392 protein-coding genes, 4 tRNA genes, 3 rRNA genes, 7 pseudogenes and 2 riboswitches (2 of these 408 only partly in view) are annotated in these 461,373 nt (G+C 59.4%); of the genes and pseudogenes, 206 read left to right on the plus strand and 200 right to left on the minus strand.

The genetic code is table 11. The features are described from left to right. From ACA075_RS14625 to ACA075_RS14690, 14 genes are all read right to left on the minus strand, one after another. On the minus strand, positions 1 to 545 hold the 5' portion of the coding sequence (locus ACA075_RS14625) for an acyl-CoA dehydrogenase family protein (protein ID WP_497299091.1). 574 nt of this gene lie to the left of the window's left edge; 545 of the gene's 1,119 nt are visible here — the first part of the coding sequence; it begins with the start codon at positions 543 to 545; the stop codon falls past the left edge of the window. Between the two features lie 40 nt (positions 546 to 585). After that, the gene (locus tag ACA075_RS14630; RefSeq protein ID WP_497299092.1) at positions 586 to 1,572 is read right to left on the minus strand and encodes a 3-oxoacyl-[acyl-carrier-protein] synthase III C-terminal domain-containing protein; all 987 of its coding nucleotides are present in this window, start codon (positions 1,570 to 1,572) and stop codon (positions 586 to 588) included. Continuing rightward, the gene (locus tag ACA075_RS14635) at positions 1,556 to 2,377 is read right to left on the minus strand and encodes an alpha/beta fold hydrolase (RefSeq protein WP_497299093.1); all 822 of its coding nucleotides are present in this window, start codon (positions 2,375 to 2,377) and stop codon (positions 1,556 to 1,558) included. Before ACA075_RS14635 ends, ACA075_RS14630 begins: the two co-directional genes overlap by 17 nt. A 9-nt stretch (positions 2,378 to 2,386) precedes the next feature. Further along, the gene (locus ACA075_RS14640; protein ID WP_497299094.1) at positions 2,387 to 2,866 is read right to left on the minus strand and encodes a hypothetical protein; all 480 of its coding nucleotides are present in this window, start codon (positions 2,864 to 2,866) and stop codon (positions 2,387 to 2,389) included. Next, entirely contained in the window at positions 2,863 to 3,990 is a 1,128-nt protein-coding gene (locus tag ACA075_RS14645) for an acyl-CoA dehydrogenase family protein (protein ID WP_497299095.1), read from the minus strand. The genes ACA075_RS14640 and ACA075_RS14645 overlap by 4 nt, the downstream gene beginning before the upstream one ends. Further along, complete coding sequence (locus ACA075_RS14650; protein ID WP_497299096.1) at positions 3,987 to 4,391, minus strand: VOC family protein; 405 nt, start codon at positions 4,389 to 4,391, stop codon at positions 3,987 to 3,989. The genes ACA075_RS14645 and ACA075_RS14650 overlap by 4 nt, the downstream gene beginning before the upstream one ends. 122 nt (positions 4,392 to 4,513) lie before the next feature. After that, positions 4,514 to 6,031 (minus strand): AMP-binding protein, encoded by a 1,518-nt coding sequence (locus tag ACA075_RS14655; RefSeq protein WP_497299097.1) that lies wholly within the window; start codon positions 6,029 to 6,031, stop codon positions 4,514 to 4,516. After that, positions 6,000 to 7,553 carry an AMP-binding protein gene (locus ACA075_RS14660; RefSeq protein WP_497299098.1) on the minus strand — a complete coding sequence of 518 codons (1,554 nt, stop codon included), beginning with the start codon at positions 7,551 to 7,553 and terminating at the stop codon, positions 6,000 to 6,002. The genes ACA075_RS14655 and ACA075_RS14660 overlap by 32 nt, the downstream gene beginning before the upstream one ends. Further along, positions 7,554 to 7,808: a phosphopantetheine-binding protein gene (locus ACA075_RS14665; protein WP_008010488.1), complete on the minus strand. Its 255-nt coding sequence runs from the start codon at positions 7,806 to 7,808 to the stop codon at positions 7,554 to 7,556. Beyond that, a complete protein-coding gene (locus ACA075_RS14670) occupies positions 7,786 to 9,396 on the minus strand; it encodes a class I adenylate-forming enzyme family protein (RefSeq protein ID WP_497299099.1) in 1,611 nt (536 codons plus the stop codon). Before ACA075_RS14670 ends, ACA075_RS14665 begins: the two co-directional genes overlap by 23 nt. After that, on the minus strand, positions 9,393 to 10,370 hold the full coding sequence (locus ACA075_RS14675) for a beta-ketoacyl-[acyl-carrier-protein] synthase family protein (protein ID WP_497299100.1): 978 nt from the start codon (positions 10,368 to 10,370) through the stop codon (positions 9,393 to 9,395). Before ACA075_RS14675 ends, ACA075_RS14670 begins: the two co-directional genes overlap by 4 nt. A 1-nt stretch (position 10,371) precedes the next feature. Then, positions 10,372 to 11,280 carry a hypothetical protein gene (locus ACA075_RS14680; RefSeq protein ID WP_497299101.1) on the minus strand — a complete coding sequence of 303 codons (909 nt, stop codon included), beginning with the start codon at positions 11,278 to 11,280 and terminating at the stop codon, positions 10,372 to 10,374. 10 nt (positions 11,281 to 11,290) lie between these two features. Further along, on the minus strand, positions 11,291 to 12,598 hold the full coding sequence (locus ACA075_RS14685) for a type III PLP-dependent enzyme domain-containing protein (RefSeq protein WP_497299102.1): 1,308 nt from the start codon (positions 12,596 to 12,598) through the stop codon (positions 11,291 to 11,293). Then, the gene (locus ACA075_RS14690) at positions 12,579 to 12,884 is read right to left on the minus strand and encodes a hypothetical protein (protein ID WP_219094199.1); all 306 of its coding nucleotides are present in this window, start codon (positions 12,882 to 12,884) and stop codon (positions 12,579 to 12,581) included. Before ACA075_RS14690 ends, ACA075_RS14685 begins: the two co-directional genes overlap by 20 nt. Positions 12,885 to 13,511: 627 nt before the next feature. On the opposite strand from ACA075_RS14690, the gene ACA075_RS14695 reads away from it, so the two are divergent. Continuing rightward, entirely contained in the window at positions 13,512 to 14,189 is a 678-nt protein-coding gene (locus tag ACA075_RS14695) for a dTMP kinase (RefSeq protein ID WP_497299103.1), read from the plus strand. Between the two features lie 449 nt (positions 14,190 to 14,638). On the opposite strand, the gene ACA075_RS14700 is transcribed toward ACA075_RS14695, so the two are convergent. The 3 genes from ACA075_RS14700 to ACA075_RS14710 form a co-directional block, all read right to left on the minus strand. Beyond that, a complete protein-coding gene (locus ACA075_RS14700) occupies positions 14,639 to 15,091 on the minus strand; it encodes a PAS domain-containing protein (protein ID WP_497299104.1) in 453 nt (150 codons plus the stop codon). Positions 15,092 to 15,129: 38 nt separating this feature from the next. Then, complete coding sequence (locus tag ACA075_RS14705; RefSeq protein WP_497299105.1) at positions 15,130 to 16,254, minus strand: alkene reductase; 1,125 nt, start codon at positions 16,252 to 16,254, stop codon at positions 15,130 to 15,132. 137 nt (positions 16,255 to 16,391) lie between these two features. Continuing rightward, on the minus strand, positions 16,392 to 17,069 hold the full coding sequence (locus ACA075_RS14710) for a type 1 glutamine amidotransferase domain-containing protein (protein ID WP_497299106.1): 678 nt from the start codon (positions 17,067 to 17,069) through the stop codon (positions 16,392 to 16,394). Between the two features lie 208 nt (positions 17,070 to 17,277). Here ACA075_RS14710 and curR point away from each other — a divergent pair, with 208 nt between their 5' ends. Then, complete coding sequence (curR, locus tag ACA075_RS14715) at positions 17,278 to 17,862, plus strand: TetR family transcriptional repressor CurR (protein WP_497299107.1); 585 nt, start codon at positions 17,278 to 17,280, stop codon at positions 17,860 to 17,862. 280 nt (positions 17,863 to 18,142) lie between these two features. Here curR and ACA075_RS14720 read toward each other — a convergent pair whose 3' ends face one another. From ACA075_RS14720 to ACA075_RS14740, 5 genes and pseudogenes are all read right to left on the minus strand, one after another. Beyond that, positions 18,143 to 18,913, minus strand: coding sequence for an EAL domain-containing protein (locus ACA075_RS14720; RefSeq protein WP_497299108.1), 771 nt, complete (start codon positions 18,911 to 18,913; stop codon positions 18,143 to 18,145). Between the two features lie 71 nt (positions 18,914 to 18,984). Further along, a complete protein-coding gene (locus tag ACA075_RS14725; protein ID WP_497299262.1) occupies positions 18,985 to 19,494 on the minus strand; it encodes a methyl-accepting chemotaxis protein in 510 nt (169 codons plus the stop codon). A gap of 36 nt (positions 19,495 to 19,530) precedes the next feature. Further along, positions 19,531 to 20,301, minus strand: a pseudogene (locus ACA075_RS14730) (PAS domain-containing protein); the annotation flags it as partial. Positions 20,302 to 21,070: 769 nt separating this feature from the next. Further along, positions 21,071 to 21,481, minus strand: a complete 411-nt coding sequence (gene uraH / locus ACA075_RS14735) for a hydroxyisourate hydrolase (RefSeq protein ID WP_033044307.1) — start codon at positions 21,479 to 21,481, stop codon at positions 21,071 to 21,073. 10 nt (positions 21,482 to 21,491) lie between these two features. Next, the gene (locus ACA075_RS14740; RefSeq protein WP_497299109.1) at positions 21,492 to 21,995 is read right to left on the minus strand and encodes a GlcG/HbpS family heme-binding protein; all 504 of its coding nucleotides are present in this window, start codon (positions 21,993 to 21,995) and stop codon (positions 21,492 to 21,494) included. Between the two features lie 150 nt (positions 21,996 to 22,145). On the opposite strand from ACA075_RS14740, the gene ACA075_RS14745 reads away from it, so the two are divergent. The 4 genes from ACA075_RS14745 (at position 22,146) to ACA075_RS14760 (ending at position 27,637) form a co-directional block, all read left to right on the plus strand. Beyond that, entirely contained in the window at positions 22,146 to 22,817 is a 672-nt protein-coding gene (locus ACA075_RS14745) for a heavy metal response regulator transcription factor (RefSeq protein ID WP_497299110.1), read from the plus strand. Next, positions 22,814 to 24,184: a heavy metal sensor histidine kinase gene (locus ACA075_RS14750; protein ID WP_497299263.1), complete on the plus strand. Its 1,371-nt coding sequence runs from the start codon at positions 22,814 to 22,816 to the stop codon at positions 24,182 to 24,184. Before ACA075_RS14745 ends, ACA075_RS14750 begins: the two co-directional genes overlap by 4 nt. Before the next feature lie 374 nt (positions 24,185 to 24,558). After that, complete coding sequence (locus ACA075_RS14755) at positions 24,559 to 26,121, plus strand: diguanylate cyclase domain-containing protein (RefSeq protein WP_497299111.1); 1,563 nt, start codon at positions 24,559 to 24,561, stop codon at positions 26,119 to 26,121. Positions 26,122 to 26,644: 523 nt separating this feature from the next. Then, positions 26,645 to 27,637, plus strand: a complete 993-nt coding sequence (locus ACA075_RS14760) for a TerC family protein (RefSeq protein WP_497299112.1) — start codon at positions 26,645 to 26,647, stop codon at positions 27,635 to 27,637. Positions 27,638 to 27,969: 332 nt separating this feature from the next. On the opposite strand, the pseudogene ACA075_RS14765 reads toward ACA075_RS14760, so the two are convergent. After that, a pseudogene (locus ACA075_RS14765) lies at positions 27,970 to 28,230 on the minus strand (hemerythrin domain-containing protein); the annotation flags it as partial. A gap of 273 nt (positions 28,231 to 28,503) precedes the next feature. Between ACA075_RS14765 and ACA075_RS14770 the strand changes: the two are divergent. Beyond that, the gene (locus ACA075_RS14770; RefSeq protein WP_497299113.1) at positions 28,504 to 28,968 is read left to right on the plus strand and encodes a DUF3429 domain-containing protein; all 465 of its coding nucleotides are present in this window, start codon (positions 28,504 to 28,506) and stop codon (positions 28,966 to 28,968) included. Next, complete coding sequence (locus ACA075_RS14775) at positions 28,965 to 30,284, plus strand: ABC1 kinase family protein (protein WP_497299114.1); 1,320 nt, start codon at positions 28,965 to 28,967, stop codon at positions 30,282 to 30,284. Before ACA075_RS14770 ends, ACA075_RS14775 begins: the two co-directional genes overlap by 4 nt. Before the next feature lie 946 nt (positions 30,285 to 31,230). Here the strand turns inward: ACA075_RS14775 and ACA075_RS14780 are convergent. Further along, positions 31,231 to 31,812 (minus strand): linear amide C-N hydrolase, encoded by a 582-nt coding sequence (locus tag ACA075_RS14780; RefSeq protein WP_497299264.1) that lies wholly within the window; start codon positions 31,810 to 31,812, stop codon positions 31,231 to 31,233. Positions 31,813 to 32,264: 452 nt separating this feature from the next. Between ACA075_RS14780 and potE the strand changes: the two genes are divergently transcribed. Continuing rightward, complete coding sequence (potE, locus tag ACA075_RS14785; protein WP_497299115.1) at positions 32,265 to 33,698, plus strand: putrescine-ornithine antiporter; 1,434 nt, start codon at positions 32,265 to 32,267, stop codon at positions 33,696 to 33,698. Positions 33,699 to 33,998: 300 nt separating this feature from the next. On the opposite strand, the gene ACA075_RS14790 is transcribed toward potE, so the two are convergent. The 5 genes from ACA075_RS14790 to ACA075_RS14810 all read right to left on the minus strand — a co-directional run bounded on the left by ACA075_RS14790 (position 33,999) and on the right by ACA075_RS14810 (position 41,010). Then, entirely contained in the window at positions 33,999 to 34,523 is a 525-nt protein-coding gene (locus ACA075_RS14790) for a cupin domain-containing protein (protein WP_497299116.1), read from the minus strand. Positions 34,524 to 34,672: 149 nt separating this feature from the next. Beyond that, positions 34,673 to 37,555 carry a sensor domain-containing phosphodiesterase gene (locus ACA075_RS14795; RefSeq protein WP_497299117.1) on the minus strand — a complete coding sequence of 961 codons (2,883 nt, stop codon included), beginning with the start codon at positions 37,553 to 37,555 and terminating at the stop codon, positions 34,673 to 34,675. A gap of 142 nt (positions 37,556 to 37,697) precedes the next feature. After that, positions 37,698 to 38,519 (minus strand): polyphosphate kinase 2, encoded by an 822-nt coding sequence (gene ppk2 / locus ACA075_RS14800; RefSeq protein ID WP_497299118.1) that lies wholly within the window; start codon positions 38,517 to 38,519, stop codon positions 37,698 to 37,700. Positions 38,520 to 38,739: 220 nt separating this feature from the next. Continuing rightward, the gene (locus tag ACA075_RS14805) at positions 38,740 to 38,937 is read right to left on the minus strand and encodes a YbdD/YjiX family protein (RefSeq protein WP_010460111.1); all 198 of its coding nucleotides are present in this window, start codon (positions 38,935 to 38,937) and stop codon (positions 38,740 to 38,742) included. Between the two features lie 15 nt (positions 38,938 to 38,952). After that, positions 38,953 to 41,010: a carbon starvation CstA family protein gene (locus ACA075_RS14810; protein WP_497299119.1), complete on the minus strand. Its 2,058-nt coding sequence runs from the start codon at positions 41,008 to 41,010 to the stop codon at positions 38,953 to 38,955. Positions 41,011 to 41,347: 337 nt separating this feature from the next. Here ACA075_RS14810 and ACA075_RS14815 point away from each other — a divergent pair, with 337 nt between their 5' ends. After that, the gene (locus ACA075_RS14815) at positions 41,348 to 42,715 is read left to right on the plus strand and encodes a cache domain-containing protein (RefSeq protein WP_497299120.1); all 1,368 of its coding nucleotides are present in this window, start codon (positions 41,348 to 41,350) and stop codon (positions 42,713 to 42,715) included. A 33-nt stretch (positions 42,716 to 42,748) separates the two neighbouring features. Continuing rightward, positions 42,749 to 43,381: a response regulator gene (locus tag ACA075_RS14820; RefSeq protein ID WP_094467499.1), complete on the plus strand. Its 633-nt coding sequence runs from the start codon at positions 42,749 to 42,751 to the stop codon at positions 43,379 to 43,381. Positions 43,382 to 43,391: 10 nt separating this feature from the next. Here the strand turns inward: ACA075_RS14820 and ACA075_RS14825 are convergent, their stop codons facing one another. Then, the gene (locus tag ACA075_RS14825) at positions 43,392 to 43,916 is read right to left on the minus strand and encodes a transporter suffix domain-containing protein (protein ID WP_497299121.1); all 525 of its coding nucleotides are present in this window, start codon (positions 43,914 to 43,916) and stop codon (positions 43,392 to 43,394) included. A gap of 116 nt (positions 43,917 to 44,032) precedes the next feature. Between ACA075_RS14825 and ACA075_RS14830 the strand changes: the two genes are divergently transcribed. Genes ACA075_RS14830 through ACA075_RS14840 form a run of 3 tightly spaced genes read left to right on the plus strand, consistent with a single transcriptional unit; the run spans position 44,033 to position 47,722 of the window. Continuing rightward, the gene (locus ACA075_RS14830; protein ID WP_497299122.1) at positions 44,033 to 45,571 is read left to right on the plus strand and encodes an efflux transporter outer membrane subunit; all 1,539 of its coding nucleotides are present in this window, start codon (positions 44,033 to 44,035) and stop codon (positions 45,569 to 45,571) included. Beyond that, positions 45,568 to 46,707, plus strand: coding sequence for an HlyD family secretion protein (locus ACA075_RS14835; protein WP_497299123.1), 1,140 nt, complete (start codon positions 45,568 to 45,570; stop codon positions 46,705 to 46,707). The genes ACA075_RS14830 and ACA075_RS14835 overlap by 4 nt, the downstream gene beginning before the upstream one ends. After that, positions 46,697 to 47,722, plus strand: coding sequence for a DUF2955 domain-containing protein (locus tag ACA075_RS14840; protein ID WP_497299124.1), 1,026 nt, complete (start codon positions 46,697 to 46,699; stop codon positions 47,720 to 47,722). Before ACA075_RS14835 ends, ACA075_RS14840 begins: the two co-directional genes overlap by 11 nt. Here the strand turns inward: ACA075_RS14840 and ACA075_RS14845 are convergent. Beyond that, positions 47,707 to 48,162 carry a hypothetical protein gene (locus ACA075_RS14845; RefSeq protein ID WP_497299125.1) on the minus strand — a complete coding sequence of 152 codons (456 nt, stop codon included), beginning with the start codon at positions 48,160 to 48,162 and terminating at the stop codon, positions 47,707 to 47,709. The two genes, ACA075_RS14840 and ACA075_RS14845, sit on opposite strands and share 16 nt — an antisense overlap. Positions 48,163 to 48,384: 222 nt before the next feature. Between ACA075_RS14845 and ACA075_RS14850 the strand changes: the two genes are divergently transcribed. After that, on the plus strand, positions 48,385 to 50,772 hold the full coding sequence (locus ACA075_RS14850) for a DUF3772 domain-containing protein (RefSeq protein WP_497299126.1): 2,388 nt from the start codon (positions 48,385 to 48,387) through the stop codon (positions 50,770 to 50,772). A gap of 65 nt (positions 50,773 to 50,837) precedes the next feature. On the opposite strand, the gene ACA075_RS14855 is transcribed toward ACA075_RS14850, so the two are convergent. After that, positions 50,838 to 51,752: a helix-turn-helix domain-containing protein gene (locus ACA075_RS14855; protein ID WP_497299127.1), complete on the minus strand. Its 915-nt coding sequence runs from the start codon at positions 51,750 to 51,752 to the stop codon at positions 50,838 to 50,840. Between the two features lie 161 nt (positions 51,753 to 51,913). Here ACA075_RS14855 and ACA075_RS14860 point away from each other — a divergent pair, with 161 nt between their 5' ends. From ACA075_RS14860 to ACA075_RS14905, 10 genes are all read left to right on the plus strand, one after another. Beyond that, entirely contained in the window at positions 51,914 to 53,272 is a 1,359-nt protein-coding gene (locus ACA075_RS14860) for a glutamine synthetase family protein (protein WP_497299128.1), read from the plus strand. A gap of 67 nt (positions 53,273 to 53,339) precedes the next feature. Then, complete coding sequence (locus ACA075_RS14865; protein ID WP_497299129.1) at positions 53,340 to 54,428, plus strand: polyamine ABC transporter substrate-binding protein; 1,089 nt, start codon at positions 53,340 to 53,342, stop codon at positions 54,426 to 54,428. After that, positions 54,425 to 55,717 carry an NAD(P)/FAD-dependent oxidoreductase gene (locus ACA075_RS14870; protein ID WP_497299130.1) on the plus strand — a complete coding sequence of 431 codons (1,293 nt, stop codon included), beginning with the start codon at positions 54,425 to 54,427 and terminating at the stop codon, positions 55,715 to 55,717. The genes ACA075_RS14865 and ACA075_RS14870 overlap by 4 nt, the downstream gene beginning before the upstream one ends. A 274-nt stretch (positions 55,718 to 55,991) precedes the next feature. Next, complete coding sequence (locus tag ACA075_RS14875) at positions 55,992 to 56,588, plus strand: paraquat-inducible protein A (RefSeq protein ID WP_219097404.1); 597 nt, start codon at positions 55,992 to 55,994, stop codon at positions 56,586 to 56,588. Next, positions 56,585 to 57,244, plus strand: a complete 660-nt coding sequence (locus ACA075_RS14880; protein WP_497299131.1) for a paraquat-inducible protein A — start codon at positions 56,585 to 56,587, stop codon at positions 57,242 to 57,244. The genes ACA075_RS14875 and ACA075_RS14880 overlap by 4 nt, the downstream gene beginning before the upstream one ends. Continuing rightward, complete coding sequence (locus ACA075_RS14885) at positions 57,225 to 58,880, plus strand: PqiB family protein (RefSeq protein WP_497299132.1); 1,656 nt, start codon at positions 57,225 to 57,227, stop codon at positions 58,878 to 58,880. Before ACA075_RS14880 ends, ACA075_RS14885 begins: the two co-directional genes overlap by 20 nt. 16 nt (positions 58,881 to 58,896) lie before the next feature. Then, positions 58,897 to 59,457: a PqiC family protein gene (locus ACA075_RS14890; protein WP_497299133.1), complete on the plus strand. Its 561-nt coding sequence runs from the start codon at positions 58,897 to 58,899 to the stop codon at positions 59,455 to 59,457. Between the two features lie 206 nt (positions 59,458 to 59,663). After that, positions 59,664 to 60,674: an iron ABC transporter substrate-binding protein gene (locus tag ACA075_RS14895; protein ID WP_497299134.1), complete on the plus strand. Its 1,011-nt coding sequence runs from the start codon at positions 59,664 to 59,666 to the stop codon at positions 60,672 to 60,674. A gap of 3 nt (positions 60,675 to 60,677) precedes the next feature. Next, the gene (locus tag ACA075_RS14900; protein ID WP_497299265.1) at positions 60,678 to 62,276 is read left to right on the plus strand and encodes an ABC transporter permease; all 1,599 of its coding nucleotides are present in this window, start codon (positions 60,678 to 60,680) and stop codon (positions 62,274 to 62,276) included. Continuing rightward, the gene (locus ACA075_RS14905; RefSeq protein WP_497299135.1) at positions 62,273 to 63,343 is read left to right on the plus strand and encodes an ABC transporter ATP-binding protein; all 1,071 of its coding nucleotides are present in this window, start codon (positions 62,273 to 62,275) and stop codon (positions 63,341 to 63,343) included. Before ACA075_RS14900 ends, ACA075_RS14905 begins: the two co-directional genes overlap by 4 nt. A 10-nt stretch (positions 63,344 to 63,353) precedes the next feature. Here the strand turns inward: ACA075_RS14905 and ACA075_RS14910 are convergent, their stop codons facing one another. Further along, a complete protein-coding gene (locus tag ACA075_RS14910; RefSeq protein WP_497299266.1) occupies positions 63,354 to 64,244 on the minus strand; it encodes a site-specific integrase in 891 nt (296 codons plus the stop codon). 433 nt (positions 64,245 to 64,677) lie between these two features. Between ACA075_RS14910 and arnB the strand changes: the two genes are divergently transcribed. The 9 genes from arnB (at position 64,678) to ACA075_RS14955 (ending at position 74,218) form a co-directional block, all read left to right on the plus strand. Next, on the plus strand, positions 64,678 to 65,826 hold the full coding sequence (gene arnB, locus ACA075_RS14915; RefSeq protein WP_497299136.1) for a UDP-4-amino-4-deoxy-L-arabinose aminotransferase: 1,149 nt from the start codon (positions 64,678 to 64,680) through the stop codon (positions 65,824 to 65,826). Next, the gene (gene arnC, locus ACA075_RS14920; RefSeq protein ID WP_219097397.1) at positions 65,823 to 66,842 is read left to right on the plus strand and encodes an undecaprenyl-phosphate 4-deoxy-4-formamido-L-arabinose transferase; all 1,020 of its coding nucleotides are present in this window, start codon (positions 65,823 to 65,825) and stop codon (positions 66,840 to 66,842) included. The genes arnB and arnC overlap by 4 nt, the downstream gene beginning before the upstream one ends. Further along, entirely contained in the window at positions 66,839 to 68,845 is a 2,007-nt protein-coding gene (gene arnA / locus ACA075_RS14925; RefSeq protein ID WP_497299137.1) for a bifunctional UDP-4-amino-4-deoxy-L-arabinose formyltransferase/UDP-glucuronic acid oxidase ArnA, read from the plus strand. The genes arnC and arnA overlap by 4 nt, the downstream gene beginning before the upstream one ends. Next, positions 68,845 to 69,729, plus strand: coding sequence for a 4-deoxy-4-formamido-L-arabinose-phosphoundecaprenol deformylase (gene arnD, locus ACA075_RS14930; protein WP_497299138.1), 885 nt, complete (start codon positions 68,845 to 68,847; stop codon positions 69,727 to 69,729). The genes arnA and arnD overlap by 1 nt, the downstream gene beginning before the upstream one ends. Further along, entirely contained in the window at positions 69,726 to 71,375 is a 1,650-nt protein-coding gene (gene arnT, locus ACA075_RS14935) for a lipid IV(A) 4-amino-4-deoxy-L-arabinosyltransferase (protein WP_497299139.1), read from the plus strand. Before arnD ends, arnT begins: the two co-directional genes overlap by 4 nt. Beyond that, complete coding sequence (arnE, locus tag ACA075_RS14940; protein ID WP_497299140.1) at positions 71,372 to 71,716, plus strand: 4-amino-4-deoxy-L-arabinose-phosphoundecaprenol flippase subunit ArnE; 345 nt, start codon at positions 71,372 to 71,374, stop codon at positions 71,714 to 71,716. Before arnT ends, arnE begins: the two co-directional genes overlap by 4 nt. Then, positions 71,713 to 72,114: a 4-amino-4-deoxy-L-arabinose-phosphoundecaprenol flippase subunit ArnF gene (arnF, locus tag ACA075_RS14945; RefSeq protein ID WP_497299141.1), complete on the plus strand. Its 402-nt coding sequence runs from the start codon at positions 71,713 to 71,715 to the stop codon at positions 72,112 to 72,114. Before arnE ends, arnF begins: the two co-directional genes overlap by 4 nt. Beyond that, positions 72,111 to 73,490: a UDP-glucose dehydrogenase family protein gene (locus tag ACA075_RS14950; RefSeq protein ID WP_497299142.1), complete on the plus strand. Its 1,380-nt coding sequence runs from the start codon at positions 72,111 to 72,113 to the stop codon at positions 73,488 to 73,490. Before arnF ends, ACA075_RS14950 begins: the two co-directional genes overlap by 4 nt. A gap of 188 nt (positions 73,491 to 73,678) precedes the next feature. Then, the gene (locus ACA075_RS14955) at positions 73,679 to 74,218 is read left to right on the plus strand and encodes a GNAT family N-acetyltransferase (RefSeq protein ID WP_497299143.1); all 540 of its coding nucleotides are present in this window, start codon (positions 73,679 to 73,681) and stop codon (positions 74,216 to 74,218) included. Here ACA075_RS14955 and ACA075_RS14960 read toward each other — a convergent pair. Beyond that, positions 74,169 to 75,134 carry a LysR family transcriptional regulator gene (locus ACA075_RS14960; protein ID WP_497299144.1) on the minus strand — a complete coding sequence of 322 codons (966 nt, stop codon included), beginning with the start codon at positions 75,132 to 75,134 and terminating at the stop codon, positions 74,169 to 74,171. The genes ACA075_RS14955 and ACA075_RS14960 overlap by 50 nt on opposite strands. 306 nt (positions 75,135 to 75,440) lie before the next feature. Here ACA075_RS14960 and argH point away from each other — a divergent pair, with 306 nt between their 5' ends. The 11 genes from argH to ACA075_RS15015 all read left to right on the plus strand — a co-directional run bounded on the left by argH (position 75,441) and on the right by ACA075_RS15015 (position 87,605). Further along, positions 75,441 to 76,868 carry an argininosuccinate lyase gene (gene argH, locus ACA075_RS14965; protein ID WP_497299145.1) on the plus strand — a complete coding sequence of 476 codons (1,428 nt, stop codon included), beginning with the start codon at positions 75,441 to 75,443 and terminating at the stop codon, positions 76,866 to 76,868. A 151-nt stretch (positions 76,869 to 77,019) separates the two neighbouring features. After that, positions 77,020 to 77,898, plus strand: coding sequence for an amino acid ABC transporter permease (locus ACA075_RS14970; RefSeq protein WP_219097390.1), 879 nt, complete (start codon positions 77,020 to 77,022; stop codon positions 77,896 to 77,898). 10 nt (positions 77,899 to 77,908) lie between these two features. Beyond that, positions 77,909 to 78,673 carry an amino acid ABC transporter ATP-binding protein gene (locus tag ACA075_RS14975; RefSeq protein WP_497299146.1) on the plus strand — a complete coding sequence of 255 codons (765 nt, stop codon included), beginning with the start codon at positions 77,909 to 77,911 and terminating at the stop codon, positions 78,671 to 78,673. 39 nt (positions 78,674 to 78,712) lie between these two features. Beyond that, positions 78,713 to 79,537, plus strand: a complete 825-nt coding sequence (locus ACA075_RS14980) for an ABC transporter substrate-binding protein (RefSeq protein WP_497299147.1) — start codon at positions 78,713 to 78,715, stop codon at positions 79,535 to 79,537. A gap of 272 nt (positions 79,538 to 79,809) precedes the next feature. After that, a complete protein-coding gene (locus ACA075_RS14985; protein ID WP_497299148.1) occupies positions 79,810 to 80,658 on the plus strand; it encodes a polysaccharide deacetylase family protein in 849 nt (282 codons plus the stop codon). After that, the gene (locus ACA075_RS14990) at positions 80,651 to 81,538 is read left to right on the plus strand and encodes a polysaccharide deacetylase family protein (protein ID WP_497299149.1); all 888 of its coding nucleotides are present in this window, start codon (positions 80,651 to 80,653) and stop codon (positions 81,536 to 81,538) included. The genes ACA075_RS14985 and ACA075_RS14990 overlap by 8 nt, the downstream gene beginning before the upstream one ends. Continuing rightward, complete coding sequence (locus ACA075_RS14995; RefSeq protein WP_497299150.1) at positions 81,535 to 82,884, plus strand: MmgE/PrpD family protein; 1,350 nt, start codon at positions 81,535 to 81,537, stop codon at positions 82,882 to 82,884. Before ACA075_RS14990 ends, ACA075_RS14995 begins: the two co-directional genes overlap by 4 nt. Before the next feature lie 178 nt (positions 82,885 to 83,062). Next, complete coding sequence (locus tag ACA075_RS15000; RefSeq protein WP_497299151.1) at positions 83,063 to 84,241, plus strand: MFS transporter; 1,179 nt, start codon at positions 83,063 to 83,065, stop codon at positions 84,239 to 84,241. A 160-nt stretch (positions 84,242 to 84,401) separates the two neighbouring features. Then, positions 84,402 to 85,109 carry an HPP family protein gene (locus tag ACA075_RS15005; protein WP_497299152.1) on the plus strand — a complete coding sequence of 236 codons (708 nt, stop codon included), beginning with the start codon at positions 84,402 to 84,404 and terminating at the stop codon, positions 85,107 to 85,109. 234 nt (positions 85,110 to 85,343) lie between these two features. Further along, a complete protein-coding gene (locus tag ACA075_RS15010) occupies positions 85,344 to 86,450 on the plus strand; it encodes an enoyl-CoA hydratase/isomerase family protein (RefSeq protein ID WP_497299153.1) in 1,107 nt (368 codons plus the stop codon). Between the two features lie 3 nt (positions 86,451 to 86,453). Further along, positions 86,454 to 87,605, plus strand: coding sequence for an acyl-CoA dehydrogenase family protein (locus ACA075_RS15015; RefSeq protein WP_497299154.1), 1,152 nt, complete (start codon positions 86,454 to 86,456; stop codon positions 87,603 to 87,605). 116 nt (positions 87,606 to 87,721) lie between these two features. On the opposite strand, the gene ACA075_RS15020 is transcribed toward ACA075_RS15015, so the two are convergent. The 6 genes from ACA075_RS15020 to ACA075_RS15045 all read right to left on the minus strand — a co-directional run bounded on the left by ACA075_RS15020 (position 87,722) and on the right by ACA075_RS15045 (position 94,717). Next, positions 87,722 to 88,495, minus strand: a complete 774-nt coding sequence (locus ACA075_RS15020; RefSeq protein ID WP_497299155.1) for an enoyl-CoA hydratase — start codon at positions 88,493 to 88,495, stop codon at positions 87,722 to 87,724. A gap of 14 nt (positions 88,496 to 88,509) precedes the next feature. Then, a complete protein-coding gene (locus ACA075_RS15025; protein ID WP_497299156.1) occupies positions 88,510 to 89,637 on the minus strand; it encodes an acyl-CoA dehydrogenase in 1,128 nt (375 codons plus the stop codon). 140 nt (positions 89,638 to 89,777) lie between these two features. Next, a complete protein-coding gene (locus ACA075_RS15030) occupies positions 89,778 to 90,971 on the minus strand; it encodes an acetyl-CoA C-acyltransferase (protein ID WP_497299157.1) in 1,194 nt (397 codons plus the stop codon). A gap of 11 nt (positions 90,972 to 90,982) precedes the next feature. Beyond that, a complete protein-coding gene (locus tag ACA075_RS15035) occupies positions 90,983 to 91,744 on the minus strand; it encodes an SDR family NAD(P)-dependent oxidoreductase (protein ID WP_497299267.1) in 762 nt (253 codons plus the stop codon). 15 nt (positions 91,745 to 91,759) lie between these two features. Continuing rightward, positions 91,760 to 93,424, minus strand: a complete 1,665-nt coding sequence (locus ACA075_RS15040; protein WP_497299158.1) for an AMP-binding protein — start codon at positions 93,422 to 93,424, stop codon at positions 91,760 to 91,762. 276 nt (positions 93,425 to 93,700) lie between these two features. Continuing rightward, positions 93,701 to 94,717: an AraC family transcriptional regulator gene (locus tag ACA075_RS15045; protein ID WP_497299159.1), complete on the minus strand. Its 1,017-nt coding sequence runs from the start codon at positions 94,715 to 94,717 to the stop codon at positions 93,701 to 93,703. A gap of 290 nt (positions 94,718 to 95,007) precedes the next feature. Here ACA075_RS15045 and efeU point away from each other — a divergent pair, with 290 nt between their 5' ends. From efeU to ACA075_RS15070, 5 genes are all read left to right on the plus strand, one after another. Then, positions 95,008 to 95,847: an iron uptake transporter permease EfeU gene (gene efeU / locus ACA075_RS15050; RefSeq protein WP_497299160.1), complete on the plus strand. Its 840-nt coding sequence runs from the start codon at positions 95,008 to 95,010 to the stop codon at positions 95,845 to 95,847. Between the two features lie 8 nt (positions 95,848 to 95,855). After that, a complete protein-coding gene (gene efeO, locus ACA075_RS15055; RefSeq protein WP_497299161.1) occupies positions 95,856 to 97,055 on the plus strand; it encodes an iron uptake system protein EfeO in 1,200 nt (399 codons plus the stop codon). An 18-nt stretch (positions 97,056 to 97,073) separates the two neighbouring features. Next, the gene (gene efeB / locus ACA075_RS15060) at positions 97,074 to 98,372 is read left to right on the plus strand and encodes an iron uptake transporter deferrochelatase/peroxidase subunit (RefSeq protein WP_497299162.1); all 1,299 of its coding nucleotides are present in this window, start codon (positions 97,074 to 97,076) and stop codon (positions 98,370 to 98,372) included. A gap of 24 nt (positions 98,373 to 98,396) precedes the next feature. Beyond that, the gene (gene efeO / locus ACA075_RS15065) at positions 98,397 to 99,221 is read left to right on the plus strand and encodes an iron uptake system protein EfeO (protein WP_497299163.1); all 825 of its coding nucleotides are present in this window, start codon (positions 98,397 to 98,399) and stop codon (positions 99,219 to 99,221) included. A 192-nt stretch (positions 99,222 to 99,413) separates the two neighbouring features. After that, positions 99,414 to 100,583: an MFS transporter gene (locus ACA075_RS15070; RefSeq protein WP_497299164.1), complete on the plus strand. Its 1,170-nt coding sequence runs from the start codon at positions 99,414 to 99,416 to the stop codon at positions 100,581 to 100,583. 3 nt (positions 100,584 to 100,586) lie between these two features. Here the strand turns inward: ACA075_RS15070 and pssA are convergent, their stop codons facing one another. Next, the gene (gene pssA / locus ACA075_RS15075; RefSeq protein ID WP_497299165.1) at positions 100,587 to 101,930 is read right to left on the minus strand and encodes a CDP-diacylglycerol--serine O-phosphatidyltransferase; all 1,344 of its coding nucleotides are present in this window, start codon (positions 101,928 to 101,930) and stop codon (positions 100,587 to 100,589) included. Positions 101,931 to 102,145: 215 nt separating this feature from the next. On the opposite strand from pssA, the gene ACA075_RS15080 reads away from it, so the two are divergent. Continuing rightward, on the plus strand, positions 102,146 to 102,709 hold the full coding sequence (locus ACA075_RS15080) for a TetR/AcrR family transcriptional regulator (protein ID WP_497299166.1): 564 nt from the start codon (positions 102,146 to 102,148) through the stop codon (positions 102,707 to 102,709). 56 nt (positions 102,710 to 102,765) lie between these two features. Next, positions 102,766 to 103,242, plus strand: a complete 477-nt coding sequence (locus ACA075_RS15085) for a nuclear transport factor 2 family protein (RefSeq protein WP_076031053.1) — start codon at positions 102,766 to 102,768, stop codon at positions 103,240 to 103,242. A gap of 117 nt (positions 103,243 to 103,359) precedes the next feature. Here ACA075_RS15085 and sfnG read toward each other — a convergent pair whose 3' ends face one another. Beyond that, complete coding sequence (sfnG, locus tag ACA075_RS15090) at positions 103,360 to 104,454, minus strand: dimethylsulfone monooxygenase SfnG (protein ID WP_497299167.1); 1,095 nt, start codon at positions 104,452 to 104,454, stop codon at positions 103,360 to 103,362. 329 nt (positions 104,455 to 104,783) lie between these two features. On the opposite strand from sfnG, the gene ACA075_RS15095 reads away from it, so the two are divergent. After that, positions 104,784 to 106,022: an acyl-CoA dehydrogenase family protein gene (locus ACA075_RS15095; RefSeq protein WP_497299168.1), complete on the plus strand. Its 1,239-nt coding sequence runs from the start codon at positions 104,784 to 104,786 to the stop codon at positions 106,020 to 106,022. 182 nt (positions 106,023 to 106,204) lie between these two features. Beyond that, the gene (locus tag ACA075_RS15100) at positions 106,205 to 106,984 is read left to right on the plus strand and encodes a TSUP family transporter (protein WP_497299169.1); all 780 of its coding nucleotides are present in this window, start codon (positions 106,205 to 106,207) and stop codon (positions 106,982 to 106,984) included. Here ACA075_RS15100 and nudC read toward each other — a convergent pair. The 3 genes and pseudogenes from nudC to ACA075_RS15115 form a co-directional block, all read right to left on the minus strand. Beyond that, a complete protein-coding gene (gene nudC, locus ACA075_RS15105; RefSeq protein ID WP_497299170.1) occupies positions 106,952 to 107,782 on the minus strand; it encodes an NAD(+) diphosphatase in 831 nt (276 codons plus the stop codon). The genes ACA075_RS15100 and nudC overlap by 33 nt on opposite strands. 6 nt (positions 107,783 to 107,788) lie before the next feature. Continuing rightward, entirely contained in the window at positions 107,789 to 108,601 is an 813-nt protein-coding gene (locus tag ACA075_RS15110; protein WP_438662008.1) for a crotonase/enoyl-CoA hydratase family protein, read from the minus strand. Positions 108,602 to 108,808: 207 nt separating this feature from the next. Continuing rightward, positions 108,809 to 108,928 (minus strand): annotated as a pseudogene (locus ACA075_RS15115) (class I SAM-dependent methyltransferase); the annotation flags it as partial. Positions 108,929 to 109,149: 221 nt separating this feature from the next. Between ACA075_RS15115 and ACA075_RS15120 the strand changes: the two are divergent. From ACA075_RS15120 to pncA, 4 genes are all read left to right on the plus strand, one after another. Next, entirely contained in the window at positions 109,150 to 109,680 is a 531-nt protein-coding gene (locus tag ACA075_RS15120) for a tetratricopeptide repeat protein (protein ID WP_497299171.1), read from the plus strand. A 66-nt stretch (positions 109,681 to 109,746) separates the two neighbouring features. Continuing rightward, positions 109,747 to 110,232 (plus strand): RNA polymerase sigma factor, encoded by a 486-nt coding sequence (locus ACA075_RS15125; protein ID WP_255141626.1) that lies wholly within the window; start codon positions 109,747 to 109,749, stop codon positions 110,230 to 110,232. Continuing rightward, positions 110,229 to 110,996, plus strand: a complete 768-nt coding sequence (locus tag ACA075_RS15130) for an anti-sigma factor family protein (RefSeq protein ID WP_497299172.1) — start codon at positions 110,229 to 110,231, stop codon at positions 110,994 to 110,996. The genes ACA075_RS15125 and ACA075_RS15130 overlap by 4 nt, the downstream gene beginning before the upstream one ends. A 50-nt stretch (positions 110,997 to 111,046) precedes the next feature. Beyond that, positions 111,047 to 111,676 (plus strand): bifunctional nicotinamidase/pyrazinamidase, encoded by a 630-nt coding sequence (gene pncA, locus ACA075_RS15135; RefSeq protein ID WP_497299173.1) that lies wholly within the window; start codon positions 111,047 to 111,049, stop codon positions 111,674 to 111,676. A 165-nt stretch (positions 111,677 to 111,841) separates the two neighbouring features. Here pncA and ACA075_RS15140 read toward each other — a convergent pair whose 3' ends face one another. Both ACA075_RS15140 and ACA075_RS15145 read right to left on the minus strand, forming a co-directional pair. Further along, positions 111,842 to 113,143: an ATP-binding protein gene (locus tag ACA075_RS15140; protein WP_497299174.1), complete on the minus strand. Its 1,302-nt coding sequence runs from the start codon at positions 113,141 to 113,143 to the stop codon at positions 111,842 to 111,844. Positions 113,144 to 113,147: 4 nt separating this feature from the next. Then, entirely contained in the window at positions 113,148 to 113,849 is a 702-nt protein-coding gene (locus ACA075_RS15145) for a response regulator (RefSeq protein ID WP_497299175.1), read from the minus strand. 222 nt (positions 113,850 to 114,071) lie between these two features. On the opposite strand from ACA075_RS15145, the gene ACA075_RS15150 reads away from it, so the two are divergent. The 4 genes from ACA075_RS15150 to ACA075_RS15165 all read left to right on the plus strand — a co-directional run bounded on the left by ACA075_RS15150 (position 114,072) and on the right by ACA075_RS15165 (position 119,856). Further along, a complete protein-coding gene (locus ACA075_RS15150) occupies positions 114,072 to 115,229 on the plus strand; it encodes an efflux RND transporter periplasmic adaptor subunit (protein WP_497299176.1) in 1,158 nt (385 codons plus the stop codon). A 14-nt stretch (positions 115,230 to 115,243) separates the two neighbouring features. Further along, positions 115,244 to 118,342 (plus strand): multidrug efflux RND transporter permease subunit, encoded by a 3,099-nt coding sequence (locus ACA075_RS15155; RefSeq protein WP_497299177.1) that lies wholly within the window; start codon positions 115,244 to 115,246, stop codon positions 118,340 to 118,342. A gap of 89 nt (positions 118,343 to 118,431) precedes the next feature. Then, complete coding sequence (locus tag ACA075_RS15160) at positions 118,432 to 119,073, plus strand: DUF1345 domain-containing protein (RefSeq protein WP_497299178.1); 642 nt, start codon at positions 118,432 to 118,434, stop codon at positions 119,071 to 119,073. 315 nt (positions 119,074 to 119,388) lie between these two features. Then, the gene (locus ACA075_RS15165; RefSeq protein WP_497299179.1) at positions 119,389 to 119,856 is read left to right on the plus strand and encodes a hypothetical protein; all 468 of its coding nucleotides are present in this window, start codon (positions 119,389 to 119,391) and stop codon (positions 119,854 to 119,856) included. A gap of 76 nt (positions 119,857 to 119,932) precedes the next feature. On the opposite strand, the gene ACA075_RS15170 is transcribed toward ACA075_RS15165, so the two are convergent. The 3 genes from ACA075_RS15170 to ACA075_RS15180 form a co-directional block, all read right to left on the minus strand. Beyond that, on the minus strand, positions 119,933 to 122,269 hold the full coding sequence (locus ACA075_RS15170) for an autotransporter outer membrane beta-barrel domain-containing protein (RefSeq protein ID WP_497299180.1): 2,337 nt from the start codon (positions 122,267 to 122,269) through the stop codon (positions 119,933 to 119,935). 198 nt (positions 122,270 to 122,467) lie between these two features. Further along, positions 122,468 to 124,483, minus strand: coding sequence for a hypothetical protein (locus tag ACA075_RS15175; protein WP_497299181.1), 2,016 nt, complete (start codon positions 124,481 to 124,483; stop codon positions 122,468 to 122,470). 165 nt (positions 124,484 to 124,648) lie between these two features. Beyond that, complete coding sequence (locus ACA075_RS15180; RefSeq protein WP_497293540.1) at positions 124,649 to 125,455, minus strand: hypothetical protein; 807 nt, start codon at positions 125,453 to 125,455, stop codon at positions 124,649 to 124,651. A gap of 227 nt (positions 125,456 to 125,682) precedes the next feature. Here ACA075_RS15180 and ACA075_RS15185 point away from each other — a divergent pair, with 227 nt between their 5' ends. From ACA075_RS15185 to ACA075_RS15205, 5 genes are all read left to right on the plus strand, one after another. Continuing rightward, the gene (locus ACA075_RS15185; protein ID WP_497293542.1) at positions 125,683 to 126,708 is read left to right on the plus strand and encodes a LacI family DNA-binding transcriptional regulator; all 1,026 of its coding nucleotides are present in this window, start codon (positions 125,683 to 125,685) and stop codon (positions 126,706 to 126,708) included. 142 nt (positions 126,709 to 126,850) lie between these two features. Then, the gene (locus ACA075_RS15190) at positions 126,851 to 127,633 is read left to right on the plus strand and encodes a sugar phosphate isomerase/epimerase family protein (RefSeq protein WP_497293543.1); all 783 of its coding nucleotides are present in this window, start codon (positions 126,851 to 126,853) and stop codon (positions 127,631 to 127,633) included. Further along, positions 127,626 to 128,612, plus strand: a complete 987-nt coding sequence (locus tag ACA075_RS15195) for a sugar kinase (RefSeq protein WP_497293545.1) — start codon at positions 127,626 to 127,628, stop codon at positions 128,610 to 128,612. The genes ACA075_RS15190 and ACA075_RS15195 overlap by 8 nt, the downstream gene beginning before the upstream one ends. Before the next feature lie 101 nt (positions 128,613 to 128,713). After that, positions 128,714 to 130,012 (plus strand): MFS transporter, encoded by a 1,299-nt coding sequence (locus ACA075_RS15200; RefSeq protein ID WP_497293546.1) that lies wholly within the window; start codon positions 128,714 to 128,716, stop codon positions 130,010 to 130,012. A gap of 22 nt (positions 130,013 to 130,034) precedes the next feature. Continuing rightward, positions 130,035 to 131,012, plus strand: a complete 978-nt coding sequence (locus tag ACA075_RS15205; RefSeq protein ID WP_497293547.1) for an NAD(P)-dependent oxidoreductase — start codon at positions 130,035 to 130,037, stop codon at positions 131,010 to 131,012. A gap of 127 nt (positions 131,013 to 131,139) precedes the next feature. Here ACA075_RS15205 and ACA075_RS15210 read toward each other — a convergent pair whose 3' ends face one another. The 4 genes from ACA075_RS15210 to ACA075_RS15225 all read right to left on the minus strand — a co-directional run bounded on the left by ACA075_RS15210 (position 131,140) and on the right by ACA075_RS15225 (position 136,906). Continuing rightward, complete coding sequence (locus tag ACA075_RS15210; RefSeq protein ID WP_497293549.1) at positions 131,140 to 132,327, minus strand: pyridoxal phosphate-dependent aminotransferase; 1,188 nt, start codon at positions 132,325 to 132,327, stop codon at positions 131,140 to 131,142. 43 nt (positions 132,328 to 132,370) lie between these two features. Next, a complete protein-coding gene (locus ACA075_RS15215; protein WP_497293551.1) occupies positions 132,371 to 133,996 on the minus strand; it encodes a methyl-accepting chemotaxis protein in 1,626 nt (541 codons plus the stop codon). 344 nt (positions 133,997 to 134,340) lie between these two features. Further along, positions 134,341 to 135,483, minus strand: coding sequence for a glycerate kinase (locus ACA075_RS15220; protein ID WP_497293553.1), 1,143 nt, complete (start codon positions 135,481 to 135,483; stop codon positions 134,341 to 134,343). A 310-nt stretch (positions 135,484 to 135,793) separates the two neighbouring features. Then, positions 135,794 to 136,906, minus strand: coding sequence for a sugar diacid recognition domain-containing protein (locus tag ACA075_RS15225; protein ID WP_497293555.1), 1,113 nt, complete (start codon positions 136,904 to 136,906; stop codon positions 135,794 to 135,796). Between the two features lie 169 nt (positions 136,907 to 137,075). Here ACA075_RS15225 and ACA075_RS15230 point away from each other — a divergent pair, with 169 nt between their 5' ends. Next, positions 137,076 to 138,386: an MFS transporter gene (locus ACA075_RS15230; protein ID WP_497293557.1), complete on the plus strand. Its 1,311-nt coding sequence runs from the start codon at positions 137,076 to 137,078 to the stop codon at positions 138,384 to 138,386. A gap of 496 nt (positions 138,387 to 138,882) precedes the next feature. Here the strand turns inward: ACA075_RS15230 and ACA075_RS15235 are convergent, their stop codons facing one another. Beyond that, positions 138,883 to 139,245, minus strand: a complete 363-nt coding sequence (locus tag ACA075_RS15235) for a DUF6124 family protein (RefSeq protein WP_497293559.1) — start codon at positions 139,243 to 139,245, stop codon at positions 138,883 to 138,885. Positions 139,246 to 139,669: 424 nt separating this feature from the next. On the opposite strand from ACA075_RS15235, the gene ACA075_RS15240 reads away from it, so the two are divergent. From ACA075_RS15240 to ACA075_RS15310, 15 genes are all read left to right on the plus strand, one after another. After that, positions 139,670 to 140,569 carry a LysR family transcriptional regulator gene (locus ACA075_RS15240; protein WP_497293561.1) on the plus strand — a complete coding sequence of 300 codons (900 nt, stop codon included), beginning with the start codon at positions 139,670 to 139,672 and terminating at the stop codon, positions 140,567 to 140,569. A 69-nt stretch (positions 140,570 to 140,638) separates the two neighbouring features. After that, entirely contained in the window at positions 140,639 to 141,652 is a 1,014-nt protein-coding gene (locus ACA075_RS15245; protein WP_497293563.1) for an aldo/keto reductase, read from the plus strand. A 549-nt stretch (positions 141,653 to 142,201) separates the two neighbouring features. Beyond that, positions 142,202 to 143,788 (plus strand): glycogen synthase GlgA, encoded by a 1,587-nt coding sequence (gene glgA / locus ACA075_RS15250; RefSeq protein WP_497293564.1) that lies wholly within the window; start codon positions 142,202 to 142,204, stop codon positions 143,786 to 143,788. A gap of 17 nt (positions 143,789 to 143,805) precedes the next feature. Next, positions 143,806 to 145,602, plus strand: a complete 1,797-nt coding sequence (gene treZ, locus ACA075_RS15255; protein ID WP_497293566.1) for a malto-oligosyltrehalose trehalohydrolase — start codon at positions 143,806 to 143,808, stop codon at positions 145,600 to 145,602. Continuing rightward, positions 145,599 to 147,677 (plus strand): 4-alpha-glucanotransferase, encoded by a 2,079-nt coding sequence (gene malQ / locus ACA075_RS15260; protein ID WP_497293567.1) that lies wholly within the window; start codon positions 145,599 to 145,601, stop codon positions 147,675 to 147,677. Before treZ ends, malQ begins: the two co-directional genes overlap by 4 nt. Beyond that, on the plus strand, positions 147,674 to 150,451 hold the full coding sequence (locus tag ACA075_RS15265) for a malto-oligosyltrehalose synthase (RefSeq protein ID WP_497293568.1): 2,778 nt from the start codon (positions 147,674 to 147,676) through the stop codon (positions 150,449 to 150,451). Before malQ ends, ACA075_RS15265 begins: the two co-directional genes overlap by 4 nt. A 21-nt stretch (positions 150,452 to 150,472) precedes the next feature. After that, positions 150,473 to 150,790 (plus strand): DUF2934 domain-containing protein, encoded by a 318-nt coding sequence (locus tag ACA075_RS15270; protein ID WP_497293570.1) that lies wholly within the window; start codon positions 150,473 to 150,475, stop codon positions 150,788 to 150,790. Between the two features lie 250 nt (positions 150,791 to 151,040). After that, the gene (glgX, locus tag ACA075_RS15275; protein ID WP_497293572.1) at positions 151,041 to 153,200 is read left to right on the plus strand and encodes a glycogen debranching protein GlgX; all 2,160 of its coding nucleotides are present in this window, start codon (positions 151,041 to 151,043) and stop codon (positions 153,198 to 153,200) included. A gap of 1 nt (position 153,201) precedes the next feature. Beyond that, positions 153,202 to 154,191, plus strand: coding sequence for an acyl-CoA dehydrogenase family protein (locus ACA075_RS15280; protein WP_497293574.1), 990 nt, complete (start codon positions 153,202 to 153,204; stop codon positions 154,189 to 154,191). Further along, positions 154,188 to 154,946 carry a PIG-L deacetylase family protein gene (locus tag ACA075_RS15285; protein WP_497293576.1) on the plus strand — a complete coding sequence of 253 codons (759 nt, stop codon included), beginning with the start codon at positions 154,188 to 154,190 and terminating at the stop codon, positions 154,944 to 154,946. Before ACA075_RS15280 ends, ACA075_RS15285 begins: the two co-directional genes overlap by 4 nt. Beyond that, the gene (locus ACA075_RS15290; protein ID WP_497293578.1) at positions 154,943 to 155,542 is read left to right on the plus strand and encodes an SAM-dependent methyltransferase; all 600 of its coding nucleotides are present in this window, start codon (positions 154,943 to 154,945) and stop codon (positions 155,540 to 155,542) included. Before ACA075_RS15285 ends, ACA075_RS15290 begins: the two co-directional genes overlap by 4 nt. Then, positions 155,539 to 156,198: a glycosyltransferase family 2 protein gene (locus ACA075_RS15295; RefSeq protein WP_497293579.1), complete on the plus strand. Its 660-nt coding sequence runs from the start codon at positions 155,539 to 155,541 to the stop codon at positions 156,196 to 156,198. Before ACA075_RS15290 ends, ACA075_RS15295 begins: the two co-directional genes overlap by 4 nt. 124 nt (positions 156,199 to 156,322) lie before the next feature. After that, positions 156,323 to 157,081 (plus strand): PIG-L deacetylase family protein, encoded by a 759-nt coding sequence (locus ACA075_RS15300; RefSeq protein ID WP_497293581.1) that lies wholly within the window; start codon positions 156,323 to 156,325, stop codon positions 157,079 to 157,081. 253 nt (positions 157,082 to 157,334) lie between these two features. Continuing rightward, positions 157,335 to 158,135, plus strand: coding sequence for an endonuclease/exonuclease/phosphatase family protein (locus ACA075_RS15305; protein ID WP_497293582.1), 801 nt, complete (start codon positions 157,335 to 157,337; stop codon positions 158,133 to 158,135). Between the two features lie 316 nt (positions 158,136 to 158,451). Next, positions 158,452 to 159,525, plus strand: coding sequence for an autotransporter domain-containing protein (locus ACA075_RS15310; RefSeq protein WP_497293584.1), 1,074 nt, complete (start codon positions 158,452 to 158,454; stop codon positions 159,523 to 159,525). Between the two features lie 142 nt (positions 159,526 to 159,667). Here ACA075_RS15310 and glgB read toward each other — a convergent pair whose 3' ends face one another. The 3 genes from glgB to ACA075_RS15325 all read right to left on the minus strand — a co-directional run bounded on the left by glgB (position 159,668) and on the right by ACA075_RS15325 (position 167,423). Further along, positions 159,668 to 161,899 carry a 1,4-alpha-glucan branching protein GlgB gene (gene glgB / locus ACA075_RS15315; protein WP_497293586.1) on the minus strand — a complete coding sequence of 744 codons (2,232 nt, stop codon included), beginning with the start codon at positions 161,897 to 161,899 and terminating at the stop codon, positions 159,668 to 159,670. 2 nt (positions 161,900 to 161,901) lie between these two features. Beyond that, positions 161,902 to 165,243: a maltose alpha-D-glucosyltransferase gene (gene treS / locus ACA075_RS15320; RefSeq protein ID WP_497293587.1), complete on the minus strand. Its 3,342-nt coding sequence runs from the start codon at positions 165,241 to 165,243 to the stop codon at positions 161,902 to 161,904. A gap of 182 nt (positions 165,244 to 165,425) precedes the next feature. Continuing rightward, positions 165,426 to 167,423, minus strand: coding sequence for an alpha-1,4-glucan--maltose-1-phosphate maltosyltransferase (locus tag ACA075_RS15325; protein WP_497293589.1), 1,998 nt, complete (start codon positions 167,421 to 167,423; stop codon positions 165,426 to 165,428). Positions 167,424 to 167,631: 208 nt separating this feature from the next. Here ACA075_RS15325 and ACA075_RS15330 point away from each other — a divergent pair, with 208 nt between their 5' ends. Next, a complete protein-coding gene (locus ACA075_RS15330) occupies positions 167,632 to 167,799 on the plus strand; it encodes a hypothetical protein (RefSeq protein ID WP_497293591.1) in 168 nt (55 codons plus the stop codon). 3 nt (positions 167,800 to 167,802) lie between these two features. Here ACA075_RS15330 and ACA075_RS15335 read toward each other — a convergent pair whose 3' ends face one another. Next, positions 167,803 to 168,315: an MgtC/SapB family protein gene (locus ACA075_RS15335; protein WP_497293592.1), complete on the minus strand. Its 513-nt coding sequence runs from the start codon at positions 168,313 to 168,315 to the stop codon at positions 167,803 to 167,805. Between the two features lie 125 nt (positions 168,316 to 168,440). On the opposite strand from ACA075_RS15335, the gene ACA075_RS15340 reads away from it, so the two are divergent. From ACA075_RS15340 to mapR, 3 genes are all read left to right on the plus strand, one after another. Then, entirely contained in the window at positions 168,441 to 168,674 is a 234-nt protein-coding gene (locus tag ACA075_RS15340; RefSeq protein WP_497293594.1) for a DUF3203 family protein, read from the plus strand. 196 nt (positions 168,675 to 168,870) lie between these two features. Then, positions 168,871 to 170,301, plus strand: coding sequence for a cytochrome c oxidase accessory protein CcoG (gene ccoG, locus ACA075_RS15345; RefSeq protein ID WP_497293595.1), 1,431 nt, complete (start codon positions 168,871 to 168,873; stop codon positions 170,299 to 170,301). Positions 170,302 to 170,470: 169 nt separating this feature from the next. After that, on the plus strand, positions 170,471 to 171,880 hold the full coding sequence (mapR, locus tag ACA075_RS15350) for a GntR family transcriptional regulator MpaR (protein WP_497293597.1): 1,410 nt from the start codon (positions 170,471 to 170,473) through the stop codon (positions 171,878 to 171,880). A gap of 151 nt (positions 171,881 to 172,031) precedes the next feature. Here the strand turns inward: mapR and ACA075_RS15355 are convergent, their stop codons facing one another. The 8 genes from ACA075_RS15355 to ACA075_RS15390 form a co-directional block, all read right to left on the minus strand. Next, positions 172,032 to 172,778 carry an SDR family oxidoreductase gene (locus ACA075_RS15355; RefSeq protein ID WP_497293599.1) on the minus strand — a complete coding sequence of 249 codons (747 nt, stop codon included), beginning with the start codon at positions 172,776 to 172,778 and terminating at the stop codon, positions 172,032 to 172,034. 278 nt (positions 172,779 to 173,056) lie between these two features. After that, positions 173,057 to 175,174: a putative bifunctional diguanylate cyclase/phosphodiesterase gene (locus tag ACA075_RS15360; RefSeq protein ID WP_497293600.1), complete on the minus strand. Its 2,118-nt coding sequence runs from the start codon at positions 175,172 to 175,174 to the stop codon at positions 173,057 to 173,059. 314 nt (positions 175,175 to 175,488) lie between these two features. Continuing rightward, positions 175,489 to 176,970 carry an efflux transporter outer membrane subunit gene (locus ACA075_RS15365; RefSeq protein WP_497293601.1) on the minus strand — a complete coding sequence of 494 codons (1,482 nt, stop codon included), beginning with the start codon at positions 176,968 to 176,970 and terminating at the stop codon, positions 175,489 to 175,491. Further along, complete coding sequence (locus tag ACA075_RS15370) at positions 176,967 to 180,074, minus strand: efflux RND transporter permease subunit (RefSeq protein WP_497293603.1); 3,108 nt, start codon at positions 180,072 to 180,074, stop codon at positions 176,967 to 176,969. Before ACA075_RS15370 ends, ACA075_RS15365 begins: the two co-directional genes overlap by 4 nt. Beyond that, complete coding sequence (locus tag ACA075_RS15375) at positions 180,071 to 183,175, minus strand: MdtB/MuxB family multidrug efflux RND transporter permease subunit (RefSeq protein ID WP_497293605.1); 3,105 nt, start codon at positions 183,173 to 183,175, stop codon at positions 180,071 to 180,073. The genes ACA075_RS15370 and ACA075_RS15375 overlap by 4 nt, the downstream gene beginning before the upstream one ends. Continuing rightward, complete coding sequence (locus tag ACA075_RS15380) at positions 183,172 to 184,488, minus strand: MdtA/MuxA family multidrug efflux RND transporter periplasmic adaptor subunit (RefSeq protein WP_497293606.1); 1,317 nt, start codon at positions 184,486 to 184,488, stop codon at positions 183,172 to 183,174. Before ACA075_RS15380 ends, ACA075_RS15375 begins: the two co-directional genes overlap by 4 nt. A gap of 443 nt (positions 184,489 to 184,931) precedes the next feature. Beyond that, positions 184,932 to 185,432, minus strand: a complete 501-nt coding sequence (tpx, locus tag ACA075_RS15385) for a thiol peroxidase (RefSeq protein ID WP_438659180.1) — start codon at positions 185,430 to 185,432, stop codon at positions 184,932 to 184,934. Between the two features lie 266 nt (positions 185,433 to 185,698). Continuing rightward, a complete protein-coding gene (locus ACA075_RS15390) occupies positions 185,699 to 186,142 on the minus strand; it encodes an SRPBCC family protein (protein WP_497293608.1) in 444 nt (147 codons plus the stop codon). 131 nt (positions 186,143 to 186,273) lie between these two features. Between ACA075_RS15390 and ACA075_RS15395 the strand changes: the two genes are divergently transcribed. The 7 genes from ACA075_RS15395 to ACA075_RS15425 all read left to right on the plus strand — a co-directional run bounded on the left by ACA075_RS15395 (position 186,274) and on the right by ACA075_RS15425 (position 195,182). Continuing rightward, positions 186,274 to 186,699 (plus strand): YciI family protein, encoded by a 426-nt coding sequence (locus ACA075_RS15395; RefSeq protein ID WP_010459909.1) that lies wholly within the window; start codon positions 186,274 to 186,276, stop codon positions 186,697 to 186,699. A gap of 321 nt (positions 186,700 to 187,020) precedes the next feature. Further along, the gene (locus ACA075_RS15400) at positions 187,021 to 187,233 is read left to right on the plus strand and encodes a hypothetical protein (RefSeq protein WP_497293609.1); all 213 of its coding nucleotides are present in this window, start codon (positions 187,021 to 187,023) and stop codon (positions 187,231 to 187,233) included. Positions 187,234 to 187,259: 26 nt separating this feature from the next. Then, the gene (locus ACA075_RS15405) at positions 187,260 to 188,660 is read left to right on the plus strand and encodes a DUF1254 domain-containing protein (protein ID WP_497293611.1); all 1,401 of its coding nucleotides are present in this window, start codon (positions 187,260 to 187,262) and stop codon (positions 188,658 to 188,660) included. A gap of 174 nt (positions 188,661 to 188,834) precedes the next feature. Next, the gene (locus tag ACA075_RS15410; RefSeq protein WP_497293612.1) at positions 188,835 to 189,863 is read left to right on the plus strand and encodes an HAD family hydrolase; all 1,029 of its coding nucleotides are present in this window, start codon (positions 188,835 to 188,837) and stop codon (positions 189,861 to 189,863) included. A 285-nt stretch (positions 189,864 to 190,148) separates the two neighbouring features. Then, on the plus strand, positions 190,149 to 191,522 hold the full coding sequence (locus tag ACA075_RS15415) for a J domain-containing protein (RefSeq protein ID WP_497293614.1): 1,374 nt from the start codon (positions 190,149 to 190,151) through the stop codon (positions 191,520 to 191,522). Continuing rightward, positions 191,519 to 192,514 carry a DUF3829 domain-containing protein gene (locus ACA075_RS15420; RefSeq protein WP_497293615.1) on the plus strand — a complete coding sequence of 332 codons (996 nt, stop codon included), beginning with the start codon at positions 191,519 to 191,521 and terminating at the stop codon, positions 192,512 to 192,514. Before ACA075_RS15415 ends, ACA075_RS15420 begins: the two co-directional genes overlap by 4 nt. Before the next feature lie 313 nt (positions 192,515 to 192,827). Beyond that, the gene (locus ACA075_RS15425) at positions 192,828 to 195,182 is read left to right on the plus strand and encodes a tetratricopeptide repeat protein (protein WP_497293617.1); all 2,355 of its coding nucleotides are present in this window, start codon (positions 192,828 to 192,830) and stop codon (positions 195,180 to 195,182) included. A gap of 114 nt (positions 195,183 to 195,296) precedes the next feature. On the opposite strand, the gene ACA075_RS15430 is transcribed toward ACA075_RS15425, so the two are convergent. Together ACA075_RS15430 and ACA075_RS15435 are read right to left on the minus strand one after the other, a co-directional pair. Then, a complete protein-coding gene (locus ACA075_RS15430; RefSeq protein ID WP_497293619.1) occupies positions 195,297 to 196,265 on the minus strand; it encodes a hypothetical protein in 969 nt (322 codons plus the stop codon). 73 nt (positions 196,266 to 196,338) lie between these two features. After that, complete coding sequence (locus tag ACA075_RS15435) at positions 196,339 to 197,148, minus strand: DUF6694 family lipoprotein (RefSeq protein ID WP_497293620.1); 810 nt, start codon at positions 197,146 to 197,148, stop codon at positions 196,339 to 196,341. Positions 197,149 to 197,392: 244 nt separating this feature from the next. Here ACA075_RS15435 and ACA075_RS15440 point away from each other — a divergent pair, with 244 nt between their 5' ends. Then, the gene (locus ACA075_RS15440) at positions 197,393 to 197,893 is read left to right on the plus strand and encodes a hypothetical protein (RefSeq protein ID WP_497293622.1); all 501 of its coding nucleotides are present in this window, start codon (positions 197,393 to 197,395) and stop codon (positions 197,891 to 197,893) included. 48 nt (positions 197,894 to 197,941) lie between these two features. On the opposite strand, the gene ACA075_RS15445 is transcribed toward ACA075_RS15440, so the two are convergent. Both ACA075_RS15445 and nirA read right to left on the minus strand, forming a co-directional pair. Next, positions 197,942 to 198,421: a DUF934 domain-containing protein gene (locus ACA075_RS15445; RefSeq protein WP_497293624.1), complete on the minus strand. Its 480-nt coding sequence runs from the start codon at positions 198,419 to 198,421 to the stop codon at positions 197,942 to 197,944. Further along, entirely contained in the window at positions 198,418 to 200,088 is a 1,671-nt protein-coding gene (nirA, locus tag ACA075_RS15450) for a nitrite reductase NirA (protein WP_497293626.1), read from the minus strand. The genes ACA075_RS15445 and nirA overlap by 4 nt, the downstream gene beginning before the upstream one ends. A gap of 443 nt (positions 200,089 to 200,531) precedes the next feature. Here nirA and ccoN point away from each other — a divergent pair, with 443 nt between their 5' ends. Both ccoN and ACA075_RS15460 read left to right on the plus strand, forming a co-directional pair. Further along, a complete protein-coding gene (ccoN, locus tag ACA075_RS15455; protein WP_497293628.1) occupies positions 200,532 to 201,959 on the plus strand; it encodes a cytochrome-c oxidase, cbb3-type subunit I in 1,428 nt (475 codons plus the stop codon). An 8-nt stretch (positions 201,960 to 201,967) separates the two neighbouring features. Then, on the plus strand, positions 201,968 to 202,189 hold the full coding sequence (locus ACA075_RS15460) for a cbb3-type cytochrome c oxidase subunit 3 (protein WP_461959084.1): 222 nt from the start codon (positions 201,968 to 201,970) through the stop codon (positions 202,187 to 202,189). A gap of 130 nt (positions 202,190 to 202,319) precedes the next feature. On the opposite strand, the gene ACA075_RS15465 is transcribed toward ACA075_RS15460, so the two are convergent. Further along, positions 202,320 to 202,814: a hypothetical protein gene (locus tag ACA075_RS15465; protein WP_497293630.1), complete on the minus strand. Its 495-nt coding sequence runs from the start codon at positions 202,812 to 202,814 to the stop codon at positions 202,320 to 202,322. A 42-nt stretch (positions 202,815 to 202,856) separates the two neighbouring features. Between ACA075_RS15465 and ACA075_RS15470 the strand changes: the two genes are divergently transcribed. From ACA075_RS15470 to ACA075_RS15490, 5 genes are all read left to right on the plus strand, one after another. Further along, positions 202,857 to 204,422 (plus strand): hypothetical protein, encoded by a 1,566-nt coding sequence (locus ACA075_RS15470; RefSeq protein WP_497293632.1) that lies wholly within the window; start codon positions 202,857 to 202,859, stop codon positions 204,420 to 204,422. Positions 204,423 to 204,475: 53 nt separating this feature from the next. After that, positions 204,476 to 204,916, plus strand: coding sequence for a DUF2599 domain-containing protein (locus tag ACA075_RS15475; protein WP_497293633.1), 441 nt, complete (start codon positions 204,476 to 204,478; stop codon positions 204,914 to 204,916). A 95-nt stretch (positions 204,917 to 205,011) separates the two neighbouring features. Then, positions 205,012 to 205,944, plus strand: coding sequence for a halovibrin HvnC (locus ACA075_RS15480; protein WP_497293635.1), 933 nt, complete (start codon positions 205,012 to 205,014; stop codon positions 205,942 to 205,944). A gap of 52 nt (positions 205,945 to 205,996) precedes the next feature. After that, positions 205,997 to 206,923, plus strand: coding sequence for a halovibrin HvnC (locus ACA075_RS15485; RefSeq protein ID WP_497293637.1), 927 nt, complete (start codon positions 205,997 to 205,999; stop codon positions 206,921 to 206,923). 119 nt (positions 206,924 to 207,042) lie between these two features. Then, the gene (locus ACA075_RS15490; RefSeq protein WP_497293639.1) at positions 207,043 to 207,735 is read left to right on the plus strand and encodes an aspartate/glutamate racemase family protein; all 693 of its coding nucleotides are present in this window, start codon (positions 207,043 to 207,045) and stop codon (positions 207,733 to 207,735) included. Between the two features lie 194 nt (positions 207,736 to 207,929). Here the strand turns inward: ACA075_RS15490 and ACA075_RS15495 are convergent, their stop codons facing one another. Continuing rightward, a complete protein-coding gene (locus ACA075_RS15495) occupies positions 207,930 to 208,358 on the minus strand; it encodes a hypothetical protein (RefSeq protein ID WP_497293641.1) in 429 nt (142 codons plus the stop codon). 346 nt (positions 208,359 to 208,704) lie between these two features. Between ACA075_RS15495 and ACA075_RS15500 the strand changes: the two are divergent. Next, positions 208,705 to 208,815 (plus strand): annotated as a pseudogene (locus tag ACA075_RS15500) (aspartate/glutamate racemase); the annotation flags it as partial. Between the two features lies 1 nt (position 208,816). Here the strand turns inward: ACA075_RS15500 and ACA075_RS15505 are convergent. The 3 genes from ACA075_RS15505 to ACA075_RS15515 all read right to left on the minus strand — a co-directional run bounded on the left by ACA075_RS15505 (position 208,817) and on the right by ACA075_RS15515 (position 210,974). After that, on the minus strand, positions 208,817 to 209,338 hold the full coding sequence (locus ACA075_RS15505; protein WP_497293642.1) for a GNAT family N-acetyltransferase: 522 nt from the start codon (positions 209,336 to 209,338) through the stop codon (positions 208,817 to 208,819). Positions 209,339 to 209,525: 187 nt separating this feature from the next. Then, positions 209,526 to 210,446 carry a LysR family transcriptional regulator gene (locus tag ACA075_RS15510; protein ID WP_497293644.1) on the minus strand — a complete coding sequence of 307 codons (921 nt, stop codon included), beginning with the start codon at positions 210,444 to 210,446 and terminating at the stop codon, positions 209,526 to 209,528. A gap of 87 nt (positions 210,447 to 210,533) precedes the next feature. Beyond that, positions 210,534 to 210,974, minus strand: coding sequence for a carboxymuconolactone decarboxylase family protein (locus ACA075_RS15515; RefSeq protein ID WP_094467621.1), 441 nt, complete (start codon positions 210,972 to 210,974; stop codon positions 210,534 to 210,536). 206 nt (positions 210,975 to 211,180) lie between these two features. Between ACA075_RS15515 and pdxR the strand changes: the two genes are divergently transcribed. The 6 genes from pdxR to ACA075_RS15545 all read left to right on the plus strand — a co-directional run bounded on the left by pdxR (position 211,181) and on the right by ACA075_RS15545 (position 217,610). Beyond that, the gene (gene pdxR / locus ACA075_RS15520) at positions 211,181 to 212,614 is read left to right on the plus strand and encodes a MocR-like pyridoxine biosynthesis transcription factor PdxR (RefSeq protein WP_497293646.1); all 1,434 of its coding nucleotides are present in this window, start codon (positions 211,181 to 211,183) and stop codon (positions 212,612 to 212,614) included. A 123-nt stretch (positions 212,615 to 212,737) separates the two neighbouring features. Further along, entirely contained in the window at positions 212,738 to 213,031 is a 294-nt protein-coding gene (locus tag ACA075_RS15525) for a putative quinol monooxygenase (RefSeq protein ID WP_094467623.1), read from the plus strand. 174 nt (positions 213,032 to 213,205) lie between these two features. Next, a complete protein-coding gene (locus ACA075_RS15530; RefSeq protein ID WP_497293648.1) occupies positions 213,206 to 213,619 on the plus strand; it encodes a cupin domain-containing protein in 414 nt (137 codons plus the stop codon). Between the two features lie 227 nt (positions 213,620 to 213,846). Then, a complete protein-coding gene (locus tag ACA075_RS15535; RefSeq protein WP_497293650.1) occupies positions 213,847 to 214,557 on the plus strand; it encodes an ATPase in 711 nt (236 codons plus the stop codon). Between the two features lie 182 nt (positions 214,558 to 214,739). After that, on the plus strand, positions 214,740 to 216,032 hold the full coding sequence (locus ACA075_RS15540) for an NHL repeat-containing protein (RefSeq protein ID WP_497293652.1): 1,293 nt from the start codon (positions 214,740 to 214,742) through the stop codon (positions 216,030 to 216,032). Positions 216,033 to 216,353: 321 nt separating this feature from the next. After that, the gene (locus tag ACA075_RS15545) at positions 216,354 to 217,610 is read left to right on the plus strand and encodes a hypothetical protein (protein WP_497293654.1); all 1,257 of its coding nucleotides are present in this window, start codon (positions 216,354 to 216,356) and stop codon (positions 217,608 to 217,610) included. A 62-nt stretch (positions 217,611 to 217,672) separates the two neighbouring features. Here the strand turns inward: ACA075_RS15545 and ACA075_RS15550 are convergent, their stop codons facing one another. Beyond that, positions 217,673 to 222,574, minus strand: coding sequence for an NAD-glutamate dehydrogenase (locus tag ACA075_RS15550; protein ID WP_497293656.1), 4,902 nt, complete (start codon positions 222,572 to 222,574; stop codon positions 217,673 to 217,675). 502 nt (positions 222,575 to 223,076) lie between these two features. On the opposite strand from ACA075_RS15550, the gene ACA075_RS15555 reads away from it, so the two are divergent. The 10 genes from ACA075_RS15555 to ACA075_RS15600 all read left to right on the plus strand — a co-directional run bounded on the left by ACA075_RS15555 (position 223,077) and on the right by ACA075_RS15600 (position 236,296). Next, positions 223,077 to 223,430 carry a hypothetical protein gene (locus ACA075_RS15555; protein WP_219097430.1) on the plus strand — a complete coding sequence of 118 codons (354 nt, stop codon included), beginning with the start codon at positions 223,077 to 223,079 and terminating at the stop codon, positions 223,428 to 223,430. A gap of 281 nt (positions 223,431 to 223,711) precedes the next feature. Continuing rightward, on the plus strand, positions 223,712 to 224,671 hold the full coding sequence (locus ACA075_RS15560; protein WP_003218556.1) for an AAA family ATPase: 960 nt from the start codon (positions 223,712 to 223,714) through the stop codon (positions 224,669 to 224,671). A gap of 5 nt (positions 224,672 to 224,676) precedes the next feature. Then, complete coding sequence (locus tag ACA075_RS15565; protein ID WP_497293658.1) at positions 224,677 to 225,621, plus strand: DUF58 domain-containing protein; 945 nt, start codon at positions 224,677 to 224,679, stop codon at positions 225,619 to 225,621. Beyond that, a complete protein-coding gene (locus ACA075_RS15570) occupies positions 225,618 to 226,112 on the plus strand; it encodes a DUF4381 domain-containing protein (RefSeq protein WP_497293659.1) in 495 nt (164 codons plus the stop codon). The genes ACA075_RS15565 and ACA075_RS15570 overlap by 4 nt, the downstream gene beginning before the upstream one ends. Beyond that, entirely contained in the window at positions 226,105 to 227,184 is a 1,080-nt protein-coding gene (locus tag ACA075_RS15575; protein ID WP_497293661.1) for a vWA domain-containing protein, read from the plus strand. Before ACA075_RS15570 ends, ACA075_RS15575 begins: the two co-directional genes overlap by 8 nt. After that, positions 227,181 to 228,920: a tetratricopeptide repeat protein gene (locus ACA075_RS15580; protein ID WP_497293663.1), complete on the plus strand. Its 1,740-nt coding sequence runs from the start codon at positions 227,181 to 227,183 to the stop codon at positions 228,918 to 228,920. Before ACA075_RS15575 ends, ACA075_RS15580 begins: the two co-directional genes overlap by 4 nt. After that, positions 228,917 to 230,554, plus strand: a complete 1,638-nt coding sequence (locus tag ACA075_RS15585; protein WP_497293664.1) for a BatD family protein — start codon at positions 228,917 to 228,919, stop codon at positions 230,552 to 230,554. The genes ACA075_RS15580 and ACA075_RS15585 overlap by 4 nt, the downstream gene beginning before the upstream one ends. Positions 230,555 to 230,820: 266 nt before the next feature. Then, positions 230,821 to 232,065, plus strand: a complete 1,245-nt coding sequence (locus ACA075_RS15590) for an exonuclease SbcCD subunit D C-terminal domain-containing protein (protein WP_497293666.1) — start codon at positions 230,821 to 230,823, stop codon at positions 232,063 to 232,065. Continuing rightward, on the plus strand, positions 232,062 to 235,703 hold the full coding sequence (locus ACA075_RS15595) for an AAA family ATPase (protein ID WP_497293668.1): 3,642 nt from the start codon (positions 232,062 to 232,064) through the stop codon (positions 235,701 to 235,703). The genes ACA075_RS15590 and ACA075_RS15595 overlap by 4 nt, the downstream gene beginning before the upstream one ends. Further along, positions 235,700 to 236,296 (plus strand): glutathione S-transferase, encoded by a 597-nt coding sequence (locus ACA075_RS15600; protein ID WP_497293670.1) that lies wholly within the window; start codon positions 235,700 to 235,702, stop codon positions 236,294 to 236,296. The genes ACA075_RS15595 and ACA075_RS15600 overlap by 4 nt, the downstream gene beginning before the upstream one ends. 161 nt (positions 236,297 to 236,457) lie before the next feature. Here ACA075_RS15600 and ACA075_RS15605 read toward each other — a convergent pair whose 3' ends face one another. From ACA075_RS15605 to ACA075_RS15645, 9 genes are all read right to left on the minus strand, one after another. Continuing rightward, positions 236,458 to 236,715 (minus strand): hypothetical protein, encoded by a 258-nt coding sequence (locus tag ACA075_RS15605; RefSeq protein WP_497293672.1) that lies wholly within the window; start codon positions 236,713 to 236,715, stop codon positions 236,458 to 236,460. After that, positions 236,712 to 236,924, minus strand: coding sequence for a hypothetical protein (locus ACA075_RS15610; RefSeq protein ID WP_497293674.1), 213 nt, complete (start codon positions 236,922 to 236,924; stop codon positions 236,712 to 236,714). The genes ACA075_RS15605 and ACA075_RS15610 overlap by 4 nt, the downstream gene beginning before the upstream one ends. A 115-nt stretch (positions 236,925 to 237,039) precedes the next feature. Then, positions 237,040 to 237,165 (minus strand): hypothetical protein, encoded by a 126-nt coding sequence (locus tag ACA075_RS15615; protein WP_497293676.1) that lies wholly within the window; start codon positions 237,163 to 237,165, stop codon positions 237,040 to 237,042. Positions 237,166 to 237,375: 210 nt separating this feature from the next. Continuing rightward, the gene (locus ACA075_RS15620; RefSeq protein WP_010459844.1) at positions 237,376 to 237,555 is read right to left on the minus strand and encodes a hypothetical protein; all 180 of its coding nucleotides are present in this window, start codon (positions 237,553 to 237,555) and stop codon (positions 237,376 to 237,378) included. Between the two features lie 155 nt (positions 237,556 to 237,710). Beyond that, positions 237,711 to 238,880: a lactonase family protein gene (locus ACA075_RS15625; RefSeq protein WP_497293678.1), complete on the minus strand. Its 1,170-nt coding sequence runs from the start codon at positions 238,878 to 238,880 to the stop codon at positions 237,711 to 237,713. Beyond that, positions 238,873 to 239,169 carry a DUF5629 family protein gene (locus ACA075_RS15630; protein ID WP_497293679.1) on the minus strand — a complete coding sequence of 99 codons (297 nt, stop codon included), beginning with the start codon at positions 239,167 to 239,169 and terminating at the stop codon, positions 238,873 to 238,875. Before ACA075_RS15630 ends, ACA075_RS15625 begins: the two co-directional genes overlap by 8 nt. 200 nt (positions 239,170 to 239,369) lie before the next feature. Next, complete coding sequence (locus ACA075_RS15635) at positions 239,370 to 240,950, minus strand: aldehyde dehydrogenase (NADP(+)) (RefSeq protein WP_497293681.1); 1,581 nt, start codon at positions 240,948 to 240,950, stop codon at positions 239,370 to 239,372. Between the two features lie 11 nt (positions 240,951 to 240,961). Beyond that, positions 240,962 to 241,954 carry an AraD1 family protein gene (gene araD1, locus ACA075_RS15640; protein ID WP_497293682.1) on the minus strand — a complete coding sequence of 331 codons (993 nt, stop codon included), beginning with the start codon at positions 241,952 to 241,954 and terminating at the stop codon, positions 240,962 to 240,964. A 153-nt stretch (positions 241,955 to 242,107) separates the two neighbouring features. Beyond that, positions 242,108 to 243,430, minus strand: coding sequence for an MFS transporter (locus ACA075_RS15645; protein ID WP_497293683.1), 1,323 nt, complete (start codon positions 243,428 to 243,430; stop codon positions 242,108 to 242,110). 193 nt (positions 243,431 to 243,623) lie between these two features. Here ACA075_RS15645 and ACA075_RS15650 point away from each other — a divergent pair, with 193 nt between their 5' ends. Beyond that, positions 243,624 to 245,360, plus strand: coding sequence for an IlvD/Edd family dehydratase (locus tag ACA075_RS15650; protein WP_497293684.1), 1,737 nt, complete (start codon positions 243,624 to 243,626; stop codon positions 245,358 to 245,360). Positions 245,361 to 245,608: 248 nt separating this feature from the next. Beyond that, positions 245,609 to 246,328, plus strand: coding sequence for a FadR/GntR family transcriptional regulator (locus ACA075_RS15655; protein ID WP_497293686.1), 720 nt, complete (start codon positions 245,609 to 245,611; stop codon positions 246,326 to 246,328). A 168-nt stretch (positions 246,329 to 246,496) separates the two neighbouring features. Here the strand turns inward: ACA075_RS15655 and ACA075_RS15660 are convergent, their stop codons facing one another. The 9 genes from ACA075_RS15660 to ACA075_RS15700 form a co-directional block, all read right to left on the minus strand. Continuing rightward, positions 246,497 to 248,881, minus strand: a complete 2,385-nt coding sequence (locus ACA075_RS15660; protein WP_219097416.1) for an efflux RND transporter permease subunit — start codon at positions 248,879 to 248,881, stop codon at positions 246,497 to 246,499. Between the two features lie 28 nt (positions 248,882 to 248,909). Continuing rightward, positions 248,910 to 249,977, minus strand: coding sequence for a WD40/YVTN/BNR-like repeat-containing protein (locus ACA075_RS15665; RefSeq protein ID WP_497293687.1), 1,068 nt, complete (start codon positions 249,975 to 249,977; stop codon positions 248,910 to 248,912). 590 nt (positions 249,978 to 250,567) lie between these two features. Further along, complete coding sequence (locus tag ACA075_RS15670; protein ID WP_497293689.1) at positions 250,568 to 250,864, minus strand: hypothetical protein; 297 nt, start codon at positions 250,862 to 250,864, stop codon at positions 250,568 to 250,570. 502 nt (positions 250,865 to 251,366) lie between these two features. Further along, the gene (pepN, locus tag ACA075_RS15675; protein WP_497293691.1) at positions 251,367 to 254,024 is read right to left on the minus strand and encodes an aminopeptidase N; all 2,658 of its coding nucleotides are present in this window, start codon (positions 254,022 to 254,024) and stop codon (positions 251,367 to 251,369) included. Positions 254,025 to 254,034: 10 nt separating this feature from the next. Further along, entirely contained in the window at positions 254,035 to 254,865 is an 831-nt protein-coding gene (locus ACA075_RS15680) for a DUF2797 domain-containing protein (RefSeq protein ID WP_497293693.1), read from the minus strand. Continuing rightward, on the minus strand, positions 254,862 to 255,122 hold the full coding sequence (locus tag ACA075_RS15685) for a YeaC family protein (RefSeq protein ID WP_090183249.1): 261 nt from the start codon (positions 255,120 to 255,122) through the stop codon (positions 254,862 to 254,864). The genes ACA075_RS15680 and ACA075_RS15685 overlap by 4 nt, the downstream gene beginning before the upstream one ends. 30 nt (positions 255,123 to 255,152) lie before the next feature. After that, the gene (locus tag ACA075_RS15690; RefSeq protein WP_497293695.1) at positions 255,153 to 256,022 is read right to left on the minus strand and encodes a rhomboid family intramembrane serine protease; all 870 of its coding nucleotides are present in this window, start codon (positions 256,020 to 256,022) and stop codon (positions 255,153 to 255,155) included. Beyond that, positions 256,019 to 256,993, minus strand: coding sequence for a metallophosphoesterase (locus ACA075_RS15695; RefSeq protein ID WP_497299268.1), 975 nt, complete (start codon positions 256,991 to 256,993; stop codon positions 256,019 to 256,021). Before ACA075_RS15695 ends, ACA075_RS15690 begins: the two co-directional genes overlap by 4 nt. Then, positions 256,990 to 257,880 carry an NAD(+) kinase gene (locus ACA075_RS15700; protein WP_010459816.1) on the minus strand — a complete coding sequence of 297 codons (891 nt, stop codon included), beginning with the start codon at positions 257,878 to 257,880 and terminating at the stop codon, positions 256,990 to 256,992. The genes ACA075_RS15695 and ACA075_RS15700 overlap by 4 nt, the downstream gene beginning before the upstream one ends. 107 nt (positions 257,881 to 257,987) lie before the next feature. On the opposite strand from ACA075_RS15700, the gene ACA075_RS15705 reads away from it, so the two are divergent. Further along, entirely contained in the window at positions 257,988 to 258,938 is a 951-nt protein-coding gene (locus tag ACA075_RS15705) for a DUF1853 family protein (RefSeq protein WP_497293698.1), read from the plus strand. A gap of 129 nt (positions 258,939 to 259,067) precedes the next feature. On the opposite strand, the gene ACA075_RS15710 is transcribed toward ACA075_RS15705, so the two are convergent. The 3 genes from ACA075_RS15710 to ACA075_RS15720 all read right to left on the minus strand — a co-directional run bounded on the left by ACA075_RS15710 (position 259,068) and on the right by ACA075_RS15720 (position 261,413). After that, on the minus strand, positions 259,068 to 260,351 hold the full coding sequence (locus ACA075_RS15710; RefSeq protein ID WP_497293700.1) for an arsenic transporter: 1,284 nt from the start codon (positions 260,349 to 260,351) through the stop codon (positions 259,068 to 259,070). A 32-nt stretch (positions 260,352 to 260,383) separates the two neighbouring features. After that, positions 260,384 to 260,731, minus strand: a complete 348-nt coding sequence (locus tag ACA075_RS15715; protein WP_497293702.1) for a metalloregulator ArsR/SmtB family transcription factor — start codon at positions 260,729 to 260,731, stop codon at positions 260,384 to 260,386. Positions 260,732 to 260,852: 121 nt separating this feature from the next. Next, a complete protein-coding gene (locus ACA075_RS15720; protein WP_497293704.1) occupies positions 260,853 to 261,413 on the minus strand; it encodes an NADPH-dependent FMN reductase in 561 nt (186 codons plus the stop codon). Positions 261,414 to 261,588: 175 nt separating this feature from the next. Between ACA075_RS15720 and ACA075_RS15725 the strand changes: the two genes are divergently transcribed. Together ACA075_RS15725 and ACA075_RS15730 are read left to right on the plus strand one after the other, a co-directional pair. Continuing rightward, positions 261,589 to 261,849, plus strand: a complete 261-nt coding sequence (locus tag ACA075_RS15725) for a hypothetical protein (RefSeq protein ID WP_497293706.1) — start codon at positions 261,589 to 261,591, stop codon at positions 261,847 to 261,849. Positions 261,850 to 261,937: 88 nt separating this feature from the next. Beyond that, positions 261,938 to 262,831: a LysR family transcriptional regulator gene (locus ACA075_RS15730; RefSeq protein WP_497293708.1), complete on the plus strand. Its 894-nt coding sequence runs from the start codon at positions 261,938 to 261,940 to the stop codon at positions 262,829 to 262,831. On the opposite strand, the gene ACA075_RS15735 is transcribed toward ACA075_RS15730, so the two are convergent. The 3 genes from ACA075_RS15735 to dnaQ all read right to left on the minus strand — a co-directional run bounded on the left by ACA075_RS15735 (position 262,797) and on the right by dnaQ (position 266,732). Continuing rightward, positions 262,797 to 263,411 carry a GNAT family N-acetyltransferase gene (locus tag ACA075_RS15735; RefSeq protein ID WP_219097802.1) on the minus strand — a complete coding sequence of 205 codons (615 nt, stop codon included), beginning with the start codon at positions 263,409 to 263,411 and terminating at the stop codon, positions 262,797 to 262,799. The two genes, ACA075_RS15730 and ACA075_RS15735, sit on opposite strands and share 35 nt — an antisense overlap. Before the next feature lie 14 nt (positions 263,412 to 263,425). Further along, positions 263,426 to 265,681 carry an Orn/Lys/Arg family decarboxylase gene (locus ACA075_RS15740; RefSeq protein ID WP_497293710.1) on the minus strand — a complete coding sequence of 752 codons (2,256 nt, stop codon included), beginning with the start codon at positions 265,679 to 265,681 and terminating at the stop codon, positions 263,426 to 263,428. A gap of 292 nt (positions 265,682 to 265,973) precedes the next feature. Further along, the gene (dnaQ, locus tag ACA075_RS15745; RefSeq protein ID WP_497293712.1) at positions 265,974 to 266,732 is read right to left on the minus strand and encodes a DNA polymerase III subunit epsilon; all 759 of its coding nucleotides are present in this window, start codon (positions 266,730 to 266,732) and stop codon (positions 265,974 to 265,976) included. Positions 266,733 to 266,923: 191 nt separating this feature from the next. On the opposite strand from dnaQ, the gene ACA075_RS15750 reads away from it, so the two are divergent. Beyond that, positions 266,924 to 267,226, plus strand: coding sequence for a DUF2388 domain-containing protein (locus tag ACA075_RS15750; RefSeq protein ID WP_497293714.1), 303 nt, complete (start codon positions 266,924 to 266,926; stop codon positions 267,224 to 267,226). Positions 267,227 to 267,351: 125 nt separating this feature from the next. Here the strand turns inward: ACA075_RS15750 and rnhA are convergent, their stop codons facing one another. Next, the gene (gene rnhA / locus ACA075_RS15755; protein WP_008028618.1) at positions 267,352 to 267,804 is read right to left on the minus strand and encodes a ribonuclease HI; all 453 of its coding nucleotides are present in this window, start codon (positions 267,802 to 267,804) and stop codon (positions 267,352 to 267,354) included. A 91-nt stretch (positions 267,805 to 267,895) separates the two neighbouring features. Further along, positions 267,896 to 268,654: a class I SAM-dependent methyltransferase gene (locus tag ACA075_RS15760; RefSeq protein WP_010459795.1), complete on the minus strand. Its 759-nt coding sequence runs from the start codon at positions 268,652 to 268,654 to the stop codon at positions 267,896 to 267,898. Between the two features lie 65 nt (positions 268,655 to 268,719). Between ACA075_RS15760 and gloB the strand changes: the two genes are divergently transcribed. From gloB to ACA075_RS15775, 3 genes are all read left to right on the plus strand, one after another. Further along, positions 268,720 to 269,487 (plus strand): hydroxyacylglutathione hydrolase, encoded by a 768-nt coding sequence (gloB, locus tag ACA075_RS15765; RefSeq protein ID WP_497293715.1) that lies wholly within the window; start codon positions 268,720 to 268,722, stop codon positions 269,485 to 269,487. Positions 269,488 to 269,586: 99 nt separating this feature from the next. Next, positions 269,587 to 271,041 (plus strand): transglycosylase SLT domain-containing protein, encoded by a 1,455-nt coding sequence (locus tag ACA075_RS15770; RefSeq protein ID WP_497293717.1) that lies wholly within the window; start codon positions 269,587 to 269,589, stop codon positions 271,039 to 271,041. Between the two features lie 107 nt (positions 271,042 to 271,148). Beyond that, entirely contained in the window at positions 271,149 to 271,433 is a 285-nt protein-coding gene (locus ACA075_RS15775; protein WP_497293718.1) for a hypothetical protein, read from the plus strand. On the opposite strand, the gene ACA075_RS15780 is transcribed toward ACA075_RS15775, so the two are convergent. Then, positions 271,411 to 272,145 (minus strand): TetR/AcrR family transcriptional regulator, encoded by a 735-nt coding sequence (locus ACA075_RS15780; protein ID WP_497293720.1) that lies wholly within the window; start codon positions 272,143 to 272,145, stop codon positions 271,411 to 271,413. The two genes, ACA075_RS15775 and ACA075_RS15780, sit on opposite strands and share 23 nt — an antisense overlap. A 180-nt stretch (positions 272,146 to 272,325) precedes the next feature. Here ACA075_RS15780 and ACA075_RS15785 point away from each other — a divergent pair, with 180 nt between their 5' ends. Further along, positions 272,326 to 273,162, plus strand: coding sequence for an NAD(P)H-binding protein (locus tag ACA075_RS15785; RefSeq protein ID WP_497299269.1), 837 nt, complete (start codon positions 272,326 to 272,328; stop codon positions 273,160 to 273,162). 86 nt (positions 273,163 to 273,248) lie between these two features. Here the strand turns inward: ACA075_RS15785 and ACA075_RS15790 are convergent. The 8 genes from ACA075_RS15790 to ACA075_RS15825 form a co-directional block, all read right to left on the minus strand. Beyond that, positions 273,249 to 273,335: transfer RNA gene (locus tag ACA075_RS15790), tRNA-Leu, on the minus strand. A 162-nt stretch (positions 273,336 to 273,497) separates the two neighbouring features. After that, a tRNA-Cys gene (locus tag ACA075_RS15795) sits at positions 273,498 to 273,571 on the minus strand. Positions 273,572 to 273,617: 46 nt separating this feature from the next. Continuing rightward, positions 273,618 to 273,693: transfer RNA gene (locus ACA075_RS15800), tRNA-Gly, on the minus strand. Between the two features lie 63 nt (positions 273,694 to 273,756). Continuing rightward, entirely contained in the window at positions 273,757 to 274,317 is a 561-nt protein-coding gene (gene pgsA / locus ACA075_RS15805; protein ID WP_109632018.1) for a CDP-diacylglycerol--glycerol-3-phosphate 3-phosphatidyltransferase, read from the minus strand. Positions 274,318 to 274,349: 32 nt separating this feature from the next. Continuing rightward, on the minus strand, positions 274,350 to 276,173 hold the full coding sequence (gene uvrC, locus ACA075_RS15810) for an excinuclease ABC subunit UvrC (RefSeq protein ID WP_109632020.1): 1,824 nt from the start codon (positions 276,171 to 276,173) through the stop codon (positions 274,350 to 274,352). Position 276,174: 1 nt separating this feature from the next. Beyond that, positions 276,175 to 276,816 carry a response regulator transcription factor GacA gene (gacA, locus tag ACA075_RS15815; RefSeq protein ID WP_008015884.1) on the minus strand — a complete coding sequence of 214 codons (642 nt, stop codon included), beginning with the start codon at positions 276,814 to 276,816 and terminating at the stop codon, positions 276,175 to 276,177. Between the two features lie 127 nt (positions 276,817 to 276,943). Then, positions 276,944 to 277,390, minus strand: coding sequence for a GNAT family N-acetyltransferase (locus ACA075_RS15820; protein WP_497293722.1), 447 nt, complete (start codon positions 277,388 to 277,390; stop codon positions 276,944 to 276,946). Continuing rightward, entirely contained in the window at positions 277,387 to 278,145 is a 759-nt protein-coding gene (locus ACA075_RS15825) for a carbon-nitrogen hydrolase family protein (RefSeq protein WP_497293724.1), read from the minus strand. The genes ACA075_RS15820 and ACA075_RS15825 overlap by 4 nt, the downstream gene beginning before the upstream one ends. A 626-nt stretch (positions 278,146 to 278,771) precedes the next feature. On the opposite strand from ACA075_RS15825, the gene ACA075_RS15830 reads away from it, so the two are divergent. The 11 genes from ACA075_RS15830 (at position 278,772) to ACA075_RS15880 (ending at position 293,214) form a co-directional block, all read left to right on the plus strand. Then, a complete protein-coding gene (locus ACA075_RS15830) occupies positions 278,772 to 279,860 on the plus strand; it encodes a 3-deoxy-7-phosphoheptulonate synthase (protein WP_497293726.1) in 1,089 nt (362 codons plus the stop codon). A gap of 289 nt (positions 279,861 to 280,149) precedes the next feature. After that, positions 280,150 to 281,031, plus strand: a complete 882-nt coding sequence (locus ACA075_RS15835) for an esterase/lipase family protein (RefSeq protein ID WP_497293728.1) — start codon at positions 280,150 to 280,152, stop codon at positions 281,029 to 281,031. 82 nt (positions 281,032 to 281,113) lie between these two features. After that, positions 281,114 to 281,395 (plus strand): peptidylprolyl isomerase, encoded by a 282-nt coding sequence (locus ACA075_RS15840; protein WP_008150918.1) that lies wholly within the window; start codon positions 281,114 to 281,116, stop codon positions 281,393 to 281,395. A gap of 135 nt (positions 281,396 to 281,530) precedes the next feature. Continuing rightward, positions 281,531 to 283,399, plus strand: a complete 1,869-nt coding sequence (locus ACA075_RS15845; protein WP_497293731.1) for an extracellular solute-binding protein — start codon at positions 281,531 to 281,533, stop codon at positions 283,397 to 283,399. Continuing rightward, positions 283,399 to 284,460, plus strand: coding sequence for a microcin C ABC transporter permease YejB (locus ACA075_RS15850; RefSeq protein ID WP_497293732.1), 1,062 nt, complete (start codon positions 283,399 to 283,401; stop codon positions 284,458 to 284,460). Before ACA075_RS15845 ends, ACA075_RS15850 begins: the two co-directional genes overlap by 1 nt. Then, a complete protein-coding gene (locus ACA075_RS15855) occupies positions 284,460 to 285,482 on the plus strand; it encodes an ABC transporter permease (RefSeq protein ID WP_219097205.1) in 1,023 nt (340 codons plus the stop codon). Before ACA075_RS15850 ends, ACA075_RS15855 begins: the two co-directional genes overlap by 1 nt. Positions 285,483 to 285,496: 14 nt before the next feature. Beyond that, entirely contained in the window at positions 285,497 to 287,071 is a 1,575-nt protein-coding gene (locus ACA075_RS15860; RefSeq protein WP_497293734.1) for an ABC transporter ATP-binding protein, read from the plus strand. Positions 287,072 to 287,196: 125 nt separating this feature from the next. After that, positions 287,197 to 288,612 (plus strand): sigma-54 interaction domain-containing protein, encoded by a 1,416-nt coding sequence (locus ACA075_RS15865; RefSeq protein WP_497293735.1) that lies wholly within the window; start codon positions 287,197 to 287,199, stop codon positions 288,610 to 288,612. 298 nt (positions 288,613 to 288,910) lie between these two features. After that, entirely contained in the window at positions 288,911 to 290,302 is a 1,392-nt protein-coding gene (locus ACA075_RS15870; RefSeq protein ID WP_497293737.1) for a GntP family permease, read from the plus strand. A 7-nt stretch (positions 290,303 to 290,309) separates the two neighbouring features. Continuing rightward, entirely contained in the window at positions 290,310 to 291,083 is a 774-nt protein-coding gene (gene hbdH, locus ACA075_RS15875) for a 3-hydroxybutyrate dehydrogenase (protein WP_497293739.1), read from the plus strand. A 175-nt stretch (positions 291,084 to 291,258) separates the two neighbouring features. Continuing rightward, on the plus strand, positions 291,259 to 293,214 hold the full coding sequence (locus ACA075_RS15880; RefSeq protein ID WP_497293740.1) for an acetoacetate--CoA ligase: 1,956 nt from the start codon (positions 291,259 to 291,261) through the stop codon (positions 293,212 to 293,214). Between the two features lie 5 nt (positions 293,215 to 293,219). Here the strand turns inward: ACA075_RS15880 and ACA075_RS15885 are convergent, their stop codons facing one another. Together ACA075_RS15885 and ACA075_RS15890 are read right to left on the minus strand one after the other, a co-directional pair. Next, positions 293,220 to 297,071 carry a hypothetical protein gene (locus tag ACA075_RS15885; RefSeq protein ID WP_497293742.1) on the minus strand — a complete coding sequence of 1,284 codons (3,852 nt, stop codon included), beginning with the start codon at positions 297,069 to 297,071 and terminating at the stop codon, positions 293,220 to 293,222. 127 nt (positions 297,072 to 297,198) lie between these two features. After that, positions 297,199 to 298,308 (minus strand): PilT/PilU family type 4a pilus ATPase, encoded by a 1,110-nt coding sequence (locus ACA075_RS15890; protein ID WP_497293744.1) that lies wholly within the window; start codon positions 298,306 to 298,308, stop codon positions 297,199 to 297,201. Between the two features lie 121 nt (positions 298,309 to 298,429). Between ACA075_RS15890 and ACA075_RS15895 the strand changes: the two genes are divergently transcribed. Both ACA075_RS15895 and ACA075_RS15900 read left to right on the plus strand, forming a co-directional pair. Beyond that, complete coding sequence (locus tag ACA075_RS15895; protein ID WP_497293746.1) at positions 298,430 to 300,967, plus strand: hybrid sensor histidine kinase/response regulator; 2,538 nt, start codon at positions 298,430 to 298,432, stop codon at positions 300,965 to 300,967. A gap of 66 nt (positions 300,968 to 301,033) precedes the next feature. After that, on the plus strand, positions 301,034 to 301,309 hold the full coding sequence (locus ACA075_RS15900) for a peptidylprolyl isomerase (protein ID WP_007898282.1): 276 nt from the start codon (positions 301,034 to 301,036) through the stop codon (positions 301,307 to 301,309). Positions 301,310 to 301,430: 121 nt separating this feature from the next. Here ACA075_RS15900 and ACA075_RS15905 read toward each other — a convergent pair whose 3' ends face one another. From ACA075_RS15905 to ACA075_RS15940, 8 genes are all read right to left on the minus strand, one after another. After that, on the minus strand, positions 301,431 to 302,366 hold the full coding sequence (locus tag ACA075_RS15905; RefSeq protein ID WP_497293748.1) for a sugar kinase: 936 nt from the start codon (positions 302,364 to 302,366) through the stop codon (positions 301,431 to 301,433). 131 nt (positions 302,367 to 302,497) lie between these two features. After that, positions 302,498 to 303,715 carry an amino acid deaminase gene (locus ACA075_RS15910; protein ID WP_497293750.1) on the minus strand — a complete coding sequence of 406 codons (1,218 nt, stop codon included), beginning with the start codon at positions 303,713 to 303,715 and terminating at the stop codon, positions 302,498 to 302,500. Between the two features lie 39 nt (positions 303,716 to 303,754). Next, positions 303,755 to 304,519, minus strand: coding sequence for an IclR family transcriptional regulator (locus ACA075_RS15915; protein WP_010460880.1), 765 nt, complete (start codon positions 304,517 to 304,519; stop codon positions 303,755 to 303,757). A 143-nt stretch (positions 304,520 to 304,662) separates the two neighbouring features. Beyond that, complete coding sequence (locus ACA075_RS15920) at positions 304,663 to 305,052, minus strand: RidA family protein (RefSeq protein WP_497293752.1); 390 nt, start codon at positions 305,050 to 305,052, stop codon at positions 304,663 to 304,665. Between the two features lie 31 nt (positions 305,053 to 305,083). Then, complete coding sequence (locus ACA075_RS15925) at positions 305,084 to 305,875, minus strand: amino acid ABC transporter ATP-binding protein (RefSeq protein ID WP_077747698.1); 792 nt, start codon at positions 305,873 to 305,875, stop codon at positions 305,084 to 305,086. Next, entirely contained in the window at positions 305,872 to 306,534 is a 663-nt protein-coding gene (locus ACA075_RS15930; RefSeq protein WP_077747697.1) for an amino acid ABC transporter permease, read from the minus strand. Before ACA075_RS15930 ends, ACA075_RS15925 begins: the two co-directional genes overlap by 4 nt. Positions 306,535 to 306,543: 9 nt before the next feature. Further along, positions 306,544 to 307,206, minus strand: coding sequence for an amino acid ABC transporter permease (locus ACA075_RS15935; protein WP_497293755.1), 663 nt, complete (start codon positions 307,204 to 307,206; stop codon positions 306,544 to 306,546). A gap of 52 nt (positions 307,207 to 307,258) precedes the next feature. Continuing rightward, entirely contained in the window at positions 307,259 to 308,107 is an 849-nt protein-coding gene (locus tag ACA075_RS15940) for a transporter substrate-binding protein (RefSeq protein WP_497293757.1), read from the minus strand. A 344-nt stretch (positions 308,108 to 308,451) separates the two neighbouring features. Here ACA075_RS15940 and ACA075_RS15945 point away from each other — a divergent pair, with 344 nt between their 5' ends. Beyond that, positions 308,452 to 308,895 carry a thioredoxin family protein gene (locus ACA075_RS15945; protein ID WP_497293759.1) on the plus strand — a complete coding sequence of 148 codons (444 nt, stop codon included), beginning with the start codon at positions 308,452 to 308,454 and terminating at the stop codon, positions 308,893 to 308,895. Positions 308,896 to 309,028: 133 nt separating this feature from the next. Here the strand turns inward: ACA075_RS15945 and ACA075_RS15950 are convergent, their stop codons facing one another. Next, positions 309,029 to 309,895 carry a LysR family transcriptional regulator gene (locus ACA075_RS15950; RefSeq protein ID WP_497293761.1) on the minus strand — a complete coding sequence of 289 codons (867 nt, stop codon included), beginning with the start codon at positions 309,893 to 309,895 and terminating at the stop codon, positions 309,029 to 309,031. A 163-nt stretch (positions 309,896 to 310,058) separates the two neighbouring features. On the opposite strand from ACA075_RS15950, the gene ACA075_RS15955 reads away from it, so the two are divergent. Beyond that, entirely contained in the window at positions 310,059 to 311,597 is a 1,539-nt protein-coding gene (locus ACA075_RS15955; protein WP_497293763.1) for an MFS transporter, read from the plus strand. A gap of 63 nt (positions 311,598 to 311,660) precedes the next feature. After that, positions 311,661 to 311,918 (plus strand): DUF2790 domain-containing protein, encoded by a 258-nt coding sequence (locus ACA075_RS15960; protein WP_497293765.1) that lies wholly within the window; start codon positions 311,661 to 311,663, stop codon positions 311,916 to 311,918. On the opposite strand, the gene ACA075_RS15965 is transcribed toward ACA075_RS15960, so the two are convergent. Next, positions 311,915 to 312,319: a MerR family transcriptional regulator gene (locus ACA075_RS15965; RefSeq protein WP_094467242.1), complete on the minus strand. Its 405-nt coding sequence runs from the start codon at positions 312,317 to 312,319 to the stop codon at positions 311,915 to 311,917. The genes ACA075_RS15960 and ACA075_RS15965 overlap by 4 nt on opposite strands. A gap of 77 nt (positions 312,320 to 312,396) precedes the next feature. On the opposite strand from ACA075_RS15965, the gene ACA075_RS15970 reads away from it, so the two are divergent. Both ACA075_RS15970 and poxB read left to right on the plus strand, forming a co-directional pair. Further along, the gene (locus tag ACA075_RS15970) at positions 312,397 to 313,620 is read left to right on the plus strand and encodes an NADH:flavin oxidoreductase/NADH oxidase family protein (RefSeq protein WP_497293767.1); all 1,224 of its coding nucleotides are present in this window, start codon (positions 312,397 to 312,399) and stop codon (positions 313,618 to 313,620) included. Positions 313,621 to 313,704: 84 nt separating this feature from the next. After that, a complete protein-coding gene (poxB, locus tag ACA075_RS15975; RefSeq protein WP_497293769.1) occupies positions 313,705 to 315,429 on the plus strand; it encodes a ubiquinone-dependent pyruvate dehydrogenase in 1,725 nt (574 codons plus the stop codon). 116 nt (positions 315,430 to 315,545) lie between these two features. Here the strand turns inward: poxB and ACA075_RS15980 are convergent, their stop codons facing one another. The 5 genes from ACA075_RS15980 to cobW form a co-directional block, all read right to left on the minus strand. Next, positions 315,546 to 317,192: a phospholipase D-like domain-containing protein gene (locus tag ACA075_RS15980; RefSeq protein WP_497293771.1), complete on the minus strand. Its 1,647-nt coding sequence runs from the start codon at positions 317,190 to 317,192 to the stop codon at positions 315,546 to 315,548. A 188-nt stretch (positions 317,193 to 317,380) separates the two neighbouring features. After that, a complete protein-coding gene (locus ACA075_RS15985; RefSeq protein WP_497293773.1) occupies positions 317,381 to 317,926 on the minus strand; it encodes a vWA domain-containing protein in 546 nt (181 codons plus the stop codon). Positions 317,927 to 318,045: 119 nt separating this feature from the next. Further along, a complete protein-coding gene (locus ACA075_RS15990) occupies positions 318,046 to 319,044 on the minus strand; it encodes a magnesium chelatase ATPase subunit I (RefSeq protein WP_219097218.1) in 999 nt (332 codons plus the stop codon). 195 nt (positions 319,045 to 319,239) lie between these two features. Further along, the gene (gene cobN, locus ACA075_RS15995) at positions 319,240 to 323,106 is read right to left on the minus strand and encodes a cobaltochelatase subunit CobN (protein WP_497293776.1); all 3,867 of its coding nucleotides are present in this window, start codon (positions 323,104 to 323,106) and stop codon (positions 319,240 to 319,242) included. A 3-nt stretch (positions 323,107 to 323,109) separates the two neighbouring features. Beyond that, a complete protein-coding gene (gene cobW / locus ACA075_RS16000; RefSeq protein ID WP_046048481.1) occupies positions 323,110 to 324,171 on the minus strand; it encodes a cobalamin biosynthesis protein CobW in 1,062 nt (353 codons plus the stop codon). A 96-nt stretch (positions 324,172 to 324,267) separates the two neighbouring features. Continuing rightward, positions 324,268 to 324,482, minus strand: a riboswitch (cobalamin riboswitch). 228 nt (positions 324,483 to 324,710) lie between these two features. Next, positions 324,711 to 324,938, plus strand: a riboswitch (cobalamin riboswitch). A 118-nt stretch (positions 324,939 to 325,056) separates the two neighbouring features. Here cobW and ACA075_RS16005 point away from each other — a divergent pair. From ACA075_RS16005 to cobM, 4 genes are all read left to right on the plus strand, one after another. After that, positions 325,057 to 325,248: a CbtB domain-containing protein gene (locus ACA075_RS16005; protein WP_497293778.1), complete on the plus strand. Its 192-nt coding sequence runs from the start codon at positions 325,057 to 325,059 to the stop codon at positions 325,246 to 325,248. Positions 325,249 to 325,259: 11 nt separating this feature from the next. Beyond that, entirely contained in the window at positions 325,260 to 325,964 is a 705-nt protein-coding gene (locus ACA075_RS16010) for a CbtA family protein (RefSeq protein WP_497293780.1), read from the plus strand. Continuing rightward, on the plus strand, positions 325,961 to 326,374 hold the full coding sequence (locus ACA075_RS16015; RefSeq protein ID WP_497293781.1) for a cobalamin biosynthesis protein: 414 nt from the start codon (positions 325,961 to 325,963) through the stop codon (positions 326,372 to 326,374). The genes ACA075_RS16010 and ACA075_RS16015 overlap by 4 nt, the downstream gene beginning before the upstream one ends. Positions 326,375 to 326,471: 97 nt before the next feature. Continuing rightward, positions 326,472 to 327,218 (plus strand): precorrin-4 C(11)-methyltransferase, encoded by a 747-nt coding sequence (gene cobM, locus ACA075_RS16020; RefSeq protein WP_497293783.1) that lies wholly within the window; start codon positions 326,472 to 326,474, stop codon positions 327,216 to 327,218. A 98-nt stretch (positions 327,219 to 327,316) separates the two neighbouring features. Here cobM and nfuA read toward each other — a convergent pair whose 3' ends face one another. The 3 genes from nfuA to ACA075_RS16035 form a co-directional block, all read right to left on the minus strand. Next, a complete protein-coding gene (gene nfuA / locus ACA075_RS16025; protein ID WP_007898222.1) occupies positions 327,317 to 327,901 on the minus strand; it encodes a Fe-S biogenesis protein NfuA in 585 nt (194 codons plus the stop codon). Between the two features lie 57 nt (positions 327,902 to 327,958). Next, positions 327,959 to 328,993 carry an acyltransferase family protein gene (locus ACA075_RS16030; protein WP_497293785.1) on the minus strand — a complete coding sequence of 345 codons (1,035 nt, stop codon included), beginning with the start codon at positions 328,991 to 328,993 and terminating at the stop codon, positions 327,959 to 327,961. A gap of 104 nt (positions 328,994 to 329,097) precedes the next feature. Then, complete coding sequence (locus ACA075_RS16035) at positions 329,098 to 331,383, minus strand: fatty acid cis/trans isomerase (protein ID WP_497293787.1); 2,286 nt, start codon at positions 331,381 to 331,383, stop codon at positions 329,098 to 329,100. Positions 331,384 to 331,538: 155 nt separating this feature from the next. Here ACA075_RS16035 and metH point away from each other — a divergent pair, with 155 nt between their 5' ends. Both metH and ACA075_RS16045 read left to right on the plus strand, forming a co-directional pair. Continuing rightward, positions 331,539 to 335,249, plus strand: coding sequence for a methionine synthase (gene metH / locus ACA075_RS16040; RefSeq protein ID WP_497293788.1), 3,711 nt, complete (start codon positions 331,539 to 331,541; stop codon positions 335,247 to 335,249). Positions 335,250 to 335,498: 249 nt separating this feature from the next. After that, on the plus strand, positions 335,499 to 335,717 hold the full coding sequence (locus ACA075_RS16045) for a DUF2970 domain-containing protein (RefSeq protein WP_497293790.1): 219 nt from the start codon (positions 335,499 to 335,501) through the stop codon (positions 335,715 to 335,717). Here the strand turns inward: ACA075_RS16045 and ACA075_RS16050 are convergent. Next, on the minus strand, positions 335,714 to 336,787 hold the full coding sequence (locus ACA075_RS16050) for an ABC transporter substrate-binding protein (protein WP_497293791.1): 1,074 nt from the start codon (positions 336,785 to 336,787) through the stop codon (positions 335,714 to 335,716). The two genes, ACA075_RS16045 and ACA075_RS16050, sit on opposite strands and share 4 nt — an antisense overlap. Positions 336,788 to 337,312: 525 nt before the next feature. On the opposite strand from ACA075_RS16050, the gene ACA075_RS16055 reads away from it, so the two are divergent. Then, the gene (locus ACA075_RS16055) at positions 337,313 to 338,971 is read left to right on the plus strand and encodes a nitrite/sulfite reductase (RefSeq protein WP_497293792.1); all 1,659 of its coding nucleotides are present in this window, start codon (positions 337,313 to 337,315) and stop codon (positions 338,969 to 338,971) included. Next, the gene (locus ACA075_RS16060; RefSeq protein WP_497293794.1) at positions 338,955 to 339,449 is read left to right on the plus strand and encodes a DUF934 domain-containing protein; all 495 of its coding nucleotides are present in this window, start codon (positions 338,955 to 338,957) and stop codon (positions 339,447 to 339,449) included. The genes ACA075_RS16055 and ACA075_RS16060 overlap by 17 nt, the downstream gene beginning before the upstream one ends. Positions 339,450 to 339,498: 49 nt before the next feature. Here the strand turns inward: ACA075_RS16060 and ACA075_RS16065 are convergent, their stop codons facing one another. Then, positions 339,499 to 343,305 (minus strand): dermonecrotic toxin domain-containing protein, encoded by a 3,807-nt coding sequence (locus ACA075_RS16065; RefSeq protein WP_497293796.1) that lies wholly within the window; start codon positions 343,303 to 343,305, stop codon positions 339,499 to 339,501. Positions 343,306 to 343,480: 175 nt separating this feature from the next. After that, the gene (gene sohB / locus ACA075_RS16070) at positions 343,481 to 344,503 is read right to left on the minus strand and encodes a protease SohB (protein WP_219097233.1); all 1,023 of its coding nucleotides are present in this window, start codon (positions 344,501 to 344,503) and stop codon (positions 343,481 to 343,483) included. Between the two features lie 204 nt (positions 344,504 to 344,707). On the opposite strand from sohB, the gene ACA075_RS16075 reads away from it, so the two are divergent. The 3 genes from ACA075_RS16075 (at position 344,708) to ACA075_RS16085 (ending at position 347,938) form a co-directional block, all read left to right on the plus strand. Beyond that, on the plus strand, positions 344,708 to 345,418 hold the full coding sequence (locus tag ACA075_RS16075) for a histidine phosphatase family protein (RefSeq protein WP_497293798.1): 711 nt from the start codon (positions 344,708 to 344,710) through the stop codon (positions 345,416 to 345,418). 64 nt (positions 345,419 to 345,482) lie between these two features. Next, positions 345,483 to 345,797 carry an SCP2 sterol-binding domain-containing protein gene (locus ACA075_RS16080; protein WP_007946492.1) on the plus strand — a complete coding sequence of 105 codons (315 nt, stop codon included), beginning with the start codon at positions 345,483 to 345,485 and terminating at the stop codon, positions 345,795 to 345,797. A 293-nt stretch (positions 345,798 to 346,090) separates the two neighbouring features. Continuing rightward, on the plus strand, positions 346,091 to 347,938 hold the full coding sequence (locus ACA075_RS16085) for an amidohydrolase (protein ID WP_497299270.1): 1,848 nt from the start codon (positions 346,091 to 346,093) through the stop codon (positions 347,936 to 347,938). Positions 347,939 to 348,081: 143 nt separating this feature from the next. Here ACA075_RS16085 and ACA075_RS16090 read toward each other — a convergent pair whose 3' ends face one another. Then, on the minus strand, positions 348,082 to 350,712 hold the full coding sequence (locus tag ACA075_RS16090; protein WP_497293800.1) for an MGH1-like glycoside hydrolase domain-containing protein: 2,631 nt from the start codon (positions 350,710 to 350,712) through the stop codon (positions 348,082 to 348,084). A gap of 267 nt (positions 350,713 to 350,979) precedes the next feature. On the opposite strand from ACA075_RS16090, the gene ACA075_RS16095 reads away from it, so the two are divergent. The 3 genes from ACA075_RS16095 to ACA075_RS16105 all read left to right on the plus strand — a co-directional run bounded on the left by ACA075_RS16095 (position 350,980) and on the right by ACA075_RS16105 (position 354,177). Next, on the plus strand, positions 350,980 to 351,843 hold the full coding sequence (locus tag ACA075_RS16095; protein WP_219097236.1) for a LysR family transcriptional regulator: 864 nt from the start codon (positions 350,980 to 350,982) through the stop codon (positions 351,841 to 351,843). Between the two features lie 100 nt (positions 351,844 to 351,943). Beyond that, positions 351,944 to 353,089, plus strand: a complete 1,146-nt coding sequence (locus tag ACA075_RS16100; RefSeq protein ID WP_497293802.1) for an SRPBCC family protein — start codon at positions 351,944 to 351,946, stop codon at positions 353,087 to 353,089. Continuing rightward, positions 353,086 to 354,177: an SMP-30/gluconolactonase/LRE family protein gene (locus ACA075_RS16105; protein ID WP_497293804.1), complete on the plus strand. Its 1,092-nt coding sequence runs from the start codon at positions 353,086 to 353,088 to the stop codon at positions 354,175 to 354,177. The genes ACA075_RS16100 and ACA075_RS16105 overlap by 4 nt, the downstream gene beginning before the upstream one ends. Positions 354,178 to 354,295: 118 nt before the next feature. Here the strand turns inward: ACA075_RS16105 and ACA075_RS16110 are convergent, their stop codons facing one another. Both ACA075_RS16110 and ACA075_RS16115 read right to left on the minus strand, forming a co-directional pair. Beyond that, complete coding sequence (locus ACA075_RS16110; protein WP_497293806.1) at positions 354,296 to 354,538, minus strand: hypothetical protein; 243 nt, start codon at positions 354,536 to 354,538, stop codon at positions 354,296 to 354,298. A 110-nt stretch (positions 354,539 to 354,648) separates the two neighbouring features. Beyond that, on the minus strand, positions 354,649 to 354,891 hold the full coding sequence (locus tag ACA075_RS16115; RefSeq protein ID WP_497293807.1) for a hypothetical protein: 243 nt from the start codon (positions 354,889 to 354,891) through the stop codon (positions 354,649 to 354,651). Positions 354,892 to 355,110: 219 nt separating this feature from the next. Between ACA075_RS16115 and ACA075_RS16120 the strand changes: the two genes are divergently transcribed. Continuing rightward, positions 355,111 to 355,632 carry a DUF4142 domain-containing protein gene (locus ACA075_RS16120; protein ID WP_497293808.1) on the plus strand — a complete coding sequence of 174 codons (522 nt, stop codon included), beginning with the start codon at positions 355,111 to 355,113 and terminating at the stop codon, positions 355,630 to 355,632. Positions 355,633 to 355,686: 54 nt separating this feature from the next. Here ACA075_RS16120 and ACA075_RS16125 read toward each other — a convergent pair whose 3' ends face one another. Further along, positions 355,687 to 355,959, minus strand: coding sequence for a hypothetical protein (locus tag ACA075_RS16125; protein ID WP_497293809.1), 273 nt, complete (start codon positions 355,957 to 355,959; stop codon positions 355,687 to 355,689). Between the two features lie 280 nt (positions 355,960 to 356,239). On the opposite strand from ACA075_RS16125, the gene ACA075_RS16130 reads away from it, so the two are divergent. From ACA075_RS16130 to ACA075_RS16155, 6 genes are read left to right on the plus strand one after another with little or no spacing between them, the layout of a single operon-like run. Further along, positions 356,240 to 357,091, plus strand: coding sequence for an STAS domain-containing protein (locus tag ACA075_RS16130; protein ID WP_497293810.1), 852 nt, complete (start codon positions 356,240 to 356,242; stop codon positions 357,089 to 357,091). A 4-nt stretch (positions 357,092 to 357,095) separates the two neighbouring features. Beyond that, complete coding sequence (locus tag ACA075_RS16135) at positions 357,096 to 357,458, plus strand: STAS domain-containing protein (RefSeq protein ID WP_077749680.1); 363 nt, start codon at positions 357,096 to 357,098, stop codon at positions 357,456 to 357,458. Continuing rightward, entirely contained in the window at positions 357,455 to 357,859 is a 405-nt protein-coding gene (locus ACA075_RS16140) for an anti-sigma regulatory factor (RefSeq protein WP_010460966.1), read from the plus strand. The genes ACA075_RS16135 and ACA075_RS16140 overlap by 4 nt, the downstream gene beginning before the upstream one ends. Next, positions 357,856 to 358,866, plus strand: coding sequence for an ATP-binding protein (locus ACA075_RS16145; RefSeq protein WP_497299271.1), 1,011 nt, complete (start codon positions 357,856 to 357,858; stop codon positions 358,864 to 358,866). Before ACA075_RS16140 ends, ACA075_RS16145 begins: the two co-directional genes overlap by 4 nt. Further along, the gene (locus ACA075_RS16150; RefSeq protein ID WP_497293811.1) at positions 358,859 to 359,734 is read left to right on the plus strand and encodes a sensor histidine kinase; all 876 of its coding nucleotides are present in this window, start codon (positions 358,859 to 358,861) and stop codon (positions 359,732 to 359,734) included. The genes ACA075_RS16145 and ACA075_RS16150 overlap by 8 nt, the downstream gene beginning before the upstream one ends. Continuing rightward, complete coding sequence (locus tag ACA075_RS16155; RefSeq protein ID WP_497293813.1) at positions 359,724 to 361,667, plus strand: PAS domain-containing hybrid sensor histidine kinase/response regulator; 1,944 nt, start codon at positions 359,724 to 359,726, stop codon at positions 361,665 to 361,667. Before ACA075_RS16150 ends, ACA075_RS16155 begins: the two co-directional genes overlap by 11 nt. Positions 361,668 to 361,764: 97 nt before the next feature. Here the strand turns inward: ACA075_RS16155 and uvrA are convergent, their stop codons facing one another. Beyond that, entirely contained in the window at positions 361,765 to 364,395 is a 2,631-nt protein-coding gene (uvrA, locus tag ACA075_RS16160) for an excinuclease ABC subunit UvrA (RefSeq protein WP_497293815.1), read from the minus strand. A 155-nt stretch (positions 364,396 to 364,550) separates the two neighbouring features. Next, entirely contained in the window at positions 364,551 to 366,662 is a 2,112-nt protein-coding gene (locus tag ACA075_RS16165) for a hybrid sensor histidine kinase/response regulator (RefSeq protein ID WP_497293817.1), read from the minus strand. Between the two features lie 180 nt (positions 366,663 to 366,842). Between ACA075_RS16165 and ACA075_RS16170 the strand changes: the two are divergent. After that, positions 366,843 to 367,016 (plus strand): annotated as a pseudogene (locus ACA075_RS16170) (flavin reductase family protein); the annotation flags it as partial. 191 nt (positions 367,017 to 367,207) lie between these two features. On the opposite strand, the gene ACA075_RS16175 reads toward ACA075_RS16170, so the two are convergent. From ACA075_RS16175 to ACA075_RS16210, 8 genes are all read right to left on the minus strand, one after another. Next, positions 367,208 to 367,867 carry a DUF799 domain-containing protein gene (locus ACA075_RS16175; RefSeq protein ID WP_497293819.1) on the minus strand — a complete coding sequence of 220 codons (660 nt, stop codon included), beginning with the start codon at positions 367,865 to 367,867 and terminating at the stop codon, positions 367,208 to 367,210. Beyond that, the gene (locus tag ACA075_RS16180) at positions 367,864 to 368,205 is read right to left on the minus strand and encodes a DUF4810 domain-containing protein (RefSeq protein ID WP_370654478.1); all 342 of its coding nucleotides are present in this window, start codon (positions 368,203 to 368,205) and stop codon (positions 367,864 to 367,866) included. The genes ACA075_RS16175 and ACA075_RS16180 overlap by 4 nt, the downstream gene beginning before the upstream one ends. A gap of 60 nt (positions 368,206 to 368,265) precedes the next feature. After that, complete coding sequence (locus ACA075_RS16185) at positions 368,266 to 368,940, minus strand: CsgG/HfaB family protein (protein ID WP_497299272.1); 675 nt, start codon at positions 368,938 to 368,940, stop codon at positions 368,266 to 368,268. 381 nt (positions 368,941 to 369,321) lie between these two features. After that, positions 369,322 to 372,399: an error-prone DNA polymerase gene (locus tag ACA075_RS16190; protein ID WP_497293820.1), complete on the minus strand. Its 3,078-nt coding sequence runs from the start codon at positions 372,397 to 372,399 to the stop codon at positions 369,322 to 369,324. Next, the gene (locus ACA075_RS16195; RefSeq protein WP_497293822.1) at positions 372,396 to 373,811 is read right to left on the minus strand and encodes a Y-family DNA polymerase; all 1,416 of its coding nucleotides are present in this window, start codon (positions 373,809 to 373,811) and stop codon (positions 372,396 to 372,398) included. The genes ACA075_RS16190 and ACA075_RS16195 overlap by 4 nt, the downstream gene beginning before the upstream one ends. 7 nt (positions 373,812 to 373,818) lie before the next feature. Continuing rightward, positions 373,819 to 374,436 (minus strand): translesion DNA synthesis-associated protein ImuA, encoded by a 618-nt coding sequence (imuA, locus tag ACA075_RS16200; RefSeq protein WP_497293824.1) that lies wholly within the window; start codon positions 374,434 to 374,436, stop codon positions 373,819 to 373,821. After that, positions 374,436 to 375,053 carry a transcriptional repressor LexA gene (lexA, locus tag ACA075_RS16205; RefSeq protein ID WP_497293826.1) on the minus strand — a complete coding sequence of 206 codons (618 nt, stop codon included), beginning with the start codon at positions 375,051 to 375,053 and terminating at the stop codon, positions 374,436 to 374,438. The genes imuA and lexA overlap by 1 nt, the downstream gene beginning before the upstream one ends. Before the next feature lie 38 nt (positions 375,054 to 375,091). Further along, entirely contained in the window at positions 375,092 to 376,009 is a 918-nt protein-coding gene (locus ACA075_RS16210; RefSeq protein ID WP_497293827.1) for a LysR family transcriptional regulator, read from the minus strand. A gap of 103 nt (positions 376,010 to 376,112) precedes the next feature. Here ACA075_RS16210 and ACA075_RS16215 point away from each other — a divergent pair, with 103 nt between their 5' ends. Both ACA075_RS16215 and ACA075_RS16220 read left to right on the plus strand, forming a co-directional pair. Beyond that, positions 376,113 to 377,855, plus strand: a complete 1,743-nt coding sequence (locus tag ACA075_RS16215; protein ID WP_497293828.1) for an amidohydrolase — start codon at positions 376,113 to 376,115, stop codon at positions 377,853 to 377,855. A 108-nt stretch (positions 377,856 to 377,963) separates the two neighbouring features. Beyond that, entirely contained in the window at positions 377,964 to 378,701 is a 738-nt protein-coding gene (locus ACA075_RS16220; RefSeq protein WP_497293829.1) for a TorF family putative porin, read from the plus strand. A gap of 124 nt (positions 378,702 to 378,825) precedes the next feature. Here the strand turns inward: ACA075_RS16220 and ACA075_RS16225 are convergent, their stop codons facing one another. The 11 genes from ACA075_RS16225 to ACA075_RS16275 all read right to left on the minus strand — a co-directional run bounded on the left by ACA075_RS16225 (position 378,826) and on the right by ACA075_RS16275 (position 389,740). Continuing rightward, positions 378,826 to 379,113, minus strand: a complete 288-nt coding sequence (locus ACA075_RS16225; protein WP_497293831.1) for a DUF971 domain-containing protein — start codon at positions 379,111 to 379,113, stop codon at positions 378,826 to 378,828. Then, positions 379,110 to 380,072, minus strand: a complete 963-nt coding sequence (locus ACA075_RS16230) for a HEAT repeat domain-containing protein (protein ID WP_497293833.1) — start codon at positions 380,070 to 380,072, stop codon at positions 379,110 to 379,112. Before ACA075_RS16230 ends, ACA075_RS16225 begins: the two co-directional genes overlap by 4 nt. Further along, the gene (locus ACA075_RS16235; protein WP_497293834.1) at positions 380,069 to 380,917 is read right to left on the minus strand and encodes an ABC transporter ATP-binding protein; all 849 of its coding nucleotides are present in this window, start codon (positions 380,915 to 380,917) and stop codon (positions 380,069 to 380,071) included. Before ACA075_RS16235 ends, ACA075_RS16230 begins: the two co-directional genes overlap by 4 nt. Further along, positions 380,917 to 381,699, minus strand: coding sequence for an ABC transporter permease (locus ACA075_RS16240; protein ID WP_497293836.1), 783 nt, complete (start codon positions 381,697 to 381,699; stop codon positions 380,917 to 380,919). Before ACA075_RS16240 ends, ACA075_RS16235 begins: the two co-directional genes overlap by 1 nt. A gap of 209 nt (positions 381,700 to 381,908) precedes the next feature. Next, positions 381,909 to 383,327 carry an ABC transporter substrate-binding protein gene (locus ACA075_RS16245; RefSeq protein ID WP_497293838.1) on the minus strand — a complete coding sequence of 473 codons (1,419 nt, stop codon included), beginning with the start codon at positions 383,325 to 383,327 and terminating at the stop codon, positions 381,909 to 381,911. A 237-nt stretch (positions 383,328 to 383,564) separates the two neighbouring features. Next, positions 383,565 to 383,810, minus strand: a complete 246-nt coding sequence (locus ACA075_RS16250; protein WP_109522226.1) for a 4Fe-4S dicluster domain-containing protein — start codon at positions 383,808 to 383,810, stop codon at positions 383,565 to 383,567. Between the two features lie 25 nt (positions 383,811 to 383,835). After that, complete coding sequence (locus tag ACA075_RS16255; protein WP_497293840.1) at positions 383,836 to 385,581, minus strand: fumarate reductase/succinate dehydrogenase flavoprotein subunit; 1,746 nt, start codon at positions 385,579 to 385,581, stop codon at positions 383,836 to 383,838. Continuing rightward, positions 385,578 to 386,330: a GntR family transcriptional regulator gene (locus ACA075_RS16260; protein ID WP_403098245.1), complete on the minus strand. Its 753-nt coding sequence runs from the start codon at positions 386,328 to 386,330 to the stop codon at positions 385,578 to 385,580. The genes ACA075_RS16255 and ACA075_RS16260 overlap by 4 nt, the downstream gene beginning before the upstream one ends. 276 nt (positions 386,331 to 386,606) lie before the next feature. Then, entirely contained in the window at positions 386,607 to 387,575 is a 969-nt protein-coding gene (locus tag ACA075_RS16265) for a Gfo/Idh/MocA family protein (RefSeq protein ID WP_497293843.1), read from the minus strand. 16 nt (positions 387,576 to 387,591) lie between these two features. Further along, positions 387,592 to 388,479: a Dyp-type peroxidase gene (locus ACA075_RS16270; RefSeq protein ID WP_497293845.1), complete on the minus strand. Its 888-nt coding sequence runs from the start codon at positions 388,477 to 388,479 to the stop codon at positions 387,592 to 387,594. Positions 388,480 to 388,684: 205 nt separating this feature from the next. Beyond that, positions 388,685 to 389,740, minus strand: coding sequence for an AraC family transcriptional regulator (locus ACA075_RS16275; RefSeq protein ID WP_497293846.1), 1,056 nt, complete (start codon positions 389,738 to 389,740; stop codon positions 388,685 to 388,687). Between the two features lie 206 nt (positions 389,741 to 389,946). Between ACA075_RS16275 and ACA075_RS16280 the strand changes: the two genes are divergently transcribed. Next, entirely contained in the window at positions 389,947 to 390,891 is a 945-nt protein-coding gene (locus ACA075_RS16280) for a SphA family protein (RefSeq protein ID WP_497293847.1), read from the plus strand. A 97-nt stretch (positions 390,892 to 390,988) separates the two neighbouring features. On the opposite strand, the gene ACA075_RS16285 is transcribed toward ACA075_RS16280, so the two are convergent. From ACA075_RS16285 to ACA075_RS16295, 3 genes are all read right to left on the minus strand, one after another. Next, positions 390,989 to 392,197 (minus strand): DSD1 family PLP-dependent enzyme, encoded by a 1,209-nt coding sequence (locus ACA075_RS16285; protein ID WP_497299273.1) that lies wholly within the window; start codon positions 392,195 to 392,197, stop codon positions 390,989 to 390,991. A gap of 74 nt (positions 392,198 to 392,271) precedes the next feature. Next, complete coding sequence (locus ACA075_RS16290; RefSeq protein WP_497299274.1) at positions 392,272 to 393,600, minus strand: D-arabinono-1,4-lactone oxidase; 1,329 nt, start codon at positions 393,598 to 393,600, stop codon at positions 392,272 to 392,274. 85 nt (positions 393,601 to 393,685) lie between these two features. Further along, positions 393,686 to 394,075, minus strand: coding sequence for a c-type cytochrome (locus ACA075_RS16295; protein ID WP_497293849.1), 390 nt, complete (start codon positions 394,073 to 394,075; stop codon positions 393,686 to 393,688). Positions 394,076 to 394,337: 262 nt separating this feature from the next. On the opposite strand from ACA075_RS16295, the gene ACA075_RS16300 reads away from it, so the two are divergent. Both ACA075_RS16300 and ACA075_RS16305 read left to right on the plus strand, forming a co-directional pair. Further along, positions 394,338 to 395,963: an NADP-dependent glyceraldehyde-3-phosphate dehydrogenase gene (locus tag ACA075_RS16300; RefSeq protein WP_497293850.1), complete on the plus strand. Its 1,626-nt coding sequence runs from the start codon at positions 394,338 to 394,340 to the stop codon at positions 395,961 to 395,963. A 68-nt stretch (positions 395,964 to 396,031) separates the two neighbouring features. Next, complete coding sequence (locus tag ACA075_RS16305) at positions 396,032 to 397,048, plus strand: FUSC family protein (RefSeq protein ID WP_497293852.1); 1,017 nt, start codon at positions 396,032 to 396,034, stop codon at positions 397,046 to 397,048. 7 nt (positions 397,049 to 397,055) lie between these two features. Here the strand turns inward: ACA075_RS16305 and ACA075_RS16310 are convergent, their stop codons facing one another. Next, positions 397,056 to 397,949, minus strand: a complete 894-nt coding sequence (locus tag ACA075_RS16310; protein ID WP_497299275.1) for a DMT family transporter — start codon at positions 397,947 to 397,949, stop codon at positions 397,056 to 397,058. A 135-nt stretch (positions 397,950 to 398,084) separates the two neighbouring features. On the opposite strand from ACA075_RS16310, the gene ACA075_RS16315 reads away from it, so the two are divergent. Both ACA075_RS16315 and ACA075_RS16320 read left to right on the plus strand, forming a co-directional pair. Next, positions 398,085 to 398,522, plus strand: coding sequence for an Lrp/AsnC family transcriptional regulator (locus ACA075_RS16315; RefSeq protein WP_010461024.1), 438 nt, complete (start codon positions 398,085 to 398,087; stop codon positions 398,520 to 398,522). Positions 398,523 to 398,579: 57 nt separating this feature from the next. Next, complete coding sequence (locus ACA075_RS16320; protein ID WP_497293854.1) at positions 398,580 to 398,909, plus strand: YceK/YidQ family lipoprotein; 330 nt, start codon at positions 398,580 to 398,582, stop codon at positions 398,907 to 398,909. A 59-nt stretch (positions 398,910 to 398,968) separates the two neighbouring features. On the opposite strand, the gene ACA075_RS16325 is transcribed toward ACA075_RS16320, so the two are convergent. After that, complete coding sequence (locus tag ACA075_RS16325) at positions 398,969 to 399,640, minus strand: Bax inhibitor-1/YccA family protein (RefSeq protein WP_008006561.1); 672 nt, start codon at positions 399,638 to 399,640, stop codon at positions 398,969 to 398,971. Between the two features lie 123 nt (positions 399,641 to 399,763). On the opposite strand from ACA075_RS16325, the gene ACA075_RS16330 reads away from it, so the two are divergent. Beyond that, positions 399,764 to 399,851, plus strand: a tRNA-Ser gene (locus tag ACA075_RS16330). A gap of 528 nt (positions 399,852 to 400,379) precedes the next feature. Here the strand turns inward: ACA075_RS16330 and ACA075_RS16335 are convergent. The 5 genes from ACA075_RS16335 to ACA075_RS16355 form a co-directional block, all read right to left on the minus strand. After that, on the minus strand, positions 400,380 to 401,699 hold the full coding sequence (locus ACA075_RS16335) for an outer membrane protein transport protein (protein WP_497293856.1): 1,320 nt from the start codon (positions 401,697 to 401,699) through the stop codon (positions 400,380 to 400,382). A gap of 166 nt (positions 401,700 to 401,865) precedes the next feature. Next, the gene (locus ACA075_RS16340) at positions 401,866 to 403,764 is read right to left on the minus strand and encodes an acyl-CoA synthetase (protein WP_497293857.1); all 1,899 of its coding nucleotides are present in this window, start codon (positions 403,762 to 403,764) and stop codon (positions 401,866 to 401,868) included. Continuing rightward, the gene (locus tag ACA075_RS16345; RefSeq protein ID WP_497293859.1) at positions 403,764 to 404,720 is read right to left on the minus strand and encodes a fumarylacetoacetate hydrolase family protein; all 957 of its coding nucleotides are present in this window, start codon (positions 404,718 to 404,720) and stop codon (positions 403,764 to 403,766) included. The genes ACA075_RS16340 and ACA075_RS16345 overlap by 1 nt, the downstream gene beginning before the upstream one ends. 175 nt (positions 404,721 to 404,895) lie before the next feature. Further along, positions 404,896 to 405,987 carry a VOC family protein gene (locus ACA075_RS16350; protein ID WP_497293861.1) on the minus strand — a complete coding sequence of 364 codons (1,092 nt, stop codon included), beginning with the start codon at positions 405,985 to 405,987 and terminating at the stop codon, positions 404,896 to 404,898. Between the two features lie 85 nt (positions 405,988 to 406,072). Next, positions 406,073 to 406,687 carry a TetR/AcrR family transcriptional regulator gene (locus ACA075_RS16355; RefSeq protein ID WP_497293862.1) on the minus strand — a complete coding sequence of 205 codons (615 nt, stop codon included), beginning with the start codon at positions 406,685 to 406,687 and terminating at the stop codon, positions 406,073 to 406,075. 227 nt (positions 406,688 to 406,914) lie between these two features. Between ACA075_RS16355 and ACA075_RS16360 the strand changes: the two genes are divergently transcribed. Then, positions 406,915 to 408,153: an NADH:flavin oxidoreductase/NADH oxidase family protein gene (locus ACA075_RS16360; RefSeq protein ID WP_497293863.1), complete on the plus strand. Its 1,239-nt coding sequence runs from the start codon at positions 406,915 to 406,917 to the stop codon at positions 408,151 to 408,153. A 4-nt stretch (positions 408,154 to 408,157) separates the two neighbouring features. On the opposite strand, the gene ACA075_RS16365 is transcribed toward ACA075_RS16360, so the two are convergent. Continuing rightward, the gene (locus tag ACA075_RS16365) at positions 408,158 to 408,805 is read right to left on the minus strand and encodes a TetR/AcrR family transcriptional regulator (RefSeq protein ID WP_497293865.1); all 648 of its coding nucleotides are present in this window, start codon (positions 408,803 to 408,805) and stop codon (positions 408,158 to 408,160) included. A gap of 2 nt (positions 408,806 to 408,807) precedes the next feature. Then, on the minus strand, positions 408,808 to 410,466 hold the full coding sequence (mhpA, locus tag ACA075_RS16370) for a bifunctional 3-(3-hydroxy-phenyl)propionate/3-hydroxycinnamic acid hydroxylase MhpA (RefSeq protein ID WP_497293867.1): 1,659 nt from the start codon (positions 410,464 to 410,466) through the stop codon (positions 408,808 to 408,810). Between the two features lie 308 nt (positions 410,467 to 410,774). On the opposite strand from mhpA, the gene ACA075_RS16375 reads away from it, so the two are divergent. The 5 genes from ACA075_RS16375 (at position 410,775) to ACA075_RS16395 (ending at position 419,876) form a co-directional block, all read left to right on the plus strand. Beyond that, positions 410,775 to 413,672: an AAA family ATPase gene (locus ACA075_RS16375; protein ID WP_497293868.1), complete on the plus strand. Its 2,898-nt coding sequence runs from the start codon at positions 410,775 to 410,777 to the stop codon at positions 413,670 to 413,672. 120 nt (positions 413,673 to 413,792) lie between these two features. Then, positions 413,793 to 414,008, plus strand: a complete 216-nt coding sequence (locus ACA075_RS16380; protein WP_497293870.1) for a hypothetical protein — start codon at positions 413,793 to 413,795, stop codon at positions 414,006 to 414,008. A gap of 117 nt (positions 414,009 to 414,125) precedes the next feature. Beyond that, positions 414,126 to 415,640, plus strand: a complete 1,515-nt coding sequence (locus tag ACA075_RS16385; RefSeq protein ID WP_497299276.1) for an efflux transporter outer membrane subunit — start codon at positions 414,126 to 414,128, stop codon at positions 415,638 to 415,640. A 28-nt stretch (positions 415,641 to 415,668) separates the two neighbouring features. Then, positions 415,669 to 416,781, plus strand: coding sequence for an efflux RND transporter periplasmic adaptor subunit (locus ACA075_RS16390; RefSeq protein WP_497293871.1), 1,113 nt, complete (start codon positions 415,669 to 415,671; stop codon positions 416,779 to 416,781). Further along, entirely contained in the window at positions 416,778 to 419,876 is a 3,099-nt protein-coding gene (locus ACA075_RS16395; protein WP_497293872.1) for an efflux RND transporter permease subunit, read from the plus strand. The genes ACA075_RS16390 and ACA075_RS16395 overlap by 4 nt, the downstream gene beginning before the upstream one ends. A gap of 118 nt (positions 419,877 to 419,994) precedes the next feature. Here ACA075_RS16395 and ppk2 (ACA075_RS16400) read toward each other — a convergent pair whose 3' ends face one another. Beyond that, complete coding sequence (ppk2, locus tag ACA075_RS16400) at positions 419,995 to 420,912, minus strand: polyphosphate kinase 2 (protein ID WP_090454573.1); 918 nt, start codon at positions 420,910 to 420,912, stop codon at positions 419,995 to 419,997. A gap of 234 nt (positions 420,913 to 421,146) precedes the next feature. On the opposite strand from ppk2 (ACA075_RS16400), the gene pstS reads away from it, so the two are divergent. The 6 genes from pstS (at position 421,147) to ACA075_RS16430 (ending at position 426,375) form a co-directional block, all read left to right on the plus strand. Further along, positions 421,147 to 422,178: a phosphate ABC transporter substrate-binding protein PstS gene (gene pstS, locus ACA075_RS16405; RefSeq protein ID WP_090454571.1), complete on the plus strand. Its 1,032-nt coding sequence runs from the start codon at positions 421,147 to 421,149 to the stop codon at positions 422,176 to 422,178. Positions 422,179 to 422,248: 70 nt separating this feature from the next. Beyond that, positions 422,249 to 423,214 (plus strand): phosphate ABC transporter permease subunit PstC, encoded by a 966-nt coding sequence (pstC, locus tag ACA075_RS16410; RefSeq protein ID WP_090454569.1) that lies wholly within the window; start codon positions 422,249 to 422,251, stop codon positions 423,212 to 423,214. Then, on the plus strand, positions 423,214 to 424,107 hold the full coding sequence (gene pstA, locus ACA075_RS16415; RefSeq protein WP_497299277.1) for a phosphate ABC transporter permease PstA: 894 nt from the start codon (positions 423,214 to 423,216) through the stop codon (positions 424,105 to 424,107). Before pstC ends, pstA begins: the two co-directional genes overlap by 1 nt. A gap of 2 nt (positions 424,108 to 424,109) precedes the next feature. Continuing rightward, positions 424,110 to 424,943: a phosphate ABC transporter ATP-binding protein PstB gene (gene pstB, locus ACA075_RS16420; protein ID WP_372242820.1), complete on the plus strand. Its 834-nt coding sequence runs from the start codon at positions 424,110 to 424,112 to the stop codon at positions 424,941 to 424,943. Between the two features lie 98 nt (positions 424,944 to 425,041). Further along, the gene (locus ACA075_RS16425) at positions 425,042 to 425,740 is read left to right on the plus strand and encodes a hypothetical protein (protein WP_172791246.1); all 699 of its coding nucleotides are present in this window, start codon (positions 425,042 to 425,044) and stop codon (positions 425,738 to 425,740) included. Then, entirely contained in the window at positions 425,740 to 426,375 is a 636-nt protein-coding gene (locus ACA075_RS16430) for a hypothetical protein (protein WP_497299278.1), read from the plus strand. Before ACA075_RS16425 ends, ACA075_RS16430 begins: the two co-directional genes overlap by 1 nt. Before the next feature lie 11 nt (positions 426,376 to 426,386). Here ACA075_RS16430 and ACA075_RS16435 read toward each other — a convergent pair whose 3' ends face one another. Together ACA075_RS16435 and ACA075_RS16440 are read right to left on the minus strand one after the other, a co-directional pair. Then, complete coding sequence (locus ACA075_RS16435; RefSeq protein WP_497293874.1) at positions 426,387 to 426,800, minus strand: arsenate reductase ArsC; 414 nt, start codon at positions 426,798 to 426,800, stop codon at positions 426,387 to 426,389. A 115-nt stretch (positions 426,801 to 426,915) separates the two neighbouring features. Beyond that, entirely contained in the window at positions 426,916 to 427,689 is a 774-nt protein-coding gene (locus ACA075_RS16440; protein ID WP_497293876.1) for a ParA family protein, read from the minus strand. Between the two features lie 155 nt (positions 427,690 to 427,844). Between ACA075_RS16440 and ACA075_RS16445 the strand changes: the two genes are divergently transcribed. Both ACA075_RS16445 and ACA075_RS16450 read left to right on the plus strand, forming a co-directional pair. Further along, complete coding sequence (locus tag ACA075_RS16445) at positions 427,845 to 428,630, plus strand: CHAD domain-containing protein (RefSeq protein ID WP_497293878.1); 786 nt, start codon at positions 427,845 to 427,847, stop codon at positions 428,628 to 428,630. Between the two features lie 102 nt (positions 428,631 to 428,732). Next, on the plus strand, positions 428,733 to 428,912 hold the full coding sequence (locus ACA075_RS16450; RefSeq protein WP_497293879.1) for a hypothetical protein: 180 nt from the start codon (positions 428,733 to 428,735) through the stop codon (positions 428,910 to 428,912). Positions 428,913 to 429,025: 113 nt separating this feature from the next. On the opposite strand, the pseudogene ACA075_RS16455 reads toward ACA075_RS16450, so the two are convergent. Both ACA075_RS16455 and ACA075_RS16460 read right to left on the minus strand, forming a co-directional pair. After that, positions 429,026 to 429,621, minus strand: a pseudogene (locus ACA075_RS16455) (DJ-1/PfpI family protein). Between the two features lie 550 nt (positions 429,622 to 430,171). Then, positions 430,172 to 431,048: pseudogene (locus ACA075_RS16460) on the minus strand (LysR substrate-binding domain-containing protein). A 126-nt stretch (positions 431,049 to 431,174) separates the two neighbouring features. On the opposite strand from ACA075_RS16460, the gene ACA075_RS16465 reads away from it, so the two are divergent. Beyond that, the gene (locus ACA075_RS16465) at positions 431,175 to 431,315 is read left to right on the plus strand and encodes a hypothetical protein (protein WP_497293880.1); all 141 of its coding nucleotides are present in this window, start codon (positions 431,175 to 431,177) and stop codon (positions 431,313 to 431,315) included. A gap of 115 nt (positions 431,316 to 431,430) precedes the next feature. On the opposite strand, the gene rrf is transcribed toward ACA075_RS16465, so the two are convergent. The 3 genes from rrf to ACA075_RS16480 form a co-directional block, all read right to left on the minus strand. Beyond that, positions 431,431 to 431,546 (minus strand): 5S ribosomal RNA (rrf, locus tag ACA075_RS16470). A 172-nt stretch (positions 431,547 to 431,718) separates the two neighbouring features. Further along, positions 431,719 to 434,610 (minus strand): 23S ribosomal RNA (locus ACA075_RS16475). Positions 434,611 to 434,923: 313 nt separating this feature from the next. Then, positions 434,924 to 436,462, minus strand: a 16S ribosomal RNA gene (locus ACA075_RS16480). The 16S, 23S and 5S rRNA genes sit together here, the layout of an rRNA operon. A 533-nt stretch (positions 436,463 to 436,995) precedes the next feature. Here ACA075_RS16480 and ACA075_RS16485 point away from each other — a divergent pair. Together ACA075_RS16485 and ACA075_RS16490 are read left to right on the plus strand one after the other, a co-directional pair. Next, positions 436,996 to 437,184, plus strand: a complete 189-nt coding sequence (locus ACA075_RS16485; RefSeq protein ID WP_497293882.1) for a hypothetical protein — start codon at positions 436,996 to 436,998, stop codon at positions 437,182 to 437,184. Positions 437,185 to 437,667: 483 nt separating this feature from the next. Beyond that, positions 437,668 to 437,898 carry a DUF6555 family protein gene (locus tag ACA075_RS16490; RefSeq protein WP_497293884.1) on the plus strand — a complete coding sequence of 77 codons (231 nt, stop codon included), beginning with the start codon at positions 437,668 to 437,670 and terminating at the stop codon, positions 437,896 to 437,898. Between the two features lie 19 nt (positions 437,899 to 437,917). Here the strand turns inward: ACA075_RS16490 and ACA075_RS16495 are convergent, their stop codons facing one another. The 3 genes from ACA075_RS16495 to ACA075_RS16505 all read right to left on the minus strand — a co-directional run bounded on the left by ACA075_RS16495 (position 437,918) and on the right by ACA075_RS16505 (position 438,866). Then, positions 437,918 to 438,139, minus strand: coding sequence for a hypothetical protein (locus ACA075_RS16495; protein WP_094472010.1), 222 nt, complete (start codon positions 438,137 to 438,139; stop codon positions 437,918 to 437,920). Positions 438,140 to 438,239: 100 nt separating this feature from the next. Continuing rightward, positions 438,240 to 438,575, minus strand: a complete 336-nt coding sequence (locus tag ACA075_RS16500; RefSeq protein WP_497293886.1) for a hypothetical protein — start codon at positions 438,573 to 438,575, stop codon at positions 438,240 to 438,242. 72 nt (positions 438,576 to 438,647) lie between these two features. Continuing rightward, positions 438,648 to 438,866 (minus strand): hypothetical protein, encoded by a 219-nt coding sequence (locus ACA075_RS16505; protein ID WP_497293888.1) that lies wholly within the window; start codon positions 438,864 to 438,866, stop codon positions 438,648 to 438,650. A 178-nt stretch (positions 438,867 to 439,044) separates the two neighbouring features. Between ACA075_RS16505 and ACA075_RS16510 the strand changes: the two genes are divergently transcribed. Further along, positions 439,045 to 439,293, plus strand: coding sequence for a hypothetical protein (locus ACA075_RS16510; protein ID WP_094472008.1), 249 nt, complete (start codon positions 439,045 to 439,047; stop codon positions 439,291 to 439,293). Positions 439,294 to 439,306: 13 nt separating this feature from the next. Then, positions 439,307 to 439,660, plus strand: coding sequence for an osmotically-inducible lipoprotein OsmE (gene osmE / locus ACA075_RS16515; RefSeq protein ID WP_497293889.1), 354 nt, complete (start codon positions 439,307 to 439,309; stop codon positions 439,658 to 439,660). Between the two features lie 18 nt (positions 439,661 to 439,678). On the opposite strand, the gene ACA075_RS16520 is transcribed toward osmE, so the two are convergent. Both ACA075_RS16520 and ACA075_RS16525 read right to left on the minus strand, forming a co-directional pair. Continuing rightward, positions 439,679 to 440,026 carry a hypothetical protein gene (locus ACA075_RS16520; RefSeq protein WP_497293891.1) on the minus strand — a complete coding sequence of 116 codons (348 nt, stop codon included), beginning with the start codon at positions 440,024 to 440,026 and terminating at the stop codon, positions 439,679 to 439,681. Between the two features lie 118 nt (positions 440,027 to 440,144). After that, positions 440,145 to 440,345 (minus strand): DUF2188 domain-containing protein, encoded by a 201-nt coding sequence (locus ACA075_RS16525; protein WP_497293892.1) that lies wholly within the window; start codon positions 440,343 to 440,345, stop codon positions 440,145 to 440,147. Between the two features lie 211 nt (positions 440,346 to 440,556). Between ACA075_RS16525 and ACA075_RS16530 the strand changes: the two genes are divergently transcribed. Beyond that, on the plus strand, positions 440,557 to 440,919 hold the full coding sequence (locus ACA075_RS16530; RefSeq protein ID WP_497293893.1) for an NUDIX hydrolase: 363 nt from the start codon (positions 440,557 to 440,559) through the stop codon (positions 440,917 to 440,919). 15 nt (positions 440,920 to 440,934) lie between these two features. Here the strand turns inward: ACA075_RS16530 and ACA075_RS16535 are convergent, their stop codons facing one another. From ACA075_RS16535 to ACA075_RS16570, 8 genes are all read right to left on the minus strand, one after another. Continuing rightward, the gene (locus ACA075_RS16535; RefSeq protein ID WP_497293895.1) at positions 440,935 to 441,708 is read right to left on the minus strand and encodes a 1,6-dihydroxycyclohexa-2,4-diene-1-carboxylate dehydrogenase; all 774 of its coding nucleotides are present in this window, start codon (positions 441,706 to 441,708) and stop codon (positions 440,935 to 440,937) included. 212 nt (positions 441,709 to 441,920) lie between these two features. Then, positions 441,921 to 442,934 (minus strand): benzoate 1,2-dioxygenase electron transfer component BenC, encoded by a 1,014-nt coding sequence (gene benC, locus ACA075_RS16540; RefSeq protein WP_497293896.1) that lies wholly within the window; start codon positions 442,932 to 442,934, stop codon positions 441,921 to 441,923. A 10-nt stretch (positions 442,935 to 442,944) separates the two neighbouring features. Beyond that, entirely contained in the window at positions 442,945 to 443,433 is a 489-nt protein-coding gene (gene benB, locus ACA075_RS16545) for a benzoate 1,2-dioxygenase small subunit (protein ID WP_497293898.1), read from the minus strand. Further along, complete coding sequence (gene benA / locus ACA075_RS16550; RefSeq protein ID WP_497293900.1) at positions 443,430 to 444,794, minus strand: benzoate 1,2-dioxygenase large subunit; 1,365 nt, start codon at positions 444,792 to 444,794, stop codon at positions 443,430 to 443,432. The genes benB and benA overlap by 4 nt, the downstream gene beginning before the upstream one ends. Before the next feature lie 274 nt (positions 444,795 to 445,068). Further along, positions 445,069 to 446,028, minus strand: coding sequence for an AraC family transcriptional regulator (locus tag ACA075_RS16555; protein ID WP_497293901.1), 960 nt, complete (start codon positions 446,026 to 446,028; stop codon positions 445,069 to 445,071). A gap of 273 nt (positions 446,029 to 446,301) precedes the next feature. Next, on the minus strand, positions 446,302 to 447,231 hold the full coding sequence (gene catA, locus ACA075_RS16560; protein ID WP_497293902.1) for a catechol 1,2-dioxygenase: 930 nt from the start codon (positions 447,229 to 447,231) through the stop codon (positions 446,302 to 446,304). Positions 447,232 to 447,286: 55 nt separating this feature from the next. Beyond that, positions 447,287 to 447,577 (minus strand): muconolactone Delta-isomerase, encoded by a 291-nt coding sequence (catC, locus tag ACA075_RS16565; RefSeq protein WP_010455050.1) that lies wholly within the window; start codon positions 447,575 to 447,577, stop codon positions 447,287 to 447,289. Between the two features lie 10 nt (positions 447,578 to 447,587). Further along, entirely contained in the window at positions 447,588 to 448,736 is a 1,149-nt protein-coding gene (locus ACA075_RS16570; RefSeq protein ID WP_497299279.1) for a muconate cycloisomerase family protein, read from the minus strand. 127 nt (positions 448,737 to 448,863) lie between these two features. On the opposite strand from ACA075_RS16570, the gene ACA075_RS16575 reads away from it, so the two are divergent. Beyond that, on the plus strand, positions 448,864 to 449,745 hold the full coding sequence (locus ACA075_RS16575; protein WP_497293904.1) for a LysR family transcriptional regulator: 882 nt from the start codon (positions 448,864 to 448,866) through the stop codon (positions 449,743 to 449,745). Between the two features lie 168 nt (positions 449,746 to 449,913). Here the strand turns inward: ACA075_RS16575 and ACA075_RS16580 are convergent, their stop codons facing one another. Continuing rightward, positions 449,914 to 450,813, minus strand: coding sequence for a polysaccharide deacetylase family protein (locus ACA075_RS16580; protein ID WP_497293906.1), 900 nt, complete (start codon positions 450,811 to 450,813; stop codon positions 449,914 to 449,916). A gap of 148 nt (positions 450,814 to 450,961) precedes the next feature. Next, entirely contained in the window at positions 450,962 to 451,909 is a 948-nt protein-coding gene (locus ACA075_RS16585) for an ABC transporter substrate-binding protein (protein ID WP_497293908.1), read from the minus strand. Between the two features lie 297 nt (positions 451,910 to 452,206). Between ACA075_RS16585 and ACA075_RS16590 the strand changes: the two genes are divergently transcribed. The 6 genes from ACA075_RS16590 (at position 452,207) to ACA075_RS16615 (ending at position 456,470) form a co-directional block, all read left to right on the plus strand. Continuing rightward, on the plus strand, positions 452,207 to 453,193 hold the full coding sequence (locus ACA075_RS16590; RefSeq protein WP_497293909.1) for an aliphatic sulfonate ABC transporter substrate-binding protein: 987 nt from the start codon (positions 452,207 to 452,209) through the stop codon (positions 453,191 to 453,193). A 62-nt stretch (positions 453,194 to 453,255) separates the two neighbouring features. Further along, positions 453,256 to 454,092, plus strand: a complete 837-nt coding sequence (locus ACA075_RS16595) for an ABC transporter permease (RefSeq protein ID WP_497293910.1) — start codon at positions 453,256 to 453,258, stop codon at positions 454,090 to 454,092. Between the two features lie 3 nt (positions 454,093 to 454,095). Further along, entirely contained in the window at positions 454,096 to 454,809 is a 714-nt protein-coding gene (locus ACA075_RS16600) for an ABC transporter ATP-binding protein (RefSeq protein WP_219094800.1), read from the plus strand. A 49-nt stretch (positions 454,810 to 454,858) separates the two neighbouring features. Then, positions 454,859 to 455,539, plus strand: a complete 681-nt coding sequence (locus ACA075_RS16605; protein ID WP_497293912.1) for an SOS response-associated peptidase — start codon at positions 454,859 to 454,861, stop codon at positions 455,537 to 455,539. A gap of 251 nt (positions 455,540 to 455,790) precedes the next feature. Continuing rightward, positions 455,791 to 456,063, plus strand: coding sequence for a hypothetical protein (locus ACA075_RS16610; RefSeq protein ID WP_497293913.1), 273 nt, complete (start codon positions 455,791 to 455,793; stop codon positions 456,061 to 456,063). 179 nt (positions 456,064 to 456,242) lie between these two features. After that, entirely contained in the window at positions 456,243 to 456,470 is a 228-nt protein-coding gene (locus ACA075_RS16615) for a DUF6555 family protein (RefSeq protein WP_497293914.1), read from the plus strand. Positions 456,471 to 456,727: 257 nt separating this feature from the next. On the opposite strand, the gene ACA075_RS16620 is transcribed toward ACA075_RS16615, so the two are convergent. Genes ACA075_RS16620 through ACA075_RS16630 form a run of 3 tightly spaced genes read right to left on the minus strand, consistent with a single transcriptional unit; the run spans position 456,728 to position 457,955 of the window. Beyond that, positions 456,728 to 456,892: a hypothetical protein gene (locus ACA075_RS16620; protein WP_497299357.1), complete on the minus strand. Its 165-nt coding sequence runs from the start codon at positions 456,890 to 456,892 to the stop codon at positions 456,728 to 456,730. Positions 456,893 to 456,945: 53 nt separating this feature from the next. Next, positions 456,946 to 457,257, minus strand: coding sequence for an AzlD domain-containing protein (locus ACA075_RS16625; protein ID WP_010455066.1), 312 nt, complete (start codon positions 457,255 to 457,257; stop codon positions 456,946 to 456,948). Then, positions 457,257 to 457,955, minus strand: a complete 699-nt coding sequence (locus ACA075_RS16630; RefSeq protein WP_497293915.1) for an AzlC family ABC transporter permease — start codon at positions 457,953 to 457,955, stop codon at positions 457,257 to 457,259. Before ACA075_RS16630 ends, ACA075_RS16625 begins: the two co-directional genes overlap by 1 nt. A 168-nt stretch (positions 457,956 to 458,123) precedes the next feature. Here ACA075_RS16630 and ACA075_RS16635 point away from each other — a divergent pair, with 168 nt between their 5' ends. After that, a complete protein-coding gene (locus ACA075_RS16635) occupies positions 458,124 to 458,498 on the plus strand; it encodes a DUF2784 domain-containing protein (protein ID WP_497293917.1) in 375 nt (124 codons plus the stop codon). A gap of 21 nt (positions 458,499 to 458,519) precedes the next feature. Then, the gene (locus ACA075_RS16640) at positions 458,520 to 459,437 is read left to right on the plus strand and encodes a LysR family transcriptional regulator (protein WP_497293918.1); all 918 of its coding nucleotides are present in this window, start codon (positions 458,520 to 458,522) and stop codon (positions 459,435 to 459,437) included. 2 nt (positions 459,438 to 459,439) lie between these two features. Here ACA075_RS16640 and ACA075_RS16645 read toward each other — a convergent pair whose 3' ends face one another. Together ACA075_RS16645 and ACA075_RS16650 are read right to left on the minus strand one after the other, a co-directional pair. Continuing rightward, on the minus strand, positions 459,440 to 461,017 hold the full coding sequence (locus tag ACA075_RS16645; protein WP_497293920.1) for a sensor domain-containing diguanylate cyclase: 1,578 nt from the start codon (positions 461,015 to 461,017) through the stop codon (positions 459,440 to 459,442). A gap of 166 nt (positions 461,018 to 461,183) precedes the next feature. Then, on the minus strand, positions 461,184 to 461,373 hold the end of the coding sequence (locus ACA075_RS16650) for a DUF3087 domain-containing protein (protein ID WP_497293921.1). The gene runs 338 nt beyond the window's last position; the window shows 190 of its 528 coding nt (coding positions 339-528); the start codon falls outside the window, past its right edge; the stop codon is at positions 461,184 to 461,186.

Raw genomic sequence — 461,373 nt, forward strand, 5'->3', positions numbered from 1 at the left:
GGGAACACGATGACCAATCGCTGGCTTTGTTGATAGCGCGCAAACACAAGGCCGGCGCTTGCCTGCATGGCGCCCCCGATCAGCTTTTTGGTGCCGTTGAGCCGCCAGCCCTGTTCACTGTGCGTGAGTTCAGTGGAGATAGCCCCGGCATCTGAACCTATTTCGGGCTCCGTGACGGCAAAGAACGTCCAGGCTGGGCGTTCGGCAAAGCAGGCAAAAAAACGTGTCTGCTGCTGTTCATTGCCCAGGGTCAGGATGGCTCGGGTACTGAGGGACGCACCCGGCAACAGCATCATGGCGCTGGCGTCCGTTCGGCTCAGGTACTCAATGATTTGCAGGTGCCAGGGATAGCTGACATTGGAAAAGGCCGGCGTTTCCCAAGGGTTGAACCGTGAAGGTATGCCGATACAGGCGAGGCTTCTGAGTTCCGGGTCATCCAGACAGGCGATCGCCAGTTGGAGGTTGTTTTCCTCGAGCTGTCCGGCGGCAAGAAGTCGCTCTGACAGCGCGTAAAGTTGTGGATAGCGGCGGGTGATATCGCTCATAGGTGGTTGCGTTCGCGTAGAGGAAGAACTAGGCGTTAACTTAATTCGGCCTCATATCCGGGTATTGCTTGAGGTTGCAAAAGACAGGGATTTCATTGCCTGCAGGTAACTCAAGCAACAGCGAGGAAAAGGTGGCACCCATTCCGACGCTGACCAGCATCACTTTGGCGCCGGGAGCAAGCTGTTGCCCACGAATGAGTGCGGCCAGATTGAGGTAGGGGTCCGCACCGAAACAATGGCCATAGCGGGGAACATTCTGCAAAAAAACCTTTGCGCGGGGGATGGCGAGTGCGTCGGCAATTTTCTGCCAGGACGACAGGTTGACATTATGCGGGGCTATCCAGTCCAGGGCGTCCAGGGCGCAGTCGAAATGCTGCGCTGCACGGCGCATGGCATTGCTGACGAACGCGAAATAGGCATCGGCGAATTCCGGGTTGGTTCTCGGCTCATTCCCCTTGTGCTGACTGAACTGGCCGGCCTGCTCGCTGTGCCGGGCAATGACCCTGGCGCGGTCTCCCGACCGACCGAGCAGCACGGCACAGCCGGCTTCGCCCATGATGGTGGTGTCATCCAGCAGTTCTACCTTTGGGTGGAAGGCTTTTTCGCCGATCAGCAGCAGGGCGTATTCCCCGTCCTTGAGGCGGCTGCACAGATACTCCACGCCCGACAACGAGGTCGCACAGTGGCCCATCGTCAGGCTGCCGTACTCGGTGTCATGGGCAAACCCGCATGCGTCGAGCACGACCCTGCCGGTCTCGTGAAACGGGCGCAGGGTCGGCACGGTATGCGCATGCACTACATGCCGGATGCGCGCGACGATGTCAGGATGAGTGGCGACGAATTGCTCCAGAAGCTGGCGCATCAGGTCATCCACCGTGCCGGGATGACGCGGGAAGCTCTCCAGGCCGTAGAAGCGTGAAAACATCCTGACATCCAGCGCGGTCAACCCAAGGGTGAGGCCGACCTCGGCCAGTGACTTGCGCTGCTCGGGAATGTGAATGGTGATGGATTCAATATGCCCCAACATGGGTGTTCCCTTTTTCATGGTCGGCGTTTTTCGCGCCAAGAAACCCGGCCAGCGCCTGCTGGGTACGCTGATGCGAGAGAATCCCCAGGTGGCCTGTATTTTCGATGATATGCAGTTGGCTATCCGGCAATTGATCATGGATTTGCCTGGCGTCGGCCGGGTTGATTCTTTGGTCCTGCGTGCCGTGCAAGATGAGTGCGCGCGCCCTGCGGAAGGTGTATGGGTGTGCGGTCTGCAGGTCGGCGGGCATGGGGTAGCGGCTTTGGTAATAGCTACCGAGCAGTGGCAGGTAATGTTCGTCTGCCTTAAGCAACGCCAGGTAATGCCGCAACAGGCTGGACAGTGAAGCCGGGGCTGAAAGCAGGGCCACGCGGTTGAGGGTAAACCCCAGCCAGTGGGCCATCGCGGTGATGATCCCGCCGGCCGAATGGGCAACCACGGTATCGAACGGGCCGTATCGGGTCTGCATTGCCAACAGTAACGAGCACTGGCCGGGCAAATCGCAATTGGCCGGCGCGTGGGGGTCATGGCCCAGCAGGAAGGGTGTGTAGACCCTGTATCCCTGGGCCTGCAGCACTGCTTGCAGGTCAGACATCATCATCGGATGACCACCCCAGCCGTGCAGCAACAGCGCGCTTTTGGCCTGTGGGTGGTGGTTTTCCTCTATCAGCACCCGGCTGCGGTATTCGCCGCAGGTGACCACCTCGGTCTTCATGGTCGCCAGCTGTCGCGACTCACCCGGACGCATCGGCAGCAGGGAGGGTTTGGCCAGGCGCTCGATCAGTGAAGCAAACTGGGTATCCATTGCTTCCCCCTAGGCTTGTGCAGAAAAGATCAGATAGTGCAGCGTTGCCAGCTGGGGCGTGGGATCACCACTCAGGCGCTGCAGCGGGTCATACAGATACAGCAGGCGTTGCCCGGGTTGAAGCAGGGTGCTTGCCAGCGAACTGGCGTATTGCGGATCAAATTGCCCACTGCATACGCCCCAGATTTCGATGAAGCCCGGGCATTGGGAAATCAGGCTTTGCAGCAGGGGAGTCGCACCGCGCGCCGCCGGGTGAAGGCTGTCGTAAACCAACTGTGTCGGATACGGCTCACTGATGACGCTGCGGCACAGGTCCACAGCGGCCTTGGCGTGCAGGCGTTCGCCGCAATCGATGTGTGGCCAGTGTTGATACCAGCGCGCCCGGGTCGGTAGCTCCCGGGTGGCAATAAAGTGCCGGCTGTCCGGCGTGATGGCTTCACAGGTACTGACGATATTCAGTTGACCCTGCACGAGAGGGGCGATAGTCATCGGCACTCCTGGCTGGCTTGTCGAGGTGAAAAACTCTGGTTCAGTCGGTGGATCTGTCGTGTGCCTTCGGTGTACTCAAAGGCCTTTACATCACGAAATGCCTGCCACAGGGCTGTCGGTACAGGCTGAGTGTCTGCGGGGAAAGCATGGATAAGCTGGCTGACAATTTCATCGGCGAGGATCACACAGGCGGTTTTCACCATCCCGGGGCTTTTCCCCGGGGTTTGCTGTTCATCTGCTTGCTGACAGACCATCGACGCCTCACGGTAAGCGGCATACCAGCGACGCTTCATGTGCGACAGCCGTTGAGACTGTGCCGGGGTAGGCATGACGCAGGCTTGCCACTCGTGCAATGCGCGTCGCGCCACACCCAGCGCCAGGGCGCCGACACAGGGGCGCAGCGCATCGAACGTAGCCATCGCCGACTGTGCAAAACGCTGGGTCGGTTTCAAGTGCTGCCCGAGCAAATCCCCTGCCGGGATAAACAGGTTGTCGAACTGCATCAGCGCCAGATTTGCACCGTCAAGCCCGGTTAGCGCAAGGCGATGGCGGGTGATGGCCGGGTCTTGTGGCGAAAACAGAAACGCATTGATCCCCAATTGCCCCGGTGCGGTACGCGCAAACAACACACCGGTTTGGGCGATGACTCCGTTACCGATAAACATCTTGCGCCCGGAGATAAGGTACCCACCGTCCACCGGTGTCGCTGTGGTCTGCATGGCCCCGGCATCGCTTCCCTGTGTGGGTTCGGTCATCGCAAAACAGGACCAGCACAATGCCTGTTGGAACTGGCCGAAAAAGGCATCCTGCTGCTGTTCGTTGCCCAGCCCGGCAACGACATAGGCCGCCATGCTCGGCCCGGGCGCGCTGAATATAAGCGCCGGGGAGACGAAGCCGATCTGTTCGTAGAGTTCATAGCGTGCGGCCAGGCTGATCACCTGACGGCTTGGCGGTACCTGGTACCGTTGCGGCAAGCCGAGAGAGTTCAGCGTCGGGGCGAACGACCACTGCCCCATGATCTGCCGTGTGTCGCCGAAGTTGCGCAGTTGGTCAGCAATCTGCTGGGCGTCTGCGCCCAACGGGCAGGATTGCCCGGCGAACGTGTCATCGTAGAGTTGACTCATAGCGGGCCTGACATGATTTCAATAACCCCGGCATCAGGGTGATAGAGGTGGCTGGAGCGGTGGTTGCTGTCAAAGGCGTTGAACGGGCGCGTCAGAACGATCCAGCCTGCGCTCTTCATAACTTTGAATTGCTCGTCAAAGTCATCGACTTCAAAGCAGATATGGTAGGGCAGCGATGACTTGCCAGATTTGGCCAACAACTCGCGCAAGGGGAGATTGTTTTCCAGCGGTTCGACCAACTCTATCTGGCTGTGCCCATCAACAGTCTCCAGCAGGGTGATGAACACTTTTTGTGCGGCTACATATTCTTTGTAGCGGACGATAACCGGGAAAAACGGTTTAACCGCGACAGCCGTTGCGTCGCTGTCGCCAACCACATAACCGATATGACTAAAACGCATCGCGATGCCCTTATCCTTGGGGAAAACGATTTACGCCGGCGCCTGTCCGGCGCCGGTGCATGGAGTGATGGCATTTTCGCCGCGGTGGCGGGAAGTTTTTTATATGTGCTTGCAGGTGGCCATCAGCTTACGGCCAGCGGTTCTTTGTGCTGATCCACCAGTTGTTGGCGGTCGATCTTTCCATGCAGCGTCACGGGGAAGGTCTGACAAAAGAACATGGATTTGGGGATCATGTATGCCGGTAACTGTTCTGCCAGGAACTGGCGCAGTGCGGCGCGGTGGGTTGCACTGTCCTCGCGCAATTGAATAAAAAGTTGCAGGTCGATGACCTTGCCTTCTTCCTTGATCGGCACCACGCAACACTGGGTGACCTCCACATAGCGGCACACACTGCTTTCAATTTCGGCCAGCTCGATACGGTTGCCGTTCAGTTTCAGTTGGCCGTCATCCCGGCCGTGGATAAACAGGGATTGTTCTTCATCCACAAACCCCCGGTCACCGGTGGCGTAGTAACGTCCGAACTCGTCATGGCTGAATGCACTGTTACGCGGGTCCTCCTCAGGCAGGTAGCCCAATGCGACTTGCGGGCCGTACAAACGCACCTCGCCTATTTCGCCTGGCGGCAGACTTTGACCATCGGCATCCACGATCCTGACGCCGGTCAACCCGCAGGCTGTGCCAAGGGACAGCAGGCCTGCGATATGCTCGGGCGGCTGTCCAAGCTCGAAGGTATGGGTCATGCCGGTGGTCTCGGTCGGGCCATAACCGTGCATCACCTCAAGGCCCGGGAAGCGCGCCTGCAGCTGGATCACCAACCCCAGCGAGGCACGCTCGCCGGCCATAAAGAACCGCTTCAGATCCGGAAACTGCTCCCCGCTGAACAAGGGGTCCTTCAACATCAAATCGACAAAGCTCGGCGTGGAAAACCAACTGGTGACCGGGCTTTGCGGATAGCGCGACATCAGGCGGATATTTTGCCGCGGCAGCATGTTGTGGCGGTGATCCAGCATCAGCAAGGCTCTGCCCTCGCACAGCACCGGGAAAAGATCCAGCAAGCCCATGTCGAAGGAGAAGCAGGCATGGCTCACATGGCATCCATGTGCGATACCGTCGCGGATCATCGGACTGTACCAGGTCGAGAATGCGGCGAAGTTCTCATAGCTGACGACGACGCCCTTCGGCTCACCGGTACTGCCCGAAGTGGGGAGAATATAAAAGGCTGGCTGGGTCAATTCAGGTTCGAGTGGCAGTAATGCCGGGTCGCCATTTTCCAGGGTCGATGTCACCCATTGTGGCCAGCGGTCCAGACCCTCCAGCTTCTGTGGCGTCGCCGTGAGGATCAGCTCGGCTCGGGTCAGTCTGGCAATCTTCTCAATCCGCGGGACGGGGTTGGACTGGTCGGCAAAGCTAAAGCAGCAACCCTGGCTGATACACGCCAGCATGGCTGCTACGGCATCCAGTTGCTTATGGCCGTGAACCAGAACGTTACGGCCTGCCCACGGCGCGAGTAACTGGGCAATCGCGGCGGTGCGCACGCCAAGTTCGGCAAAGCTGTAGGTGCCCTGCTCGTTGATCAAAGCGGTCGCAGTGCTCTGATTTTTCAGCCGCTCAAACAGCGGTTTGATTTGCGATGAAAACATATTTTTCTCCGTTGTCCAAAGCCAGTTGCCGGGCAGCTGAACGATCCAGTTTGCCGTTGTGATTGAGTACGGTGCGGGGGGTGCTGTACCAGTAACGCGGGATTGCCCACGGGGGGAAATGGGCTTGCATGGCGTGGCCAAGTTGTGACAGTTCGCAGGTTGCATTGAGGATCACGCAGGCCTGGATCGCCTCTGCGTTGCCCTTGCGCCAATACGGCTCTACCACCACATCGGCGACCAGGTTGCGGTCGCGCAGGAAGCGTTCGATTTCATGCAGGTCAATACGGTGCCCCTGTATTTTGACCTCGCCATCTTCACGCCCCAGGAAGTAATACCAGGTGCCATCAAACAGGCCGATATCACCGGTGGTGTAAGTGGCTTGCCCATCCTGCCGGCTGAAACTGGCCTGACGCGCAGGTGCAGCATTGAGATAGCCAGGGCCGACACACTCGCCACTGATCAACAGTTGCCCCCGGCCCGAAGCGTCCACGGGTTGGGCGAGGTGCAGTGCCGCACCCGGTCTGGCGCGGCCGATCGGCAGGGGCAATGACGAAGCCACCATGTCCGGCGTAATCAGTACTTGTGAAGCCGCCACGGTACATTCGGTGGGGCCATACGTATTGATCACCTCACAACCTGGAAAACGCGCCCATAACTGGGTGACGATCTCTTTGGGCAATGTCTCGCCGCAGAAGATAAACCGGCGTAACTGCGCCAGTGTGTGTGCATTGAAGGTCGGGTCCAGCAAGTACAGACGCGTCATCGATGGCGTCGATACCCAGCAGGTCAGCGCCATGTGTGCATGCTGGGCAATCATCTTGCGGGTGTTGATCAAGTCTCGATGGTCGAGCACGGACAGTGGTTGCAGAAACTGCCAGGCGAGCCAGATTTCAAACAGGGAGACATCGAAGCAATACCGCACATTTCCGGTGATAGCCCCATCGAGTGGAAAGTCGATGCGTATCCAGGCCACAAAATCGACCAGATTGGACAGGCTGATCTGAATGCCCTTAGGTTCCCCGGTAGTCCCCGAGGAAAACATGATGTAGGCCAGCGGGGTGTCGGTCGCGTTGTCGAACCGCCTGCGGGTGCCGTCCAGTAAATGTCGCAGCGCTGCAGGGTCATGCTGCTGCCAGGGCAAGGCGGCGAGGGCAATCACCTTGGAGTTGGCGGCGCACAGGGGGAGGGCATCGGTGTTCAGGATCAAGCTTGCCTCGACCGTAAGGGCAATCCGTTCCAGCCGCTCGGGAGCGTTGTCTGATTCCACCGGCACAATCGGACAACCACACAGCAGGCAGGCCCACCAGGCCGCCAGAAAATCGAAGGACTTGTGGCCATAAACCAATACCGGCGCCAGTGGCGTCTCGCGTCGAGGCTGCTGGCGGACTATTTCAATGGCGATATCCTGCGCCCGCTGAGCGAGCGCCGCATAGCTGTACGTCAGTGAGTGGTGGCGCCAGGCAGTATGCGATTGACCCTCAAAGCGCATAAACACCGTTATGAGCTCAGACCAAGCGTCCATTTATGCCGCCCGGCTAGCGAGTTGGAGTTCAATGAAGTTCGACAGGCTGCCCACGGTTTCGAAGTGCTGGAATTCCAGCGTGGCAGGGTCGAGCACCAGGTCCTCGATGCGTTCCTCAAGGTACATGATGAGTTCGATATACAAACCGCTTTCAAATCCCAGGTCGCGCTCCAGGTGAGTCCGGGCACTCAGTTCCGAGAGGTTTGACGTTTCCAGAACCAGCCCGATGGCTTCAATGATGGTTGGCGTATACATGTTGGCTCCCTGCTTGTTGTGTGCTCTCGATGTTCAGGTTGTTTTCCCGGCGCGGAAGAAGGGCGGATAGCTGGCCGCGGTCAACTTTCCCGTTGTTGTTTTTGGGCAAGGCTTCACTGAAGTAATAGCGGTGGGGCCGTTTATAGGCTTCGAGATGGGTCTGGCAAAATACCTTGAGTTGCGCGGTGTCCAGGGGGGCTGTGCACTCGATACATGCAACGATTTCGTCGCCATAGATAGGATGGGCGACGCCAATCACCGCGACCTGCAGCACCCCCGGCATTCGTTTGAGTACGCCCTCGACTTCTCGCGGGGCGACTTTTTCGCCATTGGTTTTCAGAATGTCATCCTTGCGCGACAGGAAATAAAGCAAGCCCTGCTCATCCAGCCGGCACACGTCGCCGGTATAAAGGATCGATTCGCCGGGCAACGGGCCTGGCCGCAGTTTCTTCGCGGTCTGCTCAGGGTTGCGCCAGTAGCCGCGCATCACGGTTGCCCCACGGATCACCAGTTCACCGGTGGCATTGCTGCGGTGCGCCACGCCGTCTTCATCCACTACCCAGAGTTCGGTATTCGGGATGGCGTAGCCCACGCTGTCTTTATGCCGGTACAACAATGCAGGGGGAAGCCAGGTGCAGCGATGGCACTCGGTCAGCCCATACATGGAAAAAATCTCGGCTTGGGGGAAGAGGGAGATCAGCAGGTCTATATCGCTGGGGTGCAGGGCCGCCGCGGTGTTCGTGATTTTGCGCAGGGAGGAGAAGTCATAGCGTTTGGCCAATGGTGCAATGATCGCCAGCAGCGTGGGAACAATCGGCAGGATGGTGGCTTTGTGCTTGACCAGCTGTTTAAGGGCAAAGAGCGGACGGCTGAAATCCTTTTCGATAATCAGCGTTGCGCCCACCTTGGCCGCCATGATCGCCTGATACAGCCCGTAGTCGAAGCTCATGGGGATCGTGCAGAAAATCCGGTCGCTGGCCGCCAATTGCAAATAGGTAGCGACAGAGTCCGCCGCGCTCAGCATATTGCGCTGGGTCAACATCACTCCTTTGGGATCGCCCGTAGAACCCGAGGTGTAGATCAGGCAGGCCAGGTCAATATCCAGCGCATCTCGAACAGGCAACGGTAACGCCGGTGCGAGTGCCGCTATTTGTTGCAGGGACAGCAGTGGCGAACCGCTCTCTTGCGCGCCGGGCGCTTGATCAAACAGCACCTGCAGGTCAGAGTTGCCGGGGCCCGCTGCCAGCGCAGTGGCCTGCCCGGCCTGGGCGATCAATAGGTGTGACTCTGCGTTGTCGAGTAACCAGCCGACCCGTGCCAGCGGTGTATCCGGATTCACCGGAACAAACACAGCCTGCAAATATTGCACAGCCCAGAAGCAGACGACGAAATCCACCCCATTGGGGAGCCATACCAAGACCCTGTCGCCGCGTTCAACCTGCTGCTGACGCAAGTAGGCGGCGGTATTGAGCACACGTTGATGGAATGCGGCCCAGGTCACTGCATGCTCACCCTCGATCAGCGCCGTTTTCTCAGGGAACTGGTGTGCAGCCAGCACCAGCCATTGGGTCAAATGGGTTGTGCTCATGTCTCATCCTCATTATTCAATTCAAGAACGATGGCTGCAAAAGTGCCGGCGATGCCGGACGCCACGGCCAGAATGGGGTCAACGGCGATAGCGTTATCGCGGTGCGCCAGCAGGCTTTTCAGATTGAGGAACGCATCGCTGCAAAAGCAATGTCCCAGTTGGTAGAGATGACGACGGTAGATGATGTCCCGGGCAAAACCTGCGCCGTCGGCAATTCTGTCGAAGGTGGGCGGGCTGATGTGGTACGGGATCAGCGTGCGCAACTCTTGAGGGCGCCGCCCTGCTTGTTGCAGCGCGGTGTGCACGGTCTCAAGCATGGTGGGGATAAAGGCGTGATCGTAGGCGTTTTCACTTTCGCGATTGGTCTCGCGCATGCGTGTGCCGTAGGCGGCCAGTTGCTGAACGTGCACGGCGCCCACGCGCAAGGCGCCGGGCGAGGGATTTACGCTGAGCAAGGTCGCGCAAAATGCTTCGCCGAAATAGCCATTTTGATCGGCGTATTGCACGGTGTGGTGGAAGCATTTTTCCCCAGTGATCAATAAGCCACAGACGTCTTCCTGCCTGGCGTGAGCCGCAGTGAGTTTAGCGTTGAGAAACTTCAAACCGACCAGCGCCGACGCGCACGACGCCTGGGTGATAGAGAAAAACTCAAGCTCCGGGCGACCCAGAAATGTACGCAAGTCGCTGGCCAGGGCGGGGACCAGGTCAAAAGGGCTGGGGCAATTCAGAGAGTGCGCCCAGGCCACATAGCCAATGCGCCCGAACAGTACCGGGTCACACTCGGCCCGGAACTGTTGCAACAGCCGCATGATCAGGTCAGGCAACGCCTCCTGCTCAAACAGGCTGGCCGATTCCATCCCATGAAAGCGGCCAAAGATCTTGGTGTTGCGCTGACCCCATGCATATTTTTCCGCCAGGGCAGGCAGGGCTGTAAGGTTCGCGGCGACCAGGCTGGTAATCGTATGGATATACATCTCAGGCCCCCGCCACAAAGCCCGCGCAGGTCAGGGAGTTACCCTCCGGCAGCATCAGCAGAATACGGTGGTTATTCGGCGCGAGTTGTTCCAGCCGGGCCCAGGGGGCGCAGGAGAGTAACGCCTCATCCCAGCTCTCGATCCAATGGGTTGCCAGCGGCCCATGCTCGCGCAACTGTCTGGCAAAACCCGGCGTGGTCAGGATCAGCAGGGGCAGTCGGTCTTCCTCGGACGTGAACATATCCAACGTGACGAGGAGGGCATCCAGTGCCTGATGCGTGGCCGAAAAAGGGACTTTTCGATAGTGTTTAAAACCGATGCTTCCGGGTTGGCCGCCAGTCAGTTCGGCTGGCAGGTTGCGCAACATCACGACGCAAGCGCTGGCTGCGGGATTGAAACGGGCCAGATTGGGGCTGTCATACATGATGGCATCCTGGTCGGCGATCAGCAGCAGGGCCGTTCTTCCACGGCCGCCACAGTCCCTGTCGTCGAGGAAATCCTCAATGACCTGCAGCGCCAGAAACGCACTGCTCAGGCCATGATCGCTGATGGCAATACCAAAGGCGTCGTGGCAACCCGCCTCATGAATAATAGCGTTGGTCACCGAGCATCCGACCTCCACGTCCGGCGTCCAGTGGGCGAGCACCAGCAGATCGAGGTCCTTGAGCGAAGCCTGGTTTGCCAGCTCCCGGACCAACTGTGTCAGCATTGCCCTGAACGCCTGGTTTTGTGCGGCATACCAGCGGTAGGCATGAAGGTCCTGGGCCTGACCGGTATGGCCATGTGAATGAAAAAAGCCGTTGACGAAGTCCTTCACTATTTTCAATTGCCCGTCGTCCACGGCAGGCACATCGTTTTGCCTTTCAAACTGACGCCACAAGATATGAGAAGCCGCAAACTCCAGAGACATGGCGATTCCTTCAGGCGTTGGACAAAGACAAGCGCTGGCACACCTGGGGGGCCAGCAGGGCATCTACGCTATCTGCCGTGCGGATCAGAAAAGCCTGGTCATTTTCCACAAGCACTTCTGCCGGGTGACCGAAGCTTAAAAAGCCCACTGGCGATGCACTGGCACCATAGGCACCGGAATGCCCGATACCGATCAGATCCCCCGAGCGAAGTTCGGCGAGCATGATGTTTTCGCCCAGCAAGTCAGTGGGCGTACACAGGGGGCCGGTCACTTGATAGCGATGCTGTTCGCTGTGCCGGGATGGGCCAAGACGCGCCATCGGGAAATTTCGACGGATCAAGGAGTTGATGCCAGCAGCACTGCCGTGGCAGTTGGCACCGCCGTCACACACGGCAAACCACTCATCCCGGGACGGCTTGAGGTAGTTGACCCGCGTGACAAATATGCCAGCCCGCGCAATCAGGAAGCGGCCCAGCTCGATAACGATCTTGCTGCGTGGAAAACTCCGACGATAGTCGTTCACTACGGGCATCAGTGCCTGTCCCAGGGCGGCCAGGTCGAGTGCTTTTTCCTTGTCGAAATAGCGCACGCCAAAGCCCCCGCCGACATCCACAAAGTCGAAGTCCATGTCATAGGTCTGCTGGAGCGTGGCGGCCAGTGTCAGGATGTTTTGCGTATTGTTGGCCAGGGCCTGCCAGTCAAGAATTCGGGTGCCAAGATAAACATGGATGCCTGCCAGGCGCAGTTGCGCAAGTTGCCCGAGTGTGGCGAATGCATGCGGTAGCAGTTGTTCATCGATACCGAATTGCCGAGGCTTGCCGCTCATCACCAACTTGGCTTTTTCGCCGATGAAGTCGGGGTTGATGCGCAGGGCAATGCTCTGGGTTACTCCCAGGCCAGCGGCAATATCATTGAGCAGAACCATTTCTTCGATGGATTCGACTACCACGGCTTTAATGCTGGCAAGGCAACACTGCGTCAACTCATTAATATGCTTACCAGGCCCGACGAAAATAATATCGCCCGGCGCCACGCCTTGGCGTAAAGCAATTTCCAACTCCGCCAGGGAACATACTTCGCAGCCCGTTCCGGCCTGATGCAGTATCCCGACCAGCGTTTTATTCGGGTTGGCCTTGAGGGAATAGAAATAATCTATGTCCTGGGGGAGCATGCGCTTAAGTTCTGCAAAGTCTGTTTTTATCTGCGTGGCACTGTACGCATAAAAAGGCGTGGGCACTTTATCGGCCAGCAACTGATAGTCGATGTCTTCAATTTTGTCGGTGTGGATATATTGGCTATCAGGAGCAAAAGCTGACATGGCTGAATTTTCCGATTAATAACGATTCGATTCGATTGATATCTTTAAAGTTGTCGAACAGATCGTCGTCGAGGATATCGAAGAAACTCTCGGAGTTATCTGCGGTGTCATCGACCCTTTCACCGATTGCTGAGATAAGGCCGACTAGATGTATGGAGTCCAACAGCCCCTGCGGGCCGTAGATTTCGGCACCGTGGTCGATGGCCTGTAACTTATCGTGGGTAACGCCTAAGTTTTGCAGCGATGAGAGAATGAATGTCCGTGCCGTTTCTGGTGAAAAGCTCATGAATGTGACAACCCTTTAAACGTCGTAAGAGTGATCATATCCATGGCGGGCACGGAGATTTGCTTGAGATTGCAACGGAAATTATCCCTGAATTCATAAGGGTGCTAGTCAGCAAAATGCCACGCGTCGCGTCGCACTCTCCGGACGTAGTAAAAGAGATGGGGGGATGGTTCAGGCGGGTAATTTAGAACGATGCCCGCAGATCAGGGATGGTCAATCATCAGTTGATTATCTAAGACGGTAGGGGGTATAGCCGGCGTCGCTCCATCCGTTATACAAACACTGCGTTGGGTGGTTAAGCCCAACTCAATGAAGTATATAAGACGTCGATACTCCAATTGATTGTATATTTGCGATGACATGAAGAGCGCTCAGCATTTCAGGATCAAATAAGAGTGGGCTAGCACGGCGGGGCGGGGTGAATGGCAGCTGGCATTTTCCTAAGGTTGCGCCTGCCGGTTGAGGCGAAAACCGGCCCTTGGTTAGGGGGCGCAACGCAAAACGAGTTAGAGTGCTCATCAACGTCTGTTCATAAGTGCCCTTCACTCGATTCGTGTAGTCGCGCCAAGCGGTTCCAGCGAACGAATCGGGCAAAAAAATAACCGTATATCAATCGTTATGTGAAGAATGAATCGTCCGCTGTTTGTTTCTCTAGATGGGCCCAAGGGAGCCGGCAAAACCACACTGTTGGAGGCCGTCACGACAGTACTGAGGGCAGACAACAAAAAGGTGATCCGGCTTTGCGAGAAAAAAAGCGATCCCTATAGGGGGGAAACAATGGCCCTCGTGAACAAACTCGTCAGAAATCCCAGCCGGGATTTGGAGTTGAGGGTTTGTGAGCGCTTTGCTGATAGCCGTGCCTGGATTTCCCAGCACGTGCTGACTAAACAGCCACCAGGCAGCATCATCTTGATCGATCGCTGGTACCCGTCTGATGCCGCGTTTCGCCGGATAATCCCGTTTGCAGAGATTCTTCAGTTGAACATTGATCGAAACGTGCGAGTGCCAGACCTGCATGTCGGGGTTGTCACCGCCCCTGATATTTCATGGGCGAGGGCAGCGGCCCGACGGCGTGGGCTGAGCAGTACTGTGATCCATAAGCTGGAAGAACATGTGGCTTGTACCGAAGCGTTCGAGCGAGCGATCTCAGATAACGGCTGGGCTTTATGCCGCAATGAAGGAACGATCGAAGACGCAACGATGCAGGTGATTTCCGAGATCTATAGGGTCCTTCGATGCTCCGTAGACGAAGTTCGCTTTGCTGGCCTTGACGCGGTTGAGATAGGCGTAGATATAGGTCGTTAGCGGGATCGAAGACGTGATTTTCGCCGCAGCAGTAGCCGGCTGAGGTTTTGACCTGGATGCCTGTCATCGAACTCTGAGCCGAAGCTGCCTAGATGATCAGACGGTTCGTGCGTCGAGTACTGGAGCCGGGGTATTGAGTTGGCTCGAACAGGGATCAGGATTGGTAGCTTGAAAGCACCTTTGGTTGTGACCAGCCCTTGAAAACCGCTCCCCCCGCTCCACCCGATTTTCCTGGTTCAACCCCTTCTAAAAGTTAAAAAGAAGAAAATGCACCCTGTGATTTCTTCATTTCAACTCCATGACAGCATAAATATTCTCAGCCCAACTACCTGAATTCCTTGAATTAGTTGTAAATAGGAATTTGCCAGAGGTTGACGGGATTTACATAAATTGACGAGGTGCAGTTTTGGTATAGGTCTCAGGCCACTACCCATCAAGCGCGGATCCATCTAGGCTTTAGATTGCAATTGAGCCAGTTGGATCTTCAACTGTGCGACTTCAACTTCCAGTTCACGCACTCGCTCCCTAGCCTCAACTTCGACGCTGACGTCCTTCTGGATACCGATGAAGTAGGTGAGTTGATCTGTGTCGTTGAACACTGGGGTGATCGACAGTTCGTTCCAGAAGGCGCTGCCGTCCTTGCGATAGTTGCGAATGACTTGGCGGCAGGGGAGCAGATTCCTTATCGCCTCGCGGATTGCTGTCAAACCAGTTTGGTTACGGTCATCACCCTGCAGGAAGCGGCAATCCTGGTACAGGATGTCGTCAACGCTGTACCCCGTGAGGCGCTGAAAGGCGGGGTTAGCATAGATCAGGATGTTTTCGTCGCCTTCCTGCTCTGCTACCACGATGCCATCGTTGGATGCTTCAACCACCAGTTTCAGCAGTTCTGCGTCAATCATTTTCAGAGCCCCAGTGAGTGACATCTCATTTTTAGCGGTTACCCGCCATACACGGAGTAATCAGTATAACCCTCGGCGTTACCGCCATACACTGTGGCTGAGTTCAGAGGGTTCAGCGGCCAATCGTTCGCGATTCTGGCTGGTAGATCCGGGTTGGCCATGAACGTACGGCCAAAAGCGACAAGGTCGGCCAGTCCTGAATCCAGCAACTGCGTAGCGCTTTGTGCAGTGTAACGACCGGCGTAGATGATCGCGCCGCTGAAGGAACTACGGACTGCGCGACGGAACGATTCCGGCATCCGTGGAGCATTATCCCAGTCCGCTTCGGCGATGGAGACGTAAGCAATCCCAACATCCTCAAGTAATTTGATCGCTTCGATGTAGGTGGTATGAGGATCGTCTTCTACCATCCCTAGGTAAGTGCGCTCCTCATCGGTGCTGCTGAACAATGGCGCGAAACGGACGCCAACCTTTTCTTTGCCAATACACTCGGCTACCCCAGCAACCACCTCACGCAGGAACCGAAGGCGGTTGTGAAGGGAACCGCCGTACTGGTCTTCGCGATTATTGCTGTGGGTTGAAATGAACTGATTTACCAAGTAACCATTGGCGCAATGTAGCTCAATACCGTCAAAGCCAGCTTCCATGGCATTACGTGCCGCCTGGATATAAAGCTGTACAAGTTCTTCTACTTCACGAGTGGTCAGAGCTCTTGGGGCTGATGGCTTCACCAAGGCTCCGGCACCTGGTTCTGTTTCTATGAAGACACTGACCCGTTCGGTCGCAATGGCAGAAGCCGAAACAGGGGCTGCATTCTCAGGTTGTAGCGAGGTGTGAGAGACGCGGCCTACGTGCCAAAGTTGCGCGAAGATAACACCTTCGCGGGCATGCACTGCTTCAGTCACTTTACGCCATCCGGCGATCTGCTCGGCTGTATGGATGCCTGGAGTCCAAGCATAACCTTGTCCCCGGGGCTCGATCTGAGTGCCCTCAGTGACAATCAATCCCGCACCCGCGCGTTGCTGATAATACTTGGCCATCAACTCATTGGCGATGTTGCCAGGTTGAGTGCTGCGTTGACGAGTGAGTGGGGGAAGTACGATGCGGTTTTTAAGTGTGTGATTCCCGAGAGTGGCGGTTTTGAATAAGCTGTTGTTTCTCATATGTCTGCCTTACTTTCATGATGCGTCGATCTCAATAGTTATTAGACCGGTCGACTTGTAACTAACGAAAAAAAGAACACTGCGCAATCAGAGCATGGTGCTCAAATTGACAGGTGTTCAGAGACGCAGGGAGAGGTTCATCCCAGCATATTCAGCAAGGCTACGGCCACTGCTGCAGAACTGGCTGGATTCTGGCCGGTGATCAACCGTCCATCGACGACTACATGAATTTCCCAGTCAGCAGTTTTGGTGTAGCGGGCCCCGATGCGCTGAAATTCATCTTCGATCAGGAATGGAACCACAGTCGTTAAGCCGACGGCATCTTCTTCAGAGTTGGAGAAGCCAGTCACCTCAAGCTGATGGATTAAAGGTTTGCCGTCGTTTCCTAAGACGTGACGCAACACTCCCGGAGCGTGGCAGACAAAACCGTGGGGTTTGTTGCTACGGTCAAAAGCTTCAATCAAGGCGATTGAGTACTTGTCTTCGGCCAAATCCCAAAGGGGGCCATGGCCGCCTGGATAAAAGACTGCATCGAAATCTTCAGCATTCACGTCGGCTAGGCGCTTTGTATGTGCGAGCACTTGCTGGGTAGCTGCATCATTTCGGAAACGATTAGTTTCAGCAGTCTGAGCGTCGGGCTCATCACTTTTTGGATCGAGTGGAGGTTGGCCGCCGGCAGGGGACGCGAGCGTGACTTCAGCACCGGCGTCCTTGAAGACATAGTAGGGAGCAACAAATTCTTCGAGCCAGAAACCGGTTTTCTTGCCGGTGTCACCTAGTAGGTCGTGTGAGGTCAAAACCATCAGAATTTTCATAGGGCACTTTTTGGATGGAGGTCTGACGCTAATGAAACGGATCGACTTCGATCATCATCAGCGTAATGTGATTTGGTGGCGCTAAGCATAGGTTTCAATTAGACCAGTCGTCTAGTAATTTTTCACGGATATTTCCAGCGCTGCTCCCGTGGCAAAATCGCTGACTTGAAAAATATACGACTGGTCTATTGTCTGGTATTTTGCGGTCATGAAATCGACCTACGACGACACACGCCAACACTTGCTCGACACCGGCCATCGCATGATGGCTGAGAAGGGCTTCACCAGTGTCGGCCTCAATGAAATCCTGCAAACGGCTGGCGTGCCCAAAGGCTCGTTCTATCACTACTTCAAGTCCAAAGAGCAGTACGGCCAGGCCTTGCTTGAAGACTATTTTGTCGGTTATCTGGCGGATATGGATCGGCGCCTGGCACAGCCAGGGCTGACAGCTTATGAGTGTCTGATGGACTACTGGCAAGGGTGGCAAGACCGCTGCATTTTGACCGGACATGGCGACGAGTGCCTCGTCGTAAAGTTGAGCGCCGAAGTGGCTGATCTTTCGGAGTCTATGCGTCTCACTTTGCGTGATGGGGCAGAAAACATTGTTTCGAGAATCACCACCTGTATCGAGCAGGGACAAGTTGGAAAATGCCTACCTAACGACGACGCACGCTACTTGGCTGAGACGCTATACCAACTTTGGCTGGGTGCAAGTTTGCTCAATAAGTTACAACGCACTGGGCAATCCTTGCGCACGTCGATGGCCACGACTAAACGGCTTTTGGGCGCTTGAGCTCAGTATTTGTTCAGTTATAAACCGCACCAACAGCTGTTACGTTGATCAGCCGCCCCAGTGTGGTTTCACCGAGAGCAAGTTCATCGATCCTATGTGTCGGGGAGCGTGATTTGTCTGCCGTAGTGACCTGCCGCAATTTGGTAGGCCTATGTCAGCATGGTGTTCGCATCGCTATCGGTCAGCCGATCCGAATAGATAAAGAGCCATTCCTATTGGTTAATTGGTCTTCCCACGCAATTTATTCAGGTGATAGATCCAGAATGAGTAAACCTCATACCTACACAATGTTCGGTATCGGCCAGTTCACGTTAGGCAGTGTTTCATATTCGGGCCTTGCGAACAGATAGCCTTGATAGAAGTAAATGCCGAGGGCTAGTAACTGCTGTAATTCAGCATTGGTCTCTACGCCCTCTGCAATCACTTCAATATTGAGCGCTTTGCTTACACCGAGGATGCCTTGGACGATTGCCTGTCGAACCGGGTCAGTGCTAATGCTACGTACCAAGGCCATGTCCAGTTTGATGATGTCGGGTTGAAACTCTGCCAGCAAATTGAGCCCCGCGTACCCAGCACCGAAATCATCTATCGCTGTCTTGAAGCCTTTAAGGCGATATTCTCGAATGATGCTTTTTAGATGTTCCTTGTCCACCAGTTCTTCGTTTTCGGTGATCTCGAAAATCAGCCTTTCGGTAGGAAATCCAAATCTGCGTGCGGCTTCAAGCGTCGCACGAATGCACGTGGCTGCTTGATATACCGCATTGGGTAAGAAGTTGATGCTGACAAAGCAGGGTATTTGTAAGCGCGAAGCAAGCTCAACAGCCTTGACTCGACAAGCTTGGTCAAAGGCATAACGGTTCTGTTCGTTCACCTTTCCAAGAATGGCAGCGGCACCACTGCCATCGCAACCACGTACCAAAGCCTCGTAGGCAAAAATACTGTTGTCGCGCAGATCTACGATTGGCTGGAACGCCATACTGAACTCAAAACCCAGTTCATTGCCCTCCCTGCAGGCGCTACAAGGAGATACTGGTCGTGATTTTTCGTTCATTCAAACCCCGTTTTTTCAATCACTATGAAGGTGTCGATCAAACCAAGATTTTGCACATGCCGCGGGCTTAATCACCGTGCTAATGTCGACGAAAAATTGCTGATCGCGTGTACGACTTGGCGAGCACTATCCTGAATATCCAGGATTACTTGACCAGCCTCACCGGCTAATTTGACTCCTTGTTCTGCCTTGTCTTTACTCGACTCCATCCTGGCCACTGCCCCCTGGGCCAATTCACGATTGTGCTGCACCACCTCAACAATCTTGATGGTGGCCTGGCTTGTGCGCGAAGCCAGATTGCGCACTTCGTCAGCAACCACCGCAAAACCTCGACCCTGCTCCCCGGCACGAGCCGCTTCGATGGCTGCGTTTAGCGCAAGAAGATTCGTTTGTTCGGCGATGCCACGGATGGTCTGCACGATGCTGCTGATTACTTCCGACTGCTGACTGACATCATTGATACCTTCGGCTGCGTGATTCAATTCGCCAGCCAGGCTTTGCATCACATCCACGGTCTCCTGCACTACTCGGGCGCCTTCGTGCGCTGTATTGTCGGTTTTCAGTGAAGTCTCATAAGCCATGCGTGCTGCTCGTGACTCAGTTTCCTGCCGGAGCACTTGGGCAGTGATATCGCTCGCAAACTTAACTACTTTGTAAAGGCTGCCGTTTGCGTCGAACACTGGATTATAAGTCGCTCGTAACCAGACGGTTTGTCCCTGGTGGTTGAGGCGCTTGAAGTTACCGGAGAAAAATTCGCCGTGATTCAGGCGCTCCCAGAACTGGCGATACTCGTTGGATTCACTTTCGCTACGCTCACAGAACAGACGATGGTGCTTGCCAACAATCTCATCGAGGCGGTAACCCATCACTGCAAGGAAGTTCTCGTTGGCGCTAATGACTTCTCCCTGCCGGTTGAACTCAATGGTTGCCATGGAACGGTTAATCGCGTTGATTTGACTTTCCTGCTCTTGTTCCTTCTGCACCCGAGCAGTGACATCAGTAGCAATCTTGACGACCTTAATCACCCGTCCAAAGGCGTCGCGAACAGGGTTATAGCTGGCCTCCAGCCAGATCTCACGCCCCTGTTTGTCCACGCGCAGGAAGCGGTCGTTTATGGACTCACCATTACTCAGGCGTGACCAAAAACCTTGATAAGCGACGCTGTTGGCGTAGGTCGGTGTACAGAATAAGCGGTGATGCCGGGAGTGAATTTCCTCAAGGCGATAGCCCATTACGCTCAGGAAATTGTGATTGGCGCCGAGGATCGTGCCATCAGGTTGGAACTCAATCAGAGCCATGGAGCCACCTAATGCTGCGAGGTTGGCTTCGCAGTCAGCCAAGCGCTGCTGGCTGACGACCAGTTCTTTTTTGATTTGCGAGTTGAACATACGAACCTCAGTGGCTATGGACTGCTTGGCACTTTCATCAAGTCAACGCAAAACCTATACAAAGATATGGTTTTGTACAAGATAATTTGAGGTTGAACGCGAGGAATGCATGTTGATCGCGGGTATTGCGCTGATCGGGTAGGGGATTGAGCACCGGCAATTGACTATCGGTTTACGCAGCTGTCGCATAATCGGCAGAGCACTCGATATCCGACCGAAAGGGGCGAACGGATTGCACCTCAAGTCATTTTAGTGGCCGAAGTACCTAAAGCTTGCGGCGCGCGAACTCCATGTTGAGGGTTCAAGCCCATCACACCGGACGCCGACAAATAGAGCAGTTGGGGCTCATTAGCGCCTCTGCGCAGGACATTGATTTATCAAGCGCAGAGCGGGCATTCGTCGTCAAAGTAAAGCATCACCGCCTTCTGATCAGCCTTATGCGCATGACATTATCTTGTATAGGTTTGTATCAAGTACGCCGAGGAACAGACTGAGGAAGGGCGCCATTCTTTCCGCCGTGAAATCGACCGCATGCCCTTTTCTCAGCATGGCCAACCAGGGCTTTTGATGAGTGGCCCACAATTCATGGTCAAGGATCAGAAAGGAGTTGTCGCCGGCATTCCCCCCTAAAACGTGAACCAACTCTGAGGAGTCGGCCAGGTCATCGCTGAAGATTTTGATGCCGAAAAGTTAAGCGACAGTGCCGCCCTTTTGAGTAGGGGCGGCTGTCTTCACCTTCGGGCGGTATCCATTTGGTATCGCTTAACGATCAATTCCCTCGGTATGTGGAGAAGCCGTAAGGGCTGAGAAGCAACGGGATGTGATAGTGAGGAACGGTACCGTCCACCTCAAAAATGACCGGTACCTCCGGAAAGAAGCTGGACGTTTTGTGCGACTTGAACCACTCACCAGTCTTGAAGGTGACACGGTAGGTACCTTTCTCCAATCCCCGACCTTCCGGATACAGCCCGGTGATACGACCTTGCTCGTTGGTTGCCGCGCTGTTGAGCATGTCCCAGTTTTTCCCATCCTGTTTTTCCAACGTGACGTTGACGCCAGGGGAGGGCAGGCCATCCTGCAAGTTAAGTACATGCACGCTCAATGGATTTGTTGCCGCTGATGCAAGGGCTGAAAGGGCACTCAATACAGCGCCAGCGAAGAAACTTTTCAATACAGTCATGGTGATGTCCTTAGTTTTTAACGGCAGGTAAAACTTTGTTGATGGCGACCTCCGCACAACGTTCATCGTGTGCAGCGCCACCCGCACCGGCCACACCGATGGCGCCGATGACCTGGTCATCGAACTTCAATGGCACGCCCCCGCCCAGTAGCAGCAACTCATCAAGGGTATTGAGGTTTTCAGCCTCTGGATTAGCGCGAGCGCGTTCAGCTAACAACCGCGTCGAAGTCTTGGTCGACAGGGCGGTATAAGCTTTGCGTTGCGCGGCTAACGTGTTGTGCGGGCCGACATTGTCATCGCGTTGTACGGCAACCAGATTGCCGCCACGGTCAACAACTGCGGCAACGGCTGTTCGGCCATCGGCGTGACAGGCTGTCAGCGCGGCATTTAGCAAATCGTTGGCCATTGCAAGTGACACGTCCTTGCGCTGCGCAACCTGATCCGGGGCTGCAACGGCGAACGCAGAGCTCATTGCGAGTGTGATCAGCAATGAAGTCGATAGGCTTGTACGCATGCTGTTTCCTTGGTTGGTTGAGTCTGTCTGAGTCATTGCCAGACATCATGACCAGCCCGCTCCGTCAGAATGATTACCTCCTGATTACCAATATGTAATGTGAGAAATCAGCGAAGCGGGCTAGCCTGTGCTCCAGTCCTGGAGGAAAAAATGCGTATCCTGGTGGTTGAAGATGAAACGAAAATGGCGGATTACCTGCGCAAAGCACTGACTGAATCGGGCTATGCGGTAGAGATCGCCCTTGACGGGCTGGACGGCCAGCATTTGGCGCAGGAGAGTGAGTTCGATCTGATCATTCTTGATGTCATGCTGCCGGGGTTGGACGGCTGGCAATTACTGCAAATCATCCGGCGTAAGTGGCAGACCCCGGTACTGTTTCTCACCGCACGTGATTCGGTTGATGATCGGGTCAAAGGGCTGGAGTTGGGGGCCGATGATTATCTGGTGAAACCCTTTTCCTATGCTGAGTTGTTGGCACGGGTACGCACTTTGCTTCGCCGTGGCCCGCCTCGCGAGGTGGAGCATTTTGTGGCTGGCGATCTTAGTCTGGACTTGTTGCGACGCAGGGTAACGCGCAGCGGCGAGCGTCTCACCCTGACCAATAAGGAGTTCGCCCTACTGCACTTGCTGCTTAGTCGTGAAGGGGAGGTGCTATCGCGTTCGCTGATTGCCTCACAGATCTGGCAAATGAACTTTGACAGTGACACTAATGTGGTCGATGTCGCCATCCGACGACTGCGGGCCAAGGTTGATGATCCTTACCCGCTGAAATTGATACACACAGTCCGTGGTATCGGTTACATGCTCGAGGTGCAATCCTGAATCTATATCCGCGCACTCTGAGCCTGCGCTTGGCCATCATGTTCGCACTGGTCAGCACGCTACTACTGGGCTCAATTGGTTTTTATCTTTATCAATCGTTACAGCGAGAGATTGCCTGGCGCGATGACCAGGCCTTACTGGGGCGCCTTGAGCGAATGCAGGCATTGATCAGCGATAGCGACAGCATCGAGCAACTGCGAGGTCGGCCCAAGCTCTACGAAAACATGTTGGGCAATCGCGACAGTCTGCTATGGATTGTCGATGACACCGGCAAGGTGTTGATCGAAATCAACCCGGTGGGTATGACTTTTCCAAAGTTGCCGGGTGCGCCCCATGCTCGCCTCGTTGACGATCACTCTTCCGAGCCAGTGCGGCTTGCCTGGCAGGATGTCATGCAGGGTGATCGCGGCTTGACCCTGATCGCTGGCAAGTTGTTGGGGGAGCGCGAGCAGATGATGGGGGTTTACCGACTCAAACTTTGGTTGGCCATGTCAGTCGGTGCGCTGCTGGCTTTCGCATTCGGCTGGTGGGTGAGTCAACGAGGCTTGCACCCTGTGCGCCTGCTGGCCAAGCGTGCTGCCGGAATCGATGTGCAGCATCTTCATCTGCGGCTGGATGAGTTCAGTGAACTGAATGAGCTCAAACCGCTCTGTAGTGCCCTCAACCAGATGCTTGCACGCCTTGAGGACGGATTCGCCCAGCTTTCACGTTTCTCGGAAGACCTCGCCCATGAGATGCGAACCCCACTAGGCAACCTGATGGGACATACCCAACAAACCCTGAGACGCAGTCGCTCTATAGAGGACTATCAGAACCTGCTGGTTTCCAATCAGGAAGAGTATGAAAGGCTGGCCCGAATGATCGACAGCATGCTGTTTCTAGCTCGCACCGAGCAGCCAAACGCTTGCGTAAAATTCGAGCAAATCAACCTGCACGATCTCATTGAGCAGCTCTGTGAGTATTTCGAAGGGGTAGCGCAAGAACGAGATGTGCAACTGATAAACCAGACCCAGGATCAGTTGCTGGGTGATCCAGGCTTGATCCGTCGAGCACTGGCTAACTTGCTGGCGAATGCGCTGCGCTACGCAATTCCCAACTCTGCAGTGACGATCAGCAGCAGGGTTTTGGAGCACAGGCTCGACCTCACGGTGCACAACCACGGCGAGCCGATTGCAGCAGAACATCTTCCACGATTGTTTGAGCGCTTTTACCGGTGTGACCCATCACGCAATCAACCCGACGATTCCGGTGGTCTGGGATTGGCCATTGTTCGTTCGATTATGCAACTGCATGGCGGTTGTATAACCGTTGATAGCACTCAAGCAGGTACGAGCTTTCACTTGGAGTTTCCCCTTATAAACGCCTGAACTCGAACCGAAGGTATTGCACCCGACACAGCGAATGATGGCAAATTGCCCTATAGTGAGGTTTCTTGCAGAGATGACCGCGCAGGAAGCATGCAAATGGGGCTCGAAAAGTTTTCTTTCGGGCACATGCTAAAGGGGAGACGTAATGATGAGCATGAGTCCGAAAGCCTGCTATGTCATTTTTGGGGAGGTAACCTTGCCCAGCATCATTTTGGAATCGCAAATATGCGCATCAGATCTGATCTCTTGGGAATTGTTTTCAATACTAAACGACCTTCGAATCTGCATGTCATCGGTCGTTCGCCCCCAATCACGTTTGGCTGCAACGGTGCTTGCCAAGGCACGGCTCTCGTTCTGCGCGTTGGAAAATTAAAGTGGCGCTTACTAAACGGCGCAGCTCCCTAGTAGGGTTCATTATTCTGGCTGTCGGCCTGGTTAGCTTTTCTGCCCTGTTACTGCTGAAGTCCGAAACTCAGCGCAGAGAAAAGCGTTTCTCGGAATACGTGCAAAATATTTCCGGAGTCGTGCGCAATCAGCTTGATACTAATGAAGCTGTGTTGGCCGGTTTCTCTGCATTTCTCCAGGCTGTCGATCAAAGCGATACGGATGCGGCGGCCCGTTACGCGGCGGCCGTTTTATCCGCTTACCCTCATATTTACATGCTCGAGGCGGCGAGGGCGGTACCTATTGGCGAAGAGGCTGCGTTCGAAGATCTATTGCGTAGTACTTGGCGGCCAGACTTTGAACTCAAGGACTTTCCGAGCCTCACTCATCAACCTGCACAACATCAGGTCTATCTCAACGAGACTTGGCCTGTATTGTTCATGTACCCATTGCTCCCTGAATCCAGCTCGATCTATGGCGTCAGGCTGGAAACCGTCGCCTATCTCTCCTATGCGCTGGCTCGAACCCACAGTAACCAGAAACCTGTGGTATCGCCGGTCTTCTCAATGTACGAGGGCGGTAGCGCTTACATTCTGATGCAGTCAGTCACTCGACCTGAACAAACGCGAGAGAACACCCGTCCCAACTTCTTTGGCAGCACGATGGTGTCTTTGCTTTTGATCAAGACGGGGTCGCTGCAGGATGCTGTGATTTATGCGAATGTAGATCCTCTTGTTCACGTCAGCGCTGTCCTGAAAACCGCTGCGGGGCCTGAAAGCAATGTCTTTTCAACGGAGACCAAGCAAGCCGGTATCCTGGATCGCCTCCTGTTACCGGCTTTGTCCGACAGAGTCGATATCAGGAGTGTTTCACAACCGATGACCTTGTCATTCGAGCGTCAGTTGCGATTAGGAGATGTACTGACTTCGGAAACATTGATAATCCTTGCAGTTCTCGCGGGGGCGTTCGTATTGATGCCTGTGGTGCTAATTCGGCATTTCAAAGCGATTGAAAGAGCAGAGGTTGAACACGAACACTCGGCTTATCTCGCAACCCATGATGTTCTAACCCAATTGCCGAATCGCTACCTCTTCGCCGATCGTTTTGACCAGGCCCTCTCAAACTGGACAGTGAGTGGGACTGCGTTTGCCGTTCTGTTGATCGATCTGGATCATTTCAAGGACATTAACGATAAGCATGGCCATGAGGTTGGTGACCAGGTTCTCAAGGCAGTCGCCAATCGCATGCTTCAGGTCACTCGTTCTTGTGACACCGTCGCACGCTACGGTGGAGACGAATTCGTGATTCTGATCACGGATCTTATCAACTCAGAGAGTGCTGAGCTCAACGCTGAGCGGGTGCTGGAAGCCATTGCGCAGACAGTAGCGACAAGCGCAGGAGAGCTGTCACTGTCGTGCAGTATCGGAGTCTCTCTGTGCCCTAATCATGGCCAAAGTTTGGGCTCATTGCTGAAAGCAGCGGATCAGGCAATGTACGGTGTTAAACAACTGGGACGTAAAGGAGTCGCGATGACTGAGTCCCCGGAAGCTTGAGATGCTTACAAACACCACTTGCTCACAAACACCGCTAGTCGCTTAGTCAAGGCTAAGGAACCATCGCATGTAAATTTACTTGAACGTGCCGTTGGCCTCGATGCGGCGAAAGCGTTCGTCATATCTAAACTCGCAGCGCGCCCCCACTAAAAACCGGGCGCCCGACAAGGCGTCCGTTTTATTTTCGTAACTGCGTTATTAACTTAGAGGATCTTTTCCGTTCGCGGTTTTTTCTTAGCTATCGAGTCTTTCATCTAGGATGTTCAGGCTCATTTAATGGTTAAGTTCGGTATCAATAACATGGGTGATCTGTCATGTTCTACTTGAGATTCTCTGGATGCAAATATCATATCGGCATTCCGATGGGGCCTACCCACTTGAAATACCTTGCAACCCTTGCGTGATTGAGAAATCCCACGCGTCTCTCTAGATTTAATTTCGCAATGCCGGGCCCCTCTGACAGCTAACCGCTGCCATGTCGGAGTTGCAGTTTTTATAACTTCGACACTTAGAGGAGGGGCTCATGACTGCCCTAGAACCGTTCTTCCTGGCCGAGTTCCTCGGCACAGCCACTTGGTTGTGGCTAGTCTTTATAAGCATCGTGATAGGCCTGTTGGTCTTCGACCTCGGGGTTCTCCACCGTGAGCAGCGAGAAATCGGCGTTACTGAAAGTCTGCTGCTGTCTGCTGGCTATATCACGGCTGGCTTGCTGTTCGGCCTCTGGGTCTGGCAAGTCAAGGGCGGAGACGCCGGGATGGATTTCTACACCGGCTTTCTGATCGAGAAATCGTTGTCGATGGACAATGTGTTCCTGATGGCGATGATCTTTAGCTTCCTCTCAATCCCGCGTAAGTATCAACACGAGGTGCTGTTCTGGGGCATTCTGGGTGTCATCGTGCTGCGCGCGATCATTATTGCCCTGGGGGCAGCGCTGATCGCCGAGTTCAGCTGGATTCTCTATGTGTTCGGCATTTTCCTGCTGCTGACCGGCGTGAAGATGCTGTTCAGCAAGGTCGATGCCCACCCGAACCTCAGCGAAAACCTGCTGGTGAAGTTTCTGCGCAGACACATGCGGGTGACCGAGCGACTGCATGAAGGGCGCTTCTTTGTCCGTCAGGCGGACGCCAGCGGCAAGTCCGTGGTCTGGGCGACGCCATTGTTCTTAGCCTTGGTGCTGATCGAGTGTGCCGACCTGGTGTTCGCCGTGGACAGCGTGCCGGCGATCTTCGCCATCACCCAAGACCCCTTCATCGTCTATACCTCGAACATCTTCGCCATCCTTGGCCTGCGTGCGTTGTATTTCGCCCTGGCGGCGATGATTCACCGCTTCGCCTACCTCAAGTACGCGCTGGCACTGGTGCTGGTGTTTATCGGTGGCAAGATCTTCCTGGTCGGCATCATCGGCAAGATTCCGGCGGTCATTTCCCTGAGCGTGACCCTGGGGCTGCTGCTGGGCGGTGTGCTGCTGTCGCTGTGGAAAACCCGCGACCTGGCCTCTGCCGGCTCGAAGGAGTAAATCTAAAAAGTCGGCTGCCTCCTAGCGAATTGGCGACTTTGAGAAATGGGGACATTGACCGACTCGGCATTAGTCGGGCGTGGAATAGCGCCAAGGCGGCACTGGAAACGCCAACGGATCCCCTCTAACCAATCCACATTGCTATCGACTCAATGGCGTCGGCAAGCGCGAGCTGGTTTTCGTGAAGGGTTTCGAGTATGTCCGGCAGTAAGGGAGGGGGGGACATGGCGACATTTCCTCAGAGCGAAGTTGAAGCCTAGCAGTGTCAACCGAGCTTGTTAGATCGCAGACTAAGTAGTAGCTAAATTTTTAAGGTCTACGGTGAGACCCAATTAATGCCACTGACGCTTTATTTCCTGCCACTGCTCGTCTGACAGCCACTTATCTGCCAACGGAAAGAAAATATTTTCCTCCGAGTCCATATGATCGAAATATTTTTTGATAAAGTCATCGATAGTGTCAGCAATTACTCTCGTTTCCTGAGTAGTGTCCTCCAACATCTTCAGCTGTCCAGCAATGCGCCCAAATGCTTGATGATCTCGCTCGATATCCTTGACCCGTTGGTGGATCGTTGCCTCAGTCGCTAGCATTGCATTGGAACGCTTTAAAAACCCGCTCACTAAGAACTGGAGACTGGAACGGTTCTAGGGTGTGGTCGACTTGGTAAATGCAGGCACTGAGCATGATCTCAAGGATGCGAAACTCCTCATATGCCGTCGCCTGCTTGCCCGAAAAGCAATGGGGCAATGACCTAATTCTACAAAGCGACTCATTACGCTGACCCCAGCTTCGGATCGCCATCAATCTCGCCCAAGCGTTGCTTTTGGGCCTACAGTCTTGAGTGTCGCTCACTGCAAGGAATACAAATGAACGCGTTGCCTTCAACCTCTCTGCCAAAGCACGTCAGCCTGCTGGGTTATGGCGGTCTGTTGCCGTTTATTTTTCTGGCGCTGCTGATCCCGTTCTCTCTCGACTATCGGCCGTTGTTTGCGATTGCGCTTGTTAACTATGGCGCAGTCATCCTGAGCTTCGTCGGCGCCTTACACTGGGGCTTCGCCATGACCGTGAAAGACATGAGCGCCGAGCAGGGCAGCGACAGGTTCATCTGGAGTGTCATTCCTGCGCTTATTGCTTGGATTGCCACGTTACTGCCAATGCCATTGGGTTGCTTGCTGCTGGTCATCGGCTTTGTTGTCCACCTCCGGCAGGACAGGCAGCTGATGCGGGTTACGAGCTTGCCCGCCTGGTACCTGCCGATGCGATTACGGCTTACCCTCGTGGCGAGCGTCTGCTTGCTGCTTGCCGCGATCGTTGAGGCGCTTCATTCATGAAGCCTCGTGAGCCCGGCTCGTTGCCCGTGCCTGGCAGCCGCTTATCGCGGTTGATGCGTTTTGGCAGTTTGGCCTCGGGCGTCGCGGGCGGCATGCTAGCCGAAGGCGCTCGGCAGTGGGTTCAGGGCAAACGTCCGGCGCTCAGCGAACTGCTGTTGACGTCGGGCAATGTGCATCGGGTGGTCGAGCAACTGTCGCAACTGCGTGGCGCCGCCATGAAGGTTGGGCAGTTGTTATCGATGGATGCAGGTGATTTGTTGCCGCGCGAGTTCAGCGAAATCCTTTCTCGTCTGCGTTGCGACGCTCATCCTATGCCCATGAGCCAGTTGGTGGCAGTCCTCAACGAAAGCTGGGGCAAGGGCTGGGAAGGGCGCTTCGAACGGTTTTCCTTCACGCCATTGGCGGCAGCGTCCATCGGCCAGGTTCATGTTGCGAAAGGAAAGGACGGCCAACTCCTGGCGATCAAGGTGCAATACCCTGGCGTGCGCGAGAGTATTTCGAGCGATGTGGATAACGTTGCTACCTTGTTGCGCATGTCCGGGATGCTGCCTAAGGGCATGGACATCGGCCCATTGCTCCAAGAGGCCAAGCGTCAGCTACAGGATGAGGCGGACTACATGAAAGAAACCGAGCACTTACAGCGCTTTGATCAACTGTTGGCGGACAGTCCTGACTTTCTGGTTCCTCGTGCGTATGCCCAGTTCAGCACGCCGAATATTTTGGTGATGTCCTTCGTTGACGGGGTAGCGGTGGAGTCACTAGAGCACGCGCCCCAAGCAGAGCGCGACCGGATCATCATGTTGCTATTCGGCCTGTTTCTGCGCGAGGTGTTCGAGTTCCAGTGCGTGCAGACCGACCCTAACTTTGCCAATTACCGTTATCAGCAAGGCACCGGCCGGATGGTGTTGTTGGACTTCGGCGCCACGCGACTTTATGACCGCAACACTGCCGAGGCTTATCGCCGCTTGCTGATTGCAGGCCTGCATGAAGACCGTGCCGCCGTCACCAATGCCGCACTGGACGTCGGCTACTTTCAGCCTGAAACGCTGCCCAAACACCGAGCGGTGCTCACTGATCTCATTACCCAGGCCTGCGAGCCACTTAGGCATCAAGGTGCCTATGACTTTGCGACGTCTGACCTGGCCGTACGCCTGCGTGATACCGGTTGGGAACTAGGTGCCGACCGCGACTTCCGGCACACGCCACCTGTGGATTTACTGTTTCTGCATCGCAAGGTGGCAGGTTTGTACCTGTTGGCCGCGAAGCTGAAGGCGCGGGTGAATGTCCGGAGGCTGTTCGAGCCTTACGTGATTTGAGCGCTTTATGGACGATAAATCGTCGCCTTGGGTACCGCTACCGCTTAATAGGCCTTCACATAATTATCGGCCCGCAAGTATCTGATCTCTGACGTAAACACGAAACTTTGAGCTTCTACGCTTCTGGGAATGGAAGGTGTGTTTGCCGAACACTTACGTTGTACGTATTTTTTTTGGGGGGGGGACGGAGGGCTCGCTGGAGGCCACGCTGTCCATCAGATGAGACGCGTACAGATGGCAAGGCGAGAGAAAGCGCCAAGGGCAGCATCTATTCAGCGAAGCAGAATTCAACTTGCTGGGACGTCGTCGCCGAGCGATTCCTTGAGGGCTTAGTAGAGGGGCGCGGCACTAGCAACTCGTCAGACGGAATCTTCAAGTCCTTGAGAACTCCCGCCGGGGCTAGATGCGCCAGCTCTTCTTGAGTGCTACGCAGCAAAGCTTTAATGGACTGCCCCAATTCGGTGCTGAGGGTAATAGAAACCAGGGTCAGAGGATTCACATTGAGCGGGCCACTCAGTGCAGTAATCATCTCCAGCGTAGGGCTTGACTGGGCTCGCTCCAATTTAGAGACGTATGTTCGACCGCTTACTTAGGCAAGGTTTCTCTGAGTCAATCCTTTGCCAGCGCGCATCGCTTTAAGCACGGCAGCAAAGGCATTTTTGAGCGACATAAATACGTTCCTGATTTGAGCCAGTGCCTTTGAGCATAGATGCGCTGGAAGGAGCCATTCTAGACGCATGAAAGCCTATCACGCTATTCCTGGGGTAGCCGAGCACGCTGGCTACTGCCTGGTAGGTGAACGATTTCCCAGGAACTGCACTGATGTAGGTTTTAGACTCGGATTTCGGAACTGAATCAATTAAAAAAGAGGCGCGCGCATATCTGTCAGCAGCCCGATTCGTTCCGGGTAGAAAGGTTAGCGCGCCAATCTTCTGCCAATATTCGTTCAGTGCGATTTGTTTATCGTACGTGGGGTAGTGGTCATGACCTTGTAATCTTTGCCGCGATGAATCACGAGTTTGCCCGCGACATATTCCAGAACGGCTGAATCACCTGAAGGGTCGGAAAGTGCGAGATGAACTTGTGCACCCGATCCGTTGGGCAGGGTAGGAGCAATGATCTGGAACGGTTCGGACTTGAGCGCCTCAACCGTCTCCGCGACGGACGCGTAGTTGTCCAGTACATACTGTCCCCAGGTGGAGATACACAGGTGAGGCCGTGATGGGTCTAACTTTCCGTAGTCAGACTCATCCAGATAAAGGACGTTGGCGACGAGTCCTTCGGAGTTCATGCCTTCAGTGCTGCCAATGTCATAGGCGGTAGCAATGACGCTTCCGTATTTCGATACCCACTTTGGAGTGTTTTTTCCGGCGGCGCCATCGCGCTCCATGCCGGCTGGGAATCCCCAGAGGTTCGTGTGCATATCTTCCGACCAGTCCATAGAGCGCCCGTTGAGGACGAGTCCGTCATCTCCGACAAAAAGGGCGCGGGTGCAGGCATTTGCAGCGGACGCGAACCCATGGTCAATGCGAGCAACAAGGCGATGGTTTGTAAGGGGTTAATCGCTTCATATTATGTTCTCACTGCATCATTGTTAAAAATAGTCGAGTGTCGAACTGCCACCGATAAACGATAGTAGGAAATGAGCAAGGGTGATGATTGAGCACATTGTACTTTTTATTATTGTCGTTTATGACGAAGAGTAAATTTTTTGAACTGCATTTCGGTGGAATGGTCGGGGTGAAACATGTCGATGTCAGTACAAAGGTTTCTTAAAGCCTGTTCATAACTACAAAGCATGCGTAATACCCAGTCCGAACGCGTTCGCAGGCGTATATCGTTATCGCTTTTAACGCGCCATTCCCGCCCGCGACTACTGTTCGTCCCTAAAAGAGCTAAATTATTCGCGCTCCGCAACTTGATGATTACAGATTCTTTGCTATAGCTAAAAGCTTCGCGATCTCTCTTCGGCGTAACGAAATGCCAGTCGCAAAAAAAATGAGCGTGGGGCAGCTGACAATGTTGACCGCCGTCAACATGTTAGGATCCGGGATTGTTTTGTTGCCCACTAAACTCGCCGAAGTCGGCGGAATCTCAATCCTATCCTGGTTGATCACAGCTACCGGATCATTGGCATTGGCCTACGCCTTTGCACACTGCGGAATGCTCAGTCGTAAAACCGGCGGCATGGGCGGGTATGCCGAATACACCTTCGGTAAGTCTGGCAATTACATAACAAACTACACCTACGGCTTGTCGCTTTTGATCGCGAACGTAGCCATCAGTATCACAGCTGTTGGTTATATCCAGACTTTGTTCGGTATGAAACTCGACTCATTGCAGGTAGGGCTGGCGACCATTGCTTTGCTATGGATTACCACGTTCGCTAACTTCGGCGGGGCGAGCATTACTGGCAGGATTGGCGCCGTCACGGTCTGGGGTGTTATCGCTCCGGTGGTGTTGGTCTCCACCGTTGGCTGGTTTTGGTTCGACAGCAGCGTGTACGTAGCGGGATGGAACCCTCACGACAAAACTTGGTTCGACGCTGCAGGCGCTTCGGTGGCTATCACTTTATGGGCGTTTCTCGGCCTCGAATCGGCCTGCGCCAACGGCGATGCGGTGGAGAACCCTGAGAAGAATGTGCCCATCGCAGTGCTAGGTGGGACATTGGGGGCGGCGGTGATCTACATCGTCTCCACCAACGTGATCGCAGGCATTGTCGATAACGCCGAGCTTGTTTCTTCCACTGCGCCGTTCGGGTTGGTATTCGCCAAAATGTTCAATCCGATGATCGGCAACATCGTTATGGGCCTGATGGTGCTGGCCTGCATCGGCTCACTGCTGGGCTGGCAATTCACCGTCGCACAGGTGTTCAAGAGTTCGGCGGATACCGGTTACTTTTTGCCGATCTTCGCCAAGGCCAACAAACATGGGGTGCCGATCATCAGCATGCTGATCCTGCTGGCAATGCAGACCTCCATGGCGCTGCTCACGATCAGCCCCGATCTAGCCAAGCAGTTCGACACCCTGGTGACCCTGGCGGTGGTGACTAACCTGGTTCCTTACATCTTGTCGATGGCGACCTTGATGACGCTGCAGAAGATTTCCAATGTACCGGCGAACAAGGCGCTCATTACCAACATCGTTGCTTACATCGCCGCAGCCTATAGCTACCTGGCGCTGTACAGCTCAGGCGCGCAGGCGCTGATGCTCGGCGGCGTAGCCACCATCGTTGGCTACACGCTGTTTGGCTTCGTCAACACACGCCTGATCAAACTGGAAGCTCTGAATAATAGCGTTCCGACACAGACGGTCGCCGCGCAGCACATCGTTGGGGAGCCCATTCCTGTGAATGACCGCCTCCCAGAAACGTCAATCAGGCTATATTGGAGACTCGACCATGACGGAACATAGACACTTGCTCGGCATGCTGGCGCTATTGAGAGCCACGATTGGGATTCGGGTTTTCAACTCTGAAGAATCGAAAATCAGGGCAGAGGCAATCTCGAGAGCCAAGGAGGTAGGGAACGGATGTGATTGATTTTGTTGAATTCTGGTAATTACGGGCAAAGTCCGATTTATTGGCAATATGCGACATTGGTAGAAGTTCCGTCCTGACACATGATTTAACATAATATACATTACACGTAACATCATGTTTCGAGATTAGCCCGGTTGCACGCAGATTTTGAAACGCTCAATTCACTGAATCGCTCATTCATGTGTTAGCGCTCCAATCAGCTGCGAATGCTCCGGGAATTGCTCGCTGAGCTCCTGCCGATCACCCAACGCCATGTCCTCGTACTCAAATCCTGGTGAAACCGCTTCACTGATCAACCCGTATCCCGACAATCCATCCATAAGCCGCGAAGCTTTCCAGACACCGCCCGGTACGTGCAGCTGCAATTTTTGTCCGGCGATTATATCGCTGCCCATCATCACGGTTTTCAACGTGCCATCTGGAAAAATCAGGCTGTACTGAATCGCGTCTCCCAAATGGTAGTAATGCATGATGTCTGATTGGTTGAGATGAAAATGGCCTATTGGCGATTCGTTGGTCAGCAAATAGTAGATGGACGTCATCAGGTAACGCGGACCGCTATCCGTTTCAATCGCCGCATACTGATCCGATTGGAATGTCCTGCGGTAGAAACCGCCTTCCGTATGAGGCTCCAGATTCAGCAACGTGATTAATGCTTCAGCGTCAGCAGCGAGGGCTTTAAGCACGTTATTGGCCATCTGAACTGATCCTTCTCATCAAAGTAACCATAGACTTTATATTCCATATAATTATAACTATGCTAAATACATCTTTAGTGTAGTTATATGCATAAGGGCTTCAAAGCGATAGTGCCTAGTCCGCTAATGCCTCAAAACATTAACAAACTCTAATAATCGACCAGCGAAGTTTTCAACAACGCCTCCAAGCCCATAGGTTTGGCAAAATAATAACCCTGGGCCTGCCCTGCCCCCATTTCGCGCAGCAAGATTAGCGTCGCTTCATCCTCGACACCTTCGGCCACCACGCTCAGGTCCAGCGATTCGGCCATCCGCACAATTGCCCGCACGATCGCGCGACTGCGGGCGCTGGTGGTCAGTTCGAGGATGAATGACTTATCGATCTTCAAGCCGCTGAAACGGTATTGATGCACGTAGCTCAGAGATGAAAATCCTGCACCGAAGTCATCGAGCACCACTGACATGCCATTGTCGGCCAATTGCTGCATGTTCTGCCGGGCAATAGCCGGCTCGGCCACCAGCGCGCCTTCGGTCAACTCGAGGCAGATCCGCGAAGGCGCGACCCGATGCTGCGCCAACAGGGCAAGCACATCACTGGCGAAGTCCGGGCGCGTCATGCTGTAGCTGGAGCAATTCACATGCACCGGCGGCCAATTGGCGTGTTGAGGGTGTGCGAGGATCACTGCAACGCTGGTGAGCATGTACAAGTCCAGTCGACCGATCAGACGCAAACCCTCGACATTCGGCAAAAACTCCCCGGGCGCAATCACTCGGCCGCCCGGCTGATGCCAGCGGATCAGCGCTTCAAGAGCCAGGAGCTCACCCGTTTCAACGCTGACAATCGGCTGAAAATACGGCAGCAGTTCGTCGGTACGTTTGAGCGCATTGCGCAAAGCCCCTTCGCGTTCCATCTGGTCTGAGACTTCTCGGCGCACTTCCTGATTGAACACCGCGTAGCTGTCGCGACCGGCACTCTTGACCCGATACATCGCCGCATCGGCGTCGCGCAGCAAGTCGGCTGGCTCGTGATGGAACTGATTGTCGGCGCTGACAATGCCGATACTGCAGGACGAAAAAACCTCATGTCCATTGATAAAAAACGGCAGGTCAAACGCCACCAGAATCCGTTCGGCGATGTCGATCACCACGTCCAGCGGCGCCTCGGGAGCGAGCACCGAGAACTCATCGCCCCCCAGTCGCGCGAGCATGTCGGTGTCACGCAGGCAGCTGCGCAAACGGTGAGCGGCCTGCATCAACAGCAGATCGCCGAAATGGTGGCCGAGGCTGTCGTTGACCATCTTGAAACGATCAAGATCGATGAACATCACCGCCAGGTGCCCGCCTTCGCTGCCGAATCGCGACCAGGCCTGATTGAGGTGCTGTTGCAGGTAGGTACGGTTCGCCAGTCCGGTCAACGCATCGTGGGAGTTTTCGTGTTGCAACTTGGCATTGGCGTGATCGAGTTCGCGGGTGCGGCTCTGCACCCGGGCTTCGAGCTTGAGGTTGGCGGAATGGATGGCTTCGGCGGCCGTGCGTCGCGACAACGCTGTGTCGATGTGCCGCGACACAAACGTCAGCAATTCCTGGTCACGCAGGGTATACCGCACTTGCGAGGTATAGCTTTGTACCGCCAGCACCCCACGCACCACATCAGCATCGAACAAGGGAATGCCCAACCAGGAGTAGGACCGGTAACACTCTTCGGCAATTTCGATTTCACCGTGCGCATGCAATCGGTCAGCCTCGCCAGCGTCAATCAGGCAAGGTCGACGCTGACGGATAACGTACTCAGTCAGGCCCCGGCGTCCACGCCGTGCCAACGGGCAGGTTGTCTGCCGTTCATCAACGTAATACGGAAAAGTCACTTCACTGGTCGTGTCGTCGAACAGTGCGATGTAGAAGTTCTGCGCGAACAGCAGATCACCGACGATGCCATGCAGGGTTTGAAACAGTTCAGCCATATCACCAGGCTGGCTCGACAGTTCGGCAATCTGGAACAGCGCGCTCTGCAGATGTTCGGCGCGCTCACGCTCTGCCACTTCCTGCCTCAAGGCGTCGTTGAGTGCCGAAAGCTCCAGGGTGCGACGCATGACGATCCCTTCCAGGTTCTCGCGGTGCAGGATCCGGTCCAGCGCCATGGCCACGTGACGGGCCACCACCAGAAACAGCGCACGGTCTTCAGCGCTGTAAGTACGGGAAACGTCGTAGACCTGCATGGCCAGCATGCCAAACACGTCATCCGAGGCATTTTTCAACGGCGCGCCCATCCAGAACTCGGGACGATCCCCCACGCAATAGAAGCGCCCATCGGCCTGAGCTGCGCGAATGCCGGCGGCGTCGATCAGCAACGGCTGGCCCGTGGTCAACACCTGGCCCGTCAACGACAGGTGCGAGGCATCGAGGTACTCGTAGTGTTCGGCCTCGACGGCATCAACGTCGATGATGTCCACGTAATACGGGTAGTCAATCTTGCCGGTGTGCGGGTCATACAGTGCGAGATAGAAGTTCTCGGCGTCGATCAGGCTCGCCAGCAGCCGGTGAACCCCCACCAAAAATACAAACCGGTCGCGGGTCGAACTGGCGAGGTAGGTAATTTCATACAGCACACGTTGAGTAATTTGCGCACGGGCAAGGGTTTCGGTCTGTATCTGCATGCCCAGACGCTGGGCAAAATCGGCGAGCGCCGGTTCCGCGGCATCCTTGATGGGCGCGAGCAGCCATCCCAGTGCACTTTCGCCTCGACCGGTCGGCCATCGGTGCAAGTGCCGGGCCTGGCAAAAGGCCTCAAATTCTTCATTCGCCACGCTGGACGGCCACTTCACCTGCGGGTCGCCCTGCCCGACCAAATGCATTTGGTCGCCGGCACGGTACACCACCCATGCGGTGGTGTGAGCCCAATGGCGCGCCGAGGACAGCAGATGGTCGACTGCTTCTTCATTGCCCGCACACATGCTGACAGCATCTGGCCGACTTTTCAGTGGCGTGGCGACAACGGATTGCCGCGGGGAGTCGGTTAATGGACGAAAACTCATCAGCGCTCCCTGTGCCAAAAACTGGCGATGTTCACTTATTAATTGCTAGCAATATGCCAGTGTTCTTCCCGTTTAAAGCTTATATAAAGTTTTTTCAATAGTTTTATTCGCTTTAGTGCCAATCAAAGATGAAGCGACGCGCTCAGAACTTTTCGGGAACCCGTCTAAGTGGGTAATCCGACTCGTGATAACCGCCCGGTCGCTGACGCTTGGGCAACTTCACTTTCTCGCGTGGCACCTCTTCGTAGGGAATGCGGCCGAGCAAATCGGTGATGATGTTCAAACGAGCCCGTCGTTTGTCGTTCGAGTTCGCCACCAGCCAGGGGGCATGTTCGGTATCCGTCGCCTTAAACATGTCATCACGTGCGCGCGAGTAGTCATACCAGCGGCTGTACGACTTCAGATCCATTGAGGTGAGTTTCCAGATTTTGCGCCCATCCTTGATACGCGCTTCAAGCCGACGGGTCTGTTCCTCCGGGCTGACTTCCAGCCAATACTTGAACAACATAACGCCCGAGTCGACGATGGCGCGCTCCACCAGGGGCACAGCCTTCAGAAAACCGACAACCTGCTCTTTGGTGCAAAACCCCATCACCCGTTCGACGCCCGCCCGGTTGTACCAACTGCGATCGAAGATCACCACTTCGCCGGCCGCCGGCAAATGCGGCAGATAGCGCTGTATGTACATCTGGCTTTTTTCTCGATCGGTCGGCGCAGGTAACGCCACTACCCGAAAGATCCGTGGGCTCACCCGTTCGGTCAGCGCCTTGATCGTTCCACCCTTGCCCGCCCCGTCGCGCCCCTCGAAGACAATGCAGATCTTGATGCCCTTATGTCGCACCCACTCCTGCAACTTAACTATTTCGACATGCAGTCGGCGCAGTTCACTCAGGTAGTCCTTGTTCGACATTTTCACGCTGTCGACGGAGTTACGTTTTTTGGTGGGTTTCTTGTCCTTTGCCATGAACAACACCTCGCAGTCGATTGGCTCGCTGAGTTTAGTCCATGGTTAAAGATTTACCGTTGACGAAGAAGTCGCTGGGGATTTGAAAGACAACACAAAACAAATGTGGGAGCGAGCTTGCTCGCGATGGCGGTGTGTCAGTCAACATCAATACTGACTGATAGTCCGTCATCGCGAGCAAGCTCGCTCCCACAGGTATTGCATCAAGCCGGCTGTTACCTCAACAACATTTAGGCCCGGCCTTGCTCCCGTAACGCGCCTCCTGCCGTTCCCGAAAGAACACTTCGTAGCTCATCACCGGCTTGTCCGGGTGTTTGCCCTGCATATGTTCGACGTAGGTGTCGTAGTCCGGCATGCCCACCATCAAACGCGCGGCCTGACCGAGGTATTTACCGAGGCGACTCAGGTCATTGAACATTGGCGCCCTCCTCCCTCACGCTTGCGGCAGTGCCTGGTACGGTGCTTCTTTATCCGTGCGTTCCTTGCTGCCCCAGGCGGCAATGCCGACCTTGAGCGCAAAGAACAGGATGCTGAAGACCACCAGCAGGAACAGCGCCGTCAGCGTTGCGTTGGTGTAGGCGTTGTAGATCACGTGGTGCATCTGGTCGATGCTCTTCGCCGGGGCGAGGATCTGACCGTTGGCTAGCGCATCGCTGTACTTTTTGGCCAAGGCCAGGAAACCGATCGCCGGGTTGGCATCGAACAGCTTGATGAAGCCTGCGGTGGTGGTGCAGATCAGCAGCCACACGGCTGGCAACATGGTCACCCAGACGTAGCGCTGACGTTTCATTTTGATCAGCACGACGGTCGCCAACATCAGCGCGATACCCGCCAGCATCTGGTTGGAGATACCGAATAGCGGCCACAAGGTGTTGATGCCGCCCAGTGGATCGATTACGCCCTGATACAGCAAATAACCCCACATCGCCACGCAACCGGCCGTCGCGATCAGGTTGGCGGTCCAGGATTCAGTGCGCTTCAGCGACGGTACGAACGAACCGAGCAAATCCTGCAACATGAAACGTCCGGCACGGGTGCCCGCATCGACCGCCGTCAGGATGAATAACGCTTCAAACAGGATCGCGAAGTGGTACCAGAACGCCATGGTATTTTCACCTGGCAGAACGTGGTGCAGGATCTGCGCGATACCGACCGCCAACGTTGGTGCACCACCGGCACGGGCCAGAATCGTGGTTTCACCGATGTCCTTGGCCACCGCTTGCAGCGCTTCCGGAGTAATGGCGAAGCCCCAGCTGCTGACGGTCTGAGCAACTGAAACAGCATCAGAGCCAACCAGCGCCGCCGGGCTGTTCATGGCGAAGTACACGCCCGGATCGATCACCGAAGCCGCGACCATCGCCATGATGGCGACGAAGGATTCCATCAGCATGCCGCCGTAACCGATGTAACGGGCATGACCTTCGCTGGCCAACAGTTTCGGCGTGGTGCCGGAGGCAATCAGCGCATGGAAACCCGAGACCGCGCCACAGGCGATGGTAATGAACAGGAACGGGAACAACCCGCCTTTCCACACCGGCCCGGTGCCGTCGATGAACTGGGTCAGTGCCGGCATTTTCAAGTCGGGCATGGTGATCAGAATGCCGATCGCCAACGCCACAATGGTGCCGATCTTGAGAAAGGTCGACAGGTAATCACGCGGTGCCAGAATCAGCCACACCGGCAATACCGCAGCGACAAAACCGTAGCCGATCAACATCCAGGTGATCTGAATGCCAGTGAACGTAAACGCTTTGGCCCAGACCGGATCAGCGGCAATCTGCCCACCGAGCCAGATCGAACCCAGCAACAACAACACGCCGACGATGGAAATTTCACCGATGCGACCCGGGCGGATGTAGCGCATGTAAATGCCCATGAACATCGCGATCGGAATGGTTGCCATCACCGTGAAAATCCCCCACGGGCTCTCGGCCAGGGCTTTCACGACGATCAACGCCAGCACCGCGAGGATGATGATCATGATCAGGAAGCAGCCGAACAGCGCGATGGTGCCAGGGATACGGCCCATTTCTTCACGGACCATGTCGCCCAGGGAGCGGCCGTTGCGCCGGGTGGACATGAACAGGACCATGAAGTCCTGAACCGCACCGGCCAGCACCACGCCGGCGATCAGCCACAGCGTGCCGGGCAGATAACCCATTTGCGCCGCCAATACCGGACCGACCAGCGGCCCTGCGCCGGCGATGGCTGCAAAGTGGTGTCCGAAAAGTACGTGTTTGTTGGTCGGCACGTAGTCCAGGCCATCATTGTTGATGACGGCGGGCGTGGCACGATTGGGGTCGAGTTGCATCACCTTGGTGGCGATGAACAGGCTGTAGTAGCGGTATGCAACGAGGTAGATAGCGACTGCTGCGACTACGATCCACAGGGCGTTGATCGCTTCGCCGCGGCGCAGGGCCACGACACTTAGCGCAAACGCTCCCAGGACAGCCACGGCAAACCAGGCGAGGTGTTTAGCCAGACGGGGCATAGCGTGTCTCCTGCCGACAGCCAGTGGACTGCGGCGGTAATTTTTTATAATTGTGTCCGCGGTGCGGAGCTGGCCCAATATCCCCGTATGCCGTCTACAAATAAATCCGCGTTACTACGTACATGGCATCTACGTAGTTCTACGTAGGCGGCGCTGATCTTTAAGTTTAAATGCAAAACCCTGTGCGAGCGGGCTTGCCCGCTCCCACAGGGTTTTGTATTTCAATAGGCGGGCACCACCGCCGCAGGTCATTCCGTCCAGCACCGCTACTGGAGCCGCGTATCTTTGGCATATGATGCCGGGCCTTCGCCTACCCTCCGTCCGGTCAGGAGCCAAGATGCAGCTCAAACACAAAATCGTCGCGCTCGGGATTCTGCCACTGGTGTTGGCGATCGCGGTGATCTGCGCGCTGGTGATTTCCCTGAATCGCCAACTCGGCGATCAACAGGCGCAGTTGATTGAAGACAGCATCCTGGCGAGCAAACGCGCCGAGCTTAAAAACTACGTGGAAATGGCGCAGAGTCTGATCGCACCGCTGTACGACGATGGCCACGGTGACGAGCATGCCCAGCAACAAGTGCTGGAAGAACTGCGCAAGCTCAGCTTTGGCATCAACGGCTACTTCTTCGTCTACGACCGCGAGGGCCGCAGCCTGATGCACGCGCGCCAGTCGGAACTGGTGGGCAAATACCTGTGGGACATGAAAGATCCCCACGGTTTACCGGTGATTCAGGCGTTGCTCAAAAGTGCGCAATCCGGCGAAGGTTTTCAGCGTTACGCCTGGAACAAGCCTTCCTCCGGCCAAGTGACCGACAAGCTCGCTTATGTAGTGATGCTGGACCGTTGGGGCTGGATGCTCGGCACCGGCATCTACCTTGAAGACGTTGAGCGCGCCACCCAGCAAGCGCGCGATGAAGTGGCACAGGGCATCCGCAAGACCATGCTGGCGATTGCCGCAGTAGCCCTCGTGGCCGTGCTGTTTGTCTTCGCCAGCGGCATGACGCTCAACGTCAGCGAGCATCGCCTGGCGGATAAAAAGCTCCAGCGCCTGACCCAGCGGATCGTCAGCCTCCAGGAGGAAGAGCGCACCAGGGTCTCCCGCGAGCTGCACGACGGCATCAGTCAGGTGCTCGTCTCCATCAAGTTTCAGTTCGAACTGGCCAGTCTGCTGCTGGAGAATGACCCGGGACAAGACAAGGGTTTGAACACACTAAAAGACGCTACAGCTCGCCTCGGCGACGCGATTGGCGAAGTTCGCAGCCTCTCTCACGACCTGCGCTCGTCGCTGCTCGACACCCTGGGCCTGCCGGCGGCGATCGGCCAGCTCGCCGCGGAATTCGAGCAGCGCAGCGGTCTCACCGTGACTTACGACGATAATGAATTCGACTGTGACCTGGTCGACGGCGCAGCGGTTTCGCTGTTCCGGATTGTGCAGGAAGGCCTGACCAACATCGAACGCCACGCACAGGCTAAAAACGTTTCGATTACCCTGCATGGGTCACAAGAGTCCGTGCGGTTGACGGTGGTCGACGACGGTGTCGGCTTCAACGTCGCCCAGGTCGAACGTCGTCATGCGGGCATCGGCCTGCGTAATATCCGTGAGCGTGTCGAGCATTTTGGCGGACGTTTCGACCTGATATCGGTGCCCGGAAGAAGTGAGCTGGACGTGCTGCTGCCGATGAAAATGCCCGGTGCAAAACGCTGACCCACCCCCTTACAACAAGAGTGAATACCCGCGATGAACCTGCCCTACCCGATCCGCGTCGCCCTGGTCGACGATCACTCCCTGGTCCGCGACGGGATCAAAGCGCTGCTCGCGGTCATGGCGCCCCTGGAAGTCGTGGGCGAAGCCGAGAGTGGCGCGCAGGCCATCGAGATGGTCGGGCGCTGCCAGCCAGACTTGCTGCTGGTCGACATCAGCCTGCGCGACATGAACGGGCTTGAGCTGACCCGCGTGCTGCGCGCCCAGTACCCGTCGCTGAAGGTGCTGATGCTGAGCATGTACGACAATTATGAATACGTCAGTGAATCCGTTCGCGCCGGTGCTAGCGGCTATGTGCTCAAGAACTCACCATCGCGGGAAATCATTGCCGCCATCGAAGCCATCGCCAGTGGCGGCACGTTCTACAGCGCCGAAATCGCCCAGCGGCTGATTGCCGACAAAAGCACCGACAACGAGCTGACACCCCGCGAAAGCCAGGTGTTGTACAAAATGGCTCAGGGGTTGAATAACAAAGAAATGGCCCGCGAGCTCGACATCAGCGTGCGCACGGTGGAAACCCATCGCCTGAGCATCCGCCGCAAACTCAACATCGACAAACCCGCGGCCCTGGTCAAATACGCGATCGATCACGGGATCATTTCGCGGTAACGGGCACGCCTCACGCCGCCCCTGGATTGACGACCTTCGCAGTGCGGATAAACAACGCCCGCACCTTTTCCCAGAAATTGCCCCCCAGCACAAAAAAGCTGCCGACCAGCATGGCATCGCCCAGCAATTGAAGCTGCCACAAGTTCGGTCTGAACCCCGGCCAAAACGTGTCGACGTAGGGTTCAAGAAAGGCCGAGATCAGCGGCAGACAAAACATCACGATACCGATCCGATGACGGATCGGACCCACTTCGGCATCTACAGACGGCGCTAGCCCAGAGACGTAACCGAACAGCTTGCTCTTCAACTGCTGGAACCCGGACTTGCCCATCACCGCAATGACCAGGATCAACAGGACTTTATTGCTGATGAACAAAACGCCGGTCAGCGCGGCGATTCTTGAACCAGGAATGTCGAGCATTGCGGCGACTGGCACCATCAGCCACGAACCCAGCATTACACCAATAATGGCGATGCCCACTTTGAAGCGCCAACCAGCGGAATGGGGTTCAGCATGACCTTGGGAGCTACTCATGAGTGTCCTGCCTATAAGTGATCGCAGAAGGTTTGAGGGTGCCTGAGAAGCTTAGCAGCCGGTTGCTCATTTGGGCGGCTATGCTCCAGTGACCTTCCCTGGTTGGACGATACGCGATGCCTCGAGGCCGTTCCTTGCAAAGCCTGCCAGGCCACCTCCTCTTGCTCGCCGCACTTGGCCTGAGTGGCTGCGTGCGGCTGGGGCCGGACTTCCAGCCGCCGGGAGAAGCGTGGGTCGAGCATTGGAACACCGCGGCCCTTGAACACGCCAGTCAGCGCGGAACGAATCCCGATATCCGCCAGTGGTGGCAGGTCTTCAACGATCCGCTACTCAATCAGCTGATCGCCGAGTCGGATGCTCATAATTCCAGCCTGAAAATCGCCGGCCTGCGCGTGATGGAAGCTCGTGCCCAGCTGGGCATTGCGCAAAGCGGTCTGTACCCGCAACTGCAGCAGGCCAGCGCCGACAGTTTGTACTTCAATCGCCGGCAATCGGGTGGCACCAATCCCCAGGACAGCCATTTCTGGCAATACAGCGCCGGGTTCGACATTGGCTGGGAGCTCGACTTCTGGGGGCGTTTCAGCCGAGCCATCGAATCGTCCGACGCCAGCTATTTTGCCGCCCAGGCCAACTATGAAGACGTGCTGGTATTGCTGCGCGCTCAGGTCGCGGACACCTACTTTTCGTTGCGCACCACCGAGGCACGGTTACGCGTTGCCCGGGAGAACGCCAAACAGCAAAAGCGTAATTTCGAGATCACTGAAAAACTGTTCAACAGCGGCCAGCAAGCGGAACTCGACCTGCAACAGGCCAAAACCCAATACCTCGGCACCCTGAGCACCATCCCCACCCTCGAAGACCAACTGCAACGAACGCGTAATGCCTTGGCCGTGCTGATCGGGCAACCGCCCGGCACGTTGCCGATACTGGTGAATAACGAAGGCTTGATCCCACTGATTGATCTCGCCGTACTGCAGGATGTCCCGGCCAATCTGCTGCTGCGTCGGCCCGATGTGCGCGCTGCCGAGCTGAACGTCGCCGCCCAGTCGGCATTGATTGGCGTGGCCGAGAGTGATTTCTATCCGTCGCTGACCTTGCTCGGCAGCATCGTCTGGTCGGCCGACACGCTCAACGGTACGTCCAGAAGCCTGGACCTGATCGGCGGTCCCAGCCTGCGCTGGAACGTGTTCGACCATGGCCAGATCAGCAACAACGTGCGCGTCCAGGATGCGCGGTTGCAGCAACTGATCGAGACGTACCGGGACAAAGTCCGCCAGGCCGCGCGCGAGGCTGACGATGCCGCCACTGGCTTGATCAAATCGCTGGAGCGCGAACGCATCCTGAGCGAGGCCGAAGTGGCGGCCAAACGCTCGCTGGTGCTGGCCAGCGCGCAGTACCGCGAAGGTTACTCGGACTTTCAGCGCGTGCTCGATGCCCAGCGCGCACTACTCGAACAACAGGATAACTACCTGGTCGCCCGCAGCAACGCCGTGAGCAATCTGATTGCCCTGTACAAATCCCTCGGTGGCGGTTGGTACAGCGCCCAGCCCAAAGTCGATGAAGCCACCCGTCAGCAGATGGAAAAACGCACCGACTGGGGCGACCTGCTGAGCGAACCCGCCGCCCTCCCTGCCCCACAAGGTAAACAGCCATGAGTGAAGCCGCGCAGCCTGTCCCCGAGGCGCCCTCCCCCAAGCCTCCTGAGCCTGCCGCCGACCCGGCGAAAAAAGGCATCAAATGGGTGCTGCTCCTGATCCTCCTGAGCCTGTCGTGGTACCTGACGGCCGACCGTTTTACGCCCTATACGCAACAAGCCCGCGTGGGTGCCTTTGTCATTCCGGTCGCCTCGGAAGTCGCCGGCCGGGTGATCCGCGTCAACGTGCGCAACAATCAGGACGTCCAGGCGGGAGACGTGCTGTTCGAGGTCGACCCGCAGCCCTACCAGATTGCCCTCGACCGGGCACGCGCAGACCTTGAATCGACACGTCGGCAGATCGGCGCCAGCACCGCCGGCATCGCTTCTGCGCAAGCCAACTTGCGCGCTGCCCAAGCCAACGAACTCAAGGCGAAACAGGACAATCAACGCTTGGAAGGTTTGTACCGCGAAGACCCCGGAACCATTTCCGTGCGACTGCTCGAAGTGTCTCGCGCCAATCGTGAACAGGCGGTCAGCCAGGTTGCGGCCGCCCGCGCCGAAGTGCAACGCGCCCGCGAGCAAGAAGGCGGCAGCGAGGAAGACAACGCCCTGCTGCGTAGCGCCGCGACGGCGCTGTCGAAAGCCGAGCTGGATCTGTCCAACACGCAGATTCGCGCCCGTTCGGCGGGGCTGATTACCGACCTGCGCACCGACGCCGGGCAGTTCGCTGCGGCCGGTGGCCCGGTCATGACCCTGATTGCCATCCACGATGTATGGATCAGCGCGGACATGACTGAAAACAACCTCGGTCTGGTGAAAGTCGATACACCCGTGGCGATCGTCCTGGATGCGTTCCCGGGCGAAGTGTTCGACGGACGCGTGCGCAGTGTCGGTTATGGAGTCAGTGTCGGACAGACGCCCGCGCCTGGCACCTTACCCAGTGTGCAGAACAGCCGTGACTGGCTGCGACCGGCCCAGCGTTTTCCGGTGATTATCGAGTTCTCCGAAGACGCCCGAAAAGCCTTGCGTGACAGCCGCGCCATCCGTGCTGGCGGGCAGGCCGAAGTCATGGCCTTCCCGACTCAAGGTAACCCGTTGAACCCGTTGGGTCGGCTGTTTGTGGGTTTCATGAGCTGGCTGAGCTATGCCTACTAAACGCACGCCCCGGGAACAGCGCGCATTACGCTTGGCCACTGGCACGGCATTGTGTCTCGCCGCGAGCTTCGGTCTCGGGTTGCCAATTCCCTTTCTGGCGCCGGTGCTTTGCCTGATCCTGCTGGCTTCGATCAACCGCCCGTTGCCGTTCAAGGCAGCGGTGGTGCTCGCGTTGGCCGCAATGTTGACCACGGGCCTCGGCCTGTTGTTGATCCCGATCCTGCGTTATTACCCCGTCAGCGGCTTACTACTGGTCGGCTTGAGTCTGTTCCTGGTGTTCCGTTTCGGTCTGCGCGGAGGCAACGCGCTGATCGTGACCTTTCTGGTGATTGGCCTGACGATGATTTCCTCGGCCGGCGTTGCCGAATTCGATCTGGCGGCGATGGTCATCGGTGCCCTGGTCAAGGGCTTGCTGCTCGCCGTTGCGGTCGTGGCGATCAGTCATGGGTTATTCCCGGATCCACCGAATGCCCCCTCGCCGCCCCCCGCCCCCACCTTGCCCGCTGAAGAAGTCAGTCGGGTGGCGCTTCGTGCAACCCTGATCGTGTTGCCGACGTTCCTGCTGGCATTGATCGACCCGGCCGGTTACCTGCCGATCATCCTCAAAGCCGTCAGCCTGGGTCAGCAAAGCTCCACGACCAATGCCCACACCGCCGGTCGCGAACTCGTCGGTTCGACCTTGCTCGCAGGCCTGCTGGCAATCCTGTTCTGGAGCGCCCTCAGCCTGTTTGTGCACCTGTGGATGTTCTATTTGTGGATGCTGCTGTTCGGTCTGGTACTGGCGCGCAAACTCTACGCCCTGAGCCCGACCCGGTTCAGCCCGGGGTTCTGGCTCAACACCCTGATCACGCTGATTATCCTGTTGGGCCAGTCGGTTCAGGACAGCCTCGCGGGCAAGGACGTGTACACGGCGTTTGCGGTACGCATGGGCTTGTTCCTCGCCGTCACGCTCTATGCCTGCCTGATGGTTTATCTGCTTGAGCAGCGGCCGCAAAAAGCTCAGGGATTAACCTGATAACCCTTGCCTTGCAGGCAACTGGTGTACGCCGTCGAGGTGTTCGCGGCGCTGGTTTTCTGCTGCGCCCGGCGCTCTTGACGCTGACGCGAACCGCCCACCACAGCGCCGGCGGCGGCCGTCTCTTTGGCGCGGTTCTGTCGATAGTCCTGCTTCGTGTCGTCGTCGACGCGATCATAAAACTCGTCATGCTGACGCCCGCGCACTTCTGCCCCGGCCGAGCCCGCGGCGGCCCCCACGGCAGCACCGCGCAATCGCCCTCCGGATGCAGGCTGTGCGGTCGACGCGGTCTGACTGGCGGCGATGCTATTGCATTCATTGATGTCCAACTGGGTCTGTTGCGAACTCTGCCCTTTCATCGGAACAACCGTTGCAGCCCAACCCTGGGTACACGCAACCGCCAATACGATGCTCAGGCCGATGGATGACACCTTGCTCATAATGACCTCCAACGCAGCCCGTCACTCGGCAAGAACACGGGTGGTAGACCGCTGATAACTGCTTCCGGGCTTGATTCGGCAACAAGAAGTGTAGATCACCTGGCATGCTCTCCCAGCGCGGTACTGCCTGATCCAGACGGTGAGCATGATTCTTTTCGATCGTTTTGGCGTGATGGCCTAACCTCATAGGTTGAGCGACCCACCACAGAGTCGAGCACGCCTATGCGTAATGCATTGAAGTCAATGATGTTCGTCGTGCTCACGCTACTTGCAACCAGTGGCGGAGCGCTGTCGGCCGCCGACATACCGCCGGCTCCAGGTATTGCGTCGGGAACTTCATCGTTTGCCATCTCCCAGAGTGATCTGCAAGACCTGCAAATCCGGCTTGACCGAATCAAACAACAGATTTCGCTGGCCAATAACCTCACCCAGATGGTCGGCTTGCAAGATTCCGTTCAGTCGTTTATCAACGATGTGGACAGCCTGCAGTCATCCCTGCTGCCCGAACAAAAGCAACTGCAAGCCCAACTTGATGTGTTGGGCCCGGTATCACTCGACGATGTGGCGTCAGAGAAATCGGATATCTCGACGCAAAGAGCCTATCTCTCCGAGCAAAAGACCAAAGTCGATTCCAGCCTGAAAACCCTGACAGCGCTTAGAAACAATGCAGCCGGCCTCATCATTCAAATTGCCGGCATTCGCCGCAGCCTGCTGGAAACCGAAGTCACGCTGCGCAGCGGCAGTATTCTGGGACCGGGGTTCTGGGCGCCGTTGTTTAATCCGCTGAAGGAGGACCGCCAACGGCTGAGCGATTTCATCCAACAGGCTTCCAGCGCAATCAAAGCCGCCTGGCAACCCGGCGAGCGCCTGTTCGCCGCCGCATTGATCGTACTGGCCCTGGGGATTTGGTCCTGGGGACGAAGAATCGCCGAGCGCGGGCTGACCTGGGTGTGTATTCATCGAATGCCGGAAGGACGTTTGCGTCGAAGCTCGCTCGCACTGGCCTCAGTCGTGGCCACGGTGCTGACCACTGCTTTTGCGATGCAACTGTTGTTTTATGCGCTCACCCGGCAATTACCGTTGTCGCCGTTGATTCAGAACTTTGCCGATGAATTCGAAAAAGTCATCTACGTTTGCATCCTGATTACCGGTTTGAGCCGTGCGCTGCTGTCGACACGACATCCTTCCTGGCGACTGCCGGCGATCGCCGATCCGGTGGCGCTGGCGATCCAGCCCTTCCCCAGAATACTGGCCGTCACGCTGCTGATTCTGGTGGGGCTGGCACAAATCACCAACGTCACGGGCATGAGCCCGCCCGCCATTCTCTTTGGTCGCGGTTTGGTCGCGCTGGTGGTCACGCTGATTATCGGCACGTTGTTCCGCCGTGCCAGCAAAGTCCGCAGAGCCGTCGCGGCCACCGGGGAAGCACCCGAATCGAGTACTACCCTCGCAGGCCTGATTTATTCGTTGGCCGGTATTGCGACGATTGTATCGCTGCTTGCGCTGCTGATCGGCTACATCTCCCTGGCACGGTTCATCACGTACCAACTGGTCTGGGGTTTTATCATCCTGTCGGGCTTCTACTTGCTGATGCAATTGTTCAAAGACAGCTGTGAGTACCTGTTTTCATCCAAGAGCCCCAGCGGCAAGGCGCTCAAACAATTGCTCGGGATCGGTGATGTACGCCTTGAGCAAGTGTCGATCATTCTGTCCGGTGTCAGTCGCGCCGGGTTATTGCTGCTGGCGGTGATTTCACTGTTTGTCGGTGGCGTCGGCACGACGCTGGGGCAATTGTTCACCCAGACGTTCGCGATCCTCGGCGGCGATGGTCTGCGCAAACTCAATATCATCCCGGGCCATTTGCTGAATGCGCTGCTGGCCCTGTTCATCGGCATCTACCTGATTCGCTCACTGCGCCGATGGCTGGATAACGAGTTCCTGCCCAAAACCGACATGGACCCCGGCATGTGTGCCTCGCTCAGCACACTGTTCGCCAACATCGGTTACGCCCTGGTGATTCTGCTGACGCTGTCATCCCTGGGCATCCAGTGGACCAACCTGGCGTGGATTGTCAGCGCCCTGTCGGTGGGGATCGGTTTCGGTTTGCAGGAAATCGTCAAGAATTTCGTCTCCGGCCTGATTCTCCTGACCGAACGGCCGGTCAAGGTCGGCGACCTGATCAGCATCAGCGGCGTCGAAGGCGACATCCGCCGCATCAACGTCAGGGCCACTGAAATACAACTCAGTGACCGCTCGATCGTCATCGTGCCTAACTCGCAACTGATATCGCAAAACCTGCGCAACGTGACCCTCGGCGGCAGCGCACAAGGGGTGGCGACACTGGAGCTGATGTTCCCGCTGGACATCGACCCGGAGCAAGTTCAAAACCTGCTGTACGACACGTACCGCGAGAACGAAACCATCCTCGACAAACCGGCTACCTTCGTCCGGTTCAGCAAACTGTCCCCCGAAGGCATCACGCTGACGGTCACGGGCTACGTCAGCAGCCCGAGAATCGTCGGCACGACCAAAAGCGATCTGCTGTTTGAAATCCTCAAACGGTTGGGTGCGGCGGGTATTGAACTGGCCAAACCTGCACCCACGGTTTGAACAACGAGAGAAGCCGGCCTTTCAGGAAGGATGCAGCGCCAAGTCGGCGAGGTGGAATTCGCGAATCACGTCCTGCACGGGTGATGGCGCTTGAGTGTTTCACTCGGCAGTTCCTTGAACAACGCCCGGTAACTGCTGGAAAACCGCCCCAAATGCCAGAACGACCAATTCATCGCCACTTCGGCAACGGTCGTGTCATTCGGCGTTCGCGCGAGCAATTCGCGGTGTGCACTGTTGAGGCGGCGCAGGCGCAGCCAATGGGTCGGCGTCATCCCCGTGAAGGCCTTGAACGCGTGCTGCAACTGACGCAGTGAAACCCCGGCCACTTGGGAAAGCTCCAGCAGGTTGAGGGTTTCTTCCGGTGAATCGGCGGCCCATTCACCAATGCGTTTCATCACCGCGCGTTCTTCGGTGCGGCGCTGCAGGCCGCCGCGATCGAGGCACACACAGGCGTTGTCGAGGATGTGCAGGCAGTCTTCGAGCAGTTGCTGGGTCAGCGCTTCTTTGCTGGGTGGGTCGAGCGTTTCGGCGAGCCGGGTCAAGGTGCCGCTCAACCAGCGGCTGAACAATGCGTTCTGCCCCGAGTTCAGCGGCGACATGAATAATCCTTCCAGCCGCGCGACATTCAAACCGTGGCGCTGGACGAATTCCGGACCGAACACCACGGCGATTTCCTGGTAGTTCTCCGGGGTGATCCAGATGTTGCGGCTTTCACCATTCAACACGTAAAGCGCGTTGTCGCTGCGGTCGAAACAGAACGCCAGCGAACCCTTGGGCGCACTGAAATTCTGTTCGACCCGGGTGTTCATCTGCTCTTCGTAAATCTCCACGCCTTGCAGGTCCAGATAGCGCACGCGCCCGGCGAAATGCCCCGGCGACATCTGCTGGTAATGCTGGACCCAACCCGGCGTGGCGCGGATCTGCGCGGCGACATCGTCGGTGTTGAACGCTTGAACCTGTATTGGACTGGACGCTGACATGAATGACCTTACGCACTCGTTTGGTGCGTTTTGGTGCTGCTGAAAGTGGATAGATGGAACTGCAAGGCTCGCCCAAGATAGTCGTCAACGCGTCTCAGGGGAAGTGTGTGGTGGATGAAACCGCCCTCCCCGACGTTAATAAAACCAATAACGAGGTCTTTATGAATGCCCCTTTCGATCAGCTCCTCACGTGGCTGAAAGATCACAAGATTACCGAAGTCGAGTGTGTGGTCAGTGACTTGACCGGCATTGCACGCGGCAAAATTGCACCCACCAACAAGTTCCTGCATGAGCGAGGCATGCGCCTGCCGGAAAGTGTGCTTTTGCAAACGGTAACCGGGGACTTTGTCGACGACGACATCTACTACGACCTGCTCGACCCGGCCGACATCGACATGGTCTGCAAGCCCGTCGCCGACGCGGTGTACGTGATTCCATGGGCGATCGAGCCGACCGCCATCGTCATCCACGACACCTTCGACAAGTTCGGTAACCCGATCGAACTGTCGCCGCGCAACGTCCTGAAGAAAGTCCTGCAACTGTACACCGACAAAGGCTGGCGGCCGATTGTTGCGCCGGAAATGGAGTTCTACCTGACCCAGCGCTGTGAAGACCCGGACTTGCCGCTCAAGGCGCCGCTGGGTCGTTCGGGCCGTGCGGAAAGCGGTCGTCAGTCCTTTTCCATCGATGCCGCTAACGAATTCGACCCGCTGTTCGAAGACGTCTACGACTGGTGCGAACTGCAAGGCCTGGACCTCGACACACTGATCCACGAAGACGGCCCGGCGCAGATGGAAATCAACTTCCGTCATGGCGATGCGCTGGACCTGGCGGACCAGATCACCGTGTTCAAGCGCACCATGCGTGAGGCGGCACTCAAGCACAACGTCGCCGCGACCTTCATGGCCAAGCCGATTGGCGACGAGCCCGGCAGCGCCATGCACATCCACCAGAGCGTGGTCGACATCGCCAGCGGTCAGCCGATCTTCGCCAATGCCGACGGCACCATGAGCGAGCTGTTCCTGCACCACATCGGCGGCCTGCAAAAGTACATCCCCAAAGTGCTGCCGATGTTCGCGCCCAACGTCAACTCGTTCCGCCGCTTCCTGCCGGACACCTCGGCTCCGGTCAACGTCGAATGGGGCGAGGAAAACCGCACCGTCGGCCTGCGAGTGCCGACCTCGACGCCGGATTCGATGCGCGTGGAAAACCGCTTGCCGGGGGCTGACGCCAACCCGTACCTGGCAATCGCGGCGAGTTTGTTGTGCGGTTATCTGGGCATGGTTGAACGCATCGAGCCGAGTGCTGCGGTGCAAGGTCGAGCCTACGAGCGCCGCAACCTGCGCCTGCCGATCACCATCGAGGATGCGCTGACGCAGATGGAAGAGTGCGAAACCATCGGGCGGTATTTGGGCGACAAGTTCGTGCGCGGTTACGTCGCGGTCAAGCGGGCCGAACACGAGAACTTCAAGCGGGTGATCAGCTCCTGGGAGCGTGAGTTCTTGATGCTTAGCGTTTAACTCCCTTCATGATCGGTCCCACGCTCTGCGTGGGAACGATCACAAACAAAACAATAAGAGGTGTCGAATGCGTCTATTGAAATCCATGGTTCCGGCCGCGCTGGCCGTGTTGTTCAGTGCCGTTGCCCAGGCTCAGCCCACCGTCAGCGTCTACAACTGGACCGATTACATCGGCGAAACCACCCTCGCCGACTTCCAGGCCACCTCCGGGATCAAGGTGATCTACGACGTCTTCGATTCCAACGAAACCCTGGAGGGCAAATTGCTCGCCGGCCGCACCGGGTATGACGTGGTCGTGCCGTCCAACCACTTCCTGGCCCGTCAGGTGAAGGCCGGCGCGTTCCTCAAGCTAGACCGCGCGCAGTTGCCCAACTTCAAGAACCTCGACCCGAAGCTATTGGCGCTGCTGGAGAAAAACGACCCGGGTAATGAGCATTCCGTGCCGTACCTGTGGGGCACCAACGGCATCGGCTACAACGTCGACAAGGTCAAGCAAGTGCTCGGCATCGACCACATCGATTCCTGGGCCGTGCTGTTCGAACCGGAAAACATCAAGAAACTCAGCCAGTGCGGCGTGTCGATGATGGACTCGGCCGATGAAGTGTTCCCGGCGATTCTCAATTACATGGGCATGGACCCGCGCAGCGAGAACCCGGAGGACTTCAAAAAAGCCGAAGCCAAGCTGTTGAGCATCCGGCCTTACATCACTTATTTCCACTCCTCCAAATATGTGTCGGACCTGGCCAACGGCGACATCTGCGTGGCCTTCGGCTATTCGGGTGACGTGTTCCAGGCCGCCAACCGGGCCAAGGAAGCCAAGAACGGCGTGAACATCGCCTACGCCATTCCGAAGGAAGGCAGTAACTTGTGGTTTGACCTGTTGGCGATTCCTGCCGATGCCGGCAACCCGAAAGAAGCCCATGCCTTCATCAACTACCTGCTGGACCCGCAAGTGATTGCCAAGGTCAGCGCCTCGGTCGGCTACGCCAACCCGAACCCCGCCGCCAAGGAATACATGGACGCGGAGCTGGTGAACAACCCTGAGGTTTATCCGCCGCAGGCAGTCCTCGACAAACTCTACATTTCCACCACCCCGCCCCAGGCGATCATGCGACTGATGACCCGTTCCTGGAGCAAAGTGAAGTCCAACAAATGAATAACGAACACGCACATTCCTATTACGCGGCCACCGCCAATGGCCTGACGCCCTACCCCACGCTGGCCTCGGACCTTGTGGCCGATGTCTGTGTGATCGGCGGCGGTTTCACCGGAGTCAACACGGCGATCGAACTGGCTCAACGCGGGCTCTCGGTGATTCTGCTGGAGGGCCGGCGGATCGGCTGGGGCGCGAGCGGGCGCAATGGCGGGCAACTGATCCGCGGCATCGGCCATGACGTCAGCGGTTTCACCCGGTACGTCGGTGAGGACGGCGTGCGCTATCTGGAGCGTGCGGGGATCGAATCGGTGGAACTGGTGGGCAATCGCATCCGTGAACACGGGATTGAGTGCGACCTGCGCTGGGGGTTCTGCGAACTGGCCAACACCAAGGCGCAGTTCGCGGCGTTCAAGACGGAGCAGGAAAGTCTGGCCGAATCAGGTTACACCCATGAAACCCGTCTGGTCGGGGCGGAGCAGATCCGTGAGCAAGTGGTGGATTCAGAGGTCTATGCCGGTGGTCTGGTCGACATGGGCTCGGGCCATTTGCATCCGCTCAATCTGGTGCTGGGCGAAGCAAAACTAGCGCACGCCCTCGGCGTGCAGATCTTCGAGCAGAGCCCGGTAATCGAATTGATCCATGGCAGCACGGTGCAGGTTCGCTGTGCCGGTGGCACGGTACGCGCCGGTAGTCTGGTGCTGGCCTGCAACGCGCACCTTGAAGAACTCGAACCGAAACTCAGCGGCAAGGTGCTCCCGGCCGGCAGCTACATCATCGCCACCGAGCCGTTGGCACCTGAGGTTGCCGCGCAATTGATACCGCAGAACCTGGCGTTGTGCGACCAGAAAGTCGGCCTGGATTACTACCGGCTCTCGGCGGACCGACGCTTGCTGTTCGGTGGCGCCTGCCATTATTCCGGGCGCGATCCGGCCGACATCACGGCGTACATGCGTCCGCAGATGCTCAAGGTCTTCCCGCAACTGCGCGATGTGCGCATCGACTATCAATGGGGCGGGCGGATTGGCATCTCGGCCAATCGTTTTCCGCAGGTCGGGCGCTTGAGTCAGCACCCGAACGTGTTCTACGCCCAGGGGTATTCCGGGCATGGACTGAACGTCACGCATTGGTGCGCGAAGCTGTTGGGCGAAGCGATTCACGCCGGGCAGAGTCGAGGGTTCGACGTGTTCAGCGCTGTGCCGCACATGACCTTTCCCGGCGGGCCGATGCTGCGCTCGCCGTTGCTGGCCCTGGGCATGTTCTGGTATCGCCTGCGCGAACTGGTTGGCTGAATATCAGCCGTATGCAAAACCTGTGGTAATTGGGCTTCTGTGACGAGGGGGCTTGCCCCCGTTGGAGTGCGAAGCCCTCCCAAATATTTTGACAGTTGCCGAAAATGTGGGGCTGCTGCGCAACCCAACGGGGGCAAGCCCCCTCGCCACAGAAGCCCTCGCCACAGGTCCTTGATCCCAATGAACTGATTAGTCCTTTCGATTTGCTCAATCGCGAGGCACTTCTATATTGAGGAGGTGCTCTGACTTTCCTGCGTCCTGGCGAGTGCGGCCTATGGCTACGACTGACCAACTGATCATCTGCGAGCACTGCGACTGCGTGTATGAAAAAGTCACGCTCGCCAAACATCAAAAAACCCTGTGCACACGCTGCGGCGGCGTGCTCCAGCGCTATAACGGCCTGACGGTGGAACAACGCCTGGCGTTGACCTGGACAGCGTTGATGTTGTGGATTTTCGCCAATTTCTACCCGGTCATGAGCATCAGCCTCAAAGGCCTGAAAAACAGCGCAACCCTCTGGGACTCGGTGCTGGCCTTAAGCCTCGGACCGATTACCTTCATCGCCATGGTGGCCGCCATCGCAATGATCATCGCGCCAATCTTCCAGCTGTTGCTGCTGATCTGGGTGCTGAGCTATGCCCTCGCCTCCCGGCGCTCGCCCGGTTTCAGGTTCTGCATGCGCTGGCTGGAAACCCTGCGGCCCTGGAGCATGCTCGAAGTCTGTCTGCTGGGGGCGATGGTCGCGGTGATCAAACTCGCCGGGTTGCTGGATGTGCTGCCCGGCATTGGTCTGTTTGCCCTGGCCGTGCTCAGCCTGATGATGATCCGCATCGCCGGGCGCGATGTTCGTGATCTGTGGGACACCTTATGACAAGGCCTCCGGTCGCCAGCGAACTCAACCTGTGCCTGTGCCACAGTTGCGGACTGGCTTGTGACATGACCCTCAATCCCGACGAATGCGAGCGCTGCGGCGCGCCGTTGCATCACCGTAAAAGCAACTCGCTGACCCGCACCTGGGCCTACCTGCTGACCTCCCTGGTGTTTTACGTCCCGGCCAATCTGCTGCCGGTGATGAACACCAAAATGGTCGGCAACGGCGCCGACAGCACAATCATGAGTGGCGTGCTGGAGTTCTGGCAGCACGGTGCCTGGGACATCGCCCTGATCATTTTTATCGCCAGCATCGCGGTGCCGGGCATCAAGTTCGTCGCCCTGATGCTGTTGCTGATTACGGTGCATCGCGACAGCCTGTGGGCGCGCAAGGAGCGATCGAAGCTGTACCGATTCGTCGAGGTCATCGGTTACTGGTCCATGCTCGATGTGATCGTGGTGGCCCTGGTGGCCTCACTGGTCAAGTTTCAAGCCCTGGCCGATATCCAGCCGCGCCCGGGCATTCTGTTTTTTGGCCTGGTGGTGGTGTTCACCATGCTGGCAGCGATGAGTTTCGACCCGCGTCTGATCTGGGATAACGGGCAGGATAAAAACTCACACACCGAGGAGGACATGGATGAAGTCGCAAGCCATTGACGGGCCGCAAGCCCCTGGCCAGGCCCCAATCAAGACTCGTCGTTTCAGCGTTTCGCTGGTCTGGATCGTGCCAATCATCGCGGTACTGGTGGGCATTTCCCTGGTGGTCCACAGCATGATGCAGGAAGGCCCGACCATCACCGTCACGTTCAATACCGGCAGCGGCCTTACTGCCAACAAAACCGAGGTCAAATACCGCAATGTGGTGATCGGGCAGGTCTCGGACGTGGAACTTAGCAGCGACCAGAAGAGTGTCAACGCCACGATCAAACTGGCTAAACAGGCGGAAAGCTTCACTCGCGCAGACTCGCAGTTCTGGGTGGTGCGTCCGCGTATCGGAGCCGGTGGCGTCTCGGGCATCGACACCCTGCTCTCCGGCGACTACATCGGCGCCGACATCGGCCAGGCCAACAATCGCGCGAAAAACTTCAAAGGCCTGGAAAACCCGCCACCGATTACCTATGGCGAGCCGGGCAAGCGCTTTACCTTGCACACTCAGGACCTCGGGTCGCTGGACATCGGCTCGCCGGTCTATTACCGAAAAATTCCGGTCGGCCAAGTGGTGGGCTATGCGCTGGACCCTGACGGCAAAGGCGTGAACATCGACCTGTTCATTCACTCGCCCAATGACGCCTATGTCACCGAAAACACCCGGTTCTGGAATGCCAGCGGTATTGATGTCAGCGTCGGCGCCAATGGGTTTGCGGTGAAGACCGAGTCGTTGTCATCGCTGCTGGTGGGCGGCATCGCCTTCCGCGCGCCGGAGTACAGCCCCAACGATAAACCGGCGACAGAAGAGTATGCCTATGAACTGTTCCCCGACCAGCAAACCGCCCTCGCCCCGCCCAGTGGCAAGGGTCAATACTTGAGCCTGCGATTCGACCAGGCTCTGCGTGGCCTCAAAATCGATGCCCCGGTGGAATTCCTCGGCGTGGAATTCGGCAAAGTGGTGTCGATCAATCTGGATTTCGATGCGAAAAAGCGCAGTTTTCCGGTCAACGTCGGCATCGTGATCTACCCGCAGCGCCTGGGTCTGGCTCACACCAAAATGCTCAAGGCGCTGAATCATGATCCCAATGATGAAGCCGCAGGCGTTCGCCTGATGGGCTCCTTTATCGAGAATGGTCTGCGCGCCCAGGCCCGCAGCGGCAATCTGTTAACTGGTCAGCTGTATATCGCGCTGGATTTCTACCCCAAGGCCGAGAAAGTCGCGTTCGATCCGAGCGCCCGTCCGGTCAGTATTCCGACCATTCCCGGCAGCCTCGAACAGTTGCAGGAAAAACTCGAAGGCATGGTCAACAAGATCAACCAACTGCCAATCGAGCGGATTGCCGGCAATCTGGACAGCAACCTCGTCGAACTGCGCAAAGGCCTCGCCCAGTTCAACGCCAAGACTCTACCGGGCGTGCAAACCACCCTGGCCGACGTCAGCAAGACGCTGCAATCGGCCAGTTCGACGCTCGCCGAAGACTCACCGCAGCGCGAACAACTGACCCAGACCCTGGAAGAACTCGGACGCATGTCACGCTCCTTGCGTGAGCTCTCGGATTACCTGGGACGGCATCCGGAATCGCTGATTCGCGGCCGCCCCAACAACGCCGCACCGATGGATCTGCAGGCGCCACCGCGCAACTGACCACAGGAGCAACACCATGGCTTTTCCGCTAAAGATCACCTTGGTCACCGCGCTGTTACTGCTCACCGCTTGCCGCAGTGATCCGATTCAGTTTCACACCCTGATTCCGGCGCAATTGGGTAATCAATCCAGAGGCGGTGTTGCGGAGATCCAGATTGAAAGCCTCAGTGTGCCGCCCCAGGTCGATCGTCCGCAGATCGTTATCCGCCAGGGCAACAGCGGCCTCGCGATACTCGAAACCGAATGGTGGGCCGCGAGCCTGGTGGATGAATTGCGCAGCGCCTTGGTCGATCAACTGCTCAACAACAATCCTCAGCGCAAACTGTCCGTTCGCCTGGATGTGCAGCGCTTCGACTCGGTTCCAGGTCAATACGCATTGATCGACGTCAAATGGCGCCTGCGTAGCTCCGACGAGAGCGATACCACGCTGGTGACCTGCCGCAGCACGTTGCAGACCCCTTCAGGCCCCAGCATTGATGAATTGGTGGTGGCCCATCAGAACAACGTCAAGCGTCTGGCCGCAGCGATCAGTCAGGCCGCCGGCGGAACATCAAAAGGCTGCCCATCGGGCCAGTGATGACATCGTTTGATTCAGATCCATCGGGCAAGGGGCCGAGGTGCTGCTAATCTGAATGAAAATGACATGTATTAACGGTTTCTTTGACGTTTTTTTCTCATTTTGATCTCTACATTCCCTGCGACTAAAAACATGCAAATGGTTCGCATTGATTGGCCATCGAACTCACGTGCATGTCTCTAAAAAGACAGGAGCTGCCAAACACAATGATCTCCCCTATCCCTTCCTTTCTCAAAACAGCCTTGCTGGCCACTGCACTGCTCAGCACCGGGCAGGTGTTTGCCGCTGACGACGGCATCGTGGTCTACAACGCACAGCACGAAAGTCTGACCAAAGCCTGGGTCGAGGGCTTCACCAAGGAAACCGGCATCAAGGTCACCGTGCGCAACGGCGACGATACCGAGATGGGGAACCAGATCGTGCAGGAAGGCGCCGCCTCCCCCGCCGATGTGTTCCTGACTGAAAACTCCCCGGCGATGGTGCTGGTAGACAACGCGGGGCTGTTTGCACCGGTTGCGCCGACCACTCTGGAGCAAATCGATGCGGCTTATCGTCCGGCCCATGGCAAATGGGTCGGGATCGCCGCGCGCTCCACGGTGTTTGTCTATAACCCGAGCAAACTGCCCGAAGCCGACCTGCCAAAATCGCTGATGGACCTTGCGACTCCCGCCTGGAAAGGTCGTTGGGGCGCTTCGCCGGCCGGCGCCGATTTCCAGGCAATCGTCGCTGCCGTGCTGGAGCTCAAGGGTGAAGCGGCCACGCTCGAATGGCTCAAAGGGATGAAAAACAATTTCACAGCCTATCGCGGCAACAGCTCAGTGCTCAAGGCGGTCAATGCCGGGCAGATCGACAGCGGCGTGATCTACCACTACTACAGCTTCGGCGACCAGGCCAAGACCGGCGAGAACAGCAAGAACACCGCCCTGCACTACTTCAAGCACAAGGATCCCGGTGCGTTTGTCAGCATTTCGGGTGGCGGGGTTCTGGCGTCCAGCAAACACAAGGAACAAGCCCAGGCGCTGCTGAAATGGATCACCGGCAAGGACGGTCAGGAGATTCTCAAGACCGGCAAGTCGTTTGAATACGCCGTGGGCAAAAACGCCCAATCCAATCCAAAACTGGTGCCTTTGCAGCAGCTCGACGCCCCTGTGGTCGATGCTTCGAAACTCGACAGTAAAAAAGCCGTGGAACTGATGACTCAGGCGGGACTGCTTTAAGTGATGCCTGAAACCCTGCCAACGGGTATCCCCGCCGCGATACCCGACAACCTGCGACGCCGCGCCCGTGGCGTTTTCGCCGGTCGCGGTGGCGCGTGGGTGATCGGTTTGTCGGTGCTGGTTTCGTTATTGGCGCTGATGCCGATAGCCTTCGTCATCGGCGTGTCGATACAAACCGGTTGGGCAACGCTGGTGCCGCTGGTATTCCGGCCACGGGTCGGCGAGTTGCTGACCAACACGGTGTTGCTGGTGGTGATCACGATTCCCCTGTGCGTTGTGCTGGGGCTGGCCCTGGCCTGGTTGACGGAACGCACCAACTTGCCAGGGCGACGCGGCTGGTCGTTGCTGGCCACCGCGCCGCTGGCAGTGCCGGCCTTTGTGCACAGCTATGCGTGGGTCAGCCTGGTTCCACCCATTCACGGCCTGTTTGCCGGGGTGCTGGTCTCGGTCATCGCCTACTTCCCTTTCCTGTACTTGCCGATTGCAGCGACGTTGCGCCGTCTCGACCCTGCGATCGAAGACGTCGCCGAATCGTTGGGGCTCAAGCCCTGGGCGATCTTTTCCCGCGTGGTATTGCCGCAATTGCGCCTGGCCATCTGCGGCGGAGCCCTATTGGTGGGGCTGCACCTGCTGGCCGAATATGGCCTGTACGCGATGATCCGCTTCGACACCTTCACCACGGCGATCTTCGATCAGTTCAAGTCCACCTTCAACGGCCCCGCTGCCCACATGCTGGCCAGCGTGCTCGCCCTGTGTTGCCTGGTGATGCTGACCGCCGAATCAGCCGCTCGCGGTACGGCGCGTTACGCCCGGGTCGGCTCCGGCAGCGCACGAGAGCAACGGATTGTGCGCTTGGGCGCTCAAGCCACCATGCTTGGCTTGATGCTGCAAATCACCACCTGTGCGCTGGCACTGGGTGTGCCACTGATCACCTTGGGCCGATGGCTGATCGCGGGCGGCCCGCAAGTCTGGGACTGGGCGGAGCTTATGCCGGCGCTGGAACAAACCCTGCTGTTCGGGATTTGCGGCGCAGTCCTGACCACCTGCGCCGCCATCCCGATTGCCTGGCTGTCGATCCGCTCACCGGGGCGGCTGCAGCGATTGCTGGAAAGCTGCAACTACATCACCAGCTCGTTGCCCGGGATCGTCGTCGCCCTGGCCTTGGTGACCATCACCATCCATTTCGCCCGACCGATCTACCAGACAACGATCACGGTATTGCTGGCGTATCTGCTGATGTTTTTGCCCCGCGCCCTGGTGAGTTTGCGTGCAGGCATCGCGCAGGCACCGGTCGAACTGGAAAACATGGCGCGCAGCCTCGGTCGCTCGCCCGCCCGGGCCTTGTGGCTGACCACCCTGCGCCTGGCCGCGCCGGGTGCTGCCGCCGGTGCCGCGCTGGTGTTTCTGGCGATCACCAATGAGCTGACCGCGACCCTGCTACTCGCCCCCAACGGCACGCGCACCTTAGCCACCGGTTTCTGGGCACTGACCAGCGAAATCGACTATGCCGCCGCTGCCCCCTACGCCTTGCTGATGATTGTGCTGTCACTTCCGTTGACCGGAATTCTTTATCACCAATCCAAACGAACGGCTGGACGATGAACGCTCTGGAACTCAACTCGATCTGCAAATATTACGGTTCCCAGCGAGCGCTGGAGAACGTCAGCCTGTCGGTGCCCAAAGGTAGCCGGACAGTCATCGTCGGACCCTCAGGCTCAGGCAAAACCACGTTACTGCGAATGATCGCCGGTTTCGAATTTCCGGACACGGGCAGCCTTTCGCTCGAGGGTCAGACACTCGTCGACGACACCCACGAGGTCCCGGCGCATCAGCGCCTGATTGGCTATGTTCCCCAGGACGGCGCCCTGTTTCCGCACATGACCGTGGCCGCCAATATCGGTTTCGGGCTTTCAACCAAAGGCGACGCGAAGCAACAGCGAATCGCCGAGTTGATGGACAGCGTGGCGCTCGATTCGAGCATGGCCCAACGTTGGCCCCATGAGCTTTCCGGCGGTCAGCAACAGCGTGTGGCACTGGCGCGAGCCCTGGCACAGCAACCACGTTTGATGTTGCTGGACGAGCCGTTTTCGGCACTCGATACCGGTCTTCGCGGCGCGATGCGCAAAATGGTCGCGCGATTGCTGTCCGACGCCGGCGTCACCACCATCCTGGTGACCCATGACCAGAGCGAAGCGTTGTCGTTCGCCGATCAACTGGCGGTGATGCGCGACGGTCGGCTGGTGCAGTCTGGCCATCCTCTGGACCTTTACCGCTATCCCGACGACGAACAAACCGCGCTATTTCTTGGGGATGCCGTGGTCATGCCCGCCAGGATCGAGGCTGGGTGGGCCCATTGCGATCTGGGCCGCATACCGGTCAACAATCACCGGAACAACAATGCGGCGCAGATCATGCTGCGCCCCGAGCAATTGCAACTGGTCAGCATCCAGCCCGGCCCGACAGACGCCGTGGGCTGCCGCGCCGTCGTGACCGAGCGGGATTTCAGCGGCAACACCTGCACCTTGACCGTGGAGTTGCAGCCTGCCGCCGCCGGCGACCCGCACGGTCGATCATTGATGGTGCGCAGCTCTGGCATGTACGCGCCACCCGCTGGCAGCGCGGTTCACGTCTCGACCATTGGTCATGCCCATGTGTTGGGTGAACCGTGAATCAAGTCCATCAGAGATCGAAGCGGTCCACTGCCCGACGCCGCTCGTTGTCGTCGCGCACATCGTAGTTGGCCGTCGTCTGGATGTTGCTGTGATGAGCGAGTTTTTGCGCGATCGACAGGTCGTGCTCTTCGATCACCCGGGTAATGAACGAGCGCCGAAAATCATGCGGCATGATTTTCACCCCGACCTGCGCGCCGCGCTGGCGGGCGATGTAATAGATCGCATGTTTGGTGATGCGCTCGCGGGTGATGTGGCTACCGCGACGGATACGGTTGAACAGGAACGGGTCGTCCACTTCGCCTTCCTTGAGGTGCGAACGGCGCAGTTCCAGCCAGTCCTGCAGCTTTTCAAAGGCCCAGGCCGGCGCGTATTTGATCAACTGTTTGTTGCCTTTGGCGGTGACCCGCAAGCTGCGCTCGCTGAAGTCCACCTGTGACAGGTCCAGGTTCACCGACTCGGATTTGCGCATTCCCGAACCGTACAAAATCCCGATGATGGCTGCGTCTCTCAACCCTTGAGGACGCGGGTCGGCGGCACACACCGCCATCATCTCCTGAATCAGCGAGCGCCTGAGGTTGCGGCCCTGGGATAAACGCGTACCGGCAATCCCTTTCACCGAACGCATTTTCAGCAAGTGTTCCTGACTGATCAGGCTCATGCGCCACGCCTCGTTCATCACCCCGCGCACCGCATTGACGTACAGCGACGAGGTATTCGGTGCGTACCCGTCTTCGCGCAGCGCTGCGACCAGCGCAATCACATTGTCGGGTTGGAGCTGATGCCAGGGAATCTCCTCGACGTTCATGTCTTCGAAACCCAAACGGTCGGCCGCATCCTGCAAAACGTAGCGCATGGTCAACTGACTGGAGGGCGCCAGTCGGGCCAGGTAGACGGTCATCGGGTTGGTCTTCGAGACAACAGGATCGGTATTAGCTAAATCAATCAAACGAAACGGCCTTGAGTGGAAACACTTCAGTAAAAACAACTAACGATTGAAACATCCTTCATATAAAGCGGGGTTTTCTGTAGGACTTTTCTTCTAAAAAACGCGATGAATGGCAGAAGCCTGAACAGTGGCTGTATGACTTTCAGATAAACGATTCAACGACCGGTTTTTCATGTTCCTTTCACAAAATCGGACATAACCTTCTCGGACCGGTCAAGCCTGGCGCTGGTTCAAACTGCCGACTCACTCGGTAAAAGTCAATGAATGCTGCATGTTGAAACTTTGATTCAAGTAATTGATGCAGCTTCATTTTTTTCGCCTACGCTTTTGTTGGATCCAACAGATTTATTTTGAATGTCATCGATCCTTCTGTCCCGAGGTGCCCATGAGTCAGGCTTTTCTCCCCTTTTCCCGCCCCAGTATCGGCGATGAAGAAATAGCGGCCGTAGAGCAAGTATTGCGCTCCGGCTGGATCACTACCGGGCCGAAAAACCAGCAACTGGAAGAGCAATTCGCCAACTATGTCGGCTGCCGTCATTCCGTTGCACTTTCTTCGGCCACCGGCGGGATGCATATCACGTTACTGGCAATGGGAGTTGGTCCGGGCGATGAAGTGATTACACCGTCTCAGACCTGGGTGTCCACCGCCAACATGATTTGCCTGCTGGGTGCCAAACCGGTCTTCGTCGACATTGACCGCGACACGCTCATGTGTGACCTGGCCAGCATCGAAGCGGCCATCACGCCACGCACTAAAGCCATCATCCCGGTGCATTACGCCGGCGCCGCCTTTGACCTCGATCCGCTCTACGCACTGGCTGACAAACACGGGATCGCCGTTATCGAAGACGCCGCCCACGCGGCAGGCACCTTCTACAAGGGTCGGCACGTCGGCGCAAAAGGCACGGCAATCTTCTCGTTCCACGCGATCAAGAACATGACCTGCGCCGAAGGCGCGATGTTCGTCAGCGACGATGAAGCGCTGGCCAACCGGGTACGCATGCTCAAGTTCCACGGTTTGGGGGTTGATGCCTACGACCGCCTGACCCACGGCCGCAAACCACAGGCCCAGGTGATGGAACCGGGTTTCAAATACAACCTGGCCGACATCAATGCTGCCATCGCCCTGGTGCAACTTGAGCGCCTGGACGACATCAACGCCAAGCGCACCGAGCTGGCACGTACCTACCTGCAACGCCTCGAAGGCTCAAAGGTGCAACCGCTAGCCATCCCGGCCTACCCGCAACAGCACGCCTGGCACCTGTTCATCCTGCGCATCGACGCCGAACGCTGTGGGCTGGACCGCGAAGCGTTCATGAAAGCCTTGCAGGAACAGAACATCGGCACCGGGATTCATTTCATCGCGACTCACCTGCACACGTATTACCGCCAGCGTTTCCCCAACATCTACCTGCCCAACACCGAATGGAACTCGGCGCGCCTGTGCTCGATCCCGTTGTTCCCCGACATGACCACCGATGACGTCAATCGTGTGGTCGACGCCATTGAACACACCCTGGACAGACGCCTGTGAAACCCTATCCGATCCGTTGCGTGTCGATCGTCATCCCGGTCTACAACGAGCAAGACAGCCTGCCCGAATTACTGCGGCGCACCGAAGCGGCGTGCCAGCAGTTACACCATGATTATGAAATCGTGCTGGTCGACGACGGCAGCCGCGACAATTCGGCGCAAATCCTCGAGGACGCGGCCAATCGCGAGTGCAGCCCGGTGGTGGCGGTCATCCTCAACCGCAACTACGGCCAACACGCGGCAATCATGGCCGGTTTCGAGCAGTGCAAAGGCGATGTGGTGATCACCCTCGACGCCGACCTGCAAAACCCGCCGGAAGAAATCCCTCGACTGGTGGCGCAGGCCGAGCTGGGTTACGACGTGGTTGCCACGGTACGCAACAACCGCCAGGACTCGGCGCTGCGCCGCTGGCCGTCGAAGCTGATCAACCTCGCCGTGCAACGCTCAACCGGCGTGGCCATGAGCGATTACGGCTGCATGCTCCGCGCCTACCGCCGAAGCATCGTCGACGCGATGCTCGCTTGCCGCGAACGCAGCACCTTCATTCCGATCCTGGCCAACAGCTTTGCCCGGCACACCACGGAAATACTGGTGATGCACGCCGAACGTGAACACGGCGAATCGAAATACAGCCCCATGCGCCTGGTCAACCTGATGTTCGACCTGATCACCTGCATGACCACCACGCCGCTGCGGCTGCTGAGCATCGTCGGTTTCGCCATGGCCGGGCTGGGTTTGCTGTTCGCCACAGCGCTGATTGTCCTGCGCCTGGTCTTCGGCGCCAGTTGGGCCGGCGACGGTACGTTCGTGTTGTTCGCCGTGCTGTTCGTGTTCACCGGCGGGCAATTCATAGGCATGGGCCTGTTGGGCGAGTACCTGGGCCGCATGTACAGCGACGTCCGCGCCCGCCCCCGGTTCTTCGTCGAGAAGGTCCTGCGTAGCCATCCCGCCACGCCAGCACCCGTTGTCACCGTTGACGGCCTCACTTCCATTTCTTCCGATCAGGTCCTCCCATGAGCGCAAAAGCTGTTGTCTTCGCCTATCACGATATCGGCTGTGCCGGTATCGAAACCCTGCTCGACTCGGGCTTCGAGATCGCCGCTGTATTTACCCATGCCGATGATCCAAAGGAAAACGCCTTTTACGGCTCCGTGGCGAAACTGTGCGCGCGCAAGGGCATCCCGGTTCACGCCCCGGAAGATGCCAATCATCCGCTGTGGATCGAGCGCATCAGCAAGCTCAACCCCGATTACCTGTTCTCGTTCTACTACCGCAGCCTGCTGAGCGAACCGCTGTTGGCCACGGCGCGCAAAGGCGCGTTCAACCTGCACGGTTCATTGCTGCCGCGCTATCGGGGTCGTGCGCCGGCCAACTGGGTGCTGGTCAACGGTGAAACCGAAACCGGCGTGACCCTGCACCGTATGGTCAAGCGCGCCGACGCCGGCGCGATCATCGCCCAGCAAAGGGTGGCGATTGAGCGCAGCGACACCGCGCTGAGCCTGCACGGCAAATTGCGCGAGGCCGCCATCGACCTGCTTCGCGATGCCTTGCCGGCGCTGCTTCAAGGCACAGTCAGCGAAACTCCGCAGGACGAATCCGACGCCACGGTGTTCGGACGTCGCACCCCCGCCGACGGCAAAATGGTCTGGAAAAAACCGGCCGAAGAACTGTTCAACCTGGTCCGCGCCGTCACCCAACCCTATCCGGGCGCGTTCTGCGCCGTGGGCGAACACAAGCTGATTGTCTGGAGCGCAGAAGTCGCCAAGGGCAACGAAGGCCAGGCACCGGGCCGGGTGATCAGCGTCGATCCGCTGCGCATTGCCTGCGGCGAAGACTCTTTGGTCATCACCTCCGGCCAGCGTAACGACAACGGCTTGTACCTGAGCGGTCCGCAACTGGCCAACGAACTGGGTCTGGTCGACGGTTCCGTGCTGCGTGGCGCCGAATCCGGCCGCGCACCGCGTCGTACTCGAGTGCTGATCCTTGGGGTCAACGGCTTTATCGGCAATCACTTGTCCGAACGCCTGTTGCGCGACGACCAATACGAGGTGTACGGCCTCGACATCGGCTCGGACGCCATCGAGCGCCTGCGCAGCCATCCGAATTTCCACTTCGTTGAAGGCGACATCAGCATTCACTCCGAGTGGATCGAATACCACGTCAAGAAGTGCGACGTGATCCTGCCACTGGTAGCGATTGCCACGCCGATCGAATACACCCGCAACCCGCTGCGGGTGTTCGAACTGGACTTCGAAGAGAACCTGAAACTGGTGCGCTACTGCGTCAAATACAACAAGCGCGTGATCTTCCCGTCGACCTCCGAAGTCTATGGCATGTGCCAGGACCAGAACTTCGACGAAGACACCTCCAACCTCGTCGTCGGCCCTATCAACAAGCAACGCTGGATCTATTCGATCTCCAAGCAATTGCTCGACCGGGTGATCTGGGCCTACGGCCAGAAAGGCCTGAACTTCACCCTGTTCCGTCCTTTCAACTGGATGGGCCCGCGCCTCGATCGGCTGGACTCGGCGCGGATCGGCAGCTCCCGGGCCATCACCCAACTGATTCTGAACCTGGTGGAAGGCACGCCGATTCGCCTGTTCGACGGCGGTGAGCAGAAACGCTGCTTTACTGACATCGCCGACGGCGTCGAAGCGCTGGCCCGGATCATCGACAACGAGAACGATGCCTGTAATGGCCAGATCATCAACATCGGCAACCCGGACAACGAGGCCAGCATTCGTCAGTTGGGCGAAGAGCTGTTGCGTCAGTTCGAAGCGCACCCGTTGCGCGACAACTTCCCGCCCTTTGCCGGTTTCCGCGACGTGGAAAGCAAGGCGTTCTACGGCACCGGCTACCAGGACGTGTCCCACCGCAAACCGAGCATCGCCAACGCCAAGCGCCTGCTGGACTGGACGCCGACGGTGGAGATGAGCGAGACCATCGGCAACACGCTGGATTTCTTCCTGCGCGAGGCCATGCTCGAAATGGCCGAGCACCCTAAAGAAGAATCACGCTGATGCAGGCAGGCCTTCGAATCGATGTCGACACTTACCGGGGCACCCGTGAGGGGGTGCCGCGACTGCTGGAAATCCTCGATGAAGCGCAGGTCAAGGCGACGTTTTTCTTCAGCGTCGGGCCGGACAACATGGGGCGCCACCTGTGGCGCCTGATCCGCCCGCAATTCCTCTGGAAAATGCTCCGTTCCAACGCTGCCGGCCTGTATGGCTGGGACATTCTGCTGGCCGGCACGGCTTGGCCGGGAAAACCCATCGGCCGCGACCTCGGGCACCTGATGCGACAGGCCCGGGATGCGGGCCATGAAGTCGGGCTGCACGCCTGGGATCACCATGGCTGGCAGGCCAATGCCGGGCGCTGGAGTGACGCGCAGCTGATCGAACAGATCCGCCTGGGCGTGGACACCCTCAGCGACATCCTCGGGCAAAAAATCGACTGTTCGGCGTCTGCCGGTTGGCGCGCGGACGAGCGCGTGATCGAGGCCAAGCAAACGTTCGGCTTTCGCTACAACAGCGATTGTCGAGGCCAGGGCTTGTTCCAACCGAGGTTAGCCGGGGGTGGCTTGGGGGCACCGCAGATTCCGGTGGACCTGCCGACCTTCGATGAAGTGGTCGGCCCTGTTGTCGTAGCCAAGGACTTCAATGGGTTCATCCTCGATCGATTCACTCCTGAAAAACTCAACGTCTATACGATCCACGCCGAAGTAGAAGGGATTCTGATGGCCAATGTTTTTCGTCGACTGCTGGCCGATGCGCGCCAGCGTGGCATCTGCTTCAAACCCTTGGGCGATCTGCTTCCTGCAGCCCCGGACGCTTTGCCAACAGGCCGCGTCGTGCGCGGCACGCTCGAAGGCCGGGAAGGCTGGCTGGGAGTGCAAAGCGCATGAGCAAACGCTGGGGATTGCCGCTGTTGCTGGGGATTTTCCTGTTGGCGTATCTGTTGCCGTTGGGCAGCCACGGCTTATGGATTCCCGACGAAACCCGCTACGCGCAGATCAGCCAAGGCATGCTTCTGAGCGGCGACTGGGTGTCGCCGCATTTCATGAGCCTGCGCTATTTCGAAAAGCCGGCAGCCGGATACTGGGTGATTGCCGCCAGCCAGGCGCTGTTTGGCCAGAACCTGTTCGGTGTGCGCTTTGCATCGGCGCTGAGCATGGGCCTGAGTGTGTTGTTGTGTTTCCTTGTCGCCCGGCGACTGTGGAACGAGCCGCGCAAAAGTTTTGCCTGTGCATTGCTATACATGAGTTTAACGGTGGTGGCGGGCCAGGCCGGTTACGCCAATCTCGATCCGCAATTTACCTTCTGGGTCAATCTGAGCCTGGTCGCGTTGTGGTTCGCGCTGGACAGCGTCCGCCGTGGCCCGCGCCTGATCGGTTGGGCAGTGCTGGGGCTGGCCTGCGGCATGGGGTTCATGACCAAGGGCTTTCTCGCCTGGTTGTTGCCGGTGCTGATCGCCCTGCCCTTCATGATTTGGCAAAAACGCTGGCGTGAGCTGCTGATCTACGGCCCCGTGGCAGTTGTCGTGGCCATCGCGGTGAGTCTGCCGTGGGCGCTGGCAATTCACTCGCAGGAACCCGATTACTGGCGGTTCTTCTTCTGGCACGAACACATCCGTCGCTTTGCCGGTGACGACGCCCAGCATGACGCGCCGTGGTGGTTCTATTTGCCGTTGCTCGTGGCGTTCAGTCTGCCATGGGTTGCGTTGTTGCCGTCGGCGCTGCGCCAGGCGTGGAAAACCCGTGGGCAAGCCAGCATCGGTTTTCTGCTGTTGTGGCTGGTGATGCCGCTGCTGTTTTTCAGCTTGAGCAAAGGCAAACTGCCGAGCTACATCTTGCCCTGCCTGCTGCCATTGGCCTTGCTGTTGGGGCATGCCCTGGCCGACCGACTCAAGCTGGAGCGAGGCCGGGTCCTGGGCTTCAACGGTTTGCTGAACTTGCTGCTGGGCCTGGCCACCCTGCTCGCCCTGGTCTACCTGCAACTGAAAAAGCCGCTGTACGACCATGAACTGCACAACCTCGTGCTGGTGTTCATCGGCCTGATCGGCTGGATCATGGCCAACCTGCTGCAAGCCTTCAGGCCCCTGCAATGCTGGGCTGCACCGGCCTTCGGCAGCCTGCTGCTGATCGGTCTGCTGCCCGCCGGGCTGCCCGACTCGGTGGTGGCCAACAAGATGCCCGACCAGTTCATCCTCCATCACGCCGATGAACTGGCGCAGACCGGCAAGCTGCTGAGCAACGATCTGGGCGCCGCTTCGGCCCTGGCCTGGCGCCTGAAACGCCCGGACGTGGCGTTGTACAACACGATAGGCGAATTGAAATATGGCCTCGCCTATCCTGACTCGGTGCAGCAGCGCGTCGACCTCGATCAAGTTCAACAGTGGATGCGCAAGGCCCGGCAGAACGGCTCGGTCGGCGTGGTGATGCGGGTCAAGGGTGAGGACGAGCTGCAAGAAATCGAACGACTGCCCAAGGATGGCAAACGCTATGAAAAAGGCAATCTGGTGATTCTGATCTTTCCACAGGGCGCGTCATGAGCCTGCTTCTGTTATTGGTCGCGTGCCTGCTGACCTGTCTGGGCCAGATCGCCCAGAAGTACGCCGTCGAGAGCTGGCGCGCGAAGCCGTCGGCCTGGGGCGAGAAACTGCGCTCTCCGTGGTTGTGGCTGGCACTCGCTGCACTGGGGTTGGGCTTGCTGGTCTGGCTGCTGGTGTTGCAGCGCCTTGAAGTCGGCATTGCCTACCCGATGCTCAGCCTGAATTTTGTGCTGATTACCCTGATCGCCCGGTTTGTCTTCCACGAGCCCATCGACCGCCAGCACTGGCTGGGCGTGGCGCTGGTGATCGGCGGCGTGATTCTGCTGGGGCAACACGCATGAGCCTGGGTCGCGGAATCACCTTCGCCATGGGCAGTGTGCTACTCGGCAGCGCAGCGCAGTTGGGCATGCGCTGGAGCATGACGCGCTTGCCGTCACCCGAACATCTACTGACTTCCAGCGTCGATCCGGCGGCGGTCACCGTGGTGCTGGGGGCGATTCTGGCCTACGTCCTTTCAATGCTGTGCTGGCTCGCCGCCCTGCGGGATGTGCCGCTGGGCCGGGCCTATTCGCTGCTGAGCATCAGCTACGCGCTGGTGTATCTGTTGGCCGCCAGCCTGCCGCTGTTCAACGAAGCCTTCAGCCTTACAAAAACCCTCGGGGTGGCTTTGGTCATGCTCGGGGTCATCACCATCAACTCACGTCCAGCGCGCGCGCCCGAACTCAGGAGTGCCTCATGAAAATTAGTGTATTTGGTAGTGGTTACGTTGGCCTGGTGCAAGCCGCCGTCCTGGCGGAAGTCGGCCATGACGTGGTTTGCATGGACATTGACGAGAAGAAAGTCGAATTGCTGCAACAAGGCCACGTGAGCATTTTCGAACCGGGGCTGGCCAGTCTGGTGCGTGAAAGCCTCGAAGCCAAACGCCTGCAATTCACCACCGACGAAAAACTCGCGGTGCAGCACGGTCAGGTGCTGTTTATCGCGGTCGGTACACCGTCCCGGGACGATGGTTCGGCGGACCTGCGCTACGTGTTGTCGGTGGGCGAAGCGGTGGCGCGGCATCGTGAGCAGCCGGTGATTCTGGTGGAGAAGTCCACGGTACCGGTGGGCACGGGCGACACCTTGCGTGCGCATATCGACAAGTGCCTGATCAAGGTCGGCCGCTTGTTGCAGTTCGATATCGTCTCCAACCCCGAGTTTTTGAAAGAAGGCTCCGCCGTGGCGGATTGCCGGCGCCCAGACCGAATCGTCATCGGCTGCGAGAGTGATGAGGTGCGCGATGTGATGCGCGACCTCTACTCCCCTTTCAACCGCAACCACGACCGCATCATGTTCATGGACCTGCGCAGCGCCGAGCTGACCAAGTACGCCGCCAACTGCATGCTGGCCACCAAGATCAGCTTCATCAACCAGATCGCCGAACTGGCCGAACACCTGGGGGCCGACATTGAGTCTGTGCGCCTGGGCATTGGCGCCGACTCGCGCATCGGTTACCACTTCATCTACCCCGGCTGCGGTTATGGCGGCTCGTGTTTCCCCAAGGACATGCGCGCGCTGATCCACAGTGCGGAAGAGGCGCACTGCTCCAGCGACCTGCTGCAAGCGGTGGAAGCGATCAACCAGCGGCAGAAGCACAAGCTGTTCGAGCGCATCAACGCGTTCTACAAGGGCGACTTGCGCGGCAAGACCTTCGCCGTGTGGGGCCTGGCCTTCAAACCCAACACCGATGACATGCGTGATGCGCCGAGCCGGGTGCTGCTGGAATCGCTGTGGGCCGCCGGCGCCAGCGTGCGCGCATTCGATCCGGAAGCCATGCAGGAAACCCAGCATTTGTATCCCGACGAGTCGAAGTTGATGCTGATGGGCACGCCGGAATCGGTATTGGCCGGTGCCGATGCGTTGATCATCTGCACCGAGTGGCAGCAGTTCAAGGCGCCGGATTTCAACCTGATCCAGCAACGGTTGAAGGCGCCGGTGATCTTCGACGGGCGCAACCTGTACGACGCCGAACGCCTCGCCCGCAATGGTTTCCTGTACTTCCCGATGGGGCGTGGAGAATCGCGCAAACTGCCGATTCCACATCAGCAGTGGCCGGCGGCTCAGGTGGTTGCCTGATTGCGTTGTGCTAGCCCCGTAGCAGCTGCCGAGCAACGCGAGGCTGCGTTCGGCGACGCAGTCGTCGTAAACCTGCGCATGCGGTTCACCTGATAAACCGCGGTGCCTGACTTCACGACTGCTTCGCCCGAGCGCGGACCGAGCCGAACGCAGCCTCGCGTTGCTCGTCAGCTGCTACAGTGCCGCGCATGAATTTTATTGACGCCGCCGCCCTCCCCGCCATCGAGCGCTCGGCGGCCGAGCTGTTTCGCTGTGACCCTTCACTCGCCTGGCTCGCCGATGCTGCGGTTCCTGATGCCGAACACCATCAACGGGCAATCGAGCAGGAGGATGTCTGGGTAGCGCAAACAGTCGATGGCGCACTGATGGGATTTCTCAGTGCGGTTGAATCCGACAACGAACTGCATATTCAGGAACTGTCCGTCAGCCAATACTTTCAAGGGCGAGGCACTGGACGAAAGTTACTGTTAGCGGCCATTGAATGTGCCCGGGATCGAGAACTCGATGGTTTGACCCTGACCACGTTTCGCGATGTGCCATGGAATGAAGGGTTTTATCAGCGCATCGGCTTTGAAACATTGGGGGCCGCACAATTGAGCCCACGTTTAACAGCGGTATTGAACAACGAAGTAAGCCACGGTTTACCCGGCGAACGCCGTTGTGCAATGCGTTTGAACCTTAGACTGGCGCCTTCAGATCCACTCCCAACGCCCGCGCAAACGCCTTGACCAGCGGACTGCGCACGGTGTTGTGGCGCAGGATCAGATTGAACGGCGTGACGATGCTGATCAGGTCCGGGCGCACCGCGCGAAATTGCCCCTGTGCCACCATCGACGCGGCGTAATGCTGCGGCAGAAAGCCCACGAAACGCCCGGTCTTGATCAACAACGCCACGGCTTCCACCTGGGTCGCCGAGGCTGAAAAGCTGTCGTAGTGGGCGAAATTCAGTTTGTCGCGATGAATCGCGTAGCGGTGGTTGATGAACTCGTAATCCTTGAGCACATGACTGCCGATTTCGGCGTCCGGCATCGAGAACAAGGGATGGCCAACCGCGCAGTACACCTCCGAGCGTTCTTCATAGAGCGCGTAATAATCAAACTCTTCGCGCTTCTGATAAACCGGGACGATTCCCGCCACTAACCGCCCCTCTACCACGCCTCTTTCGACTTCATCCAGTTGCGAAGCCTGAAGTTGAAACCTTACTTTAGGCGACTCTTCATTGATCCTTCTAAGCGCGGTAACTAACGGTGAATTATCGTCAGAGATTGTATTGTCGATAACGCCTACGCCCAGATCACCAACAAGTTCATTCTGCGCCGAACTAAGCCGATCACGAAAGTTGTCGACCGAGGCAAACAAGTCAATGGACGCCTGGTACACCAGACTGCCTTCTTCGGTCAGGTGAAAACCTTCCCGGCCTCGGGTGCACAAGCGCATGCCGATGCGGATTTCAAGGTCGGAAATCTGCTTGCTGATGGCTGCCAGCCCCACATTCAGCTCGTTCTGGGCGGCACTGAAGCCGCCGGCCTCGACCACGGCCTTGAAGACTTTGAGCAGTTTGAAATCCAGGCCACTGAGGGCCAGCGGCGCGCGATGCGTCGTTTTAAGTGGCGGGTTTCCGGAATTGGAAAGTGGGGTTTCCATAATGCTTATTTACCTCTGACGCCCTATTCAACACTCTGTGTCCAACAACAAAAATAGTGCTGGTAAATAATAATGAACACAGAAAACCAGGCTTGGCAACCGCTAATAATCCCCGTACTTCAGTGCCAACTCACTGATTTCGAACTATTAAAAGCTGACACTTCGATCAGTTCTCGCCACTTCGTAACTGCCCCTATTGAAACTGCTTTGGCCTGACCACGCCCGGTTAATTGTTTAACGATCCCGGCACGGGTTCCAGGCCCGGCACGCCGATTTCAGTTCGCTTTACCGACGAGGAAAACAACAATGTCTCAAACCACCGACCGTCTCTGGGGTGCGCGCTTCAAAAGCGGCCCATCCGAAGCCCTGGCGGCCTTGTCCCGTTGCCCCGAGCGCTACTTCCGCCTTACCCCGTATGACCTCGCCGGTTCCAAGGCGCATGCCCGTGAACTGCAACGCGCCGGGCTGTTGAGCGAGCAGGAAACCCTGACCATGCTCGACGCCCTGCAGCGCATCGGTGATGACTTCCGCGCCGGCAGCATCGCACCAACCCTGGACGACGAAGACGTCCACACGTTTATCGAACGCCTGCTGACCGAACGCCTCGGCGCCCTCGGCGGCAAGCTGCGCGCCGGGCGTTCCCGTAACGACCAGACCGCCAACGACCTGCGCCTGTTCCTGCGGGATCACGTGCGCACCTTGGCCGTCGAAGTGCTGGCCTTGCAGCAAGCGCTGGTGGATCAGGCCGAGCAACATATCGAGAGCATCTGTCCGGGCTTCACTCACTTGCAGCAGGCGCAACCGATCGTCTTCGCTCACCACCTGCTGGCTCACGCTCAATCGATGCTGCGTGACGTGCAACGCCTGGTGGACTGGGACAATCGCACCTCGCTGTCGCCACTCGGCGCGGCGGCGATGGCCGGGTCCGCCATCGCGCGCCTGCCGCAGCAGTCAGCCAAGGAAATGGGCTACAGCGGCGTCTGCGAAAACTCCATCGACGCCGTGGCCAGCCGCGATCACGTCGCCGAGTTCCTGTTTATTGCCAGCATGCTCGGGATCAACATTTCCCGCCTCGCCGAAGAATTCTGCCTGTGGTCGTCGCGGCAATTTCGCTGGGTTGCACTGGACGATGCCTACGCCACCGGCAGCTCGATCATGCCGCAGAAGAAGAACCCGGACATTGCCGAACTGGCACGGGGCAAGGCCGGTCGGCTGATCGGCAACCTCACCGGTTTGTTGTCGACGTTGAAATCCCTGCCGCTGTCGTACAACCGCGACTTGAGCGAAGACAAGAACGGTGTGCTCGACAGCGTCGACACCCTGCTGCTGGTGTTGCCGGCCATGGCCGGGATGGTCGCGACCATGAAGGTCAACGCCGAGGAGCTGCGTCGACAGGCCCCGCTCGGTTTCACCCTGGCCACCGAAGTCGCCGACTGGCTAGCCATGCGTGGCGTGCCGTTCAAGGAAGCGCATGAAATCACGGGTGCGCTGGTCCAGGCCTGCGAGAAACACGACATCGAATTGTGGGAAGCCTCCCCGGCGCTGCTGGCCGAGATTGATCCACGCCTGACGCCGGAAGTGCGCGACAGCCTGACCCTCGAAGCCGCCATCGCTGCCCGCAGTGGCTGGGGCGGAACCGCGCCGCAACAGGTACGCGAGCAGATCGCCCGCTTGAAAACCGCCCTCGCGGCGCAGCACGAGTGGACCGAGAACTATCAGGGTTTTCGTCTCTGACGCAGCACGCAAACCCTGTGGGAGCGGGCTTGCTCGCGAATGCGGTGGGTCATTCAACATGAATGGCGACTGACACAACCCCTTCGCGAGCAAGCCCGCTCCCACAGGGGATTGTGGTTGGCCTGAATTACCAAGTGTACGGAGAAACAACATGAGCCAGACTCAGGCAGAACGACTCCAGTCGGAGCGAAAACTGGCGGAAAACCAGTTCGATATCACCCAGTACCACCACGTGCCCCGGCGTTATTACGGGCGGATTTTCTTCGCTACCGTCATCGTCATTGCGATCATCGGCCTGGTGCGGGCCTTTGCCGAAGGCAAGATCGAATGGTCGTACATCGGCCAGTTCCTCACCTCGCAAGCGATCATGTGGGGCTTGCTCAACACCATCGTCATGGCGGTGTTGGCCATGGCGCTAGGCATAGTTTTCGGGGTGATCACGGCGATCATGCGCATGTCGGCCAACCCGATCCTGCGCTACGTGGCGGTGACTTACACCTGGCTGTTTCGCGGTACGCCGCTAATCCTGCAACTGCTGTTGTGGTTCAACCTGGCGTTGATATTTCCCACCATCGGCATCCCCGGCCTGTTCGAAATGGACACCGTGACGCTGATGACCCCGTTCGTGGCCGCCCTGCTCGGCTTGAGCATCAACCAGGGTGCCTACACCGCCGAAGTCGTGCGTGCCGGCTTGCTGTCGGTGGACACCGGCCAGTACGAAGCCGCCAAGTCGATCGGTATGCCGCGCCTGCAAGCGCTGCGCCGGATCATCCTGCCGCAAGCCATGCGGGTGATCATTCCGCCGGTCGGCAACGAGTTCATCGGCATGGTGAAAATGACCTCCCTGGCGAGCGTCATCCAGTACTCGGAGCTGCTCTACAACGCCCAGAACATCTACTACGCCAACGCCCGCGTGATGGAGCTGCTGATCGTCGCCGGTATCTGGTACCTGGCCACCGTCACCGTGCTGTCCTTCGGTCAAAGCCGCCTGGAGCGCCGTTTCGCTCGCGGCGCCGGCAAGCGTTCTTGAGGAGTCCCACATGAGAAGCATCGTCAAGGCTGTGAGCCTGAACAAGTATTACGACCAGTTCCACGCCCTCAAGGACATCAACATCGAAGTCGAACAGGGCGAAGTGCTGTGCATCATCGGCCCGTCCGGCTCCGGCAAAAGCACCCTGCTGCGTTGCGTCAATCAGTTGGAAAAGATCGACAAGGGCGGCCTGTGGGTCGACGGCGAGCTGGTGGGTTACCGAGTCGTCGGCAACAAACTGCACGAGCTCAACGAGTCGCAGATCGCCCGTCAACGCCTGTCCACCGGCATGGTGTTCCAGCGTTTCAACCTGTTTCCGCACATGACTGTGCTGCAAAACATCATCGAAGGGCCGTGCCAGGTGCTCAAGCGTTCGCCCAAAGAGGCGCACGAAGAAGCCGTGGAATTGCTCGCTCGCGTCGGCCTGGCCGACAAACGCAACAGCTACCCGATCGAACTCTCGGGTGGTCAGCAACAACGCGTCGCCATTGCCCGTGCCCTGGCCATGCGTCCCAAGCTGATGCTGTTCGATGAACCCACTTCGGCACTCGACCCGGAATTGGTCGGTGAGGTGCTGTCGGTGATGCGCGACCTCGCGCAAACCGGCATGACCATGATCGTCGTCACCCATGAACTGGGCTTCGCCCGTGAGGTTTCCAACCGCATGGTGTTCATGGACGGCGGGCAGATCGTGGAGGCTGGAAGCCCCGAAGAAATACTAATAAGTCCGCAAAACCCGCGCACCCAAAGCTTCATTTCTGCCGTTCGAACCTAAGCGTCCTTTAGCGCTCACAACACTCATAAGAGAACGACCATGAAGAACATCGTTATCCCCGCAGTACTCGCAAGCGTTATGGCCTCCGGCTTCGCGTTCGCCGCTGAGCTTCCAGCCGGCATCAAGGAAAAAGGCGAGGTCGTGGTAGCGATCATGCCGAACTACCCGCCGATGGATTTCAAGGATCCGGCCACCAACACCCTCACCGGTCTCGACGTTGACCTGGGCAACGCCCTGGCCGAACGTCTGGGCGTGAAGATCAAATGGCAGGAAACCGGCTTCGAACAAATGATCAATGCCCTGACCACCGACCGCGTGGACATGGTGATGTCAGGCATGACCGACACCGCCGAGCGCCAGGCCAGTGTGACCTTCGTCGACTACTTCACCAGCGGCCCGCAGTTCTACACCTTGCAGAAGAACAAGGACTTCAACGAGATCACCGACCTGTGCGGCAAGAAAGTCGGCACCAGCCGCCGCACCACCTTCCCGGCCGAGATTGCTGAATACAGCAAGGCCCACTGCGAAGGCGCCGGTAAACCGGCCATCGTAGTGGTCGGCACCGAAGGCTCGGCCGATGCCCGCGCGCAATTGCGTCAGAGCCGTATCGATGCGGCCATGCAGGGTAGCGAAACCCTGCCGTATCTCAAGACCCAGGAAAAGGACATGTACAAGACCGTGGGCCTGCCGATCTCCCAGCAGTTCACCGGCCTTGGCGTGAGCAAGAAAAAGCCTGAGTTGAGTGAAGCGGTGAAGGTGGCGTTGCAGAGCATGGTCGATGACGGCACTTACCAGACCATCCTGAAGAAATGGGACCTGGAACTGGGTGCAATCAAAACCGTAACCATCAACGCCGGGAAGTAATGCTTGCCCTGTAGGAGCGAGGCTTGCCCGCGAAGGCGGTGTTTCAGTCAGCGAGATGTTGAATGTACTGGCCTCTTCGCGAGCAAGCTCACTCCCACACCGGATCCGGGTCGATCACAATTTTGTGGCCTACCGATAAACCTGTGGGAGCGGGCTTGCTCGCGAAGGGGCCGTGTCAGTCGACATCTCTTGTTGATGACACACCGCCTTCGCGAGCAAGCCCGCTCCCACAGGGTCCGGTGTTTACCTTATAAATAGTTGGAGCACTGCTGATGTCCTCCTCACCACAACCCACCTGGCCCGACCAGCACACAGCCTGCCTCGCCCTGGCCTTCGATCTCGATGGCCCGACGGGCGATGCGATGCTCAACGGTTCGATATGGCGCAAGCCCGAGTACTTCGGTTTCGGCGGTTATGGTCCTTACCGGGCGCTGCCGCGGATTCTCGACCTGCTCGACGAATACCGGATCCCGACCACGTTTTTCGTCCCGGCCTGGGTCGTGGAAAACTGGCCGAAACAGTGCCAAACGATTGTTGAGCGCGGGCATGAGGTGGCGTACCACGGCTACAAACACGAATCCTTTTACGCCCTGACGCTGGAACAGCAAAAGGACGTGATGAACAAATCCCGCGAGGTGTTCTGGAACCACCTGAACATCCGCGCCGAAGGTTTCCGCACGCCGTCCGGCGACTGGCGGGCCGAGACCCCGGCGATGCTGGTGGAAGCCGGCGTGACTTATTCCAGCAGCATGCGCGGCGATGATCGTCCGTACCTGGTGAAAGTGTCGGGCCATGAAACCCCGCTGGTGGAAATCCCAGGCCGCTGGGAAATGGACGATTACGCCTCCCTCGCCTACACCCGGGCGCCGGACTTCCCCTCGGGGCTGGACCGCACCGCCAGCTACGCACTGACCCTCGACAACTGGTGCCGCGAATACGACGGCGCGATGAATGAAGGGCTGTGCCTGACCACCCTGTTCCACCCCAAGATCACCGGCAAGCCGGGGCGCATCCTGCTGCTGGAAAAACTCTTCGAACACATGCGTCAGCGCGACGACGTGTGGTTTGCCACCTGCCGCGATGTCGCCCAGTGGTGGCTCAAGGAGCATCACCATGGCTGATTCCACTGTCTGGCCCACAGGCTACCGCTGCGCCGTGGTCCTGACCGTCGATTACAACGACATCCACGGCATCCTGACCCAGGCGCCTGAAGTCGCCGGGCGCGATAAGACGCTGTCGGTCTGGCGTTACGGCACCCAGCGCGGCGTCGAGCGTTTGCTCGGCTTGTTCGCCGAACTCGGCGTAAAAAGCAGTTGGTGCATCTCGGGCATCGTTGCCGAGGAAAACCCGCAACACCTTCGGGCGATTCAGGCCGGCGGGCATGAGATCGCCTGCGCCGGCTATCGCCATCAGAACTACGACCTGCTTGATCTGGCGGAGCAAAGCACCGAGATCGCCAAAGGATGCGAAGCACTGACAGCGTTGACCGGCCAGCGTCCGACCGGGTTTCGCATCCCGGCCGGTAACGGTGCGCCGGGCTTCATTGAGGCGTTGAGGGACCAAGGCATTCGCTGGTCGTCGTCGTGGCGCGGCGATGATTTGCCGTTCGCTCATCCCACGGCCCCCGAAGTGATCGAGCTACCGCTGCACTACGAACTGGAAGACGAACCCTACTTCGCCTTCAACCTCAGCCCGGCGGTGCCACCGGCGCAATCGCGAATCGCCTCTTACAGCCACACCCTGGCCAACCTGCAAATGGACTTCGCCGGGTTTCACCGGTTTGGCCTGTGCTACGTGCTGCGCCTGCACCCGGAAATCATCGCCACGCCGGGGCGGATTGGCGTGTTGCGTGAATTGCTCCAGGGCATTCAGCAGCACAATGACGTATGGATCGCCACAGCCGGTGAAGTCGCGCAATGGTGGGCCGATTCGGCTGTCACCGTGACCGACGATCACCCGGCATCGGTGTATGAGCGGCATTATCGGGATTACCTCGTATGACTGAACGCATGCAGCGACTGGCGCAGTTTTGCGTCGACACACGTTTTGAAGACTTGCCACCGGCCCTGGTGGCGCAAGCCAAACGGCACATCCTCGACACCTTCGGCGCGACATTGGCCGGGGCTGACAGCGAAGTGGCAAAACAGGCGCGTCTGGTGTTTACCGGTGAGTCCGGCAACACGTTGGTCTGGGGCACTGACTTGCGGCTCGGTGCCGCTCAGGCGGCGATCCTCAACGGCATCGCCGCCCATGCCCTGGAACTGGACGATACCGGGGGCTGCGATCACTCCGGCGCGGTGGTGCTGCCGGCGGTCATGGCCGCGGTGTCGATGCAGACGGAACCGGTCAACGGTCGCGAGTTGATGACTGCCGTGGTCATTGGCTATGAAGTCGGCCGTCGCGTGCTCGAAGCCTGCGGCGGCTACTCGGCGCACAACGGCGCTGGCTGGCATTCGACCGCGACCTGCGGGGTGTTCGGCGCCGCAGCGGCGAGTGCGCGGATTCTCGGCCTGGACGTCGCACAAACTGTGTCGGCACTGGGCATCGCAGGAAGTTTCAGCGGTGGTTTGTGGGCCTTCATCCACGACGGTTCGCAGAGTAAAAAGCTGCACAGCGGCCGCGCGGCCGAAGGTGGATTACTGGCGGCGCGGTTTGCTCAACAAGGCATCAGCGGGCCGAAGAAGTTGTTCGAGGATGTCTGGGGCGGTTTTCTCAGGACCCTGGCCGGCGTGGCCTCGGACCCGAACGCGCTCGATACGGACCTGGGCGTCGTGTGGAAACTCGCTCGCTGCTCGATCAAGCCCTACGCCGCGTGCCGGGGAACTCATTCGGCAATCGATGCATTGGGGTTGTTAATGGATCAACTGCAGGTCGGCGCTGATCAGATTGAAGACATCGAAATCTCGTTGTGCGGGTTTCTTCAAGACATGTGCGGTGGGCAGGATGTCAGCACGCTGGCCTCGGCACAGATGAGTTTGCCCTATGCCCTCGCCGCCCGGCTGGTTCATGGACATTGCCGGCTGGAGGCCGATGACGAGGCACAACGGGGCGACCCTCGGATTGCTCACTGGATGTCGCGCATTCGTCTTGAAGTGGATCCGCAACTGTCAGAGGATGGCGAGCCCGTCATCCGCGTGCGGACGGTGGACGGTCGGCAGGCGAGTCTTTGTGTCGACCCACCCTTGGGCGCGCCGGGGAATCCGCTGAGTGATGCGGCGCTGGAGGAGAAGTTTTTCAGTCTGGCCGGGCGGGTGATGCCGCGGGAGCAGGCTGGGGAATTGCTCGAAAAATTGTGGCGGCTGGAAGCGCTTGAATCAGTTGGTTCTATTGATCGGTGGCTCACTTGAGTCTTGCATTGCCTGAACTGGCCTCATCGCGAGCAGGCTCGCTCCCACAGTTGATCTGTAGTGATCTCAAATTTTATGTTCACTGAAGATCCAGTGTGGGAGCGAGCCTGCTCGCGATAGCCGCGCCTCGGTCCAACGTCGAACACAATAGAATCTGAATAAGGACATTTGCCCCACCGTGGCCACTTACTCGCTCGTAATCCGCCGGTTGATGATCGTTTCGCTGACCATCGTCGTCAGCCGCGCCATCACCAGCCCGCTGCTCACGCTGTTTCTGAGCAACAAGCTCGGCCTCAACCAGCAGGATGTCGGTTTGCTGCTGGGCATCGCGGTGTTCATCGCCACCCTGCTAGCGCTCTACGGCGGCTACATCATTGACCGCCTTGAGAAGCGTCGGCTGCTGATCCTCGCCATGCTCTCCAGCGCCATCGGCTTCGTGTTGCTGACCTTCGCCGAAAACCTCTACCTGACCACCGCCACCCTGGTGATCACCGAAACCGCCTCGGCGCTGTTCCTGATCGGCTCTAAGGCGATCCTCAGCGAAAACCTGCCGATTGGCCAACGCGCAAAAGCGTTTTCCCTGCGCTACACCCTGACCAACATCGGCTACGCCACCGGCCCGATGCTCGGTGTGGTGATTGCCGGCGTGTACCCAATTGCGCCGTTCCTGATTGCCGGCGGCATCGCGTTTTTCAGCATCTTCCTGATGATCGGAATCCCCAAGGACTCGGCCCAGGCACCCGCGATCGGCCAGCCCCAGAGTTTTCTCAAGACGCTGATCACCCTGAAAAATGACCGCACCCTGATCATGTTCACCTGCGGCTGTCTGCTCAGCACCGTGGTCCACGGCCGTTTCACCCTGTACCTGTCGCAATACCTGTTGGTGACTCATGATTCCAAGCGCGCCCTGGAAACCATGGCCGCCCTGCTCGCCTGCAACGCCATCAGCGTGATCCTGCTGCAATACCAGATCGGCCGTTTCCTCAAGCGCGAACAGCTGCGTTACTGGATCGCCGGCGGCACCAGCCTGTTTATTGTCGGGCTGATCGGCTTCAGTCTGGCCGACAGCCTGGTGAGCTGGTGCGTGGCGATGTTCATCTTCACCCTCGGTGAAATGATCATTTACCCCGCCGAATTTCTCTTCGTCGACACCCTGGCCCCGGAAGAACTGCGCGGCAGTTACTACGGCGCACAGAACCTCGCGGCCCTCGGTGGTGCGTTAAGCCCGGTGATTTGCGGTTTCCTGCTGATGCACACACCGGCGCCCACCATGTTTTATGCCCTGAGCGCGCTGACAGCCATGGGCGGGTTTCTGTGTTTCATGAGCGGTCGTCGAGTCGCGTTACAGCAAAAATAATGCACTAAAGCTGCATTAATATGAATTTGTCAGCATCGGGAATGCACGGCACACTGTGCCTCGTTCCTCCCCCAATAGTTGGAACACCTTCAAGGGCTTTCTGGGTTTCCCAGATAAGCCTTTTTTTTTCCTGGTTTTTTACCAACGGATCGTTTGCCTCATGCTCGCTCGCTGGTTACCTGCCGCCATCAACACGCGACCTTCCGAATGGAGCCGTGCCGCTATCGGCATGTCCCTGGGCACGCTGTTCAGCGTCTGGCTGTGCGCGCAAGTGTTCGGCATGGAAGTGGCCCAGCATTTGATCGGGCCGCTGGGCGCATCGGCGGTGTTGCTGTTCGCGGTGTCTTCCGGCGCCCTCGCCCAGCCGTGGTCGATTCTGGGCGGATACTTGAGTGCCGGCGTCGTTTCGCTACTGGTGGCTCACGTACTCGGACGAACCCTTGGCAGCGCCTGCCTGGCGGCGGGCATGGCGCTAATGCTGATGTGCTGGCTGCGTTGCCTGCACCCGCCGGCCGGAGCCTTGGCGCTGCTGTTGGTGTTGGCAGACCCTGCGACCATCGCGCTGGACTGGAAAGCCCTCGGCCCGGTGATGCTCGGCGCATCGACCATGCTGCTCAGCGCCCTGGCCTATAACAACCTGACGCAAATTCGCTACCCCAAGCGTGCAAGCGAGCCGGTGGCCGTGGTGCCGGCCGATCATCCCCCGATCGACAGCCAGGCCATCACCGCCCAGGACTTGAAACTCGCCCTGGAGGAGATGGAAGCATTCTTCGATGTCACCCCGGAAGACCTTGAACAACTGATCCATATCAGCGAGTTACACGCCAAACGTCGCAGTATTGGTGAAGTCTTGATCCAACGTTCCTGACGGCACAAATCCCTGTGGGAGCGGGCTTGCTCGCGAAGAGGCCCTGTCAGTCAACATTGATGCGAATGACACTACGTCTTCGCGAGCAAGCCCGCTCCCACATTAGAACCATGCAAATATGCAGGAAGGACCTGCACATATCCCGGTTGTACATCACAAATTTGCACTGGTACGATCCGGGATCGCTCGCGCGCGAGCTTCTCTATAAAGAACAATAAAAGCAGGGAGTTAGTGATGACTGCTCAGGTTTCATCGAAGGCGACTTCGTCCATGGATGCCACGCAAAACGAAGTGCTGGCCGAGGTCCGCAACCACATCGGCCACCTGACCCTCAATCGCCCCTCCGGTCTCAACGCCATTACCCTGGACATGGTCCGCCATCTGCAGCGCCAGCTCGACGCCTGGGCGCAGGATCCGCAGGTTCATGCAGTGGTCTTGCGCGGTGCCGGCGAGAAAGCGTTCTGTGCCGGCGGCGATATTCGCTCGTTGTATGACAGTTTCAAAAGCGGCGACACGTTGCACGAAGATTTCTTCGTCGAGGAATACGCCCTCGACCTCGCCATTCATCACTACCGCAAACCGGTGCTGGCCTTGATGGACGGTTTCGTCCTCGGCGGCGGTATGGGCCTGGTTCAAGGCGCCGATTTGCGGGTGGTCACCGAGAAGAGCCGCTTGGCGATGCCGGAAGTGGCCATCGGTTATTTCCCCGACGTGGGTGGCAGTCACTTCTTGCCACGGGTTCCCGGTGAACTGGGGATTTATCTGGGCGTCAGCGGCGTGCAGATCCGCGCGGCCGATGCGCTTTATTGCGGCTTGGCCGACTGGTACCTGGAAAGCGAAAAGCTCAGCTCGCTCGACGAGCAACTCGATCAGCTTCAATGGCACGAAACGCCGCTCAAGGACCTGCAAGGCCTGCTGGCGAAACTCGCGGTGCAACAACTGCCCGATGCGCCATTGGAAGCGTTGCGCCCGGCCATCGATCACTTCTTCGCCCTGCCCGACGTGCCGAGTATTGTTGAGCAACTGCGTGAAGTGACGGTCGCCGACAGCCATGAATGGGCCACGACCACGGCGGATCTGCTGGAAAGCCGTTCGCCGCTGGCGATGGGCGTCACCCTGGAAATGCTGCGTCGCGGTCGGCACTTGAGTCTCGAAGACTGTTTCGCCCTTGAGCTGCACCTGGACCTTCAGTGGTTTGCGCGCGGCGACCTGATCGAAGGCGTGCGCGCCTTGCTGATCGATAAAGACAAGCAACCACGCTGGAACCCGCCGACCTTGCAGGCGCTGGACGCCGAGCACGTCGCGAGTTTTTTCAGCGGTTTTGAACAGAGCGGGAACTGAGCCATGCACGATATCGAATTGAGCGAAGAGCAAGTCATGATCCGCGACATGGCCCGGGACTTCGCCCGCGGCGAAATCGCGCCCCATGCGCAAGCCTGGGAAAAGGCCGGCTGGATCGATGACGGCCTGGTAGCGAAGATGGGTGAACTGGGCCTGCTGGGCATGGTGGTGCCGGAAGAATGGGGCGGCACCTATGTCGACTACGTCGCCTACGCCCTGGCGGTGGAAGAGATTTCGGCCGGCGACGGCGCCACTGGCGCGTTGATGAGCATCCACAATTCCGTGGGCTGCGGCCCGGTACTCAACTACGGCACCGAAGAACAGAAGCAAACGTGGTTGCCGGACCTGGCCAGCGGCCAGGCGATCGGCTGCTTCTGCCTGACCGAGCCGCAAGCCGGCTCCGAAGCGCACAACCTGCGCACACGCGCCGAACTGCGCGATGGGCAATGGGTGATCAACGGCGCCAAGCAATTCGTCAGCAATGGTAAACGGGCGAAACTGGCGATTGTGTTTGCCGTGACCGATCCGGACTTGGGCAAACGCGGCATCTCAGCGTTTCTGGTGCCGACCGATACCACCGGTTTTATCGTCGACCGCACCGAACACAAGATGGGCATTCGTGCTTCCGACACCTGTGCGGTGACATTGAGCAACTGCACGATTCCCGAAGCCAATCTGCTGGGTGATCGCGGCAAAGGGCTGGCCATCGCCCTGTCTAACCTCGAAGGCGGCCGCATCGGCATCGCCGCGCAAGCGTTGGGCATTGCCCGGGCAGCGTTCGAAGCCGCACTGGCGTATTCGCGGGATCGGGTGCAGTTCGACAAACCGATCATCGAGCACCAGAGCATCGCGAATATGCTCGCTGACATGCACACCCGGCTGAACGCGGCGCGCTTGCTGATCCTGCATGCGGCGCGGTTGCGCAGTGCCGGCAAGCCGTGCCTGTCCGAGGCTTCGCAGGCCAAGCTGTTTGCGTCGGAAATGGCGGAGAAGGTCTGCTCGTCGGCGATGCAGATTCATGGCGGGTATGGGTATCTGGAGGATTACCCGGTGGAGCGCTATTACCGGGATGCGCGGATTACGCAGATTTATGAAGGGTCGAGCGAGATTCAGCGGATGGTGATTGCCCGGGAGCTGAAAAATTATTTGGTGTAAGCCCTAAAAGCATCGCGGGCAAGCCTCGCTCCTACAAGGTTACGAGTCGTTCATGCGAACACCGATAACCTGTAGGCGCGAGGCTTGCCCGCGATGGCGTCAGTGAAAGCGCCGCATTACTTGCCTTTGAATTCAGCCTCACGCTTGGCAATAAACGCCGCCATCCCTTCCTTCTGATCCTGCGTCGCAAACGCCGCATGGAACACCCGGCGCTCAAAGCGCACGCCTTCCGACAAGCTCACTTCAAATGCACGGTTGACGCTTTCCTTGACCATCATCGCAATCGGCAGCGACTTCTTGGCAATCAACGCCGCGACTTTCAGCGCTTCTTCCAGCAGTTCATCCGCCGGCACGATCCGCGCGACAATCCCGCAGCGCTCGGCTTCTACCGCATCGATCAAACGCCCGCTCAGGCACATTTCCATGGCCTTGGCCTTGCCCACGGCGCGGGTCAGGCGTTGGGTGCCGCCCATGCCCGGCAACACGCCGAGGTTGATTTCCGGCTGGCCGAATTTCGCATTGTCGCCAGCCAGGATGAAATCGCACATCAACGCCAGTTCACAGCCACCGCCCAGGGCGAAACCGTTGACTGCGGCGATGATCGGCTTGCGGCGGTTGGCCACGCGATCACTGTCGCTGAACAGGTCGTCGAGGTAGATCTGCGGGTAGGTCAGCTCGGCCATTTCCTTGATGTCGGCGCCGGCGGCGAAGGCTTTTTTCGAGCCGGTCAGCACGATGCAGCCGATGTTTGAATCGGCTTCCAGGCCATCAAGGGCGTGGTTCAGTTCGCTGACGATCTGCGCATTCAACGCGTTCAGCGCCTGCGGACGGTTGAGGGTGATCAAGCCCACACGACCGTGGGTTTCCAACAAAATCGTTTCGTAACTCACAAATGGACTCCTTCTTAAAGATTGCGCGAAATAACCATGCGCTGAATATCGCTGGTGCCTTCGTAGATCTGGCACACCCGCACGTCGCGGTAGATCCGCTCCAGCGGGAAGTCGTTCAGGTAACCGTAACCGCCGAGGGTTTGCAACGCCGAGGAGCAAACCTTCTCGGCCATTTCCGAGGCGAACAGTTTGGCCATGGACGCTTCGACCAGGGCCGGTTTACCGCTGTCCCGTAATGCCGCTGCGTAATGCACCATTTGCCGGGCGACAGCAATCTGGGTGGCCATGTCTGCCAGACGGAACGCGACCGCCTGGTGTTCGATGATCGGCTTGCCGAAGCTCTCACGCTCACGGGCGTAGTCGCGGGCCGCTTCAAACGCGGCGCGGGCCATGCCCACCGATTGCGAGGCGATGCCGACACGGCCGCCTTCGAGGTTGGCCAGGGCGATCCGGTAACCTTCGCCCTCCTCACCCAGCCGGTTGGCCACCGGGACTTTCACGTCTTCGAACAGAATCTGGCAAGTGTCGGAGGCGTGCTGGCCGAGTTTGTCTTCGACCCGGGCGACTTTGTAGCCCGGCGAATCGGTCGGCACGATCAGCGCCGTGATGCCGCGCTTGCCGGCACTCGGGTCGGTCACGGCAAACACGATCACCACCCCGGCGTTTTGCCCGGACGTGATGAACTGCTTGCAGCCGTTGAGCACGTAGTGATCGCCTTCCAGACGCGCACGGGTTTTCAGGCCGCTGGCGTCGGAACCGGCCTGCGGTTCAGTCAGGGCAAAGGCGCCGAGCATAGCGCCGCTGGCCAGTGGCTTGAGAAAGCGCTCTTTCTGATCATCGTTGCCGTACTTGAGGATCGGTACGCAACCCACGGAGTTGTGCACGCTCATGATCGTCGAGCAGGCGCCGTCACCGGCGGCGATTTCTTCCAGGGCCATGGCGTAGGCCAGGTAACCGGTGTCGCAACCGCCCCACTCTTCCGGTACCAGCATGCCGAAGAAGCCCAGCTCGGCCATCTCGCCGATGGCTTCCTTGGGGAAGCGGTGTTCGCGGTCCCAGTCGGCGGCGAACGGTTTCAATCGTTCCTGGGCAAACTGCCGGGCGGCGTCGCTGATCTGAAGTTGTTCGTCGTTGGGAATCATGGTGAATCCTTAAAATCCGAAGTACGGCACAAAACTCTGTGGGAGCCAGCCTGCTGGCAATGGCGTCGTGTCAGTCAATATCTACTTTTATGACACACCGTCATCGCCAGCAGGCTGGCTCCCACAGGGGTGAGGTTGGCCTAGTACAGGCATTCCACAGCCATGGCCGTGGCTTCACCGCCACCGATGCAGATCGCTGCAACGCCGCGTTTCAGGCCTCTCTGGCGCAGGGCCGAGAGCAAGGTCACGAGAATCCGCGCGCCAGACGCACCAATCGGGTGGCCGAGGGCGCAAGCGCCGCCGTGAACGTTGATCTTCTCGTGGGGGATTTCCAGTTTGGTCATGGTCACCAGACTCACCACCGCGAATGCTTCGTTGACTTCGAACAGCTCGACGTCGTCCACGGACCAGCCGGTTTTCTTCATCAGCTTCTTGATCGCACCCACCGGCGCTACCGGGAACAGGCCCGGGGTATCAGCAAACGCAGCGTGGCCGTGAATCACCGCCAGCGGTTTCAAACCTTGTTTCTGCGCTTCGGAACGGCGCATCAGCACCAGTGCCGCTGCACCGTCGGAGATCGAACTGGAGTTGGCCGCTGTCACGGTGCCGCCTTCGCGGAACGCCGGTTTCAGCGAGGTAATCTTGTCCAGTTTGGCTTTCGGTGGTTGTTCGTCGTTGCTGATCAGCACCTGCTCTTTACCGACAGTCACCGTGATCGGCACGATCTCGTCCTTGAAGCTGCCGTCGTTGATCGCCTGCTGTGCGCGGGTGGTCGAGGCGATGGCAAACGCGTCCTGGGCTTCGCGGCTGAAACCGTTGGTTTCGGCGCAATCCTCGGCGAAGGTGCCCATCAGGCGGCCTTTGTCGTAGGCATCTTCCAGACCGTCGAGGAACATGGAGTCGAGCACGCGGCCATGGCCCATGCGGTAACCGCTGCGAGCGCGGTCCAGCAGGTACGGCGCGTTGGACATGCTTTCCATGCCGCCCGCAACAACCACGTCGGCGCTGCCGGCAACGAGCATGTCGTGGGCCAGAATCGCTGCTTCCATGCCCGAGCCGCACATCTTGTTCAGGGTGGTGCAGCGGGTCGATTTATCCAGCCCCGCACCCAGCGCAGCTTGCCGCGCTGGTGCCTGACCAAGCCCTGCGGGCAGTACGCAGCCAAAGAGCACTTCTTCGACCGACTCAGGCGCAATACCGGCGCGCTCGACCGCCGCGCGAATCGCGGCAGCACCCAGTTGCGGTGCGGTCAGGCTTTTCAGTTCGCCCTGAAAACCGCCCATCGGGGTGCGGACAGCGCTGACAATAACGATGGGATCGTTGGCAATAGTCATGACAAATCTCCTTACTTGGCGGCCATGCGCAAGGCACCGTCGAGACGGATCACCTCGCCATTGAGCATGCTGTTTTCAATGATATGCCTGACCAGCGCGGCATACTCGCCCGGTTTGCCCAGACGTGGCGGGAACGGCACACCGGCCGCCAGGGAGGCGCGGACTTCCGGGGTCATGCCGGCCATCATCGGTGTTTCAAAAATGCCTGGGGCGATGGTCATCACACGGATGCCGAAGCGCGCCAGTTCACGGGCGGCGGGCAAGGTCAGGCTGACGATTGCGCCTTTGGACGCGGCATACGCGGCCTGGCCAATCTGGCCGTCATAGGCCGCCGCCGAGGCGGTGTTGATGATCACGCCGCGCTCACCATCAGCATCCGCTTCGGTTTCGGCGATGGCCGCCGAAGCCAGACGCAGCATATTGAAGCTGCCGATCAGATTGACGTTGATCACCTGGCTGAAACTGGCCAACGCGTGCGGGCCGTTCTTGCCGAGGATCTTCTCGCCACGCACGATGCCGGCGCAATTGACCAGACCGTTCAGGCCGCCGAAGGCTTTCACCGTCGCCTGCACAGCGGCTTCGGCGGCGGCTTCGTCGCTGATGTCGGCCACCACGCTTTGCGTGCCGAGACGTTCAGCCTGGGCCGCAACCGCCTCGGCGTTCATGTCCACCAGCATCACTTTGGCGCCGGCCGCGACCAGCATTTCAGCGGTGGCCGCACCGAGGCCCGACGCACCGCCGGTGACGAGGAAAACCTTGTTTTCGATCTGCATCATTGTGTCCTTGATTCAAGCTTGAACGTTCTTCACCGCGGCCTCTTGAGCCTTGGCGATTTCCTGGTTGCGCAAGATAAAGCGCTGCAATTTGCCGCTTGGGGTTTTCGGCAACTCGCTGACAAATTCGATTTCACGCGGGTACGAATGCGCGGCCAGACGCTTGCGCACGTGTTGGCGCAGCTCTTCGGCCAGTTCTGGCGTCGGACGGTATTGCTCACAAATCACCACGAACGCTTTGACCAGTTCAGTGCGCTCCGGATCGGGCTTGCCGACGACGGCGGCTTCGATGACTGACGGGTGTTCGATCAACGCACTTTCCACATCGAACGGGCCGACGCGGTAGCCGGAAGTGGTAATCACGTCATCGCTGCGGCCAACAAAGCTGATGCTGCCGTCCGGGTTCCACTCGACGGTGTCGCCGCTCAGGTAATAGTTACCAACGAAGGCCTTGGTCGGCGAGCCTTCATAACCGGCGAACCAGCACATCGGCGACTGGGTGCGGTCAATGGCGAGGATGCCTGGCTGGCCGACGCCGAGTTCCTTGTATTCATCGTCGAGCACCACGATGCGGTGGCCCGGCGAAGCAAAACCGGCGGCGCCTATGTGGATTGGATGTTTCAGGCCATGGTGATTGCACAGGACCATGCCCAGTTCGGTCTGGCCGTAATGGTCGTTAATGACCACGCCGAGGTTGTCGGCGAACCAGCGGATCACTTCCGGATTCAGCGGCTCACCGGCGCTGCTGACGATGCGCAGTTTGCCCTTGATCGACTTGGCAAATTCGTCGCCACCGGCAATCAGCAAACGGTAGGCAGTCGGTGACCCGGTGAGGTTGGTGATCCCGTATTTATTGATCACCCGGCAGGTGCTTTCGAGGGTGAACGGGCCGTCGTAAAAGGTGATCGGATGCCCCATCGCCATGGGCCCGGTGACGCCGAAATAGATGCCGTAGGCCCAGCCCGGATCGGCGACGTTCCAGAACGCGTCTTCGGGGCGCAGGTCCACGGCGTCACGGGTGTAGCTTTCGAAGGCAACGATGGCCTTGAGCGGAACGGACAGGGCTTTCGACGGGCCGGTGGTGCCCGAGGTGAACATCAGCAGGAACGGGTCTTCGCCGGTCAGCAACACCGGTTCACACTCGGAGGAATAATTGGCCAGTTCGGCCCAGAAGCTGTAATCGCCACGGACGATGCCTTGGCCTTTCGCACCGCCGACGGTGACGATGGTCGGGCAGTCGGCGACTTCAGCGAGTTTGGGGCGGTTGACCGCGTCGGTCACCACGACTTTGGCGCCGGAGCTGCTCAAGCGGTGTTCGATGGCTTTCGGGCCGAAAGCGGTGAACAGTGGCTGGTAGACCGCACCGATGCGCCAGGTGGCGAAGATGGTGATCAGCAATTCGATGTTGCGTGGCAGCAGGCCGGCAACCTTGTCGCCTTTTTTTACGCCCTGGGCCAGGAGGAAGTTGGCAAAGCGCGCGGCTTTGTCCTGCAAGTCTTTGAAGGTGTACGTCGCGCTGGCGCCGTCGCGGCCTTCCCAGAACAGCGCAATGCGCCCCGGCAAGGCATGCCGGTCGCAACACTCGACACAGGCGTTGAGGGCAGTCAAATCCCCGGCCAGGGCGGCGTCGACGGTGTGCTGATAATTGAACTGTGACGTGGCAGACAAGTAATCGCGCATTGCCAGAATCCCTCTGTATTTTTATTAGGTTGGGGGAACCGTAAAAACCACAGAAATACTCGCCCCGCGCGGGGATCGGGGCAATGGTCAAAGCTATCAAGTTGTTTGACTGGTTTGGCCAAGGTTCAAGAGGGTTGTTGTCTGAACTGGCGCCATCGCGGGCAAGCCCGCTCCCACAGTGTTTTGTGTCGTTTGTAATTATTGTGAACAATACAAAACCCTGTGGGAGCGTGGCTTGCCCGCGAAGAGGCCCGCCCTATCAACACAATCCTCGGATCAGTGTGCTTCGTTGAGGATCAAACTCCGGTAATGCCCCGGATTCGACCCCGACCACTTACGAAACGCCTTGTAGAACGAACTCGCATCCGCAAACCCCAACCGCGTGGCGATCTCAGCGAAGCTGATCTGCGGCTCGGCCAGCCACACAATGGCCAACTCCTTGCGCACGCTGTCCTTGAGCCCCTGGTAGGTCTGCCCTTCCTCCGCCAGCCGCCGGCGCAAGGTCGAGGCCGACATGCACAGTTGCTGCGCCAGCGGCTCGGTCTCCGGCCACTGATCGGCAGGCAACTGGCGCAAATCATGCTTGATCCGGCTGGCCAGGCTCTCCGGGTCGCGGTACTTGACCAGAATGTTCGCCGGCGCATGGGCCAGGAAGCGCTTGAGTTCTTCCGGGCTGCGCTTGATCGGCAGGTCCAGACAATCCGCCGAGAAAATCATCCGCGTGCGTGGGCGGTCGAAACGCAGGTTCTCGGAGAACATCACCTGATAGTCATCGCAGAAATCCGGCGCAGGGCAGCGCAATTCGATGGCCAGAATCGGTATGCGCCGTCCCGCCAGCCAACAGGCAACGCCGTGCACGATCATCCAGTAGGTGAAATAGGTGAAGGCGCGGCGCGGGTCCTGGTCGTCTTCCAGCAACACGATCTCCGCCAGGCTTTGCTGACGAACCAGCTGCGCGGGCATGCGGTCGAGCATCAACGACAGAAAGCTCAGGCCTGAGGTCAGGCCCGCAGCCAGGCTCGGCTGGATCATCGAACTGCGGCAGAGAAACTCAAGGCTGCCGGATTTGAGCTTGCGCGGGTCCATGCCAAAAAACTCATCGTCCCCGCGCCGGGCCAGCAAGCGCCATAGCCGCGCATAGGCAGTGGCCGGGACCCGGGCGTCGGTGGTGTGCAGCAGCGCCGGATCGATGCCGACCTTGTTCAACACCTCGTCGGTGGCGGCTCCAGGGGCGCAGCTTTGCAACAGGGCTTCGCGCACCAGTTGAATGGCGATGGTGTCTTTTTCCGACATTTACCTAGGTGGGCCTTGTTCTTGTTTGAGTGCCGGCATCTTAGCGCACAGCGACCCAATCCTGTAGGAGCGAGCGGTGCGGCGATCCGACTTGCCCGCGAAGCAGGCGACTCGGTCTTGCCCTGATACCGCGTAATCGTTCTTCGCGGGCAAGCCTCGCTCCTACAAGGGGGTGTGTGATCTTTAGAGTTGTTCAGGTTAGGTTCAGGTAAATGTCAATGAATACCATTTGGGAATGAGTGTCATTATGTTACAAATTAGCACCCTATCTAATCCCGAGACGGTGCTGAATGCTTGTTCCTTTTCTGATCGTGCTGCGCGAAGGCATTGAAGCCGCGTTGATCGTTGGCATCATCGCCAGCTACCTCAAGCAGACCGGCCGTGGCCAGTGGATGCCCGCCGTGTGGATCGGCGTTTTCCTTGCCGTTGCGCTGGCTCTGCTGGTGGGCGGTGGTCTGGAGCTGGTCAGCGCCGAGTTCCCGCAGAAACAACAGGAATTGTTTGAAGGCGTGGTCGGCCTGGTGGCCGCGGGCATTCTCAGCTCCATGGTCTTCTGGATGCGCAAAGTGGCGCGTTCGATCAAACACTCGCTGCACGTCTCCCTCGACCACGCGCTGACTGGCTCCAAACACCAGGTCACGGCACTGATCGCCATGGTGTTTTTCGCCGTGGCCAGGGAAGGTCTGGAGACGGTGTTCTTCCTGCTCGCGGTGTTCCAGCAGAGCGAAGGCCCGGCGGCACCGATCGGCGCCCTCCTCGGCCTGATCCTGGCGATCATCGTCGGCTTCCTGATCTACACCGGCAGCATGCGCCTGAACCTCGGCGCGTTCTTCCGCTGGACCGGTCTGTTCATCCTGGTGGTGGCGGCCGGCATTCTGGCCAACTCGGTGCAGGCGCTGCATGAAGCCGGCGTCTGGAATCACCTGCAAACCGTGCTGTTCGATTTCAGTGCAACGCTGCCGATGGACGGCCCGGTGGGTTCGGTGCTGGCCGGCATGTTCGGTTACCAGGACGCGCCGACGGTCAGCACCCTCGGTGCCTATCTGATTTACCTGGTGGTGGCGCTGGTGATGTTCTTCATCCCGGCCCCGCCACCCGCTGAACAACCCTCTTCCGTTTCCAGCCAATAAGGGCTCCCATGCCAAATCAAGCCCCTCCCCAGGCCTCGCCTCCCCGCGCCTTGCGCTGGGCGGTGGCCGGTTCGGTGATCGTGATGATCGCCGCCGGTGGCCTGTTCTACTACGCCTCGAAAATGGCGGCGGCCAAGCGCCAGGTTAACCATGACGAAGTGGTGGTGACCATTCACTCGCACAGCTGCGAGCCGAATGCGCTGACCGTTCCGGCAGGCCGCGCCAGTTTCCGCATCGTCAATCGCTCGGACCGGGCGGTGGAATGGGAGATCCTCGACGGCGTGCTGGTGGTCGAAGAACGGGAAAACATCGCGCCAGGCCTGAGCCAAGTCATCAATGCCAACCTGCTGCCCGGCGACTACGCAATCACCTGCGGACTGCTGAGCAATCCGCGCGGCACCTTGCACGTGACCCCGACCGCCGCCTCCGACGCGGCCGCCAAGGCCAAACCGTCGATGGTCGCGTTCGTGGGGCCGTTGTCGGAATTCCGCGTGTACCTGAACAGCCAAAGCAGCGCGCTGATCAAAGCCGTCGCCGCCCTTGAGCAAGCCATCGCCGCTGGCGACCTGAGCCAGGCACAAGCGCTGTATGTGCCCGCTCGCGCAGCCTATCAACGGATCGCCCCGGCCGCCCAGCGTCTGGCTGAACTGGACAACGCCATCAACGCCCGCGCCGATTACTTCGAGAAACGCGAGCAGGATCCTGCCTTCAGCGGTTTTCACCGCATCGAGTACGCGCTGTTCCAGCAACGCAACCTCGACGGGCTTGCGCCGGTTGCCCAGCGCTTGAACAGCGACGTCGCCACGCTCAAACAGCAACTGCTCGCGCAATCGCTGCCACCGGAGCAACTGGTGAGCATTGTCGTGCGCAATCTCCACAGCCTCGCCGATGTGCGTGCCAGCAGCGGTGAAGAAGAACGCTACAGCCACACTGACCTGAACGGATTTGCTGGCAACCTCTTCGCTGCGCGCAAAGTCGTCGACCTGTTGCGCCCGTTGCTGACCAAGTCCGCCGCCGAGTTGTTGCCGAAGATCGACAGCGCGATCACCGCCCTCGACGCCGAACTGAATGGTTTGAAGGTCCAGGACGGCTACGCGAGCTACGACACGGTCACTGCCGAGCAGCGCAAACAGATCGCCGACAAGGCCAAGGCACTGGCCGACGCACTCGATGCCATCGATCCCGCCCTCGGCCTTTCCGGCCTTTAAGCAGAAGACTCAAAACCGATGAACGATTCAGAACACTTCAACCTCCAGCGTCGCCGGGTATTGATGGGCATGGGCGCCGCCGGTGTCGCGCTGGCAGGCTCCGCACTGAGCTGCCCGGCGATGGCCGCAAGCCCCGCGCAAGTCACCGAAGCGCCGAGCAGCGACAAGACCGACGACCGCCACGCGTTCCACGGCAAGCACCAGACCGGCATCGTCACCCCGCGCCCGGCGTCGGGCATGCTGGTGTCGTTTGATGTTTTGGCCAGTGATCGCGAAGACCTGGAGCGGCTGTTCCGCACTCTCAACGAGCGCATCGCGTTCCTGATGCAGGGCGGCCCGGTGGCTCAAGTCGATCCGAAACTGCCACCGGTGGATTCGGGCATCCTCGGCCCGGTCGTCACGCCGGACAACCTGACCATCACCGTATCGGTGGGCGAGTCGCTGTTCGACGAGCGCTTTGGCCTGGCCGGTGCCAAACCGAAACGCCTAATCCGCATGGTCGGTTTTCCCAACGATGCACTGGAAGCCGATTGCTGCCACGGCGACCTGAGTCTGCAGTTTTGCGCCAACACCACCGACACCAACATCCACGCCCTGCGCGACATCGTGAAAAACCTGCCGGACCTGTTGCTGGTGCGCTGGAAACAGGAAGGCAGCGTGCCGCCCCAGGCCCCGGCGAAACCCGGTGTGCCAGCGCAGAGCGCGCGCAATTTCCTCGGCTTTCGCGACGGCTCGGCGAACCCGGATTCCAACGACGCCAAGGCCATGGACAGGATCGTCTGGGTGCAACCGGGCAGCGACGAACCGGCATGGGCCGCCAATGGCAGCTATCAGGCGGTGCGGATCATCCGCAACTTCGTCGAGCGCTGGGACCGCACACCCTTGCAGGAACAGGAAAGCATTCTCGGCCGCATCAAAGCCACCGGCGCGCCCATGGGCGGCGCCCATGAAACTGAAGTTCCGGACTACGCCAAAGACCCGGGAGGCAAACTGACCAAACTCGACGCGCATATCCGCCTGGCCAACCCGCGCACCGCTGCGACCCAGGCCAACCTGATCCTGCGCCGGCCGTTCAACTATTCCAACGGCGTGAACAAGAACGGTCAGCTGGACATGGGTTTGTTGTTCATCTGCTACCAGGCCGATCTGGACAAAGGTTTTATCACTGTGCAGACCCGACTCAACGGCGAGCCGCTGGAGGAATACCTCAAGCCGGTCGGCGGCGGTTACTTCTTCACCCTGCCGGGTGTGACGGGCGACAAGGACTTCATCGGTCGCTCGCTGCTTGACGCTACCTCACCCAAAACAAACACCTGAACAAAACCCACACGGAACCGTCCCATGAAAAAGTCGCCCCTCGCGTTATTGCTGACCCTTGGCTTGCTCAATACCCCGCTGTCGGCTTTCGCGGCGACGGCGCCGCTGGAGCTGGTGCAGCCGATTTCGGATTACAAAATCTACGTCACCGAGCAACTGGATGAGCTGGCGAGCCACACCCAGCAGTTCACCGATGCGGTGAAAAAAGGTGACCTGGCCACCGCCAAGAAACTCTACGCACCGACCCGGGTTTACTACGAGTCGATCGAGCCGATTGCCGAGCTGTTCAGCGACCTCGACGCCTCCATCGACTCGCGCGTCGACGACCACGAAAAAGGCGTGAAAGCCGAAGACTTCACCGGCTTCCACCGCATCGAGTATTCGCTGTTCTCGGAAAACAGCACCCAGGGTCTCGATGAACTGGCCGATGGCTTGAACAAAGACGTCAAAGACCTGCAAACCCGCGTCGCCGGCCTGACCTTCCCGCCTGAGAAAGTGGTGGGCGGTGCCGCTGCCTTGCTTGAAGAAGTGGCGGCGACCAAGATCTCCGGTGAAGAAGATCGCTACAGCCACACCGACCTGTATGACTTCCAGGGCAACATCGACGGCGCGAAGAAAATCGTCGACCTGTTCCGTCCGCAGATCGAAAAGCAGGACGCGGCGTTTATCGCCAAGGTCGACAAAAACTTCGCCAGCGTGAACAAGATTCTGGCGAAGTACAAAACCAGGGATGGTGGCTTCGAGACGTATGACAAGGTGAAAGAGAACGACCGCAAGGCGTTGGTTGGGCCGGTGAATACGTTGGCGGAGGATTTGTCGACATTGCGTGGAAAACTGGGTTTGAACTGAGGCTTTTCTAGTGTCTGGGCTGTCCCGATCGCGGGCAAGCCCGCTCCCACAGGGATTCGTGTGATTACAAAATCCGTTTGGGAGCGGGCTTGCCCGCGATGGCATTATCACGCTCACCAATATTCCTCCTGCCAAGCACATAACCCGCGCTAACATCCCCCGCCAATAACAAAAGCTCACGGAAGACTCACCATGACCACCCCTGCCTTCGACCTGCGCCCGCTCATGGTCGCCAACATGGCCTGTTCCATGTCGATGATGGCGTTCGTCTCCCTGATCGGGCCGATCGCCCGGGTGTTAGGCCTGGCCACCTGGCAGGCCGGCGCGGCGGTCACGGTGTCCGGGGTGATCTGGATGTTGCTCGCCCGCCCCTGGGGTCAGGCCAGTGATCGCTATGGCCGGCGACGGATTCTGTTGATCGCCACGGCCGGCTTCACCCTCGCCTACTGGGCCTTGTGCCTGTTCATCGATGCCTCGTTGCGTTTTCTGCCGTCCGCGCTGTTGGGGTTTATCGGGTTGATGATCGGACGCGGCCTGATCGGCGTGTTCTATGCCGCGATTCCGGTGGGCGGCAACGCGCTGATCGCCGACAACATCGAGCCGCAACACCGCGCCAAAGCCATGGCGGCCCTGGGCGCGGCCAACGCCTTCGGCCTGGTGATCGGCCCGGCGATTGCGGCCTTGTTGTCGCGCTTCAGCCTGAGCTTGCCGTTCTATGCCATGGCGATCCTGCCGTTGCTGGCGTTTGTGGTGCTGCACTACAAGCTCAAGGGTCAGGAACTGCACCTGCGGCAAGCGCCGCGCAAGGTTCATCTGAACGATCCACGACTGCGTCGCCCAATGGCCGTCGCGTTTGTGGCGATGCTCTGTGTGTCGATTGCGCAGATCACCGTCGGCTTCTTCGCCCTCGACCGACTCGGCATGAACCCGGCCGATGCCGCGCAAACCGCTGGCATCGCCCTGACCATGGTCGGTTTCGCGCTGATCTGTTCGCAACTGGTGGTGCGGCGGCTCGAATGGCCGCCGCTACGGCTGATTCGCGCGGGCGCACTGGTGGCGGCCGTGGGCTTTGCCGGCAGCATCCTGGCGGATGCCGCGTGGGGTTTATGGCTGTGCTTTTTCGTCTCGGCGGGCGGGATGGGGCTGATCTTTCCGTCGTTCGCCGCATTGGCGGCCAACGCGGTCGACGCCTCGGAACAAGGCGCCACCGCCGGTTCGATTGGTGCCGCGCAGGGCTTTGGCGTGGTCATCGGACCGCTGGCGGCGACGCTGATCTACGACATCGAACGGCGCCTGCCCTACCTGGTTGCCGCTGCGCTGTTGCTGCTGGTGGCATTGTGGCCACAGCCTCGGCAGCACTGAGCCTTACAAAATACGATAGAGCAACCGCTCGATCCGCACCCGACTGACACGCTTGAGGAACTTGGCCACCGCTGCCGGGTATTCCAGCAGCGTTTCCAGATCCTGATAACGCTGGATGCGCGTGGTGTTCTGGAAAATCTCGCCCAGTTCTTTACTGCGCGGCTCCAGCAACTCGCCCTTCGGGTCGTCGATCAGCAGCGCGTTCTCAAGATCGAGGCGGAACGCCCGTGGGTTGAGGTTATTGCCAGTCAGCAAGGTATAGCGCTTGTCGATCCACATGCCTTTGAGGTGATAGGTGTTGTCGCCGTCCTTCCACAAATGCAGGTTCAGCTTGCCACTGTCGATGCTGTGTTGATGGCGTTTGGCAAAGCGCCGCAGGCTGATCTCGTAAAGGTACGGCAGCGCGGCGATCACCTTGAACGGCTCGCTCGGCGGGATGAAGAAGTCGTTCGCGGTCTTGTCGCCTACCACGATGTCGATTTTCACGCCGCGCCCCAGGGCCCGGTTGATTTCCCGGGTCACCGCCAGTGGCAGGTTGAAGTACGGCGTACAGATGGTCAGCTGATGCTGGGCGCTGGCGATCAATTCACAGATCACCCGGCTCAACGGGTTGTTCTTGCCCACACCGAGCAACGGACTGACTGACAAACCGCCCTTCGCCGTGCTGCCGGCGGTGGTGTCGTACGCCGCGTGCTTGAGGCGGCTGCGCAAATCGCCGATGTCGTTGCGCAGGCTGCGGGTGGTGGGCAGGTTCGGCAGGTCGAGGCGATGCACCGCTTTGGAGGCGACCAGACCGTGCTGGATCAAGTGCTGCATGGAATCGGCCAGCGCGGAGTTCTGCAGCAGGTGATAACGGTCGTAGCGGTACTTGTCGAATTTGTGCAGGTAAACGTTATTCAGGCTCGCGCCGCTGTAGATCACGCAGTCGTCGATCACAAAGCCTTTCAAATGCAGCACGCCGAACAATTCGCGAGTCTGCACCGGCACGCCGTACACCGGCACAACACTTTCGTGGGTACGCGTCGCTTCCTGGTACCAGGCCGAGTTGCCCGGCTGTTTGCCGGCACCGATCAAGCCGCGCTGGGCGCGCAGCCAGTCCACCACCACGACCACGTCCAGTTCCGGACGCGCCAGTTTGGCGGCGTGCAAGGCATCAAGGATTTCCTGACCGGCCTCGTCCTGTTGCAAGTACAACGCAACGATATAGATGCGTTGGGTGGCACTGGCGATTTTTTCCAGCAGGCAACGACGGAACTCGGCAGCGCCGGAAAGAATAGTGACGGCATCGGCGGTCAGCGGAAAACTGCGCAGTTTAGGCAGCAGAGAGCGTTTGAAAAGCGACGGCATAGGGCTCGCAATGGGTCAATTCCGAATAGCCCGAGAGCTTACACCATGGAGGGGCTTGGGTCTTGCTGGCGTCTGTAGTGCCCTCATCGCTAGCAGGCTAGCTCCCACAGGGGAAAGCATTTCAAATGTGGGAGCTAGCCTGCTAGCGATGGCTTCCCAATCAACAATAAAATATCCACTTGACCATGGAGAACGATCATTCTACTGTTCGCCACATGAACGAACTTACCAGCAACGACACACGCGACATCATTCTGGATGTCACCGAAAAGTTGATCTACAAAAGTGGCATCGCCGCCACCGGAATGGATCTTCTGGTGAAAACCGCCGGCGTCTCCAGAAAAAGTATCTACCGCTACTTCGCCAACAAGGAGGAGCTGACCGTCGCCGCCCTGCAACGCCGCGACGTGCGCTGGATGAAGTGGTACCGAAGTGAAGTCGACCAGGCTGAAACCCCGGCCGACCGCCTGCTCAATCTGTTTACCGTGCTCAAGGCCTGGTTCGCCTCTGAAGGCTTCCGTGGCTGTGCATTCATCAATACCAGTGGTGAAACCGGCGACCCGCAAGACCCGGTACGCCTGGTCGCCAAAGACCACAAACAGAAGCTGCTCGACTACGTGCGCGAGCTCTGCACCGAACATGGCGCTACCGACCCGCAGATGCTGGCCAAACAGCTGCTGATCCTGATCGACGGCGCCATTACCGTAGCGCTGGTGATGGGTGATCACAGTGCCGCCGATAATGCGCAATGCATGGCGCGAAAGTTATTGGACCTGTAACACTTGAACCAAGCCCGACAACTTGCTGGAACTTTAACTAGAAAGGGAGACTATAAATGTCTAACGCCGAAGTTCGTCCGCCATTGCCACCGTTTACCCGTGAATCAGCCATCGAAAAAGTTCGCCTGGCCGAAGACGGCTGGAACTCTCGCGACCCAGAACGCGTGTCGCTGGCCTACACCCTTGACACCCAGTGGCGTAACCGCGCCGAGTTCGCCTACAACCGCGAAGAAGCCAAAGGTTTCCTGACCCGCAAATGGGCCAAGGAACTGGATTATCGCCTGATCAAGGAACTCTGGGCCTTCACCGGTAACCGCATCGCCGTGCGTTATGCCTATGAATGGCACGACGACTCGGGCAACTGGTTCCGTTCCTACGGCAACGAAAACTGGGAGTTCGATGAAAACGGTTTGATGGCCAACCGGTTTGCCTGCATCAACGACATGCCGATCAAGGAAAGCGACCGCAAGTTTCATTGGCCGCTGGGTCGTCGGCCTGATGATCACCCAAGCCTGTCCGATCTCGGTCTGTAAACACATATCCCACTGTAGGAGCCGGCTTGCTGGCGATAGCGGTCATCCAGTCGACATCATCGTTTACTGACAAACCGCTTCGCCAGCAAGCCGGCTCCTACAGGGGTTTTGTGGTGTTCAGGCGACTGCGGTTTGTGGTTTCACCTGCGCTTTTGCTTCAAGCTCCCGCACCAACGGCAACACCCGCTTGCCGAAGTACTCCACTTCTTCCTGGAAGTGCAGGAACCCCGCCAACACCAGGTCCACGCCCAGCGCTTTCAGCGCCACAATCCGCTCGGCAATTTGTTGCGGCGTGCCGATCAGGTTGGTCTTGAAGCCATCGTTGTACTGCACCAGATCCTCAAACGTCGACTTCGCCCAGTTGCCCTCGCCCTCTGGCGACGCCCTGCCGGCCTGTTTCGCCGCATCACCGAAGGCATTCACCGCTTCCGGGTCGGCTTGATCGATGATTTGCGCCAGCACCGCCCGGGCCTCTTCTTCCGTGTCGCGAGCGATGACAAACGCGTTCACTCCGACTTTCACCGAATGATGGTTGGCCGCGGCCTTGACGCGAATGTCGTCGACCTGGGCCTTGATGCCTTCAGGCGTATTGCCATTGGTGAAGTACCAGTCCGACACCCGTGCCGCCATGTCCCGGGCTGCGCGGGAACTGCCGCCCTGGAAGATTTCCGGCTGGCCCAGCGGCTTGGGCTTGAGGCTGTAGTTATCGAAGCGGTAGAAGTCACCACGGAAAGTGAAGTTGTCCTGGCTCCAGATGCCTTTGAGCGAGCGGATGAATTCCTCGGATCGGCGATAACGCTCGTCGTGTTCCAGCCAGTGTTCGCCAATCGCCTGAAATTCACCCTTGAACCAGCCGCTGACGATGTTCACCGCCACCCGGCCGTTAGTCAGTTGATCGATGGTCGCCAGTTGCTTGGCTGCCAAGGCCGGTTGCCAAGGCCCCGGCAGGATCGCCGCGATCACTTTCAGTTTGGTGGTTGCGGCCAGCAACGCATGGCTGAAGGCGACCGATTCGTGCTGGAACTCGGCACCGTAACCGGCGGTGAAACGAATCTGGGTCAGGGCGTATTCGAACCCGGCCTCTTCAGCCAGTTGCGCCAGCTTGCGGTTGTAGTCGATGCCCCAGTGGGTGCGTTGCTCGATCTTGCTGACCACCAGCCCGCCGCTGACGTTCGGCACCCAGTAGGCAAATTTGACGGCTTGCTGACTCATTGGCATGTCCTCAGGACGTTGGGAAGTCCTTGGGTCAGAGCAGCAACCGTGCCAGTGCTGGTTACTCGAGAGAGAACCGTGGCGAGGGAGCTTGCTCCCGCTTGAGTGCGCAGCGCTCACAAAAATTCTGGGGCCGCTGCGCAGCCCAGCGGGAGCAAGCTCCCTCGCCACAGATGCCAGTGGGTCTGGGGCAATTTGCGGATGCGCTGTTGGCTGGGCAACAGTTGGGTACATCTGAAAATCGACCATGTCGCGCAAACACTGTCCTGAAGCGCCAGGCATGGTCCGTGCAATCCCTCCTTGGCATTCACTGTCCAAGGAGCCGTCCCATGACCGAACACCAAGTAATCAACCCTCTGTCCATTGGCACCGACTATGAGTCGCTCGCCTCAAGATTCCGGCCGATTTTCCAGCGCATCGCCGCCGGCGCCGTAGAACGCGAGCAGTCCCGCAGCCTGCCCTTCGAGCCGATTCAATGGCTCAAGGACGCCGGTTTCGGCGCTGTGCGGGTGCCGGTGGAATATGGCGGTGGCGGCGTGTCCCTGCCGCAATTGTTCGAGTTGCTGATCGAGTTGGCCGAAGCCGACTCCAACGTGCCGCAGGCCCTGCGCGGGCATTTTGCCTTTGTCGAAGACCGCTTGAACTCACCGCCGGGGCCGGGCCGGGATCTGTGGTTAAAACGCTTTGTCGACGGTGACCTCGTCGGCAATGCCTGGACTGAAATCGGCAGCGTGACGATCGGCGATGTCATCACCAAAGTTTCGCCCCATGGCGACCAGTGGCGGCTTAATGGCGAGAAGTTCTACAGCACCGGCAGCCTGTTTTCCGACTGGATCGACGTGTACGCCCAGCGCAGCGACACCGGCGGCGATGTGATTGCCGCGGTCCGTACCCGCCAGCCGGGGATCGTGCAGAGTGATGACTGGGACGGGTTCGGCCAGCGCACCACCGGCAGTGGCACCTCGCGGTTTATCGATGCCGACGTGGACGCCGAGAACATCATCGACTTCGCCACCCGTTTCAAATACCAGACCGCGTTCTATCAGTTGGTTTTGCTGGCAACTCTTGCAGGGATCGGTCGGGCGGCATTGCGGGACGTGGCGCAGCAGGTCCGCGAACGCAAACGCATTTACAGCCACGGCAATGCTCAGCACGTCAGTCAGGATGCGCAGGTTCAGCAAGTGGTCGGTGACATCGCCGCGTGGGTGTACGCCGCCGAAGCGAGTACCTTGAAGGCGGCGCAACCGGCGCAACAGGCTTACCTGGCGCGGTTCTCGGGGGATGAAGTGCTGGAGCGGGCGGCGAATGTCGCCGCGGAAATCGAGTCGGCCAAGGCACAAGGGGTGGTTTCTGAATTGATCCTGCGGGCGACCACGCAGTTGTTCAATGCGCTGGGCGCTTCGGATGTTCGCGAAGGCAAATCGCTGGACCGGCATTGGCGCAATGCGCGGACGGTGTCGTCGCATAATCCGCTGATCTACAAGGCGCGGATTGTCGGGGACTGGACGATCAACGGGACTGAACCGCCGTTTGTGTGGCAGATCGGGAATGGGCCGCAGACAAAGTGATGTGTCGTTTGGGCTGACGCCATCGCGAGCAGGCTCGCTCCCACAGGGGGAATGCATTTCAACTGTGGGAGCGAGCCTGCTCGCGATGAGGTCAGACGGCTCGCCGCAATGTTTGGATCTAGGTAAGATATCGGCCCTTCCCCGCAGCCTCTTGCTGCACCCCGCCGAATAAGCCGATTTCCATGCCTTTCGAACTCAGCGTTGACCTCACCACCCTGGCCATTCTGGCCTTCGTCGCTTTCATTGCCGGTTTCATCGACGCCATTGCAGGCGGTGGTGGTCTGCTGACCACTCCGGCGCTGTTGACTGCCGGCCTGCCGCCGCACCTGGTGTTGGGCACCAACAAGTTGAGTTCGACCTTCGGCTCCGCCACCGCCAGTTTTACCTTCTACCGGCGCAAGCTGTTCCATCCAAGGCAGTGGGTTCACGCCATCGTCGGTACGCTGGTTGGCGCGCTGACCGGTGCCGTGGTCGCGCATTACCTGCCCGCCGAATGGCTGAACAAAATGCTCCCGGTGATCGTGTTCGCCTGTGGCCTGTATTTGTTGTTCGGCGGTACGCCGAAAGCGCCGCTGGACAGCGATGCGCCGATCAAGAAGAAGTGGCAATCGACCCAAGGCTTCAGCCTCGGTTTCTACGACGGCGTGGCCGGTCCGGGCACCGGCGCGTTTTGGACTGTCAGCAGCCTGCTGCTGTACCCCATCGACCTGGTGAAGGCCAGCGGCGTGGCGCGCAGCATGAACTTCGTCAGCAACATTGCGGCGCTGTCGGTGTTCGTGTTTTCCGGGCAGGTGGACTGGATCATCGGCCTGAGCATGGGTCTGTCGGTGATGGTTGGCGCGTTCTTCGGGGCTCGCACCGCCATCAGCGGCGGCGCGAAGTTCATTCGCCCGGTGTTCATCACCGTGGTGCTGGGCTTGACCGTGCGGTTAGCCTGGCAGCACTGGTTCAGCGTGGCCTAAGCGCCGCGCCACGTAAACGTCGATGAGGTAACGGGCAATCGAGCGCGACGCCGGCAAGGGCGGCAACGCATGAACGTTGAACCACTGGGCGTCTTCGATTTCGTCTTCCTGGCAGACAATCTCGCCACCGGCGTACTCGGCGTGAAAACCGAGCATCATCGAATGCGGGAACGGCCAGCACTGGCTGCCCAGGTACTGGATGTTCTTGACCTCGATCTGCACCTCCTCGCGCACCTCGCGAATCAGGCAGTCCTCTGCTGACTCGCCCGGCTCGGCAAACCCCGCCAACGTACTGTAGACCCCGGTCACGAAGCGTGGCGAACGGGCCAACAGCACCTCATCGCCCCGGGTCACCAGCACAATCATGCTCGGCGAGATGCGCGGGTAATAACGCAAATCACACGGTTCGCAGTACATCGCACGCTCACGGGGAACTTGCGTCGCCGCCTGACCGCAATTGCCACAAAAGCGATGCTCGCGGTACCAGGTGCCGATCTGCGCGGCATAACCGAGCACCTTGTACACCGTGTGATCGCCGTCGAGCATGAACGCCCGCAAGCCTTTCCAGTTGCAGCCCGGTACTTCGCTGTGACTGCGCAATTCCAGCAGGTAGACCGGTTCGCCATCCAGGTGACCGATGCCATGTTCGGCCAGGATCGAAAGGTCCTGGCGCTTGAGCCATTCGCGAGGGAACAGCGCGCCATTGTCATCGAACAGGAAGCCTTCGGGGCTGCGAGCCACGGCCCAGCCGCCGGGTTGATCGGTGTCCAGTACAGCGGTGGTCCAGCGTGAAGTCATTTTTAATCAGTCCAGAAATTCGGGTTTCTGTTTGCTCATGTGGGCAGCCATGGCCACGCGCAAATCGGTGGATTGCAGCATGGCGGCGTTCCAGGTGGCGACGTATTCGAGGCCGTCGTCGATGCGGTGGTCGCGCATGTAGCTGATCATCTCTTTGGTGCCGGTGACCGCAATCGGCGACTTGCTGGCGATTTCCCGGGCAATGCCCATCACTCCGTCCAACAGGCTGGCATTGTCGCTGTAAACGCGATTGACCAGGCCGATGTTGCGCGCTTCCTCGGCGCCGAAGGTGCGACCAGTGTAAGCCAGTTCACGCAGCATGCCGTCACCGATGATCCGCGGCAAGCGTTGCAAAGTGCCAACGTCGGCGGCCATGCCGATGTCGATTTCCTTGATCGAGAATTGTGCGTCTTCGGCGGCATAACGCATGTCGCACGCGGCAATCAGGTCGATGGCGCCGCCCAGGCAATAGCCCTGAATCGCCGCCAGCACCGGCTTGCGGCAGTTATCGACGGCGTTGAACGACGCTTGCAGGGCGAGGATCTTGCGGCGCAGCAGGCGCGCATTGCGGCCGACGTCCTTGCCCAGTTCATTGGCCACACCGGCCAGCATCATCAGGTCGATGCCGGAGGAAAAATGCTTGCCGGCGCCACTGAGTACAACAACCCGGGCTTCATCGGTGTCGTCGATCCACTGGAAAATCTCGATGATCTCGCTCCAGAACGCGGCGTTCATCGAATTGATCTTTTCCGGGCGGTTGATCTGCACATGGGCGATTTTATCGGCCAGTTCGACGGTGAACGCGGTGTACTGAGACATGGCAGTGATCCTTTTACCGGGGCAAAAATGAGGACCGGACTATAACAAGGCATTGCCTGGGGGAGTAAGGCAGTGGTTCGGCCAAAAGCGGGACTGCCTCGGGTTCTGTAGTGTCTGATCTGGCCTCTTCGCAGGCAAGCCTCGCTCCTACGGGGAAACGGTGCCTTTGTAGGAGCGAGGCTTGCCCGCGAAGGCCGCACCGCCAATCTAACTGCCCTTCACCGCCACAAACGCCACGGTTTCATAAGGCACGGTCACCACATCCTTGCCACGCAGATCAGGCTCCCCGGCAATCAACGCCCGCATCTGTTCATCGAACTTTTGCCGGCTTTCTCCGCCAAAGAAATGAATAATTGTTCACCCTGCGGTGTTCTCCAATCAACGCCCCATGAGAATTGCCCGTGAACAGCCTGAACCCGAATTCACCGCCATGTTACGACCGCCTCACCATGAGCCTGCACTGGCTGACCGCCCTGCTGGTGATTGGCCGCCGCATGCTGCCGGGGCGTGGTTTACACTGAATCGAATCTACTTGCGGAGCATTGCTCATGAACATCAGTCTTGCTGCTTTCACCGCCCCGCTGCTGCTCGCCGTTGCGTTATCCGGTTCACTGGCCCTGGCCAATGGCGAAGATGACGCCCCGGCCAAACCCAACTGCCCCAAAGGCCAGGTTTTCGACACCAAGTCGCAGAAGTGCGTCATGCAAACCAGCAGCCTGGTCCCGGACGCTGACCGCACCGATTACGCCTACCGCCTGGCCAAGGACGGTCGTTACGAAGAAGCCTTGGCGCTGCTCGACACGCTCAAGAATCCGAACACGGCCAAGGCCCTGAACTACCGCGGCTATGCCACGCGTAAACTGGGTCGTACCGACGAAGGCATCGGTTATTACCTGCAATCGGTCAAACTCGACCCGCGGTATGCGCAAGTCCGTGAATACCTCGGCGAGGCTTACGTGATCAAAGGTCGGCTGGACCTGGCGCAAGAGCAATTGCAGCAGATCAAATCGATCTGTGGCAGCACGTGTGAGGAATATCAGGACCTGGCCGAAGCCATCAACGATTCATCGAAAACCTGACACCCCGAACAGACGGAGGTCGCCATCGCCAGCGATCAGGCAATACGGGCAGAACTGGGCCAGCATTTGGCGCGTTTATGGCGTTACGGCCTGCTGCTGTCCCGGCAACGGCATGTGGCCGAAGACCTGGTGCAAGCCACCTGCGTTCGGGCACTTGAGCGTGCCGGACAGTTTGTCCCTGGCACTCGCATGGACCGCTGGCTGCTGAGCATCCTGCATTCGATCTGGCTCAACGAAGTGCGCTCCCGACGGGTGCGCCAGGGTCAGGGCCTGGTCGATGCCGATAGCCAGTTGTCGTTTGACGGAGAATCCGTGGCGCAGACTCATGTGCTCGCCGCCCAGGTCATCCGCCGCGTCGACGCACTGCCCGAGGCCCAGCGTGAAACGGTGTACCTGGCTTACGTTGAAGGCCTGTCGTATCGCGAAGTCGCCGAGGTGCTGCAAGTGCCCATCGGCACCGTCATGAGCCGCCTCGCCGCCGCACGGGTGAAACTGGCCGAATATCCGCCACTGCACACAGTGCCGAACCCTTTCACGGGAGAACGTCGATGAACGAGCGCGCGACACCTTCGGACGAGCAACTGGTGGCGTACCTCGACGATCAGCTCGATGCCGACCAGCGCACCCGCATCGACGCAGCCGTCGCCGAAGACTCGACACTCAACTTGCGCCTGCAATGGCTGGCCCGCAGCAGCCTGCCGTTCAAGGAAGCCTACGGCGAACTGGCTCAACACGCGCCCGTCGACCGCTTGCAATCGATGCTCGACACCTTGCCTTCGCCTGAAGGCCCGGCCATGAATCGACGCTGGTTCCTCGCCGCTGCGGCGAGCCTGGTGGTGAGCGGCGTGGTGGCGGATCGATTGTTCCTTGTCTGGCAATTGAGCCAGGAAAAGAGCAACTGGCGGGGCCTGGTCGCCGACTATATGTCGCTGTACGTGCCGCAAACCCTGGAACACTTGCCCGTCGATGAAGCTTCACAGCGGGCGCAACTGCGGACCCTCGACGCACGCCTGGGCCTGAGCCTGACGCCTGCGCAACTGGCCCTGCCACGGTCCGAATTGAAGCGCGCGCAAATTCTCGAGTACGACGGCATGCCGATCGCGCAGATTACCTATCTTGACCCGGCGCATGGTCCGATTGCCTTGTGCGCCAAGCGCTCCAACAGTGGCAGCCGGCATTTCGCCCATGAAATTCGACACAGGATGAATGTGGTGTATTGGGCAGACATGGAACATGCGTGGATGCTGATCGGGCATAACCCGGCGGCGGAACTGGAAGGCATGGCGAAGTTGTTGCGAAGTCGACTTAGCGTGTGAGCGAAGTTGTCCTATGCTTGGCGTCTGTTTTTCCAAGGAGGAACCTACCCATGCCAATCGCTTCTCGCACAGCCTTGCTGGTCATCGACGTACAGAACGACTTCATTCCCGGTGGCCAGCTGCCGGTGCCCGAGGGCGACCTGATCGTGCCCTTGATCAACCGCCTCGGCAGCCAGTTCAAACAGGTCATCATCGCCCAGGACTGGCACCCGCCCGGCCACGCCTCGTTCGCTTCAAGCCATCCCGGCCGCAAGCCTTACGAGGTCATCGAGCTGCCTTACGGCCCGCAAACACTGTGGCCGGATCATTGTGTTCGGGCAACGGCCGGGGCCGAGTTGCACAAGGGTCTGGACCTGCCCCACGCACAACTGATCATCCGCAAAGGCTGCAACCCGGACATCGACAGTTATTCCGCGTTTCTGGAAGCAGATCGCACGACCACCACCGGGCTGGCCGGCTATTTAAAAGAACGTGGCATCGACACCGTTTACCTGGTCGGGCTGGCGCTGGATTTCTGCGTGATGTTCTCGGCGCTGGACGCACGGGCGGCAGGGTTCAATGCCTTTGTGGTGATGGATGCGTGCCGCGCGATTGATCTGGACGGCTCGTTGGCGGCGGCGGTCGAGCGAATGCAAGTGGCCGGGGTCGGGTTGATTCCATCAAAAGCATTACTCGGCTGAGCGATCAAAAACCTGCGGCCATTGATGCCCTGTGGCGAGGGAGCTTGCTCCCGCTGGGTCGCGAAGCGGCCCCCTGCATTCTTTCAGTCACACCGCATTGGCTGGTTTACGCCTGCTACGCAGCCGAACGGGAGCAAGCTCCCTCGCCACAAGTTTTGTGTTGGATCAGGCGGAGGTGGGCAACCACAAACGGAACCGTGCGCCACCCAGCGGGGACGGTTCCACGGTCAGCGTGCCGCCCTGCGCTTCCAGCGCCCGGCGACTGATCGCCAGCCCCAGACCAAACCCACCCGTTGCGCGGTCGCGGCTGCGGTCCAACCGATAGAACGGTTCAAAGATCCGTTCGCGCTCATCATCGGGAATGCCGATGCCGTCGTCATCGACCCAGATTTCGCAGCCTTTCGGACAGACCTTGACGCCAATCTGAATGCGCTTTTCGCAATAGCGCATGGCATTGCGCAGCAGGTTTTGAATGGCGCGAGCCGTCAGTCGTGGGTCCAGCACGAAGCGCTCAAGTTGCCCATGCAGCAGCACGTCGATCACGATGTCCGGCGACTCCAGCTCTTCATCGACGCTGCCCAGAATGCTGTCGATAAACTCGTCCAGTGACACTTCAACCTGTTCCGGCAGCCGCGCCGGGTTTTGCAGTCGGCTGTAGGACAGCAACTCCAGGACCAATTCATCCAGTTCACGAATGTGCGCGACCAGCCCCAGCAGCCGCTCGCGACTGGCGGCCGGCAAGTCGTCGGACAGCGCCAGGGCCAGGCCGAAGTCCAGGCGCGTCAGCGGTGTGCGAAGTTCGTGGGACACGGCGTTGAGCAGGTCGCGCTGCTGGTTGAGCAGGTTTTCGATATCGCCGGCCATGGTGTCGAAGACGTTAGCCAGGCTGCCGATGTTGGAGTGTGGGGAAATCTGCGTGCGCTCGCCGAGATGGCCTTTACCGAAACGTTCGGCGGTGCCTTTGAGGCGCTCCAGGTCCCGCCAGTGCGGACGCAGCCACAGCAACAGGCAGGCGAGCATGGTCGCGCCGATCAGGACGTTGATGCTCCAGTACAACAGGCTGACGTCCATTGGGTCCGGCGGCACGACCATTTCGACAACGCTCTGCGGGTTCAGCGGCGCCACGGCGAGTGTGCGCCAGCCCCAGTCGCCGATGCGTACGACGTTCTCGCCTCGCTGCAAACGCTGGCGTTCGTCGAGTGTGAAATCGGGGTCGTCATAGCGGGTGAGGACGATACGCAGCGGGGCGAATTCCTTGTCCATCTCACTCGCCAGCGCCGGCCACTGCGCTTCGGGCACAGCGTGGAACTGTTTGACGATGAGGGTTTGCAGCCCGCGCGAATAATCCAGGTTGTAGGTGACGAACCGCTCATGGAACACCTTGATCACCACGTCAGGCACCAGGTAGATCGCCGCGCTATAAGAGACGATGGTCACCAGGTACAGGCGAAACAGGATCCTGAACATCGTCTCAGCATTCCCACTCGGAGCGGCTGAACAGGTAGCCCTTGCCCCACACGGTCTTGATTTTGCGCGCCTCGCCCGCGTGGTCGTCGAACTTGCGCCGCAGCTTGGAAATCGCCACGTCCACCGAGCGGTCGGTGCCGTTGAATTCGATGCCGCGCAGGCGTTGCAGGATCTGGTCGCGGCTCAGCACTTCGCCGGCATGTCGGGCCAGCACCACCAGCAGGTTGTATTCACCGCTGGACAGTTCCACCAGCTGATCGCGCCAGGTCACGGTGCGCTCGGACAGGTCGATACACAGGTTGCCCATAAGGATGCGGTCGTTGGCGGTCTGCGGTTCGCTGAGGCTGCTGCGGCGCAACAGCGTGCGCACGCGGGCCAGCAGGACGCGGGGCTCGCAGGGTTTGGTGACGTAATCGTCGGCGCCCATTTCCAGGCCCAGCACCTGATCGTGGCTGTCGTCGCGGGCGGTGAGCATCAGGATCGGCAGCGTGGCCGAATCCGCCCGCAGCAAGCGGCAGACTTGCAGGCCATCAAGCCCCGGCAGCATCAGGTCGAGGATCACCAGGTCCGGCGGATTGACCCGCGCCCGATCGCGCACGTGGTCGCCACGGCTGATGACACTGACTGAATAGCCATTGCGTTCCAGATAGCTGGCAATCAGTTCGGAGAGCGCGGTGTCGTCTTCGACCAGGAGGATGTTGGGCATGGGTGTTTCCAGAAAGTGCAGTGGCGACTGTCATGCCGCCATCGCTAGCAGGCTAGCGATGGCGGCCTGACCGTCGCAAAAAGTTTCAAGCGGCCAAGGATATACGCCCCCGCACGCCCGCGAGCAAAACCCTTACACAATTTCACACAGCACCAACAAAGCTTCACCGCTACTCTCCTCGCCTCCCCGTAGGATGCGGGCAGTCATTATTGGGGTAATTACATGTCAAAGAACCTGCTTGCCAAGCTCAGCCTGATGGCGCTGGCGTTGACGCTGAGCGCTTGTGACAAGTCCTCGAACGCAGAAGAACAGGCGCCTCTGGCCACGGTGCGGGTCGAAACCGTCGAAGCCCGGCCCCTGTCGATCACCAGTGAACTGAGCGGGCGGATTGCCGCGCCACGTATTGCCGAAGTCCGCGCCCGCGTCGCCGGCGTCGTGTTGCAACGCACCTTTCGCGAAGGCAGCGACGTAAAAAAAGGCGATGTGCTGTTCCGTATCGACCCGGCGCCCTTCAAGGCTGACCTCGACAGCGCCGAAGCCGCGCTGCGCAAGGCTGAAGCCAACGCGTTCCAGGCCAAACTGCAAGAACAGCGTTATGCCCAGTTGATCGAAGGCAACGCCATCAGCGGCCAGGATTACGACAACGCCCGGGCCAGTGCCCGGCAAACCGCCGCTGATGTCGCCGCCAGCAAGGCCGCCGTGGACCGGGCGAAACTCAACTTGGGTTATGCCACCGTCACTGCGCCAATCTCCGGGCGCATCGGCCGCGCGCTGGTGACCGAAGGCGCACTGGTCGGGCAGAACGAAACCACACCGCTGGCACTGATCCAGCAGTTGAACCCGATTCACGCCGACCTGACCCAATCAACCCGCGAACTCAACGACCTGCGCCGCGCCTTCCGTTCCGGCCAGTTAAAGGAAGTAGGTCAGGGCCAGGCCAAAGCCACGCTGATTCAGGATGATGGCAGCCTTTACCCGCTGCCGGGCAAGCTGCTGTTCACCGACATCACCGTCGACCCGGGCACGGGCCAGATCATCGTGCGCAGCGAATTCCCCAACCCAGACCTCGATTTGCTGCCGGGCAGCTTCGTGCGGGTACGCCTCGAACAAGCCGTCAATCAGCAAGGCATCAGCGTACCGCAGCGGTCCATTCAGCGTGACAGCGCCGGTATTGCCCAGGTGTTGGTGATTGACGCCGAACAGCGCATCGGCCAGCAAACGGTAGAACTGGGCGCGGTACAGAACGATCGCTGGATCGTCACCGGCGGCCTCAAACCCGGCGACCGCATCGTCACCGAAGGACTGCAACACGCCAAGCCCGGTGAGAAAGTCCAGATCGACAACACCCCTCTTCCACTTGCCCAGGTTTCTGGTCAGTAAGCAGGACGTTTTTTATGCCGCAGTTCTTTATCGATCGCCCGGTGTTCGCCTGGGTGGTTGCCCTGTTCATCCTGCTGGCCGGCGCATTGGCCATTCCTCAGTTGCCGGTGGCGCAATACCCTGACGTCGCGCCGCCGCAGATCGAAATCTACGCCGTGTACCCCGGCGCCTCGGCGCAGACCATCGACGAGAGCGTGGTCAGCCTGATCGAGGAAGAGCTCAACGGCGCCGATCATCTGCTGTATTTCGAATCCCAGAGCAGCCTCGGCAGCGCCACCATCAAAGCCACTTTCCAGCCGGGCACCAACCCGGAGATGGCTCAGGTCGACGTGCAAAACCGCCTGAAAGTCGTGGAGTCGCGGCTACCGCAAGCGGTCAATCAGCAAGGCTTACAGGTGGAGAAAGTCTCCGCCGGTTTCCTGTTGCTGATCACCCTGACCTCCAGTGACGGCAAGCTCGACGATGTGGCGCTCAGTGATTACCTGGCGCGCAACGTGATGAACGAGATCAAGCGTCTGGACGGCGTCGGCAAGGCTCAGTTGTATGGCGCCGAACGGGCGATGCGCATCTGGATCGATCCGCAGAAGCTGATCGGTTTCAACCTTACTCCGGCCGACGTCAACGCCGCCATCGTCGCGCAAAATGCCCAGGTCTCCGCCGGCAGCATCGGCGATTTGCCGACACGCACTACCCAGGAAATTACCGCGACCATTCTGGTGAAAGGCCAATTGTCGACACCGGAAGAATTCGCCGACATCGTCCTCAAAGCCAATCCCGACGGTTCCACCGTGCGCATCAAGGACGTGGCGCGGGTCGAGATCGGCAGTCAGGAATATCAGTTCGGCACGCGCCTGAACGGCAAGCCTTCCACCGCAGTCAGCGTGCAGTTGGCGCCGGGCGCCAATGCGCTGAGCACCGCGACCCTGGTGCGAGCCAAGATGGATGAACTGGCGCGCTACTTCCCGGCGAACGTGGAATACAAGATTCCTTACGACACCTCGCCGTTCGTCAAGGTATCGATCACCAAAGTCGTCTACACCCTCGGCGAGGCAATGCTGCTGGTGTTCGCGGTGATGTTCCTGTTTCTGCAGAACATCCGCTACACGCTGATCCCGACGCTGGTGGTGCCGGTGGCGCTGATGGGCACGTTTGCGACCATGTTGGCGCTGGGGTTCTCGATCAACGTGCTGACCATGTTCGGCATGGTCCTGGCCATCGGCATTCTGGTGGACGACGCCATCGTGGTGGTGGAAAACGTCGAGCGGATCATGGCCACCGAGGGCCTGTCGCCCAAAGAGGCGACGCGCAAGGCGATGAAGCAGATTACCGGGGCAATCATCGGCATCACCTTGGTGCTGGTGGCGGTGTTTATTCCGATGGCGTTCATGCAGGGCTCGGTCGGGGTGATTTACCGACAGTTCTCGCTGTCGATGGCCACCTCGATCCTGTTCTCGGCCTTCCTTGCGCTGACCTTGACCCCAGCGCTGTGCGCGACGCTGCTCAAGCCGATTGCCAAGGGCGAGCATCACGAAAAGAGCGGTTTCTTCGGCTGGTTCAACCGTGGTTTCGATCGTTTGACCGAGCGTTATCAAGGTTGGGTGGCTTATGCACTGAAACGCACGGGCCGTTATCTGCTGATCTACGGCGTGCTGCTGATCGGTCTGTGCCTGTGCTTCAGTCGCCTGCCCTCCTCGTTCCTGCCGGTTGAGGATCAGGGCTACACCATCACCGACATTCAGCTACCACCGGGGGCCAGCAAAAACCGCACGGTGCAGGTCGTGGAGCAAATTGAAGCGCACAACGCCACGGAACCGGGTGTCGGCGACAGCACGGTCATTCTCGGTTTCAGTTTTTCCGGCAGCGGACAGAACGCCGCACTGGCATTTACCACGCTGAAGGATTGGTCGGATCGGGGCAGCGACGACTCGGCGAGTTCGATAGCCGACCGCGCCAACATTGCGCTGAGCCAAATAAAAGAAGCGGTGGCCTTCTCGGTGCTGCCGCCGCCGGTTGACGGTCTGGGCACCTCCAGCGGCTTCGAGTTCCGCTTGCAGGACCGTGGCGGCCTCGGTCATGCCACGCTGATGAAAGCGCGCAGCGAATTGCTCGCCGCCGCCGAGGAAAGCCCGATCCTGATGAACGTGCGCGAAAGCGCGCTGGCCGAAGCACCGCAAGTGCAGCTGGAAGTCGACCGCAAACAGGCCAACGCGCTGGGTGTGTCCTTTGCCGACATTGGCAACGTGCTGTCCACGGCGGTCGGCTCGGCTTACATCAACGACTTCCCCAATCAGGGGCGGATGCAACGGGTGGTGGTTCAGGCTGAAGGCGATCAGCGCGGTCAGGTGGCCGATCTGCTGAAGATCCACGTGCGTAACGATGCCGGAAAAATGGTGCCGTTGTCGGCCTTCGTTCAGGCGAAATGGACCCAGGGGCCGGCTCAATTGACCCGTTACAACGGCTACCCGGCGATCAGCATTTCCGGCGAGCCGTCGCCTGGCCACAGCACGGGCGAAGCCATGGCGGAAATTGAGCGCCTGGTTGCACTCGGCCCGGCAGGGTTGGGTCAGGAGTGGACCGGGTTGTCGTTGCAGGAACGTTTGTCCGGCAGTCAGGCACCGATTTTGCTCGGGCTGTCGCTGTTGATCGTGTTCCTGTGTCTGGCGGCGCTTTATGAAAGTTGGTCGATTCCGACGTCGGTGCTGCTGGTGGTGCCGCTGGGTGTGCTCGGCGCCGTGCTCGCGGTGACGTTTCGCGGGATGCCCAACGACGTGTTCTTCAAGGTCGGGCTGATCACCATCATTGGCCTGTCGGCGAAGAACGCGATCCTGATCATCGAATTCGCCAAGAGCCTGTACGACGAGGGGCATGACTTGATCGACGCCACGCTGCAAGCTGCGCGCCTGCGACTGCGGCCGATTGTGATGACGTCGCTGGCATTCATTCTGGGTGTGGTGCCGTTGGCGATTGCGACCGGGGCCAGTTCGGCGAGTCAGCAAGCGATCGGCACCGGGGTGATTGGCGGGATGATCACGGCGACGCTGGCGGTGGTGTTTGTGCCGGTGTTTTTTGTGGTAGTGATGAAGCTGGTCCGCAAGCGCCATAAAGACATCTGACCCACAGGGGGCGTGTTGTTTTCTCCAGTGTGGTCAGAACAGACCACACTGGACTAAGGTGTTTGCATACCCTGGCCCATCGAGCACCCATGCCCTTTCTCGCCCGCACCCACCCTCGTCTGTCCGCTGCCGCCACCCTTGGCGTCGCGGCAGGCATTTTGGCTCCGGCCGATTCGATCATCAGCAAAATCCTCATTGGCTGGAATGTCGGGGTCTGGACTTACCTGATCCTGATGTTTTGGCTCGCCGCCCGCGCCAAGGCGCCGGACGTGAAACGCATTGCCGAGATCGAAGACGAAAACGCCGGGCTGGTGTTGTTCGTGGTGTGCATCGCCGCCATTGCCAGCCTCGCGACCATCACCTTCGAACTGGCCGGCAGCAAGGACCTGGAAACCACCCGCAAGCTCCTGCATTACGGCTTCACCGCACTGACGGTCATCGGTTCATGGCTGCTGATCGGGGTAATCTTCTGCGTGCATTACGCAAGGTTGTATTACACCTGGAACGGCAAGGAACCGGCGCTACGATTCGCCGAAGGTCTGACCACGCCCAACTATTGGGACTTCCTGTACTTTTCGTTCACCATCGGCGTGGCCGTGCAGACAGCAGATGTCGGCGTCGCGACCCGGGACATGCGCAAGATCGTGCTGGCGCAATCGTTGATCGGGTTTGTGTTTAACACGGCGATTCTGGGGTTTTCGATCAATATTGCGGCGGGATTGTTTGGCTGACGGCTACACCCATCGACACGCCCCATATGCCGATACCAACCTCGACCTCAGGCAAACCTTGAAATGCTTCTAAAACACCAGCAGCTATATTGGTGGCTGCTGCAATGTCAGCAATCTAGCTAAAAAAGTAGATTTAATGTTTCCCAGTTGCAATCTGAATCCCACCAAATACCAAACACAACATTTGCACTTTGTATAGCTGCTATATCTGACAGTGTACAAAATATTGATTCTGGTCTTATATGAAACATCCAAGCATTTTACATCGAAAGATGCGGCCTGGATTTCCCAGCTAAAAATATGGAGAGTGTAATCATGAGCAACACCGCCTTGAAAGCTCGTTGTGCCCCTTTTGCTCTGGATGAGGTATTTACTGCAAATCTGGAAGATGGCTCTGACTTTGTCGCCGCACTCACCGAACTAAGAAGTTCGTCAACCCCAGGTCGAGGTGAAATTTGGGTTGTGATTGCGACTGACAGGAGCGACAACAAAGCAAAAACGTTCACCATTACATTTCCAAAAGACATTCAAAGTAACATCGGAAAAATCACTGACGGCGATGATGAGGTCTCGCTTTTCTATAACAACTATGAGGACTTGGCCAACCCGACCCTTCAAAAAGCCCGGGCAGGGACGATCCAATACGAATTGGATCTCGAAAACTTGACCTTCATCGGTACATTCAATGCTGACATAGATAAATCCGATGGGACCGGACATTATTTGTGCAGCGGGCGCTTCAATACAATTCTTAGTCGTTCCGGCCCGACGCTCATTCGCTAGACCGAAATAAGGGCCTCGGTATTCAACCCAGGCCCTTTTATACCTATTTACAAGCCTGGATATGCGAAACAGCCCTCTACCATTTGAATTGCACGCCCACAGTGCCTCCCATTGGCATTTCAATATTTTTACCATTCATGTATTCAATTTCTGCATGCGCTTGCCAACGTTCCGACAGATTGAGTGCAATGCCCGCCCCGACCTCAGCCCTCGACCCTGAAAGATCATTGTTGAACACGTTATTGTTGACCTTGACTTCGTTGTTCGTCGAAAACTCATGGGCGAATGCCCCGCGAACATAAGGCTGTAAATGAGTACCGCCATTCAGCTGCAAATCACGCCCGACTGTGACCCCGGCCTTGCCGAGCAAGGAACGTGTACGATCGCCTTCGGCCTGCAAGCCATTATCCAGTTTGTAATCCTTGCCCTGAATGACCACCGCGGACCACTGAGTGAAAGGTTCGATGAAGTAGCCTTTCTCCAACTTGATATGGCGCCCCACTTCCACAGAGCCACCGATCGCGCTGTTGTCATAGTCGCCTTTGGAACGTTTGCCGTCAGTCATCCCGACCTTGGCATTGTTCTGGAACCGATTGAGTTTGAGCACGCTGTCGACATAGTAGCCACTGATGTCATCCATCCAGGTCAGGTAAGTACCCACGTAGTAGCTTTTAATCGTACCGGATGTGCCTTGGTGCAAATCCAGATCAGCGGAACTATGACCGAGCATTCCCCCCAATAACCACTGCCCGTCACCCAAACGCAGTGGCGCATCGGCACCCAATGTAAAACCTTGCTGGGATTGTCGGTAGCCACCACCAAAAGCGTCACTGACGTTGTACTTGTTGCCATAGGCCCTGAGCCACGCGCCTGATTTGTCCGGGTTGAAACGCAGTTCTCCCATACGACTGCGCAATGAGGTCAATTCACCGTACCAAACGGTTGGAGCGATATTAAACAAAGCCCTTACTGCACGAGTGGAGGGGCTTATCGTGCGACTCTCAGGATCCAGGAACCAGTCATTGCCGGTTCCGCCCTGTTTCAACCCATACAAAAACGTCCCCAGATCAACTTGACCCTCAGCATTGGCCAACGAGAATCGGGCATCCCCACCTGCGGTGTGAACAACCTGGATGGGCTGGCCGCTGGCTGGTTCGCTGCCGGTACTGGCAATCAGCAATTGATGATCACCGGTGGCGGTACCGGTAACAGTTAGAAAATCACTTTGATTTGTCGTGAAGTTGGCCCTCATCTCAAACAAACCGTTTCCGGACAGGTTATGGACACTCAATTGGAAAAAATCGTTATCAGCACCCAGCTTCACCGTGCCACCGTTCAGCACAAGGTCACCAACCTGGCTGTTGCCCGTCAGATTCCACCTGGACGTGGCATCAATGCCAACCGTGCCAACATTATTCATGACACCGCTCAACTGCGAAGCCTGCTGTAGCGCGACAGTGGCAGTGCTACCCGCATCAGCGCTCACATCTCCTATCAGCGAAGCGCGGGTAAAATTCAATGCAGTATTGCTGTTATCAGACACCAGGACACTGCCTGTCAGGTCACTGTGCTCCACGTTAAGTGCAGCATCGCTCGAGCCCCTGACGTCCAGAATCGTTCCGTTACTACCGACCAGTGTTGACCCATTGAGAACATCAATTCGAGATACGGGCGCCGATATGCCGGCGTTGTCGACTACGATGGCTGCGCCGCTATTGCCTTGGACACTCGATTGATCCAGCCGCAATTGACTGGCCGGTAAACCCGCACCTTCCAATCCCAATGTCACGCCGTTTTGTGCGCCAACAATGTGTGAGCCATTTTCTGCAGACGCTGCACCACTGAGCAAAGTGAGGCCGGTACTGCCTGTGCCCGTACCCTCAAGCGTCGACTTCTCCAGCGCAAGTGTGCTGAAAGCCGTTACGCGAGCGCCTCCCGTTACACCGATGACGCTGCTTTCTGTCAGCGTGGCACTGGAGCCAGTGTTCGTGCCGACAGCATGCCCCACCTGCAAGCCCAGCCGATTGCCGCTGATTGCACTGCCGCTGATCGTGGCAGTGCTGTTGGCAAGTTCCAGTCCCGCTCGTGCATTACCTCCAACTACCGTCGTGTTGATCAGGCTGACCGTAGACCCGCGACTGGCGGTGATCTGTTGAGTCACCGCACCACTCGCGTTCAACGTCGATTCAAACGCGGTGACATTGAGTGTCTGAGCCCCGTCGACGTTCAAAGTAGCATTTTGAGAAAGAATCCATTGCTCCACACTGGAGCCATTTGTAATCGTTTGAGTGCCGCCCACCATTGTTCCGGCGTTTACTGTCTGACACATCAACAATGGAAAAAAACACAGCGAGGAACCACCCAACCACATTTTCGCCATCGTTATTTTGGGGGCATTTTTGTTTGACCACATACGAGAGTTTTCCGATTTTTGTTCCCTGAAGAACGAGAAGTGAAAGTTACGAACGACCGGATGCCTTCCGTAAATGCCGGCACACTACCGCTATGCGCAACCCTGGTATGTAGGAATAATCTGCAAAAACAAGAGGAATATGTACCTGCTGCAATAGGAGAGATACCGGGAGAGCGTACTCCCCCGGCAAACACTCAGTCAGACTTCATTGGTTGGCGTACCCTCACAGTAATTCCCGCTGTCATTCAGTAACGAAACTTCATTGAGGAAATTCAAGGATGGAGTCGGCACACCAAAAATGGTGACTTCATACCAGATTTTTATATATCCATTAGGCAGGCCAGAACTGCGCGGCGGCTGAATGGGTTTTATCTTCGTCAAGTATGGCTGGATATTTTTTACAAAAACACCACCCGTTTCGCCACCGGTAATTGTGTAATCGTCACTGAATTCAGTGCCGCTAATTTCCCTCAGGCCTTGTGCATCTTCAGTACCAACCGACTTTATTGTTACGACTGTGTTAGTCGGCATGTACGTCGGATCAATCGTAACCGTCACTGGCAACTCCCAATTGGGCCGAGTTAGGTACCGGCATGATACGAATCCATTGAACAACCGAACTGTTGGCGCGGGCAGAGAAACCCGAACGTTATCGATGGTTACTTCAGTATCAGGCGATTTGATCACATTACGACCACCCGTCTCTTCGATCGTCCAATATGCAATTGCTTTACCTGGACCTGCGTCGTCAATGTCAGAAGCATCCATCGTAAAAGTCAATGCTGTTACCGAACCGGCCGCCAGGAGTTCGCTATGTACCTCTTTTCCGTTGAACCAAAGCCTTGCAGTTTCGTCGCCTATTGGCACCCAAGTTATGGGGGCAGTAATCATTGGTGTACTAATGTCCGCGTCTTCACCGCGGTCATCAGCAGTAATGTGGTTTGGCGTATTACTGGGACCTACAACAGTCACCCTAGTCATATTGGGATTTTCCCGCCCAGGGAAAATCGGATTTATCGGGCCTCGCGTTGTAAAATCGAGAGCGGAACCAGTATCGACGGAAGGACGTAACGGTTCCAGGCCACGAGCAAACTGATAATTGGCGGTAATGGGGACTGCCGCTGTAGCATTATTCCAAAGTGCCAACAATCTACTGGTAGAGATCTGGAACTGCAGGGTTCTTGGCGCCTGACCCAAGGGCTGAGTGCCCAGAGAAATCGCCAATGTTCCGCTGGTGACTCTCGGGGTAATCCGATCGTTCGGCTGGCCGTTAGTGGTATATGGCACATTCACATAAACGGGGTCCTCAAGATCCTCAAGATCAATGACATCCGGTGAAATACCCTTGGGAATTTCACAAGGGATCAACGAAGGTGGCGGAAGACGCGAAACATTAAATGAGTTAGAAAGAGCGGGGTCGCTTTCATTGCCCACCACATCACGTAATACGCACCAGATAAAATAAAGCGAATCGAGTTCTGGAAGCTTATCCCGTGGAATATTCACAGTGGATGAGGTCAACGTTTGACTATGGACAGGTGTACCAGCCCCATAGTTAGTGTCGATATAGACATCAACTTCATCATCCGAACGATAGAACTCATAGCCAGTATTGACGGTTAGAGTGAGATGCTCGTTATCTCTTAACCAAACATCGTCAATCGTTCCACGCGGCGGCAAGTTCTGGTAAACAACTGCCTCCGGCTTAAACTTGATGCCGGAGAGTTTATCCTGCTCTGGAGCAGTACGATCAATTTCCGCCGTCACCCACGGCAACTCATCCGGATTACCATCACTGCCTTTATAAAAGATAAATTGGTATTGGTAAGTCGTTGAGATCTTTGTCTGGTCATCATCGACAAGCGCAGTTGTAGCCACCGAAATATCAACAAACTCCGGCCGACCTGCTATTGGCCCAAATGCATCGCTGTCGACTAATGAGGGAGTTCCTGACAGTCCTTTGCGCTCGTAAAGCTCCCATTCATCATTATCGTGAGGCGCATCGATTGTTTTAGTGTCGAATCTTACAGTCATCGGCCCCGGATCCAGAATCGCTTTTGGAATCAGATCGTTGACAATCTTTCCCACAATTATCGGAGCAGTGGCCGTAACGCCCACGTTAACCGTAGACGTGCGCAACGCCAAACGAGCATGCTTGGCTATTTCCTGGGCTGTTAACTTTTTTCCTTTACCGATTTTCTCTTGAATAGTCATTTTTTTCTCCGAACAAAATGTCCAAGCCAAATCAATCCCGGCACGCTAACGGCTCGACGAGAACAGCACGAACGCTCATCAATAACTTTCACCAGGAGACAGACCACCTGTTTAGCAATCACAACGGCACAACAAAAACCAATGAAAGGACGATCGATTTATATCTCATGGTGCACCACCACACGGAATATCCTCACCGTTTGAAGTTCGATCTATCTTCACAAAGCCAGCGTGAGACTTCGCGACCGGCACACCACTTCTAACAAGCGTATATCGCGCAACGCCTGAATCGTCATTAAACATTGGCTTTACGTAAGGATCGAAAGGTATGTCAAAAATAAAACCATTAACCGCATCGTTATTACTTAATGTTTTGCGCAGCAGGTGTAATGGGGTCAACGCCGGTGGCGCGCCATTAAGTGAGTCAAAGCCTTGCCATTCAAGGACAAACTCGTCAAATTCTCTGAAAATGAGTTCAGCCGATATTTGCAGTCTAATTTTCTCCCAAATAGGCGGACTTTCCGGGTAAAGAGGAGTGCAACCTACATACCCCCAAGGATTGGCATCAGGAAAGCGGGGGCTTTTAAGAGTCGGTACCAAAACACGATCAATCGTCAGTGTCTTTACAGGAGAGGGATCAAAATTCCCATCAAACCCTTCAAGTACATACTCAATAAAAGCGACCCCATCCACGCTCATTCTTTGCGGAGTCAGTGGAAAGGTAAACTCCGGTTTGTCGTCAACCTGTGTGTAGGTCTCCTTATATATTTCGACTTTGACTGTGTTTTGTGTCCAATAGATGTGAAGAATCGTAAAACGCCCCGGCTGATCCGGAAAACGATCCCACCGAGGAATCCTGATAGTCGTCCCATTGATCAGTTGCTCTAATGGAATTCGGCCTGTTGGGTCGGACTCGCTGACACCGTCTATGCGCAAACCCGCGGCGGTAACTTGTTCATTGGATCGTGGCATCGCAGGTTCTCGCTTATTGAAATGTTCAGTGCATACTTATTGTTGAAAGCGCTCTCAGATATTGAGCACCGATTTTCTTAAACTGCCTACTGTCAGATCTGACAGGTATTACGACCGCCTGTCGGGATTAGCGTGAAGATCTAGAGGAGACTTACTTGACGGGAGTCAGGTTTATCGTGTCTCCTGAAACCGGTTTCAGATGCTCCTACAAAAATAAGGTCAGTCCTTTGAACGACTTCTCCGCCGCACAGCGCAGCCGCGTCACCATGCTCGACGTCGCCGAACACGCCGGCGTCTCCAAGGCCAGCGTCTCGCGCTTCATCGGCGATGACCGCGCCCTGCTCTCCGATGCCATTGCCTTGCGCATCGAGCAGGCGATTGCCCAACTCGGCTATCGCCCCAACCAGATGGCCCGCGGCCTTAAACGTGGCCGCACTCGCCTGATCGGCATGCTGGTGGCCGATATCCGTAACCCTTATTCGATTGCCGTGATGCACGGGGTGGAAACCGCCTGCCGTCAGCACGGCTACAGCCTGGTGGTGTGTAATACCGATCGCGACGACGAGCAGGAACGCCAGCACCTGGCGTTGCTTCGCTCGTACAACATCGAAGGCTTGATCGTGAACACCCTTGGCCACCACCGCGATGAGTTGCGCGAGCTGCATCGGGAGATGCCGATGGTGCTGGTGGATCGCAAAGTCGAGCAGCTTGAAAGTGATCTGGTCGGTCTGGACAACCCGGCCGCCGTTGAAGTGGCCATCGCCCACTTGCAGGAACGCGGCTATCGCGACGTGTTGATGGTGACTGAACCCTTTGACGGCACAAGTTCGCGGATTGAGCGGGTCAGCAGTTTCAAGGCACAGATCGGGCAGCGTCCGACGCTGGCCGGCGCGGTGGTGGAAACCGGTAGCCAGCTGACTGCGCAGTTGAAAACCTTCCTGGACACCCCCGGCCCTGATCCCAAAGCGTTGTTCTGTGCCAATGGCATTGCGGCGTTAGCCGCAACCCATGCCTTGCGTGAGTTGCAGTGCAATCTGTTCGAGGATGTCGGGCTGATCGCTTTGGATGATCTGGATTGGTATCCGCTGGTGGGCAGCGGGATAACGGCGCTGGCCCAGCCGACGGCGGAGATGGGCGCGAGCGCGTTTGAGTGTTTGCTCAAGCGGTTGCGCGGGGATGAAGGGCCGGTGCGGACGATGGATTTTTCGGCGCGGTTGATGGTGCGGGGGTCGACCCGTGGAAATGTGCGGTGAATGTTCTGGCCTCATCGCGAGCAGGCTCGCTCCCACATTGGCCAGCGGTGACCCTGCTCGCGAAGAGGCCTTGAAACACCACATCACTCAAGCAATCCTTTTTTTTGAACAAAAATGAAACCGGTTTCAGAGGAGCAAAACAATGAATAAACCACCCGTTTCCATCAGCCTGTCGAGCTACGGCGCCGATCTGGTCCGCCAACGCGGTCAAGGCAGTTTTATCGAGGTATTGGCGGCTGCCGGTGCCACGCGCATTGAATGGCGCGAAGAGTTGCTGACCGATGAAAATCCGCTGCAACTGGCTAATGCCACCCAGGCACAAGGCCTGGAAAGCATCTATTCCTCACCGATGGAACTGTGGCAGGCCGGTCAGTCGAAACCCAACCCTGAACTGCTCACCACCCTCCAGCGCGCCGAAACGTTCGGCGCTAAATGGCTGAAAGTTTCTTTGGGCTACTTCACTGACAACAACGATCTACAAACCTTGAGCCGGATCCTCGCGCAAAGCCCGGTGCAGCTGTTGGTGGAAAACGACCAGACCCTGCACGGCGGTCGTATCGAGCCGTTCCAACGCTTCTTCGGCGAGGTCGAGCAACACCGGCTGCCGATCAAGATGACCTTCGACATCGGCAACTGGCAATGGCAGGACCAGTCGGCCATCCATGCCGCACGGTTGCTCGGTCGGCATGTCGGCTACGTGCATTGCAAAGCCGTTGCGCGCCGGGCCGACGGCAAACTGGTCGCCATCCCGCCGGCTGCCAGCGATGTGCACCTGTGGGAACAACTGTTGCGGCACATGGCCCAAGGCGTTATGCGCGCGGTGGAATATCCGTTGCAAGGCGATGATCTGGTGCAACTGACCACCGACCATGTCGCCACCCTCGCCCGCCTCGGCCAATCCCGCCTGGAGAGTGCCCATGTCTGAGTTCGATATCCTCTCGTTCGGCGAAACCATGGCCATGTTTATCGCCGAGCAGAACGGTGATCTGGCGGCCGTCAGCCAATTCCACAAGCGCATTGCTGGAGCGGACAGTAACGTCGCGATCGGTCTGTCGCGGCTGGGGTTCAACGTGGCGTGGCTGAGCCGGGTCGGTGCCGATTCGCTGGGGCGGTTTGTCGTCGATACGTTGAAAAATGAAGGCCTGGATTGCAGCCATGTCGCCATCGACCCGGCGCATCCGACCGGGTTTCAGCTCAAGTCTCGTACCGAAGATGGCAGCGATCCGGCGGTCGAGTATTACCGTCGCGGCTCGGCGGCCAGTCATTTGTCGGTGCAGTCGATCTCCCCGTCGTTGCTCAACGCGCGACATTTGCACGCTACCGGCATTCCTCCGGCGCTGTCGGCGTCGGCCCGGGAAATGTCCTTCGAGTTGATGACCCGCATGCGCACTACCGGGCGCAGCGTGTCTTTCGACCCCAACCTGCGCCCGAGCCTGTGGGCCAGCGAGCAACTGATGATCAGCGAGATCAACCGCCTCGCCGCCCTCGCCCATTGGGTGCTGCCGGGGTTGAGTGAAGGCCGTTTGCTGACCGGGTTTGACGACCCGGCGGACATCGCGGCGTTTTATCTCGATCAAGGTGCAGAAGCGGTGGCAATCAAGCTTGGGCCGCATGGCGCGTATTACCGCACGCATCTGGACCAAGGGTTTGTTGCGGGCGTGCCGGTGGCAACGGTGGTCGACACAGTTGGGGCTGGCGATGGCTTTGCCGTCGGGATGATCAGCGCCTTGCTCGAAAACCTCAGCTTCGCCGATGCCGTGCAGCGGGCCAACTGGATTGGCAGCCGTGCGGTGCAAAGTCGGGGGGATATGGAGGGGTTGCCGACCCGACTTGAAATGTCCGTCGAGTTTGAGACCTCCATCGCGAGCAGGCTCACGCCCACAGGAGATTTGTGTTTGACCTAGATCCAATGTGGGAGCGAGCTCGCGAAGAGGCCCGCACAGTCACTGAAGATTTTTGACCCGTTACCTGCTGCGACAAAAACAACAAGCTCAGGAGCACCACCATGAAAACCGCCTCACTCGCCACCCGCCGTTGGTGGTACATCATGCCCATCGTTTTCATCACCTACAGCCTGGCGTATCTGGACCGCGCCAATTATGGATTCGCTGCCGCCTCCGGGATGGCCGCCGACCTGATGATCACACCCGGCCTGTCTTCAATGCTCGGCGCGCTGTTTTTCCTCGGTTACTTTTTCTTCCAGGTGCCGGGCGCGATCTATGCGCAGAAGCACAGCGTCAAGAAACTGATTTTCGTCAGTCTAATCCTTTGGGGCGGGCTCGCCACGTTGACCGGGATCGTCTCCAACGCCTATTGGCTGATCGTGATCCGTTTCATGCTCGGGGTGGTCGAGGCCGCCGTGATGCCGGCGATGCTGGTGTACCTGTGCCACTGGTTCACCCGTGCCGAACGCTCCCGGGCCAATACCTTCCTGATTCTTGGCAACCCGGTGACCATGCTGTGGATGTCAGTGGTGTCAGGTTATCTGGTGCAGCATTACAGTTGGCGCTGGATGTTCATCATCGAAGGGTTGCCGGCGGTGCTCTGGGCGTTTATCTGGTGGCGCCTGGCCGATGACCGTCCGGCCCAGGCCAAGTGGCTGACCGACCAGGAGAAGCAGGACCTGGAAAGCGCCCTCGCCGCCGAACAGGTCGGTATCAAAGCAGTTAAGAACTACGCCGAAGCCTTCCGCTCGCCGAAAGTGATCATCCTCGCGCTGCAGTTTTTCTGCTGGAGCATTGGTGTCTACGGTTTCGTATTGTGGTTGCCGTCGATCCTCAAGGCCGGTGCGCAGATGGACATGATCGAAGCCGGCTGGCTCTCGGCGCTGCCATACCTGGCGGCGGTGATCGGCATGCTGCTGGTGTCCTGGGGCTCGGACAAATTGCAGAAGCGCAAACGCTTCGTCTGGCCGCCGCTGTTGATTGCCTCGATGGCGTTCTACGGTTCCTACGCCTTGGGCGCCGAACATTTCTGGTGGTCCTACACCCTGCTGGTGATCGCCGGCGCCTGCATGTATGCGCCGTATGGACCGTTTTTCGCCATCGTTCCGGAAATCCTCCCGGCCAACGTTGCGGGCGGGGCCATGGCGCTGATCAACAGCATGGGCGCGCTGGGATCGTTTGGCGGTTCCTATCTGGTCGGTTATCTGAACAGCTCCACCGGCTCGCCCGGCGCTTCTTACTTGCTGATGAGCGGCGCGTTGATGCTCTCGGTGGTGCTGACCATTTTCCTCAAGCCCGGCGCCAGTGACCGGGTTGTGGCCAAGGCCGCTGCACCACGGCCAGTTACGGCTCACCCTTGAATTTGAAGTTGAGATGATGACGATGAAAAAGCAGGTCGTGCTGTACAAGAAACTCTCGCCGCTGTTGATGGCTCGCCTGCATGAGCACACCGACGTGACACTGATCGACAACCTCAACCCGGAGGGCATCGAACAACTGCGCGCCGCCCTGCCCCGTGCCCATGGTCTACTCGGCGCCAGTCTGAAACTGGATGCACAATTACTGGACCTGGCGCCCGATCTTGAAGCCATCGCCAGTGTCTCGGTGGGCGTCGACAACTACGACATCGACTACCTGACCGAGCGGCGCATCCTGCTCAGCAACACGCCGGACGTGCTGACGGAAACCACGGCGGACACGGGGTTTGCACTGATTCTGGCGACGGCCCGGCGGGTGGTGGAACTGGCGAACATGGTCCGTGCCGGTCAGTGGAACCGCAATATCGGCCCGGTGCATTTCGGCACCGACGTCCACGGCAAAACGCTGGGCATCATCGGCATGGGGCGCATCGGCGAGGCGTTGGCCCAGCGCGGGCATTTCGGCTTTGGCATGCCGGTGATCTATCACAGCCACTCGCCGAAACCGGCGGTTGAACAACGCTTTGATGCTCAGTACCGCAGCCTGACTGAACTGTTGCAACAGGCCGATTTCATTTGCCTGACCTTGCCGCTCACGGCTGAAACCGAAGGGCTGATCGGCGCTGAGGAATTTGCCTTGATGCGCCCCGAGAGCATCTTCATCAATATTTCCCGGGGCAAAGTGGTGGATGAAACGGCGCTGATCGAGGCGTTGCGCACCGGGCAGATTCGCGCGGCGGGGCTGGATGTGTTTGAGCGTGAACCGCTGAATGTTGATTCGCCATTGTTGACGTTGAACAACGTGGTGGCGACGCCGCACATGGGGTCGGCGACGCATGAGACGCGCGAGGCGATGGCCGAATGTGCAGTGGAGAATCTGCTGGTGGCGTTGGCTGGGGAGCGGCCGAAGAACCTGGTGAATGTCGGGGCGTGGCTGGCTTAGGACATTTGACGCCTGTCAGGCAGCCATCGCGAGCAGGCTCGCCCCCACAGGGGATTTGTGAACGCCACAGATCCTGTGTGGGAGCGAGCCTGCTCGCGATGAGGCCGGTATTGCCAACACAAAACCTTCAGGCCCGCCGCGCTTCGAGCAGGTCCGCCGCACACAAGGCAATCCGCCGGCAGGCATCCGCCAGTTTCACTTGATCCACCACCAACCCGATGCGGATATGCCCCGCCGCACTCGGCCCGAACGCCTCCCCGGCCAGTACCGAGACGCCATACCCTTCGAGCAAACGCTCGGCGAAGCCTTGGGCGCACAGCCCGGTCGGCCGTACATCCACCATCACAAACATCCCGCCATCCGGCCGGATCGGGCGGATCCCCGGGCAACCATTCAACCTGGCGCATACCAGATCACGACGCTGGCGATATTCCTCACGCATCAGCGCCACTTCCGGCAGGTCTTCATCCAGTGCCACTTGCGCGGCTTTCTGCACAAAATCGGGAATGCCGAACAGCATGCACAACGACAAATGCACCAGGTGCTCGGCCAACATTTTCGGGCCGATTGACCAACCCACGCGCCAGCCGCTCATGGCGTGGGACTTGGACAGGCTGTTGACCGTCGCAGTGCGTTCGGCCATGCCCGGCAGGCTTGCCGGGCTGATGTGTTCGCCCTCAAACAACAGATCGCTGTAGACCTCGTCACTGATCAGCCACAGATCATGGCGCACGCACAACGCTGCCAGCGCTTGCCAGGTCTTCAAGGACAGGCTTGCACCGGACGGATTGTTCGGACTGTTGAGCAACAGGACACGGGTCTTCGGCGTAATCAGCGCCGCCACATCCGCCGGGTCAACGCGAAAGCCGTTCTCCGGTCGCACCGCCACCGGCACCACCTTGGCCGCGCAAGCGCCGAACACACCTTCATAGGTCACGTACATCGGTTCGGCGACGATCACCTCATCGCCGGGATCGAGCAGGCATTGCGCGACCGAATACACCGCACATTGCGCTCCCGGAAACACGATCACATGGTCGGCGTCCACCGCCTGACCACTGCGCTGTCGATGGCGCCGCGCGATGCTGCTGCGCAATCCACGACTGCCGCGCACTTCCGGGTAGTGCGTGTCGCCAGCCCGCAAGCTGTCGATGGCCGCTTGCACGATAGGCGGCGGCGTGTCGAAATCCGGATCGCCGATCGACAGCAGCAGCACATCGACTCCTTGCTCGCGCAGTTCCAGCGCTCGGTCATGAATCTGCCAGGCTGCCGCTCCATCGCCGGCGATTCGTTGGGTCAAGGCTGAATAGCGCATGTGTTTCTCCTGTCGCGCGCGGACTCACAGTCTCAACCCTATCTCAAATCACGAAACGCGCCACCATCGCATTCAAATCGACCGCCAGGCGTGACAGTTCATGGGTCGCGGCGCTGGTCTGATTGGCACCGGCGGCGGACTGGGTCGCGAGGTCGCGGATGTTCACCAGGTTGCGGTCGACTTCACGGGACACCTGGGCTTGCTCTTCCGACGCGCTGGCAATCACCAGGTTGCGTTCGTTGATCAAGTGGATCGACTGGGTAATCTGCTCGAGCGCCACACCAGCGGCGCGAGCCATCTCCAACGTGCTCTGGGTGCGCTGATTGCTTTGCTGCATCGACGAGACGGCTTCGCCCGTGCCGTTCTGAATGCCGGCGACCATTTTTTCGATTTCCTGAGTCGATTGCGCGGTGCGATGGGCCAGGGCCCGGACTTCGTCCGCGACCACAGCAAAGCCGCGTCCGGCTTCACCGGCTCGGGCCGCTTCAATGGCAGCGTTGAGCGCCAGCAGGTTGGTTTGTTCGGCGATGGCGCGGATCACGTCCAGCACTTTGCCGATGTCGCGACCCTGTGCGGCCAGGCCTTCGATCATCAACGAAGTGTTTTGCACGTCGTGGGTCATGGTCTGGATCGCATCAACGGTTTCCACCACGCGGTCGCGGCCTTCACGGGCGGCCTGGGTCGACTGATTCGAGGCTTCGGAGGTCGACACGGCGTTGCGCGCGACTTCTTCCACCGCGGCGGTCATTTCGTTGACCGCCGTGGCGGCTTGTTCGATTTCGTTGTTCTGTTGTTGCAGGCCGCGCGACGCTTCCTGGGTCACGGTGCTGAGTTCTTCTGCGGCAGCGCCCAGTTGCGTGGCGGAACCGGCGATCTGTTCGATGGTTTTGCGCAGGTTGTCTTGCATGACGGACAAGGCACCGAGCAAGCGCGCCGGTTCGTCCTTGCCGTCGATCTCGATGGCTTTGATCAGATTGCCACCGGCAATGGTTTCCGCCGCCTGCACCGCGCGATTGAGCGGCGTGACGATGCTGCGGGTCAGCAGCCAGGCCAGCAGCACGGTCAGGAGCGATGCCACCACCGACACCAGGATGATGCCGTTCACGGCGGTGTTGTAGTTTTCTTCAGCCAGCACGCCGGCCGCTTTGGCGCCATCCTGGTTGTACGCCACCAGCTTATTCAGCTGCTCGCCCATCAGGTCGGTGCCGTCCTTGATTCGCGTATTGATCAAGGTGCGCATCTCATCCACCTTGTTCTGGCGCGACAGGTCCATCATGTCGCGCTGAGCTTGCATGTAATTGTCCAGCGTCGCGCTGAACACCTTGTACAGCGCCGCTTCTTCCGGGCCCGCCGGCAACTCGGCATAGCTGGCCTGGGCTTTGCGCGCCTTGTCGGTGAGCACTGCAATGCGAGTTTCAGCTTCCTGCAAACTGGCCGGCTCGCGGTTGACCAGAATGCGGAACGACAGGATGCGCATGCGCAGAATGTTTTCAGTGACATTGCCCAAAAAGCCGACGCTGGGCAGTTGGGTACTGGCCATGTCGATCGAGGACTGGCGGATGATCGACATACGATTCACCGCAAACACGCCCAACACGATGACGAGCAAGGCAATGAAGGCAAACCCCAAGAAGGCTCGAGGTGCGATATTCAGATTACGCAGGGACATAGGACGATACTCGGGTGATTGAGTCGGCGAGCGTCCTTGCGGTGATGACGGAGTGGCGGGCGTTGGGGCACGCGGGCTCAGCCGGGCGCAACTTTTGTAATAGGTTTGTGTGCGCCTGATAGGTATATCGGCTGGGAATTAGGATTTTCGCGGGGATTCGAGAAAAATATTTTCGGGACTTCATGTGTTTCACCGTTGAAACACAGCTGTGGCCTGATGAACATTTGTGGCGAGGGAGCTTGCTCCCGTCCGGCTGCGCAGCGGCCGCAGATTTTGGGGCCGCTTCGCAGCCCAGCGGGAGCAAGCTCCCTCGCCACAAGATTCCTGTGTGCTGACCGTTTTGGTTAGGGCTTGCGACACGCCATCCGCCAAACACGCGCGATATCACTCGCCCGATCACGCAACAACCGCGGCGCCTCGGCACACGCCTGCTCCAGCGTCATCGGCCCGCTGGCCAGGGCAAACGCGGCATCGATGCCATGTTCATACAGATCCTGATAACCCTCGCCCAAGGTCCCCGCGATCACAATCACCGGAACGCCCTGCTCCCGGGCAATGCGCGCCACGCCGAACGGTGTCTTGCCGCGCAACGTCTGTGCATCGAAACGCCCTTCGCCGGTGATGACCAGGTCGGCGCCCTTCACGGCTTCAGCCAGCCCGACCAACTCGGCGACGACTTCCACGCCGGCCTTGAATTGCGCCTCCAGAAACGCCTTGGCCGCAAATCCCAACCCACCCGCCGCGCCGCTGCCCGGTTCGTCCTGGACGTCCTTGCCCAACGCCTGGGCGCAGAGCTTGGCAAAGTGTCCGAGGGCAGCGTCCAAGTGCCGGACTTGCTCGGGCGAGGCCCCTTTCTGCGGACCGAAAATCGCGGAAGCGCCGTGCGGACCGCACAGGGGATTGTTGACGTCGGCCGCGATGTCGAAGCGCACCTCGGCCAGGCGCGGGTCGATTGCACTCAGATCGATGTGAGCCAGTTGCGCCAACGCCAGACCACCCGGGGCTAGCGCTTGTCCTTTTACGTCCAGCAACTTCACGCCCAGCGCCTGCATCGCCCCGGCGCCCCCGTCGTTGGTGGCGCTGCCACCGATGGCCAGGATCACCCGTTGCGCCCCGGCATCCAGCGCGGCACGGATCAGTTCACCGGTGCCAAACGTGCTGCTGACGCACGCATCGCGTTGGCTCGGCGGCACAAGTTGCAGGCCGCTGGCTTCGGCCATTTCGATGATTGCGGTGTGGGTTTGCGGCAACCAGCCCCAAGCGGCATCGACGGTGATGCCGAGCGGACCGCGAACCTGGGTCCTGCGTAATTCGCCTTCGCACGCCGCCAGAATCGACTCAACGGTGCCCTCGCCGCCGTCGGCCATCGGGCATTTGACCAATTGCGCATCGGGCCAGACCTCTGCCAATCCCAGGGCAATGGCATCGGCCACACCTTGGGCACTCAGGCTGTCCTTGAACGAATCGGGGGCGATGACGATTTTCATGCGAATTCTCCAGTTCCAATGCGTTCCATGCTGCCAGCAGCCCTGCACAATAACGCCGGTCCGCTGCACAAGCGGGGGTGGCGTTTATTGTTCATTTCCACAAAACCTCCCGACCTACACACTTGTTGTAGCAGCTTGTAGCAGCTGACGTTGTGGCGAGGGGGCTTGCCCCCGTTCGGCTGCGAAGCAGTCGTAATTCAGACAACTCGGTGCATCAGATAGCCGGTGCGTTCAGGTTTTGCGACTGCTTCGCAGCCGAACGGGGGCAAGCCCCCTCGCCACAACGGCTGCTACAGAAACGGGGGGTTGGTCAGTCGGTTTGCGGGAGGAGTTGGACACCAAGGTACAACGCAAGCATCCCATCCAGTTTCAGCGGATCAACCCCGCTCAACTCGGCAATCCGCTCCATCCGATAGCGCAAACTGTTGCGATGAATCCCCAGCGCATCCGCACATGCCTGACTCTGCCCGTCGTGCTCGCACCAGCTGCGTAAAGTCGCCAGCAGTTGGCCGTTGCCGTCCTTGGCAATGACTTTGCGCAGTGGTTTGAGCAATTCATCCAGCGCGTCATCGTTGCGATGCCGCCACAGCATCACCGGCAGCCGATAACAGTGGAGCGTGAGTAAACGCGAACGCGGCAACACCTCGCGCCCATACGCCAGCAAGTCGCCGACCCGTCGATAACAACGTCGCAACCCGGACAGTCCATCCGCTTGCCCACCCACGGCAATGCGCAAAATGTTCCAGCCCAGGCCGTCGAGTTTTTCCAGCAGCCGTTCATTCTCGATCGCCTGACTCGCCGGTCGGCACCACAGCAACGACGACTTCGCCGAGCTCACGCACCAACTGTCCGGGTAGCGCGAGGTCAGCCAGGCACTGAGCGCATCCACCGTCTGCCCGGGACCGTGTTCCATGCCCAACTCAAACAGATAAGGCACCCGCGTCATTTGCGGTTTCAGGCCTAATTGCTGCGCTTCATCCAGCAAGCGCGGCGAATCCCCGGCCTCACTCAGCAGCAGCGCCAGCAGATCATCGCAACGCTGACGCCGCCATTGCTGCTCGGCCTGCTGATTGCGCTGGCCCACCAACATTTCGGCGGTCATCCGCACCAGCTCGGCATAGGTACGCAGTTGCTCGGGTTCACCGGTAATCCCCAGCACACCGATCAAGCGCTGATCGAGCAACAGCGGCAAGTTGATCCCCGGCTGCACGCCTTTGAGATGAATCGCCGTCTGCGCATCGATTTCCACCACCCGGCCGTTGGCCAACACCAATTGCGCGCCTTCATGGCGGGTATTGATCCGCTCCGGTTCGCCGCTGCCAAGAATCAATCCCTGGCTGTCCATGACGTTGACGTTATACGGCAGGATGGCCATCGCCCGGTCGACGATGTCCTGGGCCAGGTCGTGATCGAGTTCGAACATATCGGGATCCTTCAAGGCGTGATGGGACGGGTTGTTCACCCGCACAGGGCTGGGTTGCAAACCCTGTGCTCAGGCACAAAGACAGCCACCCCGAGGGTGGCCGAGACTCTCAGGGCGATCAACGTTACCCTGCGCATCGCAAAAAATCATAATAAAGAGAGAGCCCGCCATGTCACAGAGCGCCGCCGCTACCCAGGCCATCGTTGACGACAAAAACGCCGTCTACAAACGCATTACCCTGCGTTTGATCCCCTTCATCTTCATCTGCTACCTGTTCAACTACCTCGACCGGGTCAACGTTGGATTCGCCAAACTGCAGATGCTCGACGCGCTGAAATTCAGCGAAACCGTGTACGGCCTCGGGGCCGGGATTTTCTTTATCGGCTACGTGCTGTGCGGCGTGCCGAGCAACCTGGCGCTGACCAGATTCGGCCCACGGCGCTGGATCGCGCTGATGATGATCGTCTGGGGCACGCTCTCGACCTGTCTGCTGTTCGTCACCACCCCGACCGAGTTCTACACCTTGCGCCTGTTCACCGGCGCGGCCGAAGCCGGGTTCTTCCCGGGCGTGGTGCTTTATCTCTCGCAGTGGTTCCCGACCTTCCGCCGAGGCCGCATCATGGCGCTGTTCATGTCGGCGATCCCGGTGTCCGGCCTGCTCGGCAGCCCGTTCTCCGGCTGGATCCTCAACCACTTCGCCGCGGGCCAGGGCGGTTTGGCGGGCTGGCAGTGGATGTTCCTGCTGCAAGGCATCCCGACCGTGATCCTCGGCGCCCTCGCCTATTTCCTGCTGAGCGACAGCTACGCCAATGCCAAGTGGCTCACGCCGTTCGAGCGTTCGGTGCTGGAAGCCGACCACGCCGAAGACCTTGCCAACAAACCGAGAACCTCCACCGACTCGTTGCTGGCCGTGTTCAAGAACCCGGCGATCTGGGCGTTCGGCCTGATCTATTTCTGCATCCAGAGCGGCGTCTACGCGATCAACTTCTGGCTGCCGTCGATCATCAAGAACCTGGGCTTCAGCGATAACCTGGTGATCGGCTGGTTGAGTGCGATTCCGTACCTACTGGCGGCGGTGTTTATGTTGATGGTCGGTCGCTCGGCGGACCTGCGTAAAGAACGTCGCTGGCATTTGGTGGTGCCGATGCTGATGGGCGCGGTGGGTCTGTTGATTGCCGTGAACTTCGCGACGACCCCGGCCATCGCGATTCTCGGTTTGACCATCGCCACCATGGGCGCCCTCACCGGTTTGCCAATGTTCTGGCCGGTGCCGACAGCGATGTTGAGCGCGGGCGCGGCGGCGGGCGGTTTGGCGTTGATCAACTCCATGGGGCAGATGGCGGGTTTCCTGAGTCCGTACCTGGTGGGTTGGGTCAAGGACAGCACCGGCTCGACCGATGCGGCGCTGTATCTGCTGGCGGGCGTGATCGTGTGCGGCGGCTTGTTGGCACTGCGCATGACGCGGACGTTGCGGGTGTAAGGCATGATCGTTTACACAAACTTCAGGACACCCTCGCCCGGGACGCTCCGCGTCCCTTTCCAGAGCTGGAACACGGAGCGTCCTTAGAGGCATTCCCACGCGGAGCCTGGGAACGATCAACAAAAAACGGCCCTTCCGGGCCGTTTTTCATTTTGCATAGACATCCATGCTTTCGTAGTCAGACTCACTCAGGTAAGTCAGACAGGCTTTTCTGATCAGGCACACTTTTGTGGCCAGACACTCTTTTGTGATCAGACTGGCTTTTGTGGCCAGACACACTTTTGTGATTAGACACACTTTTGTGATTAGACAGGACTTTGTGGCGAGGGAGCTTGCTCCCGCTGGGTTGCGAAGCAGCCCCAAAAGCTGAAACCGAGAGCTTTTCAGGCACACCGCGCAAGCCGGTTTTACGACTGCTGCGCAGCCGAACGGGAGCAAGCTCCCTCGCCACAAGTAAGCGCTCCTCCAGAAGTACGTGCTCTCTCCAGAGTTGACGCTAACCCTGCGGGCCAACGTTATCCAGCACCCGGTTCGCCGTGATCTCCGCCATCATGATGCTGTTCGAAATACCCAAAAGCGCATAACGCGACTCACCCTCCAGATGATCCACCAACTGGTGAACCATCACATCGACCGACGCCAGCGTCTCGACCAGATACACCGCCAGGGTTTCGGTCGTGGCCTCGGGGTCTACGGAAAACAAAGTGCTGCGCGTTCGCGGGGTGGCTTTGATGTCGGCATTGGATGGGAAGTGGAAATCGAGCGCGCGCTCGGCGGCTTCGTTGAGCTTTTTTGAATCGGTGGATTCGTAGGGGGAAACGTCGTCCGTTTCTGGTGGGTTTGGGGTTGGTTTGAACATAGATGAAACTCCTCGTGCTACCAAAAATGGAGCCATCACCCTTGCTACCAAACGAAGGGTGGTGGCCATACGCAGGTTGGTAGACCGGGCACAAGGAAACCGGCGCGTCCGAAGACGCCCTGTGCATGACCACCATAAAACTGAGACGAAAAGCCGACTCAATTAATGGTGCGTTGCACCCTTGTGAAAAACCGGGCTACCAAACCCGATCGCTGTTCTTCAGCGACCGGGAAACGATAAAACCCAGGCCCAAGGCGCACAAGCCGGCGGATTCTGGCGCAGTCGTAGGCAACGGCGCAAGGTTGTGTAGCCTTAGTACGTGTCTGAAGGTGTCCGTTAAACATTGCTGTTTATTACGCACCTCACCTTGCCAATCCACAAAAAATCCCGGTAAAAACGCCAGATCTTTAAAGGATTTTTACCCATGAGCTCGATCCTCGACCTGGAGATCTTCGTCCGCACCGCCGACTCCGGCAGCATTTCCGCCGCCGCCCGCACTTTGGAACTCACCCCCGCCGCTGCCAGCATCGCCCTCAAACGTCTGGAAACCCGCCTCGGCATCCGCCTGTTCGCGCGCTCGACGCGCAGCATGCGCCTGACCGAAGAAGGCCGGCGTTATCTGCAAAGTGTGCGTCTGGCACTGGCCGCGCTGGCGGAAGGTGAGCAAGCGCTCAAGCATCAAACTCAAGGCTTGAGCGGCGTGTTGCAACTGGCCGCGCCTTCAGATTTCGGGCGCAATGTGTTGCTGCCGTGGCTGGACGATTTCAAGCGCCAGCACCCGAATATCCAGCTGCAACTGCTGCTCAATGACCGCCACTCAGACCTCTTTCGCGAAACCGTCGACGTGGCGTTGCGTTTCGGGGTGCCCAGCGATTCAACGCTGGTGGCGTTGCCGATTCTGCCGGGGCATCGTCGTGTGGCCTGCGCCAGTCCTGAATACCTCGCTCGCAACGGCACACCGAAAACGCCGGCGGACCTCAGCGAGCACAGCGCCCTGCTCTACCTGCGTAACGGCCGGCCTTATAACAGTTGGCGTTTTAGTCGGCAGGATGAAGTGTTGGAGGTTGAGGTGCGCGGCGACTACCTCACCGATGACGGCGAAGTGGCCCGCCGCTGGGTGTTGGCCGGGCATGGCATTGCCTACAAAGCTTGGCTCGACGTTGCCGCCGATGTGAAGGCCGGGCGGCTGGTGACGCTGTTTGATGACTGGCAAGGCGAAAGTGTGCCGTTCAATTTGCTGTGTCCGCATCGGGTGCAGGTCTTGGAGCGGGTCAAGGTGTTGCAGGCGTTTCTGCAAGAGCGTTGTCATGCACTTTGCCGATAAATTCACTTTTCTGCGCGCAGACGTTCTGGTATTTGATTGAAGCTTTCCCACCGGCAAAAGGATTTCGTCATGAGCTATCGCACGCTGGGTCATTCGGGTTTACAGGTGTCGACCCTGACACTGGGCACCATGATGTTCGGCGAACAGACCAGCACCGAAGATTCCCTGCGAATCATCGACAAGGCCTGGGACCAGGGCATCAATTTCATCGACACCGCGGACGTCTACACCGGCGGCCGTTCCGAAGAGATCGTCGGCGAAGCGATTGCCGGCAACCGCCACGAATGGGTGTTGGCGACCAAGGTCGGTTTCGGCCCGGTCGACGGTCTGCCGAACCGCAGCGGGTTGAGCCGCAAGCATATCTTCAATGGCCTCGATGCCAGCCTGACGCGTCTGGGCACTGACTATCTCGACATCTATTACCTGCACCGCGAAGACCACAACACGCCGCTGGAAGTGACCGTGTCGGCGATTGGCGATCTGATTCGCCAGGGCAAGATCCGGTATTGGGGGCTGTCCAACTACCGTGGCTGGCGGATTGCCGAGGTGATTCGGGTGGCGGACCAGTTGGGGGTCGACCGGCCCGTGATCAGTCAGCCGCTGTACAACATCGTCAACCGTCAGGCCGAGACCGAGCAGATCACGGCCGCGCAAAACTATGGTTTGGGCGTGGTGCCTTACAGTCCGCTGGCGCGCGGTGTGCTCAGCGGCAAGTACGCACCGGACGTAAAGCCGGACGCCAACAGTCGCGCCGGTCGTGCTGACAAACGCATTCTGGAAACCGAATGGCGGGTGGAGTCGTTGCGCATTGCCCAGCAGATTCAGCGGTACACGCAGGAGCGTGGCGTGGGCATTGTCGAGTTCGCGATTGCCTGGGTGTTGAACAACAGCGCCGTCACATCGGCGATTGTCGGACCGCGCACCGAGGAACAGTGGGATGCGTACACCAAAGCGCAGACGGTGAAGATTACGGCTGAAGATGAAGCTTTTATTGATTCGCTGGTGACACCGGGGCATTCGTCGACGCCAGGGTTCAATGATGTGAGTCATTTTGTGTCAGGGCGTAAACCGCGTCTGGCTTGATATTTTTCGCGGGCAAGCCCGCTCCCACAGGGATCGCATAAATCCTGTGGGAGCGGGCTTGCCCGCGATGGGGCCCTCCACCGCCAACAGATCGCACTGCAATGGTGCAACCCCCGGCAAACCCCGCCCATTTCCGTGACTCGCCAGTCCCGCTTTGACCCATCCTGAAAAATAAACCTGCCCTTCGTCGGTGCGTTTCCCCCTACAAGCGCTGTGCCTTTACCCTCTCCCAACCGATTGTCGAACAATTTCGCCAGTTGACCTGCCCCGCTCTAGGATCTGGCCTAGACTCATTTTCGCGAGGTAAAACCGGTCAGGCATCTGGTGGTAAGAAACTCGAAACTTTTGGTCCTGGCCAGAGGTCAGGTTAAAGGTAGGGCCTCAGCGACTGGTGCATTCCTTGCAACGGCCCCTCCACCCTTTCTGCATTAGCGCATTGGGCAGCACTTGCTCACCGATGCGAAGCGCGTTTGCGCCCGGCCACAGGATTTGGCCACGATCACCGTTGGTGCCAGACCTAGAATTAGATCAACAACACGGGAGATTCATATGATTAGTGCGGCTTTAGATATTCAGGGAGAGCGTGCTCATCAGCAGGTCGGCGAATCGAGCGCCGTGAATGCTCCGAGCGCCCAATCGATCAGCGTACCAGGCACCAAAACGCTGTCACCGGCTGCCAGTCAGAATCCGAACAGAAAGAAAGTGTTGTTTGTGACCTCCGAGATTGCCGATCTGGTCAAGACCGGCGGTTTGGGCGACGTTTCCGCAGCGCTGCCCCGGGCTATGTCTCACCTTCACGATGTGCGGGTGCTGATCCCCGGTTACCCGCAAGTGCTGCACAGTGAAAACCCGATCCATATCATCGGTGAACTGGGTGGGCACGCCGCACTGCCACCCTGCAAGATCGGACGCATGGACATGCCGGACGGTCTGGTCATTTACGTGTTGATCTGCCCCGAACTCTACGAGCGCGAAGGTTCGCCCTACGGTGCCAACAACGGCCGCGACTGGCCGGACAACCACATTCGTTTTGCTCGCCTGGGCCTTGCTGCCGCCGATATCGCCGCCAATCTTGCACAAATTCACTGGTGCCCGGATCTGGTGCATGCTCATGACTGGCCCGCCGGGTTGGCACCTGCCTACATGCACTGGCGTGGACAGCGCACCCCGACGCTGTTCACCATCCATAACCTGGCCTATCAAGGCGTCACCAGCCTTGGCTCGTGCCCGGAACTCGGCATTCCGAATCATGCCTTGCAACAGGAAGGCATGGAGTTCTACGGCAAGATGTCGTTCCTCAAGGCCGGCATGGCCTATTCGAGCCACATCACCACCGTCAGCGCCACCTACGCCCAGGAAATCACCACGCCGGCCTTCGGCTGCGGTCTCGACGGCTTTCTCGCCGCCAAGACCCAGCAAGGCCTGCTCAGCGGTATTCCCAATGGCATCGATGAAAGCTGGGACGCCGCCACCGACCCGCACCTGTTTTGCCCGTTCGGCATTGGCGACTGGGACGGCAAAGCAGTCAACGCCGCTCATGTCCGTGATCTGTTCGGCCTGGAGGACTCAGAAGGCCCGCTGTTCGCCGTGGTCTCGCGCCTGGTCTATCAGAAAGGCCTGGACCTGACCGAAGCGGTCTCCGAATACATCGTCGACAACGGTGGCCAGATCGCGATCATCGGTCGTGGCGAGCCTGAAGAAGAACAAGCCATGCGGGAACTCGCCCTGCGCTTCCCCGGGCAAATCGGCGTGCGCATCGGCTTCAATGAAACCGACGCCCGTCGCATGTTCGCCGGCAGTGATTTCCTGCTGATGCCGTCCCGTTACGAGCCTTGCGGCCTGAGCCAGATGTACGCCCAGCGCTTCGGCTCGCTGCCGGTGGCACGCAACACCGGCGGTCTGGCCGACACCATTGAAAACGGCGTGACCGGCTTCCTGTTCGACGAATCCACGGTCGAAAGCTATCAAGAGGCCCTGAGCCGAGCATTCAAGGTGTTCGCCTTCCCCGGCCTGCTCAACGCCATGCGTTGCCGCGCCATGGCCGCACCCTTTAACTGGTGCAAGGCGGTTGAACCCTACGCCGAACTCTACGAACAACTGGTCGCCAAAGCCCTGGGTAAATCGGGCAAACAGTAAAAAAGAGGTTGTCGAAGATGCCGTTACGGACCCTTGAGACCTGGCCCCACGGCGCAATCATGCTGGACGCAGAACACACGCGTTTTGCCTTGTGGGCGCCAGATGCGTTTTACGTCAGTGTCGAACTGGAAGATGGACAATCCTTGCCGCTACTGCCTCAGGCTGATGGCTGGTTCGTGATCAAGACTCGCTGCCCGGCGGGTACGCGTTACCGCTACAACATTGATGGCGAACTGGAGGTGCCGGACCCGGCCTCCCGGGCGCAGGCCGGTGATATCGGCGACCATAGCGTGGTGGTCGATCCCCTCGCCTATCAATGGCAAAACAGTGCCTGGACCGGCCGTCCCTGGAACGAGGCCGTGATCTACGAATTGCACGTCGGTGCGCTCGGCGGCTTCAGCGAAGTCGAACAGCACCTGGCGCGCCTCGTTGACTTGGGCATCACCGCCATCGAACTGATGCCGCTGGCGCAGTTTCCCGGCGATCGCAACTGGGGCTATGACGGGGTTCTGCCCTACGCGCCCCAAGCGTCCTACGGGACTCCCGAACAACTCAAACACCTGATCGACACCGCCCACAGCCACGGTCTGGCGGTGATTCTCGACGTGGTCTACAACCACTTCGGCCCGGACGGCAATTACCTGCATCACTACGCCAAGGGCTTCTTTCGCGAAGACAAACACACGCCGTGGGGCGCGGCCATCGACTTCCGGCGGCGCGAGGTGCGGGACTTCTTCATCGACAATGCGCTGATGTGGTTGCTGGAATACCGCTTCGATGGCTTGCGCCTGGATGCCGTGCACGCCATCGAGAGCCCGGACTTTCTCCAGGAACTGGCGCAACGGGTTCGGCAACAGACCGATCCGGCGCGGCATGTCTGGCTGACGGTCGAGAACGAACACAACCAGGCCAGCCTGTTGGAAGAAGGCTTCGACGCTCAGTGGAACGATGACGGCCACAACGCGTTGCATGTTCTGCTGACCGGTGAAACCGACGCCTATTACGCCGACTATGCCGACAACCCCACGGAACAACTGGCGCGCTGCTTGAGCCAGGGCTTCGTGTTTCAGGGCCACGTGACCCGCCACGGTACAACCCGGGGCGAGCCCAGCGGTCACTTGCCGCCCAGCGCGTTCGTGCTGTTTTTGCAGAACCATGACCAGATCGGTAACCGCGCTTTCGGCGAACGGCTGCATCAACTGGCCCACCTCGAAGCCTTGAAAGCGGCAACTGCGCTGTTGCTGCTGTCTCCGATGATCCCGCTGATGTTCATGGGCGATGAATTCGCGGCCGAGGAGCCGTTCCTGTTCTTTACCAGCCACCACGGTGAACTGGCGGAACTGGTCCGCGAAGGCCGACGTAGTGAATTTGCAGCCTTCAGCGCCTTTGCTGATCCGCATAAACGCGAACAGATCCCGGATCCGAACGCGCAACAAACCTTTGAAGCATCGCGGCCAAAACTGAGCGCCACCCGGCAATCGGCCATGCAGGGCCTGTATCACCAGCTGTTGCGGATTCGCCATGACCACATCATTCCGCATCTGCCGGGGGCTCAGGCCTTGGGGGCCGAGGTGCTGGCCGACGGTGCCGTGACGGCGCGCTGGCTACTGGGTAATGGCCGACAGCTGCGCATTGACCTGAACCTCAGCGACACGCCAGTGGTCCACTCCCCACAGGCCGACGCCAGGTTGTTGTTCGAAACTCCGCCACAGTCAGCTGGCCTGTTGGAACAGGGCACCCTTGCCCCGTATTGCGCGCTAGTCAGCCTCACGGCCGCAGCCCCCTTGCTACCCCCGGATGGAGAGCGCCAATGAGTGATGCGCAACTGGAAATACTGGCCAGCCGTGCCGGTTTGGCCGTCGACTGGATCGACGCCAACGGCCGCCCGCAGAAAGTCGCCCCCTCGGTATTGCGTAACGTCCTGATCGGACTCGGCCACCCTGCCAGCACCGCACAGGAAATCGACGCCAGCCTCCTGCAATTGCAGGAGGTGCAACAGACCCGGCACCTGCCGCCGCTCATTACCGCCGACTTCGGCGTCAGCCTCGACCTGGCGCATTTCTTTGAGCCGCAAACGCCATGCGAGATCCACTTGGAAGATGGCTCACGGCTCAACCTGAAACTGGATGCCGAGGCGAAGCTGCCGGGCCTGGTTCCGGTCGGGTATCAACATGTCAGCATTGACGGGCAATCCTTTACCCTGGCCGTTGCACCGACCCGTTGCTACAGCGTCGGCGATGCCGTAGACAGTCCGATTCCGCGAACCTGGGGCCTTAGTGTGCAGCTGTATTCGCTGCGTCGCCCCGGCGACTGCGGATTCGGCGATACCCAGGCACTGGAAGACCTCGCCCGAGTGGCCGGTGAGCGCGGCGCCGAGGCGCTGGCGATCAGTCCGTTGCATGCAATGTTCGGCAGCGACACCCAGCGCTACAGCCCGTATTCACCGTCCAGCCGTTTGTTTCTCAACAGCCTCTACGCCGCGCCGGGCGCGATTCTCGGCGAACGCGCATGGCGTGCCGCGATTGACGCCACCGGGCTGGCCGCTGAACTGCAACAGCTGGAAGAACAGCCGCTGATTAACTGGCCCGTGGCCGCTGAAGCCAAGCATCGTTTGCTGCAAGCCTTGTACGAAGGCTTCGTCCAAGGCGAACACCCGTTGCATGCCGATTTCAGCAGCTTCCGCCATGCCGCCGGCGAAGCACTGGAAAACCACTGCCGCTTCGAAGCCATTCAAGAAGCCCGTGCAGCCAAGGGTGAAACCCTCGACTGGCGCGAGTGGCCGGAACAATGGCGCGACCCGCGCAGTGCTGCCCTCGCCGAATTTGCCGAAGAGAACGCCGGGCGCATCGGCTTCTTCGCGTTCAGCCAGTGGTTGATCACCCGCTGCCTGGAGCGTGCGCAAACCGCCGCCCGCAGCGCGGGGATGAGCATCGGCCTGATCGCTGATCTGGCGGTGGGTGCCGACGGCGGTGGCAGTCAGGCCTGGAGTCGCCAGGACGAACTGCTCGCCTCATTGACCGTGGGCGCGCCGCCGGACATTCTCAACCGCGCCGGCCAGGGCTGGGGCATTTCCGCGTTCTCTCCTGAAGGCCTGGTGCGTAACGGCTTTCGGGCGTTCATCGAAATGCTCCGGGCCAACTTCGCCCACGCCGGCGGCTTGCGCATTGACCACGTCATGGGCCTGCAACGGCTGTGGGTGATCCCCAACGGTTCACCGCCCGCCGACGGCGCCTACCTGTATTACCCGGTGGACGACCTGCTGCGTTTGCTCAGCCTTGAATCCCATCGTCATCAGGCGATCGTCCTGGGCGAAGACCTCGGGACGGTCGCCGATGGCCTGCGGGAAAAACTCATCGCGCGCGCAATCCTCGGCATGCGAGTGCTGCTGTTTGAACAAGACAATTCTCACTTCAAATCGATTCTCGACTGGCCGGACAACGCCCTCGCGACCACCAGCACCCATGACCTGCCGACGCTCAATGGCTGGTGGCATGGCCGTGATATCGACTGGAACGCCCGACTGGGCATGGTCGATGCCACGGGTGAAATAGAATGGCGCCAACACCGTGAACGCGAGCGTGAAGGCCTGCGTCGCGTGCTGAGCGAAGACCCGCAAAACTTCCGCGAAGAGTCCCATGAGACCGACCAGATACTGGACGCGGCGGTACGCTTCCTCGGTCATACCCGCGCGCCGCTGGTGTTGCTGCCACTGGAAGATGCCTTGGGCATCGAACAGCAAGCCAACCTGCCCGGCACCATCGATGCGCACCCCAACTGGTCGCGGCGCTTGCCCGGCGGCAGTGAAGCGCTGCTCGATGACCCGGACGCCGCCCGGCGCCTGGAATTGCTCGCCTGTGCGCGACTTCAGGCTGGCGAGCGTGACCAATGAATCACCCATTGATACAACCGCTGCGCGCGACCCTGCGCCTGCAATTTCATAAAGGCTTCACGCTGGATCAAGCCGTGCCGCTGGTGCCGTACTTTGCCAGCCTGGGCATCAGCCACGTTTATGCCTCGCCACTGCTCGCTGCCCGCGCCGGCTCCATGCATGGCTACGATGTAGTGGACCCGACCACGGTCAACCCTGAGTTGGGCGGCGAAGCCGCCTTGCGCCGATTGGTCGGAACCCTGCGCGAGCACAAGATGGGGCTGATCCTCGACATCGTCTCCAACCACATGGCCGTCGGTGGCGGCGATAACCCCTGGTGGCTGGACTTGCTGGAATGGGGACGCCTGAGCCCTTACGGCGAGTTTTTCGACATTCAATGGCACTCGCCCGACCCGTTGATGGAGGGACAATTGCTGTTGCCGTTCCTCGGCAGCGACTACGGCGTCGCCTTGCAGGACGGCACCCTGCCCTTGCGCTTCGATGCACAGCGTGGCGCGTTTTATGTCGAGCACTACGAGCATCATTTCCCGATCTGCCCGTCGAGCTACGGTGAACTGCTACGAACCGACGACGAACCGCTCAAGTTTCTCGCCGACCGTTTCAGTGCCTTGAGCTATCAGACCGATGCTCACAGCCTTGCGCAACCGTTGAAGGCAGAGCTGCGAGAACTGGCCAGTGACCCTGCTCTACTGCAGTGCATCCAGCAGAATCTCACAGCCTACGATTCGCTGACGCCCGAGGGTTTCCAGCGCCTGCACCACTTGCTTGAGCGCCAGAGTTATCGCCTGGCCAGTTGGCGCACGGCGGCGGATGACATCAACTGGCGGCGGTTTTTCGATATCAACGAGCTGGGCGGTTTGCGTGTAGAACGCCCGGCCGTGTTCGAAGCGACCCACGCGAAAATCTTCGAGCTAGTGGCTGAAGGCCTGGTCGACGGTCTGCGCATCGACCACATCGACGGCCTCGCCGATCCGCGCGGTTATTGCCGAAAACTGCGGCGTCGGGTCGATACGCTGTCGCCAGACCGGCACCTGCCGATCTACGTCGAGAAGATCCTCGGCGAAGGCGAAACCCTGCACCGCGACTGGTCTGTGGACGGCACCACCGGTTACGAATTCATGAACCAGTTGTCATTGCTGCAGCACGATCCACAAGGCGCGGAAAACCTGGGCCATCTGTGGAATCGCTATAGCGAACGGCCCGCCGACTTCCGTCAGGAAGCGCAACTGGCGCGTCAGCAGATTCTCAACGGTTCATTGGCCGGTGATTTCGAGAGTGTGGCCCAGGCGTTGCTGCAAGTGGCCCGGGACGACCTGATGACCCGCGACCTGACCCTTGGCGCGATTCGTCGGGCGTTGCAGGAGCTGATCGTGCACTTCCCGGTGTACCGCACCTACATCAGCCCGCGTGGCCGTTCTGCCGAAGACGATGTGTTTTTCCAGCAGGCCATGGACGGAGCACGGCAAACCTTGGGCGAGGCCGATTGGCCAGTGCTCGATTGCCTGGCCGGCTGGCTCGGCGGTGAACCGTGGCGCAAACGCCCGGTGGGCCGTCAGCGCAAGATCCTCAAACATGCCTGCGTGCGGTTCCAGCAATTGACTTCACCCGCTGCGGCCAAGGCGGTGGAAGACACCGCGTTCTATCGCTCGGCGGTGCTGCTGTCGCGCAACGACGTGGGCTTCAGCACCGAGCAATTCAGTGCGCCGGTCGCCGATTTCCATGCCGTCTGCATCAATCGCCTGGAGCAGTTTCCGGACAACCTGCTGGCCACTGCCACCCACGACCACAAGCGCGGCGAAGACACCCGCGCGCGGTTGGCGGTGTTGAGTGAACGCAGTGCCTGGTACGCCGAGCAAGTCCCGCTGTGGAGGACACTTGCCCGACCCTTGCGTGACGACGATCAGATGCCCTCGGCCGGCGATGAGCTGATCCTCTATCAGGCCATTCTCGGTAGCTGGCCGCTGGACCTGCGCGTTGACGATCAGCCCGCGCTTCAGGACTACGCCAAGCGTCTGTGGCAATGGCAACAGAAAGGCTTGCGTGAAGCCAAGTTGCAAAGCAGTTGGAGCGCGCCGAACGAGCCGTATGAAAAAGCCATGCAGGTCTTTATCGAGCGTCTGATGCTGAGCCCGGAGGGTGAGTTGTTGCGTACCGCCCTCGGCAAAGCGGTTCAAACGATGGCCGCTCCCGGCGCGATCAACGGTTTGGCGCAAACCTTGCTGCGAATGACTGTGCCGGGGATCCCGGACCTCTACCAGGGCAACGAGTACTGGGACTTCTCATTGGTGGACCCGGACAACCGCCGGCCGGTGGATTACACCCGCCGCCAACAGGCGATGCAGGTGCCGTTGAATCTGCCCGACTTGTTGGCCAATTGGCGTGACGGGCACATCAAGCAAACCCTGATCAAGCAGGTGTTGAACCTGCGGTCCGAGCATGCGGATCTGTTTCGGCGAGGGACGTATCAAGCCCTTGAGGTAGTTGGCAGCCAGGCTCACCGAGCGCTGGCCTTTGCTCGCGAACATCAGGGAAAACGGGCCATCGTGATCGTACCGATACGTTGCGCCCCGCTGCTGGAAAACAGTGCCAAACCCCAGGTTGACGCTCTGCGCTGGGGCGATACGCGGGTCAAATTACCGTTCACCGCCTCTGAGGAAAATCTGAAGGGACTTTTTTCAAGCACCGCAGTCACACCCCACAGGGAGCTGAACATCAGCGCCGCGCTGGGGGATTTCCCGGTCAATATCTTTATTCAAACGTTTACCCAAGCTTGAGTTCAGTTCAGGAGTATTGCGATGAATACCGACGATAAACGCGTTCGCGAGTTTGCCTATCAAATCTGGGAATCGGAAGGCAAACCCGAAGGCCAGGAAGCCCGGCACTGGGAGATGGCGCGCAAGCTCGCTGAAGCCGAAGCCCTGGCCCCCAAAAAATCGCCCAAGGCTGCGGGCAGTAAAACGGCTGCCAAACCTGCTGCGGCCAAAGCCGCCAATGGCAAGGTCCCCGAGCCGAAAGCCAAGGCCAAGCCTGCTGCGGCCTCGAAGGTGATTCCGCCCGGCGAAAAAGCTGTAGAGAAGAAGCCTAAAGCAGCGCGCAAACCGCCTGCTGTCTGACGCTTCACTATCGCGTCCTGATTGACCTCGTGGCCAGCCCGCTGGCCACCGTGGGCTCGCTCGCCCGAAATAAAGAGCCATTGTGAATTGAAATACCGTCCCCCTGTGGGAGCGGGCTTGCTCGCGAAGAGGGAGAGTCAGGCGACATTAATGTTGACTGACCCACCGCCTTCGCGAGCAAGCCCGCTCCCACAGGGGGTAATCACCGTAAGTGACAGTTTTCACCCGTACCTTTTTTGCAGGAGCATCTATGTCCAGTCCAAAGAAAGCCGCGCCAGAACCTCACGTCGAGGCCTCGAGAATCCGTGAAGGCTTGCCCTTCCCGCTGGGTGCGACCTGGGATGGTCTGGGGGTCAACTTTGCCTTGTTTTCCGCCAACGCCACTAAAGTCGAACTGTGCATCTTCGACGATGCCGGTGAGGTCGAACTCGAACGCATCGAACTGCCGGAATACACCGACGAGATCTACCACGGCTATTTGCCCGACGCCCATCCAGGGCTGATCTACGGCTACCGTGTCTATGGCCCATACGACCCGGCCAACGGTCATCGTTTCAACCACAACAAACTGCTGATCGACCCCTACGCCAAACAATTGGTCGGCCAGCTGAAATGGTCTGAAGCATTGTTCGGCTACACCATCGGGCATCCCGATGCCGATTTGAGTTTCGACGAACGTGACAGCGCACCGTTTGTCCCCAAGTGCAAGGTGATCGACCCGGCGCACACCTGGGGCCACGACCATCGCGTCAGCGTGCCGTGGGACAAGACGATCATTTATGAAACCCATGTGCGCGGCATCAGCATGCGTCACCCTTCCGTCCCCGAGAACGTGCGTGGCACCTTCGCCGGGTTGATGGTCGATGATGTGCTGGAACACATTCGTAAGCTCGGGGTGTCGTCGGTGGAGTTGCTGCCGATCCACGCCTTCGTCAACGACCAGCATCTGCTGCACAAAGGCATGACCAATTACTGGGGCTACAACAGCATCGCGTTCTTCGCCCCGGACCCGCGTTACTTGGCCAGCGGCAAGATCGCCGAGTTCAAGGAGATGGTCGCGCACCTGCACGAGGCCAATCTGGAAGTGATCCTCGACGTGGTCTACAACCACACCGCCGAGGGCAATGAACAAGGTCCGACCCTGTCCATGCGCGGCATCGACAACGCCTCGTACTACCGCTTGATGCCCGATGACAAGCGCTACTACATCAACGATTCCGGCACCGGCAATACTCTCGATTTGAGTCACCCTTGCGTGCTGCAAATGGTCACCGACTCCCTGCGCTATTGGGCCACGGAAATGCACGTGGACGGTTTCCGCTTCGACCTGGCGACCATCCTCGGCCGCTACCACGAAGGTTTCGACGAACGTCACAGCTTCCTCGTGGCCTGTCGCCAGGACCCGGTGCTGCGCCAGGTGAAGATGATCGCCGAGCCATGGGATTGCGGCCCCGGCGGTTATCAGGTCGGTGGTTTCCCGCCGGGCTGGGTCGAATGGAACGACAAGTTCCGCGACACCGTGCGCGCCTTCTGGAAAGGCGACGACGGCCAACTCGCGGACTTCGCCAGCCGCATGACCGCGTCCGGCGAGATGTTCAACCAGCGCGGTCGGCGGCCCTACGCCTCGTTGAACTTCATCACCGCGCATGACGGTTTCACCCTGAATGACCTGGTGTCGTACAACGACAAGCACAACGAAGCCAACGACGAGAACAATCAGGACGGCAGCAACAACAACCTGTCCTGGAACCACGGCGTCGAAGGCCCGACCGACGACCCCGAGATCAATGAATTGCGTCAGCGGCAAATGCGCAATTTCTTCGCCACGCTGCTGCTGTCCCAAGGCACACCGATGCTGGTGGCCGGCGACGAATTCGCCCGGACCCAGGAAGGCAACAATAACGCCTATTGCCAGGACAGCGAGATCGGTTGGGTCAATTGGGACCTGAGCGAAGACGGCAAGGCCCTGCTCAAGTTTGTCAAACGCCTGATCAAGTTGCGTCTGGCCTATCCGATCCTGCGTCGCGGACGCTTCCTGGTGGGCAATTACAACGAGGACATCGGCGTCAAGGACGTGACCTGGCTCGCCCCGGATGGCAGCGAAATGTCCACCGAGCAGTGGGAAGAAGCCCACGGCCGCTGCCTCGGCATGTTGATGGACGGCCGCGCCCAGGAAACCGGTATCCGTCGCAAGGGCGGTGACGCGACCTTGTTGCTGGTGGTCAACGCACACCACGACATCGTCAACTTCACCTTGCCGGAAGTGCCGGACGGCTATCACTGGACGTGCATGGTCGACACCAATCAACCGTCAATTCGCGGGCAGGAACGCTTCGAGTTCGGTCACGAGTATTCCGTCACCGGCCGTTCGCTGCTGCTGTTCGAATTGCAGCATGAGGAAGAAGAGTGAAATGGACCTTCAAGCCTTTCTCGATCGCCAACCACCGGACTACGCCGATACTCAGGCGTTAGGCCGGTGCCTGCGGGCGCTGGTGGAGGCTGGACTCGATCAGCTTGCGCTGCCGGGCGGCGGCCAGACGCTGGAGCGATTCCAGCGGTTGGCTGCAGTCGGTGGGCATGACCTGGGGTTGTGCAAATTGTACGAAGGCCATACCGATGCGCTGGCGATCATCCAGCAACTCGGTGGCTCGCCAACGCCGGGCAGCACGTGGGGCATGTGGGCCGCCGAACCGCCACAGGCGCGGGTGCGCGTCCGTCCGCAAGGTCACATGGTGGTGCTGAACGGACGCAAGGCCTGGTGCTCGGGTGCGGCGGTGTTGAGTCATGCGTTGCTCACGGCCTGGGATCATCAGGACTGCCAGCAACTGGTTGCGGTGGCGCTGGATCAACCCGGTGTGACCCTTACCGATGAGGGCTGGCAAGCCGTCGGCATGGGCGCCACTGGCAGTGTCGAAGTGCTGTTCGAAGGCGCCGAAGGACAAGCCATCGGCTACCGCGGCGATTACCTGGATCGGCCCGGTTTCTGGCAGGGCGGCATCGGCATTGCCGCTTGCTGGTACGGCGCGGCACAGAGCATCGCCGAACGCCTGCGCAGCCATTGCGCCCAACGTGAGGAACCCCACGCCCTCGCCCACCTCGGCGCCGTCGACAGTGCGCTGCATGCCGCCGCCGAGGTCTTGCGGGTCAGCGCACTGATGATCGACGCCGCGCCGCTGGACGACGCCGAACTGCTGGCCCGGCGCGCCCGGGCGGTGGTGGAACACACCGCTGAACAGGTCATGCTGCATGTCGGCCACGCCCTCGGCGCAGGTCCCTATTGTAGGGATCGGCAGTTCGCCCGATTGATCGCCGACCTGCCGGTGTTCCTGCGCCAAAGCCACGCCGAGCGGGACCTCGCCGCCCTCGGCCAAACCGTCATTACCGGAACATGGACGTTATGAAAACCAACCCTATCGTCGGCCAGGGCACGCCGCTTCATAGGTGGCAGACCTCCAGCCACCTGGCGCAGTTACCGGTGATCGACATCCTGAGCCTGGTGCCGGAAGGTGCCCGCGCAGTGATCATCGCCCCGCACCCGGATGACGAAGTGTTGGGCTGCGGCGGTTTCCTCCAATTGCTCGCCGCCGCCGGTCGGCCCTTGCAACTGATCTCGGTCACCGATGGCAGCGCCAGCCATCCCGGCTCCGAGCGCTGGCCGGTGGAACGCCTGAGCGCGGTCCGGCCTCAGGAGTCGGTCGAAGCCTTGCGGCGTCTTGGCGTGCCACTGCACAGCCTGAAATGGCTGCGAGGCGGATTCAAGGACAGCCAGGTGGCTGATCGAGAAGGCGAATTGAGCGAATTCATCGAACGTCACTTGCACCCCAACGATGTGGTATTCACCACGTGGCGCGAGGACGGCCACTGCGACCACGAAGCCGTGGGACGGGCCAGCGCCACAGCGGCGAAACGCGCTGGTGCGACCGTCTATGAATTGCCCGTATGGACTTGGCACTGGGCATCACCTGAAGACAGTTTCGTGCCGTGGCACCGGGCGCGGAAAATCCTCCTCGCCCCGCACCTGGTCGCGCGCAAACGCCACGCGATCCACGCCTTTGCCAGCCAGTTGGAGGGTGACCCGCAAGTCGGCTTGGCGCCCGTGCTGGCGCCCTATGTACTGGAGCGACTGTTGCAACCGTTCGAAGTGGTGTTTGTATGAGCGTCGACGATCGCTATTTCGACGGGTTGTTTGCCGGCAACGATGATCCCTGGTCGTTCCGTCAGCGTTGGTATGAACAGCGCAAACGCGCAATCACCCTCGCCGCACTGCCCCGCCCACACTACCGCGCGATCTTCGAACCCGGCTGCGCCAACGGCGAGCTGAGCTTTGACTTGGCCAGCCGCTGCAATCGTCTGCTGTGTTGCGACACCGCTGCCGCCGCCGTGACGCTCGCCCGCACCCGACTCGGCCCGTTCGACCACGCCGAAGTCCGCCACAGTCGCTTGCCTGCCGATTGGCCGGAGGAAAAATTCGACCTGATCGTGCTTAGCGAGATCGGCTACTACCTCGACGCCGATGACCTGAAACGCCTGATCGAACAGGCCGGACAATCGCTGGCCGCCGACGGCCAACTGCTGGCTTGCCACTGGCGCCCGCCCATCGACGGCTGTCCGTTGAATGCCCGTCAGGTCCATGACTTGCTGCACGAACATTTGCATTTACCGCGCCTGGTCCTGCATCAGGAAGCGGATTTTCTACTGGAACTCTGGAGTCGTGAACCACGCTCCGTGGCGGCTCTGGAGGGCTTGCGATGATTGGCATTCTGATCCCCGCGCATAACGAAGAAGACTTGCTCGAAGACTGCCTTGAAGCGGCCCTGCTCGCCGCGAAACACGAGCGGCTGGGCGGTGAAGCCGTCGAGGTGCTGGTGGTACTCGACAGTTGCACCGACCGGTCCTCGGAGATCGTTGGTGCTTATCCGGTGCACAGTCTGGCGATCGAGGCGCGTAACGTCGGTCAGGCCCGCGCCGCTGGCGCGCGGTTTCTGCTGGAGCGCGGGGCACGCTGGATTTCCTGTTCCGATGCCGACAGCCGTGTGGCGCAGGATTGGCTGGTGGCGCAACTGGCCCTCGACGTCGATGCGGTGTGCGGCACGGTCACGGTGGAGGCGTGGCACGAGTCGTTCGATGAGTCGGCTCAGATTCGCTATCACCAGCACTATCAGGCCCGCGAAGGTCATCGGCACATCCATGGGGCCAATCTGGGCATCAGCGCTGACGCCTATCAGCGCGCCGGCGGTTTCGAACCGCTAGCCTGTGACGAAGATGTGCAATTGGTGCGGCAACTCGAACGCTGTGGCGCAAACATTGCCTGGAGCCATCGCCCGCAAGTGCTGACCAGTGCTCGACTGGACAGCCGCGCACGCGGTGGTTTCGGCGATTATTTGCGAGGCCTGGCACAGGCTGGTTAAAAAAAACCGGATCAGATGACAGCACCACGCGACGAATAGCGTGACTTGAGCAATACTCTGCTCGCGGCAATCCAGGGTATGGAGCGCTGCACATTGCTCTCAAACAGAACAAGGACGTAGCCCGATGAAACCCGTTTCCCTCATCGAAAGCAGCTTGCCGGGACAGGTCTGGAACAGCGCCCTGCAATTGGACAACATCCCCGTCATCAACACCGAGACCCTGGTCCCCACTGGCGCACGTGCCGTGGTGATCGCGCCGCATCCTGGCGATGAAGTGGTCATGTGTGGAGGCTTGCTTCAGCTCCTTTCCTCCTTGGGTCATCCCCTGCAATTGATCTCGATCACCGATGGCAGCGCCAGCCATCCGGGCTCGCAACAATGGTCAGAGAAACGCCTGAGTGTGTTTCGCGGCCAGGAAAGCGTCGAAGCCTTGCGCCGGCTCGGTTTGCCGATGCACAGCCTGAAGTGGATTCGCGGCGGCTTTACCGACAACGCCCTGGCCAAGCGTGAAACGCAACTGACTCAATTCATCGCCCGTTATTTGCGCCCCGGCGACGTGGTGTTCAGCACCTGGCGCGAGGACGGCACCTCGGATCATGACGCGGTCGGCCGCGCCAGCGCCAATGCGGCGTGCATGGTCGGTGCGACGCTCAACGAGCTGCCCGTCTGGGCCTGGCACTGGCCGACCCGTGATCAAGGACTGTTCCCCTGGCATCGTGCGCGCAAAATACGCCTCGACACCTGGACCGTCGCACGCAAAAGCCACGCCACCCACGCCTACGCCAGCCAGCTCGACGGCGAACCGGCCATCGGCATCGCGCCATTACTGCCCCGGATGATTCTGGAGCGCATGCGTTTGCCCTATGAAGTTGTCTTCGTCTGACCCGACACGCTCTGTAGCAGCTGTCGAGCCTGCGAGGCTGCGTTCGGCTGCGCAGCAGTCGTAAACCCTGCGTTCGCGTTTTGCCTGACAGATCGTGTTGTCTGAGTTCACGACTGCTGCGCAGCCGAACGCAGCCTCGCAGGCTCGGCAGCTGCTACATTTTTGTGTGAAGGCTGATGGCGACGAATCACTCTGAACTGCCCGCCGCTGAATCAGTCGCATGACTAAGCAGCCCAGATTCAGAGGAGTGAACGTGACCAGCGATTCCGAGCAGCAAGCCGTTGAATCAGTGCCCTTGGACGCGCCCCCGGCGATTCATCGATTGAGGGTGCTGACGGTCAACACCCACAAAGGGTTTACCGCCCTCAACCGGCGTTTCATCCTCCCGGAGCTGCGTGACGCGGTGCGCAGTACGTCGGCCGACCTTGTATTCCTCCAGGAAGTGGTCGGCGAGCACGATCGGCATTCTTCCCGTTACAACGACTGGCCGCAAACCTCACAATACGAGTTCCTGGCCGACAGCATGTGGAGCGATTTCGCCTACGGCCGCAACGCCGTCTATCCCAATGGCCATCACGGCAACGCGCTGCTGTCGAAATACCCGATTCGCGAATACCGCAATCTCGACGTCTCGATCACTGGCCCCGAACGGCGCGGGTTGCTGCACTGCGTACTGGATGTGCCAGGGCACGCTGAAGTCCATGCGATCTGCGTGCACTTGAGCTTGCTGGAAAGCCATCGCCAGTTGCAGCTCCAACTGCTCTGCCTACTGCTCGAATCCCTGCCCGACAATGCGCCGGTGATCATTGCCGGCGACTTCAACGACTGGCAGTTGCAAGGCAACGCCGCCCTGGCCCGGCGCGATTACCTGCACGAAGCCTTCGAACGCCACAATGGCCGACCGGCGAAGACCTACCCGGCGCGTTTTCCTCTACTGCGCCTGGACCGGATCTACCTGCGCAACGCCAGCAGCCACAACCCTCGAATTCTCAGCAATAAACCCTGGACGCACCTGTCGGATCACTTGCCGTTGGCGGTTGAAGTGCATCTGTAGCGAATTAGTGAGAAAGCTCTAATTCGCGAGCTTTTTGACGATTTTTCGAACAAACAAGAACTTAGATGTACGCCGAAAATCAGTCACTTGTGAGACCTAAAATACCCATACCACTTATCGGCCATTTTCTTGACGCCCTGTCAAGGGTCTTCTTAGCTTCACGTTACTACCCCCGGAAATTCCACCAGGGGCAAACCTCCAGACACCCGCGAAATCGGGCGGCCAGCGGCTTGCCTCAATCCATTCGGTCGCCCCTCATTCGGGGTAGGAGAGACGCCAGAGCGAGATACGGCATGCGATTGCAAGGTAGACCCCCATGAAAACTTCATTCACCCAACAAGAGATCAAAATCACCTTTTGCACTGTCTCAAGTTCTCTGCTGCTGTGTTCGTCCATGGAGGTGCAAGCCGGGCCCGCAGAGGATGAAACCGCCCCCTGGTATCGCCAGGATGTTCCGGCAATGACCTTGCCCACGATCAATATCACCGCCCCCTACCCCGGCCACTTCAGCGCCGCTTCCGATACACGAAGTTCTCGCCTGACCATCGAAGATGCCGCGCCTTCGGCCTGGGACCAGCTGTACGGGCAGGCATCGCGACAAGCACAGACCGATGTAATGACCCAGGGTTTTTCCAGCCCTGGCAGCACCGAATTCAAAGGCCCGGCGATCCTGACCCTGCAGAGTGGTAGCGGCCATACTCAGCGGGTTGGCCTGATCGGCGGGATGACGCAGTTACAAGGCAACAGCAACGGCCTGTTGACCAGTCGCGCCCTCGCCGACCCGGACAACGACACCCTCAACCTTCAAGGCCAGAGCCTCGGCGCCTACTGGAGCCTGACCGGGCCACAAGGCTGGCACGTGGATTTGTCGGCCAGTGGCGGCCGGGTCAACGGGTACAGCCGTAACGACCAGGGCGCGCGGATGGCGACCGAAGGCAGCGCGGTAACGTTGTCGGTGGAAGGTGGTTTTCCGATTGGCGTGAGCGATAACTGGGTGGTCGAACCGCAAGCGCAGTTGATCAATCAGCGCATCACGCTGGATACGCCTTATGCCAGTTCAGGCAATGCATCGTCCAGCGACCTGACGTCCTGGAGCGGCCGGGTCGGCGCAAGGTTGAAAGGTAGTTACGACATCAACGGCCTGGGGGTCGAACCCTATGTGCGGACCAACTTGTGGCACACCGTGTACACCGGCAATACGGTGACACTCGATCAGGTCGACAAAATCAGCAGCAGCCGCAACTCATCGACGGTCGAAGTGGGTTTGGGACTGGTGGCCAGAGTCACGCCCGCGGTGAGTCTGTACGTCAGCGCCGATTACAGCAGTGATGTGGATGAAAATGATTTGAACGGATTGATCGGGAGTCTGGGTGTGCGGATGCGGTGGTGATTGGCTGACTTCAAGATATGTTTTGTCAGATCCGACGCCTTCGCGGGCAAGCCTCGCGCCTACAGGATTTGTGTCGTTCGCAATTTTTATGATCGACACCAAACCTGTAGGAGCGAGGCTTGCCCGCGAAAGCGGTTTTAGATCAACCCTCCGGACTCAGGATCAACACCGCCAGCGGTGGCAGATTCAGCACCAGCGAAAGCGCCTGCCCATGGCTCGGCTCTTCCTCGGTAAACGCCCCGCCGCTGTTGCCATAGTTGGACCCGGCATACATCGCCGCATCACTGTTGATCACCTCGCCCCAGCGCCCGGCGAACGGTACGCCGATGCGATAGGCCTGACGCGGCACCGGCGTGAAGTTCGCCACCACCAACACCGGCCGCCCTTCCTTGCTCCAGCGCAGGAACGCGTAAACGCTGTTGATCGCATCATCGCCGATCAACCACTGGAAGCCTTGCGGCGCGTCGTCCTGGTCATGCATCGCCGGCTCTGCGCGGTACAGCCGATTGAGGTCGCCGACGAGTTTCTGCACACCTTTGTGTTCCGAGTATTGCAGCAGGTACCAGTCCAGTTGCTGATCGTGATTCCACTCGCGCCACTGGCCGAACTCGCAGCCCATGAACAGCAGTTTCTTGCCGGGATGCGCCCACATGAAGCTCAAATAGGCGCGCAGGTTGGCAAATTTCTGCCAGCGGTCGCCCGGCATCTTGTCGATCAGCGAGTGCTTGCCGTGTACCACTTCATCGTGGGAGATCGGCAGGATGAAACGCTCGGACCAGGCATACACCAGGCCAAAACTCAGCTCGTTGTGGTGATGGCCGCGGTACACCGGATCCTGCTGAATGTAATGCAACGAATCGTGCATCCAGCCCATGTTCCATTTGTAGTCAAAGCCCAGCCCACCCTGTTGCGTGCTTTGGCTGACACCCGGCCATGCGGTGGATTCCTCGGCAATCACCAGCGCACCTGGCGCTTCCAGGTTGACCACGTCGTTGAGGTGACGCAGGAAGTCGATGGCTTCGAGGTTTTCGCGTCCACCGTGGCGGTTCGGCACCCACTCCCCGGCCTTGCGCGAGTAATCGCGATAGAGCATCGACGCCACGGCATCGACCCGCAGGCCATCGACGTGGAAATGCTTGAGCCAGTGCAGCGCCGAAGCGAGCATGTAGCCGTGCACTTCGGTGCGGCCCAGGTTATAGATCAGCGTGTCCCAGTCCTGATGGAAGCCTTCCTGCGGATTGCCGTATTCGTAAAGTGCGGTGCCATCGAATTGCGCCAGGCCGTGGGTATCGGTGGGGAAATGCGCCGGCACCCAATCGAGGATCACGCCGATGTCCGCCTGGTGGCAGGCGTTGACGAAGGCCGCAAAATCTTCCGGCGAGCCGTAGCGGGCGCTCGGGGCGAATTGCGACAGCAGCTGATAACCCCAGGAACCGCCAAACGGATGCTCCATGATCGGCATCAGCTCGATGTGGGTGAAGCCCAGTTCCTTCACGTAAGGAATCAATCGCTCGCCCAGCTCGTGCCAGGTGTACTGCCGTGCTACTTCACCCAGATCGTCCAGCTCGCATTGCCACGAGCCGGCGTGCAATTCATAGATCGACAGCGGCGCACTCGGCAGATGACGGTCGGCACGGGATTGCATCCACGCCTGATCCTGCCAATCGATGCTCAAGGGGGCTGCGACTTTTGAAGCTGTGTCTGGCGGCAGCGAGGTGGCAAGGGCCATCGGGTCAGCTTTGAGCGGCAGAATGCCATGGGCGCCGAGGATTTCGTATTTGTAGGTTTCCCCCGCCTGCAGGCGCGGAATGAACACTTCCCAGACCCCAGTAGGATGGCGCAGGCGCATCGGATGCCGACGACCGTCCCAGTTGTTGAAGTCACCGACCACCGACACCCGCTTGGCGTTCGGCGCCCACACGGCGAAACGCACGCCGTCGACGCCATCGACCGTCTTCAACTGCGCGCCGAGGCAGGCGCTGAGGTCGCGGTGATTGCCTTCGGCGAACAGGTACAAGTCCATCTCACCGAGTAAGGGGCCAAAGCTGTAAGGGTCCTCGGAAACCTGTTCGCCACCCGCCCACCGAGTGCGCAGCAGATAGGGCTGAGCCCGATCGAAGTGCCCGACAAACAGGCCAGGTGTCTGGGTGGCCTCAAGGTTGCCGAGTTCTTCCCCGGAGTCCCTGGCCAGTACCTGCACACTCAGCGCGTCCGGCAGATAGGCCCGAATGAATTGCCCACCGGCGTCATCGACGTGAGGGCCGAGAATTGCAAAAGGGTCGTGATGTTCAGCGCGTACCAGCGCGTCGATATCCCGCGATCTGGGCAGCAGCGCTTCTTTAGCGTGACCCTGTTCCTTGTTCGAGAAACTCATAACTACTCTCCACCAAGATCGGAAAAGGGTTTAAGCCCACTCAATAATCCATACAAACCGTGCAATGGCACCGGCAGCCACGTGGGGCGATTTTCAGCCTCATAGGCCACCTCATACGCCGCCTTCTCCAACCCGAACAACGCCAACGCGGCGTCCTCGCCTTCCGGATCTTGCCACGCATGAGCAAGACTAGCTGCCGCCAGCCGATAAGCGTCGACAAATGCCTGTTTTGCTTCATTCAAATAACGGTCGGCGACCCGTTGCCGTGCCGCTCGGGCTTCGGCGGTGTTGTCGACGTTGTGTACGTTAATCGCCATCGCTGCGGCGTAATCGAAGGAGCGCAACACGCCGCTGACATCTTTGTACGGGCTGTGCTTGCCGCGTCGCTCGCTGAGCGGCCGTGCCGGCTCGCCTTCGAAGTCGATCAGGTAAGCGTCGCCCTTGATCACCAGCACCTGACCCAGGTGCAAGTCGCCATGGACGCGAATGCGCAAACCACCGACGGCTTTTTTGCCCAGGTCCTGGACATGACTGAGGATGGCTTTTTTGTTGTCCAGTAAACGAGTGACCAGCGCTTTGTCCGCCGGGTTCAGTTCACTTTGATGTTGTTTTAACAACTTCAGCGAGTGCTCCAGTTGCGCCGCGACGTCCTTGGCCGAGGCGATGGCATCTTTTTGCGTGGTGACCTGCGGGGCAAAGTCCGGGTCATCGGTCGGGGCCGCCAGCACCTGGTGCATTTCACCCAACCGCTGGCCGAGCATGCCGGCGAAGTCTTTCAGCTCACCGAGGGCGTTGTAGTGCTGCTCCTGCTCGGACATGGCGTCCGCCAGTTCGTCGCGCAGTGCCCGTTCGAGGTTGTTCTGGGTCCACTCCCAGGCATCGCCCTGATTGCTCAAATAGCCTTGGGCGATCATCAGCAGATTGTCTTCGCCCTTGGCGTCACGGCGAACCACCGACCCCAGCAACGGCGAGATGTTGCTGAAACCGGCATTGGTCAGGTACGCGCTCATTTCCAGTTCCGGGTGCACGCCCGAGGCGACTTTGCGGATCAGCTTCAGGACCAGGCTGCTGCCGATCACCACCGAACTGTTGGACTGCTCGGCGGACAGGTAACGCACTTCCGATTCGGCCGTCAGCCCCAACTTGGCCAGCTCGGCGGTCGGCTCGAAACGAATCTCGCCGCCGTCCGAAGGCAACACGGTGTTTTCCTGCATGCCTTGCAACACCGCGCGGATAAAGTTTTCCAGGCTGAACGCATCGGTGATCAAACCCACTTGCGGACCCCGTCGTACCCGAGACAGCGCCAGTTGCTGCGGCAACGCCGGGCCGACCTGATCATCGGCAATGAAGCCGAACGGCAACTGGTAACGGCTGGTCTGGCCACCGCTGGTGACTTCGATTTCACTCAGCAGCACCGGGTGCAGCGCATCACCGAAGCGCACGCCGTAGGCCAGGTTGACCTTCTCGATGGCCGCGTCCTTGCCGGCGAACCAGCGGCGGTTTTGCAGCCAGTTCGGCAGGATGCCCTGCTCCAGCGTGCCGCGTGACGGCGCTTCGAGCAGTTCTTCCATGCGTTTCTTCAGCACCAGGGTGGTGAAGTCCGGCAGGCTTTGCGCCGGTTCTACGTGCCAGCTAGGCATTTGATTCTCCGCAGCGAGTCCGAACCAATAAAAGCCGTAAGGCGCCAGCGTCAGGAGGAAATTCAACTGGCCGATCGGCGGAAAGGCGTTACCGCCGAGCATCTCTACCGGCACCATGCCGACGTAGGCCGACAGGTCGAGCTCCGCCGCTTGCGCGCTACGCGATACGTTGGCCACGCACAGGATGGTTTCGTATTTGCCATCCGGCCCGGCGTATTCACGGGTGTAGGCCAGAATCCGTCGATTGCTCGGCGAGAGCATTTTCAGCGTGCCGCGACCGAAGGCCTTGGACTGTTTGCGCACGGCGAGCATGCGTCGGGTCCAGTTCAGCAATGAGTGCGGGTCGCCGGCCTGGGTTTCGACGTTGACCGACAGGTAACCGTATTGCGGGTCCATGATCGGTGGCAGCACCAGGCTCGCCGGGTCGGCGCGGGAGAACCCGCCGTTGCGGTCGATCGACCACTGCATGGGCGTGCGCACACCGTCACGGTCGCCGAGGTAGATGTTGTCGCCCATGCCGATTTCATCGCCGTAATACATCGTTGGTGTGCCCGGCATCGACAGCAGCAGGCTGTTGAGCAGTTCCACGCGACGGCGATCCCGCTCCATCAACGGCGCGAGGCGGCGGCGAATACCGAGGTTGATCCGCGCACGACGGTCGGCCGCGTAGTAATTCCACAGGTAATCGCGTTCCTTGTCGGTGACCATTTCCAGGGTCAACTCATCGTGGTTGCGCAGGAAAATCGCCCACTGACAATTGGCCGGAATCTCCGGGGTCTGGCGCAGGATGTCGGTGATCGGGAAGCGATCTTCCTGGGCCAGCGCCATGTACATGCGCGGCATCAGCGGGAAATGGAACGCCATATGGCATTCGTCGCCGTTGAGGCCTTTTTTATCGGTGTCGCCGAAGTACAGCTGCGTGTCTTCCGGCCATTGATTGGCCTCGGCAAGCAACATTCGGTCCGGATAATTGGCGTCGATCTCGGCACGGATCTGCTTGAGGACGTCGTGGGTCTCGGGCAGGTTTTCGTTGTTGGTGCCGTCGCGCTCGATCAGGTATGGAATCGCGTCCAGGCGCAGGCCGTCGATGCCCATGTCGAGCCAGTAGCGCATCACCGACAGCACCGCTTTCATGACTTGCGGGTTGTCGAAATTGAGGTCGGGCTGGTGCGAATAGAACCGGTGCCAGAAGTACTGGCCGGCGACCGGGTCCCAGGTCCAGTTGGACTTCTCGGTGTCGAGAAAGATGATGCGGGTGCCGTCGTATTTGTGATCGTCGTCGGACCAGACGTAGAAGTCCCGTGCCGCCGAACCGGGTTTGGCTTTTCGTGCGCGCTGGAACCAGGCGTGCTGGTCGGAGGTGTGGTTGATGACCAGCTCGGTGATTACCCGCAGCCCGCGTTTATGGGCCTCGGCGATGAAACGCTTGGCGTCGGCCATGGTGCCGTAATCGGGGTGGACGCCACGGTATTCGGCAATGTCGTAGCCATCATCGCGCCGTGGCGAGGGATAGAAAGGCAAGAGCCAGATGGTGTTGACGCCGAGGTCGGCAATGTAATCGAGTTTGGCGATAAGGCCGGGAAAGTCGCCGATCCCGTCATTGTTGGAGTCGAAAAAAGACTTTACGTGAACCTGGTAGATCACCGCATCCTTGTACCAGAGCGGGTCCTTGATGAAGGTGGCTGCCTTGGGTTTCTTCGCCATTTGAAACTCCTGTTGAATTCAGTGCAGCCGGTGAGCCGAACGCCTACCTGTGGCGAGGGAGCTTGCTCCCGCTCGGCTGCGAAGCAGTCGCAAAACCTGTAAATCAGATGAGCCTGGAGAATATAGGGCCGCTTCGCAGCCCAGCGGGAGCAAGCTCCCTCGCCACGGGGCTCGCGGTGCCTTCAGGAAGTGGTGATTCGCCAGATGCCAAACGGTTGATGCGCCGGGTCGATCCGCATGAACTGATACTTGCCATGCCAGGTCCAGCGATGGCCGCTCATCAAGTCTTCGCCCTGGGTGCTGGCGTCGTCCGGCAAGCCCATTTCCCACAGCGGCAATTCGAAGTTCGCTTCCTGGACGTTGTGCGGATCGAGGCTGACGGCCACCAGGATGAAGTTGCTGCCATCCGCGCTGCGTTTGCCGAAATACAGAATATTGTCGTTCCAGGCGTTGTAGACCGTCAGGCCCAGGTGCGTGTGCAACGCCGGGTTTTGTCGGCGAATGCGGTTGAGCTGGGCGATCTCGGCGATGATGTTGCCCGGCGCGTTGAAGTCCCGTGGGCGGATCTCGTATTTCTCGGAATTGAGGTATTCCTCCTTGCCCGGCACTGGCTCGGCTTCACAGAGTTCGAAGCCCGAATACATGCCCCACAGACCGGAGCCCATGGTTGCCAACGCAGCACGGATCAGAAAACCGGCACGACCGGATTCATGCAGAAACGCAGGGTTGATGTCCGGTGTATTGACGAAGAAATTCGGCCGGTAGCATTCGCGCCACGGCGACTCATTGAGCTCGGCGAAGTACGTCGCCAGTTCGGTTTTGGTATTGCGCCAGGTGAAGTAGGTGTAGCTCTGGGAGTAACCAACCTTGCCCAGCCGCGCCATCATCGCCGGCGTGGTAAAGGCCTCCGCAAGGAAGATCACCTCGGGGTACAACGCCCGCACATCGGCGATCAGCCATTGCCAGAACGGCAGCGGCTTGGTGTGAGGGTTGTCGACGCGAAAGATCTTCACGCCCTCTTCCACCCAACCGACCACAATGTCCCGCAGCTCGACCCACAGACTGGGAATGGCATCGCTGGCATAGAAATCGACGTTGACGATGTCCTGGTATTTTTTCGGCGGGTTCTCGGCGTATTTGATCGTGCCGTCCGGGCGCCAGTTGAACCAGCCCGGGTGCTGCTTGAGCCACGGGTGATCCTGGGAACACTGGATCGCGAAATCGAGGGCAATTTCCAGTCCGTGATCCGCAGCGGCGGCCACCAGTCGACGGAAATCTTCGCGGGTGCCAAGTTCGGGGTGAATCGCCTCGTGCCCGCCCTCTTCGCTGCCGATGGCATAAGGACTGCCCGGATCATCGGGGCCGGCAGTCAATGAGTTGTTCGGGCCTTTGCGATAGCTGCGACCGATCGGGTGGATCGGCGGAAAGTACAGCACGTCAAAACCCATGTCCTGAATCATCGCCAACCGCGAGTGCACGTCGTTGAACGTGCCGTGGCGGGCCGGATCGTCGGTGATCGAGCGCGGAAACAACTCATACCAACTGGCGAACTGGGCGAGCTCGCGCTCAACGTCCAGCGGGAACTCGGGGCTGAGGCTCAAATAAGCACGGTGATCGGCCTGGGCCATCAGGTCAGCACTACGTTGGTGCAGAAACAGCGCGACCTGCTCGGCTTCGAGCAGACCGGACAGTTCATGGTGCAACGCCGCCAGATCTTCGCTCAGCGGCCCTTCCGAGCGTTCGGAGGCCTGTTTCACCTGGTTTCGCCCTTCCTGCAACTCCAGGCTGATGGGCACGCCAGCAATGTGTTTTTTCTCGATTTCATACAGAAAGCTAGCGTACTGATCGATCCAGGCTTCGATACAGAAGACGTAGCGGCCCTGATCCTCAACGCGAAACTGGCCTTGCCAGCCGTTATTGCCGAGCTCGGTCATGACCTTGCTCTGCCAGGTCTTGTCGCCTTCGGCTCGCCAGCGTATGCGCACCGCCAGTTTGTCGTGGCCGTCGGCGAAGACTTTACTGGTCACCACCACGTCCTGACCCACCACAGCCTTGGCCGCGAACTGACCGCCATCCAGGGTCGGCATGACGTTTTCAATGGCAATACGCGGCAGCAGTAGCGCCTGCGACAGTGGCATATGAGGGTTGTAGTTCAGCTCTGTCGGTTTTTCAGCAGTCATCGAGCATCTCTCCTTAACGCCCCATGGACGCTCTTGTGTCTGGTCGTCGTTCACACGAATCCCGTCGGTCCCGAAATGAACTCACTTAGGTTCCGAGCGACAAGCGCGGGGAAAAGTTCACGCCCATTTGCCGGGGAATCAAATCCCTTGCGCGACGGTCAACTCACTTAAGCACGACTTACGCCATGTGCCAGTGGAGGCATCAACGATGAGTATTCCAATCCCCGCCGAAACCCCGGATCCGAACATCGACACCCCGACCATCCCGCCGACCGAGCCGGAACCGGTGCCTGAGCAAGAGCCGCCCGGCACCACACCGCCACCCCGGGAAGATCCACCGAACACCATGCCGCCGGTGATCGTTGCGCCTGAGTAATGACTACGGCCGCTCCTGCTCGTCTTTGTCCCTGTCGAGCATCTTCACGACCCTTGGCATCACGCTGAAAATCGCCAATGCCAGCAACGTACTGAACACCGCCGTCGCTTCCCGGCCCAGCCCGGCCGAGACCCCGATGGCGGCGGTCATCCACAACCCGGCGGCGGTGGTCAGGCCTTTGACGTGGCCTTCATCGCCTTCCTGGTTTTTCAGGATGGTGCCGGCACCGAGGAAGCCGATCCCGGCGATCACGCCTTGCACCACCCGGCTCATGGCATCGGCCTGGGAGCCGGACATCTGCGGCACCAGTACAAACAATGCGGCACCGAGGGCTACCAGCGTGTGCGTGCGTACACCGGCAGCCTTGCCCTTTTGCTCACGCTCGAAACCGAGAATGCCGCCGAGAAGCGCCGCGATCAGCAGCCGAACGGTGATGCGCGTCAGTTGCGACGCATCGGCGATGTCGGCGAACTCTGCTTGCAGCGTTTCCCAAACCTCATGCCACCAGGCGTTCATGGTGCAATCCTTGTGATTGATCGTTATGGGAGGATGGGCCGCGCCGACCATTAATCGGTTGCACAGAACGATGACCGTCGGATGCGCCCTAACAGTTTAGAACCCGCAGAAAAAAGGACACTTCCATGACTGTGCGCATCGAAAACCAGACCTGCTTTTTCATCACCGAGAACGGCGAAGAAATTCGTCTGTGCCCCGACGTCACGATCATCACCGACTCCGATAAAGCCATGTCGGCGGTTGAGCTCAACGGCCAGCGCGTGTACATCACCGAAGCAGAAGCCGACGCATTGACCGTAGCAGGCGCAGTGGACGGTCGTAAGCATTTGAAGGCCACCGACAGTGATTCGGTGATTTGACTGACCCGGATCAACAAACCTCGCAAGCGCCTGATATAGGCGCCTGCGCCCTGCTGTGACGGGGTGCATCAAGTTGTCGCAGGCCGCGGATCAAACCCCATCTGATCCGCTTTTTATTGCAATACCTGAGTCTGTTATGCAAACAGATCGCTGGTCATAGTGCTCGTGCCTGATGGAGGCTGATGAGCGAAAGACCATGAGCGAAAGAATCCCCGTCCGAACCGTAGAAAGCGTCCCTTTAGTACAGAGCTTCGAGCCTTCACGTGCAAAGATAAAGGCCAAGTCCAGCGACAACCTGATCCATACCCGCAGCTTCACCGGCCTGTTCCGCACCTTGCGCCTTTTCGGTGCGGGGTTTCTGTTTTTGCTGTTCTTCGGCACCGTGTGGCTGAACTGGGGTGACCGTCAGGCGGTGCTCTGGGACCTTTCCGAAAGTAAATTCCACATCTTCGGCGCGACCTTCTGGCCACAGGATTTCATCCTGCTCTCGGCGCTGTTGATCATTGCGGCGTTCGGCCTGTTCGCGATCACCGTGTTCGCCGGCAGGGTCTGGTGCGGTTACACCTGCCCGCAGAGCTCCTGGACCTGGATTTTCATGTGGTGCGAGAAGATCACCGAAGGCGAACGCAATCAGCGGATCAAGTTGCAAGCCGCGCCGTGGGGCCTGAACAAACTGATCCGCCGCTCGACCAAGCACACCCTGTGGCTGGCCATCAGCCTGCTGACCGGGCTGACGTTTGTTGGCTACTTCACGCCGATCCGGCCGCTGGCCGAAGAGCTACTGACCTTGCAGATGGGCGGTGTCAGTCTGTTCTGGGTGCTGTTTTTCACCGGCGCGACTTACATCAACGCCGGCTGGCTGCGTGAAGCGGTGTGCATGCACATGTGCCCGTATGCGCGGTTCCAGAGCGTGATGTTCGACAAGGACACCTTGACCATTTCCTACGACGTGGCTCGTGGTGAACACCGTGGCCCGCGCAAACGCGAGGTGAAACCGGCCGAAGTGGGACTGGGTGATTGCATCGATTGCCAGCTGTGCGTGCAGGTCTGCCCGACCGGGATCGACATTCGCGACGGGTTGCAAATGGAGTGCATCGGGTGCGCGGCGTGCATCGACGCCTGCGATTCGATCATGGACAAAATGGGCTATGCCCGTGGCTTGATCAGCTATACCTCGGAACATGAGTTGCAAGGTGGCAAGACACACCTGCTGCGGCCGCGGCTGATCGGTTACACCGCGGTGCTGCTGGTGATGATCGGTGCCCTCGCCCTTGCCCTGGTCGAACGGCCGATGGTGTCGCTGGACGTGAGCAAGGACCGCGGCCTGTTCCGCGAGAACAGTCAGGGGCAGATCGAAAACATCTACAGCCTGAAGGTCATCAACAAAACCCAGCTGCGCCAGGACTACCGGCTGAGCCTGGTGGACGGCGAAGGTTTCGTGCTGCAAGGCAAGACCGAGCTGAGCCTGGCGCCGGGCGAGATTGTCGATGTGCCAGTGTCAGTGGCCATGACCACCGAACGGCCCAGCAGCAGCTCGCAGACGATCAGTTTCAAGATTGCCGACAGCGACGAACCGGACATCTACAGCGTGGCCAAGAGCCGGTTTGTTGCGCCAATGAACCGTTGATCCCTTAGACTGCGGTGCCCTGTGGAAAGCAGGGCTCCTGTGGCGAGGGAGCTTGCTCCCGCTCGACTGCGTAGCATTCGTAAATTCTGGGGGCGCTTCGCACCCCAGCGGGAGCAAGCTCCCTCGCCACAACAGCGTACCCATTGAATAACTTCAATCCAGGCACTCGATGAAACGCTACGAAAAATTCGCCGACGACATCGCTGAGCTGATCCGTTCCGGGGTCCTCGGTCCTGGCCAGCGCGTGCCGTCGGTGCGCTACGCCAGCCAGACTTACGGGGTCAGCCCGTCCACTGTGTTCCAGGCCTATTACCTGCTGGAACGCCGTGGCCTGATCCGCGCCCGGCCGCGTTCCGGCTACTTCGTCAACGCGCACGCACCGAGCCCGTTCTCGGAGCCGGTGATCAGCAGCCAGGTCAATGAATCCACCGAAGTCGACGTCAGCGAACTGGTGTTCTCGGTCCTCGACTCGATCAAGGACCCGACCACCATGCCCTTCGGTTCGGCCTTCCCCAGCCCGACCCTGTTCCCGTTGCAGCGCCTGTCCCGCTCCCTGGCCAGCGCCGCACGGGACATGGACCCGCGCATGGTCGTCACCGACATGTCGCCGGGCAACCCGCAGCTGCGGCGCCAGATTGCCCTGCGCTACATGGTCGGCGGGCTGATGCTGCCGATGGAAGAACTGCTGATCACCAACGGCGCGCTGGAAGCCCTGAACCTGTGCCTGCAAGCGGTCACCGAACCCGGCGATCTCGTGGCGATAGAAGCGCCGGCGTTCTATGCCTGCCTGCAAATCCTGGAACGGCTGAAACTCAAAGCCGTCGAGATTCCGGTGCACCCGCGCGACGGTATCGACCTGGGCGTACTCGCGCAAACCCTGGAGCGCCACCCGATCAAGGCCTGCTGGTGCATGACCAGTTTCCAGAACCCAATGGGCGCGACCATGCCCGAAACCAAGAAGCAGGAGTTGGTCGAGCTGTTACGCAGCCACCAGGTGCCGCTGATCGAGGACGACGTCTACGCCGAACTCTATTACGGTCAACAGGCGCCGAAACCGGCCAAGGCGTTTGATACAGAAGGGTTGGTGATGCATTGCGGTTCCTTCGCCAAGAGCCTTGCCCCCGGCTACCGCATTGGCTGGGTCGCCGCCGGGCGATATGCGCAGAAGATCGAACGGCTGAAACTCATGACCTCGCTGTGCGCCTCGATGCCGGCCCAAGCCGCCATCGCCGACTACCTGCAACACGGCGGATATGATCGGCACCTGCGCAAACTGCGCTATGCCCTGGAAGAACAGCAAAGCGCCATGCTCGCTGCCATCGCACGCTACTTCCCGGCGCAGACACGCGTCAGCCAACCCGCCGGCGGCTACTTCCTGTGGCTGGAATTGCCGCCGCAAATGGATTCACTGAAGTTGTTTCAGATGGCATTGGCGCAAGGCATCAGCATCGCGCCGGGGCCGATCTTTTCACCGACGCAGCGGTTCAGGAATTGTATCCGGCTGAATTATGGCAGCCCGTGGACCGAGGATTCGGAGAAGGCGATGGAGACGTTGGGGCGCATCGTCAGGTCATTCTGACAATTCTGTGTCGTTTGACAGATTGCTATCGCGAGCAGGCTCGCTCCCACAGGAGTTTAGTGTTGTTCACTATTAATGTGTTCACACCTATCCACTGTGGGAGCGAGCCTGCTCGCGATGAGGCCAGATTCGACAATAAGGATCTTGGGGATTAACGCCCGCCCCCAAGATCAACAAAAGTCCCGGTCGCATAAGAAGCCTTGTCCGATAGCAACCAGATAATCGCCTCAGCCACTTCATCCGGCCGTCCACCGCGAGCCATTGGAATCGCCGATTCGAGTTTGCTGACCCGATCCGGATCACCGCTCAGCGCATGGAAGTCGGTGTAGATGAACCCCGGCCGCACCGCGTTGACCCGAATCCCCTCGCCCGCCACTTCCTTGGACAGGCCGATGGTGAAGCTGTCCAGCGCGCCTTTCGAGGCGGCGTAATCCACATATTCATTGGGTGAGCCCAAACGCGAGGCCACCGAGGACACATTGACGATGCTGCCGCCCTGCCCGCCATGCTTGGGCGACATGCGCATGATCGCGTGCTTGGCGCAGAGGATCGGTGCCAGGACGTTGGTCTTGAGGGTTTTGAGAATGCGGAACTCGGACATTTCGTCGACGCGGGACTTGTGGCCCACGGTGCCGGCGTTATTCACCAGCGCGGTGACTCGACCCAGCTCAGTGTCCACCCGGTGGAACAGACTGATCACTTCGTCTTCGATGCTGACGTCGGCGCGCACTGCAATGGCTTGAGCACCCAATGCACGGACTTGCGCCAGCACGCTTTGCGCAGCCGACTCGTCGGACTGATAGTTGATGCAGATCCGATAACCAAGCTCGGCGGCCAACAGCGCGGTTGCAGCGCCGATACCGCGGCCGCCGCCGGTGATGACAATGACTTTGTCCATGCTGACTTTCCCCTTCACGCGTAAGCAATCGGGGCCAAGAATAACCGCCATTGCGCGGTTTTGCATGGACTCACGTCAAGTGACCCTACCAACGTCGTATGTATTGGAGACTCTGTAGCAGCTGTCGAGTCCCCTTGTGGCGAGGGGGCTTGCCCCCGTTGGGTCGCTAAGCGGCGCCGTACATCTTTCAGACATACTGCGTGGCTTGGTTTACGACCGCTTCGCAGCCGAACGGGGCGGTGCGGCGTTCCGACAAGCCCCCTCGCCACAGGAGCCCCTCACCACGCAGCAGGCTCGTCAGCGGCTACAGGCACAATGCCCGTCGCCGATCGTTCCCCACGAACAATTTCGTCCATGAAGCGATCCGCCGGCAGCGGGTGCCCGAGCAGATAGCCCTGCAATGAATCGCAGCCCAGTTTGGTCAGGAAGTCTTGCTGGACGCCGGTTTCCACGCCTTCGGCGACGATGCGCAAGCCCAGCGCCTGCCCGAGGGCGACGATGGCTGACACGATGGCGGCGTCGTCACTGTCGTGTTCCAGATCGCGGACGAAACCACGGTCGATTTTCAGTTCGTTGGCTGGCAGGCGCTTGAGGTACATCAAGCTCGAATAGCCGGTGCCGAAGTCGTCGATGGACAGATCGACGCCCATTTCCGAGAGTTCCTGAAGCACCGTCATGCTCGCATCGGCATCGCTCATGGCGGTGGTTTCAGTGATTTCCAGGGTCAGACTGTTGGCCGGCAGCTGATGCGTGGCCAAGGCTTTGGAGACGCTCTTGACCAGGCCCGCATGGCAGAACTGCAACGCAGAGAGGTTCACCGCAATGCGCCAGTCGGTGTAGCCGAGCACGTACCACTCGCGCATCTGGCGACAGGCTTCGTTCAGCACCCATTCACCAATGGGAATGATCAGCCCGGTCCTTTCCGCCAGGTCGATAAACTTGTCTGGCAGCAGCATGCCCTGGGTCGGATGTTCCCAGCGCAGCAGCGCTTCGGCGCCTACCGGGCGACCATTGCCGGCGTCGAACTTCGGTTGGTAATAGAGGCTGAACTGCTGCTGATCGAGGGCATTGCGCAAATCCTGCAGCAATTGCAGCTGTTTGCGCGCGTTGCTGTTCATCGACGCGTCAAAGAAGCTGTAGCCGTTTTTCCCGGCGCCCTTGGCGTGGTACATCGCCGCGTCGGCGTTCATCAGCAGTTCCTGGGCGGTTTGACCGTTGCCCGGGTACAGCGCGATGCCGAGGCTGGCGGAAATCTGCAAGTTGTGTTCGGCGACCCGGAACGAACTGCCGATCAGACCGACCTGCCGCGCCGCCACGTTCAGCGCATCGTTTGGCTCGCTGAGGCGCACCAGCAGAACGAATTCATCGCCGCCGATCCGCGCCAACGTGTCCTGACTGCGCATCTCCTCACGCAGACGCAAACCGACCTCACGCAACAACTGATCGCCCATGTGGTGACCGAAAGCATCATTGACCGGTTTGAAGCCGTCGAGGTCGATGAACATCAGCGCGAAACAACCGCCCTGCTCCTGAACCTTGGACATGGCCTGCTCGATGCGATCGGCCAGTAACATGCGATTGGGCAAACCGGTCAGGGTGTCGTGCAGGGCCAGTTGGGTCAGTTCGCGGTTGGCTTCCGTCAGCGAACGCGCGAGATCAGCAGTGCGAGCCTCAAGACGCGCATCCAGCACCGAAGTCAGCAAGGCAATGCTCAACACCGCGAGCGTGGTGATCAACACCAGGTTGTCGAGGCCTTTGCCGTTCAAGCCGCTGATGGCGGCGCCACAGAAGCTGCCGTCCGGGAAGCGTGCTGCGGCCATGGCGGTGTAGTGCATGCCGACGATGGCGAGCCCCATGATCACCGCCGCACCGGCGCGAAGCAGGCCCACATACGGCGTGTGCTGACGCAGGCGGAAGGCAATCCATAACGCGGCGCCGGAAGCGCCGACGGCGATGAGCAGCGATGCACCAAACAGTGTCGGGTCGTAATCGATGCCCGGCTGCATGCGCATGGCCGCCATGCCGGTGTAATGCATGGCACTGATCCCGGCGCCCATGATCAATGCGCCGAACAAAAGTTGCCAGGTCGGCAACCTTGGCTGACTGACCAGCCAAAGGGCAAAACCGCAGGACAGGATCGCGGTCAGTAGCGACAGGGACGTAAGGGTGAGGTCGTAACCCAGGTCGATGGGCAAGGTGAACGCGAGCATGCCGATAAAGTGCATCGACCACACGCCCACGCCCATGGCAAAGGCGCCGCCCGCTGTCCATAGGAACACGGCCCGGCCTTTGGCGGTGGCAATGCGTTCGGTCAAGTCGAGCGCGGTATAGGAGGCGAGAATCGCTACACAGAGCGAAATGATAACCAGCGTGGGTGAATAGCTACCGATGAGCATGTGACTTCTCGCGATCGCCCTACCGTACTGCTTCCGTTCTCGGGAGGGCAAATCGGATGATTGTACTGATTGCGTAAAAGAACGCACTGACAAACGTAATCATATGGCCATCAACCCGATGAAACGCTTGTTTGACTCCCGATGACGACACGTTCGCTTGTAGCAGCTGCCGAGCCTGCGAGGCTGCGTTCGGCGACGCAGTCGTCGTAAAACCTGCACATGCGGTTCTCCTGACGCACCGCGCCGCCTGATTTCACGACGACTGCGTCGCCGAACGCAGCCTCGCAGGCTCGACAGCTGCTACAGGGGCCGCGCTATTTGTTTTCGCTCACCTGAAGCGCACCGTCCCACCCACCGCCCAGCGCCGCAATCAGCTGCACACTGGCAATCAACCGACTCTGCAACAGGCTCAACACACTGCGTTCATTACTCAGCGCAGTGGCCTGCACCACCACTACATCCAGGTAAGCAATCACCCCGGCCTTGTACTGGTTTTGCGTCAAGCGCAGGGATTCGCGCGCCGCATCCAGTGCTTCCTGGCGCACGCCGGCTTCGTCTTCCAGCACCTTGAGCTGCACCAGGTAGTTTTCCACCTCGCGGAAACCATCGAGCACGGTCTGGCGGTACTTGGCGACAGTTTCGTCGTAGGCCGCTTCACTGCGATCGACCTCGGCCGAACGCTGGCCGCCATCAAACAGGGTCATGGCCAGTTGCGGTCCCACCGACCAGAAGCGGTTGGGCACGCTGATCCAGTCGGCATAGGTGCTGCTGCTATAACCGCCGTTCAGGCTCAGGGTCAGGTCCGGGTAGTAGGCGGCCTTCGCCACGCCGATGTTGGCGTTGGCCGCCATTACCGAGCGTTCTGCGGAAGCGATGTCCGGGCGACGCTCTAGCAGCTGCGACGGCAGGCCCAGCGGTACTTCGGGCAACGCCGGGATGGTCTTGGTTTCGGCCAGGCTGAACTCGGCGGGTGGTAGCCCGATCAGCACGGCGATGGCGTTCTCGAACTGGGCACGCTGCCAGATCAGGTCGACCATATCCGCCTGGGTGCTTTTGAGCTGGGTCTGCGCCTGAGCCACCGCGTCCTTGCCGGAGACGCCGGCGCGGTACTGGTTTTCGGTCATTTTGAGCGAGCGCTGATAGGCCTCGACGGTCGCCTCCAGCAGGCGTTTCTGTTCGTCGATCACCCGCAATTGCAGATAGTTCTGCACCAGTTCCGATTGCTGGCTCAGGCGCATCGCTGCCAGATCGGCAAAACTGGCTTCGGCGTTGGCGGTGTCGGCTTCCAGGCCCCGACGCAACTTGCCCCAAATGTCCGCTTCCCAACTGACCCCGGCCTGCGCGGTGTAGGTGTCTCGAATCCCGCTGGAGGAACTGGTCAGGCTCGAACTGCTGCTGCCGGTGCCCTGGCTGGAGCGGTTTTTCCCGACGGTCAGGTCCACCGTCGGAAAAAATGCACCCCGGGCGCTGCGCACCAAGGCCTGGGCCTGACGGTACTGGGCTTCGGACTGGGCGACGGTCTGGTTGGAGCTGTTGAGTTTTTCGATCAGACCGTTGAGCTGCTGATCGCCATACAACTCCCACCAGGCACCACGGGCCAGGGAATCACTCGGGCTGGCCTGACGCCAACCGGCGGCTTCCTTGTACTGCACCGGCGCGGCCGCTGGCGGGCGCTGGTAGTCCGGGCCGACAGCGCAAGCGCTGAGCATCGCCACGCACAGCGCCAGACTCAGCAAACGCGAGCCCCGGGCGGATGCCAGCGGCGTGGCCAGATTGATAAGCGAACGGTCAGTCATAGCGGAGTTTCCAGAGCAGCATCGGTACGCACGCCACGCCATTTGTTGAAGCGATGGCGCAGTTTGTCGAGATAGAGGTAAACCACCGGGGTGGTGTAAAGGGTCAGCACCTGACTGAAGATCAGCCCGCCGATGATGGTCAGGCCCAGCGGCTGGCGCATTTCCGCCCCTTCGGCACGGCCCAACAGCAACGGCAACGCACCGAGAATCGCCGCCAGGGTGGTCATCAGAATCGGCCGCAGACGTTGCAGGCAAGCACTGCGAATCGATTCCAGTGGCGCCATGCCCTGATGGCGCTCGAGTTGCAACGCCAGGTCGATCATCAGGATGGCGTTTTTCTTCACCACGCCGATGAGCAGGAACAACCCGAGCAACGAAATCAGGCTGAACTCACCGCCCAGCGCATAGATCGACAGCAACGCGCCGACCCCGGCCGATGGCAACGTCGACAAGATGGTCAGCGGATGAATGTAGCTTTCATACAGCACACCCAACACCAGATACACCGCCACCAGTGCGCCGAGAATCATCCACGGCTGGCTCTTCTGGGTGGCGGCGAAGGCATCGGCGGTGCCGGCCATTTTCGCGATGACATCTTCCGGCAGGCCCACCTTGGCAATCGCACGTTCGATGGCGGCACTGCCCTGCTCCACCGTGACACCTTCCGCCATGTCGAAGGCAATGCTTTCGGAGGCGAACTGGCCTTCATGGCTGACCCGGTCGTCTTCCAGACTGTTTTCATAGTGCGCAATGGTCGACAGCGGAATCCGCGCGCCGTCAGCGGTGATCACCTGCACCTGCTTGAGGGTGATCGGGTCCTGGGCGTATTTCGGATTGACCTCCATCACCACCTGGTATTGGTTGAGGCTGTCGTAAATCGTCGAGATCTGCCGCTGGCTGTAAGCGTTGTTGAGCACCGAGGTGACCATGTCCATGTCGACCCCCAGACGCTTCGCCTGATCGCGGTCGACGATCAACGTCACTTGCTGGGCGCCCCGACCTTCACGGGCATCGATCGCCGTCAGCTCTGGCAATGCTTTCAAAGCGGTGACAACTTTCGGGTACCACTGGCGCAATGCGCCCAGATCACCGCTTTGCAAGATGTAGGAATACTGCGCAGTGGTCTGTTCACGACCCCCACCGAACTGCAGGTCCTGATCCGCCATCAGCATCAATTGCGCGCCAGCGACCTTGGGCATTTCCTTGCGCAGGCGTTCGATGACTTTCTGCGCGGAAATGTTGCGTTCCTTGATCGGTTTCAAGCGCACCAGCATGAAAGCGTTGTTGGTGCCGTTGGTGCCGCCGATGAATCCGGCGACGCTTTCAACCGCGTCGTCCTTGAGCACGGCACGGCGGAACGTTTCCATTTTCGGCTGCATCACGCTGAACGATAGCCCGTCGTCGCCACGCACAAAACCGATCAGTTGACCGGTGTCCTGCTGCGGCATAAAGGTTTTAGGAACAACGATATACAACGCGATGTTAACGCCGACTGTCACGAACAGGCTGAGTAAGGTCAACCGACGGTGACGCAGCACCCAGTCGAGGCTGGTCGCGTATTTGCCGACCATCCATTCGTTAGCCCGCTGACTCCAGCGCTGCAAACGGTTTTCCTGCCCCGGCGTGTGCGGCTTGAGCCAACGGGCGCAGAGCATCGGCGTCAGCGTCAGCGAGACCACCAGCGAGACCACGATAGACGCCGCCAACGTAATGGAAAACTCGCGAAACAGGCTTTCGACAATCCCGCCCATAAACAGGATCGACAGGAACACCGCCACCAGCGAGACGTTCATCGACAGTAACGTGAACCCGACCTCCTCAGCCCCGAGGTAGGCGGCCTTCATCGGCGGCACGCCTTCGTCGATGTGCCGGGAAATGTTCTCCAGCACCACAATGGCATCGTCCACCACCAGCCCGGTGGCCAGAATCAGTGCCATCAGCGACAGGTTGTTCAGGGAAAACCCGTAGAGGTACATCACCGCAAACGTGCCGACCAGTGACACCGGCACCGCCAGGGTCGGAATCAGCGAGGCGCGGAAGTTACCGAGAAACAGGAACACCACCAGAATCACCAGCGCCACGGCAATCAACAGGGTCATTTCCGCTTCGTGCAATGTGGCCTTGATCACCGGCGAACGGTCCATCGCCAGGTTCAGCTTGACGCTGGCCGGCAGCACCGCCTGCAACGCCGGCAGCTGCGCCTTGATTTCGTTGACCGTCTCGATGATGTTCGCACCGGCCTGGCGGTTGATCACCAGCAGCACCGCCGCGTCGTTGTTGAAGAAGCCGCTGTTGTAGCGGTCCTCGACACCGTCGCTGACCTTGGCCACATCCTTCAAGCGCAACGCTGCGCCGTCCGCGTAGTGGATGATCAGCGATTCGTAATCCTTGGCTTTCTCCAGTTGATCGTTGGCCTGAACCTGCCACAACCGCTGGCCGTCTTCGACCGAACCTTTCGGCCGGCGCACGTTGGCGTTGGCGATGGTGTTGCGCACATCGTCCAGGGCCACGCCGTACTGGTTGAGCGCCTGGGGTTCGAGTTCGATGCGCACCGCCGGCAGGGAGCTGCCACCAATCTGCACCTCACCGACGCCCTGCACCTGGGACAGGCTCTGGGACAGGATCGTCGAGGCCAGATCGTAGAGCTGGCCTTTTTCCAGCACGTCGGAGGTCAGCGACAGCACCATGATCGGCGCCTGGGACGGGTTGACCTTCTTGTAGGTCGGCATGCTGCGCATCCCGCTCGGCAGCAGGTTGCGCGAAGCGTTGATCGCCGCCTGCACTTCCCGCGCCGCGCCGTTGATGTCGCGGTCCAGATCGAACTGCAAAATCACCCGGGTCGAGCCCTGACTGGAGCGGCTGCTCATGGTGTTGACGCCAGCGATGGCGCCGAAGGAGCGCTCCAGCGGCGTGGCCACGGTCGAGGCCATCACTTCAGGGCTGGCGCCGGGCAAACTGGCCTGGACCACGATCACCGGGAAGTCCATCTGCGGCAACGGCGACACCGGCAACAGGCCGAAGCTCACGCCGCCCAGCAGCATGATCGCCAGGCTCAGCAGCATGGTCGCGACCGGGCGCTTGATGAAAGGTCCGGACAGATTCATGGCTGCTCGACCGCTTCCGCGGCTTCAGACTTGCGACCCCAGCGCCGGCCGAGACGGTCGAAATACAGATAGATCACCGGCGTGGTGAACAGCGTCAGCACCTGGCTCACCAGCAAACCGCCGACCATCACCAGACCCAACGGCTGGCGCAGTTCCGCGCCGGAACCGGTGGCCAGCATCAATGGCACCGCGCCAAACAATGCGGCCAGCGTGGTCATCAGAATCGGCCGGAAACGCAGCAACGCCGCTTGATAGATCGCCGTTTCCGGGTCCATGCCCTGGTTGCGTTCAGCGTCGAGGGCGAAGTCGATCATCATGATCGCGTTCTTTTTCACGATACCGATCAGCAGAATGATGCCGATGATCGCGATCATCCCCAGGTCATTGCCGCTCAACAGCAAGGCCAGCAAGGCGCCGACCGCCGCCGAGGGCAAGGTCGAGAGAATGGTGATCGGGTGGATATAGCTCTCGTACAACACGCCGAGCACGATGTACATGGTCACCACCGCCGCCAGAATCAGCAGCAAGGTGCTCGACAACGACGCCTGGAATGCCTCGGCCGCGCCTTGGAACTGGGTCTGCACGCCAAGCGGCATGCCGATGTCTTTCTGCACCTGATCGATGATTTCCACCGCATGCCCCAGCGCCACGCCGGGCGCGAGGTTGAACGACATCATCACCGCCGGGAACTGGCCGATGTGGGTGATCGCCAATTGCGCCTGCCGCTCCTCGATGTGCGCCAGGCTCGACAGGCGCACTTGCCCGCCGTCGGTGGTCTTGACGTGAATCTGGTTCAGCGCATCCGGGCCGATCTTCTCGCCGGACTGCGATTGCAGCACCACACGGTACTGGCTGGCCTGGGTGTAGATGGTGGAAATCTGCCGCTGACCGAAGGCGTCGTACAGCGCATCGGTGATGTTCGACACCGACACGCCGACCCGCGACGCCGCATCGCGGTCGATCACCAGATAAACCTGCAAGCCTTTGTCTTGCAGGTCGCTGGCGACGTCGGTCAACTCCGGCCGTTGCGCCAGCGCGTCAACCAGACGCCCGCTCCACAGGCTGAGCAACTCGGAATCAGGCGACGACATGCTGAACTGGTATTGCGTGCGGCTGACGCGGTCTTCGATGGTCAGGTCCTGCACCGGTTGCATAAACAGGCGAATGCCGACCAACTTGTCCAGTTCCGGTTGCAGACGGGCGATCACTTCGGTGGCGCTCAGGTCGCGGTTACTGTGCGACTTGAGGTTGATCAGCAGGCGACCGCTGTTGAGCGTCGAGTTATCACCGTCGACACCGATGTAGGACGACAGGCTTTCCACCGCCGGATCGGCCAGGATGACCTTGGCCAGTTCCTGCTGACGCTCGCTCATTGCCGCAAAGGAAATCGACTGCGGCGCTTCGGAAATGCCCTGGATAACCCCCGTGTCCTGCACCGGGAAAAAGCCCTTGGGCACGACCAGGTACAGGAACACGGTCAGCGCCAGGGTGCCGATCGCCACCATCAGCGTGAGTGGTTGATGCTTGAGAACCCACTTTAACTTGCGCCCGTAAGCCGCGATCATCCAATCAATTGTTGCACCGCTGGCCCGGTAGAAACGACCCTGCTCTTCTTCCTTGGGTTCACGCTTGAGCAACCGTGCGCACATCATCGGCGTCAGGGTCAGCGACACGACCAGGGAAATCAGGATGGCCACCGCAAGGGTGATGGCGAATTCGCGGAACAAGCGCCCCACCACGTCCGCCATGAACAACAGCGGGATCAGTACCGCGATCAACGACAGGGTCAGGGAAATCAGGGTGAAACCGATCTGCTTGGCGCCCTTCAACGCAGCATTAAGGGGACTGTCCCCTTCTTCGATAAACCGGGAAATGTTCTCCAGCATCACGATCGCATCGTCCACCACGAAACCGGTGGCGATGGTCAGGGCCATCAAGGTCAGGTTATTGACCGAGAATCCGGCGAGGTACATCACGCCGAAGGTGCCAATCAGTGACAGCGGCACGGCCACTGATGGAATGATCGTGGCGCTGGCCCGACGCAGAAACAGGAACGTCACCATGACCACCAGCGCGATGGCGATCAGCAATTCGTGCTGCACGTCGGTGACGGAGGCGCGGATGGTCTGGGTGCGGTCGGTGAGGACCGTGACGTCGAGTCCGGCCGGCAGGTTGTCGGTGATGCTCGGCAGCAGGGCCTTGATCCGGTCGACCACTTCAATGACGTTGGCGCCGGGCTGACGCTGAATGTTCAGCAGCACCGCCTGGTTTTCATTGGCCCACGCTGCCAGGCGCTCGTTTTCCGCGCCATCGACGATTTCCGCCACATCCTTCAACCGCAACGGCGCGCCGTTGGCGTAGGCCAAAATCAGGTTGGCGTAATCCTTGGGCGAGGTCAGTTGATCGTTGGCGTCGAGCATCGACACCCGGGTCGGGCCGTCGAAGTTACCCTTGGGCTGGTTGACGTTGGACGCGCCGATCAGGGTGCGCACATCCGACAGGTTCAAGCCATTGGCCGCCAGCGCTTCCGGGTTGACCTTGATCCGCACCGCCTGACGCTGGCCGCCGGCAATGCTGACCATGCCGACGCCGCTGATCTGGGCGATTTTCTGCGCCATGCGCGTATCGACCAAGTCGTTGAGCTTGGGCAACAGCATGGTTTTGGAGGTGATGGCCAGGGTCAGCACAGGAGTGTCCGCCGGGTTGACCTTGTTGTACACCGGCGGCGCCGGCAGGTCCTTGGGCAACAGATTGGTCGCGGCGTTGATCGCGGCCTGCACCTGCTGCTCGGCGACGTCCATGTTGATGTCGAGGCTGAAACGCAAGGTCAGCACCGACGCGCCTCCGGAACTGGTCGACGCCATCTGGGTCAGGCCGGGCATCTGCCCGAACTGACGCTCCAGCGGCGCGGTCACGGCGCTGGTCATGACATCCGGGCTGGCGCCGGGATACAGCGTCATGACGCGGATGGTCGGGTAATCCACCTGAGGCAATGCCGATACCGGCAGCAGCCGATAGGCGATCACACCGGCCAGGATAATGGCCAGCATGCTCAGCGTGGTGGCGACCGGGCGAAGGATGAACAGCCGCGAGATGTTCATGCGCCGCCCTTTTTCGCCTTGTCGGTGGTCGCAGGCTCAGTCGAACTGGCCGCCGATTTGCCTTGCAGGTGGCCGGTCGGGGTGGTCGGCACGTCCTGGGTGTCGTTGACCACTTCCACTTCGCTGCCTTCCTTCAGGCGGTCGGTGCCTTCGAGGACCACGCGGTCTCCGGGGGCAAGGCCTTCGGTGATCACGGTGTTTTCACCGTCACTGGCACCGACTTTCAATTGGCGGATCGCGACTTTCTTGTCGCCGTCCAGGGCGTAGACGAAGGTGCCATTGGTGCCGAATTGAATCGCCGCCGACGGCGCGAGCACCACGTCTTTGAGGGTGTCGGCCAGCAGGTGAACGTTGACGAACTGGTTGGGGAACAGCGCCTGATCACGGTTGTCGTAGCGAGCCTTGAATTTCAGGGTGCCGGTGGTGACGTCGATCTGGTTGTCCAGGCTCTGCAACACGCCGGTGGCCTGCAGTTTGGTGTCGCCACGGTCCCAGGCTTCGGCCGGCAGTTTGGCGCCGGTGCGGTAGCGCGCCAGTACGACATCGAGGCTGTTTTCCGGCAAGGTGAAGGCGACGCTGATCGGTTGGGTCTGGGTGATGATCGCCAGCGCCGTGGTGTCGTTGGCCGCCACCAGGTTGCCGACGTCCAGCTGCCGCAGGCCTACGCGCCCGGCAATCGGGGCGCGGATCCTGGTGAATTCGAGATTGAGCTTGGCATCGTTGACCGCCGCCTGATTGGTCTTGACCGTGCCTTGGTACTGGCCGACCAGTGCTTCGGCGGTGTCCAGGGTTTGCTTGGCGATACTGTCTTCCTTGAACAGGCCGCGATAACGCTCGACGTCGACCTGAGCATTTTTCAACTGGGCCTGGTTCTGCAGCAAGGTGCCTTCGGCCTGGAGCAAGGCGTTCTGGTAAGGGCGCGGATCGATTTCAGCCAGCAGGTCGCCAGCCTTGACCATCTGCCCTTCTTCGAAGGAGATCTTCATCAATTCGCCACCAACCCGGCTGCGCACATTGATGGTGTTCAGCGCAGTGACGGTGCCCAGCGCCTTGTAGTACAGCGGGAAGTCACCCTTGACCGCTGGCGCCACGCGCACCGGGATCGGTCCGGTCGCCCCGCCGAAGCCCGGACGCATCCCCCCCGACTTGCCGGTGTGACCGGCCACGGCTTTCGGCGCAGCACCGTCCTTATTGCCAGTGCCGGCGGGCCAGAATTTCCAGCACAGGCCAGCGATGACCAACAGGACAAGCAGGCCGAGCAGCCAGCGACGAGGATTACGGGAAGCGGAGGATTGCATGGAATGATCAACCATTGGGCGCGTGAGCTTCTTTCTACAGGAGGCTGAACGATAAGCACTGGTGGGTATTAAGCAAAGCGCCTTTACCGGCAATTTACCTTCGGCTTACGTAACAGGAGGTTTATCTAAGACACTGAAGCACAAATGAAAACGGCCTGGACAGAGGGGGCGTTCTCACTGAATTTCCCCGCCGCGCCGGGTCTGCTGTTGTGTAGGGCAAGGCGCGAGAAGCGTGGTTTGGTCATTCCAAATAAGCTTCGAGCAACGCAGCCCTGCACAACAGCAGGCCCGGCCCTTCGGGTTGTGCCTTAAAGCGGGCCAGCCTGCGTTGCAGGCCTTGGAAAGGGAGCAACCATTACCAGCGGCCTGCGCCTTGCCTGGCCCGCTTTAAGGCGACAACGCGGCGGGGAAATTCAGTGAGAACGCCCCCTAGGCCGTTAACAATTGTAATGCTTTACTTATTTCAGAACGGCCAGCGCTGCTTCGTAGTTCGGTTCTTCAGCGATTTCCTTGACCAGTTCGCTGTGCAGCACGTTGTCGTTTTCGTCCAGCACCACGACGGCACGGGCAGTCAGGCCTTTGAGCGGGCCATCAGCGATTGCCACGCCGTAGTTCTCGATGAACTCGGCACCGCGCAGAGTCGACAGGTTCTGTACGTTGTCCAGGCCTTCGGCGCCGCAGAAGCGTGCTTGAGCGAACGGCAGGTCAGCCGAGATGCACAGCACCACGGTGTTGGCGATGTCGTTGGCCTGGGCGTTGAACTTGCGTACCGAAGTGGCGCAGGTCGGGGTGTCGACGCTTGGGAAGATGTTCAGCACTTTGCGCTTGCCGGCGAAGTTCGCCAGGGTCACGTCGGACAGATTGCCGGCAACCAGGGAAAAGGCTGGCGCCTTGGAACCGGCTTGTGGCAGTTGGCCGTTGACTTGAACCGGGGAGCCTTTAAGAGTGACTTGAGCCATGAACGGAGTCCTTCTGACGTTGTTGTGGAGAATTTTGAAGAGGCCGAAGTTAACCACGAAATGGTCTGACGACCTATCCCCTGTACAAAACTTGTATACAACCACATCCCTTGTGGAACGAGCCTTTGTGGCGAGGGGGCTTGTCGGAATGCCGCATCACCCCGTTGGACTGCGCAGCAGTCCCCTGGACTTCGGCTATGGGGCCGCTTCGCGACCCAACGGGGGCAAGCCCCCTCGCCACAAAGCCTCGCTCCTACGAATCGGGTTCAGGCCAACAACTGCAGCATATTGCGGTGCCGCGCCTCGAAAATCCGGCGCATATAAGCATTCACCAGCAGAGCTTCTGTCAACGCGCCACCGAAAGCCGAATACGTTACATGGTCGGTGTACAGCGTACCGTCCTCTACCGCCGCCACCCGGTGTTCATGACGAAAGGCAGCCATCGGCCCCTTGAGCATTTCATCGATGAAATGATGCTCGCCTACCTCGCGGATTACCACGGTCCAATTCGCCGGAATCACATTGAACATCCAGTGTCGAAAACGGAACTGGCGCCCGGCTTGGATACGCAGGCTATTGATGTCGATATCACCGAGCGGCGTGATCCGTTCCGGGAAGATCTTCGGGAAGTTGACGCCTTCCAGGCAGTAATCGAGGACTTGCGCGGGCGTGCGGTCGGGGATGAGCGTGGTGAGTTGCAGCACGGGCATGAGCAGTGGCATTCCATTGGCCGGGAGACTGGAAGACTACCACCGCCCACAAATTTCAAGCACCCCTGTCGATTCAGGACCCGGCCGTTCGACTAACACGTGAATCACTCACATCCAGCGGAGATAAAACCATGCGATTCATGATCATTGTAAAAGCCAGCCCGGACTCCGAGGCCGGCGTGCTCCCCACCGAGGAACTGATGACTGCGATGGGCAATTACAACGAGGAACTGACCAAGGCCGGCATCCTCATCGACTGCGACGGCCTGCAACCGAGCAGCAAAGGCGCCCGGGTGCGTTTCTCCGGCGAAAAACGCACGGTCATCGACGGCCCGTTCGCTGAAACCAAGGAGCTGATTGCCGGTTACTGGATTTGGGAGGTCAAGTCGAAAGAGGAGGCCATCGAGTGGGTCAAACGCTGCCCCAATCCGATGCCCGGGACCGAAGCGGAGATCGAGATTCGCCCTATATACGGGGCGGAAGATTTCGGCGAAGAGTTCACCCCGCAACTGCGCGAGCAGGAAGAACGGATTCGCGAGCAGATGAAAAAGCGCTGAACATTGCAGGGGATTAAGCGTCCAGCGCCACCTCATCAACACTTTTCTCGGGCAAGTCGATCACCACACCGCGTTCTCTTGCAGATGCCAGGCTTGCCCGCGATGGCTTTTCTGCCACATCACCCAAGCCTCAGGTTTGCATTCAATTTCAAAGCACAAAAATCCCGAAAACCTGAACAAACATCCAAAGCCCCCGTCCGGCTGGCGAATCCGACGTTAACTGCTAACTTCAACAAACGTGTCCTACAGGCTTGATAGGAAAGAGATTACGCAGTAGTGGCAACCGCGACACAACTGCCTTTCGGCAAATAGGAGTCTCGTATGTACTGTGCAATTCGCTTGGCCGGCTACAGCCTGATGACCATGTTCGTCAGTTGCGGCGTCGGTGCCCAGGACCTCGATACCCGATTCGGCAAGATTGCGATGCAACCCAGTCTGCCGGCCCATGAAGCGATCTTCTGGATCTACGCCGGTCCGCTGGTGATCGAACTGCCGTCCCGCCCGGCACTCGACGACATCACGGCCGTGGAATGACGCCCTGGGTTCAATACGGAAGTTCTATGACTAACCGCCTGTTGCTCACCGTTCTCTCCCTCACCCTGAGCACCAGCGCCTGGGCCGACTTCACCGCTACGCCCGAAGAAGCCCGCGGCATCGCCAAGGAAGCCTACCTGTACGGCTTCCCGGTGGTGGAGATGTACAAAACCCTCTACACCCAGGCCGTGGACAAAAAGAGCGCGAACTTCAAGGCGCCGTTCAACCGGATCGGCAACACCGCGAAGGCGTTCACCGCCAAGGACACCGCGTTCGTCACACCCAACGCGGACACGCCCTACTCCTTTGTGTGGATGGACCTGCGCGCCGAACCCGTTGTGCTGACCTTGCCGCCGATCGACGAGCACCGTTATTACTCCGTGCAATTGATCGACGCCTACACGCAAAACTTCGCGTACCTGGGCACCCGCAGTACGGGCAACAACGGCGGACATTTCATGGTCGCAGGCCCCAACTGGCAGGGTCAGCAACCGGTAAAAATGGATCGTCTGTTGCGCAGTGAAACCCACATCGCCTACGCCCTGTATCGCACGCAGCTGTTCGATGACAAGGACCTGGCCAAGGTCAAGGCGATCCAGAAAGGCTACAAGGTCGAAACGCTGAGCCACTACGTCAAACAGAAGGCCCCACCAGCGGCGCCGAAGATCGCCTGGCTCAAACCCACGCCGACCATGAGCGATACCCCTGACCTGTTCCGCTACCTGAACTTCATGCTGGCCTTCGCCCCGGCGCAGGATGCGGAAAAAGACCTGCTCGCGCGCTTCAAGACCATCGGCATCGAGGCCGGCAAGCCATTCAAGCTGCACGACTTCACACCTGAACAGCGCCAGGCCCTGGAAGACGGCATCCGCGATGCCAAGGCTGAATTTGCCCAATTCAAAAAAGACAAAGTCGATACCCAGCAGGTCACCAGCGGCGACTTCTTCGGCACCCGCGATCACCTCAAGGGCAACTACCTGTACCGCTACGCCGGCGCCAACATCGGGATTTTCGGCAACTCGGCCGAAGAGGCCAATTACATCGGCTATTTCGTCGACAAGGACGGTCAGCCGCTCGACGCTTCAAAACGCGATTACACCCTGCATTTCGACAAAGGCGCCCTGCCCCCGGCCGATGCGTTCTGGTCGCTGACGATGTACGACGGCAAGAACAAGCTGCTGGTGGCCAATACGTTGAACCGCTACCTGATCAACTCGCGGATGCTGCCCGATCTCAAGCTCGACCCTGACGGTGGCCTGACCCTTTATCTACAAAACAAGGCACCGGCCAAGGACCTGCAAAGCAATTGGCTGCCAGCGCCGGAAGGCCCGTTCTATGGGGTTTTACGCCTGTACCTGCCAAAACCGGAAGTCGTCAGCGGCCAGTGGAAAATGCCACTGCTAAACCCCGTGCCTGCTAAACCATGAATTCCCACTCCGTAGACCACAGGAGCACACCGATCGACACGCCTGGCGGAAAATCCCGGTGCAGCGCCAACTGAAGAAATCCTTGACTACGCTGCATAGTCAGGCCAAACGCAACCCGTCTCCTGCTGCTCACGCCTTACGCCCACTTAACCCTGTTTACGAGAAGGACTTCCCATGACGAACCCGATATCGATCCGCCAACGCCAAGGGCTAAAGCTGTTGTTTGCGCTGGCATTGAGCATACCGCTGCTGGCCCTCGCGGCCGAACCCCTGCCGTCGTGGAACGACGGGCCATCGAAGAAAAACATTATCGAGTTCGTCCAGGCCGTCACCGACCAATCCAGCAAGGACTTCGTCAAACCCGAGGACCGCGTCGCCGTCTTCGACAATGACGGCACATTGTGGAGCGAGCAGCCGATGTACTTCGAGTTGCTGTTTGCCCTCGAAGAGGTCAAGCGCACCGCACCGCAACACCCGGAATGGAAAACCACCCAGCCCTTCAAAGCCGTGTTGGAGAACGATCACCAGGCCCTCGCCGCCACAGGTATGGACGGCATCCTGAAAATCTTCGGCGCCACCCACACCGGCATGACCACCGACGCCTTCGATGACTACGCCAAGACCTGGCTGAGCCAGGCCAAACACCCCAAAACCGGCAAGCCGTACACCGAGATGATCTTCCAGCCGATGCTGGAAATGCTCGACTACCTGCGCAGCAAGGACTTCAAGACCTACATCGTCTCCGGGGGCGACACCGCGTTCATGCGCGCCTTTGCCGAGAAGGTTTACGGCATACCGCCGGAGCAAGTCATCGGCACCACCTTTGTCACCGCGTTCCAGTTCAAGGACGGCAAAGCTTCGATCATGCGCACCCCAAAACTGGCCCACAACGACGACGGCCCAGGCAAACCGGAAAGCATCGACGCGGTGATCGGGCGTCGGCCGATCCTGGCGTTCGGCAACTCCGACGGCGATCTGCAAATGCTGCAATGGACCGCCGCAGGCCCGGGCAAACGATTCATGGGGTTGGTGCATCACACCGACGCCAAGCGCGAATGGGCCTATGACCGTCAATCGCAGATCGGGCGCCTGGACAAGGCCCTGGACGAAGCCAAAACCCGTGGCTGGACTATCGTGGACATGGCGTCCGAGTGGCGCCGAATCTATCCGTTCGATGCGGCTGCTCCCGAACAAGTGCAATAAAAAAGCGTTACGCAGCACTGCAATAAACGTTTGTCGCGCTTGGGCGGTGCAAGTGAGCAAAAGGAACAAAAGGAGCAAGTCAGATGGCTCGCATACGCAAGTGGCTGCCGAAACTCGCCCTGGAGGCAGCCTCGGTCATGGCGATTTCGGCGACTGGTATTACCGCTGGTTTGTCGGCGACTAATGTAAGACCCGAGGACTTTTCGACGCGAAACAGGTAGGGTGCGCAAGATCAAAATGCCACCACTGGATCGCGTCGCGGGTTTTCATGGAGTTGCACACGCAATGAGTTGCTGGACCATCCTTGGCCTCCCGGCCGATGCCGATACACGCAGTATCAAACGCCAATATGCAATCCTGCTCAAACAGACGCGCCCGGATGAAGACCCCGAGGGCTTTCAGCGTCTGCGTGAGGCGTATGAACACGCGCTGAGCATCAAGGAATGGGAGCAATTGCGCGCGGATGACTCGGGCGACGATGCCCCGTGGGACCTGACTGGGCTGACGGTGGTTGAAGTCGACACGTTGCAACGGGTCACCCGTTCGCTGGACGGTGTCAGCCGTGTCGAGCTCGAACAACGTTATGCCGCCGCCCTTGAGCATGGCGCGGTCGATGTCATGGAAGATGCGGTGCTCAGGCATTGCGTCGAACACTTCGAGACGTCCGAAGCACTGCTCGAATGGGCGATGCAAACCTTTCAATGGTTCAGTCTCTGGCAGCGCCTGGAACTGGACGAAGACCTGATCGAACAGTTGTCGCAGCTGCGCAAGCGCTTGGTGGAGCGTCGTGAAGCGCCGATATTTCTGGCGCGGCAACAACGCCTCGCCGCCGAGCCCGCCGCCACGCCGGAGCATCGCGCCGCCCACTTGCTGTTGGCGCCGGGCACGTTCAGTCAGCGCCGCGCCCTGGCCCGACGCTTGCGCGAAGACGATTGGGTGCAATGCCGCAAGCTCAGCTCTGCGTTGTACGCCAACCACCCTGACATCTGCGCAGACCTGCCCGGCGGCACGCCGTTCTTCTGGCGTGACTGGGAACATACCTATGACAGCTGGCCGATGTACCTGGGTATTGTCCTGGCCTGTCTGGTCGGCTCCTTTATTCAGTTCGCGCCGTTGGGCACGCGTCTGGGCGGATTGATCGGCGTCGCGGTGTTCTGGTCGGTGATATTCGCGGTCGCCGGTTGGGTACTCAACTGGCTGACGGCGCACGTTGCCCATCGCTTTTGGTTGCTGGACGATCGATTGAGTGTGCGACTTTCGCCCTCGCTCATGCCCCTGTCGTTTGGAGTGCTGCGCGACTTGATACCCTGCATTGCGATGGCGGCGGGCATTGGCAACCTGTATGGCGTGGTCGGCAGCATCGTTTACGTCACCACACTGACGGGTGTCGGACTTATACGCCGACGGGAGGTTAAACCACACGTTTCCTGGCAACACGCCAGCCCCTTGCTCAAACGCAGCCTGATAGGCGCAGGCATTTTGGTGCTGGTTTTAATACTCGGCGTGTTCAAAGTGATCTCAAGCCAAGGTACGGTCAACCGCAACCAGGGCCTGCAACAGTGGACCGAACGCTTGTGCAGCCGGATGCCGGTCACCGCCAGCGAATGCAACGCACCTGCCACTGTCGAGCAGTGGTACGGCCAGGAGAAACAGCCATGAACCCGAAATGGCTGTTCCCGGTGGTGACCATTGTGATGCTGATCCTGATGGGGCTGGCCGGCTCTTCGAAAGTTGTCGCCCGCATCGATTTGTGGCTGGATCAACACGACGCTCCGCTCACCGCGCAGGCCAATGCCCTGAGACCGGTGATCGACTGCATCAACCGGGTCGACGTGCATTGGCGGGTGGCCTACGAACAGTACAAATCGCCGAAGCAACCTGCGGAACCAGTGCGAGACTGGATCGCCAACCAGCATGATTTCGACGACAACGGTGCCAATGATGCGCCCGGCATTCAAAGGGATATCTGTTCACCGAAAATCAGCGAAAAACTCAAGCTGCTGAAATACGACCCACCGCTGGCGTTGAAAGCCGATGCCTACGCGCAGGCATTACAGCAAGTAATGCCCCTTACGCAGCAAATCACCTTTTACCGGCAGGCGCGTTTTTCGACCGTCATCAGTGAGGTGCAGCCCGCCTTTGCCGATCAATTCAGATCCAAGGCCGAGGACTACCTCACGGAGTCAACGGTACTGAGGCAGCAGGTTGAATCGCTGGACCTTGAACAACGGCGCAAGCAACTCAATCTGATCGAAGCACGTCTGGGCAAGGACATTCACTGGTATTTGCTGGCCTACATGATCCAGGCCAGGGACACGCTGAACCTTGTAGCCGAGGGCGTGAACAATCGAACCCTGACGCCGCAGGCACTGGCTAAAACCATCGCTGAACTGCAATTGGCCTGGGATTACCGGCAGCAGTTCAGCCAACGCCAATTGCCGGAAACGCAAAAGCGTAACGAAGTCCCCAGTTATCTCTGGTCCAACATTGCCAGGCCGACACAGAAATATCTGGATGCCTTGAATGCTCTGCACAAGGACTGGAAGAACAAGGCTGAGCCGCAGCGCTTGAGTGATGACTTTTACGCCGTTACGCGAGGGTATGACTCGCTGATCAGCCGCTACAACCGGTTGGCTCGTGCTGAGTATTGAGTGATGCGGTGCCTGCCCGGCCGCCATCGCGGGCAAGCCACGCGCCCACAGGGGAATGCGTAAACTTGTGGGCGCGTGGCCCCGGGCGGCCTTCCGACGAAAATGGCATCAATGAATACGGCTTCGGTGGCCGGCGCCGTCTTCCAGTCATGCATGCCGCTGGCCGTGCTGACCGCTGCGTCCACCCGTGCAATCGGGATCACTTCATAAGGTTTCCCACCGCACCATTTGACAGACGCAGAGCATCCGGCAAAGCTGCACCTAGCTTGAATGCGCGCCTGACGGCAAACGCAACTGGACTACGGAAGTCGCCATGCCGAACTCTAAAAATAAAGCAGCACAGGCAAACCCTGATTCGCCACCGCCCCTGATTAACCGCTACCTGTTTCCCGTGACCATCGGCGTATTGCTGGTGGCCGTGGCGGCGATCGGCTGGTTTCTGCTGAGCAGCACGCCAGCGCCAATCAAAACCGTGCCCGTCAGCACGCCGGCCGTTCAGCCGGCCAAACCGCAACCCGTCGTCGTGACACCGGCGAAGATGGTTGATGAGCAACAGTGCAAGGGCTGCCACAGCGACCAGATGAAGGGTTGGCAAGGCTCCCATCACCAGTTGGCGATGCAGGAGGCCAATGCCGAGACGATGCTGGGCGACTTCAATAACGTCACGTTCAAGGCGCAAAACGAAATCACCCGTTTCTCGCGCAAGGACGACGGATTCTGGGTCAACACGCCCGGCATTGACGGCGAGAACGCCGACTTCAAAGTGGCCTACACCTTCGGCATCGCGCCGTTGCAGCAATACCTGATAGAGGTCGGCGAAGGTCGCTTGCAAGCGCTGGGCGTGGCCTGGGATACCGAGAAAAACCGCTGGTTCCACCTCTATCCGGGCCAGGGCGTGAATTTCAAGAACCCGCTGCACTGGAGCAAGCCGAGCCAGAACGCCAACTTCATGTGCGTCGAGTGTCACACCACCGGCTACAAGCGTAATTTCGACGCGGCCAAAAACACCTTCGACAGTCAGTGGAACAGTCTCGGTGTCGGTTGTCAGGCGTGCCATGGGCCCGCGTCCAACCACCTGGAATGGACGGCGAAGAAAGGCGATCTGATTCACGCCGGCTTTGCGGTCGACCTCAAGGACAAGGACGCCACGGTCGAAATCGAAACCTGTGCCCGCTGCCATTCGCGCCGCGCACCACTGGACGACGGCTACACCGTTGGCAAGCGCTTGATGGACGACTACCTGCCGAGCACCCTGACCCGCGAGTTGTATGCGCTGGACGGCAAGATCAAGGATGAAGTGTTCGAGCACGGCTCCTTTGCCCAAAGCAAAATGTTCGACAAGGGCGTGCGTTGCAGCAACTGCCACAACCCTCACAGCACCGAACTCAAGGCCCCAGGCAATGGCGTTTGCCTGCAATGCCACAACACCGCCGGCAAGACTTCGGTGACGGGCGTCGACGGCAAGGGTTTGCAAGCCAAAAACTACGATTCCATCGAGCACACCCGCCACACCCCGGGCCAGCCTGGCTCTCAATGCGTGGATTGCCACATGCCCGGCAAGTTCTACATGGGCAACGACTTCCGGCATGACCACAGCTTCAGCATTCCCAACCCGGAGCGGGCAAAAAAACTCGGCACGCCGGACGCCTGCCTGACCTGTCACCAGGGCAAGGCCGAGGACAAGGTCACCGAGCAATTCAAGCTCTGGAACACCACTACCACGGCGCAGGCGCCACGCTACGACGAAAGCCTGTGGCTGATTCGCAACGGTCAGCCCGGTGCCGCGCAAGCCTTGTACGAGCAGTTGCAGCGCAGCAACCTGCCGGCGATTCAGCGGGCGACCTTGCTCGCAGAACTGCCGCTGTACCCGAGCGAACAGGCGTTGAAACTCGCGACCAAAGACTTGAGCCACCCGGCACCGCAGGTGCGTGAAAGCGCGGTGCGGGCGATCAGCGCGTTCCTGCCGCCACCGGAGCGTGCATCGCTGCTGACGCCGTTGCTGGGCGATCCGGTGAAGGCGGTGCGGATCGTCGCGGCCCGGGACCTGCTGAGCGTCGCCCGTAACGGACTGGGCAGCGCCCAGGCCAACTGGAATGCGGCCATTGCCGAATACGAAGCGGTGCAGAAGAGCCTGGCCGAGCGCGCCGAGGCCAACCTCAACCTGGCGATGCTCTACCAGGCCAGCGGGCGCAACGGCGAAGTCGAATCGCTGCTCCGCACCGCCCTCAAGCGTGATCCGGATTTCTACCCGGCGCTGGTCACGCTGGTGCAATGGCTGGAAGCCAATGGACGCAGCCAGGAGGCTCAGACGCTGTTGGCGCAGAGCCTGAAAGAACATCCGGACGCCGCCCTGCTGCAACACACCCAGGGCTTGGCGCTGGTGCGTGCGGGCCAATCAGCCCAAGCCATGCCCGCCTTGCGCAAAGCCGCGCAACTGGAACCGCAGAACGCCCAATACGGCTACGTGCTGGCCGTGGCGTTGCACGACAGCGGCAAGGTCGATGCGGCCTGCGCAGAGCTGGAGCGGTTGTTGAAAGTGCAGCCGGCCAACCGCAATGCGCGGTTGTCGCTGATCCAGTACTACCTGGATAACGGGCAGGAACCGAAGGCGCGGGTGCTGTTGCAAGGCTGGAAGGCCATGAACTTGGCTGATCCGGCGTTGAAATGATTGGGGTCTGATCCAATGGCCCCTTCGCGGGCAAGCCACGCTCCCACAGGATTGCGCAAAACCTGTGGGAGCGTGGCTTGCCCGCTATGGCGTCAACTCGGTTTCAGATCAGACTTACCACGAAGAACCACTCTTCAACGCCAACTCCCGCCGACTGTTCGCCCGCATCGCCTTGATCAGCGACACCGTGCCCACCAGGATAATCACCCCGGCGAACAGGAAGTCGATGGTGTACAGCTGGAAGTCTTTCATCGGCCCCACCAGCAACACCCGAATCGCGCCGATACTCACCAGCGTGGCGAGAAAATCGATCCCCGGTTCATCGCGATAGAACACGTGCAGCAGCGGCAGGCACATCACCAGCAACAAGAGCAGCACGATCACCTTGAACGAGCCTTTGCGCTCGACGCTGAACGCGCACTCGTGGGCGCCGTAGGCCTTGTAGTCTTCATCGCGGACCATCGAGTTGCGTTCGTTGATGTAGTCGACGCGGTTGTACTTCTGGATCGGGGTGAAGGTGTTCGACATCTCCATCAGCGTGGTGATGTTTTTGAACCTCAGGTCGATGCGCTCGTTGCCCTTGAGGTAATACAACACCGGTTTGTAGCCATAACGGTAGGTATCCAAGGGAAAATCCGTGGCCCGGCCCTGCACCCCGATGGGCCTTGGCTCGAGTTCGGCGTAGGCGCTTTTGTTGGCCGACGCGAGGTTGCGGCTCAGTGGCTGGACCTTGACCTGCTCAAGGAAAATCGGCGTGACGCCGAAGGACCACTGCAAGGGTTCCAGACGCAGGCGCAGTTCGTTGCGGCCCAGGTCGTAGCGGTTGAAGGTGCGCTCGGACACCACCACGGCACCACTGAGCATGAACTCGCCGCGCACCGTGTTGGTGATGCGCAGCGTCAGTTGATCCTTGCCCAGCGCCGCAGCATCGCTGGCCGGTGGCGTGCCGCACCAGGCCGTGCTGTCGAAGGCTCCGCCCAACTGGCCGTCACGGTTTTGCTTGAACACATAAAAATAACTGGCCCACAGCGCCAACATCAGTAACAGCGCAATCAGCCCTAAAACCTTCTTGCCCACACCCACGACTCGACTCCTTTCCCGATTTCTTCCGTGCAGCCGAAAGCCCGCTGGCGCGGGTTCTCGGTTATCTCAGTGATTAGTTAGCGGCGTATTTGTCTTGCAGCGCCTGCAGGCGCTCGGTCTGCTGCGGAGTCAGGCCGCTGGCGTCGAACAACAGCGTGCCGTCGGCACCCACCAATTTGATGATTTCCAGGCTGAACAGCGCTTCCGGGGGCGCATCAAGCTTGCCCCAGTCGCTGAACTGGTTCGGCGTGATTTCCCAGGTCGGCGACTCGCCCGGCTCTATACCGCCGGGAATCGGCAATTCGACTGTGCCGACAAACCATGGCGTGGCACGGCCCGGGCTGGCCACGGTGCCTTTAAAACCAACACGAGCCACAGAGTACGTCGTGCCATTCTTGACCTTTGCTACCACCACGGGTTGACCGTGCGGCGCCGCAACATTCTTGTTCTTCTCGGTGAAATAAAATTCCGACTTGAGAATCTGGAACTTGGCCATCTCGACCTTGGCTTTCTCCGCCATCTGCTGGATATCCTGCAGCTGCTTGATCTCGGCCAGGGCTTGTTGTTTTTCTTTGAAGGCACGCTCGGTGCGCAGGTTGGCGGCGATGACGGCGACGTCTTCAGCGGTTTTACCGTTGAGCGTCGTGCGCACGTTGTTTTTAGCTTGCTCGGCCGTGATTTGGCCAGTCAGAGCCTCGCCGATATTACTGAAGGTGATGAGTTTCAAGTCTTCAAGGAGTTGGGTTTTCTTGTCTTGTGGCATGTCTTTCGTGACCTTTTCCAGCGATGCCGTGAGGCTCTCGTCGCTGGTGCCGTCCAGTTTCGGACCACCGCAACCCGCCAACATCAATGTCACCAACCCGACCGCGAAAATCCTGCGCATACCCGACTCCTTTTTGAGAATGCGCGGACTTTACCAAAATGCCATCAGCGCCCCAAGCAAAAATACCCTGCGCCGCAACGCAACATACCCCTACGCATGAATAATCGATTCATCCATAAATTCAGGATGATGGCCCACTGATATCAGTGATAAAGTGCGCGGCGCAAAACACCCCAGAAAACTTCGAGGCGGCATGAAGCGCGCCTCGGCCATAGACGGCAAAGCCCTGTCCAAAGGATCAACAATGAAAGCCCTTCGCACGCTGTTCACCGTTACCACCCTGTCCGCCGCACTGCTGACCTCAGGCTGCGCCAGTATCGTGGGTGACAGCAAATACCCGGTGAACGTGTCGAGCACGCCAAGCGGTGCCAACTTTGTCATCAAGAACAAGGCCGGTGTTGTCGTGCACAGCGGTTCCACGCCCAACTCTGTGACGCTGCCGTCGGGCCGTGGCTACTTCAAGGGCGAGTCCTACACCGTCACCTTCAAAAAAGAAGGTTTTGCCGATACCAGCGCGACACTGGAATCGAGCATGAGTGGCTGGTACTGGGGCAACCTGGTGTTCGGTGGTCTGATTGGCATGCTGGTGGTCGATCCATTGACCGGTGCGATGTACAAACTGCCGACGGATGCGGCGGGCAACTTTGGCAAACCCCTGACCGCCGAAGCGCCAAAAGACCTGACGCTGCTGGAGATCGATCAGCTTTCCCCGGACGCCCGCGCGTCCCTGATCCGCATCAACTGACAGCCCGGCGCATCCTGCCAGACAGGATGCGCCCGCCTCGTCGGCGGCCTATCGCCGACGAAACAACGGCCGCGGTTCAATCACCGAGCGTCCGTACAACACACTCATTCCGGCCAATCCCTTCAGGGCGTCCTCAGCGGATTTGTCTTCACGCACCGCGAAACTGTCGAACCCGCATTGGCGCATGTGGCTGAGCTGATCGCGCAGCACGTCCCCGATCGCGCGCAATTCCCCTGTCCAGCCCAATCGAGTGCGCAACAGGTACGCCTGGCTGTAACCGCGACCGTCGCGAAAGCTCGGAAAATCCAGGGCAATCAGCGGCAACGAGTCAAACCACGGTTTGAGGCTTTCCACCTCATCATCCGGCCCCAGCCAGACTGCGTGCCGGCCTGGCTCTGGAAGCCAACGACTCAACGGCACTATCAGCGGCCCGTCCGGTAACTCGCCCTCTGGATCCTTGACCAGCACCCACGGATCGTCAGTCACAATCCGCGCCCCACCCTCTTCCAGCCGCAGCAGATTGTTCATGCCGAAACCTCCAGCATCTTCGGATACACCTGTTCCTTGAACGGCTCAAGACCAATGCGCTGCAACGTGTCGACGAACAGTTCTTCGCTCTCGCGGTAGCTGACGAATGTGGCGATGATCCGCTCGATTACCCCGGGCACTTCGGCGGCGCTGAACGACGGGCCGATGACCTTGCCCAGGGCGCTGTTCTTGCCTTGGCTGCCGCCGAGGGTGATCTGGTACCACTCGCTGCCGTTCTTATCGACCCCCAGAATGCCGATGTTGCCGATGTGGTGGTGACCGCAGGCGTTCATGCAGCCGGAGATGTTCAGGCTGATGTCGCCCAGGTCGTGGAGGTAATCCAGGTCCTCGAAACGCGCCTGGATCGCTTGGGCAATCGGGATCGATTTGGCGTTGGCCAGCGCGCAGAAGTCGCCGCCGGGGCACGCGATGATGTCGGTCAGCAAGCCGATATTGGCGCAACCCAGGCCCTGCTCGCAGGCCAGGCACCACAGCGTGTAAAGATCGGCCTTGGGCACGTCCGGCAGGACGATGTTCTGCTCATGGGCGATACGAATCTCGCCGAAACCGAACTGCTCGGACCACTCGGCCACGGCTAGCATTTGCTCGGTCGTGACGTCCCCCGGCGGTGAGTCGAAGCCCGGTTTGGTCGACAGCACCACGCTGGTGTAACCCGCGACCTTGTGCGGCTGCACGTTCCGTGTGACCCAGCGCGCGAAGGCCGGGTTCTCGGCCAGGCGCGTGCCGAAATCCAGGTCCGTGTCGGACAGCGAACGGTAGTCAGGGGACACAAAGGCACTGGCGACCCGCTCATATTCGACGTCGGTCAACTGCGCCGGACCGTCCTTGAGGTACTGCCACTCCTCCTCCACTTCCTTGGCGAACGCTTCGATGCCCAGGGCCTTGACCAGAATCTTGATCCGCGCCTTGTACTTGTTGTCGCGCCGCCCGTGGCGGTTGTAGACCCGCAGCACCGCCTCGACGTAGGACAGCAAATGCTGCCAGGGCAAGCCTTCACGAATCTGCAATCCAAGAATCGGCGTGCGCCCCAACCCGCCACCGACAATGACCCGCAGCAGCTGCCCACTGTCATCGCGATAAAGATACAGGCCGATGTCATGCATCATGATCGCGGCGCGGTCCTGCTCCGCCGAGCAGATGGCGATCTTGAACTTGCGCGGCAGGTACAGGAATTCCGGGTTGATGGTCGACCACTGGCGCAGGATCTCGGCCAACGGTCGCGGGTCCATCAGCTCGTCTGCCGCCACACCGGCAAACGCTTCGGTGGTGATGTTGCGCACGCAGTTGCCGGAGGTCTGGATCGCGTGCATCTCGACCTGGGCAAGCCGTTCGAGAATGTCCGGCACCTGCGCCAACTCGATCCAGTTGAACTGCATGTTCTGCCGGGTGGTGAAGTGGCCATACCCGCGATCGTAGTCCCGGGCGATGCTTGCCAGCGTGCGCATTTGCGTGGCGCTCAGGGTGCCGTAAGGAATCGCCACGCGCAGCATGTAGGCGTGCTTTTGCATGTACAGGCCGTTCTGCAGACGCAACGGCAAGAACTCTTCTTCACTCAACTCGCCCGTCATGAAACGCTCGACCTGATCGCGAAACTGCGCAACCCGCTCGAAGACCAGGGCCCGGTCATAGTCGTCGTACTGATACATGTGGCTACCTCATCAGGGTGGATCGCACGCTCTACATACCCTGTAGCAGCTGTCGACTGTGGCGATGGGGTTTGCCCCCGCTGGGCTGCGAAGCGGCCCCAAAACCATTCGCCTCAATTGCATAAGTAAGACCGCATCCGCAGGTTTTACGACTGCTACGCAGCCGAACGGGGGCAAGCCCCCTCGCCACAGGTCGACAGCTGCTACAGGGGTGGCGGTGCTTGTGGCAGTGACTATGAACCTGCGGCGCAGTGCGTTACAGATTCACCTGAATGCTAAAAAACCGTATCAGAGTGCGTCAGATCACCGCAGGCAGGCCTCGCATCTGATCCGCATAAACTCGGTTTTTCTGAGTCTGTTTTGTTTCCGGCAGGGTTTCTACAGTTGACGGCATGCCAGTCCGGGTGGCCTGGCAAGACTTTGCAACCGTGGAAGCATTGACCATGAGCACAGCAACAATCGGACAGGCCTATAACTACAAGGTCGTGCGCCAATTCGTCGTGGCAACCATCGTCTGGGGCGTCGTCGGGATGGCGATGGGTGTGTGGATCGCCTCGCAACTGGTGTGGCCCGAGATGAACCTCGACCTGCCGTGGACCACCTTCGGCCGCTTGCGTCCGCTGCACACCAGCCTTGTGATCTTCGGCTTCGCCGGCAGCGCGCAATTCGCCGCCAGTTACTACGCGGTACAGCGCACGTGTCAGGTGCGGCTGTACTCCGAAAAACTGGCGGCGTTCACCTTCTGGGGCTGGCAGTCGGTGATTGTGGTGATGCTGATCACCTTGCCGCTGGGCTACACCACCACCAAGGAATACGCCGAGATCGAATTCTCCGGCGCGGTGTGGATGACCGTAGTCTGGGTCGCTTACGCCATCGTGTTCTTCACCACCGTGGTGCAGCGCAAGACCAAGCATATCTATGTCGGCAACTGGTTCTTCGGCGCGTTCATCGTCGTGATCGCGATGCTGCACGTGGTCAATCACCTCTCGATTCCGGTGGATTGGTTCAAGTCCTATCCGGTGTATTCCGGGGCCACCGACGCCATGGTGCAGTGGTGGTACGGGCACAACGCCGTGGGCTTTTTCTTGACCACCGGGTTCCTCGGGATGATGTATTACTTCGTGCCGAAACAGGTCGGGCGGCCGGTGTACTCGTACCGGTTGTCGATCGTGCATTTCTGGGCGCTGATCACCCTGTACATCTGGGCCGGCCCGCACCATTTGCACTACACCGCGTTGCCGGACTGGGCGCAATCACTCGGTATGGCGATGTCGCTGATTTTGCTGGCGCCGAGTTGGGGCGGGATGATCAACGGCATGATGACGCTCTCGGGCGCCTGGCATAAGTTGCGCACCGACCCGATCCTGCGCTTTTTGGTGCTGTCGCTGGCGTTCTACGGGATGTCGACGTTCGAAGGGCCGATGATGGCCATCAAAACGGTCAACGCCCTCTCCCACTACACCGACTGGACTATCGGCCACGTCCACGCCGGTGCTCTCGGTTGGGTGGCAATGATCACGTTTGGAGCCATCTACCACATGGTCCCGAAAGTCTTCGGTCGCGAGCAGATGTTCAGCACGCCGCTGATCAACCTGCACTTCTGGCTGGCGACCATCGGCACGGTGTTGTACATCGCCTCGATGTGGGTCAACGGCATCACTCAAGGGTTGATGTGGCGTGCGATCAACGACGACGGCACCCTGACTTACTCGTTCGTCGAGGCCTTGCAGGCCAGCCATCCGGGATTCGTGGTGCGCTTCGCCGGCGGGGTTTTCTTCCTTAGCGGGATGCTGCTGATGGCCTACAACACGTGGCGCACCGTGCGGGTTTCGGACGTGGCGATGGCCGAACGTGAAGCGCAGATTGCGTGAGGTTTGAGATGACCGAGATAGTGCTGAATCTGTTTGGGGTCGTGGGGTTTTGGCTGGCGATCGAGTATTGCCTGAAACACCAGACGGCCGAGAGCCTGGAGGACGCGAGCCTGATTCCGTTTGCCGATGACCCTGAGGTGGCGCGGCGGGTGGAATTGGCGACGGGGAAGACAGTGAAGGCGGTGGCGCCGGAAGAAGCTAAACCCGGATGGGGCAACCTGGAAATCTGACACACCAATAATCCAAATGTGGGAGCGAGCCTGCTCGCGATGGCGGAGTGTCAGTCGATATCAATGCTGACTGATACACCGTCATCGCGAGCAGGCTCGCTCCCACAGGGATATGTGTAAGGTCAGAGAATCAACCGCGTTCGCGGGGAATAAGGCTCTGCAACTGCTGCGCCAGGAAGTTCGCATCGAAGGCAAACGTATCCGGGTCCTTCAGCCCATTGGTCTTGCGCCATTGCCAGTTGGTCGACGGCGGCAGGCACACCAGCGAAATGCTGCCATACCGCGCAGCCGTCAACCCCATCACCGCCAACGAAATCTGCCCACCGGCGCCCATCACATCCGGCACGAACTCCACCGGTTTGCCGGCAATGACAATGCTCATTTTCTCGGTCTTGAACGTCGACGCCTCGACCGGAACGCTCGGCCCAGAAGCGACATACACCTCGCGACTCACCTCCAGCAGATTCGGCACCTGGACCGGCTCCAGCCATTGCTGGATCTGGTCGAACAATTCACCGATACGCGTCGCCCACACGGCCGATTGCGACTCAAACACTTGCTTCTTGTGCGCTTCGCTTTCTGCGTAGTGGCGAAGCATCTCGCCCAGTTGCTGTACGTCGTCCATTGCAGTGTTCCTTTGGTTGAAGCGGTGCTGCGGAAGCCGATCATGGCAGATGCCAGCCATCGGTGTACGAGAAAGGCGCTGTATGGGCGCCCTTTAACGATGAGTGAAAACGACGAGCGGCTGCATTTTCATCGAATTATTGCCGTTTACCTGTCAGATCTGACAGTAGCTGATACCCGCCTGTTGGTGTTTGATGACTTGGCAGTCGAAATTAAATATAAAACATACCGCCAAGGAACGCCGTTCATGAGCAACCAGATAACGTCGATAGACAAAGTCGTGATACCGCTGTTGACGACCCCGGTCATTCATCCCGACAATCCCGAGGGGGGTGTCGGGTTAATCCTGGTGACCCCTGCCGGCCTCCAGGTGTTGATCGACCCCTGGTTCAACATGAGTGAATTCGATACTGCTGAGCTGGTGCTCAATGCCCTACCCACCGGCGTCTCAAAGACGATCCAGTCGGGTGAGGAAAACAAGAGATTCACGCTGAATTTGCCAGGAGGGTTCCTGCAGAACGGGATCAACCGGATTAGTCTGAGGGTCAAACGCGTCAGTCAGGAGCCGGAACCATCGGCGGACCTGGTCTTCCTGTTCAACACCCCCCGCCCCGGCGGCGAGGTAACGGGAACCGGGGACAATCCCAACCTTGTATTGACGCTTCCGGCGGATGTGATCGCCAAAGGTGTGGACGCCATTCGTGCCGCCCAAGGGGTAGATGTCACACTCGCCTACCCTTACCTGAGAGCGCACGACGAGATTATCCTCGATTGTGACGGCCACACCGTCCGGCACACGGTGACGACAGCGCAAGCCGGTGCAGGCAGAGTCGTTCTGAAGCTTTTTGCCGACGCATTCCAAAATGATAACCCTCGATTTGCAATGCGCTTCCGGGTCGTGGATCAAATCGGAAATTCATCCGGGCCGCAGGCGATCTGGTCGAGTACGACTCACATCGATGTACACGTTAAACGACCGGTTCTGGATCTGAAGTCGCCTAAGGTACTGGAGGCCTTGGGAAACAACGGGACGGAGCTGACGTTTGATGACATGTACTCGGCCAAGCATGCCAGGGTGCAGGTTTCCTATACCGGCTCGCTCACCGGACACACCGTCAAAGTGTATTGGGTTGGCCGAAACAACACCTATGGCAGTGAAATTCAAACGATTGGGCAGCCAGGGCAAACGTTGACATTCCTGATCGACCGACTGGACGTCATCGACTGCATCGGCAGCGGCGCCGAGGTGTACTACACGGTTGAATACCCCGGCATTTCCGAGCCACTCAAGTCCCTCCCCCTGGACCTGACCGTTACAGCCCAGAGATTACATCTGCCTGAACCCACATTGTCGTCAGATAAATTCACTGCAACCGTCAGCTATGTCGGCATGACCAGCGGATATTTAATACGCATAGCCTGGCACGGGAAAGTCACTCGTTATGGACCTGATGTTCCTATTACCAATACCTCACAGATGAGACTGGCGATTGATCCCGCCTGGATTGCTGAAAGTGCAGGACTGCCGGTGCGTATCAACTACACAATCCTTCGCACCGGTAGTGGTGATCGCTTAATGTTTTCGTGGATCTTGCGCTTGCAAGTTTAGTAACAAACCCGACAACAAATATCCAGAACGTCACCACACTCAAGGACGACACTATGAATCGCCACCCTTGGTCGTTGTTTTGCGCAGGATTATTAATGAGTCACTGCTCATTATCGTATGCGGATCCGCTAACAGCCAACGCAGCAGAGGACCGAAAGACAATTTCAATACAACGGTGTGCGAAATACATCGAAAACGCCGAATGGTTTTTACGGGACTATAAATGGTCTATCGCGATAACACCGACTCCCTGCGCAAGAGAAACGCAGATAGAGCAAACACCTTTTCTTTGGGATGAACTCACACGGGATTACTCCAATAGCCGATATTGGAAAAACACCCATGGACTGCGCCACCAACTGATCTGCCATTTAGAGATTGCAAGGGATAAACCACAGTGGATCCTGGAGCCTTGGCGACCTGATGTCGGTTATCAGTTAACACTGGCCGCCGGTTGTAATCATGTCACCCCGCTACCGGAAAAAGCACCGTAATACTTCTCGGTGCGTCAAGACTATTGAAACGCCAAAAACATCGATTGTGATTAAAGACCCAACACGCCAACGTCTTTTGATGAAGGAGCCTTATTGTGAAAAATACAATCGTTATTGTATTCATTGCTTTAATCATGGGTTGTTCATCTACCCGCACTACTTCAACGAATGACGTCTCCGTCCTTGACAGCCCTGACGCCCGGAATGGCGCGGCGGTAGCAGCTCAGCTAACGACGTTTTATAGCAGGAAGTTCCCCAATTGCAACAAGGTCGACTCCCAGCCGGCGTTCCTGTGTTCTGGCGTAACACTCAGGGTTACCGTGAAAGATCCCGCGGGGCAGTACAAGGTATGGGACCCCAGTCCTACCTCAGTAAAAAGCGGCGGCGTTTCATACTCTTACCTGAGGGCCGACGCAAACTTCGGGCGCCTGGCATGGGGTTATGGTAACGGCTATATCCTTTACCCCTTTCTTGAACAACCCGCCGGTAAGGACCAGTTGCAATACTTGTGCTCATACCCTATGGATGCCTGGGGTTGGCAACGTAGTTCGACTGAGGTTTGCGGCCCGTCCCCCACGTACCCTGCCCAAAGCAAACGCTGCCAGGACGCCGGTGTAACGACTGCAGCACAAACGGTGGCGGTATGGAACCTGCCGGGAGGCAATCCAAACTTGCGCCAATGTGGATTCGACGTCGAGGATGATCGCAACATGTTGGCTGGACCTGCGTTTTACCAGTCGTTACTGGCGAAATCCATGTTAGGTATCACCGGTTTTAACGAACATAACGAAATCATTATTCGCACCTGGCCTGCGGGCCGGGCCAACACGTTGCCTATCAAGGCGTTCTTTTTCATCTCCGGGGGCGATAACCAGGGATTGGCAGACGCGCGATATAATCAACGGGACTTCTACAACTCAACCAATCCGAAGATTGTTGTCCCCATTATTCGACTGACACCGCCCACCAGTTCAACCGGCACTGCCACTTTTACTTACGTCGCCTCAGATCAGGCGGTCGCTCAATAAACACGACCAGCCCCATACATCAAGTAACAATAAACATGAAACGGACAACATTATGAAACGAATCATAATAGCGCTATTCATCGCGTCCGCTCTGGGATGCACCCATATCGAGAACCCGGTTCAGGACGTAACCGTTTCCAGTACAACTCATGCAGCCATGACAGGGCCGGAGGTTGTCAACTTACTAACGACACTTTATAACCGAACCTACGCCAACTGTAATAACTCGCCCACCGCACCGGCATTTTTATGTTCGGGCGTTGTCCTCAGGGTCACCGATAAAAGACCTGGCGAAACGCACCATGTATGGAATCCGAGCCCGACTTCAGTTGGAAACGGTGGTGTTTCGTTTTCCTACATCAGAGCGGATGCCAAATACGGGCGACTCGCGTGGGGGAAAAACAACGGTTTCATGTTGTACCCCATCTTCGGTGCGCCGCATGACAAGGTCGATCTCGATTTCCTTTGCTCCTTCCCCATCGACGGCTGGACCTGGAACCGGGTGACACCGTGTGGTCATCACGCGTCCTTTCCGTCTCAAAGCCAACGTTGCCGTAGTGCAGGCGTCACCACGGCAGAGCAATGGAAAACCGTTTGGGACAGCTCACCCAACAATCAACACATTCGCCAATGCGGTTTTGATGTTTCGGAGGCGACAGGTAAACCTGCTGCAGACGCGTTTTATCAATCCGTGCGGGCAAGGGGGATGTTGGGCGCAACCGGATTTAACGAACAAAACGAAATCGTCATCAAGACCTGGCTGCAGAATATGCAGAACACGCTGCCTCTTATGGCCTTCTTTTTTATCGCAGGGGGCGACAATGCCGGTCTTGCGGAAGCCCGTGGCAACCAGAAGGATTTTTATGACTCCACCACCGCCAGAATCTGGGTGCCGGTCATCAGGCTCATTCCGCCTTCGACGATTTCCGGCAACGCAAGTTTTCAATACGTAGCCTCGGATCAACTGGTCGCACCTTGATCACTCGCCTGTCTCTGAAGCAGATGCTTGGGCAAACGAGACATAAACCACTCAATACACTGGCATCATCTGCCCAAATCGATGGACACTCTTCCCACTTCAAGAAATCGGAGAGTCGCATGCGTACCATCGGCCTTATCGGCGGCATGAGCTGGGAGTCCAGTGCCGAGTATTACCGCCTCATCAACCAACAGGTCCGCGACCGGCTCGGGCCGTTGCGTTCAGCGAAATTGCTGATGTACAGCGTCGACTTCGGCCCTGTCGAACAGGCCCAGCATGCCGGACGCTGGGACGACGCGGCGGCGATTCTGGTGGACGCGGCGCAGCGACTGCAGGCTGGCGGTGCCGAGTGCGTGGTGCTGTGTACCAACACCATGCACAAGGTGGCCGGGCAGATTCAGGGCGCGATCAATATTCCGTTTTTGCACATCGCCGACCCGACCGGTCAAGCCGCCGTGGAGGCCGATACGCTGAAAGTCGGGTTGCTCGGGACTGCGTTCACCATGGAACAGGATTTTCTCAAGGATCGCCTGAGCGCGATGGGGTTGACGGTGCTGGTGCCGGACGCCGAGGAACGCAACGCCGTGCACCGGATCATCTATGGCGAGTTGTGCGTCGGGGTGATCAGCGAGGCGTCGCGCATGCTGTATCAGCAGGTCATCGAGTCGCTGACCCGGCGTGGCGCCCAGGCGATCATTCTCGGCTGTACGGAAATCGGGCTGCTGATCAAACCCGAGCACAGCGCCCTGCCCTTGCTCGACACTACCGAACTGCATGCGCAGGCGGCGGTGGCGTTCGCGTTGGGTGACTGAGTCAGTCGGACCTGGGCGTGCGACACAGGCGTGTCATGCTCGAGGTAGCGATAATTTCGTCACAAAAGTGTTGTATCAGGCACAGAAGAAAGTGCCTGATACAATCACGAACCAGCAAACTTACAACGACAATCAGCCAGAGCAAAATCTCTCTACGGGCAGGTCTTGCACTAGCATTTACTTCAAAAAATACACTACTCGTTAGTCAAATCAAAATCTCCCGACACCGTTTTTTCCGAAGGAGCCCCAGGTGGCGAACTAGAGTGTATACCCACTACCATTTCAAATTTCCCAGTGATACGTCGCGGCGATGGTGTTGAGCTGACTTCGACCCAGCCCGATTTGGCCTTATACTCAAATCCATGCATGTCCGACCACTCTTTATATTCAACTTTCAACAGTTTTGTAGCCTCATGGCGCCCGCTGGGATAGTCTCCCTGAAAACCAAGCAACAGCTGAGTTCTAGGCGCCATAGGACCGCCGACACCCTCCAGGACCCACACTTCAACACTCCCTTCTTTCACATCAAACGATTTATAGTCTTGCTTTATCGGCTCTTTCCCATCCACATGCACAACAAAAGAACCCTCCGCGCTTTTTTTGCTATTGCGTTCGCCACTCATGTTCAATCCACCTAAAATAAAATGAATATCCCTTGCACACTCTATATACAAGGCGCTAACAACATCACTTCTCCAAGCCACAACCAGCGCTTTTAATAGTGACGCTATCGCCTCCTTTAATACACCTACGCACTTCTTCCGACAACTGTCAGACCTGACAGTTGACAAAAATTGATTTTCCGAAAAGTCGATATGAAAAGAGGAATAACTTTGTTTATCTACGGTGACTCGCCATGATTAACATTTAGATCTTATGATCCAGTTTCAAAAGCGCTGAAGAGCGCCACCCCGTGCGCCGGATTATCGATGACGAGTTGTTCGTAGGGGTGATCGGCGAGTGACTGACGACTGTACCGAAATCGGCCTGCTGATCAATCCCGAGCACAGCGCCCCGCCCTTGCTCGACACCACCGAACTGCATGCGCAGTCGGCGGTGGCGTTCGCGCTGGGTGACTGAGTCAGTCGGACCTGGGCGTGCGACGCAGACGCGCCATGCTCAAGGTGTCGACCAGCCGGCCGTCACGCACGGCGTAATCGCGGAACAGGCCTTCGGTCTCGAAACCGAACTTGCGGTAGAGCCCGATGGCCGCTTCGTTGTCGGCGTACACCGAAAGCTCGACCCGTTGCAGGTTCATCCAGTTGTCGGCGACGTCCAGCGCCGCCGCCAGCAGTTTTGAGCCCACGCCTTTGCCCTGCCAATCCACCGCGACCGCCATGCCGAGATTGCCGGCATGGCTGCGGCGGATCCGCGAAAACTGCTCCAGGCCAATGTTGCCGATGACAGTGCCCTGATGCAGCGCCACCAGTTTCACCAGCCGCTCGTTATCCGACGCCAGGCGTTGGCGCCAGATCTCGGTGGATTGAAACGGCATTTGCAGGACCTGACGGGTAATGGCCGGATCGTTGTAGAGCGCGGTGACGCCCTCGATGTGGGATTCGCTGAAGCGTTCGAGGGTGATGACAGAATCGGTAGCGGGCATGGGTGACTCATCCTTGATGCAGACATGGCCGCCCACTCTACGATGCCTTCTCGTGATGTGACCAGAACCCTATTGCGGGACAAACCCTGTGGGAGTGAGCCTGCTCGCGATGGCGGCGTGACAGTCGACATTGATGTCGCTGACACTCCCTCTTCGCGAGCAGGCTCGCTCCAGGGTTGGATCGGCGTCAGGCTTCAAACCACTCACGCCGCTCGTTGAAGGTATTGTGGATCAGCTCGACGATCATTTGCACTTCTGCCCGCCCTGTGGACTCGGTATTGACCGCCATCCAAACCTGCCTCTGCATCGGCTGGTCAAACACCCCCGATAACCCGATCAGGCCGCGGTCAAACCGACTCATGTAATTGGGCAGCAAACCAATGCAGGCGCTGCAACGGATCATCTCCAGCATCAGCTCATAAGAGTGCAAATGCACCACGCCGGCCAGGCGCTGGTCGACCACGCCGTTCCATGGCCGAAAACTCTCGACCTGACGATCCGGCTGCCATTGCACCAACATGAAGTCAGCCAGATCATCGAGGCTGTCGGGACGGGCCGCCACCCGTGAATACCGTTTGGCGATGTGCGGCAGATAGTCCAGTCGCGCCAGACGCTGCGGCTCGCTGACCGGGAAACTCGGGCCTGGCAGCGGTGAGTCGGTACCGGCCAGCCACAGCACCACGTCGGCACTGATCGCTTGCAGGGACAGTTCGCTGTCCAGCGTGATGATGTCGAGGCGCACGCTGGCGTTGCGTCGCAACAGCGCGACCAGATCACGTCCCAGGATGTCATGCAGAATCGACTCGGCCACGGCCAGTCGAATCAATGGCTGTTCGATCACCGGCACGTCGTGCTCATGGGCCAGGGCGATCAACTGCGCCTGAAGCTGCAACCCTTCAAGGCTCAAGGCCAGGCCATTGTCCTGATGATTGAACAGCGAACACTGCAATTGCGTTTCAAGCTGCGCCAGGTGTTTGCGCAATTGCGTTGATTTGATATTGAGGCTGCGGGCCGCCTGCATGAAACAACCGCAACGGGCACTGACCCGGAAAGACTGCGCCAGCACCGGATCGATTCCGGCGGCGCGGGTGGATTCCATGAATGACATCAATGACTCCTTGTCGATCTATCCTTGAAAACCTCATCCTGCGCAGCGTTTATGAACCTGACGTGACACCCCGAGCGGAAAATCGATTCAGCTGCTTGGGCTTTGCCGAAAACTCACCGCCAGGCGATTCCAGCTGTTGATGGTGGTGACCGCGATGGTCAAGTCGACCATTTCGCTTTCGTTGAACTGCTCACGCGCCTGCGCGTAGACGTCGTCCGGCACATGGTTTTCAGAGAGCAAGGTCACCGCCTCGGTCCAAGCCAACGCCGCGCGTTCGCGAGGGTTGAAGAAGCCGCTGTCGCGCCACACCACAATCGAATACAAGCGCCGATCCGTCTCACCAAGGCGCCGCGCGTCCACTGAATGCATGTCGGTGCAGAAGGCGCAGCCATTGAGTTGCGAAGCGCGGATCTTGATCAAATGCAGCAAGGCGGGCTCGATGCTCAGGTTGCTGGTCAAGGCTTCCATAGCGATCATCGCCTTCATCGCTTTGGGCGACGCACTGTAGTAATCAAGGCGGGAACTCATGGGGCGACCCTCTTGGATCAAATAGAGACCCCCAAGGTAGGCGCTGACGCACCGGCGTTACAGATCCAATTCGGCGAAAAAGCCGTTGACCATTCGGCGGCAGACCAATCCTGGGTTTTTCGCCCACGCAACTTCTGCACGGCGGCTCATGCGGGTAATCTGGCGCGACGCACACGCGCCTCAATCGCTCCAGGAGCCTCGCCGGTATGGAACTTCATGTTGTCATCAACGGCCGTAAGGACCTGGCAGGCCAGTTGTATAAGCAACTGCGCAGCGCCATTGAATCCGGCCGCCTGGCAGCCGGGACGCAACTGCCACCCAGCCGCTTGCTGGCCGAACAGCTGGGCATTTCGCGCAAGACCATTTCTGACACCTACGCGCAACTGACCTATGAGAACTTCCTCACCGGGGTGATCGGCAAAGGCACTTTCGTCAACGCCCGGACAGCCAAAGCCGTCCCCAAGCAAAGCCATTCACAGCTGGCGAGCTTCGAGGTGATCGAGTCCTGGCGCAATCTGCCGGTGTTTTTGCGCCACCCTACCCTTGAGGGTTCGTTACGCTACGACTTCATCGGTGGCGCGACCAGCAAAGGCCAGTTCCCGCAGGACGATTGGCGGCGCTGCACCTCCCACGCATTGCGCCAGATTGCCGGTTCCAAAGGTTTCTACAGCCTGCCCGAAGGCCTGCCGGCACTGCGCAATGCGATCGCCCGGCACATCGCGTTTTCCCGCGGGGTCAATTGCCAGGACGAAGACGTCGTAGTGTGCAACGGTGCGCAGCAGGCGCTGGACCTGATCTCCCGGGTGCTGACGCGTCCAGGCAGCATTGTCGCCATGGAAGACCCCGGCTACCCGCCAGCACGCCTGTTGTTTGGCACCCACGGGGCGACGGTGATCGGGGTGCCGGTGGATGCCGAAGGGATTGAGGTGGACAAGATCCCCTTGGGCACCCGGTTGATTTACGTCACGCCGTCCCACCAGTTTCCGCTGGGCATGCCGATGAGCCAGGCACGCCGGGTTGCGCTGCTGGAACGGGCTTACGAACTGGGGGCGATCATCATCGAGGACGATTACGACAGCGAATTTCGCTACGAAGGCCGCCCGACCGATTCACTGCAAAGCATGGATGAACGCGGCATCGTCGCCTACGTCGGGACCTTTTCAAAAACCATGCTGCCGGAACTGCGCCTCGGTTATGCGGTGTTGCCGCCGGCAATTCTTGAAGCCGTCATCCGCGCCAAGCAACTCACCGACCTGCACACCTCCACCCTGCCCCAATGGGCGCTGGCCAAGTTCATCGCCGAAGGTTGCCTGCTCAAGCACATCCGGCGCTGCCACACGATCTATGCCGGGCGTCGCGAGCGGATCCTGTCGCGCATGGCGGGCGACCTGTCACCCTGGCTTGAACCTGTGCCCACCACGGCCGGGTTCCACATGGTGGTTATGTGCAAAGTGCCTATCGATATTCCATTGGTGATCGAATTGGCGAAAAAGGTCGAAGTCGGGCTCTACGCGATCGACAGCTTTTTCTACCAGCAAGCACCACGGGCCGGGCTTTTCCTGGGCTTTGGCGCCATCGAAACCCTGGATATCGACGTCGCCCTAGACCGTTTGCGCGACATTTTGCAGCAGGTGGCCTGATCGATTGGTCTGCGGCTTTATCCGGCGATTGGCTATTGGCGGTCCACAGGTGCAGGCCTATCCTGCATAAGCGTTATCCCTCAATGAGCAGGATTCGTCCGGCCTGATTCAGGAGTGTGAGCAATGTCCAACGAAGTGATCAATACCGTACAGGTGCAGGCCGCCGCCGGCCGCTCGGAAGAACTGGGTAAGCAACTGCAAAAGATTGTCGACACCCTGCGTCAGCAACCGGGCTGTGATTCCTATATGGTCGACCGCTGCCCAGAGGACAGCAACCGCTGGACCGTCAGCGCCCGCTGGCAATCGGAAGCGGCCATGCAATCGCATTTCAACTGCCCTGAAGTACAAGGCTTTATTGGCCTGATCGATGAAAACCTGGCGAGAACCGTGGATTTCAACAGCTTCCCGATTCGCTGAACCCTACAACCGTTGCCTTGTGGCGAGGGGGCTTGCCCCCTCGCCACAAGGCAGCTGCTACATCAATCCTGCGTAGGATTGGTCCCCTCACCTTCGCGAATATTGGCTGTTTGATTGGCCCCGCCTGCGGACTATCGTTGGTTCTGACAACTCACTAACCGCAGGTGAAGAACCATGAAAGCTTTGCGTTTCCTTGCTGCTCCCCTGGCCGCCCTCGCCCTGACCGTTTCAGCGACTGCCATTGCTCACGAAGGCTCTTCGGAGAAGGTCACGGTTTTGCAGGATGAAGCACTGAAAAACGTGCCTGGCAAAAAAGCCATGATGATCGAGGTCGACTACAAACCCGGCCAATCCTCGATAGCCCACAAGCATGAAGGCACGGCCATGGCCTACGTGCTTTCAGGCTCGATCATTTCTCAAGTTAAGGGTGAGAAAGCAATCACTTACAAGGCCGGGCAATATTGGTACGAACCGGCCGGCTCGGAACATTTGGTCTCGAAAAATGCCAGTGCAACCAAGCCTGCCAAACTGTTGGTATTCATGGTGTTGTCCCCCGACGAGAAAGTGTTGATCCCCTTGGAAAACTGATCGCTGAAGGGATAGCCATAAGTAAAAAGGCTCGAATTAACATTTCGGGCCTTTTTATTTCCCGGCGCAATTACCGGGCATCGCTTAAACCCAATTAAACTATTGGCCACCCAAGAAGTGCAGTTTTTGGCTATTTAAAGACACAGTGACAGGTTTAGTCTGAAACACACGCCGGATCATCCGACAGTACAACTTTCCGACTCAAGTTGTTTCACTGGAGTAACGCCATGAAACTTGCACTTGTCAGTACATTAACCATGACCATTGTCTTGGCGGGCTGCTCTGTCCCCACTGCACCCAAGGCCAAGTCTTCCCTGGACGGGCTCTTCTCTGAACCGGTTGGACGCAGCAACGCCACGCACGTTCCTAACGGCCCCCAGGTTTCGCTGGGAATCGTCTACAGCCGCAACACCCAGGCCAACCGCGATTATCTAAAGTATTACCAGGCCAACGCCGGCACCGGTTTTGGCCAGAGCCTGCTGGTACAGCCGATCCACGACGCCTACGTGGCAACCTCCAGACCCGACGATGCAGTGGACTGGGTCAAGGCATCGCTGCAACGTCAGTTCGGCTTGGTGACGGTATACCCGGACATGCAAAGCCTAAGGGCGGCGAAACCCGACGTGGTCGCCATTGTCGACACCCGCAGCCAATTGATCACATCGCGCAGTTCGGATATAGAAGCGGATGTGAGTGCGAACTTCTATGATTCGAACTTCAACTACATCGGCACTGCGCAGGGGCATGACGCCAAAGCGCTGAGCCCGTTATGGGCAGACTACAAACGCAGCGAAGAGATCGTGGCGGATATTAATGAACAACAGAATGTGCGAGTTCGGGCATTGCAAAGGTTTGACCAGTCGCTCAGTAATTTATTGACAAAACCGACAGAAAAACTGTCAACCATTGATTCGGAGAAACATCAAACACTGTATTAATCATCAGCACACTCCTTGCGCCTTGAATCACGATCAAACAGGCAGTCTACTGTCAAGTCTGACAGTAGACTGCCTGTTTGTTCCTGCGTATCTATTCCGTCAGTGCGACGTATTTTGATGCGACCGAAAACAATCAATTGCGACGCACCATTACAAATTTTTTTTGCTAAAGGAGCGTCAACATGCAAACCAGCAAGCCAACTATTGACCAAGACTATCTGGACCCAAAATTCGGGCTCAACCGTAATGGTGTTGTATGGGTTGAATACCCAGACCACATCAGCAATGACGCTGACGGGATCACATTAGCCCCCGACAGAAAACTCCTTATCGCCAGTGGATGCGGCTTAAAGTTTTCGATTGTGCGACTTAACGTCGACGGCACTCAGGACTCGAGTTTTGGTGAAAACGGTGTCGTCACTGGCACGTTCGCAGAGGGATACAGATCAAAAGGCAAAGGCATTACTGTACTTCAGAGCGGTGAAATATTGCTCAGCGGTGTGTTTTTGCTCGAAGATTTAGGTGGTCCCACCGAACGTGGTCTCGCGCTGTTTGATACAAATGGCCAGCCAGTCAAAGAGTTCGGCAACGGTGGCGTTCTGCTCTTACGCCCGCTGCCCGAGACCGGGTCAACACCGAGTGAAATCCAATCCCTCACTGAGACTGCAGTTGGTGCAACCAGCTATTCGGTCGAGCTGCCTTCTGGAAAACTGTTAGTCATCAGTAATCATCGTTTCAGTATCGCAGATGCATCGGGGCTGATGATTCGTCTAAACAGGGACGGGACGTTAGATGAAACGTTCGGAGCCGGGAAAAAGGGCTATGTTTTTATCAGGCACCCTGAATATTCGACCTGGATCGGCTCGATGATCGCGCTTGCAGCTGGGACGTTCGCCGTCGCGGGGTCCGCCAGGGTTGATGGCGAACACTTCGGGCTGGTGGCTGTATACAACCCCGACGGGACACCGTCCACTTCATTCGGAGACAAAGGGTTCGTGCTGCTCAACTCCATCGGTGCCGGTGAAATTAACGGACTGGCACTGATGGGCCCCCATATTCTCGGGTTCAGCAGCACAGTCGAATTACCTAATAAAGCCTTGCTTGTTTGCCTCGACAAGAACGGCAGCTTTGTCAAAGAGTTCAATAATGGCAAGCCCGTCCAGACGCCCGTCGAAAGCACCCCAGGAGGGCTTTATTGGCAATCGGGTACTCTTCGAAATGATGGAAAGTTGGTTGTTATCGGTAGTGCGGCATTTGAAGAAGACACCAAAATCATCATCGGCCAATACATGCCTGATGGTCAGCTGGACACTGACTTCGGAAACGAAAACGGTATTCTAGCCATCAATTTGACCGGCGTACTCGATATGGGCCGGGCTATCGCGGTACAGGCCGATAATAAAATCGTTGTAACCGGCCACTCCATGCCTATTGAAGGGCGCATCGAGAGTTTTGTTTTGCGCTGTTTGAACTAACCTGCCTTTCTCGCCTGGTTCTGAAACAGGGTTATACCTGAATGGCACTTACTGAGTAGCTAAGCTGATGAGAACGCGTCGATCAGCACGGGCGGAGGTCAGGATAAAACTCTCCATGTTTAGCGAGCCCTCCTCAAAAATCCGCTAGTCATCGAACCGGCCGCTCACCCAAAACACAGCTTTATCTGCCTGTCTACTGTCACCTTTGACAGTAGACAGAGCATTTACCGTCCTATCAAATGTCATCCATGCGTTGATCAACCGTTCAAGTTTCCATGCAAGCGATTGACGCTGGCACCGATAATACTTGAGGACTCAACAATGAATATAGACACTGCAGGCAATCTCGACCCCAGCTTTAATGGGAATGGAAAAGTACTCCCCACTGAAACAACCGAATTATTTGGACTAGCATTCGCTGCTCTTATTACCCGTAACGGGGATTTATTCATGGCCGGCAGACTGTGGAATGATTATTCCATAATCAGCCTAAAAAAAGATGGCACAACGAATCTGAAATTCAATGGCAACGGGATCGTCAAAGATGTCTTTAAAGTTGGTTTCTTCTCGATTATCAAAGGCATTCAACTGACTGAGAACAATGAAATTCTGATTTCGGGTCTTTACCATGAAACAGATAAAATCAATCATCACGCCTTTGCCATTTACCGTCAGGATGGAAGCCTGAACACTGATTTTGGGGTTAAAGGCAAAGCCATCATCCGTGCCATATCAGGTGGAACATATCAGGACGTCCCCCCCGCAAGCATCCCACTTTCCGATGGTGGCGTTCTTGTATCTTCCAGCCAATTGGTTTATGGAAAAACGATCGGCGTGCTCTACCGACTGCACAAAAACGGAAGTATTGACTCGAACATTGGTGGAGGCAAGGGTTTTGTTGAGGTCAAGTATCTTGAGAATCAAACAACCATCGCCTCAATGCAATTACAGCCTGATGGAAAAACTCTGTTTGCCGGATCAACTTATGTTGATAACAGATGGCGATCTTATGTCGCACGCTACAAAGGCGATCATACAATTGATCCCGAATTTGGTGAGAAGGGATTCTTTATTAACCCCGCCACCTCTAAATACGACCAGATTTATAGCATAAAACTGGATACCGACGGAAAGGTGGTAGCGGTAGGCAGTGCGCTGCAGGAGGACAGGGCTGAAGGCTTGATACTGCGTCTCACGAATGCAGGTCGCCTTGATACTGAATTCAACGACGGAAAACCATTATTGACCACACTCGACAAAACGATCTCTGACGTGGAGTTTATGAAAATAGGCTTCCAGAGCGATAATAAAATAGTGATGCAGGGGAATAGCCTGGGTGGCGAAATCGCAGATATTATTCTTGCCCGTTTCCTACCCAACGGCACCCTGGATCCAACATTCGGGACAGGAAAAGAAAAAGGAACCGGCGGATGGGTCCGTACCAAACTAGGTTCATCCGTAGACATGGGATACGCGATGGTCGTACAAGCCAATGACCGCATCGTCGTTGTAGGCGGGTACTCCATAGACGATACCTTTTTGGGGCTACGACAATTCGCTCTTCGTTATCTGAATTGATACATCGTTCAAAAAAAAAGCCCCGGCTCTTTCAAGACGGGGCTTTTTCATTCAACGCCTGATCAGGCCGCCGGTTCCAGCTCGGCAGCTGTTGAAACTGGCGCAGGCACTACCGCTTGCCCGCTCAACGCCAGGTCCAGCAACTCACGGTTGGCCACCGCGTACATGGCGTAGTCAGTGCCGCTGGCGGCACGGATTTCCACCAGCATGGCGCGCCAGCGTTCGATCATGCCTTCGTGCTCTTCCATCCACAGCGCCAGACGGGTTTCCACGTCCTGAGTGCCGTCGCCCTGTTGCAGGACGGAGATGGTAATCGCTCGTTGCTGCCAGTCGACGTCATCACGGAACGCTTCACGGGCCAGGGCCTGCCAGTTGTTTTCAACCGGCAGAGCGCTGATCTGTTGCAGGTACCAGGTGATGTCCAGCGCGCTGCCCACGGCGAAGTAGGCCTTAGCCACGTCCGCAGGGTTCTGGCCAGTCACGTCGGAGGCCTCGATGATCGGCAGCAGGGTGTACAGGTGCGAAGTGCCAGCCACCATGCGTGCGAGCAACTCCGGCACACCGGCTTCGACGTATGCCTGATAGCGGGCCTGCCAGTTTTCGTGGATCTCGCCACTCAGCAGTTCGTCGAGTTTGAGACCCAGTTCCTTCAGATGCGGACCGAAGTGCGCGACGTCACGGGCAGCATTCTGCTCGTTGCGACGGGCACGCAGGAACCAGCGCGTGGCGCGACGGCCCAGACGCATCAGCTCGTCCATCAGCTCCAGTTGTACGTCGGCGGAGACCTGATAATCCAGGGCTTCGATCTGACGGAACCAGTGCGGGAGGTGGAAGATGTCACGCACGATCACATAAGCACCTGCCACGTTCGCCGGGCTCATGCCGGTCGACTCTTTGAGTCGCTGAACGAAGGTGATGCCCATGTGGTTCACCAGATCGTTGGCGATCTGGGTGCTGACGATTTCGCGCTTCAGACGGTGACGGCGCATGGCTTCGGAGAACTTGCTCACCAGGCTTGGCGGGAAAGCGGTTTCCATGTCGCGCGTCAGGTAATCGTCGTCCGGTACCTGGGAATTGAGCAGCGCTTCCTTGAGGTCGATCTTGCTGTAGGAGATCAGCACCGACAGCTCGGCACGGGTCAGGCCGTGGCCTGCAGCGACGCGCTCGTTGATGGCTTCTTCGGCCGGCAGGAACTCGATGGCGCGATCCAGCTTGCCGCGACCTTCCAGATCGTTCATCAGGCGCTTGTATTCAGCGATCCGCGGCAAGGCACGACGGGCCGCCAGGGACAGGGCCTGAGTCTGCTTGTAGTTGTTGCCCAGGACCAGGTTGCCGACTTCGTCGGTCATGCTCGCCAGCAACTGGTTGCGTTGCTTGTCGGTCATGTCACCGGCCTGAACCACTTCGTTCAGCAGAATCTTGATGTTCACTTCGTGGTCGGAGCAGTCCACGCCACCGGCGTTGTCGATGAAGTCGGTGTTGGAACCGCCGCCATTGAGGCCGAATTCGACACGACCCAGTTGGGTCATGCCGAGGTTACCGCCCTCGCCCACGACTTTGCAGCGCAGTTCGTTGCCGTTCACACGCAGTGCATCGTTGGCCTTGTCGCCGACATCGGCGTGGCTTTCGGTGCTGGCTTTGACGTAGGTGCCGATACCGCCGTTCCACAACAGGTCCACTGGCGCCTTGAGCAAGGCGTTCAGCAGTTCGGTCGGGGTCAGCTTGTCCGCCTGGATGTCGAAACGCTCTTTCATCTGCGGGGAAATCGCGATGCTTTTCGCGCTACGGGAGAAGATCCCGCCGCCTTCGGACATGATGCTGGTGTCGTAGTCCGACCAGGCCGAACGCGGCAGGTCGAACAGGCGCTGACGCTCGGCGAAGCTGTTGGCAGGCTCCGGGTTCGGGTCAATGAAGATGTGCAGGTGGTTGAAGGCTGCGACCAGTTGCAGCTTGTCGGACATCAACAAGCCGTTACCGAACACGTCACCGGCCATGTCGCCGACGCCCACCACGGTGATGCTGTCTTCCTGAACATTGATGCCGCGCTCGCGGAAGTGACGTTGAACGCCTACCCACGCGCCCTTGGCGGTGATGCCCATCTTCTTGTGGTCGTAGCCGGCCGAGCCGCCGGACGCAAAGGCATCACCGAGCCAGAAGCCGTAGTCGATGGCGATACCGTTGGCGATGTCGGAGAAAGTGGCAGTGCCCTTGTCCGCAGCGACCACCAGGTACGGGTCATCGTCGTCATGACGCACGACATTGGCCGGCGGAACCAGCGCCCCGTCTTTGAGGTTGTCGGTGATGTCCAACAGGCCCGAGATGAAGATGCGGTAGCAGGCGATGCCCTCGGCCGCGATCTCGTCTCGGCTGCCGCCCAGTGGCAAGCGACGCGGCAGGAAGCCGCCCTTGGCACCCACTGGCACGATGACCGAGTTCTTCACTTGCTGGGCTTTTACCAGGCCCAGGACTTCGGTACGGAAGTCTTCTTCACGGTCAGACCAGCGCAGACCACCGCGAGCCACGTTGCCGAAGCGCAGGTGCACGCCTTCAACGCGTGGCGAGTAGACGAAGATTTCGAACTTCGGTACTGGCTTCGGCAGCTCTGGAATCTGGTGCGGGTTGAACTTGAAGCTGAAGTAGGACTTGTTCTTGCCGTTCGCATCGGTCTGGTAGAAGTTGGTCCGCAACGTGGCCTTGATCAGGTCCAGGTAGCGACGCAGGATGCGGTCTTCGTTCAGCACCTGGACTTCGTCCAGTGCGGCAATGATCGCGTGTTCCAGGCGTTGCTGCTTGTCTTCCAGATCGTCGCCGGTCAGCTTGCGCGCCAGGTAGAAACGGGTCTTGAACAACCGGGTCAACTCGCGAGCGATGTCGGTGTGGTTGTTCAGGGTGCTGGCGATGTAACCCAGGTCGAAGCCCAGGCGAATCTGCTTCATGTAACGGGCGTAGGCACGCAGCAGCGCCACATCGCGCCAAGGCAAGCCGGCGGTCAGCACCAGACGGTTGAATGCATCGTTCTCGGCATCGCCACGCACGATGTGGACGAAGGCGTCCTGCAAGGTGTCGTTGAGTTGCTGGATGTCGAGTTCCAGACCTTCAGCGGCGGTGAACGCGAAGTCGTGAATCCAGAACTCGCGGCCACTGTTGTGGCGCAGGCGATACGGGAACTCACCCAACACGCGCAGACCGAGGTTTTCCAGGATCGGCAACACGTCGGACAGCGCCAGCGGCGTATCGGCGTGATACAGCTTGCAGTGCAGTTCACGCTGACCGGAGACCTGACCCAGTGGCTGATAGAAACTCATCACCAGTGGATTTTTTTCGTTCAGGCTCAGCAGGTGCTGCATGTCGACCACGGCCGAGTGGGCCGCGAAACGCTCGCGGTAACCGGCCGGGAAGCCTTTCGGGAAGTCGGCCAGCACGTTGGTGCCGTGGGCTTCGCCGAAGCTTTCGACGACCAGGCTGGCGTAGTCGTCCTGCCAGCTGCGGCAGGCTTGCACGACTTCTTTTTCCAGCAGGACCGGGTCGATGTCGAGACGGTTCTTTGGATCGACGCGCAGGATCAGCTGTACGCGAGCCAGTACGGATTCGGAGAAGAAGGTCCAGAACTCGCAGTCCGAGGCTTTCAGGCGATCCATCAGCACTTGCTGGATCTTCTGGCGCACTTCGGTGGAGTAGATGTCACGCGGCACGTAGGCCAGGCAGTAGCAGAAACGGCCGTATGGGTCTTTGCGCAGGAACACGCGGATCTTGTTGCGTTCCTGGATCTGCACGATCGACATCACGGTGCTGAACAGCTCGTCCACCGGGGTCTGGAACAGATCATCGCGCGGCAGCACTTCGACCACTTGCGCCAGTTCCTTGCCCAGGTGAGCCTTGGGCTGGAAGCCGGAACGGCGTTCGATTTCCTCGACCTTGCGACGGATGTACGGAATGACCCGCACGCTCTCGCCATACACCGAAGAGGTGTACAGGCCCATGAAACGGCATTCCTTGATGACGTTGCCGTCGGCGTCGATTTCACGGATCGACACATAGTCCGGGTAAGCCGGACGGTGGACACGGCTTGGGTGTGCAGCCTTGGCGAACGACAACAGGGTCGGTTCGCGCAGGTACTTCACGGCGTAGTCTTCGATGCGCAGGTCGTCGTAGGTCAGGCCGGTGCGCAGCAATTTGGTCAGGCCGAGGAACGAATCCTGGTCGTAGACGATGTGGCCGCCGTCGACTTCATCGCGAACCACGAACTCTTCATAGCCCAGAAACGTGAAGTGGTTGCCCACCAGCCATTCCAGGAAGCTTTTGATTTCGGCTTTTTCTTCAGGATCGACAGCGAACTGGCTGCTGTCCAGGTGGCTCAGGATTTCCTGGACCTTGGCTTTCATCGGTTCGAAATCGGTGACCGCGACGCGGACTTCACCGAGAACCTGTTCCAATTCCTTGCTCAGGACATTGAGCTCGGCCGCGTTGGCGCAACGGTCGATTTCCAGGTACATCAGCGATTCTTGCAGAATGCCTTCGCCCTGGGTGCCTTTCGGCAGGATTTCCAGCAGCTCGCCCTTGCTGCCGCGACGCACGCTCAGCACAGTGGTTTGCAGGGTATGAATGCTGTAGCCGCGACGGTTCAGCTCGGTACGCACCGAGTCCACCAGGAATGGCAGGTCGTGGTGCAGCACTTCGACCGCGGTGTGGGTCGACTGCCAGCCGTGGCGTTCGTAATCCGGGTTGTAGACGCGCACTTGCGGTTGCGCGTGATCGAAGCGCTCAAGCAGGCGCCACGCAGAAAGGGTGCAGCCGGCGAGGTCGGACAACCGACGCTGGGTCAGCTCGTCCAGGGAAATGATGCCGAAGAATTGTTCAGCGAACAGCGCCACTTGTGGCAGTGCCTGTTCACTGATGTGCTGGGCCAGTGCCGCTTGCAGTTGGTGCTGGAAGTCGGCTTTGCTGGCTGCGGTGAAGAACGCCATCTGTGGTACTCCGCTTGGGCTTGTTATTGATGGAAGCGTCGCGTGCAAAACCCCTTTCGGGGCGATCCGTCACCCTGTTCCTGATTCTCGGGCAGAGGAAACAGGATGACAGGTGGGTGAAGCTGGACGAGACACTCAGGTCACATTCACCTTCCATGAGGGTTATCGGCAAAAACGCCTGTGCGATGAATTGCACAATGTCTTTACGGATATCCATTCGATGCGCAGCTTAACGAGTGCGGCAAGGCCTGTGCTTGCGGCGCTGCGACATATTCGGTCATCGGTACGCAGCTCACGGCATGCGCCTCGAACAACACTAGCAGTCGCGCAGGAAAACGGGCGTTTTATCCCCGGTTTTACGGCACATCCGTACCAGAAATGACCAGTAACACTCCAAGTGTTCACGACACATCCTCTACACTCAGGCGAGCAGAAATTCCAGAGGGCTGGCAGAATCGCCTTTTATTGCGTTCACAATGCTCGCCGAGCCAGGATTTTCCCCATGCAAATGACCACCGCACTCTTGATCGTCAACCCGTGCGATGACGAAGAAGACAACATGGCCATGCTCTGCTGCCACAGCGATCAGGGCGACATGTTCCTGATGACCCGTTACCCGGACGAGGACGCGCTGGACATCACCCTCGACGGCGAGCCTTCGACGCTGGATGGCGTCAAAGTGACCTTGAGCCCTACCCGCTTGCTGATTGAAATCGCGGCGGCGGATGCGGATGCGCTGAATGGCGATGATTCGCTGGAGATCATTCACAGTACGGATGCTGGCGATCTGGCTGAGGTCGAGGAAACCTTGCAAAACATCCTCAAGGGGACTGGCACCTATATAAGCGAGATTTGAGGGTGCCTTGACCGGCCTCATCGCGAGCAGGCTCGCTCCCACAGGTGACCGAGTCGTTTGATTGAAATGCGATCAATGTCGGAGCGAGCCTGCTCGCGATGAGGCCCGAAAGAACACCTCCAGCCTTGGAGCCTCACAAAACTCCAACAATTTCCCCAACCATTTCCCACACTTTGCACAAAATGCCGTTAGTCGCCGCCCCCCGCGATGGATTAAAGTAACGCCCCCAGCCCTGGCGTTATTCGAACGTCTTCGGTCACCCTTTCCAGGAACAGTCATCGATGGAACATCGTGAAGCGCTGCTAGCGCTGCGAACCTTTCTTTCAACGCAGATTCTCGGCCAGGAAAAACTCATCGAGCGCTTGCTCATCGCCTTGCTTGCCGACGGCCACATGCTGGTCGAGGGTGCCCCGGGGCTGGCCAAGACCAAGGCCATCAAAGAACTCGCCGAAGGCATCGAAGCCCAGTTCCATCGCATCCAGTTCACCCCCGACCTGCTGCCGGCCGACATCACCGGCACGGAAATCTATCGCCCGGAAACCGGCAGCTTCGTATTCCAGCAAGGCCCGATCTTCCACAACCTGGTGCTGGCGGACGAAATCAACCGCGCCCCGGCCAAGGTTCAATCGGCATTGCTGGAAGCCATGGCCGAGCGCCAGGTCAGTGTCGGGCGCAGCACTTACGAGCTGTCGCCGCTTTTTCTGGTGATGGCCACGCAAAACCCGATCGAGCAGGAAGGCACCTATCCCCTGCCGGAAGCCCAGCTCGACCGCTTCCTGATGCACGTGAAAATCGGCTTCCCCGATGCTGCCGTCGAACGCCGCATCCTGCAACAGGCCCGTGGCGAAGCCCTTAACGGCGAAACTAAGCCCGAGCGCCGGGTCAGCCAGCAGGCGATTTTCGCCGCACGCAAGGAAATCCTCGGTTTGTACATGGCCGACGCCGTGGAGGAATACCTGGTGCAACTGGTCATGGCCACGCGCACCCCGGCCAAGTTCGACCCGGAGATGGCCGAGTGGATCGCCTACGGTGCCAGTCCCCGCGGTTCGATTGCCCTCGACCGCTGCGCCCGGGCCCACGCCTGGCTGGCCGGTCGCGACTTCGTCAGCCCGGAAGACATCCAGGCCGTGCTGTTCGACGTACTGCGCCACCGCATCATTCTGTCCTTTGAAGCCGAAGCCGCTGGCATCGATCAGGACCGGGTGGTCCAGCGGATTCTCGACGTCGTAGCCGTCGCTTGACCCCGATGAACGCCCTCCTGCCGCCCGAGCCGGGCATCCGCGTCAGTCTCGCCGAGCTGATCGAGATGCGCCATCGCGTGCGCGAAGTGCAGCTGTTTTCCACGCCGAGCCAGCGCAGCCCGCTGATCGGCCTGCACCACTCCAAGCTGCGCGGCCGTGGCGTGGACTTCGATCAGGTGCGGGTTTATCAGGCCGGCGACGACGTGCGCACCATCGACTGGCGAGTCACCGCCCGCACCCAGGAGCCCCACACCAAGCTGTTTCACGAAGAACGCGAGCGGCCGATTTTCATCATGGTCGAGCAAAGCCGTCGGCTGTTTTTCGGCTCCGGGCTGATGTTCAAATCAGTGCTGGCCGCCCAGGCAGCGAGCCTGATCGGCTGGGCAGCCCTGGGCCATAACGACCGGGTCGGCGGGCTGGTGTTCGGCGACAACGAGCACTACGAGATCAAGCCCCGGCGCAGCAAACAAAGCCTGCTGCAACTGCTTAACCGTCTGGTGCGGGTCAATCAGTCGCTGCACACCGAAAGCGAGCAGAACCGTGATTCCCTCAACATGGCCCTGCGTCGGGCGCGGGAGGTGCTGCGCCCCGGCAGCCTGGTCATCGTGATCTGCGATGAACGCGCCTTGACCGAAGGTGCTGAACAGCAATTGAGTCTGTTGTCGCGTCATTGCGACCTGTTGCTGCTGCCACTGTCCGACCCACTGGATCACGCCCTCCCCGCCGCCGGGCTGCTGCGCTTCGCCGAACGTGGCGCGCAACTGGAACTCGACACGCTGAATTTCGACCTGCGCCAGACTTACCGCGCCCAGGCCGAAGCCCGCATCGCCCGCTGGGAACTGCTCGCGCAAAAGCTGCGGGTATTGCTGATGCCGTTGAGCACCCAGAGCGAGATGGTCGAGCAATTGCGTGAGTATCTGAACCTACAAAAACCGGGGAAAGGTCGATGAGCAGCCTCGATCAACTGCAACCGCTGATTTCCCCGCCGCCCATCGAATTCTGGCCACCCGCGCCCGGCTGGTGGCTGTTGCTGTTTTTGCTGCCGCTGATCGGTTTTGGCCTGTGGAAGGCGCGGCGACTCATTCCGGACAAACGCCCGATCGTGCGCGCCGAACAACCGCTGGACCCGGTGCGTATCGCCGCATTGGCCGAACTGGCGCAGATGCCAAAACCCTACGACGGCGCACCGGCCGGCGCCTGGTTGCAGCAGCTTAACGGCTTGCTCAAACGCCTGTGCCGCAACCATTACCCCTACAGTCAGAGCCATACCCTCAACGGGCGCAAGTGGCTGGCGTTCCTCGACAACCGTTGCCCGGCCGCCGGCCTGACACGCTGGATGGTGCTGGTCGAAGGCGCCTACAAACCCGAATGCAAACTCGACGACAAGGCCATCGCCGGCCTCACTCAAGCCGTCGATACCTGGATTCGCAAACATGTTTGAGTTCGCCTGGCCGTGGATCTTTGCCCTGCTGCCGCTGCCCTGGTTGATGCGCGTTCTGCTGCCGGTGGCCGACAGCGGCGAACCGGCGCTCAAAGTCAGTTTCCTCAACGACCTCGAAGGCCTGGCCCGCCGCCGTGCCCGGGCCAACCTGCCAGCCTGGCGCCAGCAAGCACCGTTCATTCTGTTGTGGCTGTTGTTGCTGATAGCGACAGCGCGCCCGCAATGGCTGGGCGAACCGCTGCCGATTGCCGCCAGTGGTCGCGATCTGCTGGTGGCCGTGGACGTGTCCGGCTCCATGGATTTCCCCGACATGCAGTGGCAGGACGAAGACGTCAGCCGACTGTCGCTGGTTCAGCACTTGCTCGGTGACTTCCTTGAAAGTCGCGACGGCGATCGCGTCGGCCTGATCCTGTTCGGCAGCCAGGCGTACCTGCAAGCGCCCTTGACGTTCGACCGACACACCGTACGCGTGTGGCTCGACGAAGCGCGAATCGGCATCGCCGGCAAGAACACCGCCATTGGCGACGCGATCGGCCTCGCCCTTAAACGCCTGCGCATGCGTCCAGCCCAGAGCCGCGTGCTGATCCTGGTCACGGACGGCGCCAACAATGGCGGTGAAATCGACCCGCTCACGGCAGCGCGGCTGGCGGCCAAAGAAGGCGTGAAGATCTACCCGATCGGCATCGGCGCCGACCCGGAGCAGAGCGGCACCTTGGGTTTTCTCGGGGTCAATCCGAGCCTGGACCTCGATGAACCGGCGTTGAAGGCCATCGCCCAAGCCACCGGCGGCCAGTACTTTCGCGCCCACGATGGCAAAGAGCTGCAGTCGATCAAGGACACCCTCGACACACTTGAGCCAGTGACTCAACAACCGACCCAGGCTCGCCCGGCGCAGGCGTTGTATCACTGGCCTTTGGCACTGGCGTTGTTGTTGAGCATGTTGTTGGTGGTTCGCGAGCGTTGGCCGGACAACCCACTGCAACGGCTGTTTACCAAGGACCTGTTTTTGCAGACGCAACTGCCTGACTGGCGCCAGCGGCTCAAACGCCTGCGTCTGCGGAGGCGCCGATGAGTGCGCTGTGGCCGTACTGGTTTCGCCCCTGGTGGTTGCTGTTGGTGCCGCTGTTGGGCTGGCTGCTCTGGCAACTCTGGCATCGGCAAAAACGCGCCGGACGCTGGCAGATGATCCTGCCACCGGCCTTCCACGCCGCACTGCTGAGCGGTGGCAACGGTCGCGATAACAAGCTGCCGTGGGTCGTCCTTGGCATGGCGTGGGTATTGACCGTCCTGGCCTTGTTGGGGCCGAGTTGGGAGCGCGTCGAACAAATCAGTCAGAAACCCGCCGACCCGCTGGTGGTTGTGCTTGAGCTGACCCCGGAAATGCTCGCCACCGACGTGGCGCCGAACCGACTCGAACAGGCACGACGCAAACTGTTAGACCTGCTGCAAGTGCGCAGCGACGCCCAGACTGCAATCGTCGTCTATGCCGGCAGCGCCCACACCCTGGTGCCCCTGTCGGATGACCTGTCGACCAGCCGTAATCTGCTCGATGCGCTCAAGCCTTCGCTGATGCCCGAAGCAGGCCATCGCGCGGACCTCGCGGTGACCAAGGCCCTGGCACTGCTGAATCAGGGGGATTTGGGTGAAGGCCGGATCCTGTTGATTGGTTCCACCTTGACGGACCTGGAACGTGAAGGGATTCGCCAGGCACTGGACCGAAAATCGACGCAGTTCCTGATGCTCGGCATCGGCACCGCCGAAGGCGCGCCGGTCGCGCAAGAGGACGGCAGTTTCCTCAAGGACGACCAGGGCGCGATTCTGGTGCCGCGCCTGGACAGTCCCAGCCTGAAAGCCTTTGCCAACGACCTCGGCGGACGCTATCGCCCAGCGCGACTGGGCGATACCGACCTGCGCGGGCTCGGCCTGCTTGACGGTCCACGCACCCTGCGCAACGACGGCCAGACCTTGCGCCTGGACACCTGGGCCGATGAGGGTTACTGGTTGCTGCTGCCGCTGTTGCTGCTGGCGGCGTGCGCCGGTCGCCGTGGCTGGTTGTTCTGCCTGCCTTTACTGCTCCTGTTGCCGCAACCGAGCTATGCCTTCGACTTTGAAGACTTGTGGTTGCGCCCCGATCAACGGGGCCTGCATCTGCTCAGGCAAGGCCATCCGGCGAAGGCTTCGCAGCATTTTGAGGATCCGCAGTGGCAAGGCGTCGCGCTGTATGAAGCTGGCGACTATAGCGGCGCCGCCCAGCGGTTCGCCGAGGGCAACGATGCGCACGCCCACTACAATCGTGGCAACGCCCTGGCCAAAAGCGGTGAGCTGGAAGCGGCGCTGGACGCTTACGATCAGGCACTGGAACGTCAACCGGATCTGCGCCCGGCGCAGACCAACAAGGCACTGGTAGAAAGTCTGCTCAAGCAGAAAAACGCACCACCACCGGTTGAGCCGCAGAAATCCGCCGATGACGAGACCCAGAACACCGAGCAAGAACCGCCACCGGGTGCCGCCACACAACCGGCGGACAACGACCATCCGAAATCCGACGCCGGACAGACCACGCCGGACGCCGGGCAACAGGCCACAACGCCGCCGAAACCGGGCACCAATGAAGTCCCGGGCAGCGAGCTGGGGGACGAGCAAAGCACCACACCACCGATGCGGCCAGCCAGCGACAATATCGATGGCGAACAGCGTCAGGCGCTGGAGCAATGGCTGCGCAAGATCCCGGATGACCCGGGTGAATTGCTCAGGCGCAAATTCTGGTACGAACAGCAACAACATCAGGATCAGGAAAAAACGCGATGACCCGCTTCACCCTTTTCATGCTCGCCCTGCTGTTTAGCACCGTTCAGGTCCACGCGGCGGCGCTGGTCGCCAGTGTCGATCGCAGTCGTCTGAACTCCGGCGAGACGGTCGAACTGACCCTGGAATCCAACGACGTGACGCAGTTCGGCAAGCCTGACCTGGCGCCGCTGGAACCGCTGTTCGAAGTGCGTGGCACCCGCCAGGTTAACCAACTGACCACCCTGAACGGCGACAATCGCGCCACTACACGTTGGATCATCACCTTGCTGCCCAAGGAAAACGGCAGCGTGACGATTCCACCGCTGCAGCTGGGCGACGTCCAGAGCCAGCCGATTACCGTGCAAGTGGTCGAAAGCGAAACCCAGGACACCGCGAACAAACTGGCCCCGGTGTTCATCGACGCCAGCCTCGATCAGTCCAGCGTTTACGTGCAGGCCCAGGCCATCCTGACCTTGCGCATCTATCATTCGGTGTCGCTGTACGACGACAGCAGCCTGACGCCGTTGCAGATTCCCGATGCGCGAATCGAACAACTGGGCGAGTCGCGCACTTACGAGAAAGCCATCAACGGCCTGCGCCACGGCGTGATCGAAATGCGTTATGCGATCTACCCGCAACACAGCGGCGAATTGACCATTCCGGCGCAGATCTTCAGCGCCACGCTCGTCGACGCCCAGCCCACCCAGGACGCCACCCAGGCGCCGAAGTCCGGGAAACTGATGCGTGTCAGCTCCGCGCCGATTCTGCTAACGGTCAAGGCCAAACCCATTACTTACCCTGCCGACCTGCCCTGGTTGCCGGCCCGCAGCCTGAGCCTGAGCGAAAGCTGGAACCCGGAGCCGGACCATGCGCAGGTAGGTGATTCGCTGACTCGTAGTCTGACCTTGAAGGCCGAAGGCCTGGCCAGCTCCCAACTGCCGCCGCTGCCCGCCACCGACGTCAATGGACTGCGCCGCTACCCGGATCAACCGGTGCTGAGCAACCAAAGCACCGAGCGCGGCCTGATCGGCAGCCGTGAAGATCGCGAAGCGCTGGTGCCGGGCCGCAGTGGTGCCATCGAGTTGCCCGCGGTGGAAGTGGTCTGGTGGAACACCTTCGAAGATCACCTGGAACACAGCAGCCTGCCGGCCCGAAGCCTGCAAGTGGCGAACAATCCGAGCCTGGTGATTGATACACCGGCTAACACCGCGCAAGTGAATACCGGCGTCGACAGTGAAACCTTGTGGAAGTGGAAACTCAGCACATTGATTCTGGCCTGCACCACGTTGCTGGGTTTCGGACTCTGGTGGCGCGCCCGCTGGCAACCGGCAATCCTGCGTGCCGCGCAGACCGGCCCGAGCCCACGCACCGTCCTCGACGAACTCAAACGCGCCTGCCAGGCCAACGACTCCCACGCCACCCGCCAGGCCCTCGACGCCTGGGCCCGGCAACAGCCGGAAACCCTGGCCGACATGGCCGCCCGGTTCGTGCCTTTGTCCGACGCACTGGACGGCTTAAACGGCGCGCTCTACAGCGAAACCGGCCAGCACTGGCAAGGCGAAGATCTGTGGCGGGCGATCAAGGCGATCCCGATTGCCGAACGGGTTCAGGATCCGGTGGGTGACAGTGGTCTCCCGCCGCTGTACCCGAAATAATCACGGCCACCACACTCCCTGTAGCAGCTGGCGAAGCCTGCGTCCGGCTGCGAAGCAGTCGTAAAATCAGCATATGCGGTGGATCAGGCAAATCGCGCAAGCAGCATTTACGACAGCTCCGCAGCCGAACGCAGCCTCGCAGGCTCGGCAGCTGCTACAAGGGTTGTGTTGGTTGGCCACATCCAGTGTGTTTGCCATTAAACTCTCTCCCCTTTCGCCGCCCTCATTTTCCACGCGGCCATTACCTTATTCCTACGGAGTTCGCCTTGCGTCTGTTTCACACCTCCGACTGGCACCTTGGGCAGAACCTGCACGGCCAGGAACGCGATTTCGAGCACGCCTGCTTTCTTGAATGGCTGCTGCGCCAGCTGAAGCTGGACCAGCCCGACGTGCTGTTGATCGCCGGCGATATCTTCGACACGGTCAATCCGCCGGTCAAAGCGCAGGAGCGCCTCTACGAATTCATCGTCAGCGCCCACGAGCAGCAACCGTTGCTGACCATCGTGATCATCGCCGGCAACCACGACTCTGGCTCGCGGATCGAACTGCCCGCGCCGTTGATGCGCCGTTTGCGCACCCACGCGCTTGGCCGAGTACTGTGGCTCGACGATGGTCAACTGGATGCCGAGCGGTTGTTGTTGCCGTTACCGGATGCCAGCGGTGAAATCGCCGGCTGGTGCCTGGCGCTGCCGTTTTTGCGCCCGGCCGAAGTGACTGGCGCGCAGTTGGGTGACAACTACTTGCGCGGCATCGGTCAGGTTCATGAATGGCTGATCGAGGCGGCCAATGCCAAGCGCAAGCCTGGCCAGGCGTTGATTGCCATCAGCCATGCGCACATGGCCGGTGGGTCCGTGTCGGAAGACTCCGAGCGCAGCCTGATCATCGGCAATGCCGAAGCCCTGCCCGCCAGCCTGTTCGGGCCGAGCATCAGCTACGTCGCGCTGGGGCATTTGCACAAGCCGCAGAAGGTCAACGGTGAAGAACGCATTCGCTACAGCGGCTCACCGATTCCGTTGTCCTTCTCGGAAATCGGCTATCAGCATCAGATTCTCGACGTCACGCTCGACGGCGAAACCCTGGTCAGCGTCGAGCCGAAACTGATTCCCCGCGCGGTCAACCTGCAACGCATCGGCCCGGCGCCGCTGGCCGAAATCCTCTTGCAACTGGCCGACCTGCCGAATATCGACTTGCTGGCCGACATCCAGCGCCAGCCGTGGCTGGAAGTTCGGGTGCGTCTTGATGAGCCGCAACCCGACTTGCGCCACCAGGTGGAAAGCGCCCTGCAAGGCAAAGCCGTGCGTCTGGTGCGGATCGCCGCTGAATACGCCGGCAATGGCAGCCGCGAGGGTGTCGATGACGGCACCACGTTGATTGAACTCGACCAGCTCTCACCTCAGGAACTGTTCAGCCGCGCTTGGCAGGACAACTACGGCAGCGAGGTCGATGAGCAAACGCTGAAGGACTTTGCCGAGCTGTTGCAGGATGTGCAGATGGAGAGCGAACAACCATGAAGATCCTCGCGATCCGCCTGAAAAACCTCGCCTCGCTGGCCGGGCCCTTTGAAATCGACTTTACCGCTGAACCGCTGGCGAGTGCCGGCCTGTTCGCGATCACCGGGCCGACTGGTGCGGGCAAAAGTACCTTGCTCGACGCCTTGTGCCTCGCGCTGTTTGGCGCCGTTCCTCGGTTGAGCAACGCCCAGGTGTCTGCCAAGGCACCGGACGCCGATGGCGAAATCAGCACCGGCGACCCGCGTACCTTGCTGCGGCGTGGCACCGGAGAAGGGTATGCCGAGGTGGATTTCGTCGGCATCGACGGCCGGCGTTACCGCGCGCGCTGGGAAGCCAATCGCGCTCGCGAAAAGGCTGGCGGTAAGCTGCAAGCCAGCCGTCAGAGTCTGCGCGACATCGATCAGGATCAGTTGCTGGCCAGTCAGAAAGTCGAGTTCAAAACCCAGCTCGAAGCCGTGCTGGGCCTGAACTTCGAACAGTTCACCCGCGCCGTGCTGCTGGCCCAGAGCGAGTTCAGTGCCTTCCTCAAGGCTAACGACAACGAACGCAGCGAACTGCTGGAAAAGCTCACCGATACCGCGCTCTACACCCGCCTCGGTCGCCGGGCCTTCGACAAAGCCAAAGAGGCGCGTGAAGCGCACAAGTTATTGCAGGATCAGGCCACGGGCGTGACGCCGCTGTCCCCCGAAGCCCGGGCCGAACTCGATGAGCGCTTCAACGAGGCGCAGCAGCAACTCAAGACCCAGCAAGCGCAGCTCAAACAGCTTGAATTGCAGCACACCTGGCTCAAGGACCTGCGTCAATTGCAGGACGAGCAACAGAGCGCCACCGAGCAACTGACCAGCGCCCGACAGCACTGGGAAAGCCTGGCCGGCGAACGGTTGAAGCTCAGTCGCCTGGAGCAACTGGCCCCGCAACGGCACCAGTTCGCCCGCAAGACCGAACTCACCGCCCAGCTCACCCCGCTGGCGGCGCAGATTCAGCAGCACACCCAACAGCAAGCCGAGTTGAACGAGCGGCAGGCGCAACTCGAACAGAGCTTGAGCGCTGCGCAGACCGCGCTGGTCGAAGCCCAAAGCCAACACACGGCAAAAGCTCCGTTGCTGCGCCAGGCCTTTGAAGAGCAAAGCACCCTCGCCCGGTTGGTCAAAGACGCCAGTGTGAGTGCCGAACATAAGCAACAAACGGAACTGGCCAGCACTCAAGGGCAGAACACGATTCAGGGCCTGCTCGAGCAACAAAAGCAGGTGGCTGCACGTCTGGAGCGGATTGCCGGCGAGCTTGAGCAAAGCACGCATTTAGCGCCGTTGAGCGAGGCGTGGAACGCCTACCGTGATCGCCTGCAACAGTTGATGCTGATCGGTAATCGCTTGAACAAGGGCCAGGCTGAACTGGCGGCTCTGGAGCAAAGCGCCGCCCGCGCCGGCGAAGAACTGGCGGCTCAAAAGCAGCATCTGGAAGTGCTTTATAAAGAGGCCGGTGCCGAGCCCGAAGCCGTGGCCGAACAGATCCAGCTGCTGGGCAACCTGTTGCAGGACAACCGCAAACAACTGCGGGCGTTTGAAGAACTGACACGGCTGTGGGCCAGCCAGCAGGAGATCGACAAGCGCAGCGCCGAGCTTTCGCAACGCCAGCTCAGCGCTCAGCAGGAACGTGATCGCCTGACCCAGGACGGTGTGAAGACCAAGAACGACCTGGTCGTCGCCGAACAGACCCTGACCGTCACTCGCGAACTGCTGGAGCGTCAGCGTCTGGCCCGCAGCGCCAGCGTCGAAGAACTGCGCGCACAGTTGCAGGACGATCAGCCCTGCCCGGTCTGCGGCAGCCCCGACCACCCTTATCATCAGCCCGAAGCGTTACTGCAAAGCCTCGGTCGCCACGATGAAAGCGAGCAGGCCAACGCGCAGAAGGCCGTTGACCTGCTGAAAGAGAAACTCACCGATTTGCGTGGCGAAGTCGGCGGCTTGATCGCTCAGCAAAAAGAACTGTTGCAGCAACAGGAGCAACTCGCCACCCAGCAACAAGGCCTGACGCCGAGCCTCGAAGCGCATCCGTTGTCGACGCAACTGCTGGCTCAGGACGCGAGCAAACGAGACGGTTGGCTGGCGCAGCAAAACAGCCAGTTGAACCAGAGCATCACCCAGGATGAACAACGGCAAACCGCCCTGCTCACCTTGCAACAGGACGCGGCTCGCCTTCAGCAACAACTGCGCAGTGCCGAAGCGGCAAGCCAGCAAGCGACGCAGCACTTGAGTAACCAACAGCGTGAGCTGGGCAGTGATCGCCAGCGCCTGGACGAAGAGCTGAGCGCCTTCAGCACCCTGCTCCCGGCCGAGACACTGGAGGCCTTGCGCAACGAACCCGCCGCGACCTTCATGCAACTCGACCGGCAGATCGCCCAGCGCCTGGAGCAACTCGATCAGCAACGCGATGAGCTCAGTGAACAGCAACAACGCCAACAGACACTGGAAAAAGAACAGGACCGCCAACTGGCCCGCGCCCAGGCACTGGAAGCGGCGCAACAGCAATTCACCGTCCTTGCCGAGCAACAACAGGCTTGCCAGGAACGGCTGACGCAATTGCTGGGCGAACACAGCAGCGCCGAACACTGGCAGCAGCAACTGGATCAAGCCGTCGAACAGGCGCGCACTGCCCAGGCAACGGCCCATCAGGAACTGCAAACCGTGCACACACGGTTAGTCGAACTGGCCGCTGAACTCAAAGCCAGACAAGAGCGCCTGCTGGCCCTGGAAACCGAAGACCGCGACCTGAGCGCAAAGATCGCCGACTGGCGCGCCTTGCATCCGGAGCTCGACGATGGCGGACTGGAAGCGCTGCTGAGCGTCGACGACCAGCAAGTCAGCGAACTGCGGCAGCACTTGCAGCAAAGCGAAAAAGCCATCGAACAGGCCAACGTGCGATTACAGGAACGGGATCAGCGCCTGCTCAATCATCAGGCGCAAAACAACGGCAATCTCGACGCCGAGCAACTCGCCACGGCCCTGGCAGACCTGCAAAACCTGTTCACCGCCAGCGAACACCGTTGCGCCGAACTGCGCGCCGAACAGGCCGAGGATCAGCGTCGGCAGAATGCCAACCAAGCCCTGGCGCAGCAGATTTCCGACGCCTACAGCGAGTATCAACGCTGGGCTCGCCTGAATGCGTTGATCGGCTCGGCGACCGGCGACACCTTCCGCAAGATCGCTCAGGCCTACAACCTCGACTTGCTGGTGCATCACGCCAACGTGCAATTGCGCCAGCTGGTGCGGCGCTATCGCCTGAAACGCGGCGGCAGCATGCTCGGGTTGCTGGTGATGGACACCGAGATGGGCGATGAGCTGCGCTCGGTGCACTCGTTGTCGGGCGGCGAGACGTTCCTGGTGTCGCTGGCCCTGGCGCTCGGCTTGGCGTCGATGGCTTCGAGCACACTGAAAATCGAATCGCTGTTCATCGACGAAGGCTTTGGCAGTCTCGATCCGGAATCCCTGCAACTGGCCATGGACGCACTCGATGGCTTGCAAGCCCAGGGACGTAAGGTCGCGGTGATTTCACACGTACAGGAAATGCATGAGCGGATTCCGGTGCAGATCCAGGTCCACCGCCAGGGCAATGGCCTGAGTACCCTGGAGGTGAAATGAATACGCTGTATTCGTTCCGCCGCTGCCCTTACGCCATGCGAGCGCGCATGGCCCTGCGCTATTCGGGCGTTGCGGTACAGATTGTCGAGGTCAGCCTGAAAGCCAAGCCTGCCGAGATGCTCGCGCTCTCGGCCAAGGGCACGGTCCCGGTGCTGAGTGTCGACGGTCAGGTGATCGATGAAAGCCTGGCGATCATGCACTGGGCCCTGGCGCAGAACGATCCGCAGGATTGGTTGCTCAAGGCTGATCCAGCCGGACAGGCGCACATTGCCGCCCTGATAGAAGAGAACGATCTGGCGTTCAAGGTGCATCTGAATCGCTACAAGTACGCCGAGCGTTACCCCGAGCAGCCGATGGAAACCTATCGTGCTGCGGGTGAGGGGTTCTTGCGCAAGCTGGACGAATTGCTCGAGGGGCGCGACTACTTGTTGGCCGGGCATCCGAGCCTGGCGGATGTGGCGTTGATGCCGTTCATACGGCAATTCGCCCATGTCGATCGCGAATGGTTCGGGCAGACGCCTTATGTGCGGTTGCAGGTTTGGTTGCAGCGGTTCCTGGAGTCGACGTTGTTTGTAGGCGTGATGCAGAAGTAATCGAACACCCCCTGTGGCGAGGGAGCTTGCTCCCGCTCGGCTGCGCAGCAGTCGTAAATCGGCTGACGCAATCTTGCTGAAGTTGCAGGTTTTGGGGCTGCTTTGCAGCCCAGCGGGAGCAAGCTCCCTCGCCACAATGGATCTCAGAGGGCAGCTGGCTCTTAGGCGAACACTTCACACATTTCCAGCACCGAGCAATCCACCTGGAACGGCCCGAAGAAATCGTCTTGGCGTTTCATAGGCGGATTGCCTGCCAGCAGCCCAAGCGATTTTGCGGTTTCAATGTTGCGCGCCAGGTTGTGATTGGCTTCGATGGACCGTGCAACGGAACCTGCCGAGCCCTGCCCTATCCCCAAAAGGGAAGCGCCATTGGTCATGAATGCGAGGAAGGCGATGACCCAGAGTTTGCTCCCTTTCATGTCCCTGCCACTCCCGCCAGTTCTGCGTGATCGACCAGCACGTTTTGAGCGCGGTGTTCGAACTGGATGGCGGGATAAGCGACCTGAATGGGTGCTTCAACGGTGTGCTGCAATTGAGCCGAAACGCTGACGACCAGTACCAGGGCCACGTAAAGACCTATGGCCAGGTAGGCGCCGTATTTGGCAAAAGTGATGATTGAGCTGGCCATGGTGTTCTCCGTGGGCATGTTTCAGAGCCCACAGAATCGATCAAAAAAGCGGTGACAACCACTCAGGGTTTTCCATAGTCACCATCAGCTTCGTTAATCATTAAGCCAGACTATTTCAGTCTTCAATAAAACTCATCAAGCGCTCACGGGCCGCGTCCGGCTCGTCTGTAACGGGCTGGGCAGCCGAAACAATGGGGGTGGAATAGAGAAACAGAAGAACCACTGCCAGACGCATCGCCATGCTGTCGATCCTTGTTATCAGATAAGGAGTCAAAAACTCAGCGTCGAATCTAAACGCATGGCCATGTGATATCAAGCGCTTGATTGATGGCAATGTGATGCTGTCGTAAACGCGTTATGCAGGAGCGACATCACTCAGGCTTCTCGATGCGTTTCAGCTCGATCGGCGCAAGTGACTTCGCTCCTGCATAAAAGGTGCAGGGCTTGAATTTCAGGCTTGGGTTTTGTGATCCAGTGCCGCGTAGAAGTTGGCGCTCTGTTGCAGGTATTTCTGGGTGTAGCTCTGGGCGTGGGATTTTTTGTCGCTGATTTCAACGTTGGCGCTGGCTGGCAGAGCAACGGTGGCAGAGATAGCGGATGCGGCGATGATGGAGAAGAGATTGAAGTTCATGGCGGTATTCCTCGGATTCAGTTGGCTTGTTTGCCCGGTGGGGCCGTGAAGCAAACTTAACCTTCGAGGTTGGCGCCTTGAAATCTTTTGTAGCATTAGCAGATATCAGCCTCATTAATACAAGGATGCAGGCCCCATCAACCGGGGCCTGCGGCCTATTGACGCACCAGAAACTTGAGGTCGCTCGGGGCATCCATCGGCAGTTTCTGTACGGTTTTACCCAATAGACCGGTCTTGGCATCGCGTTCGACGACGACAATCTGGTTGCTCTTCTGATTGGCAATCAGCAAAAACTGGCCACTCGGGTCGAGGCTGAACTCGCGCGGGTGATCACCTTCCACCGAACGACGCTGCAGCTCCTTGAGGTGGCCGGTCGCAGGATCGATGGCAAACAACAGCACCTGATTGGCGGTGCCACGGTTGCTGACGTAAAGGAATTTGCCATCGGCCGAAGCGTGCAACGCAGCGGCAGCCTTGTCGGAGACAGGCTGCCCCGCGGCCAGATCAACCATCTGGGTTTGCTCAAGCTTGCCGTTCTGGTAATCGAACACCGCGACCTGTGCGCTCATTTCCATGGTCAGCCAGGCGTGTTTGCCATCGGCGCTGAACAGCAAATGACGCGGTCCGCTGCCGGCTGGCAACTGGACAGACGCCGGGGTGGCGGCAACCAGCGGCAGCTGAGGGTTGGCCTTCGGATCGAAGCGGTAGACAAAAATCTTGTCGGCGCCCAGGTCATTGGAGAACACGTACTTGCCGTCCGGCGAGGAAACCGTCGAATGCACATGTGCCGACATCTGCCGCTCGGGATTGACCCGGCTCGACGGGTGACTGCTCATCTGCACTACCGGCTTGAGCATGCCATCGGCGCCCACCGGCAACACCGCCAACGTGCCACCCGGGTCTTCAACCACCGAATAGTTGCTGACAAATACGTGGCTGGCATCACCGCTGAGGCTCGAATGGGTCGGCTCGTTGCCCAGGCTCTGCACCTGATTGATCAGGCTCAGTGCATGGGTCTTTGGGTCAATCGCATAACTGCTGACGCGCCCGACCGGGTCTTTCTGGCCGGGGCCGTTTTCGTTGACCACGAACAGGCGCTGCTGATCCTTGGAAACGGTCAGCCACGACGGGTTTTCGCTGGTGACCACTTGCAGCGGCTTGGGGTTGATCTGCCCGGTGGCGCTGTCGAAATTCAGGCGATAAATCCCCTGGCTCTGCCCCGCCGTATAGGAACCGACCAACAACTGATAGTCATTGGCCGACGCCGCCTCAATGCCCATCGCGCCGATGCTGCCGGCCATCAGCAGCGGCCAAAGCTTATGCATCCTCACGCTCTTCTTCCTCGTCGTCGTCACCGCGGAACGCGGTCATGCACACCAGCCGATGCTCGCCGGAACTGCCGGTGATCAGCCAGCTTTGCAGGTCTGGATCGAAGGTCGCGGCCTCGACCTCGGCCGGGGTGAACTCCCAGTGTTTTGACACGCGACCGTCGAGGCATTCGATGTGCAGATTGTCGTCTTCATCGAGGGAGAATTCGAAGGCGTGCAGCCCGTCGATTTCCACCATATCGCAGTGTTCGAGGGTGGCGAGCAAGGTGTCGGTTGCGGCAGTCATGGCAGTCAATCTTTGAATGGGAAAGACGCAATGATAGCTCAATGTGAGGGAGGGTTTGTGCCGGTCACAAAACTTGCTGATGACACTAAATACTGTGGGAGCGGGCTTGCCCGCGATAGCGATTGAACAGTCAACATTGATGTTGATGGTTAGTCCGTCATCGCGGGCAAGCCCGCTCCCACAGGGGTGGTGTTTGGCCGTTAGAGGGCGTCGCGAGAAGACTTGCCGTCCACCAGGCGCTGGATTCGCAGGGGGTTGGCGTTCTTCAACGGTTCCGGCAGCAGGCTGTCGGGATAGTTCTGGAAACACACCGGCCGCAGGAAGCGATCAATCGCCAACGTGCCCACCGACGTGCCGCGCGCATCGGAAGTTGCCGGATATGGCCCGCCGTGGACCATCGAATCGCAGACTTCAACGCCCGTCGGATAGCCATTGAGCAGGATCCGTCCGACCTTTTGCTCCAACAGCGCCGTCAGCTCGTTGAACTGTTCGAAGTCCGCCGGCTCACCAATGATCGTCGCCGTCAGCTGCCCGTGCAGGCCGTTCAACGCGGCACTGAGTTGCGCCTGATCCGCCACTTCGACAAACACCGTGGTCGGGCCGAACACTTCTTCCTGCAGCACTGCATCGCCATTGATCAACAGGCTGACGTCAGCCTTGAACAACTGCGGTTGCGCTTGATTGCCTTGCTGCGGACTGCCAGCCAGATGCTCGATGCCCGGGTGAGCGAGGAGTTTTTGCAGGCCGCTGCCATAGCTGTCCAACGTCCCGGCATTGAGCATCGTTTGCGCCGGCTGATCGCCGATGAGCCCTGCCACCTGCTGCACAAATGCGCTGAATTGCGGTGAGCGAATCCCGATGACCAGACCGGGATTGGTGCAGAACTGACCGCAACCCTGCACCACCGAAGCGGTCAGGTCACGGGCGACGGTGTCGGCCCGAGCGTCCAATGCCTGCGGCAACACGATCACCGGGTTGATGCTCGACATCTCGGCGAACACCGGGATCGGTTGTGGACGTGCGGCAGCCATGTCGCACAACGCGCGGCCACCCTTCAGTGAACCGGTAAAACCGACCGCCAGAATCGCAGGGTGTTTAACCAGCGCTTCGCCGACTCCGCCGCCGTAGATCATGTTGAACACCCCGGCCGGCATGCCGGTTTTTTCCGCCGCGCGAATCAACGCATCAGCGACCAGTTCGGCGGTGGCCATGTGACCGCCGTGCGCCTTGAACACCACCGGGCAACCGGCGGCCAGCGCCGACGCGGTGTCGCCGCCGGCGGTGGAGAACGCCAACGGAAAGTTGCTCGCACCAAACACCGCGACGGGCCCAAGGCCGATGCGGTATTGACGCAGGTCCGGACGGGGCAACGGTTGGCGATCCGGCAAGGCCTGATCGATTCGCGCGCCGTAGAAATCACCGCGACGCAGCACTTTGGCAAACAGACGCATCTGCCCACTGGTGCGCCCGCGCTCCCCTTGAATACGTCCGGCAGGCAATGCCGTTTCGCGGCAGACCACCGCGACGAAGTCATCGCCCAAGGCGTCGAGTTCATCGGCAATGGCATCGAGAAATTGCGCGCGACGTTCGGCACTCAGGCTGCGGTAAGCCGGGTAAGCCGCCGCAGCGGTCTTGGCGGCGGCATCGACTTCTTCAGGCGTGGCCTGGAAGAAATCATGAGGCAGTGCTTTGCCGGTGCTGGCATCGACGCTCTGCAGTTTGACGGTTCCGGTCGCGCTGCGCAGGCCGCCAATGTAGTTGTGACCAAGAATCCGGGTCATGGGTGTCTCCTTTAAAGGGTGCCGACGGTGCCGGGCTCGAACGCTGCTTCAACCGGTGCGATCCCGTTGATCAACGGTGCGCCGAACTCGGCCTGACTGATCTCGAACACATCACCCGGTCGGGTGCGAATGCCGTCGGCAAAGGACAGGGTCGCAGTGCCGAAGAAATGGATGTGTACGTCCCCCGGACGCAGGAACTGGCTGTACTTGAAATGGTGGTACTCGAGGTTCTCCAGGCTGTGGCACATGTTGGCCTCGCCGCTGAGGAACTCGTTCTGCCACAGCACTTCACCGTCACGCAGGATGCGGCTGGTGCCGGCCAGATGTGCCGGCAATTCGCCGACCCGCAGTTCCGGGCCATAGCTGCAACTGCGCAATTTCGAATGCGCCAGGTAGAGGTAATTCTTGCGTTCCATGACATGGTCAGAGAACTCGTTGCCCACCGCGAAACCGAGGCGATACGGTTTGCCGTCGTGGCCGATGACGTAGAGGCCGCTGAGCTCAGGCTCTTCGCCCGCGTCTTCGGCAAAGGGTGGCAGCGGGAACGGCTGGCCCGGACGCACGACGATGCTGCCATCGCCCTTGTAGAACCACTCCGGTTGCACACCGGCCTGCCCGGCCGCCGGTTTACCGCCCTCCACGCCCCATTTGAAAATGCGCATGGTGTCGGTCATCGCGGCTTCGTCGCCGGCCTGCTGATGCATCTTGTCCCGGGCCGAAGCGCTGCCGAGATGGGTCAGGCCCGTGCCGCTGACCAGCATGTGCGCCGGGTCCGGGTGATCCAGCGGAGGGAGGATCCGCAGTTGGGCCAGCAGTTCTGCGTAGTCATGGCTGATGCCCAGGCCCAGGGCTTTCACCTGCTGCTGCAGATTGACGCCTGCCTTGATCGCCGCCAGGGCAAGGTCCCGGACGGTACGCGCGTCCTGCACTTCGCGAACCAGCCCTTCCTCGACCACGCCTACCCGGCGCTCGCCGTTACCCAGTTCGAACTGCACTAAACGCATGGATTTTCTCCTGTTATTCAAAACACCACTGGCCCCTGTGGGAGCGAGCTTGCTCGCGATAGCGGATTGACAGGCGACATTGATGTTGGATGTGCCGGCCTCATCGCGAGCTAGCTCGCTCCCACAGGGAGTGTGAGGATCACAAAATGTGTGTCAGGTAGGGGTCGCGCCGCGAGCGCTGGCTGCAAACTGATCCGCTGCCAGCACATGCTTGCGCTCCAGCAACCGATAGACCACGCCGGTTAACACCAACCCAAACACCATCACCCCCGACAGGAAGTACAGCCCCGAGGCCAGGTTGCCGGTGTATTCCTTCAGCGCACCGATCACAAACGGGCCGATGTAGCCGCCCAGGTTGCCCACCGAGTTGATCAACGCGATCCCTGCCGCAGCACTGGCACCGGCGAAGAAACGACCGGGCAAAGTCCAGAACACCGCCGTGCAGGAAAACAGCGCAAACGCCACCAGGCACAACGCCGCAAGTTGCAGCACTGGCACCGTCAGCCAGGCGCTGAGGAACAGGCCGATGGCGCCCAGCACGTAAAGCACGGCGAGGTGGCCGTAACGATCATTCAGGCGGTCGGAACTGCGCGGAATGATCAGCAAACCAATGATCCCGAAGATGTAAGGCACCGACGACACAAAACCGGTCACCAGATCCGTACCACCAAACTGTTTGATCAACGTCGGCAGCCATAGGCCCAAGCCATAAATGCTCAAGGTCACCGGCAGATAAAACAGCGCCAGCAACAACACGCGCTTGTCTTTCAGGGCATGCAGCGGATTGCCGTGACGGGTCTGGCCGTAGGCCTCGAGGTCCTTTTTCAGCTCGCCGGTCAGCCAGTCTTTCTCAGACTGGTCCATCCATTTCACCTGTTGCGGGCCGTCCGGCAGGTAACGCAGTACTGGCCACGTCAGCAGGATCGCCGGGGTGCCGATGACGATGAACAGCCACTGCCAGCCATGCAGACCGAGGATGCCGTCCATGCCGAGCAAGCCGCCGGACACCGGGCCGGTGATCATCATCGCGATGGGTTGGGAAAGGATGAACAGGCCAAGGATCTTGCCGCGATGGCGAACCGGGAACCATTGGGTGATGTAGTAGAGAACGCCCGGGAAGAACCCGGCTTCGGCCGCGCCGAGCAGAAAACGCATGACATAGAAGCTGTGCGGCCCTTGGACGAAGGCCATGCCAATGGTGATGGCGCCCCAGGTGACCATGATCCGCGCGAACCAGCGCCGTGCACCGAAGCGGTCGAGCATCAGGTTGCTGGGGATTTCCAGCAGGAAGTACCCAATGAAGAACAACCCTGCGCCGAGCCCATAGGCCGCGTCACCCAGGCCAATGTCGGCGCCCATGTGCAACTTGGCGAAACCTACAGCGGAGCGATCCACATAGGCGATCAGGTACAGCAGGATCAGGAAGGGAATCAGTTTCAGCGTGATGCGACGAATAAGCCGCAGTTCCTGGCTCATGAGATCGGTCTCCGATTTTTGTTGTTATAGAACCTCGGGGGACGCCTCTCGCTGAAAACCGCCAGGGCAATCCCTCCGTTGAAGGCGACTATATAGTATTACTAATTAGCCAACAACACTTCCAAAGCGGCGAATTTGCGCTTATGTTACGCGCTAGCTCGAACAATATAGTCATACAATAAGAGAATCGATTATGTCTGATAAGAAACCCAACCTGCGCTCCGCCCAATGGTTTGGCACCGCCGACAAGAACGGCTTCATGTACCGCAGCTGGATGAAAAATCAGGGCATCGCCGACCACCAGTTCCACGGCAAGCCGATCATCGGCATCTGCAACACCTGGTCGGAACTGACCCCGTGCAACGCGCATTTCCGCCAGATTGCGGAGCACGTCAAACGCGGGGTGATCGAGGCCGGTGGTTTTCCGGTGGAATTCCCGGTGTTCTCCAACGGCGAATCGAACCTGCGCCCCACCGCCATGCTCACCCGCAACCTGGCGAGCATGGACGTTGAAGAAGCGATTCGTGGCAACCCGATTGATGGCGTGGCCCTGCTGACCGGTTGCGACAAAACCACCCCGGCGCTGTTGATGGGCGCGGCGAGTTGCGACGTACCGGCCATCGTGGTTACCGGCGGGCCGATGCTCAATGGCAAGCATAAGGGCCAGGACATTGGCTCGGGCACCGTGGTCTGGCAGCTCAGCGAACAGGTGAAAGCCGGCACCATCACCATCGACGATTTCCTCGCAGCCGAGGGCGGCATGTCTCGCTCGGCCGGCACCTGCAACACCATGGGCACTGCGTCGACCATGGCCTGCATGGCTGAAGCACTGGGCACCTCCCTGCCCCACAACGCGGCGATTCCAGCGGTGGATGCGCGGCGTTATGTACTGGCGCACATGTCCGGCATGCGCGCGGTGGAGATGGTTCGTGAAGATCTGCGGCTGTCGAAGATCCTGACCAAGGAAGCTTTCGAAAACGCCATCCGTGTGAACGCCGCCATTGGTGGCTCGACCAACGCCGTGATCCACTTGAAAGCCATCGCCGGTCGTATCGGCGTCGAGCTGGACCTGGATGACTGGACCCGCATCGGTCGCGGCATGCCGACCATCGTCGACCTGCAACCGTCCGGGCGCTTCCTGATGGAAGAGTTCTACTACGCCGGCGGCCTGCCAGCGGTGTTGCGTCGCCTCGGCGAAGCCAATCTGATTCCGCATCCGAATGCCTTGACCGTCAACGGCAAGACCCTCGGCGAGAACACCAAGGACGCGCCGATCTACGGCCAGGACGAAGTGATCCGCACCCTCGACAACCCGATCCGCGCCGACGGCGGCATCTGCGTATTGCGCGGTAACCTCGCGCCCCTCGGTGCAGTGCTCAAGCCATCCGCGGCCAGTGCCAAATTGATGCAGCATCGCGGGCGTGCGGTGGTGTTCGAGAACTTCGACATGTACAAGGCGCGGATCAACGATCCGGAACTGGACGTCGATGCCAACTCGATTCTGGTGATGAAGAACTGCGGGCCGAAGGGTTATCCGGGCATGGCTGAAGTCGGCAACATGGGCTTGCCGGCCAAGCTGCTGGCCCAGGGCGTGACGGACATGGTGCGCATTTCCGACGCCCGCATGAGCGGCACGGCGTATGGCACCGTGGTTTTGCACGTGGCCCCGGAAGCAGCAGCCGGCGGGCCTCTGGCGACGGTGAAGGAAGGCGACTGGATTGAACTCGACTGCGCAAACGGGCGTTTGCACCTGGACATCCCGGACGCTGAACTGGCGGCGCGCATGGCGGATCTGCAACCGCCGCAAAATCTGATCGTGGGCGGATATCGTCAGCTGTACATCGACCATGTGCTGCAAGCGGATCAGGGCTGCGATTTCGACTTCCTGGTCGGCTGCCGCGGCTCCGAAGTCCCCCGCCACTCTCACTAACCCCTGCAACTCTGCATTCACAGCAAAACCTGTGGCGAGGGAGCTTGCTCCCGCTCGGCTGCGCAGCAGTCGTAAATCGATTGACGCGATCTTTCTGACAAATCGCGGTGACCGATTGGGCCGCTTCGCAGCCCAGCGGGAGCAAGCTCCCTCGCCACAGAGCAATCGCCGACTTCAGGTCTGATGATTGCCCGCCGCGCCTGTTATCATGCGCGGCATCTCCATCGCACAGGATCGCGCCGTTCCCCATGGATTACCGCAAACCCTCCGACCGCAAAAGCATGCACTCGCGCATCGTCCAGGAATTGGGCATGCAGATCGTTTCCGGGCGCTTCAAACCGTGTGACAAACTGCCCGCCGAAGCCCTGCTGTGCGAGGAGTACGCGGTCAGCCGCCCGGTGCTGCGCGAAGCCACCCGGGTGCTGGTTGCCAAAGGCCTGGTGTATTCCCGTCCGCGGGTCGGCACCGTGGTCAAGCAGCGCAAGGAATGGCACATGCTCGATCCGGATGTGCTGCACTGGCTGATGCAAAGCAGTCCGCAGAATGAGTTCTTCGATTTACTGACCAGCGTGCGCAGCATCATCGAACCGGCAGCCGCCGCCCTCGCCGCGCAGTTTGCGACCGATGCGGACATCGCCGCCATCGGTGAAGCCTACCAGCGAATGGAAGCCGCGCCGACGCCGGAGGCGCTGTTGCAGCCGGACCTGGATTTCCATAGCCGCATCGCCGATGCGACCCACAACGATCTGTTGGCCAACCTGTGCAACATGCTGTCGGTGGCAATCGCCGAAGCATTGAAGCATTCCAACCAGCGCCCGAACCTGCACGAACTGGCGCTGCCTAGGCACAAGGCGATCCTGACAGCGATCGAGAACCGCGATGCGCTGGGTGCGCGGCATGCAACCCTCGTTCAGCTCGACGATGCGCGCAGTGCGCTGAACGTCGTGCTCGGCACTGATCCCTCTTAACCAACGCAATCCCCTGTAGGAGCCGGCTTGCTGGCGATGGTGTGTCAGTCGACATCAATGTGGCTGACACACCATCGCCAGCAAGCCGGCTCCTACAAAGGGTTGTGTGAATCCTCAGATGTAAAAAAGCCGCAACCCAGGTTGCGGCTTTTCTATTTGAGCCAGGGATCAGTGAGCGAACAGCGAGTTGCCCTTCTGTCCCGCCAGTTTCTCCGGCTTGATCAGGAACCGCGCCAGCGCCGGCAGCAGCCACAATGCGCCGAACATGTTCCAGAGCAGCATGAAGGTCAGCATCAGGCCCATGTCGGCCTGGAACTTGATGGCCGAGAAGATCCAGGTGCACACGCCGATCGCCAGGCACAGGCCGGTGAACAGCACGGCTTTACCGGTGGATTTCAGCGTCTGGTAGTAGGCCTCTTGCAACGGCAGGCCGGCACGCAGGAAGCTTTCCAGACGGCTGTAGATGTAGATGCCGTAGTCCACGCCAATCCCCACCCCCAGCGCCACGACCGGCAGGGTCGCGACTTTCACGCCGATGCCCATAAAGGCCATCAGGGCGTTGCCGAGTACCGAGGTCAGCACCAGCGGCAGCACGATGCACAAGGTCGCCGCCCAGGAACGGAAGGTGATCATGCACATGGTCGCTACGCAGATGTAGACGAGGATCAGGATGGTGAGCTCGGATTCCTTGATCACCTCGTTGGTGGCCGCCTCGATGCCGGCGTTACCCGCCGCGAGGATGAATTCCAGGCCGTCCTTGTTGTTTTCCTTGGCGAAGTCCTGCACCGCATGCACCGCACGATCCAGTGTGGCGGCCTTGTGGTCGTTGAGGAACACCAGCACCGGTGCCAGTGAGCAACTGTTGTTGTACAAGCCATCGGCACGGGCAATGGAGTTGTTCAGTACGTCCGGGTTACGCGACAGGGTTTCCCATTTCAGGTTGCCCTCGTTCATGCCCTTGATCATCTGCTTGGACACGGTCACCAGAGAGATCGCCGACTGCACGCCCTCGGTGTTCTGCATCTTCCACATCAATTCGTCGATCGGCGCCATGGCTTCATAGCGCGAGCAACCTTCAGACTTGGTCTTGACCATCACCACCAACACGTCGGAACTGGTGGAGTAGTTGCTGATGATGAAGTTGTTGTCCTTGTTGTAACGCGAGTCCGGACGCAGTTCCGGAGCACCCTGGTCAAGGTCGCCGATTTTCAGGTTCTGGCTGTACCAGAGGCCGCCACCGAAGGCCAGCAAGGCCAGGACGATCGACACCGGTGCGACTTTCGGGCTGGCAAAGTTCGACAGCAGGCGCCAGAACGGGTGTTCGCGGTGTGCGTCTTTCTTGCTGCGTTCGACGGCGCGCTTGCTGATGCCGACGTAGGAGATGGCCACCGGCAGCAGGATCAGGTTGGTAAACACGATCACCGCCACACCGATGGATGCGCCGATGGCCAGTTCACGAATCACACCGATGTCGATGATCAGCAGCGTGATGAAGCCCACCGCGTCCGCGAGGATCGCGATCATCCCCGGCAGGAACAGCTGACGGAACGTGCGTCGTGCAGCGGTCAAGGCGTTGTCTGCCTCGCTGGACTGCAAGGCGATCCCGTTGATCTTCTGCACGCCGTGGGAAATACCGATGGCGAAGATCAGGAACGGCACCAGCATCGAATACGGATCAAGCCCGAAACCGAAGAAGTGCATCAATCCCAGCTGCCAGACCACCGCCACCAAGGTCGTACTCAACACCGCTACGGTGCTGCGCATGCAGTTGGTGAACCAGTACAGCAGGATCAGGGTGATGATGAAGGCGACGCCGAAGAACATCACCACCATGACCAGGCCATCGATCAGGTCGCCGACTTTCTTGGCGAAACCGACGATGTGGATCTGCACGTTAGGGTTCTGCGCTTCAAACTTGTCGCGGATCTTTTCTTCCAGCTCGTGGGAGAACTTGCGGTAGTCCAGCGCCAGCAACTTGCCCTGGTCCTGTGGGTCCGGGTAGGACTCCAGCAGCGGGATGTCGACGATGCTCGACTTGAAATCGTTGGCCACCAGGCGCCCGACCTGGCCGGACTTGAGCACGTTGTTGCGCAGCAGGTCGAGGCTTTGCTGGGAGCCGTTATAGCTCTGCGGGATCACTTCGCCGCCGGCAAAGCCCTCCTCCGTCACCTCAGTCCAGCGCACGCTCGGGCTCCACAGCGACTTCAGGCCGGAACGGTCGACGCCGGAAATGTAGAACACTTCGTCGTTGATCTGACGCAGGGTCTCCATGTATTCCTTGGAGAAGATGTCGCCGTCGGTGGCCTCAACGGAAATGCGCACCGTGTTGCCCAGGTTCGCCAGATCGTTGCGGTGCTCCATCATTTTTTGAATGAATGGATGCTCGAGCGGGATCATTTTTTCGAAGCTGGTGGACGGCCGAATCAGCGTCGCTTGCCAGAACAGGAAGATGCTGACCAGCAGGCAGATGACGATCACTGCCGGGCGGTTGTTGAAAATCAGGCGTTCAAGAAACGTCGCCTTGTCTTGATGATGACTGCTCAAGGATGTCATAGACCCGCCTTCTTATTATTTGCCCGGCTCATTTGGACGACCCGTTTTTGCCATTCTCTGCGCCGGTTGGCGAGGTGACGCGGACGCCGCCCTGTCCCGCCAGGATCAGATTGCCGTTGCCTGCTGCCGTCACTGCCGAAACGGAAATGCGATCCGGGCGGTTGAACACGCTGAAGGTTTCGCCGTTGTCGTTGCTGCGGATCACCGAGCCGCCGTTGCCGACGATCACGATGGAACCGTCGTCGAGCAGCGTTGCGCCGGACAACCCGAACTCCAGCGCACCGCGGGCAGCCTTGAGTTCGACCGGTTCCCACGTCGTGCCGAAATCGGTGGAGCGGAACAGATTGCCCCGCAATCCGTAGGCCAGCAGCGTGTTGGCCTGAGCAGTGCCGATCACGCCGAACAGCGAACCTTCGTATGGGCCTTCAAGCTTTTCCCAGGTCTGGCCCCAGTCGGCGGAGCGGAACATGCTGCCCTGCTCGCCGACGATGAACAGCCCGGCATCCTTGACCGCCGCAATGCCGTTGAGGTGGTACTGGTCTTCGTTGTCCAGGCGATCACTGGCATCTTCCCAGTGTTTGCCACCGTCGTTGGTGGCCAACAACGCACCGTAGGCGCCCACGGCAAAGCCGCTGTTGACGTCCTGGAACCAGACGTCGAGCAGCGGCGATTCGCGTTTCAAATCTTCGAATTGCTTGGTCCAGGTGGCGCCACCGTCCTCGCTGGCGAGGATCTGTGCGTCATGACCGACGGCCCAGCCGTGTTTGTCATCGGCGAAAAACACCGACGTCAACAACTGGCGGGTTGGCACCTTGGCCTGGGCCCAGGTTGCACCCTGGTCATCGGAATACAGAATGTGCCCGCGATCACCAACAGCCACCAGGCGCTTGCCGGCGTGCGCGATGTCGAGCATCAGGCTCTTGCTGGCTTTGGCAGATTCAACGGCATAAACAATGTCGGACGCTGGCGCCGCAGCGGCCAACGCAGGAGCCGACAGCACGGCACAACCCAACAGCGAGAGCGCTGTAGCCAGCAACGCGAACTTGCGTAATGCCGGCGGGCGGCAAATACCCACACCCATGACAGGCTCACTCATAGACCTTCCCCCATTATTATTGTTAGGTCGTTCAACCTTTCAGGGCGCCGTAAGGGGTGCTCATCGGGATTGCCTGTTCTGGAGCATAGTCCTGAAATGCGCAATCTAGAGCCCCTTCGGAAGCTGGCTTATCCTATCGGGGTTTGGAAAGGTCTGACAATCGACGCCACGTTATGTTTTGTTAACCTGAGGGGGATGGTCGTGGGGTGAATGATTGGGTATCAGGTGGGGTGATTAGGGTTTCCGGTTTTTTTCTGTGTTCGATGTTCGATGTTCGATGTTCGATGTTCGATGTTCGATGTTCGATGTTCGATGTTCGATGTTCGATGTTCGATGTTCGGTGTTCGGTGTTCGGTGTTCGGTGTACATATCCATTTTTTCGGTAACGGCGACTTATGGTTTCGCTCTTACAGCGAGTCTCTTTTGACAAACGCCTCAAAAGTAACCAAAAAGTCTTCGCCCCGGCGTACGGCGCCTCGCTGAGGCTCCGCGTTCCCTCGCTACGGTGTCCATCAGGGGGCATCGCCTACGGTCTGCTTCGCGACGACCTCCTCTCGATGTGTGCGGCTTCGCCGCACGGCGCTAAGCGCCTAACCCCCTGATGAACACCTACGCTCGGCCTGCCGAAGGGGCGAGAGATCAAGATCAAGATCAAGATCAAGATCAAGATCAAGATCAAGATCAAGATCAAGATCAAGATCAAGATCAAGATCAAGATCAACGTCCAAAGCCAAAGCCAAAGCCAAAGCCAAAGCCAAAGCCAAAGCCAAAAGGATCGCAGCCGTCGAGAAGTTTTCGTACATCCGAAAGAACACGTCGACTACCAAGCCGCCTTCGCAGCGATGCGGCGACCCGACAAGCCAGCTCCCACAAGGTTTGCTGTACATCTGCAAGAAACTGGTCGGCTGTCAGGCCGCCATCGCTGGCAGGCCAGCTCCCACAATGGATCGGCGTACGGCTTTTGCTTCTCACCACTCATCAGGCCGAGCGTTAGCTCGCCTTCAGCTTTTGATCTTGATCTACCCGCCCCTTTCGGGAGGCTGAGTGGAGGTGTTCATCCGGGGAGTGGCGCGTAGCGCCGTTCGACGCAGTCGAACACGCTGCATGTAGGTCGTCGCGAAGCAGACCGGAGGGCAGTGTCCCCGGATGGATACCGGAGCGAAGGAACGCCGAGCCTTAGCGAGGGGCCGGACGCTTGGGGCGAGACCTTTTGGTTCCTTTTGGGGCGTTTGCCAAAAGGGACTCGCCGTAAGGGCGAAACCGCCAGCCGCCGTTACCGCAGCAATGGATATGTACACCAAGGAGGAAATTGGTCGGCTGTCAGGCCGCCAAGACAGAGAAGCCAACTCCCACAGAGCCCGAGTGAACCCCGCGGGAGCATCGCCAAACTCAGGCCAGGCTTTTGCTGACCACTTCAAACACATCGCTGGACAGCTGACCGGAAGCACGAATCCGCTCCAGTTCACCTTTCATCAACGCCTGACGGGCGTCGTCGTATTTGCGCCAGCGAGTCAAAGGCGCCAGTTGGCGAGAGGCGATCTGCGGGTTGAAGCCGTTCAACTCGATCACCAGGTCCGCCAGGAAGCGATACCCCGAACCGTCCGCCGCATGGAAGTTGATCAGGTTCTGCCCGGCAAACGCACCGACCAGCGCCCGCACCTTGTTCGGGTTCTTGATGTTGAACGCTGGGTGCTCCATCAACTGACGAACACGCGCCAGACCACCCGGCAACGTGCTGCCCGCCTGGACACTGAACCACTGATCCATGACCAGCGGATTGTCCTTGAAGTGCTCGGCAAAACTCGCCAGCGCCAAGGCCTTCTGCTCTTCAAACGGCGAGTTGACCAACACTGCCAGCGCCGTCAGGCGTTCGGTCATGTTGTCGCTAGTCTCGAATTGTTCCAGCGTCGCCGCCAACACTTCCGGCTTGCCACTGAGCATCAGGTACGACAACGCGATGTTCTGCAAGGCACGACGGGCGAAATGCTCGGCCTCGGCCACATACGGGGTTTTCTTCGACAGATCGCGATTGGCCTGATAACGCAGCCACAACGCCTCGAACAAACCTTCAGCCAATTGCTTACGGGCAAACTCGCGAGCGATATGGATAGCATCAACGTCAGCCACTTCGCTGATTTCAGTCAGGTAGGCCTCGCCCGGCAGCGAAAGCATTTCCGCAACCATCGCCTGGTCCAGCGTCTCGTCGGACAGCACGGTGCGCAAGGCAGAAATCAGGCGCTGATCCAGCACCAGTTTCTCGCCCTTCTGCTGCTGAGCGATCAGCTCCTGCAACACCTGAACCGACAATTGCTGACCGGCATCCCAGCGGTTGAAACCGTCGCTGTCGTGCTGCATCAGGAACATCAATTGATCGCGGTTGTACGGGAAGCTCAGTTTCACCGGTGCCGAGAAGCCGCGCAGTAATGAAGGCAGCGGCTGTTCAGCGATGTCGACGAAGGTAAACGTCTGCTCGGCCTCGGTCACCGAAATGACCCGCGAAGTGCCCTGAGCACGGTCTTCACCGCAAAGACGCAACGCAATGGCCGCCCCTTTCGAGTCCAGCAGGCCCAACTCCACAGGAATCACGAACGGCAGTTTTTCCACCTTGTCCGGGGTCGCCGGGCAGCTTTGGCGGAAGGTCAGGCTGTAGGTTTTCGCCGTTGCGTCGTAAGACTCGCTCACCGCCAGACGCGGGGTACCGGCCTGGCTATACCAGCGTTTGAACTGGGTCAGGTCGACACCGTTGGCATCTTCCATGGCTTTGATGAAGTCATCGCAGGTCACGGCCTGGCCGTCATGACGTTCGAAGTACAGGTCGCTGCCTTTGCGGAAGCCTTCGGCGCCGAGCAAGGTATGGATCATGCCGACCACTTCCGAACCTTTCTCGTACACGGTCAGGGTGTAGAAATTGGAAATTTCGATGAAGCTGTCAGGGCGCACGGCGTGAGCCATGGGACCTGCGTCTTCAGCGAACTGGTGAGTACGCAGGTAAGCCACGTCCTGAATGCGTTTCACGGTGGCCGAGTTCATGTCGGCGGAGAAGCCCGAATCGCGGAACACCGTGAAGCCTTCCTTGAGCGACAACTGGAACCAGTCGCGGCAGGTCACGCGGTTGCCCGACCAGTTGTGGAAGTACTCGTGCGCGACGATCGCTTCGACACGCTGGTGCGCAGCATCGGTGGCGGTCTCGGCGCGGGCCAGCACGGCGCTGGAGTTGAAGATGTTGAGGCCTTTGTTCTCCATGGCGCCCATGTTGAAGTCGTTGACCGCGACGATCATGAAGATGTCCAGATCGTACTCGCGACCGTAGACCTCTTCGTCCCAGCGCATCGATTTCTTCAGGCTGTTCATCGCGTGCTGGCATTTGTCGATGTTTTCCGGCTCGACGTAAATGCGCAGCGCCACCGAGCGTTCGCTCATGGTGGTAAAGGTGTCTTCGACGCACCACAAGTCACCGGCCACCAGCGCGAACAGGTACGCCGGTTTCTTGAACGGGTCTTCCCACGTCGCCCAGTGTCGGCCGTCTTCGCCAGGACCTGAGGCAATCGGGTTGCCGTTGGACAGCAACACCGGATAGCTGTGCTGCTCGGCGACGACCGTGGTGGTGAACGTGCTCATCACGTCCGGGCGGTCGAGGTAATAGGTGATTTTGCGAAAGCCTTCAGCTTCGCACTGGGTGCAGAACATCGTGCCGGATTTGTACAAACCTTCCAGGGCGGTGTTGGTTTCCGGGTGGATCTTGACGCTGGTATCGACCGTAAAGGTGGTGCTGGTCGGGTGCAGGGTCAGGTGGTTTTCAGTCAACTGGTAGTCAGCGTCGCTCAACTCTCGGTCGGCCAGGGTGACCGACAGCAGCTCAAGTTGCTGGCCATCCAGCACCAGCGGCGGCAGGCCCGGGCCACGCTCGGGATTGCGGCGCATCACCAGTTGCGCATGGACCAGGCTGTGGTCCTCGAACAACTCGAAGGTCAGGTGCGTCTCGTCGATCAGGTACTCGGGCGCCTGATAGTCCTTCAGGTAGATCATCTTCGGTTGTTCGGTGCGCATGCTGGAGTCCTTACTGATGCACGGCGAGCTGATAAGCCGTGTACTTACGAATATTGATGACGCCGGTGTCGAAAATCAGGTATTGGCCCTTGATCCCCAACAGCGTGCCTTCGGCAATCGGATTCTTGTCCAGGTTGAAGCTGACGATTTTGGCCGGGTATTGCTCGACCGGATAGCGGATTTCGAGGACGTCTACATCGGCAATAGTCTGGATCGCTTGTAGGCCGAATCGTTCCTGCAAACCTTGCAACCCTTCGGCGCAGCTGTCGAACAACTGATCGCGAACCTCGGCCAGGTTCACCGACACCGCGTCGCCCTTGAGTAAAGCACGCCAGTTGGTCTTGTCCGCCACCTGACTGCGGAACAGGTCTTCGACAAACCCCGATTGCTGGCGGGTCGAGACGCGCATGATCGGCAACGCCTGACGGGCGCCCTGGTCGATCCAGCGGGTCGGCAACTGGGTGGCGCGGGTGATCCCGACTTTCACCCCGGACGAATTCGACAGATACACAATGTGATCGGTCATGCAGAACTTCTCGCCCCACTCCGGCTCACGGCAAGTGCCCGCGTCGTAGTGGCAACGCTCCGGGCTCATGATGCAGAGGTCGCACTGCGCCAGTTTGGTCATGCACGGGTAGCAATACCCCTGGCTGAAACTGGTTTTGGTCTTGCGCCCGCAATGGGTGCAATGGATCGCCCCCAGGTACTCCAGACGCACCGTGGTGCCGATCAATGGATTGACCGGCACCTCGACGTCATCCAAACGAAACGCGTACTGCACATCCGGCCCGTCAAGGCGCGCCGACATTTTGCTGATTGCACCACGGCCAATCTCGATCAATGGACGGCATCCGACTTGAACAGAATATTGGGCACGCTGATCGACTTCGAACTGCATTCCTGCGGGCCCATGTAGCCGGTACGCTCTTCCTCGGGCAGGTTCTGGATTTCCCAGGCGATCATCGCTTGCAACGACAGTTCGCGCTGCTCGGCGGTGAGCTTGCCACCGTCGGACCATTTGCCGATTTCCACCGCCAGTTTCAGGCTCTGGTAGATATCCGGGGTGATGTTCTGGATCATTTCGTTAAAAGAGGACATCAAAGGCTCCGCGCTTTAATACATAACTGATTAGACGGCCAGTTTACGGCGGTTGTACAAACCACCCAACAAACCGGTCAAGCATCCGACGAGCAACCCGCCGACATGGGCCGCGTTGGCGATTTCACCGAAACCGATCATCGAGACCAGCCCCGACAGGCACAGCACCAGCCACACCAGCATCATCACCAGCACGCCGCGCGGCAGGCGATAAGCCGGGTTTGGCGACAACATCTGGAAAATCCAGCAATGCCCGAGTAGGCCGTAAAGCACCCCGGACAACCCGCCAAACAAAGTCGCGCCGCTGAAATAATACTGGGCGTAGTTGGACACCAAGCTGAAGAGCAAGGTCAGGCCGATCAGGTTGATACTGCCCTGACGCGACTCGATGCGCCGCCCCAGCTCCCAGTACCACATGCCGTTCATAGCCAGGTGCAGGATGCCGAAGTGGATCAGCATCGGCGTCACCAGACGCCACCACTGCCCCGCCGCCAGGCTGTCAGCCAAGGGCACAAAATGGATGTACTCGCCGACGATGCGGAAATCGAGGAAGGTCAGCCAGCGCATCGTGCCGAGGTTTTCCCCCAGCAGCGTCACCGCACCGACGATCAGACTCAATAGCAGCACCAACCCGGTTGCCTTGGCATGGCGCATCTGCTCGACGAAACCGGGGCGTTTGGTGGTTTGTGCGACCGGAATGTCCAGTTGCTGATCAGGATCGCCCGCCGGGAAACGTTCGTACAAGGAACGAACGTCTTCGCTGATATTGGCCGGCACCCACAGCACCTGCTCACCGGACTCTTCGCTGACCCGATGCGGCACCTGCATGCGTTGCAGCAGCTTGACGAACCCGCTCAAATCCACCGCCAGCGGCAGGCGTAAAACAGCCACGGTACTCATTGCAGCACCTCCGGCCGCTCGACATCGACCCAGACAAATTTGTGCGGATCGAGACGGGTTTCCTGATCCAGGCGATAGGCGACCAGTTTGCCGTAGAGCACCGCGCTGTAATCCAGGCAGGCCAGGTTCGGACGAATCGGTGCCGGCTTGCCGCTGCGCCAGTAGTGGCCGACAAACAACAGCGGCTCATCGACGCCATAACGCAGCAAGGTGTTTTTTTCCGTTGACGATAGGGGCGTCTGGGCCACGGGTTCGGGCAAGGCGTCAGGTTGGAACACAATGTCTCCGTAAGTTTGCGGGTCGTCTTCCCAGAATTTGGTGCGGAAGAACGAACGCGTCAGACCATCGCCGCTGGTCATGGTCAACCCGTGGGGCAGACGCATGTCGGTGCCGCGCAACAAGCGATCGAACACGGTGCAGGCGAAACTGCCCGGCACGGCCGAGGCCTGGAGGAAATGCTCGTCGACGCAACCATTGGGGAACAACGCGCGCAGCGGCTCGATCAGACCGGCATCCCAGCAGGCGTGCACCACGCGGAATCGTCCGGCATCCACAAACAATGGCAATTCGTAGAACCATTGCTGGAAGTCATGCCAGTCGGCTGGGTGGCCTTCAAATTGAGTCAGGGTTTCACCGAGCAGACGCGCATGGCGTGGCGTGTGTTCACGCACGAACTGCTTGCCGCTGCCTGGCGGCGCCGGCGTGGCCCAGCCGAGGGCGTTGAATTCATGGTTGCCCATGATGCACAGCGCCTGACCGGCCTCGACCATGTCGTGGACCATGTGCAGCGCCTCGCGAATCCGCGGGCCGCGGTCGATGATGTCACCGACGAACACCGCCATGCGCGATGGATGCCGCCAGACGCCACCTTGTTTGTGATAACCGAGCCGGTCGAGCAAGTGCTCAAGGGTCAGAGCGCAACCGTGCACGTCACCGATCAGGTCGTAGCTACGCGCGGGATCGAGCATCAGTCGCCTCCACCACCCAACCGGCTGCCCCAGCCAAGCTTGGTCCGGCAGACCTCATAGTAGTTGTGATCAAGCGGGTGAATCAGCCGCAGTTTCTGGGCTTTTTTGCTGATGGTGATGGTGTCGCCCGGCGCGCAGGTGAAATGGTTCTGCCCGTCACAGGAGACTTGCGGGTAAATCTGCATATCTTTGGACACGACGATTTTCAGCTCACTGTTGCCATCGACCACAATCGGCCTGCCCGACAAGGTATGGGGGTACATGGGCACAATCACAATAGCGTCGAGCTTGGGATGCATGATCGGCCCGCCCGCCGACAGTGCGTAGGCAGTCGAACCGGTGGGCGTGGCGACGATCAGGCCGTCGGCCTTCTGGCTACAGACGAACTGGCCGTCGATGTACAGCTCGAATTCGATCATCCGCGTGGATTTGCCCGGGTGCAGCACTACGTCGTTCAGCGCGTCGCCCTGGCCGATGGCCTCGGCATGGCGGCGGACTTCGGCTTGCAGCAGGAAGCGGTTTTCCACCAGGTAGTGGCCGTCGAGCACTTCGGCGACTTTGACTTCCAGCTCATCCGGGCGAATATCGGTCAGGAATCCGAGGCTGCCCCGGTTGATGCCGAGCACCGGAATATTGTGTCGGGCCAGGGCACGCGCCGCGCCAAGCAGGCTGCCGTCACCGCCCACCACAATCACCATGTCACACACTTCGCCGAGCATCTTGCGAGACGAGGTTTGCAGGCCATGACCGGGCAGGACTTCGGCGATGGTGTCTTCGAGGATCACGTGCAGGTGACGATCAAGCAGAAACCGTTTCAGTCGGCGGACGGTATCCAGCACCTGGGAACTGCCCAGGCGACCGATGATGCCGATATTACGAAATTGCTCCATGGGGTTCCTGCGCGCCGGTGAAAAACACGATTATGGGCGAAAGCGCGGGATAGACAAAATCCTTTCAGCCACAAGGGTGTACTCATGTTTAGGGCTATGCTCGCAAGATGATCCTATTTCCCGATTTGCTCCAGTTACCCCACCAGTTGCGCCACCCCGAAGTGCGCGACCTGGCCTGGGTCATCCTCGCGCCGCCGATGCTCGACATCACCCCGTGGCCGCAACGCCATCCGCTGGCCGGCAGCGACTGGGTGCAGGCACCTGAGCAGCTGGAACGCTGGCTGAAGCAACTCGACCATGACAGTTATGACCTGCTGCACTGGCTGGCACAGGCCAGGACCCGGCGACTGGGCCTGTATTACGAACGCTTGTGGCAATACGCCGTGCGCCATGCGCCGGGTATCGAGTTGATTGCCGCCAACATGCCGATCCGCCGCGAAGGCCACACCTTGGGCGAGCTGGACATGCTGTTGCGCGATCGCGACGGCGTGCATCACCTGGAACTGGCGATCAAACTGTATCTGGGCCCGCAGAATGGCGACGGACAGGACACGGCGCAGTGGCTCGGGCCGGGTTGTCATGATCGACTGGACCGCAAACTGGCGCATCTGTCACAGCATCAATTGCCCATCTCCGCCCGACCCGAGAGTCGCGAGGTGCTGGCGGCGCTGGATATCCAACAGTTCAGCGCGCATCTGTGGCTGGGCGGTTATCTGCTGTATCCGTGGCCAGGACAAGCCGCGCCACCCCACGGTGCACATCCGCAGCATCTGCGCGGCAGCTGGCTGCATCAGAAGGACTGGGCGGATTTTGTCGTGCAGCGCCCGTTCGGCCGCTGGCAACCCCTGCCCCGCCATGCCTGGCTGGCGCCGGCGCATTATCCGGAGGATCAGACCTGGAGTACGGAGCAGCTTGAGGCATGGCTCAGTGATCTGGAGCCTTTGGCCCCGGCGCAGCTGATGGTGCGGCTGATCGAGAACGCGGACGGGGATTGGGAGGAAGCGGAGCGCTTGTTTCTGGTGGCGGATCTTTGGCCGAATGTGCCGGGCAGTGGCTGAGAGTTGTGGTGTCTGGGCTGGCCTCTTCGCGGGCAAGCCTCGCTCCTACAGGTTTTGTGTCGTTCGCCGAATTTGCATTCGAAATAAATCCTGTAGGAGCGAGGCTTGCCCGCGAAGAGGCCACCCGTTCTAAATGGATAACCGCAAAGCCAAAGCCGCCAACGTCACCAACAACACCGGCAGCGTCAACACAATCCCGACTTTGAAGTAATACCCCCAGCCAATCTGAATATTCTTGCGTTGCAGCACGTGCAACCACAACAACGTCGCCAGGCTGCCGATCGGCGTGATTTTCGGCCCCAGGTCGCTGCCAATGACGTTGGCATAAATCATCGCTTCCTTCACCACCCCCGTGGCCTGGCTCGCATCGATCGACAGCAAACCAATCAACACCGTCGGCAGGTTGTTCATCATCGACGACAACAGCGCCGTCAGCACCCCCGTGCCCATCGCCGCGCCCCAAATGCCGTACTGCGCAAACCCGTCCAGCCACCCCGCCAGATACCCGGTGAGCCCGGCATTGCGCAGGCCATACACCACCAGATACATACCCAGCGAGAAAATCACGATCTGCCACGGCGCTTCTTTCATCACCTTGCGCGTGGAAATCTTGTGGCCACGGGCGGCGATGGCCAGCAGCAACGCCGCACAGACGGCGGAAATCGCGCTGATCGGAATGCCCAGCGGCTCAAGGGCGAAGCAGCCGAGCAGGAGGATCACCAGCACCATCCAACCGGCATAAAAGGTCGCCTTGTCATGGATCGCCGTCGACGGATGTTCCAGTTGTTCGGGGTCGTAATCCTTGGGGATGTCACGACGGAAAAACCACATCAGCATCGCCAGCGTGGCGGCGACACTGACGAAGTTGACCGGAATCATCACCGCCGCGTAACGGTTGAATGTGATATTGAAGAAGTCCGCCGAAACGATGTTCACCAGGTTAGACACCACCAGCGGCAGGCTCGCGGTGTCGGCGATGAAACCGGCCCCCATCACGAACGCCAGGGTGGCCGCCGGGGAAAAACGCAACGCCAGCAGCATGGAAATCACGATGGGCGTGAGAATGAGCGCCGCCCCGTCATTGGCGAACAACGCCGACACCAACGCCCCGAGCAGCACCATATAGGCAAAGAGCTTGCGCCCGCTGCATCGACCCCAACGGGCCACATGCAAGGCTGCCCAGGCAAAGAACCCCGCTTCGTCGAGCAACAGACTGATGATGATCAGCGCGACGAAGGTGCCCGTGGCGTTCCAGATGATCTGCCACACAATCGGAATGTCAGCCAGGTGCACCACCCCGAAAATCAGCGCCAGCACTGCGCCGAATGTCGCACTCCAGCCTACGCCCAGGCCTTTGGGTTGCCAGATCACCAAGGTGATGGTCAGCAGAAAAATCAGCGACGCAATAAGCATGCGGAACGGCCTTCAAAGAACAATCGGGGGGATTAGCAGCAGCGAGCCGGGCGATCAGCCATGGCCTGCAAACGGTCGACATCAGCGGCCAGCCAGTCAGCGTGATCAGCCAGTGCACCTTGCAACAGCGTGATGACCCACGGCGACAATTGCGGGTGCAGGCGATAAAAAACCCACTGCCCCTGACGGCGGTCTGCGAGCAAACCATGACTGCGCAATTGCGCCAGATGACGGGAGATCTTTGGCTGGCTGAGGTTCAGCCCGGCCGTCAATTCACACACGCACAACTCGCCTTCGCGGGCGATCAACAGTGCGATACGGCTGCGAGTGTCATCGGCCAGGGCCTTGAAAATATCGACGGGGCTACGGGAACTGGACATGCGGGAACACGCCTCTGGACAAACGAGGCGTGAATATATGGAATTTCGAATATGCAGTAAAGCAAAGACTGAATAACCTGACTTCTGTAGCAGCTGCTACAAGGAATGTCCTGCGTTCAGGTCACGCTTTCTTATGCTGCTCGACCCACTTGCCATAAGCATCAATAAACTTCTGCAAGAACGGCTTCACCGATTCGGACAGCTTGCCCGCTTCATCGAACGCCGAGCCGGCGCCCCCAAGGTACGCCTCGGGCTGCTGCATGCACGGCACGTCCAGAAACACCATCGACTGACGCAAGTGATGGTTGGCCCCAAACCCGCCGACGGCGCCCGGCGAAACGCTGATCACCGCCCCTGGCTTGCCGCTCCAGGCGCTCTTGCCATAGGGACGCGATCCCACGTCAATCGCATTCTTGAGCGGCGCCGGCACCGAACGGTTGTATTCGGGGGTAACGAACAGCACTGCGTCGGATGAACTCACTTGTTGTCGGAAAGTGCTGTAGGCTGCCGGCGGTGAAGTCCCATCGATGTCTTCGTTGTAGAGCGGCAGATCGCCGATTTCGACGATAGTGAGTTTGAGATTGGCAGGCGCCAGGTCGGCCAGGGCCAGCGCAACCTTGCGGTTGATCGATTCCTTTCTCAAGCTGCCGACCAGTACGGCGATCGTGTAGACGTTGCTCATGGAAGATTCTCGACTGTTCGATTGGAAAGACTTGTAGTTATAGATGACGATTCACCCAGTGGGCTGTTGAATTAACCGTCCCTGACTATTTTTTTCCTGTAGGAAAACTTACTTCGCCCAACCACGGTCTACAGAACCGCAAATTGAGTGATTTATCTCCAGAGGTTCTAAGCAGATGGCAGCAGTACTCGTCGGTCAGTTCCATGCAAGAGACGCGGAAGGCCGCGTTTATTCCGTGCATGAGTTCCAGGAATCCACCCCCTCGCATGACGGCTTCACTGGCTCGGCGCCTGTGACCACCTACAAACTGGCCATTGGCGATCGCGTCAATAAGCTCGACGACAACCAGTTTTTGCTGGTGCAATCGAACATCACCATCGTGCGCGAACCCGACACCTACGTCGGCAGCCGGCCGGAAATCACCACCGCCTCATAACCCCGCGTTATGAGCAGAAGTCATATGCGCGCACTTGAGTTAGGATTCAGTCACTGACTCCCTCACCTGCTGAACATGGACTTCACGCATGCGTTTACGTCATATCGAAGTGATCCACGCGCTCTTGCAGACCGGTCACCTGGGCACCGCCGCCGAATGGCTGCAGTTGCCGGTGACCGAGGTCGAAGGCATTTTGCGCGACGCCGAGGATCAGTTGGGATTCATGCTGTTTTCCAGCGTGCGTGGACGTTTGCAGGCGACGCGCGAGGCGCGAGAGTTGCAGGTTGAAATCGCCCACGTTTACGACGCGCTTGAGCCGGTCCAGCGCCTGGCCAGCAGCCTCAAGCAATATCAGGCGCACCCGCTGCGCATCATCTGCACCCCGCCGCTGGCCCAACAGTTATTGCCCCACAGCATCGCCGCCCTGCGCCGACGCCTTCCCGATGCGCCTTGCACCCTGCTGAGCCAACCCACTCGCGAGATCGTCAGAAGCCTGCTGCTGCGTGAAAGCGATCTGGGGCTGAGCCTGCACGATCCCGACCATGCCGACATTCATTGCCAGGTGATTGCCCAAGGCAAGCTCCAGCTGTTGGCGCCCCATGGCTGGCTGCAACCGAAACAGAAGTACATTTCGTTGCAGGATCTGGCTGGCCAGTCGATGGTTGGCCTGGAAGGTCATGATCCGCTGAGCCCGGCGCTCGACAACAAACTGCATGCCTTGCGCCCTGCCCCGGTCATCCAGACGCGGGTGCAGACTCATCAGATGATGCGCAGCATGGTCGAGGCTGGCGAAGGCCTGGCGATCGTCGATCCGTTCACTGCCCTCGGGGCCAAGTCGAGCGGCCTGGATGCCTGCCCCTTGGCGCCTGCGGTGCCGATCAGCCTCTATGCCTTGACCCTGAAGAACGGCGAACCCATGCCGGCCGTTCAGGTGCTGCTGGACATCCTCACGGAACAAGCCGCGGCGATGTTGTCGAGCTGAGCGGGTTTTCCAGCGGATTATCGAACAGGCGATACCAGAACAGCGCGACTTCGGCGGTGTTAGGGTCGATGCCGCGATAACGCAGATGATCGATCCCGCCTATCACGAAACCACAGCGCTCATAGAGTCGGCAGGCGCCCAGATTGTTGTTCTGGGTTTCGAGCATGATGCCCGGCAGTTTCTTTTTGCGGCTCCAGAACTGCGCCACGTCCAGCAACGCCTTGGCCACACCGTGACGGCGCGCCGGCGCATGCACGGCCAACTCGTCGATATGGGCAAAGCCGTTCCAGTTGGTGCTGACCACCAGATGGCCGACGGGCTCATCATCGAGATAGGCCATGAACACCGCACTGTCGGCGGCATCGCGGAAACTGCTGAACTCCTCGGGATCAATGCCGTAACACTTTCGATAAGGGGTGATCGGCGTTACCTGCCACTGCTCCACCGGTTTGCCGATTACGGCTGCGCCATAGGCCGCGACTTCAAAACTGAAATCACTGCCCCAGATGTAGGGCGCGAAACCCTCATCGGCGACGCGCACCGAGAGGCCTGGGTATTTGGGATTCATGATCGGTTGCATGCTGGGAAAGGTCCTCATTCCTTGATGCAATCAACGGTGTAGTGCCGTCCATTGCCCTCGTCTTCGTGTTGCAGTCCGTGCACATCAACGACAAAACCGGGGAAGCTGCTGTCGAACGTGCGAGCAAACGACAGGTAATCGATGATCGACCGGGTCGACTCGGTGAACCGCTCGCCCGGCATGATCAACGGGATGCCGGGTGGATACGGCACCAGCATCACCGCGGCAATTCGACCCTCCAGGGCATCGATCGACACCGCCTCCACTTCCCCCCGCACCAAATGATCATAGGCGTCAGCCGGCTTCATGGCGATTTCCGGCAACACGGTGTACATGCGTTTGAGATGTTTGGCCGTGGCATTGCTGCGATAACAGGCGTGCAATTGATCGCACAAATCCCGCAACCCCATGCCCTGATAACGTGCGACGTTCTGTTGCGCCACGCAGGGCAGGCATGTCGCCAGACTGACGTTGGCGTCGTAACTGCGCTTGAACTCCAGCAACTCGGTCAGCAACGTGCTCCATTTACCCTTGGTAATGCCCATCGAGAACAGCACCAGGAATGAATACAGGCCGGTCTTCTCGACCACCAGCCCTCGCTCCCAAAGGAACTTGCTGACCACCGCCGCCGGAATCCCGCGCTCGCTCAGTGCACCGCCCGCCGTCAGGCCAGGCATGACCAAGGTGACTTTTATCGGATCGAGCAACACGTAATCGTCAGTCACACCACCAAAGCCGTGCCAGTCGGCGTCAGGCTGCAGCAGCCAATCTTCGGTGACTACACGCTCGATGCCTTCCACCGACGGCGGCTGCCAGATGGAAAACCACCAGTCATCCGCAGCGATGTGCTGACGCAGATTGGCCAGGGCCCGACGAAAACTCAGCGCCTCGTCGAACATTTCCTGCAACAACGAACGCCCGGCCGGGCCTTCCATCATTGCCGATGCGACGTCCAGCGAAGCAATGATGCTGTACTGCGGCGACGTCGAGATGTGCATCATGAACGCTTCATTGAAGCGATCGCGGTCCAGTTGCCGCGCGCCGCCGTCCTGGACATGAATCATCGAGGCCTGGCTGAACGCGGCCAGCAGTTTGTGCGTGGAATGCGTGGTGAATACCAGCGGGCTCTCTTCGCCCCGGGACGTGCCCATGCCGTAACGGCCGGCGAAAAACTCGTGAAACGCCGCGTAGGCATACCAGGCCTCGTCGAAATGCAGGACCTCGACGCTGTTGCCCAGGTTTTGCTTGATCAGTTCGGCGTTGTAACAGAGGCCGTCGTAGGTCGAATTGGTCACCACGGCCAACTTGACCTTGGGCTCACGGCCTTGGGTCAGCGGGCTGGCATCAATCTTCGCCTGAATCGATTCGCGGCTGAATTCGCTCAGCGGAATCGGACCGATGATCCCAAGCTCATTGCGCTCCGGGCACAGGTACAACGGGATCGCGCCGGTCATGATGATCGAGTGCAGCACCGACTTGTGACAGTTGCGGTCCACCAGCACCAGGTCATCGCGAGCGACCATCGAATGCCAGACGATCTTGTTGGCGGTCGAGGTGCCATTGATCACGAAAAAGGTGTGATCGGCGCCGAAATTTCGCGCGGCCCTGGCTTCCGCCTCGGCCAGCGGGCCGGTGTGGTCGAGCAAGGAGCCCAGTTCCGGCACCGACACCGACAAGTCCGAACGCAGGGTGTTTTCCCCGAAAAACTGGTGAAACGCCTGCCCCACCGGGCTTTTGTGATAGGCCACACCGCCGCCATGACCGGGTGTGTGCCAGGAATAATTGGAATCAGCAGTGTGTTGCACCAGCGCCTTGAAAAACGGCGGGAGCAAACCATCCAGGTATTTGCGGGCCGCCCGGGCCACTTGCCGCGCCAGAAAGGGCACGGTGTCTTCAAACAGATAGAGAATGCCGCGCAGTTGATTGAGCTCGGCCATGGCATCGGCCGGGGCGTTTTCCAGCGTGACCTGTTCGCCCAGCGCAAAGATCGGCAAGTCCGGCGCACGCACCCGCGCCAAGCCGATCAACTCAGCCATATTGTGTAACAAATGAGAATGGGCGCTGGCGTCTTCGGCGGCTATCAACATGCAGGAAAGCCCGTGATGGGTCGAAGCGACCAGCCGCCCTTCGGTGTAATCCACCGCCGAAACGATGCTGAAGCCTTCCTGCTCCAGTTCCCGGGCGATGCCACGCACGCGGTCACCGGCGACGGTGTCGGCCTTGATGTCGCGGTGCACGATCAAGACCGGGAATTTCAAATCTTTATACATGAGGCTCAGTGTCCTGAGGCTGCAGACCGTGGCCTGCCAATATGCTCAGGGTAGAGGGTTGAAGCGGATGTGGCGAGCGTCGATGCCCTGAAGAGGGTCAATCAGTGCACCATCATGTGGCCATCAATCTCCAACGGAAATGGAGACGTTAGCTTGGCGGCGCCCTGCAGGTAGATTGCTCCACAGTTACCTGTGTAGCGCACCTTGTAGCAGCTGCCGTGTGCACCTGATCTCAACAATTGCCCTGTGGCAAGCTCCCTCGCCACAAAAGCCGTGTCACATCAGATCTGATTCAAGCCTGCGCCTTGGCCTCGATCAGTTGCTGCCACAGCGACGGAGCGCCGGCGGACTTGGCGATGGCTTCCAGGCGTGCCACGTGCCGGGCCAGGTCATCTTCGCTGGCGGGGATGATCCGGGTCGGCTGGCGATCGGCCGGCAAGCGGCGGATTTCGGTGGCGGAGTTGTCCGCGCCTTCGCCGGAACCGTTGCCGTCGGAGGCATTACCGGCCAGCGACAGGCTGGTCTGGCCGCCGGTCATGGTCAGGTAAACGTCGGCGAGGATCTCTGAGTCGAGCAAGGCGCCGTGGAGTTCACGGCCGGAGTTGTCGACGCCATAACGTTTGCACAACGCATCGAGACTGTTGCGCTGCCCCGGGTGACGCTCCCGGGCCATCATCAGGGTATCGAGGATCGAGCAGTGTTGCGTGATGTCCGCACGGTCGTGCTGGCCCATCAGGGCGAATTCGTTGTTGATGAAGCCAACGTCGAACGCCGCGTTATGGATGATCAGCTGCGCGCCCTTGATGAATTCGAAAAACTCATCGGCCACTTCAGTGAAACGCGGTTTGCCCACCAGGAATTCGTTGGTGATGCCGTGTACGCCGATGGCGCCCTCGTCACTCTCGCGATCCGGTTGCAGGTAAACGTGGAAATGCCGGCCCGTCAGGCGCCGACCGATCAACTCGACACAACCGATTTCGATAATCCGGTGGCCGTCGGTCACCGGCATGCCGGTGGTTTCGGTATCGAGTACAACGGATCTGGTGGCCATCAGTGCTCAGCTCTCAACGGGTCAATCGTGCAAAAGCGGCGATGTTACCACGCTCGCAGGATCCGGCGCGCGCACTGCCAGCTGACGGGCGCTCATGCAGTTTTTAACAATAATTGGCAATGTTCATAAAGTCCTGCAAGCAGATGGAATGCTAGCGTGCGCCCCTTGCTTACCCAGGGTTCGAAATCGTCATGAAGACTGCACGGCTGGCTTTATTGACTAGCTGTTTGCTGGGTTCCGGCGCCCACGCCACCAGTTTTGTCATCAGCACAGACGTCACCGCGAGCCTGACGCTGAGCTCGACCAAAGGCACCAGCGGCTCGTTCAGCGACGACAAGATCGTGCTGGCGGCCAAGGATGATGCGGCGGCGTTTGTGGCGAGCGAGGGGACGATTCGCGGAGCGCGGATCGAGGCGGCGTTTTTGCGGATACGCGGGGTGGTCAGCGATCAGTACTCCGACCAACAACTGGCCACCGCGATCTTGATGCTGTGACGCCCCGTAGGAGCGAAGAACGATAACGCGGTCTCTCAGTTATACCGCGACGCTTTCTTCGCGGGCAAACCTCGCTCCTACATGAATCTCCGGCACACAGTGCTCGCGAATGGCGGCGCCAACGATCAAGCCTGCTTGTACCCGCGCACTTCATCCACGCCACGGTTGGCCAGTTGGTCAGCCCGTTCGTTGCCATGGTGGCCGATGTGCCCGCGCACCCATTTCCAGGTGACGTTGTGGCGGTTCACCTGCTCATCCAGCAGCTTCCACAAGTCGGCGTTTTTGACCGGCTCCTTCGCCGCTGTTTTCCAGCCCCGCTTCTTCCAGTTGTCCATCCACTCGTTGATGCCTTTCATCACGTACTGGGAGTCGGTCACCAGCAGCACGTCGCAGGAGCGCTTGAGTTCTTCCAGGCCACGAATCGCGCCCATCAGCTCCATGCGGTTGTTGGTGGTGTTGGCTTCGCCGCCCCACAGTTCCTTTTCAACGCCTTTGCACACCAGCAACGCGCCCCAGCCGCCAGGGCCAGGGTTGCCTTTGCAGGCGCCGTCGGTGAAGAGTTCTACGCTATCGCTCATGCCAATCTATCCAGAAAATGCCGTGGCTCGCCGATCAGTGACCGACGATGCCCGAGGCCGGGGCAAACCCGGCCGGGAAATAAAAAGTGTATTACGGCTCGATGTTACGACGGTTGACCTTGGCCATCGGCAATGGAATCAGCTTGCCCATCGGTTCGCGGCGTTCCTGACGGACGGGTCGCAGGCCGACAACGATCTTGCGCGCCACCAATAAATAAAAGCCGCCACCCGACAGTTGCCAGTCACCGGCCTTGCGCTCCCAACCGGCCAGGCGAGCTTGCCAGGCGGGTGACGCAAGCGGCGGACGATAGCACCCGAAGCGGCGTTTCTCCAGCGCGAAACCCAGCAGATTCAGCCAGTCGCCGACCCGCGACGGCGAGATGCAGCGCGCCTTGCGCAAGCCGTCGTGAGCGAACACATGGCGCAAGCCCCAGCTACTCCAGGGGTTGATCCCGATGATCAGGAGATGCCCGCCGGGCCGCACGCTGCTCGCAGCTTCACGCAGCAAGCCGTGTGGCGACAGGCAGAAATCCAGGCCGTGCTGCATCACCACCACATCAGCGGCATGCTCGCTCAATGGCCACGCCTGCTCTTCGCAGACGATCTCGACCCCCGGCAACGGCGCACCAAGTCGCACATTGCGCTGAACCTGAGGTGCCGACGGCGGCGTCTGGGCCGACGGGCCGTAATGCACCAGATAGCCACCGAAGAAGCGGCCCAGCTCGTCTTCGAGCATGCGCCGCTCTTCGTCCAGCAGAAATTGCCCGATGGGCCCAGACAGCCATTCACGGGCCGCGCTGATCAAATTCAGCCACTCAGGATCGGCCTGAGCGAACGCTTTATCGGTCATTGCATTCTCCAACGCGCCAGGAAGTTCTAAGATGCGCCATTGTTTTCCGCTTGGCGAATCCGACGATGATACAGATCAGTGCCCTGCCCGCCTTCACCGACAACTACATCTGGTTGTTACAAGACCACCGCACCCAGCGCTGCGCCGTGGTCGATCCGGGTGATGCCGCACCCGTACAAGCCTGGCTGGCGGCGCATCCGGGCTGGGTATTGAGCGATATCCTGATCACTCACCATCATCATGATCATGTCGGCGGTGTCGAGCAGCTGAAAAAAGCGACAGACGCGAAAGTCTACGGCCCGGCCAGCGAAACCATTCCGGCGCGGGACGTGGCGCTCAAGGACAACGGCCGCGTGAGCGTGCTGGGCTGGGAATTCGATGTCTTTGCGGTTCCCGGACACACCCTGGGGCATATTGCCTATTACCACCACGGCCTGTTGTTCTGCGGCGACACCCTTTTTGCCGCCGGTTGCGGGCGCTTGTTCGAAGGCACGCCCGAGCAGATGCACACCTCGCTGAGCCGCCTCGCTGCGCTGCCGGAAGATACGCTGGTCTATTGCACCCACGAATACACCCTGAGCAACCTGAAATTCGCAGCAGCGGTCGAACCCGGCAATCCGGACATCACCGCACGTCTGGAAAAAGTGACCGAGCAACGTGCGGCCGGAATCATGACGCTGCCCTCTACTTTGGCGCTTGAAAAGCTGACCAACCCGTTTTTACGTGTTGATGAAACATCCGTTAAAGAAAAATTGGACGAACGGAATGGAACCCAAAACCGGTCTCCGAGTGCGGTCTTTGCTGCTCTTCGGGCTTGGAAAGATAAGTTCTAAGTCGCCGCACCGTTGGTACAAAAATTCTGAATGGTTGACCGCAGAGGGTGCGCTTTCTAGAATCGCCCGACATTTTTGCCCGGAACTTACTTCCAGCCAATGTCGTCATCTACTCGTAAAGCCATCAATTCAGACGCATTGACCCGCCTGGCTCAAGCCATCGCGGTGGCTGTGTCCGCCACTCTGGCGGGCTGTTCCAGCCATGTGCCGCAGACCGAAGCGACACACACTCCGAATATCGCCGCCCGCGCCAAGCAGAAACCTATCTGGCTTAGCGAAAAGCCGACCCCGCAAATTCCACAGGATGTCTGGGAGCGCATGCGTCAGGGCTTCCAGTTGCAGGACAACCTGGGCGTCAACCCACGCATCGAGCAACAGCGCCTGTGGTTCGCCAGCAACCCGTCCTTCCTTGAAAACGCCGGCGAACGCGGCAGCCTCTACATTCACTACATCGTCGAACGCCTTGAAGAACGCAACATGCCGCTGGAGCTGGCGCTGCTGCCAGTGATTGAAAGCGCCTACAACCCGATGGCCTATTCCCGGGCCGACGCGGTGGGCCTTTGGCAATTCATTCCTTCCACCGGCCGTTACTTCAACCTGCGTCAGACCCGCTTCTATGATGGCCGTCGCGACATCACCGCCTCAACCACCGCGGCCATGGATTACCTGACCCGCCTGCACGACATGTTCAACGGTGACTGGTTGCTGGCCCTCGCGGCCTACAACGCAGGTGAAGGCACGGTCAGCCGTGCCATCGAGCGCAACGAGAAACTGGGTCTGCCGACCGATTACTGGAACCTGCCTCTGCCTGCCGAAACCCAGGCTTACGTGCCCAAGCTGCTGGCCTTGTCCCAGGTCGTGCTGGCCCCCGAAGCCTACGGCGTGAACCTCAACCCGATCGCCAACGAACCGTACTTCCAGGTCGTCGAAATCAACCAGCGCATGGACCTGTCCAAGGTTGCCGCGGTGGCTAACATCGACGAAGACGAGTTGTTCCAGCTCAACCCGGCCTTCAAACAACGCACCACCATCGACGGCCCCCAGCATTTGCTGGTGCCAACCTCCAAGGCGCAGTTGCTGACCGCCAGCCTCTCGACCATGCGTCCTGAAGAGTTGATCAGCAAGAAGTCGCTCAAGCCGGTCTTCGAAGGCGCCGATGAATCCGAAATCGCCAGCCTCAAACGTGCCTATCGCGTCAAACGCGGCGACAACCTGGCCGCCATCGCCAAGGCGAACAAGGTCGACGTCAAGGACCTGCAGCGCTGGAACAAGATGACCGGCAAGAACCTCAAGGTCGGCCAGACTTTGGTGATGCAGGACACCGCCAAACGTAGCGGCGGTCGCGTCAACACCGTTGTGGCGACGAACAGCAGGACCAACAGCAAAGCCGCCAAGGAAAAGCCGCAGACCCAATACAAGGTCCAGCAAGGCGATTCGTTGTACATGGTCGCCAAACGCTTCAACGTTGAAATGCAGCACCTCAAGCGCTGGAATCCGCGTGTCGGTCAGGCGTTGAAGCCTGGGCAGATGTTGACGGTGTCTTCGCCACGCTAAAAACGAGCCCCTGATTTTTCAGGGGCTTTTTTTTACCCGCCGGACAGAGAACGAACGTCGTCGTTGGCTGGAGGTCAAACGGTCACACGTCACGAAGGAGACGTCCCATGGTCACTCACTTCAAAGTCAGCGGGCATCTGGCCTGCGGTCACAAAGGCAGCAATCTCACATCAACCGGCGAACTGACCCGCGTAAAGTGCAGAAGCTGCCGAAACACGGACGTGTTCAAGGACGCGCGCAAAGCCGAACGCAACGCAGCACGCCGTGCTGCACGCAAGGCCAAAGTCACTCACACCGCCAATGACTGGCGAGCAGCCTGGGTACAACGGTTGACCGCCATGGCCGGGTTGCAACGGTTACCCCGTGGTTTTACCGGCCAGCCTTTTGTTTAGAGGGCTGATTCGATAGCTGGGTCGACTTTGCTTGACCCAGTCCTGTCGATGATTCGGGCGTATTCATGCTCGCGGGCTCCATGATTTCAGCGAGCGACATACGCTTGAACACTTCAAACAACCGCCGCCCCTCTTCGGGCGCACATGAAATGGCCAGTCGCATGGTCGCTTCACCGAGCTGCCAGATCAGAAAGGCCGAATCAGCAACGCGCTGTGCATTGCTGCCTGGAAACACCCGCAGCATCTCATCGGCTAGCAAACCGCCCGCCACACGCCCCTCCTCCAGCTCCAACGCCAGCAGCTGCTTGTCTGCCTGCATGCCTGACCAGATATCACGCATCGCAGGTTCGGCCTGAACGATCTCGTAATACTGATCCAGCAGGTCTGAATAGGCATCCGCCAACCCTTGCGCATCCTGCACCGTCACCAGCGCCTCTTCGATACAACGACGACTTGCAGCGTTATAACGCTCGGCTAACGTGCGAATGATCGAGCTCTTGTCAGGGAAGTACTGATAAAGCGATCCGATCGAGATCTCCGAGCGCTCGGCAATTTCGCTCATTTTTAACTGGTCGCTGCCCTTGGTCGCGATCAATTGAGTCGCCATTGCCAGGATTCGCTCCTGCCGCTCGCGACTGCGTTGTTGCGTGGGATTGCGGCGGGTCGACTCTGAAACAGGTTGCTCGAGCTCGGTGGCGGCTTTCTTTCGCACTGGCGTGATTCCTGATCAATAACATGACAAGCACTCACCTTAGCACCACCCAAGAACGCCCCCAAGTGGTTGCCTCCGTATGTCGGATTCCTCTCTAACCTTGGTTGACGGCAGAACATGAGCGATTATCATTTTTTTAACATGAGCATCACTCACATTAACCCGATGGAGATGAACGCGATGAAAACCACTCAAGACACCCTCCTCGTTCTCGGTGCGACCGGTAAAACAGGGCGCAGGATTACCCAACATCTCCAGGCCGCAGGATTGCCTGTGCGCCTGGGTTCTCGCGGCGCGAATCCTCCCTTTGACTGGGAAAATCGACGGACCTGGGAGGCGGCGCTTGATGGCGTTCACGCTGTTTACATTTCCTATCAACCTGACCTCGCCGTTCCGGGCGCCCTCGACACAATTCAGGCGTTTACCGACCTGGCCGTCAAAAGTGGCGTCTACAAACTGGTTCTGCTGTCCGGACGTGGTGAGGTTGAAGCGGAACAAGCCGAAAGCATCATACAGAACAGCGGAGTCGACTGGACGATCCTGCGGGCCAGTTGGTTCTTCCAGAACTTCAGCGAGGCGCATTTTCTGGAACCCATTCTTGAAGGAGAACTGGCCCTCCCCGTCGGCAACATCGCGGAACCCTTCGTCGATGTGGAGGACATTGCCGAAATTGCTGTCAAGGCGCTGACCCAATCGGGGCACTCACGCCAACTCTATGAGTTGACCGGGACACGGGCACTGACTTTTGCCCAAGCGGTCGATGAGATCGCTCAAGGGACAGGGCGCGAGATCAGTTTCATCGCCGTACCGCCGGATGCCTATCGCCAGGCCCTGGAACAGGCACAACTTCCTGCGCAGTTGATTGATCTGGTGCTTTATCTCTTCACGACGGTGCTCGATGGTCGCAACACGCCGTTGGCCGATGGCGTCCAGCGCGCACTTGGCCGGCCCGCGCGAGACTTCAGCGATTATGTTCGTCGCACCGCTGCTACGGGAGTCTGGCAGAGCCAGGTTTGACGTCGGCGAGGTTCGTCTGTCAAAAGTTGCGAAGCAGAAACGACAAAGGCCTGCATGAGTGTCCTCATGCAGGCCTTTGATAGATATGGTGCCCGAAGCCGGAATCGAACCGGCACGCCCTTACGAGCGGGGGATTTTAAGTCCCATGCGTCTACCAGTTTCGCCATTCGGGCGGTAGCGCGGTAAAGCTGTCTGGCTTGTGCAACAGAGGACGAAATATATACATCCCGCCCCAGCGAAGCAAGTTCGCAGATACCCTTTTCAAGACAAAATCTTGCAAGGCTGCGCAAATAAAAAAGCTCCGTAAATCATAGATCTACGGAGCTTGTTTATAGTGGAGGCCGAGGTCGGAATCGAACCGGCGTAGGTGGATTTGCAATCCACTGCATAACCATTTTGCTACTCGGCCTCAAACATTTGATGTCATGTAGCGCGACATCAAATGCGTACAAACTTGGAGCGGGAAACGAGACTCGAACTCGCGACCCCGACCTTGGCAAGGTCGTGCTCTACCAACTGAGCTATTCCCGCGTCTTGGTGTGGCGCATTCTATAGAATCCAGAAGCCCCGTCAACCCTTTGATTCAAAAAAGTTTTATTTCTTTTCCACGTCGGTCTTCAGATGCGGCCAGGCAGCCCGCAGGTATTGGACCATGGACCACAATGTCAGGCCGGCAGACACCAACAACAAGGCATAACCGATCAAGACCCAGAAGGTGAAGTCCGAGGGATTGGCCAGCAGGATCACCAGCGCCAGCATTTGCGCGGCGGTTTTCCATTTGCCGAGGTTCGACACGGCGACGTGAGCGCGTGCACCGAGTTCGGCCATCCATTCACGCAGTGCCGAGACGACAATCTCGCGACCGATGATGACCGCAGCAGGCAGCGTGAGCCACAGGTTGCCATGTTCTTGCACGAGCAGCACCAGCGCAACGGCCACCATCAGCTTGTCAGCCACGGGATCAAGGAAAGCCCCGAACGGCGTACTTTGTTCCAGACGACGGGCCAGATAACCGTCCAGCCAGTCTGTAGCGGCGGCAAATGCGAAGACCGAGGCGGAGGCCAGGTAGCTCCATTGGTAAGGCAGATAGAACAGTAAAATGAAGATCGGGATGAGCAGGACGCGTAGAACGGTAATCAGATTAGGGATATTCATCGGCACAACTGGCTACGAGGTGAGGTGGCATTCTACTCGCTGTGCAGATTTGCATAAATCAACTCTGCGAGCTTTTTACTGATCCCTGGTGCTTTGGCGATCTCTTCGATGCTGGCACGAGACAGCTCCTGCAATCCACCAAAATGTTTCAACAAATCGCGACGGCGTGTCGGACCGACGCCTGCAACGCCCTCAAGCGTCGATGTGCGCCGGGTTTTGCCACGGCGGGCGCGGTGCCCGGTAATGGCAAAACGGTGGGCTTCATCGCGTATCTGTTGAATCAGATGCAGCGCGGGGGAATCACCGCGCAAGGTGAATTCGTGGGCCGCGTCGTTGAGGTACAGGGTTTCGAAACCTGCCTTGCGCGTCGCGCCCTTGGCCACGCCCAGCAGAATCAGATCAGGCACCGCCAGCTCATTCAGCACGTCGCGGGCCATCGACAGCTGCCCCTTGCCGCCGTCCACCAGCAGAATGTCCGGCAACTTGCCCTCCCCGTCTTTCAGTTTGCTGAAGCGCCGTGTCAGGGCCTGGTGCATGGCCGCATAGTCATCGCCCGGGGTGACGCCTTCGATGTTGTAACGACGATAGTCGGACTTGATCGGGCCTTCCGGACCGAACACCACGCACGACGCCACGGTGGCTTCGCCGCTGGAGTGACTGATGTCGTAGCACTCTAGCCGCTGTGGCGGCTCGTCCAGGTTCAACACTTCTGCCAGGGCATCGAAACGCGCGGCGACGTGTTGACGGTTGGCCAGCCTCGCGCCCAACGCCTGCTCGGCATTGGTGACCGCCAATTGTTGCCAGCGTGCTCGCGTACCGCGCACCCGATGGCTGATGGTCAACTCGCGACCGCGCAGCTCTTCAATGGCTGTAATAAGGGTCGGAAAGTCCTCGTGAACCACGTTGACGATCAGTTCACTCGGCAAGTCGCGCTCAGGACTGGTAATGAAGTATTGGCCGAGAAAGGCGGCCATGACCTCAGAAACGTCCTCGTCGATGCCGACCTGAGGGAAGAAGTTCTTGCTGCCCAACACCCGCCCACCCCGCACGCTGATCAGGTGAACACAGGCACCGCCCGGATTGACGAACGCAGCGATCACATCGATATCGCCGGTGCCGCCTTCCATGCTTTGCTGATCCTGAACTCGACGCAGCAGTGAAATCTGGTCACGCAACTCGGCGGCGCGCTCGAACTCGAGGTTGATCGCCGCCTCTTCCATGCCCGCGGACAACTCGTCCGTCAGCGCATTGCTGCGGCCTTCAAGGAACATCACCGAGTGGCGAACGTCCTCGGCATACACTTCGGGCTCCACCAGCCCGACGCACGGGGCCTTGCACCGCTTGATCTGGTATTGCAGACAAGGGCGCGTACGGTTCTTGTAATAGCTGTCTTCGCACTGGCGAACAAAAAACGTTTTTTGCAGCAGGCTCAGGCTTTCACGAATGGCGCCCGCGCTGGGATACGGACCGAAATACTTGCCCTTGGCCTTTTTCGCACCACGATGGATGCTCAGACGAGGGAACTGGCCATCCGAGAGAAAGACGTAAGGGTAGGATTTGTCATCGCGCAGCAGGATGTTATACGGCGGACGCCACTCCTTGATCAGCGTCTGCTCAAGCAGCAAGGCTTCCGTTTCGTTGGCCGTGATGGTGGTCTCGACCTGGGCAATACGGGCGACCAGCGCAGCCGTCTTGGGCGCGAGACCGGATTTACGGAAGTAGCTCGACAGCCGATTTTTCAGGTTTTTGGCTTTGCCGACATACAGCAGGCGAGCATCGCTGTCGAACATGCGGTAGACGCCAGGGCGCCCACTGACGGTCGACAGAAAAGCGCCTGGATCGAAGACTTCGGTCATTTCAGAGGCTGGCATCGACCATGCCGTGACGCACCGCCAACAGCGTCAGCTCGACATCACTGCTGATCGAGAGCTTCTCGAAAATGCGGTAACGGTAAGTGTTCACCGTTTTGGGCGACAGGCAGAGCTTGTCGGAAATGATCTGGACTTTCTGACAGCCGACAATCATCAATGCGATCTGGATCTCGCGTTCCGACAGCGCGTCGAAGGGCGAATCGTTGGTCGGCTGAAAGGATTTGATCGCCAGTTGCTGTGCAATCTGCGGGCTGATGTAGCGTTGCCCGGCAAACACCAGGCGAATGGCCTGGACCATTTCCGGCAACCCGGCGCCCTTAGTCAGATAACCGGCGGCACCGGCCTGCAGCAGCCGCGTAGGAAACGGATCTTCCTCGCACACGGTGACCGCGACGACTTTGATGTCCGGATGACTGCGCAACAACTTGCGCGTGGCTTCAAGACCGCCGATCCCAGGCATCTTGACATCCATCAGCACCACATCGGGTTTCAACTCACGCGCTTTAAGCAGGGATTCCTCCCCCGACTCAGCCTGGCCGACTACTTGCAGGCCATCGATGTCAGCCAGCATTCGTGTAATGCCTGTACGAACGAGATCATGGTCATCGACTACTAGCACCCTAATCAAGCAGACACCTCGCGATATGGTCTTATTGGGTTGCCGGACACCTTAGCAAAAAGCGACTGGCAGACCTAGCGGCAAGCGCTATATAAAAAGTTTCAATACATCTTGAAAGGCTTGCCGCCAGCGTGTTTCAGCGGTGCAACTCATCGACATCGCGCTGCATTCTAAGGAAACACTCGTCTTGGCCGACTACCTTCAGCCCTTTTCTCTCGTACAGCGCTTTGGCCGGATTCGTTTCAAAAACTGTCAGGCGTAACGCCGGACGCCGTTCCTTGCACGCCATGGCAAATACCTGATCGATCGCCCAGGAACCGGCACCCCGCCCCTGAAATGCTTCAAGCACGTGCAATTCGCGGATGTACAAGGCTCTGGCGTCGCGACTCAGGCTCACATAACCCTGCAAGACATCGTCACGGACGATCAACCAGTTCTCGCGCCCGGCCCAGGCGACATCGAAGGCCTCGTCCTGCCACAGCAGATCATGCTGAATGTAGTAGCGAAGCATGTTGCGACAGGTCAGGTCGCGGGCGAAGTCCAGATCCGGGCTGGTTGCGGGACGCCACTCGAAACCCTTCAAGCCTTCAGGACCGTCAGGATTTGCCCTTTCCAGCCGTCAGCGTCTCGGCGCGCAACGACCAGCACGTTACCCGTGCCGGGAGCCGCGGTAATCAGCGATCCGTCCGCCGCCCAGATTGCACTGCGTCCAGCCGACTCCCAGCCCCCGGTCGTACCGCCATGGTTAGCCATCAACACGGCCATCGAATGGGTGCCAGCATAGCCTTCCAAGAGGGCAGTATCCGGCGCATAGCCGTTTTCGGTGATGAGTACGCCCGCGGCATAAAGGTCAGCACCTTGTTCCGCCGCCGCTGCCGCGTGACTGGCGTGAGAAAAATCGGCGCACACCGCCAACGCGACCGTATCGGTGCCGATCATCAAGGTCGAACCACCCGTTCCTGGCGCAAACGCCACCTCCTCGCCGGGATGCAGATGCTGCTTGGTGTACACCCCGAGCGAACCATCGGCGCCCAGGACCAACGCACCGATCAAGACCGGCGAATCATCCGACAGACGAATCGGCATTCCGACCACACTCGTCACGCCCACTTCCCGCGCGAAATCCCGCAACGGTCGCAGCACCTCGGCATTAGGTGCAATTGCCAGCTCAGCGGCGAGCCCACGCTCGTACCCGGTCAACGACAATTCGGGAAAGACCAGCAACTGGACGCCTTGCTCCGCAGCAACCTGCATGAAGCGCTGATGCCAGGCCATATTGGCGGCCAGATCCCCCGCGATGGAGATCGACTGTGCAGCGGCGATGGTCAGTGTCGTCATGTTTCGTCCTTGTGAGGTGACAGGTTGGGCGGAACACGAAGTGTGTCATAAACCCTGATGCACTCAAGCGATAGGAAACGCCGCCGGTGCTCGATAGTATTTTCTGATTGAAACCGCGCACCGGCCTCTAGTAAGCTCGGCGCATTCATCGGAGACAGACCATGTTCAACGCCCTCTCACAGCTTCGTACCGCCAGCGCCTCGCGCTCGGTTGCGGCTGCCCGGGCGACTGACGTTTGTGCTCCGGTCAGCTTTTATTTTGGGTATTGGTTTAGCCACTGGCGCGCCTGATACCCACACGGCGCCCACTTTAAACGGGTCGCCACCAGAGAATTCTCAACCCCCGGTCGGCTTCCCGACCGGGGGTTTTGTTTTTTCAGCCCCGGATTTTTTAGCGACACACCAGATAACCAGAGGATTCACGAAATGAACTACGCCACTTATTACCGTTACGACAGTTTTTCCGCCTGGCGATTTAGCAGCCTCCGCTCGGGACAGCCTGCCGCCTCCGATCGGTCACCCACAGGTGGCAAGCACACACACGCAGCCAATCCGGCCAATTGTCGAACACCCCAGTAGGGCCGAGCGCGCGGGAACGAACCCGCCGCCAGCCCAGGAAGCCTGAATATGAACTCGTCCGTCTCTGCTTTGCCGCTGTCCACCTTGAGTCCCGCCAATGAAGCGCTGACCCTGCGTCTGCCCAGCTCGTTGCAACTCAAGCAGCAACTGCCCCTCAACAACGCCCTCACCCGGCAAGTCGCTGCCCACCGCGACGCGGTCCGCGCGATCCTTAACGGTGAAGATTCCCGTCTGCTGGTCATCGTCGGCCCTTGCTCGATTCACGATCCCCAGTCCGCTCTCGAATACGCGGCCAACCTCGCTCGCCTTGCCGCCGAAGTCAGCGACCAGATGTTGCTGGTGATGCGCGCCTACGTCGAAAAGCCCCGCACCACGGTCGGCTGGAAAGGCCTGGCCTACGACCCGCGGCTTGACGGCAGCGATGACATGGCCGGCGGCTTGACGCTGTCCCGTGAACTGATGCGCGAAATGCTGCGCCTCGGCTTGCCGATTGCCACTGAACTGTTGCAACCGATGGCGGCCGGCTACTTCGACGACCTGCTGAGCTGGGTCGCCATCGGCGCCCGCACCACCGAGTCGCAAATCCACCGGGAAATGGCCAGCGGCCTGAGCATGCCGGTCGGGTTCAAGAACGGCACCGATGGCGGCGTGGCTGTTGCCAGCGATGCCATGCGTTCGGCCGCCCACCCGCATCGTCATTTCGGTGTCGACAGCCAGGGGCATCCTGCGATCATTCAAACCCAGGGCAATCCCGACACCCATCTGGTGTTGCGCGGCGGTCATCGCGGGCCGAACTACGATCGCGACAGCGTCGCCCAAGTGAACAGCGACTTGACCCGACTCAAGATCCCCGCACGGATCATGGTCGACTGCAGCCACGCCAACAGCGGCAAAGACCCGGCACGTCAGCCTGCCGTGTTCAACGATGTACTTGAGCAGCGCCTGCAGGGTGATCGATCGCTGATCGGCATGATGATCGAGAGCCATTTGTTCGAAGGCTGCCAGCCCTTGAGCCCATCGCTGCGCTACGGCGTATCGGTGACTGATGGCTGCCTCGGCTGGACCGGAACGGAACACCTGTTGCGACAGGCAGCCGACCGGCTGCGGGCACAGAACGGCGTACAACGACCGGCGTAACCACCGCCAACCGCCCAGCCCTCGATTCGAGGGCTGGCCGTCTGAAAAGCGAATCGGTTGATAGGTAAACGGCATAGGCACAGTAGGCCGTTGCATTGATGCGCTCCGCGAACGACAAAAAGATGTCCAAATATTCCGAACCGGACCTCATGCTCTTTCGAACTTTCCTACATTTTCTATACCTTTTTCATCAGCTTACAGCGGATTCCTCATACATCGCCGAGCAGCTGGTGTGCTTTAGAGTGAGCCCATATTCACCTCTCTGAACCACCGCGAAAAAGGAATGAACATGCTACGGAATGCAACCACCCAGTATCCAATCCTGCTGATCCACGGGCTCTTCGGCTTTGATCGCATTGGCAAAGTCGAACTCTTCCATGACGTCAAACAGGCCCTCAGAAGTGCCGGCGCAAGAGTGTTTATCCCCCACCTCTCGGCAACCCAAAGCAACGAAGTGCGCGGTGACCAACTGTTGGCACAGATCGAACGGGTGCTGGAAGGAACCGGCGCCCACCAGGTTAACCTGATCGGTCACAGCCAGGGTGCCCTCGCGGCACGTTACGCCGCCGCCATCGCGCCGGAGATCGTCGCATCGGTGACTTCGGTCAGCGGCCCGAACCACGGCTCGGAACTGGCCGATTTCCTGCGCAAGGCCCTCACACCGGGACGCCTGCCAGAACACGTCGCGGCCACGGTTGCCACGCTGTTTGCTGACTTTCTGTCGTTGCTCAGCGGTCATCAGCACTTGCCGCAGAACGCCATCGCCGCGCTCAACGCCTTGACCACCGAAGGTGTGGGCGCTTTCAACGACAAATACCCGCAAGGACTGCCGAAAACCTGGGGCGGCAAGGGGCGCGAGTTGGTGAACGGCGTGCGTTATTACTCCTGGAGCGGGACATTGCAGGGTGACCTTCTCGATAAAGGGCTGGAGGCGGTCAGTCCACTGCACGGTTTCCTCCAGGCCTTCTCCCGCTACTTCACCACCGAAGCGGAACAAAATGACGGCATGGTTGGCCGCTACAGCTCCCATTTAGGCAAAGTCATCCGTTCCGACTATCCGCTGGATCATCTGGACAGCCTCAGTCAAACCGCCGGCCCGCTGCGCAAGGGCATCGACCCGATTGCCTTGTATGTGCAGCATGCCGAGCGCCTGAGAAATGCCGGCCTTTAATCTGTCCGGAACTTTGACGAGAAATAGGCCACTGAATCCGGTAGGCTCCGCACTTTACTGAACATTGAAAGGAGAATTTTCCATGGCTAAAGCCACTGCCCGTCACATCCTGGTTGCCTCGGAAGCCAAGTGCAACGAACTCAAAGCCCAGATCGAAGGCGGCGCCGATTTCGCCGAAGTTGCCAAAGCCAACTCCACTTGCCCGTCCAGCCGTCAGGGCGGTGACCTGGGTTCGTTCGGTCCAGGCCAGATGGTCAAAGAGTTCGACACCGTCGTCTTCAGCGCACCAATCAACGTCGTGCAAGGCCCGGTCAAGACCCAGTTCGGTTATCACCTGCTGGAAGTGACCAGCCGTCAGGACTGATCAACGCTCTGATATTCTGCACAACGGCCCGCCTTTTGGTGGGCCGTTGTGTTTCGGATACGTAATACGGCTGGCGAGGGACGCGCCGCTAGCGTACAAATTGCGGTTATCGACCACCCGGCTCTAAGGCTGACAATGCGACTGGCTTTCCCCACTTTGTTGTTCACTGCCGTGGCCCTGCTATTGGGTGCCGGCGGAGTGAATGCAGCACCGCAACATGCGTTGACCGTGTACGGCGAACCGGCGAAGTACCCCGCCGGCTTCAGTCATTTCGCCTACGCCAACCCGCGAGCCCCCAAGGGCGGCACGATGCGACGCTCGGCCATCGAGATCGGGCATTTCGACCATATATTGCCGTACATCGACAAAGGCATTGGTGTCACGCAGATCGACGGCTTGATCTACTCGCCCCTGGCCCAGCGTTCGCTGGACGAACCCTATACCGTGTACGGCCTGGTGGCACAGAAAATGGAGCGCTCCGACGACGGTATGTCGCTGCGCTTCTACTTGGACCCGAAGGCGCGTTTCGCCGACGGCACACCGATCACCGCCCAGGACGTGCGCTACACCTTCGACCTGCTGATGACCCAGGGCAGCCTGCGCTATCGCACCCAGTTTGCCGACGTCAAAGGCGTCGAGGTCGAAGCGCCGCTAACGGTCCGGTTCGACTTCAAGAGCAACGAAAACCGCACCCTGCCTCTCGACATCGCCACGTTGCCGGTATTTCCCGAACACTGGTGGAAGAGCCGCGACTTCGCCAATGGCGGTGGTTATGAGGCGCCATTGGGCAGCGGTCCTTATAAGGTGGGCAAGGTCGACTCCGGTCGCAGCATCACCTTCGAGCGCAACGCCACCTGGTGGGGCAAGGATTTGCCGGTCAGCCGCGGCCTCTACAACTTCGATCATTTCAGCATCGAGTACTTCGGCGATACCGACGTCGCACGCCAGGTCTTGCGTGGCGGCGCCTACGACTACAACCGCGAATTCTCCGCGACCGGTTACTCCATCGGCTACGAAAGCCCGGCCCTGAGCGACGGCCGCCTGCAAAAAGCGCATCTGGCCACAGAGGCCCCGCAATCGGCCCAGGGGTTTGTCTTCAACCTGCAAAACCCGATGTTCCAAGACCGCCGTGTGCGCCAGGCCCTGGCCATGCTCTGGGATTTCGAGTGGAGCAATCGGCAGATGATGCGCGACCTGTACATCCGCCAGCAGAGCTTCTTTTCCAACACCGACCTCGCCGCCCGCAAGCTGCCGGACGCGGGAGAGCTGGCCATTCTCGAGCCGCTGCGTGGGCAGATCCCCGACGAAGTCTTCACCAAAGTCTTTGAAGCACCGAAAACCGATGGTAGCGGTCTGATTCGCGACAAACAGTTGCAAGCGCTGGACTTACTCGAGCAGGCCGGCTGGAAACCCGACGGCGACCAACTGATCAACGCCGAGGGCACGCCGTTGAGCTTCACTTTTCTGGTCAGCCAGAACGGCATGGACCGATTGCTCTTGCCATACAAACGCACCTTGAAACAGATCGGTATCGACCTGAACATTCGCCGCATCGACTCGTCCCAGTACGTGAATCGCCTGATGAGCCGCGATTACGACATGATCGTCACTGGCTACCCGGTCACCACTTCACCGGGTGGCGAGCTGTTCAACTACTTTGGTTCGATCTCAGCCAACGATCCCGGCGCGAATAACTACATGGTGCTGAAGAACCCGGCGGTCGACACCCTGATCAACGGGCTGGTCCGCGCCGACACCCAACCGCAAATGCTGCGTTACGCCCACGCACTCGACCGGGTGCTGCAATGGAACTACTACTGGATTCCCAACTATTACCCGCCGGGCACTTCGACGGTGTGGTGGAACCGGTTCGGCATGCCCGACGAGCAGGCCAGTAATGACGAAGCCATCGAAAGCTGGTGGGAAGTGAGCACTACGCCACTGACCAACCAGCAGATGACGGCCGAAAAAATCCGCCGTGGCACACCCGGAGGGCCGCATTGATGTGGGCTTACATACTGCGGCGCCTGCTGCTGATCATCCCGACGCTGGTGATCATTCTCCTGGTCAACTTCGTCATCGTCCAGGCCGCGCCGGGCGGTCCGGTGGAACAGGCCATCGCCCACTTGCAAGGCATCGGTGGCGCCAGTGTCGGCGGCGGCTCCGGCGAAACCCTGTCCGGCACCTCCCGGGCCAGTCGCGGCCTCGACCCGCAACTGATCAAAGACATCGAAAAGCAGTACGGCTTTGACAAGCCGGCACCCGAACGCCTGTGGCTTATGCTCACGAGTTACGCGCGCCTGGACTTTGGCAAGAGCTTCTTCCGCGGCGCGACCGTCACCGACCTGATCCTGGAAAAAATGCCGGTGACCATTTCCCTCGGGCTATGGGCGACCCTGATCACCTACCTTGTGTCGATACCGCTCGGTATCCGCAAGGCCGTGCACCATGGCAGCCATTTCGACATCTGGAGCAGCACGGCAATCATCATCGGTTACGCGATGCCGGCGTTCCTGTTCGCGATGTTCCTGATCGTGGTCTTCGCCGGTGGCACCTCGCTGAACTGGTTTCCGGTGCGCGGCCTGGTCTCGGACAACTTCGAATCGCTGTCAACCGTGGGCAAGATCGCCGATTACTTCTGGCACTTGGTGTTGCCGGTGACGGCGCTGGTGATCGGCGGTTTCGCCACGCTGACGATTCTCACCAAGAATTCGTTCCTCAATGAAATCACGCGCCAGTATGTGGTCACCGCACGGGCCAAAGGCTTGAGCGAACGACGCGTGCTGTACGGCCATGTGTTCCGCAATGCCATGTTGTTGGTGGTGTCGGGGATTCCCCAGGCGTTCATCAGCGTGTTCTTCGCCGGCTCCCTGCTGATCGAGGTGATTTTCTCCCTCGATGGCCTGGGGCGCATGAGCTATGAGGCTGCCGTGTCGCGAGACTATCCGGTGGTGTTCGGCTCGCTGTTTATCTTCACGCTGTTCGGGCTTCTGATAAAACTGATCGGCGACCTCTGCTACACCCTGGTCGACCCGCGTATCGACTTCGCCGCGAGGAACGCCTGATGTTCAAGCTCTCGCCGTTAGGCCGTCGCCGCTTTGAACGCTTCAAGAAAAACCGTCGGGGCTGGTGGTCGCTGTGGCTGTTCATCGGCCTGTTTCTGCTGACGTTGGGCGGTGAATTGATTGCCAACGACAAGCCGCTGGTGGTCAGTTATCAGGGGCAGTGGTACTTCCCGGTGTTCAAGCGCCACACCGAGCAGGAATTCGGAGGGCAACTGCCATTTCAGGCTGATTATCGCAGCGACTATGTGCAGAAGCTGATTCACAAGGACGGAGGATGGATGCTGTTCCCGCCGATCCCATTCAGCGATGACACGCCCAACTATGAACTCAATAAACCGGCACCGAGCCCGCCATCGAGTGTCAATTGGCTAGGCACCGACGACCAGTCCCGGGACGTCATGGCCCGGGTGATTTTCGGGGCGCGGGTGTCAATCCTGTTCGCGTTGATGCTGACGTTTGTCAGTGCGTTGATCGGCATCGCCGCCGGTGCGCTGCAAGGCTATTACGGCGGCTGGGTCGACCTGTTGGGTCAACGCTTGCTGGAGGTCTGGTCCGGGCTGCCGGTGCTGTACCTGCTGATCATTCTGTCCGGGTTTGTCGAGCCGAATTTCTGGTGGCTGCTGGGGATCATGGCGCTGTTTTCCTGGCTGGCGCTGGTCGACGTGGTGCGTGCCGAGTTCCTGCGCGGGCGCAACCTGGAATACGTCAAAGCCGCCCGGGCGTTGGGCCTCACGGATCGAAAAGTGATTGTCCGGCATATTCTGCCCAACGCCATGAATGCGACCTTGAGCTACCTGCCGTTCATTCTCACCGGGGCCATCTCCACCCTGACGGCCCTGGATTTCCTCGGCTTCGGCATGCCGGCGGGCAGCGCATCGCTGGGCGAGTTGATCGGCCAGGGCAAGCAGAACCTGCAAGCGCCGTGGCTGGGGCTGACCGCGTTTTTCACCCTGGCGCTGATACTTTCCTTATTGGTGTTTATCGGCGAGGCGTTGCGTGATGCCTTTGACCCACGATCCTGACGCGGACTGTTGATATGAGTACCAACCTGATCGAAATCCGTGACCTCAGTGTGGCCTTCAATGGCCAGACGGTGGTGCGCAACCTGTGCCTGGACATCCATCCCGGCGAATGCCTGGCATTGGTCGGCGAGTCGGGCTCCGGCAAATCGGTGACCGCCCACTCGATCCTGCAACTGCTGCCCGAGACCGGCACCCGGACCACGGGCAGCATTCGCTATCGCGGCAAGGAATTGCTCGGTGCCCCGCCCCAGGTGTTGCGTGAACTGCGCGGCAACCGGATCGCGATGATCTTCCAGGAACCGATGACCTCGCTCAATCCGTTACACAGCATCGAAAAGCAGATCGGCGAAACCCTGCTGGTGCACAAGGGCCTGACGGGCAAGGCGGCGCAAACGCGGATTCTGGAGTTGCTGCAACTGGTCGGCATCCAGAAACCCAAAGAGCGGCTCAAGGCCTATCCCCATCAGCTGTCCGGTGGCCAGCGGCAACGGGTGATGATCGCCATGGCCCTGGCCTGCGAGCCGCAGTTGCTGATCGCCGACGAACCCACCACGGCGCTGGACGTGACGGTGCAGCGCAAGATTCTGATTCTGCTCAAGTCCCTGCAACAGCGGCTCGGCATGTCGCTGCTGTTGATCAGCCACGACCTCAATCTGGTGCGCAGCATCGCTCAGCGCGTGTGCGTGATGAAGGCCGGGGAAATCGTCGAAGAGGCCACGTGCGAAACGATCTTCACTGAACCGAAACATCCCTACAGTTGCGTGCTGCTGAACGCCGAACCAGAAGGCGAAGCCCTGCCCCGGGACGAGCGCGAGAACGTGCTGGAGGTGGACAACCTGCGCGTGCAGTTTGCCCTCGGTGGCGGCTTGTTCCAGCGTAAAACTTACCTGAACGCGGTGGACGGCATCAGCCTCAACATTCAACGCGGCAAAACCTTGGGCATCGTTGGCGAGTCCGGTTCGGGCAAGTCGACCCTGGGCCAGGCGATCCTGCGTTTGCTTGACTCTGAAGGCAGCATTCGCTTTCAGGGCGAGGCGCTGGACGGTCTGACGCAAAAGCAGTTGCGGCCATGGCGCAAGAAGATGCAGGTGGTGTTCCAGGACCCCTTCGGCAGCCTCAGCCCGCGCATGTCCGTGGCGCAGATCATCAGCGAAGGGCTTGAAGTGCATAGCCAGTTGACGGAGCAAGAGTGCAAAGCCGAAGTGATCCGCGCGCTGGAAGAAGTCGGCCTCGACCCGCAAAGCCGTGATCGCTATCCCCACGAGTTCTCCGGCGGCCAACGTCAGCGCATCGCCATTGCCCGGGCGCTGGTGCTGAAACCGGCGCTGATTCTGCTGGATGAACCGACGTCGGCACTGGATCGCACCGTGCAGAAACAAGTGGTCGCCCTGCTCCGCCAGCTTCAGGAAAAACACGGCCTGACCTATCTGTTCATCAGCCACGACCTGGCGGTGGTACGTGCCCTGGCCCACGACATGATCGTGATCAAGGACGGCAAAGTGGTGGAACGCGGTGCCAGCCACGACGTGTTCGATTCGCCGCAGCATCCGTACACCAAAGAGCTGTTGGCGGCGGCGCATCAGCGGTAGGCATAGGGCCGCGTCGCCACAATCGCTAGCAGGCTAGCTCCCACATTGAATCGCGGTCCACTGTGGGAGCTAGCCTGCTAGCGATAGGGCCCTCCAAGACAATACATATTCTGGATCTGACCTCTATGAACACCACCGAAAGCCTAAAGGATTACCAGCGCGTTCGCCTGCTGGCGATCCGTTCGCTGTTCGAGATCATCGAGCAATCCAGCGAGGGCACGGTGATTGTCGACCGCGATGCGAACATCGTCTGGATGAACGAGCGCTATGCCCGCCGCTTCGGTCTGGAGTCCGCCGAAGTGGCGATCGGCAAAGCGTGCGAAAGCGTGATACCGGGCAGCTTGTTACGTGAGGTGGTTCGCACCGGCCGGCCGATCTTGCTGGATATGCAGGACACGCCGAAAGAACCGCTGGTGGTCATGCGTTTGCCGATCCACGACGACGCGGGCGCCGTGATTGGCGCCATTGGTTTTGCGCTGTTCGACGAGCTGCACAGCCTGTCACCGATGCTCAAACGCTACCTGAGCATGCAGGAAGAACTGGCCTCTACCCGCTCGTTGCTGCGGTCGCGCCAAACCAAATACAACTTCGCTCACTTCATCGGGACCAGCGCCGCCAGCCTGGAAGTCAAACGCCGCGCCCGGCGCAGTGCCAGTGCCGAGTCACCGGTGCTGTTGCTCGGTGAGACCGGCACCGGCAAGGAGCTGCTGGCCCAGGCGATCCACGGTGCGTCGCCACGTGCGCACAAAGCTTTCGTCAGCATCAACAGCGCGGCAATTCCCGAGTCGTTGCTGGAAGCCGAATTTTTCGGCACAGCGCCGGGCGCCTTCACCGGCGCCGATCGCAAGGGCCGGGCCGGCAAGTTGCAGATCGCCCAGGGCGGCACGCTGTTTCTCGATGAAATCGGCGACATGCCGCTGCCGCTGCAAAGCAAGTTGCTGCGCGTGCTGCAGGAGAAGGAGTTCGAGCCGGTCGGTTCCAATGAAGTGATCCAGAGTGATGTGCGAGTAATTGCAGCCACCTCCACCGATCTGGAAGCGGCGATCAAGCGCGGCGAATTTCGCGCCGATTTGTATTACCGCCTCAACGTGCTGCCGATCAACGTACCGCCCCTGCGTGATCGTCTTGATGACTTGCCAGCGCTCAGTGAAGCGATCCTTGAAGAATTGCGCAGCCAGCATGAGTTGAACACCGAAGCGTTGGATTTGCTGGGGCAGCATGCCTGGCCGGGCAATATCCGCGAACTGCGCAATGTGCTGGAGCGCGCGGCGCTGCTCAGTGACGACCTGGTGCTGAATGCAGGGGACATCCGCGCGGCAATCGGGACGTTTACGCCGGTGGAGCGTGTGGCGCCGAGGGCGATTGAGGCGCTCGCGCATGAAACATTCAGTGAGGCGCGGGAGCGGTTTGACCGGCAGTTGATAGAAACAGCCCTGGCGCAATGCGGGGGCAAGGTGATTGAAGCGGCGGCACGGTTGGGGCTTGGGCGGTCTACTTTGTATAAGAAGATGGTGGCGCTGGGGATTGCTGAGTCTCTGTAAAGAGACATTGATCTCTATTAGTAGACAGGGCCTCTTCGCGGGCAAGCCACGCTCCCACAGGTTATGTGTTTTCTGCGCAATCCTGGCCCAACACAAAACCCTGTGGGAGCGTGCCTTGCCCGCGAAGACGTCCGCACAGCCGCCAAAAATCTCAAAACAGAGACAAAAAAGTTAAATTCTCTACACAAACAGATAAATATCCTTGTATTTCAACATGTTGCATTCATGGCACGAATCTCGCTAAAGCCCTCTCCCACAAAAGATCCACCTACAAAAATAACAATCCAGGAGACACACCATGAGTGTGATCATTGCCTTGGCAGCTCTCTCGCTGCTGATGCTGGCTGCTTACCGTGGCTACAGCGTTATTCTATTCGCCCCGATTGCCGCCCTCGGCGCCGTCTTGCTCACCGACCCGTCCGCCGTCGCCCCAGCCTTCACCGGGGTGTTCATGGAAAAAATGGTCGGTTTCATCAAACTGTATTTCCCGGTGTTCCTGCTCGGCGCGGTGTTCGGCAAGCTGATCGAGCTGTCGGGTTTCTCGCGCTCCATCGTCGCGGCAGCAATTCGGCTGCTCGGCACCCGCCAGGCCATGCTAGTAATCGTTCTGGTCTGCGCCCTGCTGACTTACGGCGGCGTATCGCTGTTTGTGGTGGTGTTTGCGGTCTATCCGTTTGCCGCTGAAATGTTCCGCCAGAGCAACATCCCCAAGCGGCTCATCCCGGCAACCATCGCCCTCGGTGCGTTCTCGTTCACCATGGACGCCCTGCCCGGCACCCCGCAGATCCAGAACATCATTCCCAGCACCTTCTTCAACACCACGGCGTGGGCCGCGCCTTGGCTGGGCGTGATCGGCGCGATCTTCGTGTTCTGCGCCGGCATGCTGTTTCTCCAGCGCCAGCGCAACAAGGCCCAGGCCGCTGGTGAAGGGTATGGCACCGAACTGCGCAACGAGCCGGAAACCGCGGCCGACATCAAACTGCCGAACCCGTGGATCGCCCTTTCACCGCTGCTGGCGGTGGGCATCATGAACCTGCTGTTTACCCAGTGGATTCCGCAGTGGTACGGCAAGACCCACAGCCTTGCGCTGCCGGGCATGGCCGCGCCGGTGACCACTGAAATCGCCAAGCTCACGGCGATCTGGGCGGTTCAGGCGGCCTTGCTGGTGGGCATCATCATGGTGCTGGTGTTCGGCTTCCAGGCGATTCGCGGCAAGTTGGCCGAAGGCAGTCGAAGTGCGGTCAGCGGTTCGCTGCTGGCGGCGATGAACACTGCGTCGGAATATGGTTTTGGTGCGGTGATCGCCTCCTTGCCGGGCTTCCTGGTATTGGCCGACTGGCTCAAGAGCATTCCCAATCCGCTGGTCAACGAAGCGATTACCGTGACCCTGCTGGCCGGCATCACCGGTTCGGCATCGGGCGGCATGAGCATTGCGCTGGCGGCCATGGCCAATGACTTCATCGCCGCGGCCCATGCCGCCAACATCCCGCTGGAAGTGCTGCACCGGGTGGCGGCGATGGCCAGTGGCGGCATGGACACCCTGCCGCACAACGGCGCGGTGATTACCTTGCTGGCGGTGACCGGCCTGACCCACCGAGAAGCCTACAAAGACATTTTCTGTATTACGCTGATCAAGACCCTGGCGGTTTTTGTGGTGATCGGTACTTTCTACGCCACTGGCATTGTGTGAGGTATACATGACGACTCTTTCGGGCAAGACCGCACTGGTCACCGGCTCCACCAGCGGCATTGGCTTAGGGATAGCCCTGAGCCTGGCCAAGGCCGGCGCCAATCTGATCCTCAACGGTTTCGGCGATGCGTCCAAAGTGATTGCCGAGGTTGAGCAATTCGGTGGCAAGGTCGGCCATCATCCAGCCGACGTCAGTGACCCGGCGCAGATCGCCGACATGATCGCCTACGCCGAGCGTGAATTCGGCGGCGTCGACATTCTGGTGAACAACGCTGGCATCCAGCACGTGGCGCCGGTCGAAGCGTTCCCGGTAGAACGTTGGGACTCGATCATTGCGATCAACCTGTCCTCGGTGTTCCACAGCACCCGCTTGAGCCTGCCGGGCATGCGCGCCAAGGGCTGGGGACGGATCATCAACATCGCCTCGGTGCATGGCCAAGTGGGCTCGGTGGGTAAAGCCGCCTACGTCGCGGCCAAACATGGCGTGATCGGCTTGACCAAGGTCGTCGGGCTGGAAACGGCAACGACGAATGTGACCTGCAACGCCATTTGCCCGGGCTGGGTGTTGACGCCGCTGGTGCAGAAGCAGATTGATGATCGCATCGCGACCGGGATCGAGCCGCAACAGGCGCAGCATGATTTGCTGGCGGAGAAGCAGCCGTCGCTGGAATTCGTCACGCCGCCGCAATTGGGCGAACTGGTGTTGTTCCTGTGCAGTGAGGCCGGAAGCCAGGTGCGCGGCGCGGCGTGGAATATTGATGGTGGGTGGTTGGCGCAGTAATCAGTCAACACCCCTGTGGCGAGGGAGCTTGCTCCCGCTCGGGTGCGCAGCAGCCGCAAACGGTCTGAACGAACCATTTGGGGCGGCTTCGCCACCCAGCGGGAGCAAGCTCCCTCGCCACAAAAGCTCGCTCCACAGTAGCCTGTGTGTACGCATAAGAAAAAAGAGGCAAGCCATGTCCGACATCCTCTGGCAACCCAGCGCCGAGCGCATCAGCAAAACCCGCATGGAAGCCTTCCGGCGCTTCATCGTAAAGCGGCACAACATCCACCTCGATGACTACCCCGCCCTGCACCAATTTTCCATCGACCGGCGCGAAGCCTTTTGGCAGGCGATCGTCGACTTCTTCGACATCCGTTTCCACGACCAACCGGATGCGGTGCTGTTGGAAGGCCCGCAAATGCCGAGCGCCGAGTGGTTCCCCGGCGCCACCCTGAATTTCGCCGAACACCTGCTGCGCCGTCGCGACGATGCCGTGGCGGTAATTGCCATTGGCGAGAACGGCCAGCGTGAACACCTGACCTGGGCCGAACTCGCCGAGCATGTCGCCGGTTTTCAAAACAGTCTGAAAGCCGCCGGTGTCGGCCTCGGCGACCGCGTCGCCGCGTGCATGCCCAACACCTGGCAAACCCTGGTGGCCATGCTCGGCACCACTAGCCTGGGGGCGATCTGGTCTTGTTCATCACCGGACTTCGGTACCCAGGGCGTCATCGACCGCTTCGGCCAGATCGAACCGAAAGTGCTCATCACCTGCGCCGGATACCGCTACGCCGGCAAGGACGTCGACCAGACTGCCAAGGTCAATGAAATCCTCGAACGCCTGCCGTCGTTGCAGCAGTTGATCGTGGTGCCTTATGCCCGGCCACAGGCACACATCGAGCATTTCCACACCCGGGCCAACGTGACGCTTTGGGATGATTTCTACGATATCGGCGGCGAGCCGGATTTCGCCTCCGTGCCGTTCGCCCATCCGCTGTACATCCTCTACTCCAGCGGCACCACTGGCGTGCCAAAATGCATCGTCCACAGCACCGGCGGCGTATTGCTGCAACACGTCAAGGAACATGGCCTGCATTGCGATCTCGGCCCCGGCGACCGACTGTTCTACTACACCACCTGCGGCTGGATGATGTGGAACTGGCTGGTCTCGGCCTTGGCCGTGGGTAGCTCCGTGGTGCTGTACGACGGCTCGCCGTTTCATCCAGATCCCCAGCGTTTGATCGACCTGATCGACGATGAACGCATCAGCGTCTTTGGCACCAGCCCCAAATTCCTCGCAACCCTGGAAACCCATGGCGTCAAACCCCGCGAGAGCCATGACCTGAGCAGCCTCAAAACCCTGCTCTGCACCGGTTCCGCGCTGTCGCCGCAGAGTTACGATTACGTTTATCGTGACCTCAAGAGCGACCTGTGCCTGGCCTCGATGTCCGGCGGCACCGACATCGTTTCGTGCTTTGTGAACAGCAATCCTTTTGAGCCCGTGCGTCGCGGCGAAATCCAGGGCAAGAGCCTGGGCATGGCGGTCGAAGTCTGGAACGACGATGGCAAGCCTGTGATCGGCGAGAAAGGTGAACTGGTGTGCACCCGGCACTTCCCGGCCATGCCCATTGGTTTCTGGAACGACCCGCAGCAAGAGAAGCTGCACGCTTCATATTTCAGTCAGTTCCCCGGCGTCTGGGCCCAGGGCGATTACGCCGAACAACTGCCCCACGGCGCGATGATGATCCACGGCCGCTCGGACGCGGTGCTCAACCCCGGCGGCGTGCGCATCGGCACGGCGGAAATCTATCGTCAGGTGGAGAAGGTCCAGCAGGTGCTGGACAGCGTGGCCATTGGTCAGCAATGGCAAGATGACGTGCGGGTGGTGCTGTTCGTGAAGTTGCGCGACGGCGTCGAGCTGGATGAGGCCTTGCAACAGCAGATCCGCCAGGTCATCCGCGCCAACACCACCCCGCGGCATGTACCGGCGAAGATCGTCACGGTGACCGATATCCCAAGGACCATCAGCGGCAAGGTCGTTGAGCTGGCGGTGAAGAATGTGGTGCATGGACAGAAGGTGAAGAACACCGATGCGCTGGCCAATCCCGAGGCGTTGGAGCAATTTCGGGATCGGCCGGAACTCGCTTTTTAACGGTTCTATTGAACGCTCGTGCCTGGCCTGCCTGTGCCAGAGGCACGCCTCTGCGCAGTCACGGAATGGTTCAACGTGATCCGCACCGGATCGACGATCGCGCTGTCGGGGTTTGCTTCAAGTGTGTTTCGCAGGAGGGACATGTTGCGGTCAAACCCGCCCTCGTCGGTGTGCAACTGGCTCAGCAGCGAAGTGACTACCGCCAGTGAGTCGGCGTTTTCAAAGGCTTTGGAACTGGCGTGACGGGCATTGCCTTCATCTGTCACCGCAAGCCGCCCGGAGGCCAGGTTCAGCAGCGACGCCACGTCCAGGGACTGTCCACCGCCAGCGTTGCCGGCGTCGCGGGCATAGGCGACATCACCGATCTGCGCAGGTCCGTGAAACAGCTCATGGATCAAGTCGTCTGCGACGACGTCATGGTTGAATCCCAGATCAATGAAGTGCCGGTTGAGATTAGGCGTATAGATTTCAATGAACTTCGCGTCGGATTGCCCGGCTGCACCTTTCCACTGCTGGTAAGCGCTCGTGTCGAAAGCCGCAATGTGATGGGTGTCCTTGAGTGGATCAAGGATGAAGTTACTGATGGAAACGCCCGCAAAGTCAGCCCTGACCGCCCTCAAGTAGTTCAACAACTGATTGATTGCATCGTTCGAATCGCTTCCCATCAGCAGTCTGGCAACGAGGTTGCGCTGCGACCCAAAGTCACGATGGGTCAAGGCGTTGATCGCGTTTTCGATTTTCGTCCGGGCCCGCGGCAGACTTTGCTCAATGAACTGGCGGGTGTAACTGATGGGCAATGTCTGGGTAATTCGCGGCAGGCGGACAGGGGCCACATAGGCAAAGTTGTCGAGTTTAGGCCCCCAGGCCTTGCCCAGACGGTCGAGGGCATACCATTGAAAATTGTTGCGGGCCGCCACCACCGTGAGTCCCTCACCGATTGCACCACGGGGTCGCCAGGTACCCTGTCCGGTGTTGACGTTACTGGCTGCGCGGACCAGGTCATAGGATTTGTGGCTGCCATGGAGTCTGCCCAACTGGGACTTTGCCAGTCCGAGAAGCTCTTCAGCCTGCCTGCTGAACCGTAACGTGCCCTTGTGGATGAGTTTCCCGGCACCATAAAACACCGTTGGCACATCATCCACGGGGTTGAAGAGGGAAACGGATGTCAGAAACGCCAGTTTGGTCAGGCGGGCGCCTTTGGACGACAAGGAGACCGCCTTCGACGAGATGCACAGCGCTTTGGCGCCAGCCCCCACAAATGCGCCGCCCAACGCCATAGAGTCCATGACGCAACCGTAGATCCCGTCAACGACTTTATTGTGTTCTCCAGAAGACAAATCCTCGATGCACTTCTTGAACGGAACCACCAGATTCACGATGTAATCTGCAGTCTCTTCGCCATTCTTGCGTTCTGTTTCAAGTGCTGTCGGCACCGTGGCCATTAACTCGATTTCGTCAAATGTGCGCAACGGATGATTGTTCACAACGAACTCGGCAATTCGCAACAGCTGCGGATTACCGAAATTACGGTAGTTACTCTGCTGCCGCGCCGTCACAGACGCTGGTGCGGGGAGCTCACCCAGTTTTTCAATAATCCCCATGGTGCTGCTGGCGTCAGCCTCAGCGGAAACGCCGCTAGTGTATTCAACAACCGAAAGAGGCAATAATTCGGGAGTCGCAGGTCGCTGATGTGCATTCAGCTCCCCGTTTAAATCCATTCGGGCGGCAGTCCGCAATTTGCCGGTTGAGGTTATCAGCGAGGCCAGCGTGGTGTTTTTCCGTAATTCACCCCGCAAGGTAAACAGCTCATAACATGCAACCGCATTGCCGTGGGCAGCGAACATAACGATGCCAAAACGCCCCTTCACAGCATCGTTACTTTGCTGGGTTTCGTAGGTCGTTGAAATAGGCACCGGCGATAATGAGAAGTAAGACTCGGTTCTGATCGCTGGAAGACGAACGGTAAAAAAGGCGATCTTACCTTTTAGAAAAATCTCCAGATCATGGGCAAGCATGTGTGAAAGGGCCAACTTCACATTGGTCGCCAGCGCTTTGTTCAAATTGCCGAGATAATCCCGTAACAGGCGATGGTATTCGACATTGTTGGCCGGCAGGCTCCGTAACCTTGGAAAGCGGCTATAAAGGCTGGTGACGGAGGGATCGTAGTGAGTGGGTCTTTTTTGATTGGTCACACCGGCCAACAAATCAGGCGTTTTGGAAATAACGTTGTCGGGAAATACCGCGCGAAAATCCCATTGTCCACCCGCAAGATCCGCCGACATGTGCAAGCCGACCATCGACATAGGGTTGGGGGATGCATAAAGGCCGGGGTGTTGATAAAGCACTTTATCGTCGAGAAAATCACACTCCGGCACCGCTCCTTTCAACGCTTCGCGCGCGATGGTTTCGCGGTTGGGCATGGGGATGGAATAGACGCTCGCCAGATGGGTGAAGTTCTCCGCGTATGCCTGGAACGCCGTGATTGCCCGCTCGGTGGTTTCCTTTGCCGCTTGAGTCAGCTCGCTTGCGCTGATAACGCCATTCAATAGCGCCCAGTCAACGATCGGATCGATCATTGCCAACTCCCGCAGTCGGGACAGCGGTTCGCTGACAGGTTCCAGTTCGACATACGCCATGATCTGCGCATACGTCAGCACACGCGACGCACCCTTCCTGACCGCTTCCGCCAGAGCAACGCCATGGCAAAAGGTGACCCAGGCAACCGAGCCCATCGTCATCGATGCTGGCACGCCCTTGACCAGAAATTCCGGCGCTATGTCCGCCAGCAGCAGATGACACGCCAGCGCCGCCGCGCCAGGATCAACCCAGCCTTTGGTATAGAGAAAGGCCTGCAGTTCCTCGCGCACCATGGCCGGCGACCGCTCAACGTTGCTCGGCGCATACAGAGCGAACCCGGCAATACGCTTGCGGTCTTGGGTGCTACCCAGAGACGGATAAAGATCCAGCAACAGGCTGGTTACCAGCAGTTGCTCAAGATCTTGTGAAGAGACGTCTTGCCCGGATTGCGCGCCGAACCAGGCCGACTCCTCCAGGAGTTTCCTGGCATAGGCTTGGGCCACCGGATGCTTGATCAACTGAACAATCCGCTCAGCGGCATTATCGTGCGTCGCAATGACGCGCCCCGTTTCGCGGAACAACTTATCCAGCAGTTTGGTGTTTTTGGCGACACGCTGGGTGACCTGCCGAATGGCGTCGCGCTGCTCAACCGACAAGACGGCTAACGACGGATCATCCGTAACAAGCTGCCCCCAATAGTTACCCAACTCATCAACCTCAGGATCGAACTCGAAAAGCGCGATCAGGTTTTTTGTTTCGCTGGCAGTCCTTGGAACCGTCAGGCCATGAAACTTCAGCCATTGGTCCACATCGACGAAATCTTCGCTATAAATGTAACCACCGGCTTGTTTGGCATTATCACCTATCACCAGAAGCTTCTGATAATAGTGGGACTCCTGGACAATATTCACGTCGACGACGTCCCACACTAACCGGTCTTTTCGGAATATCTCAAGCCCGCCGCTTTCGTTGATACGGGTCGCTGCCATGTTCTCGGGGCGGTGGCGACGGAGTTCATCCATTACGACCGTGTAGTTGGCCAGGTTATTCCATGCCACTCGGCCTGGCATATGGACTTCATACAGCGAAGAACCTTTCGCCAGCTCAAACTCGTAGCCTTGCCAATGGTAGGGCCCTTCGTCCTCTTGATCCTCGAAGACACTTTGCAATAAGCGCACGACCACCTGTCGCTCAGCCGCATCGGCCTTTAACCAAAGATGTTGAACTTCGGAAACCGCCCCGGACAACTGATAGTCTTTATATTTAAACGTAGCAGACATATAACAACCTTATGAAATTAGCTCACCGATTAATTCAACGAACGTTAATCCTGGCTCACCGAAGAATAACTAAACAGTAAAACTGTCATAAGGCAATATTTCATAACCACTCACGCTAACAACCTAATCAATCCACCAAACCCCAGTCTCCGCTACGCATATTAACGGCCGAAGCCCCTGCGCCATAAAGTTTAAGGCGCAATTTCAGATTACTCAGCGAGTCCGCATGTTTTAGTGCCTCCTCCTCACTGATTGCGCCTTCCACCACTAGTGCATACAGTGCCCCATCAAACGTCTGCATACCGAACTCAGCAGACTTCTCCATGATGTTTTTTAGTTCATCGAGTTCATTGCGTCTCATCAAGTCAGCAATCGTCGCTGTACCCAACATCACTTCCACTGCCGCCCTGCGCTGACCGTCGCGAGTACGCACCAGTCGTTGGGAAACAAACGCTTTCAGGTTGTTGCTCAAGTCATGCAGCAACTGCATCCGCCGCTCTTCGGGAAAGAAATTGATGATGCGGTCCAGCGCCTGATGGGCGTTGTGCGCGTGCAACGTAGAGATCACCAGATGACCGGTATCGGCAAATGCCAGCGCATGCTCCATGGTTTCGCGGTCGCGGATTTCGCCGATCAGCACCACGTCCGGGGCCTGGCGCAGGGTATTTTTCAACGCAGCATGAAAACTGCGGGTATCAACGCCGACCTCGCGCTGGTTGATGATCGACTGCTTGTGCCGATGGATGTACTCGATCGGGTCTTCGATGGTGACGATGTGGCCAGTGCTGTGGCGGTTGCGATAATCGATCAACGCCGCGAGAGAGGTAGACTTGCCGCAATCGGTGGCACCGACGAACAGCATCAATCCCTGTTTCAGCATCACGGTTTCGAGCAGCACCGCCGGTAGTTTGAGGTCTTCGAAACGCGGGATGTCGAGCTTGATGTTGCGTGCCACGATTGACACATCGTTGCGTTGCTTGAAGATGTTGACCCGAAAGCGCCCGACACCCGCCAGGGAGATCGCCAGGTTCATCTCCAGTTCCCGGTCGAACTCCAGGCGCTGTTCGGCGTCCATGATGGACTCGGCAATGGCCGCGACTTCTCCCGGCTTGAACGGCTGATCGGTCAACGGCTTGAGCACGCCGTCGAACCGCGCACTGGGTGGCGCGCCGGTGGAGAGATAGAGATCGGATCCGTTCCGGTCAGCCAGTATCTGCAACAGTGCATCGATTTCCATGGCAAAAAGCACCCGCGAAGCATTCAATGAAAAAACAATGACCCATGGCGGGTCATCCAGCGTCTACCACCCTGCAAGGATAGTAGACGCCGCCACACCGACTTAAGCGCAGGACAATTTGATGAACGCATCACCGACGGGCAGCGATGCCCAGGCCTTGATCGCCAGACTGGACTGGACACGCACCCCGCTGGGCGCTGCCAGTACCTGGCCACAGAGCCTGCGTACCGCGGTCGACATCGTGATTCATTCACCGATGCCGATGCTGTTGCTCTGGGGGCCGCAGCTCACGCAGATCTACAACGACGGCTTCGCCCTCCTCGCCGGCAGCAAGCATCCGCACGCTTTCGGACAACCGACGCACCAGATCTGGCCAGAACTCCAGGACTTTACCGACCCCATTTACAGCGCCGTCCTACAAGGCCAGGTGCGAACCTACAGCGAACAACGTTTTACCTTGCAGCGCGACGAGGATGATTCCGACTTCTGGCTGGACCTGACCTACAGTCCTATCCGCGATGAAAAAGCTCAGGTCGCCGGCATTCTGGTCACTGCCATCGAAACCAATGAACGCCGCCGCATCGCGCTGGAACTCGAACAGCGGTCGGCCGCCAGCCTCAAGGCCCAGCACGAAACCGAACAGCGCCTGCAACTGGCGCTGGCGGCCACCGACGCCGTCGGCACCTGGGATTGGGACATCGGCGAAGACCGCTTCATCGCCGACGCGCGTTTCGCCGAACTGCACAACATCGACCCGCTGCTCGCCAATCAGTTGCCCATCAGCGCCTACCTCCAGGCCGTGCACCCGGAAGATCGCGCAATGGTCGCCCGCAGCATCAAATATTCCATCACCCACGGCACCGAATACGCCGAGGAATATCGCCTGCTGCAACCCAGCGGTCACCTGCGCTGGGTGTTTGCCCGCGGTCGCTGCTACAAGGACCACCATGGCCGGCCGATCCGGTTCCTTGGGGCCGCGCTGGATCTGACCGAACGCAAACTCACCGAGCAAGCCCTGCGCCAGAGCCAGACCGAGCTGCAGCTGATCATCAACGCCATGCCCATCCTGATCAGCTACGTGGACAGTGAGGAACGCTTTCGCCTGAACAACGCCGCTTATCTGGACTGGTTTGGCCTGACACCGCAGGAACTCTATGGCCGCACCATTCGTGAAGTGCTGGGCGAGGACGCCTATGCCCTGCGTGCCGAGCACATTGCCGAGGCGCTGACTGGCAAGCCGTGCTGTTTCAGCATTGATGCTCCCCACCGGGATGGCAGCACGCGGCATGCGCTGATGAACTACCTGCCACGTCACGGTCCGGATGGCGCGGTGAATGGTTTCTACATCTTCGTAATCGACGAAACCGAGCGCAAACAGACGGAAGAGGCACTGCGCAATCTCAACGATACCCTTGAGGAACGGGTCGCCGCCCGTACCCAGCAACTGGCCGAAGCCAACCAGCGGCTGAAAAACGAGATGTTCGAGCGCGAACGCGCGGAAGACGCCTTGCGCCACGCGCAGAAAATGGAAGCGGTCGGGCAGCTTACCGGCGGCATCGCCCACGACTTCAACAACATGCTGACCGGGATTATCGGCAGTCTCGACCTGATGCAGCGCTATATCGCTGACGGGCGAACCGCCGAGATTGGCCGCTTCACCGAAGCGGCGGTGTCCTCAGCCAATCGCGCTGCGGCCCTGACCCATCGCCTGTTGGCATTCTCCCGGCGTCAGTCGCTGGATCGCAGGCCGCTGAACGCTAATGATCTGGTGCACTCACTGGAAGATTTGCTCAGCCGCACCAAGGGCGAACACATCGAGCTCAAGCTGCTGCTGGCCGACGAGGTCTGGCCGGTCAGCACCGACGTCAGCCAACTGGAAAACGCGCTGCTCAACCTCGTCATCAACGCCCGGGACGCCATGCCCGATGGTGGCGAGTTGCTGATTGAAACCGCTAATGTGTACCTCGACGACAGCGACATCACCACATTGGAATCGGTCAAGGCCGGGGATTACGTGATGATTGCCGTCAGCGACAACGGCAGCGGGATGACACCGTCGGTATTGGCCAAAGCCTTCGACCCGTTCTTCACCACCAAACCCATCGGCCAGGGTACCGGCCTGGGTTTGTCGATGATTTACGGGTTCGCCCAGCAGTCGGGGGGACATGTCAACCTGTTCAGTTTGCCGGGCAAGGGCACCAGCGTGCGCTTGTACTTACCGCGGTTGCACACAACAGAACCGCAAAACGTCTTGCTGCCGTTGACCGGCGAGGCGCCGGCGGCGATTGCCGGTGAAACCGTGGTGCTGGTGGAGGATGATCCGGCAGTACGGATGCTGGTGCTCGACCTGCTCAACGAACTGGGCTATCACGCACATGAAGCCGAGGATGCAAAGACCGCCCTCCCCTTGCTGGAGTCGGACCTGCGGGTCGATCTGCTGGTGACTGATGTGGGCCTGCCGGGCATGAACGGCCGACAACTGGCGGAGATCGCTCGTCAGCATCGCCCCGAACTCAAGGTGCTGTTCATGACCGGTTATGCGGAGAAAGCCGCCGAACGCCAGGGTTTCCTGGAAGAAGGCATGGACATGGTCGCCAAACCGTTTTCCATCGACCTGTTGGCCAACAAGATTCGCACGATGATCGGCCAACCGGAGTGAGTTGAGGCATAATCGCGCGCCCCCGCTGGCATCAACATAGCCACCACCGTTGCAAGGTATGCCCCAATGAAAGCTCAAGCCCGCCATATTCTGGTGAAAACCTCGGAAGAAGCCGAGCAGCTCAAACAACGCATCGCCAAGGGCGAAGCCTTTGATGTGCTGGCCAAGAAATACTCCACCTGCCCGTCCGGCAAACGCGGCGGCGATCTGGGTGAAGTGCGGCCCGGGCAAATGGTCGGGGTGATCGACGCGGTGATCTTCAAAAAGCCATTACGCGTGGTGCATGGGCCGATCAAGAGCAAATTCGGCTATCACCTGGTGCAGGTGTTTTACCGGGACTGATGGGTTTGGCTTAAAGGCCCTGTGGCGAGGGAGCTTGCTCCCGCTGGGCTGCGTAGCGGCCCCAATTTACGGCCGCTGCGCACCCGAACGGGAGCAAGCTCCCTCGCCACAAAAGCTTGTTTCAATCTTTGGGGATCAGCGCTCCGGGCACTTGAATCACCCGACTCGCCAACCGATGCCCCGCTTCAGCGGCCTCAACCGCACTCCCGCCCTTGAGCCGACTGGCCAGATACGCCGCGCTGAACGAATCCCCCGCTGCCGTGGTGTCCACCACCCGTTCGACCTTCTGCGCGGGCACCTCGAACGACTCGCCATCACACCGAATCAGACACGCCTCGGCACCACGCTTGAGCACCACTTCGGGGGTGCCGATCTGCTCGTAAGCGGCAAACACCGTCTCGCAATCGGAAAAATGAAACAACGCTTGCTCGTCATCGACCGTCAACAACGCCAGATCGACATAGGGCAAGACGCTGCGATAAGCCGCCCGCGCCTCTTCGACTGTCGCCCACAAGCGTGGCCGGTAGTTGTTGTCGAACACAATCCGCGCATCCCGCTGCCGGGCCTCAATGAGGGTTTCCAGCAACTTCTCTCGACCTTGCGCGCCGAGCACCGCCAGGGTGATGCCGCTGAAATACAGCACGTCGTAATCCGGCAGCGCCGCCAGGATCGGCGCGGCGGCCGGGGTCGTGAAGCAATCGCGCACGGCCGCTTCGTTGCGCCAATAGAGGAAGCGTCGCTCGCCCGCCGCATCAGTCTGGATGCAGTACAAACCGGGTAGTCGCCCGGGCAGGCGCTGGACCATGCCCAACCCGATGCATTCGTCGGCCCAGGTCTTGCACATGGCATCGCTGAAACTGTCGTCGCCCAGCGCGGTGACGTAATCGACGACGCCGCTCGTGCCGAGTTCCCGAGACAGGTAGACCGCGGTGTTCAACGTATCGCCGCCGAAGCTTTGTTGCAGCGTGCCGTCGGCGCGCTGTTGCAACTCGATCATGCACTCGCCGATGAGGGCGATGCGCGGGGTGTTGGGGCCGAGGGTGTTGATGGTGTTCATTGTTGTGGGGTCTCTGGTGCCGCGATGTTGTCTGGGCGGCCGTCATCGCCAGCAAGCCGGCTCCTACAATGGAATGCGTTTCCCCTGTAGGAGCCGGCTTGCTGGCGAACGCCGCGCCTCGGTCTCAAACCTTAGAAACAGGTTTCCATGGTTTCGATGACGTTCAGTTGCTCATCCACCAGACACCCCGTGCGCCACTTGTCGAACGTCAGGCACGGGTGCGACGTGCCGAACGAAATGATGTCGCCCACCCGCAACTCAACCCCCGGCGCCACGGTCATGAACGCGTGCTGGTCCATCACCGCCGTCACCATGCACGCACTCACGTCATCGCCATTCGCCGGCACCACACCGGCCTTGTAACGCAGCAGCGGCACCGGTAAACCGGCGTCGTAGGCCACGTCGCGCTTACCCAAGGCGATCACCGCGAAACCCGGCTCCGGCAACGACTGCACATGTGCCCAGACTTCCAGTGCCGGGCGCAGGCCTTCGTGCAGATCACTGCGGCGGTCGAGCACGCAGCATTGCGCTTCTTTGTAGATGCCATGGTCGTGAGCCACGTAGCTGCCGGGGCGCAACACGCTGAGGAAACGTCCACCGGCGTTCTGCGCTTCGAAAGATTCGGCGATCAAGTCGTACCAGGCCGAACCCGACGCGGTAATGATCGGCTTGGCAATCGCAAAAGCCCCGCTGTCCTGCAACTGCACGGCCAGGCGCACCAGGGAGGCGGCGAACTCACGAATGCCCGTAACCGCATGATCACCGTGGATCACGCCTTCGTAGCCTTCGATGCCGGTCAACGCCAGCGCCGGTTGGGCGTTGATGGCTTTGGCCAGCGCGACCACTTGCGCTTCACTGCGGCAACCGCAACGGCCGCCGACCACGCCGTACTCGATCATCACGTTCAGGCGCACACCGCGCGAGGCGAAATACGCGCCCAGGTCAGCGACGTTGTCCGGGTGATCGACCATGCAATGGAAGTCGAACGTCGGGTCCGCCAGCAGATCGGCGATCAGCGCCATGTTCGGCGTACCGACCAATTGGTTGGCCATCAGCACCCGACGCACACCATGGGCATAGGCCGCGCGGGTTTGCGTGGCGCTGGCCAGGGTGATGCCCCAGGCGCCAGCATCCAGTTGGCGACGGAACAGCGCAGGCGTCATGCTGGTTTTGCCGTGGGGCGCGAGTTCGGCGCCGCTGTTACTGACAAACGCCTGCATCCAGCGAATGTTGTGCTCCAGCGCTTCGCGGTGCAGCACCAGTGCAGGCAGGCTGACGTCGCGTACCAGATTGGCGCCGGTCTGGGCAAAGCCCTTTTCCACGGCGGCAGTGTTTTGGGCAGAAGACATGGTCGAATTCCTCACATTCACGGCTGCAGGCAGCCGATGTTATTCATTGATACGCCGGGCCAGGCTATTGGCGCTGTCGATCAGCACCCGGCGATAGTCGTTGTAATTGTTCTTGGCGTCGTCCCGTGGGGCAACGATGCACAGGGTCGCAATGGCTACGCCGCTCGGGTCTTTGACCGGGGCGGCGAAGCAATGGGTGAAGGTGTCGGCGACGCTATCGAAAGAGAAAAAGCCATCGATACCGGCCTGACGGATTTCCTTGAGAAACTGCTCCAGCGGCAGGCGTTCGCCGTCGGGCAGGATGAAGTCGTCGTGGTCGATCAGGTCGATGATCTCCTGATCACTCAGGTGCGCCAGCAGCAGACGCCCGGACGCGGTCCAGGGGATTGGCGCGTTCTCGCCGATGTCCGAGGAAATACGAAAATGCCGCTCGCCCTCTTTCATCAGCGCCACGGTGTATTTGCGCCCGTTGAGCAGGCACATCTGCGCAGTTTCATGGGTCTGGCTGACGATGTCCTGCAAGGCGTGATCAGCCTCGCGGGTCAGGTCGAAATGACGCAAATGCGCTTGGCCGAGGAAGTACAGCTGACGGCCGAGGTAGACGTGACCGTCCTTGCCCACGGGTTCGAGGATGCGTCGTTCCAGCAGGGAAGCAACCAGTTCGTAGATCGTGGATTTCGGGCTGTCGATGCCGCTGGCGATTTCATTCGGGCGCAGCGGTTTGCCGACTTCCTTGAGGAAATCGAGGATATCGAACGCCCGGTCCAGACCGCGAGCCCGGCGCTTGATGGTGTCTTCGGTCATGTCAGTGGTTCCCATAAAAGTGCCGGGAGTTTAACCAGAGTGCGGTGGCGACTGTTAGGCCGCCATCGCTGGCAGGCCAGCTCCCACATTAGATTGCGTTGCCCTGTGGGAGCGTGGCTTGCCCGCGATGGGCCCGCCACGGTTTAGGCCTTTTTCTTGTAGGCGATGCAGTCGATCTCTACCTTGCAGTCGACCATCATGTTCGCCTGCACGCAGGCCCGGGCCGGTGCGTGCTCGCTTTTGAAGTACTCGGAGAAGACCTTGTTGAAACTGGTGAAATCCCGCGGATCCTCCAGCCACACGCCAGCACGCACCACGTCTTCCAGGCCATAACCGGCCTCTTCGAGAATCGCGATCAGGTTCTTCATGGTCTGGTGGGTCTGCTCGACGATGCCACCGGTAATGATCTCGCCGTCCACCGCCGGCACCTGCCCGGAAACGTGCAGCCAGCCATCGGCTTCAACGGCGCGGGCGAAAGGGCGAGGCTGACCGCCAGCGGCGGTGCTGCCGGTGCCGTAACGAGTAATGCTCATGAGTGTTTCTCCTGATTGAAAAATATAAAAGTTAAAACCGCGTGTTCTTGAGAAATTCGGCAAGACGCGGCGATTGCGGGCGCTCGAACAGCTCCTTGGGAGGCCCCTGCTCTTCGATACGCCCCTGATTCATGAAAACGATCTTGTCCGAGACCTCGAAGGCAAAACGCATCTCGTGGGTGACCAGCAGCATGGTCATGCCTTCGTCGGCCAGGCCCTTGATCACGTTCAACACTTCGCCAACCAGCTCCGGGTCGAGGGCCGAGGTGACTTCGTCGAACAGCATCAGGCTCGGGTTCATCGCAATGGCACGGGCAATCGCCACGCGTTGTTGCTGACCGCCGGACAACTGGCCGGGATAGTGATCACGGCGTTCCAGCAGGCCAACCCGCTCCAGCCATTTTTCCGCCAGCGCCACGGCTTCGTCCTTGTGCAGCTTTTTAACTTTGAGCAAGCCAAGGGTAACGTTCTGCAACGCGGTCAGGTGCGGGAACAGGTTGAACTGCTGGAACGCCATGCCGGTCATTGCCCGGTGCCGGGCGATGACTTTTTCCGGGTGACGCACGCGTTTGCCGTTGACCTCGTCATAGCCGATGGACTCGCCATCGAGCACGATCTGCCCGCCCTGGAACTCTTCGAGCATGTTCACGCAACGCAGCAGCGTGGTCTTGCCCGAGCCGCTGGAGCCGATCAGCGTGACCACGTTGCCGCGCTGCATGGTCAGGTCGACGCCCTTGAGCACTTCAAGCTTGCCGTACTGTTTGTGCAGGCCTCGAATGTCCAGCAGGGCCTGGTTCTGTGTCGAAACTTGAGGTTGAGTCATGGCAAGGCCACCCGCTTTTCAATGTGCCGGCCGAGTAATTCGATGGCGTAGTTGATGACGAAAAACAGAAATCCGGCGAACAGGTAAAACTCCAGCGTCATGAAGGTGCGGGCGATGATCTGCTGCGTGCTGAGCAGCAATTCCGCCACACCGATGACCGACAACAAGGTCGAGGCCTTGACGATTTCGGTCGACGAGTTGACCCAAGTCGGCAGGATCTGCCGCAACGCCTGGGGCAATAACACGTAGCCGAGCGCCTGATAAAACGTCAGGCCGATGGCCTTGCTCGCTTCCATCTGGCCACTGGGCAACGCTTGCAACGCACCGCGCACAATCTCCGCGACGTGGGAGCCGCAGAACAGCGTCAGCCCCAAGGCACCGGCCTGAAACGCGCTGATCTGCCAGCCCAATGCGGGCGCCATGTAAAAGCAGGCCAGCACGAGCACAAAAACTGGCGTGCCGCGAATAATGTCCACATAAAACCGGAACGGTGCGCGCATCCAGAACTTGCCGTAGGTCAGCACCAGCCCGGTAACAATACCGACCATCGTGCCCAGCAAGATCGCCAGTGCCGAGACCTGCACACTGGTCAAAAAGCCCTGCCACAGAACTTCCCGCGCCACCCACAACTCATGCAACCAACTTGGGGATTCGTACATGGGGGCCTCCTATCGGCGAATCGCCAGACGCTGCTCGAGGTAACGCAGCATCATGGCAATGAGGTAACAGGCCGCCACATAGAGCGCGGTGGTCACCAGCCAGGTTTCGATCACCCGGTAGCTCTCGACATTGATCTTGCGCGCGTAATAGGTCAGCTCCGGCACCGCAATCGCGGCCGCCAGCGAGGTGTCCTTGAACAGCGAAATGAAGTTGTTCGACAAAGCCGGCAGCACATTGCGCAGCATCACCGGCACGGTGACGTAGGCCTTGACCTGCCACTCGCCGAGACCGATGGCCAGGCCGGCTTCACGCTGCCCCTTGGGAATGCTCAACAAGCCACCACGGAACACTTCAGTCAGGTACGCCCCGGCGTACAGCGAAAGCGTGATGATGAACGACGGGATCTTGTCCAGCCGGATCCCCAGGCTCGGCAAGGCGAAGTAGATCAACAGAATCAACACCAGAATCGGCGTATTACGGATCACCGTCACATACACCGACGCCAGCACCCGAAATGCGCGGTGCTTTGACAGCAAAGCAAACGCCATCATCAGGCCGATTACGCAACCGATGGCGATCGACAGCAGCGCCAGTTCAAGGCCCAGACCGAGCCCCGCCAGCAAGGTGTCGAAATCGCGCCACACGGCGGCAAAGTTCAACTGATAGTTCATGGTCAGCAGTACCTTGAACGGGGCGCGTCATCGACGCCCCGCTCTCACGGGATCATTTGAATTCGACAGGGAAACCGATGGCCGGGGTCGGCAGGTCTACGCCGAACCATTGCTTGAAGGACGCCGCGTAAGTCGGGAACTCAACGCCGGTCATGGCTTCATGCAAGGTGGTGTTGACGAAGTTCAACCAGTCCTGATCGCCGCGCTTGACCGCGCAGGCGTAGGTCTGCGGGCTCCAGGCGTAGGCCGGGCTGCGATAGCGGCCAGGGTTCTGCACCATCAGGTATTTCACCGACGATTGATCGGTGGCGGCGGCGTCGGCACGGCCGGAGTTCACGGCCTGATACATCAGATCAACGCTGTCGTACTGATCGACCTTGGCCTTTGGCAAGGCTTGATGCACCAGCTCTTCGGCGTACACGTTCTGCAGCACCGCCACGGTCACGCTGTCATTGGCGGCCTTGAGGTCGTCGATTTCCTTGTATTTGCTGTTGGCCGGCAGCAGCAGTCCGACACCTTCGCGATAGTACGGCAGGGTGAACGCCACTTGCTGGGCCCGGCTGGCGGTCACAGTGATGAACTGGCAACTGATGTCCACCTTGTCGGTCAGCAGGTTGGGAATCCGCGCATCGGAGGACTGCACCACGAATTCAACCTTGGTTGGATCGTTGAACAAACCCTTGGCAATCATTTTCCCGATGTCGATATCAAAACCCTGCAACTTGCCATCCGCTCCCTGGAAGTGCCACGGCGCATTGGTACTGCCCGTGCCCACAATCAGTTTCCCGCGGGCCAGCACGCTATCGAGCTTGCTGTCCGCCGCCTGGGCCACCCCCATGGCAGCAGCCGAAGCTGCGACAAGAAAAATACACGCTTTAAACAAGGAAGGTCGGCGATGCATGGCAAGCACTCCAGGATGATGTTTATTCCGCTATACCGGACGTAGGTATGTAACAACGGAACAGACAGCAGAAAGTGTGCCACAGGTTGTGGGGGGAATGTGGGGGAGATTGAAAAGTGATTTGAATCAAATGGATGGGTGAACGTTAAAAATGGACGTTACGAAACGCACAGGGGAACGAACGCTACCGTTGGCTACAACGGTTCGGGTACTTGCACCACAATCGTCGTAAGGCGATTCAAATTGGAGCAGCGTGTTACCTGTAATTTCTGACAGTAGACCCACCTGCCTCGACTCCTTTACCGTCGACAGACTCTCACGCACAGTGAAAAAAGGAGGTTTCAATGCGCTCGATAACCGCCCATAACACGCTGGCCCCGACCTACCGCAAAGCCCTTAAAACCTGGCGCCCAGTGATCTTGTACTTTGGCAGTCAGCACTGCCCTGCCTGCGAAATGGCCGGGCCAGTCTTTCGTCAGATTGCAGAGGGTTATCGGCATCACGCGAATATCTACATGCTGAACACCCATGAATCGCCTCGACACCCGAACGTCACCGGAACTCCGACCGTGCTGTTTTATAAGGACGGGAAGCTGCTGAAGAAGCTCAAGGGGATCGGGACCGAGGAAACGTTGAGGGCGGATTTCGCCAGGCACATTGGCAGGGTGAAACCGGCGAGGGAGAAGCGTAAGCCCACGCACGATCTGACATGGTTGCGACGGACCTTGCGCCGGCTGTGCACGGTGCCTCGCGCCACTCTGCGGTTGAATCGTCGGGTTTGCTGTTAGATTGGGGGGCATTGGTGGTGTTTGGCAGATTGCTTTCTGCGAGCAGGCTCGCTCCCCCATTGGATCTTCGTGTTCACAAGTTCCCTGTGGGAGTGAGCCTGCTCCGGGCGGCGTTCCGACGAAGCTTTTGCCCTTAGTGATTTTTCACTTGCTCAATGTACCGAGCCACCGCCGCCGACTTCTCGAACCGCCGATGAATCAACGACAACCACGACGTCGCCTCGCAGCCCTTGATTGTGCGGAACACCACGCCGGGCAACCCGACATGCCCGACCACCGACTCCGGCACGACCGCGACGCCCTGCCCCAGCGAAACCAGTGCGATCACCGCCACCAGCCCGCCCGGCTGCGCGCCCAGTTTCGGTGCAAACCCGCCCTCGGCGGCGACTTGCAACGTGCCACTGATTTGCTCCGGCAGAATAAACGTCTCGTTTTGCAAATGCTCCGGAGCAATCTCCGGCAGTCGGCACAACCAGGACTCGGAGGACAGCGCCAGCACAAAGCCTTCTGAGTCCAGACGAATAGCCTCCAGGCCGTCGGGCAGGGTAATCGGTGAGCGGACATAACCCACATCGAATCGCCCCTCGACCACCATGGCTGGCAATGACGCCATGGGGCTTTCCCGCACATTCAAACTGACGTCGGGGCACTCGCGACTGAAAGCCTGCACCTGTTTTTGCAGCAACCCCGAGTACACCGCCGACGCCACGTAACCGAGTTCGATATGGCCAATGTCCCCGCGCCCGGCCCGTTGGGCATTGTGCTGGGCGTATTCGAATTGCCGCACCGTCGCCTCGGCTTCGATCATCAAAGCGGCGCCGGCCTCGGTCAGGCTGACTTCACGAGTCTGGCGCACGAACAGTCGCGTGCCGAGTTCGTTTTCCATGTCCTGGATCTGTCGGGTCAAGGTCGGCGGCGCGATACCGAGTTGTTCGGCGGCGCGGGTAAAGTTGCCTTGCCGGGCAACGGCCAGAAAGTAGCGGAAATGCCGTATGTCCATGGTGCATTAGCTCAAAGGTAATGAAGTCCCGATGCCTGGCTAACAAAGCCGACAATCGACCGCGATAAGCTCATTGGCAATCACAGTAGAGAGCCAACGCCATGTACGTCAAACCCCTTTTCGCCGCTGCGGTCAACGATCTTGCCCAAAAGGCAATCACGTCATGAGCCGGGTCAATCCACGCCTGACACTGCTGACGGCCTCCGGCGTGTGCTCGCTGATCGTGCTCGACACCAACATCGTCGCCGTCACCCTGCCGACCATCGCGCGGGACCTGGGCGCGAACTTTGCCGACATTGAATGGGTGGTCAGTGCTTACATGCTGGCGTTCGCGGCCTTGTTGCTGCCGGCGGGCAGCATTGCCGACCGTTTTGGCCGACAGAAAACCCTGCTCTGGGGCCTGGGTATTTTCATCCTTGCCTCCATCGGTTGCGGCGCGGCGCCCACGGCGTTGTTCCTCGACATCGCTCGGGCGGTCAAGGGTGTCGGCGCGGCACTGTTGTTGACCTCGGCCCTTGCCTCCATCGGCCACACCTTTCACGATGAAGTCGAACGTGCCAAGGCCTGGGCGTTCTGGGGCGCGTGCATGGGCGTGGCGATGACCGCCGCGCCGACGGTCGGCGGGCTGATCACCGAATATGTCGGCTGGCGCTGGATCTTCTACCTCAACCTGCCGGTGGGCGCGTTCTTGATGTTCATGGTCTGGCGCGCCGTGCCGGAATCCAGAGACACCCAATCGGCACGCCTCGATCCCTGGGGCAGCCTGGCGTTCAGTGCGAGTTTGCTGTGCCTGATCTGGGGCTTGATCGAAGCCAATCGAATCGGCTGGAGCAACCCGCTTACCTACGCCCGGATCATCGGGGGCGCGCTGCTGTTGGGGCTGTTTGTGCTGATTGAGCGGATGCAGCAGCGGCCGATGGTCGACCTGCAGTTGTTCAGGCATCCGCGTTTCATCGGCGCCCTGCTCGGCATGTTTGCCTACGCCGGTTGCGCCCAGGTGATGATGACGTTGCTGCCGTTTTACCTGCAAAACGGCCTAGGCTTCTCGGCCATCGCGTCGGGGCTTGGGATGTTGCCGTTTGCCGCGACCATGTTGATTTTCCCGCGCATCGGCGCGCGGCTGGCCAATCGATTTGCCCCCGCCACGCTGATGGCGGTGGGTTTGACCCTGGTCGGCAGCGGCAACCTGCTCAGCGCCTGGGCGGTCAGCAGCGGCGGCTACCTGCCCTTCGCACTGGCCATTGCCGTGACGGGCGCCGGTGCCGGCCTGCTCAATGGCGACACGCAGAAAAACATCATGGCCTGCGTCCCCCGCGAGCGCACAGGCATGGCCTCGGGCATGAGCACCACCATGCGTTTCAGCGCGATCGTGCTGGCCATCGGTGTCTTTGGTGCGTTGCTGTCCAGCCACACCGAATTGCTGTTACGCACCAGCCTGTCGACTCAAGGCACGCAATGGCTTGGCCAGACCCAGGGCATTGCCTCACGGGTGGTCGCCGGTGACATGACGGCGGCGATGAACCTGCTGCCGGAAACCGCGCGTGCGTTGGTCGAGCCACTGGCGCGTCAGGCCTTCGTCGGCGGCTTCAGTCTGCTGCTTCTGGTCGCCGGGTTGCTGGCCTTGCTGGGGGCGCTGGTAGTCGGCACGCTGATGCGCAATCCGATCCCGGCGCCGAAAAGTTTTTCCCTGAGCCTGGAATAAACCCCAACGGGGCTCGTCGTACTGCCACTGAAATCGTTCAGTAGCCACTACGAGAGCCCCATCATGAAACGCATTCTGTCCGCCCTGTTTCTTATCAGTCTGAGCGGTGTTGCAGCGGCCGCTTCCGTCGACAATTCCAGCACGCCGAAAGTCGAGGACTACAAGTATTCGACGCCACTCCATATCGCCAAAGTGCTCAACATGACTAGCGACGATGGTTGCGGCCCCCTGCCACGAGAGATGACTTACATTGATACGGCGGGCACCACCCATGTCCTGCGCTACCAGGCCTTTGGCGAAAACTGTCTCGGTCAGAACTAATGCTTGATCGACGCCAGCACCCGCTCGGCATTCTCACCGCAGGCCATTCCTTCGGGCCGTGCCTGGATGTTTTCGATCAACCCCAGCAGCTGCGCCTTGCTCTGCGCCAGGTGCAGTTGCATCGCTTCGATCTGTTCGACTTTGCGCCCCAGGCTCGCCACCAGTTCAGCGTGCTTGAACTCGCCTGTCACCGTGTCCGGCAACAATAACTTCAGCTCTTCGAGGCTGAACCCGGCCTGCTGCGCGCACTGGATTATTTTCAGGGTTTGCAGGACTTGTGGCGGGTACCGTCGATAGCCGTTGGCCAGGCGTTCCACCTGCTGGATCAGCCCCTGAGCCTCGTAAAACCGAATGCGCGACGCATTCAACCCGCTCAATTGCGCCAATTCACCAATCTTCATCTCGGCCTCATTTGCCTGCTTGACATTAAAGTTAACTTTAAGCTTAGCCTCTACTCATCACTGATGAGGAGTCAAGCATGTCGCCCTTTCAAACGCTGAATTTGCCCAACGGCCAGACCCTCGGCAATCGCATCGCCAAAGCCGCGATGGAAGAGAACCTCGCGGATACCGGCCAGGCGCCGTCCAGCGCGTTGTTTCAGCTGTATCAGGCCTGGGCCGAGGGCGAAGCGGGTCTGCTGCTGACCGGCAACGTGATGATCGATCGCCGCGCCATGACCGGCCCCGCAGGTGTCGTGCTGGAAGACGAACGGCATCTTGAGCAGTTCCGTCAGTGGGCCACCATCGGCCGCTCCGGTGGCGCGCATTTCTGGGTGCAACTCAATCATCCCGGCCGCCAGACCATGGCCAACCTCGGCCAGCAAGCCTGGGCGCCGTCGGCCGTGGCGCTGGATCTGGGTTCGTTTTCCAAGCTGTTTGCCGAACCCAAACCGATGTCGGAAAGCGATATCGCCGAGGTCATCCAACGCTTTGCCACCAGTGCTGCGCTGGCGGAAAAAGCCGGTTTCACGGGTGTGCAGATTCATGCGGCGCACGGCTACCTGATCAGCCAGTTTCTCTCGCCCTTGACCAACCGCCGTAATGATCGCTGGGGTGACTCGCTGGAGAATCGCGCCCGCCTGCTGCTGGCCGTGGTCAGCGCCGTTCGCCAAGCCGTATCGCCACAGTTTTGTGTCGCGGTAAAACTCAATTCTGCAGACTTCCAGCGCGGCGGTTTCGACGCCGACGACGCCCGGCAAGTGATCCAGTGGCTCAACGAACAGCCACTGGATTTGCTGGAACTCTCCGGTGGCAGCTACGAAGCACCGGCCATGCAAGGCGAAGCCCGCGACGGCAGGACCCTGGCCCGGGAGGCGTACTTTCTGGAAATGGCCGGCGAACTGGCCGGCGTTGCGAGCATGCCGGTGATGGTGACGGGCGGGATCCGACGCTTGGCCATCGTCGAACAGGTGCTCGACAGCGGCATCGCCATAGCCGGCATTGGCACGGCACTGGCCATCGAACCGCACCTGGTTAAACGCTGGCGCGAAGGCCAGAACAGCCACCCGCAATTGCCGCCGATCCGCTGGAAACGCAAACCACTGGCCGCCCTGGCGAGCATGGCGGTGGTGAAATTCCAGCTGCATCGCCTGAGCCGCGGGCGCAAGACCCGGCCACAGGTTTGGGCGATATGGGCGTTGATTCTCGATCAGCTGTACATCGCCCGGCGCACGCGGCAGTACCGGCAGGCGATGGGCAAGTAATCTCGAATCAGGGTGAGTCATGGTTGCCGCCGCGTTGTCCTCTTTTAACCCCCGAGGACAATTCATTGATCACTGGAGCACCCCATGGCGAAAATCACCCTTGCCCGGCAACTGGCAATTACCCTTGAACAGGCCGGCGTGAAACGCATCTGGGGCTTGACGGGCGACAGCCTGAACGGCCTGACCGAAGCCCTGCGGACCATGGACAGCATCGAGTGGATGCACGTGCGTCACGAGGAAGTTGCGGCGTTCGCTGCGGGTGCCGAAGCGGCGGTCACCGGGGAGCTGGCGGTGTGCGCTGGCAGCTGTGGGCCAGGCAATCTGCACTTGATCAACGGGCTCTTCGATTGCCATAAAAACCATGTGCCCGTGTTGGCCATCGCCGCGCAGATTCCGTCCTCGGAAGTAGGCCTCAATTACTTTCAGGAAACCCACCCCCAGGAACTGTTCAAGGAATGCAGCCACTTCATCGAACTGGTGAGCAACCCGGCGCAGATGCCCCAGGTGCTGCATCGGGCGATGCGCAGTGCAATCCTCAATCGCGGTGTCGCAGTGGTGGTGATTCCAGGCGATGTGGCGCTGCAGGAAGTCGAAGACAACCTCAAGCCCTGGCCGGCGCTGTCGAAACCTCGCACCCTCCCCGCGCCTCACGACTTGGATCGGCTGGTCGAATTACTGAGCCAGAGCAAAGCGGTGACGCTAATGTGCGGCGCTGGCTGCGCGGGTGCTCACGACCAGGTGGTGGCGTTGGCCGACGCGCTCGGTGCGCCGGTAGTGCATGCGTTGCGCGGCAAAGAGCACGTGGAGTGGGACAATCCGTTCGACGTCGGTATGACCGGGCTGATCGGCTTTAGCTCCGGTTATCATGCAATGCTCAACTGCGACACGCTGGTGATGCTCGGGACTGACTTTCCCTATCGGCAGTTCTACCCAACCGACGCCACCGTCATTCAGATCGACCACGACCCGCAAGCCCTTGGACGGCGCACCACGCTGGATCTGGGCATCGCCGCCGATGTTGGCGAAACCCTCGCCACGTTGCTGCCGCGCCTGCCTTATCGTGGTGATCGGAGCTTTCTCGAGTCATCCCTCACACACTACCAAAAGGCCCGTCAGGGTCTGGATGACCTGGCTCAACCGTCGGCGGCAGGTCGGCCTATTCATCCGCAATACCTCACGCGCCTGCTCAGTGAACTGGCCGATGACGATGCGATCTTCACCGCCGACGTGGGCACGCCGACCGTTTGGGCCGCACGCTATCTGAAAATGAACGGCAAGCGCCGACTGCTCGGCTCGTTCAATCACGGTTCCATGGCGAACGCGATGCCCCACGCCATTGGCGCGCAAGCGGCGTTTCCCGGGCGGCAGGTGATCTCGCTGTCCGGCGATGGCGGTTTCAGCATGTTGATGGGGGACTTCATTTCGCTGACGCAACTGAAGCTGCCGGTGAAAATCATCGTCTTCGACAATGCCTCGCTCGGGTTCGTGGCCATGGAAATGAAGTCCAGCGGGCTGCTGGATACCGGCACAGACCTGCACAATCCGGACTTCGCGGCGATGGCCAATGCCATGGGGATCCTGGGGATTCGTGTCGAGGAATCCGAGGCGCTGGAACCGGCCTTGCGCCGCGCGCTGGCGCATGACGGGCCCGTGCTGGTGGACGTGGTGACCGCGACTCAGGAATTGGCGATGCCACCGACGATCAAGCTGGAACAGGCAAAAGGGTTCAGTTTGTACATGCTCAAAGCGGTGATGAGCGGGCGTGGGGATGAGGTGATCGAGTTAGCGCGAACGAATCTGTTCCGCTGACGCGCCTGGACCGCGTCGCCCCCATCGCGAGCAGGCTCGCTCCCACAGGATTTGTGAACGCCCGAGATCCAATGTGGCCGCGAGCCTGCTCGCCATGGGGCTCATGAGGCCAACGATTACTGCCCGGAAAAACGCAGTCGGGACAACTGACGCAAATCCCCCTCGACATAATAATCATCAGTCCAACTGTCATCCGCCACCAACGGATGCACCTCCTTGAGCGCCAGTTTCTTCGCGAAATACCGAAACCGGTAATGCTCATAAAACCGCAGCAATTCCAGACCATAACGATCGGCCAGGTCGGTATCGCCGCGAATGATCAGGTAGTTCTCGTCATTGCTGTTACTGGCCGCCGCACTGAGGTTATGGCTGCCGCTGATGATCGTCGGTGAATCGCTGGTGAAATCCGTGACGATGGCTTTGGTGTGCACCAGCAGATTGCCCTTCTGGCCTTCCTTGCTTTCCATGAGCCAGCCTTCCAGGCCGGTGTTGAGCAGCGCCACCGTAGTGAATTCGGCGCTGCGGTCGGCATGAAACCCGGTGATTTTGCTCGCGGAGTTTTGCAGGCCGTAGCGCAGGATGTCGTCGTGGGGCTTACCGAGCAACGCGTTGAGGATGGCGGCTGGCAAGGTGAACGCGGTGACGAACAGCAGGTCTTTCTTCGCCGCACTGATGATATCGACGAACTCATGCAAGTCGCCCTGACCCGAGCGTGGGGAGAATCCGGCAAACAACGGTTGGCTCGGGTCCATCGGGTTATGTTCGGTGATCCACTGTCGCGTGGCGCCGACATCCGCCGGTGTATTCCAGACCTGCTCGAACGTTTGCAGATAACGGGCGCCGACCTGAGCATCGTCCAGCACATGCACCACGTTGGCCTGACGGTAAATTCCGTTGGGGGTGAAGTTGGTGCTGCCGCAGAGCACGGCTTCTGGCTGGCGCAGACCCGCTGCATCCAACCGGCTCAGGACCATGAACTTGTTATGAAAAATACTGTGGGTGACGCGCCCGCGCTTGTTTGCCGTCGGGATCTTTTCCAGGCTGGCCTCGTTCATGGCGGTGGTGTCTTCGCCCGGTTGCGCGTGATACAGAACGCGAACGTGCACCCCGCGCTCCTGCGCCGCGTTCACCGCCTCGACAATCACCGGCAACTGGTACTCGTAAATGGCGACATCCAGTGCCCACTCGCTACCAACGGCACGCTCGATAAAACCCAGCAAACGCCCGAGCAGACCATTCTCCAGCCATTGGCGCGGGGCATCGGGCCAAGCTTCGAGGGGCAATCTTTCCTTGCCGCTGAGGAGCGCGTCGAGCTCGGGAAACTTGCGCTGGAATGCCTGACTGGCGGCCACGGCGCGGTTGAAATTGACACTCTGGTTGCCGGGATGGCCATCGTCGGAAGTGACCGTCACCTCCAGGGATTCACCCAGTTGCGGCGCATCGGCGCTGCCGTAGGCCAGATAGACCCGATACTGGATCGTCAGCCCCGGATTGACCGCGTAATCGGCCCAGCGAAATTTCTGCAACGGCGCGATATTGCTGGGGGTGGCGTGGTATTGAGGGAAGGTATGGGTCTTACCCGGGAACGTCAGGCTGTTGAATAGAAACTGCCAGGGTTTGTCGCCCTGCTGCTTTTCGATGGCGAAACCCAGCAGGCCTTTGCGGCGGGGTTCGGCCACATCCATGGCCAACAGCACGCCATTGGTGCCGGCATAGGCTTTGACGCGGAAATCGTTCTGATGGTTAACGGCAAGTGCGCGCATGATTCACTCCTGTGATCGAATGCACTCAGAGCATAGGGGAGCGATGCGGATTCGCCATGATTCTCCGGGACCGGGGTGATGCCATCGCGAGCAGGCTCGCTCCCACAGGGGATCTGCAGCGTTCACCAATCTTGTGGGAGCGGCGGTGCGACTTGCTCGCGAAGGGGCCCTTGCAGACAACACAGCCCTTATCCTGAAACCAGCTCATCAATGTGCCGATAATCCGCATGCAAATCTGCCGCCATCTGTCTGGCCCGACCCAGCCGAATCGGCCCGCGCTCGATATCAATCAATAACCCCGGGCAGTCCAGCACTGGCAACCCCGGCCAGTTCTTCAATCGCCCATCGGTCACCAGCAGCAGCCTTTGCTGTTCCGCCGGAAAGCGTTTTTGCCGTGTCGCCAGCCAACGCCCCGCTTCGCCCAACGCCGCCAACAACGGCGTGCCGCCGCCCGCGCCCAGACCATCGAGCCAGGCACGCAACCCCGCTGACGCTTTCAAGCCTTCTACCTGCCACTTCGGCGCCTGACCGCTGGCGGTCAACAACGCAAGGCGCGCGCGTTGGCGATACGCATCGTCGAACACTTGCGCGAGCAAACCCTTGGCGTCGCTCAACGCCTGATGACGGCGAGTCGAGGCCGATGCGTCGACGATCACCAGCCACAGCTCATGGGAGGAACGCGTGCGCAGGTGGAACAGCACATCTTTGCGCTGACGCGGCCGACCATTGAGCAAAGTGCCGGGCCAGTTGATCGAGCCGCTGTGCGCGGCGTGGCGCTTGCCTTGTTTACCGTTATCCAGCCGGCCTGCGCGGGGTCTGGCATTCGCCCCCGCGTCAGATCGAGGGCGAATGCCTAGGGCTTTTTTGGCCAGCTCGGCACTTCACGTCGGGCGCCAACCGGCAGCGCCTGAGCGGGCATTTCGCCCCATTGGCCCTGGCCTTCGCTCGGGCTGGAAGATTGCGCCGAGGGCGACTGATTGTGTTGCGGCGCTGGTGGCGATTGCTCGCGACGACGATGACGCAGGGCAAACTCGGCGACGGCGTCGATGTCTTCCTCACCGATGGCGCTCGCCCCTCGCCATGCGGCGTGGGCACGGGCCGCGCGCAACCAGACCAGATCGGCACGCAGGCCATCGACACCGGCGGCGAAACAGCGTTCGGTGATCTGCGCCAGTGCGGCATCATCCAGGGGGATGTTCGCCAATGCGCCGCGCGCCTTCTGGCAGCGTTCACGCAGGGACTGCTGCTGGCTTTCCCACTCGACGCAGAAACCCTGGGGATCGCTGTCGAAATCCAGACGCCGACGGATGATCTGGCCACGTTCGGCCGGTGCGGTATGGCCACTGAGGGCGACGTTCAGGCCAAAACGGTCGAGCAGTTGCGGACGCAGCTCGCCCTCTTCCGGGTTCATGGTGCCGATCAGTACAAACTTCGCCGAATGCCGATGGGAGATGCCGTCGCGCTCGATCAGGTTGGTGCCGCTGGCGGCCACGTCGAGCAACAGGTCAACGAGGTGATCGGGCAGCAAGTTGACTTCGTCGACGTACAGCACACCGCCGTCGGCCTTGGCCAGTACGCCGGGGGAAAATTGCGCGCGGCCTTCGCTCAGGGCGGCGTCGAGATCGAGGGTGCCGACCAGCCGTTCTTCGGTGGCGCCCAGGGGCAAGGTGACGAATTGCCCGCTGGCCAGCAAGTCCGCCAGGCCTCGGGCGAGGGTTGACTTGGCCATGCCGCGCGGGCCTTCGATCAGCACGCCGCCGATTTTCGGGTCGATGGCGGTCAGATAGAGGGCGAGTTTCAGATCGTCGGCGCCGACCACGGCGGAGAGCGGGAAATGGGGGGTGTCGGTCATCTTCAATACTCGGTCATGGTCCGTAACAGCGATCTCAAGAACACACTCAAAACCTGTGGCGAGGGAGCTTGCTCCCGTTCGGCTGCGAAGCAGCAGTAGATACTGACACTAAGGTCTGCCTGACAAAATGTGCATTCAGGTTTTTGGGCTGCTGCGCAGCCCAGCGGGAGCAAGCTCCCTCGCCACAGGTCCATTTCAGCTGTCTTCTTCTATATCCAGCAACAAGTTTTCCAGGGCCTCGCGATACGCGCCCGGTTCCTGCCACATCCCCCGCTGCTGCGCCTCGAGCATGCGCTCGGTCATGTCGCGCAGTGCATGCGGATTATGCTCACGCACAAAATCCCGGGTTGCCGGATCGAGCAAATACGCATCCGCCAGCAACGCATACTGATGATCGTCGATCAACTGGGTCGTGGCGTCGAACGCAAACAGGTTATCGACCGTCGCAGCCAATTCGAACGCGCCTTTATAGCCGTGACGCTTCACGCCGTCGATCCACTTCGGATTCGCCGCCCGGGAGCGGATCACCCGGTTCAGCTCTTCCTTCAAGGTGCGGATCTTCGGCAAGTCCGGCTGACTGTGATCGCCATGGTAACTGGCCGCCGCTTCGCCGCTGAGGCTTTCCACGGCGGCGAGCATGCCACCCTGGAATTGGTAATAGTCATTGGAATCGAGCAGGTCATGCTCGCGATTGTCCTGGTTTTGCAACACGGCCTGCACCTGACTCAGACGCTGGGCGAATTGTTCGCGGGCGGCGGTGCCTTCATCGGACCCGCCGTAAGCGTAGCCGCCCCAGTTCAGGTAAACCTCGGCCAGGTCTTCGCGGCTTTGCCACAGACGGCCGTCGATGGCGCCCTGCACGCCTGCGCCATAAGCACCGGGTTTCGCCCCGAAGATGCGCCAACCGGCCTGACGCCTGGCCGCGTCTTCATCCAGGCCTGATTGCATCAGCGCTTCACGTTCGGCGCGCACTTTGGCAGCCAATGGGTTGAGGTCGTCTGGCTCGTCCAGCGCGGCGACCGCTTGCACGGCGGCGTCGAACAGGCGGATCAGGTTGGCGAAGGCATCACGGAAGAATCCGGACACACGCAAGGTCACATCCACCCGCGGACGGTCGAGCAAGCTCAGCGGCAGGATTTCAAAATCGTCGACCCGCTGACTGCCGGTGGCCCAGACCGGGCGCACGCCCATCAGCGCCATGGCCTGGGCGATGTCGTCGCCGCCGGTGCGCATGGTCGCGGTGCCCCAGACGGACAGACCGAGCTGACGCAGGTGATCGCCATGGTCTTGCAGATGCCGTTCGAGAATAAGGTTGGCCGACTGGAAACCGATGCGCCACGCGGTGGTGGTCGGCAGGTTGCGTACGTCCACCGAATAGAAATTGCGCCCGGTCGGCAGCACGTCCAGACGACCGCGACTCGGTGCGCCGCTGGGGCCGGCCGGGACGAAACGACCGCCCAGGGCGTCGAGCAGGCCACGCATTTCTGCGGGGCCGCAGGCGTCCAGGCGCGGGGCGACGACTTCGCGCAGGCTCTCAAGGATGGCGCTAACTTCAGTCCACATAAAACCCTGTGGGAGCGGGCTTGCCCGCGAAAGCGGAGTGTCAGGCGACAATGAGTTATCAGATACACCGCGTTCGCGGGCAAGCCCGCTCCCACAGGGATTGTGGTTGGCTTGAGATGGGTTCAGTTTCAGCGAGATCAACTGGGCGGCGAAAAGCTCCAGCCGTTCGCGGGTATCGCCAGCCGTGCGCCACACTTCATCAGTAACGCTCAGCAGCTCTACGGGCCGCGGACCGGTCCACGGCTCAGCCAACGCACAATCCAGCGGATCAAACCCCAATTCGAACGCCCTGGCCAACGCCCGCAGCAGACTCGATTGCGCACCCCGTCCATCGCCACGAGGAATGCGCAACAACGCCAACAACGTGTCGACGCGCAAGCGCCCGGTCGGCGACTCGCCAAAGATGTGCAGCCCATCGCGGATCTGCGACTCTTTCAAGTCGCACAGGTACGTGTCCAGCCGCGGCAACCAGATCGCCGCATCAGCGTCGCTGTTGAGCTTGTCGTCCAGTTGCAGTTCTCGGTCGATGTGCGTGTCGCGCACCAGTTGCAGGATGTCGCGCTGCAACTCTCGGGCGCGGCGCGGATCGAGCAATTGCGCTTCGTAATACTCGTCGGCCAACAACTCGAGGTTGCGCAGCGGACCGTAGGTTTCGGCGCGAGTCAGCGGCGGCATCAGGTGGTCGATGATCACCGCTTGGGTGCGACGCTTGGCCTGGGCGCCTTCGCCCGGGTCGTTGACGATGAATGGATAAATGTTCGGCAGCGGCCCGAGCAGCGCGTCCGGCCAGCAATTTTCCGACAGCCCGACGCCCTTGCCCGGCAGCCATTCGAGGTTGCCGTGCTTGCCGACGTGAATCACGCCGTGGGCGCCATAGGTGTTGCGCAGCCAGAAGTAGAACGCCAGGTAGCCGTGGGGCGGCACCAGGTCCGGGTCGTGATACACCGCACTCGGATCGACCTGATACCCCCGCGCTGGCTGAATCCCGACGAAGGTGAGGCCAAAGCGCAACCCGGCGATCATCATACGTCCGTCACGGCACATCGGATCGCTTTCGGGCGTGCCCCAACGCTCCAGCACCGCTTGCTGATTGGCTTCGGGCAATCGGTTGAACATCTGCCGATAGTCGTCCATCGCCATACTTTGCGCGCAGGGACGCTGATCAATGGTGTCGAGGTCGTTGCTGACACCGCCGAGCAACTGTTGAATCAACGCAGTGCCGCTGTCCGGCAACTCGGCGGGCAACGGATAACCTTCTGTGTACAGCGCCCGCAGGATGTTCAGCGCGGCGGCCGGGGTGTCGAGGCCCACGCCATTGCCAATGCGCCCATCGCGGGTCGGGTAGTTGGCGAGGATTAGCGCGATGCGTTTTTCGCTATTCGGCACTCGCGCCAGGTCGATCCAGCGCCGTGCCAGTTCGGCGACGAAATCCATGCGCTCCGGTTGCGCCCGATAGCACACCACGTCCGACTGACTGCGCTCGCTGCGCCAGGCCAGGTCCTTGAAGCTGATCGGCCGGCTGATGATCCGTCCGTCCAGTTCCGGCAGCGCGATGTGCATCGCCAGATCACGCGGGCCGAGGCCCTGTTCACTGGCAAGCCAGCCCGGCTCGTTGTCCTGGGCGCAGATCGCCTGGATCACCGGAATGTTGCGTCGAAACGGCCGCAGATGCGGCGCTTCGGGGCTGGATTGAGCGAAACCTGTGGTGTTGAGGATCACCCCAGCCTCGACTTCGTCCAGCAGGTCCTCGACCACCGTCAGGCAGCCGGGTTCTTTCAGACTGGCCACAGCAATCGGCAACGGGTTCAAACCCGCCGCCTGCAAACGCTGGCAGAAAACATCGATGAACGCGGTGTTCGCCGCCTGCAAATGCGAGCGATAGAACAGCACCGCCGCCACCGGTTGACCGGCCTGCCAATCGGCTTGCCAATCGTGAAGGTCTGCGGGGCTCTTTTGCGGGTGGTAAATCGCCGTGCGCGGCAGGGTTTGCGGCTCGGCCCAAGCGTAATCGCGATCCAGCCAGCGATTGGCCAGGCAGCGGAAAAAATCCAGGGCATTGGCCATGCCGCCCTGACGCAAAAACTGCCAGAGCCGGTCGCGGTCGTCGGCGGCCACGGTGCTCAGGTCGCTGAGTTCCGGGTCCGGGCGGTCATCGCCGGGCACCAGAATCAGCTGAACACCGCGCTGGGACAGCTCCACCAGACGCTCGACCCCGTAACGCCAATAGGCGATGCCGCCGTGCAACGAAATCAGAATGACCTTGGCATGGTGCAACACTTCGTCGACATACAGGTCGACCGACGCGTGATTCTGCACCTGCATCGGGTTAGCCAGGCGCACGCTCGGGTAATCGTCCGGTAACTGCTGCGCCGCTTCGGCGAGCAGCGCCAGACTGGAGTCGCCGCTGCACAGGATCACCAGCTCGGCGGGGGTTTGTCCAAGGTCGGCGATGTTGTCATCCGACACGAAACCGCCGGGCTGGGTCCTGAGCAGGTGCATGGTTTAAACGCTGAGCGCGGCGCGCAGTTGCGCTTCAAGCAGCGTGGCGTCCAGCTCCTGGCCGATCAGCACCAGACGCGTGGTGCGCGCTTCATCGGCGCCCCACTGACGGTCGAAATGCTTGTCGAAACGCGTGCCCACGCCCTGGATCAGCAGGCGCATCGGTTTGTTCGGAATCGCGGCGAAACCTTTGACCCGCAGGATGCCGTGCTGGACCACCAGTTGGGTCAGCGCATCCAGCAGCAGGCTTTCGTCGGCTTGCGGCAGCTCAATGGAGATCGAATCGAAGGCGTCATGGTCATGATCGTCTTCACCTTCATGATGGTGATCGTGGTGGCTGTGACGGCTGTCGATGTGTTCTTCGGAACCGGCACCGAGGCCGATCAGCACGTCCAGTGGCACGCGGCCGCTGCTGGCTTCGATGACTTTGACCGCTGGCGGCAGCTCTTCGGCGACTTCCAGGCGCACGCGAGCCAGGTCTTCAGGGCTGATCAGGTCGGCCTTGTTGAGGATCACCAGGTCGGCGCTGGCCAGTTGATCGGCGAACAGTTCGTGCAGCGGCGATTCGTGGTCCAGGTTCGGATCGAGTTTGCGCTGGGCGTCGACTTGATCCGGGAATGCGGCGAAGGTGCCGGCGGCCACGGCCGGGCTGTCGACCACGGTGATGACCGCGTCAACGGTGCAGGCGCTGCGGATTTCCGGCCACTGGAAGGCTTGAACCAACGGCTTTGGCAGGGCCAGACCCGAAGTTTCGATGAGGATGTGGTCGAGGTCGCCGCGACGGGCGACGAGTTCGCGCATCACCGGGAAGAATTCTTCCTGGACGGTGCAGCACAGGCAGCCGTTGGCCAGTTCGTAGACGCGGCCGTTGGCTTCTTCTTCCGTGCAACCGATGGAACACTGCTTGAGGATTTCGCCGTCGATGCCCAGCTCGCCGAACTCGTTGACGATCACCGCAATGCGGCGGCCCTGAGCGTTGTCGAGCATGTGCCGCAGCAAGGTGGTTTTGCCCGAGCCGAGGAAACCGGTAACGATGGTGACGGGGAGTTTGGCCAGTGTTTTCATCGGATGCCCTTTGGCAAGGTGGCGGGCATACGGGACGACGACCGCAACGATGATTGCGCGGAAGATTTCGCCACCGGATCACCCCGCCCGGTTGTAGTGAGAATTCGTTTCGAGGCAGGTCTCCTGGCTGACGGTGTGCCGGGCGCTTTGGCCTGGCATTCGCTGCGCCTTCCCGCGAGCCTGTCGGACAGGGTTTGCAGTGGCGTGGCAGCGAACATCACCGTTCACAGTTGCGGGGGCAGCCGCGGCATTGACCGCGTTCCCTTCTTAGCTTCGGCACATGCCGAAGAACCTCGAAAGCGCAAGGCTACGCATGGTGTGGAGGCGGGTCAATGTCTCGTGAGACCTCACGCCCCATTGTGGCGAGGGAGCTTGCTCCCGTTCGGCGGCGAAGCCGTCGCAATACCTGCTTGAGAGGTACGCCTGAAGGAATGCCGGGGGCCGCTTCGCACCCCAGCGGGAGCAAGCGCCCTCGCCACAGGTATTGGGTACCGACTGAGAATCCATGCCAATTGACGCCAAACCCCCGCCCATGCTCTCCTACACGCCTTGTTACGGGTGCCCTTCACAGGGTGAAACGGGAAACCGGTGAATCATGTGCTTTACTCAAAGCCATGTCAGTCCGGTGCTGCCCCCGCAACGGTAAGCGAGCGAAGCGTCAGATCCACTGTGCCAGCAGTTCGGCATGGGAAGGTGATGCTTGCAGGTTCAGGCGAAAGCCAGCGCCCCTCGTGAGCCCGGAGACCGGCCCGCAACACAAAGTGACCCTTACGTCACTGAATAACAAACCCGCGGTGGGCGGGCGCTGTTTGAACCTCTGCGCGCCCGACTCGCAGGGGTCTTCATGCGCTCTATTCACCCGCTGACAGACCAGAGGGATGCGCCATGTCGATCATCAGCAGTACCGACCACAACTCCGCCAGCTCCGCCACAACCCTGAGCCAACGTCTGATCGCCGCCATGTGCGCGTCGATCCTTGGCGCGTGCCTCGTGTATTTCGCCGGTTTCTCGCACATCGAAGCGGTGCACAATGCCGCGCACGATACCCGTCACAGCTCCGCCTTCCCGTGCCATTGAGACCTGCCGACATGATCAAGCGAATTGCGCATACCGCAGGTTTCACCGGACTGCTGGCCGCCCTGCTGCTGACCCTGCTGCAAAGTTTCTGGGTCTCGCCGCTGATTCTGCAGGCCGAAACCTACGAAAAATCCGGGCCGGCCGCTGTTGAAGTTCACGAACACGCCGCCGGTGTCGCCGCTCACAGTCACGACGCTGAAGCCTGGGAACCGGAAGACGGTTGGCAGCGCGTGCTGTCGACCACGGGCGGCAACCTGGTAGTCGCCGTCGGTTTCGCCCTGATGCTCGCCGGTCTCTACACCTTGCGTGCACCGACCAAAACCTCTCAGGGCTTGCTTTGGGGCCTGGCCGGTTACGCGACGTTCGTGCTGGCGCCGACCCTCGGCCTGCCGCCTGAACTGCCGGGCACTGCCGCGGCGGATCTGGCCCAACGGCAACTCTGGTGGATCGGTACGGCCGCCTCCACCGCCGTCGGCATTGCGTTGATCGTGTTCAGCCGCCACTGGCTGATGAAGATTCTCGGCGTAGCGATTCTCGCTGTTCCGCACGTGATCGGCGCGCCGCAACCGGAAGTGCACTCGATGCTGGCTCCGGAAGCGCTGGAAGCGCAGTTCAAAATCGCGTCGCAGCTGACCAATGTCGCGTTCTGGCTGGCCTTGGGCCTGATCAGCGCCTGGTTGTTCCGCCGCAAAAGCGATGGCCAATACCACGCATGATTGATACCCGCGCAGCGCCGACTTTAGTCGTCGGCCTGGGCTGCCAGCGCGGCTGCCCCGCCAGCACGCTGCGGGCGTTGATCGATCAGGCATTGCAGGCTCATCAAATCGAACTTCACCAGATCAAGGCCCTGGCCAGCATCGACTTGAAGCGTAATGAGCCTGGCCTGATCGAACTCGCCGAACAACTCGCGTTGCCGCTGATGTATTTCAGCCGTGAGCAATTGGAAGGTTATAAACCGCAACTCAGCCATCATTCGGACATCGCGTTCGAACGCACTGGCTGCTACGGCGTGGCGGAAAGTGCCGCCCTGGCCCTGGCCGAACACCTGGCCCAGGCACCGGCGAAACTGCTGATTTCGCGACAAAAATATGCTCAGGCCACCCTGGCGTTGGCCTGCGTTGCGTAAGATCCCCGACAATCCCGCCTTCGATCATGAGCAATCTTCATCTGAAGCCTTGCCCAAGCCCCTTTTCTGACAGACTCTTTATTCAAAGGAACGGACGATGACCGTCTACTTCATTGGCGCAGGTCCCGGCGACCCGGAACTGATCACCGTCAAAGGCCAACGGCTGATTCGCAGTTGCCCGGTGATCATTTACGCCGGCTCTTTAGTGCCCGCCGCCGTGCTCGAAGGCCATTGTGCCGAACAGGTGGTCAACAGCGCCGAATTGCACCTGGAGCAGATCATTGAACTGATCAAGACCGCCCATGCTAACGGTCAGGACGTGGCGCGAGTGCATTCAGGTGATCCGAGTCTTTACGGGGCGATTGGCGAGCAGATTCGCTACCTGCGCGAACTCGGGATTGCATTTGAAATCGTTCCAGGTGTTACGGCGACGGCGGCATGCGCGGCGCTTCTCGGTGCTGAACTGACGCTGCCCGACGTTTCACAGAGCGTGATTCTGACCCGCTATGCCGACAAAACCGCGATGCCGGCTGGTGAAGAGCTGGGCAGCCTGGCGCAGCATGGGGCGACCATGGCGATTCATTTGGGCGTGCAGCATCTGGAAAAGATCATCGCCGAACTGCTGCCGCATTACGGCGCAGACTGCCCGATCGCGGTGATTCACCGGGCGAGCTGGCCGGATCAGGATTGGGTGGTGGGAACGCTTGCGGACATAGCCGGGAAGGTTGCGGCGAAAGGGTTTCGGCGCACGGCGTTGATTTTGGTGGGTCGGGTGTTGGGGAGCGATCAGTTCAGCGAGTCGTCGCTGTATCGCGCGGGGCATGCGCATCTCTACAGGCCATAGGGCCTCATCGCGAGCCTGCTCGCGATGGGGCCAGTGATTTTCCCATAAAAAAACGGCACTCACGGGTGCCGTTTTTCATTTCGCAGCGAACACCTTACTCAGTAGTAGGCGTTTTCTTTCTGCGTATGGTCCGTCACATCGCGTACACCCTTGAGCTCGGGAATGCGCTCAAGCAAGGTGCGCTCGATGCCTTCGCGAAGGGTGACGTCTGCCTGGCCGCAGCCCTGGCAACCGCCGCCGAACTTCAGCACGGCGATGCCGTCTTCGACCACATCGATCAGGCTGACCTGACCGCCGTGGCTGGCCAGCCCAGGATTGATCTCGGTTTGCAGGTAGTAATTGATACGCTCATTGACCGGGCTGTCAGCATTGACCATTGGGACTTTGGCGTTGGGCGCCTTGATCGTCAGCTGGCCGCCCATGCGGTCCGTGGCATAGTCGACGACCGCGTCATCCAGGAAAGCTTCGCTGAACGAATCGATGTATGCGGTGAAGCTTTTGAGCCCCAACGCGGTGTCTTCAGGTTTTTCTTCGCCCGGCTTGCAGTACGCAATGCAGGTTTCGGCGTACTGGGTGCCAGGCTGGGTGATAAAGACGCGGATGCCAATACCCGGGGTGTTCTGCTTGGAGAGCAGATCAGCCAGATAATCGTGGGCGGCGTCGGTGATGGTAATAGCGGTCATGGAAACTCCTCGCAGGCTTGGGCGCAGTTTACGCCAATCATCGCGCCGTACAAAGTCCTAGTATTTTTGTCGGGAAAGAGCCGGAGCCGCGTTATTCGCTGATTCGCCGTCGATCCACTCTTTAAGCCACCGATAGCTGCATTTTTCTACATATTCGTAACTTGCCCAGGAAGCCACGCCGATGGCCACCACACAAACGGCGAACATCACGTAAGGATTTAGCCCATAACGCTGTGCGACAAACCCGCCAACCGACAGCACCAACACATGCATCAGGTAAACCGAGTAGGAACAATCGCCGAGCACCCTTAACAGCCGGGAGTTCTCGACATAGCGCTCCAGCGCCATACACGCCATCACCAACACTGCACCGGGGACGCCCCAGGCCAGGAAGCGAGGCTGCGGCGCCAGGTTATAAATCGCCAGCAACGCGCCGCCAATCCCCAACAAGGGCAGCCAGAAACCGGGTTTGATCCAGCCGCGCCGATAGATCATGCCGATGGCGATCCCCAGCAGAAACTCATAAACAATGTCCGAGCGGTAGAACTCGCTGATCCAGCCATAACCGGTCCACGCCTGGCACACCGCAAACAGCAGCGCGCCGACGATCAGCAGCCGAACCTGCAAGCGGAAGAGCAATGCCCAGGCAAACAGCACGTAGAACAGCATTTCGTAGTTCAGCGTCCAGCCGACATTGAGGGTCGGATAGATCCCGTAGCCACCGGGGTTTTCCGTGGGAATGAATAACAACGACAGCAGGAAATGTGACCAATCGACCGTCTGATCCGGCAACACAGGCTGTGCGAACACGACCACCAACGCCATCAGCACCGTGTACAGCCAGTACGCCGGCACGATGCGAAACAGTCGGTACAAGAGAAACCGTGCGGGCGGCAGCGATTTACCTTCGGTGGACAGGAAGATCACCAGGCCACTGATGACGAAAAAGATATCAACGCCCACCGCGCCCTTGTCGATGAACATCTGCCCCACGGGGCCACGGGCCTTGAAGTCGAAGAAAATCTGCATGAAGTGGTGGCAGACCACCGTCCAGGCCGCGACGGCGCGCAGTGCCTGTACTGAAATCAACATCGGCGCTCCTCCGATCGCAAACCCAAAACCACCACACATCCCCGCTCCCACAGGGGTTTGGCGGTGCCTATGAAATCCGACACCTGCCCACGCTTAAAGGTCGATCAAAGATTCTCGTACCGGTTCATGTCCAGCACGCCCTCTTCCACCGGCTCGGTTTCGTGGACGTAGCGACTCAGGTCATGGAAGTAAAACCAGAACTGCGGATGGCTGCGGCGAATGCCCCAGCGTTCGACGACTTTCTCGAAGCGTTGCGCGTCCTTGGCGTTTTCCATCGCATCGACGAACGCCGGCACCTGGTCGGCAGGAATATTGAACATGAAGTTCGGGTAGCTGCTGAGCACACCCGGGAAAATCGTCAAGGTGTCGAGCCCTGGCTGATAGCGCAGCGATTCACCGAGCAGGAAGGCCACATTGCTGTGGGCCCGGTTGCGTAGCAGGCTGTAGATCTCGCGCTTGCCGCTCGCCGTCTCGATGCGCAGCATGGTCGCTTCCGGCAACTGATCGATGACCCTCAAACCGGCCGCCGGGCGTGAAGTCAGGCGACTCAGCGCCTGCTCGGCACTCTGCAACGCCGGGTCGATGTTCGGTCGCGAACAGTAAGCGCCGTCGCAACGGTTGATCGGATCGGGCCTGGCATCGAGCTCGCCGTAACGGGTCAGCAGTTGCATCGCGAAGTCGCGCTTGGGGTCCTTCTCATCCAGTTTCAGTGCCGTCGGCTTGTCATTGTCGATGGCCTCGTAATCCAGCCACATCTTGAACCGGCCGCCGCTCTGGTACCAATCATCGAGGTAATCGTTCCGCGAATCGGCCGGCATCAGGCGCAGGAAATTCTGCTCGGCACCGTTGCGGATCAGATCGAAGTACAGGCGTGTCTGGGCTTGGTGAGACACGTTGCCGAACACGTCGAAGTTGACCACCAACTGATAATACGTGCGCTCCAGCAGCGGATAGTCAAATAGCCAGATAGTTTGCGGCACGTCGCCGATCAGGCCTTTGTTCACCGACGCGCTGTCGAAATGCCGAAAGATGCTCAGCAGCGCGTTGTCGTTGCCCGCCCACAGGGTCGACCAGCTCGGCGCCGGCAGATCGGCGTAATTGTCCCGGCGTAGCGCTTCGTACTCGTTGCGCTTGTCGCGGTAGTCATGCCACAGGCCCAGGACGCTGCCGACATCGTCGTTTTGTCCCGGCATCGCCAACAACGGCGTGGCCTGGCCGCGGTAGTTCGGGTCGGTGATGTAGAGGTCGTGTTCCGGCGCCTGGAACAGCGCCCAGAAGTTGTCACGAATCACGTCCGTGGCGATCTGGCCACGGCAGACCGGGCCGCGAATGAAGGTGCGGACGAAGTATTCGGCGTTATCGAGCATGAACTGATAACGCGCCTGAGCCGGGATCGCTTCAAACGTGCTGAACGGGTTGGCCCGGCGCTCCGGCCCGTATCCCGGCAAGGCATCGACCTGCCAGTTGCCGCTATAGAAAAGGCTTTTGATCCGCGCCATCTTCGCTGCGCTCAGCGGATAGGTAATGTGGGTTTTGTGCACGATCACGCCTTGCACCGGCCACAAACGGTAATAAACCTGCGTGCCCGGATCGTCATTCGCGCGGCGAGTATCGATCAGGTCGATTGGCTGTCCCGTCGGGGTGCGCGAACGCACCCATTGGAAGAAATGCCCAGGCTCACCGTCCTTGAAGTAAATGTGGGCGATAAACCAATGCTCGAACAACCAGCGGCCGACCAGACTTTGCCGGGCTCCCGGAGCGTTGAGCAGATTTTCCCACTGCACCACCTGCAAGGCTTCTTTTGCGCTGGGGACCAGGCCTTGCTCATCAATGGGCGCCCCGGAGGCCAGCCAGCGCTGGAGCGTCTGGTATTGCTGGTCGGTCAGGCCGGTGACCGCCAGCGGCATGCCTTCTTTCGGGTGGGTACTGGCGTAGCCGTCGAACTCCGTCGGCATGGCGCACATGTTTTCCCGGTTCAGGCCCAGGACGATGTCTTCCGGCAACTTGGCGTTGGGTTGCAGCGGGGTTGTGTGACCCAGCTCCAGCATTCGCGCCATCAATGCCGCCTGGCTGCCTTGGGCGTCGAGTACCGAATAGAAGCCCTTCTGCTGCCAGGCACGCTTGCCGAAAGCGTCATAGAACAACCGGGTCGGCGCCGCGGCCTGACTGCGTTCGCCGTCGTAGACCGGGGTTTTGGTCGCGCCACGCGCCACCCCTTCGCCGCTGCCCAGATTGAGCTGACAGGCGGAGTCGTAGCAGGCATGGCAGGCCACGCACTTTTCGGTAAAGATCGGTTGAATGTCACGCGTGTAGGAAATCGCCGGACCCTGCGCCACGGCATCCCAGCTTATAAGCAGCATCAAAATGCTGGTGATGACGCGATACGACATGTCCCTGGTCCCGATCCTGAAAAATCGCCGCGATTCTACCGTTCCGGCTCTCGCACCAACATGAGCGATATTCATGCAAATCCGGGACATGCTCTAAAAGCGCACAGGTTTGCTATCATCCCGGCCCTTCGTCATGGTCTTTCCGAGTAGTCCCAATGTCCGATCGCAGTGTTCGCCTTCAAGCTCTCAAGCACGCCCTCAAAGAGCGCATTCTGATTCTCGATGGCGGCATGGGCACGATGATCCAGAGCTACAAGCTCGAAGAGCAGGATTATCGCGGCAAGCGCTTTGCTGACTGGCCAAGCGACGTCAAAGGTAACAACGACCTTTTGGTGTTGACGCGCCCGGACGTGATCGGCTCCATCGAGAAAGCCTACCTGGATGCCGGCGCCGATATTCTGGAAACCAACACGTTCAACGCCACCCAGGTTTCCCTGGCCGATTACGGCATGCAAGGCCTGGCATACGAATTAAACGTAGAAGGCGCGCGCCTGGCACGCAAGGTGGCCGACGCCAAGACCCTGGAAACGCCTGACAAGCCGCGCTTCGTCGCTGGCGTGATCGGGCCGACCAGCCGCACCTGCTCGCTGTCGCCGGACGTGAACAACCCCGGCTACCGCAACGTGACCTTCGATGAATTGGTGGAAAACTACACCGAGGCCACCAAAGGCCTGATCGAAGGCGGCGCCGACCTGATCCTGATCGAAACCATTTTCGACACCCTGAACGCCAAAGCCGCGATCTTCGCCGTGCAAGGCGTGTTTGAAGAGTTGGGTATCGAACTGCCGATCATGATTTCCGGCACCATCACCGACGCCTCCGGCCGAACCCTGTCCGGCCAGACCACCGAAGCGTTCTGGAACTCGGTAGCCCACGCCAAGCCGATCTCGGTCGGCCTGAACTGTGCCCTCGGTGCCAGCGAATTGCGCCCGTACCTGGAAGAACTGTCGAACAAGGCCGGCACCCACGTTTCGGCGCACCCGAACGCCGGCCTGCCGAACGAATTCGGTGAGTACGATGAACTGCCGTCGGAAACCGCCAAGGTCATCGAAGAATTCGCCCAGAGCGGTTTCCTCAACATCGTCGGCGGCTGCTGCGGCACCACGCCAGGCCACATCGAAGCCATCGCCAAAGCCGTGGCCGGTTATGCGCCACGTGTCATTCCGGAAATCCCGAAGGCTTGCCGCCTCTCGGGTCTGGAGCCGTTCACCATCGATCGCAGCTCGTTGTTCGTCAACGTCGGCGAGCGCACCAACATCACCGGTTCCGCCAAGTTCGCCCGGCTGATCCGTGAAGACAATTACACCGAAGCCCTGGAAGTGGCCCTGCAGCAGGTTGAAGCCGGCGCCCAGATCATCGACATCAACATGGACGAGGGGATGCTCGATTCGAAGAAGGCCATGGTGACCTTCCTCAATCTGATTGCCGGTGAACCGGACATCTCCCGCGTGCCAATCATGATTGACTCCTCGAAGTGGGAAGTGATCGAAGCCGGCCTGAAATGCATTCAGGGCAAGGGCATCGTCAACTCGATCAGCATGAAAGAAGGCGTCGAGCAGTTCATTCACCACGCCAAACTGTGCAAGCGCTATGGCGCCGCCGTGGTCGTGATGGCGTTCGACGAAGCCGGTCAGGCCGACACCGAAGCGCGCAAGAAAGAGATCTGCAAACGCTCCTACGACATTCTGGTCAACGAAGTCGGCTTCCCGCCGGAAGACATCATTTTCGACCCGAACATCTTCGCCGTGGCCACCGGCATTGAAGAACACAACAACTACGCTGTGGACTTCATCAACGCCTGTGCCTACATCCGCGACGAACTGCCCTTTGCCCTGACCTCGGGTGGCGTGTCCAATGTGTCGTTCTCGTTCCGCGGCAACAACCCGGTGCGTGAGGCGATCCACTCGGTGTTCCTGCTGTATGCGATCCGCAACGGTCTGACCATGGGTATCGTCAACGCCGGCCAACTGGAGATCTACGACCAGATCCCGGCCGAGCTTCGTGATGCTGTCGAAGACGTGGTGCTCAACCGCACGCCGAACGGCACTGACGCTCTCCTCGCCATCGCCGACAAGTACAAGGGTGACGGCAGCGTCAAGGAAGCCGAGACCGAAGAGTGGCGCAACTGGGACGTCAACAAGCGTCTGGAGCATGCGCTGGTCAAGGGCATCACCACGCACATCGTGGAAGACACCGAAGAATCGCGCCAGTCGTTCACGCGTCCGATCGAAGTGATCGAAGGCCCGCTGATGTCCGGCATGAACATCGTTGGCGACCTGTTCGGCGCCGGCAAAATGTTCCTGCCGCAGGTGGTGAAATCCGCCCGCGTGATGAAACAGGCCGTGGCTCACCTGATTCCGTTCATCGAGCTGGAAAAAGGCGACAAGCCGGAAGCCAAGGGCAAGATCCTGATGGCCACGGTAAAAGGCGACGTGCACGACATCGGCAAGAACATCGTCGGCGTGGTGCTCGGTTGTAACGGCTACGACATCGTCGACCTCGGCGTGATGGTCCCGGCGGAGAAAATCCTGCAAGTAGCCAAGGAGCAGAAGTGCGACATCATCGGCCTGTCCGGTCTGATCACGCCGTCGCTGGATGAAATGGTCCACGTGGCCCGCGAGATGCAACGTCAGGATTTCCATCTGCCGCTGATGATCGGTGGCGCGACCACCTCCAAGGCGCACACGGCGGTGAAGATCGAGCCGAAGTACAGCAACGATGCGGTGATCTACGTCACCGACGCCTCCCGCGCCGTGGGCGTGGCGACGCAGTTGCTGTCCAAGGAATTGAAACCGGCGTTCGTCGAGAAAACTCGCCTGGAATACATCGATGTTCGCGAGCGCACTGCCAATCGCAGCGCCCGCACCGAACGCCTTAGCTACCCGGCGGCCATCGCCAAGAAGCCGCAGTTTGACTGGAGCACTTATGCGCCAGTCAAACCGACCTTTACGGGTTCCAGAGTGCTGGACAACATCGACCTCAAGGTTCTGGCCGAATACATCGACTGGACACCGTTCTTTATCTCCTGGGACCTGGCCGGCAAGTTCCCGCGCATTCTCACGGATGAAGTGGTCGGTGAAGCGGCTACCGCGTTGTATGCCGATGCCCAGGAAATGCTCGCCAAACTGATCGACGAGAAACTCATCAGCGCCCGTGCGGTGTTCGGCTTCTGGCCGGCCAACCAGGTGCGTGAGGATGACATCGAAGTCTACGGCGATGACGGCAAGCCGATTGCCAAGTTGCATCACTTGCGTCAGCAGACCATCAAGACCGACGGCAAGCCGAACTTCTCCCTCGCCGACTTCGTCGCGCCGAAGGACAGCGAAATCACCGACTACGTGGGTGGTTTCATCACCACGGCCGGGATCGGCGCTGAAGAAGTGGCCAAGGCTTATCAAGACGCTGGCGATGATTACAACTCGATCATGGTCAAGGCACTGGCCGACCGACTGGCCGAGGCGTGTGCCGAATGGTTGCACCAACAGGTCCGCAAGGAACACTGGGGTTACGCCAAGGATGAGACGCTCGACAACGAGGCGCTGATCAAAGAGCAATACACCGGCATCCGCCCTGCCCCGGGCTACCCGGCCTGCCCGGATCACACCGAGAAAAGCACCCTGTTTGCCCTGCTCGACCCCGAAGCCAGCGAAATGCAGGCCGGCCGCAGCGGCGTGTTCCTCACCGAGCACTACGCAATGTTCCCGGCAGCAGCGGTCAGCGGCTGGTACTTCGCTCACCCGCAGGCGCAATACTTTGCAGTGGGCAAGATCGACAAGGACCAGGTGCAGAGCTACACGTCCCGTAAAGGCCAGGAACTGAGCGTGACCGAACGGTGGCTGGCACCGAACCTCGGGTACGACAACTAACCCAGTGTCATGGCCACAATACTGTGGCCAACAAAGATCCCCTGTGGGAGCGAGCTTGCTCGCGATAGGGTCATGTCAGTCAGTATCAATGTTGACTGTCAGGACCCCGTCGCGGGCAAGCCCGCTCCCACAGTTGTTTTGGGTCGCCCACAAATGTCTGGTTGAGCCTGATCTCGCTCCCACAGGATGTGTGCCATCCCCAAAGTGATTGTCTATGCTTAGCTCTCACACATAAGTGACGAGGGGTTTATGGACGATCCAGTCGACAACAAGCCGCCGACGTTCTGGCAGATGCTGCACAGCGTCCTGGCGGCGGCGTTCGGGGTGCAGAGCGGGAAGAACCGGGCGCGGGACTTCACCCACGGCAAGCCGAGTCATTTCGTGATTTTGGGGATTCTGTTCACGGCGGTATTTGCATTGACGCTGTTCGGCATCGTGCAGCTGGTGGTGCATCTGGCCGGGCGTTAGCGCATCAGGGTTTGCAGGCTGAACGGATAGCGATAGGTCGTCGGCCGCCCCTTGGCCGAGAGACGACGGAAATTCACCCCGTAATCCGGAGACGCGCCCATGGCCAGCAATCGTTTGGCCTGGGCCTTGTTGATCAGTTGAAGTAACGGAATCAGCTGGTCGCGCCCGCCGTACTGGTCCAGATCCACGCCCCGCTCCAGGTCATGCAACTCCACCAGCGCCCAACCGCCCAATGTGAAGTGCCCGCCCAGCAACACGCTCATGCGACCGTCAACCATCGCCTGCAATGCGGCGGGCGACGTATTCACCCCGCTGAACAAGGCATCTTTGCCGGGCACGCCACCCGCCTCCGAAAATGCCTGCATGGCGCCAAACGCCATTTCGTCATTGGCAGACCACACCAACGAGGCCTTCGGGTAACGCCGGAACAGCAATTTGGCCTGTTCATAGGCCCGGTCCCGGTTCCAGCCGCCGTAAACCAGTTGGCGCAAGCGTACTTCCGGGTGCTCGGCCAAGGCGCGCATCATGCCTTGCTCGCGCAGTTGCGCCGACGGCGTGATCTTCAGGCCGGAAAACGCCAGTAACTCGATGATCTGACCGGGCGCCACCGGTGGATGCTGGCGAATCAGCTCCTTGAGCATCAGGTAGCCGCCCTCCTCATCGTTCGGCACCAGGCTGCCCAATCGATCGGAACGCTCGCCCAGCAGGCTCAGCTGATTGGGTGTCAGCGCAGCGTTGACCGTAAACAGCTTGACCCCACTGCCTTGAGCCAGGCGCAGGATTTGCGGAGCGACATATTGTTCGTTGACGAACACCAGATAGTCCGGCCGCTGAGGGCCTTGCAGCGCCAGGCGGGCTTGTGCCACGGTGAGCTCGGGCATGCGTTGGGAATAGAGAATGCGCAGATCTATGTGCAGATCCTTGGCGGCCGCCTGCATGAATTGCGAATAGCTGATCCAGAAGGCCTCATCCGTCTTCCCCGGATTGAGGAACAACACCGACTCTGCATGCGCGACAGGGCCGTAAGCCGCGCCAAGCATCAGCAGGAAGGTGTAGACAAACTTCAACATTAACGCCCGAGCCCCCGGAAATTTTCGCCGCGCATTATAGCCAGCGAAGTCCCGGTAAACGGCGTTTATTCCGGTTTTCGTCCGACAATCGTCGGAACCGGGCCCGGACGGGGTCGGTTATTGATGACTGACCCAAAATACTGCGGTGCCCACGACCAGGATGATCAGGAACAGAATCGCCCAAGCATCGACCGTGCTATCAGGTTTTGTCGCTTTGGTAGGGTTGCTCATTGCATCGCCTCTTGTCGGTTTTATCGGTGATTGCATAAAGACTCGACCACAGTAAAGACGACGATTGCCCTCACGACAAATACGGGTTTATCAATAACAGATCTTGTTAGTCGTTTTGGTTCTTTACATATACTCAAACATCACTTTTGCGCATAACTGCAAACTGGTATCTTGCCCCGGCTCCGTAGGGAGTGCGCGGCCGTGCGCGCAGAATTGCCGAGGCAGTATCGGAGACTTCAGCAAGCGAAAAACGCAACTGGAACCGACCGGCCCAAGCCTGAGAACAGGACTTATATGTACGTATACGACGAGTACGATCAGCGGATCATCGAGGACCGCGTCAAGCAGTTCCGTGATCAGACCCGACGCTATCTGGCAGGCGAGCTGAGCGAAGAAGAATTCCGCCCCCTGCGCCTGCAAAACGGGCTCTATATCCAACGCTTCGCGCCGATGTTGCGGGTGGCGGTGCCTTATGGCCAGCTCACTTCGCGCCAGACGCGGATGATGGCCAAGATTGCCCGCGACTACGACAAAGGCTACGCCCACATCAGTACCCGGCAGAACGTGCAGTTCAACTGGCCGGCGCTGGAAGACATCCCGGACATCCTGGAAGAACTGGCAACCGTGCAGATGCACGCGATCCAGACCAGCGGCAACTGCCTGCGCAACGTCACCACCGACCAGTTCGCCGGTGTCGCAGCCGATGAGCTGATTGACCCGCGCCCTTGGTGTGAGATCGTTCGTCAGTGGACCACGTTCCACCCGGAATTCGCTTACCTGCCGCGCAAGTTCAAGATCGCCATCAACGGTTCGACCTCCGACCGTGCGGCCATTGAAGTCCATGACATCGGCCTTGAGCCGGTGCACAACGCTGCCGGCGAACTCGGCTTCCGCGTGCTGGTGGGCGGTGGACTCGGCCGTACACCGGTGGTGGGCGCGTTCATCAATGAGTTCCTGCCGTGGCAAGACCTGTTGAGCTATCTCGACGCCATCCTGCGGGTCTACAACCGCTATGGCCGGCGCGACAACAAGTACAAGGCGCGGATCAAGATTCTGGTCAAGGCCCTGACGCCTGAAGTCTTCGCGCAGAAAGTCGACGCGGAAATGGAGCACCTTCGCGGTGGCCAGACCACGCTGACCGAGGCTGAAGTGCACCGTGTCGCCAAACACTTCGTCGACCCGGACTACAAGGCCCTGGACAATCAGGCGGCTGAACTGGCCGAGTTCGACAAGCAGCACCCGGGCTTTGCCCGCTGGCGCACCCGCAATACCCTGGCCCACAAGAAGCCGGGCTATGTGGCGGTGACCCTGTCCCTGAAGCCGACCGGTGTTGCACCGGGCGACATCACCGACAAGCAGCTCGACGCCGTGGCCGACCTGGCCGATCGTTACAGCTTCGGTCAACTGCGCACCTCCCACGAGCAGAACATCATTCTGGCCGACGTTGAACAGTCCCAACTGTTCGCGATGTGGGGCGAGTTGCGCGAGCAAGGTTTCGCCACGCCGAACATCGGCTTGCTGACCGACATCATCTGCTGCCCTGGCGGTGATTTCTGCTCGCTGGCCAACGCCAAGTCGATCCCGATCGCCGAGTCGATCCAGCGTCGTTTCGAAGACCTGGACTACCTGTTCGACATCGGCGAGCTGGACCTGAACATCTCCGGCTGCATGAATGCCTGTGGTCACCACCACGTCGGCCACATCGGCATCCTCGGGGTGGACAAGAAAGGCGAAGAGTTCTACCAGGTGTCCCTCGGTGGCAGCGCGAGCCGCGACGCCAGCTTGGGCAAGATCCTCGGCCCGTCCTTCGCCCAGGAAGCCATGCCTGATGTGATCGAGAAACTGATCGACGTGTACATCGAACAACGTACCGAAGACGAGCGTTTCATCGACACCTATCAGCGTATTGGCATCGACCTCTTCAAGGAGCGCGTCTATGCAGCGAATCATTAAGAACAACGAAGTCGTCGACGAAACCTGGCACTTGTTGCCCAAGGACTTCAACATCGACGAGATCAGCAACTGCGACGACCTGATCGTCCCGTTGCAGCTGTGGCGCGAGCACAGTCGTATGCTCAAGGCCCGCGATGGCGGTCTTGGCGTGTGGCTGGATGCCGATGAAGAAGCCGAGGAAATCGGTGACGACGTCGATCAGTTCAAGGTAATCGCCCTGAACTTCCCGGCCTTCACCGATGGCCGCAACTACTCCAATGCGCGTCTGCTGCGTGACCGCTATGGCTTCAAAGGCGAACTGCGGGCGATCGGCGATGTGCTGCGCGACCAGCTCTTCTACATGCATCGCTGCGGGTTCGACGCCTTTGCCATTCGCGCCGATAAAGACCCGCATGAAGCCCTTGAAGGTCTCAAGGACTTCTCGGTGACTTATCAGGCCGCCACCGACGAACCGCTGCCGCTGTTCCGTCGCCGCTGATACCGGCACACCTTGAACCCCGCCCGGGGTTCAAGGCCTCCTCCTTCGCTTAGAAACCGACACGCGCCTCCAGCGCCCGGAATGCCGCCAATGGGTGATCAAACCGCCCGCTGCCGCCACTCATTCGACCCCATATTTCGTCCGTAGCATCGGCCTCTTGCATCAATCGCCAGACCCGGGCCTGAAGTGACAGGTAGCTGACCCGAAAGTCGGCTGTCAGGCTCAGCCGGTCTATGACGGCTAAAAACCGCGTGCCGGAGGGTTTACCTGCCAATCGCTGCCACAGGGCTTGCCGGGACTGTTGCAACGCTTCGTCGCAGTCGCGCAACCACACCGTCGGCGAACCATAATCTGCGCTCGGAGCGCTCAACCACAGATTGACGCCCGTCTGTTCACGATGGCTGATCAACCGGTGCAACGTCTCCTCGTCTGTCAACGGATTCCCCCATAACAGCACGCGGTCGTCCGCCACCGCCTGATTCATTATCGCGGGCGGAACCCGGGTAATACGGTTGTCGCGCAAATCCAGCATCGCCAGGTATGGCTCATCCTTGATCCCGACCGGGCAGCGGCTGATCCCGGTGTTCCTCAGGCTGAGCTGGCGCAAGCTGTTCATGCCCAGCACCACCGGCGGTACGCCCAACGGGTTGTCGCTCAGGTCCAGGGTTTGCAGGTGGGTCAGATCACTCAACTGTGAAGCGGCGCGCTCCGTGAATACCAACTGCGTGGCTCGCAAGTTGAGTGAGAGCAGTTGAGGCAATTGGCCGATGACGGGCGGCAAGGCGCGCCCTGCGTCGCCCCCCACGAAGAAAGGACGCAAGTCAACACCTACCAGATTCAACACTTCAAGGTTTGGAAAGCTCTCCAGGAACCCGTTCAAACTGTCGTGCTCGGTCAGGTGAAAACCTTGCATCGACATTTCGATGACATCGTTGAACCTGGCATTCAGCGTGGGTAACCGGTGATAGTCCTCGAAAGCCAGGTCCAGCCTGACACCGCGCAGCTGTCCGTCGACAAAGACACGATCCTGCAGCGGCCCGCGTTTTTGCCAAATGGCGACAAGCTCCTCGGCGAGCTCTGTCCTGACGCCTCTCTCCTGTTGCAGGGCGGCGTGCACCAGGTGGGCATTGTGCACGGCGATTTGCGCAGGGTTCATCCCCTCCGCGTCTTCATCTCCCATGGCCACGAAGGGAACGTCCATGTCGGCAAGGTCTTGTGCCGCTTGATCGACCCAGTCGGTCAAGTCGACGTTGAGCTGTTGCAGTTGCAGATTCAGCAGGTCGATATACGCCTGCACCCTACCCTCCGCGAGCAGCAACACCTGATCAATGCCCGCGTCGTTGATATCCGGATAAATGTCCTTGATCTGCAACTTGATCGCTTGAACCTTCAGGGCGTCACCCTGAGGGGTCGTCGGGTAGCCCCCGCCGCGCAGCCCCTGTGGCTCGAAGGCCATGCCTCTGTCCAGCCTTTGCAGACCGAGCAGGGTTTCAGCACGGGGCAATGCACGATCGCTCAGTTTGAGCCGCAACGCGCTGGCCTGATCTGCTGACGAGAGGTGCAACGCCGAGCGTTCCTCGTCCGTCAGCACGCCAAGGAGCGCGTCGTAGAAATCGGTTTGCCGACCTTGTCGCAGGTAACGATTTCCCACCTTGATGACGTTTCGGTAATGAGAGGCATCAAGGGGGCCGCAACGATCAATAACCAGCCCAGTGGACGAACCGTCGAGGACTTCAATTCGCAGGTCTTTTGGCCAGCCAGGCAGATTTTTCAGGGAGCGCAAGGCCAGGGTGTCCGTCTCGGCGTTCGCGACCGAGCGCAGATAAAAGCCTTCATAGGCTCGATCCAGCCTTACATGTTGCTGGTATTGCCGTGCCTTACTGCCCAGTCGCGCGAGTACTTGCCTGGTCTCGGCTGCATCAGGCAATGCCTGGATGTCGATGCCATAGCGGTCGAGCATTTGCTCGATGGCGCTCGTCGGCAGGCCCGGGTATTCGCGTTGAAACAGCCGGACCCACTCATGCCCCGACTTTTGCAGCACTTGGTAACGTTGGTTGAAAAGCACGGGGTCTGCGGCAGGACCGAGATCCTGATCGATCTTGAAACGGCTGATCGTGTCTGCCAGTAAAGGGGTCGGTGGCCGCCCCGTCTGCATCAACCGCAGCATGTCATCGTCGACCGCGCTGACCTTGGCGATCTGCGCCAGAACCTCATCGCTGAAGGAGGCCACCGAGGGGCCGATTCCACGGAGCAGCTCGATGCGATGGCTCAAGGGCGTTGGCGCCACGGCCGGTTCCGACGTCGGCCGGGCACCCGGGTCTTCCGGATCAGCCTCGTGCTCGCGGACGTGCTCCGCCATGCTATCGGCCTCGGCCGCGTCCCCCTTAAGCGCCGACTCGACACCCAGCATCGGCAACGTGTTAAGCAAGCCAAACACCGTGCGGGTCCGGCCCTCCGAGCGTTGGCCCGGCGTTTTGCCGTTGACCGCCTGATTCAGGCCATAACCGGCGTCGATGAGCCCGGCCAATGCCAGCACCCCCTCGCCTCCAGGGACAAACAAGGCGAGCGGGCCGAACCGGTTGACCCATTGCACAACGGGTTCGACGACAGCGCTCAACTGATCCCGGTTGACCTGCGCATCGTCACGGATGGCCTGGATCTCTGACTGTGCGGCCCGCTTCATCGTCAGCACCAAGCAGGCAAAAGGATCGGTCGCGACGTTCGGATCGTAGTAGCCGATGTATTCGTTCGGGTCCCAGTAGCCATCGTTGTTGAAGAAGCCGGCGTTGTTGGTCAGCCAGTGTTTTGCCGGATAAAGCGCCATGCCATCCAGCGCCGTCAGGACACCGGCGTGAAACATTCCATCCTCGCGATCGTCTTCGGCAAAGTGACGGGCCAGCGCCTGCCGTGCCTCGCTGGACTTGCCCTGTGTGACAACCCATTGGTGCAGTTGCGCGGTATCGGCGAATTCATGCAGCGGGGAAGAATTGCCGGGGATGTACACCAGCAGGCGGGCACTGGCGGTGTCACGAAAGGCCCAGATATCGGTCGCGGTGTAGCGGTAAAGTTTCAGAAGGCCGAACTTGACGGTTGAAGGCACGCGAGTTGGTGCTTGCAGTTGCTCCAGGGTCAGCGTTTCCCAAGGCTGATCGGCGGGCAGACCTGCCGCCCGCATCGCAAGTGCCAGACCTTTTTGTGTCAGGCGTTGTTCATGTCGCTGCAACCAGGCCGCCATAACGAACGCCGCTTTGACCGACGTTCTCAATGCGTAAGGCCTGGCCGCCACCAGCACAGCGTCGGCTGGCCATGCCTGATCGAGAGACGCTTGATACAAGTCCTTCAATTCCAGCTCCCAGACCCACTTCTTGAAGTCGGCGGGCCGGAGATTGATCTGCGTCAGCGGCCCATACCCTTGCGGGGTGGTTTGACGGTAGATGCCTTCATAGGTCCGGTGATTACCGCTGCCGTGATCGGCGAACTCATCGACGTGCTCGACGATCTGCACCGCAGGCCCGACGTCCGGCGGCGTGTACAGGCCGAACGCCGTCTCGGCAAAACGCCCGTCACCCACGGTCTGATAGTTGGACAACAGTGCTTGCAGCAGCGACCGGGAACTCGCTACTCGCCCCTGCTCGATACCGTTCTCGGCAGGATGGCCCTTGAAGTGGTAATCGAGCGTGACCAGCAAGGCCGTCTGCGGGTCGATGTCCGCGCCCCACTTTTCCTTGATCAAGCGTTCGCCAAACTGGCCAGGGGATTGTGGCAAGGCGAGATCCACGGCGGCTTTCAGCTCGGTGCGCATTTGCAGAGACGGCGCGGGATGGGGGCCGGCAACATTATCGTCGGGTTCATTCATGGTGCATTCCATTGCAGTCATTTCAGGACCATCACCCTACCCGGCCTGAGTCCAGTCGGATGCAGGAGCGATCGACAATGGCCCTGGGAAAGTTCGCAATTCTCCCGTGGACTTTTCTGAAGGCAAAAAAAACCGTGGATATCCACGGTTTCATTTTTTTGCTCGGCGTAGAAAATTACCAGAAGCGTTGCTGAGTCAACCGGCTCCACCAGCTCAACAGGACGCGATCGACCGACCCGCTGGCCGCCATGCCGATGCGCTCTTGCAGGCTTTTGCGTTCGGCGTAATGCAAGTGGTACAGCTCGGACTTCTTCGCCCGTTCAGCGAGGTATTCGTCGCTGGTCTTGAGTTCGTCTACCAGTTGCTTGTCCAGCGCGGCGATGCCGAGCCAGATTTCACCGGTCGCAACCTCGTCGATGGCCAGTTGCGGGCGATAACGCGAGACGAAGTTCTTGAACAGCTGATGCGTGATGTCCAGGTCTTCCTGAAACTTCTCGCGGCCTTTCTCGGTGTTTTCGCCAAACACGGTCAAGGTGCGCTTGTATTCGCCAGCGGTCAGGACTTCGAAGTCGATGTCGTGCTTTTTCAGCAAGCGATTGACGTTAGGCAACTGCGCCACGACGCCGATCGAGCCCAGAATTGCGAACGGGGCGCTGATGATCTTCTCGCCGATGCACGCCATCATGTAGCCACCACTGGCCGCGACCTTGTCGATGCAGATGGTCAACGGCACGCCCGCATCGCGGATGCGTGCCAGTTGCGAGGACGCCAGGCCGTAGCTGTGAACCATGCCGCCGCCGCTTTCCAGACGCAGCACCACTTCGTCTTTGGGCGTCGCCAACGTCAACAGCGCAGTGATCTCGTGGCGCAGGCTTTCAGTGGCCGATGCCTTGATGTCGCCGTCGAAATCCAGCACGAACACCCGCGGCTTGGCCTCGGGTTTCTTCTTTTGCTTTTTATCGGTTTTAGCCTGGGACTTGCGCAAGGCCTTGAGCTGGTCCTTGTCGAGCAAGGTTTGCTCCAGGCGTTCGCGCAGCCCTTTGTAGAAATCATTCAGCTTGCTGACCTGCAACTGGCCGGCCGACTTGCGCCGACCTTTGCTGCGCAGCGCCGCGAAACTGGCCAGGACCACCAGAATGGCGATCACCAGTGTCACGGTCTTGGCCAGGAAACTGGCGTACTCGGACAAAAACTCCACAGTGACTCCTTCAAAACGATGCGCGGCTTAAAACACGCGCGGGACAACGCCAGCATACCCATGCTCCGCCTCGGCGGCCAGCCGTGAAACCTCTGGCAACAGGCCTGCAACGGGCATTTCAAACAAGCGTATGTTTTTTCATTGACAGCTCACTGTCATCCTCATAACCTCGCCAAACCTTCAACGTACCGGGATGACGCGGACGTGGGCAGCATCTATCTGATTCGACATGGCCAGGCCTCCTTTGGTGCAGACGACTATGACGTCCTGTCGCCGACCGGTGTTCGCCAGGCAGAAATCCTCGGCCAGCACTTCGCCGAGCTGGGTGTCAGCTTCGACCGCTGCCTGTCGGGCGACCTGCGCCGCCAGCAACATACGGCCACCAGCGCGCTGGAACAGTTCGCTGCCGTGGGCCTGCCGGTGCCGACGCTGGAAATCGATTGCGCCTTCAACGAATTCGACGCCGACGCAGTGATCCGCGCGCTGCTGCCGGCCATGCTGGAGGATGAACCCGAAGCCTTGGACATCCTGCGCAATGCCGCGCAAAACCGTGCCGAGTTCCAGCGCATCTTCGCCCTGATCATCGAGCGCTGGCTCGCCGGCACCTATGACACGCCGGGGCTGGAAAGCTGGCTGGGCTTTGTCGAACGCGTGCAGGCCGGTCTTCACCGCATCCTCGAAAGCGCCGACAACACCCAGAAAATCGCCGTGTTCACCTCCGGCGGCACCATCACTGCCCTGCTCCACCTCATTACTCAGATGCCGGCAAGGCAGGCATTTGAACTGAACTGGCAAATCGTCAACACCTCGCTCAACCTGCTGAAGTTTCGCGGTCGCGAGGTGGCATTGTCTTCTTTCAACGGTCATGCGCACTTGCAACTGTTGAAGGCACCGGAACTCATCACGTTTCGCTGAGTCCGGACTATTGTGACCCTGGCTGTAATCACCCAGCTCTATTTACCCAAGAAAGGATCGAACCATGACCTCCGTAGCTGATGCCGTACAAGCAATGAAAGCCAAGTTCAACCCAGCCGCCGCTGCCGGTCTGGACCTGGTATTCGGTTTCCGCATCGACGACACCAAGAACTTCTCGCTGATCGTCAAAGACAGCACCTGCGAGCTGCAAGAAGGCGAAAACCCTGACGCCCAGGTCACTCTGGTGATGGACGGCGAAACCCTGCAAGGCATCGTCGACGGTTCGACCGACGGCATGCAAGCGTTCATGGGCGGCAAACTGCGCGCTGAAGGCGACATGATGCTGGCCATGAAACTGTCCGAGCTGTTCCCAAGCTAAGACGGCGGTTCCCCGCTTCGGGAACCTCTCTGGCTGCAAACGAATCCCGCCCCTTGTGGCGGGATTCGTCGTTTTCCGCCCCCGGAAATCGGCTACCTGTGGATTTGCGGTCTATATTCCTTCTGGCCGCATGCGTCAGACATCGGCTGTTTGCCCCCGATCAATTTGCGCGGAGCACTGCCATGAGCCCACCTGACGAGCACGACGGTTTCAATCGCCGACGTGTACTACAAGGCCTTTCGGCAGGTGCCGTCGGTGCCTGGATCAGCCCGCTATTCGCAGGGAGTAAAACCATGCCCGATACCCCGGCCGACCTCATTCTGTACAACGGACGCCTGCACACCGTCGACCGCAAGAAACCCCAGGCCAGCGCCGTCGCGATCAAGGACGGACGCTTCGTGGTGGTCGGCAGCGACGCCCAGGCCATGGCCCTGCAAGGCCCCGGCACAAAGATCGTCGACTTGCACGGGCGCACGGTGATTCCCGGCCTCAACGACTCGCACCTGCACTTGATCCGCGGTGGCTTGAACTACAACCTCGAACTGCGCTGGGAAGGCGTGCCGTCGCTGGTCGATGCCCTGCGCATGCTCAAGGACCAGGCCGATCGCACGCCCACGCCGCAATGGGTGCGGGTGGTCGGTGGCTGGAATGAATTCCAGTTCGCCGAAAAGCGTCTGCCAACGATTGATGAATTGAACAAAGCCGCGCCCGACACCCCTGTGTTCGTGCTGCACCTCTACGACCGCGCCCTGCTCAACCGCGCCGCGCTGAAGGTCGTCGGTTACACCCGCGACACGCCAAACCCGCCGGGCGGAGAAATCCAGCGGGACGCCAACGGTGATCCCACCGGCATGCTGATCGCCCGCCCGAACGCGATGATTCTGTACTCGACACTGGCCAAGGGGCCGAAGTTGCCGCTGGAATATCAGGTCAACTCGACCCGCCAGTTCATGCGCGAACTTAATCGCCTCGGCGTGACCAGCGCCATCGATGCCGGCGGCGGTTATCAGAATTACCCGGACGACTATCAAGTCATCCAGCAACTGGCCAAAGACCAACAGCTCACCGTGCGCATCGCCTACAACCTGTTCACGCAGAAGCCCAAGGAAGAGCTGAGCGACTTCAAAAACTGGACCAGCACCTCCCATTACGGCCAGGGCGATGACTTCCTGCGGCACAACGGTGCCGGGGAAATGCTGGTGTTTTCGGCGGCCGACTTCGAAGACTTCCTCGAACCACGCCCGGACTTGCCGCAAACCATGGAACAGGAGTTGGAACCGGTGGTGCGGCATCTGGTGGAACAACGCTGGCCATTCCGCCTGCATGCCACCTACAACGAATCCATCTGCCGCATGCTCGACGTGTTCGAGAAGGTCAATCGCGACATTCCGTTCGACGGTTTGCCGTGGTTTTTCGATCATGCGGAAACCATTACCCCGCAGAACATCGAGCGGGTCAAAGCCTTGGGCGGTGGCATCGCCATTCAGGATCGCATGGCCTTCCAGGGCGAATACTTCGTCGACCGCTATGGCGCCAAAGCCGCCGAACACACGCCGCCGATTGCGCGCATGCTCGCCGAAGGCATTCCGGTGGGTGCCGGCACCGATGCCACGCGGGTGTCCAGCTACAACCCCTGGACATCGATGTATTGGCTGGTCAGCGGCCGCACCGTTGGCGGACTGGAGCTCTACCCGCAAGGCTTGAGCCGCGATACGGCACTGGAACTCTTCACCCACGGCAGCGCCTGGTTTTCTTCCGAGCAAGGCAAGAAAGGCCAGATCAAGGTCGGGCAACTGGCGGATCTGATTGCGCTGTCGGCGGACTACTTCCACATCGACGATGAAGCGATCAAATGGATCGAGTCGGTGCTGACCATTGTCGACGGCAAGATCGTCTACGGCAGTGTCGAATTCGAAAAGCTCGGCCCCCCGCCGATTCCTGTGGTCCCCGAGTGGTCGCCCGTCGCCAAGGTGCCGGGCCACTGGAAGCCCGTGGCGCCACTGACGGCGCAGGTGCATCAATGCGTCGGCGCGTGCGCGGTGCATGCGCACAGCCATGAACGGGCGCGATTGTCGTCAGCGCCGGTCAGCGACTTCAAGGGATTTTGGGGCGCGTTTGGCTGTTCGTGTTTTGCGTTTTGAACAAAGACTTCGCCAACACCGCCGATCACTGTGGGAGCGGGCTTGCTCGCGAAAGCGGCGTGTCATTCAATATTGATGTCGACTGACACTCAGCCTTCGCGAGCAAGCCCGCTCCCACAGGGGGGGCTGCGTTGGGCGGGAAATCAGGGTTGTAGCAACAACGCAATCAGCGCGCTCCATCCCGTCTGATGGCTGGCTCCCAATCCGCGTCCGGTTTCCCCATGAAAATACTCATGGAACAGCACCAGGTCGCGGCTGGCGGGGTCCGCCTGCAAATGCGGATACGCCGCCATTGACGGCCGATTGCCTTCTTCATCGCGAAGCACAAGCCGGGTCAGTCGTTGACTCAGGCTGTCGGCCACCTCTTCCAGGGAAGCCAGAAACCCTGAACCCGTCGGGTATTCCACCGAAAAGTTCTGATCGTAATAGCGATGAAACTCGCGCAGGGACTCGATCAGCATGTAGTTGATCGGCATCCACACCGGCCCACGCCAATTGGAGTTGCCGCCGTACAGGCGCGATTCGGATTCTGCCGGTTCGTAATGGGCACAGAGTCGTTCGCCATTGATTTGCAGGCCGAATGGCTGTTCGGCGAAGGCTTTGGACAGTGAACGAATGCCGAACCCGGAGAGGAACTCGTTTTCATCGAGCATGCGTTTGAGCAGGTTCTTGGTCCGTTCGCCACGCAACAGCGCCAGCAGCATCCGGTTGCCTTCCCCAGGTTCAGTCCAGCGTGACACCAGGCTGGCGAGGTCCGGGCGGTGTCGCATGAAACCGAGCAGTCGCTCACGCAAGCCGGGCAACCCTTCATGCTCGTGCTGCTCCAGAACCTGAACTGCGAACAGCGGCATCAGGCCAACGATCGAGCGTAAGCGCAGCGGTTCATTCACACCATCGGGGCGATGCAGGACGTCGTAGAAGAACTGATCCTGTTCGTCCCACAAGCCTTCGGCATCGGAGTCGACCCGGTTGATGGCCCCGGCGATATAGAGAAAGTGTTCGAAGAACTTCACCGCAATATCGACGTACACCGCATTACGCTTGGCCAGTTCCAAAGCGATGCGCATCAGGTCCAGCGCATAGGCGGCGACCCACGCCGTACCGTCGGCCTGGTCGAGCTGATAGCCGGGCGGCAACAACGCCGAACGGTCGAACAGCGCGATGTTGTCCAGCCCCAGAAAACCGCCCTGGAACAGGTTGCGGCCTTCGGCGTCCTTGCGATTGACCCACCAGGAAAAATTCAGCAGCAGTTTGTGGAAAATCCGCTCGAGGAAATCCATGTCCGCTGTTCCGGTCAGCGCCTTGTCCTGCTGATACACCCGCCAACAGGCCCAGGCGTGCACCGGCGGGTTGGCGTCGTCGAAACGCCACTCGTAGGCCGGCAACTGGCCGTTGGGGTGCATGAAGCGGTCTTTGACCAGCAGCAACAATTGATGCTTGGCAAACCCGGGGTCAATCAGCGCGAAAGCCACTGCCTGAAAACCCAGGTCCCACGAGGCGTACCACGGATACTCCCAAGTGTCTGGCATGGAAACGATGTCGAAATTCGACAGGTGGCGCCAATGCGTGTTGCGAATATGCGCACGCCCGGATGGCGGTGAAGGTTGAGCCGGATCGCCGTCGAGCCACTGATTGACGTCGAAGTAATACAGCTGTTTCGACCAGAGCAATCCGGCCAGCGCTTGACGCTGAACGTTGCGCGCATCCGCATCACCAATACCGGATTGCAGCGCCGCGTAAAAATCATCGGCTTCGCTGAGACGCCGTTCGAACAGGGCTTTGGCGTTGACCCGAACCGCGCCGGTCGGCGCAAAACGCAAGTAGACGCATCGGCTTTGGCCGGCTTCAAAATCCAGGGTGAAGTGCGCCGCCACCCGGGTTCCAACGTCATGGCGGATCGCATCGTTGTCGCCTGCGACCAGAAAATCATTGATGCCGTCCTTGAATGGCCCCTTCGCCGCCACGCCATCGAGTTTGGGGAAGTTGCTCTCGTTATTGCAGAACAGCCATTGGCTGCCTTCTTCGCCCCAGGCGCTGGCCTGCCGGTCGGGGAGTTGTGGATGTCGGGCCAGGACCTCATCGCCGTTCAGCGTGAGGCTCGGGCGCTGACCATCCGCCGTCCAGCTCCAGGTGTTGCGCGCCCAGAGCTGCGGCAACACGTGGAGGCGTGCCGGCTGATCGGAACGGTTATGCACGGTGACGCGCATGAAGAGGTCATCGGCTGCGTGTTTGGCGTACTCCACGGTCACATCGAAATAGCGGTTGTCCTCAAACACGCCGGTGTCGAGGATTTCGTACTCGGCGTCCGCCAGTCCACGGCCGGCGTTTTCGGCCACGAGGTCGGCATAGGGAAATTCGGCCTGCGGATATTTGTAGAGCATGCGCATGTAGGCATGGCTTGGCACGCCATCGACGTAGAAATACAGCTCTTTGACGTCCTCGCCGTGATTGCCCTCGGTGTTGTTCAAGCCAAACAGGCGCTCTTTTAGAATCGGGTCGCGCTCGTTCCACAGGCCCAGCCCCAGGCACCAGTGCTGGGCCTTGTCGCAAAACCCGGCAAGCCCGTCCTCGCCCCATCGATAGGCTCGGCTGCGGGCATGGTCATGGGGAAAATAGCGCCAGGCATCGCCATCGGCGCTGTAGTCCTCACGTACCGTGCCCCATTGGCGTTCGCTCAAGTACGGCCCCCACGCGCGCCAGGCCTCGGCGTCGCGGCGGGCCAGGCGTTTGCCTTCAACCGTATCGAGGATGTTTGCTGCGTGCTTTGCCGTCATGGGGGGGGCGCCGTTGGGCTAGAGACGGTTGCAGTGTAGTGCGCACACTCCACCCGCAATGTGAAAACCATGACAGGTGCACAAACCTGTGGCGAGGGAGCTTGCTCCCGCTGGGTCGCAAAGCGGCCCTGAAACCTGCCGCCGCGGTCCTTCAGATGTATTCCTTCGTACATGCTCCGGCTGCTACGCACCCGAACGGGAGCAAGCTCCCTCGCCACAAGGTGGGAGTGCTCCTACAATGCCCACACCTCCCTCACCGGCCGCCCCATGGACATCGATCTCGCTCGCACCTTTCTGGAAATTGTCCGCCACGGCAGTCTTGCCGCCGCCGCTGAAAAACTCCACGTCACCCAGACCGCAATCACGGCGCGCGTGCAAAAACTCGAGAGCCAGCTGGGCAGCACGTTGTTCGTGCGCAACCGTGCCGGTGCGCGGCTGACGCCCAATGGCGAGGCCTTTGTGGTGTACGCCAATCAACTGGTCGAGACTTGGGAAGCCGCGCGTCGGGACTTGCCGTTGCCCGACGGTTACCGCGATGTGCTGCACATTGGCGGCGAGGTCAGTCTGTGCAATCCGCTGATGCTCAGTTGGGCCGGTGAACTGCGCGAGAAGATTCCCAGCCACGCCTTGCGCATGGAAATCCGCGACGGCGAGAACCTGCTGCGCCAACTGGAACTGGGAGTACTGGACGCGGCGCTGGTCTATCAGCCCGAATACTGGCCGCGCCTGCAAGTCGAGCAAATCCTCGAAGAAAAACTCATTCTGGTACGCCTCGCCGGGCGGCCCGATCCTTACGTGTATATCGACTGGGGCCCGGATTTCCGCCGTCAGCACGATGCCGCCCTGCCGGAAAAAGCCAAGGCCGCCCTGAGCTTCAACCTCGGCCCTCTGGCCCTGCAATACATTCTGGAAAACGGCGGCAGCGGCTACTTCCGTACACGCGTGGTGCAGAGCTACCTCGAAAGCGGCGTACTGGAACCCGTGCCCAAAGCCCCGGAATTCAGTTACCCGACCTACCTGGTTTACTCGCGCGATCGCGACTCGGCGACTCTGCAGCGTGCCTTCGATTTATTGCGTGAAGTCATCAAGACCGATGACGACTGGTCCCAGCGCTGGAACCCGCTGACCTGAATACACCGGATCATGGCGCTTGTGTCATCCAGGTTTGCTCAAGCTTGCGCGGGCAGATCAGCTAATCTGCTGGTTATAACAATAAGCAGAGGTGAACGCAGTGAGGCAGACCACCCAGGCATTTCGCGACCGCTATCGCGCTGACATCCATCCGCGCTACAACCCATGGCTGCACGGGGCCTTTGTGCTGCTGTTCGGCGTGCTGGCCATCGGTGGGTTCTGGAGCACCGTGCATCAGATCCGGCCGCTGGAGTGGCTGACGGTGCCGTTGACGCTGTTGTTCTTCAACTTCGGCGTGTACCTGGTGCATCGGCACCTGGGGCATCACAAAAAGAGCTTCGCGCGGATGTTCTACGCCCGCCATGCCGGCGACCATCACAGCTTTTTCGCTCCCGGCCACATGACCTACGACCATGCCCGGGACTGGCGGGTGATTCTGTTTCCGGCCTGGCTGATCGTGGTGCACACCGTGGTCTTCACCCTGCCCGTCTGGTGGCTGCTCAAGCAGGTCGATGCCAACGTCGCCGGATTGTTTGGCGGCTGTCTGGTCCTCGGGTACCTGATGTACGAGGTGTTTCATGCCTGCGAGCATTTGCCGCCGGACAACCCGGTCACGCGTCTGCCGTGGATCCGCCAGATGCGCCGCCTGCATGAACTGCATCACCGCCGCGAGCTGATGCAGGAACGCAACTTCAATATCGTGTTTCCGCTGATGGACTACCTGTTCGGCACCCTGTACTGGGAGCCGGAGCCTGCCCCCCTGCCCCTGACGAGAACGACCATGACCCGCATGCAGCACCAGATCGCTATCGCTGGAAACCCGATTGACGTGCTCGCCTATGCCAGCACCGTCACCCGGTGGCCGGAGTGGCATCCGTCGTCCCTGAAGGTCCAGGGGCAAAGTGGGCCGCTGCATGCCGGCCTGCGGTTCGAGGAGGACATCCTTGCCGGTGGCCGCACGGGTCACTTGAGCTGGGAAGTCAACGAATATCTGCCAGGACGCCGCTGGAGTGCCTGGGCGCGGGGTGATCACGGGTTGTCGCTGGTCGTGACCTATGAATGCGAGGTGCAGGGCGAAGGCACGCGCTTTGTGCGGACCCTGGAGTATCAGTTTTCGGGCCTGGCGATGCGCGTCACCAATCGATTGCTGCTCAAGCGACGCATCGAGCGTGAATCCGCAGCGTCGATGCAGGCATTGCGCGAAATGGCGCAGAAAAACCTGACCCCCGCAGGAGTCAGCGTGTGAGAAGCGCCTTCAGGTTTCGCCATCTGTTGTGGCTGCTGATCATTGTCCTGGGGGCTTTTCTGTTGTTGTTTCCGACCAAGGTTCGGCCGGTGGCCTGGACACCGCCGCCGGCGCCTTCCCTGACCAGCGGGGTGTATGCCGACAATCAGCGGCTCAAAGGGGTGGAGCGTGTCGGCCCGGCGGACATCGAAGGGCCCGAGGCGCTGTTGCTGGAAGATAACGTGCTCATCACCGGGCTGCACGACGGCCGGCTGATCCGTACCAGCCTCGACGGCAAGGACACCAAAGTGCTGGCCGATACCGGCGGCCGGCCTCTGGGCCTGGCGAGGCACCCGAACGGACTGCTGGTGATCGCTGACGGCGTCAAAGGGTTGCTTTCCCTGGATGCCCAGGGCCGGTTGATCGCGCTGTCCACCGAGGCGGGCGGCGTGCCCTTCGGGTTTACCGATGATGTCGCCATCGACAAATCCGGGCACTACGCCTATTTCAGCGACGCTTCCAGCCGCTGGGGCTACGGCAAGGATGGCGAGGCGATCATCGAGCATGGGGGCGACGGCCGTTTGTTGCGCTATGACTTCCAGACCGGCAAGACCACGGTGCTGCTGGACTCGCTGGAGTTTGCCAACGGCGTGACGCTGGGGCCGGACGACAGCTTTGTGCTGGTCAACGAAACCGGCGCTTACCGTATCACCCGCTTCTGGTTGAGCGGGCCGAACGCCGGAACCCACGATGTGTTTATCGACAATCTGCCGGGGCTGCCGGACAACCTCGCGTTCAATGGCCGCGACCGCTTCTGGGTGGCGCTCTACGCACCGCGCAATGCCCTGCTCGACGCCACGGCACAGCACCCGTTCGTGCGCAAAATGATTGTTCGGGCATTGACGGTACTGCCCAAACCCATGGAAAAGCGTGCCTTTGCACTGGGTCTGGACTTGGACGGCAAGGTGATTGCCAACCTGCAAGATGCGAGCACGGGTAATTACTCGCCGATCACGACAGTGCGCGAGTACGGGGACTGGTTGTACCTGGGATCGCTGAAGGCAAAAAACATGGTGCGCCTGCCCCTGAACACCGCGCTCCAGAACTAACGTAAATCCCTGTGGGAGCGGGCTTGCCCGCGATGACTGCGACACCGTCAACATTGCTGTGTCAGGTAATCCGCCATCGCGGGCAAGCCCGCTCCCACAGGGGATGTTTGGGGTTGGATTAGCGGGGGTCCATCTCGTTATCGCGCACGGCGTTGTCCGTCTCTTCAAGCACCCGCTCAGGGTCCATCGCGGTGGTGTCGTCTTCATCCAGCGGGCGCACACCTTCGTTGTTCGGCAATTCGTCGATGCCCGGCTCGTCTTCGGGGTTGACCGTCGTGCGGCCAGGGCTTAGCGGTTCAGGATGGGTCGGGATAGGGTCGTACCCGCCCTGCTCTTCACTTGGAAATTTGGGCTCGTTCATAAGGCACCTCGCAAGGAGTCGAAAAGGTCGGACTCTGATCTTTCGAGGTGCCGGTATTGATCACCGTTCCAATTTTTCAGTCACCGGTTGTCGGTGGTGGGCAAGGCGTGTCAGGACGGCAATTGGAGCCGGTCAACGATCTTTTGCTTAACCTGCACGCGCGTCTCCTTGAGCTTCTTTAGTGCGTCATCGCTGGGCGCATCCGATTTTGCGGTTTCAGCCTTTACTACCTCGGCGTCCGCTTGCGAATACTTGTTGATCAGTGAATCCAGTAACGGATCCTTGGAGCGTTTTTGCTGGATATCTTCCTTTGAAAGTTTCAGGTCCTGATAAAGGTCGTGTGGCACCGGCATGGAACACCTCCGTTTGTTGATCGGCAGCAAACGCGATCGATTGCGTTCGCCAACTATCAGAATGGCCTTGGTTGGCGGGTTCTGTCGACCGCCTATCAGACCAGCGGTGTCCGTTCGTCGTCCTGGCGAAAACCCGATAAAACCTTTGCCCGAGCGCCTGCCTCCATTGCATAACGATCACCTCGATCGCTTACCCGCCCCCTATGTGGAGAATGACCAATGGACGGATTCACCCTGCGCCACCTCGCCCTGGCCGTCGCCTTGAGCACCAGCATGAGCACAGCTTTTGCCGCCACTTCCAATGACTTTGTCGACAACGCAGCCGCCGGTGGCATTGCGGAAATCGAGACCAGCCGTCTGGCGCTGGAAAAAAGCTCATCGGCCGACATCAAGGCATTCGCCAACATGATGATCACCGATCATTCCAAGGCCAACGATGAACTGGCGGCCCTGGCGAAAAAGAATGACATCGAGGTGCCGGATGAGACGACGCTGGTCAAACAGGCCAAGGAAAAAATCCTCGACATGCGTGACGAGTCCTTCGACGCGGCCTATGCCAATAATCAGGTGAAGGCCCACGAAGACACCATCAAGCTGTTCGAAAAACAGGCCAACACGGTAACGGACGACAAGGTAAACGGCGCCACCGAGCTGAAAGGCTTCGCGCAAAAAATGCTACCGGCACTGGAAAAACACCTGGAGATGGCGAAAAAACTCCAGGCCGCCCACCCCAGCAAATAAAGCGCAAAAAGAAGGCCGCATCGAGTGATGCGGCCTTTTTGCATGCTGGCTGAACTAACCGCCATCGGTATCGATGTCGGCATCCGTGTCATCGCCGGGGTTTGGCCGGTCCGGATTCGGCTTGAAACCGGGGCTGAACTCATTGTCATTGTCGGTGTGGTGATTCTTCTGATCCACCGCCGCATCGGCGCCTGGCGAGCCGGTGGTTTGGCCCTGACGCTGCCCTTCTGGCGTCCCCTCACCCGGCGTCTGCGGGTCAATCGCCGGGTCATTTCGGTCGACCGGCGCCCCCGATTGATCCTGTCGTTGTGTCGATTGGTCTTTCATACGCACCTCGCTCGTGACGGCCAGCCTACGATTCAAACAGCCGGGGCCTTGAAGGTTCGAAGCCATCCCGAGGCAGGGGTTCAATCCAATGGACAGGCACCGGCAGGCTCAAGGTCAAAAAATCGCCGTCGACGGCAGTGCCGACTAGAGTTACCGGGCAAGTGCCGGGCAGGACGAAAAAATCCTGCCCGGGCCCACAACTATTTCATACGGCAAATGTCACTGATTCGGGTCGATCGTTTTGGGGAATCGGCCCGCCATATTTCAGGAGCACAAGGACATGGCAGCAATGCAGATCAGCACACTCGACGCGATGAAAAACAACCACACGCAATTGCTTGGTGAATGGATCCGCAGCCTGGAAGCCAGCGGTGCCAACCGTAATCTCAAGGACAACGATCTAAAGCAGCAGACCGCGGATTTTCTGCAACTGGTGACCGCCGGCCTGGAAAACGGCAACGGTCCCAACATCGCCGCGCCGGGTTGGGATGAGGCTCGTCAATTCCTCGAAAAACTTTCCCACAGCCGTGCCCTGCTCGGCCAGGACTCGCACCAGACCGCCAGTTTCATTTTTTCGCTGAAAGGTCCGCTGTTTTCCCTGCTGCAATCTCACTACAAAGAGAATCCGGGTGTACTGGCCGACCAACTCTGGGAGGTGTCCGAGCTGCTCGACGCGCTGGGCATGCACACCATCCGTACCTTCCAGAAATCCCGCGAAGCGGTCATCAAGCGTCAGCAGGAAGAACTGCTGGAACTCTCCACCCCGGTGGTCAAGCTCTGGGATGGCGTGCTCGCCCTGCCGATGATCGGCACCCTGGACTCGCAACGCACCCAGGTGGTGATGGAATCGCTGCTGCAACGGATCGTCGATACCGGTTCGGAAATTGCCATCATCGACATCACCGGCGTGCCGACCGTTGACACCCTGGTTGCTCAGCACCTGCTCAAAACCGTGACCGCGATTCGCCTGATGGGCGCCGATTGCATCATCAGCGGCGTGCGTCCGCAGATCGCACAGACCATCGTTCATCTGGGGCTGGACCTGCAAGGCGTGGTCACCAAGGCCAACTTGGCCGATGCCCTGAAACTGGCCCTGGCCCGTCTGGGAATCACCGTCAGCAAGACGGTTTAAGCCGATGGAACGCATTCCGATTTTGCAGATGGGCGACTTCCTGCTGGTGACCATTCAGGTCGACATGCATGACCAGCTTGCCCTTACGCTCCAGGACGATCTGTCCGAACGCATCAGCAAGACTTCCGCTCGCGGCGTGTTGATCGACATCTCGGCGCTGGACATGGTCGACTCGTTCATCGGTCGAATGATCGGCACCATCTCCGGCTTGTCGAAAATCATGGATGCCCAGACCGTGCTGGTCGGCATGCAGCCTGCGGTCGCCATCACGCTGGTAGAGCTCGGGCTGACCTTGCCCGGCGTCAGCACAGCGCTGAACGTCGAGCGCGGGATGAAACTGCTTCAGGAACGAGTACGCGAGCAATGACCCTGCGCAGCAGCGGCACTCAGCCCATTCAAATCGAGCAGGACGTGGTCCTGGCCCGGCAGACGGCGCGCAAGCTGGCCACCGAGTGCGGCATGCGCCTGATCGACCTGACCAAACTGGTGACCGCCGTCAGCGAGCTAGCGCGCAACACCATGGTCTATGGCGGCGGTGGCGACATGGACTGGCAGATCCTCGACGAAAACTCGCGGGTCGGCCTGCGCCTGACGTTTCGCGATGAAGGCCCCGGCATCCCCGACATCAAACTGGCAATGACCGACGGCTGGACCTCCGGCAGCGGCCTGGGCCTTGGCTTGACCGGGGCGAAACGGCTGGTTGATGAGTTCGAACTGGACACCGTCCCCGGCCAGGGCACTCGCATAACGATCACCCGATGGACATGAACATCGGGGGGTCGCTGACCCAGGTGCTGTTGATCGAGGACAGCAGCCAGATCGGCTTTGCCCGGCGCACCGCGCAGAAGCTCGCAGAGGACCACGGTTTCGACGCCGTTGATGCCGGACGCGTGGCGCTAGTGGCAACTGAATTGGCCAGCAACGTGCTCAAGCATGCGATCAGGGGCGAATTGCACCTGCGAATCCTGCCAGGCGAAAGCGCCAACGGCATCGAGATGCTCGCGGTGGACCGCGCCCAAGGCTTTGACCTGCAAGCGTGCATGACGGACGGCTTTTCCACGGGAGGTACGCAGGGCATTGGTCTGGGGGCGGTGTCGCGCCAGACCGAGGTCTTTGACGTTTATACCGACTCGCGCGGCACCGTGTTATTGGCCCGGTTGTATCCACGCGCCAGCAAAGCAGCCGACTTGCGCATCGGCATCAGCCAGCACTCGCTGCACAACGACCCGGCGTGCGGTGATGTCTGGCACCTGGCGGTCGACGGGGCGAATCTCAGCGCCTTGGTGATCGACGGCCTGGGGCATGGCGAGGAAGCCGAACGCGCCGCCCGCGCCGGTGAAAAAGCCTTCGCCCTGGCACCGTTTGCCTCGCCGGTGTGGCTGCTCGAAGACATTCACCAGGCCATGATCGGCACCCGCGGCGGTGCCCTCGCGATTGCGCAGTTCGACGGCCACCTCGGCACACTACGATTCACCGGCATCGGCAATATCGGCGGCAGCCTGATCACCCCGGACAAGTCCCGTGGCCTGGCGTCCCATCCGGGGATCGTCGGCGGGCAATACCGCAAAGCCCAGCCTTTTGACTACGCTCACGTGAACGGACATCTATTGATCATGTACAGCGACGGCCTGCAGTCCCGTTGGAACCTGCACGACTACCCTGGCCTGGTGCACCGTCATCCCGCCGTGATTGCGGCGGTCCTGCATCGCGATTTCTGTCGCGGCCGTGACGATGTGACGGTCCTAGTCGTTGCCCTGGAGGCCGCCCATGGCTGAGTCGCCCCTGCCGCCGATCGACGAACAGTCGGCGCTGATCGAGCGCTTGCAGAGTGAAACCGCGGCGCTGCGCGAAGAGCTCGATGAAACCAATCAGGGCGTGCTCGCGCTCTACGCCGAACTCGACAACCAGGCTGAGGAATTGCGCCAGGCGTCGGACCTCAAGAGCCGCTTCCTGTCGTACATGAGTCACGAGTTTCGCACGCCGCTGGGCTCGATCCTGAGCATCGCCAGCCTGCTGACCGATGAACTCGACGGCCCGCTGAGCCCCGAGCAACACAAGCAGGTCGCGTTCGTCAGCACCGCCGCGCGGGAGCTGAGCGACATGGTCGACGACTTGCTCGACCTGGCGAAAATCGAGGCGGGGCGCATCACCATCTCACCCGCCTGGTTCGACATGTTCGACTTGTTCGCCGCCCTGCGCGGCATGTTTCGCCCAATCGTCGATGCATCCGCCGTGGACCTGATCTTCGAAGAACCGGTCGGCCTTCCGCGCCTCTACACCGATGACAAGAAGCTCGGGCAGATCCTGCGCAACTTCATTTCCAACTCGCTGAAATTCACTACGCGCGGCGAAGTACGGGTCTCGGCCTCCCTCGAAGGCTCGAGCCATGTACGCTTTGCGGTCACCGATACAGGAATAGGTATCGCTGCCGAGTTACATGGCGCATTGTTCGAGGACTTTTCCCAAGTCGATTCGCCCCTGCAAAAACGCTTGCGCGGTACCGGTCTGGGCTTGTCTTTGTGCAAACGCTTCGCCGCCCTGCTGGGTGGCGAGGTCGGGGTCGAGAGTACACCCGGGGTCGGGTCGACCTTTTTCGTGATCATCCCGCTGGCCATCGCCATGGAGCCCGCCGATGAAACGTGACATTCGCCTGTTGATCGTCGATGACAACGTCGCCACCCGCTACGCCCTGCGCCGACGCCTGGAGCCACATGGCTACGTGGTGCTGGAGGCCGGAACCGGTGGCGACGGCCTGGCGCTGATCGACAGCGAATTGATCGATGCCCTTATTCTGGACGTCAACCTGCCAGACATGAGCGGTTTCGACATTGTCCGTAAACTGCGTTCGGAACCGGCCACGGCGTTGTTGCCGGTGATTCACGTGTCGGCGGCGTCGATCCAGACCGGCGACATCATCACCGGCCTGGACGCCGGGGCCGATGCCTACCTGATCCACCCCGTGGACCCGGACGTATTGCTGGCGACCCTGCGCACCCTGCTGCGGGTGCGTGAAACGGAAAATGCCCTGCGGGACAGCGAGGCGCGTTTTCGCGAGATTTTCGTCAACGTCTCGGCCCCCATCGCGGTGCTGGACGCGCAATTCAACGTCCACGAATGCAATCATGCTTTCGCCCGACTGATTCAGGACAATCGCGACCCGCAGACCTTGCGCGAATGCTTCGCCGAGCAACAGGAGGCCGTCCTCGATGAACTGCGCCTGCGCCTGACCGCCGGTGAACGCTGGAAAGGCACGCTGAATATGCGGATCGAGGGGGAGCTGCGGGAAACCGAGTGGCAGATTTCGCCCTATCGCACCCCTGAACTGAGTCTGGTATTCGTCGAGGACGTTACCGAGCACCGCCACCGCGAGCGCTCGCACCTGGCCCGTCTCGACGATGCCACTTCGCAACTGGAACACGAGATCGCCGCACGTGTGCGCACCGAGAGCCAGTTGCTGCAAGTGCAGAAAATGGACGCCCTGGGCAAGCTCACCGGGGGCATCGCCCATGACTTCAACAACCTGCTGACCGGCATCATCACCAGCCTGGAACTGATCCAGAAACGGGTGGCCGATTCGCGTACCGACAAGGTCCAGTTCTATGCCGAAGCGGCGCTGAACTCGGCCATGAGCGCCGCCTCGCTGACCCATCGCTTGCTGGCCTTCGCCCGCCAGCAACCGCTCAATACGCGTCCGGTGGACATCAACGAGCACATCCGTTCCCTCGAAGAATTGCTGGCGCGCACCATCGGCGAACACATTGCGCTGAAACTCGAATTGACCTCCAAAGCCGCGATTGCCCTGGTCGACCCGATCCAGCTGGAAAGCGCCGTGCTCAACCTGGTAATCAACGCGCGCGATGCCTTGCCCCAGGGCGGGAATATATGGGTCAGCACTTACGCGGCGTATTCCCATGGCGACCTGAAACTGGCGGATGGGGCGTATGTCGCGCTGTCTGTGCGCGATGACGGGACGGGCATCGAACACAATGTGATTGACAAAGTGTTCGACCCGTTTTTCACCACTAAGCCACTGGGCCAGGGCACTGGGCTGGGGTTGTCGAGCATTTACGGGTTCGCCCGGCAATCGGGCGGCGACGCACACATCCGCAGCGTGGCCCGTCGCGGCACCGAAGTGACGATCATGCTGCCGGCCAGTGCCGATTCGACCACCACAGAAGCGGAACCGGCGACTGTCGATCAACAGGGCTCAGGCGAGCATGTGTTGATTGTCGAGGACATGCCGTCGGTGCGCATGTTCGTTGCCGAGGTGTTAGTGGATGCCGGGTATCGCTGCACGCAGGTGGGCGATATCGAAGGCGCCCTTGAACGCCTGCAGAACGACCCCTCGATTGATCTGATGCTGACGGACGTCGGTCTGCCGCGCATGAACGGCCGGGAACTGGCCGATGTCGCCCGAGGCTGGCGTGAAGGGTTGCCGATCCTGTTCATGACCGGCTACGCCGAGAATGCCATCAACCGCCAGGTGTTCCTCGGTGATGGCATGGAGATGCTGATCAAGCCGTTTCAGATCAATGAACTGCTGGACAAGGTCCGGCGCACGATCGACTGCGCCTGACACCGATCCTGTAGGAGCGAGGCTTGCCCGCGAAGAACGATAACCGGTTTTGTCTGATTGACCGCGGCGCCCAATTCGGGGGCAAGCCTCGCTCCTACTAGTTAAGGGTCCGGGCCAGGAACGGGGCCGTGCTGCTCTTCTTGCTCTTGGCCACTTTCTGCGGCGTGCCGGCAACGACAATCTTCCCGCCCTGATCCCCCGCCCCCGGCCCGATATCAATCACCCAGTCACTCTGCGCAACCACACGCATTTCATGCTCCACCACAATCACCGTGTGCCCCGCCGCGACCAGCGTATTCAGCTGTTCGAGCAGCCGGTCAACGTCCCGCGGATGCAAACCGGTCGTTGGTTCGTCGAGCACATACAACGTCGCCCCACGCTGGTTGCGTTGCAGCTCGGTCGCCAATTTGATGCGCTGGGCTTCGCCACCCGAGAGCTCCGTGGCTGGCTGACCAAGGCGCAGATAACCCAGGCCGATATCGCGCAGCACTTCCAAAGAACGGCGAATGCCCGGTTGCTCAGCGAACACCTCGACCGCTTCGTCCACCGTCAACTGCAAGACCTGCGCAATGTTCAGACCTTGCCAAATGATCGCCAGCGTCTCGGGGTTGTAGCGGGCGCCATGACACGTCGGGCACGGCGCATAGACGCTGGGCATGAACAGCAACTCAACGCTGACAAACCCTTCACCTTCGCAGGTCGGGCAACGGCCCTTGGCGACGTTGAAGGAGAACTGCCCGGCGTCGTAGCCCTCGGCCTGCGCCTGGGGGGTGGCGGCGTACAGTTTGCGCACGTTGTCGAACAGCCCAGTGTAGGTCGCCAGGTTCGAACGCGGCGTGCGGCCGATGGGTTTCTGATCGACCTGCACCAGGCGCTTGATCGATTCCAGCCCGGCCGTGACCTGACCGCCGCTGACTTGCGGCGCATCGTCCTCAAGGCTCAACTCTTCGGGCTCGCTGGCACTGGTTCCGCGCCCAAGATGCGCACCGACCAATTCCAGCAAGGCCTGACTGACCAGGCTTGATTTGCCGGAACCGGAGACACCGGTCACCGAGGTAAAACACCCCAAGGGAAACTCGACGCTGAGGTCGTTCAGGTTATTGCGCGTGATGCCGTCCAGACGCAGCCAATCGCTCGGCTTGCGGCTGGCTCTGGCTTCGGTGACCTGCTCGGCGAAGAGGTAGGCACGGGTCTGGGAGTCCTTGACCTCGGCCAGTCCTTGGGGTGGACCGCTGTAGAGGATCCGACCGCCATGCTCGCCCGCTGCCGGGCCGACATCGATCAGCCAGTCGGCACGGCGCATGGTTTCCAGATCGTGCTCAACCACAAACAGGGTGTTCCCGGCAGCCTTCAAGCGTTGCAGCGCTTCGAACAACGCTTCGCCATCGGCCGGGTGCAGACCGGCCGACGGCTCATCCAGCACGTAAATCACACCGAACAACTGCGAACCCAATTGAGTGGCCAGGCGCAGCCGCTGCAACTCGCCGGACGACAGCGTCGGTGTGCTGCGCTCCAGCGCCAGATAACCAAGACCCAGGTCGGTCAGGGTGCTGACCCGCTCCAGCAAATCCTGAGCGATCCGTTGCGCGGCCAGGCGTTTCTCCACCGAAAGGTTAGGCGTATGCCGCACATCCGGCGCGTTGGCATGGCCGCTGGCGCCGTGGGCCACGCGCTGTTCACGGGCCTCGCGAGTCTGGCGGTGAGTCAACACCTCGCCCGCTTCATCGGTTTGTTCAAGGTAGCTGTGGGCCGCCACCGGTTTCAGCACCTCGGCCACTTGCAGCAACGGCATCTGCGACAGCTCGCCGATGTCGTAACCGGCAAAGGTCACCGACAACGCCTCGCGCTTGAGCCGTTTGCCGTCGCACAACGGGCAAGGGCTGCCGAGCATGAATTGCGCGACGCGCTTCTTCATCAGCGCACTTTGCGAGTGGCTGAACGTGTGCAGGATGTAGCGTCGGGCGCCGGTGAAGGTGCCCTGGTAGCTGGGCTCCATTTTGCGTTTGAGCGCGACTTTGGTTTCTTCGGGGGTGAGCCCGGCATAGACCGGGACGGTCGGTGTTTCCTCAGTGAAGAGGATCCAGTCACGCTGCTTTTTCGGCAGCTCGCGCCAGGGTTTGTCGACGTCGTAGCCCATCGTCACCAGGATGTCGCGCAGGTTCTGCCCTTGCCACGCCGTGGGCCAGGACGCCACCGCCCGTTGACGGATAGTCAGGCTCGGGTCCGGGACCATCAAGGCTTCGGTGACTTCATACACCCGGCCCAGGCCATGGCATTCGGGGCAGGCGCCCTGAGGCGTGTTGGGCGAGAAGTCCTCGGCGTACAGCATCGGCTGCCCCGGCGGATAGCTGCCGGCCCGGGAGTACAGCATGCGGATCAGGCTCGACAGCGTCGTCACGCTGCCCACCGAAGACCGCGTACTCGGCGTGCCGCGCTGTTGTTGCAGGGCCACGGCCGGTGGCAGGCCGTCGATGGAATCCACGTCCGGCACACCGACCTGATCGATCAGCCGCCGCGCGTAGGGCGCCACGGATTCGAAATAGCGGCGCTGCGCTTCAGCGTACAGCGTGGAAAACGCCAGCGACGACTTGCCCGAACCCGAGACGCCGGTGAACACCACCAGGGCATCCCGTGGAATGTCGACGTCAATGTTCTTGAGATTGTGTTCCCGGGCACCGCGTACCCTGACCATGCCGGAAGGAGGATTGGAGGTACGCGTTGAAGTCATCGGGAGCCCTTGATAAATAACTGGAAAAACATAGACCCCATGTGGGAGCGGGCTTGCTCGCGAATGCAATTTAACATTCAACATTGATGTCGACTGACACGACGCTTTCGCGAGCAAGCCCGCTCCCACAGGGGATAGTCCCACAATGGATGTGGTCAGCCGCTCAGGGCCGTGCGGATCATGTGTGTCAGTGCTTCGGGCCCGTAAGGTTTGCTCAGCAGATGGGTATCCGGGCTGAGCTGGTGATTGCGCGAAATGATGTCCCGGGTGTGGCCGGAGGTAAACAGCACCGCCACCGGCGGATTTTGCACCTTGGCCCAGGCTGCCAGGTCCGAGCTTTTGATCAGGCCGGGCATGACCACATCGGTGAAAATCAGGTTCACCCGCACGCCATCCAACAACATCTGCATCGCCTGGTCGCCGTTGGCCGCGGTCATGACCTGATAGCCCTCCTCGCTCAGTAACTCCACCGCCGAGCTGCGCACCGCCTCGTTGTCCTCGACCACCAGAATGGTTTCGTTCCCGCCCCGTTGCGGTGAATCCTGCAGCGTTGTTTCACTGGGCAATGCACGCAAGCTGCGCGGAAAGTAAAGCTGCACCCGAGTGCCCTGCCCGATAACGCTGGAGATCTCGATGTGCCCGCCGCTCTGTTTGACGAACCCGAACACCATGCTCAGTCCCAACCCCGTGCCCTGACCGTCGGCCTTGGTGGTGAAAAACGGCTCGAACGCCTGCCCGAGCACTTCGGGCGACATACCGGCACCGGTGTCGGCCACCGCGACACGCACATAATCGCCCGCCGCGATGCCCTTGCCGGCACAGAATTTACGATCGAGCGCTACATTCCCGGCACTCAGCTCAATGGTCCCTTCGCCCTTCATGGCGTCACGGGCATTGATCGCCAGGTTGAGAATGGCGTTTTCCAGTTGGTTGCGATCGACGTTGATGTACCAAGGCTCTTGCGGCACCTGCACATCGATCTGGATGGTTTCCCCCAGCGCCCGTTGCAACAGCTCACCCAGCCCTTCGAATATCAGTTGTGGGTCGCACACCGCTGGCGACAACGGTTGGCGACGGGCAAACGCGAGCAATTGCGAAGACAGTTTGGCGCCGCGCTCGACGGCCGCAATCGACGCACTGACCCGGCGCTGCACGTTGGCGTTGTCCGGCTCGTGCCGCGCCAGCAAGTGTAGGTTGCCGGCGATCACCTGCAGCAGGTTATTGAAGTCGTGGGCCACACCGCCGGTGAGGCCGCCGATCGCTTCGAGCTTCTGCGACTGGCGCAGTTGCTCTTCAGCCGCCAGCCGCGCATCGACTTCGTCGGCCACGCGCTGCTCCAGGTTGCGGGTGAATTTGAGCAGAGATTCTTCAGCAATCTTGCGTTCATGAATGTCAATCAACACGCCGGGGAAGCGGAACGGCTCGCCCTGCTCGTTGAACTCGCAACAGCCGCTCGCCTGCACCCACAAATAGCTGCCGTCGGGGCGCAAAACCCGGTACTCGGCGTTGAAGGGCTCGCCGGTTGCCACTGACTGACTGACCCGTTCCTGGACCCAGCTGCGGTCGTCGGGATGAATCTTGGCTTCAGCAATGTCGGTGGGCAGGTCGGCGAGGTTCTGCTCGGAGGGGTAGGAAAAAGTCCGGGCAAAACGCTCGTCACCGGACAGCACGTTGCCCTTGATGTCCCAGACGAACGAGCCAAGCAAAGCCCCTGCATTTAGCGCCAGGCGCACCCGTTCGTTGTCGGCGCGATACGCGTCTTCGGCTTCCTGGCGCCGGCGTTCGGAGATCACATATTCAGTGGTTTCAACGACCATCGCCATGACCCCGGCGGGAAACCCTTCATCATTGGCGACAGGGCTGTAATAGAGGTCGAGCCAGACATCTTCGGGGACCCCGTCTCGCAGCAATTCCAGCACTTTATTGCGATAGGACAAGGTGCCGCCCGCCAGGCAGGTATCGACCACATGTCGATTGAACTCGGCCACTTCCGGCCAACCCAGCTCGACCGGGGAGCCCAGCAGATATGGATGGCGGCCACCGGCAAACGTCGAGTAGGCATCGTTATAGATCATGTAGCCCTCGCGCCCCCAGAGCATCACCATCGGCAGTGGCGACGCAAGCATCAGCCGCACCGTGCTGCTCAGGCTCGCAGGCCAGGCGTCTATGTCTCCAAGCTCGGTCTGGCTCCAGTCGAACGCGCGGATGCGCCCGGCCATTTCACCGTTCCAGCCGGCACACCCGTGGCTATCAGATAGAAACTGCATCGACTGGCTTTATGTCCCTGTGATTGGCTGGCTTGCGGGATCGCAACGACGCGAGGACGGCGCGGGCCCGTTTGTTTCGAGCATCACCGACGCCAATGGTTTCATATGAGGTTAGCCGATTCAAACCGTGCGGGCTCCCTCGCCACAGAGGTGTTGGCGAACGCTAAACCTCGATCAGGTGCTTTCGACCCGAAAACCTTGTACATCGCCCGGTTGGGGCTGGATGCGATCGGACGCATGGGTGGGCATGGCTATGCGCGGACCCGGGATTATTTCGATTTGCCGACGCGGTCGTTGCAGGCGTGGACGGATGCACCGGGGGGTGGGGAGCGGTTTTGGCCTGTCGCCAAGTAACCGAAATTCATCTAAAACTGTGGCGAGGGAGCTTGCTCCCGCTGGGCTGCGTAGCAGCCCCAACACCTGTCAGCGCGGTCCTTCAAATAGATCGCGTCTTCAGTTTGACGACTGCTGCGCAGCCGAGCGGGAGCAAACTCCCTCGCCACAGGAAGCACTTCACTACAGGAACTTCCTTAAACAGACCAGGTTCAGTCAGTCCCGTATTTCGGCGAACGCGGTCCGTACAGCAACCCCGCCGGTTGCCCTGCCGACAGCAGCCGTGTACTGGCCACACCGGCAATCGGGTGACCAGCGTCGGTGGAGCTGTTGATCACTTGCTTGACCGCTGCCGTAATCAGCATGCCAACCAAACCACCGCCACCGTTGTTGCCGCCCTCTTCGCTCGATGCCCGGGCCGAGCCGGTCCACAGGGTGGTGCCGCTCTTGAGGTCTACCAGTTTCGCGGTGGCGGTCACCACGGTTTCGCTGCTGATGATCATGTAGCGCGTGCCGTAGTCCGTCACGGTGATGTACAACGCCGCATCGGCACCGAAGATTTCCTGCAGCTTGTTGGCCGGTGCCTGGTGAATGTCCGCCGGTGTGGTCAGGCCATTCTGGCGGAATGTCTCATCGACCAGGGTAATCGGCAGCACGTAGTAACCGGCTTCCGCCAACGGGTACGTGACCTGCGACAGCATGCTGTAGGACGCCTTGACGTCCGGCGAATTGTTCAGCGGCGGCAGCACCAGAATGGTTTTCGGACGAGCTTGCTTGTACGCCGAATAATCCACGGTCTTGGGGCTCACGCAGCCACCGAGCACGGCCAGCGCCAGCAACCCGGCCATCAGTTTCAATGAGCGCGCGATCATTGGGTGTCTCCGGTCTTGGCGTTTTTAAGCAGAAAATCCATGTACGGCGTCGACTCGGGAAACAGGGTTTTCTCGGTCCTGAACTGCTGCACCATCTGATCGTCCTTGCCCATGCTCAGGTACAACAGACCCAGGTGAGCGTGGTAGCCAGGCGGCGGCGTCTTGCCGGTGGACTTGATCTTCTGCAGGTCGCGTTCCAGTGCTTCGGCCTGAGCTTCCTTGGGTTCTTCACCCTTGAAGTACTCGTAGACTTCCGGCTGATAGCTTTCCCACTGGTAAAGGGTTTTCGGGCCGGCGCAACCGGCCAACAGGCCACTGACCAGCAATGTCGACGCCATCAGCGCCCATGACACATAAGTCTTGAACATGCTTGTACCGCTCCTTGTCATCAACCTTGATCAGTTACCCGGTTTCCATGCCCCGGCATTCATGCCGTCCACCAGGCGATTGATCGCCTCGCGCATGGCCAGGTCGAGCACTTTGCCGTTGAGGGTCGAATCGTAGGCAGCCGTGCCGCCGAAGCCGATGACTTCACGGTTGGACAAGGCGTACTCGCCCGCGCCCTGGGTCGAATAAACCACTTCGGAGGTGCTGATGTTGACGATGTTCAGGTTGACCTTGGCGTAGGCCACCTGGGTCTTGCCGCGACCGAGAATGCCGAACAGCTGGTGATCGCCGGTCTCTTTGCGGCCGAACTCGGTGACATCACCGGTGACCACAAAGTCAGCGCCCTTGAGGCGTTGGGACTGGCCCTTGATCGCGGCTTCCTGCTGGATCTCGCCCATGTTGTCGCGGTCCAGCACGCTGAAGCGGTTGGTCTGCTGCAAGTGAGTGATCAGGATGGTCTTGGCCTGACCGCCGAGGCGATCGACGCCGTCGGAGAAGATCCCGCGCATGTAGCTCGAACGGTTGTCGAACTTGCCGACCGCCATGGGTACACGAACACCGGCATACGCCACGCTGGCGCTTTCGACTTTTGCGACCGGCAAGGCGCGCGAGCTTTCCGTTGCGCACCCGGCCATGCTGCCCAAAAGGGCAATCGCTGCCGCCGATACCAACATCCGAGAGATCATTCTCACTGTGCATTCCTTCTGAAAAAACGGTTTATCCCGGCACGGCCATAGCCAACCGCTGCGGGTTGCAGCGGCGAAAAAGCGAGGGGGAATCAAATCGATGATCGACGTGCGGGACGTCGGCGGCCAGCATTATGCCAAAGTGCCATCACTGAGAACAGTGTTTAATTTTTATTGGCGTCAGTAGCTTGACCTGTGGCCAGCGGGACTTTTGTGGCGAGGGGGCTTGCCCCCGTTCGGCGGCGCAGCCGTCGTGAAACCATTCAACGCAGTTTGTCTGAATGACTGCGGTGACTGGTTTTGGGGCCGCTCCGCGACCCAACGGGGGCAAGCCCCCTCGCTACAAAAGCCCTGTTTGCCACAGAAGCTGCCTTCCACCGTTCAGCGGAAATCCCGGCTGCGCACGCTGATGCCGTCCAGCAAGGGGCTCAGGTCGCTCAAGCGTCCGGCAATCAGGTGTCGCACCTCGCCTTCCTTTTCCCAGCGGCCATCGACCTTGAGCAACTGCGAGCCGACCAAAACCTTTCGCTGCCGATCAGCCAGGTCGCGCCAGACGATGACGTTGATGTTGCCGAATTCGTCTTCGAGAGTGACGAAGGTCACGCCACTGGCAGTACCCGGCCGTTGCCGGCCGGTGACCAACCCGGCGACGCTGACCGGTCGCCCGTGTTCGACCTCCATCAACTCTTTCGAACTGCGGCAGCGTCGGGCTTTCAATTCACCGCGCAGCAACGCCAGCGGATGCGGGCCGAGGGTGGTGCCTACACTGTTGTAGTCGGCCAGCAAGTCCTCGCCCACCGTCGGTTTGGGCAGATAGATCGCAGGTTCTTCCTGACTCGGCAGGCCGGCAAACAAACCAAGCTGTTTCTGCACCCCCGCCACTTCCCAGCGCGCCCGATGACGGTCACCGGCCAGCCCCCGCAGCGCACCGGCATCGGCCAGTTGCTCCTGGGCACGAGCATCGAGTCGCGCGCGCTCGCCCAGGTCGGCGATGTCGACAAATACACCCTTTGCCCTCGCCGCTTCGATGCGCCGGGCATCGTCCTCGCGAAAGCCCTTGATCATCCGCAACCCCATGCGAATCGCCGGCTGCGCGCCGGTGATCGGTTCGAGGCTGCAATCCCAGTCACTGGCGCGCACGTCCACCGGACGAATCTGCAAATGATGCCGGCGCGCGTCCTGCAGAATCTGGTCCGGGCTGTAGAAACCCATGGGCCAACTATTGATCAGCGCACAGGCGAAGGCCGCCGGTTCGTGGCATTTCAACCAGCAACTGGCGTAGGTCAGCAAAGCGAAACTGGCGGCGTGGGACTCGGGAAAACCATAACTGCCGAAGCCTTTGATCTGTTCGAAGATCTGCGCGGCGAACTCGGCCGTGTAGCCGTTCTTCTTCATCCCGGCGGCCAGCCGATCCTTGTGCGGTTCCAGTCCGCCATGGCGTTTCCAGGCGGCCATGGAGCGGCGCAACTGATCAGCCTCGCCGGGGCTGTAGTCGGCGGCGACAATCGCAATCTGCATCACCTGTTCCTGGAACAGCGGCACGCCCAGGGTGCGTTTGAGCACGACTTCCAGTGCCGGGGACGGGTAGACCTCGGGTTCCTCCTTGTTTCGCCGTCGCAGGTAGGGATGCACCATCCCGCCCTGGATCGGCCCCGGACGGACGATTGCCACCTCAATCACCAGGTCATAGAAAGTCCGGGGCTTGAGCCTCGGCAGCATCGACATCTGTGCCCGGGACTCGATCTGGAACACGCCGATGGTGTCGGCACGGCCGATCATGTCGTAGGTTGGCGAGTCTTCGGCCGGGATCGTCGCCAGGCTCAAGTCCAGATGGCGATGACGGCGCAGCAAATCAAAACAACGACGGATCGCGCTGAGCATGCCCAAGGCCAGAATATCCACCTTGAGCAGCCCGACCGCATCGAGATCGTCCTTGTCCCACTGGATGATGGTGCGCTCGGCCATGGCGGCGTTTTCCACCGGCACCAGACTGTCCAGCGGCTGCTCGGAAATCACGAAACCGCCGGGGTGCTGGGACAGGTGTCGGGGGAAACCGATCAGTTGCTGAGTCAAACTCAGCACCCGGCGCAGCACCGGACTCTCGGGGTCGAAGCCGCCTTCAAGCAGGCGTTCCACGGGGGGTGTTGCATCGCTCCAGTGACCACAGCAATCGGCCAGGGCGTTGATCTGGTCCGGCGGCAGACCCAGGGCCTTGGCCACGTCGCGCACCGCGCCGGCCGCGTGATAGGTGCTGACCACTGCCGTAAGTGCGGCGCGGGTCCGGCCATACCGCTGGAACACGTACTGCAAGACTTCTTCGCGCCGTTCGTGTTCGAAATCGACGTCGATGTCCGGTGGTTCATTGCGCTCTTTGGAGAGAAAGCGTTCGAACAACAGCGTGGTGCGATCCGGGTCGATTTCCGTGATGCCCAAGGCAAAACACACCGCCGAGTTCGCGGCAGAACCCCGGCCCTGACAGAGGATTTCCTGCTCACGGGCGAACCGCACAATGTCGTGCACCGTGAGGAAGTAGCTTTCGTAGCCCAGTTCGGCGATCAGCGCCAGTTCCTTGTCGATCTGCACCAGCACCTTGGCTTGCGGACCGTCTGGCCAGCGCCACGCGATCCCCTCTTTGGTCAGATGCCGCAGCCAGGACGTGGCCGTCTGGCCTTGCGGCACCAGCTCGCGGGGATACTGGTAACGCAACTGGCCGAGGTCGAAGGTGCAACGCCGGGCAATGGTCAGCGTTTCATCGAGCAACGCTTGCGGGTAGATCGATTGCAGGGCATCGAGGCTGCGTACATGCCGCTCGCCGTTCGGATGCAGCCGCAACCCGGCCTCGGCCACCGGCAGGTGATGACGGATCGCGGTCATGGTGTCCTGCAACGCCCGCCGCCCACGGGTGTGCATGTGCACATCACCGCTGGCCAGCGCTGGAATCCGCAGTTCCCGCGCCAAGGTCAGAAGGGCGTCCAGTCGCCGGGTGTCGTCCTGCCCGCGATGCAACTGCACTGCCAGCCACAGGCCATCGGTGAACGTCTGCTTGAGCCAGTGACCGCTGGCAAAATCATCGACCGTGTCCGGCACCCACAACGCCAGCAACCCCGGCATCGGCGCGCTGAAGTCCTCGCGCAGTACTTGGTACTGGCCTTTCTGCGTGCGGCGCCGCGCTCGCGTGATCAGCTGGCACAGCGTCTGGTAACCCTCAAGGTTTTCCACCAGCAACACCAGTTTCGGACCGTTCTCGATGCGCACTTCGCTGCCGATGATCAGCGGCAGCTCCACGGATTTGGCCGCTTGCCAGGCGCGGACGATACCGGCCAGGGTGCATTCATCGGTGATCGCCAGCGCTTGATAACCGTGCTTTTTCGCCCGCTGAAACAGTTCCAGGGCACTGGAAGCACCGCGCTGGAAACTGAAGTTCGACAGGCAGTGCAGCTCCGCATACCCGACGCTCATGCGAACCAACCTTGCAGCCACAGCGGGCCGCCCTCGCCCACCGCGCGGTAGGCCCAGCCCTGCTGGCCGGAACGGGTTTCGATCAGGTAGTAATCGCGGCGCACGTCGTCGCCGTCCCACCAGCCGGACTCGATGCGCTCAGGCCCCATGAGGATCCGTGTCGAGCCTTCGTGTACGGCCTGCGGTTCCGTCAGCAACCAGCCCGGACGCTGCACGCCCGCCAACCCCGCGCAGAGTTGGCTGTCGACGCGCGCCTGCCACGCGCACTCTGGCCGGTGATCGGCCTGGAAACGCAAGCCATGCACCGCGTCATCCCCGAGCCGTGCACGCAAGCGTTCGCGCAGTTGCTCCCAGGGCAAGGACTGTTGCGGACGGTCGTCGAACAGTTCCTGACGTTGCGGGACGAAACTCGGCAAGTCTTCGGCGCGCAGCCGAAAGCCGCGCACCGGGGCCTCGACCTGCACCTGTTCCAGCCGCCCCCGGGCCAGTTCGAAGAGCATCGCCGGATCGCGCTCGGCGCTGAGCAGGCCGACCTTGATCACCGTGTCCGGCAAGCCGGCGTGTTCCAGGTGCAGGTCGAAACGCTGCACGCCACTGTCCCGGCCGCAGAGGAAGACCGACAGATCGCCGGTCAAGCGACGCAATGGAAACAGCAGCGCCTGATGGGACTGCACATCGAAGTTGAGCTCGACGCGCACATCGAAGCGGTCCGGCGGCAGGTAAAACGCCAGCGCCAGTCGTCGCTCGCCGAACAGCGCATCCAGATGCTTGAGCACCTGGGCCTCGAAACGTCGCGCCAGGCTATTGCGCGGCAACGCCTGAACCTGACTCAAGGTGCGCAACCCCATGCGCGACAACGCCGTGGCCACCGCCGGCTCCAGGGCAACCCGGTCCACGGGCAACTGCCCCAGGTGATAGCGCAAAGCTTGATCGTCCGGCACCACCAGACCGTCATACATATTGGCCAACACCCGCGCGGCCACCGGGTTGGGCGCGGCGACGATCCGATGACGAAAGCCCAGTTCGCCGAGCTCGGCGCGCAACCGCGCCTCGAACTGCGGCCACGGCCCGAACAGCCCCAGGCTGGTTTCGATTTCAAACACCACGGCACGCGGGTAATGCACGCTGACCTGAGAGCTGAACCGATAGGCCCATGCCGCCAGGAACTGTTGCCAGTGTTCGATCTCGGCGACGTCATATTCGGCCGTGACAAAACCTTTGCTCAAGGCTTGCGCGGCGGTCATCGACTGGCCTGGACGCAAGCCCAGCGCCCGCGCCGGAGCGTTGACCGCTTGCAACACCCGGCGTTGGGCCGGGCCGGTCAGCAGCGCCAACGGTTCATCGGGATCGGGGCGCTGACGCAGTACCGCGTCCAGCGCCAATTGCGGGAAGAGAATGCAGACCCAGCGCATGGCAACCTCAATGCCCCACGGGAAAGGCAATCGGCGCCGAACGGGCCAGCCCGCCCCGACACTTGAGCACGCGCAATTGCGCAGGCCGGGCATCGATGGCGATGCGCAGGGCCGCGGGCGAAGGGTTGATGGCTTCGTTGATCGAGCGATAGGCGAACGCCAGGGTCGAGCCGGTTTCCGCCGCCACCTGCAAGCGCCGCAGCGCGCGGTCGTCGGCCTTGTGCGGCCAGCACAGCACCGCGCCGCAACTGCCTGAACGCAGGCATTGTTCCGCCGCCCACAGCGCATCGCGCTCGCTGGCCTGGATGATCGACAACTGGCGCAGATCGACCCCGGCGTTCTGCCAGGCCTGGGGATACGGCACGTAAGGCGGCGCCACCAGAACAATGCGTTCGCCCGCTGCCGACAGCCGCGCCAGCGCCGGCCACACCAGCTGTAACTCGCCAATACCCTGCCCGGCCAGGAGGATTTCGGTCAGCGCCGCTTCCGGCCAGCCGCCGGTGGGCAACGCCGCGTCCAGCGCGGCATGCCCGGTGGGTTGCGGGCTGACCGCCGGTGGCGCAGGCCGGCCCTTCCAGACCTGGCCGCCATTGAACAGCGTATCCAACGCAACGACGGCGCCCATCACCCTTGCCTCACCAGACCGCAGAACACCCCTTCGATGGCCAGGTCTTGATTGGCCTCGACGATGATCGGCTGATAGGCCGGGTTGCGCGGCAGCAACCGGACAACATCGCCGACCCGCTCGAAACGCTTGATGGTGACTTCACCGTCGAGCCGCGCCACCACGATCTGGCCGTTGAACGCCTCGGGATTGCGGTGCACGCCCACCAGGTCGCCGTCGAGAATGCCGTCCTCGATCATCGAATCACCCTGGACCCGCAGCATGTAGTCCGGCACCCGCGAGAAGATCGACGGGTCGAGCAGCAAGCGGCTGTGCACTTCGGCATCAGCACCGATCGGCGTACCCGCCGCGACCCGACCGAGTACCGGGATGTCCAGCAACTCGGGCCGCGCCGGTTGCCCGAGCAAACGAATGCCCCGGGCCTGATGCGGGTTGACCTCGATAAAGCCGGCTTCGGTCAGCGCCAGCACATGCTTGCGCGCCACGCTGCGGGAGGCGAAACCAAACGCCTCGCTGATTTCAGCGAGGCTCGGAGACTGGCCGTGCTCCGCGATTCGATCGCGGATAAAGGTCAGGATGGCGGTACGGCGGGGGGTTAAAGTCGTCATGGAGTACATTTGTACTCTTTCGGCATTTTCCTGGCAAGGACCGCCAGTCAGCTCAAGCCACGCGACGCCAGAAACCCTGCGATGTAATCGATGAAAGCCAGCACTTTGGCGGTTGCCCGCCGATGACTGGGGTACACCGCCAGGATGTACGAGCCAAAACTGTCGGGATCGATGGCGTAATCGGCCATCACCCGCACCAGCCGCCCGTCGGCGATGTACGGCGCGGCACTCCACAGCGGCGTGTGCAGCAAGCCGCGTCCGGCCAGCGCGTTGGCCAGCAGCAGGTCGTAGTTGTCGCTGCGCAACCGTGGTGATTGCGGTTGCGGAAGGCTCAAGCGCTGCCCGTCGCGCTCGGCCCACCAGAATTCGCGGCTGAGCAACGGATGACGGTAGAGCAGCCATTCGTGGTCATCGAGGGTGTCCGGCGTGACCGGCAACCCCTTGCGCGCCAGATAATCAGGGCTGGCGCACAACGCCAGCCGATTGCTGCCGACGACGCGGGCGATCAGTCCCGGCAAATCGTCATGCCCCTCGCGCAACGCCAGGTCGTAGCCACTTTCCAGCAGGTTGACGAACTCATCGCACAGGTCCACTTGCAGGTTGATCTGCGGGTATTGCTCCAGAAAACCGCCGCACACCTGATCGAGAAAAGCCTGCCCATATGCCAGCGGCGCGGTGATTTTCAGGTTGCCGCGCAGGCCATGCTGCAACTGCTCGATTTCCTCGCCGGCCTCCTCCAGCCGCTGCAACACCTGACGCGCGGTTTCCAGATAAAGACGACCCGATTCGGTCAGCAAAATCCGCCGGGTGCTGCGCTCGAACAACCGGGCGCCGAGCTCCGCCTCGAGGTGATTGACCGCTTTGGTCAGGGCCGACGGGGTCTTGCCCAGTTGCTCGGCGGCGCGGCTGAAACTGCCGAGTTGCGCCGTGACCACAAACATTTTCAATGCACCCAACTTGTCCATATTTTTTCCATTCAGGCAAAAACGTTTTTCGTGAGCGAGGCGTTCTACTGGCCATGACAAGCCACTAATCTGGCCATCAGACGCAATAAAAAGGAAACATTCAATGAAAAGATTCATTCCGAATCTATTGATGGCCGCCGTCAGTTTTGCCTCGATGGAAGCCATGGCAGCCGCCGATCTGGTGCTGATCAATGGCAAGATTTTCACCGCTGACCGCGCCCAATCGAAGGTGCAGGCGTTGGCGGTGCAGGACGGCAAAGTGCTGCAAGTCGGCAGCGATGCGCAGATCAAGGCCCTGATCGCGTCGGGGACCCAAGTCGTCGACCTCGGCGGTAAAGCCCTGATGCCCGGCCTGATCGACAGTCATTCCCACGCCATATTCGGCGGTCTGGAAATGGCCTCGGCCAATATGGAAGACGAGGTGGTCGACCTCGACGAACTGGAAAAACGCCTGAAAGCCTGGCGTGACGACGGCAAAGCGAAACATGGTGATGTGTTGAGCGTGGCCGGCATGAGTTCGGCTTATTGGGCCCAAGCCGAAGCCCTTGGCAAGAAATTCAACAGCGGCGAATGGGCCAAGGTGCCCGTGGTGTTCACCGGCAGCGATCACCACACCGCGTGGGCCAACAACGTGATGCTCGAACGCGCCGGGATTGATGCGGCGCTGCTCAAGTCATTGCCGGACGCCGAAAAAGACACCATCGGCAAACTCGCCGATGGAAGTCCCAACGGTTTCCTGGTGGACGCCGGCTGGGATCGCGTCGCCTCAAAGATGCCGGTGCCAAGCCCCGCCGACATGTTGAAAGCCGCGCAATCCGCCGTGCGCTACAACAACAGCCTGGGCATCACCGCGTGGATGGACCCCGCCGCCAACGCCGCGCCCGGCGAGCCGGTGTTCGCGCTAAAACCCACGGAGAACACCGTCGGCGTACTGCCGGTGTACAAAGCGCTGGCCGAAAGTGGCGGCATGAGCGCCCACGTCGCCGCGTTGCTGGTGGCCAACCCGAAAAGCGTTCCGACCGATCTCGACACTCTGGACAAGGTCCGCCAGCAATTCCAGGGCATCCCGAACCTGACCTTGCCCGGGGTCAAGATCTTCGCCGACGGTGTGATCGAATACCCGGCGCAGAGCGCGGCGATGATCGATCCGTACAGCAACTCGCACAAACAGGGCGAACTGCTGATCGATCCGAAGCACTTCGGCGAATTGGTCAGCGCCATCGATCAGCGCGGCTGGCTGGTGCACATCCATGCCATCGGTGACCGCGCGGTGCGTGAATCGCTGAACGGTATCGCCCAGGCGCGTAAGGATCGCCAGAGCGGCGTGACCCACTCGATCACCCACCTGCAAATGGTCAACCCGAAAGAGTTCGCGCGGTTCAAACCGCTCAACGTCATCGCCTCGATGCAACTGCTGTGGGCCAGCGCCGACGAGTACACCCTGGACATGATCAAGCCGTATGTCAGCGCACAGGCCTTCCGTTACCAATACCCGGCGCACTCGCTGCTTAAACAGGGGGCGACCATCGCCGGCGCCAGTGACTGGGCGGTGTCTTCGCCGAATCCGTGGAACGCCATGGCCCAGGCGATCACCCGGGAAGGCCCGCTGGGCGTGTTGAATGCCGATGAGCGCATTGACCGCGAAACGATGTTCTACGCCTACACCCTGAACGCTGCGCGCACCATCGGGTTGGAGAAGCAGATCGGTTCACTGAGCCCTGGCAAGCAAGCCGACTTCATCGTGCTGGACCGCGACGTGTTCAGCGTCGACAACAAAGCCTTGCATGACACCCAGGTGCTGCAAACCTGGTTCGCCGGTCGCGAAGTCTACGCACCGACGCTCTAAGAAAAATCAGCTTCACCCGCTGCCCTGCCCCGCGCTTGTCGCGGGGGTTCGGCGCAGCCTTGCCGCAAAAAAACTGCCCATAACAATCACAATAACGGGACGCTCCCCATGAAAGCTTTCACCCTGTTCGCCCTCGGTTCCTTGAGCCTTCTTCCCATGAGCAGTCAGGCCTTGCCCTTGAATGACGACTTCGCCGTGCTGGTCGACCTGACCCTGGCCAGCGACTACCGCACCCGTGGCATTTCGCAAACCCAGAATGACCCTGCGGTGCAGGCCGGTTTGACTCTGGCGCACAGCAGCGGCCTGTACCTCGGCGCATGGAGTTCAAATGTCGATTTCGGCGGCGGTTTGAAAACCCGACAGGAAGTCGATTACTACGCCGGTTGGCTCTGGCAAGCGACCGATGCGGTCAGCCTGGACCTTGGCTATCTCAAATACGCTTACCCCAAGGAAAGTCAGTTCAACCAGGGCGAGACATACGCAATCCTCAGCGCTTATGGGGTGAAGCTGGCGGCCTATTACTCCGCGGATGCGCCGGGGATCGACAGCAAACAGAGCTCGCTCTACAGCTACGTCGGCTATGAAACCGAGTTGCCTTATGACACCGGCCTGAAACTGCGCTACGGCAACATGGATTTCAAGGACCCGCACCTGTACACGATGTCGGGCGAAGCCGAAGACTCGTACCGCGAATGGGAAGTCAAACTGACCCACGAACTGGTCGGTGTGATGCTGGGCTTGAGTTATATCGACACTGACCTGTCGAAGAGCCAGTGCGCCAGCAACTGGGGGTTCGACGACGTGTGCAGCGCCACAGTGGTAGCAAGCATCAGCAAATCCTTCTGACCCACCTACTCCCTGTGGGAGCGGGCTTGCCCGCGATAGCGGCTTCTCATTCGACATAGATGTCGCCTGACACAATGCCATCGCGGGCAAGTCGAATCGTCGCACCGCCGCTCCCACAGTGAATTCAGTCGTTCTCAAGAGTGAGTTGTGCCAAGTAAGGCCACGGGTAGATTCCGCGCTCATGGCCGTCGCTGAAGATCAGTTGCAGGCCATACCCCTGCTGGTTGAGTTCAATCACGCGGATGCGCTCATCGACTTTCACCGTCAGCCCCTGCAACCGAAACGCACGACACTGCGAACATGGGCACTGTCGGCGCAACTCGGCATGGCCCAGCAGCTGCTCGCGCCCATCCGGCCAGTTCAATCGCAGCTGTTGTTTACCTTGGGAATTACCAATCGCCAGCGGGTTCATTGCAGCTGGCTCAAGGCGATGCGCACGGCTTTGCGCACTTCCGGGTCGCCATCGTCTTGCGCGGCCTGCAAAGGTGCGATGGCGCCTTTATCGTTCAGTTCCCCAAGGGCCAGCGCGGCTTCCTTGCGCAGGTTGCTGATGCGGTGGCCGAGGGTTTCGATCAGCGCGTCGAGGCCCGGGACGTAACGCAAGCGCCCGAGGCTGCGGGTGGCGCGCAGGCGGACTTGCCAGTAATCATCGCTCAAGGCGTCGACCAGAGCGGCACCGGCGTCAACGTGGCCGACCTTGCCCAACGTCGTCGCAGCTTCTTCGCGCACTTGCCAGGCCTGGTCCTGCAAGGCCTGGCGCAGCGCCGGCAATACTTGCGCATCGGAGGCCAGGCCGAGGGCGCCGGTGGCGGCGCGGCGGACTTCGGTATCCGGGTCGTCGCTGGCCAATTCCGCAAGGGCCGGCAAGGCATCGAGCTGTTTGAGCCAGCCAAGGACGCCGACGGCTTCGCGACGCACACCGGCGTCCTCATCGTTCAAGGCGTCTGAAGCAGCCAAGGCAGCATCGGGAAAGCGCAATTCGCGCAAGGCCCTGAACGCGGCGATGCGCACGCTGACGTCGGTATGCCCGGTCCACGGCAGAATCACCCTGCCCGCGGCTTCGGTCTTGAGCAGACTGAGGCTCTGCGCGGCAGCAGACTGCACCGCCGAGGATGGATCAGTCAGGGCCTGGCACAGCGCTTCAACCACCGGCTCGTCCTCCCAGGCTTCGAGCAATCGCGCGGCTTCAGCGCGCACCTCTTCGGTCGGGTCTTCAGCCAGGCGATTGACTAGCCACAACAGGCCGTCCGGTTCTTCGAGGTCGGCCAGTTCGATCAGGGCAATTCTGCGCACGCCAGGATCTTCATCCGTGAGGCGTGGTTGCAGGGCGAGAATGTCGTCGTTGTCGGTTACATCGAATAGAGAGGTCATAGGGCAAATCGCGGCAGTTTGTTTTCAGGAGGAAGTCCGAGAGGGTTCAGGCGCGGTAGCTGCCGACCGTCTTCGTGACGCAGTAATTCGAGGCAATGGCGTTTCAGGCAGGAGAACGCATGGCTCGTCACCCGTTCGGTGGTGCGTGGCCGGGGGAAGTCGAGGCGCAGGTCTTCGATGATTCGACCGGGGCGCGAGCTCATGACCAGCAGGCGATCGGCGAGGAACAGCGCTTCGTCGATGTCGTGGGTGACGAACACCACGGTGGTGCGAATCCGCGTCCAGATGTCCAGCAGCAGTTCTTGCATGTTCAACCGGGTCAGGGCGTCGAGGGCGCCGAAGGGTTCGTCCATCAGTAACAGACGCGGGCGATTGATCAGCACCCGGGCGATCTCGACTCGTTGTTGCATGCCGCCGGAGAGCTGGTCGGGCCAGCGATCGGCGAAGCCTTCCAACCCTACCAGCGCGAGGATTTCATCGGCGGCCTGGTGGCGCTCGGTTTTGTCGATACCGCGCATTTTCAGGCCGAAGGCGACGTTGTCGCGCACGGTGCGCCAAGGAAACAGCGTGTGGTGCTGGAAGACCATGCCACGCTGGGGCGATGGGGCCGAGACTTGGGCGCCGTCGACGTTCAGTGTTCCGGTATACGACTGCAGATGCCCGGCCAGTGCGCCGAGCAAGGTCGATTTGCCGCACCCGGACGGCCCGAGAATGCAGACGAATTGCCCCGGTTCGATTTGGCAATCGAGGCCTTGCACGGCCTCGAAGGCCTGCTGGCCTTCGCCGAGGACGATGGACAGTTGGCGGATGTCGATCCGCCCTTCAGGGGTTTGCATCACGCTCATCAGGCTTTTCCTCGTGGCCGGTGCCACGGCGTGAACAGCCCGCCGAGACGTTTGATCAGCAGGCTGCTGCCCATCCCGAGTACCCCGATCAGCAACATGCCGACGACGATGTCGGCGTAGTTCTGGATGGTGTAGGACTCCCAGGTGTAATAGCCGATGCCGTATTGGCCGGAGATCATTTCTGCGGTCACCAGGCAGAACCACGAAGTGCCCATGCCGATGGCGAGGCCGGTGATGATGCTGGGCGCAGCGCCTGGCAGGATCACCTCCAGCAGAATCGCTCGGCGCCCTGCCCCGAGGCTTTTGGCCGAGGCGATCAGGCGTGGGTCGACGCCTTCGACGCCGTGCACGGTATTGAGCAGGATCGGGAACAGCGCGCCGGTGAAGGTGATGAAGACCATCGACAGTTCCGAGGACGGGAACATCAGGATGGCCAAAGGGATCCAGGCGACTGCGGGGATTGGGCGCAGGACTTCCAGAGGCGGCAGCAACAAGTCCTCGGCCCATTTCGAACGGCCGATGGCCAGGCCCAAAGCGATGCCGATGATCAACGCTGCCAGGTAACCGGCGAAGACTCGACTGAGGCTGCTGCTCAGGTGCTGGGCAAGCTTGCCGGAATCGCCGAGGCCCAGTGCGGCTTCGATCACCGCCAGTGGCGTCGGGACATTGGCGAAGGTCACCAGGCCGAGGTTCCAGTGGTGGCTGGCGGCGAGTTGCCAGAACAGAAGGCAGAGCAGCAGCGAGGCGGCTCTTGGGATCCAGCGAATATATGATCGGTACATAATTCTTCCTCTCAACCGAGTTCACTGTGGGAGCGAGCCTGCTCGCGATGACGGTGGTTCAGTCGACATCGATGCTGAATGTCAGTCCACCATCGCGAGCAGGCTCGCTCCCACAGTTGATCTCTGGTGAATCAGGTATTTGCATCGCCTTCGATTCCTTATGGGAGCGAGCCTGCTCGCTCCCACAAGGGAATTGCGGTGTTTTGGGGTTAGCGGGCGGCGACGGCCTGGGTGGTGGCGTCGGTGAAGTCGAGGACTTTGCCGCCTTGGGCCGTGGCGAATTGTTGGGCTTGGCCTTTGAGCAGGAATGCGCTGAGGCGGCCCTTGGCATCACTGGCAAACCACGCCTGATCCGCAAGCAATTTGATCCCGCTGTCACTCGCCTGGGCATACACGGCGCGGATGTTTTTGCCTTCCTGCTTCAGGCTCGCCAAAGCGGTAAACGCCGCTTCCGCCGAGGCGTACTGCCGGACTTTCGGTTCCCCGCGCACCCAGATCTCGGCCACATGGCTGAAGTCGGTGATGGCTTTACCGCTCAATGCATCCACCGCTTTGAGCGGCGTCTGCCCGTAGTTGGCCAGTTGCGCGGAGTAATCCAGGTTCGACGCCTTGAACGCGGCGCGGATGTATTGGTCATCGATAAAGGTATTGAGATCGAGACCGCGATCCGCCTTTTTCAACAGCTTGAGGGTGTCGATGGCAGTACCGACGGCCTGACGGTATTCGGGTTTCCAGCTGAGGTCACGGGTTTGCACGCCCAGCGGGCCATGGAACAGGTAATTGACCTCGGCATCGACGCCGGTGACCTTGGCGATCAGCTCGCTGTACTTCTCCGGCTCAGCGGCCAGTAACTGGTTGGCTTCGAGGCTTGCGCGCAGGTAGGCAACGACGATTTCCGGGTATTTTTTCGCGTAGCTCTGATCGACCAGTGCGCCATGAAAAGTCGGTGCGCCCGCCTGGGAACCGTCATAGATCTTGCGAGCGAAACCACGGCTGGGGAACAGTTCGGCGAACGGCACGAAGTCAGCGTGGGCGTCGATTTTGCCGGCCTGCAATGCCGAGCCGGCGACTTCCGGCGGCTGGGCGATGATGTTCACGTCTTTGAGCGGATCCCAGCCTTGCGCCGCCACGGCCCGCAACAACATGCCATGAGCTGTCGAGGCGAATGGCACGGAAATGGTCTTGCCCTTGAGCTCCGCCAGGGACTGCACGCCCGACGCGCTCGGCACCACGATGCCATTGCCGCTGCCCTTGATGCTGCCCGACAGCACGCTGATGAACAGGCTGTGCTTGCCGGCGGTTTCGAACGCCACGCCGTTGAACGAACCTGGGAAATCAGCCATGGCGCCGAAGTCGAGTTTGCCGGCGACCATCTCGTTGGTCAGCGGCGCGCCACTGGTGAAGTTTTTCCACTCGACTTCGTACTGGGCGTCCTTGTACTGGCCGTCGTGGGGCAGGTATTTGTCCAGCAGGCCTAGTTCGCGAATCAACAGACCGCCGGCGGCGCAGTTGATCGTGGTGTCCTGGGTGCCGATGGCAATGCGGATGGTTTCGGCCGAGGCCGACAGGGTGAATGAAGCCAGTACCAGACCGGCAAATGCGGCACGCAGCAATGTTGGCAAAGACATGGTGAATCCCCTCGAATCATTTATAGGATGTTCGTCTCCGCCACGATCAAGGCGTGGTGGGAAACGAGGGGTGTTGGGTGAATCCAGCGTCCGGTGTTTCCGGATGGCTTTGGGTTGTCTCAGCGGGCCTCATCGCTGGCAGGCCAGCTCCCACAAGGTTCTCTGTTGCCAGCGAAATCGGTGTCCCACTGCAAATACCTGTAGGAGCGAGGCTTGCCCGCGAAGGCGTCCTGTCAGTCACCGCAGTAAATAAGGGATTTCGACTTTCACGGCACCAGTGGGGCAGTCCTTTTCACACGGCATGCAGTACCAGCATTCGTCAAAGGCCATGTAGGCCTTTTGCGTGGCCGGGTTGATCGCCAGCAGGTCCATCGGGCAGACGTCGACGCACACGGTGCAGCCTTTGTGGGCGATGCAAAGGTCTTCATCGACCGTGACCGGTGCGTTGGAGCGGAAGAAGATTTCCTGGGGTTGGTAGGTCATTTCACGGTTCTCTCTTTTGTAATACTCAGGCCGCAAAAGCGCCGACCCGCAGCCGGTCGTAGGCCTGCATTTCTTCGGCGTCGAGCAGGATGATGTAAGGCTCGACGGCTTTCTTGAAACTGGTCATCGATCCGTCGTCACCCTTTTTCAGGTGGCAATGGCAGAACCAGTCGCTATCGTTGCGTTGCGGATGATCGACCCGATAGTGGTAAAGCCCCCAGCGACTTTCAGCGCGAAACAAGGACGCGCGGGCGGCCATTTCGGCGCAGTCGCGGATCATGCTGACTTCCATGGCGCGCATCAGTTCGTGGGCGTTGTGGGCCTTGATCTGATCCAGGTCGCGCTGGATATCGCTGAAGCGTTGCAGGCCGATTTGCATCTTCTTGGTCACTTTCGGCGGTTGCAGGTAGTCGTTCACAAAACGCCGCAGCTTGTATTCCACTTGCGCGGGCGGCAGGCCGTGTTCGCGATCCAGTGGCGCGTAGACCCTCAGTTTTTCCGTTTCGATCTGCCGGGCATCGACCGCTGAAAACTCGCGACCGACGACAAAATCCGCCGCGTTGGTGCCGGCAAACCAGCCATAAGTAAACGCACCGAGCATGTAGTTGTGCGGCACCGCCGCCATGTCACCCGCCGAGTACAAGCCCTTGACCGAGGTTTCGGCCTTCTCGTTGACCCATACGCCGGACGCCGAATGACCGCTACAAAAGCCGATTTCCGAGATGTGCATCTCGACCATCTGCGTGCGGTAGTCGGTGCCGCGATTGGCGTGAAACTGGCCGCGACTCGGGCGTTCGTTGCTATGCAAAATCTCTTCGATGTTCTGGATGGTTTCCTCGGCCAGGTGATCGAGCTTGAGGAACACCGGGCCGTTGCCACTTTCGAGTTCCTGGTGGAACTCCCACATCATCTGCCCGCTCCAGTAATCGCACTCGATGAAGCGTTCGCCCTTGTTGTTGGCGGTGTAGCCGCCCAACGGGCCGGTGACGTAGGCGCAGGCCGGGCCGTTGTAATCCTTGATCAACGGGTTGATCTGGAAGCATTCGAGGTTCGCCAGTTCGGCGCCAGCGTGATAGGCCATCGCGTAGCCGTCGCCGGCGTTGGTCGGGTTTTCATAGGTGCCCATCAGGTAACCGGATGACGGCAGGCCCAGACGTCCGGCCGCGCCGCAACACAGAATTACGGCTTTGGCCTTGATCACATGGAAATCGGCGGTTCGGCAGTCGAAGCCCATCACGCCGTTGACCACGCCCTCTTCGTCCGTCAGCAATCGCGTGCAAACCAGCCGATTGGTGATGCTGACCCGCGCCCGCTTCAACTGGCGGTACAACACTTTCTTGATGTCGTGCCCCTCCGGCATCGGCAACACGTAGGCGCCCATGTGGTGGACCTTTTTCACCGCGTAGTCGCCGGTTTCGTCCTTCTCGAACTTCACGCCCCAGCGGTCCAGCTGCTCGATAGTTTCGAAGCTGTGGGTCGCGTAGGCATAGACGGCGGCCTGATTGACGATGCCGTCGTTGGCGATGGTGATTTCCTTGGTGTACTGCTCCGGTGTCGAGTGGCCGGGAATGATCGCGTTGTTCAAGCCGTCCATGCCCATGCTGATCGCGCCGCTGCGCTTGACGTTGGCCTTGTCGATCAGCAACACGCGCAGTTCACGGTTGCGCTCCTTGGCCTTGATCGCCGCCATCGGGCCGGCGGTGCCGCCGCCGATCACGACGATGTCGTATTCCTGCTCCAGAGTACTTCTGGATATTGAGCTGTGCGTCATGCCTGATCCCCTTTTTGCCGATCGATCCGCAAACGGTACTGGAAGGCATCGCCGCGGTAGTAAAGGTGTTCGAAGTCCACGGGTAGGCCGGCGGCATCGTGGGTCAGGCGCTCGATGCGCATGATCGGCGAACCGGCTTCGACGTTCAGCGCCTGGGTCAGGTCGCTGTCGGCCAGCACGGCGTCGATGGCCAGATCGGCATGACCGAGGGCCAGGCCGCAGTCGTTTTCGAGGATCAGAAAGATGTCGCGGGTGACCAGGTCAGCCTTCTCCAGCCGTTCGCCGATGGCTTTGGGCAGGTAGGTGATTTCCAGTGAGATCGGTTCCCGATTGATCAGCCGCACGCGTTTGATCTGCGCCACGGTCTCGCCTTCGGCCACCTGCAATCGCTCGGCAACGAGCTTGTCGGCCGGGATGAATTTGAAGCTGCGCAGGCGATTGATCACCTCGTAGCCGCGACCGGTCATGGACTCGGCGAGGCCTTGCAGGGTGCTGACGTTCTGAAAGGTTTTCGGCTTGGCAACGAAGGTGCCCTTGCCGTGAATCTTGAAGATCAGCCCTTCCTTTTGCAGATCGCCCAAGGCCTGGCGCACGGTGATGCGGCTGACTTTGAACAGTGCGCCGAGTTCGCTTTCGGAGGGCATCTGACTGTCTTGAGGGTATTCGCCGTCGAGGATGCGGGCACGCAGCACATCGCGCAGTTGCGTGTGCAGCGGGATGCTGCTGAGGGATAGAACGTTATCAGTCATGGCAGATCACTTGTTATAACGAGTTATGACGTGATCTTAGAGAGGCCATGCAGGCATTGAGAAATACTGATTAAGCATAAGGTTAGAGCTGAGTGCGGATGGTGCACTGTGCGATGGGCATCGATGCCCCTTGTGGCGAGGGAGCTTGCTCCCGCTGGGGTGCGAAGCAGCCCCAATAACTCACCTGACACACCGCATGCGCCGATTTACGACGGCTACGCAGCCGAGCGGGAGCAAGCTCCCTCGCCACAAAAGCAGCCTTGCGTAGCGCATGGCTTATGTGCGCTTGAGGATCTGGTCCATCACCCAGTCGGTTTTCAGCGCGTGTTCGGCCACCGCCGGATGCTGCGCTTCGCCACGGATGTGCGCATTCATGCCCAGCACGTGATGCCACTGGATGTGCTCGTGATGCTCGACGTGCAGGCTCAGATGTTCATCGGCTTCAAGTTGCACCGGGTGCTCATCGAACACCGAAAAACTGATCCGGCCCTTGCTGCCGATCAGCTCGACCCTATCTTCGCGGCGGTCGGCGACGAAGTTCCAGCAGCCCATGCCCAGGGCCCCCGACGCAAACCGCCAACTGGCGCTGACGGCGTCTTCGGCGGCATACAAACCGGCCTGCCGCGCAGTGAAACCGGTGACCTCGACGATGTCCCCGAGCAAATACTGAAACAGATCGAAGCCATGACTGGCCAGGTCGGCGAAGTAGCCGCCACCGGCAATCACCGGGTCGGTGCGCCAATTGTAGGCGCCACCCAGATCGTTCGGCGAAGGCGCTTTGGTCAGCGTCCAGGACAGATGCCGCACCTCGCCGATCCGCCCTTCCTCCAACCACCGCCGCACTTGTTGAAAGCGCGGCAGCGAGCGTCGGTAATAGGAAACGAACAGGTGCAATCCAGCGTCGGCAAAGACCTTTTGCATCTCACGGCTTTGCCCGGCATTCAGCGACATCGGTTTTTCGACGCAACAATGTTTACCGGCCGCGGCGACCAGCAAGCTGTACCCGTGGTGGCTGTCGGGTGGCGTGGCGATGTACACCGCGTCCACCTCGGGATCATTGATCAGCGCTTGCGCGTCGGTGTAAATCCGGGCGATGCCGTGGCGTGCGGCGTAGTCGGTCACCGCGTCCAGACGCCGCCCCATCACCGCCACCAGCGCCGAACCGGGGGCCTTGTAAAAGGCCGGCCCACTCTTGCGTTCGGCGACACTGCCACAACCGATCATGCCCCAGCGCACTACGTCCATGTTCTCTCCTTGATCCTTAGCCGATGCGCAAGGCGCGCAGGTCCAGATGACCGTCCTTGAGTGGCGGGCACCAGTAGTAACCTCCGGTGATCGGGCGGCTGATGCGGTACAAACCGTCGGTGATGCCGTCTTCCAGCCCGCTCATTCGCCGCAGCTGGGCTTCGAAGGCGTCGAGGGAAAAACCGAACGCCAGGAACATCAGGCCGGCGCGATCCCCTTCGATCCACGGCATCGAGCGACGGACCACGAACGCCTCGGGGGCGAAGCTTTCCTGGGCGGTGCGTTTGACGTGGGCGGAAATCGGCGCGTCATCGAGTTCTTCGTTATCGCTCAAGCGACGGCCCATGATGTTGTCCTTTTCATGGGACGGCATCGCGTGGAAGCCCTTCAGGTCATGCTGCCATTGCTGGATCGCGGCAAAGCTGCCACCAACCAGGCCTTCAGCGCCCTCGCCCAACAGCGCGGCGGCCACGGCGGCTTCGTCGTGCGGGTTTTCGGTGCCGTCTTCGTAGCCGGTCAGGTCGTGGCCGGTCATGTGGCGGAAGGTTTCGTTCATCTGCACCAGGCGCAGGGCCGGCGCCAGCGCGGCTTCGATGGCGTTGCTGCGATTGAGCAGTTCACCGCGGTCGACGCCATGCAGCCAGCACCAGAGCGCGTGCTGAGTCGACGGGTTGTCGACGCCAACCCCGGTCAGCGCCGGAAACGGTCGCAGACCATCGATCTGCGCGTGCAGCGCCTTGACCAGCGATTCACCAAAGCCGACCACCGCCGATTTCCCATCCACCAGTTGCATCAAGTTGTCGAGCGCGGCCGGCAATGCTTCGGCGGACTCGAGGGCGAAGAACATATGACGGGCTTGAGGCGGAACGGGGGTGGCGAGAATGCCCGGCTGGTAGTAACTCATATGAACTCCTTGAAAAAGAGCGTGGAGTTTAACCGGGGATGAGCCTTTGTGTGCACTCCCTGTAGCAGCTGCCGAGTAGCGCGAGGCGGCGTTTCGGCGGCGAAGCCGTCGTGAAACCATGCACTGCGGTGTGTCAGGAAAACCTCAAGCACAGGATTTACGACGGCTGCGCCGCCGAACGCAGCCTCGCGCTGCTCGGCAGCTGCTACAGGGGGGTTGTCGTTAGTGAGTGTGGGGATTCATTGCGAAACGCGCTCGGGCTCATGCCGGTCCAGCGCTTGAAGGCCCGGCGAAAGCTGCGCACGTCGCTGTAGCCGACTTCTTCGGTAATGCGCTCGATGGACAAGTCGGGGTTGGCCAGCAGGCTCAGGGTGCGGGCCTGGCGTACTTGCTCCAGCAGCGTTTCGAACGTCAGCGCATGTTCGGTCAGGCGGCGGCGCAAGGTGCGGCTGCTCATGTTCAGGTCGCCGGCGATCTTCTCGATGTGACTGCCCTCGGTCAGGTCCCGTGATATCGCCCGCTCGACAGCCTGGATCAAGTCCATCTTGCGGTGAACCTGTGCCGCTTCCAGCTCAAGCAATTTGACCGCCTGACGCAGCGCCAGGGAATGGTGATTGGGCAGGCGCACGTCCAGCCAATGGGCGGCGATCACCATGCGGTTTTGCCGGCAACCGAAACGCACGTCCGGCCCCAACAGACGCTGGTATTCGCTGAGGTAGTCCGGGGCGGCGTGCATAAACTCCACCGCCACCGGCTTGAAATCGGCCCCCACCAGCGCCCGACCGTACACCAACAGGCTGGCGAAAAACTCCTCGACCGCGAACAACTGCACGTCGGCGAACGGCAAGCGGCATTCGACGTCGACAAACACCCGATCGCCCGCCTCCTCCACGCTCGACACCACGATGCCGCCCGAGGTGTGCTGATGCCGAATGCCCAGCGCAAAGGCATCGCGCAGGGTCCTGCACAACGACAGCACATGGCCGAGCAACCCGAGCGTGCCCAGCACATTCTGCGCGCCCACCCATAAACCCAGCCCCTGATTGGGTAAGACTTTCAGGGCGCGCTGAATCATGGCCACGGCTTGCCGATAGGAAATGCGTTGCGCTGGGTCTTGAAGGTCTTCAAGGGTAAAACCCAGGCCTCGGCAAAGGCTGTCGGGGTTGACGCCATTTTGCTCGGCGACTTCGGCCAGGGTTTGCAGCAGAAATGGCGACACCAGCGCCAATTCAAAGGTGGGATCGATGACTTTCATCTGCATGGGGCTGACATTCCGGATCAGGCTGCATTCTTATTTTTGTTACCGGTTATGTCGAAGGAAGTTAGCACAGGGTTTAAACGCTGTCCGCAGAAGTCCCCCTAATGGCCGCCAATACCCTGCCCTGTATGGCGCAGACCGCTTATTTCTATGTTGCGGCCTGCGTGTGGCCGCCGGTTCGCCCGCTAACAATAATAATGAGTACACACATGAACCCGACCCGCACGACATTCCCCCTGTTGGTCATCGGCCTGGCCGGCGTCTGCGCGCTTCAAGCGGCACTGGCCACCGAGGCCGGCGTGGACAACATCGGCACCGGCACCGATGGCTTTTCCATGCTGCCGCTGGAGGTCGACAGCCTTCCGGACAACATGGTTGCGTTCAACCTCTACTACAACCATTACAAGTCCAGGAAGCTGAACATCAGTTCGCTGGGCGGCAAGGTGCCGAATGTCGAGATCGAATCCACGGCGGTCATTCCGCGCCTGGACTACCTCAGCCCGGTGCGGGTGTTCGGCGGGCGGCTGGCGGGCTACATCGCGCAGCCGTGGCTGAAACAGGAAGTCGCGGTGTTCGGCTTGCAGGACACCCGCGAAGGCATGGGCGACACTACCATCGCGCCGATCATTCTCTGGGACATGGGCAAGAACCTGACCCTCGGCGCCGCCGTGGAAATCACCGTGCCCACCGGCGAGTACAGCGTCGATCGGCTGGCCAACACCAGCAACAATTTCTACACCTACAAACCGCTGTTTTCCTTCACTTGGTTGCCGACGGAAAGAACCGAGGTGTCGATGAAAACCACTTACAGCTTCAACGAGAAAAACAAGGACACCGATTACAAGTCGGGGCAGATTTTTCACTTCGATTATTCAGCGAGTTACAAGATCACCGACAACCTGATGCTGGGGCTGAACGGCTATTACTTGAAGCAGACCACCGACGACAAGCAGTTCGGCAGGACCGTGCAGTTCAACGGTGAGGATGTGAATGACGGCGTGCGTGGGCAAGTGTTTGCAATCGGGCCGGCGCTGCACCTGACCTTCTTGAAGTACGCCAGCGCGGAAATCCGCTGGGCCAAGGAGTTCGATGTGGAGAATCGGCCGGAGGGCGAGATGCTGTGGGCGAAGGTCAGTATCCCGTATGCGTTTTGACGGCCCATCGCGGGCAAGCCCGCTCCCACAGGTTCAGCATCATCCTTGTGGGAGCGGGCTTGCCCGCGATGGCGATCGCACGGACACCTGACATTTGTCAGGTGTACACCGGCCAGGTATCCACAATCCGCCCACCCCGAACCGCCAACAAATCCCCAAACTGCAACAACACAGACTCGGCCTGGGTCGGCCGCAAAAACACCTGATCCTCAACCCTGAGCCCCACCGCCGCCGAGCCATTCACCATTTCCTGGTTCGAGCTGCGCCCATATACCCCATTACTCTGCAACCCCGACGGCGACTCAAACTCCGCCATCCAGTGACCGCCGTAGATAAAGAACGTCTCGCGCTGGTTAACGTCCCACCACGAAAACAACCTCGACTTGTCATCCAGCGCCGGAATGTTCACCGCACCGGTGCTCTTCAACACCGGCGTGGCGATAAACGCCGCCGGCACATGCTCCACCAGCGACGGCAAATCGTAGTGCGTCGGCTTGAGCATTGCTGTGCCCACCGACACTTCGCTGCTCAAGCTTTCCTGCTCGTGCATGCGATAACTCGGGCTACCGGCGGTATTGAGCGTCAACCCGTCACGCCACAGCCCCGGGTATTGCTGACGGGTGAAGTCGACACAGCGTTGGTAAATCACCATGACCTTGGCGAACAGCTCCTCTGGCGTCCCCAATATCCCGGGCACGCCCATGCCCACGAACGGGTCGTAGCCCATGAACCCGGCGAACTCCAGGTGCTGTGGGTTCGCGCTGATCAGCGTCAGCATCTGCCCGAGCGCCGCCAGATCAGCCACGCCGCCGCGATGCAAGCCCACGTCCAGCTCGATGTTGACTCGCAAGCGCGTGCCCAGCGCCTTGGCCATTGCCAGGTATTGCTGCAAACGCTCCGGCGTATCGAGCAGCCATTGCAATTGCTTCGACGGGTCGAACGGTCCGGTATGGGATGTGTAAAACAACTCGGCCGAACGCACCGGCAGCGGCTTGCCCAACAAAATGTCAGCCTGGGGGAACTGCACCGCGTCATGGTTGAGAAACGGCTGATGAAACGACATCAAGCGCTGGGTGCCGGCGCGTTTGGCGATGTAGCTCAGCAGTCCCGGTGCCGGCAGTGATTTCTCCACGAGGCGCAGGTGCTTGCCACCGCGCTTCACCGACAGCATCACCACGTCGATGTTGTGATCCAGCCGGTCCAGATCGATCAGCATCACCGGCCGCATCGGGCCGTAGGCCTTGAGTTCATCGTTGAGGGCGCGGAAATAGTCGCTATACGGCCCGCCCCGATCGCCCGGTCGCACCAGCGCGCCAACACCCGCAAGCAAAGCGCCGACACCGACGGTCCCGAGCAGAAAGTTACGACGATTGACGGCCATCAGCTCACCCCCAGAATCGACGACAAATGCGCGTTGAGAAATTTGCCGCTGGGGTCGAGTTCCTGGCGAACCTGGATGAATTCCTGCCAGCGCGGATACAACGGCTGCAGGTTTTTCCCGTTGAGCGTGTGCAACTTGCCCCAATGTGGCCGGCCGTTGTACTTCCAGAAAATCGGCTCGATGGCGGCGAAGAAGTTGTGATGATCCATCTGGTAATGCTGATGGACCGAGATCGAGCAACTGTCGCGGCCTTCAAACATGCTCAGTGGAATGTCATCGGCTTTGACGTAGCGGTACTCGATGGGAAACCAGGTGCGCAGGTCCTTGTCCTGAATCAGCTTCAGAATCTCGCGCAAACAGGCCGGGCCATGCTCCGCAGGCACTGAATATTCCATTTCGTTGAAGCGCACTGTGCGCACATTGGCGTAGATGTCGAACGAGTCGCCCACCCGGTCATCGAAACTGGCCAGGTGACGCAGATTGTTGAGCAGGGTACGGCGCAGGTCGGGGAAGTCGCTGGCGTATTTGTCGATCTTCTCGATCAGCGTCACGAACTCGTTGCCGCCCTCTTCATCCGGCGGGATCGGCGGTGTGGCCGGGTCGGTGGTTTCGTTGAGGGCGATGGACAAGGCGTAGTCGGAATGGGTCACCACGAGCATTTCCCAGTGCTGGTTTTCCTGGGTGTTTTTGTCGAGGTCTTCCAGCAGCTCTTCGGTCTTGGCGATCCACTGGCGCTCTCGCAAGCGATACGCCGGACGGTTTTGCAGCCGCACTTTAGTGGCCACGCCGAGCGCGCCGAGCGAGACCCGCGCCGCGCTGAAGACTTCAGGATGGCGTGTGCTGTCGCAGTCCAGGACTTCGCCATTGGCGCTCACCAGTTGCAGGCCGCAGACGTGGGCCGAATAGGATTGAAAGTTTTTACCGGTGCCGTGGGTCGAGGTAGCAATCGCCCCGGCCAGGGTCTGGTAATCGATATCGGCCATGTTTTGCAGCGCCTGGCCGATGTCCTTGAGCGGCGCGCCCATGCGTGACATCGGTGTGCCGGCAGCGAACTCGGCTTGCAGGGTTTGGGCGTCGTGATCGAGCAGCCCGGTGAAATAGCTCAGGGACAGCAACGTACCGTCGGTGGGCACCAGCGCGCTGAAGGAATGCGCCGAGCCGACCGGACGAACCTTGCCCGGGGCCTGGCGGATAACCTGGGTCAGTTCGTCCAGGCTCTTGGGCGCCAGCCGCGCCGCCGGCAGGCAACTCTGGCCGCCGGACCAGTTGCGCCAGGGAATCAGCCGTGGTGCGCGCAGGAGTTCGGCCAACGCAGGGGTTGAGCCCAGCGCGGTCAAGGCGCCAATGACGCTCGCCCGTTGCAACAACTGACGCCGTGTCAGGTCCATCGTCATGAATCGCACCCTGCCGTTCTTATTGTGGGATGGGCTGGCCGGACATAAAGGCGATCAGCGCCAGGAACTCTTCCTGCGAACACTGCATGCACATCCCCATCGGCGGCATGCCGTTGTAGCCGTTGATCGCGTGGTCGAGCAGCGTGTCGGCGCCTTGCTGCACCCGTGGCTCCCAGGCTTTTTGGTCGCCGGTCAAAGGGGCGCCGGCCGCCGGGTTGGCGTGGCAGAGCTTGCAGCTGTTGTCGTAGACCTGCGCCAGTGCGCCGTCAGCAGGCATGGCGGCGGCCGCTGCGTTGTGTGCGGCCGGGCTTTTCGGCTCATCGCCACAACCGCTGAGCAGCGCGGCGAAGACGCCGCCCACCAACGCCAAACAAAGGCTAGGCTTTTCAGAGACTCGACTGGCCCGCATGTTGTCCTCTCGTGTGGCGTCCCTCGCGGGAGCACCTTTTTTATTGTGATCAGGTACAGGCCAACACTAAGGCACCGACGTGGACGGGTTGAGGGCATTGGGGGCCAACAAGGGGGGCATCTGAGGCCATGACCGAAGGTGCCGGCCGTTCCACGATCGAAAACCCTGAACCGCCGAACGATGAGATGAGTCATGACAAGCGAGGCCGAGGTCTGCTAAAACGATTCATCAGTTCATCACCCAATCCAGACGGGGTAGCGACATGACCACAGCACATATCCTTGGCAACCTGTTTCCCGACTCAAGCGACATTCCGGAAAAATACCGCCTCGACGGTCAGACCGAGCAGCGTGAATACCTGGTCGACGGCGAACTGAAAACCTGGTCCGGCCCCCTCGCCCAAGTCCGCAGCCCGGTGTACCTGACCGGCGAAAATGGCGACGAACAAGTGATCCTTGGCAGCACGCCGCTGCTCGACGCAGAAACCGCATTGACCGCGCTGGACGCCGCCGTCCGCGCCTATGACCGGGGCCAGGGTTTGTGGCCGACCATGCGCGTGGCCGAACGCATCCAGCACGTCGAAACGTTTTTGGGCCATATGCGCGAACAGCGTGAGGCGGTGGTCAAGCTGCTGATGTGGGAAATCGGCAAAAACCTCAAGGACTCGGAGAAGGAGTTCGACCGTACTTGCGATTACATCGTCGACACCATCAACGCCCTCAAGGAACTCGACCGCCGCTCCAGTCGCTTCGAGCTGGAACAGGACACACTCGGGCAAATCCGCCGCGTTCCACTGGGCGTCGCCCTGTGCATGGGCCCCTACAACTACCCGCTGAACGAAACCTTCACCACGCTGATTCCGGCACTGATCATGGGCAACACCGTGGTGTTCAAACCGGCCAAGCTGGGCGTGCTGTTGATACGGCCGCTGCTGGAAGCCTTCCGCGACAGCTTCCCGGCCGGGGTGATCAACGTGATCTACGGCAGCGGCCGCGAGACCGTCAGCGCGCTGATGGCCAGCGGCAAGATCGATATCTTTGCGTTTATCGGCACCAACAAAGCCGCCAGCGACCTGAAAAAACTCCACCCCAAACCACACCGTTTGCGCGCGGCGCTGGGCCTGGACGCGAAGAACCCGGGCATTGTGTTGCCGGAAGTCGATCTGGACAATGCGGTCAACGAAGCGGTGACCGGCTCGCTGTCGTTCAACGGCCAGCGTTGCACCGCGCTGAAAATCCTTTTCGTCCATGAAGACGTGGTCGAGTCGTTCATCGAGAAATTCAACGCCAAACTGGCCACTCTGAAACCGGGTATGCCATGGGAAAGTGGTGTTTCGCTGACGCCGCTGCCGGAAGCGAGCAAGGTGGATTACCTGCACTCGCTGGTCGCGGACGCGGTCAGCAAAGGTGCCAAGGTGGTCAATCCAAATGGCGGTGAAGCACGTGCGTCGTTCTTCTACCCGGCGGTGCTGTTCCCGGTGACGCCGCAAATGCGCGTCTACCAGGAAGAACAATTCGGCCCGGTGGTGCCGATCGTGCCTTACAAGCATCTCGACACGGTGATCGATTACGTCCTGGAATCGGACTTTGGCCAGCAATTGAGTATCTTCGGCACTAACCCGGTGGCGGTCGGTCGACTGGTGGACACCTTTGCCAACCAGGTCGGCCGGATCAACCTCAACGCCCAGTGCCAACGCGGGCCTGACACCTATCCGTTCAATGGCCGCAAGAACTCCGCCGAAGGCACATTGTCGGTGCATGATGCGTTGCGGGTGTTTTCGATCAGGACGCTGGTGGCGACCAAGTTCCAGGAATCCAACAAGGAACTCATCAGCGAGATCATCAGCGGACGCAGTTCGAGCTTCCTGACCACCGATTACATCTTCTGAGGACACCGAGCCTGAACACGTTCAGAGCCCATCGACTGCCACCGCTGCTGCGCCGGTTACTGCGTCCGTTGCTGGACCCGTATCGGCGCTATCGCTACGCCAAGCTGATCCACGCGGTCCGCGTGTCGCTGGGCTTGCTGGCATCGATCATCCTGACCACCGGCATCAACCTGCCCCACGGTGAGTGGGCGTCGGTGACGATGCTGGTGGTGATCGGCGGTTTGCAGCACCACGGCAACATCGGCAAAAAAGCCACCGAGCGCGCCATCGGCACGTTGATCGGTGCCGCAATCGGCCTGCTGCTGGTGGCGCAACAGACCTGGCTCGGGATGCCTTGGCTGACCTATTTTGTGATGTCGGTGGTGTGCGGGTTTTTCTCGTATCACGCCATCGGCAAGGGCGGTTACACCGCGCTGCTGGCGGGGATCACGGTGTTTATTGTCGCCGGGCATGGCGACAACCCGATCTCCGACGGGCTGTGGCGCGCTGTGGACATTCTGATTGGCGTGGCCCTGGCCCTGGCCTTTTCTTTCGCCCTGCCGTCGTATGCGGTTTTTTCCTGGCGCTATAACCTGGCCAACTCGCTGCGCGATTGTGCGACGATTTATGGACGCATCATTGATGGTCAGTCCGTCTCCGATGACGAACACCTGAAGCGGATGAATCGCCTGAACGCGGCGATGGTGCAATTGCGCTCGCTGATGCCGTCGGTGTCCAAGGAAGTGAAGATTTCCATGACCGAACTCGATGCAATTCAGCGGCATTTGCGGATGTGCGTCAGCACCCTGGAAATCCTAGGCAACACCCGGCCGGATGCCAAGGATGGCGACGCCATGGCGCATCTGCAATCGAGTTTCAAAGCCGAACACCGGCAGATTCGCGTGCAGCTGGTCGGCATGGCCCGGGCGCTGAAAACCGGCGCGGTGCAGCGGCTCAGTCGCCCCATCGATTTGCCGGTTGATTCAAGTCTTGAAGCACCGCTCTACAACCCGCTGGGCTACCAATTGTTGATACGCCAGTTCGCTTCGAACATCGACGAGATGCGCCAGCGACTGGCAAAGACCGCGCCGCGCTGGAACATCTGACGCCCGCTTATTGAGTCACTGCCCGACGAGACTTCAAGCCCCAGCCCTGTTGCATGCCTGCGGCGGCCAGCAGAATCGCGGCAACGCCGATCCACTGCAGCGGCTCCAGGCGATGACCGAAGGCAAACCAGTCAACGAAAATCGCCGCAATCGGGTAAATGAAAGACAACGCCCCGGTCAATGCCGTCGGCAGTTTTTGAATCGCGCCGTACAGCAGCACATACATCACGCCGGTGTGGACGATGCCCAGTGTCACCAGGCTGGCCCAGGCACTGGGGGCTTGCGGCAACGCTGAAAAGTGCGCGAAAGGTGCGAGCAGCAGCACCCCCGTGCTGACCTGGATCAGGGCAATCAAATGCGGTGGCGTGCCGGTCAGGTGTTTGATGATCAGTGCTGCAATCGCATACAGGAACGCCGCCCCCAAGGCCAGACCGATGCCCATCAGGTAATCGTTACCCCCTGCGCCCTGCTCGCCATGAGCGCTGACAATGGCCAGCATCCCGAGAAACGAAATGCCCAGCCAGAACAGCTTTTTCAGGGTGATCTTCTCGCCCAGAAACAAAGCCGCCAACCCGACCAGCATGAACGGCTGGACGTTATAAACCGCCGTGCCGATGGCAATCGAGGCACGGGAGTAAGAGGCGAACAACAGCACCCAGTTGCCGACAATCGCAACCCCGCTGAGCACTGCCAACAGGAAAGTGGTGCGGGTCAGAATGCCCGGACGCAGGAAGCCGAATGCCGCGCAGATCAACAACAGCGTGCCGGCGCCAAACACGCACCGCCAGAACACCACGTCCAGCACGGGCTGCCCGGAGACCAGCACGAACCAACCGATGGTCCCGGAAATCAGCATGGCGGCAGTCATTTCGAATGAACCGCGACGTATGTTTTTGTCCATCATCAGACTCCTGTGATTGAGGCAAAATTATGCCAATCCGTCCAAGGACATCTCCAGCGCAAAAAGCAGGCTAAACTCGGTTTCTGCCTTTTTTATCAAGGCGTATTCTGTCAACTGCCTAACAGGGGATTTGCCATGACCGACGACATCGACCAAGTGCTCATCACCGCATTAATGGACGACTCACGCCGCTCGCTCAAGGCATTGGCGCAGATCAGCGGCCTGTCCTCCCCCAGCGTCGCTGAACGCCTGCGCCGACTCGAAGAGCGTGGAGTGCTTAAAGGTTACACCGTCGAAATCGACCCCAAGTGCTTTGGTTATCAACTTCAGGCCATCGTGCGGATCCGCCCGTTGCCGGGCCAGTTGCAGGAAGTCGAACGGCAGATTCAGGCCATCCCCGAATTCACCGAGTGCGACAAAGTCACCGGCGATGACTGCTTCATCGCCCGCCTGCATGTACGCTCGATGGAACAACTGGACACCCTGCTCGATCGCCTCAACACCCACGCTGAAACCAACACCGCGATCGTCAAGAAAACCCCGGTCAAACGTCGCTTGCCACCGATGGCGTGAGTGCGATTTTGATTCGAAACGCGTAAATTGACTGTTTTCCGGCGAAGGATTGGCGGTATGAAAACTCAGGCAATATTACTCGCGGCGCTGATGCTCTCGGGTTGCGGCACGATACAAACAGTGATTCGCGGTGACGAAGTGGCGGCGAAGGGTCTCAAGGATCAAAAAAGTTACTGCGGCGCCGTTCCGCGAATCTACAGTGGCGTGACCTACGATTTTTGCACGCTCAATGCGCCTCTTGAAAAAGGTCGGGATGCGCAGGTGCATGACAATGCTCCGGCCATCGTCCTGATCGACGTGGTCATTTCCGGCGCTCTCGATACCTTGCTTCTGCCCTATACCATTTACCGCCAGCAGGCCGATGGCAGCATTGTCATCACTGAATAATCCCGAATTTCAGGCAATAAAAAACCCGCCTGAGCGGGTTTTTTACTTAAAGCCTGCGATTAATCATCGCGGCTCATGATGCCGAACAGCTGCAACAAGCTGACGAACAGGTTGTAAATCGATACATACAGGCTGATGGTCGCCATGATGTAGTTACGCTCGCCGCCGTGAATGATGGCGCTGGTCTGGAACAGAATGCAGACCGAGGAGAACAGCACGAAACCTGCGCTGATCGCCAGTTGCAGACCGCTGATCTGGAAGAAGAAGCTCGCCAGCGTCGCACCCAGCAGCACGAAGAAGCCTGCCGTGATGAAACCACCGAGGAAACTCATATCCTTGCGGGTGATCAGCACGTAAGCCGACAGACCACCGAACACCAGCGCAGTCATTGCGAAAGCCGAACTGACGACTTCAGCGCCGCCCTGCATGCCCAGGTAGCGGTTGAGGATCGGGCCGAGCAGAAAACCCATGAAACCGGTCAGGGCAAATGCCGACACCAAGCCCCAGGCCGAGTCACGGAGCTTGTTGGTGAGGAAGAAAAGCCCGTAGAAGCCGATCAGCACCACGAAAATGTTCGGGTAGCCGACACGCATCTGCTGAGCAACGAACGCCATCACGCCGCTGAATGCGAGGGTGAGAGCGAGCAAGCCGTATGTATTGCGCAGGACGCGGCTAACCTCTAGCTGCTCAGCCTGCACGCTGTTATTAACTGCGTAATCCTGTTCGCGCATGGCGACACTCCTGTTGGTTTGAAACGTTCAGTCGCAAAGATCATAACAGACGCTCTGTAACAAGCCATGCAGAGAGTTTGACAGTGTGTTTCATTCAGGTATTATGGCGCCCGCAACGCAAACGGAGGTGTGGCCGAGTGGTTTAAGGCAACGGTCTTGAAAACCGTCGACTGTAACAGGTCCATGAGTTCGAATCCCATCGCCTCCGCCATATTTGTACCGATAGAGCCCTGATTATTCAGGGCTTTGTCGTTTCCGGAACTCGCGATTTTTAGTCTTCCCTTTCTGGATCGTTTCCGCATCTTTTCGGTCATTTCCGCAACCCTACCCTTTCGACATCACTGGTTCGACCTCGACACGCAGGTGGATGTGGCTGTCTTCAACAGGCGGCACAGCCAAAAGTGGACGGTGGACACGGTGATGGCAAATGGATAGCTTCGTTCGAGGGCTGCAGTCCGGTGGCGCCGTCCCGAACCCGCGAAACGCGAGTTCGGGGTCTTCCCAATCGCCACGGATAGCGGCGACCTTCAGACAGGCGCAGAGATAAAGCAGAGACCCTCTTGTGGAGAGTGCACCGACAGCAAGGAGCTTGGTAAAGCGCCTCGATTGGTCATGGCTACTAACGCCGTGGAACGCGTAGCGTCCGCCCCCTGTAAAAAGCACCCAAAGCAGGTTCAATTATGGGCGCTGAAAAAACTACTCAATCAGTTCGTAGTGGAAATCCTCTGGAACAAATCGATTAGTACCGATAGGTTGCCTGCACAGAAAACCCATTCGCGCTATTGTTGTAATTGGCGCTGTATTGCGGTTGAAGACCGGAGTTGTCCGGTTGCTTTACCGAGACTTTGGAATCCCAGAGATAACCGTAAGCAAAGTCTATCGTCAGATCGGAACTCGGCGAATAAGCGCCACCCAAGGTCACGGCCTGGCGATTCCCAACCGGTATGCGCACGCTGCGATCGGCATTCCTGATGGGCGACGGATCATAGGCGTAGCCTGCGCGCAGCAGCCATTGCTGGTTCAATTGATAAGAGGCGCCAACGGCGGTGCTCCAGGTGTCACGCCAATTCATTTCTTCGATCACCGTTCCCATGCCAGCCGCCTGCCCCACGGGAGAAAGACCGCTGTTGACGGCCTCGACCTTCTTGATCCGGCTCCAACGTTTCCAGGTGGTTCCCAGGTATCCCGTCCAGCGACTATTGAAATGATGGGTAATAGACGTGTCCACGGATTCTGGCATCGTGAGGTCTATCTTGTTGTCATACTTTCCGTCCAGCGGGATGACGCTCGGGGAGCCAGAAACTTCAGTATGCCCTTCGAGCTCATAGTCCACCTTCGAGTGATAGTTAATCCCCCAACTGGTTGCCTCAGTAAAGTCAACCAGGATGCCTACGTTGTAGCCAAGTGCCGTGTCATCGCCTTTGATGGTGACCAGTGTGTCCTCGCCGTTGTTCAAGGCGCCGGTGGCCAGGTAATTCTGAAGCTTTGCATTGAAACGGTTTATGGTCGGTCCGCCGCCAATGGACACGTAATCATTGATCCGCCAGGCAATGGTGGGCTGCAGGGTTACTTCCTTGGTCGTGCTATAGGAACCATGGTAGCGGCCCTGAAAAGAGCTCTCGTAATCATTGATCAGACCACTTGGCGCATAGAGGCCAAGTCCAATCGAAAAACGATAATCAAGTGGCGTCGACATATAAGCAAAGGGCACAACCCCCAGCGGTACCGAGTCCCCTTTATTCGTTCCTGAGGCACTGCTCTGCCCATCACTGATGTCATCGCTCACTGAGACGACCGCGGCCCCGCCTGAAATTTCAGCGCGCTTCAACTTGGTCAAACCTGCGGGATTTCCAAAGATGGTGCTCGCGTCCAGCGCGGAAGATGACCTTCCCGCATAAGCAGTTCCCGCACTGCTTGCACTTTGTTCGTTTAACGCAATGCCATTGGCGCTTGCAATGGTAGAGGCGCTGAGTAGTGCGATGGCACTGCTGAATTCAATCCAGACTGCACACTTACGCTGAGTAGAAACACTCGGGATCACACGGCTATTCAGTTTCATTTTCCACCTCATGTTTATTGTTTTTGTTGATTGCACCAGGCAAGGCTTCGCCTTTCCGTGCACTTTTCAGTGCCGGTTGGAGTGGATCGATGTTGTGTAAAGCGCCCTGGCTAAACAGCGCCAGGGCATGACTGCCGGACTTACAGATTGCGAATCAGGAACTCAATTAAATCCACTCGACTTGAAAGCTGTAACGCCCCAAGAGCGGAGCCAGGAATTCCTGGCCCGTTCCGGCCCTGACACAGGCCACCTGCCCGCGACGATTGTCCTGCACGACTTCAACGGCAATATCCGAAAGCCCCAGACGTTCCACTTCCTGCTGGACTACTTTGGCAATCTCCCGCTGCTGCAACGCGGGCTTGAATATCTTGCCCACGGCAGTCAGTGGCAATGCATCGAGGATTTCAATGCGCTTGGGAACGGCTGCCCGCTCGCTGATGTTCTTATGAGCGAACGCCTCAAGTTCTTCGGCGCTGCAAACCTGCCCGGGGCGCAGCTGAACATAGGCGACCGGCACCTCGCCCGAGTAGGCATCGGGGCTGCCGATTGCAGCGGCCAGGGCGACAGCGGGATGCGCCTGAAGCGCTTCCTCGATTTGCTTGGGATCGATGTTGTGGCCGCCGCGGATGATCAACTCCTTCTTGCGTCCGGTCAGCCAGAAATAACCCTGTGCATCCTGGCGACCCAAATCGCCCGTATTCAGCCAGCGCTGACCGTCGATACCGATCCAGAGGCCCTGGTTATGACGCTCCTCCAGATAACCCTCGAAGAGGTTCGGTCCACTGATCGTGATGAGGCCGATCTCATCCACGTTGGCGTCGCGCAGGTACTCTCCGGAATCATTGAGCACGACCGCGCGCATATTCTGGTAGGCGAGCCGTATCCCAATGGAGCCGATACGACGCTCGCCATAGGGTGGATTGATTGAGGAAACGCAGGCGCCCTCGGTAAGACCATAACCTTCAAGAATCTTTACCCCGGTACGGCGCTCGAATTCCCGGAAGAGCTCAGCCGGCATGGGTGCGGCGCCACAGATTGCATAGCGAAGACTGGACAGGTCACGGCCCTGCCATTCATTTTGCAGAAGCGCGGCATAGACAGTTGGCACGCCGGAAAAGAGGTTGATACCGAAGTGCTCGACCATCTCCCAGAATCGTGGGATCACGCCCTCTCCACGATAGCCCTGAGGCGTCCCGAGGATCACATGGTCGCCTTGAGTCCAAGGCATCAGTCCAGTCACCAGTTGGCCATTGACATGAAATAGCGGCAGGCCACAAAACATAACCTGGACTCCACTGCGTGGCTGCATGTGAGCGTCGATGGCCCATGCGTCGAATACTTCAGAGCCATGGGTACGCGCGGCAATCTTGGGGAGCCCGGTTGTGCCGCCCGTACAGATGTAGGAGGAGCACTCATCCTGACGGATTTGCCGACCGCTCTTGAGGTGTGTGTGCGGCTGCGTATTCATCAGCGATTGCCAATCGTGGATCGCGATACCACTGTGTAAGTCTCGCTCCTTCAGTGCCACGGTTTTAAGAGCCCCACGCAAAGATTCGGCGACATAGGGTTCCATGCTGACCCAGACAACAGACTTGACCTTGGGTAACTGATCCAGCTGCGAAGCCAGTTTGGGCCACAGATCGCTGCCTGGAGTCGGCGCGAGTGTCACCACCACGGATACCTTTGCGGCATTCAGCAAGCCTGCCATCTGCTTGGCCTCAAGCAGAGGATTGATCGCCATGACGATTCCCGCCGCCTCCCCGCCCCATATCGTGAAATGGGTTTCTGGCAGATTGGGCAAAACAAAGGCAATCACCTCGCCCGGTTTTATGCCCAGGTCATCGAAGGCATTTGCCGCGCGGGTGATATCAGCGAAGAGCTGGGAGTAGTTCCACTCGTGGGTGCGCTGGAAATCGGCGGCATCGGCGAAGAAGCTTAACGCCGGTGCCTGGGGGGTGCGCTCGGCCGCCTGACGCAGCGCTTCATAGGTGCTGCAAGCCAGACCACGCTCCGACAAGGGCACTCGTTCGAGACTTTCGATGTCGTTCAGGGTCCGCACAACCATCAGGCTTCCCCCACGACTCGGTTGCGTTGCACGCCGAGATCGATCACACCGTCGGCGCTGCGAATACGCGCCTCGACCACGTCACCGGCCTTGAGGTACTGCGTCCGGCCTTCCTGCGCCTTGAGGAAAAGCTTCCACTTGGTAGCTTCTGGCAAAAGGGCTGCAATGCGCATTTTGCCAGGCGAAGGGATCGTTAGAGCGCAGCCCGCAGGCGTACCGGTGGCGATCAGGTCTCCAACGTCGAGATCTTGCAAGGCGGAGAGTTCGGTCAGGGTTTCAGCGGGACCGTAAACCAGGTTGGCCGTGCTGTCGTTCTGTCGTACCTGGTCGTTGACCGTCAGCTTCAGCTGCAGTGCTTTGAGGTAATGAATGTTCGTGGCATCCAGCAGACAGAGGTATGGGCCGACCGGGCCAAACGTGCGGAAGCTTTTGCCCTTGTAGAACTGCATCTGGGGAATCTGAATGTCACGCGCCGAGTAGTCGTTGACAATGACAACGCCGGCGATGAACTCATGCAGATTGGCGTCGGTGACAGAAACAGCGCCTGTGATCGCGCGTTTCATCACCAGCCCCAGTTCAATTTCGTAGTCGAGAAAACGCACGGTGCGCGGTTTGATCAGGTCGCTGTCGGCTGCCACCAGGCAACTCGTCGCCTTGGTGAAGATCATGTTGAATTTCTTCGCATCAGGGTCCATGCCTGACTCGATCATGTGCTGACGGTAATTGGCACCCTGGCAGACAAACTGCTGGTTACGGGTCAACGGCGACAGCAGTTTTACTTCGCCCGCCTCCAACTCCGAACCTTTCAGTTGAGCGAGGTCGTCGAGACTGTTCTGGCTAATGAAGTCACCGGTGGTTTCGAAAGCACCAGGGACAACTGTGATACGGCCCTGGCGAAGCACGCCCCAGTGGATACCGTTCTGATATTCAAAGCGGACTACGTGTACAGCAGACATTGAAGGTACTCCTGGAGCGGCGTTTGTCCCGCGTTCGGTGGCGCGAGAACTGTGGTGTTGTTCTGAGGGCGGGCTGGCAACGGTGTAGACCCACGCACCGCCAGCAATCAAAGCGCCGGCTTTAAGCACGTCCCGCCGGCCAAAGCGGGTTGAGTTGTCCGACATGGCGGCAGCTCTACCCGAACATCCGCATGAGTGTTACCAACTTTCGGATGGTCAGGTCCGGGCTGCGTCGCAGGTTGCGGATCAGCAGCAGCACATTGGTCAGGGACAACTTGGGTTTGGTAAAACTCTTGGGCATGCGCTGCCCCCACTGCGCCATTGCCTCGGGGCTCACCGGATGAATGCCCGTAGGCCGGGTGGCCGTGAAAATATCGCCGTCGCAGTAATGCTCGTGCTTGTCGCCCCACGGGTCTTGCCAGTAATCGAAGATCTGACTGCCCAGAATGTGCCGGCCGATGCCCCATGAGTGTTCCCAACCCCGCTCCCGCAGGACGCGCTGCCCCATACCCACGGCGTCTGCATCGACGACTTCATAGGCGCTATGGCTGTAGGTGGCCATGAACCCTTGCGCAATCGCGAGCGCATGGTGATCTGCGGGAATGTCACCGAGATCAAGGCGCATGAAGGTGACGATAGGCGTGCCGTCGGGGAGTACCTGCACATCGCTGGGAATAAACCCGAAATGCTGCGTGTACCAGGCGCAGGTCGCTTGATAGTCGGCCACTTCAATGACGATGTGGCCTAGTTTGAGTACTTCAGGGGGAGCGTTCGGCGGACGCTGCGTGGCGTTGATTCGTGGTTGCTCGTGAGCCAGATTCCAGTTCAAAGGAGCTCTATGCGACAGAGGTTTGCCCGGGGTCTGGTCACAGACGGCTTCCACAATGAAACCGGAAGGATCAGTCAGCCTGACGCAATACCCTTTGCCGGGATGTGCCGATTTCTCGACCGATGACGCACCCGGGATTCGAGTGAGCTTTTCCAGTTCGTCCAGGGACTGCACGGCAAGTCCGAACCCGATGAAACGTGCCTGTTCGGCCCGTTGGACACGGTAACAATAGGCAGTGGCGTCGGTGGCCCGCAGATAGAGCGTATCGGCCTCCTGCCGGCTTACCGTCAGGCCGAAGTCAGTCAGGAAACGCGCCGCCGCATTCAAGTCCGGCCGTTGGAAGATCAGGTGAGTCAGGCCCTGGGCCTTCACCGTCGGCTGCGGATGCCGGGCGGGCTGTTGCGTCGCCAACCGGTGCAATTCAATTTTGTTGTTCATTGTTCTTGTTTTCCGGTTTTTTAGGGCAAAGCTGTCCCGAACCCCTGAAAATTCAGAGGTTTATTCAGTCAAATCAATTACGAACTCAGTCGAGAGATGGAAGTGCCGGCAACTCCATGGTCGCCAATGCACGCGCCTCCTCTGGCGGCACACCCAATGCCCGCAGTAACAGTTCGGCGGTATCAGAGCCCGACTCGCGCCACGTCCGGTGACCTTCCAGTACCAGGAAAATCGAGCCAAGCACGCTGCTCGATATCAACGTCAGTACTGAGAGCAATTGCTCCTGCTGAAACGTGTAGCGCCCAGTGGTAAGCCCGCTCAGAAGATCCTTGGTCGCCTGGCTGCTGAACATTTCGCGCAGCGCCGAATTGCTCATGGCGAATTTATGGATGAACGCGCCCCACTGGGAGTCTTCGTGGGCTCGGCGAATGAAGAATCGAATGCCATTGGCCAGGCGCTGAGCTGGATCCGAGAGGGAATTGAAGCTCTTGTTGACGCGCTCATGCATCTCCCTCGCGAGATGGCTGGCCACCGCCTCGAACAGGTTTTCCATGCTGTCGATGTTGCTATAGACCGTTCCGCGCGCCACGCCTGCCTCTTGGGCGAGGTCAAGAATGTTCACTTGAGAGGTGCCTCTTTCAGCGAACAGGCGAAAGGCGGCTTGATGAATGCGGCGCTGTGTTGGATTCAGGGATTCCACGGTTCTCTCTCCAGGATTACCTTATGGACCGATTGAACACTCGTGTTCATTTTACGTCAACCATATTTTTAAGCGGTTTGGTTTTTATGTCTGAAAACTGGCCTTAATCCCAATAATCTGGATACAAGGATCGATGTCGCCGGATCAACAAAATCCCTTCACATTGACATAATTGAACACTCGTGTTCAATTATGCTGGCCGACTTTTACCAGCTGGAGGACAGAACATGACCGGCTCAAATCTCTTCAAACCGCTTCGGTTGCCCAACGGCACGGTGATTCCAAACCGAATCGCCAAGGCTGCCATGGAGGAGAACCTTGCCAATGAGGATCACGCTCCAGGGGAAGCGCTGGTTAAGCTCTACCAGCGTTGGGCGGAGGGTGGTGCCGGTCTGATCATCACTGGCAATGTCATGGTTGACCGTCACGCCTTGACCGGACCCGCAGGCGTAGTGCTTGAGGACGATCGGAACCTGGGCAAATTCAAGCTATGGGCCGATGCTTGCCGCAGTCGCGGGGCTCAGGCCTGGATGCAAATCAATCATCCCGGACGGCAGCTATTGGCTTCAATGGGCCAACCGGCAAGGGGCCCCTCCGCAGTTGCGGTCGATATCCCCGGACTTTCAAAAGCGTTTGTGCTGCCCAGGGCTTTGGAGGAGCAGGAGATCGAAGAGCTGATTGAGCGCTATGCCCAAGCGGCGGTGTTGGCTGAGCGCGCCGGATTCACCGGCGTGGAGATACATGCCGCGCATGGCTACCTGTTCAGCCAATTCCTTTCGCCCCTGACCAATCGGCGTGACGACCGCTGGGGCGGCAGCCTGGAAAATCGTGCGCAAATTCTATTGAAAACCATCGACGCAATTCGCCAGCGAGTGGCACCGATCTTTTGCGTCGCTGTGAAACTCAACTCCGCGGACTTTCAGCGCGGCGGTTTCGATGCCGAGGATGCGGCTCGTGTAGTGGAAATGCTTAACGAGAAGGCGATCGATCTGGTCGAGTTGTCAGGTGGCAGCTACGAAAGCCCGGCTATGCAGGGACAGACCCGCGATGGCAGCAGCCTGGCTCGAGAAGCCTATTTTCTCGAGTTCGCGGAGAAAATAGGAGAAATAGCGCGCATGCCGCTCATGGTCACCGGCGGCGTGCGTAGAAAGGAGGTCGCGGAGAGAGTGGTGAGCGGCTCGGTGTCGATGGTCGGACTTGCCACGGCACTGGCAATCGAGCCGGCCCTGCCGAGACAGTGGATGGTGGGTCGGGACGTCAAAGTGGAGCCCATCGTCGTCCGCTGGAAGAACAAGACGCTGGCATCGCTGGCAGTGGCATCGGTGATCAAGAAGCAGCTTGGCTTGTTGAGTCAAGGGAAACGGACAAAACCCGGGACGTCGCCACTCATGGCATTGATCGGCAATCAACTGAAGGCTCGTCGCCAGGCGAAGAGCTATCGGCAATGGATTGATCAAGCCAGGTAGAGGATCAGGCCGGTAGCGGCTTGCCGGCGATTTTCCTGGCTCTGGCAGGTGTGACGCCCAGAGCCTGGAGAATCATTTCGGCGACCCGCAGATCGTGCTCCGCCACTGCGCGCCCTTCGACGACGGAGCGCATTGCTCCGGTTGTGCACGACAGGACGATGTCCAGGGCGACCCCTTCGTCCCCATAAGCAAAAGTGCCCGCACGCAGCCCCTCACGCAGATCGCCCAGTACATGGTCAGCCAGACGCGAGCGCATTGCCTGGTCGAAATGGATGATGCGCAGCAGCGCATTCGCCCATTGGTGGTCGGCTGCGGCCCGGCAAACAAACATGCGCACACCGATCGAAAGACGCTGTGCGCCGCAGTGCACATCCCTGCTCATGGCGGAAATGGCATCGGAGAACTCTGCGGCCATGGCGATGCCCACCGCCTCCAGTACTTCGTCGCGAGTTCGAAAATAGTTGTAGATGGTGCCGTTAGATACCGCGGCTTCCGCAGCGACCTCGAGCAGTGCGATCTCCCCCACTTCCTTGCGTGCGATAAGGCGCAATGCCGCGTCCACCAGGCCACGACGGGTGCGCTCACGCTTCTTGTGACCTCTCGTGAGAGGTTCTGGCGCATCAGCTTCTAAAGGAAGTGCGGGGGAATGCATGATCAAGCTCGTAATCTAATGGGCTCGTTGATGGTAACGGAAACGCTGTCAGGCGTTACGTCTTCGCTGGCCAGCAGGTTTCTGCAGTCTCGAAGGAGATTGCCTGCTTCTGCGCCAAGAGCGTGGTGCATGATGATACGGTCGGGGCGAACCGCGACGAGCGTTCCCTTGGCAGCCAGCGGCAGGATCTCATGGTTCATGTCTTCGATGAAGTCACAGCTACCGCCGGAGCGTTGACCTCGTGCCCTGACCTCTAAAAAGTGGCCGCCCATTTTTTCCCAGCAAACGATCTGATCAGGGGTCAGCAGTGACAACGGGTCTACACCGAAACCCACCAGGGTCAGGCTATCTCCCAGTGCATCGTCGCTCAGTTTGATCTGCTTTTGCAGGTTGCGAGTCCAGGCCTGGGGAAACAGGCTGCCGCGTACCAGTTTGTCGCCACGGCGATGCTGCACGAACAGGCCGTGTTTGAAGGTGTTCCTCGGCTTGATGTCCAACTGTTCGAAGTACCTCCTGGTAGTGGGCGTCAACGCCAGCGTGCGCATCAGGCCGTGGACAAAGAAAGCGGCGATCTTGTTCTTGGGCATCACCAGGCGGCCCATGAGTTTCGCCAGATTGATCATCGCCCGGGCATGGGGGCGGCGTTCTACGTCATAGGTTTCGAGTATTGCAGGCGCGGCATGGCCGCGAAGGACCCAAGCCAGTTTCCAGGCAAGGTTGGCGCCATCTCGAAGTCCTGCAACGAGGCCTTGCCCGACGAAAGGAGGCGTGATGTGCGCTGCGTCACCGGCGAGAAAGACGCGCCCCTTGCTGAATCTGTTGCAGCAGCGCGCGTGGAATCGATACACCGCCTTGCGTTCGATTTCCAGCTCCTGCTGGTTGATCCATGGCGCGATCAGCCGAGCGATGCTTTCCGGGCTCTCAAGCTCTTCCCGGGACTCACCGGGTTGCAGCATGAACTCCCAACGTTCCCTGCCGCCGGGTGCGGGCATGTGCGGTGTCGGGCGTCGCGGATCACAGAGAAACTCGATGTGATCAATCGCTGACTTATGCCGGTTCTTGACATCGACAATCAGCCAATCTTCCGCATAGGTCTGCCCTTCGAATTCCTGGCCAATCAGCGCTCTGACCCTGGAGCTGGCGCCATCCGCTCCGATCAGGTACTGGGCACGAATGGAATGCGACTGCCCATTTTCATCCCGTACGGAAGCGAAGACGCAATCCGACACTTCGACCAGGCTCTCAAGCTCGAAGCCACCCAGGCTGGTCACGGTTTTTAGCCGGGAAACCTGGCCGCGCATCGCGTGCTCGAGGTCGGGTTGATAGAACGTCACGAGTTTCGGATGGCCGTCGACGCACCCCTCGGTATTGGCTCGACCAAACTGCCCGAGTACCGGGGAGTGCATCCTCACTTCAGGGATAACGATCTTATCGAAAGCGTCTTCCGACAAACCGGCCTGTTGCAGGATGCGCAGCGCCTCGTTGTCCAGAGCAATGGCACGCGGCATAAGTACGACGTCATGGACCTTGTCCAGTACCAGAGTCGTGACCCCATAGCGGCCCAGAAGCGCAGCGATGGTCGCACCTACCGGACCATAACCGATAACCAGCACGTCGACGGCGGCGGGAGGCAATTCGCAAACTTTCTTGTTGTTGTTCATCTCGGGCCCTTGTTGTGATTGAAGTCGTGAGACGCGAGGTCTCATCGTCAGGCAAGGTCAAGGTATTCAATATTGAGAGATATTTCAATATTGATGTTTTTGTCATTATTTTTTGAGATCATGCTCAACCCGCGATGGAGCCAAGGGGCGAGCCGAATTGCGCGGCGTGAACCGAGTTTGCGCGTGTGCCAGTTTCCGACCGGCGACGCTTGGCTTCAGCGCTGATCAGCGTTGTCATTGGAGGCATAGCTGAAGACGGCCTCGCGAAGATCGCGGCGCACACTCTGTCTAGTCTTTAGGAATCAACCGTGGCACGTCCGCAGCCCCATCCCAACCCAGTCTTGCTCTGCTTCGTCGAGTTCGAGCTCGATGAGTCCAACGCCTGTTTGTCGCGCAATGGGCAAGCGGTGGCAGTGGCACCAACGCCTTTCACGTTGTTATGCGTGCTAGCACGCCAGCCAGGGTCGCTGGTGACCAAGGATGCCTTGCTTGATGCCGTGTGGGGGCATCGGTTCGTCAGCGATTCGGTCCTGAAAACGGCCATTAGCGATCTGCGCAAGGTGCTGGGCGACGACCCCAGGCATCCTCGTTTCATTGAGACGGTGTCGCGACGCGGTTATCGCTTCATCGCCCCACCCTCCTCCGCACTTTCGATGTCGCCTGCATCCGCGACGGTTAAAGCGACCGGTACACCTTCGTCACCGTCATTCATCGGCCGCACCGACGAGGTCTCCAGATTGCAACGGGCTTGGGAGCGGGCGGATGGCGGTCAGCGCGCCGTGGTCTGGCTGGCTGGAGAACCGGGAATTGGCAAGACGACGTTGATCGAACACTTCCTCGCCAGCCTTGGCGGCATTGCCTGCGCACGCGGCCATTGCGTGGAGCACTACGGCGCCGGCGAGCCGTATCTGCCGGTGCTGGAGGCGTTAGCCGATCTGTGCCGCAGCGACCCGACTCTGCCGGCGCTGCTGCGCGATGTAGCGCCGACCTGGTTGCTGCAACTCCCGTGGTTGAGTACCACGCAGGAGAAAGACGCATTGAGGCGCGAGCTTGCCGGTGTCGGCCCGGACCGCATGCTGAGGGAAATGGGCGAATTGCTGGACCGCTACACAGAGCAGCGTCCACTGATGCTGGTGACCGAAGACCTGCACTGGAGCGATCGGGCGACGGTCCAGCTCATCAACTATGTAGCAAGGCGACGTGGCCGCACGCGGTTGATGTGGCTGTCGAGCTTCCGCCTCGCCGAGGTGGTTGCGCTCGATCATCCACTCAGTTCATTGCGCCATGAACTGCGCCTGCAACGTCTGTGCGAGGAAGTAGTGCTCGACCCGTTTTCGGAAACCGAGGTCGCTGACTATATTGCGCTGCGTTCGACCTCGCTGGCACGCGATGAAGCCTTCGTGCGCGCCCTGCACGAGCGGACCGACGGTGTGCCGTTGTTCGTTTCGTCGATTACAAGTGAAGTGATGGACCCAAAGGACGACAAAACCACCATCGAGGCTCGGCTTGCGGATCTGGCGGTTCCCGAAAACCTCGCAGCCATCATCGATCACTACATCGCCAGACTGGGTCCGGAGCATCGTACGTTTCTTTCGGCCGCAGCGGTGTGCGGGGTTGAATTCCGCATCGAGACGGTTTCAATGGCCCTTGAGCGCGACCTCGCTTCGGTGGCCCACGCCTGTGAAGAGCTGATACGCGAACAGGTATGGCTCATACGATCGCGGGCCACAGAAGTTGAAGAGACTCTAGAGCCCCCCCTCTCTTTCCGACATGCTCTCTTCCGCCAGGTGCTGTACGAGCGAACGCCTCGCTCGTTGCGCACCCAACTCCACCACCAAGTTGGTGCGGCCCTCGAACGCGAGCGCGCGACCGGCGTACCGGTTGCTGCCTCGGAGCTGGCAATGCACTTCGACCGGGCTCGGCAGCCGATGATTGCGCTGCGTTACTACGCCGAGGCAGCAGAAGCTGCGTTGCTGCACTTCAGCCCTGACTTGTGCATTGGCCTCATTGAACGCGCCTTGGTTCTGCTGAAACAGGCACCCGAAGGGACGGAGCGCAATTCGCTCGAAATCACCCTGACCACGCTGCAAGGAGTTTCGGTTTTCCACATGTACGGGGTCGGCAGCGAAGCCAAGAGCGCCTTCGAATGTGCGTACAGGCTGTTGGCGGATGTCCCCGAACACCCCATGCGTGGTCGGCTTCTGCATGGTTTCGGTTATCTGCTTGGTCTGCGCGGTGACTATGCGTTGGCGCTCGAAGTGGCGGAGCGAGCCGAAATCCTCTCAAGCGACGCAAATGATCAAGAACTCATGCTGGCGGCGTGCATCGTCCAGGGCGAGGTGCATCACCTCCAGGGACGCACGAAAACGACTCGCCGCTGGCTCGAACGCGCCCTCGCGATCGCCGAACCTCTGGACATCGGGACGAACGAGGTTTTTGCGGCTGATCCTCAGGTCATGCTGCACGGCATGCTGGCTATAGAACTCGTCCGCTCTGGTCTGGTCGAGCAAGCCCGAATCCACCTGCAGCTGGCACGGGCACGCGCGCAGGCGTTGCGCCAACCCATGACCTGGCTGGTCGCCGCCTGGCAGGAGGTGTTGATCGAGGTACGGATGGGAAACCACGTACGTGTAGCCGCGCTGGCCGACGACATGCAGGCGCTGGTCGATGGATATTCGCTCGCACTCGGGCGTACGGCTTGCCGCTGGTGGCGCGGCTGGGCCGACGCGCGCAACGGTGCACCGCTTGATGGCTACCGTCGCATCCGCGAGGCCTATGAAGAACACACCGGGCTTGGAATGCGTTCCGGTGCCAGCGAGGTGCTCGGCTACGCCACCGAGGCGCTGCTGCTCGCAGGTGATTGCGACGCAGCGCAAGTTGAATTGCAGGAAGCATTTCGGGTGGGCGAAGAGCTGGGCGAGCGCGTCTACCTGCCGCAGCTATTGCTGCTGGAGGCAGCGATCTCGCGAGCACTGGCTCAGCCCGACGCCGGCATCGCTGCGGTGCGGCGCGCAGTTGAAGAAGCTCGCGCCCAGGAAGCACCGTGGCTGGAGCTGCAAGCGCTGGTCGACCTGTGCGAGCAACCTGACGCTACGGCCGAGGACTATCTGGCATTGGCAACGCTGGTTGACCAGTCGCCGGAAACTGACGGAACCGATCTGGCGAAGCGCGCGCGCTCGCTGATTCAGGCGGCCAAGCCGGCGTGAAGCGACGCGATTTCGCTGCGGTAAGTGTAACCGTCCCGACCGAAGTCTGACCTTTCGCTTACGACTCGCCCCAGGGAGCCGCTTACGCTGTCGTCGAACTTTCTTGCCCCCTGGTTTGCGATGATCCTGAACCCCGAATCCAAATACCCGAGCCGCCGCTCGTACGTAGTGAAACTGCGTAGCGACGCCGCGCCGGGGGCCCTGGTGGGCCGCCTTGAAAACCTGGTCACCGGACGACAACGCGAGTTTTCCTCCGCCGAAGAGCTGCTGGAGTCAATTGCCTCGGACCTCGCGTTGGCAGCCGGCGAGCACTCGGCAGATGCCAGCGGTGAGTGACGCCTCTACCACGAACGAGCGCTCGATATGGCGACCGAACGGCGACCCTTCGCTGACGACTTCGCGCACATCGAGCCCTACGCTGATGCCACCTCGAATCTTCACGAGTCCAATCCGATGCCGCGACTTCCAACTTCCCACCTGTTGACCCGCAACGCCGGGCAGACGCCCCTGCAACATGCCGAACGCGTAATCGGTGTCGTAAAGGGTGCCGCGCTCGCCGCGTCCATCGCCCTGATCCTGAACGGTTGCTCCACGGAGGTCCTTAAGCCATCGGTAAATGTGCCGGCCAGGTTCGCCGCAAGTAAGGCCTGCGAGATGGAACCCGAAGCCTTGTGGTGGAAGACCTTCAACGACCCGGTGTTAACGGATCTGGTGCGCCGCGCGATGGACGAGAACCGTGACGTCAAGATAGCCGCCGAGCGTGTGCGCGCCGCTCGCGCCGGTGAGACGATCAGTAACTCCTGGCTCTTTCCGAGTGTCGGAATGTCCGCCTCCGGCTCAGACCGTAGCAGCGGCTACAGCACCGCCAAGAAGCAGGGTTATCCAGATACCAGGACTGCGAGTGCAGGCCTGGACGTTTCGTGGGAACTCGACCTGAGCGGCCGCCTGCGCGCTGGCGCGGAAGCCGCCGAAGCCGAGGCACTGGCCGCAGAGGACGGCGTACGCGGCGTGCGTCTGCTGGTAATGAGCGATGTCGCCAGCAACTACTTCACGCTGGTCGGTGCGCTGCGCCAGGCCGAAACCTTGCGCGCGATCTCCGCAGCGCAAGACGAGACACTGCGCCTGGTGAATGCCCGCCACCGCGCAGGACTGGCAACTTCCTTCGACGTCGAACGCGCGCAGACCGATGCCGCTTCGGCGCGCGCGCAGATCCCTCCGCTGGAAACCCTGGCCGCTGTGGCGCGGCACCGCATCGCCGTCTTGATCGGTGACCAGGCTTTTAACGCCGCAAGTATCCAGCCCTCCCCTGTCAACGTGGTTGCGCCCGAGGCCCGGCAGGGGCAGCCCGCCACCCTGCTGCAACGTCGGCCTGATGTATTGGCGCTGATGGCGCAACTCGATGCTGCCAATGCGCGGCGTAAAGAAGCCGCGGCCGAGTGGTTTCCACGGCTGTTCCTCGGTGCATCCTACGGCCGCCAGGGCCTTGAGCTGAACGGGCTGGATCTGGGCGCCGCACGCTTCACCAACGTAGCCGCCCTGCTCACAATGCCGCTCTTCAACGCCGGGCGCACGCGCGCGATCAACGAGGTCGCCGAGAGCGGCCAGCGTGAGGCGCTACTGCGCGCCGAAGACGGCATTGTGCGTGCGCTCGAGGACGTGGAGAACGCGCTCGTCACGCAAGCGCAAGAACGCCAGCGCGCGGCGTCGCTGCAGTCGGCCGTCGAGTCCGCGGAGGCTGCGCTGAGCCACGCGCAGTCGCTCTACGACAGGGGACAGATCGACCTGTTGCCGCTGCTAGACGCGCAACGGGCGCGTCTGGCTGTGCGCCTGAGTGCCAACGACAGCAACACCCGTCTGCTGCTCGATAGCGTGCAACTCTACAAGGCACTGGGCGGAGGCTGGCAAGTGTTCGAACAACCCGCTACTCCCACAGCAACCACCGCAGCCGACCGGCCACCACTTTCCTGAGAATTTCGTTTTACAAAGAGGAACCGCCTTGAAAACCTCCCTTACTGCGGCCGGCGCCCTGGCCGTCGCCGTCATGCTTTGCGCGTGCAGCCCGGACAAGCCGACCGTGCAAGCGCCACGACCGGTTCGCACTGTTGAAATCAGCTACGACAATGCCCGCAATATCAATCGCTACGTTGGCACCGTGCAATCGCGGCACGAAGTCGACCAGGCCTTCCGCGTAGGCGGCAAGGTCGCCCAGCGCAAGGTCGATGTCGGCCAGTTTGTGCGCGAAGGCGACATACTGGCGGTACTGGATGACAGCGACTACCGCCTCGCCGAAGAAGCGTCGCGACAACAATGGACGGTTGCCGTCGAGCAGACACGCCAGGCCGACTCGGACCGCCAGCGCCTGACCGCACTGAAGGCTGACGGCTCGGTCAGTGCAGCCGACGAAGAGCGCGCGCAGACCAATGCCCAAACCGCGCATGCGACTGCCGAGGCCGAGGCACGCAAGCTCGCACTTGCGCGCAACCGGCTCAAGTACACCGTATTGCGCGCCTCGCGCAGCGGCGTCGTCACAGCGTTGCGCTTTGAGGCCGGCCAAGTCGTGGCGGAGGGTCAATCGGTTGTCTCGATTGCGAATCCGGATGAATCCGAGATCGTCATCGATGTGCCCGAGAATCAACTGGCCGTCTTCAAGGACGCGCGTTTCAAGGCCTCGCTGGCCAGTGCGCCGGGCGAGGTCTTCGATGTCACGCTCCGCGAGCTATCACCGCAGGCTGCAGCGCAGACGCGAACCTATCGCGCGCGGCTCAAGCCGGTCCAGGCGCTGCCGCTGGGCGCCACCGCCACGGTGACGGCCGAGCGAGTCATGACCAGTGTCTCTGTGGCGGCAGTGCCAGCCACGGCATTGACGCAGAACGGCGGTCAGCCTGCGCTGTGGGTGGTCACGCCTACGGGCAAGGACCCGGCAGGCATCGTCGATCTGGAGCGTGTGGCCGTTTGGGGTTATCGCAATGACGAGGTGCTCGTCTCCGGGCCGCGGGCTGGCGTATTGGTCGTCACCGCCGGCGTCCAGAAGATGACGTCCGGACTCAAAGTCGCCCTCCCCGACACGGCGATCGTTGACGCGAACACGACGCAGCAGGCCACCCGATGAACAACTTCAATCTCACCGACTGGGCGCTGCGCCATCGCGCCATTGTTCTGTTCATGCTCCTGATTGTCGCGGTGGCTGGCGCCTTCAGCTTCACCCGGCTCGGCCAGCTCGAGGATCCGAACTTTTCCGTGCCGTCCATGACCGCCATGGTCATCTGGCCGGGCGCCACTGCCCAGCAGTTGCAGGACCAGGTCCTAAACCGCATGGAGAAGAAATTCGAGCAGATCGACAACTTCGAGAAGGTGGTCACTTACGCGCGGCAAGGCTATGCCGGCATGACGCTCACCGTGCGCGGCGGCACGTCCAAGGCTGACCAGCGCGAAGCCTGGTACCAGGCGCGCAAGAAGCTCAACGACCTGAGCCTCGAGATGCCTGACGGCGTGATCGGCCCGATCCTGAACGACGAGTACGGCGACGTGTATGGTCTGATGTACGCAGTCAAGAGCGATGGCGTCGGCCAAGCCGACCTGTCGGACGCGGCCGAGGACATCAAGCGCCAGATGCTGAAGGTGCAGATGGTCAAGAAGATCGATGTCATCGGCAAACAGGCCGAGCGTGTCTACGTCGAGTTCTCGCATGAGCGCCTGGCTGCGCTGGGCATCACACCGCTGGCCATTGCCGAAAGCCTCAAGAGCCAGAACGCCATGGTGCCCGCCGGTCAGATCGACACTCGCGGCGACCGCGTGATGGTGCGCGTGAGCGGCCAGTTCGCCAGCGAAGCGGCGATTCGCAACGTGCCTATCTCTGCGGGCGGGCGGCAGATCAAGCTCGGAGACATTGCGACCGTTACACGTGGCTTCGAAGATCCGCCCACCTACACGGTCCGTCACAACGGCCAGCCCGTGCTGATGCTCGGCATCACGATGACCAGCGACGGCAACATCGTGGACCTTGGCAAGGCGATGGACACGGCAGTCGCCAAGATCCAGTCGGAACTTCCGCACGGCGTGGAGCTGGAGCTCGTGGCCGACCAACCCACCACGGTGAAGGATGCCATCCACGACTTCGCGCACGCGCTGGCCGAGGCGCTGATTATCGTGATCGCAGTAAGCCTGGCCAGCCTGGGCTGGCGCGCCGGACTCGTGGTCGCTGCCACGGTGCCGCTGGTGCTGGGCGGCGTGGCGCTGGTGATGCTGGCGATGGGCTGGAACCTCGAGCGCATCTCGCTCGGCTCATTGATTATCGCGCTGGGACTTTTGGTGGATGACGCCATCATCGCCATCGAGATGATGGTGGCGAAGATGGAAACCGGCATGGACCGCGTGAAGGCAGCCGCCTTCTCCTATCAGTCCACCGCCATGCCGCGCCTGACCGGCGCACTCATCACGGTCGTGGGCTTCCTGCCGATCGGCCTCTCGAAATCCACCACCGGCGAGTACGCGGGTGGCATTTTCTGGATCGTTGGCGCCGCGGTGCTGTTCTCGTGGATCTGTTCCGGCATCTTTACACCGTACCTGGCGGTCAAGATGCTGCCCAACGACTTGGGCACCCACCAGCACGGTGATCCGCACGACACGAAGTTTTACCGCAGCCTGCGCCGCCTGATCGACACCGCCATCGAGCGTCGCTGGGTGGTCATCGGTGCGACGGTTGCCGCTCTGGTATTTGCTCTGGCCTGTATCAAGCTGGTGCCGCAGCAATTCTTCCCCAACAGTTCGCGCCCTGAACTGGTCATAGACCTGCGCGTCAAGGAGGGTTCCTCGTTCGCCGCGACGACCGAGCAGGTCAAGCAAATGGAGGAGATACTGGCGAAGGACGAGGACGTGCGTTTCTATACCGCCTACACCGGCGCCGGCGCACCGCGTTTCTATCTCTCGCTCAACCCCGAGTTGCCGAATCCGGGATTTGCCCAGTTCGTTGTGATGACCAAGGACTTGGATGCACGCGAGCGGGTACGTGCGCGGCTGGTGGCCTCGGCCGACCAACAATTCCCACAGGCGTGGGTGCGCGTGACCCGGCTCGAATTGGGGCCACCTGTCGGCTACCCGGTGCAGTTCCGCGTCGTCGGGCCTGATACCCAGAAGGTGCGGCAGATCGCCCGCGAGGTGGAGAACGTGATTGCGTCCAACCCGAAGGTGCGCGATCTCCAGCTCGACTGGAACGACCCGGTGCGCACGCTAAAGGTCGAGCTTGATCAGGACAAGGCGAGCGCGCTCGGTCTCACCCCGGCCGACGTGTCACTGGCGACCCAAACCGTGATGAACGGCGCAACCTTGTCGCAACTGCGTGAGCACGAGGAACTGATCGACATCGTTGCCCGTGCCGTGCCCGCTGAGCGCTTGAGCCTCGACACACTGAAAGACATCAACCTCTACACTCGCCAGGGAACAATTGTGCCACTGTCGCAAGTCGCACAAGTGCGCTCTGAGCTGGAAGAGCCAGTGCTGTGGCGGCGCAACCGCGATATGGCAATCACGGTGCGTGCCGACGTGAAGGATGGCGAACAAGGTGTTTCGGTGACTCAGGAGATCCAGCCCTTGCTCAAGGACATCGAAGCGACGCTGCCCTCGGGCTACCGCATCGACACGGGCGGAGCCGTTGAGGAAAGTGACAAGGCCAACAAGGCGCTGCTCGCGGTGGCCCCGCTGATGCTGATCACCATCCTGCTATTGCTCATGCTGCAACTGCAGAATTTCTCCCGCATGTGGATGGTAGTGCTCACCGCCCCGCTGGGCCTTATCGGTGTGGTGCCGGCGCTGCTGGTGTTCCAGTCGCCGCTGGGCTTCGTTGCGATCCTGGGCATCATCGCACTGGGTGGCATGATCATGCGCAACGCAGTGATCCTGATCGATCAAGTGCAGATCGAAATCACTGAAGGGCGCGACCCGTGGAATGCTGTGCTGGATGCCGCCATTCACCGGGCCCGTCCGGTGATGCTGACGGCGCTGGCCACCGTACTTGCAATGATCCCGCTGACGCGCAGTGTGTTTTGGGGGCCGATGGCAATTGCGATCATGGGCGGCCTTACGGTGGCGACGCTGCTAACGATTTTCTTCGTCCCGGCGTTGTACGCCGCATGGTTCAAGGTGGGTCGCCAGACGACCGCTGACGCTCATCAGTTACAGGGGGACGCCACGTTCGCTTCTGACTTATAAATGCCGGGGCACTGTGCCCCGATTTCACCGCAATTAGAAGGCTTGCGAGGCGGTCGTTCAGGCTATCCGGCTTCGAATGCTGCTCTCCAATCGAAGGGCGCCTCGCTCCAGCCTCTCTTTAATAGACTTGAGGAACGATGAGTTCCGGTGGCGTCGGACTGCGGGAGTAATCCTCCTGTCTTACGCGTTGCGGTAGTTCGATCACCGGTAACTCTACTTCTTCATAGGGCATCTGCCCGAGCAGGTGGTGGATGCAGTTAAGTCTTGCTTTCTTCTTATCATCGGCTTGCACCACCCACCATGGCGCTTCGGCGATGTGGGTGCGTTCCAGCATCACTTCCTTGGCCTTGGTATAGGCTTCCCAGCGCCGACGGGACTCCAGATCCATGGGGCTGAGTTTCCACTGCTTGAGCGGGTCGTGAATGCGACTGAGAAAGCGCAGGTGCTGTTCCTGGTCGGAAATGGAGAACCAATACTTGATTAGCTGAATGCCGGAGCGTGCAAGCATTCTTTCGAACTCTGGCACGGTGCGGAAGAACTCTTCGTACTGATCGGCGTTGCAAAAACCCATCACCTGTTCGACGCCTGCGCGATTGTACCAACTACGGTCGAAGAGCACGATCTCACCCGCTGCTGGCAGGTGTGAGACGTAGCGCTGAAAGTACCACTGAGTACGTTCGCGGTCATTGGGTGCAGGCAACGCGGCAACCCGACACACGCGAGGATTGAGCCGTTGGGTAATGCGTTTGATGACACCACCTTTGCCCGCGGCATCACGACCTTCGAACAGAATGACTACTTTGTGGCCCGTCTTTACCACCCAGCTTTGCAGCTTCACCAATTCGCCTTGCAGGCGGAATAGTTCGCTGAAATAAACTCTTCGAGCTTCCTTCTCACTTCCTTCCTCTACCTGCTCATCGAACAGAGCATTCAGGTCAGTGCCGTCTTCGGATAATTCCAGTTCCAGCTCTTCGTCACTGTGATCAAGCAGCTCACGGCGGATGCGCTGTATCAGTGTGTCTTCGGTTGATAGCATAGGAGCAACTCGCGTCGGGAAGGGCCTGACTCAGTGTTAGTCGTACTTGGTTACGAAGTAATTACAAAAACTTTTGCTTCAAAGCAGGCCCGTATCAAGGGCGGCTACGGGTGCAAGGCGATATCGAGCTGGCAGACAAGTCAATCAGCGGGATCTTGTGCCATCGGACTTTCATAAAGGCGTAACAAGATTGTTGCAGAGTTTCGGAGCCCGCTATCACAAGGAGTTCCTTCGATGAAAAATTTGATGAAGTCTGTTGCGCTCGCCATTACGGTTTCTCTTTGTGCAACCTCAGTGTCTTTCGCTGCTGAAAGCGTTCGACTGACAGGTTCCGGCGCCAGTTTTCCGGCTCCGATTTACCTCACTTGGTTCAAGGATTTCAGCAAGAAAACCGCTGGCGTCACCGTGGATTATCAATCCAAGGGCAGCGGTGCAGGTGTGCAGGACTTTTTGAACAAAACGGTCGATTTCGCCGCCAGCGACTCGGCGATGAAAGACGAGGACATCGCCAAGGTTGCCGAAGGCGCGCAGTTGCTGCCGATGACAGCGGGTGAAATCGTCCTGGCCTATAACCTGCCAGGCAGTCCTAAAGGGCTGAAATTGCCACGCGATGTTTACTCCAACATCTTCCTGGGCAAGATCACCCAATGGAACGACCCGCAGATCGTCGCGGCCAACCCGGAGCTGAAACTACCTGCTACACCGATCACCGTTGTCGTGCGTGCAGATTCCAGCGGCACCACCGCGGTATTCACCAAGCACTTGGCGGCAATCAACCCGGCGTTCAAGCAGGAGTTGGGTGAAGGCAACACCGTCAACTGGCCAGCCAGCGACAAATTCATCAAATCGCCTAAAAACGATGGCGTGACCGCTACCGTACGTCAGACCCCGGGCGCCATTGGCTACATCGAGTACGGCTTCGCCAAGCTGGCCAAGGTCGACTTTGCCCAATTGCAGAACAAGGCCGGTCACTACGTTGTGCCGAATGCCGAGAGCGGTGCCGAAGCTCTGGCTGCGGTGAAGATGCCTGAAAGCCTGGTGGCCTGGCTGCCTGATCCGGATGGCGCCAAGTCCTACCCGATCACTTCCTACACCTGGATGATCTTCCGCAAGCAGAACGAAAGCCCGGCCAAGGCCAAAGCCATGCGTGAAATGGTCGAGTACAGCCTGACTGAAGGTCAGAAAATCGCCGATTCGATGGGCTACATCCCCCTGCCGCAATCGGTCGTCGATCAGGTTCGCAAAGCTTCCGCCAACATCCAGTGACGCTCGCGAGACCTCTCGGCGTGTGCTTCCAGCCTCGCCGAGAGCGTTCTCCCCTACGCCGGAATAGCCCATGAACAAGCCATTTGTCGTACCGGTCAATCCGGATTCCGCCTGCCGTCCACCGTCTGCAAAGGATTTTCTGGTTGATCGCACCTTCCGCGCACTGGCGCGCATCGGTGTGGTTCTCGTTCTGGCGCTGGTCTTTGCCTTGGTGTTCGAGGTGGGACGCAAGGCACTTCCAGGCATGGAGAAACACGGTTTTGACGTCCTTTTGGGGACCGTGTGGGACGTGAACCAGGGCAAGTACGGCATTCTGCCGGCCATTTGGGGCACGCTCTACAGCGCCTTCATCGCCTTGATGATCGCAGGCTTTTTCGGCGTCAGCATGGCGATTTTCCTGACCCAGGATTTCCTGCCCGCGAAACTGGCGGCCGTTTTTCGCACCATTGTCGAATTGCTCGCCGCCATTCCCAGCGTCGTTTATGGACTGTGGGGCATCTACGTAGTGATCCCGGCCATTCGTCCCCTCACGGATTGGCTGAACAGTGAACTTGGCTGGATCCCCTTTTTCGGCACGACCTTGAGCGGACCGGGGCTGTTACCTGCCGCGCTGGTGCTTGCCATCATGATTCTGCCGACTATTGCCGCCGTTTCGCAGGATGCCCTCACCGGCGTTCCGATGAAAACCAAGCAGGCGGCCTATGGCATGGGAACCACCCATTGGGAAGCGATTCTCAAGGTCATGGTGCCCTCCGCTGCCACCGGCATTTTCGGCTCGCTGGTGCTGGGTCTGGGCCGGGCCTTGGGTGAAACGATGGCCCTGGCCATGTTGGTAGGCAACTCGAACAACATTTCCCTTTCTCTGTTTGCACCCGCCAACACGCTCGCGGCCTTGTTGGCGCTGAACTTCCCCGAGGCGGGACCGACCGAGATCGAGGTGTTGATGTATGCGGCACTGGTCCTGATGCTGATCACCCTGATCGTGAACGTCATCGGCTCCATGATCATGGTCTATGCCCAGCGTGGTACTAAATGATGACTGACCTCACTTCCCCTGCGGCCGCGTTGCCCAGTCTGCAGCGCAAGTTTGAAGGCCGCGCCCTGCGCAGCCTGGTGTTGACGACGCTGGTCTGGGCTGGCGCCCTGCTGGCCAGCGTGCCCCTGATTTCCGTGCTCTACATGCTGATCACGCGCGGTGGTGCCCGTCTCAGCCTGGAGGTATTCACCGAACTGCCGCCGACCGGTTTCGAGACGGGCGGCGGCTTCGGCAACGCGATGGCAGGCACCTTCGTCATGGTCGGTATCGCCGCCGCTATCGCGGTTCCGGTCGGCATCATGGCGGCCATCTTCCTGGCTGAATTGGGGCCGGAGAGCAAGCTGGCCAATGCCGCGCGCTTTGCCGCCAAGATGCTCACCGGGTTGCCTTCGATTTTGGCCGGGGTTTTTGCGTACGCCTTGGTGGTGATGACCACGGGTACCTACTCGGCACCGGCGGGCGGCGTGGCACTGGCCGTACTGATGCTGCCTATCGTCGTGCTCACCGCTGAAGAGTCGATGCGGATGGTGCCCAAGATCATGAAGGATGCCGCCTACGGCATGGGCTGCACCCGATCGCAGGTGATCTGGAAAATCGTACTGCCTACCGGCCTGCCAGCGATCCTGACCGGCGTGATGCTGGCGGTGGCCCGTGCAGCCGGCGAAACCGCGCCGCTGTTGTTTACCGCCCTGTTCAGCAACTACTGGATCTACCACGACGGCAGCCTGGCGGTGATGAATCCGACCGCATCGCTCGCCGTACTGATCTACAACTTCTCCGGCATGCCGTTCGACAATCAGCTTGAGCTCGCATGGGCGGCCTCGCTGGTGTTGGTGATGATCGTGCTGATCGTGAATATCGTCAGCCGAATCTTCGGCAAGCCAAAGTTTTAAGAATGGGAGCACATAGTGTGAATGTATTATCTGCGCAAAAAGTTGCCCCGCTCGAGACACAGGTCCCTGTGGTCATGGACTGCAAGCTGGACAAGATTTTCTACGGCAATTTCATGGCGGTGCGTGACAGCCATGTGCCGATCGAAAAAAACAAGATCACCGGATTCATCGGTCCTTCGGGCTGCGGCAAGAGTACCGTACTGCGCAGCCTCAACCGGATGAATGACCTGGTCAAAGGCTTTCGCTTCGAGGGTCATGTGCATTTCCTCGGGCAAGACGTTTATGGCAAGGGCGTTGATCCCGTGGTCGTGCGCCGCTATATCGGGATGGTGTTTCAACAACCAAACCCGTTCTCGATGAGCATCTTCGATAACGTCGCTTTTGGCCTACGCCTCAATCGCTACCAGGGCGACCTGGGTGATCGCGTCAAGCACGCCCTGGAGGGCGCGGCGTTGTGGGATGAAGTAAAAGACAAGCTCAAGGTCAGCGGCCTGTCCCTTTCGGGCGGCCAACAGCAACGGCTGTGTATCGCCCGCGCCATCGCGACCGAGCCGGAAGTCCTGTTGCTGGATGAGCCGTGCTCCGCACTTGACCCGATCGCCACCCGCCGTGTCGAGGAGTTGATGGTCGAGTTGAAGAAGGATTACACCATCGCGCTGGTGACTCACAACATGCAGCAGGCGATCCGTGTCGCTGACACCACGGCATTTTTCTCGGTGGATATTTCCCAGGGTACGCGTACCGGCTATCTGGTTGAGATGGGCCCCACGGCCCAGATATTCGACAATCCCCGCGAGCAAATGACGAGCGATTACATCAGCGGCAAATTCAGCTAATCGACAAACGTCCAGTCAAGACCGAAAGCAGCCAATGGCAAACGACATTGGCATGCCTTCGGTCTTTTTACCTCTCACACTTCTAATCAGGATTGCCAATGTCCGCAAAGCGTCGTCTTGATTTGCCAGCAATCGAGCGTGCACTCCGTAAGGTGCAGGGGCGCTTTGCCGAGCTCAGCAGGCACTTCACCGAGCCGCGTGATCCCTTGACTGACGAAGTGCTGCGTAATGTGGTTGATGGCTATGCGCTGATTGACGACTATGTCGCCCGTGGTGTCGATCTGTTCGATCTTCAGCAACTGAACCTGATGCTGGAGATCAATGCCACCGTTCTCTGCGGCCGAGACCCGGCACGTCGTCTGGAGTACGCTCAGCACCTCGCGGCTACCGAAGAACACTTCTTCAACAACGTTGAAGGCGGGATAAAGGACTTGTACAACTGGTACTGTGCGTATCGCAGCGAATCTGTCTGGAAACGTGCGGCCGGTGTCTATGTACGGATCCTCAGCAAGCCGCAATTGTTCATTGAAGGCAATAACCGCACTGGGTCGCTGATCGTCAGTTACTTGCTCATGCGTGCAGGGCTGCCGCCGTTCGTACTGACGCTGGACAACGCCGAGGGTTACTTCAACCCGTCATCCGTCATCCGCAACTCCGCCAAACATGGCGTCAAGGCCTTGTACGAATTGCCCAAGATCAAGAAAAAATATGCAGCCTTCCTGGAAGAACAAGCGCCTGATCCAAAGGAATTTTTTGTGAGCGACAAACCAGTGCCCATCTATCTGGGGGGCGAATGATGAGCAGGTATCCGATGCTCGACAGATGCCGGGTTTCCAGCGGTCGAGCGTGGCAAGCAATCAAGCGTTCCATTCCGATGGACGCGTTCAGCCGACAGCGCATCCGTATTTCGTTTGATATCGATGACACGTTGGCCTGTCAGGCCCATCACTGCGCTGTCGAGCACAGCAGGCTGCCGGCTTTTGTTCATCGTTGGCTGGGCGAGCCATTGCGTAGGGGAACACGCGACTTGACCCGAGAGTTACGCCGACAGGGATGCAGCATCTGGGTCTACACGTCGTCCGGTCGGACACCATCTTACATCCGGCGCTGGTTATTGCTGCACGGTATCCACGTTGACGGTGTGGTCAACAGTGTTCGGCATAACCATGCCCTGACAGCGCATGGGCTTTCGAACTCCCCTTCGAAGTTTCCACCCGCATTCGATATCGACTTGCATGTCGATGATTCCGAGGGCGTGCAAATTGAAGGCTATGATCACGGTTTTCGCGTCGTGGTCGTGCGTCCGGATGATGAGAATTGGGCGCAGAGCGTTTTAAATGCAGCAGCTGAAGTCCAGGCACAGTTAGCTTGGCAGCAACGGCACAGAAACACGGAGCCTGCGCAACAACGCTCAGAAGCTTTTTCCTCCTGAATTTCGAAACATCACGACCTTGTCTTTACTGTGACGAACATTTTGATGCGGTCGTGAATCTCCTGGAGTGCATGACGCAAAGGGTCATGTTTCTCACTGGTCGTCGGGTCTTCAAAACTCCACATGATCGCTTCATCGGAAGACGGCATTCGTGAGGCTTCTTCGGAAGACTTATCACACAGTGTGATGACGTAGTGGAACTGCTGTCCTTCAAATTCATCGATCGATTTGCTACGCAAGCCATTGCTCTCTATGCCTATGTGTTCGAGAGATTCCAGGGTGCGAGGATCAACCTCGCCGGGTTCGAGGCCAGCACTGAAAGCTTCAAAGTGTGAAGAATCAGTGTGGCGAAGCAGCGCTTCGGCCAGCAAGGAACGGACATCGTTTTTAGCGCAGACAAACAGCACCCGAATTTTGTCAGCCATTTCTTTCTCCTCGCTCGAACAGTGATCCGTGAAAACGCTCTGTTCAGTTAAGCAGCGTTTTGATCGCTCACCTTCAAGTCGATGGAATGCATTATTTCCAGATCTTTCAGCTCGCTCAGTTTGCCGACTCCAGCACATGCAAGAGTTCAACGAACTGGCCTGTCAGCTTGTGATGCGGGTCGAGATGAATCAAAGGTCGGCACTGCTCATGAGATTCACGCATCTTCACTGAACTGCCGAGATACACCGGGAGAATCGGCAGCCCTTCGTTGATGAGTTCTTCAACCAGATTGCGATGAAAGCCAGTGGTGCTGACATAGTGATTGATGACAATCCCTTCAACGACCAATGACTCATTATGGTCCCCCTGAAGTTCTGCCACCTGTGCCAGCACCTGGTACAACGCCTGACGAGCGAAGGTATCGCAATCAAATGGAATCAAAACCGCATCCGCGGCGATGAGTGCACTGAACGTATAGAAGTTAATCGCCGGCGGCGTATCGATATAAACCCGGTCGTAATCCTGGGAAATGTCGTCCAACAGCCGACGCAGCTTGTTTATCTTGAATTTCGCTTCCAGCTTGGGCTGCAAATCCGCAAGCTCGCCGCTGGCAGTGATGAGGTGAAGATTGTCGTAGGGTGTCTCAACGATATGAGCGCGGCTTTTTTTGGCTGCCGGCCCCGTAGACAAGGTTTGCTTGAAAAAGTCCGCAATACCCACCGGGATGTCGTCCCCGGTCAGGCCGGTGAGGTAATAAGTGGAGTTGGCCTGGGCGTCCAGGTCGACAACGAGCGTCCGGTAGCCTTCCATTGCGCTTGCAGCAGCCAGGTTGCACACGATACTCGACTTGCCTACCCCACCTTTTTGATTGAAAACAACACGACGCATCAACACCATTCCTGCGACAAAAGATTTCAGTTTATCGACTTCCCGCGAATCCACAGCGGCAACTTGATGAATTTTATATTGCAGTGCCCGTGCGCAATGGCTGTAACGAACAATAGCTCTGCTACGCTCTGCGAACACACTCACAAGCGAGGACGATGATGTCTTTTGTCGACGATTTTGTGGCTCAGATCATTTCCCTGGAGGTCTCCCTCTATCACTCGCGCGCTCGGCTGCAAGCCAACAGTGACAGCGAAGCGCTGCATGATCTGAGGATTGCAGTACGGAAAATACGAAGCCTTTTGCGACCGCTGCGCAAGATGCCGGAGATTATCGAATTGAATCAGGCCGCCGCTGAGGTTGGCAGAGCGACGACTCCCACGAGGGATCTGGAGGTCATCGTTGATGAGCTTCGGAAAATGGGGCACCCGCGCCAAGCAATCAGCCGAAGCGCAACCCTGACAGAGCAGTATCGGAAGATCGCTGCCAGCTCAGTGCTCGACAAACTAATTGCCGAACTGGATCGATGGCCAGAGATATTCAGGGCAGCCGAGCGAGCCGGCGAACTGGTTGATATCAAAAGACAGATAGAGAAAGCCCTGAAGAAAAGAATCACTCAACTGATCGCCGGACTTCGGGACAAACATTTTGATCGGCACGAGCTGAGGATCATCGTGAAAAACGCGAGATACCTCTCCGAGGCGTTTCCAACGCTGTCAGCGCTCAAGGCAAAATCCAGGGATCAATTGAAGTCGGTACAAGCGTCGCTCGGCTCATGGCACGATCATCATCAATGGTGCCTGCGGGCCGAGGCGGAACCTGATTTGCTGGAAATCGCACCGTACTGGGAAGTCGCGTCAGAGCAGGCGCTGGCTGATGCCGAGCTAAAATTGGCGTCACTCCTTGATCACCTAGAGAAAGACCTAGCGAAGGCTAAAGAATGACATCAATTCGCCTCAAAAGCCCCGACATAGAGCCTCTGATACATTTTGAATCATCTAAAAAATGCGCTACCCTCCGCCACCTCAACAGCAAAGGGTTTGCAGATGAAAATCGCGATTGAAACAAATGAGCAAGGAAGCGGTTTCAAAGTTTGGCTAGGCGAAACGGCAGTTTCGTTCCCCAGCCTAGAGGACGCTAAAACCTACATTGCCCAACTCGAAGAGCGGATAGAGGCTGCCTCTCATGTATTTGGCCAGGATGATGGAGCGCCGGAAGTTAATTGAGCATCTCGTAAGAGGTCGACCATGAGGCCAGTCTGCATACGCGGCCTGATTACCCGACAAAACTGAGCATTAACCATCACCGCTCTAAGAACCATTAGCAGCCACTGCTCGACTTAAAGAAACGGCGAAATATTCGCCATTGCACGCGTTATGTAAACGTCCCTCCCCACACCGGAGCAACGTAGTGAAGAGCACTACGTGCAGCCTCTGCACCAGCTAGGCGGGAGATGAGCCAAGCGGCCAGATACTGCGACGATAAGCCGCCGCCAGCGGTTGCGACATTGTCCTTGGCCACAAACGGCTGATTGAGCACCGCCACGCCGGCCTCTTCAACCCATGGTTTGGTGATCAGATCCGTACACGCCGGAACGTCGTCTAGCAGGCCGAGCGTTGCAAGTATGAGCGTGCCCGAGCACTGGGCGCCCAAGAGTTGGCGAGCTGGGTCGAGTTTCAGTCGAGACATCAGTGCCTCGTCCGCGACGACGTCCCGAGTCAATCTCCCACTACCCACCAGCACTGCATCCGCGCCGCAGGCTTCCTCCAACGACGCCTGCGCCTCGATTTTCAGGCCGTTCATCGATAGCACCTTATCTGTGGGGCTGGCGATAGACACTCGCCAACCAGGCTTTTGAACCCGGTTGAGGATGCCGAACGAAATGAGCGAATCGAGTTCGTTGAACCCTTCGAAGGTAAGGATCGCAATGTGCATGGTGCTCTCGCGCCAGAAAAGTCTTGAGGCCCATCGTAAAATCAACCGACCAATACATTCAAAAAATTGTAATGGATACATTTCAGGTAACTGTGGCGTCTTCACAGCCATTCGGCTCCACTCTTGAGCGTCCGCTATGGGTTTCCTGCCTTTCACGACTGACCAGGTTGGCTGCAAAAATCCCACTTCAGATGAAAGTCGCTTTCCATCAAGCGCAGTCTCTCGATTGCAGCTGTGAAATGTAGGGCGATCATGAGCCCACCCAGAACTCCAAATAACCGGCCAAATTCGTTTCCGCAAGTAAGCTGCCACCCCTTGATTTCAGAGGCCTCCAGAGCGTTAATGAATACTGCCTAGCGGAAACGATTACAACTTAAGGCATTGAAATATAAGGGTTAATCTTTGGACTTGAAAACCGTCGACTGTAACAGGTCCATGAGTTCGAACCCCATCGCCTCCGCCATATTTGTACCGATAGAGCCCTGATTATTCAGGGCTTTTTCGTTTCTGGCTTTTGACAAAAACCTACAGCCATACTTCAGCCCAAACCTCATTCAGCCAACCTCTCTCGAACCATGTCAAAAAAGGTCGTCAGGATGCGCCGCGAACTCTGTGCGCGCAGGCAAACCAGTGTCTCGGTGAAGCATCGCTGACTATCGACGATTGGCAGCCCGCGAAGCCGCGAGTTGAAGCCAAGCTCGGTCGCCTAGACAACACCTACGCCCATACCTATCGCCACGGCTTCGCGCGCGGCTTCACGGCCATCCACTTCGATCGCCTTGCGGATGCGCAAGCCCGCGGTTGCCATCTCTTCCTCCAGGGCACAGGCGCGTCACTACGCCTTTTTCGCGCAGGACCAGCGGCGTGTAGTGCAGATCGCCAAGGCTGATGGATTCGCGTTGCGCCCAGGGATGGTCAAACGCGACGAACGCGAGCATCGGATCGCTACGCAGCGGCAGCGACAGCAGTCGGTCGTCTTCGATATTGCGTCCCAGCAGAGCAATGTCGGCCTGATGACCGAACAACCGCTGCAACACTTCATCGGTATTGGCGGTTTCAATCTTCACATCGATACCGGGATAACGACTGCAAAAACGTGCGACATAGGGCAGCACATGCACCGGAGCATCCACGGCGAGGTTCAAGGTCCCCGTGGACAGGGTGCGGTAATCCATCAGCATGTCGTGGGCATCGACACTGATATCAAACAAGCGCCGGGGCAGGCCGAACAACCGCTCGCCCACTTCAGTCAGGCGCACCAGACGCTTGTCGCGGTAGAACACCATCAACCCGGAGTAATCCTCGAGCTTGCGAACCTGATCGGACACCGCCGGTTGAGACAGGCAGAGCTGCTCAGCTGCGCGCGTGAAACTGCCGTTGACGGCAACGGCGTGGAACGCCTTGAGTTGGGTATGGGAAAGCGTCATCAGCGCAGCCTTGGCATAGGTTCAACACTTTGACGAAATCGTCGAGTACGCCACCACAGCTTCGAAAAGAGCCTGGGCTCGGGTGCGCTAGCCTTCTAATTCATTCAGCCAGCATGGCGAAATTTGATGTTGGCCTTGATTGATGAGCTTCAAGCGCAGCTCGACGCGGATGTTCAGCATGTTGGCTTACATCTGCGCCGTAGTGAGCGAGCGGCAGTTGAAGTTATCGAAGAGATAGCAGAATACGTTCTGCCGAAGTTTCACTAACGATGCTGCTGAAACCTGGGATAGCCCGTCGGGTTATCCTTTTTTGTCCCGCCACTTTCCTGCGGACAAAACAAAACCCCTACCTGCATACGCAGATAGGGGTTTCGGAATTTAATCTTGACGATGACCTACTCTCACATGGGGAAACCCCACACTACCATCGGCGATGCATCGTTTCACTGCTGAGTTCGGGATGGGATCAGGTGGTTCCAATGCTCTATGGTCGTCAAGAAATTCGGTAGCCAGGTCGTTTGCCTTACGGCGCACGCTCCAGCGAATGGGTATGTGATAGATCTCGGTGTTTGTGAACAATTCGAACTTTCGGTTCATTTCGTCTTCACACACCGCAATCTGGTGCTCTTTCGCTTTTGGGCTCGAAGCAAGCAAATTGCTTGGGTGTTATATGGTCAAGCCTCACGGGCAATTAGTATTGGTTAGCTCAACGCCTCACAGCGCTTACACACCCAACCTATCAACGTCGTAGTCTTCGACGGCCCTTCAGGGGACTCAAGGTCCCAGTGAGATCTCATCTTGAGGCTAGTTTCCCGCTTAGATGCTTTCAGCGGTTATCTATTCCGAACATAGCTACCCGGCAATGCCACTGGCGTGACAACCGGAACACCAGAGGTTCGTCCACTCCGGTCCTCTCGTACTAGGAGCAGCCCCTCTCAAATCTCAAACGTCCACGGCAGATAGGGACCGAACTGTCTCACGACGTTCTAAACCCAGCTCGCGTACCACTTTAAATGGCGAACAGCCATACCCTTGGGACCGGCTTCAGCCCCAGGATGTGATGAGCCGACATCGAGGTGCCAAACACCGCCGTCGATATGAACTCTTGGGCGGTATCAGCCTGTTATCCCCGGAGTACCTTTTATCCGTTGAGCGATGGCCCTTCCATACAGAACCACCGGATCACTAAGACCTACTTTCGTACCTGCTCGACGTGTCTGTCTCGCAGTCAAGCGCGCTTTTGCCTTTATACTCTACGACCGATTTCCGACCGGTCTGAGCGCACCTTCGTACTCCTCCGTTACTCTTTAGGAGGAGACCGCCCCAGTCAAACTACCCACCATACACTGTCCTCGATCCGGATAACGGACCTGAGTTAGAACCTCAAAGTTGCCAGGGTGGTATTTCAAGGTTGGCTCCACGCGAACTGGCGTCCACGCTTCAAAGCCTCCCACCTATCCTACACAAGCAAATTCAAAGTCCAGTGCAAAGCTATAGTAAAGGTTCACGGGGTCTTTCCGTCTAGCCGCGGATACACTGCATCTTCACAGCGATTTCAATTTCACTGAGTCTCGGGTGGAGACAGCGCCGCCATCGTTACGCCATTCGTGCAGGTCGGAACTTACCCGACAAGGAATTTCGCTACCTTAGGACCGTTATAGTTACGGCCGCCGTTTACCGGGGCTTCGATCAAGAGCTTCGCGTTAGCTAACCCCATCAATTAACCTTCCGGCACCGGGCAGGCGTCACACCCTATACGTCCACTTTCGTGTTTGCAGAGTGCTGTGTTTTTAATAAACAGTCGCAGCGGCCTGGTATCTTCGACCGGCATGGGCTTACGCAGTAAATGCTTCACCCTCACCGGCGCACCTTCTCCCGAAGTTACGGTGCCATTTTGCCTAGTTCCTTCACCCGAGTTCTCTCAAGCGCCTTGGTATTCTCTACCCAACCACCTGTGTCGGTTTGGGGTACGGTTCCTGGTTACCTGAAGCTTAGAAGCTTTTCTTGGAAGCATGGCATCAACCACTTCGTGTTCTAAAAGAACACTCGTCATCAGCTCTCGGCCTTAGAATCCCGGATTTACCTAAGATTCCAGCCTACCACCTTAAACTTGGACAACCAACGCCAAGCTGGCCTAGCCTTCTCCGTCCCTCCATCGCAATAACCAGAAGTACAGGAATATTAACCTGTTTTCCATCGACTACGCTTTTCAGCCTCGCCTTAGGGACCGACTAACCCTGCGTCGATTAACGTTGCGCAGGAAACCTTGGTCTTTCGGCGTGGGTGTTTTTCACACCCATTGTCGTTACTCATGTCAGCATTCGCACTTCTGATACCTCCAGCAAGCTTCTCAACTCACCTTCACAGGCTTACAGAACGCTCCTCTACCGCATCACCTAAGTGATACCCGTAGCTTCGGTGTATGGTTTGAGCCCCGTTACATCTTCCGCGCAGGCCGACTCGACTAGTGAGCTATTACGCTTTCTTTAAAGGGTGGCTGCTTCTAAGCCAACCTCCTAGCTGTCTAAGCCTTCCCACATCGTTTCCCACTTAACCATAACTTTGGGACCTTAGCTGACGGTCTGGGTTGTTTCCCTTTTCACGACGGACGTTAGCACCCGCCGTGTGTCTCCCATGCTCGGCACTTGTAGGTATTCGGAGTTTGCATCGGTTTGGTAAGTCGGGATGACCCCCTAGCCGAAACAGTGCTCTACCCCCTACAGTGATACATGAGGCGCTACCTAAATAGCTTTCGAGGAGAACCAGCTATCTCCGAGCTTGATTAGCCTTTCACTCCGATCCACAGGTCATCCGCTAACTTTTCAACGGTAGTCGGTTCGGTCCTCCAGTTAGTGTTACCCAACCTTCAACCTGCCCATGGATAGATCGCCCGGTTTCGGGTCTATTCCCAGCGACTAGACGCCCTATTAAGACTCGCTTTCGCTACGCCTCCCCTATTCGGTTAAGCTCGCCACTGAAAATAAGTCGCTGACCCATTATACAAAAGGTACGCAGTCACCCAACAAAGTGGGCTCCCACTGCTTGTACGCATACGGTTTCAGGATCTATTTCACTCCCCTCTCCGGGGTTCTTTTCGCCTTTCCCTCACGGTACTAGTTCACTATCGGTCAGTCAGTAGTATTTAGCCTTGGAGGATGGTCCCCCCATATTCAGACAAAGTTTCTCGTGCTCCGTCCTACTCGATTTCATGACTAAGAGATTTTCGCGTACAGGGCTATCACCCACTATGGCCGTACTTTCCAGAACGTTCCGCTAATCTCAAAGCCACTTAAGGGCTAGTCCCCGTTCGCTCGCCACTACTAAGGGAATCTCGGTTGATTTCTTTTCCTCAGGGTACTTAGATGTTTCAGTTCCCCTGGTTCGCCTCTTAAGCCTATGTATTCAGCTTAAGATAACCATCTTATGATGGCTGGGTTCCCCCATTCAGACATCTCCGGATCAAAGTCTGTTTGCCGACTCCCCGAAGCTTTTCGCAGGCTACCACGTCTTTCATCGCCTCTGACTGCCAAGGCATCCACCGTATGCGCTTCTTCACTTGACCATATAACCCCAAGCAATCTGGTTATACTGTGAAGACGACATTCGCCGAAAATTCGATAATACTCAATTAAGAGCAACTCACAAATTTTACCTTAGCCTGATCCGTTACCAGTGAAAGTAACGTTCAGTCTATCTTTCTATCACATACCCAAATTTTTAAAGAACGATCTAATCAAAGACTAGAAATCAATATTCATCCGAATATTCATTTCTAAACTCTAGCAACAACCGCCACCGTGCAGGCTGGCTTCTCGTCTTCTTCAATGAATCAAGCAATTCGTGTGGGAACTTATGGAGCAGCTGATGTCGTCGATTAAGGAGGTGATCCAGCCGCAGGTTCCCCTACGGCTACCTTGTTACGACTTCACCCCAGTCATGAATCACACCGTGGTAACCGTCCTCCCGAAGGTTAGACTAGCTACTTCTGGTGCAACCCACTCCCATGGTGTGACGGGCGGTGTGTACAAGGCCCGGGAACGTATTCACCGCGACATTCTGATTCGCGATTACTAGCGATTCCGACTTCACGCAGTCGAGTTGCAGACTGCGATCCGGACTACGATCGGTTTTCTGGGATTAGCTCCACCTCGCGGCTTGGCAACCCTCTGTACCGACCATTGTAGCACGTGTGTAGCCCAGGCCGTAAGGGCCATGATGACTTGACGTCATCCCCACCTTCCTCCGGTTTGTCACCGGCAGTCTCCTTAGAGTGCCCACCATTACGTGCTGGTAACTAAGGACAAGGGTTGCGCTCGTTACGGGACTTAACCCAACATCTCACGACACGAGCTGACGACAGCCATGCAGCACCTGTCTCAATGTTCCCGAAGGCACCAATCCATCTCTGGAAAGTTCATTGGATGTCAAGGCCTGGTAAGGTTCTTCGCGTTGCTTCGAATTAAACCACATGCTCCACCGCTTGTGCGGGCCCCCGTCAATTCATTTGAGTTTTAACCTTGCGGCCGTACTCCCCAGGCGGTCAACTTAATGCGTTAGCTGCGCCACTAAGAGCTCAAGGCTCCCAACGGCTAGTTGACATCGTTTACGGCGTGGACTACCAGGGTATCTAATCCTGTTTGCTCCCCACGCTTTCGCACCTCAGTGTCAGTATCAGTCCAGGTGGTCGCCTTCGCCACTGGTGTTCCTTCCTATATCTACGCATTTCACCGCTACACAGGAAATTCCACCACCCTCTACCATACTCTAGCTTGTCAGTTTTGAATGCAGTTCCCAGGTTGAGCCCGGGGATTTCACATCCAACTTAACAAACCACCTACGCGCGCTTTACGCCCAGTAATTCCGATTAACGCTTGCACCCTCTGTATTACCGCGGCTGCTGGCACAGAGTTAGCCGGTGCTTATTCTGTCGGTAACGTCAAAACACTTACGTATTAGGTAAATGCCCTTCCTCCCAACTTAAAGTGCTTTACAATCCGAAGACCTTCTTCACACACGCGGCATGGCTGGATCAGGCTTTCGCCCATTGTCCAATATTCCCCACTGCTGCCTCCCGTAGGAGTCTGGACCGTGTCTCAGTTCCAGTGTGACTGATCATCCTCTCAGACCAGTTACGGATCGTCGCCTTGGTGAGCCATTACCTCACCAACTAGCTAATCCGACCTAGGCTCATCTGATAGCGCAAGGCCCGAAGGTCCCCTGCTTTCTCCCGTAGGACGTATGCGGTATTAGCGTCCGTTTCCGAGCGTTATCCCCCACTACCAGGCAGATTCCTAGGCATTACTCACCCGTCCGCCGCTCGCCACCAGGTACAAGTACCCGTGCTGCCGCTCGACTTGCATGTGTTAGGCCTGCCGCCAGCGTTCAATCTGAGCCATGATCAAACTCTTCAGTTCAAACATCTTTGGGTTTTTAAGAAACCCTAAACTTGGCTCAGCAATCGTTGGTTACATCTTTGATTTCTCGCGGAGTAACTTGTGATGCTGATAATCTTGTTGACTATCAGTCTGACTCCACAAGCACCCACACGAATTGCTTGATTCAGTTGTTAAAGAGCGGTTGGTTAAGATCTTTCGTCTCAACCGAGGTGCGCATTCTACAGCACACTACTTTCAAATTGCAACCTAAAAAGTTTTTGAATTTACTAATAAAATCAACTACTTAAGCCAGACCAAGCATCAATATGCTCGTTAGCGGGAGGCGAATAGTACAGCATTGAAATACGTGGTCAACCCCCTCATCTAAAAATTCTGTTTTTCTTAATCAAGTGAGTGGCAATCGAGATATCAGGGACCCACTTGACCTGTCATGCTTCAATAAACGCACCATTGCAGTGCAATTCACTGGCGCAAAGCCGTTTCCTCGACTAGGGTTTCTACCGAATCGAATTGGCCCTGTTACCCAGCGGGCGCGTGATCAAGGAGGATAAATGACGTCTATTCACAAAGCCGAGAAAACCTATCGCACCTGGTCCAGCCCCATCCTCCTTGAACTCAAGGAACGAGAGCACCAGCTGGACGCTGACGCCCGCCAGGCACTGCATAACATCCTGGCAGAGCGAAGGCTGATAAACACCGGCAACCCTTCTGGCGTTGATCGCCGCCGCTCCAGCTTCTGATGACTTCCCTGCCATCAACTGTTCAGCAGACCGGCCTGTTCATCGGATACTTCAAATTCTCCCTTGCGGTAGTGGCCATTAGCCGCTATCCATTAAGGTGAATTCAGAAGGAGTACGCGAGGATGATTCCAAGATTCGTTGTGGTTCCCGCAATTCCCACGGAAACGGGCTCAACGCGCAACGGAACGCGCTTCTACTGCAAAACCGCCCCCATTGGGTTCAACCTCTATGACAACGAAGAAAAGCGCAGGCTGCCCACAACCTACCCGACTCGGAAAGAAGCCGAGGAAGAATGTTTGCAGCTCAACAACGAATGCCTTCAATGCATGCTAGCTGAGCGTCCCCGCGTCAACGTGCCCTGAGCGCGTGCAAGGCTGAATAAAGGCAGAAAAGCGCTTATTTATTGAAGCAGACAAAAGTCCGAAAACAGAAGGAACTGGCACTACGCCATCAATGTCGTATTGGCAGCACCTGGAGATTCGGATGACCCGCCCTCGATATTTTCAAATCACGTATGGCTTCAATAAGACCCGGCATATTTTTGTTCAACCCGACTCCCACATGTCTGAAGCAGACGCGTGGTACTACGCCTGCCTGCATTCAGGGATCGGGCTTTCGTATGGGGACAATCACGATCAACAAGACTTTGATGCGCAGCGAAGCCACGCACAGGAAAATGGCTTGATCCAGGTTAGTTGGGAGGAGTTGCCTTAAATGCCAGTGTGCGGCCCAGCTAAGTGCCGCCGCCCACGCCCTCTATCGCTTTTGCAAATGAAGTACCCGCCGCCTTCACTAACTTGCGCCATTCCGAGCTGTTGATCAGCCCGGTACGTTCCATCTCGTCGGCGGCCTTGAGCAACTCGTCGTACTGTTCTTCAGCATCCATGCGAATTTCGGGCTCGTTCAGGAGCTTGTGCCAGGCCGCCAGAGCTTGCTTCTTTTGATCATCATTCATCGCCAAACTCCCAGGGACGTTTTCACTTGGAAGTTTTCCAGTGAATGACAGTTCCTCGGTTCCGACATATGGCGCTTATACGAAACTCACGGAGTGCACTTTACAAGCAGCTGCGAACCGCTTTACGCATCGCGTCCGACTTGGCCCACGGCGGCCCCTGATACAGCGAGACTCGACTGCCGTCCTTGTATTTCACGACGTCCAGAATTTCGTCAGCCGTGATAATGCTCGGCGCATTGATCCGGTAGCCATTGGAAATACCGGTCTGAGTCGTCTTGGGGACTTCCTGCTGCCATAGCGGCAAAAGACAAGCGGCGTATTCTTTGGGCGCCTTGTTACTGTACTTGCTGACGTTAGGCTCACCTGGAACCAGGGATGCCGGCAATGAACAACCCGCCAGCATCGCCAACGCTACTCCCCCAACCAACATCCGCATGACGCTTCCTTATCCTGAAAAACGGGAAATGTAGCGCGTAGCGATCCAGACATCCATCTATAGAATCAGTCCTCAGGGGGTTACGTTGTGATCGCCGGGGTCAGGATAAGACCGTTCGTTCAAATACGTCATCCATCGCTCATACGCTTCATGCTGCCATTGAGTGACCCGCTCCCACTCCGACCCACTCAACTGATGGGCCGAAATAAGCTTCATCATCTCCGTAGTTGCTGCGTCCAGATCAACAATCAGCTCATGCGCATGGAATCTGAAATCATCGGTGCTGGTCATTTGAAGTTGCCTCGCCCTAGCGAACATTCGCCACCTCAGTACGACATCACACCGGTTCGTTCGCGCTCATTCTCCCGACAAGCGGCGCACCTCCCATGCATTGGGCAGCAGATGAGCTAACGCCCCGCCCGTTAATTGGGACTACTCTTTTGTAGCGGGGTATTAGCAGGAGGTCATCATGTGGCTCAACGAAGATGAAAACGAACTTCGGCGTGATCTGCAAGGACTTGCGTCGGACCTGAGGTGGTCGGCAGTGGAACTCTTGCGCATCGCAGAGCAGCTCCGCCTGGCCGGCAATGATGTGGATGCGCAAGCGGCCATGAAGTTGTGCAATCTATTTCAAGGCGATGAAGAGCGACTGGCGGGTTATGCAGAAGAAGTGAAAGCCAAAATCATCAGTCGGACGAAAGCTCCGAAAGCTCACTAACGGGAGCGGTGGCATGAACACGCCTCTATTGGCGCTGGTCGTCGTGCTGGCGGCGACGGGTGGCTGCAGCACAGATTCACACGTTTATCGGGACCAGCCTCTGGTCGCCAAAGTTGAGACCGGCATGAGCAAGGATCAGGTTCAGCAGATTGGCGGTCGGCCTTTAACGATAACGGACCGCACGGTGGTGCCTGGCACGTGCTTTGACTACAAGTTGACCCAGGCAGGCCAACAGAAGCCCTACAACATCAGCTTCGATGACCGGGGCAAGGTCGACCACAAAAGTTTCATGACCTGCGCGGAATGGAGTCGCGCACAGCAGAAAGCCAGGGAACCCTCTCGCAGTACGGGTGGCGGAGGTTACTAGCCAACAATGGATGGCAAGCTAGCTGGAAGCGGGTTTGTTACAGGTGTCCCGCCACTTATCCGCGAACCTGTTAATGGCTTGGCTTTTGAGGTCTGGAGAATCGAGGACCGGCTGGTTGTACGCTTCGTTGATCAACATGGCGCCTAACTTGTCGTGATCAGGATTACCCGATTTCACGGCCAGCAGACTTTCTTTCGATTCGCCTTTTTGCCGAGACTGCATGATCGATCCGGCCAATGTACGGAAAACATCGCAGACCTTTTGATTGGTGTGGATTTCGCCTTGCGTCTGGGCCAGAACCTGACCGACACCGGCAAGGTAAAGAGCAGACAACATTGCCAGAGCAGTCCAGCGAGCTTTCAACATGTTTTCTTCCTTGAATTGAAAGCGGCCACCCTATCATCCAAATGTCACGTTTAAAATCCTCCAACGCCTGGTCTCAAGACAAAAAAAGCCCCGGCATCCCAGGGCTTCAAACTTGCGCTCATTCTGATTTCTGGCTTGGCGTCGATCGAACCGCTCTTGCTCTGTAGGCAGGAAGCGCTGCCGCAAACGCCAGTGCCTCCTCTTTGCTGCCAAAAGCACCGAGACGGTCGCCTTTGGTGCACACCCGCCAGGGGCCGTTGTTTACGCTGAGTACGTCATAACCGTTCATGTGCGTTTTATTCAGCATCGGAACGCTCATAGTCACCTCCTTTTCGGCAGTGATAAGCCACGATTGACTTGGCTACCTTACACCCGCCCCCTGCCCAAGTGCCTACCAAACGTCGTGTCAGGTTTTCGACATTCCTTTGCACTTCTACCGCCTCCCTGACTCCAAGCCTTTGAAACAGAGGCTTGGGCCTGAATATTGCATTTTCATGACTGTTTTATGACAACCGGCGGTTTAGTAACACATGAAAGTACGGGCAACAGTCATTTGCGAGCAGGATCGGCATGTTCTCCTGGTGCGCAAACCCAGGTGTCGCTGGACCTTGCCAGGAGGAAAAGTCGAGCGCGGCGAGACCACTGCGGGCGCCGCCATGCGCGAACTCCAGGAAGAAACTGGACTGGGAGTCGACGGCTTGTTGTACCTGATGGAACTGGAAACGGGCAGCACCCGGCACCATGTTTTCGAGGCGTCGGTCCTCAACTCAGACGAAGCCCGGCCACAAAATGAAATTTTCGATTGCATGTGGTATCCGCTGGACGCAGTCCAGAACCTGAACACAAGCGACGCCACGCTCAAGATCGTCAAAGCCTTCCAGCGTCGCTTGTAAGTTTGCGCAGCCGCCTCAGCCCTGGTCGCCGCCGCCCACCGGCATGATCATGCCGGTGATATACGACGCCTCGTCGCTGGCCAGAAACAGAATAGCGCCTGCCTGCTCATCCAGCGTGCCGTAGCGTTTCATCAAGCTGCTGTCGAGCGTCTGGCCGACAATTTGCTGATACCAGACTTTTTCTTCGGCGCTCTGCTCTGCGCTGTTTCGCGGGATGACCCGCGGCGGTGCTTCGGTGCCACCGGGTGCGGTGGCATTGACCCGAACTCCACGACCGGCGGTTTCAAATGCCAGGCAAGCAGTCAGCGCATTGACACCGCCCTTCGCCGCGCCATACGGCACGCGATTGATGCTGCGGGTAGCGATGGACGAAACATTGACGATCGCGCCGCAGCCCTGTTCAAGCATGAACGGTAGCGCGGCGTGGCAGCACCATAATGTCGGAAACAAAGAACGACGGACTTCGGCTTCGATCTGTTGCTCTTCGTAGTGTTCGAAAGGCTTCGCCCAGATCGTGCCGCCCACGTTGTTGACCAGTACATCCAGTCGCCCAAAGCGCTCGACGGCGGTACGCATCACGCGGCTGCATTCGCTGTATTGCTCAAGGTCGGCGGTCAGGGCAAGCACTTGGCTGCCCTGCCCCAATTGTTGCTGCACCTCGAACACCAGGTCCGAGCGATCAACCAGAATCAACCGCGCCCCCTCGGCGGCCATGCGCTCCGCCACCCGCCGACCAATACCTTGCGCCGCGCCGGTGATCAGCGCGACTTTTTCGTGAAATCTGTTCATGTGGACCTCAATACGAAATCAATTTCGCGGGAACGGCTATCTCTGTAGCAGCTGCCGAGCCTGCGAGGCTGCGTTCGGCTGCGAAGCAGTCGTGATACTTGAGTGCACAGTCTTCCAGATGCACCGCATGCACAGATCTCACGACTGCTGCGCAGCCGAACGCAGCCTCGCAGGCTCGGCAGCTGCTACAGAGACGGTGTCGTTGCTGATATTTATGCCGCGCTGGCGGCGAATTTTTCGTAGTAGAAGTTCGCCGGCGCAACGCCCTGTTCGCGAATGAACTGGCTGACGGCTTCGACCATCGGCGGCGGGCCGCACAGGTAGACGTCGACGTCGCCCTCGTTCAAATGCCGTGGCTCAATGTGCTGGGTCACGTAGCCCTTGAGCGGATGCTGGCTGTCGGGGTTGGCGACGCAGGCACTGAAGCTGAAATTCGGGATACGCGCGGCAAACGCTTCGAGCCGATCCAGCTCCACCAAATCAAAATCGTTGGTCACGCCATAGATCAGATGCAGCGGATGCTCGCTGCCCTGCTCGGCTATTTTCTCCAGCATCGCGGTGAACGGCGCCAGACCGGTTCCACCCGCCAGCAGCAACAACGGCCGGCGAATGTCGCGCAGATAAAAGCTACCCAATGGCCCGGCCAGACGCATGCTGTCGCCGGCCTTGGCCATGCCGGTAAGGAAGCTGCTCATCAAGCCGCCGGGCACGTTGCGAATCAGGAAACTCACTTCGCCGTCACGCTGCAACGAGCTGAAGGAGTAAGCGCGGGTCTGCTCGCTGCCGGGAATCCCGAGGTTCACATACTGGCCCGGCAGAAACGCCAGTTTGCTCAGCGACTCGCCCTTGATCGACAACGCGATGGTGCTGTCGGACAACTGCCGCACGGCGCTGATGGTGGCGTCGTAACTGGCCTGCTGGGTACGGCAAACCTGCGATGAAGTCGGCACACGCACCACACAATCGCTCTGGGCGCGCATTTGGCAGGTCAGGACAAAACCCTGCTGCGCTTCATCAGCGCTGAGCGCGTCTTCGATGTATTCCTCGCCCAAGTCATAACGACCGGCCTCGGCGAAACACTTGCAGGTACCGCACGCGCCGTCGCGGCAATCCAGCGGAATGTTGATGCCTTGGCGGTACGCGGCATCGGCCACAGTTTCGCCCACATTGGCGTCGATGAACCGGGTGACGCCGTCTTCAAAATTGAATGCAATGGAATGAGTCATGACGGCCGCCTCAGAGGTGGTAGACATCGATGACCTGGCGAACGTAATCGTTCTTCAGGATCACTTTCTTGGCCTTGATCAGCGGGTTTTCGCCGCGCACATCGAGGGTGTAGAAACTGCTGCCGAAATAGCTGTCGACGGTCTTGTAGCGAAAGCTCAGGGTGTGCCAGTTGAAGCGCACCTTGCACAGACCGTCGGCCTGTTCGAGCAGCTCAATGTTGCTGATGTTGTGTGAAGTGCGGGTGTCCGGAACGCTGGCGCTTGAGCGCTCGGTCTTGATGCGGAAGATGCGGTCTTCCAGGCCGGTGCGGTTGCCGTACCAGATCAGCGATATTTCCCGCTGCGGGTCTTCGGTCAATTCGTCGTTATCGTCCCAGGACGGCATCCAGAACGAGGCATCGGCGGCGTACATCTCCAGCCAGTTGTCCCATTGTTTGTCGTCGAGGTAGCGCGCTTCGCGGTAGAGAAACTCGCGCACGGCGTCATAAGTGAGGGTCATTGCACGGCCTCCACAGCGATCAATTCGGGCTGTTCGGCGGCCAGGGCCTTGAGCATGGTTTGCTGCCAATACTTGTGTTGCAGCACGAACAGGCCTTCGTCTTCGGTGCGCACGCCGCTGAGCAAGGGATGCAGGTCGATTTCCCTGGCCGCCTCATCGGCGCCCTCGACCCAGTGTTCGGCACCGCGGGACATGTCATTCCACGTCGTGACGCTGCCCTGATAGCTGGTCTGGCACGAGCGAAACTCTTCCAGATCATCCGGGGTGGCCATGCCGCTGACGTTGAAGAAATCCTCGTACTGACGAATCCGGCTCGACCGGGCGTGGTCGCTTTCGCCTTTGGGGGCAATGCAATAAATGGTGATTTCCGTGCGGTCGACCGAGATTGGCCGGGCGATGCGGATCTGCGAGCTGAACTGGTCCATCAGGTAGACGTTCGGGTACAGGCACAGGTTGCGCGAATTCTCGATCATCCAGTCGGCGCGGGCCTGGCCGAAGTCCCGGGACAGTTCGTCGCGGCGCTCATACAGCGGGCGATCCTCGGGGTTGGACCAGCGGGTCCAGAGCAGCATATGGCCCTTGTCGAACGAGTAGAAACCCCCGCCCTGCTTGGCCCAGGTCCCGGCGCTCATGGTCGGATTGCTATCGCCGGCTTCGCGCTGTTTGCGCTGGTTCTGGGTGGCGGCGTAGTTCCAGTGCACGGAGCTGACGTGGTAGCCGTCAGCGCCATTTTCGGCGGTGAGCTTCCAGTTGCCTTCGTAGATGTAGCTGGAGGAACCGCGCAGCACTTCGAGGCCATCGGAGGACTGGTCGACGATCATGTCGATGATCTTGGCCGACTCGCCCAGGTGCTCAACCAGCGGCACCACATCGGCCTTCAGGCTGCCGAACAGGAAACCGCGATAGGACTCGAAGCGCGCGACTTTGGTCAGGTCGTGGGAGCCTTCGCAGTTGAAGCTCGCCGGGTAGCCCGCAGCCGCCGGGTCTTTGACCTTGAGCAGTTTGCCGGAGTTGTTGAAGGTCCAGCCGTGGAATGGGCAGGTGTAGGAGCTCTTGTTGCCGGTCTTGTGTCGGCACAGTGTCGCGCCACGATGGCTGCAGGCGTTGATGAAGGCGTTGAGCACACCCTCCTTGTTGCGCGCGATGAAGATCGACTGCCGCCCCATGGTGGTGGTGTAGAAATCGTTGATGTTGGGGATCTGGCTTTCGTGCGCCAGGTACAGCCAGTTGCCTTCGAAGATGTGTTTCATCTCCAGGTCGAACAGCCGTGGATCAGTGAACATCTCGCGCTTGCAGCGGTAGATGCCCTGTTCTTTGTCATCTTCAAGCAGGGAGTGAAGGTATTCGGGTCGCAGGGACATGGCCGCCGCCTCCATTGTTTTTATTCAGGCAGGGCCATGCTAGGACGGGGGGATGGGGCGGACTATCCGAAGGGTGCAGACGTGTATCCGTTTACTGCAAACGGCCCCCTTCCATGTAGCAGCTGTCGAGCCTGCGAGGCTGCGTCCGAGTGCGCAGCGCTCGCCAACAGGACCAACGCGGTCTACCTGAAAGACGGCGTGAACCATTTTGCGAGCGCTGCGCACTCGGACGCAGCCTCGCAGGCTCGACAGCTGCTACGGAATTTGTGGTGGGTCAGTGCCGGCGCTTCAGGGTGTCGGACGGTAACTCACCGAACTGTTTGCGGTAGTTGTCGGAGAACCGCCCCAGGTGCAGGAAGCCGTAATCCATGGCCACTTCCGTGACGTTGCGCACGTTGCAGGTCGGGTCGCTCAGGCACCGGTTGATGCGTTCGAGTTTCTGCTGCCGGATGTAGTTTTTTGGCGAGGTGCCGGCGTTGCGCTCGAACAAGCCGTACAGCGAACGCAGGCTCATCCGTGCCAAGCGCGCCAGTTCTTCACTGTCGATGTCCTGCTTGAGGTTGCGCGCGATGTAATCGGCAATCCCCTCGAAGGTCGCCGCCGGCGAGCCGGGGCTGCTGCGGATGACGTTGGTTTTCATCAGGCTGAGCATCTTGCTGACGATGATCTGCGCGTAGTGCTCCTGCACTCGAGGGATCTGCTCGGTGGCCTCGGCTTCCTGGCAAATCATCGCCAGCAGGCCGACGAAACCTTCCAGCTCATCGAGCTGATAACGGTTCTCCAGAAACCGCACGCCCTGCCCCGGATAGCGCCAGCGTTGCTCTTCGCACACCGACTCAAATAGCCGGGTGGGTACTTTGAGGATGAATTTTTCACAATCGTCGGAGTACGTCAGGTCCACCGGGTCATCGGGGTTGATCAGCAGCAATTCACCCGGCGCAAAGTAATGTTCCTGACCGTGACCGCGCCACAGGCAGTTGCCGCGCAGCAACACTTGCAGGTGATAGATCGTTTCCAGCGCGCCCGAGGTCACCCGCACGCTGGCGCCGTAGCTGATGCGGCACAGGTCGAGGCTGGCGAATTTGCGATGATCGAGGCTGGCCAGCGGGCGGCCGACCCTGGGCATGAGGATGCAATGATTGCCGACATGCTGATTGACGTAACCCGACACTGCGTAAGGGTCGGCTTGGTCGAATACTCTGCTGCGCTGACTCAACAGTTGCGCGTGCATCATCGGGTTACTCTCGTTGTTGTTATCGGTGTTGTCGGGCCATTCTAAGCAGTACCTGCAATGGTGTGTCAGTGGGCTGACCTATGGAAGGTTCTGGCCCTATCGCGAGCAGGCTCGCTCCCACATTTTGACCGCGTTGACCCTGAAGAAACCCGGTCAACTGTGGGAGCGAGCCTGCTCGCGATAGGGCCATCAGCCTCAACATCAACGTTGACTGACACCCCGCTTTCGTCGGAACGCCGCCCGGAGCAGGCGCGCTTCCGCAAGGCCCGGCGATCAATCCTCGAGTGCGCGAACCCGTTCGTGGCGTTGCTGCTCGTCAGGTTGCGCGGAGGTCTGCAAAGTGAAATCGAAGTCGATTTCAGCAAACCGGGCGCTGACGCTATGGGACGCCGCGCGCTGCGGGTCGTCACTAAAGGTGATGTGGGCGATCAGCTCGTCGCGGGTGGCGTAGGCGAAATCGTCATGCAGGTACTGATCGCCATCGAGGTTGATCTGGGTGGTCAGGTGACGATGGTCCGGCGCAGAGATGAAGAAGTGAATGTGCGCCGGACGCTGGCCATGACGGCCCAGTTGATCGAGCAATTGCTGGGTCGGACCGTCCGGCGGGCAGCCGTAGCCCGAGGGCACGATGCTGCGGAAACGGTAGCGCCCCTCGGCATCGGTGACAATGCGGCGACGCAGGTTGAACTCCGATTGCGTGGTATCGAAGTAGGAATAAGTGCCGCCCGTATTGGCGTGCCAGACATCCACCACCGCGCCGGCCAATGGTTCGCCAGCCGTGTTGCGCACCTGACCCTGCATGAACAGGACCACGCCCGGATCGACGCCATCGTCCAGTCGAGCCTCACCCTCGGACAACGGCGCGCCCGCCACATACAACGGGCCTTCGATGGTCCGCGGCGTACCGCCCGCCTTCCCCGTCTGCTCGTCTTCGGCGTCCATCAGCAAGTCCAGGTAGTGTTCCAGGCCGAGGCCGGCCACCAGCAAACCGGCTTCCTGACGCGCGCCCAGCACGTTGAGGTAATTGACCGCTTTCCAGAACTCTTCCGGGGTCACGGCGAGGTCTTCGATGATGTTCACCGAATCACGCAGAATGCGGTAAATCAGGGCTTTGACCCGCGGGTCGCCAGCGTCGTTGAGCAAGCCGCTGGCGTCTTCGAGAAACTTCTGGGCACTGGCAGTGTGGGAAATCTTGACGTTCATTTTTGGGGGTTCCTCATCTTGTAATTATGGGCGTAGCGAACTAAACGGGCTGGGTTCAGCGGTCATCCTCGCGAATGGAAGAAGGATGCCGGCACATCGCATCGACCTCGATCGCCATGTACGGAAACAGCGGCAATTGCATCAGCAGGTCGTGCAGCTCCTGAACGCTGTCGACGTCGAAAACGCTGTAATTGGCATAGTGCCCGGCGATGCGCCACAGGTGACGCCATTTGCCTTGCTCTTGCAGGCGTTGGGCCAGGGCCTTTTCATCGGACTTGAGCTGGGTGGCGAGATCCGGGTTGATGTCGACCGGCAGGTTCACGGTCATTTTTACGTGGAATAGCATGATGCTCTCCTCAGGCTTGATGAACGGAAGTGGATGTTTTGTCGCGCCGGAAAAACGCCAGGCGTTCTTCATCCAGGCTCAGGCCAAGGCCCGGTGTTTGCGGTACGTGCAGCTGAAAATCGCTATAGACCAGCGGTTCGCTTAGCACGTCTTCAGTCAGCAACAACGGGCCGAACAGCTCGGTGTCCCAGGCCAGTTTATTCAGGGTGATAAAGGCATGGGCCGAGGCCAGCGTGCCGATCCCTCCTTCCAGCATAGTGCCGCCGTACAGACCGATACCGGCGGCTTCGGCGATGGCGGCGGTCCTGAGTACGGCCCGTGGCCCGCCGTTCTTGGCGATTTTCAGGGCAAACACCGAAGCCGCCCCTTCGCGCGCCAGATTGAAAGCGTCTTCCACGCACTCGATGGATTCATCGGCCATGATCGGCGTTGGGCTCATGGCGTTCAGACGCACCATGCCGGCGCGGTTGTTGCGCGAGATCGGCTGCTCGATCAGGTCGATGCCGTTGCTGCCCAGTATCCGGCAGGCGCGCAGTGCGACCGCTTCGTCCCAGGCCTGATTGACATCGACCCGCACGCTGGCTCGATCGCCCAGAGCTTTCTTGATGGCGATGACGTGGGCCAGATCGCGATTGACTTCGCCGGCACCGATTTTCAGTTTGAAAATCCGGTGGCGACGCAGGTCGAGCATTTTTTCTGCTTCGGCGATGTCCTTGTCGGTGTCGCCGCTGGCCAGGGTCCAGGCCACCGGCAGCGCATCACGAACGCGACCGCCCAGTAACTCGCTGACCGGCAAGCCTAGGCGCTTGCCGTGGGCATCGAGCAAGGCGGTTTCGATACCTGACTTGGCAAACGTGTTGCCACGAATACTGCGCTCCAGGCGCAACATCGCCGCATTGATGTTGCCGCTGTTCTCACCGATCAGCAGCGGCGCGAAATGTTTGTCGATGTTGGTCTTGATGCTGTCCGGGCTTTCATTGCCATAGGCCAGGCCACCGATGGTGGTGGACTCACCAATGCCTTCGATGCCATCGGCGCAGCGCACGCGGATGATCACCAGGGTCTGGTTCTGCAGGGTGTGCATGGCCAGTTTGTGCGGGCGAATGGTCGGCAGATCGACGATGATCGTCTCGATCGATTCAATGGCAGTTGCACGCATGTCGATACCCGTCAGGTTCTTGAAGTTCTGAAATGGATTCTCATACGGCTTTTTGCCCGCGGCCAATATAGAATTGGTCTGGCTCGATACCTTAAAGGTATTCAACTGCTCAATGCCTGGAGGCACCATGGAATTGCGTCACCTGCGGTATTTTCAGGTGTTGGCTCAAACCCTCAATTTCACCCGCGCCGCCGAACTGTTGCACATTGCCCAGCCCCCCTTGAGCCGGCAGATCCAGCAACTGGAAGATGAACTCGGGGTGTTATTGCTCGAACGCGGCCGTCCGCTGAAGCTGACCGACGCCGGGCGTTTCTTCCATGAGCACTCCACCGCCCTGCTCGAACAGCTGGCCAAAGTCTGCGACAACACCAAGCGCATCGGCCTGGGGGAAAAGACCTGGCTGGGCATCGGTTTTGCGCCATCGACGCTGTATGGCGTGCTGCCGGATCTGATTCGTCGCTTGCGCAGTGGCGAGCCTCTGGAGCTTGAGCTCGGGCTTTCGGAAATGACCACGCTGCAACAGGTGCAGGCGCTCAAGGCCGGGCGCATCGACATCGGTTTCGGGCGGATTCGCATCGACGACCCGGCGATCATCCAGACGGTATTGACCGAAGACCGGCTGGTCGCCGCCCTTCCCGCCGGCCACCCGCTGCTGGCCGGGCCGATCAGCCTTCGACAACTCGCCAAGGAACCCTTTGTGCTGTACCCCGGCAACCCTCGCCCCAGCTACGCCGACCACGTGATTGCATTGTTTGAGTCCTACGGCGTGAGCATTCACGTGGCGCAATGGACCAACGAACTGCAAACGGCGATCGGTCTGGTGGGGGCCGGGATCGGGGTGACGCTGGTGCCCGCGTCGGTGCAGTTGCTGCACCGCGACGACATTGGATTCACGCCGTTGCTGGAAGACAACGCGACCTCGCCGATCATTCTCAGTCGACGTGTGGGCGATGTGACGCCGGGGTTGAATCATTGTTTGAAGATGATTGATGAGTTGCTGCCCCGGTGATGGAGCAGACAACAAATGACCGTGGCTGGGGGGCTGTGTTGAAAGGGACTTCTGTGGTGAGGGCGCTTTTGTGGCGAGGGGCTTGCCCCCTCGCCACAGGTCGGTGTTTATGCCAGGTTAACCGGCGAGCTCCCGCTCCTACTGACTGTTTCTCATTTTGCTGAAGTTCTAATGAGAATCCCCATCCCACAGCCAATTCCAGATCCCCGGCAACTTCACTGCCTCTGAACCGCTACTGATGGTGCGCGCCAAAGCCGCCCGTTGCAGCGCTGCCCTGTCGTCGTAAAACGGCTTTTGCGCCACCGTCACCCCGGTGGCGCGGGCGCTGTCGAGTAGGATTTGCAGGTATTCGCGGGCATGCCGGGCGGTATAGCGATTCAGGTCGTGGAAGGTCACCACCACCGGAATCACACCGTCCACCGTCGGCAATTCACCCAGTGCAATCCGTTCACGTACTTCGGACAGTTGCCGCAGCATGTTGGCCCGTCGACGCGGACTGGCGTTAAAGCCCCAGATCTTGCCGTCGTTGGCGCTCAGGTCGGTCAGCAACAGGTGCAGGTCGTGCCGCTGGTAGGCGGCGAACACACGTTTGTCGTAGTTCCAGAACGGCGGACGCACCAGGGTGGGCGGTGCGCCGGTGATTGCGGCAATGTCGGCACTGCCCTTGCTCAACGATTGCTCAAGCTCTTCCGGGCTCAGCGAGCAGTGATTGGTGTGCGAGTGGGTCGCGGTGTGGAAACCCAGCACATGCCCTTCAGCCTGCTCCCGGTGCATGACCCCGCGTCCGATGTCGCTGTCACCGGCCCGTGGTGCGCCGGTCTGCACGAAGAACACCGCTTTGATCCGCGGTTGCACCGGGTTCTGCGCAAGGCTGTCGAGCACCGTCATGCTCGGGTTCCAGAAACTTGACGCGCTGGGACCGTCGTCGAAGGTCAGCAGAAAGCGGATTGGTGGCTGCGCGCGCAGACGCTGTTCGGTCTGCGGGGTCAGTTCGATCGGTGAGGCGATGCAGCCCACCAGCCCGACAGCGATGGCGAACGCAGAGAGAACCTTGAACAACTGTTTCATGGTTTGCCTTGGGCCAGACCGTAATGGTCATCACGTTAAAAACGGCAAAAACCCTTCGCCCATTGATCCCTTGTCGACCCGCAGGTGGCTGCAAGCCGGAGTTGGATCAGGGTACACAGTGTTTGGTTCCAGCGCTCACCCTCGTGGTTTACTGCGCCAACGACTGCTGGAATGAGTTGTCGATAAGCGGAGCCGTGGCCAATGCCGCCGGTAGCGCCTTGACCTTGAACAGGAAGTCCGCGGTGCTCTGCAGATCCTTGGCCGCCTGCGCATCGACCGGGCCGACGGTCATGTGCGCCTGACGCAGCCAATGACGCGACACGTTCTGGTCGAGGTTGGCCTTTTTCGCCCAGAGGTCGGCGTACTCGTCGGTGTGGTTGTCCACCCAGGCCCGAGCTTTTTTCAGGCGCACCAGGAAGTCGGCAATGGCTTCGTGCTTGCTGTCGATCGACTGCGTCGAAGCGGCGATGGCGCTCAGGCCAGGCATGAGGTTTTTCGCCGTGAGAATCGGTCGGGCGCCGGAGAACAGAATCTGCTGGGAAATGTAGGGTTCCCACACTGGGAAGGCGTCAATGCTGCCTTGCGGTAACGCCGCGGCGGCATCGATTGGCATCAGTTTGATGAATTCGACGTAATCTTCCGGCAGATCGGCTTTTTCCAATGCGCGCAGGGTCAGTTGCTGGCTCCAGGCACCTGGCCAGTAAGCGACTTTCTTGCCCTTGAGATCGGCAATGGTTTTGACCGGCGAATCCTTGGGCACCAGCAAGGCGATGGTGTCGGGGTTCTGCCGCGACACGCCGATCAACTTCACCGGCGCCTGCTTGGCCGCCAGGAACAGGAAGCCGGAATCACCAAGAAAGCCCAGATCCAGGGCGCCGGTGTTCAACGCTTCGGCCAGCGGAGCGGCAGCCTGGAAGTGCTTCCAGTCGACGGTATAAGGCGCCCCTTCCAGCACACCCGACGCTTCCACCGAGGCGCGAACGTTGTAGTAGTTCTGATCCCCGACGTGCAACACGACGGGTTCTGCGGCGTAGCTCAGTGGCGCGGCAAACAAGGCGCTGGTCAACAGACCGCGCACGAATCGGGACAAGTTCATCGAGGGCTCCAGGAACGTTATTTGTATAGACCCTAACGCTCTTATACCCCGGCTTATAAATTCGATTTATGCATAAGCTCATCACCAACAAACACCGCTGTTGGCTCAGCAACAGCAGCCCAACAGAGTGTTCTCACCCGTACAGCCAATCCCCCACGCCCTCGCCGCCAAAGCCCTGGAAAACCTGCAACTGCAGTACATGGCACAGAGCCTGCAATATTCCTTTTATGCAGGACGCATTGGTAAAAAATAATTATTTGGACATAAGAATCTCGCCGTTTTGCCCGGAGCTGTGCCATGAAACCGACCTTGCGCTTCCCTTACGTCAAGTACCTGCTGACTGCCTGTGCCCTGGCCCTTAGCCTGCAACCCGTGGCGCAGGCCGCCGAAACCGCACCGGCCGAAGTGCACCTGGATTACGCCTATTACTCGCCGGTGAGCCTGGTGCTCAAACACTTCGGTTTCCTCGAAAAGGCCCTGCCTCAGACCAAGGTTAGCTGGGTGTTGAGCCAGGGCAGCAACCGCTCGCTGGAATACCTCAACAGCGGCGGCGTCGATTTCGCCTCGTCCGCCAGCCTGGCCGCCGTGCTCAGTCGCGCCAACGGCAGCCCGATCAAATCGGTCTACGTGTACAGCCGCGCGGAATGGACCGCCTTGGTGGTGCGCAAGGATTCGCCGTACAAAACCGTGGCCGATCTGAAAGGCAAAAAAATCGCCGCCACCAAAGGCACCGACCCGTACCTGTTCACCTTGCGCAGCCTGCAACAGGCCGGCCTGAGCAAGGACGATGTCGAGCTGGTGCATTTGCAGCATCCGGACGGTCGCACCGCATTGGAGAAAGGTGACGTCGACGCCTGGGCCGGTCTTGATCCGCACATGGCGGCCAGCGAAGTCCAGGCCGGTTCGCGCCTGCTGTATCGCAACACCCACTTCAACAGCTATGGCGTGGTCAGCGTCACCGACACCTATGCCAAAGAGCATCCGCAGACCATCGAAACCGTGCTGAGCGCCTATGAAAAGGCCCGGGAGTGGGCGGTGAAAAACCCTGAGGAACTGGCGAAGTTGCTCGCCAGCGAATCCGGTCTGCCGCTGGAGGTGGCCAAGCTGCAACTGTCGCGCACCGACCTGAGCAGCCCGCAATTGACCGCCAGCGATGTGATTGCCTCCAAGGCGGCCGCACCGATTCTGGTTTCTGAAGAACTGGTTCGCCGAGGGGTGAATGTCGATCAGGTGATCGATCAGTTGATCGACACCGGCTTCAAGGAAACCGTGGCCCGTCAATAACCTTCGCCACCGTTGAAACCGAATCCGCGCCCGTCGCGGATTCGTCGTGACTGGAGAAACCCATGACCAGCAAAAGCAAAGAAATGCCCGCCGGCCTGACATTACCTGCACCCCGCCGTTTGAGCAGTGCCTGGCAACGACGCCTCAAGGGCCTGGCGCTGCCCGTGCTGATCATCCTGGTGTTGGAATTCGTCGTGCGTATCGGCTGGTTGCCGTCCTATCAGATGCCGGCCCCCAGTGAGATCGCGCAGACCCTCAGCGACCTGGCCGAGGGCGCGCTGTGGAAACACATCAGCGCCAGTCTGCTGCGGGTGCTGCTGGGTTTCGCCATTGGCGCCAGTCTGGCCCTGGTGTTCGCGGCGTGGGTCGGTTTGAGCCGCGAAGCCGAAGCGTGGCTGGAACCGACGTTCGCCGGGTTGCGCTCGATTCCGAGCCTGGCCTGGGTGCCGCTGTTGCTGCTGTGGCTGGGCATCGACGAGACCTCGAAAATCGTCCTGATCGCCATCGGCGCATTCTTTCCGGTGTACCTCAATGGCGTCGCGGCGATCCGCGACATCGACCGCAAACGGGTGGAAGTCGGGCAAATGTACGGCTTCAGCCGGCTGCGTCTGGTCCGGCGAATCCTGCTGCCCGCCGCCCTACCCGGCCTGTTCACCGGACTGCGCAGCGGCATGAGCCTGGCCTGGATGTTTCTGGTGGCCGCCGAGCTGATCGCCGCCACCAAGGGCCTGGGCTATTTGCTCAGTGACGGGCGTGAGATGTCACGCCCGGATATCGTCCTGGCCGCGATCATCGTTTTGGCGCTGCTGGGCAAACTCAGCGACGGCATCCTCGCCGGCCTGGAGAAACACTTCCTGGCCTGGCGCGACACTTTCAACGGCCAAAGCGCAGAGGATTGAGCCATGACCGACCACCTGCTGGACATTCGCGTCGAGCGCAAGACCTTCGCCGCCACGACCGTCCTCAAGAACATCCATTTGCAATTGCACCCCAGGGAAACCGTCAGCCTGCTGGGTCCCAGCGGCTGCGGCAAAAGCACCTTGCTGCGGATCGTCGCCGGCCTGGAAAAGGACTTCCAGGGTGAACTGCGCAACAACGCCGGGGACATCGCGTTTGTGTTTCAGGAACCCCGGCTGATGCCCTGGCTGACAGTTGAGCAAAACATCGGTTTCAGCGCCGACAGCCATTACGACAAGGCCTGGGTCGCGCGATTGATCGAAGAAGTCGGCCTCGGCGGTTTCGCTCAGGCGTTACCGAAAGCCTTGTCCGGCGGCATGGCGCAACGGGTGGCGATCGCCCGCGGCCTCTACTCGCGGCCGCAGGTTTTGTTGCTCGATGAACCGTTCAGCGCTGTCGATGCTTTCACGCGAATGAAACTCCAGGACCTGCTGCTGCAACTGGCCGAGCGTCACGCCATCGCCTTGCTGCTGGTGACGCACGACGTCGATGAAGCGCTGTACCTCAGTGATCGCGTCCTGGTGATGGACAATCGCCCGAGCAGCATTCGCCAGGAATTGGCTGTGGAGCTGCCGCATCCTCGCGATCGACGGGACCCGTTGCTCGCGCAATTGAAGGCGTTGTCGCTGACCGAGTTGCAGCGTGCCCATGTGATTTGAAGACTAAGCTGAACGCTCCAGCCAGCGCTTTCCAGCCGGAGATCAGCCGATGTGCGGACGACTCTCGCAATACCGTGGCATTCACGACTTTGTCGCGGTGCTGAGCATTCCCGACGCGCTGATCAACCATGTCGGTGATGAACCGCTGGCCCGCTACAACGCCGCGCCCACCACCCAGCTGGCCCTGCTGCACCTTGAGCCTGACGGGCTGCACGCTGATTCTGTGCGCTGGGGATGGCGGCCGCATTGGGCGAAGGACCGGGCGGCGCCGATCAACGCACGGGGCGAGAAAGTGGCTCACGGCCCGTTCTTCCGGGCAATCTGGCCGCACCGTGGGATTGTGCCGATCGACAACTGGTTCGAATGGGTGGATGCCGGCGATTCGACGAGGCAGCCGTGGCTCATTCGTCGCCGGGATCGGGCGCCGATCTGCTGCGCGGCGATCGGCCAGTTTCCCTCTGGTGGGAATGAGCAAAAGGAAGACGACGGTTTCGTCATCATCACGGCGGACAGCGCTGGCGGCATGCTCGACATTCATGACCGGCGGCCGGTGGTGTTGTCTGCGGAACTGGCACATGAATGGCTGGACCCGGCCACGCCCAAAGAGCGTGCCGAGCAGATGGTGCTCATGCAAGGAGAAGTCAGTGAAGTGTTCGAGTGGTACAGGGTCGATAAGGCAGTGGGAAATGTCAGGAACCAGGGTCCAATGTTGATTAATAAGCTCATTTGAATTGGATCCATTTTGGCAACTAACTAACTGAACGACATAAACGTTACACAGACTGTTTCAACCAAGAAACACTTGCCGGAATGCGGCAAAACGACGCACTAACCGCTTGTCTGACAATTGAAACATCGTACATACATTTAGTAACACTACAGATAGCATGCGCGCCGCATTTCCCCTGGCAGTACACAATTGACTAAAGAGTCAATAAACAAGGAAATCCCTAAATCTAACAAGCCTTGCAGAGAACTAAGTTGCGCGACGATCTTGTAATTAATCAAGTCAGCGGTCTGGAGTGCGTGTACCTGTCGCTGACAGAACGCTATCAACTTGACTGTTTTATCGGGCAATACATAAAGACCCGAAACCTGCGTTCCATCCCCAATATCAACGAGATCCTGCGTTCGACCCTCGCAGCCTACTCCGGCAAGCCGCCGGTCATGGTCAACGAACTGAATGCCTGGATCGACAAGACGTTGGGCTATCGGGCCTCCCACCCGGATTTTCCGTCACTGGAAGATCTTTGATGTGATGCGCCGCTGAGTTCAGCACACGATTGAACGAACCGGACATTGTTGCACTCTGAAGAAGAGGCCCATCAGGGCCTTTTTTTTAGCTCTTATCCGCACAAGGATTGCTCCCCAGACTTTGCAAATTGCCGGTTCGACGCTTGAATCAAAGCCTTGGCGAATTTAAGGAAGGATACATGAGCGAGCTCGTTCCCTATGCCGTGCACTATCTGCTCGACGGCGTCCGCCAGCACTTTTTCAAGCTGGCCGAACAGTTCTCCGATGTGGACGCGATTCGTTCAGCCTCCGCGCATGCCTTTGCGCATTCCGACCGAAAGATCGCCGCCCACGCTTCCCCCGAAGCGGCTCGCTTGAGCGCTCAACGATTGGGCATCACTAAGGTTCGCTGGAATGAGGCAATTTGACGGCCTCAGCCGCCGCGTTTGAATGCGTATTGCTGTTCACTCAAACACAGTACTTCAGACACACCTGATTTTGTGGCGAGGGAGCTTGCTCCCGCTGGGCTGCGTAGCGGCCCCAAGAATGTGGCAAAAATGCCGATTTTTGTGAGTGCTTCGCACTCAAGCGGGAGCAAGCTCCCTCGCCACAGGTTTTTGTTCGACTGAAGATTGAGTGAACAGCATTGCGCTTGATGGCGGGATTATTGGTATGCGCTGACCGGTCAAGGCTTCAGCGGCCACTCTTGGTCACGATCTGACAGTTCTTTACCATCGTCGGGGTGCTTCCAGTCCGGTATCGAACGCCTTTGCCGCTCAAGTTCTTCTTCGGTGGGTTCATCCTCATCTTCATCCAGACCTGGACGTTTTGGATCATTGGCCATACTCACCTCGCTTCCTGAAGGAATTCCCTTTAAGCGTAGAACAATTTCCAAAGCGCCACTCAAAGCCACCAGCGCAGCAAAAAGAAAAACCCCATGCTCAACAACATGCTGAGCAAGGTATTGCGGGTGTACAGCACCAACCCCACGGCCACCAGCGAACTGATCAGGTACGGGTTGTCCCACTGCAGATTCAGCTGTTTGTCCGGCATGAACACAATCGGTCCGCAGATCGCGGTCAACATCCCCGGCACGGCAAAACCGAGGAACTGCCGGGCATTGCTGCTCAAGCGCAACGGCAGTCGTGGTTCGAGGAATACGTAGCGGTTCAGGAAGACGAGCACGCCCATCCCGATAATCACAGCCCAGACCATCATGTGCGCCCCCCATGGAATTTGTTGCAGATAAATCCGGCGGTCATGCCCGCCAAACCCGACAGCACCAGCGCCGAGCCCCATTGCCAGTAGCTGAACAACACCGAACAAAACAGCGAAACCGCGACGCAGACCACCGTCGGAACGTTGCGCACCACCGGGGTGATCAGGGCAATGAAGGTCGCGGCGATGGAGAAGTCCAGCCCCAGGTGCTCAAGACCGGGAATGCTGCTGCCGAGGACGATGCCGGCAAGCGTGAACAGATTCCAGGCGATGTAAAACGTCAGGCCCACGCCCAAGGCGTACCAGCGATTGAACTGCTGTTTGTCATGCTGGCTGGTCAGGGCGAACAGCTCGTCGGTGAGCAAAAACCCCAGCCCAACGCGCCAGCGACCCGGCAGCGGTGCAATCACCGAACGCATGCTCATTCCGTACAGCAAATGCTGGGAGGTCAGTAACAGCGTGGTCAGCAAAATCGAAAAGATCCCGGCGCCGCCCTTGAGCATGCCAATGGCGACCAATTGCGCGGCCCCGGCAAACACGATGCTCGACAACCCTTGACCTTGCAGGGGAGTGAGATTGGCCTCGATGGCCATGGACCCGGCCAGCAGGCCCCAGGGCGCGGTGGCCAGGGACAACGGCATGATCGCCACGGCGCCGCGAAGAAAGGCATTGCGCGGCATGAGTGAGTTCGACATAACGCTCTACAACCAGGGGAAGACGCCAGACTGTGCCAGCAGTTGCGTTCGATGGCTTGAACAATCTTGCGCACTTGCGGGCAGCGCTTGACGAATGGCTCTGGGCAGCAGCAAGTAACAGAACCCGAGTAGCATGGAACCATTCGCCTAACGCGTCAGGGAGTCGACATGCTTTACCGGATCGCCGCCGATGGACTGGTGCTGTTTCATTTGCTGTTCATTCTGTTCGTGCTGTTCGGCGGGCTGCTGGTGCTCAAATGGCGCCCGCTGATCTGGTGGCACCTGCCCGCCGCTGTGTGGGGCGTGAGTGTGGAAGTCTTCCACCTGATGTGTCCCCTGACTCAATGGGAAAACGTCATGCGCCAGGCGGCCGGGCAAACCGGTTACGGCGGTGGCTTCATCGAACACTACGTGTGGCCGGTCATCTACCCCGCCGGGCTGACTCCGGCGATTCAACTGGCGCTGGGCAGCGTGGTGCTGGTGATCAACGCCGTGGTCTATCTTCGGCTGATCAGGTTGTGGAAGTTACGCCGGGCAGCCTGAAACACACGCCGAGGATTGAAAATGCTGTCGATTGAAGACCTGACGTTGCTTCAAGCCATCCGCGAAACCGGCAGCCTGTCCCGGGCCGCCGCTCACTTGGGCAAAGCACCTTCAACCGTGTCCTACGCCGCGCGGCAACTGGAGGAGCGCTTCGATGCGCTGCTCTTCGACCGGCGTCGTTACCGTTTGCAGCTCACCCCCGCTGGCGAGTTGCTGGTGAACGAAGCGGCGCGACTGATGCAGGATGTCGCCCGGCTGACCCAAAGGGTGCAACAAGTAGCCAATGGCTGGGAGAGCCGGCTGTGGATCGTCACCGACGAATTGCTCGAGTTCGAAGCCCTGATTCCGGTGATTCACGAGTTCGATGCGCTTGAGTCCGGCGTACCGCTGCGCATTACCCACGAAGTACTCAAAGGCGTATGGGAAGCCCTGCGTGAAGGCCGTGCGGACTTGATCATCGGCGCCACCAACGAGCCGCCGGCCATTGCCAGCCTGCGCTGGATGCAATTGGGGCAAATGGAATGGGTGTTCGCGGTCTCACCCAAACACCCGTTGGCCAAGGCCAGAGAGCCGATTTCACGGGCGGTGGTGGCGCAGCACCGGGCGATTGTCGTGGCCGATTCGTCCCGGGCCACGGAAGGCAGCACGTATGGTGTCTCCGGCGGCCAACCGGTCCTCGCCGTGCCGACCATGCGCGCAAAGATTCTCGCCCAATGCGCTGGACTGGGTGTGGGCTGGTTGCCCCGGCATCGGGTCGGCGCGTTACTGAGAAACGGCACGCTGGTGGAAAAACAGATGGCTGATCCGCGCGAACCGAACATCCTGTACGCCGGCTGGCGCGGTGATCATGACGGCCGTGCGCTGGGCTGGTGGTTGGAAAAACTCAAGCAATCGTACCTGTCCGCCCAACTGGTCCAGGGCAGTGACCGCTTCGTTTGAAGTCAGTTGGCGATGACGCTCATGTTCCGCCCACTGGCCTTGGCCACGTACAACGCTTTGTCCGCAGCACTGACCAGGTCGTCGGGCTGATCCTGCGAGGCCGGGTTGTAGGCGCAAACCCCCACGCTGACGGTCACCGTACCCTCCGCGCATTCGCTGTGTTCGATCCCGGCCTGCTGGACCGCACGACGAATTTTTTCGGCGACCAGAAACGCCCCCACATAGTCGGTGCCGGGCAGCACCACCGTGAACTCCTCGCCACCATAGCGGGCGGCCAGATCGCCGGGGCGTTTGATGTTGTCCTTGATGATCGCGCTGATTTTGCGCAGACACTCATCACCCGCCACGTGCCCATAACGATCGTTGAAGCTCTTGAAGTGATCGACATCGATCATCAGCATGGCGAGGTGGGTCACTGTGCGCCGGGCCCGGCCCATTTCCGCGAGAATGAACAGATCGAACTGACGCCGGTTGGAGAGCCCGGTGAGTGCGTCTTCGAGCGCCAGCAATTCAAGGCTGCGGTTGACCTCGATGAGCTTTTCCTGGGCATCGAGCAACACGCTTTGAATGTGGTTCTGCTGCTTCATGAAGCGAATGAGGCGATAGCCGAGCCCTCCCAGAAACACCAGCAGCAACAGCACGATGGCGGCACTGAGGATTGACTCCTCACGCCAGCCGGCCAGGACATCATCCTTGTCCAGCGCGGCAAAGATAATCAGCGGATAACCCTCGACCCGCCGAAACCCCACCACTCGCTCGACACCATCCACATAAGACTTGACGGTTGCCGTGCCGGAACTGCCCTTGGGCAACAGCTGCGTGAACAGCGGCCCCTTGGCGACGCTGGTGCCGACTTCTGCTTCGTTGAATGGCCGGCGAACGACGATGGTGGCGTCGTCGGCGATCAGGTTGATCACGCCGTTTTTACCCATGTCGATGCTGTCGTACAGCCCGAGGAAATGGTTGAGGTAGATCGTTGCCAGCGCCACACCGGCGAAGCTGCCATCCGGATGATTGATCCTGCGTGACACGGTCATGATCCATTCGCTGGTCGATCGACTTTTGATCGACGGACCGATATGCGGGCCGCGGTCAGGATGATCGCGATGGTAGATGAAATATTCACGGTCGGAATTGTTCGCGTCGGGTATATCCGCACCGTTGGAATTGGCGATCCATCCCCCTTTTTCGTCAAATACGAACAAGCCATGGAGCTGAGTCAGCTCACTGCGCTGGGCGGCGAGCAAACGTCTGAATCTGGGCAGCTGCGCCGGGGCCACGCCCTCGTTTTCGACGCGGTCCACTAAGGCAAACAGCAGCGTATCGGCTTGTTTGATCGACGACTGCGCTTGTGACGCCAAGGTCTGGGCGAGGTTGGACATCGCCACTGCTTTGTCATGCAAGTGGTACTGACGCGAGTTCCAGACTTCCCAGATCACAATGGCCGTCATCGACAGGCACACGGCCACAAGCAAAACAACCGCGTAACGGACCCTGAGCCTGGACTCAATCTTCTCCGGCACCCAAGGCGCGGTGGGCCGGGTGTGTTCAATACGGTCGTTGATGGACGGATGTCCCATGACGCTTCCTTAATCGTTATGACATGGCGAAATTTCCCGTTCGCCCTTTTAGCGCCATCCAGTCGTGTCTGACACTCGGACCGCTATGCCCCACCAGAAACAAGATAGGCGATTCGCTCGCGTTGTGACGGGTTGGTGTGGGGGTGACGAGGCCGTCCCACGGGATTTACTTCGGCGTCTGCTTCACCGCTTCAAGCCAGGCGGGATTCAACTGCGTCTGTTCGGTGTCGAGGCCCAGCGCTTCCATCCGCGCCCTGTGTTGCTCCATTTCCCGGCTCAATTGCCCATGGTCGCTGGAGTTACCGTCCAGTTCGTGCATCTGGCTCAAGCCCAGATGGTAGAAACGCAGCAACTTC

The sequence above is a fragment of the Pseudomonas sp. LBUM1663 genome (genome assembly GCF_059695905.1).

Bases quoted from the DNA above. Each gene is read 5' to 3' on its own strand.
- ACA075_RS14630 (WP_497299092.1), bottom strand. From the start codon at position 1,572: ATGTTGGGGCATATTGAATCCATCACCATTCACATTCCCGAGCAGCGC.
- ACA075_RS14635 (WP_497299093.1), bottom strand. From the start codon at position 2,377: ATGGATACCCAGTTTGCTTCACTGATCGAGCGCCTGGCCAAACCCTCC.
- ACA075_RS14640 (WP_497299094.1), bottom strand. From the start codon at position 2,866: ATGACTATCGCCCCTCTCGTGCAGGGTCAACTGAATATCGTCAGTACC.
- ACA075_RS14645 (WP_497299095.1), bottom strand. From the start codon at position 3,990: ATGAGTCAACTCTACGATGACACGTTCGCCGGGCAATCCTGCCCGTTG.
- ACA075_RS14650 (WP_497299096.1), bottom strand. From the start codon at position 4,391: ATGCGTTTTAGTCATATCGGTTATGTGGTTGGCGACAGCGACGCAACG.
- ACA075_RS14655 (WP_497299097.1), bottom strand. From the start codon at position 6,031: ATGTTTTCATCGCAAATCAAACCGCTGTTTGAGCGGCTGAAAAATCAG.
- ACA075_RS14660 (WP_497299098.1), bottom strand. From the start codon at position 7,553: ATGGACGCTTGGTCTGAGCTCATAACGGTGTTTATGCGCTTTGAGGGT.
- ACA075_RS14665 (WP_008010488.1), bottom strand. From the start codon at position 7,808: ATGTATACGCCAACCATCATTGAAGCCATCGGGCTGGTTCTGGAAACG.
- ACA075_RS14670 (WP_497299099.1), bottom strand. From the start codon at position 9,396: ATGAGCACAACCCATTTGACCCAATGGCTGGTGCTGGCTGCACACCAG.
- ACA075_RS14675 (WP_497299100.1), bottom strand. From the start codon at position 10,370: ATGTATATCCATACGATTACCAGCCTGGTCGCCGCGAACCTTACAGCC.
- ACA075_RS14680 (WP_497299101.1), bottom strand. From the start codon at position 11,280: ATGTCTCTGGAGTTTGCGGCTTCTCATATCTTGTGGCGTCAGTTTGAA.
- ACA075_RS14685 (WP_497299102.1), bottom strand. From the start codon at position 12,598: ATGTCAGCTTTTGCTCCTGATAGCCAATATATCCACACCGACAAAATT.
- ACA075_RS14690 (WP_219094199.1), bottom strand. From the start codon at position 12,884: ATGAGCTTTTCACCAGAAACGGCACGGACATTCATTCTCTCATCGCTG.
- ACA075_RS14695 (WP_497299103.1), top strand. From the start codon at position 13,512: ATGAATCGTCCGCTGTTTGTTTCTCTAGATGGGCCCAAGGGAGCCGGC.
- ACA075_RS14700 (WP_497299104.1), bottom strand. From the start codon at position 15,091: ATGATTGACGCAGAACTGCTGAAACTGGTGGTTGAAGCATCCAACGAT.
- ACA075_RS14705 (WP_497299105.1), bottom strand. From the start codon at position 16,254: ATGAGAAACAACAGCTTATTCAAAACCGCCACTCTCGGGAATCACACA.
- ACA075_RS14710 (WP_497299106.1), bottom strand. From the start codon at position 17,069: ATGAAAATTCTGATGGTTTTGACCTCACACGACCTACTAGGTGACACC.
- curR (WP_497299107.1), top strand. From the start codon at position 17,278: ATGAAATCGACCTACGACGACACACGCCAACACTTGCTCGACACCGGC.
- ACA075_RS14720 (WP_497299108.1), bottom strand. From the start codon at position 18,913: ATGAACGAAAAATCACGACCAGTATCTCCTTGTAGCGCCTGCAGGGAG.
- ACA075_RS14725 (WP_497299262.1), bottom strand. From the start codon at position 19,494: ATGGCTTATGAGACTTCACTGAAAACCGACAATACAGCGCACGAAGGC.
- uraH (WP_033044307.1), bottom strand. From the start codon at position 21,481: ATGACTGTATTGAAAAGTTTCTTCGCTGGCGCTGTATTGAGTGCCCTT.
- ACA075_RS14740 (WP_497299109.1), bottom strand. From the start codon at position 21,995: ATGCGTACAAGCCTATCGACTTCATTGCTGATCACACTCGCAATGAGC.
- ACA075_RS14745 (WP_497299110.1), top strand. From the start codon at position 22,146: ATGCGTATCCTGGTGGTTGAAGATGAAACGAAAATGGCGGATTACCTG.
- ACA075_RS14760 (WP_497299112.1), top strand. From the start codon at position 26,645: ATGACTGCCCTAGAACCGTTCTTCCTGGCCGAGTTCCTCGGCACAGCC.
- ACA075_RS14770 (WP_497299113.1), top strand. From the start codon at position 28,504: ATGAACGCGTTGCCTTCAACCTCTCTGCCAAAGCACGTCAGCCTGCTG.
- ACA075_RS14775 (WP_497299114.1), top strand. From the start codon at position 28,965: ATGAAGCCTCGTGAGCCCGGCTCGTTGCCCGTGCCTGGCAGCCGCTTA.
- potE (WP_497299115.1), top strand. From the start codon at position 32,265: ATGCCAGTCGCAAAAAAAATGAGCGTGGGGCAGCTGACAATGTTGACC.
- ACA075_RS14790 (WP_497299116.1), bottom strand. From the start codon at position 34,523: ATGGCCAATAACGTGCTTAAAGCCCTCGCTGCTGACGCTGAAGCATTA.
- ACA075_RS14795 (WP_497299117.1), bottom strand. From the start codon at position 37,555: ATGAGTTTTCGTCCATTAACCGACTCCCCGCGGCAATCCGTTGTCGCC.
- ppk2 (WP_497299118.1), bottom strand. From the start codon at position 38,519: ATGGCAAAGGACAAGAAACCCACCAAAAAACGTAACTCCGTCGACAGC.
- ACA075_RS14805 (WP_010460111.1), bottom strand. From the start codon at position 38,937: ATGTTCAATGACCTGAGTCGCCTCGGTAAATACCTCGGTCAGGCCGCG.
- ACA075_RS14810 (WP_497299119.1), bottom strand. From the start codon at position 41,010: ATGCCCCGTCTGGCTAAACACCTCGCCTGGTTTGCCGTGGCTGTCCTG.
- ACA075_RS14815 (WP_497299120.1), top strand. From the start codon at position 41,348: ATGCAGCTCAAACACAAAATCGTCGCGCTCGGGATTCTGCCACTGGTG.
- ACA075_RS14820 (WP_094467499.1), top strand. From the start codon at position 42,749: ATGAACCTGCCCTACCCGATCCGCGTCGCCCTGGTCGACGATCACTCC.
- ACA075_RS14825 (WP_497299121.1), bottom strand. From the start codon at position 43,916: ATGAGTAGCTCCCAAGGTCATGCTGAACCCCATTCCGCTGGTTGGCGC.
- ACA075_RS14830 (WP_497299122.1), top strand. From the start codon at position 44,033: ATGCCTCGAGGCCGTTCCTTGCAAAGCCTGCCAGGCCACCTCCTCTTG.
- ACA075_RS14835 (WP_497299123.1), top strand. From the start codon at position 45,568: ATGAGTGAAGCCGCGCAGCCTGTCCCCGAGGCGCCCTCCCCCAAGCCT.
- ACA075_RS14840 (WP_497299124.1), top strand. From the start codon at position 46,697: ATGCCTACTAAACGCACGCCCCGGGAACAGCGCGCATTACGCTTGGCC.
- ACA075_RS14845 (WP_497299125.1), bottom strand. From the start codon at position 48,162: ATGAGCAAGGTGTCATCCATCGGCCTGAGCATCGTATTGGCGGTTGCG.
- ACA075_RS14850 (WP_497299126.1), top strand. From the start codon at position 48,385: ATGCGTAATGCATTGAAGTCAATGATGTTCGTCGTGCTCACGCTACTT.
- ACA075_RS14855 (WP_497299127.1), bottom strand. From the start codon at position 51,752: ATGTCAGCGTCCAGTCCAATACAGGTTCAAGCGTTCAACACCGACGAT.
- ACA075_RS14860 (WP_497299128.1), top strand. From the start codon at position 51,914: ATGAATGCCCCTTTCGATCAGCTCCTCACGTGGCTGAAAGATCACAAG.
- ACA075_RS14865 (WP_497299129.1), top strand. From the start codon at position 53,340: ATGCGTCTATTGAAATCCATGGTTCCGGCCGCGCTGGCCGTGTTGTTC.
- ACA075_RS14870 (WP_497299130.1), top strand. From the start codon at position 54,425: ATGAATAACGAACACGCACATTCCTATTACGCGGCCACCGCCAATGGC.
- ACA075_RS14875 (WP_219097404.1), top strand. From the start codon at position 55,992: ATGGCTACGACTGACCAACTGATCATCTGCGAGCACTGCGACTGCGTG.
- ACA075_RS14880 (WP_497299131.1), top strand. From the start codon at position 56,585: ATGACAAGGCCTCCGGTCGCCAGCGAACTCAACCTGTGCCTGTGCCAC.
- ACA075_RS14885 (WP_497299132.1), top strand. From the start codon at position 57,225: ATGAAGTCGCAAGCCATTGACGGGCCGCAAGCCCCTGGCCAGGCCCCA.
- ACA075_RS14890 (WP_497299133.1), top strand. From the start codon at position 58,897: ATGGCTTTTCCGCTAAAGATCACCTTGGTCACCGCGCTGTTACTGCTC.
- ACA075_RS14895 (WP_497299134.1), top strand. From the start codon at position 59,664: ATGATCTCCCCTATCCCTTCCTTTCTCAAAACAGCCTTGCTGGCCACT.
- ACA075_RS14900 (WP_497299265.1), top strand. From the start codon at position 60,678: ATGCCTGAAACCCTGCCAACGGGTATCCCCGCCGCGATACCCGACAAC.
- ACA075_RS14905 (WP_497299135.1), top strand. From the start codon at position 62,273: ATGAACGCTCTGGAACTCAACTCGATCTGCAAATATTACGGTTCCCAG.
- ACA075_RS14910 (WP_497299266.1), bottom strand. From the start codon at position 64,244: ATGACCGTCTACCTGGCCCGACTGGCGCCCTCCAGTCAGTTGACCATG.
- arnB (WP_497299136.1), top strand. From the start codon at position 64,678: ATGAGTCAGGCTTTTCTCCCCTTTTCCCGCCCCAGTATCGGCGATGAA.
- arnA (WP_497299137.1), top strand. From the start codon at position 66,839: ATGAGCGCAAAAGCTGTTGTCTTCGCCTATCACGATATCGGCTGTGCC.
- arnD (WP_497299138.1), top strand. From the start codon at position 68,845: ATGCAGGCAGGCCTTCGAATCGATGTCGACACTTACCGGGGCACCCGT.
- arnT (WP_497299139.1), top strand. From the start codon at position 69,726: ATGAGCAAACGCTGGGGATTGCCGCTGTTGCTGGGGATTTTCCTGTTG.
- arnE (WP_497299140.1), top strand. From the start codon at position 71,372: ATGAGCCTGCTTCTGTTATTGGTCGCGTGCCTGCTGACCTGTCTGGGC.
- arnF (WP_497299141.1), top strand. From the start codon at position 71,713: ATGAGCCTGGGTCGCGGAATCACCTTCGCCATGGGCAGTGTGCTACTC.
- ACA075_RS14950 (WP_497299142.1), top strand. From the start codon at position 72,111: ATGAAAATTAGTGTATTTGGTAGTGGTTACGTTGGCCTGGTGCAAGCC.
- ACA075_RS14955 (WP_497299143.1), top strand. From the start codon at position 73,679: ATGAATTTTATTGACGCCGCCGCCCTCCCCGCCATCGAGCGCTCGGCG.
- ACA075_RS14960 (WP_497299144.1), bottom strand. From the start codon at position 75,134: ATGGAAACCCCACTTTCCAATTCCGGAAACCCGCCACTTAAAACGACG.
- argH (WP_497299145.1), top strand. From the start codon at position 75,441: ATGTCTCAAACCACCGACCGTCTCTGGGGTGCGCGCTTCAAAAGCGGC.
- ACA075_RS14970 (WP_219097390.1), top strand. From the start codon at position 77,020: ATGAGCCAGACTCAGGCAGAACGACTCCAGTCGGAGCGAAAACTGGCG.
- ACA075_RS14975 (WP_497299146.1), top strand. From the start codon at position 77,909: ATGAGAAGCATCGTCAAGGCTGTGAGCCTGAACAAGTATTACGACCAG.
- ACA075_RS14980 (WP_497299147.1), top strand. From the start codon at position 78,713: ATGAAGAACATCGTTATCCCCGCAGTACTCGCAAGCGTTATGGCCTCC.
- ACA075_RS14985 (WP_497299148.1), top strand. From the start codon at position 79,810: ATGTCCTCCTCACCACAACCCACCTGGCCCGACCAGCACACAGCCTGC.
- ACA075_RS14990 (WP_497299149.1), top strand. From the start codon at position 80,651: ATGGCTGATTCCACTGTCTGGCCCACAGGCTACCGCTGCGCCGTGGTC.
- ACA075_RS14995 (WP_497299150.1), top strand. From the start codon at position 81,535: ATGACTGAACGCATGCAGCGACTGGCGCAGTTTTGCGTCGACACACGT.
- ACA075_RS15005 (WP_497299152.1), top strand. From the start codon at position 84,402: ATGCTCGCTCGCTGGTTACCTGCCGCCATCAACACGCGACCTTCCGAA.
- ACA075_RS15010 (WP_497299153.1), top strand. From the start codon at position 85,344: ATGACTGCTCAGGTTTCATCGAAGGCGACTTCGTCCATGGATGCCACG.
- ACA075_RS15015 (WP_497299154.1), top strand. From the start codon at position 86,454: ATGCACGATATCGAATTGAGCGAAGAGCAAGTCATGATCCGCGACATG.
- ACA075_RS15025 (WP_497299156.1), bottom strand. From the start codon at position 89,637: ATGATTCCCAACGACGAACAACTTCAGATCAGCGACGCCGCCCGGCAG.
- ACA075_RS15030 (WP_497299157.1), bottom strand. From the start codon at position 90,971: ATGACTATTGCCAACGATCCCATCGTTATTGTCAGCGCTGTCCGCACC.
- ACA075_RS15035 (WP_497299267.1), bottom strand. From the start codon at position 91,744: ATGCAGATCGAAAACAAGGTTTTCCTCGTCACCGGCGGTGCGTCGGGC.
- ACA075_RS15040 (WP_497299158.1), bottom strand. From the start codon at position 93,424: ATGCGCGATTACTTGTCTGCCACGTCACAGTTCAATTATCAGCACACC.
- ACA075_RS15045 (WP_497299159.1), bottom strand. From the start codon at position 94,717: ATGTCGGAAAAAGACACCATCGCCATTCAACTGGTGCGCGAAGCCCTG.
- efeU (WP_497299160.1), top strand. From the start codon at position 95,008: ATGCTTGTTCCTTTTCTGATCGTGCTGCGCGAAGGCATTGAAGCCGCG.
- efeO (WP_497299161.1), top strand. From the start codon at position 95,856: ATGCCAAATCAAGCCCCTCCCCAGGCCTCGCCTCCCCGCGCCTTGCGC.
- efeB (WP_497299162.1), top strand. From the start codon at position 97,074: ATGAACGATTCAGAACACTTCAACCTCCAGCGTCGCCGGGTATTGATG.
- efeO (WP_497299163.1), top strand. From the start codon at position 98,397: ATGAAAAAGTCGCCCCTCGCGTTATTGCTGACCCTTGGCTTGCTCAAT.
- ACA075_RS15070 (WP_497299164.1), top strand. From the start codon at position 99,414: ATGACCACCCCTGCCTTCGACCTGCGCCCGCTCATGGTCGCCAACATG.
- pssA (WP_497299165.1), bottom strand. From the start codon at position 101,930: ATGCCGTCGCTTTTCAAACGCTCTCTGCTGCCTAAACTGCGCAGTTTT.
- ACA075_RS15080 (WP_497299166.1), top strand. From the start codon at position 102,146: ATGAACGAACTTACCAGCAACGACACACGCGACATCATTCTGGATGTC.
- ACA075_RS15085 (WP_076031053.1), top strand. From the start codon at position 102,766: ATGTCTAACGCCGAAGTTCGTCCGCCATTGCCACCGTTTACCCGTGAA.
- sfnG (WP_497299167.1), bottom strand. From the start codon at position 104,454: ATGAGTCAGCAAGCCGTCAAATTTGCCTACTGGGTGCCGAACGTCAGC.
- ACA075_RS15095 (WP_497299168.1), top strand. From the start codon at position 104,784: ATGACCGAACACCAAGTAATCAACCCTCTGTCCATTGGCACCGACTAT.
- ACA075_RS15100 (WP_497299169.1), top strand. From the start codon at position 106,205: ATGCCTTTCGAACTCAGCGTTGACCTCACCACCCTGGCCATTCTGGCC.
- nudC (WP_497299170.1), bottom strand. From the start codon at position 107,782: ATGACTTCACGCTGGACCACCGCTGTACTGGACACCGATCAACCCGGC.
- ACA075_RS15110 (WP_438662008.1), bottom strand. From the start codon at position 108,601: ATGTCTCAGTACACCGCGTTCACCGTCGAACTGGCCGATAAAATCGCC.
- ACA075_RS15120 (WP_497299171.1), top strand. From the start codon at position 109,150: ATGAACATCAGTCTTGCTGCTTTCACCGCCCCGCTGCTGCTCGCCGTT.
- ACA075_RS15130 (WP_497299172.1), top strand. From the start codon at position 110,229: ATGAACGAGCGCGCGACACCTTCGGACGAGCAACTGGTGGCGTACCTC.
- pncA (WP_497299173.1), top strand. From the start codon at position 111,047: ATGCCAATCGCTTCTCGCACAGCCTTGCTGGTCATCGACGTACAGAAC.
- ACA075_RS15140 (WP_497299174.1), bottom strand. From the start codon at position 113,143: ATGTTCAGGATCCTGTTTCGCCTGTACCTGGTGACCATCGTCTCTTAT.
- ACA075_RS15145 (WP_497299175.1), bottom strand. From the start codon at position 113,849: ATGCCCAACATCCTCCTGGTCGAAGACGACACCGCGCTCTCCGAACTG.
- ACA075_RS15150 (WP_497299176.1), top strand. From the start codon at position 114,072: ATGTCAAAGAACCTGCTTGCCAAGCTCAGCCTGATGGCGCTGGCGTTG.
- ACA075_RS15155 (WP_497299177.1), top strand. From the start codon at position 115,244: ATGCCGCAGTTCTTTATCGATCGCCCGGTGTTCGCCTGGGTGGTTGCC.
- ACA075_RS15160 (WP_497299178.1), top strand. From the start codon at position 118,432: ATGCCCTTTCTCGCCCGCACCCACCCTCGTCTGTCCGCTGCCGCCACC.
- ACA075_RS15165 (WP_497299179.1), top strand. From the start codon at position 119,389: ATGAGCAACACCGCCTTGAAAGCTCGTTGTGCCCCTTTTGCTCTGGAT.
- ACA075_RS15170 (WP_497299180.1), bottom strand. From the start codon at position 122,269: ATGTGGTCAAACAAAAATGCCCCCAAAATAACGATGGCGAAAATGTGG.
- ACA075_RS15175 (WP_497299181.1), bottom strand. From the start codon at position 124,483: ATGACTATTCAAGAGAAAATCGGTAAAGGAAAAAAGTTAACAGCCCAG.
- ACA075_RS15180 (WP_497293540.1), bottom strand. From the start codon at position 125,455: ATGCCACGATCCAATGAACAAGTTACCGCCGCGGGTTTGCGCATAGAC.
- ACA075_RS15190 (WP_497293543.1), top strand. From the start codon at position 126,851: ATGAATAAACCACCCGTTTCCATCAGCCTGTCGAGCTACGGCGCCGAT.
- ACA075_RS15195 (WP_497293545.1), top strand. From the start codon at position 127,626: ATGTCTGAGTTCGATATCCTCTCGTTCGGCGAAACCATGGCCATGTTT.
- ACA075_RS15200 (WP_497293546.1), top strand. From the start codon at position 128,714: ATGAAAACCGCCTCACTCGCCACCCGCCGTTGGTGGTACATCATGCCC.
- ACA075_RS15205 (WP_497293547.1), top strand. From the start codon at position 130,035: ATGAAAAAGCAGGTCGTGCTGTACAAGAAACTCTCGCCGCTGTTGATG.
- ACA075_RS15210 (WP_497293549.1), bottom strand. From the start codon at position 132,327: ATGCGCTATTCAGCCTTGACCCAACGAATCGCCGGCGATGGAGCGGCA.
- ACA075_RS15215 (WP_497293551.1), bottom strand. From the start codon at position 133,996: ATGTCCCTGCGTAATCTGAATATCGCACCTCGAGCCTTCTTGGGGTTT.
- ACA075_RS15220 (WP_497293553.1), bottom strand. From the start codon at position 135,483: ATGAAAATCGTCATCGCCCCCGATTCGTTCAAGGACAGCCTGAGTGCC.
- ACA075_RS15225 (WP_497293555.1), bottom strand. From the start codon at position 136,906: ATGTTCGAACTCGATCACGACCTGGCCCAGGACATCGTCGACCGGGCG.
- ACA075_RS15230 (WP_497293557.1), top strand. From the start codon at position 137,076: ATGTCACAGAGCGCCGCCGCTACCCAGGCCATCGTTGACGACAAAAAC.
- ACA075_RS15235 (WP_497293559.1), bottom strand. From the start codon at position 139,245: ATGTTCAAACCAACCCCAAACCCACCAGAAACGGACGACGTTTCCCCC.
- ACA075_RS15240 (WP_497293561.1), top strand. From the start codon at position 139,670: ATGAGCTCGATCCTCGACCTGGAGATCTTCGTCCGCACCGCCGACTCC.
- ACA075_RS15245 (WP_497293563.1), top strand. From the start codon at position 140,639: ATGAGCTATCGCACGCTGGGTCATTCGGGTTTACAGGTGTCGACCCTG.
- glgA (WP_497293564.1), top strand. From the start codon at position 142,202: ATGATTAGTGCGGCTTTAGATATTCAGGGAGAGCGTGCTCATCAGCAG.
- treZ (WP_497293566.1), top strand. From the start codon at position 143,806: ATGCCGTTACGGACCCTTGAGACCTGGCCCCACGGCGCAATCATGCTG.
- malQ (WP_497293567.1), top strand. From the start codon at position 145,599: ATGAGTGATGCGCAACTGGAAATACTGGCCAGCCGTGCCGGTTTGGCC.
- ACA075_RS15265 (WP_497293568.1), top strand. From the start codon at position 147,674: ATGAATCACCCATTGATACAACCGCTGCGCGCGACCCTGCGCCTGCAA.
- ACA075_RS15270 (WP_497293570.1), top strand. From the start codon at position 150,473: ATGAATACCGACGATAAACGCGTTCGCGAGTTTGCCTATCAAATCTGG.
- glgX (WP_497293572.1), top strand. From the start codon at position 151,041: ATGTCCAGTCCAAAGAAAGCCGCGCCAGAACCTCACGTCGAGGCCTCG.
- ACA075_RS15280 (WP_497293574.1), top strand. From the start codon at position 153,202: ATGGACCTTCAAGCCTTTCTCGATCGCCAACCACCGGACTACGCCGAT.
- ACA075_RS15285 (WP_497293576.1), top strand. From the start codon at position 154,188: ATGAAAACCAACCCTATCGTCGGCCAGGGCACGCCGCTTCATAGGTGG.
- ACA075_RS15290 (WP_497293578.1), top strand. From the start codon at position 154,943: ATGAGCGTCGACGATCGCTATTTCGACGGGTTGTTTGCCGGCAACGAT.
- ACA075_RS15295 (WP_497293579.1), top strand. From the start codon at position 155,539: ATGATTGGCATTCTGATCCCCGCGCATAACGAAGAAGACTTGCTCGAA.
- ACA075_RS15300 (WP_497293581.1), top strand. From the start codon at position 156,323: ATGAAACCCGTTTCCCTCATCGAAAGCAGCTTGCCGGGACAGGTCTGG.
- ACA075_RS15310 (WP_497293584.1), top strand. From the start codon at position 158,452: ATGAAAACTTCATTCACCCAACAAGAGATCAAAATCACCTTTTGCACT.
- glgB (WP_497293586.1), bottom strand. From the start codon at position 161,899: ATGAGTTTCTCGAACAAGGAACAGGGTCACGCTAAAGAAGCGCTGCTG.
- treS (WP_497293587.1), bottom strand. From the start codon at position 165,243: ATGGCGAAGAAACCCAAGGCAGCCACCTTCATCAAGGACCCGCTCTGG.
- ACA075_RS15325 (WP_497293589.1), bottom strand. From the start codon at position 167,423: ATGACTGCTGAAAAACCGACAGAGCTGAACTACAACCCTCATATGCCA.
- ACA075_RS15330 (WP_497293591.1), top strand. From the start codon at position 167,632: ATGAGTATTCCAATCCCCGCCGAAACCCCGGATCCGAACATCGACACC.
- ACA075_RS15335 (WP_497293592.1), bottom strand. From the start codon at position 168,315: ATGAACGCCTGGTGGCATGAGGTTTGGGAAACGCTGCAAGCAGAGTTC.
- ACA075_RS15340 (WP_497293594.1), top strand. From the start codon at position 168,441: ATGACTGTGCGCATCGAAAACCAGACCTGCTTTTTCATCACCGAGAAC.
- ccoG (WP_497293595.1), top strand. From the start codon at position 168,871: ATGAGCGAAAGAATCCCCGTCCGAACCGTAGAAAGCGTCCCTTTAGTA.
- mapR (WP_497293597.1), top strand. From the start codon at position 170,471: ATGAAACGCTACGAAAAATTCGCCGACGACATCGCTGAGCTGATCCGT.
- ACA075_RS15355 (WP_497293599.1), bottom strand. From the start codon at position 172,778: ATGGACAAAGTCATTGTCATCACCGGCGGCGGCCGCGGTATCGGCGCT.
- ACA075_RS15360 (WP_497293600.1), bottom strand. From the start codon at position 175,174: ATGCTCATCGGTAGCTATTCACCCACGCTGGTTATCATTTCGCTCTGT.
- ACA075_RS15365 (WP_497293601.1), bottom strand. From the start codon at position 176,970: ATGACTGACCGTTCGCTTATCAATCTGGCCACGCCGCTGGCATCCGCC.
- ACA075_RS15370 (WP_497293603.1), bottom strand. From the start codon at position 180,074: ATGAATCTGTCCGGACCTTTCATCAAGCGCCCGGTCGCGACCATGCTG.
- ACA075_RS15375 (WP_497293605.1), bottom strand. From the start codon at position 183,175: ATGAACATCTCGCGGCTGTTCATCCTTCGCCCGGTCGCCACCACGCTG.
- ACA075_RS15380 (WP_497293606.1), bottom strand. From the start codon at position 184,488: ATGGTTGATCATTCCATGCAATCCTCCGCTTCCCGTAATCCTCGTCGC.
- tpx (WP_438659180.1), bottom strand. From the start codon at position 185,432: ATGGCTCAAGTCACTCTTAAAGGCTCCCCGGTTCAAGTCAACGGCCAA.
- ACA075_RS15390 (WP_497293608.1), bottom strand. From the start codon at position 186,142: ATGCCCGTGCTGCAACTCACCACGCTCATCCCCGACCGCACGCCCGCG.
- ACA075_RS15395 (WP_010459909.1), top strand. From the start codon at position 186,274: ATGCGATTCATGATCATTGTAAAAGCCAGCCCGGACTCCGAGGCCGGC.
- ACA075_RS15400 (WP_497293609.1), top strand. From the start codon at position 187,021: ATGTACTGTGCAATTCGCTTGGCCGGCTACAGCCTGATGACCATGTTC.
- ACA075_RS15405 (WP_497293611.1), top strand. From the start codon at position 187,260: ATGACTAACCGCCTGTTGCTCACCGTTCTCTCCCTCACCCTGAGCACC.
- ACA075_RS15410 (WP_497293612.1), top strand. From the start codon at position 188,835: ATGACGAACCCGATATCGATCCGCCAACGCCAAGGGCTAAAGCTGTTG.
- ACA075_RS15415 (WP_497293614.1), top strand. From the start codon at position 190,149: ATGAGTTGCTGGACCATCCTTGGCCTCCCGGCCGATGCCGATACACGC.
- ACA075_RS15420 (WP_497293615.1), top strand. From the start codon at position 191,519: ATGAACCCGAAATGGCTGTTCCCGGTGGTGACCATTGTGATGCTGATC.
- ACA075_RS15425 (WP_497293617.1), top strand. From the start codon at position 192,828: ATGCCGAACTCTAAAAATAAAGCAGCACAGGCAAACCCTGATTCGCCA.
- ACA075_RS15435 (WP_497293620.1), bottom strand. From the start codon at position 197,148: ATGCGCAGGATTTTCGCGGTCGGGTTGGTGACATTGATGTTGGCGGGT.
- ACA075_RS15440 (WP_497293622.1), top strand. From the start codon at position 197,393: ATGAAAGCCCTTCGCACGCTGTTCACCGTTACCACCCTGTCCGCCGCA.
- ACA075_RS15445 (WP_497293624.1), bottom strand. From the start codon at position 198,421: ATGAACAATCTGCTGCGGCTGGAAGAGGGTGGGGCGCGGATTGTGACT.
- nirA (WP_497293626.1), bottom strand. From the start codon at position 200,088: ATGTATCAGTACGACGACTATGACCGGGCCCTGGTCTTCGAGCGGGTT.
- ccoN (WP_497293628.1), top strand. From the start codon at position 200,532: ATGAGCACAGCAACAATCGGACAGGCCTATAACTACAAGGTCGTGCGC.
- ACA075_RS15460 (WP_461959084.1), top strand. From the start codon at position 201,968: ATGACCGAGATAGTGCTGAATCTGTTTGGGGTCGTGGGGTTTTGGCTG.
- ACA075_RS15465 (WP_497293630.1), bottom strand. From the start codon at position 202,814: ATGGACGACGTACAGCAACTGGGCGAGATGCTTCGCCACTACGCAGAA.
- ACA075_RS15470 (WP_497293632.1), top strand. From the start codon at position 202,857: ATGGCAGATGCCAGCCATCGGTGTACGAGAAAGGCGCTGTATGGGCGC.
- ACA075_RS15475 (WP_497293633.1), top strand. From the start codon at position 204,476: ATGAATCGCCACCCTTGGTCGTTGTTTTGCGCAGGATTATTAATGAGT.
- ACA075_RS15485 (WP_497293637.1), top strand. From the start codon at position 205,997: ATGAAACGAATCATAATAGCGCTATTCATCGCGTCCGCTCTGGGATGC.
- ACA075_RS15490 (WP_497293639.1), top strand. From the start codon at position 207,043: ATGCGTACCATCGGCCTTATCGGCGGCATGAGCTGGGAGTCCAGTGCC.
- ACA075_RS15495 (WP_497293641.1), bottom strand. From the start codon at position 208,358: ATGAGTGGCGAACGCAATAGCAAAAAAAGCGCGGAGGGTTCTTTTGTT.
- ACA075_RS15505 (WP_497293642.1), bottom strand. From the start codon at position 209,338: ATGCCCGCTACCGATTCTGTCATCACCCTCGAACGCTTCAGCGAATCC.
- ACA075_RS15510 (WP_497293644.1), bottom strand. From the start codon at position 210,446: ATGTCATTCATGGAATCCACCCGCGCCGCCGGAATCGATCCGGTGCTG.
- ACA075_RS15515 (WP_094467621.1), bottom strand. From the start codon at position 210,974: ATGAGTTCCCGCCTTGATTACTACAGTGCGTCGCCCAAAGCGATGAAG.
- pdxR (WP_497293646.1), top strand. From the start codon at position 211,181: ATGGAACTTCATGTTGTCATCAACGGCCGTAAGGACCTGGCAGGCCAG.
- ACA075_RS15525 (WP_094467623.1), top strand. From the start codon at position 212,738: ATGTCCAACGAAGTGATCAATACCGTACAGGTGCAGGCCGCCGCCGGC.
- ACA075_RS15530 (WP_497293648.1), top strand. From the start codon at position 213,206: ATGAAAGCTTTGCGTTTCCTTGCTGCTCCCCTGGCCGCCCTCGCCCTG.
- ACA075_RS15535 (WP_497293650.1), top strand. From the start codon at position 213,847: ATGAAACTTGCACTTGTCAGTACATTAACCATGACCATTGTCTTGGCG.
- ACA075_RS15540 (WP_497293652.1), top strand. From the start codon at position 214,740: ATGCAAACCAGCAAGCCAACTATTGACCAAGACTATCTGGACCCAAAA.
- ACA075_RS15545 (WP_497293654.1), top strand. From the start codon at position 216,354: ATGAATATAGACACTGCAGGCAATCTCGACCCCAGCTTTAATGGGAAT.
- ACA075_RS15550 (WP_497293656.1), bottom strand. From the start codon at position 222,574: ATGGCGTTCTTCACCGCAGCCAGCAAAGCCGACTTCCAGCACCAACTG.
- ACA075_RS15555 (WP_219097430.1), top strand. From the start codon at position 223,077: ATGCAAATGACCACCGCACTCTTGATCGTCAACCCGTGCGATGACGAA.
- ACA075_RS15560 (WP_003218556.1), top strand. From the start codon at position 223,712: ATGGAACATCGTGAAGCGCTGCTAGCGCTGCGAACCTTTCTTTCAACG.
- ACA075_RS15565 (WP_497293658.1), top strand. From the start codon at position 224,677: ATGAACGCCCTCCTGCCGCCCGAGCCGGGCATCCGCGTCAGTCTCGCC.
- ACA075_RS15570 (WP_497293659.1), top strand. From the start codon at position 225,618: ATGAGCAGCCTCGATCAACTGCAACCGCTGATTTCCCCGCCGCCCATC.
- ACA075_RS15575 (WP_497293661.1), top strand. From the start codon at position 226,105: ATGTTTGAGTTCGCCTGGCCGTGGATCTTTGCCCTGCTGCCGCTGCCC.
- ACA075_RS15580 (WP_497293663.1), top strand. From the start codon at position 227,181: ATGAGTGCGCTGTGGCCGTACTGGTTTCGCCCCTGGTGGTTGCTGTTG.
- ACA075_RS15585 (WP_497293664.1), top strand. From the start codon at position 228,917: ATGACCCGCTTCACCCTTTTCATGCTCGCCCTGCTGTTTAGCACCGTT.
- ACA075_RS15595 (WP_497293668.1), top strand. From the start codon at position 232,062: ATGAAGATCCTCGCGATCCGCCTGAAAAACCTCGCCTCGCTGGCCGGG.
- ACA075_RS15600 (WP_497293670.1), top strand. From the start codon at position 235,700: ATGAATACGCTGTATTCGTTCCGCCGCTGCCCTTACGCCATGCGAGCG.
- ACA075_RS15605 (WP_497293672.1), bottom strand. From the start codon at position 236,715: ATGAAAGGGAGCAAACTCTGGGTCATCGCCTTCCTCGCATTCATGACC.
- ACA075_RS15610 (WP_497293674.1), bottom strand. From the start codon at position 236,924: ATGGCCAGCTCAATCATCACTTTTGCCAAATACGGCGCCTACCTGGCC.
- ACA075_RS15615 (WP_497293676.1), bottom strand. From the start codon at position 237,165: ATGGCGATGCGTCTGGCAGTGGTTCTTCTGTTTCTCTATTCCACCCCC.
- ACA075_RS15620 (WP_010459844.1), bottom strand. From the start codon at position 237,555: ATGAACTTCAATCTCTTCTCCATCATCGCCGCATCCGCTATCTCTGCC.
- ACA075_RS15625 (WP_497293678.1), bottom strand. From the start codon at position 238,880: ATGCATAAGCTTTGGCCGCTGCTGATGGCCGGCAGCATCGGCGCGATG.
- ACA075_RS15630 (WP_497293679.1), bottom strand. From the start codon at position 239,169: ATGACTGCCGCAACCGACACCTTGCTCGCCACCCTCGAACACTGCGAT.
- ACA075_RS15635 (WP_497293681.1), bottom strand. From the start codon at position 240,950: ATGACCCGGATTCTTGGTCACAACTACATTGGCGGCCTGCGCAGCGCG.
- araD1 (WP_497293682.1), bottom strand. From the start codon at position 241,954: ATGCGTTTAGTGCAGTTCGAACTGGGTAACGGCGAGCGCCGGGTAGGC.
- ACA075_RS15645 (WP_497293683.1), bottom strand. From the start codon at position 243,430: ATGAGCCAGGAACTGCGGCTTATTCGTCGCATCACGCTGAAACTGATT.
- ACA075_RS15650 (WP_497293684.1), top strand. From the start codon at position 243,624: ATGTCTGATAAGAAACCCAACCTGCGCTCCGCCCAATGGTTTGGCACC.
- ACA075_RS15655 (WP_497293686.1), top strand. From the start codon at position 245,609: ATGGATTACCGCAAACCCTCCGACCGCAAAAGCATGCACTCGCGCATC.
- ACA075_RS15660 (WP_219097416.1), bottom strand. From the start codon at position 248,881: ATGACATCCTTGAGCAGTCATCATCAAGACAAGGCGACGTTTCTTGAA.
- ACA075_RS15665 (WP_497293687.1), bottom strand. From the start codon at position 249,977: ATGAGTGAGCCTGTCATGGGTGTGGGTATTTGCCGCCCGCCGGCATTA.
- ACA075_RS15670 (WP_497293689.1), bottom strand. From the start codon at position 250,864: ATGTACAGCAAACCTTGTGGGAGCTGGCTTGTCGGGTCGCCGCATCGC.
- pepN (WP_497293691.1), bottom strand. From the start codon at position 254,024: ATGCGCACCGAACAACCGAAGATGATCTACCTGAAGGACTATCAGGCG.
- ACA075_RS15685 (WP_090183249.1), bottom strand. From the start codon at position 255,122: ATGTCCTCTTTTAACGAAATGATCCAGAACATCACCCCGGATATCTAC.
- ACA075_RS15690 (WP_497293695.1), bottom strand. From the start codon at position 256,022: ATGAGTACCGTGGCTGTTTTACGCCTGCCGCTGGCGGTGGATTTGAGC.
- ACA075_RS15700 (WP_010459816.1), bottom strand. From the start codon at position 257,880: ATGGAGCAATTTCGTAATATCGGCATCATCGGTCGCCTGGGCAGTTCC.
- ACA075_RS15705 (WP_497293698.1), top strand. From the start codon at position 257,988: ATGATCCTATTTCCCGATTTGCTCCAGTTACCCCACCAGTTGCGCCAC.
- ACA075_RS15710 (WP_497293700.1), bottom strand. From the start codon at position 260,351: ATGCTTATTGCGTCGCTGATTTTTCTGCTGACCATCACCTTGGTGATC.
- ACA075_RS15715 (WP_497293702.1), bottom strand. From the start codon at position 260,731: ATGTCCAGTTCCCGTAGCCCCGTCGATATTTTCAAGGCCCTGGCCGAT.
- ACA075_RS15720 (WP_497293704.1), bottom strand. From the start codon at position 261,413: ATGAGCAACGTCTACACGATCGCCGTACTGGTCGGCAGCTTGAGAAAG.
- ACA075_RS15725 (WP_497293706.1), top strand. From the start codon at position 261,589: ATGGCAGCAGTACTCGTCGGTCAGTTCCATGCAAGAGACGCGGAAGGC.
- ACA075_RS15730 (WP_497293708.1), top strand. From the start codon at position 261,938: ATGCGTTTACGTCATATCGAAGTGATCCACGCGCTCTTGCAGACCGGT.
- ACA075_RS15735 (WP_219097802.1), bottom strand. From the start codon at position 263,411: ATGCAACCGATCATGAATCCCAAATACCCAGGCCTCTCGGTGCGCGTC.
- ACA075_RS15740 (WP_497293710.1), bottom strand. From the start codon at position 265,681: ATGTATAAAGATTTGAAATTCCCGGTCTTGATCGTGCACCGCGACATC.
- dnaQ (WP_497293712.1), bottom strand. From the start codon at position 266,732: ATGGCCACCAGATCCGTTGTACTCGATACCGAAACCACCGGCATGCCG.
- ACA075_RS15750 (WP_497293714.1), top strand. From the start codon at position 266,924: ATGAAGACTGCACGGCTGGCTTTATTGACTAGCTGTTTGCTGGGTTCC.
- rnhA (WP_008028618.1), bottom strand. From the start codon at position 267,804: ATGAGCGATAGCGTAGAACTCTTCACCGACGGCGCCTGCAAAGGCAAC.
- ACA075_RS15760 (WP_010459795.1), bottom strand. From the start codon at position 268,654: ATGACCGATAAAGCGTTCGCTCAGGCCGATCCTGAGTGGCTGAATTTG.
- gloB (WP_497293715.1), top strand. From the start codon at position 268,720: ATGATACAGATCAGTGCCCTGCCCGCCTTCACCGACAACTACATCTGG.
- ACA075_RS15770 (WP_497293717.1), top strand. From the start codon at position 269,587: ATGTCGTCATCTACTCGTAAAGCCATCAATTCAGACGCATTGACCCGC.
- ACA075_RS15775 (WP_497293718.1), top strand. From the start codon at position 271,149: ATGGTCACTCACTTCAAAGTCAGCGGGCATCTGGCCTGCGGTCACAAA.
- ACA075_RS15785 (WP_497299269.1), top strand. From the start codon at position 272,326: ATGAAAACCACTCAAGACACCCTCCTCGTTCTCGGTGCGACCGGTAAA.
- pgsA (WP_109632018.1), bottom strand. From the start codon at position 274,317: ATGAATATCCCTAATCTGATTACCGTTCTACGCGTCCTGCTCATCCCG.
- uvrC (WP_109632020.1), bottom strand. From the start codon at position 276,173: ATGACCGAAGTCTTCGATCCAGGCGCTTTTCTGTCGACCGTCAGTGGG.
- ACA075_RS15825 (WP_497293724.1), bottom strand. From the start codon at position 278,145: ATGACGACACTGACCATCGCCGCTGCACAGTCGATCTCCATCGCGGGG.
- ACA075_RS15830 (WP_497293726.1), top strand. From the start codon at position 278,772: ATGAACTCGTCCGTCTCTGCTTTGCCGCTGTCCACCTTGAGTCCCGCC.
- ACA075_RS15835 (WP_497293728.1), top strand. From the start codon at position 280,150: ATGCTACGGAATGCAACCACCCAGTATCCAATCCTGCTGATCCACGGG.
- ACA075_RS15840 (WP_008150918.1), top strand. From the start codon at position 281,114: ATGGCTAAAGCCACTGCCCGTCACATCCTGGTTGCCTCGGAAGCCAAG.
- ACA075_RS15845 (WP_497293731.1), top strand. From the start codon at position 281,531: ATGCGACTGGCTTTCCCCACTTTGTTGTTCACTGCCGTGGCCCTGCTA.
- ACA075_RS15850 (WP_497293732.1), top strand. From the start codon at position 283,399: ATGTGGGCTTACATACTGCGGCGCCTGCTGCTGATCATCCCGACGCTG.
- ACA075_RS15855 (WP_219097205.1), top strand. From the start codon at position 284,460: ATGTTCAAGCTCTCGCCGTTAGGCCGTCGCCGCTTTGAACGCTTCAAG.
- ACA075_RS15860 (WP_497293734.1), top strand. From the start codon at position 285,497: ATGAGTACCAACCTGATCGAAATCCGTGACCTCAGTGTGGCCTTCAAT.
- ACA075_RS15865 (WP_497293735.1), top strand. From the start codon at position 287,197: ATGAACACCACCGAAAGCCTAAAGGATTACCAGCGCGTTCGCCTGCTG.
- ACA075_RS15870 (WP_497293737.1), top strand. From the start codon at position 288,911: ATGAGTGTGATCATTGCCTTGGCAGCTCTCTCGCTGCTGATGCTGGCT.
- hbdH (WP_497293739.1), top strand. From the start codon at position 290,310: ATGACGACTCTTTCGGGCAAGACCGCACTGGTCACCGGCTCCACCAGC.
- ACA075_RS15880 (WP_497293740.1), top strand. From the start codon at position 291,259: ATGTCCGACATCCTCTGGCAACCCAGCGCCGAGCGCATCAGCAAAACC.
- ACA075_RS15885 (WP_497293742.1), bottom strand. From the start codon at position 297,071: ATGTCTGCTACGTTTAAATATAAAGACTATCAGTTGTCCGGGGCGGTT.
- ACA075_RS15890 (WP_497293744.1), bottom strand. From the start codon at position 298,308: ATGGAAATCGATGCACTGTTGCAGATACTGGCTGACCGGAACGGATCC.
- ACA075_RS15895 (WP_497293746.1), top strand. From the start codon at position 298,430: ATGAACGCATCACCGACGGGCAGCGATGCCCAGGCCTTGATCGCCAGA.
- ACA075_RS15900 (WP_007898282.1), top strand. From the start codon at position 301,034: ATGAAAGCTCAAGCCCGCCATATTCTGGTGAAAACCTCGGAAGAAGCC.
- ACA075_RS15905 (WP_497293748.1), bottom strand. From the start codon at position 302,366: ATGAACACCATCAACACCCTCGGCCCCAACACCCCGCGCATCGCCCTC.
- ACA075_RS15910 (WP_497293750.1), bottom strand. From the start codon at position 303,715: ATGTCTTCTGCCCAAAACACTGCCGCCGTGGAAAAGGGCTTTGCCCAG.
- ACA075_RS15915 (WP_010460880.1), bottom strand. From the start codon at position 304,519: ATGACCGAAGACACCATCAAGCGCCGGGCTCGCGGTCTGGACCGGGCG.
- ACA075_RS15920 (WP_497293752.1), bottom strand. From the start codon at position 305,052: ATGAGCATTACTCGTTACGGCACCGGCAGCACCGCCGCTGGCGGTCAG.
- ACA075_RS15925 (WP_077747698.1), bottom strand. From the start codon at position 305,875: ATGACTCAACCTCAAGTTTCGACACAGAACCAGGCCCTGCTGGACATT.
- ACA075_RS15930 (WP_077747697.1), bottom strand. From the start codon at position 306,534: ATGTACGAATCCCCAAGTTGGTTGCATGAGTTGTGGGTGGCGCGGGAA.
- ACA075_RS15935 (WP_497293755.1), bottom strand. From the start codon at position 307,206: ATGAACTATCAGTTGAACTTTGCCGCCGTGTGGCGCGATTTCGACACC.
- ACA075_RS15940 (WP_497293757.1), bottom strand. From the start codon at position 308,107: ATGCATCGCCGACCTTCCTTGTTTAAAGCGTGTATTTTTCTTGTCGCA.
- ACA075_RS15945 (WP_497293759.1), top strand. From the start codon at position 308,452: ATGCGCTCGATAACCGCCCATAACACGCTGGCCCCGACCTACCGCAAA.
- ACA075_RS15950 (WP_497293761.1), bottom strand. From the start codon at position 309,895: ATGGACATACGGCATTTCCGCTACTTTCTGGCCGTTGCCCGGCAAGGC.
- ACA075_RS15955 (WP_497293763.1), top strand. From the start codon at position 310,059: ATGAGCCGGGTCAATCCACGCCTGACACTGCTGACGGCCTCCGGCGTG.
- ACA075_RS15960 (WP_497293765.1), top strand. From the start codon at position 311,661: ATGAAACGCATTCTGTCCGCCCTGTTTCTTATCAGTCTGAGCGGTGTT.
- ACA075_RS15965 (WP_094467242.1), bottom strand. From the start codon at position 312,319: ATGAAGATTGGTGAATTGGCGCAATTGAGCGGGTTGAATGCGTCGCGC.
- ACA075_RS15970 (WP_497293767.1), top strand. From the start codon at position 312,397: ATGTCGCCCTTTCAAACGCTGAATTTGCCCAACGGCCAGACCCTCGGC.
- poxB (WP_497293769.1), top strand. From the start codon at position 313,705: ATGGCGAAAATCACCCTTGCCCGGCAACTGGCAATTACCCTTGAACAG.
- ACA075_RS15980 (WP_497293771.1), bottom strand. From the start codon at position 317,192: ATGCGCGCACTTGCCGTTAACCATCAGAACGATTTCCGCGTCAAAGCC.
- ACA075_RS15990 (WP_219097218.1), bottom strand. From the start codon at position 319,044: ATGACCGACACCCCCCATTTCCCGCTCTCCGCCGTGGTCGGCGCCGAC.
- cobN (WP_497293776.1), bottom strand. From the start codon at position 323,106: ATGCACCTGCTCAGGACCCAGCCCGGCGGTTTCGTGTCGGATGACAAC.
- cobW (WP_046048481.1), bottom strand. From the start codon at position 324,171: ATGAAAACACTGGCCAAACTCCCCGTCACCATCGTTACCGGTTTCCTC.
- ACA075_RS16005 (WP_497293778.1), top strand. From the start codon at position 325,057: ATGTCGATCATCAGCAGTACCGACCACAACTCCGCCAGCTCCGCCACA.
- ACA075_RS16010 (WP_497293780.1), top strand. From the start codon at position 325,260: ATGATCAAGCGAATTGCGCATACCGCAGGTTTCACCGGACTGCTGGCC.
- ACA075_RS16015 (WP_497293781.1), top strand. From the start codon at position 325,961: ATGATTGATACCCGCGCAGCGCCGACTTTAGTCGTCGGCCTGGGCTGC.
- cobM (WP_497293783.1), top strand. From the start codon at position 326,472: ATGACCGTCTACTTCATTGGCGCAGGTCCCGGCGACCCGGAACTGATC.
- nfuA (WP_007898222.1), bottom strand. From the start codon at position 327,901: ATGACCGCTATTACCATCACCGACGCCGCCCACGATTATCTGGCTGAT.
- ACA075_RS16030 (WP_497293785.1), bottom strand. From the start codon at position 328,993: ATGTTGATTTCAGTACAGGCACTGCGCGCCGTCGCGGCCTGGACGGTG.
- ACA075_RS16035 (WP_497293787.1), bottom strand. From the start codon at position 331,383: ATGTCGTATCGCGTCATCACCAGCATTTTGATGCTGCTTATAAGCTGG.
- metH (WP_497293788.1), top strand. From the start codon at position 331,539: ATGTCCGATCGCAGTGTTCGCCTTCAAGCTCTCAAGCACGCCCTCAAA.
- ACA075_RS16045 (WP_497293790.1), top strand. From the start codon at position 335,499: ATGGACGATCCAGTCGACAACAAGCCGCCGACGTTCTGGCAGATGCTG.
- ACA075_RS16050 (WP_497293791.1), bottom strand. From the start codon at position 336,787: ATGTTGAAGTTTGTCTACACCTTCCTGCTGATGCTTGGCGCGGCTTAC.
- ACA075_RS16055 (WP_497293792.1), top strand. From the start codon at position 337,313: ATGTACGTATACGACGAGTACGATCAGCGGATCATCGAGGACCGCGTC.
- ACA075_RS16060 (WP_497293794.1), top strand. From the start codon at position 338,955: ATGCAGCGAATCATTAAGAACAACGAAGTCGTCGACGAAACCTGGCAC.
- ACA075_RS16065 (WP_497293796.1), bottom strand. From the start codon at position 343,305: ATGAATGAACCCGACGATAATGTTGCCGGCCCCCATCCCGCGCCGTCT.
- ACA075_RS16080 (WP_007946492.1), top strand. From the start codon at position 345,483: ATGACCTCCGTAGCTGATGCCGTACAAGCAATGAAAGCCAAGTTCAAC.
- ACA075_RS16085 (WP_497299270.1), top strand. From the start codon at position 346,091: ATGCCCGATACCCCGGCCGACCTCATTCTGTACAACGGACGCCTGCAC.
- ACA075_RS16090 (WP_497293800.1), bottom strand. From the start codon at position 350,712: ATGACGGCAAAGCACGCAGCAAACATCCTCGATACGGTTGAAGGCAAA.
- ACA075_RS16095 (WP_219097236.1), top strand. From the start codon at position 350,980: ATGGACATCGATCTCGCTCGCACCTTTCTGGAAATTGTCCGCCACGGC.
- ACA075_RS16110 (WP_497293806.1), bottom strand. From the start codon at position 354,538: ATGAACGAGCCCAAATTTCCAAGTGAAGAGCAGGGCGGGTACGACCCT.
- ACA075_RS16115 (WP_497293807.1), bottom strand. From the start codon at position 354,891: ATGCCGGTGCCACACGACCTTTATCAGGACCTGAAACTTTCAAAGGAA.
- ACA075_RS16120 (WP_497293808.1), top strand. From the start codon at position 355,111: ATGGACGGATTCACCCTGCGCCACCTCGCCCTGGCCGTCGCCTTGAGC.
- ACA075_RS16125 (WP_497293809.1), bottom strand. From the start codon at position 355,959: ATGAAAGACCAATCGACACAACGACAGGATCAATCGGGGGCGCCGGTC.
- ACA075_RS16130 (WP_497293810.1), top strand. From the start codon at position 356,240: ATGGCAGCAATGCAGATCAGCACACTCGACGCGATGAAAAACAACCAC.
- ACA075_RS16135 (WP_077749680.1), top strand. From the start codon at position 357,096: ATGGAACGCATTCCGATTTTGCAGATGGGCGACTTCCTGCTGGTGACC.
- ACA075_RS16140 (WP_010460966.1), top strand. From the start codon at position 357,455: ATGACCCTGCGCAGCAGCGGCACTCAGCCCATTCAAATCGAGCAGGAC.
- ACA075_RS16145 (WP_497299271.1), top strand. From the start codon at position 357,856: ATGAACATCGGGGGGTCGCTGACCCAGGTGCTGTTGATCGAGGACAGC.
- ACA075_RS16150 (WP_497293811.1), top strand. From the start codon at position 358,859: ATGGCTGAGTCGCCCCTGCCGCCGATCGACGAACAGTCGGCGCTGATC.
- ACA075_RS16155 (WP_497293813.1), top strand. From the start codon at position 359,724: ATGAAACGTGACATTCGCCTGTTGATCGTCGATGACAACGTCGCCACC.
- uvrA (WP_497293815.1), bottom strand. From the start codon at position 364,395: ATGACTTCAACGCGTACCTCCAATCCTCCTTCCGGCATGGTCAGGGTA.
- ACA075_RS16165 (WP_497293817.1), bottom strand. From the start codon at position 366,662: ATGCAGTTTCTATCTGATAGCCACGGGTGTGCCGGCTGGAACGGTGAA.
- ACA075_RS16175 (WP_497293819.1), bottom strand. From the start codon at position 367,867: ATGATCGCGCGCTCATTGAAACTGATGGCCGGGTTGCTGGCGCTGGCC.
- ACA075_RS16180 (WP_370654478.1), bottom strand. From the start codon at position 368,205: ATGGCGTCGACATTGCTGGTCAGTGGCCTGTTGGCCGGTTGCGCCGGC.
- ACA075_RS16185 (WP_497299272.1), bottom strand. From the start codon at position 368,940: ATGATCTCTCGGATGTTGGTATCGGCGGCAGCGATTGCCCTTTTGGGC.
- ACA075_RS16190 (WP_497293820.1), bottom strand. From the start codon at position 372,399: ATGAGCGTCGGGTATGCGGAGCTGCACTGCCTGTCGAACTTCAGTTTC.
- ACA075_RS16195 (WP_497293822.1), bottom strand. From the start codon at position 373,811: ATGCGCTGGGTCTGCATTCTCTTCCCGCAATTGGCGCTGGACGCGGTA.
- imuA (WP_497293824.1), bottom strand. From the start codon at position 374,436: ATGGGCGCCGTCGTTGCGTTGGATACGCTGTTCAATGGCGGCCAGGTC.
- lexA (WP_497293826.1), bottom strand. From the start codon at position 375,053: ATGTACTCCATGACGACTTTAACCCCCCGCCGTACCGCCATCCTGACC.
- ACA075_RS16210 (WP_497293827.1), bottom strand. From the start codon at position 376,009: ATGGACAAGTTGGGTGCATTGAAAATGTTTGTGGTCACGGCGCAACTC.
- ACA075_RS16215 (WP_497293828.1), top strand. From the start codon at position 376,113: ATGAAAAGATTCATTCCGAATCTATTGATGGCCGCCGTCAGTTTTGCC.
- ACA075_RS16220 (WP_497293829.1), top strand. From the start codon at position 377,964: ATGAAAGCTTTCACCCTGTTCGCCCTCGGTTCCTTGAGCCTTCTTCCC.
- ACA075_RS16225 (WP_497293831.1), bottom strand. From the start codon at position 379,113: ATGAACCCGCTGGCGATTGGTAATTCCCAAGGTAAACAACAGCTGCGA.
- ACA075_RS16230 (WP_497293833.1), bottom strand. From the start codon at position 380,072: ATGACCTCTCTATTCGATGTAACCGACAACGACGACATTCTCGCCCTG.
- ACA075_RS16235 (WP_497293834.1), bottom strand. From the start codon at position 380,917: ATGAGCGTGATGCAAACCCCTGAAGGGCGGATCGACATCCGCCAACTG.
- ACA075_RS16240 (WP_497293836.1), bottom strand. From the start codon at position 381,699: ATGTACCGATCATATATTCGCTGGATCCCAAGAGCCGCCTCGCTGCTG.
- ACA075_RS16245 (WP_497293838.1), bottom strand. From the start codon at position 383,327: ATGTCTTTGCCAACATTGCTGCGTGCCGCATTTGCCGGTCTGGTACTG.
- ACA075_RS16250 (WP_109522226.1), bottom strand. From the start codon at position 383,810: ATGACCTACCAACCCCAGGAAATCTTCTTCCGCTCCAACGCACCGGTC.
- ACA075_RS16255 (WP_497293840.1), bottom strand. From the start codon at position 385,581: ATGACGCACAGCTCAATATCCAGAAGTACTCTGGAGCAGGAATACGAC.
- ACA075_RS16260 (WP_403098245.1), bottom strand. From the start codon at position 386,330: ATGACTGATAACGTTCTATCCCTCAGCAGCATCCCGCTGCACACGCAA.
- ACA075_RS16265 (WP_497293843.1), bottom strand. From the start codon at position 387,575: ATGGACGTAGTGCGCTGGGGCATGATCGGTTGTGGCAGTGTCGCCGAA.
- ACA075_RS16270 (WP_497293845.1), bottom strand. From the start codon at position 388,479: ATGAGTTACTACCAGCCGGGCATTCTCGCCACCCCCGTTCCGCCTCAA.
- ACA075_RS16275 (WP_497293846.1), bottom strand. From the start codon at position 389,740: ATGCAGATGAAAGTCATCGATCCCACCTTTGAATTGGCGCTGGTGTCG.
- ACA075_RS16280 (WP_497293847.1), top strand. From the start codon at position 389,947: ATGAACCCGACCCGCACGACATTCCCCCTGTTGGTCATCGGCCTGGCC.
- ACA075_RS16295 (WP_497293849.1), bottom strand. From the start codon at position 394,075: ATGCGGGCCAGTCGAGTCTCTGAAAAGCCTAGCCTTTGTTTGGCGTTG.
- ACA075_RS16300 (WP_497293850.1), top strand. From the start codon at position 394,338: ATGACCACAGCACATATCCTTGGCAACCTGTTTCCCGACTCAAGCGAC.
- ACA075_RS16310 (WP_497299275.1), bottom strand. From the start codon at position 397,949: ATGGACAAAAACATACGTCGCGGTTCATTCGAAATGACTGCCGCCATG.
- ACA075_RS16315 (WP_010461024.1), top strand. From the start codon at position 398,085: ATGACCGACGACATCGACCAAGTGCTCATCACCGCATTAATGGACGAC.
- ACA075_RS16320 (WP_497293854.1), top strand. From the start codon at position 398,580: ATGAAAACTCAGGCAATATTACTCGCGGCGCTGATGCTCTCGGGTTGC.
- ACA075_RS16325 (WP_008006561.1), bottom strand. From the start codon at position 399,640: ATGCGCGAACAGGATTACGCAGTTAATAACAGCGTGCAGGCTGAGCAG.
- ACA075_RS16335 (WP_497293856.1), bottom strand. From the start codon at position 401,699: ATGAAACTGAATAGCCGTGTGATCCCGAGTGTTTCTACTCAGCGTAAG.
- ACA075_RS16340 (WP_497293857.1), bottom strand. From the start codon at position 403,764: ATGGTTGTGCGGACCCTGAACGACATCGAAAGTCTCGAACGAGTGCCC.
- ACA075_RS16345 (WP_497293859.1), bottom strand. From the start codon at position 404,720: ATGTCTGCTGTACACGTAGTCCGCTTTGAATATCAGAACGGTATCCAC.
- ACA075_RS16350 (WP_497293861.1), bottom strand. From the start codon at position 405,987: ATGAACAACAAAATTGAATTGCACCGGTTGGCGACGCAACAGCCCGCC.
- ACA075_RS16360 (WP_497293863.1), top strand. From the start codon at position 406,915: ATGACCGGCTCAAATCTCTTCAAACCGCTTCGGTTGCCCAACGGCACG.
- ACA075_RS16365 (WP_497293865.1), bottom strand. From the start codon at position 408,805: ATGCATTCCCCCGCACTTCCTTTAGAAGCTGATGCGCCAGAACCTCTC.
- mhpA (WP_497293867.1), bottom strand. From the start codon at position 410,466: ATGAACAACAACAAGAAAGTTTGCGAATTGCCTCCCGCCGCCGTCGAC.
- ACA075_RS16380 (WP_497293870.1), top strand. From the start codon at position 413,793: ATGATCCTGAACCCCGAATCCAAATACCCGAGCCGCCGCTCGTACGTA.
- ACA075_RS16385 (WP_497299276.1), top strand. From the start codon at position 414,126: ATGCCGCGACTTCCAACTTCCCACCTGTTGACCCGCAACGCCGGGCAG.
- ACA075_RS16395 (WP_497293872.1), top strand. From the start codon at position 416,778: ATGAACAACTTCAATCTCACCGACTGGGCGCTGCGCCATCGCGCCATT.
- ppk2 (WP_090454573.1), bottom strand. From the start codon at position 420,912: ATGCTATCAACCGAAGACACACTGATACAGCGCATCCGCCGTGAGCTG.
- pstS (WP_090454571.1), top strand. From the start codon at position 421,147: ATGAAAAATTTGATGAAGTCTGTTGCGCTCGCCATTACGGTTTCTCTT.
- pstC (WP_090454569.1), top strand. From the start codon at position 422,249: ATGAACAAGCCATTTGTCGTACCGGTCAATCCGGATTCCGCCTGCCGT.
- pstA (WP_497299277.1), top strand. From the start codon at position 423,214: ATGACTGACCTCACTTCCCCTGCGGCCGCGTTGCCCAGTCTGCAGCGC.
- pstB (WP_372242820.1), top strand. From the start codon at position 424,110: ATGGGAGCACATAGTGTGAATGTATTATCTGCGCAAAAAGTTGCCCCG.
- ACA075_RS16425 (WP_172791246.1), top strand. From the start codon at position 425,042: ATGTCCGCAAAGCGTCGTCTTGATTTGCCAGCAATCGAGCGTGCACTC.
- ACA075_RS16430 (WP_497299278.1), top strand. From the start codon at position 425,740: ATGAGCAGGTATCCGATGCTCGACAGATGCCGGGTTTCCAGCGGTCGA.
- ACA075_RS16435 (WP_497293874.1), bottom strand. From the start codon at position 426,800: ATGGCTGACAAAATTCGGGTGCTGTTTGTCTGCGCTAAAAACGATGTC.
- ACA075_RS16440 (WP_497293876.1), bottom strand. From the start codon at position 427,689: ATGCGTCGTGTTGTTTTCAATCAAAAAGGTGGGGTAGGCAAGTCGAGT.
- ACA075_RS16445 (WP_497293878.1), top strand. From the start codon at position 427,845: ATGATGTCTTTTGTCGACGATTTTGTGGCTCAGATCATTTCCCTGGAG.
- ACA075_RS16450 (WP_497293879.1), top strand. From the start codon at position 428,733: ATGAAAATCGCGATTGAAACAAATGAGCAAGGAAGCGGTTTCAAAGTT.
- ACA075_RS16465 (WP_497293880.1), top strand. From the start codon at position 431,175: ATGTTGGCCTTGATTGATGAGCTTCAAGCGCAGCTCGACGCGGATGTT.
- ACA075_RS16485 (WP_497293882.1), top strand. From the start codon at position 436,996: ATGACGTCTATTCACAAAGCCGAGAAAACCTATCGCACCTGGTCCAGC.
- ACA075_RS16490 (WP_497293884.1), top strand. From the start codon at position 437,668: ATGACCCGCCCTCGATATTTTCAAATCACGTATGGCTTCAATAAGACC.
- ACA075_RS16495 (WP_094472010.1), bottom strand. From the start codon at position 438,139: ATGAATGATGATCAAAAGAAGCAAGCTCTGGCGGCCTGGCACAAGCTC.
- ACA075_RS16500 (WP_497293886.1), bottom strand. From the start codon at position 438,575: ATGCGGATGTTGGTTGGGGGAGTAGCGTTGGCGATGCTGGCGGGTTGT.
- ACA075_RS16505 (WP_497293888.1), bottom strand. From the start codon at position 438,866: ATGACCAGCACCGATGATTTCAGATTCCATGCGCATGAGCTGATTGTT.
- ACA075_RS16510 (WP_094472008.1), top strand. From the start codon at position 439,045: ATGTGGCTCAACGAAGATGAAAACGAACTTCGGCGTGATCTGCAAGGA.
- osmE (WP_497293889.1), top strand. From the start codon at position 439,307: ATGAACACGCCTCTATTGGCGCTGGTCGTCGTGCTGGCGGCGACGGGT.
- ACA075_RS16520 (WP_497293891.1), bottom strand. From the start codon at position 440,026: ATGTTGAAAGCTCGCTGGACTGCTCTGGCAATGTTGTCTGCTCTTTAC.
- ACA075_RS16525 (WP_497293892.1), bottom strand. From the start codon at position 440,345: ATGAGCGTTCCGATGCTGAATAAAACGCACATGAACGGTTATGACGTA.
- ACA075_RS16530 (WP_497293893.1), top strand. From the start codon at position 440,557: ATGAAAGTACGGGCAACAGTCATTTGCGAGCAGGATCGGCATGTTCTC.
- ACA075_RS16535 (WP_497293895.1), bottom strand. From the start codon at position 441,708: ATGAACAGATTTCACGAAAAAGTCGCGCTGATCACCGGCGCGGCGCAA.
- benC (WP_497293896.1), bottom strand. From the start codon at position 442,934: ATGACTCATTCCATTGCATTCAATTTTGAAGACGGCGTCACCCGGTTC.
- benB (WP_497293898.1), bottom strand. From the start codon at position 443,433: ATGACCCTCACTTATGACGCCGTGCGCGAGTTTCTCTACCGCGAAGCG.
- benA (WP_497293900.1), bottom strand. From the start codon at position 444,794: ATGTCCCTGCGACCCGAATACCTTCACTCCCTGCTTGAAGATGACAAA.
- ACA075_RS16555 (WP_497293901.1), bottom strand. From the start codon at position 446,028: ATGATGCACGCGCAACTGTTGAGTCAGCGCAGCAGAGTATTCGACCAA.
- catA (WP_497293902.1), bottom strand. From the start codon at position 447,231: ATGAACGTCAAGATTTCCCACACTGCCAGTGCCCAGAAGTTTCTCGAA.
- catC (WP_010455050.1), bottom strand. From the start codon at position 447,577: ATGCTATTCCACGTAAAAATGACCGTGAACCTGCCGGTCGACATCAAC.
- ACA075_RS16570 (WP_497299279.1), bottom strand. From the start codon at position 448,736: ATGCGTGCAACTGCCATTGAATCGATCGAGACGATCATCGTCGATCTG.
- ACA075_RS16575 (WP_497293904.1), top strand. From the start codon at position 448,864: ATGGAATTGCGTCACCTGCGGTATTTTCAGGTGTTGGCTCAAACCCTC.
- ACA075_RS16580 (WP_497293906.1), bottom strand. From the start codon at position 450,813: ATGAAACAGTTGTTCAAGGTTCTCTCTGCGTTCGCCATCGCTGTCGGG.
- ACA075_RS16585 (WP_497293908.1), bottom strand. From the start codon at position 451,909: ATGAACTTGTCCCGATTCGTGCGCGGTCTGTTGACCAGCGCCTTGTTT.
- ACA075_RS16590 (WP_497293909.1), top strand. From the start codon at position 452,207: ATGAAACCGACCTTGCGCTTCCCTTACGTCAAGTACCTGCTGACTGCC.
- ACA075_RS16595 (WP_497293910.1), top strand. From the start codon at position 453,256: ATGACCAGCAAAAGCAAAGAAATGCCCGCCGGCCTGACATTACCTGCA.
- ACA075_RS16600 (WP_219094800.1), top strand. From the start codon at position 454,096: ATGACCGACCACCTGCTGGACATTCGCGTCGAGCGCAAGACCTTCGCC.
- ACA075_RS16605 (WP_497293912.1), top strand. From the start codon at position 454,859: ATGTGCGGACGACTCTCGCAATACCGTGGCATTCACGACTTTGTCGCG.
- ACA075_RS16615 (WP_497293914.1), top strand. From the start codon at position 456,243: ATGAGCGAGCTCGTTCCCTATGCCGTGCACTATCTGCTCGACGGCGTC.
- ACA075_RS16625 (WP_010455066.1), bottom strand. From the start codon at position 457,257: ATGGTCTGGGCTGTGATTATCGGGATGGGCGTGCTCGTCTTCCTGAAC.
- ACA075_RS16630 (WP_497293915.1), bottom strand. From the start codon at position 457,955: ATGTCGAACTCACTCATGCCGCGCAATGCCTTTCTTCGCGGCGCCGTG.
- ACA075_RS16635 (WP_497293917.1), top strand. From the start codon at position 458,124: ATGCTTTACCGGATCGCCGCCGATGGACTGGTGCTGTTTCATTTGCTG.
- ACA075_RS16640 (WP_497293918.1), top strand. From the start codon at position 458,520: ATGCTGTCGATTGAAGACCTGACGTTGCTTCAAGCCATCCGCGAAACC.
- ACA075_RS16645 (WP_497293920.1), bottom strand. From the start codon at position 461,017: ATGGGACATCCGTCCATCAACGACCGTATTGAACACACCCGGCCCACC.